At 47.2% G+C, this 461,373-nt stretch carries 350 protein-coding genes, 7 tRNA genes and 1 riboswitch (1 of these 358 cut by a window edge); of the genes, 176 read left to right on the top strand and 181 right to left on the bottom strand.

Going from position 1 to position 461,373, the window contains the following annotated elements; genetic code table 11:
* Nucleotides 1–258, top strand: partial view of a leucine-rich repeat domain-containing protein gene (locus OP864_RS09440; protein ID WP_270097956.1) — the end only. It extends 1,272 nt beyond the left edge of the window; the window shows 258 of its 1,530 coding nt (coding positions 1,273–1,530); the start codon falls outside the window, past its left edge; the stop codon is at nt 256–258.
* A 180-nt stretch (nt 259–438) separates the two neighbouring features.
* On the opposite strand, the gene OP864_RS09435 is transcribed toward OP864_RS09440, so the two are convergent.
* Nucleotides 439–1,638, bottom strand: coding sequence for a class I SAM-dependent methyltransferase (locus OP864_RS09435; RefSeq protein ID WP_270097955.1), 1,200 nt, complete (start codon nt 1,636–1,638; stop codon nt 439–441).
* A 13-nt stretch (nt 1,639–1,651) separates the two neighbouring features.
* Between OP864_RS09435 and OP864_RS09430 the strand changes: the two genes are divergently transcribed.
* Nucleotides 1,652–2,152: a hypothetical protein gene (locus OP864_RS09430; RefSeq protein ID WP_270097954.1), complete on the top strand. Its 501-nt coding sequence runs from the start codon at nt 1,652–1,654 to the stop codon at nt 2,150–2,152.
* A 383-nt stretch (nt 2,153–2,535) separates the two neighbouring features.
* Here OP864_RS09430 and OP864_RS09425 read toward each other — a convergent pair whose 3' ends face one another.
* Both OP864_RS09425 and OP864_RS09420 read right to left on the bottom strand, forming a co-directional pair.
* On the bottom strand, nt 2,536–4,005 hold the full coding sequence (locus tag OP864_RS09425) for a cryptochrome/photolyase family protein (protein WP_270097953.1): 1,470 nt from the start codon (nt 4,003–4,005) through the stop codon (nt 2,536–2,538).
* A 275-nt stretch (nt 4,006–4,280) separates the two neighbouring features.
* Nucleotides 4,281–8,168 carry a reprolysin-like metallopeptidase gene (locus tag OP864_RS09420; RefSeq protein ID WP_270097952.1) on the bottom strand — a complete coding sequence of 1,296 codons (3,888 nt, stop codon included), beginning with the start codon at nt 8,166–8,168 and terminating at the stop codon, nt 4,281–4,283.
* 559 nt (nt 8,169–8,727) lie between these two features.
* Between OP864_RS09420 and OP864_RS09415 the strand changes: the two genes are divergently transcribed.
* Both OP864_RS09415 and OP864_RS09410 read left to right on the top strand, forming a co-directional pair.
* Complete coding sequence (locus tag OP864_RS09415) at nt 8,728–9,015, top strand: hypothetical protein (RefSeq protein WP_270097951.1); 288 nt, start codon at nt 8,728–8,730, stop codon at nt 9,013–9,015.
* Complete coding sequence (locus OP864_RS09410) at nt 9,003–9,164, top strand: hypothetical protein (RefSeq protein WP_270097950.1); 162 nt, start codon at nt 9,003–9,005, stop codon at nt 9,162–9,164. The genes OP864_RS09415 and OP864_RS09410 overlap by 13 nt, the downstream gene beginning before the upstream one ends.
* 178 nt (nt 9,165–9,342) lie before the next feature.
* Here the strand turns inward: OP864_RS09410 and OP864_RS09405 are convergent, their stop codons facing one another.
* The 4 genes from OP864_RS09405 to OP864_RS09390 all read right to left on the bottom strand — a co-directional run bounded on the left by OP864_RS09405 (nt 9,343) and on the right by OP864_RS09390 (nt 13,897).
* Nucleotides 9,343–10,356 carry a T9SS type A sorting domain-containing protein gene (locus tag OP864_RS09405; protein ID WP_270097949.1) on the bottom strand — a complete coding sequence of 338 codons (1,014 nt, stop codon included), beginning with the start codon at nt 10,354–10,356 and terminating at the stop codon, nt 9,343–9,345.
* Between the two features lie 122 nt (nt 10,357–10,478).
* A complete protein-coding gene (hisS, locus tag OP864_RS09400; RefSeq protein ID WP_270097948.1) occupies nt 10,479–11,876 on the bottom strand; it encodes a histidine--tRNA ligase in 1,398 nt (465 codons plus the stop codon).
* 49 nt (nt 11,877–11,925) lie between these two features.
* Nucleotides 11,926–12,954: a thiamine-phosphate kinase gene (gene thiL, locus OP864_RS09395; protein WP_270097947.1), complete on the bottom strand. Its 1,029-nt coding sequence runs from the start codon at nt 12,952–12,954 to the stop codon at nt 11,926–11,928.
* 292 nt (nt 12,955–13,246) lie between these two features.
* On the bottom strand, nt 13,247–13,897 hold the full coding sequence (locus tag OP864_RS09390) for an MBL fold metallo-hydrolase (protein ID WP_270097946.1): 651 nt from the start codon (nt 13,895–13,897) through the stop codon (nt 13,247–13,249).
* Between the two features lie 368 nt (nt 13,898–14,265).
* Here OP864_RS09390 and OP864_RS09385 point away from each other — a divergent pair, with 368 nt between their 5' ends.
* The 4 genes from OP864_RS09385 (at nt 14,266) to OP864_RS09370 (ending at nt 23,403) form a co-directional block, all read left to right on the top strand.
* Nucleotides 14,266–17,805: a BamA/TamA family outer membrane protein gene (locus OP864_RS09385; RefSeq protein ID WP_270097945.1), complete on the top strand. Its 3,540-nt coding sequence runs from the start codon at nt 14,266–14,268 to the stop codon at nt 17,803–17,805.
* 231 nt (nt 17,806–18,036) lie between these two features.
* On the top strand, nt 18,037–20,064 hold the full coding sequence (locus tag OP864_RS09380; protein ID WP_270097944.1) for a tetratricopeptide repeat protein: 2,028 nt from the start codon (nt 18,037–18,039) through the stop codon (nt 20,062–20,064).
* A gap of 394 nt (nt 20,065–20,458) precedes the next feature.
* Nucleotides 20,459–22,771 (top strand): type IX secretion system anionic LPS delivery protein PorZ, encoded by a 2,313-nt coding sequence (gene porZ, locus OP864_RS09375; protein ID WP_270097943.1) that lies wholly within the window; start codon nt 20,459–20,461, stop codon nt 22,769–22,771.
* Between the two features lie 8 nt (nt 22,772–22,779).
* Nucleotides 22,780–23,403 carry a hypothetical protein gene (locus OP864_RS09370; protein WP_270097942.1) on the top strand — a complete coding sequence of 208 codons (624 nt, stop codon included), beginning with the start codon at nt 22,780–22,782 and terminating at the stop codon, nt 23,401–23,403.
* Here OP864_RS09370 and hemC read toward each other — a convergent pair.
* Nucleotides 23,400–24,296, bottom strand: coding sequence for a hydroxymethylbilane synthase (hemC, locus tag OP864_RS09365; RefSeq protein WP_270097941.1), 897 nt, complete (start codon nt 24,294–24,296; stop codon nt 23,400–23,402). The genes OP864_RS09370 and hemC overlap by 4 nt on opposite strands.
* 237 nt (nt 24,297–24,533) lie before the next feature.
* Nucleotides 24,534–25,793, bottom strand: a complete 1,260-nt coding sequence (gene hemA / locus OP864_RS09360) for a glutamyl-tRNA reductase (protein ID WP_270097940.1) — start codon at nt 25,791–25,793, stop codon at nt 24,534–24,536.
* A gap of 519 nt (nt 25,794–26,312) precedes the next feature.
* Here hemA and OP864_RS09355 point away from each other — a divergent pair.
* Nucleotides 26,313–26,945 (top strand): WbqC family protein, encoded by a 633-nt coding sequence (locus OP864_RS09355; protein ID WP_270097939.1) that lies wholly within the window; start codon nt 26,313–26,315, stop codon nt 26,943–26,945.
* A 4-nt stretch (nt 26,946–26,949) separates the two neighbouring features.
* Nucleotides 26,950–27,957 (top strand): hypothetical protein, encoded by a 1,008-nt coding sequence (locus OP864_RS09350; protein ID WP_270097938.1) that lies wholly within the window; start codon nt 26,950–26,952, stop codon nt 27,955–27,957.
* Nucleotides 27,958–28,030: 73 nt separating this feature from the next.
* Here OP864_RS09350 and OP864_RS09345 read toward each other — a convergent pair whose 3' ends face one another.
* Nucleotides 28,031–29,662, bottom strand: coding sequence for a phospholipase D-like domain-containing protein (locus OP864_RS09345; protein ID WP_270097937.1), 1,632 nt, complete (start codon nt 29,660–29,662; stop codon nt 28,031–28,033).
* A 309-nt stretch (nt 29,663–29,971) separates the two neighbouring features.
* Between OP864_RS09345 and OP864_RS09340 the strand changes: the two genes are divergently transcribed.
* The 5 genes from OP864_RS09340 to OP864_RS09320 all read left to right on the top strand — a co-directional run bounded on the left by OP864_RS09340 (nt 29,972) and on the right by OP864_RS09320 (nt 33,282).
* Nucleotides 29,972–30,589: an HD domain-containing protein gene (locus OP864_RS09340; protein ID WP_270097936.1), complete on the top strand. Its 618-nt coding sequence runs from the start codon at nt 29,972–29,974 to the stop codon at nt 30,587–30,589.
* Complete coding sequence (aroC, locus tag OP864_RS09335) at nt 30,576–31,652, top strand: chorismate synthase (RefSeq protein WP_349294455.1); 1,077 nt, start codon at nt 30,576–30,578, stop codon at nt 31,650–31,652. The genes OP864_RS09340 and aroC overlap by 14 nt, the downstream gene beginning before the upstream one ends.
* 2 nt (nt 31,653–31,654) lie before the next feature.
* On the top strand, nt 31,655–31,936 hold the full coding sequence (locus OP864_RS09330) for a DUF1294 domain-containing protein (protein WP_270097934.1): 282 nt from the start codon (nt 31,655–31,657) through the stop codon (nt 31,934–31,936).
* 590 nt (nt 31,937–32,526) lie between these two features.
* A complete protein-coding gene (locus OP864_RS09325; protein ID WP_270097933.1) occupies nt 32,527–32,772 on the top strand; it encodes a hypothetical protein in 246 nt (81 codons plus the stop codon).
* Nucleotides 32,773–32,805: 33 nt separating this feature from the next.
* Nucleotides 32,806–33,282: a hypothetical protein gene (locus OP864_RS09320; RefSeq protein ID WP_270097932.1), complete on the top strand. Its 477-nt coding sequence runs from the start codon at nt 32,806–32,808 to the stop codon at nt 33,280–33,282.
* A gap of 70 nt (nt 33,283–33,352) precedes the next feature.
* Here the strand turns inward: OP864_RS09320 and atpG are convergent, their stop codons facing one another.
* The 6 genes from atpG to atpB form a co-directional block, all read right to left on the bottom strand.
* Nucleotides 33,353–34,258 carry an ATP synthase F1 subunit gamma gene (gene atpG / locus OP864_RS09315; RefSeq protein WP_270097931.1) on the bottom strand — a complete coding sequence of 302 codons (906 nt, stop codon included), beginning with the start codon at nt 34,256–34,258 and terminating at the stop codon, nt 33,353–33,355.
* Between the two features lie 79 nt (nt 34,259–34,337).
* Nucleotides 34,338–35,942, bottom strand: a complete 1,605-nt coding sequence (gene atpA, locus OP864_RS09310) for a F0F1 ATP synthase subunit alpha (RefSeq protein WP_270097930.1) — start codon at nt 35,940–35,942, stop codon at nt 34,338–34,340.
* A gap of 4 nt (nt 35,943–35,946) precedes the next feature.
* Nucleotides 35,947–36,507, bottom strand: coding sequence for an ATP synthase F1 subunit delta (gene atpH / locus OP864_RS09305; RefSeq protein WP_270097929.1), 561 nt, complete (start codon nt 36,505–36,507; stop codon nt 35,947–35,949).
* A 28-nt stretch (nt 36,508–36,535) separates the two neighbouring features.
* Nucleotides 36,536–37,057 carry a F0F1 ATP synthase subunit B gene (gene atpF / locus OP864_RS09300; RefSeq protein WP_015692681.1) on the bottom strand — a complete coding sequence of 174 codons (522 nt, stop codon included), beginning with the start codon at nt 37,055–37,057 and terminating at the stop codon, nt 36,536–36,538.
* Between the two features lie 102 nt (nt 37,058–37,159).
* On the bottom strand, nt 37,160–37,354 hold the full coding sequence (gene atpE, locus OP864_RS09295; protein WP_015692680.1) for an ATP synthase F0 subunit C: 195 nt from the start codon (nt 37,352–37,354) through the stop codon (nt 37,160–37,162).
* Between the two features lie 55 nt (nt 37,355–37,409).
* Nucleotides 37,410–38,675: a F0F1 ATP synthase subunit A gene (gene atpB / locus OP864_RS09290; protein ID WP_270097928.1), complete on the bottom strand. Its 1,266-nt coding sequence runs from the start codon at nt 38,673–38,675 to the stop codon at nt 37,410–37,412.
* 540 nt (nt 38,676–39,215) lie between these two features.
* On the opposite strand from atpB, the gene OP864_RS09285 reads away from it, so the two are divergent.
* On the top strand, nt 39,216–39,662 hold the full coding sequence (locus OP864_RS09285; RefSeq protein ID WP_270097927.1) for a hypothetical protein: 447 nt from the start codon (nt 39,216–39,218) through the stop codon (nt 39,660–39,662).
* On the opposite strand, the gene OP864_RS09280 is transcribed toward OP864_RS09285, so the two are convergent.
* Both OP864_RS09280 and OP864_RS09275 read right to left on the bottom strand, forming a co-directional pair.
* Entirely contained in the window at nt 39,659–40,654 is a 996-nt protein-coding gene (locus OP864_RS09280) for a calcium/sodium antiporter (RefSeq protein WP_270097926.1), read from the bottom strand. The genes OP864_RS09285 and OP864_RS09280 overlap by 4 nt on opposite strands.
* Nucleotides 40,655–41,189: 535 nt before the next feature.
* The gene (locus OP864_RS09275) at nt 41,190–42,278 is read right to left on the bottom strand and encodes a branched-chain amino acid aminotransferase (RefSeq protein ID WP_270097925.1); all 1,089 of its coding nucleotides are present in this window, start codon (nt 42,276–42,278) and stop codon (nt 41,190–41,192) included.
* Between the two features lie 419 nt (nt 42,279–42,697).
* Between OP864_RS09275 and OP864_RS09270 the strand changes: the two genes are divergently transcribed.
* The 3 genes from OP864_RS09270 to OP864_RS09260 all read left to right on the top strand — a co-directional run bounded on the left by OP864_RS09270 (nt 42,698) and on the right by OP864_RS09260 (nt 46,233).
* The gene (locus tag OP864_RS09270; RefSeq protein ID WP_270097924.1) at nt 42,698–43,120 is read left to right on the top strand and encodes a DNA polymerase III subunit psi; all 423 of its coding nucleotides are present in this window, start codon (nt 42,698–42,700) and stop codon (nt 43,118–43,120) included.
* Nucleotides 43,121–43,131: 11 nt separating this feature from the next.
* On the top strand, nt 43,132–43,719 hold the full coding sequence (gene rdgB, locus OP864_RS09265) for an RdgB/HAM1 family non-canonical purine NTP pyrophosphatase (protein ID WP_270097923.1): 588 nt from the start codon (nt 43,132–43,134) through the stop codon (nt 43,717–43,719).
* A 207-nt stretch (nt 43,720–43,926) separates the two neighbouring features.
* On the top strand, nt 43,927–46,233 hold the full coding sequence (locus OP864_RS09260; RefSeq protein ID WP_270097922.1) for a thioredoxin fold domain-containing protein: 2,307 nt from the start codon (nt 43,927–43,929) through the stop codon (nt 46,231–46,233).
* Between the two features lie 1,251 nt (nt 46,234–47,484).
* Here the strand turns inward: OP864_RS09260 and OP864_RS09255 are convergent.
* On the bottom strand, nt 47,485–48,399 hold the full coding sequence (locus OP864_RS09255) for a DMT family transporter (RefSeq protein WP_270097921.1): 915 nt from the start codon (nt 48,397–48,399) through the stop codon (nt 47,485–47,487).
* Between the two features lie 93 nt (nt 48,400–48,492).
* Between OP864_RS09255 and OP864_RS09250 the strand changes: the two genes are divergently transcribed.
* The 3 genes from OP864_RS09250 to OP864_RS09240 all read left to right on the top strand — a co-directional run bounded on the left by OP864_RS09250 (nt 48,493) and on the right by OP864_RS09240 (nt 55,808).
* Entirely contained in the window at nt 48,493–49,239 is a 747-nt protein-coding gene (locus OP864_RS09250; protein ID WP_270097920.1) for a CDP-alcohol phosphatidyltransferase family protein, read from the top strand.
* 222 nt (nt 49,240–49,461) lie between these two features.
* Nucleotides 49,462–52,203 (top strand): KAP family P-loop NTPase fold protein, encoded by a 2,742-nt coding sequence (locus OP864_RS09245; RefSeq protein ID WP_270097919.1) that lies wholly within the window; start codon nt 49,462–49,464, stop codon nt 52,201–52,203.
* 101 nt (nt 52,204–52,304) lie between these two features.
* A complete protein-coding gene (locus tag OP864_RS09240) occupies nt 52,305–55,808 on the top strand; it encodes a DUF8818 domain-containing protein (RefSeq protein ID WP_270097918.1) in 3,504 nt (1,167 codons plus the stop codon).
* On the opposite strand, the gene OP864_RS09235 is transcribed toward OP864_RS09240, so the two are convergent.
* Nucleotides 55,805–56,749, bottom strand: a complete 945-nt coding sequence (locus tag OP864_RS09235) for a CIS tube protein (RefSeq protein ID WP_270097917.1) — start codon at nt 56,747–56,749, stop codon at nt 55,805–55,807. The genes OP864_RS09240 and OP864_RS09235 overlap by 4 nt on opposite strands.
* Before the next feature lie 384 nt (nt 56,750–57,133).
* Between OP864_RS09235 and OP864_RS09230 the strand changes: the two genes are divergently transcribed.
* Both OP864_RS09230 and OP864_RS09225 read left to right on the top strand, forming a co-directional pair.
* Nucleotides 57,134–57,817 carry a hypothetical protein gene (locus tag OP864_RS09230; RefSeq protein ID WP_270097916.1) on the top strand — a complete coding sequence of 228 codons (684 nt, stop codon included), beginning with the start codon at nt 57,134–57,136 and terminating at the stop codon, nt 57,815–57,817.
* A gap of 171 nt (nt 57,818–57,988) precedes the next feature.
* Nucleotides 57,989–58,315 carry a hypothetical protein gene (locus OP864_RS09225; RefSeq protein ID WP_270097915.1) on the top strand — a complete coding sequence of 109 codons (327 nt, stop codon included), beginning with the start codon at nt 57,989–57,991 and terminating at the stop codon, nt 58,313–58,315.
* Here the strand turns inward: OP864_RS09225 and OP864_RS09220 are convergent.
* The gene (locus OP864_RS09220; RefSeq protein ID WP_270097913.1) at nt 58,247–59,464 is read right to left on the bottom strand and encodes an NRAMP family divalent metal transporter; all 1,218 of its coding nucleotides are present in this window, start codon (nt 59,462–59,464) and stop codon (nt 58,247–58,249) included. The two genes, OP864_RS09225 and OP864_RS09220, sit on opposite strands and share 69 nt — an antisense overlap.
* Nucleotides 59,465–59,545: 81 nt before the next feature.
* Here OP864_RS09220 and OP864_RS09215 point away from each other — a divergent pair, with 81 nt between their 5' ends.
* The gene (locus tag OP864_RS09215; protein ID WP_270097912.1) at nt 59,546–60,454 is read left to right on the top strand and encodes a DUF3137 domain-containing protein; all 909 of its coding nucleotides are present in this window, start codon (nt 59,546–59,548) and stop codon (nt 60,452–60,454) included.
* A gap of 270 nt (nt 60,455–60,724) precedes the next feature.
* On the opposite strand, the gene OP864_RS09210 is transcribed toward OP864_RS09215, so the two are convergent.
* A complete protein-coding gene (locus OP864_RS09210; RefSeq protein WP_270097911.1) occupies nt 60,725–62,158 on the bottom strand; it encodes a glucosaminidase domain-containing protein in 1,434 nt (477 codons plus the stop codon).
* Nucleotides 62,159–62,443: 285 nt separating this feature from the next.
* Between OP864_RS09210 and OP864_RS09205 the strand changes: the two genes are divergently transcribed.
* Nucleotides 62,444–62,788, top strand: a complete 345-nt coding sequence (locus OP864_RS09205; RefSeq protein WP_015692660.1) for a hypothetical protein — start codon at nt 62,444–62,446, stop codon at nt 62,786–62,788.
* A gap of 313 nt (nt 62,789–63,101) precedes the next feature.
* On the opposite strand, the gene OP864_RS09200 is transcribed toward OP864_RS09205, so the two are convergent.
* A complete protein-coding gene (locus OP864_RS09200; RefSeq protein WP_270097910.1) occupies nt 63,102–63,515 on the bottom strand; it encodes a DUF1573 domain-containing protein in 414 nt (137 codons plus the stop codon).
* Between the two features lie 390 nt (nt 63,516–63,905).
* Here OP864_RS09200 and OP864_RS09195 point away from each other — a divergent pair, with 390 nt between their 5' ends.
* Nucleotides 63,906–66,317 (top strand): thiamine pyrophosphate-dependent enzyme, encoded by a 2,412-nt coding sequence (locus tag OP864_RS09195; protein WP_270097909.1) that lies wholly within the window; start codon nt 63,906–63,908, stop codon nt 66,315–66,317.
* A gap of 309 nt (nt 66,318–66,626) precedes the next feature.
* On the opposite strand, the gene rpoC is transcribed toward OP864_RS09195, so the two are convergent.
* The 20 genes from rpoC to panC form a co-directional block, all read right to left on the bottom strand.
* On the bottom strand, nt 66,627–70,889 hold the full coding sequence (rpoC, locus tag OP864_RS09190) for a DNA-directed RNA polymerase subunit beta' (protein WP_270097908.1): 4,263 nt from the start codon (nt 70,887–70,889) through the stop codon (nt 66,627–66,629).
* Between the two features lie 483 nt (nt 70,890–71,372).
* Complete coding sequence (gene rpoB, locus OP864_RS09185; RefSeq protein WP_270097907.1) at nt 71,373–75,194, bottom strand: DNA-directed RNA polymerase subunit beta; 3,822 nt, start codon at nt 75,192–75,194, stop codon at nt 71,373–71,375.
* Nucleotides 75,195–75,359: 165 nt separating this feature from the next.
* On the bottom strand, nt 75,360–75,734 hold the full coding sequence (rplL, locus tag OP864_RS09180) for a 50S ribosomal protein L7/L12 (RefSeq protein ID WP_015692653.1): 375 nt from the start codon (nt 75,732–75,734) through the stop codon (nt 75,360–75,362).
* A 73-nt stretch (nt 75,735–75,807) separates the two neighbouring features.
* Nucleotides 75,808–76,344: a 50S ribosomal protein L10 gene (gene rplJ, locus OP864_RS09175; RefSeq protein ID WP_270097906.1), complete on the bottom strand. Its 537-nt coding sequence runs from the start codon at nt 76,342–76,344 to the stop codon at nt 75,808–75,810.
* Between the two features lie 42 nt (nt 76,345–76,386).
* Nucleotides 76,387–77,079, bottom strand: a complete 693-nt coding sequence (gene rplA, locus OP864_RS09170; RefSeq protein ID WP_270097905.1) for a 50S ribosomal protein L1 — start codon at nt 77,077–77,079, stop codon at nt 76,387–76,389.
* A 73-nt stretch (nt 77,080–77,152) separates the two neighbouring features.
* Nucleotides 77,153–77,611, bottom strand: a complete 459-nt coding sequence (rplK, locus tag OP864_RS09165; RefSeq protein ID WP_015692650.1) for a 50S ribosomal protein L11 — start codon at nt 77,609–77,611, stop codon at nt 77,153–77,155.
* 2 nt (nt 77,612–77,613) lie between these two features.
* The gene (gene nusG, locus OP864_RS09160) at nt 77,614–78,156 is read right to left on the bottom strand and encodes a transcription termination/antitermination protein NusG (protein WP_015692649.1); all 543 of its coding nucleotides are present in this window, start codon (nt 78,154–78,156) and stop codon (nt 77,614–77,616) included.
* 57 nt (nt 78,157–78,213) lie between these two features.
* Nucleotides 78,214–78,408 carry a preprotein translocase subunit SecE gene (gene secE / locus OP864_RS09155; RefSeq protein ID WP_015692648.1) on the bottom strand — a complete coding sequence of 65 codons (195 nt, stop codon included), beginning with the start codon at nt 78,406–78,408 and terminating at the stop codon, nt 78,214–78,216.
* A 24-nt stretch (nt 78,409–78,432) separates the two neighbouring features.
* A tRNA-Trp gene (locus OP864_RS09150) sits at nt 78,433–78,505 on the bottom strand.
* A 58-nt stretch (nt 78,506–78,563) separates the two neighbouring features.
* Nucleotides 78,564–79,751 (bottom strand): elongation factor Tu, encoded by a 1,188-nt coding sequence (gene tuf / locus OP864_RS09145; RefSeq protein ID WP_015692647.1) that lies wholly within the window; start codon nt 79,749–79,751, stop codon nt 78,564–78,566.
* 99 nt (nt 79,752–79,850) lie between these two features.
* Nucleotides 79,851–79,925 (bottom strand) — tRNA-Thr (locus tag OP864_RS09140).
* A gap of 48 nt (nt 79,926–79,973) precedes the next feature.
* Nucleotides 79,974–80,046, bottom strand: a tRNA-Gly gene (locus OP864_RS09135).
* A gap of 27 nt (nt 80,047–80,073) precedes the next feature.
* Nucleotides 80,074–80,156, bottom strand: a tRNA-Tyr gene (locus tag OP864_RS09130).
* A 19-nt stretch (nt 80,157–80,175) separates the two neighbouring features.
* Nucleotides 80,176–80,252: transfer RNA gene (locus tag OP864_RS09125), tRNA-Thr, on the bottom strand.
* A 166-nt stretch (nt 80,253–80,418) separates the two neighbouring features.
* Complete coding sequence (gene hpf, locus OP864_RS09120; protein ID WP_015692646.1) at nt 80,419–80,721, bottom strand: ribosome hibernation-promoting factor, HPF/YfiA family; 303 nt, start codon at nt 80,719–80,721, stop codon at nt 80,419–80,421.
* 524 nt (nt 80,722–81,245) lie between these two features.
* Nucleotides 81,246–82,049, bottom strand: coding sequence for a 3-deoxy-8-phosphooctulonate synthase (gene kdsA / locus OP864_RS09115; protein WP_270097904.1), 804 nt, complete (start codon nt 82,047–82,049; stop codon nt 81,246–81,248).
* A 12-nt stretch (nt 82,050–82,061) separates the two neighbouring features.
* Nucleotides 82,062–83,969 (bottom strand): asparagine synthase (glutamine-hydrolyzing), encoded by a 1,908-nt coding sequence (gene asnB, locus OP864_RS09110; RefSeq protein WP_270097903.1) that lies wholly within the window; start codon nt 83,967–83,969, stop codon nt 82,062–82,064.
* 427 nt (nt 83,970–84,396) lie between these two features.
* A complete protein-coding gene (locus tag OP864_RS09105; RefSeq protein WP_015692641.1) occupies nt 84,397–84,789 on the bottom strand; it encodes a hypothetical protein in 393 nt (130 codons plus the stop codon).
* Between the two features lie 12 nt (nt 84,790–84,801).
* Entirely contained in the window at nt 84,802–85,431 is a 630-nt protein-coding gene (locus tag OP864_RS09100; protein ID WP_015692640.1) for an inorganic pyrophosphatase, read from the bottom strand.
* Between the two features lie 44 nt (nt 85,432–85,475).
* Nucleotides 85,476–86,330 carry a pantoate--beta-alanine ligase gene (gene panC / locus OP864_RS09095; protein ID WP_270097902.1) on the bottom strand — a complete coding sequence of 285 codons (855 nt, stop codon included), beginning with the start codon at nt 86,328–86,330 and terminating at the stop codon, nt 85,476–85,478.
* Nucleotides 86,331–86,494: 164 nt separating this feature from the next.
* Between panC and OP864_RS09090 the strand changes: the two genes are divergently transcribed.
* The 4 genes from OP864_RS09090 to OP864_RS09075 all read left to right on the top strand — a co-directional run bounded on the left by OP864_RS09090 (nt 86,495) and on the right by OP864_RS09075 (nt 91,754).
* The gene (locus tag OP864_RS09090) at nt 86,495–87,310 is read left to right on the top strand and encodes a glycogen/starch synthase (protein WP_270097901.1); all 816 of its coding nucleotides are present in this window, start codon (nt 86,495–86,497) and stop codon (nt 87,308–87,310) included.
* A 428-nt stretch (nt 87,311–87,738) separates the two neighbouring features.
* Nucleotides 87,739–89,028 (top strand): DUF4270 family protein, encoded by a 1,290-nt coding sequence (locus OP864_RS09085; protein WP_270097900.1) that lies wholly within the window; start codon nt 87,739–87,741, stop codon nt 89,026–89,028.
* A gap of 3 nt (nt 89,029–89,031) precedes the next feature.
* Nucleotides 89,032–90,888 carry a glutamine--fructose-6-phosphate transaminase (isomerizing) gene (gene glmS / locus OP864_RS09080; RefSeq protein ID WP_270097899.1) on the top strand — a complete coding sequence of 619 codons (1,857 nt, stop codon included), beginning with the start codon at nt 89,032–89,034 and terminating at the stop codon, nt 90,886–90,888.
* A gap of 236 nt (nt 90,889–91,124) precedes the next feature.
* Nucleotides 91,125–91,754 (top strand): DUF4290 domain-containing protein, encoded by a 630-nt coding sequence (locus OP864_RS09075; protein ID WP_270097898.1) that lies wholly within the window; start codon nt 91,125–91,127, stop codon nt 91,752–91,754.
* A gap of 202 nt (nt 91,755–91,956) precedes the next feature.
* Here OP864_RS09075 and OP864_RS09070 read toward each other — a convergent pair whose 3' ends face one another.
* From OP864_RS09070 to OP864_RS09045, 6 genes are all read right to left on the bottom strand, one after another.
* Complete coding sequence (locus OP864_RS09070; protein WP_270097897.1) at nt 91,957–93,849, bottom strand: N-6 DNA methylase family protein; 1,893 nt, start codon at nt 93,847–93,849, stop codon at nt 91,957–91,959.
* The gene (locus OP864_RS09065; RefSeq protein WP_015692633.1) at nt 93,839–94,375 is read right to left on the bottom strand and encodes a DUF1697 domain-containing protein; all 537 of its coding nucleotides are present in this window, start codon (nt 94,373–94,375) and stop codon (nt 93,839–93,841) included. Before OP864_RS09065 ends, OP864_RS09070 begins: the two co-directional genes overlap by 11 nt.
* Before the next feature lie 306 nt (nt 94,376–94,681).
* Nucleotides 94,682–95,863, bottom strand: a complete 1,182-nt coding sequence (locus OP864_RS09060) for a hypothetical protein (RefSeq protein WP_270097896.1) — start codon at nt 95,861–95,863, stop codon at nt 94,682–94,684.
* A 14-nt stretch (nt 95,864–95,877) separates the two neighbouring features.
* Nucleotides 95,878–97,590 carry an ABC transporter ATP-binding protein gene (locus tag OP864_RS09055; protein ID WP_270097895.1) on the bottom strand — a complete coding sequence of 571 codons (1,713 nt, stop codon included), beginning with the start codon at nt 97,588–97,590 and terminating at the stop codon, nt 95,878–95,880.
* A 180-nt stretch (nt 97,591–97,770) separates the two neighbouring features.
* On the bottom strand, nt 97,771–98,547 hold the full coding sequence (locus tag OP864_RS09050) for a hypothetical protein (protein ID WP_270097894.1): 777 nt from the start codon (nt 98,545–98,547) through the stop codon (nt 97,771–97,773).
* Between the two features lie 44 nt (nt 98,548–98,591).
* Nucleotides 98,592–99,191, bottom strand: coding sequence for an RNA polymerase sigma factor (locus OP864_RS09045; RefSeq protein ID WP_270097893.1), 600 nt, complete (start codon nt 99,189–99,191; stop codon nt 98,592–98,594).
* Between the two features lie 537 nt (nt 99,192–99,728).
* On the opposite strand from OP864_RS09045, the gene OP864_RS09040 reads away from it, so the two are divergent.
* Nucleotides 99,729–102,689 (top strand): M16 family metallopeptidase, encoded by a 2,961-nt coding sequence (locus tag OP864_RS09040; RefSeq protein WP_270097892.1) that lies wholly within the window; start codon nt 99,729–99,731, stop codon nt 102,687–102,689.
* 1,130 nt (nt 102,690–103,819) lie between these two features.
* Here OP864_RS09040 and OP864_RS09035 read toward each other — a convergent pair.
* Together OP864_RS09035 and OP864_RS09030 are read right to left on the bottom strand one after the other, a co-directional pair.
* On the bottom strand, nt 103,820–104,227 hold the full coding sequence (locus OP864_RS09035; RefSeq protein WP_270097891.1) for a thiol-disulfide oxidoreductase DCC family protein: 408 nt from the start codon (nt 104,225–104,227) through the stop codon (nt 103,820–103,822).
* Nucleotides 104,211–105,764 (bottom strand): GH3 family acyl-acid amido synthetase, encoded by a 1,554-nt coding sequence (locus tag OP864_RS09030; RefSeq protein WP_270097890.1) that lies wholly within the window; start codon nt 105,762–105,764, stop codon nt 104,211–104,213. Before OP864_RS09030 ends, OP864_RS09035 begins: the two co-directional genes overlap by 17 nt.
* A 136-nt stretch (nt 105,765–105,900) precedes the next feature.
* Here OP864_RS09030 and OP864_RS09025 point away from each other — a divergent pair, with 136 nt between their 5' ends.
* Both OP864_RS09025 and pdxA read left to right on the top strand, forming a co-directional pair.
* Nucleotides 105,901–106,353, top strand: coding sequence for a low molecular weight protein-tyrosine-phosphatase (locus OP864_RS09025; protein ID WP_015692623.1), 453 nt, complete (start codon nt 105,901–105,903; stop codon nt 106,351–106,353).
* Nucleotides 106,354–106,385: 32 nt separating this feature from the next.
* A complete protein-coding gene (pdxA, locus tag OP864_RS09020) occupies nt 106,386–108,047 on the top strand; it encodes a 4-hydroxythreonine-4-phosphate dehydrogenase PdxA (protein WP_270097889.1) in 1,662 nt (553 codons plus the stop codon).
* A gap of 55 nt (nt 108,048–108,102) precedes the next feature.
* Here the strand turns inward: pdxA and OP864_RS09015 are convergent, their stop codons facing one another.
* The 3 genes from OP864_RS09015 to OP864_RS09005 all read right to left on the bottom strand — a co-directional run bounded on the left by OP864_RS09015 (nt 108,103) and on the right by OP864_RS09005 (nt 111,665).
* Entirely contained in the window at nt 108,103–108,783 is a 681-nt protein-coding gene (locus tag OP864_RS09015) for a dioxygenase family protein (protein ID WP_270097888.1), read from the bottom strand.
* A gap of 216 nt (nt 108,784–108,999) precedes the next feature.
* Complete coding sequence (locus OP864_RS09010; RefSeq protein WP_270097887.1) at nt 109,000–110,562, bottom strand: leucine-rich repeat domain-containing protein; 1,563 nt, start codon at nt 110,560–110,562, stop codon at nt 109,000–109,002.
* A gap of 158 nt (nt 110,563–110,720) precedes the next feature.
* Nucleotides 110,721–111,665 (bottom strand): KpsF/GutQ family sugar-phosphate isomerase, encoded by a 945-nt coding sequence (locus OP864_RS09005; RefSeq protein ID WP_270097886.1) that lies wholly within the window; start codon nt 111,663–111,665, stop codon nt 110,721–110,723.
* A gap of 192 nt (nt 111,666–111,857) precedes the next feature.
* Between OP864_RS09005 and pdxH the strand changes: the two genes are divergently transcribed.
* The 3 genes from pdxH to OP864_RS08990 all read left to right on the top strand — a co-directional run bounded on the left by pdxH (nt 111,858) and on the right by OP864_RS08990 (nt 113,952).
* Nucleotides 111,858–112,529, top strand: coding sequence for a pyridoxamine 5'-phosphate oxidase (pdxH, locus tag OP864_RS09000; protein WP_270097885.1), 672 nt, complete (start codon nt 111,858–111,860; stop codon nt 112,527–112,529).
* 3 nt (nt 112,530–112,532) lie between these two features.
* Complete coding sequence (locus OP864_RS08995; protein ID WP_270097884.1) at nt 112,533–113,411, top strand: phosphorothioated DNA-binding restriction endonuclease; 879 nt, start codon at nt 112,533–112,535, stop codon at nt 113,409–113,411.
* Between the two features lie 82 nt (nt 113,412–113,493).
* Nucleotides 113,494–113,952: a hypothetical protein gene (locus OP864_RS08990; RefSeq protein WP_015692616.1), complete on the top strand. Its 459-nt coding sequence runs from the start codon at nt 113,494–113,496 to the stop codon at nt 113,950–113,952.
* A gap of 245 nt (nt 113,953–114,197) precedes the next feature.
* On the opposite strand, the gene OP864_RS08985 is transcribed toward OP864_RS08990, so the two are convergent.
* From OP864_RS08985 to OP864_RS08960, 6 genes are all read right to left on the bottom strand, one after another.
* A complete protein-coding gene (locus OP864_RS08985) occupies nt 114,198–115,529 on the bottom strand; it encodes a TIGR02594 family protein (RefSeq protein WP_270097883.1) in 1,332 nt (443 codons plus the stop codon).
* Between the two features lie 39 nt (nt 115,530–115,568).
* The gene (locus OP864_RS08980; protein ID WP_270097882.1) at nt 115,569–116,219 is read right to left on the bottom strand and encodes a hypothetical protein; all 651 of its coding nucleotides are present in this window, start codon (nt 116,217–116,219) and stop codon (nt 115,569–115,571) included.
* A 385-nt stretch (nt 116,220–116,604) separates the two neighbouring features.
* Nucleotides 116,605–117,384, bottom strand: a complete 780-nt coding sequence (locus OP864_RS08975; protein ID WP_015692612.1) for a peptidoglycan-binding protein — start codon at nt 117,382–117,384, stop codon at nt 116,605–116,607.
* 101 nt (nt 117,385–117,485) lie between these two features.
* The gene (locus OP864_RS08970; RefSeq protein WP_270097881.1) at nt 117,486–118,394 is read right to left on the bottom strand and encodes a DUF368 domain-containing protein; all 909 of its coding nucleotides are present in this window, start codon (nt 118,392–118,394) and stop codon (nt 117,486–117,488) included.
* A gap of 2 nt (nt 118,395–118,396) precedes the next feature.
* A complete protein-coding gene (gene prfA / locus OP864_RS08965) occupies nt 118,397–119,479 on the bottom strand; it encodes a peptide chain release factor 1 (RefSeq protein ID WP_270097880.1) in 1,083 nt (360 codons plus the stop codon).
* A 225-nt stretch (nt 119,480–119,704) separates the two neighbouring features.
* Nucleotides 119,705–120,535 carry a purine-nucleoside phosphorylase gene (locus OP864_RS08960; RefSeq protein WP_270097879.1) on the bottom strand — a complete coding sequence of 277 codons (831 nt, stop codon included), beginning with the start codon at nt 120,533–120,535 and terminating at the stop codon, nt 119,705–119,707.
* A gap of 412 nt (nt 120,536–120,947) precedes the next feature.
* Between OP864_RS08960 and OP864_RS08955 the strand changes: the two genes are divergently transcribed.
* From OP864_RS08955 to trpS, 4 genes are all read left to right on the top strand, one after another.
* Nucleotides 120,948–121,322: a T9SS type A sorting domain-containing protein gene (locus tag OP864_RS08955; protein WP_245538535.1), complete on the top strand. Its 375-nt coding sequence runs from the start codon at nt 120,948–120,950 to the stop codon at nt 121,320–121,322.
* Between the two features lie 169 nt (nt 121,323–121,491).
* Nucleotides 121,492–122,103, top strand: a complete 612-nt coding sequence (locus OP864_RS08950; protein WP_270097878.1) for a redoxin domain-containing protein — start codon at nt 121,492–121,494, stop codon at nt 122,101–122,103.
* 8 nt (nt 122,104–122,111) lie between these two features.
* Nucleotides 122,112–123,014: a flavin reductase family protein gene (locus OP864_RS08945; RefSeq protein WP_270097877.1), complete on the top strand. Its 903-nt coding sequence runs from the start codon at nt 122,112–122,114 to the stop codon at nt 123,012–123,014.
* A 332-nt stretch (nt 123,015–123,346) separates the two neighbouring features.
* Nucleotides 123,347–124,363 (top strand): tryptophan--tRNA ligase, encoded by a 1,017-nt coding sequence (gene trpS / locus OP864_RS08940; protein ID WP_270097876.1) that lies wholly within the window; start codon nt 123,347–123,349, stop codon nt 124,361–124,363.
* Between the two features lie 44 nt (nt 124,364–124,407).
* On the opposite strand, the gene OP864_RS08935 is transcribed toward trpS, so the two are convergent.
* The 13 genes from OP864_RS08935 to OP864_RS08875 all read right to left on the bottom strand — a co-directional run bounded on the left by OP864_RS08935 (nt 124,408) and on the right by OP864_RS08875 (nt 140,102).
* On the bottom strand, nt 124,408–125,775 hold the full coding sequence (locus OP864_RS08935) for an ankyrin repeat domain-containing protein (RefSeq protein WP_270097874.1): 1,368 nt from the start codon (nt 125,773–125,775) through the stop codon (nt 124,408–124,410).
* A gap of 665 nt (nt 125,776–126,440) precedes the next feature.
* A complete protein-coding gene (locus tag OP864_RS08930) occupies nt 126,441–127,214 on the bottom strand; it encodes a succinate dehydrogenase/fumarate reductase iron-sulfur subunit (protein ID WP_270097873.1) in 774 nt (257 codons plus the stop codon).
* Between the two features lie 39 nt (nt 127,215–127,253).
* Nucleotides 127,254–129,257, bottom strand: coding sequence for a fumarate reductase/succinate dehydrogenase flavoprotein subunit (locus OP864_RS08925; protein WP_270097872.1), 2,004 nt, complete (start codon nt 129,255–129,257; stop codon nt 127,254–127,256).
* 105 nt (nt 129,258–129,362) lie between these two features.
* Nucleotides 129,363–130,037: a succinate dehydrogenase cytochrome b subunit gene (locus tag OP864_RS08920; protein ID WP_041329613.1), complete on the bottom strand. Its 675-nt coding sequence runs from the start codon at nt 130,035–130,037 to the stop codon at nt 129,363–129,365.
* A 348-nt stretch (nt 130,038–130,385) separates the two neighbouring features.
* Nucleotides 130,386–131,804, bottom strand: a complete 1,419-nt coding sequence (locus OP864_RS08915) for a hypothetical protein (protein WP_270097871.1) — start codon at nt 131,802–131,804, stop codon at nt 130,386–130,388.
* A 384-nt stretch (nt 131,805–132,188) separates the two neighbouring features.
* Nucleotides 132,189–133,958, bottom strand: coding sequence for a MutS-related protein (locus OP864_RS08910; RefSeq protein ID WP_270097870.1), 1,770 nt, complete (start codon nt 133,956–133,958; stop codon nt 132,189–132,191).
* 123 nt (nt 133,959–134,081) lie between these two features.
* Entirely contained in the window at nt 134,082–134,744 is a 663-nt protein-coding gene (locus tag OP864_RS08905) for a hypothetical protein (RefSeq protein ID WP_270097868.1), read from the bottom strand.
* On the bottom strand, nt 134,728–136,275 hold the full coding sequence (locus OP864_RS08900; RefSeq protein ID WP_270097867.1) for a hydroxymethylglutaryl-CoA reductase: 1,548 nt from the start codon (nt 136,273–136,275) through the stop codon (nt 134,728–134,730). Before OP864_RS08900 ends, OP864_RS08905 begins: the two co-directional genes overlap by 17 nt.
* Nucleotides 136,276–136,595: 320 nt before the next feature.
* Nucleotides 136,596–137,468, bottom strand: coding sequence for an alpha/beta fold hydrolase (locus OP864_RS08895; RefSeq protein ID WP_270097866.1), 873 nt, complete (start codon nt 137,466–137,468; stop codon nt 136,596–136,598).
* Between the two features lie 278 nt (nt 137,469–137,746).
* On the bottom strand, nt 137,747–138,460 hold the full coding sequence (locus OP864_RS08890; RefSeq protein ID WP_270097865.1) for a PIG-L deacetylase family protein: 714 nt from the start codon (nt 138,458–138,460) through the stop codon (nt 137,747–137,749).
* A 13-nt stretch (nt 138,461–138,473) separates the two neighbouring features.
* On the bottom strand, nt 138,474–139,112 hold the full coding sequence (locus OP864_RS08885; protein ID WP_245538533.1) for a peptidylprolyl isomerase: 639 nt from the start codon (nt 139,110–139,112) through the stop codon (nt 138,474–138,476).
* Between the two features lie 126 nt (nt 139,113–139,238).
* Nucleotides 139,239–139,622 carry a hypothetical protein gene (locus OP864_RS08880; RefSeq protein ID WP_270097864.1) on the bottom strand — a complete coding sequence of 128 codons (384 nt, stop codon included), beginning with the start codon at nt 139,620–139,622 and terminating at the stop codon, nt 139,239–139,241.
* A gap of 3 nt (nt 139,623–139,625) precedes the next feature.
* Complete coding sequence (locus OP864_RS08875) at nt 139,626–140,102, bottom strand: hypothetical protein (RefSeq protein ID WP_270097863.1); 477 nt, start codon at nt 140,100–140,102, stop codon at nt 139,626–139,628.
* A 55-nt stretch (nt 140,103–140,157) separates the two neighbouring features.
* Here OP864_RS08875 and OP864_RS08870 point away from each other — a divergent pair, with 55 nt between their 5' ends.
* Nucleotides 140,158–140,739: a hypothetical protein gene (locus tag OP864_RS08870; protein ID WP_270097862.1), complete on the top strand. Its 582-nt coding sequence runs from the start codon at nt 140,158–140,160 to the stop codon at nt 140,737–140,739.
* A 563-nt stretch (nt 140,740–141,302) separates the two neighbouring features.
* Here OP864_RS08870 and OP864_RS08860 read toward each other — a convergent pair.
* The 4 genes from OP864_RS08860 to OP864_RS08845 form a co-directional block, all read right to left on the bottom strand.
* Nucleotides 141,303–142,361 carry a PorP/SprF family type IX secretion system membrane protein gene (locus tag OP864_RS08860; protein WP_270097861.1) on the bottom strand — a complete coding sequence of 353 codons (1,059 nt, stop codon included), beginning with the start codon at nt 142,359–142,361 and terminating at the stop codon, nt 141,303–141,305.
* Between the two features lie 176 nt (nt 142,362–142,537).
* Nucleotides 142,538–162,910 carry a T9SS type B sorting domain-containing protein gene (locus tag OP864_RS08855; RefSeq protein ID WP_270097859.1) on the bottom strand — a complete coding sequence of 6,791 codons (20,373 nt, stop codon included), beginning with the start codon at nt 162,908–162,910 and terminating at the stop codon, nt 142,538–142,540.
* Between the two features lie 268 nt (nt 162,911–163,178).
* On the bottom strand, nt 163,179–163,544 hold the full coding sequence (locus OP864_RS08850; protein WP_015692582.1) for a hypothetical protein: 366 nt from the start codon (nt 163,542–163,544) through the stop codon (nt 163,179–163,181).
* A gap of 480 nt (nt 163,545–164,024) precedes the next feature.
* The gene (locus OP864_RS08845) at nt 164,025–165,566 is read right to left on the bottom strand and encodes a zinc-dependent metalloprotease (RefSeq protein ID WP_270097858.1); all 1,542 of its coding nucleotides are present in this window, start codon (nt 165,564–165,566) and stop codon (nt 164,025–164,027) included.
* A 252-nt stretch (nt 165,567–165,818) separates the two neighbouring features.
* Between OP864_RS08845 and OP864_RS08840 the strand changes: the two genes are divergently transcribed.
* Complete coding sequence (locus tag OP864_RS08840) at nt 165,819–167,384, top strand: T9SS type B sorting domain-containing protein (protein WP_270097857.1); 1,566 nt, start codon at nt 165,819–165,821, stop codon at nt 167,382–167,384.
* On the opposite strand, the gene OP864_RS08835 is transcribed toward OP864_RS08840, so the two are convergent.
* The 6 genes from OP864_RS08835 to OP864_RS08810 all read right to left on the bottom strand — a co-directional run bounded on the left by OP864_RS08835 (nt 167,371) and on the right by OP864_RS08810 (nt 172,654).
* Nucleotides 167,371–167,979, bottom strand: a complete 609-nt coding sequence (locus OP864_RS08835; RefSeq protein WP_270097856.1) for a hypothetical protein — start codon at nt 167,977–167,979, stop codon at nt 167,371–167,373. The genes OP864_RS08840 and OP864_RS08835 overlap by 14 nt on opposite strands.
* A gap of 208 nt (nt 167,980–168,187) precedes the next feature.
* Entirely contained in the window at nt 168,188–168,634 is a 447-nt protein-coding gene (locus tag OP864_RS08830) for a nucleoside deaminase (RefSeq protein ID WP_270097855.1), read from the bottom strand.
* 227 nt (nt 168,635–168,861) lie between these two features.
* A complete protein-coding gene (locus OP864_RS08825; RefSeq protein WP_270097853.1) occupies nt 168,862–169,860 on the bottom strand; it encodes a M28 family peptidase in 999 nt (332 codons plus the stop codon).
* 3 nt (nt 169,861–169,863) lie between these two features.
* Nucleotides 169,864–170,355, bottom strand: coding sequence for a gliding motility lipoprotein GldH (locus tag OP864_RS08820; protein ID WP_270097852.1), 492 nt, complete (start codon nt 170,353–170,355; stop codon nt 169,864–169,866).
* Nucleotides 170,336–171,637 (bottom strand): PSP1 domain-containing protein, encoded by a 1,302-nt coding sequence (locus tag OP864_RS08815; protein ID WP_270097851.1) that lies wholly within the window; start codon nt 171,635–171,637, stop codon nt 170,336–170,338. Before OP864_RS08815 ends, OP864_RS08820 begins: the two co-directional genes overlap by 20 nt.
* Before the next feature lie 300 nt (nt 171,638–171,937).
* The gene (locus OP864_RS08810) at nt 171,938–172,654 is read right to left on the bottom strand and encodes a hypothetical protein (protein WP_270097850.1); all 717 of its coding nucleotides are present in this window, start codon (nt 172,652–172,654) and stop codon (nt 171,938–171,940) included.
* A 250-nt stretch (nt 172,655–172,904) separates the two neighbouring features.
* On the opposite strand from OP864_RS08810, the gene OP864_RS08805 reads away from it, so the two are divergent.
* The 4 genes from OP864_RS08805 to OP864_RS08790 all read left to right on the top strand — a co-directional run bounded on the left by OP864_RS08805 (nt 172,905) and on the right by OP864_RS08790 (nt 175,426).
* Nucleotides 172,905–173,306: an HIT family protein gene (locus OP864_RS08805; protein WP_270097849.1), complete on the top strand. Its 402-nt coding sequence runs from the start codon at nt 172,905–172,907 to the stop codon at nt 173,304–173,306.
* 4 nt (nt 173,307–173,310) lie between these two features.
* Complete coding sequence (locus OP864_RS08800) at nt 173,311–174,042, top strand: PrsW family intramembrane metalloprotease (RefSeq protein ID WP_002658487.1); 732 nt, start codon at nt 173,311–173,313, stop codon at nt 174,040–174,042.
* Between the two features lie 20 nt (nt 174,043–174,062).
* Nucleotides 174,063–174,755 (top strand): PrsW family intramembrane metalloprotease, encoded by a 693-nt coding sequence (locus tag OP864_RS08795; protein ID WP_270097848.1) that lies wholly within the window; start codon nt 174,063–174,065, stop codon nt 174,753–174,755.
* Between the two features lie 179 nt (nt 174,756–174,934).
* On the top strand, nt 174,935–175,426 hold the full coding sequence (locus OP864_RS08790) for a regulatory protein RecX (protein WP_270097846.1): 492 nt from the start codon (nt 174,935–174,937) through the stop codon (nt 175,424–175,426).
* Between the two features lie 274 nt (nt 175,427–175,700).
* Here the strand turns inward: OP864_RS08790 and OP864_RS08785 are convergent, their stop codons facing one another.
* Nucleotides 175,701–177,497, bottom strand: a complete 1,797-nt coding sequence (locus OP864_RS08785) for an acyl-CoA dehydrogenase FadE (RefSeq protein WP_270097845.1) — start codon at nt 177,495–177,497, stop codon at nt 175,701–175,703.
* Between the two features lie 301 nt (nt 177,498–177,798).
* Nucleotides 177,799–177,909, bottom strand: a riboswitch (SAM riboswitch).
* A 303-nt stretch (nt 177,910–178,212) separates the two neighbouring features.
* Between OP864_RS08785 and OP864_RS08780 the strand changes: the two genes are divergently transcribed.
* The gene (locus tag OP864_RS08780) at nt 178,213–180,090 is read left to right on the top strand and encodes a WD40 repeat domain-containing protein (protein ID WP_270097844.1); all 1,878 of its coding nucleotides are present in this window, start codon (nt 178,213–178,215) and stop codon (nt 180,088–180,090) included.
* 353 nt (nt 180,091–180,443) lie between these two features.
* Here OP864_RS08780 and OP864_RS08775 read toward each other — a convergent pair whose 3' ends face one another.
* The 5 genes from OP864_RS08775 to OP864_RS08755 form a co-directional block, all read right to left on the bottom strand.
* On the bottom strand, nt 180,444–182,003 hold the full coding sequence (locus OP864_RS08775) for a glycine--tRNA ligase (protein ID WP_270097843.1): 1,560 nt from the start codon (nt 182,001–182,003) through the stop codon (nt 180,444–180,446).
* 39 nt (nt 182,004–182,042) lie between these two features.
* A complete protein-coding gene (locus tag OP864_RS08770; protein WP_270097842.1) occupies nt 182,043–183,119 on the bottom strand; it encodes an SIMPL domain-containing protein in 1,077 nt (358 codons plus the stop codon).
* Nucleotides 183,120–183,278: 159 nt separating this feature from the next.
* Entirely contained in the window at nt 183,279–183,905 is a 627-nt protein-coding gene (locus tag OP864_RS08765; protein WP_270097841.1) for a hypothetical protein, read from the bottom strand.
* Nucleotides 183,906–183,926: 21 nt separating this feature from the next.
* Nucleotides 183,927–184,466: a hypothetical protein gene (locus OP864_RS08760; protein ID WP_270097840.1), complete on the bottom strand. Its 540-nt coding sequence runs from the start codon at nt 184,464–184,466 to the stop codon at nt 183,927–183,929.
* Entirely contained in the window at nt 184,466–185,134 is a 669-nt protein-coding gene (locus tag OP864_RS08755) for an ABC transporter (RefSeq protein ID WP_270097839.1), read from the bottom strand. The genes OP864_RS08760 and OP864_RS08755 overlap by 1 nt, the downstream gene beginning before the upstream one ends.
* Before the next feature lie 433 nt (nt 185,135–185,567).
* On the opposite strand from OP864_RS08755, the gene OP864_RS08750 reads away from it, so the two are divergent.
* From OP864_RS08750 to OP864_RS08740, 3 genes are all read left to right on the top strand, one after another.
* On the top strand, nt 185,568–187,262 hold the full coding sequence (locus OP864_RS08750) for a PQQ-binding-like beta-propeller repeat protein (RefSeq protein WP_270097838.1): 1,695 nt from the start codon (nt 185,568–185,570) through the stop codon (nt 187,260–187,262).
* A gap of 60 nt (nt 187,263–187,322) precedes the next feature.
* Complete coding sequence (locus tag OP864_RS08745; RefSeq protein WP_270097837.1) at nt 187,323–187,739, top strand: hypothetical protein; 417 nt, start codon at nt 187,323–187,325, stop codon at nt 187,737–187,739.
* 61 nt (nt 187,740–187,800) lie between these two features.
* Complete coding sequence (locus tag OP864_RS08740) at nt 187,801–188,388, top strand: DinB family protein (protein ID WP_270097835.1); 588 nt, start codon at nt 187,801–187,803, stop codon at nt 188,386–188,388.
* A gap of 53 nt (nt 188,389–188,441) precedes the next feature.
* On the opposite strand, the gene OP864_RS08735 is transcribed toward OP864_RS08740, so the two are convergent.
* Entirely contained in the window at nt 188,442–191,495 is a 3,054-nt protein-coding gene (locus OP864_RS08735; RefSeq protein WP_270097834.1) for a glycosyltransferase family 39 protein, read from the bottom strand.
* 377 nt (nt 191,496–191,872) lie between these two features.
* Nucleotides 191,873–192,946: a glycosyl transferase family 28 gene (locus OP864_RS08730; RefSeq protein ID WP_270097833.1), complete on the bottom strand. Its 1,074-nt coding sequence runs from the start codon at nt 192,944–192,946 to the stop codon at nt 191,873–191,875.
* Between the two features lie 225 nt (nt 192,947–193,171).
* Here OP864_RS08730 and OP864_RS08725 point away from each other — a divergent pair, with 225 nt between their 5' ends.
* The 4 genes from OP864_RS08725 to OP864_RS08710 all read left to right on the top strand — a co-directional run bounded on the left by OP864_RS08725 (nt 193,172) and on the right by OP864_RS08710 (nt 196,895).
* Nucleotides 193,172–193,297 carry a hypothetical protein gene (locus OP864_RS08725; protein ID WP_270097832.1) on the top strand — a complete coding sequence of 42 codons (126 nt, stop codon included), beginning with the start codon at nt 193,172–193,174 and terminating at the stop codon, nt 193,295–193,297.
* Nucleotides 193,298–193,422: 125 nt separating this feature from the next.
* Nucleotides 193,423–194,466: a UDP-glucose 4-epimerase GalE gene (gene galE, locus OP864_RS08720; protein WP_270097831.1), complete on the top strand. Its 1,044-nt coding sequence runs from the start codon at nt 193,423–193,425 to the stop codon at nt 194,464–194,466.
* A complete protein-coding gene (locus tag OP864_RS08715) occupies nt 194,453–195,109 on the top strand; it encodes a hypothetical protein (RefSeq protein ID WP_270097830.1) in 657 nt (218 codons plus the stop codon). Before galE ends, OP864_RS08715 begins: the two co-directional genes overlap by 14 nt.
* Before the next feature lie 418 nt (nt 195,110–195,527).
* Entirely contained in the window at nt 195,528–196,895 is a 1,368-nt protein-coding gene (locus OP864_RS08710; RefSeq protein WP_270097829.1) for a transglutaminase domain-containing protein, read from the top strand.
* Between the two features lie 332 nt (nt 196,896–197,227).
* Here OP864_RS08710 and OP864_RS08705 read toward each other — a convergent pair whose 3' ends face one another.
* The 3 genes from OP864_RS08705 to OP864_RS08695 form a co-directional block, all read right to left on the bottom strand.
* Entirely contained in the window at nt 197,228–198,103 is an 876-nt protein-coding gene (locus OP864_RS08705) for an alpha/beta fold hydrolase (RefSeq protein ID WP_270097828.1), read from the bottom strand.
* 63 nt (nt 198,104–198,166) lie between these two features.
* The gene (locus OP864_RS08700) at nt 198,167–199,063 is read right to left on the bottom strand and encodes an ATP-binding cassette domain-containing protein (protein ID WP_270097827.1); all 897 of its coding nucleotides are present in this window, start codon (nt 199,061–199,063) and stop codon (nt 198,167–198,169) included.
* 163 nt (nt 199,064–199,226) lie between these two features.
* Nucleotides 199,227–201,488 (bottom strand): CotH kinase family protein, encoded by a 2,262-nt coding sequence (locus OP864_RS08695; RefSeq protein ID WP_270097826.1) that lies wholly within the window; start codon nt 201,486–201,488, stop codon nt 199,227–199,229.
* 547 nt (nt 201,489–202,035) lie between these two features.
* Here OP864_RS08695 and OP864_RS08690 point away from each other — a divergent pair.
* From OP864_RS08690 to OP864_RS08670, 5 genes are all read left to right on the top strand, one after another.
* Nucleotides 202,036–202,659 (top strand): NifU family protein, encoded by a 624-nt coding sequence (locus OP864_RS08690; RefSeq protein WP_270097825.1) that lies wholly within the window; start codon nt 202,036–202,038, stop codon nt 202,657–202,659.
* A 100-nt stretch (nt 202,660–202,759) separates the two neighbouring features.
* Nucleotides 202,760–203,482: a rhomboid family intramembrane serine protease gene (locus tag OP864_RS08685; RefSeq protein WP_015692542.1), complete on the top strand. Its 723-nt coding sequence runs from the start codon at nt 202,760–202,762 to the stop codon at nt 203,480–203,482.
* Between the two features lie 99 nt (nt 203,483–203,581).
* Nucleotides 203,582–204,544 (top strand): rhomboid family protein, encoded by a 963-nt coding sequence (locus OP864_RS08680; protein WP_270097824.1) that lies wholly within the window; start codon nt 203,582–203,584, stop codon nt 204,542–204,544.
* A 205-nt stretch (nt 204,545–204,749) separates the two neighbouring features.
* Entirely contained in the window at nt 204,750–205,478 is a 729-nt protein-coding gene (gene radC / locus OP864_RS08675) for a RadC family protein (RefSeq protein ID WP_015692540.1), read from the top strand.
* Between the two features lie 67 nt (nt 205,479–205,545).
* On the top strand, nt 205,546–205,911 hold the full coding sequence (locus OP864_RS08670) for a four helix bundle protein (RefSeq protein ID WP_015692539.1): 366 nt from the start codon (nt 205,546–205,548) through the stop codon (nt 205,909–205,911).
* A 227-nt stretch (nt 205,912–206,138) separates the two neighbouring features.
* Here OP864_RS08670 and OP864_RS08665 read toward each other — a convergent pair whose 3' ends face one another.
* Complete coding sequence (locus tag OP864_RS08665; RefSeq protein ID WP_270097823.1) at nt 206,139–207,923, bottom strand: T9SS type A sorting domain-containing protein; 1,785 nt, start codon at nt 207,921–207,923, stop codon at nt 206,139–206,141.
* Between the two features lie 316 nt (nt 207,924–208,239).
* Nucleotides 208,240–209,334 (bottom strand): endonuclease/exonuclease/phosphatase family protein, encoded by a 1,095-nt coding sequence (locus OP864_RS08660; protein ID WP_270097821.1) that lies wholly within the window; start codon nt 209,332–209,334, stop codon nt 208,240–208,242.
* 481 nt (nt 209,335–209,815) lie between these two features.
* Here OP864_RS08660 and gltX point away from each other — a divergent pair, with 481 nt between their 5' ends.
* The 19 genes from gltX to rlmB all read left to right on the top strand — a co-directional run bounded on the left by gltX (nt 209,816) and on the right by rlmB (nt 232,573).
* Nucleotides 209,816–211,348 (top strand): glutamate--tRNA ligase, encoded by a 1,533-nt coding sequence (gene gltX, locus OP864_RS08655; protein ID WP_349294454.1) that lies wholly within the window; start codon nt 209,816–209,818, stop codon nt 211,346–211,348.
* A 297-nt stretch (nt 211,349–211,645) separates the two neighbouring features.
* Nucleotides 211,646–212,062 carry a TraR/DksA family transcriptional regulator gene (locus tag OP864_RS08650; RefSeq protein ID WP_015692534.1) on the top strand — a complete coding sequence of 139 codons (417 nt, stop codon included), beginning with the start codon at nt 211,646–211,648 and terminating at the stop codon, nt 212,060–212,062.
* 142 nt (nt 212,063–212,204) lie between these two features.
* Complete coding sequence (locus OP864_RS08645; RefSeq protein WP_270097819.1) at nt 212,205–213,470, top strand: tetratricopeptide repeat protein; 1,266 nt, start codon at nt 212,205–212,207, stop codon at nt 213,468–213,470.
* Between the two features lie 94 nt (nt 213,471–213,564).
* Nucleotides 213,565–213,990 carry a hypothetical protein gene (locus tag OP864_RS08640; protein ID WP_270097818.1) on the top strand — a complete coding sequence of 142 codons (426 nt, stop codon included), beginning with the start codon at nt 213,565–213,567 and terminating at the stop codon, nt 213,988–213,990.
* A 199-nt stretch (nt 213,991–214,189) separates the two neighbouring features.
* Complete coding sequence (locus OP864_RS08635) at nt 214,190–214,603, top strand: QcrA and Rieske domain-containing protein (protein WP_015692532.1); 414 nt, start codon at nt 214,190–214,192, stop codon at nt 214,601–214,603.
* A gap of 10 nt (nt 214,604–214,613) precedes the next feature.
* The gene (locus OP864_RS08630; protein WP_270097817.1) at nt 214,614–215,039 is read left to right on the top strand and encodes a thioredoxin family protein; all 426 of its coding nucleotides are present in this window, start codon (nt 214,614–214,616) and stop codon (nt 215,037–215,039) included.
* Nucleotides 215,040–215,221: 182 nt separating this feature from the next.
* Nucleotides 215,222–216,205: an FAD:protein FMN transferase gene (locus OP864_RS08625; protein WP_270097816.1), complete on the top strand. Its 984-nt coding sequence runs from the start codon at nt 215,222–215,224 to the stop codon at nt 216,203–216,205.
* Nucleotides 216,195–216,407 carry a DUF4266 domain-containing protein gene (locus tag OP864_RS08620; protein ID WP_270097815.1) on the top strand — a complete coding sequence of 71 codons (213 nt, stop codon included), beginning with the start codon at nt 216,195–216,197 and terminating at the stop codon, nt 216,405–216,407. The genes OP864_RS08625 and OP864_RS08620 overlap by 11 nt, the downstream gene beginning before the upstream one ends.
* Before the next feature lie 285 nt (nt 216,408–216,692).
* Complete coding sequence (locus OP864_RS08615) at nt 216,693–217,892, top strand: DUF3570 domain-containing protein (RefSeq protein WP_270097814.1); 1,200 nt, start codon at nt 216,693–216,695, stop codon at nt 217,890–217,892.
* Between the two features lie 104 nt (nt 217,893–217,996).
* The gene (locus OP864_RS08610) at nt 217,997–222,346 is read left to right on the top strand and encodes a CusA/CzcA family heavy metal efflux RND transporter (RefSeq protein ID WP_270097813.1); all 4,350 of its coding nucleotides are present in this window, start codon (nt 217,997–217,999) and stop codon (nt 222,344–222,346) included.
* 488 nt (nt 222,347–222,834) lie between these two features.
* The gene (locus OP864_RS08605) at nt 222,835–224,016 is read left to right on the top strand and encodes an efflux RND transporter periplasmic adaptor subunit (RefSeq protein ID WP_270097812.1); all 1,182 of its coding nucleotides are present in this window, start codon (nt 222,835–222,837) and stop codon (nt 224,014–224,016) included.
* A 137-nt stretch (nt 224,017–224,153) separates the two neighbouring features.
* Nucleotides 224,154–224,669: a hypothetical protein gene (locus tag OP864_RS08600; protein WP_270097811.1), complete on the top strand. Its 516-nt coding sequence runs from the start codon at nt 224,154–224,156 to the stop codon at nt 224,667–224,669.
* Nucleotides 224,670–224,677: 8 nt separating this feature from the next.
* Nucleotides 224,678–225,682: a leucine-rich repeat domain-containing protein gene (locus OP864_RS08595; RefSeq protein ID WP_270097810.1), complete on the top strand. Its 1,005-nt coding sequence runs from the start codon at nt 224,678–224,680 to the stop codon at nt 225,680–225,682.
* A gap of 108 nt (nt 225,683–225,790) precedes the next feature.
* A complete protein-coding gene (locus OP864_RS08590) occupies nt 225,791–227,269 on the top strand; it encodes a DUF2341 domain-containing protein (protein WP_270097809.1) in 1,479 nt (492 codons plus the stop codon).
* Nucleotides 227,270–227,917: 648 nt separating this feature from the next.
* Nucleotides 227,918–228,985: an A/G-specific adenine glycosylase gene (mutY, locus tag OP864_RS08585; protein ID WP_270097808.1), complete on the top strand. Its 1,068-nt coding sequence runs from the start codon at nt 227,918–227,920 to the stop codon at nt 228,983–228,985.
* 81 nt (nt 228,986–229,066) lie between these two features.
* On the top strand, nt 229,067–229,549 hold the full coding sequence (locus OP864_RS08580) for a single-stranded DNA-binding protein (protein WP_270097807.1): 483 nt from the start codon (nt 229,067–229,069) through the stop codon (nt 229,547–229,549).
* Nucleotides 229,550–229,742: 193 nt separating this feature from the next.
* Complete coding sequence (gene gldE, locus OP864_RS08575) at nt 229,743–231,167, top strand: gliding motility-associated protein GldE (RefSeq protein WP_270097806.1); 1,425 nt, start codon at nt 229,743–229,745, stop codon at nt 231,165–231,167.
* Nucleotides 231,168–231,182: 15 nt separating this feature from the next.
* The gene (gldD, locus tag OP864_RS08570; protein WP_015692520.1) at nt 231,183–231,800 is read left to right on the top strand and encodes a gliding motility lipoprotein GldD; all 618 of its coding nucleotides are present in this window, start codon (nt 231,183–231,185) and stop codon (nt 231,798–231,800) included.
* A gap of 14 nt (nt 231,801–231,814) precedes the next feature.
* The gene (gene rlmB, locus OP864_RS08565) at nt 231,815–232,573 is read left to right on the top strand and encodes a 23S rRNA (guanosine(2251)-2'-O)-methyltransferase RlmB (protein WP_041329601.1); all 759 of its coding nucleotides are present in this window, start codon (nt 231,815–231,817) and stop codon (nt 232,571–232,573) included.
* Nucleotides 232,574–233,093: 520 nt separating this feature from the next.
* Here the strand turns inward: rlmB and OP864_RS08560 are convergent.
* Nucleotides 233,094–238,250, bottom strand: coding sequence for a contractile injection system tape measure protein (locus OP864_RS08560; RefSeq protein WP_270097805.1), 5,157 nt, complete (start codon nt 238,248–238,250; stop codon nt 233,094–233,096).
* Nucleotides 238,251–238,923: 673 nt separating this feature from the next.
* Here OP864_RS08560 and OP864_RS08555 point away from each other — a divergent pair.
* Nucleotides 238,924–239,187, top strand: a complete 264-nt coding sequence (locus tag OP864_RS08555; protein ID WP_270100780.1) for a 4a-hydroxytetrahydrobiopterin dehydratase — start codon at nt 238,924–238,926, stop codon at nt 239,185–239,187.
* Here OP864_RS08555 and OP864_RS08550 read toward each other — a convergent pair.
* On the bottom strand, nt 239,171–240,034 hold the full coding sequence (locus tag OP864_RS08550) for an STAS domain-containing protein (RefSeq protein ID WP_270100779.1): 864 nt from the start codon (nt 240,032–240,034) through the stop codon (nt 239,171–239,173). The two genes, OP864_RS08555 and OP864_RS08550, sit on opposite strands and share 17 nt — an antisense overlap.
* Nucleotides 240,035–240,147: 113 nt before the next feature.
* On the bottom strand, nt 240,148–241,002 hold the full coding sequence (locus tag OP864_RS08545) for an STAS domain-containing protein (protein WP_270100778.1): 855 nt from the start codon (nt 241,000–241,002) through the stop codon (nt 240,148–240,150).
* 428 nt (nt 241,003–241,430) lie between these two features.
* Between OP864_RS08545 and OP864_RS08540 the strand changes: the two genes are divergently transcribed.
* A complete protein-coding gene (locus OP864_RS08540; protein ID WP_270100777.1) occupies nt 241,431–241,727 on the top strand; it encodes a hypothetical protein in 297 nt (98 codons plus the stop codon).
* Nucleotides 241,728–241,731: 4 nt separating this feature from the next.
* A complete protein-coding gene (murB, locus tag OP864_RS08535) occupies nt 241,732–242,730 on the top strand; it encodes a UDP-N-acetylmuramate dehydrogenase (RefSeq protein ID WP_270100776.1) in 999 nt (332 codons plus the stop codon).
* A gap of 177 nt (nt 242,731–242,907) precedes the next feature.
* On the opposite strand, the gene OP864_RS08530 is transcribed toward murB, so the two are convergent.
* The 4 genes from OP864_RS08530 to OP864_RS08515 form a co-directional block, all read right to left on the bottom strand.
* Nucleotides 242,908–243,495: a hypothetical protein gene (locus OP864_RS08530; RefSeq protein WP_270100775.1), complete on the bottom strand. Its 588-nt coding sequence runs from the start codon at nt 243,493–243,495 to the stop codon at nt 242,908–242,910.
* A gap of 62 nt (nt 243,496–243,557) precedes the next feature.
* The gene (locus OP864_RS08525; RefSeq protein ID WP_270100774.1) at nt 243,558–244,454 is read right to left on the bottom strand and encodes an STAS domain-containing protein; all 897 of its coding nucleotides are present in this window, start codon (nt 244,452–244,454) and stop codon (nt 243,558–243,560) included.
* A gap of 51 nt (nt 244,455–244,505) precedes the next feature.
* Nucleotides 244,506–245,360: an STAS domain-containing protein gene (locus tag OP864_RS08520; RefSeq protein WP_270100773.1), complete on the bottom strand. Its 855-nt coding sequence runs from the start codon at nt 245,358–245,360 to the stop codon at nt 244,506–244,508.
* A 4-nt stretch (nt 245,361–245,364) separates the two neighbouring features.
* Complete coding sequence (locus OP864_RS08515; protein ID WP_270100772.1) at nt 245,365–246,234, bottom strand: STAS domain-containing protein; 870 nt, start codon at nt 246,232–246,234, stop codon at nt 245,365–245,367.
* A gap of 423 nt (nt 246,235–246,657) precedes the next feature.
* Between OP864_RS08515 and OP864_RS08510 the strand changes: the two genes are divergently transcribed.
* Nucleotides 246,658–247,326, top strand: a complete 669-nt coding sequence (locus OP864_RS08510; protein WP_270100771.1) for a hypothetical protein — start codon at nt 246,658–246,660, stop codon at nt 247,324–247,326.
* A 398-nt stretch (nt 247,327–247,724) separates the two neighbouring features.
* Here OP864_RS08510 and OP864_RS08505 read toward each other — a convergent pair whose 3' ends face one another.
* The 3 genes from OP864_RS08505 to OP864_RS08495 form a co-directional block, all read right to left on the bottom strand.
* Nucleotides 247,725–250,967: a C25 family cysteine peptidase gene (locus OP864_RS08505; RefSeq protein ID WP_270100770.1), complete on the bottom strand. Its 3,243-nt coding sequence runs from the start codon at nt 250,965–250,967 to the stop codon at nt 247,725–247,727.
* Between the two features lie 37 nt (nt 250,968–251,004).
* Complete coding sequence (gene porU2 / locus OP864_RS08500) at nt 251,005–252,690, bottom strand: putative type IX secretion system sortase PorU2 (RefSeq protein WP_270100769.1); 1,686 nt, start codon at nt 252,688–252,690, stop codon at nt 251,005–251,007.
* A 426-nt stretch (nt 252,691–253,116) separates the two neighbouring features.
* Nucleotides 253,117–254,238, bottom strand: a complete 1,122-nt coding sequence (locus OP864_RS08495) for a putative type IX sorting system protein PorV2 (protein ID WP_270100768.1) — start codon at nt 254,236–254,238, stop codon at nt 253,117–253,119.
* Between the two features lie 337 nt (nt 254,239–254,575).
* On the opposite strand from OP864_RS08495, the gene OP864_RS08490 reads away from it, so the two are divergent.
* The 4 genes from OP864_RS08490 (at nt 254,576) to queG (ending at nt 257,276) form a co-directional block, all read left to right on the top strand.
* Entirely contained in the window at nt 254,576–254,983 is a 408-nt protein-coding gene (locus tag OP864_RS08490; protein ID WP_270100767.1) for an ATP-binding protein, read from the top strand.
* A gap of 4 nt (nt 254,984–254,987) precedes the next feature.
* A complete protein-coding gene (ybeY, locus tag OP864_RS08485; protein ID WP_015692498.1) occupies nt 254,988–255,425 on the top strand; it encodes an rRNA maturation RNase YbeY in 438 nt (145 codons plus the stop codon).
* Nucleotides 255,418–256,086: a nitroreductase family protein gene (locus tag OP864_RS08480; protein ID WP_270100766.1), complete on the top strand. Its 669-nt coding sequence runs from the start codon at nt 255,418–255,420 to the stop codon at nt 256,084–256,086. The genes ybeY and OP864_RS08480 overlap by 8 nt, the downstream gene beginning before the upstream one ends.
* A 260-nt stretch (nt 256,087–256,346) precedes the next feature.
* Nucleotides 256,347–257,276 (top strand): tRNA epoxyqueuosine(34) reductase QueG, encoded by a 930-nt coding sequence (queG, locus tag OP864_RS08475; RefSeq protein ID WP_270100765.1) that lies wholly within the window; start codon nt 256,347–256,349, stop codon nt 257,274–257,276.
* Between the two features lie 371 nt (nt 257,277–257,647).
* Here queG and OP864_RS08470 read toward each other — a convergent pair whose 3' ends face one another.
* The 3 genes from OP864_RS08470 to hisA all read right to left on the bottom strand — a co-directional run bounded on the left by OP864_RS08470 (nt 257,648) and on the right by hisA (nt 263,788).
* The gene (locus OP864_RS08470) at nt 257,648–259,153 is read right to left on the bottom strand and encodes a SusD/RagB family nutrient-binding outer membrane lipoprotein (protein ID WP_270100764.1); all 1,506 of its coding nucleotides are present in this window, start codon (nt 259,151–259,153) and stop codon (nt 257,648–257,650) included.
* 83 nt (nt 259,154–259,236) lie between these two features.
* Nucleotides 259,237–262,452, bottom strand: a complete 3,216-nt coding sequence (locus OP864_RS08465) for a SusC/RagA family TonB-linked outer membrane protein (RefSeq protein ID WP_270100763.1) — start codon at nt 262,450–262,452, stop codon at nt 259,237–259,239.
* Nucleotides 262,453–263,062: 610 nt separating this feature from the next.
* Nucleotides 263,063–263,788: a 1-(5-phosphoribosyl)-5-[(5-phosphoribosylamino)methylideneamino]imidazole-4-carboxamide isomerase gene (gene hisA, locus OP864_RS08460; RefSeq protein ID WP_270100762.1), complete on the bottom strand. Its 726-nt coding sequence runs from the start codon at nt 263,786–263,788 to the stop codon at nt 263,063–263,065.
* A 493-nt stretch (nt 263,789–264,281) separates the two neighbouring features.
* On the opposite strand from hisA, the gene uvrA reads away from it, so the two are divergent.
* Complete coding sequence (uvrA, locus tag OP864_RS08455) at nt 264,282–267,113, top strand: excinuclease ABC subunit UvrA (protein ID WP_270100761.1); 2,832 nt, start codon at nt 264,282–264,284, stop codon at nt 267,111–267,113.
* A gap of 49 nt (nt 267,114–267,162) precedes the next feature.
* Here uvrA and OP864_RS08450 read toward each other — a convergent pair whose 3' ends face one another.
* From OP864_RS08450 to OP864_RS08435, 4 genes are all read right to left on the bottom strand, one after another.
* A complete protein-coding gene (locus OP864_RS08450) occupies nt 267,163–268,620 on the bottom strand; it encodes a DUF58 domain-containing protein (protein WP_270100760.1) in 1,458 nt (485 codons plus the stop codon).
* 272 nt (nt 268,621–268,892) lie between these two features.
* Entirely contained in the window at nt 268,893–269,969 is a 1,077-nt protein-coding gene (locus tag OP864_RS08445) for a glycosyltransferase (RefSeq protein ID WP_270100759.1), read from the bottom strand.
* Between the two features lie 74 nt (nt 269,970–270,043).
* Nucleotides 270,044–270,502 (bottom strand): hypothetical protein, encoded by a 459-nt coding sequence (locus tag OP864_RS08440; RefSeq protein ID WP_270100758.1) that lies wholly within the window; start codon nt 270,500–270,502, stop codon nt 270,044–270,046.
* Between the two features lie 107 nt (nt 270,503–270,609).
* On the bottom strand, nt 270,610–271,716 hold the full coding sequence (locus OP864_RS08435; protein ID WP_270100757.1) for a thioredoxin family protein: 1,107 nt from the start codon (nt 271,714–271,716) through the stop codon (nt 270,610–270,612).
* 307 nt (nt 271,717–272,023) lie between these two features.
* On the opposite strand from OP864_RS08435, the gene OP864_RS08430 reads away from it, so the two are divergent.
* The 4 genes from OP864_RS08430 to OP864_RS08415 are packed head-to-tail and all read left to right on the top strand — an operon-like array spanning nt 272,024 to nt 274,407.
* Nucleotides 272,024–272,470, top strand: coding sequence for a GatB/YqeY domain-containing protein (locus OP864_RS08430; protein ID WP_015692483.1), 447 nt, complete (start codon nt 272,024–272,026; stop codon nt 272,468–272,470).
* Between the two features lie 10 nt (nt 272,471–272,480).
* A complete protein-coding gene (locus tag OP864_RS08425; protein ID WP_270100756.1) occupies nt 272,481–273,149 on the top strand; it encodes a CvpA family protein in 669 nt (222 codons plus the stop codon).
* Nucleotides 273,150–273,158: 9 nt separating this feature from the next.
* Nucleotides 273,159–273,740, top strand: a complete 582-nt coding sequence (locus OP864_RS08420) for an anthranilate synthase component II (RefSeq protein WP_270100755.1) — start codon at nt 273,159–273,161, stop codon at nt 273,738–273,740.
* A gap of 7 nt (nt 273,741–273,747) precedes the next feature.
* Nucleotides 273,748–274,407, top strand: coding sequence for a CBS domain-containing protein (locus OP864_RS08415; protein ID WP_270100754.1), 660 nt, complete (start codon nt 273,748–273,750; stop codon nt 274,405–274,407).
* Between the two features lie 204 nt (nt 274,408–274,611).
* Here OP864_RS08415 and lysA read toward each other — a convergent pair whose 3' ends face one another.
* The gene (gene lysA / locus OP864_RS08410; protein ID WP_349294453.1) at nt 274,612–275,853 is read right to left on the bottom strand and encodes a diaminopimelate decarboxylase; all 1,242 of its coding nucleotides are present in this window, start codon (nt 275,851–275,853) and stop codon (nt 274,612–274,614) included.
* Between the two features lie 94 nt (nt 275,854–275,947).
* Nucleotides 275,948–278,716, bottom strand: a complete 2,769-nt coding sequence (locus tag OP864_RS08405; protein WP_270100752.1) for a transglycosylase domain-containing protein — start codon at nt 278,714–278,716, stop codon at nt 275,948–275,950.
* A gap of 308 nt (nt 278,717–279,024) precedes the next feature.
* On the opposite strand from OP864_RS08405, the gene OP864_RS08400 reads away from it, so the two are divergent.
* From OP864_RS08400 to mutS, 4 genes are all read left to right on the top strand, one after another.
* Nucleotides 279,025–280,023 (top strand): glycosyltransferase family 9 protein, encoded by a 999-nt coding sequence (locus OP864_RS08400; RefSeq protein ID WP_270100751.1) that lies wholly within the window; start codon nt 279,025–279,027, stop codon nt 280,021–280,023.
* The gene (locus tag OP864_RS08395) at nt 280,010–280,528 is read left to right on the top strand and encodes a GNAT family N-acetyltransferase (protein WP_270100750.1); all 519 of its coding nucleotides are present in this window, start codon (nt 280,010–280,012) and stop codon (nt 280,526–280,528) included. The genes OP864_RS08400 and OP864_RS08395 overlap by 14 nt, the downstream gene beginning before the upstream one ends.
* Nucleotides 280,529–280,674: 146 nt before the next feature.
* The gene (locus OP864_RS08390) at nt 280,675–281,739 is read left to right on the top strand and encodes a Fic family protein (protein WP_015692473.1); all 1,065 of its coding nucleotides are present in this window, start codon (nt 280,675–280,677) and stop codon (nt 281,737–281,739) included.
* A gap of 161 nt (nt 281,740–281,900) precedes the next feature.
* A complete protein-coding gene (mutS, locus tag OP864_RS08385; protein WP_270100749.1) occupies nt 281,901–284,555 on the top strand; it encodes a DNA mismatch repair protein MutS in 2,655 nt (884 codons plus the stop codon).
* Between the two features lie 272 nt (nt 284,556–284,827).
* On the opposite strand, the gene OP864_RS08380 is transcribed toward mutS, so the two are convergent.
* The 6 genes from OP864_RS08380 to porX form a co-directional block, all read right to left on the bottom strand.
* Nucleotides 284,828–285,910, bottom strand: coding sequence for a DUF4837 family protein (locus OP864_RS08380; RefSeq protein ID WP_270100748.1), 1,083 nt, complete (start codon nt 285,908–285,910; stop codon nt 284,828–284,830).
* A gap of 363 nt (nt 285,911–286,273) precedes the next feature.
* Entirely contained in the window at nt 286,274–287,563 is a 1,290-nt protein-coding gene (locus OP864_RS08375; protein WP_015692469.1) for a hypothetical protein, read from the bottom strand.
* 78 nt (nt 287,564–287,641) lie between these two features.
* A complete protein-coding gene (locus OP864_RS08370) occupies nt 287,642–288,100 on the bottom strand; it encodes a nucleoside 2-deoxyribosyltransferase domain-containing protein (protein WP_270100747.1) in 459 nt (152 codons plus the stop codon).
* Between the two features lie 3 nt (nt 288,101–288,103).
* Complete coding sequence (locus OP864_RS08365; protein ID WP_270100746.1) at nt 288,104–289,048, bottom strand: TraB/GumN family protein; 945 nt, start codon at nt 289,046–289,048, stop codon at nt 288,104–288,106.
* Between the two features lie 179 nt (nt 289,049–289,227).
* Nucleotides 289,228–289,857, bottom strand: a complete 630-nt coding sequence (locus OP864_RS08360) for a ribonuclease H family protein (protein ID WP_270100745.1) — start codon at nt 289,855–289,857, stop codon at nt 289,228–289,230.
* A gap of 7 nt (nt 289,858–289,864) precedes the next feature.
* Entirely contained in the window at nt 289,865–291,427 is a 1,563-nt protein-coding gene (porX, locus tag OP864_RS08355) for a T9SS response regulator signal transducer PorX (protein ID WP_270100744.1), read from the bottom strand.
* Between the two features lie 316 nt (nt 291,428–291,743).
* On the opposite strand from porX, the gene OP864_RS08350 reads away from it, so the two are divergent.
* The 15 genes from OP864_RS08350 to OP864_RS08280 all read left to right on the top strand — a co-directional run bounded on the left by OP864_RS08350 (nt 291,744) and on the right by OP864_RS08280 (nt 307,482).
* Nucleotides 291,744–292,181 carry an RrF2 family transcriptional regulator gene (locus tag OP864_RS08350; protein ID WP_015692463.1) on the top strand — a complete coding sequence of 146 codons (438 nt, stop codon included), beginning with the start codon at nt 291,744–291,746 and terminating at the stop codon, nt 292,179–292,181.
* A gap of 85 nt (nt 292,182–292,266) precedes the next feature.
* On the top strand, nt 292,267–293,439 hold the full coding sequence (locus OP864_RS08345; protein WP_270100743.1) for a globin domain-containing protein: 1,173 nt from the start codon (nt 292,267–292,269) through the stop codon (nt 293,437–293,439).
* A gap of 419 nt (nt 293,440–293,858) precedes the next feature.
* Entirely contained in the window at nt 293,859–294,224 is a 366-nt protein-coding gene (locus OP864_RS08340) for a hypothetical protein (protein WP_002658631.1), read from the top strand.
* A gap of 320 nt (nt 294,225–294,544) precedes the next feature.
* Nucleotides 294,545–294,940, top strand: coding sequence for a YbjN domain-containing protein (locus OP864_RS08335; protein ID WP_270100742.1), 396 nt, complete (start codon nt 294,545–294,547; stop codon nt 294,938–294,940).
* A 172-nt stretch (nt 294,941–295,112) separates the two neighbouring features.
* Nucleotides 295,113–295,631 carry a ferritin gene (locus OP864_RS08330; protein ID WP_015692457.1) on the top strand — a complete coding sequence of 173 codons (519 nt, stop codon included), beginning with the start codon at nt 295,113–295,115 and terminating at the stop codon, nt 295,629–295,631.
* A gap of 110 nt (nt 295,632–295,741) precedes the next feature.
* Nucleotides 295,742–297,553 (top strand): hypothetical protein, encoded by a 1,812-nt coding sequence (locus tag OP864_RS08325; RefSeq protein WP_270100741.1) that lies wholly within the window; start codon nt 295,742–295,744, stop codon nt 297,551–297,553.
* 337 nt (nt 297,554–297,890) lie between these two features.
* Complete coding sequence (typA, locus tag OP864_RS08320; RefSeq protein WP_270100740.1) at nt 297,891–299,714, top strand: translational GTPase TypA; 1,824 nt, start codon at nt 297,891–297,893, stop codon at nt 299,712–299,714.
* Between the two features lie 408 nt (nt 299,715–300,122).
* The gene (locus OP864_RS08315) at nt 300,123–300,926 is read left to right on the top strand and encodes an SDR family oxidoreductase (RefSeq protein WP_041329892.1); all 804 of its coding nucleotides are present in this window, start codon (nt 300,123–300,125) and stop codon (nt 300,924–300,926) included.
* A 205-nt stretch (nt 300,927–301,131) separates the two neighbouring features.
* A complete protein-coding gene (locus tag OP864_RS08310) occupies nt 301,132–301,647 on the top strand; it encodes a hypothetical protein (protein ID WP_270100739.1) in 516 nt (171 codons plus the stop codon).
* A 42-nt stretch (nt 301,648–301,689) separates the two neighbouring features.
* A complete protein-coding gene (locus OP864_RS08305; RefSeq protein WP_270100738.1) occupies nt 301,690–302,106 on the top strand; it encodes a hypothetical protein in 417 nt (138 codons plus the stop codon).
* 3 nt (nt 302,107–302,109) lie between these two features.
* Nucleotides 302,110–302,550, top strand: a complete 441-nt coding sequence (locus tag OP864_RS08300; protein ID WP_270100737.1) for a hypothetical protein — start codon at nt 302,110–302,112, stop codon at nt 302,548–302,550.
* A 553-nt stretch (nt 302,551–303,103) separates the two neighbouring features.
* A complete protein-coding gene (gene recG / locus OP864_RS08295; protein ID WP_270100736.1) occupies nt 303,104–305,212 on the top strand; it encodes an ATP-dependent DNA helicase RecG in 2,109 nt (702 codons plus the stop codon).
* Nucleotides 305,213–305,225: 13 nt separating this feature from the next.
* On the top strand, nt 305,226–305,507 hold the full coding sequence (locus OP864_RS08290; protein WP_270100735.1) for a hypothetical protein: 282 nt from the start codon (nt 305,226–305,228) through the stop codon (nt 305,505–305,507).
* 4 nt (nt 305,508–305,511) lie between these two features.
* Entirely contained in the window at nt 305,512–305,829 is a 318-nt protein-coding gene (locus tag OP864_RS08285; RefSeq protein WP_270100734.1) for a hypothetical protein, read from the top strand.
* The gene (locus OP864_RS08280) at nt 305,830–307,482 is read left to right on the top strand and encodes a hypothetical protein (RefSeq protein WP_270100733.1); all 1,653 of its coding nucleotides are present in this window, start codon (nt 305,830–305,832) and stop codon (nt 307,480–307,482) included. It abuts the gene before it with no gap.
* A gap of 180 nt (nt 307,483–307,662) precedes the next feature.
* Here the strand turns inward: OP864_RS08280 and OP864_RS08275 are convergent, their stop codons facing one another.
* Nucleotides 307,663–308,466: a T9SS type A sorting domain-containing protein gene (locus OP864_RS08275; protein WP_270100732.1), complete on the bottom strand. Its 804-nt coding sequence runs from the start codon at nt 308,464–308,466 to the stop codon at nt 307,663–307,665.
* An 11-nt stretch (nt 308,467–308,477) separates the two neighbouring features.
* Nucleotides 308,478–309,305, bottom strand: coding sequence for a T9SS type A sorting domain-containing protein (locus OP864_RS08270; RefSeq protein ID WP_270100731.1), 828 nt, complete (start codon nt 309,303–309,305; stop codon nt 308,478–308,480).
* Nucleotides 309,306–309,764: 459 nt separating this feature from the next.
* Here OP864_RS08270 and OP864_RS08265 point away from each other — a divergent pair, with 459 nt between their 5' ends.
* The 3 genes from OP864_RS08265 (at nt 309,765) to OP864_RS08255 (ending at nt 313,659) form a co-directional block, all read left to right on the top strand.
* Nucleotides 309,765–312,104 (top strand): efflux RND transporter permease subunit, encoded by a 2,340-nt coding sequence (locus OP864_RS08265; RefSeq protein WP_270100730.1) that lies wholly within the window; start codon nt 309,765–309,767, stop codon nt 312,102–312,104.
* 573 nt (nt 312,105–312,677) lie between these two features.
* Nucleotides 312,678–313,247, top strand: a complete 570-nt coding sequence (locus OP864_RS08260) for a hypothetical protein (RefSeq protein ID WP_270100729.1) — start codon at nt 312,678–312,680, stop codon at nt 313,245–313,247.
* A 4-nt stretch (nt 313,248–313,251) separates the two neighbouring features.
* On the top strand, nt 313,252–313,659 hold the full coding sequence (locus OP864_RS08255) for a hypothetical protein (protein ID WP_270100728.1): 408 nt from the start codon (nt 313,252–313,254) through the stop codon (nt 313,657–313,659).
* 409 nt (nt 313,660–314,068) lie between these two features.
* On the opposite strand, the gene OP864_RS08250 is transcribed toward OP864_RS08255, so the two are convergent.
* Complete coding sequence (locus OP864_RS08250; protein WP_270100727.1) at nt 314,069–314,938, bottom strand: response regulator; 870 nt, start codon at nt 314,936–314,938, stop codon at nt 314,069–314,071.
* A complete protein-coding gene (locus tag OP864_RS08245; protein ID WP_270100726.1) occupies nt 314,928–317,249 on the bottom strand; it encodes a tetratricopeptide repeat-containing sensor histidine kinase in 2,322 nt (773 codons plus the stop codon). Before OP864_RS08245 ends, OP864_RS08250 begins: the two co-directional genes overlap by 11 nt.
* A 492-nt stretch (nt 317,250–317,741) precedes the next feature.
* Here OP864_RS08245 and OP864_RS08240 point away from each other — a divergent pair, with 492 nt between their 5' ends.
* The 11 genes from OP864_RS08240 to OP864_RS08190 all read left to right on the top strand — a co-directional run bounded on the left by OP864_RS08240 (nt 317,742) and on the right by OP864_RS08190 (nt 329,691).
* On the top strand, nt 317,742–320,132 hold the full coding sequence (locus tag OP864_RS08240; RefSeq protein ID WP_270100725.1) for a phage tail-like protein: 2,391 nt from the start codon (nt 317,742–317,744) through the stop codon (nt 320,130–320,132).
* Nucleotides 320,133–320,522: 390 nt separating this feature from the next.
* Complete coding sequence (locus tag OP864_RS08235) at nt 320,523–321,815, top strand: T9SS type B sorting domain-containing protein (protein ID WP_270100724.1); 1,293 nt, start codon at nt 320,523–320,525, stop codon at nt 321,813–321,815.
* 11 nt (nt 321,816–321,826) lie between these two features.
* A complete protein-coding gene (locus OP864_RS08230; protein WP_270100723.1) occupies nt 321,827–322,783 on the top strand; it encodes a PorP/SprF family type IX secretion system membrane protein in 957 nt (318 codons plus the stop codon).
* A 128-nt stretch (nt 322,784–322,911) separates the two neighbouring features.
* Nucleotides 322,912–323,388 (top strand): hypothetical protein, encoded by a 477-nt coding sequence (locus tag OP864_RS08225; protein WP_270100722.1) that lies wholly within the window; start codon nt 322,912–322,914, stop codon nt 323,386–323,388.
* Nucleotides 323,389–323,810: 422 nt separating this feature from the next.
* Nucleotides 323,811–324,215, top strand: coding sequence for a hypothetical protein (locus tag OP864_RS08220; RefSeq protein WP_015692438.1), 405 nt, complete (start codon nt 323,811–323,813; stop codon nt 324,213–324,215).
* A 191-nt stretch (nt 324,216–324,406) separates the two neighbouring features.
* Entirely contained in the window at nt 324,407–324,616 is a 210-nt protein-coding gene (locus tag OP864_RS08215; protein WP_270100721.1) for a hypothetical protein, read from the top strand.
* Nucleotides 324,617–324,839: 223 nt separating this feature from the next.
* On the top strand, nt 324,840–325,877 hold the full coding sequence (pheS, locus tag OP864_RS08210) for a phenylalanine--tRNA ligase subunit alpha (RefSeq protein WP_015692435.1): 1,038 nt from the start codon (nt 324,840–324,842) through the stop codon (nt 325,875–325,877).
* Nucleotides 325,870–326,286: a hypothetical protein gene (locus tag OP864_RS08205; RefSeq protein WP_270100720.1), complete on the top strand. Its 417-nt coding sequence runs from the start codon at nt 325,870–325,872 to the stop codon at nt 326,284–326,286. Before pheS ends, OP864_RS08205 begins: the two co-directional genes overlap by 8 nt.
* Before the next feature lie 25 nt (nt 326,287–326,311).
* Nucleotides 326,312–327,298: a polyprenyl synthetase family protein gene (locus tag OP864_RS08200; protein WP_270100719.1), complete on the top strand. Its 987-nt coding sequence runs from the start codon at nt 326,312–326,314 to the stop codon at nt 327,296–327,298.
* Nucleotides 327,299–327,304: 6 nt separating this feature from the next.
* Nucleotides 327,305–328,348, top strand: a complete 1,044-nt coding sequence (locus tag OP864_RS08195) for a glycoside hydrolase family 73 protein (RefSeq protein WP_270100718.1) — start codon at nt 327,305–327,307, stop codon at nt 328,346–328,348.
* A 185-nt stretch (nt 328,349–328,533) separates the two neighbouring features.
* Complete coding sequence (locus tag OP864_RS08190) at nt 328,534–329,691, top strand: DNA polymerase III subunit (protein WP_270100717.1); 1,158 nt, start codon at nt 328,534–328,536, stop codon at nt 329,689–329,691.
* Here the strand turns inward: OP864_RS08190 and OP864_RS08185 are convergent.
* Together OP864_RS08185 and OP864_RS08180 are read right to left on the bottom strand one after the other, a co-directional pair.
* Nucleotides 329,688–330,389: an SDR family NAD(P)-dependent oxidoreductase gene (locus tag OP864_RS08185; protein WP_270100716.1), complete on the bottom strand. Its 702-nt coding sequence runs from the start codon at nt 330,387–330,389 to the stop codon at nt 329,688–329,690. The genes OP864_RS08190 and OP864_RS08185 overlap by 4 nt on opposite strands.
* A 285-nt stretch (nt 330,390–330,674) precedes the next feature.
* Nucleotides 330,675–332,747 (bottom strand): alanine/glycine:cation symporter family protein, encoded by a 2,073-nt coding sequence (locus OP864_RS08180; RefSeq protein ID WP_270100715.1) that lies wholly within the window; start codon nt 332,745–332,747, stop codon nt 330,675–330,677.
* A gap of 231 nt (nt 332,748–332,978) precedes the next feature.
* On the opposite strand from OP864_RS08180, the gene OP864_RS08175 reads away from it, so the two are divergent.
* Together OP864_RS08175 and OP864_RS08170 are read left to right on the top strand one after the other, a co-directional pair.
* On the top strand, nt 332,979–334,451 hold the full coding sequence (locus OP864_RS08175; RefSeq protein ID WP_270100714.1) for an alpha/beta hydrolase family protein: 1,473 nt from the start codon (nt 332,979–332,981) through the stop codon (nt 334,449–334,451).
* Between the two features lie 259 nt (nt 334,452–334,710).
* Complete coding sequence (locus OP864_RS08170; RefSeq protein ID WP_270100713.1) at nt 334,711–336,780, top strand: tetratricopeptide repeat protein; 2,070 nt, start codon at nt 334,711–334,713, stop codon at nt 336,778–336,780.
* Between the two features lie 266 nt (nt 336,781–337,046).
* Here the strand turns inward: OP864_RS08170 and OP864_RS08165 are convergent, their stop codons facing one another.
* The 5 genes from OP864_RS08165 to OP864_RS08145 all read right to left on the bottom strand — a co-directional run bounded on the left by OP864_RS08165 (nt 337,047) and on the right by OP864_RS08145 (nt 342,239).
* Complete coding sequence (locus tag OP864_RS08165) at nt 337,047–337,874, bottom strand: Rossmann-fold NAD(P)-binding domain-containing protein (RefSeq protein WP_270100712.1); 828 nt, start codon at nt 337,872–337,874, stop codon at nt 337,047–337,049.
* Entirely contained in the window at nt 337,864–338,712 is an 849-nt protein-coding gene (locus tag OP864_RS08160) for a toxin-antitoxin system YwqK family antitoxin (RefSeq protein WP_270100711.1), read from the bottom strand. The genes OP864_RS08165 and OP864_RS08160 overlap by 11 nt, the downstream gene beginning before the upstream one ends.
* Nucleotides 338,713–338,861: 149 nt before the next feature.
* Nucleotides 338,862–339,452 (bottom strand): nitroreductase family protein, encoded by a 591-nt coding sequence (locus OP864_RS08155; RefSeq protein ID WP_270100710.1) that lies wholly within the window; start codon nt 339,450–339,452, stop codon nt 338,862–338,864.
* 141 nt (nt 339,453–339,593) lie between these two features.
* On the bottom strand, nt 339,594–340,673 hold the full coding sequence (locus OP864_RS08150; protein ID WP_270100709.1) for a peptidoglycan-binding domain-containing protein: 1,080 nt from the start codon (nt 340,671–340,673) through the stop codon (nt 339,594–339,596).
* A 345-nt stretch (nt 340,674–341,018) separates the two neighbouring features.
* Entirely contained in the window at nt 341,019–342,239 is a 1,221-nt protein-coding gene (locus tag OP864_RS08145) for an HD domain-containing protein (protein WP_015692418.1), read from the bottom strand.
* 273 nt (nt 342,240–342,512) lie between these two features.
* On the opposite strand from OP864_RS08145, the gene OP864_RS08140 reads away from it, so the two are divergent.
* From OP864_RS08140 to OP864_RS08130, 3 genes are all read left to right on the top strand, one after another.
* Nucleotides 342,513–343,751 carry a M16 family metallopeptidase gene (locus tag OP864_RS08140; protein WP_270100708.1) on the top strand — a complete coding sequence of 413 codons (1,239 nt, stop codon included), beginning with the start codon at nt 342,513–342,515 and terminating at the stop codon, nt 343,749–343,751.
* A 170-nt stretch (nt 343,752–343,921) separates the two neighbouring features.
* On the top strand, nt 343,922–344,143 hold the full coding sequence (locus OP864_RS08135) for a Sec-independent protein translocase subunit TatA/TatB (RefSeq protein ID WP_002658690.1): 222 nt from the start codon (nt 343,922–343,924) through the stop codon (nt 344,141–344,143).
* A 270-nt stretch (nt 344,144–344,413) separates the two neighbouring features.
* The gene (locus tag OP864_RS08130) at nt 344,414–346,216 is read left to right on the top strand and encodes a lytic transglycosylase domain-containing protein (protein ID WP_270100707.1); all 1,803 of its coding nucleotides are present in this window, start codon (nt 344,414–344,416) and stop codon (nt 346,214–346,216) included.
* A 617-nt stretch (nt 346,217–346,833) separates the two neighbouring features.
* On the opposite strand, the gene OP864_RS08125 is transcribed toward OP864_RS08130, so the two are convergent.
* The 17 genes from OP864_RS08125 to OP864_RS08045 form a co-directional block, all read right to left on the bottom strand.
* The gene (locus tag OP864_RS08125) at nt 346,834–347,649 is read right to left on the bottom strand and encodes a 2,3,4,5-tetrahydropyridine-2,6-dicarboxylate N-succinyltransferase (RefSeq protein ID WP_270100706.1); all 816 of its coding nucleotides are present in this window, start codon (nt 347,647–347,649) and stop codon (nt 346,834–346,836) included.
* A 109-nt stretch (nt 347,650–347,758) separates the two neighbouring features.
* Entirely contained in the window at nt 347,759–348,625 is an 867-nt protein-coding gene (locus tag OP864_RS08120; protein ID WP_148268316.1) for an outer membrane beta-barrel protein, read from the bottom strand.
* A 74-nt stretch (nt 348,626–348,699) separates the two neighbouring features.
* Nucleotides 348,700–348,807 carry a 30S ribosomal protein THX gene (locus OP864_RS08115; RefSeq protein WP_270100705.1) on the bottom strand — a complete coding sequence of 36 codons (108 nt, stop codon included), beginning with the start codon at nt 348,805–348,807 and terminating at the stop codon, nt 348,700–348,702.
* 271 nt (nt 348,808–349,078) lie between these two features.
* The gene (gene greA / locus OP864_RS08110) at nt 349,079–349,561 is read right to left on the bottom strand and encodes a transcription elongation factor GreA (protein ID WP_015692412.1); all 483 of its coding nucleotides are present in this window, start codon (nt 349,559–349,561) and stop codon (nt 349,079–349,081) included.
* Nucleotides 349,562–350,065: 504 nt separating this feature from the next.
* Nucleotides 350,066–353,260, bottom strand: coding sequence for a protein translocase subunit SecDF (gene secDF / locus OP864_RS08105; RefSeq protein WP_270100704.1), 3,195 nt, complete (start codon nt 353,258–353,260; stop codon nt 350,066–350,068).
* Nucleotides 353,261–353,671: 411 nt separating this feature from the next.
* Nucleotides 353,672–355,612 (bottom strand): OstA-like protein, encoded by a 1,941-nt coding sequence (locus OP864_RS08100; RefSeq protein ID WP_270100703.1) that lies wholly within the window; start codon nt 355,610–355,612, stop codon nt 353,672–353,674.
* A 272-nt stretch (nt 355,613–355,884) separates the two neighbouring features.
* Nucleotides 355,885–356,952, bottom strand: coding sequence for an MlaD family protein (locus OP864_RS08095; protein WP_270100702.1), 1,068 nt, complete (start codon nt 356,950–356,952; stop codon nt 355,885–355,887).
* Between the two features lie 4 nt (nt 356,953–356,956).
* The gene (locus OP864_RS08090) at nt 356,957–357,925 is read right to left on the bottom strand and encodes an MlaD family protein (RefSeq protein ID WP_270100701.1); all 969 of its coding nucleotides are present in this window, start codon (nt 357,923–357,925) and stop codon (nt 356,957–356,959) included.
* 384 nt (nt 357,926–358,309) lie between these two features.
* The gene (locus OP864_RS08085) at nt 358,310–359,413 is read right to left on the bottom strand and encodes an N-acetylmuramoyl-L-alanine amidase family protein (RefSeq protein ID WP_270100700.1); all 1,104 of its coding nucleotides are present in this window, start codon (nt 359,411–359,413) and stop codon (nt 358,310–358,312) included.
* An 88-nt stretch (nt 359,414–359,501) separates the two neighbouring features.
* On the bottom strand, nt 359,502–359,957 hold the full coding sequence (locus OP864_RS08080) for a DUF1622 domain-containing protein (RefSeq protein ID WP_015692402.1): 456 nt from the start codon (nt 359,955–359,957) through the stop codon (nt 359,502–359,504).
* 69 nt (nt 359,958–360,026) lie between these two features.
* A complete protein-coding gene (locus OP864_RS08075; RefSeq protein ID WP_015692401.1) occupies nt 360,027–360,254 on the bottom strand; it encodes a hypothetical protein in 228 nt (75 codons plus the stop codon).
* Nucleotides 360,247–360,699, bottom strand: a complete 453-nt coding sequence (locus OP864_RS08070; protein WP_015692400.1) for a YbjN domain-containing protein — start codon at nt 360,697–360,699, stop codon at nt 360,247–360,249. The genes OP864_RS08075 and OP864_RS08070 overlap by 8 nt, the downstream gene beginning before the upstream one ends.
* A gap of 296 nt (nt 360,700–360,995) precedes the next feature.
* The gene (locus OP864_RS08065) at nt 360,996–361,766 is read right to left on the bottom strand and encodes a zinc ribbon domain-containing protein (protein WP_270100698.1); all 771 of its coding nucleotides are present in this window, start codon (nt 361,764–361,766) and stop codon (nt 360,996–360,998) included.
* Nucleotides 361,767–361,768: 2 nt separating this feature from the next.
* Nucleotides 361,769–362,866, bottom strand: a complete 1,098-nt coding sequence (locus OP864_RS08060) for a Nif3-like dinuclear metal center hexameric protein (protein ID WP_270100697.1) — start codon at nt 362,864–362,866, stop codon at nt 361,769–361,771.
* Nucleotides 362,867–363,160: 294 nt separating this feature from the next.
* On the bottom strand, nt 363,161–363,772 hold the full coding sequence (locus OP864_RS08055) for an OmpA family protein (protein ID WP_270100696.1): 612 nt from the start codon (nt 363,770–363,772) through the stop codon (nt 363,161–363,163).
* A gap of 17 nt (nt 363,773–363,789) precedes the next feature.
* Nucleotides 363,790–364,932 (bottom strand): hypothetical protein, encoded by a 1,143-nt coding sequence (locus OP864_RS08050; protein ID WP_270100695.1) that lies wholly within the window; start codon nt 364,930–364,932, stop codon nt 363,790–363,792.
* 183 nt (nt 364,933–365,115) lie between these two features.
* A complete protein-coding gene (locus OP864_RS08045; protein WP_270100694.1) occupies nt 365,116–366,345 on the bottom strand; it encodes a Glu/Leu/Phe/Val dehydrogenase dimerization domain-containing protein in 1,230 nt (409 codons plus the stop codon).
* Between the two features lie 277 nt (nt 366,346–366,622).
* On the opposite strand from OP864_RS08045, the gene OP864_RS08040 reads away from it, so the two are divergent.
* Complete coding sequence (locus OP864_RS08040) at nt 366,623–367,672, top strand: arginase family protein (RefSeq protein WP_270100693.1); 1,050 nt, start codon at nt 366,623–366,625, stop codon at nt 367,670–367,672.
* A gap of 252 nt (nt 367,673–367,924) precedes the next feature.
* Here the strand turns inward: OP864_RS08040 and OP864_RS08035 are convergent, their stop codons facing one another.
* The 4 genes from OP864_RS08035 to OP864_RS08020 all read right to left on the bottom strand — a co-directional run bounded on the left by OP864_RS08035 (nt 367,925) and on the right by OP864_RS08020 (nt 371,370).
* Nucleotides 367,925–368,722 (bottom strand): M48 family metalloprotease, encoded by a 798-nt coding sequence (locus OP864_RS08035; RefSeq protein WP_270100692.1) that lies wholly within the window; start codon nt 368,720–368,722, stop codon nt 367,925–367,927.
* A gap of 102 nt (nt 368,723–368,824) precedes the next feature.
* Nucleotides 368,825–369,778, bottom strand: a complete 954-nt coding sequence (locus tag OP864_RS08030) for a transketolase family protein (protein ID WP_270100691.1) — start codon at nt 369,776–369,778, stop codon at nt 368,825–368,827.
* A gap of 37 nt (nt 369,779–369,815) precedes the next feature.
* On the bottom strand, nt 369,816–370,661 hold the full coding sequence (locus tag OP864_RS08025; protein WP_015692391.1) for a transketolase: 846 nt from the start codon (nt 370,659–370,661) through the stop codon (nt 369,816–369,818).
* Nucleotides 370,662–370,719: 58 nt separating this feature from the next.
* Nucleotides 370,720–371,370 carry an SOS response-associated peptidase gene (locus OP864_RS08020; RefSeq protein WP_270100690.1) on the bottom strand — a complete coding sequence of 217 codons (651 nt, stop codon included), beginning with the start codon at nt 371,368–371,370 and terminating at the stop codon, nt 370,720–370,722.
* Between the two features lie 1,450 nt (nt 371,371–372,820).
* On the opposite strand from OP864_RS08020, the gene OP864_RS08015 reads away from it, so the two are divergent.
* Nucleotides 372,821–373,957 carry a COX15/CtaA family protein gene (locus OP864_RS08015; protein WP_270100689.1) on the top strand — a complete coding sequence of 379 codons (1,137 nt, stop codon included), beginning with the start codon at nt 372,821–372,823 and terminating at the stop codon, nt 373,955–373,957.
* A gap of 92 nt (nt 373,958–374,049) precedes the next feature.
* A complete protein-coding gene (locus OP864_RS08010; protein WP_015692386.1) occupies nt 374,050–374,730 on the top strand; it encodes a ComF family protein in 681 nt (226 codons plus the stop codon).
* Here OP864_RS08010 and OP864_RS08005 read toward each other — a convergent pair.
* The 3 genes from OP864_RS08005 to OP864_RS07995 all read right to left on the bottom strand — a co-directional run bounded on the left by OP864_RS08005 (nt 374,727) and on the right by OP864_RS07995 (nt 378,652).
* Nucleotides 374,727–375,344: an FMN-binding negative transcriptional regulator gene (locus OP864_RS08005; protein WP_270100688.1), complete on the bottom strand. Its 618-nt coding sequence runs from the start codon at nt 375,342–375,344 to the stop codon at nt 374,727–374,729. The two genes, OP864_RS08010 and OP864_RS08005, sit on opposite strands and share 4 nt — an antisense overlap.
* 214 nt (nt 375,345–375,558) lie before the next feature.
* Nucleotides 375,559–377,823 carry a M1 family metallopeptidase gene (locus OP864_RS08000; protein ID WP_270100687.1) on the bottom strand — a complete coding sequence of 755 codons (2,265 nt, stop codon included), beginning with the start codon at nt 377,821–377,823 and terminating at the stop codon, nt 375,559–375,561.
* 232 nt (nt 377,824–378,055) lie between these two features.
* Nucleotides 378,056–378,652 carry a HupE/UreJ family protein gene (locus tag OP864_RS07995; RefSeq protein WP_270100686.1) on the bottom strand — a complete coding sequence of 199 codons (597 nt, stop codon included), beginning with the start codon at nt 378,650–378,652 and terminating at the stop codon, nt 378,056–378,058.
* A 91-nt stretch (nt 378,653–378,743) separates the two neighbouring features.
* Here OP864_RS07995 and OP864_RS07990 point away from each other — a divergent pair, with 91 nt between their 5' ends.
* Entirely contained in the window at nt 378,744–379,286 is a 543-nt protein-coding gene (locus OP864_RS07990) for a DUF6702 family protein (RefSeq protein WP_270100685.1), read from the top strand.
* Between the two features lie 773 nt (nt 379,287–380,059).
* Here OP864_RS07990 and OP864_RS07985 read toward each other — a convergent pair.
* Nucleotides 380,060–380,971 carry a GHMP family kinase ATP-binding protein gene (locus OP864_RS07985; RefSeq protein ID WP_270100684.1) on the bottom strand — a complete coding sequence of 304 codons (912 nt, stop codon included), beginning with the start codon at nt 380,969–380,971 and terminating at the stop codon, nt 380,060–380,062.
* A 112-nt stretch (nt 380,972–381,083) separates the two neighbouring features.
* On the opposite strand from OP864_RS07985, the gene OP864_RS07980 reads away from it, so the two are divergent.
* The 4 genes from OP864_RS07980 (at nt 381,084) to mtnB (ending at nt 384,967) form a co-directional block, all read left to right on the top strand.
* Nucleotides 381,084–382,301: an aspartate aminotransferase family protein gene (locus OP864_RS07980; protein WP_270100683.1), complete on the top strand. Its 1,218-nt coding sequence runs from the start codon at nt 381,084–381,086 to the stop codon at nt 382,299–382,301.
* On the top strand, nt 382,285–383,187 hold the full coding sequence (locus OP864_RS07975) for a CPBP family intramembrane glutamic endopeptidase (RefSeq protein ID WP_270100682.1): 903 nt from the start codon (nt 382,285–382,287) through the stop codon (nt 383,185–383,187). Before OP864_RS07980 ends, OP864_RS07975 begins: the two co-directional genes overlap by 17 nt.
* A 10-nt stretch (nt 383,188–383,197) precedes the next feature.
* A complete protein-coding gene (locus OP864_RS07970) occupies nt 383,198–384,058 on the top strand; it encodes a phosphatidate cytidylyltransferase (RefSeq protein WP_270100681.1) in 861 nt (286 codons plus the stop codon).
* Between the two features lie 279 nt (nt 384,059–384,337).
* Nucleotides 384,338–384,967: a methylthioribulose 1-phosphate dehydratase gene (mtnB, locus tag OP864_RS07965; protein ID WP_270100680.1), complete on the top strand. Its 630-nt coding sequence runs from the start codon at nt 384,338–384,340 to the stop codon at nt 384,965–384,967.
* 446 nt (nt 384,968–385,413) lie between these two features.
* Here mtnB and OP864_RS07960 read toward each other — a convergent pair whose 3' ends face one another.
* Nucleotides 385,414–385,611: a hypothetical protein gene (locus tag OP864_RS07960; protein WP_270100679.1), complete on the bottom strand. Its 198-nt coding sequence runs from the start codon at nt 385,609–385,611 to the stop codon at nt 385,414–385,416.
* A gap of 226 nt (nt 385,612–385,837) precedes the next feature.
* Here OP864_RS07960 and OP864_RS07955 point away from each other — a divergent pair, with 226 nt between their 5' ends.
* From OP864_RS07955 to moeB, 4 genes are read left to right on the top strand one after another with little or no spacing between them, the layout of a single operon-like run.
* Entirely contained in the window at nt 385,838–386,779 is a 942-nt protein-coding gene (locus tag OP864_RS07955; RefSeq protein ID WP_270100677.1) for a PLP-dependent cysteine synthase family protein, read from the top strand.
* Between the two features lie 11 nt (nt 386,780–386,790).
* Complete coding sequence (locus OP864_RS07950) at nt 386,791–387,258, top strand: M67 family metallopeptidase (RefSeq protein ID WP_270100676.1); 468 nt, start codon at nt 386,791–386,793, stop codon at nt 387,256–387,258.
* A gap of 25 nt (nt 387,259–387,283) precedes the next feature.
* The gene (locus OP864_RS07945; protein WP_270100675.1) at nt 387,284–387,565 is read left to right on the top strand and encodes a MoaD/ThiS family protein; all 282 of its coding nucleotides are present in this window, start codon (nt 387,284–387,286) and stop codon (nt 387,563–387,565) included.
* Between the two features lie 9 nt (nt 387,566–387,574).
* Nucleotides 387,575–388,726, top strand: coding sequence for a molybdopterin-synthase adenylyltransferase MoeB (gene moeB, locus OP864_RS07940; RefSeq protein WP_270100674.1), 1,152 nt, complete (start codon nt 387,575–387,577; stop codon nt 388,724–388,726).
* A 103-nt stretch (nt 388,727–388,829) separates the two neighbouring features.
* Here moeB and OP864_RS07935 read toward each other — a convergent pair.
* From OP864_RS07935 to OP864_RS07920, 4 genes are all read right to left on the bottom strand, one after another.
* Nucleotides 388,830–388,902, bottom strand: a tRNA-Arg gene (locus OP864_RS07935).
* A gap of 52 nt (nt 388,903–388,954) precedes the next feature.
* A complete protein-coding gene (locus OP864_RS07930; protein ID WP_270100673.1) occupies nt 388,955–390,109 on the bottom strand; it encodes an ArsA family ATPase in 1,155 nt (384 codons plus the stop codon).
* Nucleotides 390,110–390,285: 176 nt separating this feature from the next.
* Entirely contained in the window at nt 390,286–391,404 is a 1,119-nt protein-coding gene (gene recA / locus OP864_RS07925; RefSeq protein ID WP_270100672.1) for a recombinase RecA, read from the bottom strand.
* 226 nt (nt 391,405–391,630) lie between these two features.
* On the bottom strand, nt 391,631–392,296 hold the full coding sequence (locus OP864_RS07920; protein ID WP_270100671.1) for a uroporphyrinogen-III synthase: 666 nt from the start codon (nt 392,294–392,296) through the stop codon (nt 391,631–391,633).
* 250 nt (nt 392,297–392,546) lie between these two features.
* Here OP864_RS07920 and coaE point away from each other — a divergent pair, with 250 nt between their 5' ends.
* Nucleotides 392,547–393,158, top strand: coding sequence for a dephospho-CoA kinase (gene coaE, locus OP864_RS07915; RefSeq protein WP_270100669.1), 612 nt, complete (start codon nt 392,547–392,549; stop codon nt 393,156–393,158).
* Between the two features lie 64 nt (nt 393,159–393,222).
* Nucleotides 393,223–394,041 (top strand): prohibitin family protein, encoded by an 819-nt coding sequence (locus OP864_RS07910; protein ID WP_015692364.1) that lies wholly within the window; start codon nt 393,223–393,225, stop codon nt 394,039–394,041.
* A gap of 166 nt (nt 394,042–394,207) precedes the next feature.
* Here OP864_RS07910 and OP864_RS07905 read toward each other — a convergent pair whose 3' ends face one another.
* Entirely contained in the window at nt 394,208–394,855 is a 648-nt protein-coding gene (locus OP864_RS07905; protein ID WP_270100668.1) for an HAD family hydrolase, read from the bottom strand.
* 79 nt (nt 394,856–394,934) lie between these two features.
* Here OP864_RS07905 and OP864_RS07900 point away from each other — a divergent pair.
* The 10 genes from OP864_RS07900 (at nt 394,935) to OP864_RS07855 (ending at nt 404,717) form a co-directional block, all read left to right on the top strand.
* Nucleotides 394,935–395,008 (top strand) — tRNA-Ile (locus OP864_RS07900).
* Between the two features lie 330 nt (nt 395,009–395,338).
* Entirely contained in the window at nt 395,339–395,953 is a 615-nt protein-coding gene (locus OP864_RS07895) for a fumarylacetoacetate hydrolase family protein (protein ID WP_270100667.1), read from the top strand.
* A gap of 187 nt (nt 395,954–396,140) precedes the next feature.
* Complete coding sequence (locus OP864_RS07890; protein WP_270100666.1) at nt 396,141–396,470, top strand: FtsB family cell division protein; 330 nt, start codon at nt 396,141–396,143, stop codon at nt 396,468–396,470.
* Nucleotides 396,471–396,569: 99 nt separating this feature from the next.
* Nucleotides 396,570–397,451: a succinate--CoA ligase subunit alpha gene (gene sucD, locus OP864_RS07885; protein ID WP_015692359.1), complete on the top strand. Its 882-nt coding sequence runs from the start codon at nt 396,570–396,572 to the stop codon at nt 397,449–397,451.
* A gap of 414 nt (nt 397,452–397,865) precedes the next feature.
* Nucleotides 397,866–398,645: a hypothetical protein gene (locus tag OP864_RS07880; protein ID WP_270100664.1), complete on the top strand. Its 780-nt coding sequence runs from the start codon at nt 397,866–397,868 to the stop codon at nt 398,643–398,645.
* A gap of 40 nt (nt 398,646–398,685) precedes the next feature.
* Nucleotides 398,686–399,102, top strand: coding sequence for a 6-pyruvoyl trahydropterin synthase family protein (locus OP864_RS07875; RefSeq protein ID WP_002658780.1), 417 nt, complete (start codon nt 398,686–398,688; stop codon nt 399,100–399,102).
* Between the two features lie 199 nt (nt 399,103–399,301).
* On the top strand, nt 399,302–400,309 hold the full coding sequence (locus OP864_RS07870; RefSeq protein ID WP_270100663.1) for a lectin-like domain-containing protein: 1,008 nt from the start codon (nt 399,302–399,304) through the stop codon (nt 400,307–400,309).
* Nucleotides 400,310–400,324: 15 nt separating this feature from the next.
* The gene (locus OP864_RS07865) at nt 400,325–400,849 is read left to right on the top strand and encodes a gamma carbonic anhydrase family protein (RefSeq protein ID WP_270100662.1); all 525 of its coding nucleotides are present in this window, start codon (nt 400,325–400,327) and stop codon (nt 400,847–400,849) included.
* Between the two features lie 251 nt (nt 400,850–401,100).
* On the top strand, nt 401,101–403,143 hold the full coding sequence (locus OP864_RS07860) for a peptidylprolyl isomerase (protein WP_270100661.1): 2,043 nt from the start codon (nt 401,101–401,103) through the stop codon (nt 403,141–403,143).
* A 503-nt stretch (nt 403,144–403,646) separates the two neighbouring features.
* Nucleotides 403,647–404,717, top strand: a complete 1,071-nt coding sequence (locus OP864_RS07855; RefSeq protein WP_270100660.1) for a nucleoid-associated protein — start codon at nt 403,647–403,649, stop codon at nt 404,715–404,717.
* Between the two features lie 221 nt (nt 404,718–404,938).
* Here OP864_RS07855 and OP864_RS07850 read toward each other — a convergent pair whose 3' ends face one another.
* Nucleotides 404,939–405,820 (bottom strand): tetratricopeptide repeat protein, encoded by an 882-nt coding sequence (locus OP864_RS07850; RefSeq protein WP_270100659.1) that lies wholly within the window; start codon nt 405,818–405,820, stop codon nt 404,939–404,941.
* A 62-nt stretch (nt 405,821–405,882) separates the two neighbouring features.
* On the opposite strand from OP864_RS07850, the gene OP864_RS07845 reads away from it, so the two are divergent.
* From OP864_RS07845 to OP864_RS07825, 5 genes are all read left to right on the top strand, one after another.
* Nucleotides 405,883–407,793 (top strand): sodium:solute symporter family protein, encoded by a 1,911-nt coding sequence (locus OP864_RS07845; RefSeq protein WP_270100658.1) that lies wholly within the window; start codon nt 405,883–405,885, stop codon nt 407,791–407,793.
* Nucleotides 407,794–407,968: 175 nt separating this feature from the next.
* Nucleotides 407,969–408,511, top strand: a complete 543-nt coding sequence (locus OP864_RS07840; RefSeq protein ID WP_270100657.1) for a hypothetical protein — start codon at nt 407,969–407,971, stop codon at nt 408,509–408,511.
* Nucleotides 408,508–408,936 carry a hypothetical protein gene (locus OP864_RS07835; protein WP_270100656.1) on the top strand — a complete coding sequence of 143 codons (429 nt, stop codon included), beginning with the start codon at nt 408,508–408,510 and terminating at the stop codon, nt 408,934–408,936. Before OP864_RS07840 ends, OP864_RS07835 begins: the two co-directional genes overlap by 4 nt.
* A 92-nt stretch (nt 408,937–409,028) precedes the next feature.
* On the top strand, nt 409,029–409,589 hold the full coding sequence (locus OP864_RS07830) for a hypothetical protein (RefSeq protein WP_270100655.1): 561 nt from the start codon (nt 409,029–409,031) through the stop codon (nt 409,587–409,589).
* 443 nt (nt 409,590–410,032) lie between these two features.
* A complete protein-coding gene (locus tag OP864_RS07825; RefSeq protein WP_270100654.1) occupies nt 410,033–413,242 on the top strand; it encodes an ATP-dependent helicase in 3,210 nt (1,069 codons plus the stop codon).
* Nucleotides 413,243–413,585: 343 nt separating this feature from the next.
* Here the strand turns inward: OP864_RS07825 and OP864_RS07820 are convergent, their stop codons facing one another.
* The 4 genes from OP864_RS07820 to OP864_RS07805 all read right to left on the bottom strand — a co-directional run bounded on the left by OP864_RS07820 (nt 413,586) and on the right by OP864_RS07805 (nt 417,156).
* Nucleotides 413,586–413,846 carry an Imm32 family immunity protein gene (locus OP864_RS07820; protein ID WP_270100653.1) on the bottom strand — a complete coding sequence of 87 codons (261 nt, stop codon included), beginning with the start codon at nt 413,844–413,846 and terminating at the stop codon, nt 413,586–413,588.
* Nucleotides 413,847–413,849: 3 nt separating this feature from the next.
* Nucleotides 413,850–414,281 carry a hypothetical protein gene (locus OP864_RS07815; protein WP_270100652.1) on the bottom strand — a complete coding sequence of 144 codons (432 nt, stop codon included), beginning with the start codon at nt 414,279–414,281 and terminating at the stop codon, nt 413,850–413,852.
* A gap of 456 nt (nt 414,282–414,737) precedes the next feature.
* The gene (locus OP864_RS07810; protein WP_270100651.1) at nt 414,738–415,754 is read right to left on the bottom strand and encodes a cytochrome d ubiquinol oxidase subunit II; all 1,017 of its coding nucleotides are present in this window, start codon (nt 415,752–415,754) and stop codon (nt 414,738–414,740) included.
* A gap of 22 nt (nt 415,755–415,776) precedes the next feature.
* The gene (locus OP864_RS07805; protein WP_270100650.1) at nt 415,777–417,156 is read right to left on the bottom strand and encodes a cytochrome ubiquinol oxidase subunit I; all 1,380 of its coding nucleotides are present in this window, start codon (nt 417,154–417,156) and stop codon (nt 415,777–415,779) included.
* A gap of 425 nt (nt 417,157–417,581) precedes the next feature.
* Between OP864_RS07805 and atpD the strand changes: the two genes are divergently transcribed.
* A complete protein-coding gene (gene atpD, locus OP864_RS07800) occupies nt 417,582–419,090 on the top strand; it encodes a F0F1 ATP synthase subunit beta (protein WP_270100648.1) in 1,509 nt (502 codons plus the stop codon).
* 78 nt (nt 419,091–419,168) lie between these two features.
* Nucleotides 419,169–419,408 carry an ATP synthase F1 subunit epsilon gene (atpC, locus tag OP864_RS07795; protein ID WP_002658810.1) on the top strand — a complete coding sequence of 80 codons (240 nt, stop codon included), beginning with the start codon at nt 419,169–419,171 and terminating at the stop codon, nt 419,406–419,408.
* Nucleotides 419,409–419,743: 335 nt separating this feature from the next.
* Here the strand turns inward: atpC and OP864_RS07790 are convergent, their stop codons facing one another.
* The 3 genes from OP864_RS07790 to OP864_RS07780 are packed head-to-tail and all read right to left on the bottom strand — an operon-like array spanning nt 419,744 to nt 421,745.
* The gene (locus OP864_RS07790) at nt 419,744–420,340 is read right to left on the bottom strand and encodes a hypothetical protein (protein ID WP_270100647.1); all 597 of its coding nucleotides are present in this window, start codon (nt 420,338–420,340) and stop codon (nt 419,744–419,746) included.
* 13 nt (nt 420,341–420,353) lie between these two features.
* Nucleotides 420,354–420,647: a hypothetical protein gene (locus OP864_RS07785; protein WP_270100646.1), complete on the bottom strand. Its 294-nt coding sequence runs from the start codon at nt 420,645–420,647 to the stop codon at nt 420,354–420,356.
* Between the two features lie 33 nt (nt 420,648–420,680).
* A complete protein-coding gene (locus OP864_RS07780; RefSeq protein WP_270100645.1) occupies nt 420,681–421,745 on the bottom strand; it encodes a hypothetical protein in 1,065 nt (354 codons plus the stop codon).
* A gap of 596 nt (nt 421,746–422,341) precedes the next feature.
* On the opposite strand from OP864_RS07780, the gene OP864_RS07775 reads away from it, so the two are divergent.
* The gene (locus OP864_RS07775) at nt 422,342–425,803 is read left to right on the top strand and encodes a CHAT domain-containing protein (RefSeq protein WP_270100644.1); all 3,462 of its coding nucleotides are present in this window, start codon (nt 422,342–422,344) and stop codon (nt 425,801–425,803) included.
* Between the two features lie 266 nt (nt 425,804–426,069).
* On the opposite strand, the gene OP864_RS07770 is transcribed toward OP864_RS07775, so the two are convergent.
* From OP864_RS07770 to OP864_RS07760, 3 genes are all read right to left on the bottom strand, one after another.
* A complete protein-coding gene (locus OP864_RS07770) occupies nt 426,070–426,285 on the bottom strand; it encodes a hypothetical protein (protein ID WP_270100643.1) in 216 nt (71 codons plus the stop codon).
* Between the two features lie 7 nt (nt 426,286–426,292).
* Nucleotides 426,293–427,339, bottom strand: a complete 1,047-nt coding sequence (locus tag OP864_RS07765; protein WP_270100642.1) for a hypothetical protein — start codon at nt 427,337–427,339, stop codon at nt 426,293–426,295.
* Nucleotides 427,340–428,875: 1,536 nt separating this feature from the next.
* A complete protein-coding gene (locus tag OP864_RS07760) occupies nt 428,876–431,905 on the bottom strand; it encodes a M1 family metallopeptidase (RefSeq protein WP_270100641.1) in 3,030 nt (1,009 codons plus the stop codon).
* A 112-nt stretch (nt 431,906–432,017) separates the two neighbouring features.
* On the opposite strand from OP864_RS07760, the gene OP864_RS07755 reads away from it, so the two are divergent.
* Nucleotides 432,018–432,779 (top strand): hypothetical protein, encoded by a 762-nt coding sequence (locus OP864_RS07755; protein ID WP_270100640.1) that lies wholly within the window; start codon nt 432,018–432,020, stop codon nt 432,777–432,779.
* A gap of 273 nt (nt 432,780–433,052) precedes the next feature.
* Here the strand turns inward: OP864_RS07755 and OP864_RS07750 are convergent, their stop codons facing one another.
* Complete coding sequence (locus tag OP864_RS07750; RefSeq protein ID WP_270100639.1) at nt 433,053–433,766, bottom strand: LOG family protein; 714 nt, start codon at nt 433,764–433,766, stop codon at nt 433,053–433,055.
* Nucleotides 433,767–433,967: 201 nt separating this feature from the next.
* On the opposite strand from OP864_RS07750, the gene pfkA reads away from it, so the two are divergent.
* From pfkA to OP864_RS07730, 4 genes are all read left to right on the top strand, one after another.
* Complete coding sequence (gene pfkA, locus OP864_RS07745; RefSeq protein ID WP_270100638.1) at nt 433,968–434,945, top strand: 6-phosphofructokinase; 978 nt, start codon at nt 433,968–433,970, stop codon at nt 434,943–434,945.
* 289 nt (nt 434,946–435,234) lie between these two features.
* Nucleotides 435,235–436,536, top strand: a complete 1,302-nt coding sequence (gene der, locus OP864_RS07740) for a ribosome biogenesis GTPase Der (protein ID WP_270100637.1) — start codon at nt 435,235–435,237, stop codon at nt 436,534–436,536.
* Nucleotides 436,537–436,598: 62 nt separating this feature from the next.
* On the top strand, nt 436,599–437,156 hold the full coding sequence (gene ruvC / locus OP864_RS07735; protein WP_270100636.1) for a crossover junction endodeoxyribonuclease RuvC: 558 nt from the start codon (nt 436,599–436,601) through the stop codon (nt 437,154–437,156).
* The gene (locus OP864_RS07730; RefSeq protein ID WP_270100635.1) at nt 437,156–438,133 is read left to right on the top strand and encodes a lysylphosphatidylglycerol synthase domain-containing protein; all 978 of its coding nucleotides are present in this window, start codon (nt 437,156–437,158) and stop codon (nt 438,131–438,133) included. Before ruvC ends, OP864_RS07730 begins: the two co-directional genes overlap by 1 nt.
* 160 nt (nt 438,134–438,293) lie before the next feature.
* Here the strand turns inward: OP864_RS07730 and OP864_RS07725 are convergent, their stop codons facing one another.
* Nucleotides 438,294–438,896, bottom strand: a complete 603-nt coding sequence (locus OP864_RS07725; RefSeq protein WP_270100634.1) for a DUF6992 family protein — start codon at nt 438,894–438,896, stop codon at nt 438,294–438,296.
* A gap of 167 nt (nt 438,897–439,063) precedes the next feature.
* On the opposite strand from OP864_RS07725, the gene OP864_RS07720 reads away from it, so the two are divergent.
* The 3 genes from OP864_RS07720 (at nt 439,064) to OP864_RS07710 (ending at nt 447,781) form a co-directional block, all read left to right on the top strand.
* Nucleotides 439,064–442,480 (top strand): DUF4175 family protein, encoded by a 3,417-nt coding sequence (locus OP864_RS07720; RefSeq protein WP_270100633.1) that lies wholly within the window; start codon nt 439,064–439,066, stop codon nt 442,478–442,480.
* 447 nt (nt 442,481–442,927) lie between these two features.
* On the top strand, nt 442,928–444,505 hold the full coding sequence (locus tag OP864_RS07715; RefSeq protein ID WP_270100632.1) for a carboxypeptidase-like regulatory domain-containing protein: 1,578 nt from the start codon (nt 442,928–442,930) through the stop codon (nt 444,503–444,505).
* A gap of 363 nt (nt 444,506–444,868) precedes the next feature.
* Nucleotides 444,869–447,781: a TonB-dependent receptor gene (locus tag OP864_RS07710; protein WP_270100631.1), complete on the top strand. Its 2,913-nt coding sequence runs from the start codon at nt 444,869–444,871 to the stop codon at nt 447,779–447,781.
* A 963-nt stretch (nt 447,782–448,744) separates the two neighbouring features.
* Here OP864_RS07710 and OP864_RS07705 read toward each other — a convergent pair.
* A complete protein-coding gene (locus tag OP864_RS07705; RefSeq protein ID WP_015692319.1) occupies nt 448,745–449,443 on the bottom strand; it encodes a metal-dependent hydrolase in 699 nt (232 codons plus the stop codon).
* A 192-nt stretch (nt 449,444–449,635) separates the two neighbouring features.
* On the opposite strand from OP864_RS07705, the gene OP864_RS07700 reads away from it, so the two are divergent.
* The 5 genes from OP864_RS07700 to OP864_RS07680 all read left to right on the top strand — a co-directional run bounded on the left by OP864_RS07700 (nt 449,636) and on the right by OP864_RS07680 (nt 454,270).
* Nucleotides 449,636–450,178, top strand: a complete 543-nt coding sequence (locus tag OP864_RS07700; protein WP_270100630.1) for an NADPH-dependent FMN reductase — start codon at nt 449,636–449,638, stop codon at nt 450,176–450,178.
* 53 nt (nt 450,179–450,231) lie between these two features.
* Entirely contained in the window at nt 450,232–450,828 is a 597-nt protein-coding gene (locus OP864_RS07695) for a C40 family peptidase (RefSeq protein WP_270100629.1), read from the top strand.
* 87 nt (nt 450,829–450,915) lie between these two features.
* Complete coding sequence (locus OP864_RS07690; protein WP_270100628.1) at nt 450,916–451,347, top strand: nuclear transport factor 2 family protein; 432 nt, start codon at nt 450,916–450,918, stop codon at nt 451,345–451,347.
* A 27-nt stretch (nt 451,348–451,374) separates the two neighbouring features.
* Entirely contained in the window at nt 451,375–452,298 is a 924-nt protein-coding gene (locus OP864_RS07685) for a hypothetical protein (protein WP_015692315.1), read from the top strand.
* Between the two features lie 445 nt (nt 452,299–452,743).
* Complete coding sequence (locus OP864_RS07680) at nt 452,744–454,270, top strand: asparagine--tRNA ligase (protein WP_270100627.1); 1,527 nt, start codon at nt 452,744–452,746, stop codon at nt 454,268–454,270.
* 397 nt (nt 454,271–454,667) lie between these two features.
* Here OP864_RS07680 and feoB read toward each other — a convergent pair whose 3' ends face one another.
* The 4 genes from feoB to OP864_RS07660 form a co-directional block, all read right to left on the bottom strand.
* The gene (gene feoB, locus OP864_RS07675) at nt 454,668–456,614 is read right to left on the bottom strand and encodes a ferrous iron transporter B (protein ID WP_270100625.1); all 1,947 of its coding nucleotides are present in this window, start codon (nt 456,612–456,614) and stop codon (nt 454,668–454,670) included.
* Complete coding sequence (locus OP864_RS07670) at nt 456,602–456,844, bottom strand: FeoA family protein (protein WP_041329585.1); 243 nt, start codon at nt 456,842–456,844, stop codon at nt 456,602–456,604. Before OP864_RS07670 ends, feoB begins: the two co-directional genes overlap by 13 nt.
* A 187-nt stretch (nt 456,845–457,031) precedes the next feature.
* Nucleotides 457,032–458,414 (bottom strand): peptidylprolyl isomerase, encoded by a 1,383-nt coding sequence (locus tag OP864_RS07665; protein ID WP_270100624.1) that lies wholly within the window; start codon nt 458,412–458,414, stop codon nt 457,032–457,034.
* 81 nt (nt 458,415–458,495) lie between these two features.
* The gene (locus OP864_RS07660) at nt 458,496–459,353 is read right to left on the bottom strand and encodes a hypothetical protein (RefSeq protein WP_270100623.1); all 858 of its coding nucleotides are present in this window, start codon (nt 459,351–459,353) and stop codon (nt 458,496–458,498) included.
* A gap of 175 nt (nt 459,354–459,528) precedes the next feature.
* On the opposite strand from OP864_RS07660, the gene OP864_RS07655 reads away from it, so the two are divergent.
* Nucleotides 459,529–460,485 carry an EamA family transporter gene (locus OP864_RS07655; protein ID WP_270100622.1) on the top strand — a complete coding sequence of 319 codons (957 nt, stop codon included), beginning with the start codon at nt 459,529–459,531 and terminating at the stop codon, nt 460,483–460,485.
* Nucleotides 460,486–461,373: the final 888 nt, after the last annotated feature.

Here is a 461,373-nt window from a genome sequence, read left to right as displayed (position 1 = left end):
TGGCGGCCCTTGAGTAATTTGGAAGAATTGGATCTATCGGACAACCAGCTAGACAGCTTGCCCCAGAGCTTGGGCGAATTGGACCAGATTCAGTGGCTCGACCTGAGAAACAACCAGTTTACTGAATTTCCTCAGGCCCTGCTGCCTTTAGTGGGCCAACTGCAGGCCCTTTACTTGAGCGAAAACAACTGGAGTGAGTCGGCCTTGGCCCTTTGGAAAACTCATTTTGAGGAAGTCATTGTGGACCTAGAGCTATAGGCCTTTTACCTAATTTAGCCCTTTAGGCCTTTCACTAGTAAAAAAGGATGCCCTTGCCCTATCTTTGTCATGCAATCGGGAGGGAACACCTCCTTAAATTGCACTTCAATTAAGTTTGGGGTAAATCATGGGGATTACAGAGCAGCAGCCTTGGGGAAGGTTGCTGCTCATTTTTTATGCCTATACCAAAACAATCCCTAGGCGTTTGGCCAATTCTTGTTCCTTGATGCCAAATTCGGCAGCTAGTGTCTGAAGCTCGACCAAAATGCGGTCCTGCTCCTCACTTTCTATTCCTTGTGGGCGTTTTTGGGCCGCCAACATCAGGTTTTTGGCGGTATGCTGGCCCGAAATAAACTCAAAGGCCTTGGCCTGATAGCCCTGATGTTCTAATAATAAGGCCCGTATGCTATCGGTTAATAGCTCGGCTTGTCGCTCTTGAAAAATGCCCTGTTTGAGCGGAAAGCGCCATTGTGGAGCCACCGCTTGAATCTGTTGGCGAACTTCTTTATGGCAGCAGGGCGCTACCACTAATAGCTCGGCCCCTTGCAAAAGGCCCTTATGCAGCGCATAATCTGTAGCGAGATTACAAGCATGCAAGGCAATTAAAACATCTATTTTTAGCTCCTTGGGAAAGTCGGCAATATCCATAGCCATAAAGCGGATATTTTGCTGCCAGCCTAGTGTATGACTCAACTGCTGGCAAAACTCCACCAGTTCGGGCCGAAGCTCTACCCCCAAAAGCTCCACTTCTTGGCCTTGCTGCATAAGAAAATCCACCAAGGCGAAACTAAGGTAGCCCTTACCACTGCCCATATCGACAATGCGCAAGCTTTCTTTTTGGCCCAGCAAGTTGGTTTGTTCCAATTGGGCCTGCATAATTTCTACATACTTATTGATCTGCCGAAACTTATCCTGCTGCTTGTCCTTGACCCTTCCCTTGGCATCTGTAATGCCCAAGGCCTGCAAAAAGGGCCGATCGGCAGTAATGAGATATTGCTTTTTGCGGTTATGGCTAAGCGGAGCGGGAGCGGCCTTTTGGGCCATTTTTTTCCGTTGCAAACGAGCCTTTCCTCTGCGGTTAAAGAGCAGTTGAATCTCCTCTGTGGTCGTTTTCATATAAGCGGCTTTATACTCTTTTAGCCAAGCTTGCAGCTGCTGCTCTAATTCTGCCAGCAGATAGTTTTTGACCTTATCCTGTGTAGGATAGCGATAGGTAGCTTGTAGGGCCAAGCCTTTTTTCAGGGCAATAGGACGGCCCAAAATCTTCTGGGCGCAGCCTTCTGCCCCCTTACTTAAGCTTAGTTTGATTAGATTTTTTTGGGCCAAAGCCGCTGAAAGCAATTGTATAAATTGCTGGATTGCAGTATCTTTTTCAGACATAAATCTTCCTCTGATGCAAAAACTAAAGAATAACAGACTACCCGATTTGAGCAGCGGCCTCAAAATACTAATTTTATTAGTTCTTTGTTTCCAAACCACTAGTCTTTGGGCAGAATGGCAGCAGGAGCCCCCGGCGGCCCAGTCTTTCCGCTGGCGCTTAGCCATAGCTTGGGGGCTAGCGCTTTTGGGGGCGGGGCTTTATGTAGTTCTGCCCGCAGTTAGCTTTTTGCTTTTGTTTATTGCTGGCGGCTGGGCGGTTTCTGCCATAGCGCTTTTCTTTAATCGGAACAAAAAGATTAGGCAGGGTTTGCGCCTTTGGGCCTATAGTCTGTGTAGTTTATTATTCTATATCGGGGCCAGTTTTGGGAGCTATTGGCTTATCCTGACGGCCCCAGGCTATAGCATTTACTTTGCGCTAATGAGCTTGTCCCTACATCTTTTTCTCAGTCTTATTTTCTTGGGCATTTTGGTCTATGCCCTTTGGCTTTGGCCCTATTTGGAAACTAGAGACTAATTATTTGGGGCTGCCCACTCGCTTCGCTCGGGTCGGGCTGTTTCGCAGCTCGCTCTTCGCTCGGCCCTGCGCCGCTTTCAGCGGCTTGGTCTGGCCTGACGGCCACTGCTGTCCATCCCTCAGCCAGATTTAATTGCGCTGCTTTGGCCATCTTTGTTATGAATTTTTGGCTAGGCTAGCTATTTTTTAAGGGCATAGCCTTCGCTATGGTCGAGAAAAATAGGGCCGACTAGCCGAAAATTGCTACAAACTATAAAAGTGAGTGTGATTAAATCTGGCTATTACCTGCGGCCCTAACGGGCCTGTAGAACGCAGAAAAAACTAATGTGAAAACCAAAGCAGACCAATAGACGCCCTAAAATGGCCACGAACAACTAATTGTTTTAGGCCCAGACTTGGGCCAGCCAATCCTCGGCAATCCTAAGGTGCTTGGCCTGTTTTTCTGGGCTCATTTTATCCCAAAGGCGGACCATCATCGCCATGCGATAATTTTTTAAGAAGACCGCTCTATACTTTTGAATGAAGCGCCAGTACAGGCCGTCCCAAATGGCCATCCAATCCCCTTTGGGGAAGTCGCTCATTTTGCGAATATAATTGGAGCCCGAAATATAGGGTTTGCTGCAAATGAGGCCTCCATCGGCAAACTGACTCATGCCGTAAATATTCGGGACCATCACCCAATCGTAGGCATCTATATAGTGCTCCATAAACCAGCGATAGACTTCATCGGGATGAATTTCGCAGAGGAGGAAGCAGTTGCCCAAGAGCATAAGGCGTTCTATATGGTGGTTGTAGGCCCTAGCTTTCAGCTTTTGAATGGCATGGTCCAAAGGCAGCAGGCCTGTTTTTCCATTATAAAAAACAGCGGGCATAGGGCGTTTGGTAAAGCCCCAAAAGTTGGAACTTCGCTCTTTGCGGCCTTCTCGCTCATAGATGCCTCGCATATATTCTCTCCAGCCCATTATTTGCCGAATGAAGCCCTCTAAGGAGTTGAGGGGGAAATTTTCTTCTTCATGAGCGGAGAGTGCCGCCGAAACTACCTCTTGGGGCGAGAGCAAGCCCAAGTTAATATAAGGGCTCAGCATAGAATGAAAGAGTTGGCTACCTCTTCGGCTCATAGCATCTTCATAGGGACCAAAAAGGGCCATGCGATCTTTTAGGAAAAGGGCCAGAGCTCGTCTGGCCTCGGTCCTTGTTGTGGCATAGCAAAAGGGCTCGGCCTTGCCTAGGTTTTTGCCAAAATATTGCCTCACATAAGCTTTGGCATCGGCCAGATAGTCGTCTTCTAGGGGTTGGTACTCTGGGGGAATAGCTTGTTTGACGGGCAGTTTTTTTCTATTCTCTGCATCTAGGTTCCATTTTTCGCCCCAGGGCTGGCCCTCTGCATCTAACATGATTTTCCATTCTTTGCGCAAATTGATATAGAAATCATTCATAAAATAGCGCTTTCCGAAGGCAGTATCTAGGGCCTTGAGCGAGAGCATAAAATTGGGATTCTCGAATATCTTGAGCTGAAAACCTGCAGTTTTGGCCCCTTCTTTTAGCCTTTGCAGCAGCCAGTCGTCGCTAGGGTGGCTAAGTTGGAGCTGGCTGCCTTTGGGCCAATTTTGCTCGGCCAGCCAATCGCCAATATGGTCCAACTCGAAGGCTTGGATATAGTGGAGCTGATGCCCCTGCGCCCGCAGCTCATCGGCATAGGCGCGCATACTGGCCCGATGCAAAATGAGCTTTTGCTTATGAAAATTATACTGTTTGAAAAAGAGCGGCAGCTCTATTAGATAGACCTGCTCTACCCCAGCTAGGGCGGCGGGCTGCTCATATAGTTGGTGCGGAAAAACGAGGGCTATTTTCATCTTTTTGTTTGCCTTAACAGTTTCTCTGGGCTTTTGTTTGCCTAGTTCGGCGGCCGAAGCGGGCCGCTATGCCTTAGTAGCATTGATGAGCGGCCCAGCGCTGCGCAGCCGTGGCCCGCAGGGCCAGACCCAAGCCGCCGCAGGCGGCTGCAGGGCCGAGCAGACCTGCGAGCGGCGCAGCATAGCGGCGGCCAGCTTGCTGGCCGCGGGCCCCAAAAAAACATCGCCTGTCTTCTGATGAAAACAGGCGATGAATAAGCATTAAGCCGACTGGATTAGCGATGAATAATCAATTTGCGGCTCTGTTGTTTTTGGTCCAATTGCAGACGCAAATAGTAGACGCCAGCGGGCAGATCGCGGAGATCAATTTGCTGCTGCCAGTTTTGCGTTACGGTATATTGGCGCAACTGCTGGCCCAAAGTATTGACCAAAGAAAGCTGGGCCTGTTCTGCCTGCTGCTCCAACTGCAACTGCACAAAGCAAGTTTGGCTGGCGGGATTGGGGAATACCTCAAACAAAGCAAGGCCGTCAATCGCCTCCACCGCCGTGGGTTGGATACAGAAAGCGCGGCTGGTAGAATCGGTGAAATTCGCTCCCATTTCGGCCAAGACCGTACCTGAAGTATCGCTTAGCAGAAAGTTTCCAGTATTCTGTCCATCATTCAAACCATCTCCATAGCTATCATAGATAATGAAGGTATAGCAACCCTCGGGCAGACAATTGGCCAAGCTAAAGGTTTGGTTGGCCGTACCATCTTGATAAGGGCCACCGCTAGCGATCGGGAAGTTCTGTGCATTGAGGATTTCCCAAGTTGTTTCGCTACCAAAGTTATCGGTAGTAATGGCTACAGTTACATCTTGGCCCGGACTCACATAGGTAAAGCTAGTGGCTGCTGTATTATTGCTCAAATCGCCATCGGTTTGTCCGTTGGGTGCTGTTAGCTCGACACTATAGCTGTGTGTTCCTGCGGCTACGCTAATCTGCGGCAGGCTCACTGTAGCCGTGGCGTTGGTGGCTAGGTTGCCGCTCCAGTTGAAGCTTTGCGGGCTGCCGCCATCTAGGGTATAGTTGATCGTTAGGCTAGTTAGAGCGCTAGCGCCAAAGTTGGCAATTTCGATTTCGGGAACAAAATCGCCTTGATTACAATAGCGGCCCGAAAGGTTAGTAATGTCCAAAATAGCGGCATCATTTGCATTGCTAGGCGCAGCTACACAAACCTGTAGGCCCCAGCTATCTAGGCTTCCGCCGTCTTGGTTGGCCCCATCCGAAACGCTGAGGGTCCAGGTTCCTGCAGGGTTTTGGCCATTGAAAACAGACAAAAGGTCCTCGGCCTGATATGTTCCTCCTCCAACAGGTGGACAAGGCAATTGGCTGCTAGCCGCAGCATCATCAAAGTTAAGATCAAAATCATCATCGCTTCCGCAAATTTGGGCAAAAAGCGTAGCGCTGCTATTGCTAGGGCTGCTCAACACAAAGGTCAAATCAGAAACCCAAGAGTGCGTGCCCGTCAAGTTCACCACATTCAAATCAATAATGCTTCCCGCATTGGGGATATTGATATTGGAGCTAATAGTGGGCGCTCCTGAAGCTGGAATAGCAATGGGTAGATCGGCGGCGGCATAAATATTACAGTCGGCTGTAGTAAACTCAAAGACAGCAGAGTTGGGCGAATTGCTACAGGCATTACTTGCCGACACTCGCCAGTAGTAAGTCGTATTAGAGCTCAGGTTGCCAGAAGTATAGCTAGGGCTGCTGAGGTTGCTGGCCGACTCTACAATGTTTGTAAAGTTAGCATCTGTAGCGATCTCAATGCCGAAGCTTTGGCCTGCGCTACTGCTGGCGGTCCAGCTAAAGTTAGCGGGACTAATCACGCCTTGGGCTTGGTTAGCGGGCAGTTGAGGGCTAGGCGCGGCCAAACTACCATCCAAAACCGAAAGCATCAAGTTGAGGCTTTGCGTATCCGAAGCATTCTGAGCGATGAGATTAAGGCTATAGTCTCCAGCTGCCGCATTGCCCAAAGCAATCGATAAAGTCGTGGTATCTGTGGGCGTAATATTGGCATTGCCAAAGCTGGCCGTAGCGCCTGTTGGCAGGCCTGTTAGACTAAGTTGAACGGGGTCGGTATAGCCCAAAAGTCCAGTTACCGTCACAAAATAGCTGCCGTTGCTATTGGGGCAGCCCGCTAGGCTATCCATAGCTACAGAGAGGTTGTAGCCAAAGCTAGCGCCTGTGATTTCAAAATCATTATCTGAAATGTCAAAGAAGTTACCTCCGCTAGCTCTAACCATAATGCGGCAAGTGCTAGAGGGGGTGTTGGGGACCGTAATCACTTCGGAGCCATCATTGGCAGTAGCTGTAGCGAGTACAGTGGGATAGGTCAAACCACCATCGGTAGACAATAAAATATCCACTAGGGTACAGTTTACGGGCGCATTATTCGTATTGGCCACATCCCATTGCACGGTTTCTTGGGTGGTGCCGATCCAGCTAATGCCTGTAGCTGAGGGGTAGTTAATAATAAAAGGACCAGAGTTAGCATCTACATTGACCGAGAGGTCCACATGATCGGTACAGCCGCCCCCGCTTGCATTATCGCGCACCGTTAGGCGGAAATTATAGCTTCTAGATACAGAAGAAAGGACCTCCCAAGTTGGGCTGATGCCTGCGCTTAGGTCGGCCAAATTGGGAAAATAGCGAGTAGGATTACTGCTTGGCGAAATCGAACGGAAGCTAGGCCCTACCGTAGCAGTAGGTAGAGGGGGCATAGTGGCCGTTTGGTTATCCATTTGCTCCCAGCAATAGGTCAATACATCGGCGGTGTCTTGGTCCTGTGCATCTCCTGTGAGGAAGAAAGGCGTATTGGCTGGAATCACTAGGGTGTTTGTACTATTATTGACCACTGGCGAATTGTTAGCCAAGGGGGTTGTTGTGGGGCAGCTATGTCCGCTGCTCGTAATAAAGGCCCCCATTTCTTCTAAGGATACCCCATGAAAATGGTCGTCGCTATTATTTTGCACATTGGGTGCACAAATGCCCGCATAGCCCATGATAGTCGAGGCGCTGCCCGGCTCCATCGCCGTGGCGCCATTGCGGTTACAAGCATTGTTTTGGGTATGGTTGGCCCCAAACTGATGCCCCATTTCATGGGCCACATAGTCAATATCAAAGGGGTCGCCAACAGGGTTAGCGCTACCGGTTACCCCACCCGCCTTATTGTTATTACAGACCGATTGTAGGTAGGCCACTCCCCCACCGCCGGTAGAAAACACATGGCCAATATCGTAGTTGGCGGTACCAATAGAATCATCGCAGATCGTCTGGTTTTCGCCCAACATGGCCCCACCGCTCGCATTGCTATAGGGGTCGGTGCTTCCATTGGTATAAATAATTTTATAGTTATCGGCCACAATGACCATCCGAACGGCCAAATCTCTTTCATAGACGGCATTCACACGGTTCATAGACACCACCTGAGCGGCCAAGGCATCGGCTACGGTTCCCCCATGAAACTGGGTATATTCGCCAGTGGCGGCTAGGGCCAGACGGTAGGTACGTAGCTCACAGCTACCAAAAGACTTAGGCAAAAGTGGGCGCTTATTCGTTTGGCCTTTGCTCATAGGCGTTTCGGTTTGGCAGCTAAAATTCTTGGCTACCGTAGAGCGGAAATCGCTGCGGTAATAGACCTGATAATAGCGCTTGTCTCCCTTAAAATAGACAGGATCAATAAAGATTGTGGGCCCATCGGCCTGCAAAATCATGGCATGAAAGCCAGCAGGCGTGAGGTCAAAGCGAAGCGATTTACTAGGGTCCGTAACCCCTCGCCCATTAAAGGTTTGGATATCGGGAAAACGCTCCGATAGGGCCGCTTCCATAATCGGAGACTCCTGTATATCAAAGCTCTGCATACTGCCATCGGGCATCGGCAGGCTGATGAGGGTCTGGCTCATTTGCGCAATAGGCGTAAACTCCATAGGAGCCGCATCTAGTAGCTGCTGCAATTGGTCCAAATCTAATTGATAATAAGCTGCGGCCTGCGGCTGAATATAACGAACGCCCAAAACGGGAATGCTCGCCTCTGTTTGGCTTTGCCAAAGCTCTTGCCCCTGAGCCCATAAGCCCGTCAGCATCAAACAGCTAAGAAAAATAGTGGATAAAATGCGCATAAGCATTGTTTTTTGGTTGATGATAGCGCAATTTACAAACAATAATTTTGCAGCAACAAGCTTACGGATATTTTATTTTGATTATAGGTCTAGTCTATTTAGGGTTTGGGGCGTTACTCCTTTCAGTCGTCGAAGACGCCCTAAAGGGCTTGTTGTCGCAGCTCGCTGTTGTTTTGGGGCCTCCGCTGCGGCTTCGCCTTGCGGCGCTACGTTTCGCAGCTCGCAGGTCTGCTCGGCCCTGCGGCCTGACGGCCTGGGTCTGCGGCTGCGCCGCACTGCTGCACATCGCTAGGCCGTTTGGCCTTCGGCCATAGCTGCAGGTTGAAACCCGCAGCCAGATTAGGACCCAATCAGCTAGCTCTTTATCGCCTCTTGGCCTGCAGCTTAAAAGCCGCAGGTCCTGAAAAACCCAAGCCCCTGCCTTCTATCACCAAAGCAGGGGCTTTTAAGCTCTTGCGGCGAGAAAGATGATGGCCCAACAAGATTGGCTGCGGCCTTTAGGCTGCAGATATCGGCGAAGCCGCCATGGCCAAAGGCCAAATACCCCATCAAAACCTTTATGCCCTATTTGACAGAGATCAAATACCCCATCAAAACTTTTATGCCCTATTTGACAGAGATCAAACAGCCCATCAAAACCTTTATGCCCTATTTGACAGAGATCAAATACCCCATCAAAACCTTTATGCCCTATTTGACAGAGATCAAACAGCCCATCAAAACTTTTACGCCCTATTTGACAGAGATCAAATACCCCATCAAAACTTTTATGCCCTATTTGACAGAGATCAAACAGCCCATCAAAACCTTTTTGCCCTATTCGCAATTTGTGAAATGGCAATTGTAAAGCAGGGGTATGCTATTCGCAACTGCAAAACGGCATTTGTAAAGCGGGGGATGCTATTCGCAATTTGTGAACCCGTAGATCAAGACTTTAATGGACCATTCCAAAAACTCGTCCTACAGGCCCAAAGGGCCGCAGGCCTAGGGGCCTGAAAGGGTGGCCGAAGGCCAGACCGAGCCGCTGAAAGCGGCGAAGGGCCGAGCAGACCTGCGAGCCCTGCAAGGGCCCGGCCGCCAAAGGCGGCAGGCCCCAAAACAATCTCCTAAAGGCATAAAAAAAGGCCCAAACCCTAAGATTTGGACCTCTAACTATTATACTTTGCGAAATAGGCTACTGCTTTCTAAACTTTTGATAAAAAACCTCTTGCTGTTCGTTTTCTAATTGTAGGATATAGAGTCCTGCAGGCAAATTGGGGACGGCAATCTGGTAGTTTTCTTGGCTGTTGTTTAGGCTTCCTTGCTGGACCAACTGCCCATTGAGTTGATAAATGGCGTAGCGCAAAAGGGGCTGCTGGCTCTGTAGATAAAACTGCGCTTGAGTGGGGTTGGGAAATAGTTTAACCTGCGGAGCATTTTGGGCCATAGAAGGGTCGGCCAATTGGGCTACGGTAGTAATGAGGCTCTGGCAGCCCCATTCCTCTTGCACCTCATCAATGAGTACACCCCGTTCATCATCTTGGTAGCAGACTAGCTCCGTAGTTTGGCCCTGAATGTAAACATTAGGGTCACAAAGGCGTAGATTGGGATAAGGGAAAAAAGTAGTTTCGCCGCCGATATTGTGAATGATTTTGCCCTTAAAATACTGATTAGTACTATCCTCTAGGATGCTAGAAGAAATATTGTAATAAGAGCGTTTAAAGGCCCATTGGCCCAGAGTTAAGGTATCTTGCTCCAAAATGGCTAAAGTATCTTGCAGCGGGTAATTACTATTGTTTCCGCAGGCATTTCGGTGCTGCTGAATAGCTAAACTATCGCCCACTAAGGCCGAAAAATCATGCAAGAGATAAAACTGCTGGCTGTCGGCCAGATAGAAATAAATGCTATCATTTTGCTCATAGAGAAACTCATCATTCTGCCAGCTAATCGTATGTCCAGCAATATAGGGCTGCTGGTTTTGGTATTGATAGTCATAGGCCACTCGATCGTGGCGAATCTTTTTGACCGCCTGCCCATTGAGCAGCGTATCTTTTTCATAGCTAAACATGCTATAATGCGGGAAATACATCTGCACCGCATGCTTATAGACCCAGATACTGCCAGTAGGGCAAAAGCCGCTGGTATCTTGTTGTTGGGCCAGTAGGCCTTGAGAAATAAGAAAGAGGAGGATAAATAAAATCTGTTTCATATTCTTTGCGATTTAATTTGGGATAAAGTTATGTTTTTTTTTTACAACAGTAATTTTAAGGCATAAAAAAACAGCCAACACCCTAAGCTATTGACTGTTTTACTGCCATGCGGCTATGCTAACTAGGCCTTGAGTTGAGCAATCAGCTCTTCTAAGCTAGCGCTAGACTGTTCTCCCGTTTCCATATTCTTCAGTTGGAGCTGGCCGCTTGTTCTTTCGCTCTCGCCAATAATGACCACTTTTTGCAGCCCTCTTTTGTTGGCATACTTCATCTGCTTTTTAAACTTGGCCGCTTCTGGATAAATATCGGCCTTGATGCCAGCGGCTCGGCAAGCTTGTAGGCAGCTAAAGCCATACTTGAGCGAGTCTTCATCCATACAGAGGAAAAACAGCTCGACCTCATCGGCGGGGATCTGCTCAAAGCGGCCCAATTCCTCCATCACATCAAAGATGCGGGCGGCCCCAAAAGAGCAACCTACGCCCGAGTTTCCTTCCCAGCCAAAGACTGCGGTCAGGTTATCATAGCGTCCTCCGCCGCCAATGCTGCCCATCTTGACCTTTTCTTGGCCGGGGGCAGTTGTATCGACCACCACCTCAAAGATGCAGCCGGTGTAGTAGCTCAGGCCACGGGCCAGGCTAAAGTCAAGGACCAAATTATTGCTAAAGCTATAGCCCTCTAGGAAAGCCAGCACCTCTTGCAGCTCGGCAATGCCCTTTTGGCCCACTTCATTAGTTGGCCCAAAAAGCTCGGCTAGTTCCTCTAGGCTTTTGGCCTGAATAGCGGCTTGGATTTGCTGTTGTTGCTGCTCGTCTAGGCCTAGTTTTTCTAGTTCTTGGGCCACGCCTTTCCACTCAATTTTGTCCAGCTTATCGATAGCTACGGTAATGGGCATAAAGAGCTCAGGCTGGCCAATCATTTGGGCCAAGGCCTCTAGGAGTTTGCGGTTATTGAGGCGAATATCGACCTTCACATCAAATTCGGCAAAAGCCTGATCGTAAACCTGGAGGAGTTCGGCCTCATAGAGCAGAGAGTCCGAGCCAATCACATCCACATCACACTGATAAAACTCTCTGTATCGGCCTTTTTGGGGGCGGTCGCCTCGCCAAACGGGCTGAATTTGATAGCGCTTAAAGGGAAAGGCAATATCGTTGCGGTTGAGGACCACAAAGCGGGCAAAGGGAACGGTCAGGTCGTAGCGCAAGCCACGGCTAGCGATCAGCGGGCTAAGGGCGGCACTATCTTTCTCGGCCAAAATCTTTTCGAGTTCCTCGGGGCTGCTTTGTTTGCGCACCTCTTTCCCATTGAGGTAATCGCCATTATTGAGGATCTTAAAGAGCAGTTGGTCGCCTTCATCCCCATATTTGCCCTGTAGGGTACTGAGCATTTCTAGGGCCGGCGTTTCAATTTCCTGAAAGCCAAAGCGGCTAAAAATATCGCGGAGCGTATTAAAAATATATTTGCGTTGACGGAGCTGCAAAGGACCAAAGTCGCGGCTACCTTGTACTAATTTCGGTTTCATGATATATAATAGGTATAACAGTCAAAAATAAGATGGAAAAATCGATCGCCTAATGATGCGTCCAACCTTGGGCCACCAAATCCATCAACTTGCCGCCCTTGGTTTGTAGGCGGATGCCATCTGCGGCGGGCACCATTTCCCCAATGATGGAAATATCCATATTGTACTTAATTTTATCGGCATCTTTGGGGTTGATGCAAAACAGCAGCTCATAATCTTCGCCGCCATGCATAGCACAAACCAAGGGGTCCAGATTAAAATCTAGGGCTTTGCGGTAGACCTTTTCCTTAATCGGCACATGCACTTCTTCGAGCAAGAGCCCTAGGCCCGATTGCTTACAAAGGTGTAGCGCCTCCGAAGAGAGTCCGTCCGAAATATCAATCATAGCGGTGGGGACCAGCTTTTGCTCCTCAAAAAAGGCAATAATATCTTGGCGAGCTTCGGGCTTGAGTAGGCGGCCCACCAGCTCCTCTTCGCCATCAAAATCGGGTTCCATATCGGGCTGCTCCATAAAGATTTGCTTTTCTCTTTCTAGCAGCTGAAGGCCCAAATAAGCGCCGCCCAAATGCCCAGTTACACAAAGCAAATCGCCAGCTTTGGCCCCACGGCGGTAGACCACCTTATCGGCGGCTTGTTCGCCCATAATCGTCAGGCTAAGCACCAATCCTTTGAGTGAAGAAGTGGTATCTCCGCCCACCAGATCAACGCCATAAATATCGCAAGCAAGCTGAATGCCCGCATACAATTCCTCCATAGCTTCTACCGAAAAACGATTAGATAGGGCCATGTTGACCAACAACTGCTTGGGGCGAGCATTCATGGCATAGATATCTGAAAAATTGACCACAGCCGCCTTATAGCCCAAATGTTTTAGGGGCGTATAGGCCAAATCAAAATGGATTCCCTCTACCAGCATATCGCTAGAGACTAGGGTTAGTGGACCTTCCGAAGCATAGCGAATGGCGGCGGCATCATCGCCCACCCCCTTAATCGTAGAAGCATGCTTATGCGCAAAGGCCTTTGTTAGATGGTCAATCAAACCAAATTCTCCCAATTCTTTCAGTTCTGTTCGCTTCATAGCTATTCAATCGTCTTAATAATTTTTAATTTTTTTTGGGGCTGCCCCTCCCGCTGGGTTGAAACCCAGCGCAAAGCGGTATCGCTTTGCGAAGCTATACAAAATGAGGGTTAAAACCCTCATGAGTTATCGGTCGGGTCGGGCTGTTTCGCAGCTCGCAAGTCTGCTCGGCCCTGCGCCGCCTTTGGCGGCTGGGTCTGGCCTACGGCCACTGCTGTCCATCCCTCAGCCAGTCGCTGCGCTCCTTTGCGGCTCGCTTCGCTCGCCTTATTTGGACCAACCAAAAAGGGGCTTAGCGCATCTCTTTAATGAAAGGGTTCATTTTGCGTTCTCGGCCCACGGTCGTTTTGGGTCCATGTCCCGAATAGACTACGGTTTCATCGGGCAAAGGTAAAATCTCCTCCTTAATAGATTGCATAAGGATCTCATAATTTCCGCCAGGCAAATCGGTTCGGCCAATGCTACCAAAAAAGAGCACATCTCCCGCGAGGAGCAGATGGTCCTTTTCCGAATAAAAGCAAAGGCTAGCGGGCGAGTGGCCGGGGCAATAGAGCAGCTTAAAGCTCGTTTGGCCAAAGCTAAAGGTCTCGCCTCCTTTGAGCAGTTTATTCGGTTTTGGAGAAGGCGTAACATTGGGCACCCCATATTGTTGGGCCACTCTAGGAAAAGCCTCGAGCATAGCGGCCTCGCCTTCGGGTACATAGAGGGGAATATCCCAAGTTTTGCAGGCAAAGGCATTTCCAAAGACATGGTCCAAATGGCAATGCGTATTCACTACAGCCTCGGGCTTAAGGCCCCTTTCCTCAATATACAGCTTCAGGCGATTTTGTTCTTGGGCGGTGTAGCAGCCAGGGTCTACAATGATACATGCCTTGCTTTGGTCATATACTATATATGTATTTTCCTGAAACATATTAAAAGTGAAAGCTTGAACCACAGCCATAATTCCTTATTTTAAGATAGTTTTAAACGCTAGCTTTTGGCCCAAAAACAGCCAAAAGCGACCTTTTGCCGCAAAAATACGTTTATTTAAGCAGAGAACCGATTTTATTGAGGCCCTAAAATTGTGGGCAATGGGCCTAGGGCCCTACTTTTGGGTCCTACAGGCGAGCGCAGCGAGCCGCAGAGGAGCGAAGCGACTGGCCTACTGGCCTGTAGCCGTGCCGCCGCAGGCGGCAGACCAAAGCGCTGAAAGCGCTGCAGGGCCGAGCAGACCTGCGAGCGGCGCAAGGGCAGGGCCGCCGAAGGCGGCAGGCCCCAAAAAAACAACCTCATTGGCCTCATTTAGAAATACCATAGCAGCACCAACTTATGCGACAACATCCCTACCTCTACCTTTTCTTTATTTTTCTATGGGCGGCCCCTCAGTTTGTGGCGGCTCAATTGGTCAGTTCTGACTTTGGGCAAAACCGTTTGCAGCGGGAGCAGTACCAATGGAAGCGTTATGAGACCTTAAATTTCACCTTCTATTATCATAGCCAGCAAGAGGGCTTGATGAAGACGCTTTTGCCCATGGCCGAGCAAGATTATCGGCAGCTCAAGAGTTTATTTGAGTATCAGATTCGGCAGCCTATCGAGGTCATTGTTTATGATGACTACAGTGATTTGCTACAATCTAATGTGGGTTTATCGGCTCCGGCCTTGCTCAATTCGGGCCAGCAGGTCTATTTAGACAAAAAGCTATTGGTTCATTTTGATGGCAACCACCAAAAGCTGCACAAAAACCTGCGGGAGGGCATTGCTCGGGCGGTACTCAACCGCATGCTATTTGGGTCTAATTTGCAAGAAATCGTGCAGAACTCGGTCCTTTTAGAACTGCCCGATTGGTTTACGGAGGGCCTAATTGCCCATGCTGTAGAAGAATGGAGCACAGAAAAAGACGATCAGCTTCGGGAGGCCCTTTTATCGGCTCGTTATGCCAACTTTTTAGAATTGGCCGAGGAGCATCCGCAGTTGGCGGGCCAATCCTTATTTCATTATATCGCCCGCAATCATGGCAAGGCCACCGTATCGAACTTGTTGTATCTCAGCCGCATCAATCATAGCATTGAGGCGGGCTTTCGCTATGCCTTTGGCAGTAGTTTTTATACGGTAGCGGGCAGCAGTTGGTACAAATACTTCATGCAGCGCTATGAGAGTGACAATTTGGGCAAATTATTTCCGAATGCGGGAGAGCTCAAAGTGAATGTGGGCAAAAAGGCCATTAGTCAGTTGGTTTTGGCCCCCAATGCCAAGCAGCTGGCCTATGTAAAGCAGAAATTGGGCAAACAGCAAGTTGTTTTGCAGCAGACCGAAAGCCAGAAAGCCAAAATCGTTTGGCGACAAGGGGCCAAGGACTACAGCAACCGCAGCGATCAGCATTATCCGCTTTTGGCTTGGCGCAACGACCAAGAGCTCGCCATTGTATTTGAGCGGGCCGAGAAGGTCTATTTGCAATTTTTGAATACCGCCACGGGCAAGCTAGGCAAGGCCCAAGAAATAAAAGACATTGAGCGGGTGGGCCATATTAGTCATTATCAGGGCAGTCAGTTTTTGCTATCGGCTCAGGCCGAGGGACAAAGTGATTTGTTTTTGTATAGTAATGGGCAGGCCAAAAACCTGAGCCAAGATGCCTGGGATGATTTGAGTCCAACCGTAATGAGTTTTCAAGGTAAAAAGGGAGTTTTATTTAGCTCTAACCGCCCAGAGGCCAAGATGAAACTCCCCTTGGGCCAGCAACTGCCCTTGCTTCAGTTTGATCTCTTTTTCTTGCCATTGGAGGAAAAAGGAGCGCCCATTCGCCTGACCAACAGCTTTTTGGTCAATGAGAAAAACCCTCAGGCCTTGGGCGATGGGCAGTTTAGCTTCCTCAGCGATCAATCGGGAATTTACAACCGCTATATTGGCCAGATAGATAGTGTATTATTGGGCCAGCAAGTAGTGGGCTACCCCAAATCGGGAGAAGCGCCTATTGTCTTGCCCTTAGATAGCAGCTTTAGCGCAGCCGATAGCAGCCAGATGGATAGTTTTGGACAGCAGCCCCTTTATGGCTGGCAAACAAAGCTCATGGCCAACACCAATTACAGCCGTAGTATTTTGGCCCAAAGCATTACGCCCAATGGTAAAAAAGTAGCCGACCTGCTTTTCCGCGGCGGCGAGTACAAGCTCTTTTTGAGAGATTTGCGTAGCGATAGAGAAATGCAAATGGCGCCTAGTCGCTACCGCCTTATTCTAGAGCGGCAACATGGCCTCCTAAAGCAAAAAGCCAAGAAGCAAAAAGAGAAAACGACAAGCAAAAAGCCCCAAAAAGAAGTACCTCAAACCGATAAGAGTTTGGAGGAAGAGCTCAAGGCTGTAGAAAAAGAAATCAAGGCCGATAGCCTGCCCCCCAACCAAAGCGATACGGCCAAAGTAGATATTGATAACTACTTGTTTCAGACCGAATTTGAGGAGGTGGAAACGCCAAAACTCAACAAAAAGGATAGTACACCCCCAAAAGCCATTGAGCTGGTAGAAGGACAAGATGGCCAAATTGTAGAAAAGGAAACGCCAGAGGAAAAAACCATTAAGGCGCCTCAGCACAAGTTGCTCGTTTTTGATCCCCAAAAAGGCGAAAAGCAGGAAAATAACTTCTTCTTTGAAGGCGTAGCGTTTAACCTAGACAATAGCGTACTCTACAATGGGCTAGACCTCTATTTGGGCGGCCCCTTCCGCCTGCCGCCTCTTAGCCTCTTGGGCCAAATCAACTTTACCGATGCCCTAGAAAACTACCGCCTAGAGCTCGGCATGCGCATCCCCGTTACCTTTGATGGCATGGAGTATTTTCTCAACTTTGAAAACCGCAAGTATCGTCTGGACCAAAAATACAGCCTCTACCGCAGAGGCTTTAGCGAAGACTATGTTTTGGAGGATAGCACGGGGACCATTCAGGAGCAGGTAGAGGGCCGCACCCTCAAGCATTTGGCCATGGCCGAATTTAGCTACCCCCTTGGCCGCTTCCGCTCTATCCGATCTACCCTGAGTTTTCAGGCCGATAGAGTGGCCATCCGCCCCGAGGATTTGGGCAGCCTGAGCGTTCCTATTTATGATGAAAATCGCCTAGGTATTCGCCTAGAATATGTCTATGACAATAGCGTTATTTTGGGCCTCAATGCCCGCAAAGGCTCTAGAATGCGCATTTATGGCGATTATTTTCAGGGGGTTCCCTTTAGCACTGGCGACCGCCTAGGGCAAGTAGCCAATACGCCCACCTTTGCCCTGGGCCTAGATGCCCGCCAATATATTTCATTGGACGATAAAAGCATTTTGGCCTTCCGCTTTGTGGGCGCTAGCTCTTTTGGCCAACAAAAGATTTTGTACAATTTGGGCGGTATGGAAAACTGGCTCTTTAGCAGCCAAACCGAAACCATTCCTCTGCCCGATGGACAAGATTATGCCTACCAAACGGTGGCCGCCAATATGCGCGGCTTCGATGCCAATATCAGAAATGGAAGCTCTTTTGCCCTCATCAATGCCGAATTGCGCATCCCGCTTGCAGAATATTTGGGCAACTCGAACAGCAATTCTAGCATTTTGCGCAACCTACAGCTCACGGGCTTCTATGATGTGGGGACCGCCTGGCAGGGCAGCTCGCCTTTCTCCAAAGACAACCCCCTCAATAGCACCACCATCGACCCCGCCTCTGGGGTAAATGTGGTCTCGCCCATCCGCCTGCGGGTCAATTATTACCGCCGCCCCATTGTGCAGGGCTTTGGTTTTGGCCTGCGTTCGGTGGTTTTGGGCTATTTTGTCAAAGTAGATTGTGGCTGGGGCGTAGAAACTGGCGAGGTCCAACAAGCCAAAATCTACTTATCTTTGGGCAAGGATTTTTAGGGGCCTCCGCTGCGGCTTCGCCTTGCGGCGCTATGTTGCGGGGCTCGCTATTCGCTCGGCCCTGCAGCCGCCGCAGGCGGCTTGGGTCTGGCCTGCGGCCACCCCTCCACAGCGCTAGGCCAATCACAGCCCGCCCCTAGCCCCCCCAGAAGATCAGATTAAAACAAGTTCTAAACAAGAACTTCTTTAATAATACTTAACTTAGCAGCGACTAATAAAAATGAGCAATTTATGAGGACTTACTTACTTCTCTTTCTGCTCTTTGCCTTTAGTGGGGCCAGCTTTGGGCAAGAGCGCATTAACAAACTTAGAAAAGCCAATAACCTCTTTGATGAAGAGAGTTATGTAGAAGCTCAAGAAATATATGAGCTTTTAATGGGCACGACTTCGGGCCAAGGCGTTATGGGCGTAGATGCCCGCATCAATTTGGCCAAAAGCTATAATGAAACAGGCCATGTAGACAAGGCCGTTCCTCTTTTTGAGGACCTGCTTCCAAATGCCGATGAACGGCCCGATATTCTATTGGCCTATGGGCAATCTTTACTCTCTTTGGGCAAATTTGATGAGGCCCGTTCGCAGTTTTTGCAGTATGCCGACCAACGGCCCGAAGATCCCGCCCCAGCAGAATTACTCAAACGCCTAGATGCCATTGAGTCCATTATTCCCGTTTATCCCGATGTGCAAATTAACTATCAAGCGGCAGTCAATGATAGCCTAAATGACGAATTTGGCCCCGCCTTTTATGGTACCGGCCTCGTCTTTAGCTCGGACCGTATCCAAGCCGCTGATATTAGCGCCAATTGGGGGGAGCAAGAGCGCTCTTTCCTCAATCTTTACTTTTCAGAACTAAGTGCTGATGGACAATTGGCCGCACCAGCTCCTTTTGCCCGCAAACTCAATGGTAGTCGCCGACATGATGGTCCAGCTAGCTTTAGCCGAGACGGAAAGCTCTGCTTTTATAACCGCTCGGTAAAAGAAACCCCTGATGCCGAAGCCTATACCCTACAAATTTTTGCCAGCGAATTGGTCGATGGCGATTGGAGCAAACCCTTGGTCCTAGAATTTGTTACCCAAGGCTATCAGTTTATGCACCCTAGCCTCTCTGCCGATGGCCGAGTCCTCTTCTTTGTCTCTGATATGCCTGGTGGACTTGGCGGAACGGATATTTGGATGAGCCGCAAAATGGGCGATAAATGGTCTAAACCCCTAAACTTGGGCGAGGGCGTGAATAGCCGAGGCAATGAGGCCTTTCCCTTTGCCCACCCCAATGGTACGCTCTACTATGCCTCTAAAGGTAAGGCGGGCTATGGTGGCTACGACTTGTTCCGCTCTAGACCTACGGGTAACGGAATTGACTGGACCGAGGCCGAGAACTTGGGCCAACCGCTCAACTCTGCCTTTGATGATACTTACTTCCTCTTAGATGATGACCAAACTAAGGGCTTTTTCTCTTCTTCTAGAAATGGAAGCGATGACCTCTATCAATTTATTTTGACCGGAGAAGAACCTCAGGAGCTACCGCCTGGCATCGCCCCTAGAGGAAAGCTAAATTTTACCGACAGCCTCGCCGATTCTGGCATCGACGACGAAAAACTCATCGACAGCCTCATCAATGCTGGTTTCGTCGTAGAAGAGCCCACCGCTAAAGAAAAGGTGGATTCTATGGACCTAGCCATGCTAGAAGATGGTGGAGAGCTAGACGGAAATGAAGGAACAGGAGGCCAGCCTACGCCCAACCCTAATAGCTCCGATAACTTTGACCCCGAAGCGGTGGTTGATAATGGCCAAATTGATGGGGGCTGGAGCGACCCCAATGAGCCCAAAGATCCTGTAGATCCAGATGATCCTGACTACAACCCCTGGGCCCTTCCAGATGAACCTAGCACTGATCCTAATGCAGAAAATACCACAAGCAATGAGGATCCTTACAACTATGAAAATACCGAAGGGGATCCGCCCATGTTGGAGACCAGAGAGGACGTTAAGGTAAAGCTGAGCGTAGACCTTCAGGTGGTGCAGAAAAGCAACCAAAAAGGGATTGGGCAAGCTACCGTTGTTTTGACCAACCTACTAGATGGTCGTGAAGAGCGCTTTACAAGCGATGCCAATGGTAAAATTAGTTTACCCTTGCGGCCCGACCAAAAATATATTATTCGAGCAGAGGCAGCAGGCTTTTATGGTGGAAACCTTCCGGTGGCGACCATGCAAGCCTATGAAGACCAAAGCATTCCGGCCATTTTGCCCTTGATTGCAAAATAGAAAAAGGCCCTAAGCGCCCCAAACAGCAGTTTGGGGCGCTTTTTTGGTCCAGATAGGCGGCGAAGCCGCCGCCAAGGCGCGCAGCGCCTCGGCTGAGGGATGGGCAGCAGTGGCCGAAGGCCAGACCCAGGCAGCTTTGCTGCCGCAGGGCCGAGCGAACAGCGAGCTGCGATACAGCCCGACCCGGCCTTTGGCCGGGGCAGCCCCAAAAAAAAGAAGAAAAAAAGAAAAGGAACCCCACCCTTTTGAAAAAGCCAGCGTTTGTAAAAGTGTAGTTGAAGTAAGGAGCAACTGCAAAACAACAAGAATGAACTAGATATTTTTAGAATAGGGCAATGCTGTAAGGGGCATTGTCCTATTTTTTTTTGAACTTGCTAGCTGTAAACTTAAAATTATGCGAACGACCTTCCTTTTTTTTCTTGGGCTAATGCTAAGTTTTTCATTTCTGCAGGCGCAATCTTTGGCCCCAAAAGTGGGGATTGGGCAATGGGAATCTTTTCTGCCCTATGGGCAAACCAAAGCCTTGATAGAAACCCCAGACCATATTTATGCGGCCACGGACTACGGGCTTTTTTCGGTATTTAAGGCTAGTGGAGAATTTGTGCTTTACAATAAAATTACGGGGCTTTCTGATGTGGGGATTAGCACCTTAGCCTATAGTGCGGACTACCAGCGCATTTTTATTGGTTATGAAAATGGCAACCTAGATATTTTGGGTAGTGATGGCCGCATTATGAACCGTCCCGCTATTAAGCAAAATGCCAATATTACTAGTGGGCGCAGCATTCGCCATATATTTTGCGATAGCAATCAGGTCTATTTATCTACAGAATTTGGCTTGGTTTGCTATGAGCAAGAAAGCGGAGAATTTGCGCAGACCACCTTTACGAGCATGCAGGTTTATGCGAGTGAGCGCCTGGGTCAAGAGCTATTTATGGCCACCGCTATGGGCTTATACAAAGTGCCTGTAGAAGGCGTCAATTTGCAAGACTTTAATAATTGGAGCAAGCTAGGCACTGCCGATGGCTTGGCCCTAGACTTTTATGAGAGCTTTGCCTTGGGGAAAATGAACGGCCGTTTGTATGCCGATATCAATGACACCCTCATGCGCTATGATGGCCAAAACTTTAGCCATCTGCCTCATAATGGCGAGAACTATATGTATACGGGCCGCTCTAAGCTGCGCATGCAAGTTAATGCCTTTGGTACTCGTTTGACCATGGCCACAGGGACCAACTATGTAGAGGTCCTTTTTGAGGATGAGCGTTTAGAAGGCTACTTCTTTGATGGCGATATCTCGGGAAATATTTTTGATGCCCTTTCGGACCGCAGCTCGGCCATTTGGATGGCGGGGGGCAAGGGGCTATACCGCAACAATGCCGACGGCAGTCTGAGCCCCTATCTTCCTGAAGGGCCCTATAATGCCAATGTTTCGAGTTTGGGCGTAGATGAATATGGCGTACTTTGGGCCACAGGCGGACTGATTGATTACGTTAGCGTTTTCTTTGATGGGTTTGGAGCCTACCGCTATGAAGACTTTGATTGGCAGAGCTACCGCCCGGCCAACCGTGCCGAGCTCAATGGGGTAGACAACCTCTCTTGCTTGGCCATTAGCCCCAAAGACCGCAGCGTTTATATGGGCTCCTTTTTGGCTGGATTGGTCCAGATCACCAAAGAAGATAGCATCTATGTTTGGGATAAAGACAGCCCCAACACGGCCCTACAAGAAGCCCAAGGCGATGCCAACCGAACTCGCATCACGGGCCTCGCCTTTGATGAAGATAACAACTTATGGATGAGCAACCATAAAGCCGTGCAGCCCATTGTGGTAAAAACTGAAGAGGGCGATTGGAAGAGTTTTGCCAACCCCTACACTTCTGAAATTGGCCCGATTGCGATAGATCGCTACGGCTATAAATGGATTGTTCAGCTGAGAGGAAACAACTTGCTCGTTTTTGATAGTGGCGAACTAGAAGTAGATGGAGACGAGCGCTATAAGGTCCTTACCCCAAGCAATAGCGAGCTGGCCTCTAGTAAGGTCAATTGTGTAGTGAGTGACCGCAGCGGAAGCATTTGGGTGGGTACAGATAATGGCGTGACCATTTTTAGCTGCTCTGTTTTTGATAATAACTGCCCTGGTCTTCGGCCCATCATCAATCCCGATGACTTTAATGGTCGTTTGTTGGAGAATGAAAACATTCGCAGCATTGCCGTAGATGGGGCTAACCGCAAATGGATCGCTAGTGATAATGGCGTCTTCTTATTAGATGGAGAAGACTATAGCCAAATTTATTATTTTACCGAGGAAAATAGTCCACTCTTTAATAATCGGGTGGGCGCTATTGCCGTAGACCCCGAGTCTGGACAAGTATATATGGCCACAGAAAGCGGCCTACAAGGCTTTAGAGCCGAGGCCACCCAAGGCAGTAGCTTTGCCAATAAATCGGCAGTGCGGGTTTTTCCCAATCCCGTTCGCCCAAATTATGAGGGACAGATTGCGATTAGTGGCTTGGTCGAGGATGTCAATGTCAAGATTACCGATGCAAGGGGCCGCTTGGTCTTTGAGCAAAAAGCCTATGGTGGTCAGGCGGTTTGGAACGGCTACGATTATCAGGGGCAAAAGGCTAGCCCTGGCGTTTATTTGGTCTTTACGGTCAATAGTGATGGCACAGAACGCCTCAATACTAAATTTCTTATTGTAAACTAATATATCTCATGCGATTCGCTAGATTTTTTTTCTGCTGCTTTTTGATGCTATCCCTTTTTTCTTGCCAAGATACTAGCCAAGAGGCCCAAGCACTTAAGGAGAAACTGGCCCAAGACAGTAGTGGGCAGCAAGAGCTCCCTCTTCGATTGGCGGGCGAACGAACGGCCAAAAATGCGGGTATTGATACCCTGATTGGGCGCAATCGCTATCAGTTGGCCATAAAAGGGGATAGCCTGCTGGTCCAGAAAAATAACATGAGCCTGCAGTTGCCCCTAAAGGACAAAAAAAATAAGCTGGCCGCCCTACTTTTTGAGGCTCCGCAGCCCGATTTTCGAGCTATACACCAATTTAGCGACTCTCTTTTTGTTTGTGGTAGTTTTGACGGCAAACAGCAAGAGCTGCATATCTTTAAAGAAAGAGAGGGCCAACTCTTGGCCCTCAAAGAAGATGCGGCCCAAAATCCACTAGAGACTTTGGGCCAATATCTTATTTTTTTACCCTCCGAGTCGATTCTGGCAATTCCTTCGCTCCCCATTATGGGAGCCAAACCGATGGTGGTCATCCGCCGCTATAAGGTCAATGAGCTCGATATGCTCCTCCCCCTTCGCAGCGATACAATTTACCAAAATTAGGCTTCTTCTTGCAAGAGCGCATAGAGGCGTTCGGCCAATTTTGTATGAGTAGAGGCCGATAGTTGGACCCGCTTCACGGGGCTGTTCCAGCTTTCGGCTACTGCCGCATAAGCGTGATAACTGCCATTTTCTTTGTAGCAGTAGGCCCCCAAAGGCATCTGACAGCCGCCATCAAAGAGCTGCAACAAGCGACGCTCTACATTGGTACAGGCGACTACCTCTTTTTTATGCAATTTGGCTACAATCCGCTGCGTCTGTAGGTCCTCCGAGCGACATTGCCAAACCAAAACGCCCTGGGCGGGAGCAGGCACAAATTCTCTAGGATCAAACTCAAAAACCTCAAACTCATCTAAGGGAATTTCTAGGCGATTAACGCCAGCCGCAGCCAACAAAATCGCATCAAACTGCCCTTCTTTGAGCTTATTGAGGCGAGTGGGCACATTTCCCCGAATATCCTTGATCTCCAAATCGGGCCGAAAATCTAAAATCTGGGCCTTTCTACGGGCAGAAGAGGTCCCCACAATGGCATTGGGCGGCAAGCCCAAAGGCTCCCGCTCGGCAACTACCTCCTTGCGAATCAAGAGCAAATCAGCCACCTTGTCCCGATAAGATACAGCCGATAATTTTAGGCCTTTGGGCTGTGTGGTGGGCATATCTTTCATCGAATGCACGGCCAAATCAATCTCGCCCTCCAACAAAGCAGCCTCAATTTCTTTAGTAAAAAAGCCCTTGCCTTCCATCTTATCAAAGCTGAGATGCTGAATGCGGTCCCCCTGCGTTTTGATAATCTTCAATTCAGACTCAAAACCCAATGCCTTGAGCTGTTCTTGCGTATAATAGGCCTGCCAAAGCGCCAATTTGCTGCCTCTGGTCCCAATAATCAATTTTCTCATATTCTTTTTATTCTGTTCGCCGCCAAGATACTGAAGTTTTTCTATTTCTTTTTTTGGGGCTGCCCCGGCCAATGGCCGGGTCGGGCTGTGTCGCAGCTCGCAGGCTTGCTCGGCCCTGCGTTTTTTTCGCTGCGCTCAAAAAACTGGGTCTGGCGCTTTGCGCCACTGCTATCCATCCCTCAGCCGCGTCGCTACGCTCCTTTGCGGGGCCTTCGGCCCCGCTCTAGACCAGAATGGCTAGTCTTCTTTCAACATATTTTGTTTGGCCACTTGCAAGGGAATCGCAATGCAGCGCTTTTCCATATAGGCCATCATACGGTCCAAAAGGGCCAATGACTCCTCATCCAAATCGGCTAGTTCTTTCTTAAATACATTATTCAGGGCATGCTGCCGAATGGCCTTCACCTGAATCGGCACCTCTCGGAGGGCTAGCTCAATCAAACGCTCCTTAAAGGCCTGATAAAAGATATCTACCTGCTCTTCTACGACTTCCTTGGCCCGCTCTAGTTCCTGCTCTCTAAAGGCCAAATTCTTTTGGGCCAATTCTCTCAAACTCTCAATGGGAATATACTGCGCCTTGGGGTACTGCTCCGCAATAGCGGGCTCAATATTATTCGGGATGCTCAAGTCAATGAGTAATTTACTGCTGCTTGCTGCTTCTTCGCCCAAAAGCTGCCCATAAAGCTCAGTCGTCAATAGGGCCGATTTGGCGCCTGTGGCAGCCACCACAACATCAAATCCCTTTCTATATTCTCCCAACTGACTGAGTAAAAGCCCCTCCCCATCAAAATCTTGGGCCAATTCCTGCGCTTTTTTCAGGCTGCGGTTAAAGACCGTGACCTTATGGTAGCCATACTTTTTTAGAAACTTGGCAAAAAGAGCGTTGGTTTGTCCGGCCCCCAACAACAAAAAGCGAGAGCTAGGTGGCAATTGGGCCTGCATGAGTTTAGAAACCGCCAAAGACACCACCGAAACGGGCTTTTCGCCAATGCGAGTAGAAGAGTATACTCTTTTGGCCGTTTCTACCGTAAAGCGCATCAGTAAGCGGATGGCATCTCCCGTAAGGCCTTGCTCCAGATTATCTTGATAAGCTTCTCGGAGTTGGCGAAGAATCTCGCGCTCGCCCACCACCAAAGAATCCATAGAAGCCGAAACCCGAAAAAAGTGGTCAATCGCCTCTAGGCCCTCATACAAAAAAGCCTCCTTAAGGGCCTTAGCTTGTAGGGCCTCGCTCAAGTCTGCATATAGGGTTTGCATAAACTTTTGCTTAAAGGCCTTGCCTTTATCCTCTTTTTGGGCCAACACTAAAAACAGAATGCGGTTACAAGTAGAAAGATAATAGATCTCTTTGGCGCCAATCTGCTGCTTAAAGGCATGCAATTGTTCCAAAACAGATTCCTCCTCTGTTTTCGGTCGGAGTACAAATTGGCCAATCCCGTTTAAATCAGTACGGCGATGGGTAAATGTGATGATTTTGTATTGTTCTATGGCCTTCATGGCGATATCTTTAGCAGCTGTTAAGAAAGGGAGACGCCAACAAATTGTAGCGCTTTGGGGCCAGGGAGCATGGCAATCCGGTTTTACTGAAGTACGGTAGATTCTGCAAAACAGTTTTTGCTTGGTGGTTATAGGGCCAAGCAAATGGGCTAGCTTATACAGAAAAGACCTACATTTATAGTAAACAGCAAAGCACTACAAAAGTACGGGCAGAGCGTCATTTTACTGTCATATTTATGTAAGTTTAGCCCTTCAAGAACTTATTTATATTCAATCTTAAGACATTTTAGCGTTAGGTCTATTTTACGGTGGACAGGCCCGAAGGGCCGCAGGCTGAGGGGCTGTAGCAGGGCCGCCGAAGGCGGCAGACCAAAGGCTTTTGTAGCGAAGCGAAAAAGCCTGCAGGGCCGAGCGAGCAGCGAGCTGCGGAATGGCCCGACCCGACCAAAGGGAGGGGCAGCCCCAAATCCTTTTTCAAATGCATTATATTTGCCTAAACTTTATTGAACAAGACGACTTATGCAGGATTCACTTTTAATAGAATTACAGCTTTTTCCCTCTTTGCAGTACCTCTCTAAATGGCTGGGTTTTTCGGTTATTTTGGAAGGCGAGGAGCATTATCGGAAGGGGTCTTTTCGCAATCGTTATCATTTGGCGACGGCCCAGGGGAAATTGGCCTTATCGGTGCCTTTAGAGAAGGGCAAGCATCAGCAATTGCCGGTTCGGGAGGTAAAAATTGACTACAAAAAGGACTGGCCCAAGCAGCATTGGCGCAGCATAGAAACGGCCTATGGCAAGGCTCCTTTTTTTGATTATTATGGGGAGGAAGTTCGGGCCATTTTGGAGAGTCGGCCCAGTCATTTATTTGCTCTAAATTGGGCGGCTTTGCAGTTTTTATTGGAGCATTTTCAGTTGGAAACGCCTTCTTTTAGCGCGCAGTTTTCGCATCAATTTGAGGCAGGCATTGATTTTCGGAATCAGATTCGGCCGCAGCAAGCCAAAGCGCCAGATCCCTATTTTGCGCCCCTGCCCTACCCTCAGCTTTTTGAGGACCGTTTAGGTTTTTTGCCTCATTTATCGGCTTTGGACCTCCTGTTTTGCATGGGGCCCGAGGCACCTTATTATTTGGCCCAACAATTTAAAACCCCTTAATTTTATGCGTTTTCTTCTTTTTCCTTTGCTTGGCCTCCTTTTGCTGAGCAGCTGCCAACAGCCGCCCCAAAAAGAGGGACATCATGCTCTTTGCGACTATGAAATTTTATCGCTAGAAGCAGCCCAAGCCGCTATTGTGCAAGACCGTAAGGAGGGTTATTTTGAAAAGGTACAAGCCCTAGAAATGGCCATTCAGATGCAGCTAGAAAAGGCCACAAACAAAAGGCTAGACCTCTTACCCCACTACAAAGAAATGTTGCAAAAGGATGTTCAAGAATTTAGTGCGAGCGAGCAAATTTTGCTGCATAAGACCTTTCAGTCGGCCCTAGACCGCATTGCTGCTTTTGCGCCTAATATTAAGCTGCCCAAAATGCGGCTAATAAAGACTTTGGGCAGCTATTATGGGGCCTCGGTTTATTATACTCGAGAAAACTGCATTGTTATTCCAGCCGATCAGTTGGTCAATAGCAGCAAGCTAGAACAAACCCTAATTCATGAGATTTTTCATGTTTATTCTCGCTATTCGCCAAAAAAAAGGAAGGCACTTTATGCGGCCATTGGTTATCAGCAAATAGACAGCCTGATCTTGTCTGATTTTGTCCAAAAGCGCATTTTCTATAATCCCGATGGCCTGGATTTAAATTATGCCATTCGGCTAAAAGATGAGAACGAACAAGAATTTTTGGCCACTCCCATTATTTTTTCTCGTTTTGGGGCCTATAAGGGCATTCCGATGCTACAAGCTATGCTTTTCCAGTTTTTTGAGCTAGAGGAGCTGCCCCAAGCAGGCCAATATCGCATAAAAAGTCCCGATTTGGGCCTAGAGGAAAAAGAGCTCCATAATTACTGGGAGCAAATTGGTCGCAATACCAATTATACGATTCATCCCGATGAGGTTTTGGCCGATAATTTTACCTTTTTGGCCTATGCGGCTAGTGGTAAACCTATAAAATCATTGGGGCCCAAGGGCAAGGCTATTGCCGAGAAAATCAAGGCGATTATTCAGGAATAGCGACCAATCAAAAAGTAGCGGCCAACTCTTTAAGAAGAGTTGGCCGCTTATTTATTATTTGCTAAGCAAAGGCTTAAAACAGCTGAATGAGTTGTCGGCCCCAAGCTTGGCCTTCCTTATAAAGGACCAAATAGTAGCTTCCTTTGGGCAGTTGATTTAGGCTTAGCTGCGCCTGCTGTCCTTGAATTTGGCCGCTTAGAATGCTTTGGCCCAAGCTATTGAGCAGCTGATAATCTAATACTTGCTCTTGATCCAACTCAATTTGAATTTGGCCTTGGCTAGGATTGGGATATAGCTTGAAGCTCTCTAGTTCTGTTTGCCAAACCGAAACAGCAGGATCATATTGGCAGCTGCTGCTTCCTTCATTGGCACAATAGCGAGCAGAAAACTCTTGCAGGTACCAGTTGGCAATTTCGGCATCATGGATAATGAGGGTGTTTTCATCATTCTCATCCTCGGCCCCTTGCGACCAGTTATGTGAGCCCGTAACCACCTGAGGGTCAGAATTGGGGGTATTGGCATCAATGATTGCATATTTATGGTGGATATCATGAGGCTGATTATCGGCATAAACATCTACGCCAGCGGCATTGAGGTCATTATAATCACTGCCCAAATCGCCAATATTTTCAATGATTCCAGCTACTTGCTCTCCAGACTGTTGACGGTCCAAAACGGCATCTCTCAACTCATTGTTCGTAAAGGTGAGTAGGGCAAAAGAAACATCTCCACCCGCAGAAAGTACAGCATTTTTAATGGCCGTGGTGGTATTATCGCTAGGCGAGAAATACTGCTCGACCAACTTGCCGCCAATCATGAACAAATGCGGCGTATTATCGGCTTTTTGACCGCCTACACGGCTAGCCACCACATCAAAGGTAGTTGTCGTGCTACCCCACATCTCATTAAATTCAATGGTGTAAGCTTTGGCCAAAGTTTGGTCTTGGACCAAAACGACATTATTAAAATCGTCATAGATATTTCCAGAAGTCAAGTTCATAGAGCCTGTCCAAACGTAGCTATCATAGACAGAGCCCGCATCAAAAACGAGAAATTTATTGTGCATCAGGCCAGTATTATTCACTTCCTCATAAGGAAAGTTGGCATTGCTCAACGCACTGTTCGAGGTCCCATCATTGGCAATATAGCGCACAACAACCCCTCTGTTTTGGGCATTGTTTAGGGCCGTTACAATATTGCTTTGGTTGATATTATAGGCAGCCACATCAATGCTCGTTTGGGCACTATCAATTCGCTTAATGAGCTCGGCAACAATAGCCGCCGAAGAGTTGTTGATATGCGGATAGGTTCCATTAGAGACATTCACATCAATGCTCTTATTAAAGAAGATTTTGATCTGCCCAGTCGAGTTAGAAGCCGTGGCCATAATGGCCGTTTTGGTTGAGGGAATGGTGTCGCCGTTCCGAATCAGGTTGGGGCGAACATAATAGACCTCAGCAGCCTGTAGGCCCGAAAGGGCTACTTGGTGGCTGCTCGCATTGGGACCAGCAGCAGAAAAACCCATTTCTAGGCTAGGCGTTAGGCCATACTCCAAAAGACCCTCGCCCGGCTGAGAAGTATTGTAGCTAACGGTAAATCCAGAATTGCTGATATTGGATTGTAGGGCCTCGCCAAAAATGACAAACTGAGCCGAAGCCCAAGGCGCAAAAGCCAGTACAAAAAGAATAGGTAATAATGTTTTCATAAGTAGTGTTGGTTTTAAAATCAATTGGAAAGCTACAGCTATTTGTAGGGCCAAACAAAAGCCGCTCTTGTTTTTTTGTATTTTTTTGGGGCCTCAGCTACGCTGCGCTTGCTGCGCTACGTTCCGGGGCTCGCAAGCCTGCTCGGCCCTGCAGCCGCTTTCAGCGGCTTGGGTCTGCGGCTAGGCCGCCCCCCTCCACATCGCTAGGCCAAGTGCTCGACAAAGGCTGCCCAAGGGCAGCAAAAGCTAAATAATGACGCTCCGCCTAGCTAAAAGGCTTGATTTTGCCAGAAGTTTACTAACTTTCAATTGTTCTTCCGTAATTTTGATGCGGATAACTTCATTAAGGACCTAAAGATAGAAAATATGCCAACGCCTGTAGATGTTTATCGTAGAGCTTTAGATTTTGCCGCTCGCGCTCATGCTGGGCAAAAAATGTCGGGTAGTGAATTGCCGTATTTACTACACCTTGCTCATGTTGGAGCCGAAATTAACTTTGCCCTAGAAAATGAGGCAGAAGGTTTTGACGAAAACCTCTGCTTGCAGGTAGGCATCCTTCATGATGTTTTAGAAGATACCGATATCCTGCCCGAGGAGCTCGCCCGTGAGTTTAGTGAGGAAATTTGCTTGGCGGTGCAGGCCCTAAGCAAAAATAAAAAGCTGCCCAAAGCACAACAAATGGCAGACTCTCTAAACCGCATCAAAGCCACCTCTAAAGAAGCTTGCTTGGTCAAATTGGCCGACCGCCTGGTCAATATGAGCCCTCCCCCTCATTATTGGAGCGCCGCAAGAAGAAAGGCCTATCAAGAAGATGCCCGAATGATTTTAGCAGTTTTGGGTGGCACTCATGCTTATCTGGAGGCCCGCTTGGCCCAAAAAATTGAAGATTACTCTAGCTATATCGAGGAGGAAGATGGCGGGCAATAGTTTTGGACGAATTTTTAGAATTAGTACCTATGGGGAATCTCATGGGGCTGGAATTGGAGTCATCATTGACGGCTGCCCAGCTGGCCTCTCTCTAGATCTGGACCTCATTCGCCGCGATTTGGCCCGCAGACGACCCGGCCAATCGGCTATTGTTACTCAACGCCAAGAAACCGAAGAATTTCAGATTTTATCGGGCCTTTTTGAGGGCCAAACAACGGGCACGCCCCTGCATATTTTTATCCCCAATCAAAATGCTAAGTCTAAGGATTATAGCGGCTGGGCCGAGCTTTATCGCCCCTCTCATGCCGACTATAGCTATGCCGCAAAATATGGCATCCGAGATTACCGCGGTGGAGGCCGCTCTTCAGCCAGAGAAACTGCCGCAAGGGTAGCCGCTGGAGCCGTCGCTCGGCAGATTTTGGCCCAATATGACATAAAGATTTGGGCCTATGTAAAAGCAGTGGGCGAACTAGAATGTACTCGCCCCTACTGGGAGCTAGACCCCTCAGAAGTAGAACGAAATCCCGTTCGAGCAGCAGAACCAAAAACAGCCCAAGCCATGGAAGCCCTCATCCGAGCCGTCCGAAAAGCCGGCGATAGTATCGGGGGCCAAATTACACTGGTCATAGAAGGTGTCCCCCCCGGCCTAGGCGAACCCGTCTTCGACCGCCTCCAAGCCGATTTGGCCAAGGCCATGCTCAGCATTAACGCCTGTAAGGGCTTTGAATATGGCTCTGGCTTTGCCGGAACAAAAATGCGCGGTAGCCAACATAACGACCCCTTTGTCATGGAAGATGGACAGGTCAAAACCACCACTAATTATTCTGGTGGAATACAGGGCGGAATTTCTAATGGAATGGATATTTATTGCAATTTGGCCTTTAAACCCGTGGCTACCCTTATGCAAGCTCAACAAACCATTAACCAAAAGGGCGAGCCAGTTACTTTAGCTGGAAAGGGACGCCATGACCCCTGCGTACTCCCTCGGGCCGTCCCCATTGTAGAGGCCATGGCGGCTTTGGTTATTTTGGACCACTATTTTATTCATCAGTCTCGCCTTTAGCTATGCTTTTACTTATCCTCCTCCCCATTAGCCTAAATATTTATGCCCTAATACAAATGTACTGGGATAAACGACAGGCCAAAAAAGACGCTTGGCGAGTTCCCGAAAAACAGCTGTTGCGCCTAGGTTTTTTGGGCGGTAGCTTGGGCCTTTTAACGGGCATTTATTGGTTTCGGCACAAAACCAAAAAACGCTCCTTTCTCTGGCGAGCTTGGGCCGCTTTTCTCTTGCATCTGCTTTTGTTGGGCTTCTTTTTATACTACTTCTATGGCTTAGAATTTTAGGGCTAGGGAAGTTATCTGATCTTTGAGGTTGTATTTTTTTGGGGCTTTCCCGCCCTTCAGGCGGGCCGGGCTGTGTCGGGGCTCGCAGGTCTGCTCGGCCCTGCGTCGCTTCGCTCCTTGGTCTGCGGCTTCGCAGCCCCCCTATCCATCCCTAAGCCTGCGGGCCTTCGGCCCTCTAGGATGCAAGATAGCAAATATGGGCTTCAGCCCATGGGCCCAAAACTCCCCAACTGCCGAAGAAGAAGACCAAAAGAAAAAAGACAGATGAGCGGCCCAGCGCTGCGGAGGGGGGGCCGTAGGCCAGACCCAAGCCGCCGCAGGCGGCTGCAGGGCCGAGCGAACAGCGAGCCCCGCAGCATAGCGGCGGCCAGCAAGCTGGCCGCGGGCCCCAAAAAAACGAAAACAAAAAGCAGGAAGATTTTATGCCCTAGCATTTTAAAAAAGGAGAAAAGCCAGCCCTAGAAGCATAGTAAAACAGGGCTTTGCGCTTGTATATCTGATATTTTATCTTAAATTTGTATAGGCTCAAAAAGCTTTTTAGCAAGCAATTTGAGTCTATTCACGAATCATTTTATCAAAAGTACAAGATCATGAAAAAACTAATTGTAGGCGCTTTGAGCCTAGGCCTTATGGCCTTTTCTGTCGTTAGCTGCGGCGGCGGAGCTTCTAGCGAGGCGGATATTGCCAAAAAAGCGGAAGAAAAACTAAAAACAGAAGAAGCTACCCTAATGGAAGAAGCCACTAAAAAGTGCGACGAATTGGTAGCGGCTAAAAAGGACTCTATTGCTCAGGCTATGGCAGAGCAAGCAGAAGGAGAAGGAGAAGCTGAGCAGTAATTTTATTTTGACTTTTATAAAACCGATATAGTTATGAAAAAGCAACTATTGTTTGCGGGTGCCTTTTGCCTAGGGTTGGGTGCCTTTGGTTTGCTATCTTCTTTTGATGATGGTGAGCAGGCGAAAATTGACGCCAAATATGAAGAGCTAAAGACCAAATTCATGGAAGAGCAGATGCAGAAATGCCAAGAAACTGCTGATGAAGAGGCTATGCGCTTGTACAAAGAAGAGAATGGCGAGGCTACTCCTGAGGAGCCTACAAAGAGCGGTGCTACTGCTGGTGGCAGCACTCGTCCTGTTGCGCCTAGCTCTGGATCTGCTACCTCTGGTAGCGAGAGCTCATCTACAACTCCTGCTGAAGAAGCTACTTCTGGTGGAGCCACTAAAGATCCTCAGAAGGGTCGTGGTGGAGCAACTACCAAAGGAGATGCTGATGCACAGAAGAAGCGTGGTGGAGCAACGACTACCGATGATGCCTCTTCACAGAAGCGTCGTCCTGGTGCAAACTAGAACCAAGCTAGTGAAATAAAAAAGGAAGCCGATTGGCTTCCTTTTTTTGTTTGTATATCTCTCTTTTGGCCTATTGGCTTTCGAGAGCGGCGGCACCGCCCACAATTTCTCCCAACTCGGTAGTAATTGCTTCTTGGCGAGCTTTGTTATAGTTAATTTTGAGTTCACGCAAGAGCTCATCGGCATTTTCAGAAGCTTTATCCATAGCCGTCATACGGGCACCATGCTCAGAGGCATTAGAGTCTAGGATAGTTTTGTGAAACTGCGTTTTGAGGATAGTAGGCGTGAGATATTCGAGCAGGTCCTCTTTGGGTGGCTCAAAGATAAAGTCTACAGAAAAGTCTTCTTGACCTTCTGGAGCTTCTGCTTTGGCGATAGGGAGGAACTGTTCTACTTCAAACTCTTGCATAGCGGCATTGCGGAACTTAGCGTAGACGATATCAATAGCGTCATAGTCTGCGTCCAGATACTGCTGCATAAGCATTTCGGCGATAGGCATAGAATGTTGAGAAGAGAAATCTTTACCTACGATTTCGAGATAATCCGTAATCAAGGTAGCCTTAGTGTAGGTCTTTTTGAGGATATCGTATGCTTTTTTACCGATAAAGAGCATAGAAACGTTGCCGGCTTCATATTGCTTGTGGTATTTTCCTCCTTCTTCTAGCAGGCCGACCACCTGTTTGATTACATTAGAGTTATAGGCACCACAAAGGCCACGGTTAGAGCTAATCACCACTAGGCAGACCTTATTGATTTGGCGTTCATTAGAGTAGCCAGACTCATCTGCTCCTTCTTCAATAGTGAGCATAATGTTAGACAAAATGCTATTGAGTTTTTCTGAGTAAGGGCGCAATTGCGTGATAGCTTGTTGGGCACGACGCAACTTAGAGGCCGCTACCAGCTTCATCGCTTTGGTAATTTGCTGCGTAGAGTTTACCGACTGAATGCGGTCACGTACTTCTTTAAGGTTGGCCATTTCGAGACATCTAGATGGTGAAAATAAGAAAAGAAGGGTTTGGGCTAGCGGGGCTAGCCCAAACCCTCAGAGTATATGATTAAGCGAACTGCTGCGTCATTTCGGCGGCAAGTGCTTCGATCTTAGCGAGATCTTCTTTGTTGTACTTTTTGTTGCGGAAAGCAGTAAGTACATCAGGTAGGCGGCGATCGAGTTCGATCAAGAACAGGCGTTCAAATTCTTTAACGCGATCGACGGGAACGTTACGCAAAAGGCCTTTAGTACCACAGTAGATAATGGCTACCTGCTTCTCTACAGAAACGGGAGAGTACTGAGGTTGCTTTAGGATTTCTACGTTACGGGCACCTTTATCGAGAACGAGCTTAGTGGCTGCATCGAGGTCAGAGCCAAACTTGGCAAAAGCCTCCAATTCGCGGTACTGAGCTTGGTCCAACTTAAGGGTACCAGATACCTTTTTCATGGGTTTGATCTGAGCAGAACCCCCTACGCGAGATACAGACACCCCTACGTTAATAGCGGGGCGCACACCGGCGTTGAAAAGGTTAGACTCTAAGAAGATCTGACCATCGGTAATAGAAATTACGTTAGTTGGGATATAAGCAGAAACATCGGCTGCTTGTGTCTCGATGATAGGAAGAGCCGTAAGAGATCCACCACCTTTCACGATAGGATTACCTTGAGCATCCTTAGCGTTTTTGAGTGAATCGGGCAAATCGTTCATTTCGCGAGCGATCTCATCATTGTTGATTACTTTGGCGGCGCGTTCTAGCAAACGAGAGTGAAGGTAGAAAACGTCACCGGGATAAGCCTCACGTCCGGGAGGACGGCGTAGCAGTAGAGATACCTCACGGTAGGCTACCGCCTGCTTAGACAAATCATCATAAACGATAAGAGCGGGGCGTCCTGTATCGCGGAAGAACTCACCTACAGCGGCACCAGCAAAGGGAGCGTAGAACTGAAGGGGAGCAGGATCAGAAGCTGCTGCAGAAACGATTACGGTATAAGGAAGAGCGCCATTTTCTTCTAGTGTTTTAGCTACCATAGCTACAGTAGAAGCTTTTTGACCTACGGCGACGTAGATACAATATACGGGCTCATTGCGATCGTAAAATTCTTTTTGGTTGAGGATAGTATCGATAGCGATAGCGGTTTTACCCGTTTGGCGGTCACCGATAATCAACTCACGTTGTCCACGTCCGATTGGAATCATGGCATCGATAGCTTTGATTCCTGTTTGGAGTGGCTCATTTACAGGCTGACGGTAAATTACACCAGGAGCTTTACGCTCTAGGGGCATAGCGTAGCGTTCTCCTTTGATAGCGCCACGTCCGTCTAGGGGTTGGCCCAAAGGATTGATTACGCGGCCAAGCATACCTTCTCCTACATCGATAGAAGCGATACGGCCAGTACGTTTTACTTTGTCTCCCTCTTTAATCTTTTCAGAAGGACCCATAAGTACAACCCCTACGTTATCTTCTTCCAAGTTAAGGGCGATAGCTTGAACCCCTTTATCTTTGAATTCGACCAATTCACCGGCCGCTACATTTGTTAAACCATAGATACGGGCGATACCATCACCCACTTCCAATACGGTACCTTCTTCTTCGAGCGTTGCACCGGCGCCAAAACCAGTAATTTGCTCTTTCAATATTGCGGAGATTTCGTCCGGTCTTACGTCAACCATATCTTTAAATATTTTTAGTATAGAGGTTTTGACTAAATTTGGTTCTCAGCTCAGAGAGCTTTTGCGCCACAGAGGCATTATATACTTTATCATTAAACTCGAGCACAAATCCAGCAATAAGGCTAGGATCTACAGCCACCTCTAGTTCAATATCTTTTTTGATTAGGCCTTTTTCTTGAAAGCCAGCCAAAATATTGTCAATAGCGGCTTGGCTAACGGCAGTGGCCGTGGTCAGTTTAACGATAGAAACCTCTTTATACTCAGTGTAGAGGTTGTGGAAGAAGTGGCAGAAAGCGCTAAGGTAGCGTTCTCTTTTGTGTTCAGCCATGACCATCAGAGTATTGAGGGCCAGAGGGTGAATTTTCCCTTTGAACACGGCTTCGAAGATGTTTTCTTTTTTCTCGGTAGAGATCAGTGGGTTTCTCATGACTGCCTCAAAATCGGGCAATTCTACCACCTGCTCAATACTTTTTACATCCTCATGAATTTGATCGAGTGCTTGCTCTTGTTGGGCCAAATCAAAGAGTGATTGGGCGTAGCGAGCGGCAATACGGCTAATAGACATAATAGCTAAAAGTTAGAGGAAGAAAAAATTAGTTGAGCTGAGCGAGGTCTGTATTTTTCAACTCAGTCACTTTAGACTGAATGAAATCCTCATGCTTGTTTTCTAGTTCGCGGCCAATGAGTTGTTCTGCAAGATGTACAGAAAGTTGACCGAGTTCGTTAAAGAGCTCCACCTCCAATTCTTTGCGGCGGTTCTCAATTTCTACTTTAGCGGCCTCAATCATCTGGCGGCTGCTTTGGTCTGCTTTAGCTTTGGCTTCTTCTACAATTTGCTCGCGAGCGGCCTCAGCATCAGCAATAATTTTCAAGCGCTCTTCACGAGCTTTTTTCAACAATACGTCATGCTCAGATTTTAGTTGAGCCATTTCTTCACGAGCCAATTTGGCCTGATCTAGAGCCGACTGGATGTCGGTTTCACGATCTTTAAGCGCATTTTTGATACTCTTGAAAAAGCGGCCGATTACCAACCATACCAAGATAAAGATGATGCTGGTCCAGAACAACAAGCCGAAGCTTGGATTCATCACAGAGAAGTCTGCTAGATAAAGCATAAGGCAGAGTATATATGTGTATTATAGTAAATAGTATAAATTCTAAAAGAAAAGAAGCTGCTCGACAACCAATCGTTGCCGAGTCAGCTTGAAGAGTTAAAATTACTCTTTGATCAAAGCTACTACGATAGCAAAGAGGGCAGCACCCTCAACAAGAGCAGCAGCGATAATCATACTTGTACGGATGTCACCAGCCGCCTTAGGTTGACGTGAAATACCTTCCATGGCTTTACCGCCAATTTGTCCAATTCCAAGGCCTGCGCCGATAACAGCTAGTCCAGCTCCAAGAGGTCCCATAATAAGTAATGATTAAAGAATGAAAAAAATATAAATAATAATCGTTAGTCGAAATCTAGTGCGCTTCTTCATGATGGTGCTCTTCTACAGCTGCACCGATATAAATAGAAGAAAGCAAAGTAAAGATGAAGGCTTGCAAGAAAGCTACAAAGAGCTCCAAGAAGTTCATGGCAAATACAAAAGGAACAGCAATCGCTCCACCTCCTACGGCACCGCCTGTGTTTTCGCCTCCATTAGAGAAGATGAAAATCAAGCTAACCAATGAAAGGATGATAATGTGACCGGCTGTAATGTTTGCAAACAAACGAATCAAGAGCGTAATAGGCTTAATAAACAAACCCACCACCTCAATAGGCGTCAACAAAATCAAAATGGGAAGAGGTACACCAGGCATAGCAAAAACGTGGCGCCAGTAGTGGCCATTTCCGCTGATGTTGGTCACCAAGAAGGTAAATACGGCCAAGACCAAAGTTACCCCCAAGTTTCCGGTAATGTTGGCACTTCCAGGGAAGAAAGGAATGAGGCCCAACAAGTTAGAGAACAAGATAAAGAAAAATAGCGACATCAAGAAGGGGAAGAATTTCTCCCATTTGTGGCCAATTGCAGGCTCAATCACTTCGTCGCGCATAAATACAAAGATAGGCTCTAGCAAAGACTGAAGGCCTTTGGGCGCTTTTCCTTGATTCTTTTTATAAGCTTTGGCTACCGAGCTAAAGATGAGCACCAATAGCAAGAAGGCCAAAAACATAGAAAATACATTCTTCGTTACCGAGAAATCATACCAGCTAGTCATGGTTTGTAGCTTGCTAGCCGACTCTAGCTCATAGGTTTTTCCATCATGCGTAATCTGGTGCATCACATGCACTTCATCACGATCATGGCCACCCTCTGTATGCACGCCATGCTCATCGACCACCTGCTTGTCGCCATGAGCATCGCTATGGCCAGGCATGGGCTGATCTGAATGTGCATCGGCATGTCCATCTGTTTTTAGTTCTACAACACCAGCAGGGAAATCTCCCTTGATGCGCATCAACTCATCATGATACAAGACATAACCATCAATGGCTTTGCTGCTCATATGATTGGCATGGCTATACTCGAAAGCAGAAGATAGGCTAAAGAAAAAACCCGCATCGCTATACGCAATACAAGGCAAAGGCAAATACATATCGCCTACAATGTGAAATTGATGTGCGTCGCCAATGTGGTGCATGACCGCCTCAATGGGGTCATCGCCCCCAGAAGCATAAGCCTGATTCTGACCTACAAAAAGGCCCAAAATCGCAATTACTAGAAGGCTATAAATTTTCTTAAGCATGCTGTTTAGCTTATGATGGTTTTCTTAAATTCGCTGCAAAGATATGCAGTTTCGCCACCTATGCAAAGGAATTTTATTTTTTTTGCCCCCTAGTTTCTAGGCCGCAGTTGCTTCAATTAGAAGCTTTTAGCAGTAAAATGATAGCTTTACTCTCTTTTATATAAGAAAAGGCCCCTTTGCCCAAAATTTAATTTCTTTTGATCGGTTTTAACTATCGTTAAATTTTGTTTAGAGGAATTCTTTTTTAGTTCCCTTTTATGGTCTTTTTGTCCCGCTTTTTTCTGCGGTGGACAGGGCGCGAAGCGCCCGCAGGCTGAGCTGCCGAAGCAGGGCCGCCGCAGGCGGCAGACCCAAGCCCGAAGGGCTGCAGGGCCGAGCAAGCCTGCGAGCTGCAAAGTGGAGCGACCCGACCAAAGGGACAACCAGCCCCAAAGGGGCGCCAGTTCGACAACCGAAGGGCGTAGCGGCAGCCCCAAAAAAATATGCGTCCCTAAATGTTCCAACAACTTCTTAACTTAGCCCTACATTAAATCCAGTTTTATGCATTTTAAGATTTTTGGGCCTAGCCTCTTGGCCTGCCTGCTGCTTTTTGCCTGCCATAAAGGCCCCAATTGGGACCGCCTAGAATATTATAATGGCAACCCTAGTCTCCCTCCCCCCTATCAGCAGTCGGTGCGGATGAAGTTAGATAGCCAGGGCCTGCAAATTGTCCGTAAATCGGCCAACCAACAGGAAGAACTCTTGGCCCAAGGCCCCAATAAATTGGGCCCCAAAGCCCCTAGGCCCCAAACAAAAGAACTGCCGCCCCCTATGCCAGGAGCGCCAGTTTCTTCTATGGCCTTTTATCAAGGCGATTCTCTTGTTTTTTCTGCCCATTGGCAGGCCCATCAGCTAAATAATAAGGCCCTAAAACGCTGGGAAAAACGCTTGTGGCGCTGGGCCAAAAAAGAATATCCCGGCATCGATAGCCTTTGGCAAAAACCCTAGCCTACAGCGGCTACACCTGGGTCATTGACGATGATATAGGCAAAGTATCCAATGATTGCAACCAATAAAAGGGCCGCCTCCCAGCGGTCTAGGGTATAGAGGCTTTCTTTGCGCAAAGTGCCCACAAAAAAGAAGGCAAATAAGACAAAACTGACCGCCATTAGGAAGTATAAATCAAAGTTGATGGCTAGCTCGTAATTGGTGGGCATAATAGCCGCACTAGTCCCCAAAACCAAGAGTACATTAAAGATATTCGAGCCCACCACATTACCAATCGCAATATCAGAATTGCGTTTCATGGCGGCTACCACAGAGGTCGCTAGTTCGGGCAAGGAGGTCCCTACCGCCACAACGGTAAGCCCCACCAAACGCTCCGTCATACCAAAGGTCGTGGCTATTTCTTTGGCCGAACTGACCACCCAGTCTCCTCCAACAATAAGGCCCGCAATACCGCCCACAATAAAGATAGCCGATTTCCATGCGGGTAAGGGATCAATCTGCTCTACCTCATCGGGATTGTTTTTGGCAGAACGGAAAACATAGTACAAAAAGCCCGCAAATAGGCCCAATAAAATAAAGCCATCGATGCGGCTGAGCGTGCTTGTTTCGGCCCCCCAAAGCATGGCATCATTAGACAAAATAAAGAGCAGGGGAATAATCAAAATAGATAAAGGCAACTCATATTTTACGGTGGTCGATTGCACCACTAAGGGCACAATTAGCCCGGCCACACCCAAAATCAAACAGGTATTAGAGATATTACTCCCTATCACATTGGCAAAGACCAAACCCGTAGACCCCTTCATAGCAGAGCCCACACTAACCACCAACTCGGGCGCAGAGGTCCCCATAGACACCACCGTCAAACCAATAATAATATCCGGAATCCCGAAGCGCTTGGCCACCGCCGAAGCCCCATCTACCAGATAATCGGCTCCCTTGATGAGCAACACAAAGCCAATAATGAGAAAGAAAATTGTCATGAAATCCATACAGAATAGCAGTATCAATGAGTAATTGGCCCAACAGGACCTAATGATGAAAATTTAGTTTTTTATTTTTTGGGGGCCTCCGCCTCGCTGCGCTCGTCGGCGCTACGCTTCGGGGCTCGCAGGTCTGCTCGGCCCTTCGCCGCCTGCGGCGGCTCGGTCTGGCCTAACGGCCACCCCTACACATCGCTAGGCCGAATGGAAGTCCTGGCGCTTCGGCCATTCTTTGATAAGAATTTCAGGCTAGTCAAGGCATTTTTTAAAGGCATAGCCTTAGCTATGGGGGAGAAAAATAACGCAGAATAGCAGGAAATTAAATCAAAGGATAGAAGTAACAGGGCTTCTATTTGGCCTTTAGCCTGCAGACGGCTTCGCCGCCTGCTCGCTCCAAAGCAAGATGCTACAAAAATAACTTTTTATCTAGGCCCTTAAAGGAATGCCCCTTTTTTTTTAACTCAACAATGCAGTTTGGCCCAAAACAAAAAGCTGCTTCCCTAAAATAGAGAAGCAGCTTTGCTCTACTAAAAACTGACTATACTTACTTAGACAGTTCTTTGTTAGTCCTGCGTACAGGCAGCAACCAATTAAAAGTATCTTCTACGGCGTCTACCTTATAATCTTGAATTAACTTTTTGGCCATAGGTCCTACTTTACGGCCCTCGATGGGAGACAACTCAAAGTTTTCGCCCTTATAGCTAAAGTCTGAGATATGAGAGATGACCGCCGCTGTTCCAGAACCAAACATTTCGTCTAGTTTACCTGCTTGATGGGCTTCCACCACCTCTTGGATAGAAATATTGCGTTCCTCTACCTCAAAGCCTTTGTCTTTGAGCAAGTGAATCAAGCTATCGCGAGTAATGCCCGCCAAAATAGCATCTGTGGTAGGAGGCGTAATCACTTTGCCATCAATGACCACAAAGATATTCATGGTCCCACACTCTTGCAAATACTTAAACTCTTTACCGTCCAACCATAAAATCTGGTCAAAGCCCTGCTCCTTAGCTTCTAGAGCTGGAGCCAAAGTAGCGGCATAATTGCCAGCAGCCTTGGCAAAGCCTACTCCACCAGGAAAAGCACGGACATATTTCTCAGCTACCTTAATTTTAACCGGCTTGGGGTAATAAGGCCCTACAGGGCAGCTCATAATCACAAAACGGTAAGTATCGCTAGCTCGAACACCCAAATAAGCATCTGTAGCAAACATATGCGGACGAAGATAAAGGGCCGATCCTTCTGATTGAGGAATAAAGTCACGATCCAAATCGACCAAACGATGTACCCCTTCTAAGAAAATTTCGGCGGGGATTTCTGGCATGGCCAAACGCTTAGCAGAACGATTGAGGCGCTCCACATGCAATTCGGGACGGAACAAAATAGGCTCTCCCGTTTTGGTTGATTTATTCGCCTTCATCCCCTCAAAAATAGCCTGCCCATAATGCAAAGCCATAATAGCAGGGCTCATAGGCATTGGGCCATAAGGGAGAATTCTGCAATCGGTCCACTCGCCATCAATGTAGTCAGCCACAAACATATGATCTGACATCACACGACCAAAAATCAAATTATCAAAATCTACCTCGGCCAGACGAGATTGCTTCGTCAGCTCCACTGAAATTGGATATTTCATACTATATATATATTAGATGAGGTTAAAGATGATTGCCGCAGCCTTGCAAATAGTCCAAACTCTTCGGCTTTTTCCGTACTTTTGAACCCTAACAGAAAAAGAAATCTCCACGGAATAGCTTCCCACTAAAATGCTTTACTTCCTCAGGACTAGCCTATGGCTTTCGGATCGTGAAGATACAAAAAATTCTGTTAACAGAAAACTATTAACATTTGTTTAGAATAAAAAACAAATAATAAGCTATATATAGGAATAATATTTTGTACAACCTTTTTATTGCTCCTGCATTATTTTGAGCTCCTTAGAATTGACTGATAATATTTTAGGCCAGTCAGGCAGTTTATTATCTTTAGTTTCTTGGGCAAAGAGGAAGACAAACAGCAATTAAAGGCCTATTCGCTTTCATAAAAGCCAATAAAATGAAGTTTAATTTAAATTTCTTTGAAACTGAACTCTATCAGATTCCTCAGCGGCCGCTTTCGCTAGCCGCCAATCAAAAAGCTTATGTTTTTTTGGCCCAAGAACATACGGCCGAGGAGCTCGATTTTTTGGCTAAGGTCATGCAGGCGGTGGGCTTATCTTTAGAGAAAGAGGTACAAGTTGTTCCCTGCCCCCCAAAGCAAAGTTTTCAGTTGCAGGAAAAGCCCCTAGCGCCCTGTTTTTTCTTTGGCCTCAGCACAGCGGTTTTGGGCTTGCGGCTCGAGCTGCCCCTCTATCAATTGGTCCATTATCAGGGCCTACAATTATTGCAGGGCATTAGCCTACAACAGATTGCCCTACAAAAGCAGCACAAGCTGGCCCTTTGGCGGGCCTTACAAGATATTTTCCCTTCAGAAAAATAACGACAGAAGCAATGCAAAAGAAAAAGTTGGTCATGGCGACCGCCAATGCGGGCAAAATCCGTGAAATAAAGGCCCAGTTGGGCGAGCAATACGATTTTCTCTCTCTGCCCGATATTGGTTGTTTAGAAGATATTCCCGAAGAGCAAGATAGCCTGCAAGGCAATGCCCTACAAAAGGCCCAATACGTCTGGGACCACTATGGCTACCCCTGCTTTTCTGAAGATACTGGCCTAGAAGTAGCCGCCCTAAATGGCGCACCAGGGGTATATACCGCCCGCTATGCCGGGCCACAAAAAAATCCCGATGATAATATGGATTTGCTACTAAAAGAATTGGCCCAGGCCCAAGATCGTAGCGCCCAATTTAGAACGGTCATCTGCCTCTATCTCGGTCCAGATGACATCCATTATTTTGAAGGCATCGCCCCCGGCCAAATTGCCCCCCAACGCCTAGGCGAAAAGGGCTTTGGCTATGATCCCATTTTTGTTCCCCAAGGACATGAGCGCAGCTTTGCCCAAATGACCCTAGCAGAAAAACAAGAGCTTAGCCATAGAGGGCAGGCAGTTCGCCAATTGAGCCAGTTTTTGGCCCAACTATAAGATACTGCTGGATCTAGCAGGGCGCGAAGCGCCCGCAGGCTGAGGGATGGTAGGGGGTGGCCGAAGGCCAGACCGAGCTTTTTTGAGCAAAGCGAAAAAAAGCGATGGGCCGAGCAAACCTGCGAGCCCCCGCACAGCCCGACCCGCCCGCAGGGCGGGGCAGCCCCAAAACAAAACAATTACCCGCTCATTCATAATTATATTCGTATGAAACTACTGATTTCTTGGAGCCTAGCGCTCTTTATGCTCTTTAGTGCCGGCCAAAGCTGGGCGCAGGGCATTAAATTCTCTGAAGGCCAATGGGCCGATATTTTGGCCAAGGCCAAAAAGGAAAAGAAAATGATCTTTGTCGATGCCTATGCCGTTTGGTGCGGCCCCTGCAAATGGATGGCTAAAAATAGCTTTCCCGATGAGGCCGTGGGCGAGCTCTTCAATGCCAAGTTTATCAACTATAAATTTGATATGGAAAAAGGCGAAGGCCCCGAATTTGCCAAAACCCATAAGGTACGCGCCTACCCTACTCTGCTGTTTTTCTCTGCCGAAGGAGAGCTCGTTCATAAGGTAATGGGCGCCAAAGATGCCGAGGCCCTGCTAGAAGATGGCCAAGCCGCTATTGATCCCAAAAAACAACTCTATACTCTGCAAAAGCAGTATCTGTCGAAAAAGGGATTGGGCAAAGGCGAAATGAAAAATTATTTGGATGCCCTGATGAATGGCGGCGATTATGCCGGCGCACAGGAAGTGGCCCAAAAACAACTAGAAGAAGCAGAGGAAGTGAACTGGCCTCAAAAGGAATACTTTAGCCTCATTGAAGAGCTTTTTGCCGACCAAAGCAGCCCCATCTACGATAAGGTATTGGCGAAAAAGGCCGACTTTGTAAAAGCCTTGGGCGAAGAGAAAGTGAATAATTACCTCAAGGCTGGACTAGAGGCGGGTATGCGCAAAATTGCCCAAGAACAGCAAGAAAAGCCCTATCTCCTCTATAAGGAGCGGATCAAAAGCGTTTTAGACGAGAAACAAGCCGCTTCGACTATCGCACTTTTGGACCTACAGTATTATTTCCGTACGCCCAAACGCGATAAGTACCTACATGCCTACCTCAATGAGCATTGCGAAAATGCCCAAATGCTAAATAGCTACGCTTGGAGCTATTTTGAGCAAAAAGAAGAAGAAAAACTCTTGAGCATGGCCTATAGCTGGGCCAAAAAGTCGGTGGCCCTAGCCCCTGGCTTTGCCAATGCCGATACAGAGGCAAATTTGGCCTTTAAACTCAAGCGCTACGGAGAGGCCAAAAAGGCGGCCGAGAAATCTATTGCCCTAGGCAAAGAAAATGGCGATGATGTCAGCGAAACCGAGGCCCTACTCAAAAAGATTGAGGAAAAAATGCCCAAGTCTGCCAATGGCATCAACTTCACGGAAGGGAGCTGGGAAGAAATCAAGGCCCTTGCCCTCAAAGAAAACAAAATGATCTTTGTGGATGCCTATGCCGTTTGGTGCGGCCCCTGCAAATGGTTGAGCAAAAAGATATTTACCCAACCGCAGGTCGGCCAACACTTCGATGCCAACTATATTAGCTATAAGTTTGATATGGAAAAAGGCGAGGGCCCTGCCTTCGCCGAAAAACATGGGGTGCAAGCCTACCCCACCCTCCTATTCTTCTCTGCCGATGGCGAGCTGCTTCATAAAACAGTGGGCGCCCCCGATGCCCCACAACTTATTGCCGAAAGCCAGAAGGCCCTGGACCCCAACAAACAGCTCTTTAGCCTGAAAAAACGCTATGAAAAAGGCGACCGCCAGCCCGAATTTCTACGCAATTATATTAAGGCCCTAGACGCTGCCTATGAAAGCAATGTAGAGGAGACTCGTCTTTATCTCGGTCTTATTCCAGAAGCCGAATGGAAGCAAAGCGAGCATTTTGAGATCATGATGCTTACTGAAGTGGGCTTTGAGCAAAAGTACTTTGACTATATTTTGGCCCACAAAGAAGAGTTTGTAGCAGAAAATGGCGAGGAAGCCGTTGAAGAATACATGAAGGGCGCGCTCATGAGCCAAGTACATTTGGTTGGAGAGGCCCAAAACGGCAAAGGCACTAAAAGCCAAGAGTATAAGCAGCTGGTCAAAAACCTTAATGAGGGTCTTTCTAAGGATTTGGCCGCTTATTATACCGCTATGCTCAATACCATCATTTACAATGGGACCAAAAAAGAGTTTAAGTACCTAAATATCATGTTGCTCGAGCATTCTGACAGCTGGCAGGAGCTTAATGAGGTGGCTTGGGGCTATTTCCAAGCAGAAGACAGCAAAAAGAAACTCAAAGCGGCCCTCAAGTGGATCGATAAGTCTATTGAACTAGAGGAAAACTACTATAATGTAGATACCAAAGCCAATTTGCTCTATAAGTTGGGCAAGAAGAAAGAGGCCCTTGCCACTGCCGAAAAGGCCGTGGAATTGGCCAAGGCGCAAGGCATGGAAGCCGAGGAAACCAAGGCCTTGATTGAAAAAATTAAGGGCTAGATCATCTGCCTTTTTAGTTACTGAGCAGCTTCTCCATTTTGGGGGAGCTGCTTTTTTTATGTTTTTTTCTGATGATTTGGGGCTGCCCCGCCCTTTGGGCGGGTCGGGCTGTGTCGGGGCTCGCTATTCGCTCGGCCCTGCGCTTTTTCGCTGCGCTCAAAAGCTGGGTCTGCGGCTTCGCCGCCCCCCTATCCATCCCTCAGCCGCGGGCCTTCGGCCCTTTTCTGCTCTGGAAAAGGCCTTTTGTAAAATCCTTGAGCCCTTTAGGGGCAAACTCCTGCTTGATGCGGCTAGGAAATCGTTTTAGGCCCTTCTTGGTCCAAGGCAACAGCTAAACGCTAGTTTAGCCCCCTGCGGATGATGCAAATACAGTCCAAACAGCCGCATCTTGTTTATTTGCAGTTGCAGAATGAGGAGAAACAGTTGTTCAGCCTTAATCTGCAGTTGCAAAACAGCTCTAAACGATGCCCGGAGCTAATTTGCAGTTGCAAAACGTCTCTGGCGTGGCGCCGGAGCTAATCTGCAGTTGCAAAACGCCTCTGGCGTGACGCCGGAGCTAATCTGCAGTTGCAAAACGCCTCTGGCGTGACGCCAGAGCTAATCTGCAGTTGCAAAACGTCTCTGGCGTGACGCCAGAGCTAATCTGCAGTTTACAATTAGCTGGGGGAGTATCTATAATGCCCTATCTTTTTTTTCTGGACCGACCCTACTACAGTTTAACAATAGGCGCTTAGGAGCGAAGTATGGAAGGCAGCTGTATTTTTGGGCTAAATATCCTGCAGTCTAAAGGCCTGCCGGGCCGAGCTGTAGGTTGAAACCTACAGCCAATTAACGAATGCAATTTAATATAGTATGGCAGGTTAAAACCTTCCATAAACAAACATCTTCTAGGCTGTCTAAATCATAAATGCAGCAGTTCTGGGGGCCGTTAAAAGCGGTAGAGGATTTTAATCCTCTCCGCACTATAGATGTAGCATATAATTGTTGTATGGCTGCGGGTTTCAACCCGCAGGTCTATATATCCATCCTACAGGCCCGAAGGGCCGCAGGCCTAGCGATGTGCAGCAGTGGCCGTCAGGCCAGACCGAGCAGGCTTTGCCTGCGAAGGGCCGAGCGACCCGACCAACGGGAGCCGACGCAGCGAAGCAAGTAACAGCGAGCTGCGACAACCAGCCCCTATAGGGGCGCCAGTTCGACGACCAAAGGGAGTAAACGTAGCGCCCGCCGAAGGCGGGAGGCCCCAAAAAAACACTAAACTCCCTGCTCTTCTAATTTGGGTTTCCTCTTCTTATAAGAGATCAGGAAGAGGCCAGAGAAAATGAAGGCGGCAGAGATAAAAAGGGCGGGCCGCAGCTCGTCGGCAGCGAGGAGAATAGCGACCAAAGCGGCCAGAAGGGGTTGCAAATAGATATAGCTACTGACCACCGAGGCGGGCAGGCGTTGCAGGGCCCAAGCATTGAGCAGATAAGCCAGAAAGGTTACGCCGATGAGGACAAAAGCCAGCACCGCCCATATTTCTGCAGACAACTGACTGTAGGGAATGGCCAGAGCGCCGGGGCCGCCAAAGGGCAAAACATAAAGACAGCCAAACAGAAAGACCCATTTGAGCAGCGTAATAGCTTGATACTTTTGGGTCAGGGGTTTAATCATAATCAGGTAAATCGAGTAGGCTACCGCATTGCCCCCGATCAACAAATTGCCCAGCAGGGGGTTTCTAGCCTTAAAAGCGGCAGAGCTGCCCGTATTGAGAATCAGGTAAGCAGCACCGATAACCCCTAGAACAATTCCGATAATCTTCAGGCTATTGAGGCGCTCGCCGAGGAAGAACACCGAAAACAAAAGGACCACAATGGGGGCCGTCAGCATAATGAGCGATGCGCTAATCGGGCTAGTCATTTCTAGTCCCTTAAAAAAGAGTAATTGATTACAGGCCACCCCAAAAGCGGAGGCAATAGCTAGGCGGAGGATATCGGCCTTAGCGACCTTTTCCTTAAGCCAAAAACTAGTGATCCAAAACAGCAGGCTAGCGGCCAGGACCCTAAGCATAATAAAGGCGGCGGGGGGAATTGGATCGGGCATAGCGATCTTGGCGATAGAATAGTTTGCGCCATACAAAAGGGCTACGGTAAAGAGAGCCAAATGGGCTGTGAGAAGGCGAGAAGGCATAAACAAAGGTTTTGGATGCGGCAAAAAATTGCGCAAAGCTAGATGTTTTTTCTACTATCTTTGTCCTTCCTATTCTTATCAAAATGTTAGTTTATGTGGAGCAAAATCAAGCAACAAATACCCAATTCGGTCACTTTATTGAATGCCTGGGCGGGAGCGGCGGCCATTATCAGTCTATTTTCTGGGCAATGGGAGGTCTTGCCCTACTGTCTCTTGCTCTCCCTAATCGCTGACTTTGGAGATGGCTTATTGGCTCGTTTACTCAAGGCACAATCGCCATTAGGCAAAGAGCTCGACTCTTTAGCGGACCTTATTTCCTTTGGTTTTTTTCCAGCTGCCATGTTATATCAGCTCTTCATGCAAGCCTTGGGGCTACCGGAGGGATTGCAATGGGGGCAGCGGGAGAGCTACCTGCTCTTGTTGCCTTTTTTGTTGCTCTTGTTTTCGGCCCTGCGTTTGGCCAAATTCAATACGGATAGTCGGCAATCGGAAAGCTTTATTGGTTTGAACACCCCGGCCACCACCCTTTTTGTCTTTGGTTACTTTTGGACCATACAGCAGCAGCTCTATGGATTGGAGCAATACCTACTTTGGCCCCCCCTGCTCTATGGCTTACTGGCCTTGCTTTGCTACCTCCTCATTGCGGAGATTCCCTTGCTTAGCTTCAAGTTTAAGTCTTTGGCTTGGCGGCCCAACCGTTGGCGTTTTCTGCTCATCTTGGGCATCTTGCCCTTGCTCATCTTTTTGCCTTTGGGTTTGGCCCTGCCTGCGGGGATTCTGCTTTATTTGTTGTTGTCGGTGGGGGCTATTGTGGTAGGGGACTTGCGTTTGGGGGAGTAGGGGTGTGGGAAGGTAGGTTTTTAAAACATAAATGCTCCGCAAGTTTAGTTGTCGGAGCATTCCTATTTGGTTATCTTGAAAGCCTAAATAAAAGACCAAAATGACACCCCCCTTATAGAAACAAAGAAGCCCAAAAAGAGAAACGATAATAGAACATTCAATAATCTCTATCAATGCTGGCTTAGAAACAGAAAGTACCTTTTTTACCCTAGCCTTACTGGCTTGAGCATTATCTTCTCTGAACCTATTAGTCAGATAATTATAGCATTGCATTTAGAGTTAATCATAGATCCTATAGAGATTAACTGGCCATTATCTATTGCTTTAGGAGCTGTATTTTTAATCTCCTATCTTGTTTACGCTATAAAAATATCTGCAGAGCACAGGACAAAGTCTCCTATGAAGCTTTTGTTCTGGCTTTCTTTAACAGTTAGTCTGAGTTATTATCAGCTAGCAATAGATGAGCTTATATTTTTCCCTAAAAAAGGCAATAGTTCTTACATCGTAATTGTATATATACTGGCTGCGCTCTACAGCTTATACTATATAGTTTCGAGCTTCAATTTTCCGAGGCCAAAAAATAGCAAACTAATAGCTGAAGACAGCATTGTGCTTCAAAAAGGTATTAAAGGAAGTCTAAGAAAAGGCTATGCAGAACAACTAGCCGAAGAGTTACTCAATATAAATAGTAAGCAAGCCTTTGCTATTGCCATAACTGGAGGCTGGGGAACAGGAAAGTCTACTTTTATAAGTTTTATCACAGAAAAAATAAAAGCTGATACTGCTGCAATTATCGTTGAGTTTCATCCTTGGAAAAACAAAGGGGAAGAGGCCGTCATTAAAGACTTTTTCTATACGCTTCGAAAGCAGCTCTCGCCTTATGATGATCGTCTTGGACCACAGATTAACAATTATCTGAATAGTCTTTTTAATATTTCAGCAGTAGCAACAAATACAAGTCTTTCAACTTTTAGTAAGCTAGCACTAAAAAGCATCAATCTCCTTGAAGAGCCTCAAGGCACAGAGGAAGAATACAATAAACTTCGGAAAATCATTAAGGAAATTCCTCTTCCTATTTTAATTATTATAGATGATTTAGATCGGCTGGATAGTCCCGAAATTATTGCGGTCCTAAAACTCATACGAAATGTCGCTAACTTTGAGGGACTTAGCTTTATTACAGCCTATGATAAAGACTATGTTCATCAGGCTATTAAAAGCAATTTAAACGAGTACGGGAGCCACTACTTTTTGGAGAAAATTGTTCAGATGGAAGTCAGCTTGCCTGTAATAAGGAAAAAAGAACTTTTTGAGACTCTTTTATCCCTATTCGAACATAAAAACAGTCCTTATCAGCTTAAAGCACTTATTAAAGAAGAGTGGTTTAAGGCCGATAATCAATACTTTTGGAGTTTTTTAAATACGCATAGAGACATTGTCCGATTCTACAATACTATTGTTCTTACATTTCCATCTGTAGCACATGCAGTTGATAGTGAGGATTTCTTTTTAATTCACCTCATAAAACTCAAACACCCTGTTTTTTATGAAGAGCTTTGGTACAAAAAAAATGATTATGTACAAATGCTAGACAACTCTAGTTTCTTACGACTAAATGGAAACAGTGCTAAATCTAACAGTGCTAAATCTGACAAATGCAATGAGGAGATATTCGAAGTGTTAAAGTACTTATTTCCCAAAAGTCCTCGCAAGACTAAAAACATTTGTTACAACCCTATATATCCTCTTTACTTTACTAATTATCTGGCTGGTTCAACTAGTGTAGCTCTTTTGAATGATATCATTAAAGAGAATAAAACACTAGAGGAACAATTAGCTGAAATAGATAAATCCTCCTCTAGAGATGAGATGTCTGGATTGATCGTTCTTTCGATAAAAGAAGTTGAAAAATCCATTACTAAGAAAAATATCAGGGCTTACCTTGACCTATTTCATGAACTTAAAACCCCTAGAATATCTCTTCTTGAACTTTATGACTTAATATTAAAAAGGAATGATGCCTCCTTAGAGGTCCCCAACAAAATAGAAGATTTTATTTTTAATCCAGAGGAAGATCAATTACTGCAAAAAACAACTGACTTAGTTGATTTTTTATCAAACAACAAACATGCACATGAGAAGCTAACAAACAAGTACATCAGCCTTATGAATCAAATTTCGATAGATAAAAACATCACTAGTAAGTATATATCAAGTCATCTAGAAGATTTTAATAAAGTACTCGATAAGTATAGGCTCCTAACAGGGCTCTTTGAAATCCCTGATACCCTAATAGACTTTATTGCAAAAAACTTTGCAGCCTTTGCCCCTCTTCTTTTTGAGTTCAAAGATCGAAAAATTAACTTAAGTCTCCTCTCAGCTGACCTTATTGGTAGCTTTTCTATTCTTCAAGAAATAGCTAACAACTCTAACATCTTAAAAGAGCAAAGCATAGCCTTAAAAGAATTTATTGAAGCTCAAAGAGCTCTAGCTCCTGAAAAGGATTTCATAGAATTTAGTCAACCAGTAATTCATAAAAACTTAGGACGGTATTTTTCGGAAAAGCTAAATTATGCTCCTATCCTTTATATGGAAGCAAAAGATATTATAGATTTCATAGACAGGCAAAAGGATGCAAATCGTCTATACCTTCTAACAGATGATAAAAACTTTATCATACCTCATAAGCGATATAACGACATCTATATTAAGCCTATGAAACTAACAAATAATACTATGTTCATTGCTATTCCTGAATGGGTGCAATCAATAGCACTAACAGCCCCAGGAGGTTCTTCAGATTTTCACGAAGAAAGTAATGATGTATTCTATACGAGGCATATAGACATTGATAATATCAAACTAGTTGACCTTAAAGAGAAGCATAAATATAGACTCATCCCTTTTCCTCACAAGGAAATAAACACCCCATTATCACTCACTCTCACTACCTATCTATCATAACCCCCTGGGAAGAAGCCCCCCGCTTCTTCCCTTTCTCTTTCCCTCACCAGCCAAAAGCAGTAGTTTAGCGTTATCTTAAAGAACACCAAAACTCCATACTTTTGCGCTTACTGCTTTTATTTTGCGGTCTTTTCTTTTTTGGGCAGCTTGGGGCCCAGACATTGCCCCAGCTAGACAGTTTGCAACAGCAGCAGTTGCGGCAGTCGGATTGTTATGTCTTGGCGGATAGTATACTGCTTGATAGTTTATGGGTCTTGCCGGGCAGTTTGCATTGGCGGGGGCAGCCTTTGGCGGATAGTTTATATCGGCTGCAGGGCAGTTATTTTTTCCCCAAGGGAGCCTTATTGCAGCAAGACAGTCTCTGTTTGAGCTATAAGCGCTTGCCCTTGCCCATTCACCGCAGGCGGGAGCGAAAAGATCGGCGATTGTTGCAGCCTAAAATGCAGTTGGGAGAAGATATCGTTTTGGGCCAATCCTATGGTTATCAGGTACAGCGGCAGGGCGGCAAAGAAGGCGATTTGAAGGGCTTGGATTATAATGGCAGCTTTGCCAGAGGGATTTCCTTGGGGAATCAGCAAGACCTCATCCTTAATTCTAGCTTCAATCTACAATTGGCGGGAGAAGTTGGGGGCGTAGAGATTACGGGTGCTTTATCGGATAACAACATTCCGGTCCAAGCTGAGGGCAATAGCCAAGAGCTGCAAGATTTTGATCGGGTATTCATTAAGTTCAAGGTAGATGAGCATTACCTTTTGGCTGGGGATTATGATTTGGAACGGCCAAAAAACAGCTACTTCCTCAATCATTTCAAGCGCTTGCAGGGGGGCCAAATTGGGAGTTCGGGCCAACTGAAATCGGGGGCAAAATGGGGGGGACAAGGCAGCTTTGCCATTTCTAGAGGAACCTTTGCCCGCAATAGTTTTATGGGCCAAGAGGGCAACCAAGGGCCCTATCGTTTAGAGGGCAATGATGGCGAGCAATTACTGATTATTCTGGCAGGTAGTGAGCGCGTATTTATTGATGGGCAGCAACTAGAAAGGGGCTCTGATAGAGATTATACGATTGATTATAATTTGGGCGAGATCCAATTTACCAATAAAGTCCTCATCACAAAAGACAAGCGCATACAGGTCGAGTTTAGCTATTCGGACCTAGAGTATCTCCGCAGTATTGCCGCCATTAATGGCCATTATGAAGACAAAAAGTGGGGGTTGCGCTTTTTTCACTATCAAGAACAAGATGCCAAAAACCAACCGACCAATCCCCTAAGTGATTCGGCCCAAGCCAGCCTAAGTCGAGCGGGGGATCAAACGGCCCAAATATGGGGCGGTCAAAGCATTAATGAAGCAGATGGATTATCGGGCTTGGTGGCTTACCAGCTCATAGATACAGTTGTCCATGGGATCAGCTATGATTCGGTTTTGGTTTATGCTAGCAGCAACGCTAGTGATAGCAATTTCTATTCGGTTAGTTTTCGGGCAGTAAGCCAGGGCGGCGATTATATTCGGGAAGAGGGGCAAATTAATGGCAGCGTATATATTTGGACTGCTCCTGATCCCATCACGGGACAGAGCCGCGGGCAATATGCGCCCCTAAGGCTACTCAAGGCGCCAGAGAAAAAGCAGCTATCGGAAATTAGTAGCTATTATAATATTGGAGAAACGGGGCAATTAATGGCCAATCTAGCGATTAGCCAAGAGGACCTCAACCGCTTTTCTAATATAGACAATGAAGATAATCAGGGTTTGGCTTTGCGGATAAGCTATCAGCAAGAATTGAGTTTGGGTTATCGGTTAAAGGTGGATAGTCAGCGAGTGGACACTCTCCGCAGGAGCTTAGGCATCAACGCCCATTATGAACAGCTCAGCACTAACTTTAAAACGATAGAGCCCTATCGGAATCGGGAATTTAGTCGAGATTGGGGACTAGATAGCAGCAGTAGCCAAGAACAACTCTTTTGGCTGGGCCTAAATGCCCAACAGCAGGGACTAGGAAATATTAGCTATAAACTAAGTGGCCTGCTTAGAGATAGCAGCCAAAACTGGCAACAAAGCGCCAATCTGCAGCTTCAGCATAAGGGCTGGGAGCTAACTGGCCAAGGCAGTTACCTTTCTCAATCCAATAGCCAGTTTTGGCGGCCTCGCCTGCAGTTGGCCTACCGCTTCCAAAAAGGCCTGCGCATTTCGGCTTACTATGAAGAAGAAAACAAACAACAACGGGTTAATGGCGATAGCCTAGCGACCAATAGCTTTCAGTATCAGCTCTATCGATTTAGTGCGGAGCTGCCTACTACAGAGCAGTTTTCGCTGAAGCTCTCGGCTAGTCAGCGGCTAGACCGCCTGCCTTTGGGGGAAACCCTAGTCGATGTGACCTTGGCCAAGGAGGCCCAACTACAGGGACATTGGCAGATAGGGCCCAAGCAAAACCTCAGCTTCAACCTCAATTATCGACAGTTGATGGTCTTAGACAGCAGCCTGAGCAGCCAAGACCCTAAAAATACCTACTTGGGCCGCATTGCCTATGATGCCCAATGGAAAAAAGGCCTGATTAAATGGCAAACGATTTATGAATTAGGGGCTGGCCAAGAGCAAAAATATGCCTACAATTATTTGGAGGTGGACCAAGGACAAGGCACCCATATCTGGATTGATCGCAATGAAAACAGCATCCAAGAACAAGATGAATTTGAACAAGCCCCCTTTCAAGATCAGGCTAATTTTATTCAGCTAAGGGTACTCACTGGCGAGTTTGTCCGCGCCAACCAATTGGCCTTTAACCAAAGTATAGATATTGACCCCGCCCGCCTTTGGCGGGCGGCCAAAACAGGCCCAAAAAGCTGGCTCAAAAAAATCTCTAGCCGATCTATTTATAAGATGGAACGCAAAACCCTGGCCCAAGAAGAACTGGCCGCCTTCAATCCCTTTGAACTCGATATTGCCGATAGTAGCCTGCTTTCTATCTCTTCCAATATGAGTAATGCCCTCTATTGGGACCGAAGAGGACGCAAGTTTCGCCTCATTTTACAACAAAGCGATAGCCGAAGCAAACGCTTCCTAAACCTTGGCTTCGATAGCCAACGAAAAACCAGCTATAGCTTTTCGAGCTGGTGGCAAATCAAGCCTTTTATCCGCCTAGAAACAGCCGCCCAGCTGGCCCAAAATGAAAACCGCTCCGATTTTTATAGCCAACGCAATTATTTACTCGACTCCTGGGAAGTTAGCCCCAAACTAAGCTACCTAAGAGGCAGCGACCTCCGCCTGAGCCTCTATTATCGCCAAAAAGATAGCGAGAACCGCCTAGGCATAGAAAAGGCCCAGCTCCAAGAGCTGGGCCTAGAAGGCAAATGGTTTAGCAGCAAAGGAAAACGCAGAAACATCCGCCTGAAACTCAGTTGGGTCGAGCTCCAATATGAGGGCCAAGAAAATAGCCCTAGCCAATTTGCCCTGACGGAAGGCCTGCAAACGGGAAGTAATTTTTTATGGACCCTAGAACTCCAACAAGCCCTAAGCAAGTTTTTACAACTCTCTATTAGCTATGAAGGCCGAAAAACTGGCGAAGCCAAAATGGTCCACCTCGGTAGAATGCAACTCCGAGCTATTTTCTAAAGTATCCGCCGATTGACCCGACGCATAGCCGCCGCCATCTCCCGACGCAAACGCTCCTTGGCCGCATCTCTGGCCGTTTTGCGTAGCTTGCGCCCCAACCGCCGCTTTTGTCGCCTCGATTTGGCCCAGTTTAATAAAACCCGCTTGGGCGGAATAAGCAAACGCCGCCCCACCGGCAACTCATACAAACTACTCAAACCATTATACTGCGCCAACAATAAATAAAGCGCCAAACTCCCAAAATAACGCATCGAAATCTTCCCCAAATTATCCCCCTGCTGAATGTCGTGGTACTCATATTTAACCAATTCTTGCCGCACCGCCGACTGCTGCCAGTTTTGCTGCTGCCGAAATGGCGAACGCCCCAAAAATGATAAACTCAACTCCGCCCGAATGGGCAAGCCCTCAAAGGAAAATAAAGAGTAGTTGATGTCCATCGAGGAAATAATGCAGTTAAAGGTGTGCGCACTGGCATCCTTCCGAGAATCATTGCTGGGCAAAATCTCCCCCCACTCCAATTTTAAGTAGGCCGGCCCATTGGCCCAGTCATGATAATCATAAATCAACGCTTTTAAGGCCTTAATATAAGGCGCCACCGATGGCTTGTTGTCCTTGTTCTGCAAAAGCGCCTTGTCCTGCTGACTCCCCTGATGATAGGCGCCCGTAGCATCTACCAAAATATTCGAAAACTTAATCTCCGGAATCATATACTCCGGACTATTCCCTAGAACTTCCTTGGCCGCCTGCGCCTTCCCATCTGCCGAAGAAGCAGCCGTAGAAAGCTCTTCCGTGCTCTTTACCTTATAAGAAATATCAAAACTAGATGGGTTGATCGACAAATAAATTTGCCCAATATAACTGCTCTCATCATAATCGGCCAAAGCGTAGGCCTTTATGCAAAGCTTGCTCATGGCGGTCCCCGCCGGAAATGGTCGCTGCATATAGCTGGTCTTTAAATATAAAATTGTTTATACTAAAGATATAACTACACATCCACAAAAGCAACTTTGTACGTATGTTTTTTTCTTTTCTTATTTTGGGGCCTCCGCTGCGGCTTCGCCTTGCTGCGCTACGTTTCGCAGCTCGCTCTTCGCTCGGCCCTGCGCAAAAAAACAAGTTTTTTGCTGGGTCTGGCCTGCGGCCACTGCTGCACATCGCTAGGCCAGGCGGGCTGCGCCCGCCTTGGTCTGCCGCTTTACGGCACTGCTCCACATCGGTTACTCCCTTCGGTCGTCGAACTGCGCCCTAAAGGGCTTGTTGTGGCCAGGCGGGCTGCGCCCGCCTTCTGGACCTAAAATTGCGTTTTTTTGCCAAAACCTTTATCTATGAATCATTATGCTTTTTTTCTTCTCGCCTTCTTTTCTTTAGGCCTTTTTAGTTGCTCGGACCAATTGGCCAAAAGCTATACGGTAGCCGAATTACTAGATAATCAGCAGAATCATTTGCAGTTGCCCCTAGAGCAAAACCCCGATCTGCTTTTGCTTTGCCAAGAACTAGACGAAACGGATATTCCAGGCATTAAAAACCGTTTAGAGCGGCCGGGCATTCAGGAGCTAGAGGCCAGTTTTGCCCTTTATTTTTTGGGCCAAAAATATTTTCAGCAAGATTCTTTTGAGCAAGGACTTGCTATTATGGAAAAAGTGGCCGAAAATTACCTCAATCCCTTGGCTTTCACTCGTCTTATGCTGCTGCATAAAACAGACCCTAGCCGTTTTGCCCAATTGCCTGCCGGCCAGGGCCAGGGATTCCAGCCCGATATGGCCAAGGCCCATTATTATTTACATGCCGCCCTCAATTCGGCCATCTTCATGATGGAGCGCTTTAATGACCGTGGGCCAGTAGATGATGTCAATCGCTACGCCCAGGGCTTTATCCAAATTTTGGAAGAAGGCGATAGCAGCCAGCTCCGTGGCCTAGACCTAGAAGCAGCGGAGGCCAAAATGAAAGCCGAACTCCCTCAATTAGAAGCTAAATTTGAGGTCCTCTACCCTGCTCCCCCCGCCAGCTAACTGCGGCCTTGGCCGCAGCTTTGTCGAGCCGGCCTAGCGATGTGGCGGGGTGGCCCAAAGGGCCAGACCGAGGAGCAAAGCGACGAAGGGCCGAGCGAATAGCGAGCCCCAGAACGTAGCGCCTGCCGAAGGCAGGAGGCCCCTAAAAAAAATCATTAGAAAAACAGAATCGTGAAATACAACAAAACCACCTTAAAAAAATTGGAAGAGCTGCTCAAGGCGGCGGATTATCGGATTCGCTATGAAAAGGGCCAGTTTCAGTCGGGCTATTGCCTGGTTAAGCAGCAGCGGCAAATTGTGATGAATAAATTTTACACCACCGAGGCCCGCATTCAGTCTTTGCTTGATATTTTGGCCCAAGTTGGCTTGTCTGAAGAGATAGATCTTTCGGAAAATTTGCAAAAATTTTGGACCGAGTTGCTGCCCATTTTAGCGCAGCAAAGAGAACAAATAGAGGCCACAGAAAAGCAGGAGGAAGCCCCCAGCGAAGTAGGCTAAATAGCGCATTTTGAGGCTGGGCGCCTCTGTTTTTGGCAGGCTGAAAGCAAGGCGGCTATTGGCCCAGGCAAAAAATGGGGTACTGAGAAAAGAAAGGGCCGTGGCAATAAAAATGAGCTGGCCCATAGCCTGCAAAAAGGCAAAAATGATGAGCAAAGCGCCTCCAATCAAAATGCCTATCCAGAGCCCCTGCCGATGCCAAAAAGGCTGCTTTGGGAAGGCCAAATTCATCGCTTGGGCCATGGTTCGGCTCAGGGCATCTAGGCAGGTAATTAGGGTGCTAAACATGCAAATAAAGGCGGCCCAGCTGACCCAAAGGGCGGCCCAAGGGCCCAGCGCGGCCTCATAAACCTTGAGCAATTGTTGGGCAAAGGCGACCGCCTTTTGGGGAAAATCGCTACCGCCCAGCAAAATGGCGCCCAAAGCCATAAAACAGATGGCTAAAAACACACTCACTCCATAGCCTAATTGGAAATCAAACTGGGCCTCTTTCCAGCCAAAATCGGCTTGATTTTTCTTCTTTTCTAGGGTCCAGATAGACTGCCAGACCGACAGATCTAGGGGGGCGGGCATCCAGCCCACAAAAGCAATAATAAAGGCCAAATGGCCTGCTTCTAGAGAGAAAAACGGGGTATAATCTATCTCGGGCAAAGGTCGAAAAAGCAGGCGAATCAGGGCCAAAAGCGTTAGCATAGAGAGCGAAAAGACCATATACTTCATCAATTGGTCTAGCAGTTTATATCGGCCCAACAAAAGAACGGCTGCGGCAAAAAGCAAGAGGCCCGCCGACATATAAAGCGGTTGATTGAGGCCAAAAATGGGGCCTGCCAAGGCGGCAGAGACAAAACTGACCGCTGCTTGCACGCTAAACATGGTCCCTAGGGTTAGGCCAATAAAAAGCAAAAGCACCCATTGGCCCAGCTCTTGGTAGCCTTGCAAAAGGGTTTTTCCTGTTTTTTGGGCATAGCGCAGGGCAAATTCAAAGAAGGGATACTTGGCCAAATTGGCCAGAAAGAGCAGCCAAAGCAGCCCAAAGCCATATTGCCCCCCAGCTTGAGTAGAAAGGACCAAATGCGAAACGCCGATGGCTGCAGCGGCAAAGAGTAAACCGGGGCCCAGCCGCCCCCAAGCTTTGGATAGATTTTGCATAAAATAGCGCGGAATATCAAAATAAAAGGGGAAGATACTTATTTTTGACTGATTCGGGCAAGCCTTTTACTCGCTAGACCAATGCAAGACCTCAAAGAATTTCGCCGCTACTACAACAATCATCTGCATGCTGATTTGCAAGCATTTGAGCGGCAGCGTTGGGCCCTTATCATTAGCATTGGGCTGGCTATATTGATCGCTTTGGGCTTAGTCCTGGCGGTTTTGGCCTTTGAGCTCTTCCCCATTATTTTCCTGCTCATTTTGCCCTATTGGTTTATTTACAACTTTTTTCTGCGTTGGATAGAGCGTTTCAAGGCCCGTTTTAAGCCCTTGGTGGTGCAATCTATTTTGCAATTTATAGACCCTCGTTTGCGCTACTATCATAAGGATTTTATACCCAAGGATAGTTTTAATCGGGCGCATATCTTCCCCTTCAATCCTCATATTTATAGCGGCGAGGATTATATTATGGGCAAAATTGGGGAAGTTTATTTTGAGATGTGCGAGCTCAAGGTCATGCATACTTCAGATGTGACGGACCGTTTAGAGACCTGGCTCAATGGGGTCTTTTTTCACACCAAATTCAACTTTCGGGCAGAGGGGCAGATGGTCATTATTCCGAGAGTGCAGGCCCAAAAATTCATTCGGACCTTCAAGCGGCTCACCCGTTATGGCGGCTATGAGCTCAAGGATACGGGCAACCCTCGTTTTGATGAGGATTTCCTGGTCTATATTGATCGAAAAATGAAGTATGAGGATATTTTGACGCCCGAGTTGCTCAACACCCTCAATAGCTATCATGAGCGTTCTGGCCAAGAGATTTATGCCTCTTTTATGGGCAGTCATTTTTATTTGGCCGTGGCCGAGCCCTATGAACTACTCGATGCGCATCTGTTTAGCACCAATGTCGATTTTGAGCTAATTTCGGCCTATTATGAAGAGCTATTTGTCTTCACCCAATTGGTAGAAGATTTTGATTTGCGGCACTAATTTTAGTTTGGGGCTGCCCACTCGCTGCGCTCGGGTCGGGCTCTGTCGTGGCTCGCAGGTCTGCTCGGCCCTGCGGGGCTTTCGCTTCGCTTCAGCCCCTTGGTCTGCGGCTTCGCCGCCCCACTTTCCATCCCTCAGCCGATGCAGGCTAAAGCCTGCAAAGCGGTAGGCTTCGCCTCTTTTCATTTGGCGGCTTTGCCGCCTAGATGGAGCAAAAAAGCGCCTTTCTTAAAGAAGAAAGGCGCTTTTTTTTTTGAGTTATTGGGCCAATTATTTTTTGGCACCTCCCCCACCGAAGAGGTCTACATTAGGTTGGTTTTCGCCAACTTGGTAAGGATTAGCTCCACGGAGAGCGGGTTTATTATCGCAGGTTTCATTAAGGAAAATAAACTCATTCACGGCGGGTTCTTCTCCTTCTTCTAGGCGGTTTCGCTTATACAATTTAGACAACTTAATGCCATAAAGCTGAGAAATGGTATACATACTTTCGCCCTCATTTACTTTATGAGGTCCTTTCTCATCTTCTACCATATTGCCCTTTGCTTCTAGATAAATATAGCAATTGGGGGGCAAGTTATCTTCCTCTCCCATAGAGAGGTCATTATAGCGGCGCAGGCTCTTGAGCTCTAATTGATGTTCTTGAGCAATATCCTCTAGGGTCATGCCTTCGCGCAAGGTAGTTGCTCGGCGGCTATTTTTGTAGAAAATTCCTTTTTGGTTATGATGTTGGGTCGGGAAAATCACCAACTGTTTTTTCAGACCTGTTTCGGGATCAAAATAATCGCGGAAGGGGTCTAGGGTAAGCATTTGGCGTTGGATACTGCTCACCGTATTCAGTTCGATTTGCAATTCCTCAATCACCTCTTTTTGCTCCTCTAGGGCGGCACCTACATAGTTAATTTTACCATTTAGGCGGTCGTCGCGCTTAGCCATTTGGCCAATTTGGCGATTCATTTCTTTTAGTTGGACCTGTAGTTCTATTTGATGAGCCAAAGCTTGTTGCAAGCTATTTTCTAGGCGTTCTACACGATTTCGGACCGTAGAGAGGTCTTCCCCCATATCGAGGTTAGGATCCGCACGATAAGCGTTTAGATCTGTATTAGAGGGCAATTGGTACTGTGTAGAAACTCTATCATATTTAGCTAAATCAAATTTCTCAATCACATCAATTAGCTTATTGGCATAATTGACATCTGTGGCATAATTGGCTTCTTTTAGGCCCTTGGCCCAAAAGCGGTAATCCATATTTCTGGCGGCAAAAAGCGTTCGATATGGTTTGCGAGAATAGAGAAAGTTAGTGTGGTCCTTATAAGAGTCCTCAACAGATTCGTAGGCACGGAAACAGGCCATTTCGGTTCTTTGGGTACCGTAGGCTGTTTGTTCTTGCGTATTTTTATAATAAGTAATGCCCGACCAATCTTTACCGCATTTGATTCCAAAGTGGTTATTGGCTTGGCGAGCGAGTTCGCTGCGGCCATAATTTGATTCCAGCATCCCTTGGGCCAAAGTAATACTAGCAGGAATACCACTGCGGTTCATTTCCTCAATGGCAATAGCTAAATAGCTGCGGATATAGGCTTGGGCTTTCAAGTTTTCCTCCTCTTGTTGCTCTAGGCAAAAAGGAGGGTCACTACTCTCTGCGGCAGAGAGTTGTGGGGCAGCACAAAGCAAGCCTAAACCAAGTAATAAGGGTCTGAAAATCATATGCAAAACTTTGAGAAAGGGCCTAATTTATAAACGATTAGGCTACTTTCTAGCGTTAGAGAGTAGGTCAATCACTAAAGAGTGAGTGCGATCTTGCGGTTTGAGGTAGTTGATTTTTCTGTCTGGACCTCGTAAAAGTAGCATTTTTTTGCTGCTTCTTAAAAATATAGTTAGTTTAATTTTAGTCACTTAGCTTTGGTAAAGGGGATTTTCCGCTTCAAATTTTTTTGTTAAATTTGGTATAAGCTTTGCCCAATGGGGGGCACACTATAAAACTTTTCGATTATGCAGTACATCCAAATTATCTTTTTCTTTTTTGTAGTCCAGCTGGCACTACAAGCCCAAACTGCAGAACAACTTGAATTTAAGATCAATCCGACTCAAAAAACCATTGAGGCGGTAGACAAAGGGAGTAAGCAAGCCTTAAATGATCAATTGGAGCTTGTTTCTGCCCAGATTGATATTTTTGATGCTAGTGGGGAGTATGCGGGTTCTATTGAGGTCAAGAGCTGGAATATTCCAGTAGATGAATTTGCACCCAATGAGCAGCTCAAGATTAGCCAGGCCAAAATAAAAGTAAAAGCTTCTGGCGAAACTCTAGCGATTAGTAATGCACCTTTAAGTAGATAAGGCATTTAGTATAAATAAGTAACAACAAAAATGCGCTATATGGTATGTATAGCGCATTTTTTTGTCTATTTGGGGGGCTCCTCCTCTTGGCCCGCAGGGCCAAAACGGCCCAGCGCTGCGCAGCCGTGGCGCGAAGCGCCAGACCCAGGAGCGAAGCGACGCAGGGCCGAGCAGACCTGCGAGCGGCGCAGCATAGCGGCGGCCGACCTAGGCGGAGCCTAGCCGGCCGCGGGCCCCAAAATCAATACATAAAGGCATAAAAAAAGCCCCTATCAGAGATAGCGGCTTTCTTCATTATATATTCGGCTAGTGACTAGCGGTTGAACATATTTTCTTTGCTCTTGGGAGTGGGAGCAGCTTGTTGCTTCACTTCACCATAAATTTTTAGGCGAGTCGTGCTTTCATTTTTGGCGTTGGTCGTCAAGGTTACATATTTGGTAAAGGCACCTTGGCGGTTCGTGTCATACTTGACCTTAATCTCTGCGCTTTCGCCGGGCATGATGGGCTCTTTGGGATAGGTAGGCACCGTACAGCCGCAGCTTCCTTTGGCTTTGCTAATAATCAAGGGCGCATCGCCAGAGTTAGTAAATTTGAATAGGCGGACACCATTAGCCCCTTTCTCGATGCTGCCATAATTAACTTCTTTGGTCTCGAAATCAATGTTTTGTGCAAAAGAGCTACTGGCAAATAGAGCAACAAAGGCGAGACAAGCGAATAAGGTTTTCATATAATTCTCGATTTTAATTTAAGATGAGCAGAATGTTCAATACAATAGTAGGCTTTTTTTGGCAATTCTAGAAATCTGACTAACTAAAAGTTTAGTTAATGATTTAGAAAAGTAGAATAGCCATTGATTTCTAGGGGTTCCAACTGCCGTGCCAAAGCCTTTTTTTTTGTAAACTCATTATTAAACTTCTTGTTTGTATAAGCGAAAAACTGGGGGGAATAGCTGCCTGCCTCCTTTTTTTTGTATTTTAAGGCCCAAACAACATCTTAACACAGCGGTCCTATTGCCTAGCTATTCAAGGCTTTAGGATGTCACAAAACGAGCAAAAAAATGCGGCAAAACTGCTGGCTTTAGCTGCTTGATTTTAGCATATTAAATAGACAACTATATATGAGTGAAGTTCATTTGAAAACACCCCCTAGTAAGGAGTTTCTGCAAGAGGCCTTGCAAGATTTCCGACTGGCTTGCATGAGCCGCGAAGCCAGCCTTAACGGCCGCCGCGAAGTGCTGTCTGGTAAGGCTAAATTTGGTATTTTTGGTGCGGGCAAGGAGCTGGCCCAGTTGGCCATGGCCCGAGTTTTCCAGCAGGGAGACTTTCGTTCGGGTTATTACCGAGACCAAACCTTTGTATTAGCGACGGGTTTAGCAACGGTAGAGCAGCTTTATGCGCAGCTCTATGCTGATCCGGAGAATGATCCTTTTTCTGCTGGTCGACAAATGAACTCGCATTTTGCTTCTCCATTAATTAATGCGCAGGGCGAATGGCTCAATCATACCACACTCAAAAATATTAGTGCTGATATTTCGCCTACTGGCGGCCAAATGGCTAGAGCCTTGGGCTTGGCCTTGGCCTCTAAGAAATATCGGGAATGCGCCGATCAGATTGGCGATTTGGCCAATAATTTCTCGGTCAATGGAAATGAGGTCAGCTTTTGTACTATTGGCGATGCCTCTACCTCTGAAGGTGTTTTTTGGGAAACCCTAAATGCGGCTGGCGTGCAGCAGCTTCCCTTAGCTGTTTTTGTTTGGGATGATGGCTATGGTATTTCGGTGCCTAGAGAGTACCAAACGACCAAAGGCAGCATTTCTGAGGCGCTCAAGGGCTTCCATCCCACAGAAGAGGGCCAAAATGGCGTTCGCATTGTAAAAGTAAAGGGCTGGGATTATTTAGGTATGCGCCAAGCTTTTGCCGAAGCAATTGCCCTTTGCCGTGAGGCCCATAGTCCCTGCCTGATCCATGTAGAGGAATGTACGCAGCCCCAAGGGCACTCGACTTCGGGCTCTCATGAGCGCTATAAGGATGAAAATCGCCTCAATTGGGAAAAAGAGCAGGATGGTATCGAGAAACTACAGGCTTGGTTGATCGAGATGGGTGTAGCCACAGAAGAAGAACTCAAAGCAATTCGCAAGGAGATCAAAAAGGAAGTGAAAGCCGCTATTCGAAAGGCTTGGAGCAACTTTAATGATCCTATTCAGCAAGAACTTAAGCAGACCCAAGAACTGCTGCGCCAAGCCGCCGCTTCTTCTGGCCAAAAAGCCCAAATAGAGGCCCTAGCGACTGCTTTGGGCTCGGCCTATAATCCCGTTCGCAAAGATATGTTGCAGGCTATGCGCAAGGCGCTCCGCCTCATGCGTGGCGAGCAATCTGCTGCAAAAAATAGCTTAGCTCAGGCTTTGGAGGAAAAAATGGCCCTGCAAAACGAACGCTATGCCTCTAAGCTCTATAGTGAAGGTCCAAAATCAGCCCTCAAGCAAGCTGGCGTTCCCGCTCAATATGCCGAGGATGCCGAGCTCAAAAGTGGCTATGAAATCCTCAATGCCTGCTTTGATTTGCATCTCCAAAATAATCCTCAATTCTTTGCTTTTGGCGAGGATGTGGGCCAAATTGGCGATGTGAACCAAGGTTTCATGAATATGCAGGAGAAGTATGGAGAAGCCCGTGTTTTTGATACGGGAATCCGTGAATGGACCATTATCGGCCAAGCTATCGGTATGGCCATGCGCGGCCTTCGCCCCTTAGCCGAAATCCAATATCTCGATTACCTCATTTATGCTATTTCGGCCCTTTCCGATGATTTGGCCACCCTGCAATATCGCTCCAATGGCCAGCAAAAAGCCCCCGCTATTATCCGTACTCGTGGCCACCGCCTAGAGGGAATCTGGCACTCGGGCTCTCCCATTGGTCTTTTGCTCAATAGCCTCAGAGGAATCTATATTCTTACGCCCCGCAATATGACGCAGGCCGCAGGTTTCTACAATACAATGCTCGATAGCGATGATCCCTGCCTAATGATCGAATGCCTTAATGGCTACCGCCTCAAGGAGAAAATGCCGAGCAATTTGGCCGAATTTAAACTGCCTTTGGGCGTTCCTGAGGTCCTTGAAGAAGGCCAAGATGTTACGCTGCTTACCTATGGTTCATCGGTCCGCATTGCCCAAGAAGCTATAGAGGAGCTCAAAGAAATGGGCATTTCTGTAGAGTTAATCGATGCCCAAACCTTACTGCCTTTCGATATCAACCATATGGTTGCCGAATCGGTAAAGAAAACGAACCGCCTGGTCATTCTAGACGAAGACCTTCCCGGCGGCGCTTCTGCTTATTTGTTGCAGCAACTTATGGTGGAGCAAAAAGCATATTATCATCTCGACTCAGAGCCCCTGACCATTAGTGCCAAGGCGGTCCGTCCAGGCTATGGCTCCGATGCCGATTATAGCATTAAACCCTCTGCAGATGATGTGGTAGAGCAAATTTATGCCCTCATGCGCGAGGCTCGTCCCACAGACTTCCCACCTATTTACTAGGATAAAATACTTTAGGGCAAACAAATTCAGGAAGAGCGATAATAGGTCGTTCTTCCTGTTTTTATTTTGGGGCTGCCCCGCCCTGCGGGCGGGTCGGGCTGTGCCGCAGCTCGCAGGTCTGCTCGGCCCTGCAGGCTTTTTCGCTTCGCTTCAAAAGCCTTGGGTCTGGCCTTCGGCCACTGCTATCCATCCCTCAGCCGAGGCGCTGCGCGCCTTTGCGGCGGCTTCGCCGCCTGTCAAGCGCATAAAAAAAGGTCCACTCCTAAAAGAAGTGGACCCTTATATGGCGTCAAGTAGTCAGGATATTGCCTACTTTTCTTTTACGATCATATCGTCATAAATACGGAGACCCGTACCTGCAGGAATGCGTTTACCGACAATTACGTTCTCTTTCAAGCCCATGAGGTTATCGCTAGAAGCCGAAATAGCCGCCGTGCTCAACACCTTAGTGGTTTCTTGGAAAGATGCAGCTGAAATCCAGCTGTCGGTACCCAAAGAAGATTTAGTAATCCCCTGCAATACAGGCTTAGAAGTCGCTGCAATAGAAGGACGAGCCGACATGATTTTCTTGTCGTCACGACGCAGGGCCGAGTTTTCTTCTCGCAATTGGCGCTCAGTAATGAACTGCCCAGCGAAATACTTGCTAGACTCTCCAGCATCTTCAATCAACAACTTATCATAGATACGGTCATTCTCTTCGAGGAAGTCAAATTTATTGACCGCCTCTTTTTCCAAGAACTTAGTATCTCCAGCATCCATAATTTGGACCTTACGCATCATTTGGCGAACGATTACCTCAATATGCTTATCGTTAATCGTAATACCCTGCGCACGATATACCTCTTGGATACCATTGAGCACGTACTGTTGTACCGCTCCAGTTCCCATAATAGAGAGAATATCTTGTGGAGATGTAGCTCCGTTAGAGAGTTGCGTACCTGCACGAACAAAGTCACCTTCTTGTACAAGGATATGCTTAGATAGACCAATGAGGTAGCGACGTTTCTGACCATCCTTGGCCTCTACAATCACCTCACGGTTACCCCGCTTGATTCGTCCGTAGCTGACAATACCATCAATCTCGGCAACAACAGCAGGATTAGAAGGACGACGAGCCTCGAAAAGCTCTGTTACACGAGGGAGACCCCCGGTAATATCCTGAATCTTATCCATTGTACGAGGAATCTTCACTAGGGTGGTACCCTTGGTCACTTCCTGCTCGTCATTTACACTAATGTAAGCGCCCACAGGAATAGAGTAAGCACGAAGCACCTCGCCTTTGTTGTCTACTACCTTGATAGTAGGTACTTGTTTTTTATTCTTAGACTCTACAACTACCTTTTGCTCGAAACCAGTTTGTTCGTCACGCTCAATGCGGTAAGTAAAGCCTTCCTCAATGTTTTCAAATTCTAGTGTACCGTCAAATTCGGTAATAATTGAGGCGTTATAGGCATCCCATTCAGAGATTTTATCTCCTTTCTTGATTTCTTGGCCATCCTTCACAAAGAGAGAAGAACCATACATCAAGTGGGCGGTAGAAAGTACGCGGTTCGTCTTATCGTCAATGATACGAAGTTCACCAGTACGAGAAATTACGATATCGCGTTTTTCATCCTTCTCCTTATCGTAAAGTTCAACGGTGGTTACAGAGTCAAACTCTAGGCGACCGTCAAATTTAGAGCGGAGTTCAGATTCTTCTGCAGTATATGAAGCCACACCCCCTACGTGGAAGGTACGCAGTGTGAGCTGAGTACCAGGTTCACCAATAGACTGGGCGGCAATAATACCCACGGCATCTCCTTGCTCAGAAGCGCGGCCTGTGGCGGTATTTTTACCGTAGCACATAGCGCAACAACCTCGGCGAGCTTCGCAGGTGAGTACCGAGCGAACTTCTACAGTTTCTACTTCTGCTTCTTCAATTTCCAGAGCCAATTCAGGAGTAATTACCTCTTCAGCCGAAGCGATCAACTCTTCTGTTTCGGGGTGGAAAATATCATAAAGTGGGAAGCGGCCTTCAATGCGCTCAGAGAGTGGTTGAACGATTTTATCGTTTTCTACCAAAGCGCTCACTTCAACACCGCGGAGTGTTCCACAGTCATAGATATTAACGACAACATCTTGGGCCACATCAACCAAACGACGAGTCAAGTAACCCGCATCCGCTGTTTTAAGGGCCGTATCCGCCAAACCTTTACGGGCACCGTGGGTAGAGATAAAGTACTCTAGTACCGATAGTCCCGCTACGAAGTTTGAAAGAATGGGGTTTTCGATAATCGCTCCTCCAGTATCACCAGATTTACGAGGCTTGGCCATTAGACCACGAAGACCACAAAGCTGCTTAATCTGTTGTTTAGAACCACGAGCTCCAGAATCAAGCATCATGTATACTGAGTTAAACCCTTGCTTGTGTTCTGCCATCTCCTTCATCAAAGTGTTGGTGATGTAGTTATCCGCCTGGGTCCATTCATCAATGATCTGGTTATAGCGCTCGTTGTTGGTGATCAATCCCATGTTGTAGTTATCCCAAATGCCATCTACTACTTCATGAGCAGCTTGTAGGCGTTCGGCACGAACAGTAGGCGTGATCAAATCGGGGAGGTTAAAAGACAAACCACCACGATAAGCCCAATAGAATCCCATATCCTTAATATCATCCAAGAACTTGGCGGCCGTAGGCACATCCGTTCTTTTCAAAATACCTGCAATTACGCGCTTAAGGTTCTTCTTAGAGAGGAGCTCATCCATATAAGGCAAGCTCTTGGGACGCACTTGGTTAAAGAGAACACGACCTGTTGTGGTTTCTGTAAGACGGATAACCAAGTTACCGTTTTCATCCTCTACAGGAACACGAACTTTAATGATCGCATGTAGGTCCAAACGACCTTCATTGTAAGCAATAATCACCTCTTCTGGAGAATAGAACCGGCGGCCCTCCCCTTTTACGGGGTTTTCGGGAATATGCTTACGTTCTTTAGTAATATAATAGAGGCCCAAAACCATATCCTGAGAAGGTAGCGTAATCGGCGTACCGTTCTGAGGGTTGAGCATATTGTGTGCAGAAAGCATCAAAATTTGGGCTTCCAAAATGGCTTGATTGCTCAAAGGTACGTGTACCGCCATTTGGTCACCATCAAAATCCGCGTTAAATGCCGAACAAACGAGGGGGTGAAGCTGAATCGCTTTACCTTCAATAAGGGTAGGCTGGAACGACTGGATAGACAAACGGTGAAGTGTAGGAGCCCGGTTGAGGAGAACAGGATGCCCTTTGAGCACATTCTCCAAAATATCCCAAATGATAGGATCTTTACGATCAACCAGTTTCTTAGCTGATTTTACCGTTTTGACGATACCTCGCTCAATCAATTTGCGAATGACAAAAGGCTTGAAGAGCTCGGCGGCCATGTTTTTAGGCAAACCACACTCATGCAATTTGAGGGTAGGTCCTACTACAATAACCGAACGACCCGAGTAGTCAACACGCTTACCCAAAAGGTTCTGACGGAAACGTCCTTGCTTACCTTTGAGTACATCACTCAAAGACTTGAGGGCGCGACCACCTTCTGCCTTAACAGCATTAGACTTACGAGAGTTATCGAATAGTGAATCCACGGCCTCTTGCAACATCCGCTTTTCGTTGCGGAGAATTACCTCAGGCGCCTTGATTTCAAGTAGACGCTTTAGGCGGTTGTTACGAATGATCACACGACGATAAAGGTCATTGAGATCTGAAGAGGCAAAACGGCCACCATCTAGGGGAACTAGGGGGCGGAGTTCTGGTGGAATAACAGGCAGATAGTCAATGACCATCCACTCTGGTTTGTTTTCAATATTTTTTTGGCCCTCACGGAAAGCCTCTACCACGCGAAGACGCTTAAGCGCTTCTGATTTACGTTGCTGAGAGTTTTCTGTGGCGGCTTTATGGCGAAGATCATAAGACAATTTCTCTAGATCTACACGAGAAAGAAGGTGGCGAACCCCTTCTGCACCCATTTTAGCGATGAACTTATTGGGATCATCATCGGGCAACATTTGGTTTTCGCGAGGAAGTGATTCGAGAATATCTAGATACTCTTCTTCAGTAAGAAGATCTCTTTGTTCACTACCTGTAATTCCTCTTTCGGCTACGGCACCGGGCTGGATCACCACATAGCGCTCATAGTAAATAATAGACTCTAGTTTCTTAGAAGAGAAACCGAGTAGGTAACCAATTTTATTGGGCAAAGACTTAAAGTACCAGATGTGTACCACAGGAACCACTAGGCGGATATGGCCCATGCGTTCGCGGCGCACCTTCTTTTCGGTCACTTCAACTCCACAGCGGTCACAAACGATCCCCTTATAGCGGATGCGTTTATATTTTCCACAAAAACATTCATAATCCTTGACTGGGCCAAAGATACGTTCGCAGAAAAGGCCATCGCGCTCGGGTTTATACGAGCGGTAGTTGATGGTTTCTGGCTTGAGGACTTCCCCGTAAGAGCGCTCCAAGATCAAATCTGGAGAGGCCAAACTGAGCGTGATGCTATCGAAGTCGTTTTTAATTTTGTTGGTACTATTTTTCTTAAATGGCATAAGAAGACAAATTTAGGCTGGCTGGGGGCCAGCAAGAGGCATTTAATAGGATAGGCTTTTATATTCTTTTGGGGCCTCCGCAGCGGCTACGCCTTGCGGCGCTATGTTGCGGGGCTCGCAGGTCTGCTCGGCCCTGCGCCGCCTTTGGCGGCTGGGTCTGGCCTTCGGCCACCCCTTCACAGCGCTAGGCCAAGGGGCGTTTGGCCCATTAGCTAGCTCTTGGCGAGAACAGTTGCAATTAAAAGAAGACAAAAGCAAGGCTCTGCTTTTTATGAGGAGGCCGAGCGAGGCGCAGCCGAGCTGGGCCGTTGTTTGGCCCTGGCCTAGCGATGCGCAGCAGTGCCGCGAAGCGGCAGACCGAGGCCGCAGGCCGAAGGGCCGAGCGAACAGCGAGCTGCAGAGCGTAGCGCCTGCCCGTCTTGGCCAGAGGCCAAGTTGGGCAGGAGGCCCCAAATAAAAAGCAGAGTGAACAAAAAGGAAGGCTTAGTCAAACTTGACTTCTAGGGCCAAACCTCTAAGTTCGTGTACCAGTACATTGAATGATTCCGGAATACCGGGAGTAGGTAAGTTATCGCCTTTAACGATCGTTTCGTAAGCTTTGGCGCGTCCGATAATATCGTCAGATTTGATGGTCAAGATTTCTTGTAGGATATGCGAGGCGCCGAATGCTTCTAGGGCCCAAACCTCCATTTCACCAAAACGCTGACCACCAAACTGGGCTTTACCACCGAGGGGCTGCTGCGTAATGAGTGAGTAAGGACCGATAGAACGGGCGTGCATCTTATCGTCTACCATGTGAGAGAGTTTCAACATGTAGATCACCCCGACAGTTGCTTTTTGGTGGAAGCGGTCGCCAGTTTCTCCGTCATAGAGATAAGTTTCGCCATAGCTAGGCAAGCCAGCTTTTTGTACGTATTCCTCAATTTGGTGCACCTTGGCCTCATCGAATACGGGAGTAGCGAAAGTCATATTGAGTTTTTCGCCCGCCCAACCCAGAACAGTTTCAAAGATCTGTCCGAGGTTCATACGAGAGGGTACCCCTAGAGGGTTAAGGACGATGTCCATGGGTGTTCCATCTTCGAGGAAAGGCATATCTTCATCGCGAACGATACGGGCCACAATACCTTTATTACCGTGACGACCGGCCAACTTATCCCCTACTTTCAGCTTACGCTTTTTGGCCATATATACTTTGGCCAATTTGAGGACACCGGCGGGTAGTTCGTCACCGATATTGATCGCAAACTTCTTACGCTTATACACACTAATCTTCTTATTGAGCTTAATGGTATAATTGTGCAAGAGGGTGCGGACCTGTTTGTTTACGGTATCGTCTTCTGTCCAGTTCGAGTAATCTACGGCGCTATAATCGATATCCTTAAGCGCTCTTTGTGTAAAGGGTGCACCTTGGGGGATAAGCAATTCGGCATAGATACTACGAACGCCGGCAGAATTTTGGCCTTCGAGGACCTGCATCAACTTCTCGACGAGAACTTGAGTATGCTCTTTAATCTCTTGGCTATGCTCCTGCTCTAATTTATCGAGCATTTGCTTGTCTTTAGCCTTTTGGACCTTATCCTTTTTGGCGCGGACAAAAAGGCGAGAGCCAATGATCACCCCTTTAGCAGAGGGAGACATTTTGAGAGAAGCATCTTTTACATCTCCGGCCTTGTCGCCAAAAATTGCGCGGAGCAACTTTTCTTCTGGGGTGGGGTCAGATTCGCCTTTGGGCGTAATTTTACCGATAATAATATCGCCATCGCGGACCCATGCGCCGGTGCGCACGATACCGTTTTCATCCAAGTCTTTAGTGGCCTCTTCAGAAACGTTGGGAATATCATTGGTAAACTCTTCTTCACCTAATTTAGTATCGCGGACATCTAGTTCGAACTCCTCGATATGAAGAGAAGTAAAGATATCTTCACGGACTACACGTTGAGAAAGCACGATTGCATCCTCAAAGTTGTATCCTTTCCAGGGCATAAAGGCCACCTTAAGGTTTTGACCGAGGGCGAGTTCGCCATTATCGGTAGCATAACCTTCGCAGAGGATTTTGCCTTTATGGACCTTTTCGCCTTTGCGGACGATAGGTTTGATATTGATACAAGTACTTTGGTTAGTTCTGCGGAACTTCACCAAGTTATAGGTTGTCAAATCGTCATCGAAAGAAGTGAGGCGTTGCTCATCGGTTCTATCGTATCGGATAACGATTTTGCGAGCATCTACATATTCGACCACACCAGATCCTTCTGCATTGATCAGCATACGAGAATCTTGGGCTACTTTAGCTTCTAGGCCGGTACCCACGGTAGGGGCAGAAGGGCGAAGAAGGGGTACAGCTTGGCGCTGCATGTTAGAGCCCATGAGTGCACGGTTTGCATCATCATGAGAGAGGAAAGGAATCATAGAGGCAGAGACCCCTACAATTTGGTTAGGAGCGATATCGATGAATTCGATTTCGTCGTCAGAAGGATCGAGAACGGGGAAGTCGCCATGGTTACGGCACTTCACGCGATCGGTATCGAAAACGCCTTTTTTGCTGAGGGTGGTATTAGCCTGAGCGATCGTTTTAAAATCCTCTTCTTCTGCGGAGAGATAGACGGGATCATTTTTGAGATCGACCTTACCTCCTTTAGTTACGCTACGGTAGGGGGTTTCGATAAAGCCCATTTTATTAATCTTAGCGTGCACACAGAGTGTAGAGATAAGACCAATATTGGGACCTTCAGGAGTTTCGATAGTACAAAGGCGGCCATAGTGAGAATAGTGAACGTCACGAACCTCAAAGCCTGCTCTTTCTCTAGAGAGACCACCTGGACCGAGAGCAGAAATTCTACGTTTGTGTGTAATTTCTGAGAGCGGGTTAGTTTGGTCGAGGAACTGAGAAAGTTGGCTAGTACCAAAGAAAGAGTTGATCACAGAAGAGAGTGTTCTTGTGTTGATGAGGTCTACGGGAGTAAACACTTCATTATCGCGAACATTCATTCTTTCGCGGATCGTGCGGGCCATACGGGCTAGGCCTACGCCAAACTGGGCATAGAGTTGTTCGCCAACGGTACGGACACGGCGGTTGCTGAGGTGGTCGATATCATCGATCTCAGCTTTTTGGTTAATCAATTTGACTAGATACTTAACGATAGCGATAATATCCTCTTTAGTAAGGACAGAAGTATCGTTACTTTCGTCGAGATCTAGTTTGCGGTTAATTTTATATCGGCCAACTTCACCGAGGCTATAGCGCTTATCGGAGAAGAAGAGTTTATCGATAATACCGCGAGCGGTTTCGTCATCGGGTGGATCAGATCCACGCAATTGGCGATAGATATGTTGAACGGCTTCGATTTCAGAGTTAGAAGTATCCTTTTGGAGGGTATTGTAGATGATGCTATAATCATCTTCTACATTTTCTCTTTGGAGGATCACCTTATCTACTCCGATATCGATCACCTCTTGAATATTATCTTCATCAAGGATTACGTCACGTTCGAGGATCACCTCATTACGTTCGATAGACACCACCTCACCGGTATCCTCATCGACAAAGTCCTCTACCCAAGAGCGGAGAACGCGGGCGGCGAGTTTACGGCCTAGGTGTTGTTCAAGGGCTTCCTGCGTAGCTTCCACTTCATCGGCGAGGCCAAATAGGCCAAGGATATCGCGGTATCCGATGGCACGGAGGAGCGTAGTAACGGGAAACTTCTTTTTGCGGTCGATGTAGGCATACATCACCGAGTTAATATCGGTAGCAAACTCCATCCAAGCTCCTTTGAAAGGGATAACACGGGCAGAGTAGATTTTTGTACCGTTGGGGTGGCGGCTTTGGCCAAAAAATACACCGGGAGAGCGGTGCAGTTGAGAAACGATTACACGTTCGGCGCCATTGATTACGAATGTACCTTTAGGCGTCATATAAGGGATATTGCCTAAGAATACATCTTGTACAGTTTGCTCAAAGTCGACATGTTCTTCATCATTACAAGACAGGCGAAGTTTTGCTTTGAGTGGGACGCTATAGGTAAGCCCTCTCTCCATACATTCATCGATAGTATAGCGAGGAGGGTCGATAAAATAGTTAAGGAATTCCAGGACAAAGATGTTGCGGGCATCAGTGATTGGAAAATTTTCTTGGAACACCTGATAGAGTCCCTCGTTGAAGCGACTTTCAAGGGTGGTCTCTAACTGAAAAAACTCCTCAAAAGACTTAACTTGAATTTCGAGAAAATCCGGATAGTGGTTATCGTGTTGGATTTTACCGAAACTAAAGCGTTCTGGTCTTTTGGGAGTAAGAGTTGTACTTTTTGCCATTTAGCCTTTTAAATTTAGGTCGACTACTTATTGTCTGATTGTGAGCAAAGTAGCAAGATTTATAGAAGGTAGTATAATAGCTGAATAGGCTTAGTTACAGCAAGCTGTAACTAAGCCTTAGATATAGATACGAGCGCATGCTAATTATGCGAACGCAGTATGTACTTACTTCACTTCTACTTCAGCACCGGCGCCTTCTAGTTCAGCCTTAATTTGCTCAGCTTCTTCTTTAGAAACTTTTTCTTTGACAGGAGCGGGAGCGCTGTCAACCATAGCTTTAGCTTCTTTTAGGCCTACACCGAGAAGAGTTTTAACAGCCTTAACTACTTGTAGTTTAGCTGCACCAGCAGACTTAAGGATTACGTCAAATTCAGTTTGCTCAGCAGCAGCAGCGTCGCCACCAGCAGCGGGGCCAGCAACAGCAACAGCGGCAGCAGCGGGTTCGATACCATACTCATCCTTAAGGATGTCAGCCAAGTCTTTTACTTCTTTAACGGTTAGGTTAACTAGTTGTTCTGCTAGTTGATTTAGATCAGCCATTTTATTAGCTTTTAGAGATTGTTGTTAAAAGGAATGTTGGATATATGGGTGATGTTGGTGGAAGCCAAAATCTTTAGGCAGACTCACGCTCTTCGAGCGCTTTGAGGAGTCCTGTGATGGTATTGCCTCCAGATTGGAGGGCGCCCATAACATTTTTGATAGGAGATTCGAGTAGACCGATGATCTCGCCAAGAAGTTCTTCCTTAGATTTGATCTGAGTGAGAGCTTCTACTTGATCGTCTCCGATATATACTGAAGAGTCGATAAAAGCGGCTTTAAGTAGCGGCTTATTATTCTCTTTGCGGAACTCTTTGATGAGTTTAGCGGGAACGTTTCCAGTCTCAGTAAACATCACAGCAGAGAAGCCTTTTAGGGCTGAATAGATCTCTGTGTAGTTTTCTTCATTGGCGTCGGCGGCACGTTCGAGGGCTTTACGAATGAGGGTATTTTTGACTACCTTCATTTGGATGCCGCTTTCGAAGCACTTACGACGGAGCTGATTTGTTTTTTCAACAGTTAGCTCTGAAGTATCTGTGATATAGAAATACTTAGAATCTTGGAATTGGCTAGCTAGCTCTTCGATCACCGCAGTTTTCTGTTCGCGTGTCATTATATTGCTATTTTAAAGACCTTACCAATAGTTGAATTTAAATTATCGAGCCGACTTGGGGTCGATTTTGATACCGGGGCTCATAGTAGAGGCCACAGTAATGCTTTTGAAGTAAGTTCCTTTCGCAGAAGAGGGCTTCATACGAGAAAGAGTTTCGATTACTTCCTGAGCATTTTCTACAAGTTGATTGGGTTGGAACTGTACGCGTCCTACAGAAGTATGAACGATACCGTACTTATCTACCCGGAAGGAGGTCTTTCCTTTTTTAATTTCGCGAACAGCATCACCAACATTGGGTGTTACAGTTCCTGTTTTAGGGTTAGGCATGAGGCCACGGGGACCTAGAACACGACCTAAACGACCTACTTGAGCCATTACACTAGGCATTGCCACTACTACATCAACATCGGTCCAACCTTCTTGGATCTTAGTGATGTATTCCTGTAAACCAGCGTAGTCTGCGCCCGCCTCTTTAGCCTCCTGTTCTTTATCAGGTGTACAGAAAACAAGAACCTTCTTTTCTTTACCTGTACCGTTAGGGAGAGAGATGGTACCTCGTAGATTCTGATCAGCTTTACGGGGGTCTACCCCTAGTCTGATGTGCAAATCTACAGAAGCATTAAACTTCGCATAGTTCACTTCTTGGAGAAGTGTCATTGCTTCCTCTAGTGTGTACAATTTCTCGGCATCAACTTTTTTAAGCGCTTCGGCTTTTTTCTTACTCAATCGAGCCATTTGATAAATTGTGTTTGAATAGTTATCTCTATTTAGAGGTTCAAATAGAGACTTAAATAATTTTGTTTACTGCTTACGCCTGAGCCTCTTCCCAGGGTGCGGTGCCTTCTACTGTAAGACCCATAGAGCGAGCAGTACCTGCGACCATGCGCATGCCTGATTCTACTGTGAAGCAGTTAAGGTCAGCCATTTTGTCTTCTGCGATTGCGCGGACTTGGTCCCATGTTACAGATCCAACTTTCACCAAGTTGGGCTGTGAAGAACCGGGCTTACCCTTAAGGCCAGCGGCCTCTTTTAGCTGAACAGCAGCAGGGGCTGTTTTAATTACAAATGTAAAGGACTTGTCTTTGAAGACTGTGATAATCACAGGACAAACTTGGCCCATTTTATCTTGGGTTTCTGCATTAAAACGTTTGCAGAATTCCATGATGTTCACCCCTTTGGCACCTAGAGCGGGACCTACGGGAGGAGCTGGGTTGGCTTGTCCGCCTTTCACCTGCAATTTAATGAGGGTTTCGACTTCTTTCGCCATTATTAAGATTGTTTTTCAACTTGCATAAAATTCAATTCGACTTCTGTTCCTCGGCCAAAGACTTTGATAATTAGCTTTAGCTTTTTCTTCTCTTCATTTACCTCTTGGATAGTTCCGATAAAGTTTTGGAAGGGGCCTTCAATCACCTTGACATCCTCTCCAACAATAAATGGATCGGCTAGTGATTCGCCTTCTTCCTCTGAAGAGTCAACCTGAGAAAGCATTCGTTTTACTTCATGCTCTTTCATGGGCTCTGGATTATCGCGGCCCAAAAAATGAATAACATCCTTGCTATTAGCAATAGCTTGGATGATTTCAATAGTAAAACGATGTGGATCCGCTTCTACCATAATGTAACCTGGCGTAAGCGTACGCTCTTGGATTACCTTTTTTCCGTTGCGGATCTTATAAATTTTTTCAGTGGGAACAATGATGTGGGGAACGATCTCCCTCCAGTTAGAACGTTCAATATGCGCATCTAGGCGCTCTTTGATTTTTCGTTCTTTATTTGAAATTACTCTAAGGCAATACCAATTTGTAGACATGACAGCTTTAATTCTCTTGATTTGTAGTCGTAGCGTTTCCTAAGGAGAAATCTAAGCTTAGCCACCGAGGCTATAGAAGACTTCCAGAACAAAAACTACAAGTTTGTCCATACCATATAATAGCAATGCCAAAAGAATGGAGGCAACAATTACTACCACAGTGGTTTGCTCTAACTCGTTCCATGCGGGCCAAGTCACCTTATGCTTCAGCTCATTGTAACTGTCGCGGAAATATTGTACGATATCATTCATTTTGCCTCCTGTTTAAGGATTTTGCACGGGCGGAGGGACTCGAACCCCCAACCTGCGGTTTTGGAGACCGCTGCTCTACCAATTGAGCCACACCCGTGTATAAAAGTTGGGTGCTAAGAAAGCACCCAACTCTGTATATTCAAAGTAAGAATTTCTTACTCGATGATTTCAGTTACCTGACCAGCTCCTACGGTACGTCCACCTTCGCGGATAGCGAAACGAAGACCTTTTTCCATAGCGATGGGGGCAATCAACTCAACAGTTAGTGTCAAGTTATCACCAGGCATTACCATTTCTACGTTCTCGGGAAGAGAGATAGATCCAGTAACATCAGTGGTACGGAAGTAGAACTGAGGGCGGTATCCATTGAAGAAAGGCTTGTGACGTCCACCTTCGTCCTTAGATAGTACGTATACTTCGCACTTGAACTTAGTGTGAGGAGTTACAGAACCAGGCTTACAGATAACCATACCACGCTTAAGCGCTTTCTTATCTACACCACGGAGAAGGATACCAGCGTTGTCACCAGCTTCACCACGATCTAGAATTTTACGGAACATCTCTACTCCAGTTACAGTAGAAGTCAATTTCTCTTCTTGTAGACCGATGATCTCTACAGCTTCACCAACGTTTACTACACCGCGCTCAATACGACCAGTAGCAACAGTACCGCGACCTGTGATAGAGAATACATCCTCGATAGGCATCAAGAAAGGCTTATCTACAGCACGCTCGGGCTCAGGAATCTCAGCATCAACAGCAGCCATCAAAGATTCGATAGCAGCAACGCCTTCAGCATCACCTTCTAGAGCTTTCAAAGCAGAACCTTGAATAACAGAAATGTTGTCGCCATCAAACTCATAAGAGCTCAACAATTCGCGAACTTCCATCTCTACCAATTCTAGCATTTCTTCATCGTCAACAAGGTCAACCTTGTTCATGAAAACTACAATCTGAGGTACACCTACCTGACGAGCCAACAAGATGTGCTCGCGAGTTTGAGGCATAGGACCATCAGTAGCAGCTACTACTAGAATAGCACCGTCCATCTGGGCAGCACCAGTAACCATGTTTTTCACATAGTCGGCGTGACCGGGACAGTCTACGTGAGCGTAGTGACGGTTGTCTGTTTCATACTCTACGTGAGCAGTGTTAATAGTAATACCACGCTCTTTTTCCTCAGGAGCTGAGTCAATAGAAGAGTAGTCTTTCTTTTCTGCAGTACCTTTGTCAGACAAAACAGTGGTAATTGCAGCAGTAAGAGTAGTTTTACCGTGATCCACGTGCCCGATAGTACCAATATTCACGTGGGGCTTGGTGCGCTGAAACGTATCCTTAGCCATTGTTTAAATAGGTGTTAAATGATTTTATAAATATATAACTTACTCGTAAACTCGGCTATGCTAAACTAATTGCAACTAACCGCGTTACTTACACAAGACTGGAGCCAACGATGAGATTTGAACTCACGACCTCTTCCTTACCAAGGAAGTGCTCTACCCCTGAGCTACGTTGGCTTGTCATAAAAAAGACAAAAAGGGAACTAACTCCCTTTTCGTCTGTAGAGCGGGAGACGAGACTCGAACCCGCGACCGTTAGCTTGGAAGGCTAATGCTCTACCAACTGAGCTACTCCCGCTTGATACTGTGTAATCATTAAAATCTGTGGGGATGGAGGGACTCGAACCCCCTCAGCTATAAGCAACAGATTTACAGTCTGCCCCGACTCTCCAACTTCGGCGCATCCCCAAACATCTTGAAAAGAAAGTGGAGCCGGCAGAGGGATTCGAACCCACGACCCCGAGATTACAAATCACGTGCTCTGGCCAACTGAGCTATGCCGGCTTCTTTTCGAGATGCAAATATAAGTTAAAAAAACTTAAGTATCAAAATTTATCAAGAAACTTTTTTTCTTGTCGCTTTTTTAAAGCAGCACTTCCTCAGAAGCGCATGCAAATATAGCAGCTATTTTTGTAATTCAAAACTTTTTATAAAAAAAAGTCAAGTTTTTTTAGTGGCGGTCCAAAACCTTGCCTTTATACTTCAATAACTGACGCCTTAGCGATTCGGCGCACAAATCTACAGCTTCTTCAAAACTTTTGCAAGTTTCTTTAGCTAAAAGTACATTTCCAGGGACATTTAATTTAATCTCTACAACTTTATCCTGGATTTGCCCCGTTTTCTCGAGCTTCATGATTACATCTGCACTAACAATACGGTCCAAAAACGTACTCAACTTGCCTACCTTCTTGTCAATAAAGTCTAACAACTTGACGTCTGCATCAAAGTGAATTGATTGCGTTCTGATATCCATAGGCGTTTCTATTTTCAAAGTTTATAATGAAAAAGCTAGCTCCCTTGTGAAACCAACTTCTTTTGCTTCCTTTTACGGCCTTTCGGCTATTGAAAGTTGCAAATTCAATCAGGATTTTCCAAATTTTACTCTCTTTATTTTAACAATAAATTTCCCTTTAGTTTACTTAATCGCTTTAGTCGCTTATTATCAAGCCATTGTAATTTTAGCTGCGGCTACTGGCTTTCTTTGCGTTTTGCAGGGGGCAAGGCCCCCGTAGGCCTAGCGATGTGCAGCAGTGCCGCGCAGCGGCAGACCAAGGCCGTCAGGCCGCAGGGCCGAGCAGACCTGCGAGCTGCGGAACGTAGCGCCGACGAGCGTAGCGAGGCGGAGACCCCAAAACAGCAGCGAGCTGCGGAACGACAACAAGGCCTTTAGGCCGCAGTTCGACGACCAACGGGAGTAACCGCCGACGAGCGTAGCGAGGCGGAGGCCCCAAAGTAAAAAAGAGGAGCATTTGCCCCTCTCCTACCCCATTATATATATTAGAACGTCTGTACCAACTGATGCAAAGCCAAAAGTTGCTGCAAAAGGGTTTCTAGCTCGGCCAGCGGGACCATATTGGGCCCATCAGAGAGGGCTTGGCTAGGATTGGGATGGGTTTCGATGAAAAAAGCGCCAACCCCAATAGCGGCAGCCGCCTTGGCCATATAAGGTGCATAAGCGCCATTTCCGCCACTTTTGCCATTGGCTGCGCCGGGTTTTTGGACCGAATGGGTGGCATCCATGACCACAGGATAGCCCAACTCTTGCATTTCTAAAATGCCCGTATAATCGACCACCAAATTATTATAGCCAAAAGAGGTTCCTCGCTCCGTTAGCAACAACTGTTTGTTGCCAGCCGCCTCTAGTTTGCCGAGTACATGTTTCATATCGGGGCCAGAAAGAAATTGGGCCTTTTTGACATTGACAATTTTATTGGTTTTGGCAGCGGCCACCAACAAATCGGTTTGGCGGCAAAGAAAAGCGGGAATCTGCAAAATGTCGAGCACCTCAGCAGCGGGAGCCGCCTGGCTAGGCAAATGAATATCGCTCAAAATGGGCAAGCCAAACTCTTCTTTGATTTCGGCCAGCATTTGCAAGCCTTTTTCTAGACCTGGGCCCCGAAAAGAGCCGATAGAGCTGCGGTTGGCCTTATCAAAAGAAGCCTTAAAGACAATTTGCACCGGATATTTCTCTTGCAAGCGAACCAACTCTTGGGCCACTTCCTGCAATAATTCTTTAGATTCGATCACGCAAGGGCCTGCAATCAAGAGCAAGCGCTCGCTAATTTTATGATAATCAATCATTGTAATAATAATTTAGAACCAGCGCTTGTACCACTGCCGAAGCACATACAAGAACCAAATGAAATGAGGGTTGATATAAGCTTTGCTGTCTAAAAACTGCCGCAACATATTTTCTAAGACCGTTTGTTGCAGCCCAAAGCAATCGGCAAAGGCTTTATCTTGGGCTAAGGCTTCGAGATCGGGGCGGAGCAAACCACGCAGCCATTGCTCAATGGGGATTGAAAATCCCTGCTTGGGGCGTTCAATTAAGTCTTTGGGGACATAATCATACAGCAGCTGCCGCAACAAATATTTGCCTTGGCCCGAGCGAATTTTGAGCTCATCGGGCAAAGAAAGCGCAAAATCGAGCAGTTGATGGTCCAATAAGGGCTCTCGGCCCTCCAAAGCGACGGCCATCGTGGCCCGATCCACCTTAACCATAATATCGCCTTCTAGATAAGTAAGCAAATCTAAACTGCCCAAATAGCCAATATAGCGACCCGCTTGAGGCTTGAGCTCGCCTTGATAGCGAGGCGTGGGCGATCCAAATAAAGCCTGATGCTTTTCGGGCGAAATATAAGAAGAAGACTGATGGAAAAAAGCCTCCTGATCCTTGGCGCCCAAAGCAGCCACCAACTTCGGCCATTTGTTGCTAATGTTTTTATAGCCTTTGAGAATGGGCAATTTACTGGCATTCCGCTCTAACCAAAAGGGATTAATTTGGCCCATTAATGCAGCCGCCAAGGGGCGAAGGGGCCCCAATTTCTTTATTTTCGGATAAAAACGTTGACAGACCTCATATTTAGTGTAGCCGCCAAAAAGTTCATCACCTCCATCGGCCGAAAGGCTCACTTTGACCGATTGTTTGGCCATTTGAGCCACCAAATAAGTGGGAATGCCAGAGCTATCGCCAAAAGGCTCGTCATATAGTTCGGCCCAATTGGGAATCAGCTGCTCAAAATCTTCTGGTCCACAATAGAGCTCTTCATGCTGGCTGCCAATATGCTCCGCCACGGCCTTGGCCTGATTGGCCTCATTATATTCTTTATCCTTAAACCCAATGGTAAAAGTGCGCAGCTGTTGGGCCGATTGATCTTGCAGCAAAGCCGCCACAATGGAAGAATCTACTCCCCCCGACAAAAATACGCCCACGGGCACATCTGCCACCATCCGCAAGGCAAAAGATTGCCGCAACTCTTTCTCCAAAGCCGATTTGAGTTCCGCTTCTGAAGCAGCTGGAATTTCTGCGGCCGCATAGCGCTCCGCCAAAGACCAATAGGGATAAGTTTGCAGCTCGCCCTTTTGGTTGAGTTTGAGAAAATGTCCTCCTTTTAGCTTTTGGCAGCCCTTAAAAATGCAATAGGGCGCAGGAATATAGCCCTGCTGCAAATAGAGCGAAACCGCCTGAGGCGAAATTTCTTTGCGAAAACGAGGATGCTGATGAAAGGCCTTGAGCTCCGAGGCAAACAAAAAGAGCCCATCCTGATAATAATAGTAGAGCGGCTTTACCCCCAAACGATCCCGACAAATTAATAGCTCCTTATTGGCCTTATCCCAAACCGCAAAAGCAAACATACCATGAAAGCGATTGACGGCAGCCTCTCCCCATTCTTCTAGGGCCTGAAAAAGCACCTCCGTATCCGATTCTGTTTGAAAAGCACGGCCCAACAGCTCCAGCTCCTTGCGGATCTCCTGATAATTATAAATTTCCCCATTAAAAATCAGGGCCTTCTCTTTATAATAAAGCGGTTGGTTGCCGGCGGGGCTCAAATCAATAATGGACAAGCGGCGATGGCCTAGGGCCAGGCCCGTTTCCGCATCTAAAAAAGCGCCGCCATAATCGGGTCCACCATGCTGCAGACTATCTCGCATTTTTTGCAAAACCGCCTGAGGGTCATAAGTAGGGCTAGAAAAATCCCAAAATCCGCTAAGTCTACACATATATATAAGGGGCTATTTTTTGGGGCTTCCCCTTCGGCCCTTTGGGCCTTCGGGTCGGGCTGTGTCGGGGCTCGCTATTCGCTCGGCCCTGCAGTTTTTTTCGCTTTGCTCAAAAAACTTGGGTCTGCGGCTTCGCCGCCCCCCTATCCATCCCTAAGCCTGCGGCGGCTTCGCCGCCTGTCTGACCTAAAATTGGTCCAAAACATGCTAAAATTTGGCGTAAAACAGCTGCTTTTAGCAAAGGAAAAGGCCGGGCGGCTGTTGGCCTAGCGCTGCGCAGCCGTGGCCCGCAGGGCCAGACCCAAGCCGCCGAAGGCGGCTGCAGGGCCGAGCAGAGAGCGAGCGGCGCAGCATAGCGGCGGCCAAGCCAGGCATTGCCTGGCTTGGCCGCAGGCCCCAAATTCATCTTAAAAAGAGGCTAAAAAATCTAGAGGTCGATGCCTTCTAGAAGGAACTGACCATCTTCACGGAGATGAACTTCAAACTCTCGGCCATCTTTGGCAGAAGTGAGTTCAAACTCGAAGCTGAGGTCGCCATTGCTATAGTGCACCCAAGTGCAGGCATCTACGCTATGGTCGGGATAAAGTTCTGCTAGCACATCACGTACTGATTTTGGTGCTTCTGGACCTTCAATTTCGGTAAGAAGGTGGTGGCCCGTAACGGTAATTTCCACCTCATACTCATGGCCATTCAGTTCAAAATCGGCTTCATAGATTTTGCCGGGCACTTCCCAGCTCCATTCTACTTGGCAGAGGTCTACATTAGGGTAAAGGCCTCTAAAAACGCGAAGGATATCATTTGGAACAAAAAAATCTTGCATAATCGATTAATTTTAGGCCATTTCTTTTTGGCCATAATGCGTGAGATAATCTTTTTGGCCGGCGGTAATCACCTCGAAAGCTTCTTCTTGGCCATATTCCTGAGTAATTTCCACCTTAGGGGCTTGTTTGCCGAGGGTATCGGGATGCTCCTTATAGGTAAGGAAATAATGTTTGATGCGTTTGATAAGTTTTTCGGGTAGATCGCTCATTTCCTGAATATCGCCATAAGTAGAGTCGCCTTTCAGGACCGCAACAATTTTGTCATCGGCTTCGCCGCCATCGATCATGCGGAAACCGCCAACGGGAATCGCTTCTAAGAGGAGGTCGCCATGCGGGACTTTGCGGTCGGTGAGAACCACAATATCGATAGGATCGCCATCGCCTTCAATATTGCTTAGGCCAGATTGCTTCATGCAATAATTGGCGCAAGCCTCGGCAGAATAAGTTTGAGGAATAAAGCCGTATAGGGCGGGCAGAATATTAGAAAACTTATTGGGGCGGTCGATCATGAGATAGCCGCTTTCCTTATCTACTTCATACTTCATTTCGTCTCCGGGTACTACCTCGATAAAGCAGGTCACCAATTCGGGAGCTTTCTTACCGGCAGAGATGCCGTGCCATGGGTGGGCTTTGTATTTCATTTTCTCTATAAGTTATAATAATTGCTTTGTGGCGGGGCCACACATTAAATTTTCTTTAGAATCTGGTTATCGAGCAAGCGCACACCATCGATACGGACCGTAGCGCAGGCGACCGCAAAGTTAGTATTTTCTAGGGACTTTAGCGGCTGCAAATTATAGCCATCTACAATTTCGAAGTAGTCAATTTCTTGGATGCCTGCTGCTTGCAAGCTTTTTTGGGCTTGTTCGACTAGGTTTTTGGCCTGAGTTTCCTTTTCGCTAGCGGATTGCATAGCTTGTAGCGATTGGTAGAGAGCGGGGGCCAGGGCACGGCCTTGAGGGCTGAGGCGCACATTTCGGGAGCTCATAGCCAGGCCATCTTTTTCGCGGACGATTGGAGCGCAGTGCAGCTCTACGGGCAGCTCTAATTCTCTAATCATCTTGCCCACGATAGCATACTGTTGAAAATCCTTTTGGCCCATATAAAGGGCTTTGGGTTGGCAGAGTTCTAGGAGGCGGTAGACCACCTCTACCACCCCTTTGAAGTGGCCGGGGCGATGGGCCCCTTCCATAGGAAGGTCTAGGCCATCTAGGGGCACCACTGGGGCGCTCCAATTGCTGGGATAGACCTCTTTTACGGGGGGTAAAAAAAGCAGGTCGCAACCTATGGCTTCTAGGGCGGCAATATCTTTTTCTATGGGGCGGGGATAGGCGTCTAGGTCTTTGGGGTCATTAAATTGGGTGGGATTAACAAAGATAGAGCAGAGGGCTAGGCCCTGTTCTTCTTTGGCCTGTTGGAGGAGGCTAAGGTGGCCCTGATGCAGGGCGCCCATAGTGGGCACAAAGCCCCAGCTTTTGTTGGCGGCCTTCCAATTGTTTAGAGCTGCTTGCAAGGCAGATCGACTTTTACAAACCAGCATAATTTTCTTGCTTAAAAAACCTACAAACTCCTATGTACAAAGCGCTTGACCGATAGGAATCTGCCAATAAATTCGGAAAAGTCGGTTTTTTTTTGTAATTTTGCAAACGCTTTGAAGTTCGATTTCAAAGAAAATTTTCTTTTAACTATATACATATAAGGTCTATGGCTGATAAAAAAAGAATCTTGGTTGTGAGCCAGGCGTTCAAGCCCTACACAACTGCGTCGGAGATTGCGGAGATTGCTCGTCAGTACACTCAATACATTCAGGAGCAGGGTGCGGAATTGCGCATTTTGATGCCTCGATATGGATTGATCAACGAGCGTCGCCACCGTTTGCATGAGGTGGTCCGTCTCTCTGGTATGAACATTAACGTCAGTGATGAAGACTACCCTCTACTTATTAAAGTTGCCTCTTTGCCTGGTACACGTATGCAGGTATATTTTTTGGACAATGACGACTTTTTCAAGCGCAAGCAATTGTTCTTGGACAAGGACGAGCAGCCTTTTGAGGATAACATGAGCCGCATGACCTTCTTTTGCAAGGGGGTAATTGAAACGGTTAAGAAATTTGGTTGGGCGCCTGACCTAATTCATTGCCATGGCTGGATGAGCAGTTTATTGCCTGCTTACCTCAAGAATCATTATAAGAACGAGCCTATTTTTCAAGATAGCCAGTTGGTTTACTCTGCTTATCCTGTAGAGGAGAAAGTACAGACGGCTTTGGCTGAGCAGTTTGCTCAGGTAGCTACTGAAAACCAATTGAGTGAAGAAGAGCAGGCTGCTTATATGCCTGAGGGCCAATTGGACCTCAATGCTGGGGCGATTGCCTATGCCGATGCCTTTACGGCGCCGGAGGAGATGATGCAAAAGAGTGATAAATCGAGCTTTTGCTGTGGGGTAGAAAAAGATGCAGAGGCATGGGGCAAGCAATGGGATTTTTTCCAGGAATTGCTTAATCCTGTAGAAGAAAACGCCTAGTCGTTTGCCAAGACTCTAATTTATTTGGAGCAATAAAAAGCGCTTATCAATTTATTGATGAGCGCTTTTTTTGTTTTTGGCCCCACACTTTTGGCCTAAGGGGCGTTGCTAAGGGAGAGCTCCCCTTTTGGCGGCCTACAGGCGGCGAAGCCGCCGCAGGCTTAGGGATGGATAGCAGTGGCCCGCAGGGCCAGACCGAGGCGCTTTGCGCCGAAGGGCCGAGCAGACCTGCGAGCTGCGACACAGCCCGGCCCGACCGCAGGGAGGGAAAGCCCCTAAAAATCAAGCTATTGATCTCAATAAGCCGCTCAGTTATATAAAAGCTAGAGAAAGCTAAATACTATTTTGTACCTTTGTGACCGCTTAGCGGCCTTGGCCTCTCTAGCATTGAATCACCGCCCGATATGGGCCTTGTAGTCTAAACGTTTATGCAAATTAGAACCCTCTTTTTTTGGAGCAGCCTTTTTTTTCTAGCTGCTTGTAGCAAACCTAGCGAATTAGGTCTTTCTTTAGTAGAGCAAGACCCTGCCAATATTATTTATACCGACAGTTTGAGTCTGGACCTACAAACGGTATTGACCGATCCGCTCACGAGCTCGGCTCGGACGCGTTGGATTTGCGGCAGTTATCTGGACCCTATTTTTGGTAAAACGGAGGCTGGGGTTTATGCCAACTTTCGCTTGACCAGTAGCAATGCCAGTTTTCCCAATGCTAGTTTTGATTCTTTGGTGCTCAGTTTGGCCTATGATTCGGTAGGGCATTATGGTGGAAACATTAGCCAATTGGGGGTTCAGGAGTGGCAGGTTTATCGTTTGACAGAAGACATTGACCCCGATGAAGACTATAGCGCTGATGCTGAATTTTTGACAGGCGATTTGTTGGCTGACTTTAGCTTTATTCCTAAGGTGAATGAGCCTGTGAGTGTAGATGATGCGGCCCTTGACCCTCAGTTGCGCATTCGCTTGGCCGATTCTTTGGGCCAATACCTCATGCAGCCCGACTCTGCTATTTATAGTAGTAATAGTGCTTTTAAAGAAGCCTTTAAGGGCGTATATATTCGCCCAAAAACCAATGGACAGCAATCGGCTATTCTGCGTTTCTTATCAGAGAGTGCCTATTCTAAGCTGACGCTTTATTATACAGATTCTGCGGGGGTGGCCCAAAGCTACGACTACCTGATGGATGATGATGCCGAATCTGTTTTGAACATTAGCCATGATTATAGCAATACGACTGTACTTCAAAATAATAGCAGCGATAGCATCGTTTACCTTCAGGGAATGAACGGTCTAGGCGTTCGCCTAGCCTTTCCGCATCTGGCTAACTTAGGCGCTATTATTGTAAATAAAGCGGAACTAGTCATTCAACTAGCCGAAGAGCAGGATCGAAATTTTCCCGCCCCAGATCAACTTTTTTGTTTAGAGAAAACGAGTACTGATGGTTACCTATTGATTGATGATGTGACCAGTTCTGTCAATCGTAACCCAAGCGACCCTTTCCGCCTCTTTGGTGGATTGTTGAGCTATGAGGGAGATCAAGCCTATTTTGCCATGAATTTATCTGAATACCTGCAACGCCTAGTTGATCAGGAAACAGAGGAGGCAGCACTTTATATTCAAACGGCTGCTATTACGGATACCGAGCGTATGCGTATTGGAAATGGGCAGGCGAGTAGCCTTCAGGCCAAACTCTTCTTAACCTACACCAAAATCGATTAAATTATGTGTGGAATTGTTGCCTACATTGGAGAGCGTCAGGCTTTCCCTATCCTTATTAAAGGGCTTCAGCGCCTAGAGTACCGTGGCTATGATAGTGCCGGCGTGGCACTTTTTAATCCTGCCGAAGGGGAAACAGAGATTAAGGTTTATAAACGACAGGGAAAGGTCAAGGAATTGCTTGATTTTTCTACCGGAAAAAGCACCCAAGCCAATATTGGTATTGGACATACTCGCTGGGCAACGCATGGCGCACCCAACCACATCAATGCGCACCCCCATATTTCGGGCAACAAGCAGCTGGCTATTATTCATAATGGAATTATTGAAAACTACGATAGCCTTCGGATGGCCCTAGAAAAAGAAGGGCATGAGTTTGAGTCGGAAACCGATACAGAGGTTTTGATTCATCTCATTGAAGAGATTCAGAAAAAAGAGGCCGTTTCTATTGAAGATGCGGTAAGAATGTCGCTTAGCCGAGTCATTGGCGCTTATGCGATTGTGATTATTGATAAAACAGCTCCCGACCGCATTATTGCCGCCCGAAAAGGTAGCCCGATGGTGCTTGGCTTGGGCGAATCTGGCGAGTTTTTTATCGCCTCTGATGCGTCTCCAATTGTAGAGTATACCAAGAATGTGGTTTATCTCAATGATGAGGAAATTCTAATTGCTCGCGATAATGGCGAGTTTGTGATTAAAACTATTGGCAATGAGGTCCAAACGCCTTTTATCCAATATCTCGAAATGGAAATTGACACCATCGAGAAGGGCGGTTTTGACCACTATATGCTCAAAGAGATTTATCAGCAACCCAAAACTATTGCCGATGCTATGCGTGGGCGCATCAATGCCAAGCAAGGCATTATTACTTTGGGGGGAATCAATGAGTTTGAAAACCGCTTTTTGAATGCCGACCGCATTATTATTGCCGCCTGTGGTACTTCTTGGATTGCTGGCCTGATTGGCGAACACCTTTTTGAAGACCTGGCCCGCATTCCAACCGAAGTAGAATACGCTTCGGAGTTCCGCTACCGCAACCCGATTATCAAAAATAATGATATCGTTTTGGCCATCTCTCAATCTGGAGAAACGGCCGATACCATTGCCGCTCTAGAATTGGCCCGCGACCGCGATGCCCTGCTCTACGGTATTTGTAATGTGGTGGGCTCTTCTATTGCCCGAATGACGGATGCTGGCTCTTATATTCATGCTGGTCCAGAAATTGGCGTGGCTTCTACCAAGGCCTTTACTGGCCAACTGGTGCTGCTTACTTTGATGGCCCTACAGCTAGCCCGCAAGAAGGGCACGATCTCTAGCTCTTACTTTTTCCAACTCCTCAATGAGCTAGAAAATATTCCTAGTAAGGTGGAAAGCCTGCTGCAAAATGATGCTAAAATCAAGTATGTGGCGCAGGAAATTAAGGATGCCAATAATGCCCTCTACCTAGGCCGTGGCTATAATTTCCCCGTGGCCCTAGAAGGTGCACTCAAACTCAAAGAAATTTCTTATATTCACGCAGAGGGCTATCCCGCAGCCGAAATGAAGCACGGTCCTATCGCCCTTATCGATGAAAATATGCCCGTAATCGTGGTGGCCTCCAATGATAGCACCCGCGAAAAGGTCATTAGCAATATTCAGGAAGTCAAGGCCCGCAAAGGGAAGGTCATCGCCATTATCAAGGAAGGCGATCAGGCCATTGAGAAATTGGTCGATTATGCCATCGAAATTCCAGATACCGAGGAGCCACTCTCTCCCCTACTTTCTGTTATCCCCCTGCAGTTGCTGGCTTATCATATTGCTATTTTGCGCAACTGTAATGTAGACCAGCCCCGTAATCTTGCCAAATCTGTTACTGTAGAATAGTCTCCTTTTTTGGGGCCTCCCGCAGCCCTTTTTTTGGGGCTGCGGGCGCTACCTTTCGCAGCTCGCAAGTCTGCTCGGCCCTGCGGCGCCTTTGGCGCCTAGGTCTGCCGCCTGCGGCGGCCCTGCTACAGATCGCTAGTCCGTTCGGCCTAACGGCCGTGGCGGCTTCGCCGCCCCATACTACCGCAAAGGACCAATTTGGCCCCTTGCATTCCTTTGTACACAGAACACTATTTATGCAACATCCACCTACTTATCATACTGAAAAAGAGCCCATTCTCGTGCGTGAGTTTGGCCGAAATATGCAAGCCATGATTCTTCATGCCAAAGCCATTGAAGATGCAGAAGAACGACAGGCCGCTATAGAACATATTGTCAAGTTGATTATCAATATGTATCCCGACCCACAAAGAAGCACCGAAGATTACCGCATCAAAATTTGGTCGCATATTTTGCAAATTTGCAATTATGAGCTAGAGGTTGATATTCCCGAGGAGGTCCCTCGCAAAAAGGAAAAGATCAAGCCCGATGCTATCCCCTACCCCGAAAACAATCTCCGCTATCGCCAATACGGCCGTGGCATTCCGCAGATGATTGAGAAAGCGATTGCTATGGAGGATGAGGATAAGAAAGCAGACTTTACCCGTATTATTGCTGCCTTTATGAAGCAGGCCTATAATAAATTTAATCAGGGGCATGCCACCAATGAGCTCATTGCCGATGAGCTGCATCGTTTGAGCAAAGGAGAGCTAAGCATTTCGCCCAAGGTCTACTTAGACTTTCTCAAGCCTAAATATCGACGCAACAATTATTATAAGAAGAACAATAAATACCAAAACAAGCGGCAGTATAACAACCGCCGCTAGGGCAAAGCAAAAGGGCCTCGCTAGATGTAGCGAGGCCCTTTTTTAGGTCCTACAGGCGGCGAAGCCGCCGCAGGCTGAGGGATGGACAGCAGGGCCGCCGAAGGCGGCAGACCAAAGCGGCGCAGCCGCTGCAGGGCCGAGCAGACCTGCGAGCTGCGACACAGCCCGACCCGCCTAAAAGGCGGGGCAGCCCCAAAAAAGCTTAAAGATCTTCTCCGCCCATAGTTTTCCAGAGGACCTCTGTTTCTAGATCGTCTAGGCCGTACATTTTGGCGGTGAGTACATGTAGTTCCCAGCGGCCTTCATGGCCTTCCACCTGCCAATCGTGCAGATTTTCTAGGGCTGGGCTATACTCCTTAAAGGCTTGCGGGATTGGAAAATGCTCAATTTGGCGACGCAAAACCTTAATTGAATTAAAGAGTCGTTGATAGAGAAAGCTAGCCACAGGCGAGTTGAGAAAGGCGCAAAGGGCCTTAATAGACAGCCGGCGGTCGGGCACAATAAAATTGATACTATTGAGCAGCAAACTGCCTTTAAAATCGGCCACCACCTTTAATTCTTTAGAGATAAAGCGGTAGCAAATTTTGGGTTGGCGATAGAGCTGCAGAGGGGCTACCTGCTGTAGTTTTGCGGGTTCAAATCGGATGAACTTGCGGGGGGCATCAAAGGCGAAGGGTTGTAACTCTTTGCCTGTATAAATAGGTTCTAGGCCTGGGGCCGGTTCATTTTTGAGGTGGGCCTTATTATTTCCGGTAACAATACCGAGGCCAAAAGTGCTATCGCCTTGGGCCAGGGTAAAAGAAGGGCGGTCCAGAATCTTTTGAAGAATTTGGAGTTCGGCCTTAGTTTCTAGGGCTGGGGGGCGGAAATAATTTTGGGCCAATAGCTCAAAGGGGATTTCCATAGACTGGCCCTCTCTTTCGAGTTGGAGTTGGCGTTTTCCTCTTTGGAGTTCTAGGCGAATCACGCTAGACATCACCCCTTTAAAGGCTTTTCCAAAAAAGCGGATAGCAATTTTGTATTGGCGTTCAAAGAGAATTTCTCGAATACCTTTGTGGGCATCTACATAGAGTAGAGACTCGGGCAGGATAAAAATCAGGCGGCTATTTTGGCGGCTACCGGCTTGGCTGCCTCTTTTGAGTTTGCCTAAGGCATTGAAAACTGCGATACTAAACGACTCTGGGCTTTTGAGTTCGGGATAAGTTTTGCGTAACTCCTTCTTGCGTTTTTTGTCCAATTTGGCGCCCCAGGGAGGATTAGTAATAATATAATCGAATCGTTCTTGGGGTTGTTCCTCTAGCACATCCATTACTTCGGTATGGACCAGCTCGTCGATACGTTGAAAAAAGAGGGCAAAATTGACCTTAGCGATGCGGAGAGCGAGGCTATCTACATCTCGGAGGTGGATAAGAGAGGGGGCGTGTGCACGGTCCAAGACATGGAGTAGAATAGTTCCGGTTCCGCTACAGGGGTCGAGCACAGAAGCGGTAGCGGGCAGCACAATATCCTCGACCAATTCGGCGGGGGTAAAGAAAGCGCCCAGCTTAGCTTTTTCGCTCAGGCTGCGCATAGATTCGTAGATTACCCCCATAAAGTCGGGTTCTTTTTCGGGCACAGTTAGGCCGAGCAGATCTCTTTGGAGGGGGTCTAAATCTTGGGGTAGGTGTTGTTCATCTAGCCAAGTTTGCAGGAAGAGCGTAAACTCATCTGAGTTAGAGCTGAGTTGACTATTGGCCCAATCCATTTTGATGAGTTGAGCATCATCAAGGGCCTTAATAGAGAGGCAACACATGAGTGCATCTACCGAAAGCTGGTGGCGTTCGGAGAGTTGGAGTAGCCATTCGACCAAAAGCTTACTTTCGGCATAGCTTAGGGTTCCGGTTACGATTTGCAATTCATGTTTATGGCTGCGGTTCACTCTACTTTTCAGTTTGTTTGTGGCTTGTATCTGGCTCATGATATCCTCTATCGTTCTGGGGCTATATCCTTCTTGGCCTTTTTGGTAATCGGGTAGCAAGCCGGTTCTAATCCAGTTGCTAATGGTTGAGTTACAGACGCCAAGGGAAGAACTCAACTCTTGTTTGCTAATCAACATAGGTGCTTTTGGCTAAGGCGAGTAAATGTAGACAAGTTTTATAGTTGCGGCTACTACAGGGCATTTTTAGTTGTCGTTCCCAATAGTTGTTGGCTCGTTTTGAGCGGCCGTAGCCATTGGGATAATAGAGAAATAACATTCCTTTTCGCCACTCCCATTTTTCTACTTCATCGCTGGGCTTTTGCTGGCCTTGATAATCAGCAGATTTGAGAAGACAAAGATAAGATTTTTCTAAGGCCTGCTCTTGAAATGGCCGATTTTCTATGGCAGAAATATAATCTTCTACAGTTCGGGCCAAGACAGTGGGAGCATCTTGCATTTTGCTTTGGAGCAATTTTTCTAGTTGGTCTTCTAATGCTTTGGGGGAGGTTGCTGTTGTTTTGAGCAAAACATTACCGGTTTGCAGGTAGCTTTTTACGGCTTGATAGTCTCCGCTTTCGGCTAGCCAGCTTTGGAGCGACTTCATGGGCAATTTGCGTTTGCCGCCGACATTGATTCCTCTTAGAAAAACGATATAGCTCTTCAATTTATGCTAATTTATTAATTCTCAATCGATTAGGCAATTTACGTAACTTTTTTATTTTCAGTTAGTTAACTGCGGTTGGCAATATATTAATTGTTTTTTGATTCTACCTAATTTTTTTCTCCCTTTGCTCAAGTTTTCTATTTCGGCCGGGCGTTATTTGGCCCAGCGCTGCGGAGTGGGTGGCCGCAGGCCAGACCCAGCGGGCGAAGCCCGCGCAGGGCCGAGCAGGCTTGCGAGCCCCGCAGCATAGCGGCGGCCGACCTAGGCGAAGCCTAGCTGGCCGCGGGCCCCAAAAACAGCAAAAAATCAATCGACTAAACGCAGGAGGATGCCTCCGAAGCGGCCTTCATGGATGAGGCAAAGTTGTTTATTGATATAGCAATAATATTGGCTACGGCCTTGGTCTTTTTTGAGGACTTCGCCTTTTGGGCCGAGGGTTTCGAGGACCAAGCCTTTATTTAGGCCTTGATTGTAGAAGCGGAGGCTTTGGCCGGCTTCATTTTGGGCTTTGGCTTGGCAGTTTTTGCAGATCCTTTTGGGGTAGCGGGGATTATAGGGCAGGGCTTGTTGGCAAATTGGGCAAAACTGCTTGAAGCAGCTGCTTGAAAGGCTGGGGTCGAAGCAAAGATTTTCCCATTGTTGGAGCAGGAAATAGTCGCTACTATTTAGGTTTTGGCTTTGGCGCAATTGGTTACCTAATTGGACAATCCATTGGCAGAGGAAGAGTGGTCGTTCGATATGGTCTAGGCAATGATGGCAGGGGCGATAATAGAGAAAAAAGAGGCCGGCGGCATTCCAGAACCACCAAAAATCCTCTAGGCTGTCAAATTTTTGGCAGAGTTGGCCATCTTCATCTTCTAACTCTAGGGCGGTATATTTTGACCAAAGTCGGAAGATTTTATTTTCCTCATCGACATAGCTAAGTAAGAGCAAGCATGGACTTTCTTTCATTTTTTGGGCCTGCAGCTGGCTCAGTTCGGTCAAACTAAGGCTTTGGGATTTATTTTTTAGGCTTCGTTCTTTTCGGAGTTGTTTGAGCAAGAGGCTTTCGGCTTCTTTTTCTTCAAAAGCGAGGCGTTGGCGTTGCATGAGCAACTGCATATTTTCGGTTTTAAAGAGTTTTTCCTCATAATAGTCGCCGGTTTCGGACCAGATTCTTTCTACTTGCAAAAGGAAAATGCCTTTAGGGTCTTGCCATTCTTTGCGTTTATACTCAAAGCGGGGGCGCCAATCCTTGGGTGCTAATAAGCGAGTAGACTTTTGGTCTAGCAAAAAGACCTTATTGGGTAGGCTATAGCCCTCTCCTTTTTCATTGAGGCGGTATCGCCTTCGAGCCTGCAACAGAAGTACAGTCAGTCCAGAGGATGCATCTACAAACTCCTGACTGAGTTGCCAATTTTTGTCATCGGTTAAGCAATAGGCCCAGGCGTGTAATTTGGACTTAATTGCCTTAGGGGGGGAAGGCGATTGCTCGATTAATTTTATCATTGAAAAGGGTTTAGCTAGCCTTTGGGGATGGCCGCAATGAGTTCTTGGGTATAAGCTTCTTGGGGGTTTTCATAAATTTGTCGACTACTGCCTGATTCTACAATTTTTCCGTTTTGCATAACGAGCAGGCGGTCGGCCATAAACTTGACCACAGAGAGGTCATGAGAGATAAAGATATAGCTCAATTGGTACTGTTCTTTTAGGTCCAGCAATAAATTGAGGACCTGTGCCTGCACCGAGACATCTAGGGCAGACACCGACTCATCGCAAACAATCAGGCGGGGTTGCAGGGCCAAAGCCCGAGCGATACAGATTCGTTGGCGTTGTCCACCAGAAAACTCATGGGGGTAGCGATTATATTGATCGGCAGAAAGTCCGACTTGTTCCAGCAGTTCCTCCACGCGTTTTCGACGTTCTCGTTTAGAGGACAAAATGCCGTGCATACGCATAGGTTCTTCAATAGCTACTCCAATTTTTTGTCTGGGATTGAGTGCGGCTAGGGGATCTTGAAAAATGATTTGCATTTGTGGGCGCAGCTGACGCAACTTTTTAGGCGATAGTGTTCGGAGATCTTGCCCATCAAAGCAAAGCTTATCGGCTTGACAATCTTGTAGGCGCAGCAAACTGCGGCCCAGGGTAGTTTTTCCAGAGCCCGACTCCCCGACCAAGCCCAGGACCTCGCCGGGATATAAAGAAAAGGACACCCCATCAACGGCTTTAAGGTAGCTTTTGGTACGGCCAAAGAAAGTTCGTTGCTTAGGGAAATAGGTCCTTAGGTTTTCCACCTCTAAAAGCGGCTGAACGCTAGGTACTTGATAAGTAGGGGCTGGCTTAGCGAGCGCTTTTCGGGCGGCTTTGGCTGAGCTATATTTGGGGGGGGCTCCCATAAAATCGGCCACAGTAGGTAGGCGGCTGAGCCAACTATCTAGGGGGGGGTGGCAGGCCAGCAGGCTTCTTGTATAAGGTGATTTGGGAGATTCATAAATCTCTGAGATAGGTCCTTCCTCCATTCGTTTAGCCTGATACATCACCAGAACTCGGTCGGCAATTTCGGCTAGAACGGCCAAATCGTGCGTAACAAAAATAACGGCCATATCTAGCTCCTTTTGCAACTGCTTAATCAGGGCCAAGATAGACTTTTGGACCGAGACATCTAGGGCTGTTGTGGGTTCATCGGCAATTAGAATTTTAGGGCGGCCGGCCAAGGCCATAGCAATCATTAGGCGTTGTTTTTGGCCCCCAGATAATTGATGTGGATAAGCTGCAAAAATGCGTTCACTATCATCCAAACGTACTTTTTCCAATAGGGCCAAGGCTCGAGCTTTGGCGGCCTTGGCCTCCTTTTTTTCTTCTTTGGGAATAGCTTCTATCAATTGTTCGCCACAAGAAATAACGGGATTTAAAGAGCTCATGGGCTCCTGAAAAATCATGGCGATTTCCTTGCCTCGGATCTTCCGCATTTCGGCATCTTTCAGTTGTAGAAGGTCTAGCTCTTCCTCTCCTTTTCGATAAATAATTTGTCCGGCTACATACTGTGCTGCTGGCCTGGCCAGCAGCCTTAGTGCGGCCAAACAGCTCACTGATTTGCCAGAGCCTGATTCTCCGACAATGCCCAACAACTCTCCAGAACGCAGCTGAAAGCTCAGCTGGTCCACGGCTCGAACAGCAGGCATATCGCCCTGTTTAAAGTCTATTGTCAAGCCCTTATACGCTAACAAAACGGCCATAATATGATACGGATTTAGTCCATCAACTTACGGCAGTTTGCCAAGTTAAACAAACTTATGCTTTATATTTTTGGGGCATCGAGGCCCTTTCTATAATCTCCAGCGCTTTGCATTCTGCAAACAAAAAGGCCAGCCCTAAGGTAGGACTGGCCAGTAGAATTCTATCTTAACTATCACTAATTATTGAGGTAAGGCAAGGCCTTTTTCCTCATAGAAGGCTTGTACTTCCGCATAGCACTCATGTCGAGGCTGTTTTAAGATTTGCGCAGCAAGCGCCTGCATGCGCTCTTCCTTTCCTAATTGATAACTAATCAAAAGGAGCTGAAAGTCCTTGAGCTGCATTAGGCGCATTTTATCCTCTTCTTGAGGAAAAGCCAAGAGCATAGCCTCAGCCTTCTCCAGTTCTTTACCTGTTTTGATACTACTAAACCCAAAGGCCAACTGCATTTTAAGATCCTTAGCTTGTAGTTCAGCCAAAGACAACTGAGCCATTAGCTCTACAATAGCCGCATAATCTTTATCTCGGTATTTCTGGGCAATCAATGCTTGGCTAGCCTCTAGAGCTTCTCCTCGGGTAAAGCTATACAAAGGAGCGGCTGGCAAGCTAGCAAAATAGCGATCTTCTTGGGGCAGCAGCTGATAAAGGCTATAGCTCAGGCCAAACAACAAAAGTACAGAAGCGGCCAGTTGCCAAAACTTAAAGTTAGGCAAGAAAAAGACCTTGGCGGCCGGTTTTTCTTCTGCCAACTCCTCTTCAGCATCCCAGCTTTTCATATCGGCCAATAAGCTGTCTGCAGCCAAACCATCCAAGCCCTTAAAGAGCATCTCATAATCTTCATACTCCTCCTTGGGCATGGTCTCCGCTAACTGCTCAGCGGTTTGGCGATCTTCTGTCGTCATCTCATAGTTGAGGACCAGCTTTTCAATCAGCTCTAGTTTTTTCTCTTCTGTGATCATTATTAGGGGCGTTTTACTACTAGCAAATATAGGGGGGCTAGCAGTTAGTGAAGCTTATCTTTAAAAGACTGCGCAATCTCCCGGAGCTTCTTCATGCAAATCGATTTTCGCTTGCGTACAACTCGATCGTCAGAGTATTGCATTTGCTCGACAATCTCAGCTAAGCTATAATTTTTATAAAAAATAAGATTGAGCAACTTTTGGCAAGAAGGACTAATGCGACTTAGTAAACTCCTTACTATCTTTTTACGATGCTCATCTTCGTAATGTTCCAAAATAGAGGTATCAACAGAACTAGACTCCCCATCTACATTTAACCAAAATTCGGTATCCTGAGTAGACAACTTGTCTCTTTGCTGATTCCTGAAAGATTCCTTGCGCAAACGCTTAGATATAGCCAGTAAATAAGTATGTAGCTGACAAGTCAGCTTCGTTAATTTACCTTTCTGCACATTATCTACAAAAACAAGAAAACATTCATGATAGTACTCACTGACCTCCGCTTCTTTTTGCATAAAAATTTTACAAGCTGCAGGTACAAACTTTTTCTTGTTCTCCAGATATATCTGCTTTATTACTTTATCGTCTCTCAACCGAATCGCTTCAAGCAATGGAGCGTTCTCTTTACTTTTATCTTTAGACATTTATGCCAAAATTTTGGTTTTTGTTACCTCAAAAATCGAAAAATTACCCCCCAATAGCAAAAAAACAACTTAAACCACTCATTTACAAACTATTATACTCAATGTTTATTTTGCCAAAAATTGATAAAATAATGAGTGAGCTAGCCAATAACTCGGATATAAGCCTCTATTGGCTAGACTGCTTTTAGGCTTTTTTTGACGGGCTGCCCAAAATAATTACCCAAAATAATAGGCAAACAGAAAGGGGGGCCTAGTTCACTAAGCTAGTTCGTTTTTTCAATACATTCTATAGGTTAACTCGCTTGCTCTTCTTTTTCTCCGCCCTCAAAATGGAGAAAACACTATATAGCCCTGTTAAGAGGTTGTACTGCAATATAACAAAAGTTAAATTTAACTGTTTTTATGGCCTATAAAGGCATTTCAGTCGAAAAAAATTCAGTTTCTATTTTCAAATTTTATTTTTGCTTAACTAAAAAGCAAAACACAACACTAACATACATGTATTTTACACACCTTATTTCTTAATTGACATATCTCATGATGAAGCTAAAACAATGGGGCTTTGCCCTAGGGTTGCTCCTAATGGGAGTAGCCGCCTGCAAAACCTCTACTAAAGTAAAAGGTGGGCTCTCCTCTAATGACGAGCAACAAAATAGCCCCGCCAAAGATACTAGCTCGCCCTTGAGCGGATTAGGCGGTATCTCGGCCAATACCAACACCGTAGAAGAAAAGGCTAGCGGTATGGAAGCCGCTCTCCCTTTTGACGAAAGTATCCGCACAGGCCAACTAGAAAACGGTATGCGCTACTATCTGCGCAAAAATGCCAAACCCGAAAACCGCATCGAATTACGCCTAGCTATCGATGCCGGCTCTATGCAAGAGGAAGATAGCCAAAGAGGCCTGGCCCACTTTGTAGAGCATATGTGCTTTAATGGTACCGCCAACTTCAAAAAGAATGAGTTGGTTGACTTCCTAGAAAAAACAGGGGTCCGCTTTGGTGCCGACCTTAACGCCTATACTTCTTTCGATGAAACGGTCTATATGCTCCAACTCCCTACCGATAAGGAAGGCTTGGTCGATAAAGGACTTGTCGTTATGCAAGATTGGGCCTCAGCAGTCTCTTTTGAAGAAGAAGAAATTGATAAGGAAAGAGGCGTTATTCTCTCAGAATGGAGAACCCGCCTCGGCGCCGACGAACGTATGCGCCAGGTCTACTGGCCCAAACTTTTCTATAATTCTCGCTATGCTAATCGCCTACCTATCGGGACTACAGAGGTGATCCAAAATGCCCCCTACGAACGCCTCACGACCTTCTACAAGGATTGGTACCGCCCCAATCTTATGGCCCTTATCGTGGTCGGCGATATCGACCTCGATGAGATCGAAGCCAAAATCAAAACGAATTTTTCTAAAATGGAAAATCCCGAAAACCCCAAAGAGAAAAAACTTTTTGAGGTCCCCGGCCATAAGGAAACTTTCGTCTCTGTAGCTACCGATAAAGAAGCCACGAATGTGAGCTTCCAAATGATCCATAAACATGCTCCCAAAAGCATCAAGACCCTAGACGATTTTAGAACCTCTATTACGCACCAACTCTATAATATCATGCTTAATGCTCGCTACAAGGAGCTAAGCCAAGACCCCAAAGCCCCTTTCCTCTACGCAGGTTCTGGCTATGGCAATTATGTGCGTAATTCCGATGCCTATTTTATCCAAGCTGCCGCCAAAGAAAATAGTATCGAAGAGGCTATCGCCCTAGTCCTACGCGAACAAAAACGTGTACTAGAACACGGCTTTACCGATACCGAACTAGAACGGGCCAAAGCCGAATATCTCAATTATGTAGAACAAGCCTACCGCAAACGCGATAAGGTGACTTCAGCCTCTATCGCCAGCGAATGTGTGAGCCACTTCCTCCAAGATGCCCCCCTATTCGGTATCGAAAAGGAACTACAGTTGGTCAAGGAGTTTCTCCCTAGCATTAAGCTTAAGGAAATGAATGCCCTGCCCAAGGCTTGGATCACTAAGGAAAACCGCACGGCTATCCTTACCGCCCCAGCCAAAGAGGGCCTCAAAATCCCAACTGAAGACCGCATCCGCGAACTTCTAGCCGAAAACGAAAAGATTGAAGTGGAAGCCTATAAGGATAAGTTCCTCGATATGCCACTGCTCGAAAAAGCCCCAAAAGCAGGTAAGGTAACGGCCCAAAAAGAAGTGAAGGAGAAAGAACTCAATATTACCGAATGGACGCTCTCTAACGGCGCTAAAGTAATCTTGAAACCCACCGACTTTGAAGGCGACCAAATTATGCTGCAAGCCTATAACCCCGGTGGCCACTCTATCTATGATGTCAAGGATTTCCTTACGGCTTCTAGCGCCGCCGAATTGATCGACCGCTCTGGCGTTGGCCAGTTTGACCTTATCGCCCTAGAAAAAAAATTGACCGCCAAAACAGTCAGCATTAGCCCCTATATCAGCGAACTGAGCGAGGGCTTCTCTGGCCGCTCTTCTACCGCCGATTTCGAAACGATGCTCAAATTGCTTTATCTCTATGCTACCCAAAGCCGCCTAGACAAAAACGCCTATGAAGCTTATCTGGAAGAGGCCATAGAACAAAGCCGTAACGCCCTGTCTAACCCCCAACAGTATTTCTTCAACGAGTACCAAAAGGCCCTTAGCCAAAATCACCCCCGCCGCCCTGGCCTCCTCTCTGAGGAGCAAATCCGTAGCATCGATATGAAACGTGCTCACGAGATTTATAAGGAACGCTTCGCCGATTTTAGCGACTTTACTTTTGTCCTCGTCGGTAACTTTAAACCCGAAGAGATTAAAGGACAGGTGGAGCAGTATATCGCTAGCCTCCCTAGCACCAACCGCAAGGAGAATTATAAAGACCCTGAGGTGAAGTTCCCCACTAAGGGAATGACCAAAAACCTGAAGAAAGGGCTCGCTCCTCAGTCTAATGTGATTCTATCTTTTGCCCAAGAGGTCAATTGGTCGGCTCAAGAGGCCTTTAAGCTAGATGCCGCAATTAGCGTCCTGAGCATCATGGTCCGAGAAAACCTCCGCGAAGATAAAGGGGGGGTCTATAGCCCATTTGTAGGCGGTGGCATGAGCCGCGAACCCAAGGGAACTAGCCAGATTATTGTCTTCTTCCAATGCGCTCCCGATGATGTGGAGGTCCTCGTAGAAGCCGTTAAAGAAGAAGTGGCCAAGCTCCAAAAAAATGGCCCCTCTGAGGAAAATCTCGAAAAGGTCCGCGAAACTAAACGCCGTGGCCTAGAAACTTCGCTCAAAGAGAACCGCTTCTGGATCGGCCAATTGCTCAATAAATATCGCTTCAATGAAAATCCCTTGAGCATTTTCGACAAAGAAAAAATGATCGAAGATCTCAAAGCAGATGATATCAAAAAGGCCATGAACCAATATGCCGATATCGAAAAAGCATTGATCCTAACTATCAAACCCGAAAAAGAGGTGGATAACGAACGCCCCTAATCTTTTTTTGACGCTTGTCTAAAGGTCTAGTCCATTAAGGGCTAGGCCTTTTTTGTTTTTTTGGGGCCTCCCGCCTTCGGCGGGCGCTACGCTTCAGGGCTCGCAGGTCTGCTCGGCCCTGCGGCCTGACGGCCTTGGTCTGCGGCTTCGCCGCCCCCTTTCGCATCGCTAGGCCAGTCGCTTCGCTCCTTCTAAACGCAGAAATTTAATCTTGCTCCTTATGTGTCTGTTTAAAATGTTGTGTCTGCCCCTTTCCTGCGCCTAAGGACAAGCCCCTAGGCTAGCTTTTTTAGACAGCCCTCTAAAGAGGGCCTTTGGATAAGGTTTTTCTCTGCGATAACAACTGAACAAGGCCTTATATATCAGCAGTTGAGGCCCTTGTCAGGGCTGACTCCATTGGATTAGCCTAAGGGCTCGTCCCTAGGCGATGATTGGCAAAACCCTAGCTCAAGCTAAACCAGCAGTAGCTCCAGCTAGCAAAATCCTAGCTCGAGCTAAACCAGCAGCAGCTCCAGCTAGCAAAACCCTAGCTCAAGCTAAACCAGCAGTAGCTCCAGCTAACAAAACCCTAGCTCGAGCTAAACCAGCAGTAGCTCCAGCTAGCAAAACCCTAGCTCAAGCTAAACCAGCAGTAGCTCCAGCTAACAAAACCCTAGCTCGAGCTAAACCAGCAGTAGCTCCAGCTAACAAAACCCTAGCTCGAGCTAAACCAGCAGTAGCTCCAGCTAGCAAAACCCTAGCTCGAGCTAAACCAGCAGTAGCTCCAGCTAACAAAACCCTAGCTCGAGCTAAACCAGCAGTAGCTCCAGCTAACAAAATCCTAGCTCGAGCTAGCAAAAAGTTAGCTCATTCCTATGCTAGAGTCCGTTCACTTAATTCCAGATTTAATTTTTATTTAAGAACTCTAAATAAAAAAGGAGCAAACCCCTAGGGGTTTGCTCCTTTTTGCGGGCCGAAGAAGAGGGCCAAAAGAAAGCCGAAAAGATGAGCGGCCCAGCGCTGCGCAGCCGTGGCCCGCAGGGCCAGACCCAAGCCGCCAAAGGCGGCTGCAGGGCCGAGCAGACCTGCGAGCGGCGCAGCATAGCGGCGGCCGCCTTGGCTTTGCCAAGGCGGCCGCGGGCCCCAAATTATTAGGAAAGAAAACGGTCTTGCCAATCCGCTTTAGGCAGCATACAGTGCTCTTTTTGGCCAAACCAGCGATAGCGATTTTTGGAAATCCAATAGTAGACGGGATCTCGCAAAAAGCGGGGCAGCCACAAAAAAACGCCAAAAATGGGCCAGGGAAAAGGCAGCAAACAAAGCAGGCGCAAAGCTGCCGTAGAGCCCAAATAGGCCTGGCCATCTTCTACTAAAACCAGCGATTTAAAATCGCTTTGGGCCAGTTGCTGTTGGGCCAAAATCCGCTGCCCCGCCTCCGATTGCAAGGCGGCAAAATGAACCTTAGCCTGCTGATCTCTTTGCAGCACAAACTGCACGCTTTTCTCGCAAAGATGGCAAACCCCATCAAAAAGTAAAATGGCTTTAGTATCCTTTGGCATCTAAAAATTGTTTCCAGTCGGCAAATTGCTTGGCGGTCAGTACCCTTGGAAATTTGGACTGTCCGTCAATGCGTTTTTGCTGCCCCCACCATTCCCAAAACAGGGCATTGGGCAAGAGGCGCAGCTTCACCTTCTTCAACAAATTATCTTCTCTTTCGGTTTTGTAGTCATCGTTTAGGGCGCCCAGATATTGGTCCAGTTGCTGCGCCAGTAGCTCTTCGGACAAGCCTGCTAGGGGGGCCGTTTGCCCCAGAAACCAATGATGTTCAAAATGGTTACCCACCTTAACTGCTTGCAGATGAAACTCGCCAAATTGCAGGCCCAGTTCTGCTTCGCAGCGGGCCAGGGCCTCATTCATATTGTCTACAGAAAGGTGCTCGCCGCAGATGCTCACAAAATGCTTAATGCGGCCCGTAAGGCGAATCTCGGCCCTTTGTTTATTGAGAATGCGGACCGTATCGCCCAGCAAATAGCGCCAAGCGCCCGAGCAAGTGCTGAGGAGCAGAGCATACTCCTTGCCTTCCCGAACCTCCCCAATATGCAGGGCTTTGGCTTGGGGAAGCAACTGGCCTGTTGGGCTAAAATTATCGGCATTGAAGGGAATAAACTCAAAGAAAATCCCATTATTCAGTATCAACTCTAGGGGCATGACCTCATCGTCAATTCGGGTTTGGCAGGCCAAACTCCCCTCCGAGGTATTATAGGTATCTAGGGTGTGTACATTGCCGCCAATCAGCTCCTTAAAGCGTTGTCGGTAAGGCGAAAAGGCGATCCCGCCAGAAACATAAATCTTGAGATTGGGCCAGATATCAATAATTTGATCCGCTTTTTGGACCTGCAGCACCCGTTCGAGCATCATCTGCACCCAAGAAGGGATGCCCGCAATCACGCTAAGGTCCCATTTGTGGGCCTGTTCGGCAATAGCCGCAACACGTTCCTCCCAATTGGGGAGTTTAATAATTTTGGCCCCTGGTTTATAAAAGCCCCGAAACCAGCTCGGCATTTGCGTGGCATTAATGCCCGAAATATCGCCTAGCCAATGCTGGCCCTGCTTGCGCAAAGTGGTACTACTGCCCATAATGAGGAAATCTCGGCCATAAAAATTGGGGCCAAGCTCCCATTGGGTAGAATGGGCAAACATAAACTTAGTGCTGCGTTTCATGGCGCCTAGCATCGCCTTGCTCACGGGAATCTGCTTGCTAGGGCTGCCAGAAGTGCCCGAACTTTGGGCAAAATAACGGATCTGTCCGGGCCAAACCACATTGGCCTCATCCTCTAGCAAACGATGCCACCAATGGGCATACATCTGTTCATAATCTACAATAGGAATCTGCTCCTGATAGGCCCGAATGGGGTCTAGAGCCGCCCGAATTTGAGCAAACTTATAGTGCCGACCAAATGCTGTTTGCTCAGCCATCTGCAAAAGAAACTGCAAGCTCTGCTGCTGCAAGCGCAGCGGAGTTTGTTGCCGTTGAGAGGCTGATCGCAAATGCCACATCAGCCCCCGCTTGAATAGTTGTCCTTTTATTTTTGACATAAATCCGGGGGAGTTTATTTACCTTAAAGTGGAGTGTATAAATAAAGCCTGTCTGTAAGTTGCAAGAGGGCCGAAATTAGCTCATATCCCGCTTAAAAACTAAACAGTTGTACAAAATAAAAAAGCAAATTGTATAATGAAAATTTTAATGCTTTGCCTAGGCAATATATGCCGCTCTCCGCTAGCGGAGGGCATTCTGCGTAAAAAAGTAACTGATTTAAATTTAGACTGGACTATAGATTCGGCGGGGACCTCTGCCTATCATGCTGGCGAAGCCCCCGATCCTCGTTCTCAGGCGGTGGCCTTCGCCCATGGGATCGACATCAGCCAACAGCGATCTCGAGCCCTAAAACCCAAAGATTTTGCTATCTTTGACCTTATTCTGGCTATGGATAGCCAAAATTATCAAGATGCCCGAAAAATGGCCCAAGGAGAAGAGCAAAAAGCAAAAGTACAGCTCATTATGAACTTCGAACGGCCCCATTTCAACCAAGCCGTTCCCGATCCTTATTGGGATGACAATGGCTTTGAGTTGGTCTATGCCATGTTGGACCGTGCCTGCGAGGCGCTGATTCAACAACTGAGCTAGGGCTTTTTTTTATGCGCTCATTTTAAGCAATCATGGAAAAGATTAAAATAGGAATTTCTATTGGAGACATTAACGGTATTGGTCCAGAAGTTCTCCTCAAGACATTAGGCGATAGCCGCATTACCGAACTTTGTACGCCCGTTATTTTTGGTTCGGCCAAGATCTTGGCCTACCATAAAAATATTGTCAAGCTGCGCAGTTTTCAGTTTCATACCATAGAAGAAGGAGAACAGCCAGAAGAAGGACAAATCAATGTGGTCAACTGTTGGAGCGATAATGTTCGTATCAATTTGGGCAATATCTCTGAAGAAGCAGGCAAATATGCTTATATCGCCCTCGAAAAAGCCGTACAGGCCCTAAAAGATGGCTATGTAGATGCCCTAGTCACTGCCCCCATCAATAAGGAGGCTATGCAGCTAGCCAACTTTCCGCATACAGGACATACCGAATATCTGGCCGAGCAATTGGGTAGCAAAGAAAACCTAATGATGCTGGTGCATGAAAACCTCCGTGTGGGGCTGGTGACCAATCATCTCCCCATTCGCCAAGTGGCCGATGCCATCAATAGCCAAACCGTTTTGCGCAAGCTACAACTGATGCACCATAGTTTGCGGGCCGACTTTGGGCTGGACCGCCCAAAAATTGCCGTTCTGGGCCTTAATCCCCACGCTAGCGATGGCGGAAATATTGGTAAGGAAGAGCAAGAAGTGATTCTCCCCGCTATCGAAAAAGCCAAAAAAGAAGGCATTATGGCTATTGGCCCCTACCCTGCCGATGGATTCTTTGGTAGCCAAAATTATAAAAATTTTGACGCCATTTTGGCCATGTACCACGACCAAGGACTCGTGGCTTTTAAGGCCCTCTCTTTTGGTCAAGGGGTCAACTTTACCGCTGGTATGCCCTTTGTCCGCACTTCTCCAGACCATGGGACCGCCTTCAATTTGGCCGGAAAAAATGTAGCCGAAGCCGACTCTTTCCGCCGCGCGCTCTATCTGGCTATCGATGCCTACAGAAATAGAGCTAATTATGAGGATATGCACGCTAATGAAATGCCTATCATCAGCCTAGAACAATACGAAAAGGAAGAGGAACAGGAAAGACGGAAATACCGCAAGCAACGCCAACAAGAACGAAAAGATGCTCCTAAACAAGAGGAGACTAATGAGGAAGACCCCAAAGGAAAAGGCAAGCGCAGCAGTAAACGCCCCCCTCGTGGACCAAAACGCAAGGGTCCCCGCCCTACAGATGCTGTAGAAAATAAAGAAGCCGAAGCTCCCAAAAACGAGCAGAAGCAGGAACCCCAAAAACAGGAACCTAAAGCCGAAGCTCCTAAAAATGAGCAAAAGCAGGAACCTAAAAAACAGGAACCTAAGGCCGAAGCTCCCAAAAACGAGCAGAAGCAGGAACCCAAAAAACAGGAACCTAAGGCCGAAGCTCCCAAAAATGAGCAGAAGCAGGAACCCAAAAAACAGGAACCTAAGGCCGAAGCTCCTAAAAATGAGCAGAAGCAGGAACCCCAAAAACAGGAACCTAAAGCCGAAGCTCCCAAAAATGAGCAAAAGCAGGAACCCAAAAAACAGGAACCTAAAGCCGAAGCTCCCAAAAATGAGCAAAAGCAGGAACCCAAAAAACAGGAACCTAAAGCCGAAGCTCCTCAAAGCGAGCTAAAGCAAGAGGAACTGAATAAGGACTAAGCAAAAAGGGCTGTCGGAGAATTCCGACAGCCCTTTTTAATTTAAGTCAATTGGCCTATAGTTGTACTACGATTTCTTTTTGCAAGGTATAGCCAGACTGGGGGTCTCCCGTCAATTGATCCAGCATATTTTTCGATAAACTATCTCCAAAAACATTATCCTGTTCATTGCTCGTATTCGCTTCTCCCTCATAAGGTCCTTGTGCATAAACCTCATCGCAAATATCTTTGGGAAAGGCAATTTGCGTCACTCGAATAGAGTCCTCATTGGGCGATTTTACCTCAATGTGAATATGAGGAGCCCGCCCATTATACCAACCCGGGAAAATGCTAATAAACTGCACTTGTCCATTGGCATCTGTGGTCTGCCGCCCCCGCAAAAAGCTAACATTCTGGTAGTCATTGGCCTGCATATTGGTCCCTCCATACTCCGAGTAATCTCCCTTTGCATCACAATGCCACAAATCTACATAATAGCCCTCCAAAGGCGTGCAAGCCTCTTCGGTCTGCCGAATAACTGTAAGCTGTATCACTAAAGCGGTTCCTGTTCGATCTCCACAAATGTTTTGCTGCACCAAATCTGCTGGACTGTGAATTGGGAAAGGCCCAGCCGTTTCTACAGGAGACAATGGGCAGTTCTCATTCAATTCTTCTTCGCTGTCCTTGCTACAACTTGCCCCCAATCCCAAGGCGCCAAGGGCCAATAAACTCCGCTTCAAAAAATCTTTTCGTTTCATAAGTTTTTTCCCTTAGACGCAAATGCCTAAATGAGTTTAACGAATTGATTGGTTTTTCTTTTTGGGGCCTCCACCTCCCTTCGGTCGTCGGCGCTACGTTTCGCAGCTCGCAGGTCTGCTCGGCCCTGCGGCCTGACGGCCTTGGTCTGCGGCTGCACCGCACTGCTGCACATCGCTAGGCCATCAAAGGGGCTGCGCCCCCAGTAAAATGCGCTGTTAATAGAGCTTTACGCCAGGCAACCATTCTCGGAGACAAGCCTTTTCTTCTTCGGGAATAGGGCAGCCTCTCAAATAGATTTTCTTTAGCTTTTTGCATTGCTTAATGCTTTCTGGCAAATGGTCCAATTTGCTGTTATAGCGCAAATCAAGCTCTTCCAAATTCTCCAATTGCCCAATTTTATGCTTGAGTTTGCGCAGCTTGGTATCGGCCAGATTCAGTTGGCGCAAATTGCGTAAGCTATACAGACTATCGGGTAGTTGGCCAAAATCATTATCCGAGAGGTCCAAGATTTCTAGGGCCTGTAAATCGCCAATATTGGCGGGTAAATGATTGTATTTGGTCCCAGCTAGCTTGAGGCTAGTCAAGCGGGGGAGTTTGGCCAAGCGGGCAAAGACCTGCCCTGGTTTCAGGTATTTGTTATAGCTCAAATCAATGGCCCTTAAGTTTTGCATTTTTTCCATGCTGCTGGGCAAACTATAAATCTGAATATTGGCGGCATTGAGCTCTTCTAAATTGGGAAGCTCGCAAACTACCTCGGGAAAGCCCTTGAGGTCCATCACCCGAATACTGAGGTAGCGGAGATTTTCCAGATATTTTAGGCTATCGGGCAAAATCTCTAGATCATTTCCAGCCAAGCTCAACCAGACCAAATGCTCCAATTCGCCTATTCTGGGAGAGAGGCTATCGAGTCGGTTATCAGAGAGGTCTAACCAAAAGAGGTCCTTCATGCTATAGAGGCTTTCGTCTATGGCTTTTAGTTTATTCCCCTTAAGGTTGAGGCGTTCTATTTGCTGCAATTGGTCCAAATTACTGGGCAGTTGCTCTAGGCCCAATTCGGGTAATTGTAGCTCGTAGAGTTGTTTGAGCGCAGGCAACTGCTCAAAGAGTTGCTCTGGATTTTTGAGGGGGTTGCGGCCCAAATTGAGTTGTTGTAGGTTTTCCATTTGCCAGAGCAAGCTATCTAGTTCCTCTAACTTATTATAATAGAGATCTAGATACTGCAAATTAGGCAATTTAGGCAAGCCACCAAGGTCTACAAAATAATTATTAGAGAGGTCCAGATATTGCAAATTTTGCCAGTTCGATAAATCGGTGGGCAGGCTATCAATATCATTTTCTTGCAGTTGCAATTTTTCTAAGCTACCTAATTGGTCCAAGGGATAGGGAAAGCTTGTCAGGCGATTTTTGCTGAGGTCCAGCCACTTGAGGTTTTGCAATTTGGCCAGGGCTTCGGGCAGTTCTTTCACCTTATTATGCCGAAGAGAAAGCAGTTGTAGCTGTTCTAAATCGCCAATGGCCTCCGTTAAATGCTCAAAGTAAATATGTTCGGCATAAAGGGCTTGCAAATTGGGCAATTGGGCCACTAAAGGCGGCAGACTATTGGCCTGTTTGTAGAGGCGTAGCTTATAGGCCTTGGCTTTTTCTATATAGGCCTTATCTACCGAATAGTAGAGGGGAATTTCCTCATCGTTTTCTAGTTGTTCTAAACTAAAAAGAGATTGGGCCCGCAAAAAGGAGGCCGTACAAATCAGACTGATGGCAAAAAGATATGGATACATAGTTTTAGTTTGTGTGTAGGGCCAGGCCTCCTTGGCCTAGCGCTGTGGAGGGGTGGCCGTCAGGCCAGACCCAGGCGGCGCAGCCGCCGCAGGGCCGAGCAGACCTGCGAGCCCCGCAACATAGCGCAGCAAGCGCAGCGCAGCTGAGGCCCCAAATCCTACTTAAGATGTTGCTTGGCAATAATCCCCAGCAGGCGTTCTTCTTCTAGGACCAAAAGGGCGTTGATTCGCAGCTGCTGCATTTGCTCCTCGGCATCGAGCAAAGAGGCTTGGGGAGAAATAGTTTTGGGTGTTGGCGTCATTAGGGCCTTGGCCTTCAGGGCAAAAAAGGCATCATTGGCCGTTTGGCTCAGTTGGCGGCGCAAATCGCCATCGGTAATAATGCCCAAGACTTTTCCGGCCTCCTGAACAATGGCTAGGCCCAGCTGCCCAGCCGAAATGGTCAATAATAGCTCTTGCATATTGGCATTTGGGCCAACAATGGGCAATTTTTCGCTTTGCATGGCCTCTTGGACCTTAGTGAGCAGGCGCTTGCCGAGGTTGCCGCCAGGATGATAGCGCAAAAAATCGGCCTGTTGGAAATTGCTGGCCTCAATATAGGCCGCAGCTAGGGCATCGCCCATGGCCAGGGCAGTCAGGCTAGAGGCCAAGGGAACTGCCTGCAGGCGGGCGGCCTCTACCGAAACGCCCACATCTAGGACAAAGTCGGCATAGCGGGCCAAGGTTGATTTAGGGCGGCCCACAATACAAATATGCGGCAGCTCGAGCGCTTGAATATGAGGCAAAATTTGCAAAAGTTCATCCGTTTCGCCCGAATTAGAAAGGCTCAAAAAGCAGTCATTTTCCATCAGCATCCCCAAATCGCCATGAATGGCCTCTGAAGGGTGGAGGAAAAAGCTCGGCCGCCCCACGCTGGCCAAAGTCGCCGCAATCTTTTTCCCAATCAGGCCCGATTTGCCCATGCCACAGACCACCAAACGGCCCGAGCAATTGAGAATAGCCTGAACAGCCCCATCAAAATGACTGTTAATTTTTTGGCCAAGTTGCTGAAGGGCCTTGGCCTCCAACTCAAATACCGATTTTGCAGTTTCTTGATAAGACATACACTATTTTTAAACAAGTTTGTCAGAGAGCAGCCCAAAGATATTAGTTTTGCTGCGCTTTATAGCGCAGTCTATTAAAAACCGCTTCCCTTGGGCCAGAAAGCTAATTTTCTGCCTAGTAGATGCCGCTTTTAAAGGAGTTCCTGCTAACTTACTGTAAGCCGTTTTTTTCATTTCAAACAGGATAAGCATATGAATCGAGATTTAAATGAGAAGGTCGCCCAATTAAGAGAAGATTATCAAATGGGCAGCCTATTAGAAACTGAGGTAGCCGAAAACCCTTTTCGGCAGTTTGAAAACTGGTTCAAGGCCGCTTTAACCGCCAATTTGCCCGAGCCCAACGCCATGACCTTGGCCACGGTAGACGAACAGGGGCGGCCAGCAGCCCGCATCGTTCTGCTCAAGGGATTTGATGAAAAAGGCCTGTATTTTTATACGAATTATGGTAGCGCCAAAGGACAACAACTCGATTTGAACCCGCAGGCCGCCTTGGTTTTTGCTTGGATTGAAATGGAGCGCCAAATTCGCATAGATGGCCTAGTCGAAAAGTTGAGCGCCTCGGCTTCTGAGCAGTATTTCCGCTCTCGCCCTCGAGATAGCCAATTTGGAGCCCTAGCCTCGGCCCAAAGCCAACTGATTAGCGATCGTTCTGTTTTGGAAGATCGTTTGGCCGAGCTGAAGGCAAAATACCCAGAAGGGACAGAGATTCCCATGCCCGAAAACTGGGGTGGCTATTTGGTCCGACCCTACCGCTTCGAGTTTTGGCAGGGCCGCAGCAGCCGCTTGCACGACCGTCTTCGCTATACCATAGACAAAATTGAGGGCGAAGAGAAAAAATGGAAAATCGAACGCTTAGCGCCTTAAGTCATGGACCGAAAAGAACTAGAAACTCGCTGGGCCAAAATCAAAAGCTGGAAAGCCAAGGGCAAACGAGCCCCGCACAAACCGCTTTTGCTGCTGTATGCCCTAGGCGCCTGGCAACAGGGCCGAACAAAACTGCAGTATGCAGAGGAAGAAGCAAAACTGAAGGATTATTTTCGGGAGTTTGGCCCACCGAATAGCGCTCCTGGCCCCAACTACCCTTTTGTCTACCTAAGCTCAGATAAGATTTGGGAACTCAGTGAACTGCATCGCATCGATGGTAAAATCAATAGCTCGCCCAAGCGACTCCGAGAAAAAGGCATCAGCGCTCAATTCCCTGCCGAGATGCAAGCGCTTTTGCGGGAGCAACCCGATTTAGTGGGGCATTTGGCCGAGCAGCTTTTGCAGCGCAACTTCCCCGAAAGTCTGCACCAGAATATTTTGCAGGCGGTGGGTCTAGAGCTAGAACCTGCCTTTTTGCTCAGCAAAAGGCGAAAAAGAGATCCTCGTTTTCGGGGCCAAATTTTGGAGGCCTATGGCTATGCCTGTGCCGTTTGTGGCTTCAATTTGCGGCTGGGGCATCAGCCTTTGGCCTTAGAGGCGGCTCACATTAAGTGGCATCAGGCGGGCGGGCCCGATCGGGCAGAAAATGGCCTGGCCCTTTGCAGCATGCACCACAAACTCTTTGATCTGGGCGCTTTTCGGATTGATGACTCCTTGCGCATGCAGGTCTCGCATAAGGTACATGGCGAGGGCTTAGAGTACTATTTACTGCGGCATCAGGCCCAGCAAATCCGTCTGCCTCATCTCAAAAAATATCGGCCCAAAGAGGACTATCTCGACTGGCATTTGCAAGAGGTTTTTCAGGGCTATAGCCGAGATTAGCAGGGGCATAAAATTTCATTTTCTTTCAAAAAAGCCTATATTGAAGAGGTATTAAGCTCATTTCATTTAAAAAATAAATCCAATGGCCGAAAATCGCATTTCTATCGAATTGACTACCGATATGGTAGAAGAGGTCCGCCAATTAGTGACCCAAATTGAAGAAAAGCTCCCCTTTTTGCTCTCGCTTACCCAAGACGAGCGCGCTTCTTTCCCCAAACTCCATAGAGAAAATGAAATCTTTGTCGAGGAGACAATTCGAGCGGCAGAACAGCATGATGATGTTTTGCCCGACTATATTGATGTGGCCGAAATGAAGCGAGATTTAGAACTTTATCAGCAGTTGGGCCGAGTGATGTTGCGCCTCAACCGCCTGCATGAGAAGGTCAATGATACCATTCATATTGCTGGCGCCGAGGCCCTTGCCACGGCCCTAGTGACCAATAATATGTTTCAAATTGCCGCCAAAATGGGCGTAAATGGCATGGACCGAGTTTCTTCGGACCTGATGAATTACTTTAATAACGAAGAGCAAGAGCAGTAGTTTTTCTGCTGTTTTTTGGGGCCCGCGGCCGCCTTGGCAAAGCCAAGGCGGCCGCCGCTATGCTCCGCCGCTCGCAAGGCTGCTCGGCCCTGCAGGCTCCACTTCGTTTCGCCTTGGGTCTGGCCTTCGGCCACGGCTGCGCAGCGCTGGGCCGGCTCGACAAAAGGCCCCAAGGGGCCCGAAAAAGACAAAAAAGGGGCGGTCGGAAAATCCGACCGCCCCTTTGCGTCTAGCGCCAATTAGCCCTATCGAGTTTGAGAGAAATCTGTCGTCTCAAAGTCGCCTTCTGCTTCGCCGAAGGTATAGTAGTTTTCCGGAACCTCAAAGTTATTGGGGAAAACGTAAGCATGAATCTTGCTTGTACCAAAAGCGGAGATCTTTACCATATTGCTTTGGTTGCCGCCCAAAAGCAAGACATTGCCGCCCTTTTTGCCGACCACAAAGCCCACATGGCCTTTTCCGCCACCATAGCTCAAAACGGCAATAGCGCCATAGGCGGGTTTATCCACCTTTTTACCATATTTGGCCCAAGACATTGCCATTGCGCTGCCTGTTCCACCTTGGCCGGCTTTATTCATTACCCAATTGACAAAAGAGGCGCACCAAGGCGTCTCATCATCGCGGAAGCCACCAGTAGTCGAGTGATACTCAATTACTCGGGGGTTATCTTCTGCGCCAGGGATTTCGGTAACGCCCAGCTCAGACTCTGCTACCTTGATCCAATTGGGTTTATTCATTGGGCCAGGGATAGCGGCTTCTTGTAGGCCTTCGCCATTGAGGCCCTTCCAGCTTTTTCCGCCTGGATCTACACGGCCATCGGGTTTGCTTACGCCCAATTTAGTGGCTTGGAAATTACTAATTGCGGTAATGGTCTTATTATCGCAAGTTCCGCTGATGTCCACTTTGTAGTCAAACTCTTCACGGAGAAGGGTTTGGACCACCTTGACATCATCGGGATTATTTTTTCCGCCTTGGCCCACAGAACCTTGAAGGTCCTTAATTGGAACGGGATCTCCAGTTGGAGCAGCTTCTTCTGTTGTGGCTGCAGCATCAGCGCTACTGCTATCTGAGCTGCTGCTATCCTCTGAAGAGCTAGAAGAGCTTCCGCCAGAAAGGGCGCCCCAGCTTTTCCCGCCTGGATCAATGCGGCCATCTTGCCAGCCAAACTCTGCTTGTTGGAAAGCTTTGATAGCGGCGATGGTTTTTGGTCCACAGTCGCCATCTACGGCTACATTTTGGCCCTTTTTCTTTAGTAGTTCTTGTACCAATTTCACATCGGCCTCTTTATTGTCTCCGCCTTTGCCCACTGAGCCCGAAATAGAAGAGGCTGCAGGAGCGGGAGTTTCTGCGGCAGGCGTTTCGCTGCCTGTTTCGGCAGGAGTTTCTGCGGCGGCAGTTGCCGCAGCGGTAGCTGAGCCAATGCGCTCGCCTAGGCGGGCAATAGCGGCTTCAATTTGGTTGATTTGCTCTTGTTCTTGGGCATCAATTTTCCCATCACTCATAAAGAGCTCCTTGAGTTGGTCAAGGGTTGCATTATACTGCTCCAAGCGAGCTTGGATTTTATCAAAATTTGCCATAAGATGGTCATTAAAAGTTAGTTAGGATAATGGGTTGGCTTAGTTCTTCAGTTTAGCTTCAATCTTCTGAAGGTTTTCAAGCATTTTGGCCATCACCTGACGTCCTTTGGCTTTTTTCTTTTCTAGTTGAGGATCAACAGCGGCAGACTCTGCTCCAGCAGCGGCGGTATCATCGCTAGTGGTTTCGGCAGTTTCGGTAGTTTTGCTGTCTTCTGTTGTTGGCTGTGCTTCTTCTTTGGGCGCTTCTTCTTCTCCTCCGGCGGCGGCTCCTTCTGCAGCGGCGGCGCTTACAGCTTCTCCGGCCTTAACGAGGGCAAATTTGGCCTTTTTGAGTAGGGCCTTTCCTTCCTTAGCAATTTTGGCCAAGGGAGCATTTCCTTTAATGGGAGAAAGTTCTAGGACATTGCCATTTTCGCCAGCGGTAAAATGAGCTTTAGCGATAAGAATCATCTTCTTGTCGCCTTTAAGGTCTTCCTTGGCTTGCTTTTTCCATTTTGCATCCATTTTAGAGAGGAGCATTAGGGGAGCTTCTGTGCCGCAGGCAAATTTGTGCATGCGTTTTACAAAGAAAGTAACGGCATTTTCTTCGCCATTGGCTTGAGTTTCGGCCATTTTGGCTAGGCGTTTAAACTCCTTGACATAGGCGGCATGGGTCAGATTTTTGTAATCTGGTTGAATCTTAGCTTTCATTCTTTTTTAGTTAATTTAGTGGGGTAAAATCTTGCTTGACTATTAAATGTAGAAAAAAGAGATGGGCTCTACAAAGCATCTAAAGAGTTTTACAGCTAATTTATTTTTCTATTGTTTATCTCATTTTTTAGGCCTATCTTATTGGTTTTTTGCCTGTTAAGGGCCGAAGAGCTATGGCTAAAAGCAGTAGCGACAGCTGAGCGGCCTAGCGATGTGCAGCAGTGCGGCGCAGCCGCAGACCAAGGCCGTCAGGCCGCAGGGCCGAGCGAATAGCGAGCTGCGGAACGTAGCGCCCGCCGAAGGCGGGAGGCCCCAAAAACAGATCCTTAGAGGCATAAAAAAAGGGCTATCCAGATGGACAGCCCTTTAATTTCTTATATGCGGTTTATTTCCAGCCATGAAGTTGGAACCAGCCCGCTCTTTCTAGCACATTTCGAGAATAATCTCGGCCTGTGGTGTAGTAGTCAATATCGTAGCCTGATTGATGGGCGCTGAGGGCGCGAGAAGGCCCGCAGTTATAGCCCGCGATACCGGCTTGTAGGAGTTGTTTGCTCATTTTCCAGCCCAACTTTTTGGTAAAGAGGTTCATAGAATTTTTGAGCACGGCGCAGCCATAGATAATATTTTCGGTAGCATTTGCCCATTTTCCAGACTGGATAAAAGCGACATGCCAGCGGTCATCCACCTGCATGAGTCCTCTACCGTGGCCACCATCTCCGGTGCCATGTGGGCCGGGAGGGGTTAGGGCCAAGCCCCAATGCGACTCTCTAGAGCCGATGCCAGCGATTACCGAGGCGGGAATGCCGTACTGTTGCGATACTCGGAGCACAGCATTTTTATACTTGCCATTGAGCTCTGCCAATTGCTTGAGCAGATGGGGATTATTTTTGGCGTAGGAGGTCTGAAACTGAAGATAATTGCCCGAAGGTTGGGGGCGATTCAGCAAGGCCGCCCAGGTAGAAGGGCCTACGATACCGTCAGGCGTCATTCTTTTTTTATATTGGAAATGCTTGACGCAATTCTCGGTATAGGGACCAAATTCGCCATCGGGGCGAACGCGGTAGCCATAACCTTTGAGTAATGTTTGTAGCTCGGCCACCTCATCGCGAAGATGGGGGGAGGTGTGGCGATAGCCATCATATAGACGGAGTGTAGGTCTTCCCATGAGTCAATATTTAGGGCACCATTTGGTGCTTAAAAAGCAATTTAGAGATTCTATCTCCCTAAAATATAATTTTTTAGTACTTCTAGCAAAGTTTTACTTTCTTATTCCCCTGTTTTTTGTCCTAGGCGTTCTAGGCCAAACACCAAAGCGAAGCCCAAAAGGGCCAAAAGGCTGGCGCCTAACAGGTAGGGCTCGCCTTCATAGGCGCTAGGCAAAACAGATTGAAATAAGAAAGGCTCTTCTTCTCCATGGCTATTGATACGTGTTTGGATGACATTTTGCCAGGGCCAAATTTTGGGCAAAGAGCCCAACATAAAGCCAGTGAGCAAAGCCAAGGCCGCCGAGCGATAATGTTCAAACAGCCAGCTCAATATTCTAGCAAAACTCAATAGACCCAAACCACAGCCCATCATAAAGACCAAGAGAAAAAGGATATCTCTTTCATGAATGGCCTCAATCACATGCTTATACATGCCCATCAGGAGCAAAATGAAACTACCCGAGATGCCAGGTAAAATCATGGCACAAATAGCAATCGCCCCAGAAATGAAGGCCATAGGGTAGCTTTTGGGCATTTCGGTAGGCACAAAAAGCGTAATGCCGTAGGCAATGCCCGCGCCCATAATCAATAGGACGATAGAAGGCAGGTTGTTCCACTTAATTTGCCGCCCAACATATAGGGCCGAAGCCAAAACCAAGCCCATAAAAAAGGACCAAAGTAGCTGCGGATAATGCTCTAGGGCCGAGCTAAGCAAAGAGGCCAAACTCAATACACTGACAAAGATGCCCCCAAAAAGGGCCAATAAAAAACTACCATCTATGGCGGTCCAGAAAGCGGCAATACCTTGTCTTTGCAAAACTTTTAAGCTCTCCAAATTAACGCCCTTAATGCCCCGAAGCAAACGCTCATAAATCCCCGTAATAAAGGCTACGGTTCCGCCAGAAACTCCAGGCACCACATCTGCAGCGCCCATGGCCATCCCTTTGAGAAAAGTAAATAGATGTTGCATAATTATACTTCTTCGCTGGCTTTTAGTTTCTCGGCATTATAAGTAGTTTGAATGGCCTCAATGAACTCATCAATGGCTCCGTTCATCATATCGCCTAGATTGTAGCGGGTAAAATTGATGCGGTGATCCGTCACTCGGTTTTGAGGATAGTTATAGGTCCGAATTTTTGAAGAGCGATCACTAGAGACCACCAAGCTATTTCGCAAATCGGTAATGCTATCTTGCTGCTCTTGCTGCTGCAATTCAAACAAACGAGCATAGAGTTTTTGTAAGGCAATTTCTCGGTTGCGGTGCTGCGAACGTCCTTCCTGACATTCTACCACTACCCCACTGGGTTTGTGCGTTACCCGCACGGCAGATTCCGTTTTGTTTACGTGCTGCCCCCCTACCCCACTGGCCCGGAAAGTATCCCAGTCCAAATCGGCAGTGTTGATCTGAATATCTTCGGTCTCAAAAATAGGCATAATGGCCACAGTAGCCGTAGAGGTGTGCACCCGCCCCTGAGATTCCGTTTTAGGCACTCGCTGTACGCGGTGTGTGCCCGATTCATATTTGAGCAGGCCATACACCCCATCGCCAGTTACTTCCATAAATACTTTAGAGTAGCCCCCAGAACCACTAGGGGTTTCCGAGATTAACTCCCGCTTCCAGCCCATTTTATCAATATAGCGCTCATACATCCGAAGCAAATCGCCCGCAAAAATGGCCGCCTCATCTCCACCCGCTCCCGAGCGGATTTCAATCGTGACGTTTTTCTCATCTTCAGGGTCTTTGGGAATCAACATATACTTGATTTCCTCTTCCAATGGCCCCCGCCGCTCCAAAAGCTCGTCCATCTCCATTTTGGCCATTTCCTTAAATTCGGCCTCATCAGAGTTGTCCAAAATTTCTTTACACTCGGCCAAACCATCCAAGATGGCTTTGTACTCCTCATGCGCCTTTACCAAAGGCTCCAAACTCTTATATTCTTTATTGACCTTCATAAATTTCTTCATATCAGAAGAAATGCTGGGGTCCGAAAGCTGCTCTTGCAGGTACTCAAATTTGTCCTTAATCGCAGACAGCTTGCTCAATAAGCTATTCATAGTGTTTTGCGTCGCAAAATGAACTCATCTAAATGGAGTTCTATGTTAAATAATATTCTAATTGTTTTTTGGGGCCTCCTGCCTGCGGCAGGCGCTACGCTTTGGGGCTCGCAGGTCTGCTCGGCCCTTCGCCAGCAAGCTGGCTCGGTCTGGCCTGACGGCCACCCCGCCGCATCGCTAGGCCATACAAAAGCGGCCTGCGGCCGCCCAGCTAGGGCCAGGGCCCTAAAGCATCTCCTCCTCCAATAAGGTTTGGACCAAAGCAGAAAGTTTGGGCGAAGCCTTTTCTACTACCCCCAAAACATCTTCTAAACTGGTCTCGACAATCTCCTCTAAGGGCCAACATTTATTCGAGACAATAGAAGTGACTAAAACAGGTAGCTCCGCATGCTTGGCCACAATGACCTCAGGAACTGTAGACATCCCAATGACATCCGCACCCAAAATATGCGCCATCCGATATTCAGCTGGCGTTTCTAAATTAGGTCCCTGCAGGGCCAAATAGACGCCCTGATGAATGGGCAACCCCATGTCCTTGGCCTTGGCCTCTACCCGATCATTTAAAGCATGATCATAGGCATCTTTCATATCTGGAAAACGAGGACCCAAACGATCGTCGTTCTTTCCCCGCAACGGATGATCGGGAATGAAGTTGATATGATCACGGACCAAAATAATGTCGCCCGCATTCATCTCCCCATTCACACTGCCCACCACAGAAGAAATCAATAGGCGCTCTACGCCCAAAGCCTTAAATATGCGTATCGGAAAAGTCGCCTCTTTGGTCGAATAGCCCTCATAATAATGAAAACGGCCCGACATGGCCACCACCGGCTGCCCCGCCAAATACCCAAAGATCAAACAACCCGCATGCCCCTCTACCGTAGATACCGGAAAATGCGGGATCTCCGCATAAGGAATACGATGAACTTCTTCTATTTCTTCCGCCAAAGGGCCTAAACCCGTACCTAAAATTAAACCATAGCGAACCTTAAAGGTCTCTGTTCTGTTATTTAAGTACTGATGGCAAACGGCAATTTGTTGTGCTAAACTCATATAGCAAAAACTTAAAAAGTATGCTAATCATCAGGGAATCAATAAATTGAACACCCAAATAATTTTTAAGGAAATGTTATATTTCAAATCCTAAAATTTTGAACTCTAAGGACTTGTACTTATTTTTGTTAGGGCAAGGCCAAAGATAAGCAATTTTTTCTGTCTTCGGTGGTTTGCCGCTCTTCCCCAAAAGAAAAGTCCTTTATTAAAAGTGACTGCCTCTATTCCAGTACGTCTCTATCTAAAAAGCGCTCAAAAGGAGTGTTTTTACCTGCTATTTCTAATCTACTCTTTTTATCTACACTACTTTTTAACATTGATCGATATGAAAATTCTATCTTTCGTCCTAGCGCTTGTTCTTGGCTTCAATGCCAGCAACGCTTTCGCTGCAAACCCTAATCATGAAGACAAGATGGTTGCTGTTATTCTCCTTATGGACAATGGCGATGACCGTGAAGTTGTAGCTACAATTTATACTAGCCTTATGTCTGCCGAAAAAGTGGCTAAGGTTCTAGATATTGAAATGGTTGCCTCTGATGATCCCGTTCAAGATGATGTCTATGTGTTCTCTCTAAAATCTCAAGAGCAGAAAGAATTGACCATGAAAATGTTTGACGAAGAGGGCTACGAACTAGCTGCTCACCGAGTTATGGAAGTAACTGAAGGTAGCAACTACCGCGCACTCAACGTAGAAACACTAGAGGACGGTACCTATATGTTCCAAATCACTGACGAATCTGGCGCTGAGCTTAACCGCAAGGTAACTATCCAGCGTGAAGAAAAATAAGCGAGACCGCTAAGCTAATTAGCATCTGCAAATGAAAGGCAAGCCGAATGGCTTGCCTTTTTTGTATCTCCTTAAACCTATTTTATCATTTCCTTGGGAACCTCGCCTAGAAAAAGAGCGTATTTTAAGCCAAATTTTATTTCTTCCCCCTCCCCAAAACAATTTACCTATGCGTAGCTTACTCTTATTTTTGGGCCTGCTTATCGGCCAGTTTAATTTGGCCCAAGCCCAAACAGAACGCCTGCTAGAAGGCGAAAAAGCCCCCAAAACTACCTTTGAAGCCATAGATGGCGAAAGCTATAAACTCAAAGAGCTGCTCAAAGAAAATGAGCAGGTCCTCATCACTTTTTTAAGGCCCGTTTGGTGCCCCGTCTGTAACTTTAGAACCCATGAGCTCAAAGATAATTATGAAAGCCTCAAAGCACAAGGCTATGCCGTCATTGTGGTCTACCCTAGCCCCAAAGACCGCCTCAAGGCCCTAGCCGAAGATGCCGAGCTGCCTTTTATTGTTGTGGCCGACCCCAATGAAGAACTTTTTGAGGCCTATAAAATTGAAAAATCTGCAGGAAAAGTCCGAAATTCCATTTTTAGCAAAAAGGTCCGTAAGGCCGCAAAAAACGGAAAGAAAGCCTATGATGGAGAAAAATACCCCAAAAAAGGCGACCGCCCCGGCCCTATCATCCCAGCCGATTTTGTCATTCAAGGCAATCAAGAATTAGAACAAGTACATTACGGCAAAAATATCGCCGACCATATTACTATCAAATCGCTCTTAAAATAAATTGACTCATGTCAAAAATGCGTAGCATCAACCCTAAAGACCTAGAAATTAAAGACCTGCATCAGTTTATGGTGGGGGCCATTGCCCCTCGTCCCATTGCTTTTGTCTCTACCATAGATGAAAATGGGCTGGCCAATATTGCTCCCTATAGCTTTTTCAATGCCTTTTCCTCTAATCCGCCCATGATGGTCTTTTCTTCTAACCGAACCGTCAGAGGAAATACCACCAAAGATACTTTACATAATATTCAGGCAAATCAAGAGGTGGTCATCAATGTGGTCACCTACGATATGGTCCAACAAATGACCCTAGCCAGCATTTCTTATCCCGCCCATATTGATGAGTTTGCCAAAGCAGGCTTTACGCCCCTAGCCGCAGAAACCGTGGCCCCCTTCCGCATTGCCGAATCTCCCGTGCAGTTTGAGTGCAAGGTGGAGCAAATTGTTAGCTTGGGAGAACATGGCGGAGCCGGCAACCTGATGTTCTGCAAAGTGCAGCGCTTCCATATTGATGAGGCCGTTATTGATGAACGCAACCGCATTGACCCTCATAAACTCGATTTGGTGGGCCGCCTTGGCCGAGCCTATTATGTGCGCGCTAGTGGAGATGCCCTTTTCTCTATTTACCAAAATCCTTCTGATTTGGCCCTGGGCTTTGACCAACTGCCAGAGCGCATCCGCCAGAGCGATACCCTTAAGGGAAGTGAAATTGCTTGCATGGCGGGCCTAATGGCCCTGCCCACAGAGCAGGAAATAGAACAGTTGGTCCAGACAGATGATAGTTTGGCCAATTTGCTCGAGCTAGCGCCCGCAGGCTCTACAGCCCGCTTTGCGATGCAAGAGCGCTATGCCCGTACCCTCATCCAACAGGGAGAATATGCCAATGCCCTAGCCTGCCTGATGATTGAATAAGCTCCTTTAATGGGGCCATACTTTTTAGTTCGCTCTACCCAAAAGGTAGAGCGTTTTTTGTTTGGTCCATTTTGCGGTGGACAGGCGGCGGAGCCGCCGCAGGCTGAGGGATAGAAAGCAGTGGCCGAAGGCCAGACCAAGGAGCGAAGCGACGCAGGGCCGAGCGAGCAGCGAGCTGCGACATAGCCCGACCCGAGCAAAGTGAGGGGCAGCCCCAAAAATTAACAGCAGACAAAAAAGCAGCAAGCAAAGGCCCCAAAAGCCAAAAGATTTTTAACTTTGATTCTTTACTATAACCATGTGGGCCTTTGGGTCCAAGAACTTTTAAGAAGATGAAAAAACGCGTTCTCTCAGCCATTCAACCTACCGGAGACCTTCATTTGGGCAACTACTTTGGGGCGGTCCAAAATTGGGTGCGCCTACAAGAAAACTACGATTGTACCTTTGGGGTGGTGGATTATCATGCCATGACCATGCCCTATAAAACCAAAAAACTGCGGGAGAATAGCTGGAACATGATTTTTAATCTTCTGGCCCTAGGCGTCAAGCCAGAATATCTCTTTTTGCAATCTTTGGTGCCCGAACATGCCGAGCTCTGCTGGATTTTGAGCTGTTTTTGCTCTTATGGCGAACTGAGCCGCATGACGCAGTTTAAGGACAAAAGCCAACAGGTCAAAGAGGGCCAAAAAGATAGCTTTATCTCGGCGGCTTTGTTTAGCTACCCCGTTTTGCAAGCTGCCGATATCCTAATTTATCGGGCCGATTATGTGCCTGTGGGCAAGGACCAAGAGCAGCATCTAGAGCTTACTCGCAATATTGCTACTCGCTTCAATCAGGCTGTGGGCAAGGAGTTTTTTGAGCTACCCGAGCCCCTATTTACGGAGTCGCCTAAGATTCGCTCTTTGGCCGACCCCAACCGCAAAATGAGCAAAAGCCTAGGCGAAAAGCATTATATCAGTGTTTTTGAAGAAGAGGCTCGCCTCTTTAAGAAGGTGGGTTCTGCCGTGACCGATACGGGAGCCGAACAGGCCCAAGGCATCATGAGCCCAGGGGTAGACAACCTCTTTACTTTGATTAAGGCGGCTGGACATATCACTGAGCATGAGCAATTATTGGCCATTTATCAGGATCCCAACCAACAACTTTCTTATAAGGACCTCAAGGAGGCCGCAAAAACGGCTTTGGGCCAATTGATTGGCGGCTTTAAGGAAAAACGAGCCGAGGTTTTGAGCAATAAAAAGGAGTATAAGAAACAAATTAAGGCCAGCTCCGAAGAGATTCGGAAACGAGCCCAGGACTGCATTAAGGAGGTCAAGGATTTGGCTGGCCTAAGCAATGTTCGCTTCTAAAGTAGTAACCAAAAAGGGCGACCGTTTCTCGGTCGCCCTTTTTTTTATGGTCTAGCGGGATAGCGTTTTCGCTGCAATTGCAAAAAGCGGCTAAGGGGCTTTTTGTGCCAGTCTAGGGCCTGCTTAGAGCGGCTGCGTTGCCAGCCTTGGGGGTCTAGCAAAATCAATTCGGGGGCCCGCCAATCCCAAGCCTTAATGCTATGAAGCTGAGGATCATGAGCGGCCAAAAAAGGCAGTTTTTCGGCCTTCATAAAATCTTCTAAGGGATAGGGTTTGGGGTCTAGAGAAATGACTAAAATCCGCCAATTTTGCTGCTTTTTGTCTAACTTATGCAAAGAGCGGAGCTGTTCTTTACAGCTTTCGCACCAGCTGGCCCAGGGCACAATCAGCAGCCATTCGCCTTGCAATTGCTTCAGGCTAATAAAGCCTCCGCTCAGGCTGCGCCATTGCATATTTTTCAGGGGTTCTTCGCTCAGTTCAATTTGCTGAAAGACGGGCTCTTTTAGCAGGGCCAAAAAACGGCGATCTTCGGCCTGCAGCTGCCCATTTTGCAAGATTTTCTGCCAGCTCGAGGAGCTATTTTTGGCCAATTCGATCAAATCGGATGTAGGTCGCAAGCCTTGGCGGTAGAGCCACTGAAAAGCAAAGAGGTTTTGGGCCCAAAAGGCCTGTTCTAATAAGGGGGGCGCTCCTGCTGTGGCGGCCAATTTGGCCCCTTTTTGTTTGAGTAGCGGCAGTAATTCGTTGGCTTCTTTTTGTATGGCCAATTCTAAGGGACTACAGGCGCCCTGACAATTGGGGCGTTTGGCCTTGGCAGAGGCTTGTTTGCGCAACCATTTTTTGGCCCAGTCTATTTCGCCCTGCGCAATGGCTTCGGCCAAGATCCCCGGCTGTCGATAATCGGCCCCATAAGAGAGCAATAGGCTAATGAGCTCTTCTCGCTTGACCTCGGGGGCCTGCAGGGCATAAAATAAGGGGGTATAATGCTTGGGGCCAGCATTGACCAAAGCGCCTCTTTGCAGTAAAAACTCCGCCACCTCGACGCTTCCGTAGGCCGCAGCTACATGTAAGGGCCTACTCCCCTTCTGGCTTAATGGTCCGGCAGAGCGCCAACCTTCTGTCAAGGGGGCCCAAAGGCTTGCCCCATTATCCTGCAACAGCCGCACAAACTCGACTTGCCCCATGGCACAGGCGGCCATCATGGGGGTCCAATAAAAACAATCCTCGGCATAGCGGCTATAGGTATAGCGGCTATCTAGTTGCGCCCCCTGTCCCAAAGCCGCCTCTACCTGCTCTAGGTCTTGATCAAATATGGCGGCAAAAAGGAGCTCTTCGGGGCTTTCAAAGCTTTGGGCGGCGCCTAGGTAGCTCAAGAAAATAAAAATAAGGGAGTAGAGTACAGTTGCTTTCATTAGGTCTTTATTAACAAGACGTTTTTTCTCCTCAAAAAGTTGTCTCAATTAGGTCTTTTGCAAGTAGTTAGGGGTTTTGGGGCCTCCCGCCTTCGGCGGGCGCTACGTTTCGCAGCTCGCTCTTCGCTCGGCCCTTCGCCGCTTTCAGCGGCTCGGTCTGGCCTGACGGCCACTGCTGCACATCGCTAGGCCTTTGGCCTTCGGCCATCATAGCTGCAGCTTAAAAGCCGCAGCCAATTTCGGAACAACTAAGCTAGATTTTGGCAGTCCCCTTGGCCTGCAGCTTAAAAGCCGCAGGACCTGAAAAATCTAAGTCCCTGCCTTCTATCCAAGAAGCAGGGGCTTTTAAGCTCCTGCGGCGAGCAAGATGATGGCCCAGCAAGATTGGCTGCGGCAGAACAACCCATCAAAACCTTTTTGCCCTATTTGACAGAGATCAAAGGCCGAAGAAGAAACTTAAGCTAAAGAAAGGCAGCTGAGCGGCCTAGCGATGTGCAGCAGTGCGGCGCAGCCGCAGACCAAGGAGCCGAAGGCGACGCAGGGCCGAGCAGACCTGCGAGCTGCGGAACGTAGCGCCGACGACCAAAGGGAGGCGGAGGCCCCAAAAAAAAGGTCAGCACCTAAGGAGGCACTGACCAGTATAAATTGGGATCAGAGGAAGCGGTTTATTTAGCCGCTTGGCGGTTAGAGCCAAAGACAGCGGCAATATACTCGCGGTTCATCTGAGCGATATTCTCGATAGAGATTTCCTTGGGGCATTCGGCCTCACAGGCGCCAATATTAGAGCAAAGACCGAAGCCTTCGCTATCCATTTGGCTGACCATATTGAGTACCCGTTGTTGAGCCTCTACATGTCCTTGCGGCATAGTGGCCAAATGCGTCACTTTAGCAGAAGTAAAGAGCATAGCCGAGGCATTGGGGCAGGCGGCCACACAGGCGCCACAGCCAATACAAGCGGCGGCATTAAAGCCCTTGGCGGCCACCTCTTGTTCGATAGGAATAGCGTTACCGTCGGGAGTACCCCCAGTATTTACAGAAACGTATCCTCCAGCTTGGATAATGCGGTCGAAGGCAGAGCGGTCTACCACCAGGTCCTTCACTACGGGGAAGGCCTTAGCGCGGTAAGGTTCGATCCAGATCGTATCGCCATCATCGAAGTGGCGCATATGCAATTGGCAAGTAGTGGTACCTTGCATAGGGCCATGTGGGCGGCCGTTAATTACGAGGCTACAAGCTCCGCAGATTCCCTCGCGGCAATCGTGTTCAAAAGCGACGGGGTCTTTCTTTTGGGAGTTGAGTTGTTCATTGAGGACGTCCAACATTTCGAGGAAAGACATATGCGTATTGGCAGTCACCTGATAGCTTTCGAACTTACCGGCTTGGCCTGCACTTTTTTGTCTCCAGACGTTGAGCGTCAGTCTAATTTCGTCATGAGCCATAATATATGGAGTTTAAATAGTCAATAGATGTGAAAAGAATTACTTGTAGCTACGCGTTTTGAGCTCTACATTTTCGAAGGTGAGTTCTTCTTTGTGGAGTTCGGCTTGGCCGGGGCCTTTAAATTCCCAGGCGGCTACATAAGCATATTCTTTATCATTACGCTGGGCTTCTCCTTCTGGAGTAGCGTATTCATCGCGGAAGTGGCCACCGCAAGACTCTTTACGGTCTAGGGCGTCCATGATCATCACCTCAGCGAGTTCGAAGAAATCGGCTACGCGGAGCGCTTTTTCGAGTTCGGGGTTATATTCGTTGGCAGCGCCGGGGACGAATACATTTTTCCAGAACTCATCGCGGAGTTTGCGGACCTTTTGCTGCGCTGTTTTGAGGCCATCGGCATTACGGGCCATACCGCAGTACTCCCACATAATATCTACGCCTAGTTCGCGGTGGAAAGACTCTACAGAGCGGTTTCCTTGGATGCTAAGTAGTTTCTCGATACGTTCCTTCACTTCTTTTTCTGCTTGATCGAAAGCAGCTTGTTCGGGGCTAATCTTGGGCGTACGGATTTCGTTGGCCAAGAAAGTACCGATAGTGTAAGGGATAACGAAATAGCCATCGGCTAGACCTTGCATCAGGGCAGAGGCACCGAGGCGGTTAGCGCCATGGTCAGAGAAATTACATTCCCCTAGGGCGAAGAGGCCGGGGATAGTAGTTTCTAGGTTATAATCTACCCAAAGTCCGCCCATCGTATAGTGGATAGCGGGATAGATACGCATGGGTGTTTCGTAGGGATTTTCGCCAGTAATCTTCTCGTACATTTCGAAGAGGTTACCATATTTGGCAGAAATCACTTCTTTACCCCATTCTTTCACCTTAGCCTCTGAGGCATCGGGTTGGCCTTTAGAGATAGCGACAGAGCGGCCGTAGCGCATAGTGTTTGTAGAGAAATCTAGGTAAACAGAGAGGCCAGTTGGTCCAACTCCACGTCCTTCATCACAAACATATTTAGCGGCTCTAGAGGCTACATCACGGGGGACCAAGTTACCGAAAGCGGGATAGATGCGTTCTAGGTAATAATCGCGATCTTCCTCGGCTACATTTTCGGGTTTAACTTCTCCTTTGCGGAGTTTTTCGACCATAGCCATATCCTTGGGCACCCATACACGTCCGTCATTACGGAGCGATTCTGACATCAGCGTCAATTTAGACTGATAATCGCCAGAAACGGGAATACAGGTGGGGTGAATTTGGCAATAGCAAGGGTTGGCAAAATAGGCACCACGGCGGTGGGCTCTCCAAGCGGCAGAGACATTACATCCCATAGCGTTAGTAGAGAGATAATACACATTACCGTATCCGCCGGTACCGAGCACAACGGCATGAGCGGCATAGCGTTCAATTTTCCCGTTGAGGAGGTTACGGGCGATAATTCCGCGGGCTTTACCGTCTACGACTACCAAATCGAGCATTTCGTGGCGGTTATACATCGTCACGCTACCTAAAGAGATTTGGCGAGAGAGGGCACTATAGGCGCCCAACAAAAGCTGCTGACCAGTTTGGCCACGAGCGTAGAAGGTACGAGATACTTGTACCCCACCGAAAGAGCGGGTAGCGAGTTCTCCACCATATTCGCGGGCGAAGGGAACCCCTTGAGCCACACATTGGTCAATAATATCGGTAGAGGCTTCGGCTAGGCGATGCACATTAGCTTCTCTAGAGCGGTAGTCTCCCCCTTTGATGGTATCATAGAAAAGGCGGTAAACGCTATCGCCATCATTTCGGTAATTTTTGGCGGCATTGATTCCACCCTGAGCGGCGATAGAGTGAGCGCGGCGGGGGCTATCATGAAAAGTAAAACAAGAAACATTATAGCCTAACTCTCCTAGGGTTGCTGCAGCAGAGGCACCAGCGAGGCCAGTACCAACAACGATAACATCTAGGCGACGTTTGTTATTGGGGGCTACTAGTGGCATAGTTGAACGATACTTAACCCATTTTTCGGCTAAGGGACCAGGAGGTACTTTAGAATCTAACTTTCTCATAAGAGTATGATTATTTTTTTAAAGTCGAGTTTGAATACTGTTGGCAGAGCCAAACATTTCGCTGCTAATAAACTAACAGCTAACTACTTAGATAGTTTGCGCCATCTAGAGCATTTCCTTAACATAGAAGAAGATTGGCATAGTTGCGAATCCGAGAGGGACAAGGATAGCAAAGGCAACTCCGATAGCTTTAACAACGGGAGTATACTTTTTGTGGTTGAGTCCCAAAGTTTGGAAAGCAGACTGAAAGCCGTGCAAAAGGTGAGCAGAGAGTGCAAACAAGCCTAATAGATAAACAATCACCACCCATTCTTGCTGAAAGGCAAGAGAGACCTCATAGTATAGGTCGCCTTCACGGGTAAGGCCAGTAAACTTAGCTTTGAGCCAGAACTGCGCCATGTGCAACAACAAAAAGGCGAGGATAAGTACGCCTAGCCACATCATGTTGCGAGAAGCTGCACTAGCTTCTGTTTTAGCTTTTTCGCTGCCCTTATAGCGGCTGCTTCCTCCGGCAGAATTGCGGTTAGATACCCAAATAGCAATTCCCTGTACAGCATGCAGAAAAATGAAGAAATAGAGGCCCAAAGAAACCGTCTTAATGAGGGGGTTGTGGGCCATAAACTCGGCATATTCGTTGAAACTATGACCGTCGGCATCGGCAAACAGAGCCAGGTTACCAATCATATGCACCACCAAAAAGGTGCATAAAAAGAGACCGGTAAGACTCATGATGAGCTTTTTGCCCAAAGATGAAGTAAGAAATTTGACTACCCAATTCATGTGTCAAGATTTTGGTTCGATAATGTGTTTTCGTTCTCAGAAGAAGATATTTCTCCCAATTTTGTCTGTTTTTTGCTACAAACAAAGCGGCCGAAAAATATTAAATTTTGTCCTCTTTCTTCCCTTTTTTGTAAAGATAGTTACAGAAAGGGCGGGTAAAAGGCTTATCTTCTGAGCCAGATTTATATCTAAATTACTATATCAAAACCCAAGAGCCCGCTTTTTGCTTAATTAAAGGCCTAGTTGCTTCTTATTTAGAATAGTTTTAGATTTCTAATTTTGGGCCTAGAGGGGAGGCTCAGGGCAAGCAAAAGGCCAGGCAGCTAGCTGCCTGGCCTTTTGTTTTGCTTATTTTTTGGCCAATTGTTCGAGCAGCCAGTCTTTTTCGGTTAAGGGTTGGCGGCTTTGGATGTCGGCCTCTAGCTTTTTTTTCTCGGCTATTTTGGGGTATGGAGCTAATTGGAGGAGGCGGCGGCAGAAGTAGAGAATATTCTTATAATTCTCTCGGTGGTAGCCCAGTTGGTCCTTACGTTGCAAATAGATTTTCATACTATTGATTTGGGCTTCTAGGGCCTCTAGTTCGCCTAATTCGTAGTACATTTTGAGCAAGAGCAGGCGGGCGCTCAGATTCATAAAAATATCGCCAAACTCAATTTCTTGTAGGGCGAGCATAGCTTGTTCATATTGGCCCAAATAATAATAGTATTCGCCTTGGGCATAATGTAAATAAGCGGCTCGGTGCTTGGGGTCTAAATAGGGTGGATACTGCTCAATAAACTCCTTGGCCCAGGCAAACTCTTTGCTTTTGAGGGCAGCCTTAACCATATTCTTAAAGCTACTTGTTGGCAGGCGGCCATTTTGGATGAGGATCCCTTCTTGCAGGCCCGACTTATAGAAATAGAGTAATTCTTTGAGATAGTGTTTTTGTCCAGAATTAGAGCGGCGAATACAGTAATTGATCGCCAATAGATAGAGGTCTCGGAGTTCGGCCTTGGGCAGGGCGAGTTGAGCTGGGCCAAGCAGGGCCTTTTTAAAGGCTTGGAAACTGGCTTCGGGATAAGGCGGGAGTAAACTTTGGTAGCAATAAAAATAAAGGGAAAGAGGACTATCCTGGGCCAAGAGTTGAGTATTTTGCAAGACATACTGCTCTAATAACTTGACTAAGCTGCGGTCGTACGCTACCTTATAGACTGCTTCATGGGCCAGCATCAGGCAAGCTTGTTTGAAGCGTTCGGCTAGAAAGTAAATATCAAAGCTTTGGCTCAACTTGAGTAGATTTTTGGCTTGGTGTCTACGTTCTGAGGTAGACTGTTCGTAGCGTTGGTACTCTAAGTAATAGCCGTATCTATAGTAATTACTATCTCGGAGCGGAGACTCTTCTCTTAGGGCTTCGGCTTTTCGCCAGCTTTGTCTAAAATGCTTATCGAGGCCCAATTCCAGATAGCTGCGATTTAATTTGATTTGCGATTCTAGGGGTTCTTGCTCGATGCGTTCGACCAATAAAAAGCGTTCGATCAGTTGGAGGAGCATAGACATCAGATGGTCCATTTTGGCCACCTTATAGGGGCCTTCAAAAAGGGCGGCATAGACCGTTTCTTTACGTAGTGATTGGCGGTCTGTTTTGGTTGCATGATTGTGTATATAATCATAAAGGGCCAAAACATCTTCTCTTGGGTTGTGGTAGGGAGAAGACAAAAAGCGGCCTAGGCGCTGCTGTTGAGCAGTTCCCAAGGAGCGATATAAGGCAAATAATTTACTCTTGTACATAGGTCCCTTTTCTTAGACGGATGAAGAGGAGGGCATTTTTGGCGCATAGCAGAGGAGCGAAGCGACTGGCCACAACAAGGCTGAAAGCCGCAGTTCGACGACCAACGGGAGTAACCGATGTGCAGTGGTGGCCGAAGGCCAGACCAGAACAAGCCCTTTAGGGCGCAGTTCAACGACCAAAGGGAGTAACCAAAGGTGCGTAGCACCGAAGCGCAGGGCCGAGCAGACCTGCGAGCTGCGACAACCAGCCCCTATAGGGGCGCCAGTTCGACGACCAAAGGGAGTAAACGTAGCGCCGCAGCTTTGCTGCGACAACCAGCCTCGAAGAGGCGCCAGTTCGACGACTGTAAGGAGTAACGCCCCAAAACCTATACATACAAGCCGCTACAAATATTTCCGCATCAGGAAGCTGGCCGATTGATTTTGGCAGATACCCGTTCTTAGTTTATAGTCAAAATAGAGTTCTTGTTCACGGATTTCGACTTCAAAGCAGGCATTGAGCAAATAATTGGGATAATTGGCTTGTAGAGCACAGACCTCGAGGTCGTGTGTAGCCAAGGCGCCAACGGCCTTATACTCCACTAGTTTTCGGAGTACGCCCAGGGTTCCGTTGCGTTTATCGTCGGAATTTGTACCGCGCAGAATTTCATCGAGGAGGACAAAATGGGGTGCTTTTTTCAGGGCTTCTAAGATCGTTTGCAGGCGTTTGACCTCGGCAAAAAAGTAAGAAGCATTTTCGCTGAGGGAGTCATTGACACGCATTGACAGATAGAGCGGCAGGGCTTGTAATTGAGCCGTTTTGGCGGCGACCACCGAGCCCATGCGAGCCATGACCATAGCGAGGCCCATAGCGCGGAGGAAAGTACTTTTGCCCGACATATTGGAGCCCGTGAGGATAATCAATTTTTGTTGGCGGAGATCGAGTTCGTTGCCCACCGCCTGTTTTGGGGGAAGCAGCGGATGTTTCAGCTCTTCAAAATAGAAATCGGGGGTATCTTGCAGTTCGGGAAACTGGTAATCGGGGCGATTATAGGCCAAATTGGCCAAGGAATTCAGGCTTTCGAGCTCGCCTAGCAGCAGCAACCATTCGTTGAGTTCCTTAGCGTATTTTTTCCGCCAATTGTAGAGTTGGGCCAAAAGGTGGAGATGATAAGCGCCGATGCCGTTAAAGATCAGGGCGCCGACCAGATTGCTAATACTATCGAGGCCAGCCAGCAGGCGGCCCAATTGGCTAAGAGCTTGGGCGGCTTCTGGGCCATTTTTGCGCAAATTGGCCTGCATATTTTGGAGTAAAGGAGATTGCCAGCTTTTCTTCTCGAACAATTGGAGGAGGATACCGTATTGGCGGAGTGTAGGCCTCAGGCGGTCCAGTTGTAGGCTTTCGGCCTGAATGGCCTTAAGATGGCGTTGGACCAAAATAATATTGAGGATAAAAAAGGCTTCGGTCAAGCGTTCCCAAAGCAGGCTAAAAGTAAATAGATAGGCGATAGCGGAAAGCAAAAGGCCGATGGGAAAAAGGAAGCGGAGGAGATTGGCCAGCGGATGTAATTTGGAGGCCTCTCTTTGGGTCCAGCGCAAAAAATCGGGATAAAGGCTTTGGCTCCCTTTGGGTGCTAGGCGAGCTTGGGCCAAAAACTCTTGCCGCCAGTCGAGTTCGGCTTTAAGCTCTTCAATAGCGGCATGTCGGGCCAGAATATCGGCCTGTTCTAGGCCCTCTAACAAATCTTTTTGGAGAGCGGCTTGGCCCATAGGGGTAGCTGTTCGGTTGAGCAATTGGTAGAGCGAATTAGGGCCAAAAAGATCGAGATCATGAGAATAGGGATGATCTTGAGGGGCCAGCGCCTGACCATCATCAAAGGGAAGCTCTCCATTTTGGGTATGGGCCAGCTCCTGCTCATTGATAATACAAAGTTCCTTGAGGCGGTCTCGTTTGCGTTTTACCTGATCGTGCAGGCGGAGCAGGCCAAAAAAGGCCAGCGTGCTGCCTAGCAGCAAATAAGCCCAGAGGCTTTCCTGATTATCGAGATAATAATAGCCAGCAATAATAAATAGCCCCACCGTAATCAGGCGGGCAATACTCAGCAGATTGAACTGTTGTTGGGCCTGTTTGTGGGCAGCTGTAAATTGGTCGAGGCGTTGAGCGTAGATAGACATGTGGCTATATTTAGGGGCAAAAATTTGACGAGCGCAAAATAAGGCGCAGTTTGGAGTTCACAAAAAAAGAAAAAGGCCCAGCTTAGAAAAGCTGGGCCTAAACATTTAGGAATTAAGTCCTAATTATTTTGTGATAACAGTTTCGCAAGTATCTACAGTGTTATCGCTATAAGTCACTGTGTAGTTCAAAGTGATCTCGCTACCGCTGATTGTACCAGTACCGTTGAATACGCGGCCAGTAACATCAGTATCGTTGATCAAAAGATCGTAGCTGCTAGTAGCTTCCATGTCTACAACATTGTTAGCACCAAATCCACCCAAGTTAGTAGTAGAAAGGTTTACTGAGTCAGTTACAGTAACAGTCATGTTGTAAGTCTGAGCGAAAGCACCATTGTCTCCAAAAACAGTGTCAGCAGCAGGAGCGTTGGGGCCAGCAGCAAACTTAGCAGCCCAAGTAGTGTTACATAGGCCGTCAGCATCTTGCTCATAGCCATAAACACACTCGCAAACGCCTTCGTTACAGCTACCGAAGTCGCCGCAAACTACGTCTTTACAGGGGTCGTCTTCAGTACAAGAAGTGGTGAAAGCAGCAACTAGAGCAGCGAACGAAAGAAATTTCACAAGATTTTTCATAGATGTGTGATTTTGTGTAAAATAAAAGCACTGCAAAATTACAGTTTTTACGGAAAGTAAATTGACAAAAGCGAAAAAAGATAAAATTTGCAGCAATTTTTTCTCTTTTGCTAGCCTTCCTAGGCAAAAACGGTGCCTATCGGTTCCTTCCATATTGTTCATGGCTAGATACCCAATCGGAAGAGGAGATGGCCGAGGCCAAAGAAATTTCTCCAGCAAGCACTACTCCCGCAATGATTTCAGCTAGCTTATTGACCTTATCGCGGCCTACACAATCCAACATGCTCAAGCATTCGTTCTGCGTGGCTAGACCTGTTCCGCCTCCAAAAGTGGCCACAATCAGCGAAGGGATGGTAATCGAGAAATAAAGGTCTTTTTCGGGCGTGAGCTCACAGTAGACCAAGCCCGCCGAAGATTCTGAAACGTTGGCTACATCTTGACCCGTAGCAATGAACATGGCCGTAATAGCATTGGCCGAGTGTAGACCGTTGTTATTGGCGCCCGACATAATAGAGCCAATATTGGCCACGCCATAGTGGTAGGCCAAACTTTCGGGCTCTACCCGCATATTTTGAATGAGTACATCTCGCTTGAGTACGACCTCGGCAGTTACTCGCTTTCCTCGAGTACGCATGATGTTTACCTGAGAGGCTTTTTTATCTGTCGCAAAATTCGACTCCAAGTAAAAGTGCTCTACTTTATGCTCCTTATAGGCGTCTAGAATCCAACTACAGGCCGCAAAAGTAGCTCTACCCACCATGTTTTGCCCCGCAGCATCTCCCGTAAAGAAGTTGAAGCGGAGATAGGCAAATTTATTGGCCAAATAGGGATCAATATATTGCAAACGAGCCACACTAGAGGTGGCCTCGGCTTCTTCGGCAATTTTGGCAAAATTAACCTTTACCCAGTCTACAAAGTCACGAGCAGCACGGGCATCCTCAAAAACAAAAACGGGCGCTCTTTGCATCGAATCTCTTTGGACCGTACATTTTACCCCTCCAGAAAGGTTAACAACCTTAATGCCTCGGTTGTAAGAGGCCACTAGGGTCCCTTCTGAGGTGGCCAATGGAATCAAAAACTCGCCCTGGGCAAATTCTCCATTTACTTGCAAAGGCCCCGCAACACCCAATGGAATCTGAGCCGCTCCAATAAAGTGCTCGCAGTTTCCATCACAACTATGCGGATCAAAAGAGTACTGCCCAACATGCTCCATTTTGGCCCCCGTATAATCCTCTACAAACTTTTGACGCTCCTTAATAATAGCATCGCCATAGTCATCGCTCCGGTCTCTAGGAATGCTCACCGTAGGCTCCGATTTATCCGAAAGCCCATCTTCTACCACCAAGGTCAATTCGCCAAAAGGCTGAGCAGAAAAAACAATTTCTACCTCATATTTTCCATTAGGCAATTGGGGCATGGCACAATGTAGCTTAAAACTGGCCTTTAGGGGCAAATCTAAGGGCGCTGCTTCGCTCAAACTAGCCGCAGCCCGCTGACTGCCATCTTCTAGCAAAAGCGTAATTTCAGCTGCCTGCAGCCGATGGTCTCCAATACGCACCGATTTGAGTTGGGTAATCTGCGTATCGCTCAAACGGTTTTTCATCATGAACTGCAAACCGCCCTCTACATTCGCTAGGCTATTAAAGTTGTACAGTTGCTTAAGGATAAGGCTTGGAACTAACATGGGTTATCATTTTATGAACTCACTCAAGATCAAATTCTTCAATAAGTTCTATGGCTAAAAAGACTATTTTTTCATTCGGCTAAGAACTTTTTTTTGGGGCTGCCCACTCGCTTCGCTCGGGTCGGGCTGTGTCGTGGCTCGCAAGTCTGCTCGGCCCTGCGCAGGCTTCGCCTGCTGGGTCTGCAGCTGCGCCGCCCCACTTTCCATCCCTCAGCCTGCGGCCCTGCGGGCCTGTAGATCGCAGATCTAAGGCAAGATTAAATTATTAAATATTCTGCAAGCTTTGCAAAAGGAGTCCTTTTTTTCTTCCATTTATTTTTTTAGCCCTCAGAAATATGGGCAAATTCCGCACTTTCCTGCAAAAAATGTAAGAGGTCCAAAACACTTTCTTCCGGAATTTCCTCCATCGGGATATGCCCTACCCTAGGGTAAATCTTTTGCCAAGAATGAGGCAGTAGCTTATGAAACCGATCGGCATTATGGACCGGAATCCACATGTCTTCTCTCCCCCACATCACTAAGGTGGGGTTGCTCACATATTTCAAAAATGGACTATGGTCCGTATAAGGCGAATTGACGAGCTTGAGAAAGGCGTCATTGTTTCCCTCTCGACTAAATAGCTCGTAGTAACGATCTACCAAGGCATTGGTCACTTTATCACTATCGTAGTAGACCTGCCGCAAAAAACTCTCTAAAATAGGTTTCCGAACCACATACTTAACCACCCGACCAAAGATGGGCGCTTGGGCCAATTTAAAGGGTAAGGGCACATTTTCTTCCTCCATAAAACCCGCCGCATCGATAAGGACCAATTTTTTGACCCGCTGAGGGTAACGATAGGCAAACTCCCAGCTGATCCAGCCCCCCAACGAATTGCCCACCAAATGAAACTGCTCTAGGCCCAAAATATCCAGAAACTGCTTGAGCACCCGAATATGATTTTCCATGGTGTAATTGCCCGTAGAGTTGGGGCCTGTCAAACCAAAACCCATCAAATCTAAGCGAATTACTCGATAATGGCTTTTGAGGTATTTGGTCCATTCGTTATAGGTATGCAAAGAAGAAAAAGCCCCATGCAAAAGGAGCAAGGGCTCTCCAGTTCCCTCATCTCGATAATGGATGAGCATATCATCTACAACCAAAAAACGAGAGGCGTCGGTGGTGTACTTAAATAAGAGGTCTCTTAACTGCATAGTGATTGATTTGGCTGGCCTAAAGTACAGTTTTTTTTTAGGTTTTTTTGGCCCTTTTTGGATGTAGCAGGGCGCGAAGCGCCCGCAGGCCTAGGGATGGAAAGCGGGGCGGCGAAGCCGCAGACCCAAGTTTTTGAGCAAAGCGAAAAAACTGCAGGGCCGAGCAGACCTGCGAGCCGCGACACAGTCCGCAGCAAGGCGAAGCCGCAGCTGAGGCCCCAAATCCTTAGATAAAAAAAAAGTCACTGCCTAATTGATTAAGCAGTGACTTTTGAGCCTTAAAGGCCAGCCGTTAGTTCTTGGACTGGCGGCTCGAAATTTTCTTGAAAAAACTCATAATGGGCCTTCTCATCCAATTTGTTGAGAATCCCCGACTCTTCAATGACCTCTTGATAGGTTTCATAAGCCATCAGGGCCTCCCGATTCTTCTGTATCGCTTGGGCCGAAAGCGGCTCAATGCAATCGATCCGCTCTTTTGTAGAATGGCGCATACGGATAAAATCTCCGCTGAAAGTAGCTTGTCCATGGTCCGGAATGGTATAAAAAGCCAAGCGTTTGATCGGCGAATGCCCCTCCGTTTTTAGCTCCAAAAAGCATTGTTTGATGAGGCTATGCGTGACCAGATGGTCGTGAAAGCCGCTAATGCCGTGGACAGGATAAGAGACCAGGATCTCAGGTTTCAGTTGCTGGATAAATGCCTTGAGTTCTTGGACCAGCGGTCGGGGGTCGAGATCTTGAAGCTGGCTATCGGGCCAGGTCCAGACAGTAAGCGAAGAAAGGCCCAAGACCTGCGCTACCGCCTCCATTTCTTTTCGGCGGACTTGGCCCATTTCTGCTTTAGAAAGGCCCAATTTATGGCGCATTCGGGTGGCTTCCCCCTCTGTTAGGGTCAGGAGGTGGACCTCATGCCCGGCTTGCAGTTGCTGATAAATAGCGCCGGCAGGGCCATAAGATTCGTCATCGGGATGTGGGAAGACATAGAGTATTTTCATGATTAAAAGGCGTTTAGCCCTTTACGATCACGGCCTTAATGATGCGGACATCTTGCATAGGGCGGTCCATCTGATCGCAAGGGACATTGCTAATAGCATCTAGCACCTCTTCGCCATCCACTAACTCTCCAAAAACGGTATAATCGGCATCTAGATGGGGCGTTCCGCCTTTTTCTAGATAAGCCTTCTTCTGCGCTTCTGAATATTTAAACTTGCGAATATTCTCTACTTTTTGGAGGAAATCTTCTTCTACCTTTTGGCCTTGCACAATATAAAACTGTGATCCGCTAGACTTTTTAAGGGGGTTGCCGATTCCACCTTGGCGAGCGGCAGCAATGCGGCCCTTAAGATGGATATGATTGAGTGTACTATCGGCATTCACACCTAGTTCGGCATCAATTTGATAGCCGGGGCCACCCATACCTAAAGATTGGCCAGGCTTAGCTTCCTTAGAATCGGGATCGCCGCCCTGCACCATAAAGTTGGCAATGACACGATGAAAAAGCAAGCCGTTATAGTAGCCTTCTTTCACGAGTTCTACAAAATTGTCGCGGTGTTTAGGGGTAGAAGCGTACAATTGGATTTGCAGATTTCCTTTAGTCGTTTGCAGCTCAATGATAGGAGAATATTCTGCAGATTTTGGATTAAACATAGGCTTTTGACAGGCGCTAAATAGCATAAATGTGACAAAAAATAGCAATGCAAACTTAGGCAATTGCCGATAAAATGTATTCATGTAGCTACAATTATTATTAGAACATGAAAATAAATATTTGGTTTAGTTGGGATTTTCTTCTTTGGGCAGCCCTAATTCTTCTTTGGCATATCGGAGCAGTAGAGACTTAAGGAGTTTTTCTTGCTCTTTGATGCCCATTTTTGGGGCTAGGCCAAGGTTGCGATAATGTGGCCAGCCCTCGGCATCTAGGCCTTCAAACTCAAAATAGCCTTCATAGGCCAAAAGGCGGCAAGAGGCCAGCTGCATGAGGTCTTGTTTTTCCTCTTTGGTAAACTCCTCTTTCAGTTGTCCAAGTTCTTGGATACCGACGAGTAGGAGCATGGCCTGTAGGTTGGGCAGGCTTTCTAGTTGGAGTTGATTTTTAAATTGGTGGCGGAGTTGTAGCCATTGGAAATCGAACTCCCAATCTTCTGTTGGTTCGGCCATACATTAGGGTTGCAGCAAGCGGTTTAGCTCGGTTTTAAGATGTTGTACTTCTTGTTTGAGGGCCGTGTAAAATAGGCCGAAAATGGCCAAAAAGAAGAGGATGGGCAGAAAAAAAACGAGATCTATCCATTGGTCTAATTGGCTAAGGCCTAAAAATACGAAACTCAGGCCCAAAATAAAAAGCAGGAAGATAACAAAAAGGGCCAGCACCCATTTGGAGGGAGAAATTTGCAGAAAGAGCGCGCTTTGGTCTTTGCCCCAGCTATGCCACTGGCCTTTGATCCAAATGGGGAAACTGAGTCCCTGAGCGGGTTTATTTCGACGAAAATGGATGCGTTCCCCCTTAATTTGGCCCATAAAGGGGGCATTGGGTTGCTGTTCATTGGCCAGCAGCGGGGCCAGGGCTTGCGCAAGTTCTGCCGCTGGTTCTGAGCGTTGTATTTGGAGCTGGGCTTGGAGCCCAATAAATTGAAGAAGCATAATATAGGGGGCTAAAGTGATTCATTCATCTAAACAACAACTAAACTTAGATGATATGAAAAACATTTTTTTGATTTTGATTTTCAGTTTTGGGGCTACTTTATTGTTTGGACAAAAGGAAGATGCGAGGATTATCAATGGCGCTCCTGCCCCATTTCATTGGTTTGATCATTTGGGGCCCAATTTGGGGGTTACGGCATTTTTGCCCTATGAAGATAAGGGTTTGGGGGCATTTATTGGGCCTGAGTTTGGCCTAAATCTTTATATGCGGAATCGGGCGCATGCTCGGACGGGCCCCGCTTATTTTCGGGTCTATGCTCAGGCGGCTTTGCTGCGCAGCCAATTGCAAGATACCACCTCTATGCTGAGTAGTTCTTTGGGGGTCGAGTTTTCCTTTGAGGATCGCATCAAGCGGGCTGTTTTTGTTCCCTTTTGGGGGCTAGAATATGGCGGTATCCAGCGGTCTGATTTTGAGAAGGCCCGTTCTCGGGCGGCCTTTATTTTGGGCCTCAATCTCTTGCATACCCGGCAAGTCATTTGGCGAGTTCGGGGGGCCTATAGCTATGGCTTTGGGGCCAACTTCGAGGAGTTTTCGGGAATCTATATGCAGACGACCTTAAGTTTTAGGTTTTGGTAATTTTGGTGCCTCCGCCTCCCTTTGGTCGTCGGCGGTTACTCCCTTTGGTCGTCGAACTGCGGCCTAAAGGCCTTGTTGTCGCTTTGGGGCTCGCTGCTGTTTTGGGGCCTCCGCCTCCCTTTGGTCGTCGGCGCTACGTTCCGCAGCTCGCAAGTCTGCTCGGCCCTGCGGCGGCTCTGCCGCCTTGGTCTGGCCTGACGGCCACTGCTACACATCGCTAGGCCAGTTGCTGCCTGGCGGGGCGGCTTTTTTCTTGGTCCAAACTCCCCGAGGGATTCCCTAAGGAATCCCGTAGAGGGGAGGGTGGGCGGGGACATATCAACAGATGAGGAGCGGCAGCGACGAATACCATTTTTGCGGTTTGCAGGCGGCGAAGCCGCCGCAGGCCCAGCGCTGCGGAGCGGGTGGCCTGAAGGGCCAGACCCAAGCCGCCGAAGGCGGCTGCAGGGCCGAGCAGGCTTGCGAGCCCCGCAGCATAGCGGCGGCCGGAACGGCCGCGGGCCCCAAAAAAAAGGCCCAGCCTTTAGAAAAAGCTGGACCTAAAATATTGTATTAAATCTATCCTAGAAAGTAGGACATCCCATTTTGCGATTGCGAACGCCGCAAAGCGTGTAGACATAAGAGACCTCGAAAGCACCATTAGAATTGGTGGCGGGGCGTAGGGCCGAGATATTCAGGTCATAGCTGAGGCCAAAAGTAGAGCTGCCGTAGCGCATACGAGCGGCAATAATAGCGGCATCAGAGGCGATAGTTCCGGTAGGTGATTGCACTAGGCGGAACATAGGGCCAATTTCGAAAGCTTGATTAGAGTAAGAGCGTTTGCTATAATCGAAGCGGACCGTAGCGCCGAGGTTAATCTCGGTAGAAGGGCCTTGGAAAAGCATAATCATATTGGGCACAACGGCTAGGCGTCTTTTGATGCGAAAATCACCACCTAGGTGCACCGTAGTTTTCATATAGAGTGGGTCGAAGCCATTTTCGATAAAGGCCACATTAGCCTGTGTAAGGTGGTCAAAAGCGATACCGGCGAAGACATTGCTTTTATCTTTTTTATCGAGGGCCATCCACCAGAACAAGCCAGCGCGAACATCGGCATGTGTGAGGCGGGTATTCCAGTTGGCCAAATTTTCACCAGAGGGGTTAGCGCCATTATAGGTATCGCCATCCCATTGTTCGCCAAACTGAAGGCCAAGCGTTTCGATACTTCTTTGAGAGAAGCCCACAGCACCACCAGCTACCAAATACATATTATTAGAACGGCGGCCACCTAGGCGCTTGATATAAGAAGCGCTAACCGAGCCATGCACATTACTAAAAGAAGAGGTACCAGCCTTATCGGCCCAAAGGTTCACGCCAAGGCCCCAATAATCATTTTTACCAACATCAAAGCGAGTTTCCACTCCAGCGGAGAAGGTACTAAAGGCCTTATTTCCGAGAGCGCTCGCCCATTGATTTCGGTAGATAGCAGAGAAGCGCATATCACAGCTAAGCACGCCCGTTGTTGCTGGATTCAGGTTGAGGGGCGAAGCATAGAACTGTGAAAAGTGGATATCCTGCGCCTGTAGAGAAGAGCCAGCAAAGAAGCAAGCTAGCGCCAAATATAGGAGTCTGGACAGTTTCATGATAGGCTATTTTAAAGGCTGTAAAGAGCAGCTTATAGGTTTATAAATTTGTGTTCTTATGAAAGAGAATGTTCAGTATTTATAAGAACGCAAATAAACTTTAACTAGTGTATAACAAAGAGATAATATATTAGAAAGAAGGGCCCTTAATTGGGCCCTTTTTCCATATTCAGATATTATCGGAGTAGGGTAACATCACCTTTGCGGACGTTTCCGTCTTCAGCGGTTTTGCCATCTACGGTAGTAAATTCGACATAGTAGACGAATACTGCGGGATCCATAAGTTTACCGCGGAAAGTACCATCCCATCCTGCAGAAGGATCATTGGGAGCGAAGTCAGTAGCTTCGTAAACCAATTCACCCCAGCGGTCGAATACCATAAACTTGTCGATGCGCTCAATATCTACAGATCCGTAGACCGTAAAGACATCGTTAGAGCCATCGCCGTTAGGCGTAAAGGCATTCGGTACGAAGATCGAGCGGGCTTCATTAACGGTAATCACAACAGAAGCGGTATCGTTACAAGGCGTACCTAGATCGAAGGTCAGTTGAGTAGTTTGGGTAAGTTCATTGAGTGTAAGCTCAAAGCAATCACCACCTTGGCAGAGCACATTTTGGTTGCCATCTTGATCAACATAAGACCAATTGATTAGCGTACTATCGATATTTACAGAGTTCACGCTAGCGTTTACAGTCACCTCTTCACCCATTCGGATAGTTTGGTCACTGAAGGCTTGTACCGTCAACTGAGCGGGTTCGAAGATAGCTAGGCTATCTACCTCGAGCACACAACCATTAGAGTCGCGTACAAAGACCGTGTAGACTCCAGCGGTTAGCCCTTGATTAAAGATCACATCAGAAGTGAAGGGACCATTTTCATCTAGGCTAAACTCGTAGTCAGTGCCATTGAAAGGCGTACCACCAGTAATTCCGTTAGAATCGATTTGGATGAGGCCGTCATTGCCAGCGAAACAGCTCACAGAGTCTGTAGTAAATCCGGCAACGATAGGATCGGGTTCATCGACAAACACAGTAGCTACTTCTTGACAACCTTTAGCATCAGTTACAGTAGCTGTGTAGAAGATATCGCCGTCTAGGTCAGAGAGCGTAGTTGTGGTTGCTCCATTATCCCAGAGAACAGTAAATCCGTCAATGGTATTTCCACCTGTGGGATTGATGCTAATGCTAGCGTCGGCAGCGCCGAAGCAGCTTACATTTTGGTCCACAACAGGGTTAATTTCCAGTGTATCGGGTTCTGCGATACCTACAGCGGCAGAAGTATCTGTACAGCCGTTTGCATCGGTAACGATAACAAAGTAAGGTGCGGCTTGGAAGACACTATCAATAAAGTTAGCATCTAGGCCAGTAGCCGTTTGTGTAGTTTGCGTGGCTGCATTAGCAGACCATTCAAAGCTATAAGGTCCAGTACCACCGGTAGCAATAGCGCTTACGGTACCATCTTCATCGCCTACACAAGAAACAGGCGTAGTAGTTACATCTACTGTGATTCCGTCAGTTTCCAAGATTTCTACAGAAACGGGAATTTCACAGCTAATAGAGCTAGAGTCGCGGATAACGATTTGGTAAGTTCCACCTGCGAGTCCAGTAAGAACAAGCGGGTTAGTTGTTACGGACGTAAAGTTAGCGCCTCCATCTAGAGAGTAATCATAGCCGCCGTTTCCACCGAAGAGGTTAAGCGTAAGTTCACCATCATTGATTCCGTTACAAGTAACATGTTGGATATCGAGGATATTGGCCTGCATGGCTGTGGGTTCTGCCACAAATACAGTTTGAACATCAGAACATCCGTTGGCATCAGTTACGGTTACTGTGTAGTTCACATTACCTTGTAGGTTTCCGATATTGGCTGTTGTTTGGCCAATTGGAGACCAGTTATAGACATATCCACCGTTGGGGTAAGGAGTACCACCAGTTACAGTAGTAGTGACCGTACCGTCTTGTAGGCCATTACAGCTTACATCTGTAGCGCTAAGTAGAGCAATAAGTGTATCTGGAGAGGTCAAGTCAACAGTAAGTGTTGAGCTACAGAGGTTATTGTCTACCACTTCGATGGTGTAAGTTCCACCGCCGAGGTTAGCGAAAGTGGGAGAAGACTGAGCGAGACCACCGTTGATATTGTAAAGGTATCCAGCGGCTCCGCCGTTAGCGGCAACAGTAATGCTACCGTCAGCAGTGCTTCCACAGTTAGGATCGATAGTGCTAGCAACGACTAGGTCGAGCGGGCTAGGATCGCTAACCACTACAGAGTCGGTTGCAGTACAACCATTGGCATCAGTAATAGTCACATAGTAAGTATCGGCAGCTAGGCCAGTAATAGTATCAGTGTTAGCGGCATTAGACCAAAGGATGGCATAAGGTGCTTGTCCACCAGAAACGCTTACCGCGGCTTCACCGTCTGCGGCTCCTACACAGCTGATATCAAATCCGCTATAGTTAGAAGTAACAGCGATACCAGTATTGATAGCGCTACCGTCAGTCACCTGAACTTGCGTGCTGTTTGTACAGCCATTAGCGTCGGTAATATTGACAATGTAGCTACCAGGAGTAAGGTTAGAGAAGACTCCAGTAATATTAGTTGTTCCGTTAAGCTCGTAAGCATAAGGTGCAGTTCCACCAGTTCCTACGGCAGTTACTTCTCCATCGCTTCCGCCGTTACAGCCAGCAGCTACAGCCGTGGCAGTTACAGCAAGGAGAGTAGGTTCAGTAACTACTACAGAAGTAGTATCGAAGCAACCATTTGCATCAGTTACGGTGACTACATAAGTGCCAGCTCCTAGGCCAGAGACAGCCTGAGTAGTATCGGCAGTAGACCAGAGGAAGCTATAAGGAGCAGTACCGCCAGCAATTGGGCTAGGCACAATTACGCTAGCGTCATCGGCGCCATTACAGCTTACATCTTGACCATTATAGTCAGAAGTAACTACAGCTTGAGGAATCGCCAAAGGAGCAGGATCGTTGAGTGTTACTGTCTCGACGATAGAGCAGCCATTGGCATCGGCAATTGTAATGTTGTAAGTACCTGCATTTAGGTTGGTAAATACGCCATTATTAGTTGCGCCAGATCCGATATCATAAGTATAAGGACCAGTACCTGTAGTAGGATTAGCTTGGATGCTAATTGCACCGTTGTTATCTCCATTACAAGCAGGATCATTTTGTAGGGTTACTGTTGCAGCTAGGGCAACAGGTTCTGTAAGGATTACAGAGTCAGTAGCAGAACAGCCATTGATATCTGTAACGACCACCGTGTGAACTACTCCAGCATCTAGGCCAGTAGCTACAGCTGTAGTTTGACCAGAAGGAGACCAGAGGTAAGTAAATGTTCCAGTTCCACCTACGGCAACAGCAGTTGCTTCGCCATCGGCTGCAGCATTACAAGAGATCGTTCCAGTGATGCTAGCATCTACACGGACGGGATCGGGATCATCTAGGAAGATCGTACGAGTACGAGTACAACCTTGAGCATCCATCACCATCACGGTATAATTTCCTTCACAAAGGCCGTTGAAGGCACCTACAGCTTGGAAAGTATTTCCGCCATCGATAGAGAAGCTATAAGGAGCGGTAGCTCCTGTTGCAGAAAGCTGGATTTGACCGTCGCAATCTAGGTTACAGCTGGGGTTGATTGTCGTATCGATGCTCAACACTAGCGGAGTAGGTTCAGAGATCGTTACAGGCAAGCTAGCTTGGCAACCGTTTGCATCTTGAGCTACGATTGTGTAGCTAGAAGCGATAAGGTCGGGGAAGCTAGAGGTTGTGTCAAAGGCACCACCTTGGAAGCTGTAAGTATAAGGAGCGGTTCCGCCTGTAGCTGTAACAGAGACACTACCATCATTGCCACCAGCACAGCTCACATCATTTTCATTGACTAGAACAAGCTGAACTTGAGTGGGTGCATAAACAGTAGCAATTACAGTGTCTTGGCAGCCATTGGCATCTTGAACAATTACAGTATAGTTGATTCCGGCTACAGTACCAGCCAAGTTGTTATAAGTAACTTGGTTTGTAAAGGTGTTTCCATTGTCTACAGAGTAGATATAAGGAGCAACACCACCTGTAGCGGCTACAGTGAAGGCGCCATCGGCTTGGCCGAAGCAGCTAGCTTCAGTAGAATCGATGACTGTAATATCAAGTGCGGCAGGGCCAGTGATTGTTACACAAGCAACAGCATCACATAGGTTAGCGTCTGTTACTGTTACACAGTGTGTACCACCAGTTAGGCCAGTTGCGATAGCAGTAGTTTGGCCATTATCCCAGAGGTAAGTATAAGGAGCGGTTCCGCCAGTTACTGATACAGAAGCTTCGCCGTCTGCGCTATTTGCGCAGCTAATAGCAGAGCCATTATTATTTGAGATTACCTGAGTAGTCAAGTTCATAGAAGAACCTTGAGTAATCGTAGTACAAATAATATCAGAGCAACCATTGATATCTGTAACCGTCACGCAGTAAGTACCTACACTTAGGTTAGAGAAGATACCATTTGCTTGAGGACCGTTTCCGATATCGAAGGTATAGTTAGGAGTAGCACCAGAAGCTTGTACTTCAAAAGAGCCTGAAGTTGCTCCGGCACATCCAATATCTACTTGGTTAACTACAGCCAAGTTAAGAGGAGTGGGCTCGCTAAGCGTTACAGAGTCTACAACAGAACAGCCATTTTGATCAGTGATCGTTACATAGGCATTGTTGCAAAGGTTTGTTGCTGTAAAGCTTGTCTGACCATTGCTCCATTGGAAAGTATAAGTACCAGTTCCACCGGCTCCTACAGCTGTAGCGGCACCATCGCAGGCTCCTGCACAGCTAATTTGGTTACCATTATAGTTAGAGGTAACATTGATTGTAGAAGTAAGTGCAGCTGGACCGTTGATTACGAAAGGAACAGTAGTGAAGCAGCCATTTGCATCGCTAACAGTAGCTTCATAATTTCCTACAGCTAAGTTAGTGAAGGTATTTGCAGCTTGAGGACCGTTTCCGATATCGTAAGTATAGTTAGCTGTTCCACCGGTAGCAGTTACAGTAGCTTGACCAGTTGCATCTCCGTTACAGAGAACATCTACAGTAGACTGTAGGCTAGCTACAACAGGAGTAGGATTAGCGATAGTTACAGTAGCTGTAGCTTGACAGCCATTCGCATCCGTAACTTGTACACTATAGTTTGCTCCACCACAAAGGTTCGTGGCTGTTGCAGTAGACTGGTTATTTGCAGACCATACATAAGTATAAGGTGCTGTTCCACCAGCAGCAGTAACTGTAGCTTCCCCATCGCAGCTATTGAAGCAGCTAACATCTGCTCCATTATAGTTTGAGGTCACAACTGCAGAAGCAGTAAGTACAGCAGCGGGTTCTGTAATAGTTACAGAAATAGTAGTCGAGCAATAGTTCAAGTCTGTTACTGTTACGCTATAGAAGCCAGCAGGAAGGTTATTGAATACATTGCTAGACACTGGTCCATCACCAATATCATAAGTATAACCAGGAGTACCACCAGTAGCGCCGATAGTAAATGCTCCTGAAGAGTCACCTAGACAGCCAACATTAGTTTGGCTAGCTACTGTAGCATTGACTAGGTTAGGTTCTAAGATCTCGATAGAATCGATTTGAGTACATCCGCCAGCATCAGTAACAGAAACGTAGTACATTCCTACATCGAGGCCAGTTTGGCTAGCTGTAGTAGGTCCGTTACTCCATTGAATAGAGTAAGCGGGGACACCACCTGCTACTGCTACGCTAATGGCAGCATCAGCAGCTCCGTTACAGGTAATTTGCTGTCCGTTGTACAAAGTATCATTAACTACAGAAAGTAGTAATGGGTTAGCAGGCTGAGCGATAGTGACACAGGCTGTTGTTGTACATCCATTATCATCTGTAATAGTCACACAGTTGTTACCGGCAAAGAGCTGAGTAGCAGAAACCGTAGTTTCTCCACTAGGCCATAGGTAAGTCAAAGTACCTGTTCCGCCTGTAGCCGTTACTGTAGCAGCACCATCGTTACCGCCATTACAGCTTGCATCGTTGTCAACCACAGCTGTAGCGACGATTTGAGCTGGTGCGCTAAGCGTTACTGTTTGGATATCAGTACAGCCACTAGCATCAGTTACCGTTACACTATAAAGTGTATCTGCACAGAGGCCAGTTGCCGTAGCTGTAGTTTGGGCTGCAGCATTATCCCATTGGAAGGTATAAGGAGCAGTTCCACCAGCAGCTGTTACATTAGCTTCACCATCACAAGCTGTAGGACAGCTTACTTCAGCACCATTATAGTTTGAAGTAATATTTACTGTTGCATTTACAGCGATGAGTGGTTGTCCAATAGTTACTGTTTGTGTCGCTTGACATCCATTTTCATCTGTAGCAGTCACTGTATATGAACCAGCAGCGAGAGCAGTAGCAGTAGCTGTAGTTTGTCCAGCAGGATCATTCCATAGGTAAGTGTAAGTACCTGTAGGTGCTGTACCATTGCTAGCAGTTACCGTTGCTTCTCCATCATTACCACCGTTACAAGTAGCATCTACAGTAGACACTACAGCAACAGTAACTTGAGTAGGTTCAGTTACCGTAACAGAGGCTGTAGTTTGGCAGCCATTTGCATCTGTAACAACAACGTTGTAGGTACCAGCAGCTACACCAACAACAGTATCTGTAGTTGCAGTATTGCTCCAGTTGTAAGTATAAGGAGCTGTTCCACCAGTAGTGCTTACAGCGATAGTACCATCCGCACTTCCATTACAGCTAACATCTTCACCGTTGTAGGCAGGATTTGCGACAACAGTAGCAGAAGCAGCAAGTGCAGCTGCGGGTTCAGCAATAGAACCACAGCTTACCGTTTGACAGCCATTTGCATCTGTAATAGTGACGCAAACCGGGCCGGCAACTAAGCCACTAGCTGTAGCTGTAGTTTGGGCTGCAGCATCATCCCATTGATAAGTATAGGTTCCTGTTCCGCCTGTTGCAGTGACAGTAGCCACTCCATCATTTCCTCCGAAACAAGAAACATCAGAAGTATTAACTGTTCCGACAAGAGCCACTGGTGCAATCAGCTGAGCTGTATCTACAGCAACACAACCATTTGCATCAGTTACAGTAACACCGACAATACCCGCGGGTAGTCCAGTTACTGAAGCGGTAGTTGGTGCTCCAGCAGAAGACCATTGGTAAGAATAAGCTCCAGTACCACCAACTACATTAACTGTAGCTTCACCGTCAGCGAAGGTGTTACAAGAAATTTGAGCTCCATTATAGTTTGAAGTAATTGTAATACTGGCATTCAAGGCATTGCTAGGTGCAGAGATTACTGCAGTAGCTACACGTTGACATCCATTTGCATCAGTTACGGTTACATTATAAGTACCTGCAGCTAGGCTATCAGCTGTAGCCGTTGTTTGGTTACCTGCATTAGCATCCCAGAGGTAGCTATAGTTAGCTGTTCCACCAGTAGCTGTTACTGTTGCAGTACCATTATTGCCTGCATTACAGCTTGCATCTGTAGTAGAAGTTACTGTTGCTACTAATTGTGTAGGTTCAGTAATTGTTACACAAACAACATCCGAACAACCATTTGCATCTGTTACGGTCACACAGAAGTTTCCGGCAGACAATCCAGTGGCAGTAGCTGTAGTTTGACTAGCTGCAGCAGCATCCCATAGATAAGTGTAAGGAGCTGTTCCGCCTGTAGCGGCAGCAAGGGCTTCACCATCGTTTCCACCAAAGCAACTAACGGCGGCCACTTCACTAGCTGTAGCTAATACAGAAGAAACAGGTTCTCCAATAATTACACTAGTTTGTGCGGTACAACCATTAGCATCAGTTACAGTAACTGAATAAGGACTTAGAGCAGCGCTCAAGTTTGTTGCTGTAGCAGTCGTTTGGTTAGCTGCATTAGCATCCCACTGATAGGTATAACCAGGAGTTCCAGCAGTTCCAGCTACAGTAGCTGTTCCATCAGAACCTCCGTTACAGCTTGCATCTGTAGTAGACACAACAGCCGCATTTACTAGAGTAGGTTCAGTTAGAGTAGTACAAGCTTGTTGCACACAGCCATTTGCATCGGTAGCCGTTACGCAGTAGGCACCATCTGCAAGGTTAGTAATGCTCTGAGTTGTTTGTCCACCCAAATCCCATACATAGTTGTAGGGAGCTACACCACCTGCAGTATTTGCAGTAAGTGATCCATCACTACCTCCATTACAAGAGATATCAGTTACACTCAATGCTAGCGTAAATACTGTGGCAGGTTCTGTAATTGTATAAGATGCAGTTTGAACACAGCCATTTGCATCGGTTACGGTTACCGTATAAAGTCCAGCTGTGAGGTTCATCAAATTTGCAGTAAATGCACCATTTGACCAGTTGTAGTTGTAAGGAGTAGCTCCTCCACTTACAGCAAGTGTAATAGATCCAGAAGAATCTCCTCTACAGTCTACATCTACTGTTGTTCCAACAACTGTGATTGCAGCAGGATCTACAACAGTAACTGTTGTTACTGCAGTACAACCATTGGCATCAGTTGTAGTTACGTTATATGCTCCAGCACTTAGGTTAGTTGCTGTTGCCGTCAATTGACTGGCAGCATTACCGTCCCACTCGTAAGTATAAGGGGCAACACCACCGCTTGCTACAACAGATGCACTACCATCGTTACCAGCTACACAGCTTGGAGAGTTGTTAGTTAATTCTGTAAGCTGAACCACTGTTGCAGGTTCAGTAATATTAACACAAACAACAGTCTGACAAGCATTCGCATCAGAAACAGTTACACAGTGTGTTCCTGCGGCTAGAGCAGTTGCGGTAGCTGTCGTTTGTCCGTCAGTCCAAATATAAGTATAAGGTGCAGTTCCACCAGTAGCAGCGACTGTAGCCTGTCCATTAGCGCCTCCATTACAAGCTACATCATTATCAACAGTAGCTGTTGCAGTAAGAACTGCAGGAGCAACAACAGTAACAATAGCTGTATCAGTACAGCCATTTGCATCGGTAGCTGTTACCGTGTAAGTACCTGCTGCAACATTTGGAGCGATTGCAGTTGTAGCACCATTAGACCAAGCGAAATTATATGGTCCTGTGCCATCTACTGCTGTAGCTGTAAGCTCTCCATCAGCTGCAGTAGCACAACTCACATCCTGACCATTAAAGTTTGAAGTAATAGATGCTGTAACATCTACCAAACCAGCAGGCTGAGAAACAGTAGCAGAAGCCACAGAAGTACAACCATTTGCATCAACTACAGTCACATCATAAGAACCAGCAGCTAGGCCAGTTGCAGTCGCTGTAGTTTGGCTATTTGCATTAGCATCCCAAATATAAGTGTATGCGGGACCTACAGCATTAGGAGTTCCACCTGTAGCAGTAACTGTAGCTGATCCAGTTGAATCATTACGACAATCTACATCTACAGTACTACTAATTGTAGCTACAACAAGAGTAGGTTGACTAATAGTTACTGTAGTGACAGCGGTACAGCCATTTGCATCTGTAGCTGTTACTGCATAAGTACCAGCAGACAAATTATTAGCTGTGGCACCAATCTGACCACCTGTAGCCCCATCCCACTGATAAGTGTAGCCGGGAGTACCATCAAGAGCTGCAACAGTTGCAGAACCATTACTACCTCCATTACAAGAAACATCAGTAGTAGACACTACATTTACAGCAACTGAAGAAGCAGGTTCCTCAATAATTACTGTAGCATCCGTTGCACAAAGGTTAGCATCAGTAACAGTCACATTATATACACCTGCAGCCAATCCAGTTGCGACAGCTGTAGTTTGTGTGTTAGACCAGTTGTAGCTATAGCTTCCTGTTCCACCAGATCCCATTACAGTGGCAGAACCTGTACTTTGACCTTGACAAAGTACATCTACAGAATCTGTAATTGTTGCTTGGACTGCAGTAGGACCATTTAAGGTTACACAAGAAGTATCGCGGCAACCATTCGCATCTGCTGCGATTACACAGTATGTACTTGCAGCTAGACCTGTTGCCGTTTGTGTAGTTTGAGAGTTAATATCCCAAACATAAGTATAGTTTCCTGCTCCTCCACTAGCATTTGCAGTGGCAGAACCGTCAGTATCACCAAAACAAGAAACATTAAATCCATTATAATCTGAGACAGCAGTTGCAGTTACAGCAACAGCAGTTGCCGGCTGAGCAATAGTCACACAGTTAGTTGCTGTACAGCCATTGGCATCTGTTACTGTCACACAGTAAGTACCAGCAGCTAGACCAACAATATTCGCTGTTGTCTGAGCCCCTGCAGCAGCATCCCATTGATAACTTAGAGGAGCTGTTCCGCCAGATCCCATCACAGTAGCTTCACCAGTAGACTCTCCAAAACAGTTTACATCTACAGTGTTTACTGTAGTAACTACTAAAGGAGTAGGGTTCGTCAATGTAATACAATCACTAACCGTACAGCCTAGGCTATCTGTAACAGTAACACAATATGTTCCTGCGCCGAGTCCAGTAAGTGTTGAAGTCACATCTCCTGTTCCCCACTGGTAAGCTAGAGAACCACTACCACCAGAACCTACAGCCTCTACAGAACCATCTGTATTTCCTGCACAGCTAACTGGAGCGAGCTCATTAAGAGTTACTGCTACAGCCTGGGTGGGTTCTGTAATTGTTACGCAAAGACTGTTTTGACAATTATTAGCATCTGTAACTGTTACACAATAAGTGCCAGCAGCCAAAGCTGTTGCGGTTGCTGTATTTTGGTTAGCAGCCGCAGCGTCCCATTGGTAAATATAAGGTGCGGTTCCACCTGTAGTACCAATAGTTGCTTCTCCAGTTGCGTCACCAAAACAGTTCACATTAACTTGATTGTCTACAGTTAGAGCAATTGGAGCAGGCTCTGTAACTGTTACACAGCTTACAGCTGTACAGCCTAAATTGTCAGTTACAGTCACACAATGTGTTCCTGCGGCTAGACCTGTTGCAACTTGAGTTGTCTGACCATTGGTCCAAAGATAACTCAAAGGTGCTGTTCCACCTGCAGCGGTTGCTGTTGCCTCTCCATCTGCAGAGCCAGCGCAACTAACATCTTGTCCATTATAATTAGACGTTACTGCAGTATTTGCTGTCACGGCTGAAGCTGGCTGGTTTACTGTAGCACAAACTGTTGCAGTACAAGAATTTGCATCCGTCACAGTTACACAGTGTGTTCCTGCGGCTAAGCCTGCATTAACAGTTGTAGTTGTTCCATTATCCCAAAGATAAGTATAAGGTGAAGTTCCACCTGCGGCAGCTACTGTAGCAGCCCCTGTAGACTGACCAAAGCAATTCACATCTACAGTAGATGTAATTGTTGGCGTCAATACAGCAGGATCATCTACAGTTACGCTAGCTGTTGCTGTACAGCCATTCGCATCCGTTGAGGTTACGGTATATGTACCTGCGCATAGGCCAGTTGCCGTAGCTGTTGTTTGTCCATCACTCCATACATAAGTATAAGGTGAAGTTCCGCCAGCTCCTGCTGCTGTTGCACTACCATCACAAGCACCGGCACAGCTAATTTCCTCTCCATTATAGGGAGCAGCCACTGTACCCGCTACGGTATGCGCCGCGCCAGGTTCGTTAATTGTTACACATGAGCTGATTGTACAGCCATTCGCATCGGTTACCGTTACACAGAATGAAGCAGAGGCCGACAAGTTTGTCGCTGTGGCCGTCGTCTGTCCATCATCCCAAAGATAACTATATGCGCCCGTACCCCCTACAGCTGTAACTGTTGCTGTTCCGTCTGTTCCTGCATTACAAGATACATCCGTTCCAACACTGCTTGCTGTTAATGCTGCGGGATCATCTACTGTTACGCTAGCTGTTGCTGTACAGCCATTCGCATCCGTTGAGGTTACGGTATATGTACCTGCGCATAGGCCAGTTGCTGTAGCTGTTGTTTGTCCATCACTCCATACATAGGTATAGGGTGAAGTTCCTCCAGCTCCTGCTGCTGTTGCACTACCATCACAAGCACCGGCACAGCTAATCTCCTCTCCATTATAGGGAGCAGCCACTGTACCCGCTACGGTATGCGCCGCGCCAGGTTCGTTAATTGTTACACATGAGCTGATTGTACAGCCATTCGCATCGGTTACCGTTACACAGAATGAAGCAGAGGCCGACAAGTTTGTCGCTGTGGCCGTCGTCTGTCCATCATCCCAAAGATAACTATATGCGCCCGTACCCCCTACAGCTGTAACTGTTGCTGTTCCGTCTGTTCCTGCATTACAAGATACATCCGTTCCAGCACTGCTTGCTGTTAATGTCGCGGGATCATCTACTGTTACGCTAGCTGTTGCTGTACAGCCATTCGCATCGGTTGAGGTTACGGTATATGTACCTGCGCATAGGCCAGTTGCTGTAGCTGTTGTTTGTCCATCACTCCATACATAGGTATAGGGTGAAGTTCCTCCAGCTCCTGCTGCTGTTGCACTACCATCACAAGCACCGGCACAGCTAATCTCCTCTCCATTATAGGGAGCAGCCACTGTACCCGCTACGGTATGCGCCGCGCCAGGTTCGTTAATTGTTACACATGAGCTGATTGTACAGCCATTCGCATCGGTTACCGTTACACAGAATGAAGCAGAGGCCGACAAGTTTGTCGCTGTGGCCGTCGTCTGTCCATCATCCCAAAGATAACTATATGCGCCCGTACCCCCTACAGCTGTAACTGTTGCTGTTCCGTCTGTTCCTGCATTACAAGATACATCCGTTCCAGCACTGCTTGCTGTTAATGTCGCGGGATCATCTACTGTTACGCTAGCTGTTGCTGTACAGCCATTCGCATCGGTTGAGGTTACGGTATATGTACCTGCGCATAGGCCAGTTGCTGTAGCTGTTGTTTGTCCATCACTCCATACATAGGTATAAGGTGAAGTTCCGCCAGCTCCTGCTGCTGTTGCACTACCATCACAAGCACCGGCACAGCTAATTTCCTCTCCATTATAGGGAGCAGCCACTGTACCCGCTACGGTATGCGCCGCGCCAGGTTCGTTAATTGTTACACATGAGCTGATTGTACAGCCATTCGCATCGGTTACCGTTACACAGAATGAAGCAGAGGCAGACAAGTTTGTCGCTGTGGCCGTCGTCTGTCCATCATCCCAAAGATAACTATATGCGCCCGTACCCCCTACAGCCGTAACTGTTGCTGTTCCGTCTGTTCCTGCATTACAAGATACATCCGTTCCAACACTACTTGCTGTTAATGTCGCGGGATCATCTACAGTTACGCTCGCTGTTGCTGTACAGCCATTCGCATCTGTTGAGGTTACGGTATATGTACCTGCGCATAGGCCAGTTGCTGTAGCTGTTGTTTGTCCATCACTCCATACATAGGTATAAGGTGAAGTTCCGCCAGCTCCTGCTGCTGTTGCACTACCATCACAAGCACCGGCACAGCTAATCTCCTCTCCATTATAGGGAGCAGCTACTGTACCCGCTACGGTATGCGCCGCGCCAGGTTCGTTAATTGTTACACATGAACTGATTGTACAGCCATTCGCATCGGTTACCGTTACACAGAATGAAGCAGAGGCAGACAAGTTTGTCGCTGTGGCCGTCGTCTGTCCATCATCCCAAAGATAACTATATGCGCCCGTACCCCCTACAGCCGTAACTGTTGCTGTTCCGTCTGTTCCTGCATTACAAGATACATCCGTTCCAACACTACTTGCTGTTAATGTCGCGGGATCATCTACAGTTACGCTCGCTGTTGCTGTACAGCCATTCGCATCTGTTGAGGTTACGGTATATGTACCTGCGCATAGGCCAGTTGCCGTAGCTGTTGTTTGTCCATCACTCCATACATAGGTATAAGGTGAAGTTCCGCCAGCTCCTGCTGCTGTTGCACTACCATCACAAGCACCGGCACAGCTAATCTCCTCTCCATTATAGGGAGCAGCCACTGTACCCGCTACGGTATGCACCGCGCCAGGTTCGTTAATTGTTACACATGAGCTGACTGTACAGCCATTCGCATCGGTTACCGTTACACAGAATGAAGCAGAGGCCGACAAGTTTGTCGCTGTGGCCGTCGTCTGTCCATCATCCCAGAGATAACTATATGCGCCCGTACCCCCTACAGCCGTAACTGTTGCTGTTCCGTCTGTTCCTGCATTACAAGATACATCCGTTCCAACACTACTTGCTGTTAATGCTGCGGGATCATCTACAGTTACGCTAGCTGTTGCTGTACAGCCATTCGCATCTGTTGAGGTTACGGTATATGTACCTGCGCATAGGCCAGTTGCAGTAGCTGTTGTTTGTCCATCACTCCATACATAAGTATAAGGTGAAGTTCCGCCAGCTCCTGCTGCTGTAGCACTACCATCACAAGCACCGGCACAGCTAATCTCCTCTCCATTATAGGGAGCAGCTACTGTACCCGCTACGGTATGCGCCGCGCCAGGTTCGTTAATTGTTACACATGAACTGATTGTACAGCCATTCGCATCGGTTACCGTTACACAGAATGAAGCAGAGGCCGACAAGTTTGTCGCTGTGGCCGTCGTCTGTCCATCATCCCAGAGATAACTATATGCGCCCGTACCCCCTACAGCTGTAACTGTTGCTGTTCCGTCTGTTCCTGCATTACAAGATACATCCGTTCCGGCACTACTTGCCGTTAATGCGGGTGGATCATTGACTACTACAGTTGCGGTAGCAGTACAGCTATTCGCATCTGTTGAGGTTACGGTATATGTACCTGCGCATAGGCCAGTTGCTGTAGCTGTTGTTTGTCCATCACTCCATACATAGGTATAAGGTGAAGTCCCGCCAGATCCAACTGCTGTAGCACTACCATCACATGCGCCGGCACAGCTAATTTGTTGACCATTGTATGGTGCGCTTACTGCAGCATTGACAGTATGTGCAGCTCCTGGTTCATTAACAGGCACACAAGCACTAACTGTACAACCATTGGCATCAGTTACTGTCACACAGAAAGATGCAGAAGCTGACAAGCTTGTCGCTGTTGCTGTTGTCTGTCCATCATCCCAAAGATAAGTATATGCACCTGTACCTCCAGAAATAGAAGCCGTGGCAGTTCCATCAGTACCAGCATTACAAGATACATCCGTAGAGCTCATAGCTGCTGTTAAAGCGGCTGGATCAGAAACAGTGACAACTACAGTAGCTGTACAGCCATTAGCATCCGTTGAAGTAACATTATAAGTTCCTGCACATAGAGCAGTTGCTGTAGCTGTAGTCTGACCATCACTCCATACATAAGTATAAGGTGCTGTTCCACCAGCTCCTGCTGCTGTTGCACTACCATCACAAGCGCCAACACAACTAATTTGTTGACCATTGTAAGGTGTAGCTACCGATGCGCTGACTGTATGTACAATAGGTTCGCTAATAAGTACACAAGAAGATGAGGTACATCCATTAGCATCTGAAATAGTTACACATTGACTACCTGCAGGAAGAACTGTTGCCGAAGCTGTTGTTTCTCCATTAGACCATAGGTAAGTGTAAGGAGCCGTTCCGCCTGTTGCTGTTGCTGTTGCAGCACCGTCATTACCGCCATTACAGCTAACATCCTGATCCAAAGCCGTTGAACTACTTAGTAGTGCAGGCTCATTGATTACAATATTAGTTACTGCAGAACAACCTGGAGTTGTATTGATATCAGTAACTGTAATATCATAAGTTCCTGCGGGTAGGTTAGCAAAAGTTACAGGTGTAGCCAATGCGCCAGCAGCCTGAGTATCAATTGCTGAGATAGGACCAGAAATAGCTACTTCGTAAGGACCAACACCATCTGTTGCTCCAGCACGAATTACAGCTGTACTATCTCCATTACATAGAATTTGTGCTGTTTGCACAACCTGAGGCGTAACAGGATACTTGACCGGCATATTTACAGTCAAAGTTGCTGTACAAGCGTTTTCATCAGTAGCTGTTACAGTATAAGAAGTAGCAGGTCCTCCTGTTAAGCCTGTTACCAAAGCCGTTGTTTGGGCTGTTCCAGACCAACTATAAGAATAAAGACCAGTACCTCCTTGTGCCTCTACCTCGATTACTCCATCCGCATCATAGCTACAATCTACTGTATCTACTTGGATCAAGTTAATTACTAGAGGATCAGGCTCTCCTACTGTTACACAAGTAGAAGAAGAACAGCCATTATCATCAGTTACAGTAACACAGTAGACGCCAGGGGCCAAACCACTTTGTTCTGTTGTCAAAACATTGTTTTCTACAAAACCATTATCCCATACATAATCATATGGAGCAGTTCCATCAATAGTAGCCACACGAATAAATCCGTCGGTACCACCTGCACAACTAACATCTGCCAAAGAGTCTAATTGGGCACTAGGTTGAGTTGGACCAGCAAAAACAAATATAGTTTCAACAGTATCACAACCAGTATTTGCATCTGTAATTGTTACTGTATAACCAGCTACAGGAAGACTACTAATAGTAGAACTAGCAACAGCTGTCTCCACTACACCATTAGACCAGTTGAAGTCATAACTTCCAGAGCCATTCAAAGGAGCAGCAGTAGCTGTACCATCATTACCACAAATAGTAGTTGTTGAGCTAAGATTAGGATCAAGGTCAGGATATACATTAACATCAAAAGAAACAGAAGAAGGACAAGACAAACGAGTCTGACCATTAGTTACTGTTACAGAATAAATAGTAGCAATATAAGTTGTGCTATCATTAGGGGTAACATCTACAGTACTCTGAGAAGTTACGGTCAAGTTTCCTACTGTAGGAGACCAAATAACAGAATCTGTTGGGCTCAAGCCATTCAAGGTCAAAGTAGACGTTTCTCCTTTACAAATATCATTAACAGGATTTGCAGCTGTTGCTGTAGGTACAGGATCAACATACAAATAAGCGGTATCCAAAGGAGAGTCTCCACAACAGTCAGTAATGAGCTGCAATTCTACAACATAGAAGCCAGCTACATTAAACTGTGCGTTAGGCGTACACTGAACATCAATAGGGTTAGGAATAGCCCCACTAAAGTTCCAAATAATAGAGTCCGCATAAATATCACTACAGAAACTAGCTGTTTCTCCTACACAAAGCTGGAAAGTATCATTTCCAATCAAATTCGCTGTACTTGAAATAGTAGGTTGGTAAGCCCCATCAAAGGCAATATTATGGAAGTCAGTATAATTAAAGCCTGAATGAGCAATAGTATAACGTCCAACACTATCATATTGAGTGGTATCAGGGTTGTGAATACCATTAGTAGGATTAGCTAGGTTGCCAATCACATCAAAGTCCCAATCTGTAATATTGAAACCCGCACCAGGGTTACCAACAGGCAAGCCAGTATCTTCAAAACGAACGGTTGCTTTCGTACAGTTTACATTTTCTACAATGATGACTGGCTCTACAGTAAAGTCATAAAGAGAGTCAGCATTAACTAGTGGTTGTGAAGCTACAGCAGAAGATACCATAACATTTACTGAGTAACCTGCAGTACCATTACCACCACGGCCACCAGCGCCACCATCACCACCACGGCCACCAGCGCCACCTTGGCTTACTCCGCCACCAGATAGTCCGCCAGAACCACCAGCGCCACCAGTTCCACCAGCGCCACCAAGTCCACCAGTACCTCCTACACCTGCAGTAGATGTAGTGATATTACAATCTTGAATATTACCATTGGCTCCGTTGCTATAGATGTAGACCCCAAAAGATCCACCACCACCATAGGCACCAAAACCACCAATACCGCCAGAGGCACCGCCGCCACCGCCGCCGCCACCGCCACCGGTGTTAGGCGCTGCAGCATAGGCTCCTCCACCACCACAACCACCAGTTCCACCAATACCGTTTTGGCCTTGGAGAGCTTGTGTGCCAGGGAAGAAAAATGCCAAAGCAGTAGGAGCAGGACCAACAGGCGCATTTGCACCATTTGCTCCAGAAGTACCCACAGTACCATTTGCTCCATTTGGAGAACCAGGCGTACCAGCAGCAGCACCGCCGCCAAGTCCAGTTGCTCCAGTAGGACAAGGAACAGAAGTTACACTTCCGCCCAAACCATTTACATCAGGTGGAATACCGCCAGATCCAGCACCACCACCATCCTGAGCACCAACAGCAGAAGGCGAATGCACATTACCGGCTCCACCGCCGCCACCGCCGCCACCAGAAGAACTGGCAACAGACGCACTATCTCCACCATCACCAGGCAAAGGAATACCAGTATTGCCACCAGAAGCTCCAGAGCCCCCATTACCAAAACCAGAAAGTCCTCCTCCAGATCCACCATTACCACCACCGGCATAGGTGTCTAGAATACCTGCTGAACCAGCAACGCCATCTCCACCAGGATCGCCATCAAAACCAATAGAACCAGCCGTTCCATCAGCTCCATCTCCAGCAGCTCCAGCAGAAATTGAACAGCGTACAATATTATAGTCAGAACAGCTCGTCAAACGAAGACCATAAGTAGACATACCCAAAGAGTCTGCATCATCTGTGGTAATCGTCAAATCTTGCAAACGGAATCCCTGCGCATTCGAGGCATTCATCGCAATGAGTTGATAAGCATTTGCAAAACCCAAGGGGTTTGCATTAGTTCTGTTAATTACAGTCTGTGCTACATCAGATGTTTTCTCCCACAAGTTTGTAGGATCAAATCCACCCTCAATAGTCAAAAAGCTCGTGATGTTTAAGGTCGTGTCAATGTTGTACACCCCTTGGGCCATCTTAATTACTGTATTGTTACAAGACGAACGCGCAATAGCCGCCTCAATCGTCGTAGGATCAAACTGTGTACCCGCACCAGCGGCACTAGCCGTGGGCGATACATAAATATTGATACACTCCACAGGTCCACGAGGTGGGCCAATCACCAAACAGGCTTGTTCCGTAGTTGTACAACCCGTAACAGGGTCAGCCACCACAACATCATAGCAAATTGTAGAGTCCGTAACATTAGGCAAGGTAATATCAATAGAAGACTGTGCCCCAGTTACACTACCCGCTCCCATAGAAGCTCCAGTAGGATCAAACCACTCAAAGGTATAACCCGCACGATCCGCAGCACCAACTAAGGTAACTACAGCTCCCGCACAAGCATTTACCCCATTAGGCGTTACCGCCACCATAGGATCATCCTGTACATTAACTACAACAAAATCACTAGTGGTACAACCATCAGAATAATAAATCGTCGTCTGATATATAGTAGTAATAGCAGGGGTAGCAATAACATTCGCCCCCTGATTCGTATTTAAACCCGTATTCGGCGACCATACAATACTATCAATTACTGTAGGCGCTGTAGGCGCATTAGCTACAGCTTGCAAAGGCACCGACTCTCCCGCACAAATAGTCGTATCAGGTAATGCTGTTACCGCAGGGTTGGGGTTGGCAATTACATTTACTGTATAAGTAAATGTATTGGCCCCCAATAAAGGACAGTCATCATCTTGTACCGTTACCGTAAAGGTATGTTGTCCAACATCAGCAACTGTAGGATTCCAACAAAATTGACCCAAAACAGAATCACCGCTGATCTGCGTGGTCGTAAAGGTGGCGCCAGGGATAGCACCATTCCAATACATCAATACATTGTTGCCATCAGGATCAGAACCCAAAACATCAAAACACAAAGCATTACCAAAACAAGAGGTAATCTCATAATCAATAATACCATTCCCCGTAGCTAAGTCAATCCCGGTAGCCGCCGGCAAGGTGTTCGAACAATTCAATACCGTAAACTGAAGGTCACGAACCGTTTCCCCAATCTTTACGCCGCCTCGATACTCCTCTACCAAAACACAAAGTACACCTACTTGCTGTGTGGTAGGTGTAAAGGCTATAGCCCCCGTGTTCGGGTCAATGTTGATCCCCGTAGAAGAAGATAAGGGAGTCGTTCCCCCAAATCCACCAGAGTATTCTACCGGATTATTTCTGGCCTCCTCACAATCAATCAAGGAGTAAACCAAAGAATCCCCATCAGGGTCATAGCCCCCATGGTTATAAAATACCGGCTGGTTCCGACAAAGAAAAGCCGTCGGTATGTTCAAAAATTGTGGCGAATTATCACATGGCGATAAGGTGTTGTCCATATGCGCCTCAATATATAAAGATTCTCCACCTCCATTGGTTAAAGTCGTGATCGCCCTATTTCGACAACACAACTGATAGGAAATTCGATAATCAGTACAGCCCGCAGGCAAAGTAATGACTCGCTCATATAAAAAAGATTCTACCCCATAAGCCCCATTACCACTACATGCAGTAGGCTCAGTGGGACACAATGGCGTAATATCCTGTGGGTAACCTGTCACCCGATTCAACGTATAACTGCTGTTCAATCCACAGCCGTTAATCGTAATCCGGGCCGTTGTTCCCAAATTTACTCCATTACAATCTCGATACAGATTCAGCCGAAACCGATACTGATTCGGCCCCACGCATTCCCAAGCCAAATCCGCCCCCATAACGTGGGTCGCTTTGGCCTCCTGCTGAAATGCGAAACTCAGCAATACCACTAGGGCAAGCTGACTGCAGGCAACTAATAGTTGTCTTAATCGATACATAGGGTTCTCTAATTTTGCGGTCGTATAGAATGATGTTGTTGCGGTATTCCTACTATCCATCTAGTTCGATGTCTATTTAAGTTCCAGCCCTCTCAGGCTTATTATCTTGCAAAAATAACAGTTTGTTGCAGAGATTTTCTGCTTTCACCTCCCCAAAACGTTAATTTTTAAGGCTCAAGTATAAAAATTTGCTAAAATTATTCAAATTTCTTCTAGCTCATACAACTTTCAAGCCTTTTCTTCTCTCCTCTACCCAACCTCCTCTTTTCTAATTCTCGTTTTTTACTAAGCTGTAAGGCAAAAAAACCAATTCGGTCTGCTCCAAACTCATCATCAAAACGCAGAAGTGCCCGCCTTTGTGATTGTATAAGGCCCGAAAATTATCAATTTTTTCCGCCTCAATAATCCCCTTTGTATACAACTCCTCTAAGGTGGTGGCCCCATGCTGCCATGCGCCCCCTGCCAATTCTCCCAAATAAATTCCCAAATTTGGCCGAGCCGAACCCGTATACATCCACAAAATAGGGTAATTAGATACGCCCTCCTCCTTAATGGTCTCTACCACCTTCAATAAAGCGGCTTTCTGCTCTACCACGATCTGCTGCAATTCCAATAATTGACTCTCTTTTTGCATCTCTTTCTTTTTAAATTTGGCGCAAAAATACAACTTTCTGGCCGTCTCCCCCCTCCCCTACCCTATTTATCTGCAACTCTTTCCTTTTTTGGGGCTTGCCCGCCCTGCAGGCGGGCCGGGCTGTGTCAGGGCTCGCAGGTCTGCTCGGCCCTTCGCAAAAAAACAAGTTTTTTGCTCGGTCTGCGGTTGCGCCGCCCCCTTTTCCATCCCTAAGCCGGCGGCTTCGCCGCCTCTAAACGCAGTTGGACCAAAAGGCTGAAAACAACCGCCCCACCTAATATCAACCGATGAGCGGCCTAGCGATGCGGCGGGGTGGCCCCTAGGGCCAGACCTAGGCGGCAAAGCCGCCGCAGGGCCGAGCAGACCTGCGAGCCCCAAAGCGTAGCGCCGCAAGGCGAAGCCGCAGTGGAGGCCCCAAAACATAAAAAAGGACAGCCTCTCAAAAAAAGACTGTCCCTCTATATATTATATATAAGCGAATTAGCGCTGAATTACTAATTTCTGCTGCAAGTTGCCATAGGGCGTGTTCAAGACCACCATATAAACCCCATTGCTCAACTGCCCAACTTCTAGAAGCTGCGCATTGTCGCCAGCAAAAAACTGAATCTTATCTAGACCCGCTACTTTGCGGCCATCCAAACTATATACCTCTAGACTAGCAATCAAGTCCTTGGGCAAATTGATGAGCAATTCTGCCGTAGACCCCGCCAAAGGGTTTTGCATCAAGCGCATTTCAGACATGCTGCTAAACTCCTCGCCAATGACAGAAGAAGTAGGCGCCGTAGTGCTAAAATTCTGCGCAGGAGAAGTAGCTCCACAAGTATTCAACTGATTGAGCGGACGAACGGTCCACTGATAAGTTCTAGGATAGCCCAAATCTGCCTGCGGGATAGTCGTTGAGGTTGTTCCATAAACAATCTTTTCGGCAACTGTCTCAATAGGAAAAGTACCAAAGGTGCGCTCTACGAGAATATAATAGGCCGTAGCATTGCTCACTGCGGTCCATTCCAAACTAATGTCGCCATTTAGCTCTACACTTCCGCCATTAGTAGGCGCTACCGCCGAAATTCCTGCACCAGAAACTACCGCATTGGGCGTGGGCGCAGAAAAAGAGTTCCAACGGCTCAAAATATCAGCCGCCATAGCCGACTTTTGCTCCGCCGTAAATGAATCGACACAAGCATCGGCATAATAAGACATAAAGTTAGACTCCATTGGGTCTACAGCCACCCCCAAAGGATCTTTTACGCCCCCAGTATAGGGACAATTATCGCGGAAAGAGACATAATCTGCAGGCGTATCGCAAAAGCCATCCGCTGCAGAAGCACAGTTGGCGCTACCGCCCGTACGAACAGCACGCTCTACAGGAGATCCGTTAATCAAGTTAGGCGCATTGCCGGGCTCATAGGCGGTCACATCGGCACCCTCCCAACCATAAAAAGTGTGGTTCAGCGTAAAGAAGTGGCCCACCTCATGCGTTCCTGTGCTAGAGGTTCCATTGGCCATTTGGTTCAAGACAAAAACAAAGTCGCCAGCAGGCGTATAATAAGAAGCCACCTGGTTGTTCACTGAAGCGCTCATAAAGATATTGATCGCTCCAGCCGACTTATTATTAAACATGATGTTTTGCGAGCCAAAAGAGCCCCCATCATTATAGACGGTATTATTATTAAAGTAATTGACCGAATTGCTCACGCCCTGCATATAAAACTGCACATCCTGAGAGCGATAGTCATTATTCATATCACAAAGCATAGCAAATACATTGCTCAAAGGTACTGTATTCTCGCCATTGGCATCGCCTACTATATGAAACTTAACAGGGATATATTTAATGTTTCGGCTCTGCTGAAAAGCTGCTATTTCTGCAGGATCCACCAAGCGGCGGTTTTCCATTAAACGTTGCTTAATAAGCTGACCATCGGCAAAACTGACACCGCAATCTGCATTTAGCTGCTGGGCCTGAAGACTAAGGCTTGACCAACCCAATAGGGCAGCTCCGATTAGTGCTTTTATTTTCATAAAAATTTGTATTATAGTTAGTTAATCCCTTTATTGATAGGCTATTCTTCCAAAGATAAATAATTATATCTTGCTAAATGGCCTAAGTGACAGTATTTTTTAGGTACAAAGGCTAGTTTAGCATTCAATTATATGCCCATTATGTTTTCTAAGCCAATCCTCAAGGCCCTATTTTTCTGCCTGCTTTTTTCTAGCTCCTTAGCGGCACAACTACATAATCAAGGGGCCCTGATTTCCATTAAATCGGGGGCTATGCTCAGTGTTCAGGGCGATCTTGAAAATGCTGGAGCGATTGACAATAGCGACACTATACATCTTAGCGGCGACTTTATCCAGAATCACCCCAGCAACCAAGGCTTCAGTTCTATTAACGAAGGCTGGCTCTTTTTGGATGGAGGCCAGCAGGCCATCCGAGGAAATTTCCCTAGCCGATTTCATTATTTGGTCTTGGCGGGTAGCGACCATAAAACAGCTAGCGCCCAAGCTAGTTTTGTGACAGGCCAGCTCCGATTAAATGAATGGGAATTGGCCCTAGATAGCCAACGGCTCGAAATTCTTTCGGCGGCGCCCAATGCCTTGCAAACAGGCCAAAATGGCCAATATGGCTTTATTTCTTCTTCTGGACCTGGCGGATTGGTTCGCAAAATGGACCGCCCAGCCCCCTACCTTTTTGCTCTGGGTGGCACAGATAATGGCCTTCGCCTTTTTCGCCCAATTTTAATTCAGCCTCAGGCTAATGATAGTAGCCAGGTTTGGGCTAGTTATTGGGCTGGAGATGCTGGCCAATATGGCCTAGACCGACAGCAAAAGGAACTAGAACTCTGCCTGCTCAACCCACTTTATAGCCATGCCATTAATAGGGAGGCGGGCAGCAGTCCGCTTCAAATTAGCTTTTATAGCGACCCCAATACAGAGGGCCAATTTGAACAGCTGGCCCAATGGAGCAATGGCTGGACATACCTCGAAGAGCTTCAAAATCAACTTCCTAGCTTTGCTGGCCTTCAAAGCCTCAGCCTAGACAGCTTACTGACCAACTGGAGCGACAGCCTTTTTATTCTGGCCCAAAAGAGTCCAGAATTAATACTAGAAGCCGCCCCCGCCCCCTATTGCGACAATGCCGAGATTCTACTTAGCGAAACCCTTGGCCTATACAATGATTACGAACTCTATATTAATGGGCAGGCTTGGGCAAGTAACAGTACCCCCAGCTTTTCTCCCCTACTCGCCCCTGGCCAATATCAGCTTCAGTTGTTGGGCCAAAATGCGGCCTGCGGCCGCTGGAGCGACAGCCTATTAATTGAGGTCTTTGCCGCCCCTCAGCTCCAACTCAACAATGACACCCTGATTGTAGAGGGCAGCAGCATTCCCTTAGCGGCCAATGGGGCCGACTTTTATAACTGGAGCCCTAGTCTAGACATAGATTGTGACATCTGTCCACAAACAATTGCCCAGCCAAGCAGCAGCGGATACATCCAACTTTTAGGGGAAAGCATGGAGGGCTGTAGCAGCCTAGATTCTTTTTATGTAGAACTGCGTCCTAGAGTGGAAGACATTCTCTTTATTCCCAATGTGATTACGCCCAACAATGACGGTCAAAATGATTTTTGGGTAATTCAAAACATCCAGCTTTTCCCCAAAAACAAATTGCGCATTCTCAACCGCTGGGGCGACCTAGTCTACCGAGCCGATTTTTACAACAACAACTGGCAGGGAGAATTTGCCAATGGCCCTCTTCCTGCGGGCACCTACTATTATATTCTGGACCTAGGCGAGGGCTGGGGCGTCTTTAAAGGCCCCATTACCATTATTCGTCAGTAGCCTGCATTTTAATAATCATTTGCCGAATTTCTTCGCAGAGGCGGCCCGAATACTCTAATTCTAAAAGGAGCTCTCGGGCCGCCTCTTTTTGGCCCCGATAATAGCGATAAAGAGCCGCTTGCAGCTTTAAGCCTCCAAAAGTATAATGGTCTTCGGCCTGCTCCAAACCGGCCAAAGCCAACTGATAGGCCTGGCTGGGCTGCTGGTCCAAATAACGACAAGCCTCCAAATAGGCGGGCGCATAAGCTACCGCATGTTGCCGCATGAGGTTTAGGGCTTGCAGGGCCTTATCTTTGGGCAAATTTCGGCTTTGGATGAGCGCCCGATAAAAGCCTTTGGGAAAACGGCCCGACAGCTCTCCTTCTACGGCCCAACTGGCCTGCACCGCCGCCCGAAAATCGCCTAAAAAGGCATAAGTTTGCTGTGCCCAACGGTAGCGTTTGAGTAAAAGCAGCGCATAGGCAGCATCATAAAGAAATTCAGGCTGTGGGTCTAGCTGGTAGGCGGTCCAAAAGGCCCGCAAAGCGGCCAAAGGCTGATTGGCATTTAGGGCATTTTGGCCCTTTTTGTATTCTAATTTTGCGCTGCTGTTCATCTTCTTTTTTTATTTTTTTGGGGCCTCCGCAGCAAAGCTGCGGCGGTTACTCCCTTCGGTCGTCGAACTGCGGTCTAAAGACCTTGTTGTCGTTTCGGGGCTCGCTGCTCGCTCGGCCCTTCAGCGCTGCGCGCTTCGGTCTGGCCTTCGGCCACCCCTGCACATCGCTAGGCCAGCTGGACCCTAAAGGATGTTTTTTGCTTTTAAGCTAGCGTTTGCGTTTAAAAAAGCTTTGGAGTAGGGCTTGGGCCTCTTCAGCTAGTGGTCCTTGTTCCAATTTGGTTTTGGGGTGTAGGGCTTTTGGGGCAAGGGCCAGAAAGCCTCTTTTGGGGTCAGCGGCGGCATAGACAACTCGGCCAATTTGGGCCCAAGCCAAAGCGCCGGCGCACATCAGGCAGGGTTCTAGAGTGACATAAAGTGTAGCCTTGGGCAAATACTTACTATCTAAGGCTTGGGCCGCGGCCGTAATGGCCAAAATTTCGGCATGAGCGCTAATATCGGTTAGGGCTTCGGTGCGGTTGTGGGCTCGGGCCAAAATCTGATTTTGGGCCACCAAAACAGCGCCAACGGGCACCTCATCTAGCTCAAAAGCTTTTTGGGCCTCTAAGAGGGCTTGGCGCATAAAGAACTCATCGGAAAAAACGTTAAAATCCATAGGTATAGACATTAGACGGGCTGGTCCTTTTTTTGTTGGACCAGCCCGTTTTGCGTATAGCAGGCGGCGAAGCCGCCGCAGAGGAGCGAAGCGACTGGCCTAGCGATGCGGCGGGGTGGCCCGCAGGGCCAGACCCAGCGGGCGAAGCCCGCGCAGGGCCGAGCAGAACTGCGAGCCCCAAAGCGTAGCGCAGCAAGCGCAGCGCAGCTGAGGCCCCAAACCTTTAATTACTTTCCTCTTTCTTCGTATTGATAAATTACTTGCAAAACCGTTTGGCCCACTGCTTTTAAGGTCGTTGGGCTAATGATATCGATATCATCTTGGTGGGTATGCCAATAGGGGCCGAAACCGGTGGGGCTGCCCTTGGGTAAATTGATAATATCGAGCATGGGGATTTTGCGAATTTCATTTACAAAAAGGTGATCATCGACCAATTGGCCGTGCGTTTCGTCTACAAAAAAGTCGTTATAGCCTAACTTCCAGGCTGTTTGCCAGACCTCATCCACATAAAAAGCGGCATGTTTGAGCGAGACCCCTTCTTTTGGGAAGCGGGCGGCGCGGGCGCCGACCATATCGAGCAGGATACCAAACTTTGCCTTATAGTCGGGAGTATGTGGGTTTCGGCTCCAGTGTTGGGCGCCTAGGCACCAAGAGCTGCGGTCATAGGCATCGCCAGAGAGGCCTTGGTCCTCCACATCAAAAAGGACAATATCTACCCCTACATTTTGGAGTTGTTGTTTTTGGATTTGGCGGCTAATTTCGAGTAAAACGGCTACTCCGCTAGCGCCATCATCTGCGCCGGGGATGGGTTCTGATTGGCGTTCGCTATCGCGGTCGGCCATAGCGCGGGTATCCCAGTGAGCGGCGAGCAGGATGCGTGTTTTGGCCTGGGGGTTAATTTGGGCCACAATATTTTTGATGGGGTAAGTTTTGCCTTGGCCATTATTCATTTCGGCGGTTTGGATCTGGGCAGTAGTGCCGTAGGATTCAAACTTTTGGAGCAGCCAATTGGCGCAATCCTCATGGCCTTGGGTTTCGGGGACTCTGGGGCCAAAAGCCAGTTGCGCCTTAACGAAAGCGTAGGCAGAATCGGCGATAAAGCTGGGTGCTTTGGCCAGTTTTTCCTCCGGTTCTGGCGTTGGAGTGGGTTGGGGTTTTGGGGCATCATTTTTACAGGCCCAAAGCAGGCTAAGGGCAAATAAAGCGGTAGCGAATTGGCGCATCATAATTTAGGATTCGGGAGCAGCTTTTGCGGTTTCTAGAAGGAGTTTCAGGCTAGCGATGCCGGGCAGAGAATCTTGGCGGCTATACTGTTGGAACTCAATTTTATAGTTGCCCAATTGATTAAACTTAATATTGGGCATAAAGATAAGGCGTCGTTGGCAGAACTCGCCTTGGCATTCGCCCTCCCATTTTCCTTTTGGGCTAGCGAGTTCGAGAGAGACCTGTCGTTCATTAAGTTCTCCGTCGGGCATTTTGACCTTTAGGAGACTATAGACATTTTCGAACTCATAATCTTGTTTATGTTTAATCTCTAGATAGAGATTATAAACCTGAGTAGTATCTGAGACGGGTAGCGTAAACTGCAGGGCATCGGCATAAGTCCAGATAGCTTCAGGGATAGCTTGTTCTTCTTCATAGAGATAATCTTGGCAGCTAGTAAATAGGGCCAAGAGTGGCAACAACATAAAAGGGAGCCATTTATTTTTTGTTAGCATCATGCTTCGCTTTATTATTTTGCGAGTTTCGGGGGCGTTTTTTACGATTGCTTTTAGAGCGACTAGGCTTCGTTTTATTCTCTGTTGGTTGAGGGCCTTTAGGGCCTTGATTTGTTGGATTTTTGGGTTTTCGTTTGCGTTTTCGTTTGCGATTATTTCTTTTTCTATCCTCTTTGAGTTCGCTAAGTTCTAGGCTACCGGAGCCATCGACAAAATCGTCGGGCCCCGTTTCCTTATTAAAGTGGTGGCTTGTTTTATTGTCCACAATAAACTCGGAGAGGTGATAAGGTTTTTGGCCTTTTTTATTTTGGGCGGCAATTTCCTGTACACGTTCTACAGAGAGCGGAAAGACCTCCATACCCCCAAATTCTTTTTGGTAGGCAAAGTACATAATCCGCTTAAAGATATCTGTTTTAAGGAGTTGAGCGCTTCCTTTTTCTGTTTCTAGGCGATGGATATGTTTGGGGAAGGTTTTGAGCGCATCGAGATAAGTATTGAGCTCAAAATTGAGGCAACATTTGAGGCGGCCGCATTGGCCAGACAATTTCGATTGATTGATCGCTAAATTTTGGTAGCGGGCGGCTGTTGTGGAGACAGATTTAAAATCGGTCAGCCAGGTAGAGCAGCAAAGTTCTCGGCCACAGGGGCCTAGGCCACCGATTAGGGCAGACTCTTGTCGGGCGCCGATTTGGCGCATTTCGATTTTCACTCGGAACTCTCGGGCGAAGATGCGGATCAGTTCGCGAAAATCCACTCGGCCGTCGGCGGTATAATAGAAAGTAGCTTTTCGGCGGTCGCCTTGATACTCTACGGCGCCAATTTTCATATCGAGTTGGAGTTCTCGGGCCAAGACTCTGGCGCGGACCATTGTTTCTTGTTCGGCGGCTCTAGCCTCAGCTAGGCGTTCCAAATCTCTTTCATTGGCGGTACGGAGCACATTGGGTAGAATAGCGTTAGGTTTTACCCTTTTCTTTTTCATTTGCAGGCGGACCAATTCGCCCATAAGGCTCACTCGGCCTATATCGTAGCCACCAGATTTGCTTTCTACGGCAACTAGGTCGCCGGTATGGATTTGCAGATAAGGGGGCAGGCGATAAAACGCCTTTCGCATATTATCTTTGAAAGAGAGCTCGACCACATCGAGTTGGGCCATATCGGGCATTTCCATATTTGCGAGCCAATCAAAGGTATTGAGTTTATTACAGCCTCCGCTGTTACAGTTTCCGTTATCTCCACAACCAGTACTGCTACAACCGCCAGTACTGGAACAATTCGAACATCCCATAAATATGTATATAGCTAGAGGGCTGGGCCCTCTTTATTGTTGAGAAAGATGGGCTACTTCCTTTTCTGGCAAGAGCTTAGGGGCCTAAGTTGCCAAGGGGAGTAGCTATTTTTTTTGCTAGCGGCTGGCTCTGTAGAGCGGTAAAAAAGGGGCTTTTTCAAGCCTAAAAACTAGAGGCCCAAGCAAAAGGGTTGGGCTTATTTTAGCTAGCTAAAAATCATTCAAAAGTACAAATTTGTTTAGACTTTTGTGGCCTTCGGCAAAAAAAAGGCCGCCTTTTGGGCTGCCTTAAAGGTTTCTTTAGTTATTATTTGGAGCAATAATCTGAGCTTTCTGCTCAAAGCTTTTGGGCAATGCTCCATACTGGCCCAAATAGCTCCATTCGCCCTGTCCGTTGCAGCCAAACTGCCATTCTACGGTACTTTCTTGGCCCTGTTCATCATAGTAGGGATAAACGTAAGAAATCAGCCAGCCCCCATAGATTTTTTTGCTATAGATATCGGGGCCTTTTTGGGCTAGGCTAGGAATTTCGACCAAAAAGACATTTTCTTGTTCAGAAAACTTACGGGCAATATAAGCTATATTTTTGGGTCGAGGACTTTCTAAGTTCAACTGTAAAAGCCCCTCTTCTTCTTTCCAAGATTTTACCGTCAGCTCATAGGTATCTAACAAAAGACGCAAGGGCCCCCTTTGCAAATTGTTGCTATTTCTGAGCTCCTGCAAATCAGACAAACTAGGGTCTACATACAGGCTAAAACTATAACAGTTGGCGCTCTGCTGGGCTCGAATATTTAGTTCGTTGATAAACAAAAAGGCTTCATGCCCCGATTGGCTAAGCGTTTCTAAAGATATGGCCAGTTCAGCCACCTCAGCCAAAGGCAATTCGGCCTGCTCGGCCATTTCTGCCTGCCGAGCAATAAGCTGTAAGGCATTTTGGTAGTATTGGTCTTGTGCACTTAGGCTTTGCAGGCCCAAAATGAGGCCGACCAACAATAAAAATCGATCTAGTGTACCCATAAATCTGGTCTAATGTAATCTGCTGCAATTCAGCTTTTTTCTAGGTTTTTCACACCTAAAACAAAGCGTTTTCTAGAACAACAACTTCTCTTTTAAGGGGAGGAGGAGCTGGCGCCTAGCCTTTTTGGGGGATTTTATGGGATGATGATATATTAAAGATAAGCTTTTTTCAACGAACGACAAGAGTTGGCTCTAAGTTCTTCCATTTCCTTAAAAAGCAGTACCTTCCTGGACCTAAAAAAATAGTATTATGCCTAGTATTTTCAGCAAAATTATCGCTGGCGAAATTCCAGCCTATAAATTGGCCGAAACTGCCGACTTTCTGGCTTTTCTCGATATCTCTCCCGTAGAAAAAGGGCATGCCCTAGTGATTCCTAAAAAAGAGGTAGATTATATCTTTGATTTGGAAGATGAGGAACTTGCCCAGCTCCATCTATTTGCCAAAAAAGTGGCCTTGGCCATGGAGAAGGTGGTCCCTTGCAAGCGCATTGGTATGGCGGTGGTTGGCCTTGAGGTGCCTCATGTGCATATTCACCTGATTCCACTCCAAGGATTAGGCTCTATTAACTTTACTAAAGAAAGAGTGCAGCTCAGCCAAGAAGAATTTGCCAATTTGGCCCAACAGATTCAGCTCGCTTTTGCCGAACACTAGCAAGATGCTAGACCTCCTTTTACTCTCGAGCCTAGCCATTTTGCCTAGTCTCCTCCTGATTTTTTTGCTCTATGGGCTCAGCTATAAGGCTCCGCCCCCGGTCTCTCTTATGCTTATTGCTAGCCTTTTTGGCGTGATCAGTACCTACCCCGCCATCAAAATGGAGGAGTTTGGCATTTATGATTTGGGCATGTTGTTGCAGGGCGATCTCTGGACCAGCTTTACCTTTTCTTTCCTTATCGTAGCCTTTAGCGAAGAAACCCTAAAGTATATTTTCTTACGCTATTACCTCTATCCCAAAAAAGAGTTTGCCGTCCCCCTCGATGGTATTGTATACGCTGGCTGCATCGGTTTGGGTTTTGCCGCTGCCGAAAATTTTCTCTATCTGGTCATCCGCCTAGATGATCTAGAACAGGCCTATTCCCTAGCCTACCGCCGTATGTTTACCGCCCTGCCCGCTCATGCCGCCTTCGGGATCGTGATGGGCTATTTTATGGGCCTGGCCCGCTTTCAGGCCAAAAGAGAGGTCCTTTTTTTATTGCTGGCCCTGCTTTTCCCCATTATTCTGCATGGCCTATACGACTTCTTCATTTTTCAGAAATTATCTAAAGTTTTAACTATATTTACTGAGATAACCTTGGCCATTTCCCTACTCTTGGGCGCTTTCATGATTCGCGCCCATCGGCATTATAAAAGAAGAACAGAAAAAGGCCCTCCCCCATTTATTGAACTTTAGTCCTTTCCAAACTTTTTTGCATGGATTATTATCTCTTGGCCCTCTCGGTCTTGCCGGGCTTGGCTATTTGCTATTATATCTGGTGGCGCGATAAGCACGAACCAGAACCCAAACATCTCCTCTTTTTCTGCTTTCTCTTTGGAATGCTCAGTACAGAGCCTACCCTTTTTCTCGAAACGATGGGCCAAAATATGGGCATTATCGCCGATGATAATTTACTCAAAACTTTTGCCTTTGCCGTTGGGGTGGTGGGCTTTAGCGAGGAGTTTTCCAAGTTTCTCTTCCTGCGCTATTATATTTATCCAAAAAAAGAGTTTGACGAGCCCATGGATGGCATTGTCTATTCTGTTATGGTAAGTATGGGCTTTGCTACCCTCGAAAATGTGCTTTATGTGACCGAATGGGGCTATGAGGTGGCTTTTTTGCGCATGTTTACCGCCGTTCCCGCTCATGCGGCCTTTGCCGTGATTATGGGCTATTTTGTGGGCCTCGGCAAATTTCACTTGCATAAGGACAAAGAAAGCCTTTTCTTACTCAAGGGCCTCGGCTTGGCGGCTTTGGTCCATGGCCTCTACGATTTCTTTATCTTTCAGGTCAATTTCCCCAGCCTGCAATACCTGACCTTTGTGGTCCTTTTTGTAGCCATCTTCATCAGCTTTCCCATGATTAAGCACCTGCTGCATATTTCTCCCCATAAGGAGGAAAGCCATTAGAAGTCCTTTTTTTGGGGCCTCCGCAGCAAAGCTGCGGCGCTACGTTTCGGGGCTCGCTATTCGCTCGGCCCTGCGCGGGCTTTGCCCGCTAGGTCTGCGGCTGCGCCGCCCCCCTGCACATCGCTAGGCCGTTTGGCCTTCGGCCATGGGGCCGTTTTTGCTTCTCTTAGTGTCCATTTATGTCTAAACCACCTTATATCAGTTATGAGGCCGCCTTGGCCAAATTACAAAGCTTTTGCGCCTATCAAGAGCGCTGCCACCAAGAGGTCCGTAAAAAACTAATGGACCTAGGGGTCTATGGCGAACGTCTAGACGAAATTGTGGCCGACCTCATCGAAGATAATTTCCTCAATGAAGAGCGTTTTGCTCATGCTTTCGCTGGCGGAAAATTCCGAGTAAAAAGCTGGGGCCGCCTACGCATCCAAAGAGAGCTCAAGGCCAAAAATGTTTCGGCTTATTGTATCCGCAAGGCCCTCAAAAATGAACTGCCCGAAGAGGAGTATTTTCCCAAATTGCTGGAGCTCTTACGCAAGAAAAACCGCCTTATCAATAAAGGAGATTATTATAGCCGCTCTAAAAAACTGGCCCAATATGCCCAATACAGGGGCTATGAGTCGCATCTTATTTGGGAGGCCATTAAGATCGTTTTGAATGAAGAAGAGGAAGACTAACTTCTTGGTCCAGAACGACCGAAGGGAGTGGCCTAGCGATGTGCAGCAGTGCGGCGCAGCCGCAGACCAGAACAAGCCCTTTAGGGCGCAGTTCAACGACCAAAGGGAGTAACCGAAGGTGCGTAGCACCGAAGCGCAGGGCCGAGCAGACCTGCGAGCTGCGAAACGTAGCGCCGACGAGCGTAGCGAGGCGGAGGCCCCAAAAAAGCATAAAAAAAGAGCAGCATTTCCCTAAGGTCATGCTGCTCTTTCTCTTTTATATCTGCGCTAAAAACTAGTCTTGGTAGCAGTAGTCATTGGCGGCAAGTAGGCTATCCGCAATTTGGCGGCGGAGCGCTTTGGTGTTGATAAACTCTTGCTTACAATAGCGTTTGATCGCGAGCATCAAGGTCTTCTTTTTGTCGCCATCGGCCCAAGAGGCCACCGCTTGGCGGGCAGAGAAAGCGATGCGCTCGGTGGCATCATTGAGGTAAATGCGGCTCATGGCAATTTGGTCGGCCACGGCTTCTTCTCCACGGAGGCTAGCCAACTTTTGCGCGCGCAAAATGGCAGATTCGGCCAAGTAGATTTCGGCCATTACATCGGCCATATTCATTAGGATTTCTTGCTCATCCTTGAGGCCCATCATGAGTTCTTGAGCAGTCATACCAGAAACGGCCAAGAAACATTTTTTGAGATTTTGGACCTGTAGCAATTCGGCTTCTAGCAATCCTTCGGGAGCAGCTTTTTGCAAAGAGAAAGACATCAACTCTTTTTGGATGGCCATAGCGGGCGTCATCATATCAATTTGGCCCTTCATGGCCTTTTTAAGGAGCATATCTACCGAAAGCATGCGGTTGATTTCGTTGGTTCCCTCAAAAATGCGGTTGATTCGAGAATCGCGATAAGCGCTAGCCATGGGCGCCTCTTCCGAGTAGCCCATACCGCCATAAATTTGGAGGCCTTCATCCACCACATAATCCAAACATTCAGAGCCCCGCACCTTGAGGATAGCACATTCGATAGCGTATTCTTCGGCGGCGCCTAGTAGGGATTCGGCCAAGGTTTTGCCCTCTGCCTGCAGCTTATGCTCTACATGATCAATCGCTTTGCTGGCTCGATGCATAGCGGCTTCGGTTACCCAAATGCGGGTAGCTTGCTCGCCCAATTTATGCTTAATGGCCCCAAAATTACCGATAGACTGGCCAAACTGTTTGCGTTCGTTGGCATAGCCTACGGCATGCGTCATCACTGATTTGGCGGCGCCCAAAACGCCAGCGGCTAGTTTAATACGGCCAATATTGAGGATATTAAAGGCAATCTTGTGGCCTTTTCCGATTTGGCCCAAAACGTTTTCTACAGGCACCTCTACATTTTCGAAAAACACCTGACGAGTAGAAGAACCCTTGATTCCGAGCTTCATTTCCTCGGCGCCCAAGCTAACGCCCTCCCAAGCTTTCTCTACGATAAAGCCCGTGAATTTTTCGCCATCAATTTTGGCAAAAACCACGAAGACATCGGCAAAACCAGCGTTGGTGATCCACATTTTTTGTCCGTTGAGGATATAATGTGTACCTGCTTCATTGAGAACTGCCTTCGTTTTTGCAGCCAAGGCATCAGAGCCAGAGTCGGGCTCGGTAAGGCAGTAAGCGGCAAATTTATCGCCAGCAACTAGGCTAGGCAAGTACTTGCTTTTTTGCTCTTCATTTCCAAAATAAAGAATAGGAAGCATACCGATACCCGTGTGAGCGCCCACAGAAAGCGAAAAAGAGCGCGTATGCGCCAAGTATTCGGTAATGGCCATATTGGTAGAAAAATCTTGCATAAATCCACCGTACTCCTCTGGGAAAGAGGTCCCTAGAAGGCCCAAATCGCCTGCTTTTTTGAGCAGTTCTTTGGTCAGTTCGATATCTAGTTTTTCAATTTTGGCCGTATTGGGGACTACTTCCTTATCAATAAAATCTTGTAGCATATTGAGGACCATATTCTGCTCCTCTGTGCGTTCTTCTTTGGTAAAAATGTTTTCGTAGCTGATTTGCTCGAGGAGAAATTCTCCGCCACCCAGTACTTTTTTGCTAGTTGTCGTAGCCATAATAAATTTGATTAGAATTTGATGATGATTCGCCTAGCTAAACAGCTAAAAATCATAGCGGTTTAATTTGGCCCGCTTAATATAATGAGTTCTCATTAAAAAATGATTAAGTTTTTAGCCGAACTCTAGATAGAGGCATAAAAAAACTCCCTGCGCCCAAGGGCACAGAGAGTCACAGCTAACAAACAACTAAACAACATAAACCATTAAAATATCGTCCTAAAACGATAAAAGCTCAAAGGCAAATACCTTCGAGCTTTTTATATTTCGTCATCTTTCGATGCTTCATCTAAAACAGCTTCGCTTATCTGCCCCTCCGCCTTTCGGCTTCAGTAGGAAGTAGCACCTTGCCTCTAAGAGCAGGTTGCTAAGGTTTCTTTGGGCCTAATCCCTCCACCTTTCTGGATAAGTAAAAGTCCAACTTTAAAACAACAAATTTGCTGTTGTTTAAGGGACCATATATAGAACTTTGTATACACAAATATGGGGTCTATCTCTCAGATTTCCAAATCCTTTTGAAATTTATTTGTCTCCACAACCATTTTCTGAGCACCTAGCATCTATGCAACTAAATGGGCTAAAATAGTCCTGTTTTAACATATCCTTTTATAATTTTTCATTTCTTCTAAAGGACTTAATTTTATCAGCCCAAAGGCAGGCTTGCCCCCTATTTTTAAAATGATATTTTGAAGCCCTTTTTCATAAAACTGGCCATATGCGCAGCATTTTTTTTCTCATTTTTTTTCATTTTTTTTTCTTTGCCTTGGCCCAAAAACAGGCTTTTGTCTCAGAATACTACATTTATAATGCTTCTCCTCCTGCCGACAGCCTACCTAAGATGAAGTTTTTGCACAGTTGGGGCGATAGCCGCTGGAGCGCCCCTTTTGCGCCGATGGCAGGCGATATTCGATTTGCGGCTCATGATTCTATTATTCTGATTGCAGGCGGTAGTTATCTGACGGCTTGGGACCGAAAAAACGGGCAGCTACTTTGGGAAAGAGGCTTTAGGCACCAAAAAAATTACAGCAACCTGAGCCGCAGCCTACGCATTCTCAAAAATCAGCCTTTGGGAATGGTCTGTAATGACAAAAATGGGGCTTATGTCTTTAATTATTATACTGGCGAGCTGATTGATAGCCTGCCCTTTGCTTCTGATAACCCTGAGGCCCGCATTAGCCCCGATGGCAAATGGCTGGCGATTTATGGCGGACAGTATCAGCTCTCTAAAATTAAAAACCTAAAGACGGGCGAAGTTCGAGAGCTGCCTGGTACCCTAGCCGCTATTGAGTTTCATCCCCAAAAAGAGGAGGCGGTGGTGAGTATTATTCCTAGCCAAAGATTAGATGTCCAACTGGCCAAATTGGAGCTCAACAGCTTGCAATTAGATCCCATCAAAACGGATTTTAATTATCGGCAAACGCAGCGAATTGCTTTTTCTCAGGATGGGGAGCTTTTGGCCCTCGGCTTTTTTCATGGCCGCCTAGAAATTTGGGATTATCTGGACCAAGCCAAGCTCATGGACACAATTGTCGATAGAAGCTGGATTGAAGGCCTAGAGTTTTCCCCCAACGACAAAGAGCTCTTAATTGTGGGCAGTGTCAATATTCTACTTTGGAAGCGCAAAAACCAGAAACTAAAGCCGGTTCCCCTGCCCAAAGATTGCCGCTGCAATGGCTGGGAAGATGGCAGCTGGGACCAAGAAGGCAAGGGCTTTCTCTTGGCCTGCCGCCAATGGCCCCGCCCTGTTTATCTGACAAAAAAAGGAGTGGGCGGCCAACTCAAAGGGGCCGAAACCTTTATGTTTCCTCCCGATTTGCTCAGTTTTTCGCCTGATGGGAAGTATCTGGCAGTGGGCTCGCATTATGGCCCCAATGTCCGAATATTAAAAACGAAACAGCCCAACTGGCGGCAAGATTTACCGCCCAATGATGAGGTATTGAACTATTCTCAACTTCGCTTTTCGCCTGATGGGAACTACCTTTTGGCCCTTCCCTCCGCCTATCAGCATAAGGCGGGCGTGCAGCCACTCTATAGCTTTCCGGACCTAAAATTACAGCCTCAAAAACTCAAAAAACATTATTTAGATGCCTGCTTTACGCCCGATAGTCGAGCAATTTTGGGCATCCATTACCGCAAAAACAATGTCTTTGATTATGTTCTGGAGCTTCGATCTATCCATAATTACCGAGGACCATCAGCGGCAAAATGGGAGCAAAAATTAAAGGAAGAGGGCCAGCCTTTTGTCCCCCTGCTCTGGCAAAGTCATTCGATAAATTTGGCCCATTGGCTAAATGGGCGAGTTAGCAAGCTGCTGCCTGCGCCTGTGGTTCGGGGCTATGACAATAAGAGCACCCTGATGTCGGAGCATTGTTTTGGTGGCTTTACGGCCAAGCAAAATTACTATGCCGGCATTGGCCAAAATGGGCATCTTTATCTCTATGATGGCCAAACTGGGCAACCTAAGGCGGTAGTTCCCTTTCAGGGGCGGGCGGTTTCGCATACGGCCATCAGCCCCGATGGCCGCTATATTGCGGTGGTCAGTTGGGAGGGCCTGATTTCCCTTTATGAGGTCCCTAAACCGTTTAGAGATTAGGTATTTTGGGGCCTCCGCCTCGCTGCGCTCGTCGGCGCTACGTTCGGCAGCTCGCTATTCGCTCGGCCCTGCGCAAAAAACAAGTTTTTGCTTGGTCTGCGGCTTCGCCGCACTGCCTACCATCGCTAGGCCACTCCCTTCGGTCGTTCTGGACCAATAAAGAGGGCCCAAAACCGTGGTTTTGGGCCCTCTTCTGCAGCAAGCAGGGCGCGAAGCGCCCGCAGGCTGAGGGATGGACAGCAGGGCCGCCAAAGGCGGCAGACCGAGGCGCTTGCGCCGAAGGGCCGAGCGAACAGCGAGCTGCGAAACAGCCCGACCCGAGCGAAGCGAGTGGGCAGCCCCAAATCCTTATCCTACAACTGGCGAAGCAACTGCGCTACATCTACTTTCTCGCTGATGATGCGTTCCACCTCATCAATAGATACTCGTTTCTGCTCTAGGGTATCGCGATCGCGAATGGTTACCGTATTATCCTCCAAAGTATCAAAGTCGATGGTCACGCAATAAGGCGTACCGATAGCATCTTGGCGGCGGTAGCGGCGGCCAATGGCATCTTTCTCATCGTACTGGCATTGGAAGCTATATTTTAGGCGGTCAAAGACCTCTCTGGCCTTGCTCGTTAGGGCCTCTTTGTTCTTGAGCAAAGGCAAGATTGCGCATTTGACGGGGGCCAAAGCGGGGTGCAGCTTCATGACCGTGCGGCTAGATTCTTGGCCATCGGCATCGGGTACAATATCCTCTTGGAGCGCATCGCTGAGGACCGCCAAGAACATCCGATCGCAGCCCACAGAAGTCTCGACCACATAAGGCACGTAGCTCTCCTTGAGTTCGGGATCAAAATATTGCAACTTCTTGCCAGAGAGCTCTTGGTGGGCCTTGAGGTCAAAGTCGGTGCGAGAGTGGATGCCCTCTAGCTCGCGGAAGCCAAAGGCATATTCAAACTCAATATCGGCAGCGGCATTGGCATAATGCGCCAATTTTTCGTGTTTGTGGAAACGGTGCGCATTTTCTCCGCCAATAATAGCTTGATGCCAACGAAGGCGCTTTTCTTTCCAGTACTCATAGGCTTCTAGCTCTTGGCCAGGGCGCACAAAATACTGCATCTCCATTTGTTCAAACTCTCTCATGCGGAAGACAAACTGTCGGGCCACAATCTCGTTGCGGAAAGCCTTACCGATCTGCGCAATACCAAAGGGCAACTTTTGGCGAGAGCTATTGAGCACATTATTGAAATTGACAAAAATACCTTGAGCGGTTTCGGGGCGAAGGTATAAATTATTGTCGCCCAAAGAGCCTCCCCCTTGAGTAGAGAACATCAAGTTAAACTGACGGATATCGGTCCAATTGCCTGTTCCACTAACGGGGCATTTGATCTCTAGCTCCTCAATTAGGCCTTTAAAGCCAGCTAAATCTTCAGCATTGAGGAACACATTCATGCGCTCAATGGCAGAATCAATTTGGCCCTGATATTTTAGGACTCTGGGGTTGGTGGCTCGGAACTCCTGCTCATCAAAGGCATCGCCAAAGCGCTTAGCTGCTTTGCGAATTTCCTTAGCGATTTTACCTTCTAACTTACCCGCATACACCTCCTCGATTAGGTGGTCGGCACGGTAGCGTTTTTTAGAATCCTTATTATCGATCATGGGATCATTAAAGGCATCTACATGGCCAGAAGCCACCCAAGTTTGCGGGTGCATAAAGATAGAAGCATCTAGGCCCACAATATTTTCATGAGCTTGCACCATAGCGCGCCACCAATAATCCTTAATATTTTGGCGGAGTTGGCTACCGTAGGGGCCGTAATCATAGACGGCATTGAGTCCTCCATAAATATCTGAAGAGGGGTAGACAAATCCATATTCTTTACAGTGGGCCACAATTTCCTGCAGGCCAAATTTCTTTACAGTACTCATAAGATGTTTTGTTCTTTGAGGTCATTTTGCCTCAACTTCTTAATTAGTTTCGGGAATAACGGTGGTATTGGGCTGAGGGCGGGGCGCTTGGGGCCGTTTCTCCTTAGCCTTTTCTACTTTTAGCAGACGCATATCGCCCTGAGGCGTAATCCAAATAAACTCTTTTTCTCTTTCAATTTTGACTTCTGGGGCTGGTTTTTTCAGTTTAAAAGCAAATTGGAGATGGTACATAAACTGCACAGCGGGCTCTTGAATTTCTGGGTTCAGGATAATTTCAAAATCATTGTAGGGCATGGGCGCATAGTACTGCGTTTGGGCCTTTTCCTGAAGGTCTACCCGGCTTTTTCCATCTAGTGAAGGGCTAGAAAATGCCTGATAGCTGGCATAGCGTTCGGCGGGATAGACCGCGCCTTCGGCCTCGGCCATACGGCGGCTGGCCAGATCCAGTTCTAGGCCTATTTTTTCTAGCTCGACCATCTCGCGCATCAAATAGGCTAGGGCCTCTTTGCGGAGCTCCTCATAAACGGCGGCGGTATTCTCTACAAAATACTCCACCTTGGCCAAATCATAAATTTCCACTTGGGCCGCAGCCGATACAATGGCCCCTAATTGGGCTGCATTGCGGTAGCTAACATGTACATTTTGCTGCATTTCGAAGCCCTTGGGGACCTCATTATAGGTTTTTGGGCTAAATAGCTTTTTTTCCTCTTCTAGTTCATAGACGGGCACAAAAGAAAGCATATCTAAGTGAATATCTTGCTCAGCGATGCCCAAGGCTTGTAGTTTGCTCTTAAAACTGCGGAAGCGTTCTTGCAGCAGGCGGTCGGTTTCTTCTGCCGTTTTGCCCAACTGCCGAATATTAAAGATGGCCAAATAGCTGCTTGCTTTTTGGTTGGAGAGTGCCCGAACCTCTAGCAGCACCTCATCATGGCTAAAAAAGCTGGCCCTTGGCAGATCGCCCTCTGGTTGTAAGAGAGGCGCTTGATAATTGGAGTTGGACTTAGCCTTATAGTTATAGTTGCCTTTGGAGCGGCGGGCATTGCCTCTTGCCTGGCCAAAAACAAGCCCTTGGCCCAAAAAGAAGTAGGCAAAAAGGAGGAAGAATGAATAACGCATGCTTTTCTATATTTTGGGGCAAAAATACAAGAAAAAATGGGATTCTCGTCTATCCTACTCCTCCTTGCGCCTTCTCTGCAAGGCTTATTTTGCGCTATTTTTTCTCTAATCGCCGCATATTTTGCGGCGATTAGGCCCTTTTTTCGCCGCAAAGCCCAACTAAGCCCCAAAACGGGCCAATTTCTTCCGCAATAGGGCAAAATTCAAGCGGGCCAAAAGCAGGGCCCAAAACAGGCTGCTCAACTGGACCAAGAACAAGGGGCCTAGCGTTAATTTCCGCGCCAAAAGGGCCTTGAAAAAATACAACTGATTGGCCAAAGGCAAAATGGCCTTTCCCCAACTCAAACCGCCAGTACCAAAGGTCAATAGGACAAATAAAAGCAAAACCAAGAGCAACAAAAAAGCGAGGGTCCAGCCGCCCAACTTCTTGATTAAGAGGTACAAATTGAGCCAAAAAAAGGCCGAAATGCCCAAAGAAAGCCCCATCCCCCAAAGCCGAACGCCAGGCAAGAGCTCTCTCAATTGAACAAGCAGAATATCGGCTAGGCCTTCTTGATCTTGGCCCAAGGCCAAAGCAAAGCCTAACAAGGCCAAAGCCATCATCAGCCAGAGATATAGGGTTCCTAGCAACTGCATGCCCGCATAAGTCTGCCCCAAAGGTTGCCGCAATTGCTGCAGGCCTCGCCAAGGTGCGCCAGCAAAAAGCAAAGGGTTAATTTGAGCGAGGCCCAAAAGGAGCAGCAGCAAAAAGCCTAGGGCAAAAAGCAGGGCCAAGCCCTTGCGCAACTGCCGAAAAAGCTGCCGAATTTAGTCCATTTGGTTGCTTTGATTGCGCTCATTTAGCTCAATTGGGCGACTAGCTGTGGGGGGCAAATTGGCCGCAGCCAAATTCTTTTCTACCCAATAGTTTTCATAATCTTTAAGCACTTCCTTAAAGGGGCTCAGGGCCGCTGGCCGGCCCGAACTATAATAATATAGCTGCAATTCTACGGCTTCTCCCCGCAACAAACTACTGTCCATATCTTCGGCTAAAAGGAGGGCCAAATCAATTTGGCCTTTTTTCAGGGCGGCCAAGGCCTCTTTTTGGTCCAAGCTATCAATTAGCGAGAAATTGAGGTGTAGATCTAGCCCCTCTCTTAGCTCGGGGGCGGCGGCGGTGTCGCCCAGCCAAGCAAGTTGATAGACCTCCTCACTTTGGGCGGTTAATTGTTTTTTTGCCTGCTCTGCTAATTGATTCACAAAAATGGGAAAGCCCCAAAAAGGCAGACCAAAAGCCAGTAAAAGCAGGGCATACAGCTTCCAGCGACCCAACAAACTCAGGCCGTAGCTCCATAAAATATATAGCATTAGTCGGGATAATTTTGGCGGTCAAAAATGGCTTGTTCTGGGGGGAGTTTAGACAAAGGCAGCAGCTGGCCTTTTCGCCAAAGCCACTGTTTTTCTGGCCCCAAAAGGGCTTGGCTATCGCTTTGGCTGCTCCAGAGCAGGAGGCCATAATGCTGCTTTTTGGCCAGCTCTAGCAGTTGTAAAATGGGCCAGGCTTCGGCGGGGCTCAACTGGGCAAATGGGCGTTCTAACAAATACCAACTGACCCCTCTTTGCAGGCCCAAAACGATCTGCAGGGCCCATTTTTGAGCCTCGCCCAATTGGCTAATTTTGCTGTTGGGCGACAAGCCCCATTCCTCCAAACGATGTGCCGCCCAAGGGCGCAGCCCTTCTAATCTGGCCCAAAAACGCAAGACCTTCATCACGGTTTTTTCTGGACCAAAATCAAAATCGCTATACAAATGCTGAAAGGCCCATCGTCGGTGCGCCAGGCTCTGGCTGCCCTCCCATAAAATCTCGCCCTGCTGTATTTTTCGGCTGCCCTGCAGCAGCTCAAAAAAGGCCCTTAATTCGGGAGCTTGAGCATTGCCCAGCAATAAATATTGAGCTTTTGGCCAAGCGAGTTGGTCAATCTTCAATCGAGGGCCCTTGGGCCCCAATCTATGGTCTAGCGCTTTAATTTCTAGCATATCTGCTTTTATTTTTTGGTTCTGGGGCCCCCGCAGCTATGCTGCGGCGCTATGCTTCGCCGCTCGCAGGTCTGCTCGGCCCTGCAGCCGCCTTTGGCGGCTTTGGTCTGGCCCTTTGGGCCACGGCTGCGCAGCGCTGGGCCGCTCATCCTTTATTTTTACTTTGAGCATTTTGTTTTCAGCCCTTTGGTCCAACTGCGTCTAGAGGCGGCGCAGCCGCCGGCTTAGGGATGGATAGGGGTGGCCCGCAGGGCCAGACCGAGCTTTTTGAGCAAAGCGAAAAAAGCGAAGGGCCGAGCAGGCTTGCGAGCCCCGGCACAGCCCGACCCGAGGCCCGCAGGGCCGAAGGGGAAGCCCCAAAATAATCATCACAAACAGGAAAATAGTTAGTATTTTGCGAATCGAATTGATTCTTAGTATAAAAAATAACGAAATGCGTTCCCCTTTAGCCATTATTCTGGCCATTTTGGGCCTTGGCGGCCTTGCTGCGGCAGCCTATTTTATGGACCTACCCGCCTACTTTGTACAAAACAAAGAAGTGATTAGCACGCCAGATAGCAGCGGCATAGATAGTCTGCCCACCCCCCTTTTTCCAGACCCCAACCGCATTGATTTTGTGGATGAAGAGGGCGATAGCTTCTCGATTGAACTGGTCAATCCCACCTATTTGAGCAATGAGCGGCGGAATTATTATGGCGATAGTTTGCCAGACAAACTAGACATCATTTGGCAACTTACCTTAGGTTCTGGAAAAACCCAGGTGGGGCGCACCATTAAGAACTGGAGTGGTGCGGGTTGGACCGGCCAGCCCTTGATTGTGATTGAAAATGGCAAAAAATATATTATTCAGGGCGCCTTTGACCATCGGCTTAAAAAGATCGACTATGAAACGGGGGAAGTCCTTTGGCAATACCGTTTTGATGATGTAGTAAAAGGAACGGGTAGTCTTTGGATCAACCATAATGCAGATTCGCTCAAGGATCGGGTTTTGGTTTTGCAAGGGACCAGAGCGGGCGGCAAGCTCAACGCCCCTATTGTAGACTGTTATCGGGCCATCTCTTATTTTACGGGAGAAGAGCGTTGGCGAGTGAACTCGCCCAGAACCCGTTGTTATAGCCGAGATGTAGATGGTTCGGCCTTAATTATTAACGACACCGCTTATTTGCCCTTAGAAACCAGCATTTTCACCGTTTTCAATCCAGACCCCAAGGCGGCAAAAATGAAAGACGGGCTTTTGCAGCCTGAATTTTATCGTTTTCAGGACACCTTATACCGAGACATTGATGCTAGTGTACATGGGGGCAATGTCGTTTCGGAAGCCTCTCCCGTTCGTTTGAGAGACCATATTTACCTAGCTTCTGGATCGGGTCGAGTTTGGGGCTACAACATGAAAAAGCCGGGCATGGACTGGGAATACTTCATTGGGTCGGACATTGACGGCTCGCCAGTAGTGACCGACGACAGCTGTATTTTAGTTTCTGTAGAGAAGCAATACATCAAAGGGCAGGGCGGGATTCTCAAGCTAGACCCCAGCAAAAAGCCCGAAGAAGCCACCGTTTGGTACATGCCCGTAAAAAACCGTCGGTTTGTGGGTTGGTTAGGCGGAGTGATTGGGACCGCGGCCACCAATGAAGCGACTCGAGTGAAGGGGCATCCGCATATTGGGGCCACCATTGGCATTGACGGCTACACCTACTTCTTTGACCTCAATAAACTCGATACCCAAAAAGTGACCCTTTTTGATGGCGAGCGCAAAGTGGCCACCCCAAAAGTCTATTACAAACATCGGACGGGGCCAGCCATTGCGAGTCCCATTATTATTGGCAATCGGGCGGCGGTGCCCACCTACCAGGGCTTCTACCTCTTTGAGTTTGACAAAGAGATGAACTTCAAGCTACTCGACAAGCAAGAATTTAGTGCCGAAGCGACTCCATTTGTGGACCAGGGGCGTATTTTCATTGCTTCTAGAGACGGCAACCTCTATTGTTTGGGCCGTAGTAATGCGCCCACAAAGCGGGTCAACTCCATTTATGGCAAAACAGAGGTTAATCCGAGAAACGGCAAGCTCAAGCGCTATTGGAAAGGCGAACTACAGCCCTTGGAAGGAACAAAAGAGGGGCAGAAATAAGTTGTTTTTTTGTATTATAGAAGATTGACCATTTTGATGAACTAAAAAAGACAGAATTCTATGTTTCTATTAGCTTTAGCGGGAATTGTTTCTGGCCTTTTGGCGGCCTCTAACTTTGTCATTGAGCGTTTGCCCGATGCCAAAGACATCATTGAGAAACTCAGCCCCTATCAGGCCATGATTGGCTTAGTGTCGCTCATTTTGGCGCTGCTTCAGCTCTTTAACCTTTTTGGCAACAATGTAAATATGGTGCTACTTAGTCGTATTGTAGCCTTAGGCTGTGTAGGTGCAACCGTTGTTGTGGGTTTTCTGCTCAGCTTTCCGATGATCAATAAATTTATTGCCGAACAAGACGAAACGGGCAATGCCAAAGAAAAGGCGGAAATGATGCGTAAAAAGCTATCTCCTTATCAGGTAACGGCGGGTTTAGTAAGTATGGGGACAGCTGCCTACTTATTAGTCACCTCTATCTTCTAATTGTCTTTTTGGCCCATAGCGGGCTGTTGCTCTAGGGCAACAGCCCGCTCAACCTATAGCTATGAAAAAGAAAACACAAAAAGAGCTACTACAAGAACTAGATCGGCTAATGAGGCGACTATCGGAGATTGTAGAGCGGGATTTTGCCAGCCTCAGTCCACAGCAATTTAACTGGAAGCCCAGCCCAAAGAGCTGGAGTATAGGAGAGTGCTTAGATCATCTCAATATTATTTCGGCCTATTATGTAGGGCCATTGGAGCAGCTCCTCAAAAAGGGGCGCAAGGCCAAAAAGCCCAAAGCAGAATACTACAAAGCGGGGATTTTTGGCCGTCGTTTTGTGCAAAGCGTACAACTCAATGAAGACAATCAGTTAGGGTTAAAGATGAAAAGCCCTAAAGCCTATCAGCCTAGCCAAAGCCAATATGTGCCAGCGAGTATTATTCAGCCTTATTTGGCCTATCAGGAGCAGTTTCGCGATTTTCTGGCCGATGCTCAAGCCTTAGACATCAATCGCTATAAGTTGGGCATTGCCATTTTGCCCTTGATTAAGCTTCGTTTGGGGGATATGCTACGTTTTTTGATTTACCATAATGAGCGGCATATTGTACAAGCCCAAAGGGTACAACATCAGGCCGCTTTTCCGCATTAAGGCATTGCCTAAAAAAGGCCAGCTAGATGATCATCTAGCTGGCCTTTTGCTTTTTATTTGGCGCCTTTTTTTCGGGCCATTTCCTCTTCATCTCTAGCCCTTCGGCTATTGTCGTCATACATCTTTTTGGCCTTGAGGGCAGGCTCAAAATTGGGGTCTACCGCAATGGCTTGGCCCAACAACTGATAGGCATCTACATGCTTGCCGGCTGTAGCCAAGGCCTTAGCTCTAAAATAGAGCTCATAGGGGCGGTTTTGGGCTTGCTGCGCCACTTGCACCGCAATTTGGTAGCCCTGAGCGGGCTGTCCCCCATACTTATCAAAAACGGCCCAAATGGATAGCGCCTTATTGACATCCTTTTCCTCTTTAAGGGCCAAATTGGCCAAGTGGAAATAGCCAAAGCTGTACTTGTAATTAAGCGTTGTGGCTCGCTCAAAGTAATAGCGAGCGCTATCGGGCTGCTGAGCATTTAGGTAATAGACCCCAGCCATGCCCAAGCCATTAACGTAATCATTGGCTAGGTTCCGCATGCGGGTCAAGACGTTTTTCATCTCTTCCATCTTCCCCACCTGTGGATAGTATTGAGAAAGGACCAACATGGCACTTTCATTTTTGGGGTCGGCTGCCAAGACTTCCTCCAAAAGGGTAATTCCTTCGGCATAACGCTTTTCTTTAAAGGCTTTTTGGGCCAGTTCGCCCTTTTTGTTTCCATCAGGAGCCTTACTCACTGCCCCCAAAGGAACGCCATCTACCTCTTCTAGATGCACCACCTCTGCAGGGGGCCAAGTTTCCGATTGTAAAAAGCCATGGCTCACAAAACGAGAATAAGAAAGTAGGTAATCATAGCCCGTTTTTACCCGCTCATGATAGCGCACATAGCGCACCTTGACATTGGGGTAATCGCTAAAGTAATGCGCTACAGGCTTAGCGCAGTTGGTGGCCACAATGACCTCCTCCCCTGCTTTTACCTTCGGCTCATTTTCAATCAACCAATCTGAAAGATTGCGCATACAGGTCATCCAGTAGTCGGTTTCATAGTAGCCATAGGCTTCCTCTAAACCACCAAAAAACTCATTAAAATAGACATATTGATAAGGGTGGCTGCGGAACATCCAAGCGGTGGGCAGGGCCAAAAGCCCCACAACTCCAGCTATGGCCGCATAACGAACCGCCGCTGGCTTGATTATCCGAATAATATTGAACCAGCCATAGGCTGCCGCCAAAACCAAAATGGGATAGATAAACAAGAAGTGACGCATGCCATCATACAGAGAAGACTCTTTGTATACCGCATAAGCCACCGGAAAAACGCCGGTAAAAAGGACCAAATTAAAGTAATAGGCCTGCTTTTTCCGAAATACCTTTCTAAAGAATAAGAAGGGCACCAAAGGCAAGCCCAACAGCACCACAATTGGCGAGGAAATCCCCAACCAAGTCGGAATATAATACCAGGGCAACTGATCTGACCAAAGGTGCTTGCCGCCCCAAAGCATCCGAATCCCGGTAGAAAAGTTGGTCATCTCGGAGAGCGACTCTAGGGGGTGGTTCATAATGTCTTCCTGCGCATAGGGCCAATACCAGGTTCCCATCCAATAACCTAGGCCCGATACGCCCAAGAGGATGGCCGCATAGCGAAACAGTTGCCCAATTTTAAATTGAGTGAGGGCCGGACGCAGTTGCGGGCATAAAACAACTCGACTCCCCATAAATAGGCCCAAATAGGGAATCAATAAGATTCCTCCAGAACGCATACTAAAGGTGATCCCCAAACCAAGGGCACTCATCAATAAGGCTCGGCTAGACGGACGAGGCAGTTGTTTGGTTAATATAATCATGTAGTAGATCCCCATCATATAGCCCATCGCAAAGGGAATATCTTTGGGGTTGTTCATGCTATGCCCAAAAAAACGAGGCGAAAGCGTGAGCAAAACTAAGGTCAGTAGGGCCATAGACCAACGACCAGAAAGCACTTTACCCAATCGAGCCGTAAATAAGATGGCCAAAAAGCCAAATAAGGCATTGAGCAAATGCCGAGTGTCATAGGTGTCAAACCAGCCCAGGTATTTGTTGCACCAAGCCGCCAAATAATCAAAAAGACCCCCATAATAATGTAGGTTGCTTTGGTTCATACAAGCCCGATCTTTTCCATCCGACTCAAAGTAGGCCAATACATTATCCCCATAGTTTTTTTGCAAGACTTCATCTCCCGTAATGCCATACTGAAAGCTCAAGCCCGCCATAATGAAGAGGATGAGCAAGGCCGATACCGCATACAAAAAACGATAAATTGTGGGCTCTTTGGCCAAGGCCTTACTGGCCTCGGTCCAAGGGTTGAGAAAGAAGTATTTTACTTTATTTTTGGGCCGAGCCAATAGGCCCGCAAAGGCTTTCTGCGCAATGCGCCCAATACCCCTATCTCGCTGCTCGGCATGCTGCCAACGAATGGGCATTTCTTGAATAGAAATCCCTTCCAATTGGGCCATCAATAAAAGGTCGGTTTGCTGCCCCGAAACCGTAAGCTGCGCCAATTGCTGCCCCAAGGCCTTAGCCATAAAATAAAAAGGCGCCTGACTATCTTGTAGATAGAGGGGCGTCCAAAATTGGAGGTAGCTGTTGTGGAGTTGGCTCAATAGTAAACCATCTTTGGCCTGCAGTTTTTTAGAGTCCGCATGCTTACGGCTCCCCAGATAGATGGTATTAGCCGCCAAGGCTTCTTCCCGATTATCCATCCAGTCTAAAAGGTTACTCAAGGCAATACCCTGACTCCCATCTGCAAAAAGGAGGTCTTCTCCCTGCGCCTGCGCTACGGCCCGAGCAAATATAGCCGAGGGCGCTACTTTATCGGCCAAATAACGAACGTTTTCGCCCTCTTCTTCGGCCCATTTAGCCCATTCTGAAGCAGCCGCCTCATCGCCTAAGCTATTAAATAACAAGAGCTCTGGCGTAGTAGGCCAAGCTTTCTTAAAGGCCTGCCAGTCTTTTTTAAACTGCCCCAACTTACTGCCCGCAAGCAAGGGATAAACGACCGTCAATTGGCCCTTATAGTTAATCTTATAAGTTTTAAAGTTTGTGGGGGAAGGGCTCGCTTTTCTGTTCTTCTTTGCCATAGTTGTTGTTATCTGAAATAGCCTATAGCCTCATTTCGATCTATTTACCCAGAGGCCAATGGTCTTTCCATAAGTTAAGACTTAGAAAATGTAATATTACTGTTTTTCTTTCAATTTTCAGCATTCTCCAAAGTCCTTAAGTCCTTAGTTTCGCCGCTTTGTTCTCCCCAAAAGGCTTTATTTCTGTTTTTTATTTGGGGCTGCCCCTGCGGCCTGCAGCCTTGGGTCGGGCTGTGTCAGGGCTCGCAGGTCTGCTCGGCCCTGCAGTTTTTTTCGCTTCGCTTCAAAAAACTTGGGTCTGGCCCTTTGGGCCACCCTTTTCCATCCCTCAGCCGAGGCGCTGCGCGCCTTTGCGGCGGCTTTGCCGCCTGTAGGACCTATTGGGCCAAATCTACTAGTTCTGCAAAGAAGGGGGCCAAATCTATGGCTGCTTTTTGGGGCCAATTCGGAAGCTTTTGTTCTTTTTGGGCCCAAGCTCGGCCCAAATCCAATTGCCCCTGAGCCTGCTGCTGCGCTCGGCCTTGCTGCCCTAGTTTTTGGGCCAGATATTCTTGTTCTGTTTGGCCCGGGGTGGGACAAAGCAGCATAGCTCCCGCCTTTAGCTGGGCCAAATCCATCAAACTGCTATAGCCTCCCCTCAAAATGAGTAGCTGGGCCGAAAGCAAATAGCTAGCTAGCTCTCGGCCGCCTGCATAAGGCAAAATATGGGGATAGTCTCCGCTCAGTTGCGCCCCCTCCTCCCCTATTTTCCCTCTAATGATTAGGCTTTTTTGGGGCAATTGGGCCAACTTTTGCCGCAACTCATTTTCTAAATACTGCCGCTGTGGCTCTGGTCCAGATAAAAGCGCAACGATCTCATAATCTTGCTGTTGTATATTTACGGTGGGCAATCTAGACAGAGGACCAATATAACGAATATTGGACCAAGGCAGGCCCTGCCCCAACTCCCCCGATAGGTTCCCCTCGCCCTCATAATCGGGTAGCCAAATGAGCCGATGCTTTTGTAGCAAATAGCGGTTAATTGGCTGAAAAAGGGCCTTTTGCCAACTATAGGGAAAGGCAATCCGCAGCTGATGGCCCAAAAAGGCACTAGGCAAACTAGCCGAATAACATCCGTAGCGATTATCATTGAGCAAGAGCGAGATCTGATATTTATTTACTAACTTCGGCAAGAGGGCTTGCTCCTTGGCCATAGCACGGAGAATCTGCGGCAGTTGTAGGGCCATGTTCCAACTCATATTTTGGCTGGGATACCGTATATTGTAGGCTGGCAACGCTATATGTGGCAAATTGGGAAACTGCGCTTGCCAAAGGGCCAAAGCCTCTCCTTCAGCGGCCAAATAAGGCTGCAAACCAAAAGCTATGGCCTTCTGAATGAGCGGAATGCTGCGGCTGGCATGGCCCAAGCCCCAATTTAATGCCGTAAATAGAATACGTTTTCGCTTTGGCATGGCGTTTATGGTTTAGCTATGGAGGCGGCTTTGCCGCCTTGGCCCGCAGGGCCAAAATGGCCTAGCGCTGCGCAAGGGTGGCCCAGAGGGCCAGACCCAGCGGGCGAAGCCCGCGCAGGGCCGAGCGAATAGCGAGCCCTGAAGCCTAGCGCCCCGAGCCCTTGAGGGCGAGGGGAGGCCCCAAAAAAAAAGGAATCATTTAGCTTGCGAATAAAACAGAAAAATATGAAAAAGCACAAAAAGCTTCTCTTCGTTTTTGCCCTCAGCCTCAGTCTGATGGCCTTATTGTCTAGTTGCCGAGCCAATCGTTGCGGCGGCTGCCCCACTTGGTCCATTTCTGCCAACTCTTAAAATATACTTCTTATGAAATCAGTGATTGTAGTTTTTGTTCTCAGTCTTTTTTTGCTCAGTTTAGGCAGCAGCTGCGTCTCCAAGCGCCAAGGTTGCCCCACTTTTAATAAAATCCAACTTCCCTAATGGCCAAAGTATTGCTTACGGGGGCAACGGGCTACATTGGGAGCCATTGCCTTTTGGAGCTCGCTCAGGCGGGCTATGAATTTATCAGTTTAGACAGTCATATTCGTTCATCGCCTGAAATTTTGGGCCGTTTGGAAGACATCACGGGCCAGACGATTCGGCATTATGCAGTAGATTTGTGTGATGCGGAGGGGCTGGCCCAAGTTTTTTTGGCCGAGCCAGAAATTACTGCGGTCATTCATTTTGCGGCTTTAAAGAGTGTGCCGGAGTCGGTTGCTCAGCCTTTGCGCTACTATCAAAACAACCTGATGGGCCTTTGTCAGTTGTTGGAGCAAATGCAAAAGCATGGGGTCAAGCAGCTTATTTTTTCCTCCTCTTGCTCGGTTTATGGCAATGTGGAGCAACTGCCCGTGGATGAGCAAACGCCCATTGGGCGGGCCGAGAGTCCTTATGCTCGCAGCAAACAGATGTCGGAAGAAATCATTCGAGATTTTTTGCAGGCTTATCCAGAGCAGCAAGCCATTTTGTTGCGTTATTTTAATCCTGCGGGAGCGCATCCCTCGGGGCTATTGGGCGAATTTCCGCAAAAGCAGTCCTATAATTTAGTGCCCATTTTGATGGAGGTGGCCATGGGTTGGCGAGAAGAATTTCAGGTTTTTGGCCAAGATTACGCCACTAGAGACGGCAGCTGCATCCGTGATTATATACATATTATGGATCTGGCCAAGGCCCACCGTTTGGCCCTGAGCTATCTGCAAGATGGCCGCAATGAAGAGCGCCTGGAAGTCTTTAATATTGGGATTGGCGAGGGCGTCACGGTCCTAGAGGCCATTCGGGCCACGGAGGCCGCTACCCAACAGCCTCTAAACTATCGTTTGGCTCCTGCTCGAGCGGGCGATGTGGCCGCCATTTATGCCAACTATCAAAAGGCCAAAGATCGTTTGGGCTGGATCCCCAGTTATGATATTGGGGACATCATGCAGTCGGCCTGGCGCTGGCAGCAGGTTTTGGCCGCAATCAAGGAAAAAAATGAAGTTCATTAAACTACTTTATGCGGTTCTACTTTTAGCCAGCGCGCCCCTATCGGCCCAACTATCTGATAGCTTGGGCTTTTTGCGCTTGGAGCAGCTTTTATACCAGCGCTTAGAACAGAATAGTTTTAGCTTAGAAGAGCAGCAGCTTTGGGACAGCCTTTGCGCCTGCCATTTTGCAGCTGGAGACAGCCTATTTATGGCCAATTTGCATCCGCAGGCCGATCAAATCATTCGCCTGTCTCCAGAGGCCCAGGCCCAATTGGGCAGTTTGGGCTGGCCCATCAGCCCTGGCCCAGCCTTGGGCAGTAGCTTTTTGCAAGGAGCGCAAAGGAATGTTGGCCAAGTCCAACTAGACGAAAAAGCTCAGTTAGGGCGGCGCTATCGGCTGCTTCATTTTAGTAGTTTTTACCATTATCAGGGCCCAAATCCAGATATCCACCAGTTTAAGCACTGTAGTTTTAAGCTCTATGCGGGCAAAAAGGGCCCTTTGCGCCGTTTCTGGAAGGCGGCCAAAGCGAGGCGAGAAGATTGGGAAAATCTGGTTTTGCAGGTCTATGAAAACGGAGTGGTGGTCATTAGCAACAGCCATCATTATATTGGCAATAGCAGCTGGATGAGCCGAGACAATTTGTTTTTAGTTCCGCTTTTTTAGGGGCTGCCCACTCGCTTCGCTCGGGTCGGGCCATTGCGCAGCTCGCAGGTCTGCTCGGCCCTGCAGCGCTTTCAGCGCTTTGGTCTGCCGCCTGCGGCGGCCCTGCTACAGCCCCTCAGCCAGATTTAATCGCGCTGCTTTGGCCATGGTTTGCTATGAATTTTCTGTTAGGCCAGCTATTTTTTAAGGGCATAGCCTTCGCTATGGCCGAGAAAAATAGGACCGACTAGCGGGAAATTGCTGCAAACTATAAAAGGAAGTGCGTTTAAATTTGGCTATTGCCTGCGGCCCTTTGGGCCTGTAGGACGCAAAAAGGCCCAAAGATTAAGTAATTAGGGAATTTTATCCCTAAAAAAAACGTATTTTGCTAGTGTTTCAACGCTAAGTTGCTTTTTATTCCCAAAACCCCATACGGTCTATGAAAAAACTATCTTTACTACAAAAAATCTTTAGCCTTATCGGTTTCATTGGCATTTTGATGTTGGTGCCTGGGCTATTTTATGCTGCAGGCTGGGAGGGCCCCGTCAATTTTCTGGAAAACATTGCTCCTTGGGGCGACCGCTCTCTTATGACAGTTATTGCCTTTATCCTGATGGGCCTGATGTTCCTTTTTGGGGGCGGGCATAATGTGAGTGCCACCTTTGTGGGCTACCTCATTGGCTTCTTTTTAATTTCTACGGCTGTAGAAATTAGTTTTATGGGCTGGTTTAGGAATTGGGCCGCGGGGATTGGCTTTTTGTCGGTGCCGCAATTAAATTATATAGTGGGCATCATTACGGTCAGTAGTGGCATTTTGATGAGTTTCAACCATAGGATTCCCCTTTTTGCAGAGCTAGCGGCCTTGGTCATCTTGCCCATTGGTTTTTTAGTGACCACAGACCAAATGAATTGGTTGCGTTTAGAGAATCAGGACTTTGAGATTTCTGTGGATGCGGGTATGCAGAAATTAGGAAAAATGATTGATAAGAAGTACCTCAAATTACCTTCGGTTAAGCAGTATCTACAAAAAGTAGAGGAAGATGAAAGCTTAGAAGAGGGAGAAAAAGAGGCCAAAATTAAAGAATTGCAGGAGCGCATTTCTCGGATGGAGGAAGACCAGCAGACCATAGAAGAGCTCAAGAAGCAAAATGAAGAATATGCCAAGCAGATGGCTCAACAGCGGCAAAACCTCAAGGATTTTAGTTGGTGTGCCAGCTCTAAAGAGTCAAGCAAGATGGTGAAACGCATTGCGGAGGCGGTCGTACCTGGGCAGCCTTGTGTGCGGGACTTTGCGGTCTCTTTGGTCAAGGCAGAATCTGGACCGTATTATGATTATCAGCGGGGATTGCCAGGCCGCAACGGAATTAAGCAGATTTGTGCCTTGCATATGCACCTCAGTTCTCATTGGAGCTATGTCAATGACCCCACGGTCCTAAGAGATGACTTCTACTCCCCTGCCGATCGGACCATTGCGGTAGATTTGGCTGGCGATTGTGATGATTTTGCAGCCCTAACGGCCTCTTGTATAGAATCTATTGGTGGCGTATCGAGAATTATGGTGGGCCGCTGTAGTGGCGGGGGCCATGCTTGGGCCGAGGTTCTTATTGGTAGCCAAAGTGATTGGGACCGGGCAGTAAAGGCTATTCGTAGTTATTACAACAAGCCTAATATGACCATCAATGGCTTAAAGGATGCCCAAGGGCTGCATTGGCTTTGCTTAGATTGGAAAATGGGCCAATATTCTTGTAATGATTCTGGTACCCAGTGTTGGTACACCTCTAAAGAGCAAAAAACAAAGAAATATTAGTTCTTGAGCTAGAGAAAAGGGGCGGTCGCTAGTAGCGACCGCCCCTTTGGTTTTTGGGCCTTCATCCAAGGAAGCATTTAGCAGCATTTTCGGTCCTACAGGCCCCGAAGGGGCCGCAGGCTGAGGGATGGAAAGTGGGGCGGCGAAGCCGCAGACCCAGGGGCTGAAGCGAAGCGAAAGCCCCGCAGGGCCGAGCAAACCTGCGAGCCACGACACAGCCCGACCCGCCCGATAATTCATGAGGGTTTCAACCCTCATTTTGTGTAGCTTCGCAAAGCGATACCGCTTTGCGCTGGGTTTTAAGCTAGCGGAAGGGGCAGCCCCAAAAACAATTAGTCCTTAGTATAATTATTGGCCAACTCCAGCAAGCGATCACGGATCAATTCATAGCGGTTCCAGATCAGGAAGTGGTTCATTTTGTCTTGATAGAGGCTATCTACAGCGGCCTTAGTTAGGGCTTTTTCTGCGAAATAAGAGTTTTCTATAGGGACAATCTTATCGTTTCGGCCATGGACCAAAACCGTTTCATTTTCTAGATTTTCCCAAAGCGGCAACATCTCTTCTAGCTCCTTGGCATGGGCCAATTTCTCTTTATTGGCCACCTTTAACGAGCGGGGCAAAGGCCAATTAAAAATGGTATAGCGCATAGGGTAATTGAACCAGAACACCTTCTCGTGCTCGGGGTCTAGGGCCGAGGCCAAAAGGTAGAGTGGCCCCGTCTGCTCGGGATAATCCATGGCCAGACGAACAGCCACCGGCCCACCATAAGAATGGCCCACCAAAATAGGCGGTTTTTTGTATTGATTGAGGGCCAAAACGGGCGCCAGATAGCGGGCCTGCTCGGCAATAGAGGGTAGCGCTTTGCCAAAATTAGAGTAGCCATAGCCAGGGCGATCTACAGCCAAAAGATGATAATTTTGGTACAAACTGCTATCCTGCAAATACTTCATATAGTCCTGAGAAGAGCCCGGCGCACCATGAATAAAAACAATGGTCGGGGCATCTTCTGGCCCTAATTCCAGATAGCGAATGGTTCGGCCATCCAATTCATAGCGGCCAATTTTGGGCTTGATGGGCAACTTTTTAAACTTCTTTTGAACCTTTTTGTCCGACATTCTAAATTGCATACAGGCATCTGAAATAAAGCTCAAGCCCAGAAAAAGGCTAAATAAAAGACCGATTTTACGCCATTTTTTCCATCGCATCATAATCGCATTAGTTGTAGTGGGGAAATCTAAACTCTTTACGGAAAAAGAGGCCTAACGGTCGATTTAGCTAGTCAGTTTTTGGAAAACCTGCTCAATGCTGGAACGTTCGGGCACCAATTCGAGGAGGCTCAACTTTTGGTCTACGGCAAAACGGAAAAGCGCTTCTCGTAAATCGTTTTTTTGGCTAGAGCTAAGCAAAAATGCCCCTCCGCCAAGGGGTTCTACTTGGCCCAATTGCTCTAGTTGTTGGCGGCTCACTTTTTCTTTGAAAAGCACTTTTACTCTTTGTTCTTGGCCCAATTTCGTCTGCAAATTGCTAATGCGGTCATCGGCCACCAATTTACCGCGGTTCAGGATGAGGACCCGATCGCAAAGGGCCTCAATTTCTTGCATAATATGAGAAGAAAATAAAACGGTTTTCTCCTCCCCGAGTTGGCGCACTAGCGCCCGAATTTCCACCAATTGGTTGGGGTCCAAACCCGAGGTCGGCTCATCTAAAATCAGCACTTCGGGATCATGCAAAAGGGCTTGCGCTAGGCCCACCCTTTGGCGATATCCACCCGATAAACTCCCGATCAATTTATGCGCTTCTCGGCTCAGGCCCGTTTGCTCAATCATCTGATCTACCCGCGCTTTTTTGCGGTCCAAACGGTGCAAACCCGCAATAAAAAGCAGATATTCTCGCACATACATATCCAAATAAAGGGGATTATCTTGGGGCAGATAGCCCACTCTTTTGCGCAGTTCATCCCCCTCTTTTTCGATATCAAAACCAGCCACAAATGCCCGTCCAGAAGTAGGTGGAATAAAGGTGGTTAGCATTTTCATCGTGCTGCTTTTTCCGGCGCCATTGGGCCCCAAAAAGCCGAGAATTTCGCCTTTTTTTAGTTCAAAACTCAGGTTATCCACGGCGGTTTGCTCGCCATATACTTTGCTCAGATTTTCTACAACTATTGACATGCTATTTCTTTTTATTTTTTTGGGGCCTCCGCAGCAAAGCTGCGGCGCTACGTTGCGGGGCTCGCAGGTCTGCTCGGCCCTTCGCTTTTTTTCGCTTTGCTCAAAAAAGCTTGGTCTGGCCTTCGGCCACCCCTCCACATCGCTAGGCCAAGGAGGCTTGGCCTTATTCCCTGCCTCGATATTGGCCCAAGCCATAGGCTGCCAGGAGCAGGCCCAGAAAAAGGGCTAATCCCCATAGATAGGGGGCAAAATTTGCGGCTTTCCAGTCTTTGGACAAGCTGCGTTCTTTTCGTTTTTTGCTGTATATGGGATTTTCTTGGCCGGGGCTACCTGCATTGCGCTCCTTTTTCCAGTTGAGGGCAAAGTTGCTTCTTTGCAGATAGGGATGCCTTAGGGCCAAGGACAAAAATAAAGAATCTTTTGACTTTCCCAGCTTGTAGCTTAGGCTATCTACCAACTCATTTTGGGCATAGAGCAGAAGCTGATCGCTTTTGGCGCCTAGGCCAAAATTAAGGCCGCTCCAAAGCTGGCCCGAGAAATCTGGAAAGCGCTTTTTGAAGCCTAGGCTATCTCGACAAAGGACCAAATAGGCCCCAGCGGGCAATTTGCCCGCTGCAAACTGGTAGTGATGGCCCTTTTCATCTTCTAGGGCATATTTTTCTAGCTGCAGTGCTTGGGCGCTGGCATTAAAAAACTCAATCCAATCGCCCGCAAGAGTATCTCGGCAGCTAAACTCATTAATAATCAAGTCTCGTTTTGGGGCTAGCTCAAAAACGGCGGTAATATAAAGGCTATCTCTAGCTTGGGGAGGCAATGCTAGACTTTGGCCCTCATAGCGTTGGCCGTTAATGATCCAATGCGAGAACCTTTGGTCCAGATAGGGCTGCGCCTTTAGGCGCAGCCCCAAACCCTGAAAATAGAGGCCCTGGGCTAGGCCTTCTGTATTATATAAATCATTGACACGGACAAAGCCATCTCCTTGGGTTTGCAGAACAAGGCTTTGTTGGGGACCAAATTCTGGGAAAAACTCGGCTAAGAATTGGGCCATATAGCTGGGGCGTTTGTGGGCAAACTCGGCCATCTCCTGCATGCGGTTGGTCCAGAGGCTGTGGTGCAATTGCCAGCGCAACTGGTGGCGCCAAAGTTCTGGACGGAGAACTTGGCCCATACTATCTAGGCGGTTGCAGAGGCGTTCTGCTTGAAAATGGCCATTAATTCGGTCGCAAAAGCGTTGTAAAAACGCTTGGCGAAAACCTTGGTTTTTGAGCAATTGGCGGAGCAAAAACGTGGACCAGGGCGGATTGGGCCAGCGGGGGCCATTAGCTTCCGTATGAAATTTCAGGCTATTAAAATCGTAGCCGCCTTTACTATAAAAGCCAAAGCCATAATCGGTATCATAGAGCAGCCATTGCCAGCGGCCATTGGCTGTTTTTGGTCGCCAAAACTTAATATTTCCGCCAGCGTCCTGATTATCGGCATAGATTTGCATAATTTGATAATCCATAAAATTTTGGACATCCATCCAGCGGCCAACTTGCGCATAATGTTGGCTATCGGCCAAATTATGTTGCTGCATATACTTGCGCAGGCGCAAATAGTGGGCGGAGCTGCCGGCATTAACATTCACACTATACTCCATAAGGTCCAAACTATCTTTATCTACCCCATAATGTTGTTCGAGATAGCGGGCCGTCAATTTCTCTCGGATATTGAGGATGCCCCAATATTGGCCATTAATATAGACCCTAGCGGGGCGGTAGGCTTGAACGCCCAGGCCCAATTCACGGCCCAATTTGCCAATAAAAGCATCTCGGAGGTGGCTGCCCTTAAAGCCACTGCCTGAATTTCGGAGGACCAGGCGTTTATACTTCTTATAAGGTAAATCTGGAAAAATGGGGTAGCGGATCCATTTGGCCCCATAAGAAGAGCGGGCATAAATGGCTAGAGACTTTTGTTCATAGGCTCGGCTATTGCCGCCAAAAATGCTAAGGCCAACGGGGCCTTGCCAGAGCAGGCCGCTACTATCTATTAATGCCAACTGGGCGGGGACCTCTTTCTTTTGGTAGAAATTGGCGCCTTTATAGGGGAAGATGGGCCAAGCGCGGAGGCCTTTGCTATAAATTCCTTTATTGTCATCCCAGAGGAGTTTGGGTTGGACAAAAAGGCTGACCGTAATTAATTGGCTGGGGGCCTCTTGGACCAAATAGCTGCGATAGCTTAGGCTATCGCCCTTTTGCCAGATGGCAAATTGGGGCCTTTGGAGCAAGGTATCTAATGGTCCTTGGAGGAGTTGGGGCGGAGAAAAAAGTTGAAGGCTTTGGCTATCGGTCAAATGAATGGGCAGCTCTTTGGCATAATAAGCCGAAGGCGGAACTTGGGCGGAGAGCAGATTGGCCCAAAACAGCAGAAAAATCCATAGGCGCATAAGGGAAGCGATTAGCGGATCTAAGATACAGAATATAATCTAGGGGGAGATCTTATTTTGGCGTTGAGACAGAGCGGCAAGCGCAGGGCGGTCCATTTGGCCTAGCGATGTGCAGCAGTGGCCCGCAGGGCCAGACCGAGGCAGCTTGCTGCCGAAGGGCCGAGCGAATAGCGAGCTGCGAAACGTAGCGCCGACGACCAAAGGGAGGCGGAGGCCCCAAAACAGCAGCGAGCGGCGGAACGACAACAAGGCCTTTAGGCCGCAGTTCGACGACCAAAGGGAGTAACCGCCGACGAGCGCAGCGAGGCGGAGGCCCCAAAACAGCAGCGAGCGGCGGAACGACAACAAGGCCTTTAGGCCGCAGTTCGACGACCAAAGGGAGTAACCGCCGACGAGCGCAGCGAGGCGGAGGCCCCAAAAAAAGAGGATTTAAACAGCCCTTAACAGCTCAAGTTATTAAATCACAAACTAATCTGAAGACTTTTTGTTAACTTTGTAACTGATCTAATTAAAGGGCCAAGAAAGGCCAAAAACACTGAATACGACTATGGAAAATACCGTAGAAAACAAGCGTCCGCCTGTGATGCTGTATACTGAGCAAACGCCCAATCCGGAGACATTAAAGTTTGTGACCAACCAAATGTTGTACCCCAAGCGCACGGCTGATTTTAAGGATGAGGACCGTGAATTGGCGGAAGAATGGTCGCCTTTGGCGGCGGCTTTATTTGCTCAAACGGGAGTAAATGGAGTATATATTTGCAACAACTTTGTGACCATTACGAAGGGGCACAACTTTGAGTGGGCCGACATCATGCTGGAACTTAAGAGCTTTATTAAGAACTACTTGCAAGAAGGAAAGGCAGTCATCAAGGATGGTTTTGACGAGGTTCAGGCGGCACAAAAAGCCGAAGAAGAGGAGCATTATGAGGGAGAAGAGGCAGAGATTGTGGTCAAGATCAAGAACATCTTGGAGACCTATGTTCGTCCGGCCGTAGAAATGGATGGAGGGAACATTGAATTTAAGGCCTACAAAGATGGGATAGTGAGTGTAGTGATGCAGGGAGCTTGTAGTGGTTGTCCGTCTTCTTCGGTGACCTTAAAAACGGGAATTGAGGGCATGCTCAAGCGGATGATTCCTCAGGTAAAAGAAGTTAATGCGATTATGGGTTAGCCTAGCGTTAATAAAGATATAATTTTGTACTTTTAAGGTTGTTCGGAGGGGTTTCGGCCTTATCGAGCAACCTTTTTTTATGGTCAAATAAATAGAAAGAATGATTGGACAGAGCGGCATGCGGCTACCGGAGGTAGTCAAGAACTTAATTATCATCAATGTGATCATGTACATTGTGGCCATGATTTTTCCGGAGATGAATAATATGTTTGCCATGTACCCTATAATGAGTGAGCATTTTCGGCCCTATCAGATTGTGACGCATATGTTTATGCACTCGCAGTATAGCATTACGCATATCTTTTTCAACATGTTTGCCCTTTATATGTTTGGGCGAGATGTAGAGTGGCGGATGGGGGCCAAGCGTTTTTTGCTCTTTTACATCATTACGGGATTGGGGGCTGTTTTTCTTCATCAGTTGGCGGGCTACATAGAATTTCAGTATGCCTTAGAGGGTTTAGATCCTGCGGTTAGAGATCAATTTTTGGAAGAGGGGACCTACAATCGGAACATATCTCCTGATGTTCGGGACCAACTACAGTATGCCTATGACATTATGAATGTGCCAGCGGTGGGAGCTTCTGGGGCTATTTATGGGGTATTGGCGGCCTTTGGGGCCTTATTTCCGAATCGGATGATCATGTTATTGATTCCCCCGATTCCGATGAAAGCCAAATACTTTGTATTGATTATGGGTGGATTAGCTTTATACATGGGATTTTCTGGGCAGCAAGCTGGAGTAGCGCATTTTGCGCATCTGGGCGGGGCTCTTTTTGGTTATTTGATGATTTGGTATTGGAAAAAAGCGGGAAAGCTCTATTAAATTTTGTATTTTTTGAAACTGATTATCCCTCTTTCTATTTAATAAACAGCAACTTATTTGATCAAATTCATTTGTCACACTCCCCAATCACATTAAAATATGACCACTCTTTGGCAAGACTTAAAATATAATTATCAGCGGGGCAACTCTGTTATTCGGCTTATCATGTTGAATGTTGCGGCACATTTGGGCCTCAATATTTTGCTACTGCCATTCTTTTTGTTTGGCATTTCGGCCGAAACCTATTGGGCAGAAGTACAAAACTGGCTCTACCTGCCGGCAGATGCTAGCAAACTGCTGATTCGTCCTTGGACCTTATTTAGCTATATGTTTTTACATAGCGGCATTTGGCATTTGCTCATGAATATGCTGGTGTTATACTGGTTTGGTCGTTTGCTCAACAACCTGCTTAAGGATCGGCAAATTTGGGGCATTTATTTATCGTCGGGCCTTAGTGGAGGGCTCTTCTTCTTATTGTCCTACAATCTTTTTCCGGCCTTTTATGGGCAGAGTTCAACAGCAGTTATTGTTGGGGCCTCGGCAGGGGTAATGGGAGTTGTTTTGGCAGCTGCCGCCCTAACGCCCAAGGCCAGCATGCGATTTATTCTGATTGGGAATGTCCAATTGCAATATGTGGCCCTAGCCTTTGTTTTGATTGACCTCGTTTCGGTTTCACTCAATAACTCGGGGGGACATCTAGCGCATTTAGGTGGAGCGGCCATGGGTTGGCTCTTTATTTACCTCCTCCGAAGAGGGCGCGACCTCTCTCTTCCCCTTCATCCACTTTTTGAGGGCCGCCAAGCTAAAGTGATGCCCAAAAGTCGCCCTCGGCCCAAAATGGCCTACCGCAAAACGGAAAGCAGCAGTATGCAAGCCTCGGCCCAAAGCCAAACCAGCAATAATAACTATGGCGGCTATAGTCGCAGTTTTGCCCAAAAATACCGACATCTCAGTCATCAGGAATGCGTAGATGCCATTTTGGATAAGATACGAAGCTCGGGCTATGATAGCCTGACCAAAGATGAAAAAACCTATCTGGACGAAAGCAGCCAGAAGAAATAAAAGCAAAAGCCTCCTTTTTTTTAGGAGGCTTTTTTTTATGCTTTTTTCTCCTCAAACTAGCCTATACAGGCCTTTTCAGCCCCCTAGGGTTGGCCTAAAAACAAAGCTAACCTAAAAATATTTACGAAAAAAGCTGGCTATCTCTTGCGTATTTAAAAAAGTCGCCCTACATTTGAGTAAACGATAACAGAAAAACAATTAGCGCATGGATAAACCTACTGTAGCCCAAGAACGCAGCTACCGGCATCGGCCGATAAAAGAATGGGCGGTTACGGAGCGACCAAGAGAAAAGTTTTTGGAAAAAGGAGGGGCTCAATTGACTGATGCCGAGCTCATTGCCATTTTACTAAGTTCTGGTTGCAGTGGCAAAACGGCTGTAGAATTGGCCCGCGAAATTCTCAAAAAGGTAGAGAATAATTTGCAGGTTTTAGGCGAACTATCTCATCGAGAACTAAAGGGATTTGCGGGGGTGGGCCAGGCCAAAGCCATACGCATTGCGGCGGCTTTGGAATTGGGGCGAAGGCGCCAATTAGCGGCACTTCCAGCTCGGCCTATTATTCGGTCTTCAGCAGAGGCCTACCGCCTAGCGGCCCCCTTGCTGATGGACCTTCCGCATGAAGAGTTTTGGGTGCTTTTGCTCAATCGGGCCAATCGAGTGTTGGCCAAATTACAATTGAGTGAAGGCGGCTTGGCCAGCACGGCTGTAGACCCCAAAAAGATCTTCCGAAGAGTATTGGAGTATGAACGCGCCTGTGCCCTGATTTTGGTCCATAATCATCCCTCTGGCAATAAACTGCCTAGCCAAGCAGATATTCAGCTTACCGAAAAGCTCTGCCAAGGCGCCCGCATTTTAGACCTGCAGGTTTTGGACCATATTATTGTTGCAGCTACCGACTATTGCAGTTTTGCCGATGATGGCTATATGCCCTCTTAGCGAGACCCACAGAAAAGAAACACCCTAATCAGCGATCCTTATTGCTCACCCCAATTAAATTTAATTTATGGCTTACCCCAATTTCAAACAGAGTTTGGTCTGGCAAAAAACAGCGGGCTTCTGTAAAGCCCTACAGCTAGGCCTAAACAGTTGCGAGCAAAGCTGGTATAAAGACAGCCTTTTGCTCACCGCCAGCCGAGCGGTCAATCAAGTTGCCTTGGGCCAAGAACAATTTCATAAAATGGCCCAAGAACAATACCTCTTAGATGCTCGACAAAGCCTGAGCGAATGCCGTAGTATGCTGGCCCTAGGCCTAGAACTGCAGTTGCTTGGGCCCAATATCCAAGAAGAACTAGAAGCAAAGGCCAATGAGGCCGCTGCCGTTCTTTATGGCCTCGTAAAACATTTGCGCAAACAAAGCGCTGCCAATTAGATAAAAAAGAGCAGCCCGCCAATGCGCACTGCTCTCCAAGAATTTCTACCTATTGCTGCCTGTTACCTCCTCTATACGTAGATCCTATCTAATAGGAGGAGGGTTTTGCTGGGGCTTTTAATGGTTTTTTAGTGGTTTTAATGTTTGTTTTGTTTTGGTTAGTACCATGGGTCTGTCTCGAAAGAGCAGGCCTATGGCTTTTTGTAGCCATAGGCTAGCTGTAAACGCTAGGGCTGCTGAATCAAAAGCATTTTGCTAAATTGAGCATTGGCCGTTCGCAATACTAGTTGGTAACTTCCATTGGGTAGATCGCTTAGCTCTAGTGGCAAAATTTGATTCCCCCCAAATAGATCAACGCTTTGGCTTGGGCGAGCTTTCTGGCCCAAAACATTATACACCTCTAGCTGAGCAGGCCCAGCCTCTTGGTTGTTGAGCTCCAATTGTAGAAAACCCGCAGAAGGATTGGGGTAGATTTTCCCCTCCAAAGCCATTAGCTGCGCCACCGCAGTAGGGCCCATCTGCCAGCTAAAACGCAAACCGCCCTGAGCGCCAAAACTACCACTGCTATCAATGGTCAATCCACCAATTTCTAAGGTAGAATAGCCCAAACCATAACCGCAGCAAATTCCATCGCCAAAAGCATCCTGAATCATAAACTCATAGCAATGTCCCGATACGGCCTCAAAGTTTTGCTGAACACTAACCGCCGCCGCATCAATGCTGTCGCCATACAAAATTAGGCTGTCTATGCTCAAATCTCGCAGCGACCAACTCACATCCTCCGGATAATTATCAAATACAATTCGCAATTGGCCCTGCGCACTATCCGATTGGAAAGTTGGCGCCTGACTAATCACATCATTGGCATAATCAACGTTCGGGTTGGCCTGCCCGTTAATCTGGCTAATGCTTAATTCTATATTATTGTTGGCCTGCAAAAAATCAGGAATATCCGCTACCACAACCCTTTGGCTGTAGCCCGGCGCCAAACTAGGCTGAAAATACAGTTGCTGGCTGCCCGAATTTTGGCCCAAATTCAAGTCATAACTAATTTCTAGACTGTCAATAGGCGTACTCCCCAGATTTTTTATCTCCAACTCATAACTTGCAGTCGTTCCACAAAGGCTAGCAAAGGACTCTGCCCACTGCCCCATAATAATCTCTGTAGATAATGGATCGGGCGAGCTAAAGCTCGGCCGAATCTGCGCCGCATTCAAGGCTGCCCCCTGCTCCGATTCAGTCAATACGGCCAAAATGCGAACTTGAGAAAAATCTAAAGCAACGCCCTGAAAAGAATCTGGCAAATTGAGCTGAAAACTATCTGCCCGAAAGCTGCTGGCCGAGGTTTGGCTAAGGGTCAAAAGGGGCAACTCCATCCGCAAAACGTTCCGCTGCCAATATTCTCCAGCCGCATTGAGGTTACTAGGGTCCAAATCCGCCGCCCCAGCCTGACTACTCAAAACGCTATCTTGCAAAATATATAGCTGCAAATAGTTGGTGTCTCTCGGACTATCCGCCGTATAGTAGCTTTCTGCCACAATATTGAGCTCACGGCTACTGAGGTCCAAATCGGCAGCCAAACCCAAATTAACTACCGCCATAACGGTATCCAATTGGCTAAGCGCAGCCTCCCAATTGCCCAAACTAAGCGCTAAACTGCCCGCAGATTGGGCCAAATTCCCCATATTTTTACGGTTAATCATGGCCGCCGGCAACTGATTATAAGCCGCCAAACTCCCTAAGGCATCTGCCGTAGCATTCCGAAAATCAAGCTGCCCATTCTGAGGCTGAGCAAAGGCCGATGTATGCAATTGACTATATACAAAGCGATAATTTGGCTCCAAACTCCTGATTTCCACCAACTCTTCCGCACAATAATAACAATTTATCCCCGTGATGCCCTCTAGCAAATGGGTCTGCGGCTGAGCCGTGGTAGATACAATATTTTGGGCCGTAAGGACCGATGATGACAGCAGAAAAGCAGCTGCAAATAATTGATAGATTTTTGACATTTAGCTTTTTTTAAAATGAAGTCGCAAAATACAGTTTTAAGGAGAATCCCCTTGGCTTATCTCCTATAGCTTTCTAAACAAACCCTAAAACAGAAGGGTTGGGCCAGCATAATGCTTCTCTTTTTTATTTTTTGGGGCTGCCCCGCCCTGCGGGCGGGTCGGGCTGTGTCGCAGCTCGCAGGTCTGCTCGGCCCTGCGTTTTTTTTTCGCTGCGCTCAAAAAAACTAGGTCTGGCCTACGGCCACTGCTGTCCATCCCTCAGCCGAGGCGCTGCGCGCCTTGCGGCGGCTTCGCCGCCTTGCTGGACCAAAAGCAGCTAGGGGCACTCACAATCCGAAATCACTGCCCGATGATCAGATATCGCCTCGGCCTGCAAACGATGATTATAGGCCTTACAGCTTTTGGGCAATAAAATATAGTCGATCCGCAAGCCGGGCAAGCCCCCCGCATAACTGGCCCCCAAACCGCTGCCCTGCTCTATAAAGCTGTCTTTTCTTCCCTTGGCCAACAAACGATAACTATAAGAAAGAGGCGTATCATTAAAATCGCCCATAATAAAAACAGGATGCGGCGAAGCAGTAGCATGCTTCACAATGGCTTGGGCCTGAATAGCTCTCAACTCAAAGGCATTGCTCAACTTAGAGCCAATGCGATAATAAGTATCTTGGGTCTTCTTATCGTTTAATGATTTTAGGTTTTCTTTTTTTAGGACCTCTCCCGCATCTTGGCCCAAACGGGTAGACTGCAAATGTACCGAATACAACCTAAAGGTATCTTTTGGATCAACAACATCGGCAAAAATGGCCCCATTATGCGAACCCTCAAAACGTATTTGGCCCAAATTGATTAAGGGATAACGGCTAAAAATGCCCAGACTGCTTCCGCCTCCCAAATGCTGATAAGACAGGCCCATTTGAAGCAAACTATCTCTAAACCGCTGCGTAGAAGCCACTCCCCTACCCGAGCACTCCTGAGCCGCCAAAATATGCGGATTCTCCTTTTTGAGATAGGCCAAAAAGCGATTTTGCTCCCGCAGTAAATCCGCATCCTTTCTGTATAAACCCGTATTAAAATAGCGCATATTATAGCTCATCATCCGAAAGCCGTCGGGCGCAGCCTGCTGGGCCGAAAAACGCAGCCCATAAGTCTGAGAGAAATAAGGAAAGCCCAACAACATGCAAATGGCGGGCAAATAAAACAAGCGCTTTCGCCGAAAAAGCCAAAAGAGCGCCCAGACAAAATTGGCCAAGAGCAAAAAAGGAAACCCCAAGGCCAAAATAGCCAAATAACTATTGCTCGTAGGTGGAATAAGAGGGGCCAAATAAGAAAGCAAAAGCAACAAACTAAAAGGCAAATTTAGCAGCAATAAAAGACGGACCGATAAGGCCCGCAAATAGCGAACGATTTTCATCTTAGCAGAAATATCAAAGAGATAATAACAAACTTTTTCAAGGCTGAACGAAAGGGCTACTCAGCTTATTTGTGACCACTATTTAAAATAGGCCAAACAAAAAAATTGGAAGAATCTTGAAGCATAGGGAGATAAAAGTTTGAGGAAGAGAGAGAAGTTTTTGAAAAAGCCTATCTTTGCCCCCGAAAAGCAAAGGGAACGGCCCTAAGCTGGCGAAGCCAGCAACGGCCTAGCGATGGAAGGCAGTGGCCGAAGGCCAGACCCAGGCGGCAAAGCCGCCGCAGGGCCGAGCGAATAGCGAGCTGCCGAACGTAGCGCCCGCCGAAGGCGGGAGGCCCCTTGATAGCGAGCTGCCGAAGGACAACAAGGCCTTTAGGCCGCAGTTCGACGACCAAAGGGAGTAACCGCCGACGACCGAAGGGAGGCGGAGGCCCCAAAACAATAGTCTTTTCAGATTTAGCAAAATAGTAAAAAAGCCATGATGTCTCAGCAAGTACGACTGCGTTTTGCACCTAGTCCCACCGGAGCCCTACATATTGGGGGCGTGCGCACCGCCTTATACAATTATCTCTTTGCCAAAAAAATGGGGGGAACATTCATTTTGCGGATTGAGGACACCGACCGCAAGCGTTTTGTGGCCGAAGCTGAAGACTACATCAATGAAGCCTTGGCTTGGTTGGGTTTGACGCCCGATGAGGGAGTTGTGGAAGGTGGAGAATATGGTCCTTATCGCCAATCTGACCGCAAAGCGATTTATGCAAAATATGCGCAACAACTGTTGGACAGCGGCTATGCTTACTATGCCTTTGATACGGCAGAAGAGCTGGATGCCATTCGCAAAGAAGAGCCAAACTTTAAATACGGGGCAGAGAGTCGGATGAAACTGCGCAACTCTTTGACCCTATCGCAAGAAGAAGTGGACCAACTTGTGGCCAGTGGCGACTATGTTGTTCGGATTTTGTTGCCTGCGGAAGAAGAAATCGTTTTTGAAGATATGATTCGGGGTGTTGTGCGTTACAACAGCCGCGACATGGACGATAAAGTCTTGTATAAAGGGAGCGAGCAAATGCCCACCTATCATTTGGCCAACATTGTGGATGATTACTTGATGAAAATCAGCCATGTTGTTCGGGGAGAAGAGTGGTTGCCCAGCACGCCCTTGCACGTAATGCTCTATCGTTATTTGGGTTGGGAGGAGAGTCGCCCGGCCTTTGCGCATCTTCCGCTCATTCTAAAGCCCAAGGGCAATGGAAAGCTCAGCAAGCGGGATGCGGCTAAGTTTGAGATGCCCGTTTTTCCCCTTGACTTTGAGCAAGAGGGCCAAGAAAAAATCAAAGGATTTAGAGAGTGGGGCTTTGCGCCTGCTCCTGTGCTCAACTTTTTGGCTTTGTTGGGTTGGCACCCTGAGGGAGATCGCGAGATGTTCAATTTAGAAGAACTAGTAGAAGCCTTTGACATTGAGAAAGTTAGTAAAAGCGGAGCTCGTTTTGATTTTGAGAAAGCCCGTTGGTTTAGCCAGCAATACCTAATAGCAACAGAAAATAAAGTACTTGCCGAAGAACTGCAGCGCATCCTATCTAATCAGGGAAAAGACTATAGTCTAGCCTATTTGGAAGCCGTAGCGGGCATGCTCAAAGAGCGGGTATATTTCCTTAGCGAAATGCCTGTAGTGGGGCAATACTTTTTTGCTGCCCCCAACTATGAAGAGACCTTGGCCAATGAGGCCAAAAACCTCAAGAAAAAGGTCCTTAAAAAATGGACCACAGAGCGGGCCGAGTTATTTGCTCAATTGCCCGAACTGCTTACAGCCTCAGATGCGGCGAGCATCAAAACCGTAATTACGAGCTTCATGGAAGCCAACAGCCTAGGCTTTGGCGACCTACTGCCCTTTCTTCGTTTTGCCCTATCGGGAACGATGAAAGGCCCAGACGTATTTGAAATGGCCGCCCTATTAGGCGCTGAAGAAAACAAAAATCGCATTCAAGCCTTTATGGCTTTTTGTGACGCTCAATAGAAAAAAGCGTTAGCTGCCTGCAGCTAACGCTTTTTTTTGTAAAGAGAAGATTAAGCTTAATACCTTAAAAAGAAACAAAATTTTTAATGGCTAAAACTGGCAGTTATAACTTAAAAGCATTAAATTTCGCAAAAGTTAAAGGAGTATATGCGGCAAAAGTCAAAAAATGCGGCAAAAATCCAACTTTTAGTCCTATAAAGGCGTATTTAGTTAAACTTTTGGGACTTAATATAAGTTAAGAACCCAATCCCCCAAACTATCCCATATCCCAAATTTACGTTATTAAATCCTGCGCTTATGAGCAAACAAGAAAATGTAGCCAAGAATCGCTATAGCGATGAGGACCTCGCTGAATTTAAGGTGGTCATTGAAAAAAAGCTCGAGGAAGCTAAACAGCAACTCGAGGAGCTGAAAGTTCAGTTAACTGAACTCAACAACAGCGGCGATGAAAACCGAGCGGGCACCTTTGACGATGGCGCCTCAAATTGGCAAAGAGAGCATCTCAATAAGTTGGCGGCTAGACAGCAACGTTTTGTTCGCGACTTAGAGCATGCGCTCATCCGTATCAATAACAAAACCTATGGCGTTTGTACCATTACGGGCAAACTCATTAGCAAAGAGCGCTTGGCGCTAGTGCCTCATGCTACCAAAACGGTAGAGGGCAAGCAAAAAGAAAAAGGCGACAAGCCCCGCAAGGTGATTCGCCGCTCTTAGATAGCCGTTTTGTTTCGACTGTTGCGCTAGTTTTCTTGAAAAAGAAACTAGCGCTTTTTTATTCCCCATTGTTTGCTTTGAAAAGCGTAAATTTGTCCTCCTACCGCTAATAAAAGCCTTTAGCCTTTTTAAACTATTCTATATGTCCATCTGGAGCCGCCTTAGCCAAGACGAACGTCTCTATGCTCAGGCCCTACTGCAAGACCAAACTGCCCCCTGGCCCAACAGCCAAAGTCCTTACTTTATGGCTTTTTTGGCCCTTTATAAACTGAGCCATGAAGAAGAAGAGCAAATTGAAGAGCTGATACATAGCTCTGCCGAAGCTCAACTCTACTGGCAGGCCCTGGCCTTTTTTGAGCAAGAGCTAAATGAAAACGAACAACTCTTGCCCCTCTTTGAGCGCTTTATGCAAAATCAAGAGCTCTTTACCCCCTTTTTTCAAGAGCTGCCCAACTTTCGCAAACAACTGGTCCAAAAAGCTCAAGAGCTTTTTCTGCTCCTTAAGCAACCCGACCTAGCCGAGGAGCTCCTGCAATTACTAGGCGCTCAACTCTATGAAAATGAAACAGCGGTGCTGCTTCAAGCCAAACGCTATGCGCAAATAGAAAGTGAGGAACAAGCCCTAGAATGCTATGAAGAGGGCCTTAAGCATTTTCCTAAGTCATTGCTGCTCTGGAGAAACCTGGCCCAATTGCAATATCAATTAGAAGATTTTCAAGGCGCTATTGATAGCCTCAACCAATGCGTTGAAGAATCTCCCTATGAAGCCGAATATTATGTGGCCCTGGCCCAAAATTATGCGCAATCAGGAGAAAAAGAACGCGCCAAGCAGTTTATCGATATCGCCCTTTCTATGCAAGCCCAAAATGAAGCAGCCCATTTTCTAATGGCCCAAATGGCCCTAGAACAAGAGCAGGTCCAAGAAGCTATGCAATTCCTGAGCCCCGAAAATTGGGAGTCCCCCCTCCTCTTAGCCGAAAAAGCAAGGATCGTCTGGCAATATCTTGGCGACCCCCAACTGGCCAAAGACTATTTTCAAGGCGCCTGGGATAATGGCCTAAACGCAGAACAACATATCCTCTACTTTGCCCAACTCCTAGCCGACGAACTGCAAACCCTGCCCCAAGCTATCGAACTACTCCAAGAAGGCCAAAACCGCCTCCTCTACGCCCCAAAACTCCGCCTACAAGAGTATATCTATCGCCTAGATTGGGAGGAAAGCCCCAGCGAACGCCTCTTCCAACTAGAAGAAGAAATCGAAAGACTCAACCCCCCCTCCGATCATGAACATCTAGATGATATGGATGAACATTTTCTAGATTATTATAATCATCCAGAAGATTTTGAGGAAGCAGAGGAAGATGATGATGACGATTTTTCTGCCGGTGGCGCCGCTAGCGATTTTTAAAAATCTGTTAATTTTTTAAGCTTTGTCCATAAATCACTAGTTCTTTTCAAGAAAAACTGTTTATTAGTGACAATTAGGTCGCACAAAATGCTTTATGCAGTTTAATATCCATATCTATTCGCTCTTTTTCAGTTGCCTGCTGCTCCTTGCACACAACTGTATCCCTCATGCTCATGATGAAGCAGAGGAAGGGCAAACTATGGATTGGCTGCACCTCCTTTTTGAAGGCCATAGTAGCCTCGCACACGGACAAGAAGAGGCCTTTCAGTTTGTAGAACAAACTGATGAGGAAAATGAAATCAGCGAAAAAATAACCGTCGATAAAAAGACGCAAAAAAAACTGCAGAAACAACAACAGCAACAACTGCTTTTTGTCACTCCCGCTGCAGTACAACAGGCCCTCTTAGCCAAGTTTTTGGCCCAATTGAAGCCCCAAACTGCTATTTTTAACAATAAAAGCGCTCTAATGCGCCTGCTCGCTAGCCCTCAAGCTGGCCGAGCCCCCCCTATTTATGGATAGGTAAAGCCTGCAGCCCTGCAATGGGGCCCTTACCAGCCTTTGCCAGGCCTATTTTTTTAGGTCTAGATCGCCGCTACTGTAAATGAACAGCTAGCGGGTTTTTTATGCCCTAAATGCTCAAATCTAAGCCTTTAGGCCCGTTTTTGCGTACTTAGTATAGTACGCCCCAATTCATTTTCTTATCCATAAATATATTTCTATGCAACGTAAAGAGTTTTTGAAAACCCTAGGCGCTGGCGCCCTTTTCGCCCTTACCGCTGGCTGCTTTGGCGGCTGTAGCAAAGATGATGAAGACTTTGCCCCTACCGAAGATGTAGATTTTACCATCGACCTTTCCGATCCCACTTATGATAATCTCCAACAAAATGGGGGCTATATTATCAAGGATCGTGTGGTGGTGGCCAAGGACGATAACGGCAATTATGTGGCCGCTACCCAACGCTGTAGCCATGAGGGCTTCTACGAAGTTAGCCTGCAAAATAATGAATGGTTTTGTGGCCAACATGGCGCCCGCTTCGACCTCTCTGGCCAGGGCCTAAACAGTGAAGCTAGCCGCAATCTCACAATTTATCAAACCGAACTCAACGGACAAATGCTCCGGGTGTTCTCTTAAATCCCCCCCAATGAAGTATCTATTTATTTGCCTCGCTCTGCTGTTTGCAAGCAGTAGCTGGGCCCAAGAATTAAAGCGTTTCGAGGAAGCCAAAGCCAAAGAACAACCCATTTTATTGGTTTTTTCTGGCTCCGATTGGTGTGCCCCCTGCAAACGCCTACATAAAGAGGTCCTCAGCCAAGAGGCCTTTCTCCAACTCGCCAATAAGGAGTTTACTTATCTCTATCTCGACTTCCCGGTCCGCCGAAAAAATAAAAAACTACAGGGCAAGGAGGTCCGTGCCGAAAATGAGGCCCTAGCCGAAAAGTATAACCCCTTTGCGCAGTTTCCTACCGTGGTCCTGCTCTCCGCTCAAGGCGATGTTTTGGGCGAGATTAAGTACCATCATGAAGGCCCCGATTTCTTTATCGAGGAACTGAAGAAGTTACTGCCCTAAGTTTTCTATCCTGCTGTTTTGGGGCCTCCGCCTCGCTTCGCTCGTCGGCGCTACGTTGCGCAGCTCGCTCTTCGCTCGGCCCTGCGGCGGCTTTGCCGCCTGGGTCTGGCCTAACGGCCACTGCTTCACATCGCTAGGCCAGCGGGCTTCGCCCGCTTCTAGACGCAAAAATCACTCTGCTTATGCGACTTTATTTTTTGTTCTTTTTGCTTTTTGCTAGCTGGCCGCTTTCTGCCCAGAAATTGGCCCAAAAGCAATTTCAACTGATGGGCTGCTGGTTTGAGGTCAAGGTTTTTGCCCAAGAAGAGGAGGAGGCCCAAGCGGCCCTGGCCGCTGGCATAGCCGAGATGCAACGCATCGAGGCGCTGATTTCTTCTTGGCAGCCCAATTCGGCCACTAGCCAAATCAATGCGCAGGCAGGACAGCAGGCCGTTCGGGTACCCACAGAGCTTTTAGCCCTGATCCAAAGGGCCAAAAAGATCTCGGCCCTAACCGATGGCGCTTTTGATATTAGTTTTGCCCCAAAAAATTCGCCCTGGCAATTTAAGGGACAAACTTTGGAAAAATGGCCCAAAATACCGCCCAAGGCTAGCTCCGCCAATTGGCAAAACATCCAAGTAGATGAGCTGGCCCAAACGGTCTTTTTGCCCGACTCCCTCATGCAAATTGGCTTTGGGGGCCTAGGCAAGGGCTATGCCGCCGATAGGGCCAAAGCCCTAATGCAAAAGATGCCTGGAGTAACGGCTGGTTTGGTCAATGCCAGTGGAGACCTCAACTGCTGGGGGCAACCTCCCGGAAAAGCAGGATGGAACATTCAGATTCTTTCGCCAGACAAACAAGCGCCGCCCTTGGGCTACCTTCAGCTAAATGGGCAGGCCCTAGTGAGCTCTGGCGATTATGAGAAATTCTTCTATTACCAAGGACGGCGATATGCGCATATTATCAACCCCAAAACGGGCCTGCCCACGCAGGGCATTCAGTCGGCCTCGGTCCTTTGTCCCTCAGCAGAATTGGCCGATGCCTTGGCCACCGCCCTTTTTGTTTTGGGGCCAGACAAAGGGCTGGCGCTGATTGACCAACTGGAGCATATAGAAGCCTTCATTTGGTTGAGCGATAATAGCTATCGCTGTTCTAAAAATATTGAAATCAAAAGAGATGAGAAATAAACTTCTTCTTTTGCTGGCCTTGGCGGGGCTCCTTAGCAGCTGCCAATCGGTAAAAGCTTATCAGCAAATGCAATTGCGGCAAGCCCAGATGGAGCTTTCGCCCAAGAAAGAGCAAAGCTTTGAGACCAACTTCCAATCTTATCGAGAGGGGGCCTCTGGGGCCAACTCGGGAAAAACGGGAGGCGGCTGCGGCTGCAATTAAGGTCCAAAAGGCGGCGAAGCCGCCTGAAAAGGCCCGCAGGGCCGTCGGCTGAGGGATGGACAGCAGTGGCGCGAAGCGCCAGACCCAGCAAAATGAGCGAAGCGAATTTTGCGCAGGGCCGAGCGAATAGCGAGCTGCGAAACAGCCCGACCCGCCCGATAGCTCATGAGGGTTTCCACCCTCATTTTGTATAGCTTCGCAAAGCGATACCGCTTTGCGCTGGGTTTCAACCCGGCGGAAGGGGCAGCCCCAAATCATAATATTTGGCAGAATAAAAATGAAAAGATGAAAAAAACATACCTACTGGGCCTAGTATTTTGGTCCATAGCGGCTAGTAGTTGGGCCCAGCAAGCGGCACAAGACAGCAGCTATAAAATCCCGGCAAATAGTCGAGCCATCACAGCTGATTTGCTCAGCAGCTACTACCAGCAAGATGGGCAAAATGGGGCCGTGCAGGGCGGTCAGGGGACCGAAAAGCTGCAAGATGTGGCCAATAAAGTACAATTGTATGTCCCTTTAGATAAAAATAAGGCGATTCAGTTGCAGGCTGGGGCAGATAGTTACAGCTCGGCCTCCACGGATGAAATTGACAACAACCCCTCTTCGGCTTCGGCCCAGGATCTTCGGGCCTATGGGCAATTGAGTTATCAGCATAAATTGTTGCGGCAGGGACTGGAATTCTCTGTTGGTGGGGGCTTTTCGACAGAGTACGACTACCAGTCGGTTTCGGCCAATTTGGGCATCAAAAAAGACTTTTATGCGGGCAACAGCCAGCTGGCCTTCAACTTTGGGCTTTTTCAGGATAACTGGAAGTTAATTTACCCCCGAGAGCTTCGGGGTTTTGTAGATGCGGGACGTTCGGACCGGCAGAGCTTGAGTTTTTCTTTGGCCTACAGCCAGATGATCACGCCCAGTTTGCAGGCCATTGCTAATGTAGAATACATTCGGATGGCGGGCCTACTGTCTACACCTTTTCATCGAGTATTTTTTGATGATTTGAGTTTAGACATTGAGCGTTTGCCTGAAATTCGGAGCAAAATCCCGGCGAGTATTCGTCTGCATTACTACCTCAACGACTACTTCATTCTGCGCAGCTTTTACCGCTACTACTGGGATGATTTTGGGGTAGAAGGGCATACGGCAGAGCTAGAATTGCCCATTCAGCTGCATCCCAACTTCAATTTACAGGCCTTTTATCGCTACCATCAGCAAACGGCCTCCGATTATTTTGCGCCCTTTGCCGAGCATAGCGTCAACTCGAGCTTCTACACCTCTGATTATGATCTATCGGCCTTTCATTCTCAGCAATTTGGTTTGGGCTTTCGTTATGCGCCTGCTTTTGGACTACTGCGTAGTAAGAGCTTTTTGAAAAGCAAAAGAGTGGTCCTCTTCAAATCTATTTCGGCCAGATTGGCCTACTACCAAAGAAGCACGGGCCTAGAAGCCTTTATTGCTTCCTTGCACCTTGCCTTTAGTTTAGAATAAAACAGTGATTTATAGCGCTCTTTACAGCTTTCCCCGAAGCTGTGGGACTGCTATAAATATATACTTCCCGCAAAACATCATTACTACAACATTATAAGTACGTCATGTTAGACAAAATCATCCTTTGGAGCATTAAGAACAAGCTGATGATGGGTTTAGGCGTTTTGGCCCTTTTGCTAGTGGGGATTTACAATCTCCGCTCGCTATCCATAGACGCTTTGCCCGACATTACCAACAACCAACTACAACTGATTACCAATGCGCCTGAGCTCTCGACTCAAGAAATGGAGCAATTGGTCACTTTTCCTTTAGAGCAGAGCGTGAAATCTATTCCGCATTTGGTAGAGCTGCGCTCTATTAGTCGCTTTGGAATTTCGGTAGTTACCCTAGTATTTGATGAATCGGTAGACCCTTATTGGGCCAGAGCGCAGGTCAATGAGCGAACGGGGCAGGTAGCATTACCCCCTGGAGTCGAACGGCCTAGTTTGGGGCCAGTGAGTACGGGATTGGGAGAAATTTATCAGTATAGCTTAAGTGCCAAAGCAGGCTTTGAAGAGCAATTTTCGGCCATGCAGCTAAGGAGCATTCAAGACTGGGTCATCAAGCCGCAGGTATTGGGGATTCCGGGAGTGGCCGAGCTCAACACCTTAGGGGGCGAGCTCAAGCAATATGAGGTTGTTGTTTATCCTGAGCGTTTGCGTCCTTTGGGCCTTTCGCTGCTCGATGTCATGTCTGCCCTAGAGAACAACCATGAGAATACGGGGGCGGCCTATATTGATCATAAGCCCTATGCGCATTTTATTCGGGCGGTGGGTAAAATTCAGAGCTTAGAAGAGCTGGGCCAAATTCATTTGGGCCAAACTGAGGAGGGCCAAGTGATTTTGCTCAAAGAAGTGGCTGATTTTCAGTTTGGCAGCCCCATGCGATATGGAGCCGCCACCAAAGATGGGCATGGAGAAGTGGTTGTAGGGATTGTCATGATGCTCAAGGGAGCCAATAGTGCCAAGGTCATTGAGGCCGTTCGCAATAGAATGGAAGAGATTAAGGCCAAATTGCCTGAAGGCGTAGAGCTCAATACCTTTTTAGATCGTTCTCGTTTGGTCAATAAGGCCAGTTCTACCATTGCCACCAACCTTATTGAGGGGGCATTGATTGTACTTTTTGTTTTGCTATTGCTCATTGGTAATCTGAGAGCGGGCCTTATTGTGGCCTCCGTCATTCCCCTATCCCTACTCTTTGCCATTAGCCTAATGAACTTTTTTGGCGTCAGTGGCAACCTGATGAGTTTGGGCGCTATTGACTTTGGGTTGATTGTAGATGGTTCGGTCATTATTGTAGAAGCCGCCATTCACTTTTTGCATCAACAGCAGAAAAAGCGGCTAACTGCAGAAGAAATGGACCAAGCGGTTTATGAATCGGCTTCTAAAATTCGATCTACAGCAGCTTTTGGCGAAATCATCATCCTGATTGTTTATCTGCCCATCCTCGTTTTATCGGGTGTAGAAGGAAAAATGTTTGTGCCCATGGCCCAAACAGTAGCCTTTGCCATTTTGGGGGCCTTTATTCTATCCTTGACCTATGTACCCATGATGATGGCCCTATTTCTCTCTAAAAAGATCCCTCAAAAAGCGAGCTTTTCTGACCGCTTGGTGGCTGCTTTGGAGCGAGCCTATAGCCCTGTTTTGGCCTTAGTAATGCGGGCCAAAGCCCCTATTTTAGGCCTAGCTATTCTGGCTTTGGGAGTTAGTGGCTGGATATTTAGCCAAATGGGCGGGGAATTCATTCCCACCCTAGGCGAAGGCGACTTAGCCGCCCAATTCATTCTCCCTGAAGGCAGCTCTTTGGAACAAGAAATAGAGGTTTGTGGAAAAGCCGAAAAACTACTCCTTGAAAACTTTCCCGAAGTCTTACAGGTCGTTTCTAAAATTGGTAGTGCCGAGGTGCCTACCGACCCCATGCCCATGCAGGTAGCCGATGGCATGGTCATTTTGAAGGACCGAGAAGACTGGGTGTCGGCAACAAGCCGAGAAGAACTAGTAGAAAAAATGCAGGCTGTTTTGGAGCAAATTCCAGAACTGACCACCGAATTTAGCCAGCCCATTCAAATGCGTTTTAATGAGCTAATGACTGGCGTTCGGGCAGATGTGGCCATTAAGATTTTTGGCGAAGACCTAAGCACCCTTAGCCAATTGGGCGAGGAGGTACAGAAGAAACTCGCTAGCGTAGACGGGACCGAAGATGTACGGCTAGAGGCCGTTAGTGGTTTGGCCCAAATTCGCATTGAATATATTCGAGAGCGCCTAGCCTACTACCAACTGGATGTAAATCGCCTCAATAGAATTTTAGAAGCTGCTTTTGCGGGAAGCAGTCTGGGCCAAATCCAAGAGGGGCAACGCCGTTTTGATTTGGTGGTTCGTCTAGCCGCCAAAGACCGCCAAGACATCAGTGCATTAAAAGCCTTGCAACTGCCCCTCCCCTCTGGCGAACAAATCCAGCTGGGCGATTTGGCCAAAATCGACTTTGTAGAAGGGCCCGCCCAAATTTCTAGAGAAGAGGGCCAAAGAAGAATCGTCATCAGCTTTAATGTGCGGGGACGAGATGTGCAATCTGTGGTAGAAGAGATTCAGGCTAAGGTTGAGCCGCAGCTTCAAATGCCAGCCTCTTATTACCTCAGCTATGGCGGACAATTTAAGAATTTGGAAGATGCCAGCCAACGCCTATTGCTGGTGGTGCCGCTGGCCCTTTTCCTCATCTTTTTGCTGCTCTATTTTACTTTTAACTCTATGGGCCAAGCCTTGCTCATTTTTACCGCCATTCCCTTTTCGGCCATTGGAGGTATCTGGGCACTTTGGCTTAGAGATATGCCCTTTAGTATTTCTGCTGCCGTGGGGTTCATTGCCCTTTTTGGTGTGGCGGTATTAAATGGAATTGTCTTGATTGCCTACTTTAATGAACTAAAAAAGAATCCAGATTTGAGTTTGGAAGAACGCATTTTACAGGCCTGTAAGCTTCGTCTACGGCCAGTACTGATGACGGCCTCGGTAGCGGCTTTGGGCTTTTTGCCCATGGCGCTCAGTCAGGCCGCTGGCGCAGAGGTCCAAAAACCCTTGGCCTCGGTGGTGATTGGAGGTTTGTTGACGGCTACGCTGCTCACCCTCTTTGTTTTGCCCATTTTATATTATTACAGCGAGCGATTGAGCTTTAAAAAGGCCCCAAAATCGGTCTTGATGATTGGTCTTTTGATTTTGGCCGCTACTAATTTGCAAGCCCAAGAAGCCAAAAGCTATGCAGCACTCAGAGCCTTGGGCCAAGAGAACTGGAGCCTGATCCAAGCCAAGCAAACGGAATTGGCCGCAGCCCAGGCCCGCCAAGGCGGAGCCCGCAACTGGTCGCCCACGAATTTTCAGTTGGGTTGGGGCCAAATCAATACCCCAGAAAATGACTGGTCCTTTGGGATAGAGCAACAACTGCCTTCGCTTTTGGCTTGGCGCCTCGAAGCGCAGGCCCGAGAGCAAAAGGGAAAGAGCGCCCAAATAGCCGTACAACTAGAACAGCAAAATTGGGCCTATGAGCTACAACAATTGCTCTCTCAGCGGGCCTATTATCTGGAGCTCACTCAGCTGTATCAGAAGAATATGGCGCTATTGGAGCAACAGATGGAGCTTTTGCAAAAACAAGTAGAACTGGGCGAGATTTCGCCCCTGAAGGTCCTGAGTTTAGAGCGTTTGCTCTGGCAATGGAGCGAGCAAAATAGGCAGCTCCAATTGGCCCAACAACAGCTGGAGCAATCGCTTTTGTTTCTTTTGGGCCTAGAGGAATTACCCGAGATAGAGGTCCCAACTTGGCAAAACCGACTGCTCGAAGCAGCAGATAGCAGCCTACTGGCCCAACAACCCGAGCTCTTATTGGCCCAAATTGCCCAGCAAGCGGCCCAACTAAAGCAAAAACAAGAAAAAGCGAGCTACCGCCCCCGCCTTAGCCTTAATTATCAAATCCAATCGATGAGAGAAGAGGCCCAGAATCAACAACTGCAGGCGGTGGGCTTGCCTCGCTACCAACAAATTGGCCTGGGCTTAACGGCCCCTATTTTGGGCCGCAAAAACCGAAAAAAAGAACTGGCTGCCCTAGCATTGGAGGCCCAAGCGCTGGGCCAAAGGGCCGAACAAAAAGCCGCCGCCCTAGGCCAAGAATATCTCCGCCTGAAGAGAGCTGTAGATTTTTATCAACAGACGCTCAGCAATTGGGAGAGCCGCGCCGCCCAACCCCAAGCAGAATATCTGCAGAAGATGAAACGCGCTTTTGAATTGGGCGAAATTGAACAATTGGCCTATTTGCAGGCCTTACAGCAGTATTTGGAGCTGGAGCAACAACAGGCTGCTTATGTCTGGGAACTGCATAAAACCATGGACCGACTCGATTATTTGCTTGGCCGTTTTTTGCCTGAAGGGAATTAAGATTTGGGGCCTCAGCTGCGGCTTCGCCTTGCTGCGGTTACTCCCTTTGGTCGTCGAACTGCGGACTAAAGTCCTTGTTGTCGCTACAGGGCTCGCAGGTCTGCTCGGCCCTGCGGCCTGACGGCCTTGGTCTGCGGCTTCGCCGCCCCCTTTCGCATCGCTAGGCCTTTTTTACTGTAGGTTGAAACCTACAGCAAGAATGCTGTATTGCTTCGCAATGAGCTATGAATGAGGGTTGAAACCCTCATAAAATTAACTTCTCGGCCATTCTTGGATAGAAGTGAAAGGACTTCTATTGGGCCTTTGCCTACAGCGGACAGGCGCCGAAGGCGCCGCAGGCTTAGGGGCCCGGAAAGGTGGCCGAAGGCCAGACCTAGGCGCTAAAAGCGCCGCAGGGCCGAGCAGACCTGCGAGCCTTCTAGGGGCCCGGCCGCCAAAGGCGGCAAGCCCCAAAAAAATATTAATAAGAGAGAAAACTAAACAATTCTATGAAATCTGTATATCCATTTTTGCTAGTTGCTAGCCTTATTTTTAGCCTTAGTGCTTGTGGGACGGAAGAAAATAAAGCGGCGGAAGAACAAACAGCTAGTCCCGAAAGTCCATATATCGTTTGGACCGATGCCCAGCTCAAACAATCTAAATTAGAATGGGGGCAGCCTCAGGAACATGAGCTAGAAAATAGCATCAAATTGGGGGCTTATAGCCGCTTGCCCGAGGGGGCCAAGGCCAGCCTCAGCGTAGAGCTGCCCGGAAAGCTTTTGAGCATCCGCAAACAAGAGGGCGAATATGTACAAAAAGGAGAAGCCATTTTGCAAATTGAGAGCTTGGGCTACCAACAACTGCTTTTAGAAAAAAGCCAATTGGAGCGCCAAATTGCCGAAGCAGAACAGGCCCTATTTTACCTAGAAAAAGCCTTGCAACGCCAAGAAGCCTTGGCCAAAGAACAAATCAACTCGGGCAAAGCCTTAGAACAGGCCCAGCTAGAAGTAGACAAGGCCAAAGCCAGCTTGGCGGGCATGAAAAAAGAACTGAGCATTCGCCAAAACCAACTCAATCAGTTTTCTTCGGCCCAAGCTGGACACTATTGGTTGCAAGCCCCTATTTCGGGCTATATCAGCGAGCTCAACCTCAGTTTGGGCCAAAGCCTAAGCGCAGGCCAGCCCCTATTGAGCATTGTAGACAACAAAAAAATGCAGGCCGAACTCGAAGTTTTTGAAAAAGACTGGCCCTTATTGGAAGAAGGCCAAAAAGTAGACCTCAGTTTGGCGGGGCCTATGGGCAGACGAAAGCTAACGGCCAAAGTTTTGCGCTTGGGCCAAGCCTTTGGGGCCAATAAAAAAAGCATTTCGGTGCGTTTGGCCCTCGATAGCCTGCCCTTCAATTTGGTAGAAGGCCTTTATATGGAAGCAAAACTGCATTTGGGGCATCAAAAAGCCTTGGTTTTGCCCAGTTCGGCGGTCTATCAGTTGGGAGAACAGGCCTACTATTATGCCTTGGCCAAAACAGAAAATGGCCAACACTTTTTTGAGCCCCTGCCCTTAGTAGCCGCCCAACAATATGATGATTTTTACTACAGTCCTAAAATTAGCGAGCAACTAAAAGGGCGGGCCGTTGTGCTCCAAGGCGCCTACTACCTAGGCGCCTCGGCCAATACAGAAGAAGGAGAGTAGAATGTTCAGACTTTCTCCCTAGCTTGGGGCCTCCAAGGAGCGCCTAGGCAATTATGCCGTTCTTAGGTTTACTAAGAGCGGCTTTTTTTCTACCTTTAAAGGTCCTTTTATTTATTAGAAACAAACATAAAATCTCAATGAAAAATAGCCTTTATGCCGCCCTCCTTTTTTTAGGCCTAGCGGTACTGACAGCCTGTGGTGGGGAAACTGCCCCAGAAGAAAAATTTACCAAAGAATATGATTTGGCTCCTTTTGGCGTCATGCTCAAAGTGCGTGGACCAGAAGGCCTCAAGATCAATAAAGTGACGGGTGGAATTTTGCCCCATGAAATCACGATGCAAGGAGAAGAGTTTCAGGTCTATCTCTATGGTCAAGGGGCCGAAACCGAAGATGTAAAAACCCTAAAGGAAGAACAAAAAGAAGAGACCAAGGCCAGCAAAAAAGGCTTTGAAATCATTAGCGAAGATGATAACGGCTACGTCTTTAGTATGCAATACGAAGGCGATACCACCAAATTCTACAACTTTGAGTACCTATATATTCAAGGCGACCAACAGTTTCGCATGACCTCTAGCACCGTTACCCAATATAGCCAAGAGGCCATTATGGATATGTACAAAGCCATTGAACAGCGCCCTAGCGCAGAAAAATAGAGAATGAGATGAGTGATTGGGAAAACATAGAAGCCCTCTTGTATTCGGGGCAGGCCGAAAACATGGAATTGGCCCTTTTGCTAGCCAAGGGAGAAGGCAAAGACCTTCGGCCCCGTTTTCAGCAACTGCAAGATTGCCTTGCCTTTTATGAAGAGCAATATCGGGCCCTCTATAGTTTTCCCAAGCTCTTTGATCAGATTCGAGAAAAGGGCCTGCAATTATCGGGTTTGGGCCTTTTTGAGCTGCCCGATTGCTTAGTGGCCCTGGCCCCTTTGGCCAAATCGGTAGATATTAGCCGCAATAAACTGCGGAAATTCCCGCTCTTTTTGCTGCATTTTCAGCAAGCTGAAACCTTTAACTTGGCCCACAATCAATTGGTCCAACTGCCCGAGCATTTTTGGTCGCTCAAACAAATCAAGGCTCTTCATTTAGAAGACAACCTCCTCATCCGCTTGCCCGAGCGCATAGAGCGGCTGAACCAACTAGAAGAGCTATCTATTTCTTTTCAGCGGGCCTCTAAGCTTCCCGCTAGTTTGGCCCAACTACAAGCGCTCAAGGGCCTATTTGTTCAGTTGGATAGCTTCGATTGCTTTCCGATGGTCATTTTTGAGCTACGCAATTTGGAGCGCCTCATTTTACAGGGGTCAGGCTTGCAGCTCTTGCCCCAAGAGATTGGCCAACTCCAAAACCTTCATTTTCTGGCCCTCAGAGAGGCCCCTCTAGAAGAACTGCCGCCCAGTTTGGGCCAATTGCCCCAACTGCATAGCCTACATTTGGTGGGGCTCTATCGCCTTGGCCAACTGCCCGAATTTCTTTGCGAGCTCCCCCAACTACAAGCCCTCAACCTCAATGATACGCCCCTAAATGGCTTGCCTAAAAATTTGGCGGGCTGGAAAAATCTGCGGGCGCTCTCGCTCTTTGGTACAGGTATCCAACCCCATGATGAGCAGCAATGGCAGGCTAAAATTCAGGCCGCAATAGGAACAATAGAGGAGGTAATTTGGGACTTTTAAGATTTAAACTAAATCTTAATTTAACTAAAAGCAGGAACTGTAACAGTCGCTTTTTTATAGCTTTGTGACAAGACAAGTACAATTTTCTTTATCACAAACCTAAAATGTATGCGATTTATTCATTTCACTATTCTCCTTCTCCTATTTAGTTCGTCTTTATCGGCCCAATGGCTAACAGGCTGGAACCAGCGGCAGCGCATTGCTATCCAAGAAAACTCAGGCAATACTCTTAACAACTACCAAATCCGTATCGACCTGCTCTATCAAACGGGCATGGATCCACAGTTTAACGACCTTCGTTTTACTACTCAAAATGGGACTACGCTTATTGATTTTTGGATAGAAACTTTTCAGAATGCCTCTGGCGCGGTGGTCTGGCTAGAGTTGCCCAACTTAGCCGCCAATGGCAGCACCGATATTTATGCCTACTACGATAACCCTAGCGCTAGCTCGGCGAGTAATGGGCCAGCCACCTTTATTTTCTTTGATGACTTTAGCAGCTTTTCGGGCTGGAACAGCATTTCGGGCGGGCAGATCCAGCAGGATGCAACAACTTTTGCCCCCAATATCGTCCTCCGAAAAACTGGCGCCTGCGACCCTCAAGGCGGCTGGAAGGCTATTGGCAGCAACATCAATAATTATCGCCTGATTAGCCGAGAAATACGTATTGGTAGCTTCCCAGACTGTACCTGGAACCGCTACGGCCTAGAAAATGCGAGCTTCAATGGCTATAGCCTCCGCCGAAATGCCGATGTAACGGGCTCTTCTGAGTTTGGTATTGAACGCAGAAATGCAGGAACGGCCTCCAATGCCACTGGTCCCACACTAAACCAACCTAGAGGGCTTTGGTACCGCACAGAAATCCGTAGAGATTGTAGCACTGGCCGTATTCAAGCCGAGCTTTTTAATGATGATAAGGTCAGTATTGGCCTAGAAGACCGCATTGATAATACCTATTGTGGCGTGGACCGCATTGCCCTTCGTGGTGGTCGAGATTACTTTTTTGATTATATGGCGGTGGGGCAGTTTATTGAGCTAGAACCCAGCTACACCCTAGAAGAGACCCTCCTTTCTGAAGATCAACTTCGCTTTTTCCGCTGGGAGGAGCAGCAGCTTGTCTGGGCTTTTTCTAGTTTAGATGAGATGGCTAATTTACAACTAGAAATTAGTCCTAATGGGATAGATTTTAGCCCCTTGGCCCAATGGGCTGCTCCAGATTTCCCCCAGCAATTTTCGCCCAATGTTCAAGGAGAGCGCTACTTCCGTTTGGCTTGGCAAAGCAGAAATGGCCAATGGTATTACTCGCCTATTTTGGTCCAACAAAAAGCGGAGCTAGTCTGGGGCAACATTCAGTGCTGGCCCAACCCTAGCCCTGCAAATATCTCTATTCAGGCGGCATGGCCTGCTGGCCGCTATACGCTCAAACTCTACAATAATTTGGGCCAATTGCTAGAGCAAAACAAGCTAGAGTTCAGCCAAAATCAAAGGCTAGAATATGATTTGAGTCCCTGGCCTGCGGGGCAATATCGCCTATTGATTGAGGGGGAAAATGGAGTTTACCAACTTCTTCCTGTAGTAAAATTATAATGATTTGGGGCTGCCCCGGCCTTTGGCCGGGTCGGGCTGTGTCGCAGCTCGCAGGTCTGCTCGGCCCTGCGCAAAATTTCGCTGCGCTCATTTTGCTGGGTCTGCGGCTTCGCCGCCCTGCTATCCATCCCTCAGCCTGCGGGCCTTCGGCCCTGTAAAACCGTAGAGAAAACAATGAGCCCAAGGTTAAACCATCGGCCCATAAGGCCTAGAAAGCAAGCAAAACCTTAGGTTGAGCTACTTAAGTCCTAGCTCGAGCTACTCAAGTCCTAGCTCGAGCTAACAAAACCCTAGGTCGAGCTACTCAAGTCCTAGCTCGAGCTAATAAAACCTTAGGTTGAGCTACTCAAGTCCTAGCTCGAGCTAACAAAAAGCTAGCTCATTAGCCTTTAGAAACAAGTTCATTAAGTCCGTACTTTAACTTATTAGTAACAATTGGACCTTTTTAAGGGGCCGAAGCGGGAAGCCCAGCTAAAACATAACTGTTGAGCGGCCTAGCGATGTGCAGCAGTGCGGCGCAGCCGCAGACCAAGGCCCTCAGGCCGCAGGGCCGAGCAGACTTGCGAGCTGCGAAACGTAGCGCCGCAAGGCGAAGCCGCAGCGGAGGCCCCCAAAAAAAATTGTACCTTTGAAAAAAAGGAAAACAACATGGATATAGACCTTTACTTTTCAAAGCAGCTGAGGCAATGGTTTGAGCAGCGGGAGGGGCGTTATTTGCCTTGGAAAGAGGGCCAAGATCCCTATAAAATCTGGTTGGCGGAAATCATCATGCAGCAAACTCGTTTGGAGCAGGGTTTACCTTATTATGAGCGATTCATAGCGGCCTATCCGAGCATAAAAGAACTGGCGGAGACTGAAGAGCAAAAGCTGATGAAACTTTGGCAGGGCTTGGGTTATTATGCTCGGGCCAGAAACCTTCAGGCGACGGCAAAGCGAATAGTGGCAGAATATGCCGGTATTTTTCCAGACAACTACAAGGCTATTTTGGACCTAAAAGGCGTGGGCGAATACACGGCGGCGGCCATAGCCTCTTTTGCCTACGACCTGCCCTATGCCGTAGTGGATGGCAATGTATATCGGGTATTGAGTCGGTATTTTGGGCAAGCATTGCCCATAGACAGCAGTGCGGGCAAAAAGTGGTTTAAGGCCAAGGCGCAGGCCCTTTTGTGGGAAGATGATCCGGCCAATTACAACCAAGCCATGATGGATTTTGGGGCCCTGCATTGTCGGCCCAAAAACCCTAGTTGCGGAGACTGTCCCTTGGCCAAAAACTGCCAAGCCAAAGCCAACAAACAGCAGCTAGAGCTGCCCAAAAAAGGCAAAAAACTAAAGATCAAAAAGCGTTATTTTTACTACTTCATTTGGTCAAGCCCTAGCGGGGCCTACTACCTCAGGAAGCGGCAAGAAAAAGACATTTGGCAGGGCTTATATGAATTCCCGATGATAGAGCTCGACAAACCCCTAAAAACCAGCGAACTAAAATCACTTTGGGCGCATTGGGAGCTAGAAGAGCAAGACTGGGCCTTAATTTCTGGCCAAGAACAACAACAGCTCTCTCATCAGAAAATTATTGCTCGTTTTCTTTGGCCCAAACAGCCTTTGCCTCAGGCCCTAGCGGCAGATTGGGAGCTAGTAGATGCCCAAAACTGGCCCAACTACCCCCTGCCTCGGCTCATTGCCCAATATTGGGAGAAAAAACAATTGGCCTTTTTTTAATAAAAACTTTAATAACAGTTGCGAATCCAAAATATTAGGCCTACATTTGTAAAACTTAGATATACTAAATATTTATAGACTATGATCAACAAAGTGACCTTAATTGGAAATCTGGGGAAAGACCCAGAAATGAAAACCCTACCCAATGGAACGGCCTATGTTCGTTTCAGTGTAGCAACAAATGAGAACTACCAAGTAAATGGCGAGTGGCAGACCAAAACGGAATGGCACAATGTCATTATTTGGCGCCAGGCGGCCGAGCGAGCGGCTCAGCAGCTTAAAAAGGGCAGCATGGTATATATTGAGGGGAAACTCACCCACCGTAGCTGGGAGGATGAGAATGGCAACACCCGTTATATGACGGAAGTGGCGGCCAATCTTTTCCGCTCCTTGGATAAGCGAGAAGGCAGCGGCAACTCGGGCCGTCAGATGCCCCCACCAGAAGAGCCCATGAATATGGGTGGAGAAAAGCAGCAGCCCACAGCTAGCGGCTCAACGACCAACAACAATACGCAACAAGAAAGCTATGACAGTGAAGGAGATGCAGATGATCTTCCCTTCTAGCATAGACTTTTTCTTTTAGCAGAAAGGACCAATAGCCTGATGGTTATTGGTCTTTTGTTTTTGGGGCTTTTTTTTCTTCTTGGCCTTCATTTACTTATCTGCTCTTGAAATAAATAGCAGATAGTTCTATATTAGCTAACTACTTAGTATATTGGCTAAAGCCTCTAGTAGAATAGCATTCTAAAAGAGGATTTTGAGTAGTTGCTCTTTGGGGGCAGCGCCCTTATATTCTTCATCTAAGCGTATTATTTTGGACACAGACCTTATTCCATCCGAACTGGGCCTCAGCTTTTTATTTTTAACTGATTTGGGGCCCGCCACATGGATTTCTCTCGGCAGCATTATTCTTCTTTTAGCCTGTTCGGCCTTGCTATCTGGCTCGGAAGTCGCTTTTTTTTCTATTACGCATAATGATATTGAAGAATTGCAGAAGCAGGCGGTAGATAAGGGTGGACCAAGAGGACGTATTCTACGTCTTTTGGAGAAGCCTCATTATTTATTGTCTACAATTCTGATCAGCAATAATTTTGTCAATATTGGCATCATTCTCACTTCCAATTTTCTTTTTGCGCAGTTGCTTCCAGAAAGCACCCCAGCTTGGTTATCTTTTTTGGTAACCGTGGTGCTTGTTACCTTTTTATTGGTTTTATTTGGAGAGGTAGCGCCCAAGGTTTATGCGACCAGCAACAACATGCGGCTAAGCAAACTGATGGCTCAGCCCCTACTCATTTTGCGTCGTTTATTTTGGCCACTAAGTTGGGTCTTGGTTAATGCCACCCGCATTATTGAGCGCCGTTTGGCCAAGCATTCGGGCATGAATGTCGTGACCGATAAAGACATTGAACAAGCCATTGAGCTTACCGTAGGCGATACCAAATATGCCGAGCAAGACATTGACATTCTTAAGGGGATTGTTAAATTTGGCAATACGACGGTCAAAAACATTATGTGTGCCCGAGTAGATGTAGAAGCTGTAGATAGCAGCATCAACTTTAGTGAGCTCTTGGCCGTTTTGCAAAACTCCAACTACTCTAGAATTCCCGTTTATGAAGAGACCTTTGATAAGGTGTTGGGGATTGTGCATACAAAAGACTTGATTGAGCACTTTGATAAAGATGACAGCTTTGACTGGCACAGCTTGATCCGCCCGGCTTTTTTTATCCCAGAGAACAAAAAAATCGACGACTTATTTAATGAGTTTCAGCATCGTCGGACGCATATGGCCATTGTGGTTGATGAATATGGGGGCAGCTCGGGAATTGTTACCTTAGAGGATGTTCTAGAAGAAATTGTGGGCGAAATCAATGATGAATTTGATGAGCCCGAATCGCAAGGTTACACCAAAATAAGCGAGCATATCTATATTTTTGAGGCCAAGACTTCTATCCAAGAAGCTTGCAAAATTATGGATATTGAGCCCGAACTTTTTGAAGAAGCTCGCTCTTCTGCAGAAACGCTAGCTGGCCTACTTTTGATGATTCATGGAAGTATGCCCAAGAAAAATAGCCAACTGCTCTTTCAAGGGATCAAGTTTCAGGTCCTTAGCACAACAAAACGCCGTATAGAGACCATTAAGGTCACTTTGGCAGAGAGTGCCGGCGAGCAGGTTTTGGCCTAAAAATGACTATTCCTTATGAAGACTTCTTTCTTTTGGCTCTTTTTGGGTCTCTGTCTTTCTTTGCTTTCTTGCCAAGAAGAAGAGGTGTATATTCCCAAAAAACGCATTTACCCTAAGGTCGTTTATCCAGAGCGCAACTACCAGGCATTAGATACAAATTTCTGTGCCTTCCATTTTGATTATCCCGACTATATGGAGTTTGTCCAAGATACTACCTTGGGCAACCGCCAAGCACTTCACCCCTGCTGGTTCGACCTCAATTTTAAAAGCCTAAATGGCCGCCTACACTTCACCTATACCGACCTTTCTAAAGGCCCTATTGAAGAGGAACTCTATAAAATGTATAGCGATGCTTATCGCCTAGCCGAAGAGCATACTGCCAAGGCCGCTAGCCTCGATGATTATGTCATCAACCGCCCAGAAGATAAGGTCTATGGCGTTTTATTTAACATTGAAGGCCATGTGGCCTCGCCCTTTCAGCTCCTACTCACCGATAGTAGCCAACATGCTGTTCGGGCCTCTCTCTATTTTAATACCCGCCCAGAAGCTGACTCTATGGCCCCCGTTATTGACTTTGTCAAAACGGATGTTATGGGAATGATCAATAGCTTTAAATGGGCCAATTCTCAATAATCTAATCGCTTTTCATGCAGCACCGCAGACCAAAAAAGACGCCCGATCAAGAAATGATTTTCGGCCGTCATCCTGTAATGGACGCCCTTGAAGCTAAACGCAATTTTGAAAAAATTATCCTGGCCGCTAATGTCCGTGGCCCTTTCGAAAAGGATTTGCGCAAGGCTTGTAAGGAACTAGACGTCCCCCTGCAAACGGTCCCCAAAGAACGCCTCAATAATTATACACGCAAAAACCACCAAGGGGTGGTGGCCCTGCTCTCTCCTATCCCCTATTATCAGGTAGAAGATTTGCTCTTATTGGCCTATGAAAAAGGCAAACACCCGCTTTTTGTTTTGCTAGATGGCGTGACAGATGTCCGCAATATTGGCGCTATCGCCCGCTCTGCAGAAGCCGCCGGAGCCGATGCCCTGATTATTCCCAAAAAAGGCTCGGCCCAAATTAACGATTCGGCCATGAAGAGCTCTGCTGGCGCACTCAATCATTTGCCCGTCTGCCGAGTAAATAGCCTGATCCAAACGGCTGAATACCTACAGATGAATGGCCTTCAACTGATTGCCGCCGACCTAGAGGGCAAAAAAATGCTCTATGATTTAGAACTCAATCTCCCCCTAGCCCTCATTATGGGCGATGAGCATAAGGGCGTCAATCGCGTTTTGCTCGAAAAGGTTGATGAGCATTTCCTTTTGCCTATGCGCGGCCAAACCGACTCTTTTAATGTCTCGGTGGCCACGGGCATTACGCTCTACGAAATCATGCGCCAACAAAAGTAAACTCGTTTTGCACTATACCTAAAATGCCTATTCCCGCTTTTGAGGAATGGGCATTTTATTTTTTGGGGCCTCCGCTGCGGCTTCGCCTTGCGGCGGTTACTCCCTTCGGTCGTCGAACTGCGGCCTAAAGTCCTTGTTGTCGTTTCAAGGCTCGCTGATTTTTTGGGGCCTCCCGCCTGCGGCGGGCGCTACGTTTCAGGGCTCGCAGGTCTGCTCGGCCCTTCGCCGCTTTCAGCGGCTCGGTCTGGCCTGACGGCCCCCCTTTCACATCGCTAGGCCAAAAAAGCTGCCCTAATCGGGCAGAGAAAGGGCCTTTGGCCCCAATAAATGCGGCTAGTTGGGGCGGCGAAGCCGCCTTGGCCCTTGGGCCAAAATGGCTTAGCGCTGCGGAGCGGGTGGCCGTCAGGCCAGACCGAGTTTTTTGAGCGCAGCGAAAAAAATGAAGGGCCGAGCAGGCTTGCGAGCCCCGCAGCATAGCGCCCGCAGCCCCAAATAAAAGGGCTGCGGGAAGCCCCCAATATTAGGTACCCGGAATATCCCATTCTACGGCAATAAACTTGGGCAACCAGCCATAACGGACAAAAGTAAAGCCCCAGGGCAGGGTGCGCAAAAGCATATCAAAAGAGCCTTTTTCCACCTTGAGTTTCCAGCGGTCGGCCTCCTCCTTGATATTTCCATCTCGGATGAGGAAGGTACCCCGCAGGGCATCTGGCGTCATGGTTCGCATGCGGCTCCAGTTATTGATCGCCCCCTGCAAAAGGCTATCACAGGTGCCCAGCTCTTGCTCCGTCAGGCCCACATCCATAGGGACGGGCGTGGAGAGCGGCAGGCCGCACATAATTTTATTCAGGACCAGTTCATTTTCAGGGGTTTCCGTTTGCCGAGTAGCAATATATTGCAGCATATGCGTCGCCCTAATTTGGGCTTCCTCATTAACAAACTTGCCTTTATTGACCATTTTTAGGGCCATAAAAAGGCGGGTATAATAGGGCTGTAAAAGGACCAATCCGGCATTTCGGATATAAAGAGGTTCATCTACGGGGGGATCGGCGGGCTTGGGTTTTTCCTTTTTGGGTTTAACCTTGGTTTCCTCCTGAACAGCTTCCTCCTCTGGTGCTTTTTCCAAGCGTTTCAACTCATTGATTCGCTTGATGCGCTCGGCCTCTAGGCGTTTTTCTTCCTCCTCTTGGGCCCTTTGTATTTCTTTTAGGCGGGCGGCTTCGGCCTGGGCGAGTTTGCGTAATTGGCGGCGGAACATCAGGCGCATTTTTCGGAAATAAATGCGGACCTTTTTGCGTAGGCTGGCCAATTCCTTGGCCATTTGGTCATCCCATTGCTCGGCTTCTAGGCGTTCCAACCACTCAATTTGTTCTTCCTCTCTTCCACTCAGGCGTTGTTCCCATTTTTGGGCGCTATCCATATCGGGCAAGGCCTCAATTTCTCGCCGCCAATCTAGGCGTTTTTGGCTCATTCGCTGCAAGCTAGGCAGTAAGAGCTGGCGCATTTTAGAGCGCAACAGCTCCAATAATTCTCGATTAGCCTGAAAGCCTTGGGCCAAATCCTCCCAATGGTCCTGAAGTTCTTGCAAATAGCGCTGGCGAATCCGGTCGGCCTCGGCCTGTTTCCAGGGCAGCTCCATCAAATAGCTCAAAAACTCCTGCACCTCTGGCGCTTGGCGAATTTCCTCTATGGGGAGATGGGGTTGTTCCCATTCATCCACCAACATCCTTTCGAGCAGTTCTGGCTCGGGCAAAGCCTCTAATTCACTCTCCAAATCTCTTTGGAGCCGCTCTAATTCTTGGCGCAGGCGAATTAGGTCCAGCTCCTCTTTGGTGGCATCTTTACCTTGGTCTTGCAGCTCCTTAAAGCGTTCTTGCAAAGCGCGGCGCTGCTGCTCTAGCTGAGCAATTTCAGCTCTGATCTCCTCTGCAGAAAGGCCTTGTTTGGCATAATCTCCGAGTCGATTTATGCGTGCATCTAAGCGCTCCATTTCGGCCTTGAGGTTCAGCATATCTTGTTGTAGCTGACGGATAGCAAAGGGCTCTTCTTGTCTCAACAAATTGCGTTGGGCCTCTAGCTCGGCAATGCGGCGCCAGCGCAAAATCTTCTGCATGGCTTGGGCCTCATCGATATCGCTTTTCAGCTCCTCGATTTCCTTTTCGATAGCATCTAGGCGGCTATACAGCTCTTCTAGATCCTCTGGAACGATTTCTAGGCCTTCTTTTTCTAATCGTTCTCGGTTGAGGACCTGCAAAAGCTGGCGGCTAAAATGCTGTTGTTCTAGCTCTAAACTTCCTAATTGCTGGGCCAAACTTTCTAGCAAACTCGGGTCTTCAGTCGAGCGTCTTTGCGCCCGTAAAAGCGCAATTTCGGTTTCCAAAAGCTGCAAAACTAAGCCCGAACGTTGAGCCGGCAAGTTCCGCAATTTGGTCTTCCAATCATTGAGCAAGAGCATGGGGTCTCGCTGGGTATTTCGGCTAATGGCCTTAAGCAGTTGTTGAACCAGACTGCGGACCGAGAACTGCCCCCCTTGGCTTAGCTCTAGTAGATAGCGATATACCGTATCCTTGACCATAAACAGTTTTTGGTCATTGAGGGCACGGCCTAGCTCCTGCACATAATTTTGAGTGAGCGGCATGGCTGATTTGTTCAGCAAAAGGACCAACTCCCAAAAGATTTTATTGTCAAAATTGGTCACTAGACGCTCTCTAGCGGGAGCTCGGCCAATGGCATCGAACAAAAGTTTGCGCAAAAACTGCCGATCCTGGACCAACAATTCTTTGATGATCGCCTCCATTCCCGCTAGGGTATCTGTTTTGGCCCGAATAGAGGCTTCGGTAAACAAGCCTTTGAGCAAATACTGCTCTAAGGCCTCTTTTTTCTTCTCTAGGCTCAAGATGAGGCCATCGGCTTGGCGCTGGCGAAGCAATAGCTCTTGGACCAATGCTTCTTCGGCGGCCAAAATGCTGGGGTCCTCCCCTAAATCGCCAATTACATCGGCAAAATAGGCCAAGCGAGTTTCGGGATTATTATGCGAGAGATTGGTCATGTACATCAATAACTCTCGGGGCGAAATCTCATAACTTCGGCCTAGTTCTAGGGCCAAATCCTTAAGAAATTGCTGGGGATTGCTTTGGCTGGGGTGGAGAAACAGATACTCCAGAATTTTATTCCACTTAAAGTCCTTAAGCGAAATCGACTTAATTTTATCAAAGACCTGAGCCGCCTTAATTTTCTCTAGCATAATGGCCGTAGAAATGGCAAAACCCGCAAAGCGTGGAAAGAGCGCAATCAGGACCAGCTCCAAGACTTCCTCAGAAAGTTGGTTGACCATCCGTTGCCAAACAATGGGATTTTTGCCTAGGCGAGCAACCGCCTTGCGCAGTTTGTCCGCCTCTTTTTCGGCAAACTGCTTAAAGATAGCCTCAATCGAATAGTCTCGATATTCTTCGGCCCACCAAGGAATAGAACCATACTGAAGAAAAAAGACCAGAAAATCGATTTGAGAGCTAGCGCTAGGTTCTTCGGCTGTTTCATCTTGCTCGAGCTTGCGCAAATCGGCATTGACTCGGGCCAGCATTTGGTCCAATTGCTGCAACTCTCGGTCGAGCTGCTTGAGCTGCCGGTTGAGCAGGCGAATTTGGCTTTGCAATTGATTTTTTTCGGCTCTACTCAGTTCGCCTAAGGCAAAAAGCTCTTCCAATTGGCCCAGCTGCAGTTGCAATTCTGAGCGCTCATTATAGAGGTCCGAAACCGCTGCGGCATACTCTAACTTTAGCTCTCGAAGGGCAGAGCGGTCTTCTTTATCTACCTTTTTATAAGATTTGCCCAATTCTCTGGCAATCGCCTTTGTTTCTCGGCGCATATTGCGAATAATACGGCGAAGTTGGCGGGCCTCATCTTGTTTGGCCTTACGTTCTTTTTCGGCTGCTTTATCCTCGGCCTTAATGCGTTTATCCTCGGCCTTTAGTTCTTTTTCTAATTGGATGAGGCGTTTTTTCAGCCATTTTTTTCGGTCCAAAAGGGCGCGAATAGAGCTAGGGGCCAGGCCAGAAATGACTTGCAGTTCTCTTTGCAACTGTCGTTCTTGGCGTTGCAAGCGGCCTTTTTTCTTTTGGAGGCGGGTCATTTGCTCTTGGTCTAGATCCTCCTGAGCCAACTCTTCCTCTAGGGCCTGTAGGGCTAATTCTACGGCCAGACTTCTGCGCTTTAATTGTTCCTCTTTGAGCAATTCGCTATGGGCAGCAGCCTGTGTTTTGGGCAGCATTTGCCCGAGCTGCTTGAGCAACTCTTGGCGAGAGAGATCGAAGCGCTCATTATTTTCCTGCTCCAACACCTTAAAAAGTGTTTGGGCCAAATCTTCCTTATTCTTTGTTTTTGTAGAGAGTTGGCTAGCCTCCTTGAGAAAGCCTTCAATCAGTGTTTTTTCCGAAAAGCTGGAGCGATTAAGCAAGAGCTGTTCAAAGAGTTGGCCCATAAGGGCGGGCGCTAGTCGGTGGCGGCTAATGCCCTCCTTTTGGCCCCAATGATGAAACTGTTCTAGCAGGCTGCGGACCATTCGCATACGGTCCTCACTTAGCGGTTCTAGCAACTGCAAGAGTTGTTCTTCTTCAAACTGCAAAAAGAGGCGTTGCCAAAAATTGGGGGCATCTTTTTGGCGAATAATCAGTCGTTGTAGGGCGCTAAGTCGTTTATGGATCAGGCGATCAAAGAGTTGGCGCATAGAAGCCAGGCTATCTGTTTTGGCCCAATAGGGAATAGAACCATACTGCAGAAAATACTCTAGTAGGTCCAAATCGCCATAATTTTGGCTATGTTCTTGGCGCACCCCGCTATCCAGTTCGCCCAACTCTTGGGCCGAGACATGTTGATAATTTTTCTGGATGCGTTCCACAATTTTTTGCACCAATTCTTGCTCCTTATACACAAATTTCCGCCCAGAGCGTACTTTTTCAAAAATGTACTCAAAGGCGACGGTATAGGCGGCTTTTTGGACCGATCGCTGTCCGCGCAGGGCTCGATATCTTTGGCCCAATCGCTTTAGGATAAGCTGAAGTTGGCGAAGCATATTGGGGCCCGACTGCTGATAAATGAGTTGGAGCATTTGCTCTAGTTGTCGGGGGCTAAACTGAAAAATCAGGCGGTTGGCCAGTTGGGGATTTCTGCGGCCAATATCCAAGAGCAGTTCGGCCATTTTGCTGGGCGATTTTCGCATAAGCTCTTCAATCACCGAGCTAATGGGCAGGTTTTTGGGGCCGGCCCAACTGGGATAATGGCCTTTTTCCAAAAAATCCTTAAAGAGAGTCCATTTACTGACTCGAACACGAGTTCCTTCTTGTTCAAATCGGCCGCCTGAGCTTTTAATAATTGTTTTTTGGACCGTTTCTCGGGCTACTTTTTTAAAATAGCGTTCTACGGCAGGTCGAAAATCCTTAACGGCCTCGGCCCCACGCAAATCAATGGGGGGCAAATCGATATCTAAACGATCAATGACCAGATGCACATCTGGGGGGACCATCTCGCTAAAAAGGCGGTCCAAATAATTCCCCAACTCATTCTTAAACAGATGAATGAGCGTTGTTTGCACCAATCGAAGTTGGTAGTCATCCAAATAGCCCTGCACCTCAATATTGAGGTTTTGGGTTTCGATAATATGTTGCTGTTCGCGATTTTTCAAGGCTCTCTTTTTCAGATTTTCGTTAAAGCGCTCTTTTGCCGTTGAGCCTTTAAAGATACAGAAGAGATTTTAATTTTTGCAGTCATTTGGAGGGGAGGAAAAAATGAGTATTGCTGCTTCTTTTTTGGGGCTGCCCCGCCCTGCGGGCGGGTCGGGCTGTGTCGTGGCTCGCAGGTCTGCTCGGCCCTGCGGCGCTTTCAGCGCCTGGGTCTGCGGCTTTGCCGCACCACTTTCCATCCCTCAGCCAGATTTAATCGCACTGCTTTGGCCATAGTTTGCTATGAATTTTTGACTAGGCTAGCTATTTTTTAAGCGCATAGCCTTCGCTATGGTCGAGAAAAATAGGGACGACTAGCCGAAAATTGCTGCAAACTATAAAAGTGAGTGCGTTTAAATCTGGCTATTGCCGCGGGCCTGCGGCCCTTTGCGGCGGCTTTGCCGCCTGTTGGACCTATCTTATTCTGCTATTTCTATTAAAACAAACTGGGCTTTATTATTTTGGGGCCGAAGAAAAACAATGGGCGCAAAGAAGTCTGTTGAGCGGCCTAGCGATGTGAAAGGGTGGCCGAAGGCCAGACCGAAGCCGCCTTTGGCGGCTGAAGGGCCGAGCAAGCCTGCGAGCCCTGAAACGTAGCGCCTGCCGCAGGCAGGAGGCCCCAAAAAAAACAAAAAAATGGACTACCAACACTTTAGAGAAGAGCAGCAGCAGCTAGTGGCTGAATTTGTATTTGAGGACTTTATAGCGGCCTTTGGTTTTATGACGCAGGTAGCTTTTTGGGCTGAAAAATGGGATCATCATCCGAACTGGTACAATGTCTACAACCGTTTGGAGATTCGTTTATGCAGCCATGATGCGGGCAATACGATTACGGAGCGGGACCATCGTTTGGCGGCTAAAATAGAGGCCCTTTATGCCAGATTTAGAGCTTGCGATTAAGGGCGGCGGCTAGGGCATCGCGCATACTGCCGCGGGTATCAATTTCGTCAATTTGGATGCCCAGTTCGACAATTGTTTGGGCGATAGGGCCAGAAACGCCAGAGATAATACAATGGCAGCCCATCAGGCGGCTAGCCTTGGTCATTTTGATCAGGTGGTTGGCCACGGCGGTATCGACAATAGCCACCCCAGAGATATCGAGAATAAAGACCTTGGCTTGTTGTTCGGCAATATTGGAGAGCATAGACTCCATCATATCCTTGGCCCGTTTAGAATCGATAAAGCCGACTAGGGGAAGCAGCAGCACATTTTCGGCAATTTGGGCTACGGGAGTAGAGCGTTCTCGGAGGGCTTCATTTTGTTCTTCGAGTTGGTGGCTAATAATATCTTGGTAGACCTCGGTCACCACATCAATAGACACCTGCGTAAACTTTTTGAAGGCCGACATCAGTTCAAAGCTCTGGATGCCTTTTCGGACATAGGCTTGTCGGATAAACTCGTGGAAAGCTACTAGAGCGCCCACATAGCCCTCGAGAGGAATATTCATTTTGGCGAACTCTAGGCCATAGACTGCTTCTGTGTAAATATAATCATCGGAGAGGCGGCCAAGGACGATATCGGTCCAGAAGAGTTCCTCTTCTTCGGCGAGTAAGTTAATGAGCTCTTCGGTATAATACTTTTCGTAGCGTTTATGTTGGCGCATCCAATTGTAGAGTTGATCATAGGCCCAGCGCATCTGGTCCATAATCTGTTCTCCGGCTTGGCGGATGCAATTTAAGTCTTCATCTGAGATAAAGTACTGTTGCTTATAAAAGTCTACTGATTTCTCCCATTGCTTTAGCTCCATGACTGCTCATTATTTAGATTTGATCTAAGATAAAAGCTTCTCTTCTTTTTTTTTAGTAAAAGGCTTTAAAACAGCTCAGTAGGAAAAATAAAAAAGTGGATAGTGCGAATTCTTTAGGATTGGGTTTGTTTCATGGCCAAAGCCAGGGCGTCGCGCATACTGCCAGTAGTTTGGATTTCGTCAATTTGGATACCTAGTTCGACAATAGTTTGGGCGATAGAGCCTGAGATTCCTGAAATAATACAATTGCAGCCCATTAGGCGGCTGGCCTTAGTCATTTTGATGAGGTGGTTAGCTACTGCGGTATCGATAATAGCGACACCGGAGATATCGAGAATAAAGACCTTAGCTTGTTTTTCGGATACATTAGAGAGCATAGACTCCATCATATCCTTAGCTCGTTTAGAGTCGATAAAGCCGACAAGAGGGAGCAGGAGGATTCCGTTCCAGATTTCGGCTACGGGAGTAGAGAGTTCTCGGAGGGTATCATTTTGTTCTGCCAGCTTCTGTTGGATATTATTGCTATCGACTTCTGAGATAATATCTAGGGTTGTTCTAGCTATTTTATTCATCGTCATCATACGGTCACCATCATTGAGTCCTTGTCGTTTGAAGGCGGCATACATACACTCATAGATAGCCATTAAGGAGGCTAAATGGGCTTTAAGGGGCAAACCTGAGGCGGCAAAAAACTGCCCAAAAGAGTAGCAAGACCCAATAAATCGCTCATCATATCGAGCGGCTGTAATATCTAGCCAAAGTTCTTTTTCTGCTGACTGAACTACGGGGATAAGTTGTTCTATATAGAACGAGCTATATTCGGGATGATTTTCTAGCAGTTCGTAAACCTCATCAAAACACTGGCGCATTTCGCACTCCATTTGTTTTTCTGTTTCTGCTAAATGAGCCAAAGCTTCATCTGTAATAAAGTAGTAGTGTTTATAATAGTTAATGTCTCTGACTTTCATACAATTTTTAGTTAATGACCTTCTAGCATTTAGGGTTTTGGTATCTGTTTCATCTTTTAGAGAAATAAGCAGGTTCTATCAGCATGCTTAAGGGACTGTTCTTGGCTGGGTTAGTGGCCTACTACATCTAAAAGGATGACAGAGTACGGTCGTTTCATTAAAGGTTGGGGCTGTGTTTGGCCGTTAACACAACTCTATGACAAAGGGCTTAAACAATCCCAAGTTATCTTTTTTTTTAAAAAAAAGAACATTACTTCCCTTTATTTTTAATCCAATATCTCCTCTTAAAACAATGTCTAGACAAGGATTATAAATATGTAAGCGATCCTATATTTGGGATTTCAGTCATCTACCGCCTCCTCATTGGAAAGCATTGGCGGCTGCTTATTTTATGCTTATATTTGGCCCTTAAAACAGAGAATTACAAAATGGAGAATATACTCATTAGTATTACGATCATTTGCTTTTTTGCCATTTTGACCTTGGTGATTTACTCGAGGGTTAAGGTTGTGAAAGCCTATGGGATATTGGTTAAAAACCGGGTAGAGTTTGGGGCCAGTCATATTTTTAATGTAAAAAAGCTAGAGGAGGAAATTATTCCTAAGTATCCGGAGCAAGAAAAGGCGATTCGGCAATTTTGCGGGGGGATTCGGTTCACGGTTCGCATGTCGACAGTATTGACGACTATTGCGACCATTTGCGTACTTATCTTAATGTATACCTAAAGCGATGATTCAGTATCAACATTCCTTAGAGGAGCTCAACAGCTTTAGGATTTCGGCCAAGGCCGAGGCCTATTTGGCCCTTGAGCGTTTGGACCAATTGGCCTTATTGTCTGATTGGCGGAATCGGCCCAACTACATTTTGGGTGGGGGTTCTAATATTTTGCTAGCTGGAGATTTGCCAGGTCTAGTTATTCACAACCAGCTCAAGGGGACGCGTTTAGTGGGGCAAGACCAAGAGTTTGTTTACCTAGAGGTAGCTGCTGGAGAGAACTGGCAAGAATTGGTCTTATATTCTTTGGCCAACAATTGGGCGGGCCTAGAAAACCTAGCCTTGATTCCGGGTTCTGTAGGGGCGGCTCCTGTGCAAAACATTGGGGCTTATGGGGTAGAATTTTCGGAAGTTTGTCATTTGATACAGGCCTGGGATATGCAGCAGCAGCGCTTTTGCAAATTTGGGTCTACAGACTGTCAATTTGCCTACAGAGACAGCATCTTCAAATCGCTTTATCCGGGGCGGTTTATCATCTGTTCTTTAGTCTTGAAGCTGCGCAGGCATCCCTCCTATCGTTTGGACTATGGCAACATTCGGGAAGAGATAGGCGATCAGCCTTTGAGTATTCAGGCTGTGGCGGAGGCTGTAATGCGGATTCGGAGATCTAAATTGCCAGATCCTAAAGAGCTGCCCAATGCGGGTTCTTTTTTCAAAAATCCTTTGGTGGCTGCAGAAAAGCTAGAGCAATTGCTGGCCCAATATCCGAAGATGCCCCATTATCCGCAGGCGGATGGACAGCTAAAGCTGGCAGCGGGCTGGTTGATTGATCAGGCGGGTTGGAAAGGCAAGCGAATGGGAGCCGTAGGCGTACATGAGCGGCAAGCCTTGGTTTTGGTCAAATATGCCGAGGCTAGGGGCCAAGAAATTGTTCAGTTGGCAAAGGCGGTACAGCAAGACATTGCTCAAAAATTTGGGATTAACTTGGTTCCGGAGGTGAATTACTGGCCCTAATGGCCTTAGGCAGGGCGGCGAAGCCGCCCGCAAAGGCGCGCAGCGCCTCGGCTGAGGGATGGGCAGCAGGGCTGCCGAAGGCGGCAGACCAAAGCGGCTTTGCCGCTGCAGGGCCGAGCGAACAGCGAGCTGCGAGACAACCCGACCCGCCCGCAGGGCGGGGCAGCCCCAAATTAATCACCAGTTGATAATAAAGGTGCAAGAATCGCCCCCTTTAGGTCTTCTTTCCTTATCCAAATCTGGACGAACATCAATTGTTTTGATGCTGTCGGGGCGAACACGACGACAAAGGGCCGTGATAATGCCTTGATCAAATTTACTGGGGTAGGGATTACGGCAATACATGATAGCTGTTTGCTCTTCTTCGTTATAGTATTGCAAGTCATAGCAGCCAATACCCTCTAATTTTTCTCCTGTATCGGGATTAAAAAGCGGCTGACCGTTTTGGTCTCTGTGGTTCATATGATAAGCCACATCAATAACCTCTAGGCCTTCTTTTAGCGAGTTGAAGGGGGGGAAGTCGGCATTTTCGATAATGGCCATTCCGATTAAGAGGAGATTCATATCGCCCACCGTTTGGCTGAGCTCTTCAAAAGCATCTAGCCATTTTTGCTGTGGGTACCAGCCGCCTTCTTCGGGCTTGATCCCATGCTTTTCTAGTAAGGCCAAGCGTTTGTCTTGCCCTCTTTTCATAGAATAGATAAAGGAGAGTACGGTGGTCGCATTCACTTCAATATGCTCCGCAAAGGCTTTAAATTCTGCCATGACTTTTTCCAATTAAGTAGTTTAGTGGGGATAGCCTAAATTACTCAAAAAGAATTAAAGCCCTAACCTTTTTGCTTTCTTTTTTCCTCAACGGCCCGGCCCGTCCAACTAAAGGCCCGTTCTAGAGCATCCTGCATATTGCTTCTAGTGCTCAGGCGGCCAGTATTTACGCCTAACTCTACCAATGTTTGGGCAATGGCGGGCGAAATACCCGACAAAATAGTTTTACAGCCCATCAGCCAAGCCGCCTTGCTCACCCGAATAAAGTAATTGGCAACAGCCGTATCTACAATGGCGACTCCAGAAATATCCAGAATAAAGACCTTGGCCTGCCGCTCGGCAATTTCTTGAAGCACAGCCGACATGATAGTTTGGGCCCGAATAGAATCCACGATCCCCACAATGGGCAAGAGCAAAATATCTTCCCAGATTGGCGTTACGGGAGTAGAGAGCTGCATCAACATCTCATTTTGGTCTGCTAGCTGCTGATTGATTTCTTGGTTGAAGGTATCAATGGCAATTAATGCCCCTAGGCTACAAATTCGCTTAAAGACTTGGAGCAAATCTAGGCTAGCCAAATTGTACTCCATGAACTTCAATTCGATAAACTCATGCAAAGCAAAAATGGCCGTAAAGCAAGCCTCAAAAGCCAAACCTAGCTGTAGTAAATCACGGACCAACTGACTGCGATAACGCACAAATTCGTCATCCATTTTGGCCTCTAGAATGTGCTGCCATAGCCCATCTTGGTCTTGAGCAAAGCGCTCAATAACAATTTCGTTATAGTCCTCAGAAAAGGTAGGGTGCAGGCGCAAAGAGTCATAAAAAAGCTCAAATATTTCTTCCTTTGCTTCTGCAATTTCCCGCCCTGCTTGACGAATTAACTCCAAGCGCTCTTCCGTAAACATATACATAGGAGCATAACGACTATAGGATATTTGAATTTGGGTTTTACTCATATCACAAACAATTTTAGGAGTGTTTATGGATGAACAAGATAGTGAAAAAAATTATATCTGTCCAATTGCCGTCTTAAGGGCCTCCTTAATGTTTACATTGGTCTGTATGTTTTCTATATCTATCCCCAACTCAACTAGGGTTTGGGCCACGGCTGGCGTTACTCCCGAAATAATACATTCGCAACCCATCAAATTAGCCGCTTTGCTCACTTTGATAAAGTAGTTGGCAACGGCCGTATCCACTACGCCTACTCCAGAAATGTCTAAAATAAAAACCTTGGCCTGATAGTCTGCAATCTCCTGCAAAACGGCGGTCATAATGTTCTGCGCCCGAAAAGAGTCGACAATTCCCACCACGGGCAAAAGTAAGATTTGCTCCCAAATTGGGGTTACTGGGGTAGAGAGCTGCATGAGCATATCATTTTGCTCTTGCAGCTGTTTGTTCATCTCATTATTAAAGGTGTCTATGGCTATAAAAACCCCCACACTACTCACTTTCTTAAAAGCTTGCATTAGCTCAAAACTAGCCACGCCCTCTAGCACAAAGGCTTTTTCAATCAGCTCATGAAAGGCAAAAACAGCCGACAAATAGGCCTCAAAAGGCAAGCCCAATTTGAGCAGGTCCCGCACCAGACGCTCCCGATAATGGACCGACTCCTCATCGACCTGAGCCGATAAAATATGCTTCCAGAAGATCCCAGACTGCTGATCAAAACGATCAATAATCTCTTCGGTATAGTCTGCACTATACTCTGGCTGAAACTCCAACCAAGCATAAAATTCCTCAAAAACAGCTTCTTGCCGAGACATAATCGCCTCTCCCGCCCGCCGAACAAGCAATAGATCCTCTTCCTCTAGCATAAAGATGCTCCAATACCGCTGTTTGTTGATTTTTACTATGGCCATATATTTATTCTTTCTGCTCTCGAATTGCTAGGCGCAAGGCATCTCGCATACTGCTTGTCGTCCGTATTTCATCAATGTCTATTCCCAGCTCTACAATGGTCTGCGCAATAGGCCCCGATATTCCAGAAATAATACAGTTACATCCCATCAGTTTGGCCGCCTTGCTCATCTTGATTAAGTGATTGGCTACAGCAGTGTCTACTATCGCTACCCCACTGATATCCAAGATAAAAAATTTCGACTGAGTTTCTCCTACTTCGGCCAACATCCTTTGCATAATGTCTTGGGCCCGCTTAGAATCTATAAACCCCACCAAAGGCAATAGAAGAACGCCATCCCAAATCTGAGCGACTGGAGTCGACAATTCCCGCAAGCTGTCATTCTGCTCCTGTAAGGTGCAGGCCATTTTGTGATTATAGACCTCCGTCACAATGTCTACCGCCACCTGAGCAAATTTCTTAAAGGCCGTCATTAGCTCAAAAGTCGCCAAACCATTGCGCATAAAAGCAAAACGAATATGCTCATGAAAACAGGTCAATATGCCAATGAAAGACTCTAAACTCAAGCCTGCCATCGAAAAATGTTCCCCATAATGCCGCTGTGTGTTCACATAGGTATCGGTCAAACGCCCCAAGACCACATCATCCCAAAAGACCTCTTCATCCGAAGAAATGGCCGTAATCAACTCCTCATTAAAAAATGCCGCATAGCGCTCTGATTTCCGCATCCAGTCATAAAGGGCATCGTATACCAGCCGCCGCTCTGCCGAAATTTGCTCGCCAGCCGCCCGCAATACCGCCAGTTCTTCTGCCGAAATTAAATATTGCTCTTTGTAGTAGTCTGCATCCTTGGTCCAAACAACTCTTTCTTGCATATTGTTTTTTTGCTCCCCTAAAATGCTCACAAAAGTAGCTGATCCTTAGCGCTTTTCACAATTTATAGCTTAAAATAGAATGAACTGTTAGTTAATTTATCTATTCACTGCTGTTTTGGGGCCTCCGCCTCCCTTCGGTCGTCGGCGCTACGTTTACTCCCTTCGGTCGTCGAACTGCGGACTAAGGTCCTTGTTGTCGCAGCTCGCTGCTGTTTTTTTGGGGCCTCCGCCTCCCTTCGGTCGTCGGCGCTACGTTTCGCAGCTCGCTGTTCGCTCGGCCCTGCAGCGCTTCGCGCTTTGGTCTGGCCCTGCGGGCCACTGCTGCACATCGCTAGGCCAAGGGCTTCGCCCTTCTAACGGGCCAGCAACCGCAGCAGGCATACGGCAAATTCTCCTTATCTTGGACCAAAATTTATTTACTATATGTCTTATCTATTTCGTCTTTTTATTTGTTTGGGCCTGCTGCTTGGCCCCGCTGGCCTTTCGGCCCAGCTCATCAACAGCAAAGCCGATTTTCAGGCGGCCCTCCAAGCTAGCCAAGAACTAAAAGAAAATGGCCTGCTTGTTTTCCGCCTAGAAAGTAACCACCTCAAAACAGCGCACTACCAAAAACTCTTGGCCAATAAAAACCTCAAGGCCAAAAAACGCAAAAAAGTAGAACGCCTGCTCCAAAATATGCAAGCGGAAACTCAAGCCATTAACCAAACCATTATTCGGGCCCTTCAAGATACTTTTGATTTTTGTCCCCTCTATTTTTGCTACGATACCTCTGCCCAATATATCCGTAAGGGCGGCCGCAGCCAGGTCTTGCTCAATGCACAAGGAGAAAAAGACCCTAGTATACGCATGCCCGACTCGCTCGCTATTTATTGGCTCTATTATGAAGCCGCAGGAGGAGCCAATACCTTTAATTCGCTCCAACTTCGCCCCCTCAAGGGCCAATTGCGCCCCCCCTTCCCTAGCCAAACTATTATCCGAAAGTCTTGGGTGCACAACCAAAGCCTCCCCCGCCTCCGCCGAGCTGTTCCCGAAATCCAAAGACGACTCCAACGCCTCTACGAACGAGCCCAAAAGGAAGCCCAAAAAGAATAAAGTAGCAATAAGGCCCAAAACCTAAGTTTTTGGGCCTTTGTTTTTTTCCCTCCCAGAGGGTTTAGCCAATTGCTCCGAGGGTGTGCGCTACCCCTTCCGAGGGTCTGCGCTAATTGAAGGCTTTAGCGGCAAACTCAAAAGCAGCAGAAACCAAGAAGCGCCCCACCGCCGAAGAAAACCGCCAAAAGAAAAAAGACCGCTGAGCGGCCCAGCGCTGCGCAGCCGTGGCGCGAAGCGCCAGACCCAGGAGCGAAGCGACGCAGGGCCGAGCAGACCTGCGAGCGGCGTAGCATAGCGGCGGCCGAGCTAGCCAAAGGCTAGCCGGCCGCGGGCCCCAAAACCATAAAAAAAGGCCCCTAGCCATAACGCTAGAGACCCTAAAGAAAATAAACAAAGGCTTATCGCATCAAGTACATTTTGCCAAAGCCCTGTTCTGTAAAGCTACTGGCCTTATTAAGGTAACGTTCATAAGGTTCGCCATCGGCAGTTTTGGCCAAAATGCGGTAAAGATAGACCCCATTAGCTAGGCGGTCGCCAAATTGGTCGGTACCATCCCAGGCAAATTCGGTTCTATTGACACCAATATGCAAGGGGCCGAGCTCATCCATACTAATTTCGCGGACAATCTTGCCCGTTACCGTCATGATTTGGATCTTGAGGTAAGAAGGCAATTCTCGGCCCGTGAGGGTAAAGACAAACTGCGTTTGCGTGGTAAAAGGATTGGGATAATTGAGGAAATCGGAAATCATGGGACGGTTGACCACCTCAAAATCAATACTGTAATCTAGCTCTCCAGAATTATTTCCGCTGCGGTCGGCAGCCGAAACAAAGAGCGTGTAGGTTCCATCAAACTCTAGATCGAGGTCCAGAACGAGCTGCGCCTTATTTTCGACTACTAAATTTTGGGCATCGGCGGGCAGAAACTCTAGGTTTTGGACCAAGGGACTGTTGAGCGTGAGTTGGGTTTCGCCATTGGGCAGGCTAGGGTGGCGCAGCGTAAGCTGGAAGTCCTCCACCTCATCTAGGCCCAACCATTTATTTTCATCAGACAAAGAAACCACCACCTGAGATTTGCCTGAAACGAGATCGCCATTCATGATGCGCACCCCATCAAAGGTCACATCTAGTAGCGGGTTGATGCGGTCTTGGCGCACAAAGAAATTGACCAGGGCCAAATTATTAAAGTGATATTGCTCGGCTTGATCATTATCGGGATTGATTTCGACCAACAATTGCTGGGGCCCCGATAGATTATCGGTAGAGACCGTAAGTAGGCCCGTGCGCAGGCTATCGCCGGCGGGCAAGGGGGCCAAGCGTTTATAATTGATCGTACTGCCATTTTCTAGCAGCTGATATTTGACCAAAATGCTATCCATATCTAGCGGGCTAATATTCTCCATTTGGACATTAAAGCCAAAAGGCTGCCCTTGGTCCACCGTATCATATTGAATAACACTAAAGCGTTCGGGTCGCAGAGCGGCCTCTGGCACCAAATCGGCCAAAATGCGCCAATAGGCGAGCTGGCCAGAGCTTCGGCTTAGTTCGTCCTCGGTTTTCCAGACCAACTCCAATTTGGGATACTGATTGGCATCAATACTATTCAGGCTAGTATTTTGGGCCACAATATTGGACAGGAGCAATTGGCGGCTTCCGTTGGCCTCAATGCCATAGAGGTCTACCCCTACTACATCATTACTATCGAGATTGGCGGGCTCCCAATGGAAAGAATACCAATTTTGGGCGGGCCCAATTTGGGTAGAGAGCAAACTGCCTTTATCCCAGTTGCCAGGCATCAGGCAAGAGAGGCCAATAATATCGTTTTGGCTGGCTCCTAGGGCTTCGCTTCGGTAGGGAAAACTTGCATTATTTTTCTGGTAGAAAAAGGCCCAAGGCAGGCCACCTACGGCAGCCGTCAGGCCAGGCAATTGTTGGGCGCCTTGGTTTTGCAACTCCCCAATTAGGCTAGCGGGCCAGTTATCGGCATTGGCATCATTCAAAGTATAGACTAATACATAATAGCCATCTGGAATAGAATCGGCCAAAAAGCGTTCTAGGTCTAGGGCTGCGCTAGTTTGCTGAGTTTCGAATAAAAAGACCGAGGCCGTTCGTCCAGCCCCATCACAGTTAACTGCCCCATATTGGCTTTGGCCGCCGCCTAGGGTCCAAATGGTCAAATCAGAAGAATCAATGACCTGTACATAAACCCCTCTATTATTGTGGCAGCGGCATTTATCAACCAAATTACCATTGAGGTAGGTAGCCAACTGCTCAGGATGCAAGGGAGAGGGCGTAAAACCATTGGCCAAGGTAATTTCTTGCAAAGAAGTAATGAACTCAAAATTTCTTTGGGGTTCCTCTAGCTCTAAGTTATTAAACTGGTTCCTTTTGAACTGGAAAAAATGCGATTGGTTCCAGCCAGAATAGCTAGCATCTATATAGATAAAGGAGCTAGTAACCCAGCTATAGCCAATTGTTGGATTAGTAGAATCGGGGCTCACTCGCCAATAATAAACCGTACTATCAGTATAGCTCATATTGGGCTGCCACTCTAAAAGTCCTCCGCCCTGACTGATACTTGTTTGCTGCATCAAAGGGCTATTAAAATAGGCGGTAGTATCTATTTGCAGGACATAAGTCTGGCGTTGCGCCATGGTATTCCCTGTAGAGGCCTTTAGGCGAATATTTTGCTGCGGCACGATGGCAAACTCCCTAGGATAAACGGGGAGAATGGCATCGGATAGAATTTGGACCGGATAGCGTAGGACCTGATTATTTTGTTCTGCGCTGGGTTGTGGTCGTTCATCAATTTCGCTATCTACATCTATAGTAATATCAAAAAAGTTAGTTCCTAAAGCTAGCTGGCCCTCTACGGGTACCGTTAGGCGCAGCTCCTTATGAAAATTTGGGGCAGAGATATGCTCTCGACTCACAAAAGCGCTACTACCATTGGGGTATTCTCTATTAATTTCAACCCAAAAAGAAGTATCAATGGCCATTCCTAGATTATAAACATCTACCACCAACTCAAAGTTGTCCATTTGTGTAGTTATAGTAGCTGGGCTACGATCAACCAAACTATTATCTACATAATAATCAGGTCGTTCAGAAATACTGAGTTGGATAGCGGGGTCGCCATGATAGAGCAAATAGTGGCTAACCATTTGGACCGTTGTAGAATAGAAAGTACCATTTTCTAGGGCTTCAATTGTTTTTTGGTTGATCTTAGCCGCACCTTGTCCATATTGGTTTTGGCTCGCCTGATAATAGTACTGACTAGCAAAAACATTGAGTGCAGAGAGCGAAACAGCCCCTACAGAGGCAAGAAAGACACTAGCTCCCGCATTTTCCTCAAAAATAAAAGACTCACTAATTCGGGCTCCGTCTTCAAAGACAGTTCCAGCATAACAACCCAAAGACATAAACATAGGATAGCGTCGAGCATTGCTATAATTTTCGGGCTGATCTAAATTAAAGTCAAAGCTATTGGGCGAAGCATGGCCAAAAAAAGTAATCAGACTCACACCATTGTTGATCAGAGAATCTAGGTAGGCTGACTGAGCGGCCTGAATGGGGTTGGTAGAAGTTTTGAAAAAAGAGGTAACATTTCCACCAAATTGACTAGCAGAAATAATCGTTTCCATATTGTTCAAATTCTGCTGAATAATATTCTGCTCCGAGCTATTTGCCCCCCCCCAAATGAATCACATTTTTGGTCCAGCCTCTGCCCGATAAATCAGAGGCCGCATTGAGGCGTTCGTTTTCATAATCTCGGACCTTATTGAGGTAAAGACTTACCTGATCGCCATCTACAGCAGCCAGGCGACCTACCGGAATGACAGGTACATCGCTACCAATAGGAGCCATCAGCAAATTATCTGAAGGGGGAAAACCAAAAGTAGGAATCAAATGATCATAAGTATGAAAATTCCTCACTTGAGTGTAGGTCCGCCCCTTTCCAATAAGAAAAACATATTGAGGGTTAGCCCAATTTTGCTTACAATAGCCTGCCAAATTACGTAAAGCTACAGGATGCTTGTTAATCCCATAACCAAACTGATCAAAAATATTATCCACCTCAATAATTACAGGGTTGTAGCCTGTAGTCGCTCGATAATCAGCATAAGCCCTAACAGGGTCTTCCCCTAAGCTATTTTGACGCAAGCTAGCATGCGTAACAATAATATAATCTGCATTGAGGTTGCTATAGTCTACAAAATTGGCCTCTTCCAAGCGGCCCATAGTTTGAATAGCGGTACTGCCTTCATTGATCAGCAGCAGCTTGCGGTCTACAGCCGAGGCGGGCAGATCAGTCAAGACCCGGCTCCCATCCCAAAAGCAGCGAATGCGCAAGCCGTTGGTCAAATCATAGAGGTAAATATTCTGACCACTCCCCCCATCAAAGTTGGTAATTTCTAAGTACTGCCGGCTATTACTAGCCGCCAACTCAAAGACAAAGTTATTGGCTCCATCAAAATCAAAGGTCCTAGGGTAGCTAATAGCTACATAACTGGCCGAAAGGTAGTCGCTGCTACTAGCCAAACCCCGAATCCGCATAATAGTAGTGGGCAAAAGATTGCTCAATGGCACTGAAAAACTATGCGTCCCTACACTGTCGCCAGCAAAAGTGGTATTAAAGCAGCTCTGCCCGCCCACTTGTACCTCAATATTGTGATTGACAGCCCCCGAAGCATAAAGACGAACTTCTCCTTGAGCAGCGGGGCCAGTAGTATATAGGTTAGAAATCCCCACTGCATGACTTTGGTCCAATAAGGGGTTGCCGCCCCAACCTTCGCCATACTCAAAAGTTGACTTCGTAAGCTCCTCAGTAGCAATATAATAATTCTTCCCTTTCTGCCAAGCCGTTGTAATGGGCCGAACGCTTTTGTACATAAAGTAATCCTCCTTAGCCGGCAAATTAGAGAGGTTGGCCGCCTGATCGGCATAGCGGCGCCCTTGGCCCGTATTGCTCCAGGTCAGAAAATAGGCCGAGGTATCAGTAATAACACTATAAGTGGGGTTAAAATGATGGTTGGGGTTGTTATACAGCTCCTTATCCAGTTCGCCCCGATGTTTTTCGCCATAAAACTGAATATACTGCAGTTGACCACCACTACTTTCTACCTGAATCGGCACTTCTTGGCCCATATGATAAATCGATAGGTTGCTTAGGGGCAAACTAGCCGTATTGATGCCTGCATTTTGCAAAGCCTGCGCACTAAGTCGGTAGAGGCCATCTTGGGCCACTTTCATTTTATAATAGGATTGGTTGTAATTGATCCATTCTGGACCAAAATTTCCGTCATGCATTTGGGCTTGCAAAGCGCCAACAGCAAAAAGTAGGAATAAGAAGTAGAGGTATCGCATAATCTTATTTTTCAAAGGTTAATATGGGGATTTTTTTGGGGCTTCCCCTTCCGCTGGGTTGAAACCCAAGGCAAAGCGGTATCGCTTTGCGAACTTATACAAAATGAGGGTTAACACCCTCATGAGTTATCGGGCGGGTCGGGCTGTGTCGTGGCTCGCTATTCGCTCGGCCCTGCGGGCTTTTCGCTGCGCTTCAAAGCCCTGGGTCTGGCCTACGGCCACCACTATCCATCCCTAAGCCAAGCTCGCTGCGCTCGCTTTTCTGGACCAATAGGGCGTCCTACAGGCGGCTTTAGCCGCCGCAGGCTTAGTTGCCTGTAGGGGGGCTGCGCAGCCGCCGACCAAAGCCCGCAGGGCTGCAGGGCCGAGCAGACCTGCGAGCCCCGAAAGGGAACGGCCGCCAAAGGCGGCAAGCCCCAAAAACAATTAAATCTCTTTTTGAATTGCTTGTTTAATATAATCGTAATCAATATCCAGTTTGATCGAGATAATATGAGAGCGCAGTCCGCCCGCGCTAGCGCTCAAATTGGCCAAGGCATAATCAATATAGAAACGAGAAATGCGGAAGCCCAGACCAAAATTGGGTTGGAGGGTCAGTTCTTTTTCGCCAGAAAAATTCTCAAATCGCTGAAAATTATTGAGGCCCATCCGCAAATAGGCAATGCGGTTGTAGTTGAGCTCTAGGCCCAGGGCGGGGTCAATGCTAAAAGGGCTAGCAGAAATTAGGGTATTGCGCTGCCCGTCCGTAGTCGCCACCATATCTAGCTCGGCCAAAAGGCCAATACTGCGGGCTTTTTTACCTTCGGGCGTAGGGAGGTTAAAAGTTTTTTTGTAGGCCGCCCCAAGGATAATTTGGGGTTTGGTAATTTCAAACGACTGGATAGGGATCTCGTTGCCCGTGAGGCCCAGCGTCTGTTTTTCCTCTTCGGTAAAGCTAAATTGCCAGGCATTAAAGGTGGTGGTAATATCTTTGATCTGCGCCCCAAAGGCCCAGTTTTTAGAGTATTGATATTGGGCTCCCAAATCTACGCCAAAGCCCCAAGAAGAGGCAAAAGGCCCCACTACTCTTCGGACCACTTTGGGGCTAGCCCCAACCGCCAATTTGCCAAACTTTTGGGCATAATTAAAAATAAAGGCATAATCAGCCGCCGAAAACTCGGTAACGTTATTGTAATTAATGCTGCCATCATCCTCATAGAGCGAAAGGGTGTTGGGGATTCCGTCAATACCAAAACGGATAAAAGAAAATCCCAGGTACTTATTTTGGCCTTTAATCGGCATACCAAAGCCAGCATAATCATATTTGCCGATGCCGCCAAACCATTCGGCATGCAATAAGCCAACTTGCAAATCCGTTTCTATACCCTGCAAACCTGCAGGGTTCCAAAAGCTGCTGCTTGCATCATCGACATGGGCCACCATAGCGCCGCCCATAGCTTGGGCGCGGGCGCCCAAGCCAATAGATAAAAATTCATTACTGTATTTTTGGGCCGTTAAAGTTGGGCCAAAGAAGCATAAAATAAAGACCCCAAAAATTAACCGTTGCATAATCATCGTTTTAGATTCAAAAAACTCCTGCATAGTAGCTTATTTTCGACAACTAATGGTTCAAAAAAACTTAGAACTACAAGCCCCTCTAATTTAAGACTTTTTTCTCCTTTTTTAGTCAAAAAAGGGTGATTTCAGTAACAAAGCAAAAAAGACTTAAGATAAACCCCCTAAAATGAAACCCTTTGCAGGAAAGTTCCGTAAATGGACAACTTGAAAGGCCCTCGGAAGCATCCCTTCTCTCTACTTCCCCGCTTTCTGGGCCAACACACTATAAATACGTAGCTATATAACTAGCTCAAAGACAACAATTTTATCACTCGCAAAACGATGGCTGATGACCGGAACTGCACTAAAACTTACGCTAGATTCTCACCCAAAAAACATAGCAGAAGTAGAACCCTATGTGAATCAGGTTTTGCAGCAATATGAGTTGGATGAGTTGCTTTTTGGCAATATTCTCATCACTTTAACGGAGGCTGTGAGCAATGCTATTTTGCATGGCAACCAAGCCAAGGCCCACAAAAAGGTCCATATTGCTAGCGCTATCCAGCAAAATTGCATTACCTTTACCGTAGAAGATGAGGGGCCTGGTTTTGACCCCGCACAATTGCCCGACCCCACCGCACCAGAAAATCTGATGACTCCTGGTGGACGAGGCGTTTTTTTGATGCAAAACCTCAGTGATCATGTAGACTTTAAGGAAGGAGGCCGCATGATTGAACTACAATTTAACTTGCACTAAGTTGATGATTGAATTTTACACGGAAGATATTGATTATAAGCTGCCGCAGGCTGAACAAATGGAAAGCTGGCTGCAAGCGATCGCAAAAAGAGAGGGTCTCGATATTGAGGCCCTTTCTTTTATTTTTTGCTCCGATGCCTATTTGCTGCCTATGAACCAAGAGTATTTGCAGCATGATACCCTGACTGATGTGATTACCTTTCAGTATCAGGAAGAGGGAGAGCCTGTGAGCGGAGACATTTTTATTTCGGTGGAGCGCTGCCGAGAAAATGCCGAAAAGTTTGAAGTTTCGGCCCAAAATGAAATCCATAGAGTGATGGCTCATGGATTATTGCACCTTTTGGGCTATAAAGACAAAAGCAAGGAAGAGGCGGAGCTCATGCGTCAGAAAGAGAATGAGTCCTTGGCTTTGCTTGCTCAATATGCCCAGTCCGATGCCTAAATTTATCCCTTTTCAAGCGCAAAACTTATCGGCAGAAGAGAGCCTAAAAAAAGCCCTTGAGCTAGAGGCTTTAATGGAAAAGCGCCGCTCGATTCGCTTATTTTCGGAGCGGCCAGTGGCCAAAGAATTGGTCCAAAGCTTGGTCCGAACGGCCAGCTCGGCCCCTTCGGGGGCGCATAAGCAACCATGGACCTTCTGCATTATTTCTGATCCTAAGATCAAGCAGCAGATTCGCCAAGCGGCCGAAAAGGAAGAATATGAAAGCTACAACAACCGAATGTCGGAGGAGTGGCTAGAAGCCCTAAAACCTTTTGGCACCAATTGGGAAAAGCCGTTTTTGGAGCGGGCGCCTTATCTCATCGTCATCTTTAAGAAGAGCTACGATATTTTGCCCGATGGCAGCCGCAGCAAAAACTACTATGTGAACGAATCGGTAGGTTTGGCGGCCGGTTTTCTGATTTCGGCCATTCATCAGGCGGGTTTGGTGACCTTGACGCATACGCCTAGTCCCATGAATTTTTTGCAAGAGATTTTACAGCGGCCCAAAAATGAAAAGCCTTTTTTGCTTTTGCCTATCGGCTATGCTGCAGCGGGCTGTGAAGTGCCTGACTTGCGCCGAAAATCATTGGATGAGGTCGCCTTATATTGGGAGGCGGATTAATTTATTTTATTTTTGGGGCTGCCCCTTCCGCTGGGTTGAAACCCAGCGCAAAGCGGTATCGCTTTGCGAACTTATGCAAAATGAGGGTTAACACCCTCATGAATTATCGGGCGGGTCGGGCTGTTCGTGGGCTCGCAGGTCTGCTCGGCCCTGCGTCGCTGCGCTCCTTGGTCTGGCCTTCGGCCACCCACTGCCATCCCTCAGCCGATACTTTCTTGGCTCAAGGGCCTCATCATAGACGCTTAGAAGAAATATAATTAATGGACAAATACGAACTTACGGCCAAACTTAGAGCGGCTGCCTTAGCAGAAGGTTTTGATAATTTGCGCATTGCCCAGGCCCGAGAACTGACCGAAGAGGGCCGTCGTTTAGAAGCTTGGTTAAATAAGGGCTATCAGGGCAAAATGCAATACTTAGAAAACCACTTTGAGAAGCGGATAGATCCTCGAAAGTTGGTAGATGGGGCCAAATCGGTAGTGAGTTTAAGCTTTAATTATTTTCCGGAAGAGCAGCAAGTAGAAGGAGCCCCCAAATTGGCTAAATACGCCTATGGCGAAGACTACCACTATGTTTTGAAGGCCAAGCTGCGTAATTTACTGGCCCTATTGGAGACTGAATTGGGTCGGCCCATTAATGGGCGGGCCTTTGTAGACTCTGCGCCGGTATTGGAGCGTGACTGGGCCAAGCATTCGGGATTGGGTTGGATCGGTAAAAACACCTTATTAATCAGTAAGCAGCGGGGATCATTCTTCTTTTTGGCCGAATTGATCATAGATGTAGACTTGGTCTATGATGGGCCAATCAAAGACTACTGTGGTCGTTGTCGGCGCTGCATAGATGCTTGTCCCACCCAAGCCATTTCTGAAAAAGGGTACATCATGGATGGCTCCAAATGCATCTCCTATTTTACGATTGAGTTGCGAGACGAGCTGCCAGCGGAATACAAAGGGCAATTTGCGGATTGGATGTTTGGCTGTGACATTTGCCAGGATGTTTGTCCATGGAATCGATTTTCTCGGCCTCATCAGGAGGAGGCCTTTAGGCCCAAAGAAAACCTATTAGAGATGCGGCGGGAAGACTGGATGGAATTGACGGAAGAAGTCTTTCGGAAAGTATTTAAGAAATCGGCGGTAAAGCGGAGCAAATACAAGGGCTTAATGCGCAACTTGGCCTTTTTGGAAGAAGCGTAATTTTTTGGACCTAGAGGAGCGAAGCGACGATTTAACTTCATGAGGGTGTTAACTCTCATTTATAAACCATTGCGCAGCAATATCATTCTGGCTGTAGGTTTCAACCTACAGGATCGGCCTAGCGATGCGAAAGGGGGCGGCGAAGCCGCAGACCAAGGGCAGAACGAAGTGATGCCCGCAGGGCCGAGCAGACCTGCGAGCCCTGACAACAAGGACTTTAGTCCGCAGTTCGACGACCAAAGGGAGTAACCGTAGCGCCGCAAGGCCGTAGGCCGCAGCGGAGGCCCCAAAACAGCTTACTATTGGCAAAAAAGGCCCACTAGCGAGCTAGCGGGCCTAGGGATCAGGGTAAAATCAGAAAAGGGAAAGGATTAGTTTACATCCCACCAGAGTTTAGTGTCTTGGTTGTCTGCACCACCCAACTTAGTTAGCCCATCGGCATAACTTTCGGCATTGAGGGTTTGTTCATCTAGAGGATACTTCATGCGAGTGGGGATAGCGGTACCATCGAGCGTGCCATCGGCGGGAGCTTGGAGGATACCAAAATCGAGGCGTCTCCATTCGGCCCAACCTTGTACGCCCTGCATATAGAGCGCGATCCATTTTTGGCGGCCGATGACCTGCTGCCAGCTTTCGCCATTGCCAGTAAGCGTATTATAATCTACCTCGGGCTGAGCGATATAATTGCTAATATCGGTAGCCGTTAGTGAGCCATCATTCCAGTAATTCATAGAAGCTTCGATCGCTGCATTATAGTGATCTTCGGCAGTACCAGAAACGCCCCAACCGCGAGCTGCGGCCTCGGCCATCATAAAGCGAACCTGTGCATAATCTAGGAAGATGCCGGGAGCATCATTAGCTAGAATATCTTGGCTACGTTGCGACACCTCGGCATCGGTAGTGAGGGCGGCATTAGACTCGGAAAGGCCATAGACCTCGCCGACAAAAGTACCTGTAGCGCTAGCGGGTTCATAATAGAAAGCGACGCGGGGATCATTTAGGCGGAGCAATTCGTCGACCATAGTATTAGAGGCGGCGAAATCGTTACGGGTACGATAATCCTCGGCTTGGGGGTTAATATTGGGGTCGCTAGCTTGGTAAGGGAAGAGAGCGTTATCGGCATTAGAGGTAAAGCTATTGGGAGCAGCGGCTTCAAAAGCGGCTTGAGCTTCTGCGCCACGGTTGGTATCGGCCATACGGAGCGCCACACGCATTTTGAGCGCATTGGCAAACTTCTTCCATTGGGTCATATTTCCGTTATAGATCACATCTCCTTGGACGCTATTATCGGCCTCATCGATAGCAGCGATAGCGGCATCTAGGGTAGCGAGCATACCTATATACACATCCTCTTGGCTATCATAGTTAGGCAAGGGGAACTCGGCACCTTTTAGGGCTTGAGAATAAGGGATGGGTCCCCAGCAGTCGGTCATATTTTGGAACAACCAAGTTTGGAGAATTTGGGCGATAGCGATTTGGTTTGCATTTTTACCAAAGCCGGCATAATCGGCGGCATCCTCTCCGGAGTTGAGGTCAATAATTTCCTGAAGATCTTGTAGGCTACGGGCGTAGAAAAGGCTCCAATAATCGTTGGTAATTCCTACGCGGAACTGATAGCGAGACTCGTTAGAATATTGGTTAGAGGCCCAATACTGAGCGAGTTGGTTACCGCGGCGGCTATTGAACCATTCGTCCCAGGTAAGGTCCATCATGGTTTTTTCTGCATTAGTGAGCAGAAAAGAAGTAGCGGTAGAAGAAGACTGATTGGGGTTGGTATTCAGCTCTTCAAACTGCTTATCGCAGCTAGTTATCGAGAGCGCTAGTCCAAGGCCCATAGCGGCCATCAAGCCATTTTTTCTTAGCCAATTTATAGTCATAATATGATAATTTAAATTTGCAAACTGTTTGGGGAGCCGAAGCTCCCCACAGATTTGGGAGAAATTTTTTAGGAGTTAAAGGCTTAGAACTTCACGTTCAAGTTAACTCCGATAGAGCGCTCGGTAGGTAGCTGACCACCTTCAAAACCTTGAACATTACCAGAGTTGATCGCTGCTTCGGGATCAACATTGGGAATATTTCTGTGTAGGATAGCGAGGTTACGACCAACTAGAGAGAGCGAAAGATCTCTGAAGCGGCTACCTTCAAATAATTTGTTAGAGAAGGTATAGCTAATACGTGCTTCACGGAACTTGATAAAGCTAGCATCATATACATCGGCGGCATTGATGATATAGCCTTGGTTGAGGAAGAAGTGAGACTGAGCGTCTAGAACAGTTGTATTTTCGGTTCCATCAGACTGGTAGTTACCGTCAGCGTCTAGAACATAATCGCCATTGGCATCGCGCAAAACGTTAGTTCCTTCTACAATAATTCCTTGGTTACGGATATTGTCGGTTACGCCATTAACATCGGTTTCGATTACCGTTTCCTCTAGCGTACCAGAGTACTTACCCCATTGGTTAGATAGAGAGAAGAGCTTACCACCTTTCTGGAAATCAAACAAAAGGAAAAGAGAAACGCCCTTATAGCTAAAGGTAGAAGAGAAACCACCAGTAAAGTCGGGAAGAACAGAGCCAAGTGGCTTCACATCAGAAACCATATAGACACCATCTTCAACGATTTTGTTACCATTGGCATCATAGACATAATCTGTACCCATGAGTGTACCATAAGGCTCACCAACGCGAGCGTCTAGGGCCACACCAAATAGAGAAGTTAGGCGGATATTATCGGTACCGGTAGCCAATTCGAGTACTTCGTTATTGTTTTTACCCAAGTTGAGGCTAAGGTCCCATTTGAAGTCCTTAGTTTTTACTGGAGTAGCATAAAGCATCAATTCGATACCGCGGTTAGCTACTTTACCGGCATTGATTGAGCGAGAAGTATAGCCCGTAGCGCCAGACTGAGATACATTAAAGATCTGGTCTTTAGTTACATTGCTATAGTAAGTGAAATCTACACCTAGACGATCTTTAAGGAAGCGAAGGTCAAGACCTGCTTCAAAGCCAGAAGTACGCTCGGGCTTAAGATCTTCATTGAGCAAAGAGTTGGGTACAGTAGCTGTACCGTTGCCATTAAAGTTGGCATTACTGATATAAGTATTTTGTAGGTTGTAAGGAGTAGTACCATTACCTACCACAGCATAACCTGCGCGGAACTTACCGAAAGAAAGGATTTCGTTAGCGGGAATAAGTTCAGAGAACACCAAACTTGCGCTAGCAGAATAATAGTTATAAGTATTTCTGTCTAGAGGAAGCGTAGAGTTAATATCTGTACGGTTGGTCAAATCGAGGTATACAAAATCTTTGTATCCTACAGTAGCTTGCTCAAAGATAGAGAAGATAGCCAACTCAGAAGTAGCGTCGGTGCTTGTTAGTTCAGAGGCAGAGTTGCTCAAGTTGTACAAGCCGGGGGTATTAAGACCACCTTGAGTAGAAGCATAGTTGCGTTCTGCGGTAGTGCGGCGGTAATTCATACCCAGCATTCCAGAAACAGAGAAATCACCGAAGCGATCCTTATAGTTACCGATAAGGTCGTAGTTATTTTCTTGGAAGAAGCGAACATCTTCAGAGTACATAGGTACGCGAACGCCACCTACAGCTACCCATTCTTCACGGCGGTCCGTGTAGAAATCGGTCATAGCGCGACCAGTTACAGAGAACTTGTCATTAAAAGTATAAGATAGGGCTACATTACCGAATACACGGTTACGGCTATCTTTTTGGCCATTTTCATAGCGCTCCCAGAAAGGGTTATCCCAGTACTTGGCGCTACCATCTAGCTCAGAGGTACGGTTCCAAGAGCGCATGCTTCCATCAGGATTCTGATAGTCGCGTAGGCGGTCCATATCCAATTGGCGCTGGAACCACTGATTAAACTGAGACATGACTGACTCGCCATATCCAGTAAGTGGACGGCCATTGGCCTTAGAGTTAACAATATTTACATTGGCAGAAGCGGTCAACTTATCGCTAAGGTTGAGGCTAGAGTTGAATGAGATATTGTTACGGTTGAGGCTAGAGTTTTCTTGTGTTCCTTTTTGCTGTGTGTTGGTAAAGCCTAGGCGGAAAGACCCTTTTTCGCTAGCACCACCCAAAGAAACGCTATTGGTCGCTGTAATTCCAGTGCGGAAGAAATCCTTTACGTTATCCGGATTGGCTTTCCACTCTCTAGTTTGGCCAAAGTTTTCAGTGTCCCACTCATCATAAGAGTCCCACTGACGAACTTGCTGACCATTATAGGCAGGGCCCCAGCTTCCATCATAAGCCATATCGGCTACTAGTTGGTTGGTATCAATTACGCTATTGGCAAAAGAAGAACCCGCCCCTCCACCATATTGGTTTTGGTAGCTAGGCAATACATATACATTATTAAACTGGATAGAAGAGTTGACCGATACACCAATAGGGGCATTCTTTACAGACATGTTCTTTCCCTTTTTGGTCGTAATGATAACTACACCATTGGCAGCACGGTTACCATAAAGTGCCGCAGCAGTAGGGCCCTTCAATACGTTGATGCTCTCAATGTCATCGGGGTTAAGATCCTGAATGGCATTACCGTAGTCATATCCACCAGCACCACGCTCTTGGTCGGCATCAGTGTGGTTGGCATTGTCCAAAGGTACTCCATCAACGACAAACAAAGGCTGGTTGTTTCCAGTAATAGAACCCGCACCACGAATCACAATGCGAGAAGATCCTCCCAAGTTAGATGAACCCGTAATCTGTACACCAGCTACTTTACCTTGCAAAGAGTTAACGACATTGACCTCACGAGCCTTGTTGAGATCATCTCCAGAAACCTCCTGGGTCGCATAACCCAAAGCTTTCTCTTCTCTAGATAGCCCCAAAGCAGTTACCACCACCTTATTGACTTCTACTCCCTCTACCAAAGTAACATTGATGGTCGTCTGACCCGCTACTTCAATGTCTTGAGTGGCATAGCCTACATAGCTATAAGACAAAACTTCATAGCCCTCAGGGACCGTGATCTGATAGTTTCCGTCAAAATCAGTAATGGCTCCAATAATCGGGGAGGAACCCTTGACTAAGACGTTAGCCCCAATAATAGGGTCGCCTGCCTCTGTAGTTACCGCCCCTGTCACCGTAGTTTGGGCATAGACGGTACTAATAGTCATCAGCAAGGCTAATGTAATTAGATTAAGGTACTTCATAGAAAACTTTTTTTGGTTAAACGTAATCCTTAACAACATAAAGCTAGCGGTTGTCTTTGACCCAACAAAACCATTTTAAGGTTTTTTTAAACCCAAGGCCAACATTAAACAACTATTTAGCTATGCTTTTGCAGATTTCACCCAACAAAACTAAAGCTTTACTTCTTTTTATTCAAATTTTATTAGGAATCAAAATCTAAAGCACCCAAATGCTAAGTATTTTTTAACAACTCTAAATAGGAAGCCTAACCAAATTAAATAACTATAAAGTACAAAAATGTAGAATATAATTCTAAACCAACATTAGATAATCTACTGTAAACGACGAGCCTAAACCCAAAAATAGCCCTTGCAAACAACAAGCAGCTATTCTACTAATATTCAAGATAGTATAAATAAATATTTGTAATTTATATCTATTCTATATTTTACATATCTCTTTTTTCTTCGCCAAAAACCAAAAAAAGGCCGTCCCGCAATTGCGGGACGGCCTTTAAGTTGAAAGCTTGGTTTCTCGACAAAATCCTGGAACAAGCCCAGAAATTTGAATCACATACATCAAAACAGCCCAAGAACCATTTTGTTCAAGACTTTCGCTATTTTATTTATTTTATTCACTCAAAAACTGGGCAAGCTCTTCCAAACTGATCTTTTCCTCATAAAGCGCCTTGCCCACTACAGCCGCATAACAGCCCATTTTATCCAACTCCCGCAACTCCTCAATAGAAGAAATCCCCCCATTGGCAATAAACTTCAAATCCGGAAACTGGGCCAATAAAGAGGCATACAAATCTAAAGAACTCCCCTGCATCATCCCGTCTTTATCAATGTCTGTGCACAAAATATACTGAATCCCATGCCACTGATAGTTCGTAATAAAGTCAAAGAGCTTAAATTCTGTCTCTCGCTCCCAACCCTCAATCCGAATGAGCCCATCCAATACATCAGCCCCCAAAATAATGCGGTCTTTCCCATATTTTTGCAACCAAGATAAAAGCAGTTTCGGGTTCTTTACCGCCAAGGTCCCAATCGTCACTTTTTGCGCACCAGCCGCAAATACCTGAGCCAAATCCTGATCCGACTTGATCCCACCACCAAATTCTACCTCCAAATCCGTCTCTTCCGTGATCGCCCGCAAAATCTCATAGTTGACCACCCGACCCGCTTTGGCCCCATCCAAATCTACCAAATGCAACTGCTTTACCCCAGCCGCCGCAAAACGCTTGGCCACCGCTACCGGGTCTTCATCGTAAACTTTGGCTTCTTCAAAACTTCCCTTGGTCAAACGAACACATTTACCATTCAGGATATCTAAGGCAGGTATAACTTTAATCATAAGGCTTTTTTTTGATTGGCTTGGAACTCTAGGTCTTGGCTCTAAATTTAACAACTTTCTAAGAAAATAAGGCCCCTCCCCACAAAAACAAGACAGCTAGCAGGGAATAAAATGAAGGATCTAAAATAATTACTTCCCAAAACAAACCTAGCCCAAAGCTTAATCCCCTAAAAGACAAATCCACCAAAAGTAATTTTTCTAACTTTTTTTAAGGCTAGTCCTTTTTTTATTTGGGGCTGCCCCTCGCTCCGCTCGGGTCGGGCTGTTTCGCAGCTCGCTGTTCGCTCGGCCCTGCAGCGCTTCGCGCTTTGGTCTGGCCTTCGGCCACTGCTGTCCATCCCTCAGCCGAGGCGCTCCGCGCCTTGAAGGCGGCTACGCCGCCTCCCCCAACGCAAATCTTTAATAAAGTTCCAATCTTTTTTAAGACGGCTTTGTTCGGAGCAAGGAAGACTTATTATCTTTGCCACTTCATTCTCAATTAGAAACGCCTATCATGAGCCAGCAAGAGTCAAAAGAGCAAGAATTTATGGAAATTTGGGGCGCCTCCGAGCATAACCTCAAAAAAATTAACTTGCGTATTCCCCGCAACCAATTGGTCGTCATTACTGGGGTAAGTGGTAGCGGCAAATCATCGCTGGCCTTCGATACTATCTACGCAGAGGGCCAAAGACGCTATATGGAGACCTTCTCCTCTTATGCCCGACAGTTTATCGGAAATATGGAACGACCCGATGTCGAAAAAATTGAAGGCCTTAGCCCCGTTATCGCTATCGAACAAAAAACAACCAGCAAAAATCCCCGCTCTACCGTAGGTACAGTTACCGAAATTTACGATTTCCTCCGCCTACTCTATGCCCGCGCTAGCGATGCCTATTCTTATAAGACAGGCAAAAAAATGCAACGCTATAGCGAGGAGCAAATTATCGAGCATATCTTCCAACACTTTGAGGGGAAAAAGGGCATCTTGCTGGCCCCCTTGGTCCGCGCCCGTAAAGGACATTACCGCGAACTCTTTGAACAAATGCGCAAACAGGGCTTTACCAAAATGCGCATAGATGGCTATATGATCGACCTTGAAGCAGGTATGCAAATCGACCGCTATAAAACTCATGATATTGAGTTAGTAGTAGACCGCCTCAAGGTGAGCAAAAAACGCCGCGACCGCTTCGAACTTTCTCTAAAAACAGCCCTCAAACATGGCAACGGCTTTGTCATGTTTATGGAACACGAAAGCGAAACAATTCATCAGTATAGTAAATATCTGATGTGTACCGATTCTGGCATTTCCTATGAAGAACCCTCCCCCAATAGCTTCTCTTTTAACTCCCCCTATGGCGCCTGTCCCCACTGTAAAGGCTTAGGCGAACTACATGAGGTAGACCTAGAACTGGTCATTCCAGATGATAGCAAAAGCATTAACGAACAAGCTATTGTCCCCCTAGGAGAGGTCCGAAAAAACCTAACTTTCAAACAACTGCGCGCCCTATCCAAAAAATATAAGTTTAGCTTCTCTACTCCTGTCAAAGAAATTCCCGAAGAAGCTCTCCGGACCATTCTCTATGGTGGAGACGGTAGCTTTGATGCCCGCAATTTTGGCCGAGAAGAATTATCGCACAATCTAGCCGATGAAGGCCTGGTGCGTATGCTCAAACATTATTATAAAAGCTCTAGCTCTGAGAAAATCCGCTCCTGGGCCGAGGAGTTTATGCGGGTCATCGATTGCCCCCAATGTGAAGGCAGCCGCCTGCGCAAAGAATCACTCTATTTTAAATTGGCCGAAAAAAATATCGCTGAATTAGCCCAAATGGATATCCGCAGCCTCTATGATTGGCTAGAAGAACTCCCCAGCCAGTTGAGTAAACGCCAACAGCTAATTGGTACCGATATTATTAAGGAATTACGCCTCCGACTAGGCTTCCTCCTAGAGGTGGGCCTCGATTATCTGCAACTCAATCGCCCCGCCAGAACCCTCTCCGGCGGAGAATCTCAACGCATCCGACTAGCTACCCAAATTGGCTCTCAACTGACCGGTATTACTTATGTCTTAGATGAACCTAGTATCGGCCTGCACCAAAGAGATAATGAACAGCTTATTGTAGCCCTCCGAGAATTAACCGATATCGGCAATTCGGTCTTGGTGGTAGAACATGATAAAGATATTATGCTGGCCTCCGATTATCTAATCGATTTAGGACCAAAAGCCGGTAAACTCGGTGGCGAAATTGTCGCCGAAGGAAAACCCCAAGACTTCCTCTCTCAATCGGGCATTACTGCCGATTATCTGGCTAACCGACTCAAGATCCTGACCCCTACAGCCCGCAGAAAAGGCCATGGTAAACAACTTCAGCTAAAAGGAGCAAAAGGCAATAACCTGAAGTCCGTCGATTTAGAACTGCCACTAGGAACGCTCATCTGTGTCACTGGCGTATCGGGTAGCGGAAAATCAACCCTAGTCAATGAAACCCTCTACCCTATTCTCCGCCAACATTTCTATAATTCGATCCAAAAACCCCTTGCCTATGATAGCATCGAAGGAATAGAACATATTGATAAGGTCATCGAAATTGACCAACAACCCATTGGCCGAACCCCCCGCTCTAATCCCGCTACTTATATTGGCGTTTTTGACGAAATTCGCAAGCTCTTTGCCGCTATCCCCGAAGCTAAAATCCGAGGCTACAAACCCGGCCGCTTTTCCTTTAATGTCTCTGGCGGACGCTGCGAAGATTGCGGAGGTAGCGGCTACCGCCTAATCGAAATGCAGTTTTTACCCAATGTAGAGGTAGAATGCGAAAACTGTAAAGGCAAACGCTATAATCGCGAAACCCTCGAGATTATTTATAAGAAGAAAAGTATTAGCGATGTGCTACAGATGTCGGTAGACGAAGCTAGCGACTTCTTTGCCGACCTGCCCAAAATTCATCGCAAAATTGCTACCCTCCAAGATGTAGGCCTAGGCTATATTACGCTCGGACAATCGGCAACGACGCTCTCTGGTGGAGAAGCCCAACGCATCAAACTAGCCAAGGAGCTGTCTAAACGAGATACGGGCAATACCTTCTATATTCTAGATGAACCCACCACCGGATTACATTTTGCCGATATTCGCCTGCTGCTCAATGTCCTCAATATGTTGGTGGAAAGAGGCAATACGGTCCTGGTGATTGAACATAATATGGATGTCATTAAGGTAGCCGACTATCTGGTTGATATTGGTCCAGAAGGAGGGGCCAAAGGCGGGCAAATTATTGCCCAAGGCAGCCCAGAAGAAATTGCCGCCTGCCCCAATAGCCATACTGGCCGCTTCCTAAAACTAGAGTTGTAGCCCCTTGGCCATCAAAAAAGGGATATCGCTTAAGCGATATCCCTTTTTCTTAAATTAAGCCCCTAGCCTTGAGCTCCAAATATTTATTTACAGTATTGATAGACAAATCCTCGGGCCGAGTTAAAATAGACTGAATGCCATATTGCCGCAACTCCCGAACTATCCGCTGCTTTTCTTCTACAAACTTTTGCGCAATGGTCCGATTGTAAATCATTTCAGTATCATAAGCCTCTTGCTTGGCATAATCCTGAATTTCGGTATTCTCAAAAAAGACAACCACCAACAAATGCAAATGGTTAATGCGCCGCAAAATGGGCAAAACCCGCTGCATGGCCGAAAAACTCTCAAAGTTGGTGTAGAGAAAAATCAAGCTGCGGCGGCGAATAAAGCGACGAGAGGCCTGAAACAACAATTCATAGTTGGCCTCAAAGTTTCGCTCTTTCTCTCGATAAAGCGCCTCCAAGATGGTCCGCAAATGCTTGGGCCCACTTTCTGCCTTTACCGTGCTTCCAATTTTATCCGAAAAGCTCATCAAGCCCGCCTTATCGTGCTTTTGTAGGGCAATATTCAAAATGACCAAGCTGCTGTTAATAGCATAATCCATCAAGCTGAGGCCCTCAAAAGGCATTTTCATCGAGCGGCCTTTGTCTATCACACAAAAAACCTGCTGCGAACGCTCATCTTCATATTGGTTAACCATCAACTCATTGCGGCGGCTGGTGGCCTTCCAGTTGATGCTCCTAAAGTCATCGCCTTTTACATAGTTTCGGATTTGCTCAAACTCATAGCTGTTCCCTAGCCGTCTCATTTTCTTGACACCTGGAAAAATAGAGATTCGAGCAAGGGCCAAAAGCTCATATTTGCGCATTTGAATAATAGAGGGATAAACGGGAATCGTCTGCTCCTGCTCTACAATAATATGCCGCTCAATCAGGCCCAATTTAGACCGCAAAAAGATGTTGATATTTCTAAACACATACTCTCCCCGCTCCAAAGGCTTGAGCTCATAGACCAAGGTATCTTTTTCCCCTTTTTGCAGCTGATGAAACAACTGAAAATCTCGCTTTTGAAATTGTAAGGGGAGCTCGTCAATGATTTCTAGGGATAAAGCAACAGGCGACTGATTGTCTAGCTCTAATTTAATGGGGTTGGGGTCGCTAAGCGAGAACAACTTGGGCAGTTTTCGCGCTGCTTTGAGCTTAATCTTAGGATGAAAAAGCAAAATGGCATCAACAACAACCAAGGCCAAAAAGAGGAAAAGCGCTACCTGCGCCATAACCAACAACCAGCTAGCGGCCATACCCAAGGCCAAAAAGACCACCAAGCTCCCCAAAACGATAAAAAACCGTCGGGGAAGATGCAAGGGTTTTAGGGCCAATTGGCTGGCGGCAACAATGAGCGCCAAACGAAGGGCATAAAGCAAAGGAGCCGCAATGCCCAAAGGCAAAAAACTAAGGCCAAAAACGGCCAAGAGGCCCAAAAAGAGGTATAAAGATCGCTTAGACATAGGGAGGATTCAAATCTATTACTAGAGAGTAATTGATAAAATAGGGTTTTTTTTTTAAGATGTTTACTTTCCTCTTTAAAACTAAGCGGCTCCGCTATTTTTTTGGCCCAAGAAGGCGGCGCAGCCGCCAAGGCGCGAAGCGCCTCGGCTGAGGGATGGATAGCAGTGGCCCGCAGGGCCAGACCAAAGCGCTTTAGCGCTGCAGGGCCGAGCAGACCTGCGAGCTGCGGCACAGCCCGACCCGCAGGCCCAGAGGGCCGAAGGGGCAGCCCCTAATCCTCCTCAAACAACAGTTGTAGCAGCTGCTGCTCATAATTGGTCATACTAAACTGCTCAGCAGTTGCTTTGGCGGCCAATTGAAAGCCCTTGATTTGCTGAGTGTCTATGGCTTGAAAAAAATTCAATTGTTGGAGTAAGTCGGCCTCCGTCCGAAAAAGAAAGCCATTTCGTCCATGCTGAACAAAGCGGCTATTTTCGCCAATATCGCTAGCTAAAACGGGCAAACCCACCGAAAGGTATTGCTTTGCTTTAAAGGCAGATTTGGCCTGATTGAAAGGATGATCAACTAGAGGAGCCAGGCCCAGATCCATCTTGGCTAAATAGGGATAAACCCAGTCATCTTCTACCCAATTTAAATGTTGAGGAATCACTAATTGAATATGAGGAGATAGGGCAAAATACGCTTGAATTTCGGGAATGTCGCTCTTTTTCTTTATGCCCAAAAGATGTAACTCTACTGGAAACTGGAGTTTTTTGAGGGCTGGAAAAAGCAAGCTATAAACATTTGTTTTATGCGAAAACAGCTTTGACTTTTTGCGTCCATCGCCAAAATCACCCAACCAAATCAAACGCAAAGGCTGATGTTTTGGCCCAGTTTGTTCTTGCTGCCGAGGCACCGCAGAAGTATGAATGCGGCAATTGGAATTAAAGGCTTGCGCATACTCTTTGAGGGCTTGGCTCCCTAGGCTACAGGCTTTGGCCTTACCCAAAAAAAAGTGCATATTTTGACTAGGCTGTCGGTAGTTCTCGGCATCGTCCAAATCAAAAAAACTAATATTGGGACGACAAAAAACCAAAAAGCGAAGCAGGTAGCCATAGTAACGGGTAGAGCAGACCTTCTGAATGAAAATCCGACTATTTTTCTTGGGCCAAAATAACAATTGGCTGTAAATCCACAGAAATCTAAAGCGCTTTTGCCAATGAGCAGAGGGCTGTATAAAGTCTACCGTAATCTGGCCCGATTTGGCCAAATTGCGCAAAGGAAAGTAGGCCCGATAGCGAGCGCTAGGGCAAGAAAGGTTGTAGGGCAAAAAACAATAGACATGTTTTCTAGGTATTCTGTTCTTCATCCCCAAAAATAAAAAAAGCTGCCTCTCTAAAAAAGAGAAACAGCCGTTAGCAAAGTTAGGAAAGTTTGGAGGCGCTACTGCTTAGCAGCCGAAAGCTCTAGGTCTAGCTGCGCTCCGTTATATTGCACATACTTGATGTGCGGGGGAAGGGTTATTTGATAGCTATATTCTTCGCTACAGCTCTTTTTGGCCAGCACCAAATCGCTGGGTTCTTTAGCCATTTTGACCAGAAAAACCTGCTCTTGCGTCTGCTCTTCTCCAACAAGCTCATAGCGCCCTTTTTTGATCAAGAACTCTAGCACACGAAGGCTGCCGCCATCGCCTAAAGTAATCACTTGATCAACACGCAAACGAGTGCCTTGGGCATATTTTACCGAGATCTTGGCTCCTGCTGGCAGCTCCAAATTGAGAATTTCGCAGGCCATAGAAGGACGAAAAGACTGAAAATGCATGCCGCTAACATCTTGGGCAAATAGCTGTTGGCCCAGAAAAACTAGGCTCAGGAGCAAACTGAGGGGGAGGAATTGTTTCATTATTCTTTTTTTATGTTCTTGCTTCAGAACAGCGAACATAAGCCAACTATTGTTCCAATTCAACCCCTATCCCCCAAAAGGGGGGGTTTTAACAATTTCCCAGCCCCTTAATGCCCAATTTCATGCAGCTCTTTAACCAATTTTTTGGCCGCTTCTTCCTGCTTTAGTTTGCGTAGCAAATACAAATAGGTTTGGCCATACTCCTGAGAAGGCTTAGCCTCAAAGGCCGATTTGGCCCATTTTAAAGCCTCCTTATAGTATTTTTCTTGCAGTTGCGCCTCTCCAAAAATGCGGGCATACTTATGCTGCATTTGAGCATCGCCATATTTTTTGAGCTGTTTTTTGCTATACTTTAGCGCCTTGGGCCAATCTTTTAGGGCTATATAATAATCTACCCAAGCCTGGGCCTCAAAGGATTTAGCCAGCTTGGCATCGGCCTTTTTTAGCTTTTTGCTGGCCTCCTTAATTAGGGCCGGAGCCTGAAATTCTTGGGCCTTTTTGGCCGTTGCCCGAGCAGCCACTAACAACTGATCTAAAAAGACCTGCTCCCCTTTTTCTGCCCTGGCCTTTTGCTGCTGCTCCAACAAGAGCTCAAAGGCCGTACAATCCGCTTCTAAGGCAAAATCAAAGAGGAAATCTAGGTTCTCTTTAGTCCTCCAATCCTCCTGCGTCCGAATATATTCATTGGCAATTTTAAGGCTCGGCTTGCCCCCCATCAAAAGGGCATAAGCATAGGCCCGCAGCAGTTCTGGACTCCGATCGCCCTCCTCATAACGCGCTGCAAACTCCCCACTATGGTCAATTTTTGATAAGGCCGTTTGGCCCAACTGCAAAAAACGATCAATCGGCAAACCACCCCTTTGATAATGCACCAACTCCCCTTCTGCATCAATAAAAAGCAAGGTCGGATAAGCCGAAACCTGGTACTTTCTGGCCAAAGCGGGCCCCTCCCCTTTCTCCATGTCAATCTTCAAATTGACAAAATGCTTATTGTAAAAATCACCCGCTTCTGCCTGCGAAAAAACCGTTTTGGCCATGCGCTTACAAGGGCCGCACCAGCTGGCATAGGCATCCAAAAAAATGATTTTATGCTCTTTTTTGGCCAACTCTCGGGCCTCGGCAAAGCTGCCATGAAAAAACTCAATTTGCCCAAAAGCCGATTGCTGCAAAAACAAAACAGCCAAACAAACAAAGGTGGAAACTAGTCTGTACATACGATTTGATTATTTTTTATTTTTTGGGGCCTCCTGCCTACGGCAGGCGCTACGTTTCGCAGCTCGCAGGTCTGCTCGGCCCTTCGGCCTTCGGCCTCGGTCTGGCCCTGCGGGCCACTGCTGCACATCGCTAGGCCATTCGGACCGAGCGTCTACTTCCCCAAAATCCATAGAAGAACTATTACAAATTTAAGCAGAAATCTATTAGTTTGTTGGGCTAGTTTAGCCGAACTTTGCTGAAGGCTTGAACTATTCAGCGCTTTAGCTAGTTAGCCCAAGTAATTTTTAATCTGCAAAAAATAAATTTATGTCACTGAGTGAACGCATCAAAGAAGGCCTAAAAACGGCCATGAAGAACAAAGATGAGGCCCGCAAACGGACCATCCGCGCCATTAAGGCCCAACTTCTCCTGATGCAAACTGACGGCACAGGTGCCGAAATTACCGAAGAGCGCGAGCTCAAGATGCTACAAACCATGGTAAAGCAAAGAGAAGACTCGCTCACTACTTATCAAGAACAAGGCCGCGAAGAATTGGCCCAAGTAGAGGCAGAGGAAATCGCCATCATCAAAGAGTTTTTGCCCGCTCAACTAGAAGGCGAAGCTTTGGTGGCTGAAATTAAGGCCATCATTGAAGAAGCTGGCGCAAGCAGCATGAAAGATATGGGCCGCGTAATGGGTATGGCCAGCAAAAAATTGTTGGGCAAAGCCGATGGCAAAAGCATTTCGGCCACCGTTAAGCAACTACTCGGATAAATAAAAAAGCATGGGCGTTGATATCGTTTTTATTATCATGGTAGCCTATGGCTTTTACTTTGGCTACGTCTATGGCCTAATTAAAGTGGTGGTTTTTATCATCTCCTTAATTTTAGCCCTAGGCGTATCTATGTATATTACCCCCGCCTTAAGCGACTTGATTAGCCTGACCATCGAGATCGACTCCGCCTTTTTGCCCTTTGTGGCCTTTTTGGTCTCTGTTTTTGGCATTATGGCCATTGCTCGAATTATTTTCTTGCTCTTTGATAAAAACGTAACCAGCAAAAGGGTCAATCAGTTTACCCGCGCTATTGGCGGATTTATGATGTCGGGCATGTTTAGCTTTTTGTTTTCGGTTTTGGTCACCTTTTTTAGCCAAGCCCATGTACTAACTCCCGAAAAACTAGAACATAGTTCTTTTTTCTATCCCTATGTACAAAAAATACCCAATGTGGGCACCGCCGTTCTAGAACGAATTGCGCCCTATGTGGGCAGCTTTACCAAATACATGAAAAAGTCATTGGACCAACTGCGGGAAGGAGGAGCCTACAAAGAAGAAGGCCCTCGGCTAGATGATTTATTTATGGAGGAAGATTATAGTTTGGACAGCCTTAAAAAGGCGCCGCCCCCTCCTCCCCCAACAGCAGATAGTACAGACTTAAGTACAGAAGAAGACTAGACAACGGCTATGCGTTTATTGCTAATAGATAATTATGATTCCTTTACCTTTAATCTTTATGATTATTTTTTACGTTTAGATTGTAAGGTAGTCGTCATTCGAAATGATGCGGCAGATTTGCTCTCGCAATTGGCCCAAGGAGGCTGGGACGGGCTTTTGCTCTCTCCTGGTCCAGAACGGCCCGAAAAGGCGGGGCAGCTCATGGCCGCCCTAGATCTTGCCTATGAGTTGGACCTGCCTACCCTAGGCATCTGTTTGGGCCATCAGGCCATTGGCCTAAAATGGGGAGCTGTTCTTCATCGGGCAACGCAGCCCATGCATGGCAAAACCTCTCTGATTCAACATCAGGCCAAGGACCTCTTTGAGGGCTTGGCGCAGCCCATGCAAGTCATGCGCTACCATTCGCTCATTTTAGACGATTTGCCCAGCCGCCTAGAAGCGACGGCCTTTGGTCCCCAAGGCGAAATTATGGCCCTTAGGGATAAATTGGCCCCAGTTTGGGGAGTACAATTTCACCCCGAATCCATTCTGAGCCCTGAAGGGCTCTCACTTTTGGCCAACTGGCTCCACAGTTTGGCCCTCTTAAAATAATATGCTTATGCTTGCAGCCAATTTGATTTCTTATGCCGTTCCGCCCCTAAGGGCTAGCGATAGCGGTGAAAAGGCCCTCAATTGGATGAGCGACTTCCATGTTCGCCACCTCCCTATTGTAGAGGACCGACAGCTTTTGGGCATTCTCTCCGAAGATGAGTTGCTCAACTTTAATGCGCCAGAAGAAAGCATTTTGGAAAATGAGCCCATTTTGCTGCATAAGAGTGTAGAGCCTGGCCAACACCTTTTTGAGGTCATGAAACTGATTGTAGATACCAATCTTACGGTAGTGCCTGTTTTGGACCAAGAACAAAATTATTTGGGGCTCATCACCCTAGAAAATTTGCTGCGGCATTTTGCCGAAACGGGGGCCATTTCGCATCCTGGAGGCATGCTCCTCATTCGGATGCCCGCCCGCGATTATTCTTTGGCCGAAATTGCCCGTTTGATTGAAGGCGAAAACTGTAAGGTCTTGAGTTGCTTTATCTCTTCGGCCCCAACGGATGCTCATTTAGAGCTCACGCTCAAGCTAAGCCGCCAAGACCTTAAGCATGTGGTGGCCACCTTAGAGCGTTTTGGTTATGAAGTAGAGTCTTTTTATGAATCAGAATATTTGGATGATCTTCGAGATCGTTATGAGGGGCTAATGCGCTACCTCAATATGTAATAGGAAAGGGGAGTCGCTTAAGCGACTCCCCTTTTTTTGGGCCCAGTGGCAGGGCCCTACAAACTGGGCGAAGATGGTCCAAAAGGCCCAGCGCTGCGCAGCCGTGGCCCGCAGGGCCAGACCCAGGAGCCGCAGGCGACGCAGGGCCGAGCAGACCTGCGAGCGGCGCAGCATAGCGGCGGCCAGCTTGCTGGCCGCGGGCCCCTAAAAAATAGCTAGATCAGCTTGCAGGCGAATCAGATCCTCAAACGTTTCTCGCTCTCGGATGAGATAGGCCTGGCCCTCATGCAAAAGAACCTCGGCGGGGCGGTAGCGAGAATTGTAGTTGGACGCCATCGAAAAGCAGTAGGCCCCCGCATTTTTGAAGGCCAAGATATCGCCTTCTCGGACCTCCGCCAGTTTGCGGTTATAGCCAAAAGTATCGGTCTCGCAAATGTAGCCCACCACCGTATAAATCTTGGGTTTGCCCACAGGATTTGAGATATTGACGATCTCGTGATGAGCATCGTAAAACATGGGGCGGATGAGGTGGTTAAAACCGCTATCGATGCCAACAAAAATGGTCGAAATGGTTTGTTTGATCACATTGGCTTGGGCCAAAAAGCAGCCCGCTTCGCTGACCAAATATTTGCCGGGTTCAAACATCAATGTCAGTTCTCGGCCCAGCTCCTCGCAAAGCGCATTAAAGCGTTGAGAAATCTCTTGGCCAAACTCCTGCATATCAGTTTCGATATCGCTCTCCTTGTATTTCACCTTAAAACCACTGCCCAAATCGACATAGCGAACCGTATCGAATTTGCGGGCAATATTGAAGAGAATATCGGCCGCCATAGAAAAGACCTCCACATTGAGAATGTCGGAGCCGGTATGCATATGCACCCCTTCAATATTGAGTTTGAGGCTGCTTACAATTCGTTCGACCAGGGGCATTTGGTGGATAGAAATACCAAACTTAGAGTCGATATGGCCCACCGAAATCTTTGCATTTCCGCCCGCCATAATATGCGGATTGATGCGGATACAAAAGCCTTGGCCGGGGTATTTATGGCCCAAATACTCTAGCATTTCAATATTATCGATATTCAGTTTGACGCCTAGGGCAAGAGCCGCTTCTAGCTCCTCGGCCCCTACCGAATTGGGGGTATAAATAATATCTTCAGGGGCAAAACCAGCTGCTAAACCCAGCTTAATTTCTTGATAAGAAACGGCATCTAAGCCAGCGCCAAGGCTGCGCAATAGTTTAAGGATCGTCAGGTTGCTTAGGGCCTTGCAGGCATAGTTAATTTTGACCGAAGGGCAGGCCGATAAGGCCTGCTCCATTTTGAGGTACTGCGATTTGATTTTGGCGCTATCATAAACAAATAGTGGGCTGCCAAACTCTTGGACCAGTTCTTCTAGGCCAAGTTGGCCCAATTCATAGCGCTCTTGCGCATCATTCCATTGCATAGGGTTAGACATAAAAAGTGAATAAAAAATAAAACGGGCGATCTCCATACTCATGGAAACCGCCCGTTTTGGAAGCTTGTCTACAGCCAATAGTCTACCGGCTGCCTTCCTCATTGCTAGGCGGCTGCTGTGGTTTCTTCTTGGGCTGTTTCTTAGGGGCTGCTGCGGCCTCTAAGTCATCATAATCTTGATTATAAATTTCATCTTGATTGGTCATATCCTCTCCTTCTTCATCAAAGGTATCGCCACGGCCAAACTGTGCATATTTGAGGCAGTTCATTTCACGGTCAATTCTTTCGGGTTCGGGGAATTTGGCCTCGGTATCTAGTCCAAAGGCTTCATCGGCCTCTAGGTAGCGGAGCACATTTTGGAAAATGGGGCGGGCCATGCTCCCCCCTTGGCCATAGCGCAGGCTACGGAAGCGGATAAAGCGGTCGTCGCAACCCACCCAGGTTCCTACCACTAGATTGGGCGTAATGCCCATAAACCAGCCATCGGCTTGGAAGTTGGTGGTTCCCGTTTTTCCGCCATAAGTACTTTTAATCCCTTGGAAGCCAGGAGCGCCAGCTTGCACACTTTTGAGCATTTGGCTCATCACATAGGCGCTACTTTCAGATAATACTTGCTGCGTAATTTGATCGGCTGAATTATAGATGAGGTTGCCATGTCGGTCCTCAATTCGCTCTACAAAAACGGGTTCGTTATAAATCCCTTTATTGGCAAAGATGCAATAAGCTGCGGCCATTTCTAGGGGCGTAAGGTCTGGCGTTCCCAAACAAATTGTGGGAGAAGCGGGCACCTTGGCGGTATCAATTCCGGCCTCATGCAAAAAGGATCTAAAGCGCTCGGTGCTGCCCAAATCTTTCATCAGTTGAGCAGAAACAGAGTTGAGCGATTGGCGGAGGGCCTGCGTTAGGGTAAGGCGTTGCCCGCTATATTTGCCATTGGCATTTTTTGGGGTCCAGTTCTTAATTAGGCCAAAATCGCCATAGCCTTTTTCAATCGTAATTTTCACATCTTCCACCTCATAGCAAGGCGAGTAGCCTCTCAAGTCAATATTGAGCGCATAGAGGAAGGGCTTCATACTAGAGCCCACCTGACGACCAGCTTTGGTATAAGTTTGTCCAGGACGTTGTTTGTTCGGGTGCACATACAAGCCGCCCATACTAACGTGATCGAGCTTGAAATAATGGTGGTCAATACCGCCCACCCAAGCTTTTACATGTCCCGTTTGCGGCTCTATAGACACCGAGCCCGTTTGCAAGAACATCCGGTGATAGCGAATAGAATCCAGTGGGCTCATCAGGGTATCTTTGGTCCCAGGGCCCCAATGTTCTCCATTTTTCTGATAGGCAAAAATGCGCATCTCTACAGGCGTCTGCATATACTTGAGCAGCTCCTGATACTCGCCTTTAATGGTTTCCCATTTGCCCGATTTGAGCAAATCTCGATAGAGCTCGACCTGCTTTTTCGTGGCATAGCCATCTTTTTCCCAGCCAGCAAGAACGGCCTCGGCCTGCTCTTTTTTGCTGCGTTTTTTATTGGCCCGTTCTAGGGTTTGCAAGCGAGAAATATCAATATCTCGCAGTTCATATTTTGCGGCTGTTTTGAGGTAGTCTTCACGGACCGCCTGATAGCGCTCAGAGTTCCAAATCAAACGATCTAAGGCCCGCAAACGCAGTTGGATTTCTGCCTCTGTGTTTTTATGCGTTTTGTAGGTCCAGGGGTTATATTTGCTATAGCCAATAGGCGGATCAATCATGTTCCAATCCTTCCAATGCTTAAATAACTTTTCCTGATGCTCACTGAGGTGGTCCCAAACGGCCTGCTCCGCATTGCGCTGGGCTCTAGAATCAATGGTGGTATAAATTTTTAGGCCATCTCGATAGACATCATAGGCCTCGCCATTGGGCTTGAGGTTTTCAGGCCGACTCAAGACCTCCTTGACGTACTCCCGCAAATATTCGCGGAAATATGTGGCCTGCCCTTCGTTGTGGTTCAAGACCTGAAAGCTGCCCTTATTGATTTTTTCTTTGCGATATTTATGATAGTCAGCTTCTGTAATATGCCCCGCCATTTGCATATTTTTCAATACCACCTCTCGGCCTTTCAAGGCCTTTTTCATATCTCGGCGATAATTGAACAGGGCGGGGTTTTTTAACATCCGAACCAACATAGCCGCCTCTGGCACAGTCAGTTCACTGGGCTTTTTCCGAAAGTATGTTTCGGCTGCCGAGCGAATACCATGGGCATTATACAAGAAGTCAAACTCATTGAGATAGTTCGTAATAATCTCTTTTTTGGTATAAGAACGCTCCAATTTTACCGCCGTCAACCACTCTTTGAGCTTCACCTGCAAAATGGTCCAAAGCCGCTCTACCGACCCCATGCCTCGAGTATCGGGCCGACCCACTAGCAATTTGGCCAACTGCTGCGAGATGGTACTTCCCCCTCCCGCATTCCGCTGCTGGAAAACAATGGTTTTCACCAACACCCGCGCTAGAGCCTCCGGGTCAATACCCGAATGGCTATAAAAACGAGCATCCTCAGTAGACACCAAAGCATTGACCACCGCTGGGGCAATGCTATCATAAGTAACTAAGGTCCGGTTTTCAATATAATATTTACCCAAAAGCTCTCCATCGCTACTATAGACCTCAGAGGCCAAACGCAACTGCGGATTCTCCAGCTGGTCAAAAGAGGGCAGCTGAGTAGAGAGATAGGCAAAAAGACTAAAGACAGAGACAAAGCCCAAAATAAAGATGCCCCAAATCCAACGCAAAATGCGCTTGAAGCTCTTTTTATGTTGCTGACGATAGCTCAGTTCGGGAACGGCCGCTGTCGGTTTATTTTCTGATGACATAATGGGTCCAATTTATTGGGGGAAAATGCTTTGGGGCAAATATCGCCTTTTTTGGCCAATTTTTAAATCCGAGCCAAACTCCTTTTCTTCTCCCTACAGTTTGCTAACTTTGTGCTGTTATTTTGGGGCCTCCCGCCTGCGGCGGGCGCTACGTTCCAGGGCTCGCTATTCGCTCGGCCCTTCGTTTTTTCGCTACGCTCAAAAACTCGGTCTGGCCCAAGGGCCACCCTTGCACATCGCTAGGCCATTTGCCTCCCTTCGGTCGTCAAATTAAGGCGCTGCGCGCCTTGCTGGACCACAATACGATTATGGACAAAATACTCATTATTCAACCCGCCTTTTTAGGCGATCTTATTCTGGCCACTGCCCTGATCGAAAAGCTCAGGACCTATTACCCTTCTGCCCAAATTGATCTCTTGATCCGCAAGGGCCAAGGCCGCATCCTCAAAGGGCATCCGCATATTCATCAATTGCTAGAGCTAGACCGCAGCAATAAATGGCGCTCTATTCGGCAACTTTTGGCTCATATTCGGCCCCAAAACTACGATTTGGTGGTCAATTGCCACCGACATTTTACCGCCGGCCTCTTGGCCAGCCTCTCTAAAGGGAAAAAAGTAGTGGGCTTTAAGAAAAATCCTTTTTCTTGGGCCTTTAGCCAAGCCGAAGAGCATATTTGGGCCGAACAAGAGGTTTATAGAAACCATCGTCTAATTGCTGCTTTTACCGATAAAGAAGCCGCCATGCCCAAGCTCTACCCCTCTGCAGAAGATTGGGATTTTGTAGCAGAGAATTATGGCCAAAAGCCTTATATTACGATTTCGCCCGCCTCTTTGTGGGAAACCAAGCGCCTACCTTTGGCCGTTTGGGCCGAACTACTTCAGCAATTGCCCAAATCGCTCTATGTATATGTTTTGGGTGGCCCAGCCGACCGCGAACATGCGCAGGCATTGGTCCAATTGGCCAACCGCCCCAATTTGTACAATTTGGCTGGGCAACATAGTTTTTTGCAAGATGTGGCCCTTATGAAAGGCGCAATACTCAATTATGTCTTAGATTCGGCGCCCTTGCATATTTGCTCGGCCATAGATGCGCCTGTAGCGGCCGTTTTTTGCTCTACCTCGCCTACCTATGGCTTTGGCCCCTTGTCTAAAACGCAATTTATTATTCATCAACAACCGGCCCCGGCCTGCTGGCCCTGCGGCTCGCATGGCTACACTGCCTGCCCCAAAGCCCATTTCAACTGTGGCCAAATTGCAGTAATGCCCCTATTGGCTCCACTAAAACAGCTAGCCCATGAGTTATTTTAAGCCCTTCCCAATGCTCCAAAACGACAAACTACTTTTGCGTTATATGGAGGAAGAAGATGCCCGAGCACTCTTTAGCCTCAGGTCAGATGCCGAGCAAATGCGCTACATTGACCGCCCCTTGCATCAAACAGAGGCCGAGAGCCTTGCTCATATCGAGATGCTGCAAGAACAAATTGATAGCGGAGAAGGCATCAGTTGGGCCATTTCTTTGCCTGGCCACCCCAGAATGATTGGCTCTATTTGCCTCTTTAATTTTTCTGAGGACCGCAAAGAAGCAGAAATTGGCTATGAGATCCACCCCAATATGCAACGCCGCGGCCTCATGAAAATGGCCATTGAACTGGTCCTGAACTATGCCAAAAATGAGCTCCAATTGCGCTATGTTCATGCCCATACCCATAGAGAAAATGAAGGCTCTAAACGCTTATTGGCCCAGCATCAGTTTAGAATATTGGGCGCCTCGCCCATAGCTAAAGATAGCTTTTGGTACCGTAAACAGTTCTAGCTGGCTGGCCTAGCGATGTGCAGCAGTGGCCCGCAGGGCCAGACCGAGCCGCTGAAAGCGGCGAAGGGCCGAGCGAATAGCGAGCTGCGGAACGTAGCGCCTGCCGCAGGCAGGAGGCCCCAAAAAAATCAAAAAAAGAGCAAGAGATGAGCTATCAAGTATTAAAATTACCTCCTAGAGAAGAGCTAGAGACCATTCCTTTATTGAAAAAAGCCATTGAGGCCAACCGTGTGTTAGCGGAACTAAAGGGAGTAACTGGAACACTGCCCAATGCTAGCATTTTGGTAGATAGCTTGATTTTAACAGAGGCCAAAGAAAGCTCTGCCGTAGAGAATATTGTGACCACTCATGATGCACTTTACTCGGCTCGTTCTACACAAGAAGTAGCTAGTTTGAGCACTAAGGAGGTATTAAATTATGCTTCGGCCCTAAAGACGGGTTTTGCTTTAATACAAGAGCAGGGCTTATTGCTCAACCGCCATATCCTACAAATTCAGGAAGAACTAGAAGCCAATAATGCAGGTTTTCGGACACAGGCGGGGACTAGCTTAAGAGATGCTTACGGCAATTTAATCTACATGCCCCCTCAAGATGCAAAAGAGATAAAGGACCTGATGGCTAACTTAGAGGCTTATATCAATGAGCCCGAAATGGATCATTTAGACCCCCTAATAAAAATGGCCGTGATTCACTTTCAGTTTGAAAGTATTCACCCTTTCTATGATGGCAATGGAAGAACTGGGCGAATTATTAACATTTTATACCTCTGCACCCAAAAACTTCTAGATTACCCTATTCTCTACCTTAGTAAATATATTATTGCCACAAAAGCGGCCTACTATGAACGCATACAAGCTGTTCGGGATCATGGCGACTGGACCTCTTGGGTGCTTTATATCTTAGAAGGGGTGATTCAAACCGCTAGGAGTACAATTCAAAATATTCAAGCCATATTAAGGCTGATGAAAGACTATAAAGATCAAATTCAGGCCAGGCTACCTAGAATATATAGCAAAGATCTATTAGAGCATTTATTTAAGCATGTTTATACTAGGGTGGAGCACTTACAATTAGCCATTGGTAAAAGTGAATCTACTGCTCGTAGGTACTTAGAGCAACTATTTGAACTAGGCTTCCTTGAAAAAAGAGCCTATGCCAATAGCCATATTTATATTAACCCCCGACTTTTTAGCCTACTCACTAAGATTTAAACCTTATTTTCAGCCCCCTTCCTTCAAAAAGGGCGATTTTTGACGGAGAAACAGCCCCCTTCCTTCAAAAAGGGCGATTTTTGACGGAGGAATATTCCCCGCCTTTCAAAAAGGACCTTTTTTGAAAGGGCCTATTTATTATCATGACCTCTTAAAGCCGAATGAAATTGGCCAAGTCTAAGAAAAAGACCAAAGTGACGCCTTTAATGGCGCAATACAATGATTTTAAGCAAAAATATGCCGATGCCGTCCTGCTCTTTCGAGTAGGCGATTTTTATGAGACCTTTGGGAGTGATGCTGTGCTGGCCTCCAAGGTCTTGGGCATCACGCTGACTGCTCGAAACAATGGCTCTTCTAAGATTGAGCTGGCGGGTTTTCCGCATCATTCTTTAGATACCTATTTGCCCAAATTGGTACGGGCAGGTTATCGGGTGGCCGTTTGCGACCAACTAGAGAAGCCCTCTAAGCAAAAGAAAATTGTAAAAAGAGGGGTGGTTGAGCTGGTTACGCCGGGCATTACCACCAATGACAATATTCTGGACCATAAGAGCAACAACTTTTTGGCCGCCCTGCATATTGGGCGCAAAGATCAGCTCGGTTTGGCCCTCCTCGATATTTCTACCGCCGAGTTTTTGGTGGTTGAAGGCAATACGGCTAGCATCGATAAATTGCTGCAAAATTTTCAGCCCGCCGAGATCATTTATGCCAAAAATCAGAAGAAAGAACTTTTGGAGCGTTTTGGAGAGCGTTATTATACTTATGGTATTGAAGATTGGGTCTTTATGCCCGATTATAGCCGCGAAAAACTGCTGGAACAGTTTGAAGTGAGCTCCTTAAAAGGCTTTGGCATTGAGCAATTGGAAATGGCCCAAATTGCCGCAGGAGCAATTCTGCATTATGTACAAACCACCGAGAACAAAAACCTCAAGCATATTGTACAAATTGCTCGGATTCCTACCGACCGCTATGTTTGGATGGATAGTTTTACTATTCGCAACCTAGAGTTGGTGGGCAGCGCCTACAGCTCTGGGGTGAGTTTGTTGGATGTCATGGACAAAACGATTTCGCCTATGGGCAGCCGTTTGCTACGCAAATGGGTCCTGATGCCTCGCAAAGACTTGACGTCTATAGAGAGTCGACATGAGGTGGTGCAAGCCTTTATTGACCAACCCAATTTGGCCTTGCTAATTGCAGATCAATTGCAGCAATTGGGCGATCTAGAGCACTTGGTGGCCAAAATTCCTTTGGGAAAAATCAACCCCAGAGAGGTCCGCCAATTGCAACGCTCTATTCTGGCCCTTGGCCCAATTAAGGAGGCTTTGGCCCAAGATAAACAGCCCCAACTACAATCTATTGCCGAACGCATGCAGCTTTGTCCCCTACTCTGCCAAAGAGTAGATAATTGGCTAAAGGAAGAGCCCAGCGTTAAAACGGATAAAGGCGGCTTTATTGGAACTGGGGTATCGGAGGAGCTAGACGAATTGCGCGACCTGATTGCCAATAGCCGCGAACACCTAGAGCGCATCCGAGTCAAAGAGGCCAAAGAAACAGGCATTGATAAGCTCAAAATTGGCTTTAATAATGTTTTTGGCTACTACCTAGAGGTCACCAATCGCTATAAAGATAAGGACCTGATTCCCGATCATTGGGTGCGCAAACAAACCCTGACCAATTCTGAGCGCTACATTAGTGAGGAGCTGAAACAATTGGAGGGCAAAATCCTTTCTGCCGAAGAGAAAATCATTGCCTTAGAGCAAAAGCTTTTTGGAGAGCTGGTCCTTTTCCTCAATGATTATATCCGCCCCGTACAAACTAATGCCCAACTAGTGGCCCAACTCGACTGCCTGCATAGCTATCATGTTTTGGCCCTGGAGCAGAATTATTGCCGTCCCCAAATGCATGAGGGGCTCGACATTGAGATTAAGGCGGGCCGACATCCCGTGATTGAACAACAGCTCAAGGCTGGAGAGCTGTATGTGCCCAACGATATCTTTTTGGACAATGAGCGACAGCAGATTTTGATGATTACTGGCCCAAATATGTCGGGTAAATCCGCCCTTTTGCGACAAACGGCCCTAATTTCCCTAATGGCCCAAATGGGTGCCTTTGTCCCTGCCGATAGCGCTAAATTGGGCCTTATTGACCGCATTTTCACCCGGGTGGGCGCCTCCGATAATATCTCCTCTGGCGAGTCCACTTTTATGGTGGAAATGAACGAAACGGCCAGCATTCTCAATAATATCTCGAACCGCAGCCTCATTTTACTGGATGAAATTGGGCGGGGAACGAGTACTTATGACGGCATTTCTATTGCCTGGGCCATTGCCGAATATCTGCATAACCACCCCACAGCTCGGCCCAAAACGCTTTTTGCCACCCACTATCACGAGCTCAATGAGCTGGCCCAACAGTTTGACCGCATCAAGAATTTTCATGTGGCCACTAAGGAGCTGGGCAAAAAGGTCATCTTTTTGCGCAAGCTCAAGGCAGGCGGCTCCGAGCACAGCTTTGGAATTCATGTGGCCAAAATGGCGGGCATGCCGCCACAGCTCATTTTGCGCGCCAGCGAAATTTTGGCCCAACTCGAAGAGCAACGCTCGGCCCAAGAGGAAAAAGCCGAAAGTCTAGGCGACAAACTCAAGGCGGTCCAAAATGTACAGGCCATGCAGCTCAATATCTTTGATGCCGCTCCCGATCCCCGTTTCGAGAAAATGCGGGATTATGTGGAGGCCCTAGACCTTAACCGCATGACGCCCATTGAGTCTATGCTCAAGCTGCTGGAAATTAAAAAGATGCTAGGCGAGGAAGATCATTAGGTTTTGGGGCTGCCCCTTCGGCCTTCGGCCTCGGGTCGGGCTGTCCGCAGCTCGCTGCTCGCTCGGCCCTGCAGGCTTTTTCGCTTTGCTTCAAAAGCCTTGGGTCTGCCGCCTGCGGCGGCCCTGCTCTCATCCCTCAGCCAGATTTAATCGCGCTGCTTTGGCCATGGTTTGCTATGAATTTTGTGCTAGGCCAGCTATTGCCTGCGGCCCTATCGGGCCTGCTAGACGCAGAAAGGCCCCAAAAACTTAGGTTTTTGGGGCCTTTAGATTTACTCTTTAGCCTTTAGCGCAAAGGTGGAAAATATCACATCCAGTTTGCGCATTTCGGGCCGTTTCTTTTGGCCCGGGGCATGAATAAAGCCATCTAATAAAATGATTCTATTTCTATCGGGATCAGGGATAAGGTAAGTCACGAAAGGACCGCCCATAAAGTCATTGGCCATAAACCAAATGCCCCTTGCTTGCAGGGCCTCTCTTTCTCCAAAATCAATTTTTTCGTAATAAGTGGGCAAATTCACATCGTCAATTTGCATATAAGAGCCCTCTTGCCAGCTAGAAAAATAGTCTTTGGTCAGGCGGTTACGGATAGCCTTCAGGCTATCTGGGCTCAGGGTATTGGGGCCAGGATTTTCAATGCTATAGATAAAAATATTGCTACTCACCTTATTGGTTTCTTTGCGCAGCCAGCAGGCCACCGAATCTTGATGGGCAATTTTATAGCCTTTGGGCACCGAAAGGCTGAGGTTTAAGCCTTGGCGAATATCGGCCTCTACTTCTTCCGTTTGGCCAGAGAAATAGACCTGTTTGACCAGTTTTTCGGTATCCTTTTCATGCAGAATATTGATCACCTTTTGATAATCTCGGCAAACGGTTTCAAACAAGCTTTGGCGATCGGGAGCGAACCAAAAAATGACCGTTTGGTCCTTGGCCCAGCGATTTTTTTGTACCATAATTCGGTAGCTGGGGTCGGTAAATGCTTTTTTCACCTTTTTTGGGCCCAGCACTTTGCGGACCAAGGCCGTTCCGGCCTCCTCCTCCTCAGAAAGGTCGGCTAAAATGACAATAGAGCGATGTGTTTTGAGCACCTTATTAAACTCTCGGCTCTCCACATGACGGAGGTCCAAAATAGGCTCTGGCTGAGGGGTAATAGGATAAAGGGCCTCAAAATATTGGCGGATGCTATCCCCGATAGGCGACTTATCCCAAAGGTATTCATCGCAAACCAAATGCATTTGGTCCACACTACCGTAGGCCATAGGGGTTACCTCTAGGCGTTCGCGTTGTGCATCTGTACAAGCGCTTGAAAAGAAAAGCGGGATAGAAAGCAGGCTAAGAAAGTAAAATATACGCATAGTTAAAAGCTGTCTGTTTTAATGCAGAGAATGAAGTGCTATTACCTCAGTAGATGCAAGTTGGGCTTAGAATGGTTTGCGGCAAAGATAGCTATTCGAGGACAATTTTTGTTGTGGAATAGAGAAAGGGCCGTTGCTCTGGGCCCAAAAGGAGACCGCCTTGGGCGCGCAGCGCCCTTTTGGCAGGCCCTTGGGGCCTGTTTTCTTTAGCCGGCCTAGCGATGTGGAGGGGTGGCCGAAGGCCAGACCGAGGCAGCGAAGCTGACGAAGGGCCGAGCAGACCTGCGAGCCCCGCAACGTAGCGCCCGCCGAAGGCGGGAGGCCCAAAAAAAATAGCCTGCAAAGCAGACTATTCTTATTAAATTAAGTTTTACGTTTTTTCTTTTTTGCGGCGGGAAAGAGCACATTATTCAGAATCAGGCGATAGCCTTCTGAGTTGGGGTGCAGATTGAGGTCGGTGGCGGGATCGTGCACAAAATGGCGGTAATCCTCGGGGTCGTGGCCCCCATAAAAGCTGAAAAAGCCCTTTTGGAAAGTGCCATGGATGTAGCGGGCCTCATTGGCGGCTTTATTTTCGCCAAGGACCAGCACATTGGACTTAATCTGAGTTTTTCTGAAGGCCGTTGTTTGGCCCATAAAGCCCCTAACGGTGCGGTTATGGCATTGGGTGAGCATGCTGGGTACGGGGTCCCATTTGGCCGAAAACTCGAAGAGATTAAAGTAATCTTGTTTGTCTTGCACACGGCGGGCGGGGGCCGTCATGGGCGAGGCATCGATGGTAGAATACTCGTATTTATAGGGATCTCGGACCAATTGAAAATCCTTGAAGGCAAAAGTTTTGCTAAAATCGAGTTTAGCTTGGGCCTGCGGATCGGCGGGATCGCCATCATACATATGGTCGCAAATATCGACCCCCTCGGCGGCTAGTGCGATATCGTAGGTATCGGTAGCCGAGCACATGGCAAACATAAAGCCGCCGCCAGCCACAAACTCCTGGATGCGTTTTACCACGGCCAATTTGAGTTGAGAGACCTTATTGAAGCCGTGTTTTTCGGCTAGGTTTTCCATATTTCGGACATACTCTCTATACCATTGTTGATTATTATAGCTGGCGTAAAACTTTCCGTATTGGCCCGTAAAATCTTCATGGTGAAGATGCAGCCAATCGTATTCGGGCAACTTCATATTGAGGACCTCATCATCATAGACCAAATCGTAGGGGATTTCGGCATAAGTGAGGACCAGGGTCACGGCATCATCCCAGGGTTGAATTTCTTTTCCGCGGGCATTAACCGTAGGGCTATAAACGGCAATTTTGGGTGGGACCTCTAGCTTCATGGCCTCCATATTGACCTCGGGGTCGGCAATTTGGTTGAGGATATTATTGAACTTGGCCTCGGCCAAAACCTCAAAGCGGACGCCTCGGGTAATGCACTCCTTTTTGAAGACATCGGAGTAGGGAAAAGCAAAGCTACCGCCTCGGTAATTGAGCAACCACCAGGCCTCCTGTTTTAATTCTAGGACCTTATAGGTGATGCCATAGGCTTTCAGGTGATTGGTTTGGGCCTCATCCATGGGGAGGAGGATATAGCCTTGGGCCCGAAGGCCAAGGGCGGTCAGCCAAAAGCAAAGAATAAAAATGCTAGTACGCATAAGCAATTGTTTTTTAGAAAATACAACTTTTAGCGAGCTAAAAAAAGGCCAAAGGGAGGCTTAACCTCCCTTTAAGAGCTACATCCAAGCTCGAATTTGTTCTAGGGCGGCCTCTAAACTATCCGCTTGTGGAATCCCATAGCGTTGGCAGACCACATCTACATTGCCTTTTCTCCAAAAATCTTTGGGACAATGCACAATGCTGCCTTTTTTTGGCCCAAATAAGCCCAACTCCATGAGGGTAATTGGCGATTGAGATTGGGGTTCAAAGTGAAACAGCCTAAAATCGGCTTCTTCCAAACCCTTTAGCTCCCAATCTACCTGTGCCTTAAACTCAGGATGATCAATGCTTTGTTCCCAGCTACTATCCCAGCCATCTCGGCGGGGGTTCAGGATCAACAAATCTTCTTTTATGAGCTGATAGCCCACCCAAGACTGCCAGTCTTGAGCCTTGCCCATATCTATGCTCCCAGCCAAAAAGAGCAGCTTTTCCTTTGGGGCTTTTTCGTAGGGAAAAGGCGGTTTAATAATTCTCATCACTTAGTCTTTAATATCAATAGGCGTCAGCTGGTAGCCCTCTTTGCGCAAAAGGCGAATTACGCCATGCGGACCGCCCAAATGGGCTGCCCCTACAGCATAAAAACAGGCCTCTTTCTTAGAAAACTCCTTAATTAGGGGAATCCAGTTATTGTTTCGCTTGATCAAAAGCTCTTCTTCCGAATTATCCATATCTTCCATCTGTTCGCTGCTGCTTTCAATCAGTCCATCAACATCGGCTTTTTTGTAGAGCTCTACCAATTGGGCAAACTCTTTTTTGCCCGATTGATCTCCATTTTTTAGGCCTTTTACGCCTTCTAGCAGCGCCTGAGCTTGGTCCTTATAAGGAATCTTCTCAAAGACATTCATCTGGTCGGCTACCGTCTCCAATCCCCCAAAACTCATATTGCGTTTTTTGGCCATGGCCATCAGTTCCACCTCATAGGCTTTGGTCTGCCCCTCAATCATATCCTGATACAAAAAAGACTGCAGCAACATGGGTTTCCAGTTCTCGATCATAGAAAAAGGCATCATCTTGAGTTCTGGATTTGTGGCCTCTTCGGTAAAATAGGTTTTCACCAACTCATAGTCTTTTTCGGGCAATAGGTCCTTGAGTTTTTTGCCGCCTTGCATGGGCGCTAAGGTGAGCATTTGCATACCCATTTGCATCATATTCGACATATCGATTTCGAGGACCAAACGCTGGCTTTTATCCAGTGCAGCCTCGGCTTTTTCACTAAAGCTATAGTCTTTCTCGCCAATCATATGAATAGTCCCAAACAAATAAGAGGTTTTGATGCCCTTGCCCTTAATCTCCCAAAGCAAGGAGTTTTCTAGGCGCTGACTAGGGTCAATTTGTACCTTTTCGGCTGTTTTACAAGCCGTAGACAATAAAAATAAGAGGCTCAAGCTCCAGCTGAGCCATGCTAATGATGTTCTGTTTTGCATGAATGTTTTTTTTCTGTTGTTTTTGGGGCCTCCGCCTCGCTTCGCTCGTCGGCGCTACGTTTCGCAGCTCGCTATTCGCTCGGCCCTACGGCAGCAAAGCTGCCTAGGTCTGGCCCTTCGGGCCACTGCTGCACATCGCTAGGCCGGCGGGCGCTTTGCGCCCTTCTGGACCAAGCGCTTTACTTTCGGCCAAAATCAGCGGGGATTTCGCCCCAGTTTTCGGTATCCCATTTCAAAATGGGATTTTCATAGCTATTGTTTTTTAGCCAGTTTTCGGCCCGCTGAATAAGGACAAAAAGCGGTTTAGTTTGGGCATTTTGGACCAAATTCGTTTTTACTTTTTGCTTTCTCAGCCAGCTCATGGCTGTCCTAGAATCGGTATAAATGGGCAGCTTGGGCAAGTTTTTCTGCTGCAAATAGGCCAAACCATGCACTAGGGCCAAAAACTCCCCAATGTTGTTCGTCCCCAAAGAAAACTTCTGATGAAAGATGCGGCGGCCTGTTTGGGTATCTACCCCCTGGTATTCCATAACGCCAGGGTTGCCACTACAGGCGGCATCTACCGAAAGGCTATGCCAGACCACCTCCTTTTCCATAGCGGCAGAAGGTTTGCTGCTGCTCTTCTTTTTGCTGCTATTTACTGCTGCCCAATAATTGCCCGCTAGGGCCTCTTGGGCTTCGCTAAGGCTTTTATAGCTTTTGTATTTCGCTTGGGGGTAGCCCTTAGTTTGGGCCTCGCAATCGGCCCAAGAAGTAAAGATTCCCGTTTCATGGCCCTCCCAAACGACATAATATTTCTTTTTGGCCATGCTTCCTTTATTTTGAGCGCAACTTGATAATGGGGCAGATGATCTCTTCTAGAGAAATCCCTCCATGCTGAAAGGTATTGCTATAGTAATTATTATAATGATTATAATTGTTGGGATATAGGAAAAAGCGGTCATTCTTGGCAAAGATAAAGGTAGAGCTCACATTGGGGCGAGGCAACTTCCCATCTTCGGGGCGGCGAATATCAAAGACATCTTTGCGGTCATATTGCAGATTGCGGCCCACCTTATAGCGAAGGTTGGTGGTTGTTTCTCGGTCGCCCACTACCTTAGAGGGTTGATGCACCCGAATACTTCCGTGGTCGGTAGCAATAAAGAGCTGTACATCTTGCTGGGCAATAGACTTGAGGGCCTCCCAAAGCGGAGAATGCTCAAACCAAGAAACCGTAAGCGAGCGATAAGCCTTTTCATCGGCGGCCAACTCCTTGAGAATGTCCATCTCGGTCCGTGCATGCGAGAGCATATCAATAAAGTTATAGACAATACAGAAGAGGTCATTATTTCGAATATAATTATGGATATTATCCACCAGCTGTTTGCCGCCGTCCATATTCGTCACTTTGAAGTAGCCATATTGAATTGGCTTGCGGAACACCCGCTTAATTTGTCGGCCCAAAAGTTCGGCTTCATGTAAGTTTTTGCCGCCCTTCTCATTATCATTGAGCCAAAGCTCAGGATAGCGTTTGGCAATTTCGCCGGGCATCATTCCGCTAAAAATAGCATTGCGGCTATACTGCGTGGTAGTGGGCAAAATGCTATAAAAATAATCTTCCTCCTCTACCTTAAAATAGCGAGAAATAATGGGCTCAATCATCTTCCATTGGTCAAAGCGGAGATTATCGAGTAGGAGAAAAACCGTGGGGCGGTTGCGGTCCACATCAGGAAACACCATAGAGCGGAGCAAATCGTGCGACATCACGGGGGGGCTTTGCTCATTGTTGAGCCAATCTACATAATTGCGGTCAATAAACTTAGCGAACTCGGCATTGGCCGAATCTTTTTGGGTGGCCAGAATATCGGCCATGCTAGCTGTTTTAGAGGCATCTAATTTGAGCTCCCAATAGATAATTTTTTTGTAGACCTCGGCCCATTCGTGGGCATCCATACTATTATTGATCGCCATCAGGATATTGCGAAACTCCTGCTGGTACTTCATTCGGGTTTCTTCCTGGACCAGGCGGTCGCCATCTACTAATTTGCGCAAAGTAGACAACAACTGCAGGGGATTGACTGGCTTGAGCAGATAGTCGCTAATTTTAGAGCCAATGGCTTGCTCCATCACATCCTCTGCCTCATTTTTGGTAATCATGACCACGGGCAAATGGGGCGCAAGTTCCTTAATGCGGTCTAGGGTTTCTAGGCCCGTAATCCCGGGCATACTCTCATCTAAAAAGACGATATCATAATGGCCCATCTTTTCAGACACTTCTTCAATGGCATCATGTCCGTTGGTTACGGGCACAACCTCGTAGCCTTTTTTCTCTAGAAACATGATTTGGGGCTTGAGCAGTTTCTGCTCATCATCGGCCCAAAGGATTTTTATTGTACTCATAAATTAGAAATAGCTTTTTTGTTAAACTCCATAAAGGAAAATGGGGAAAGAAAGGAGCAATTGGCCTAGCGATGTGCAGCAGTGGCCGTCAGGCCAGACCGAGGCGCTGAAAGCGCCGAAGGGCCGAGCGAAGAGCGAGCTGCGAAACGTAGCGCCGCAAGGCAAAGCCGCAGCGGAGGCCCCTCCTCATTATTCTCCTAACGGCCCCTAAGATAAGGAAGTTAGAAGAGTAGATAGAAAAGATGAGAAAAAAATAAAGGATATATTTGTCTTTTATTAAAAAAGGTTTTAGCTTTGAGCAGTTAAAACGCTAAAGATGGGGATTTTTTCAAAGAGTTGTGAGTATGGTTTACGGGCTGTGGTTTATGTAGCAGATGCCTCTGCAGAGGGGCGGAAAGTTGGGGTAAAAGAGGTGGCGGAAGAAATAGATTCTCCGCTTCATTTTTTGGCCAAAATCCTACAAAACCTAAGCAAACAAGGCATTTTATCCTCGAGCAAGGGGCCTGGAGGCGGTTTTTACATTGAAAAATCGGCCTTAGACCTCAGTTTGGCCAAGGTAGTAGAAGCCATAGACGGCCGCAGTTTGTTTGAGGGCTGTGCGATGGGCCTCAAGAAGTGCTCGGCCAAAAAACCCTGTCCCCTACACAATGATTTTGGACTAATTCGCTCCAAAATTACAAAAATGCTAGAGAGCCAAACTATTGGCGATTTTCGAGATAACCTATTAAAAGTAGATTATTTTCTGGATACCTAAAAATTAGCCGCCTTATCTAGCGGTTTTTTTTGATCCAGTTCAAATAAAAGAGAAAAATATCTTTTTATCTTAAAAAGTAAAAGACATGATGAATCAGGAAGACATCCGACTTGTACAAGCCTCTGTGCCTATTTTGGAAGAGCATGCTGAAACCCTTACGCGTTTGTTTTATAAAAACATGCTGAGCAATCATCCAGAACTCAAAAACATCTTCAATCTAGCCAATCAGGCTTTGGGGCAGCAGCAAAAAAGCTTGGCCCTATCGGTTTTGGCCTATGCCAAGCATATTGAGCATCCGGAGGTTTTGTTGCCTGCCCTAGAGCTCATTGGGCAGAAACACCGCAGTTTGCAGGTGGTCCCCGAGCAATACCCCATTGTGGGCAAGTATTTGTTGGGCGCTTTACAAGAATTGCTCAATTTGCCCGATGATGCCCCTATTTTGGGCGCTTGGGGACGGGCCTATCAGCAGCTGGCCGATATTCTCATTGAGATGGAGGCTAAAATGTATGCTGCCGCCGAAGCGCCCGATGCCGCTTGGAGCGATTGGCGCAAGTTTAAGCTGATCAAAAAAGAGGAGCTAGCCCCCAATGTCTATCATCTTTATTTGTCGCCATCAGATGGCGGAGAAATTCCCTTGCACCGCCCAGGCCAATATCTCTCTTTGCGCCTATTCTTTAAGGAATTGGGCATTTATCAGGCCCGACAATATAGCCTCAACTCTCGGCCCAATAATAATTATTACCGCATTACGGTAAAGGCCCAAAAAGGAGCGCCTGGCTGCCCCATGGGCCGTTTGAGCAACGCCCTGCATCAGGCTATGAAAATTGGAGATGAGGTAGAATTGACGGTGCCCGCCGGTAATTTCCACCTAGAACAAAGTCCAAAACCTAGCGTGTTTTTAGGCGCCGGTGTAGGGGTCAGCCCCCTTTGGGGACTGCTACAGGCCCTGATCGATAGCCAAACAGAACAACCCATTCTTTGGATGGATGCCTATAAATCTGCTGACGAACAACTCTTTGCCGAAGAGCTCCGCAGCCTAGAAAATCAGCTCCAATTACAGCATTTCTATGAGGACCAAAATGGCCGAATGCAGCTAGATGAAGCCCTCAAAGCCCCCTTTGGCCCAGCCGCCAATTATTATCTCTGTGGCCCAGCAGGCTTTATGGAAGCCCAAAGAAAACAGCTCCGCCAAGCTGGTATCCCCGAAGAACAAATTCACTTAGAAGAATTTAACCCCGTTCAACTGCAGCTTAGCTAAGCATTGCGGAAAATAATTCTGTTTAAATGGAAAAGTCAGTTAAATCAATGGCTTTTCCATTTTTTTTTAAAATATTTGCACAAAGCACTCATCCAAAATTTGTTTTTGGGCGTTTACTATACCAAATGATGCTCCTCTCGCTCATAACAGGAGCAAAATATCGTCAGTTTTATGATTGTTAAAGGTCCTTGTCTCGTCCACAAGGACCTTTTTTTATTTTGAGCGCTTTAAGAATTTCCAAAATAAGGGAACTCTGCGTATCTTTGTCTTAGTTTAAAGTGACAGATTCTGCTTATAAAAATGAAAATCAACCCCTTTCAAAGGGGCTTTTGTTTTTTGTAGCTATCTAACCATAGACAACAAGTATTTCTAAAAGTTTCGTACACAAGAGGATTAGCCTCCAAAACTGCAAAAGCATCATGACCGTAGCTGAAGAAAAAATTCCATTTATCGAGAAGGCCGTAGAATGGGTAGAGAAAAAGGGATATAGCAATATTAAAGCCGCTGTAGAAGGCTATGAAGACCCCAAGTCTTTTACCCAAAGCTCTACTAATGACTCTATTGCCCCAGATATCACCGCCGTTTCGATGGGCCGCAAATGTTACTTTGAGATTGCACTCAAATCTTCTGATAAGCGACAAGTCATTAACAAATGGAAGTTGCTTTCTTACCTCAGTAGTGCCAAACAAGGTCGTTTGTTCATCTTTGCTCCTCATGGCCATAAGGCTTTTGCCAAACGCTTGATTGAGGCTAACCAAATTCCCGCAGAAATCCTGCCTTTATAGGCCTATTTTCTGCTGTATAAAACGCCCCCTATTCTCGCTGTAGAGTAGGGGGTGTTTCTTTTTTTTTGGGGCCCGCGGCCGGCTAGGCTTTGCCTAGGTCGGCCGCCGCTATGCTGCGCCGCTCGCAGGTCTGCTCGGCCCTGCAGCCGCCGCAGGCGGCTTGGGTCTGGCCCTTCGGGCCACGGCTGCGCAGCGCTGGGCCAAATCGACCCCTCTTTCCCGCCAAGGAATCAGCAAAATTTGATAAACGCAATTAAATCCTTAGCTTTGGTTGCCAAGCAAAAATAAGCTAAACAGCAAACTCAAAATAATCTATAAATATGTCGCACTATAAGCAGCTCAAAGGGCTTATCCAGGAACTAGATTGCGAAATCCTCAAGGAAATTTCCGAAGAAGAGATCCTCATTATCTCCAATGAAGATAGAGGCATCCACCAAATGATCTTAGATTGTGAAGATAATCTACTCATCATCGAGCAAAAGCTCCTCCAACTAGAACAGTTGTCGGCCCAAGAATGCCAAGAGCTCCTAAAAGCCAACCGCTACCTACTTTTTGGCGCCTTTGTCTTAGATGAATCGGGCCAACAACTCATTTATCGAGATACTCTAGAACTAGAAAACTTGGACCTCAACGAGCTAGAGGGCTCTATCAACTCCCTCACCCTCGCCCTAGTCGAAAATTTTGAGCTCATCGAGCAACTGGCCAAATCAGTCTAGATAAGGCTACTTAGAATTAGATAAATTCTAAAATAGAACTAACTTTGCCCTATTATTGGGCCTCTGCGCCCGCTGTCTTACTTTTGAGTAAACTCGCAAAGGGCATCATTTGTTCTTTTTTAGCCGGCCCCTACAGGCCCGCTTTGTTATCATTCTTCAAAATTAGACACTTATGCTATCTAAAAAAATAACTGCTGCACTCAATGCTCAAATCGCTCAAGAAGCGGCCGCCTCTTCGGCCTATCTAGCGATGGCTTCTTGGTGCGACCGTGAAGGCCTTGGCAACTGTGCCCAGTTTTTCTATGCCCAATCTGATGAAGAGCGTATGCATATGCTCAAGATTGTTCATTATGTAAACGAAATGGATGGTCACGCTATCGTGCCCGCTGTCGAACAACCCGAAACCGAATTCGAATCGGTCCAAAAGGTGTTCAAAAAGTCTTATAAACAAGAAAAGGCGGTTACCGCTTCTATCAATGAACTCATGAGCCTTAGCCAAGAAGAAAAGGACCACTCTACTATGGTCTTTTTGCAGTGGTATGTGGCCGAGCAAAGAGAAGAAGAAGCCATGGTCCGCGATATTCTAGATAAAATTAAGCTCATTGGCGATGGCCCACAAAGCCTCTATTATATCGACAAAGAGCTACAGCAGATTAACGAGAACCGGCCCGCAGAAGAAGCCGAGGCCTAATCGATGATGAATCTATCTGATCAATGAATTTACCTTTTTGCAAGCTAGCTCCTCTTTGGGGCTGGCTTTTTATTTTCCTGCTTTCGGCGCCCAGCCTTTAGGGCCAAGATTTGCGCATTCCCTTTGCGCCTAAGTCCGATGCGCTGCCCGAGCAAGCTTGGGTGGATAGTATCCGCATATTGGTCCAAAATGCCCAAGCTATAGATAGCAGCTGGATTGTGGTCGAGCGCCAAATGAACTACTTTGAAGAAAAGCAGTCCTACTATGATTTGGTCCGCAAGCGCAGCTATTTATTACAGCAAATTTTAAATCGCTGTCAATGGCCCAAAGACCGCATTCGCTTTGAGAGCAAGGCCTTGCCTCAGGCCGATTTGCCCAAAACAGCAGGACATATTATCCAGTTGCGCATCGCCAGCCACTACCAAGAAAATGAGCAAACCGATACCCTCAGCTTAGAAGATGGGCCTGCTCCTAACTTTTATCAGAGCCGCCGAGCTATTTTGGCCCAATGGATGGCCAGTATTCAGGACCAAAGCTTTTTGTTTTATCCAGGACAAGCCGCTTACTTTAAAAGCCCTGAAGGCGCCCTGATTTTTATTCCCGCCCAAGCTTTTGGTCCAACTGGCGACCCCATTCAGATTAAGCTAAAAGTGGCTTTGCGCAAATCGGAGCTCCTGCCCTATTGGCTGGCTAGCCAAAGCCAAGACTTGGCCCTAGGTCCAATTGTAGAAATACAGGCCGAAAGGGCTGGACAAGCCCTTAAGTTGGCCCCCAATCAAAGTATTTCTTTTTTCTTGCCAACGGTACAGCATCAAGAAAAACTGGGCCTTTATGCCGCTAGGGACCAAGAAGAGGGCCTAAAGTGGGGCCGCCTAGAGCTGGGCCGCTGGCCCAATAGCCAAGCCATTTGCCTGCCCTTGCATTTGGCCCAAAATGATAGCCTTTTTGTTTATCGAGATTTGGCCTTGCCCGCCAAACCCAGCCCTCCCCCTTTTCCAGTAGCGCCCCCAAAACCGCAATACCCCAAACTAGATAGCCAAGCCTTGCGGCCCTTGCTCAAAGAAAACGACTTTTATCTGGGCCTCATTAACGATTGTAAGGCACGTTATGCCGCAAAAGAAAAAAAGCGTTGGCGAGGAAAAAAGAGAAAGGCCAGAGAGCAAATGGAGTTTCAAAGGGAGTTGGAGATTTTGCACAAACGCCTAAAGAAAAACGAGGACCAACAAGCAGCCATTTTGCAAAGCTTCTCGGATAGTTTGGCCCAAATTAAGGGAGCTTATGAGCAGCGATATCTGGCTTATAGTGAAGAGCGAGATAGTTTGCAGCAGATCTACCTCAAGGCCTTGCGGCGCTGGCAAGATGCCCGAGACAGCCTGCCTAAACTCCAAAATTATGAGGCGGAGCGTTTGCGCCAAGCTTGGCAGCAGTACTCGCCCCAAGAGCAAAAGCAATTGGCCAAAGCCCTAAGCGCATTAAGGCCAAAACTGGCGGCTCGGGCCTTTGCGCCCGATCTATTGGGGCAAGAGCTTCATTATTTGTGGGTCCCTAGCAAGCGTTTGGGCCTATTGGCCTTGGGCCAAAAAGCAGCGCCCAAAACGCCCCTGACCTACAAGGCCTTTACCTTTGGGCAAGAGCTGCCCACCTACAAAATGCAAGGCATCGCCATAGATCGGGCCAGCCAATATGCGGTGCGCAGCCAAACCACAGATATCGAAAACCTCAATTTTCCGAATTTGCAGGCCGAAGCGCCCATTTGGCTCTTTGCCTTTTATGAAGAAGAAGGCAAAATCTACATCAACCTATCGGCAGAGCGGGCCAACAAACTGCCCTACAAACTAAGCTTTAAGGCCCTAGATAATTTGGCCGAGCTGCGCAAAGCGGTCGAAAAACTCAATGAAATAGAGGCCATTAAAGAAAAATAGCCTAAAAATAACTTTAAAAAACTTTATTACTCAAAGATTTAGCTGTACTTTTGCGGCAGCTTAGGCGGCTCCCCAAGGGGCTGCTTTTTTTATTCATTTAGAGCAACTTATGACGAAAAGGTCATTGGGCAAGCCAAAAGTTGGCGGCCTCCAATTGGCCTAGCGATGTGCAGGGGTGGCCCGCAGGGCCAGACCGAGGCGGCAAAGCCGCCGAAGGGCCGAGCGAATAGCGAGCCCCGAAACGTAGCGCCGCAGCTTTGCTGCGGAGGCCCCAAAAAAATAAATGGGTCCATAGTCTTATGAGTTTGTTCTTACAGATCTTTTTCAACTTAGCTGTATGCAAAAGCAGAACCTACGGAACATCGCTATCATTGCGCACGTAGACCACGGAAAAACCACCCTGGTAGACAAAATTCTTCACCATTGCCGCCTTTTTCATGCTCATCAAGAAACAGGAGAGCTGATTTTGGACAATAACGACCAAGAGCGGGAGCGGGGAATTACCATTTTGGCCAAAAACGTTTCGGTCAATTACAAAGGAACCAAGATTAACATTATTGACACTCCTGGTCACGCCGACTTTGGTGGTGAGGTAGAGCGAGTGCTCAATATGGCCGATGGCGTACTGCTTTTGGTAGATGCCTTTGAAGGTCCTATGCCTCAGACTCGTTATGTATTGAGCAAAGCTATTGAGCTCGGTAAGGCGATTGTGGTGGTGGTCAACAAAGTAGATAAGGACAACTGCCGCCCCGATGAGGTGCAAGAAGATGTCTTTGACTTGATGTTCAACTTGGATGCTAGCGAAGAGCAGCTCGACTTTAATACGGTTTATGGATCGGCCAAAAATGATTGGATGGGTCCTGATTGGAAAGAACAAACAGCCGATGTTTCTTACCTCCTCGATCGTGTACTAGAAGATATTCCTGCTCCTGCCCAAAATGAGGGAAGTTTGCAGATGCAAATTACGAGCTTGGACTACTCTCAGTATGTTGGCCGTATGGCGATTGGCCGCGTTCACCGTGGTACGCTTTCGGTAAACCAGCCCGTTTCTGTAGTGAAGCGCGATGGCAGCATCGAGAAGTCAAGAGTACGTAAACTCTATACTTTTGATGGTTTGGGCAAGGCCGAAACCGAAACCGTAATAAATGGTGACCTTTGTGCTGTTGTAGGGATTGAAAACTTTGAGATTGGAGATACGATCGCTGATTTTGAAGCCCCCGAAGGCCTTACGCCCATGAAAATTGATGAGCCTACCATGAGTATGCTTTTCACAATTAACGATTCGCCTTTCTTTGGTAAGGAGGGTAAATATGTTACTTCTCGCCACCTTCGCGACCGTCTACACAAAGAGCTAGAGAAAAACTTGGCCCTTCGTGTTCAAGAAACCGAAAGCCCCGATTCTTACATGGTCTTTGGCCGTGGTGTAATGCACCTTTCTGTATTGATTGAGAGCATGCGCCGCGAGGGCTATGAGTTCCAAGTAGGTAAGCCTCAGGTGATCGTGAAAATGATTGACGACCAAAAAATGGAGCCCGTCGAATTGCTTGCTGTAGATGTTCCCGATGAGTTTTCTGGTAAAATCATCGAGTTGGTCACTCAGCGCAAAGGCGATATGACCATCATGGAGCCCAAAGGCGACTTGATGCACCTCGAATTTATGATTCCTTCTCGTGGAATTATCGGTTTGCGTACCTTGGTCCTCAACTCTACGGCTGGCCAAGCCATCATGAACCACCGCTTTGTAGAATACGCTCCTTGGAAAGGCGAATTGCCTTCTCGTAACAAGGGTTCATTGATCGTTTTGGAAAATGGTACGTCTATTCCTTACGCTATGGACAAACTCAAAGATCGCGGTATTTTCTTCATCTCTCCCGGTGTAGATATCTACGAAGGCCAAATTATTGGCGAGCACAGCCGTGAAAATGACCTCGTGATCAATATTACCAAAACGAAGAAGCTCACTAACATGCGCTCTTCTGGTGCCGATGATAAGGCCAAGTTGCCTCCCCCCTTGCAGTTCTCTTTGGAGCAATACATGGAATATGTCGGGGAAGATGAGTACCTAGAAATTACGCCCGAAAGTCTGCGCCTACGCAAAATCTTCTTGAAAGAGCATGAGCGTAAACGCGCCAACAATGCCGCCAATGTGGTGATTAAATAAGCCCTAAACGGCCTTTATATAACGTCCTTTTCAGTTTGCTGAAAGGGACGTTTTTTTTGGGGCTGCCCCAGCCTGCGGCTGGGTCGGGCCATTGCGCAGCTCGCAAGCCTGCTCGGCCCTGCAGCCCTGCGGGCTTTGGTCTGCCGCCTTCGGCGGCCCTGCTACAGCCCCTCAGCCTGCGGCGGCTTCGCCGCCTGCTATATGGATACTGCTTCGCAATAATATAAGGATAAGGGCTAAACCCCTCAACAAACAAAGGGGCCCAGCTTTATCAGCTGATTAAAGGGGCCTAGCAATAAATTTTAGCCCAAAAAACAGGCAAAGCCCTTGAAGTTTGCTAGTTTTGCTGGCAGAATCACCCCCAAAGGCCAAGAGGCCAAAATTTGTACACAAAACAAACTTGATTCTATGCTTTTGAAAGGAAAAAAAGGAATCATTTTCGGCGCACTCAATGAGCAATCGATTGCCTGGAAAGTAGCCCAGCAGGCCAAGGCCGCCGGGGCAGATATTGTATTGACCAATGCGCCCATCGCATTCAGAATGGGCCAAATTGATGAACTCGCCAAAGAGCTAGACTGCCAGGCCATCCCTGCCGATGCCACTAAATTGGAAGACCTAGAAGCCTTGGTAGAAAAAAGCCAAGAGATTTTGGGTGGCAAAATTGACTTCGTTTTGCACTCTATCGGTATGTCGGTCAATATTCGTAAGAAAAAAGCCTATACCGACCTCAAATATGACTGGATGCAGAAAACCTTTGATATCTCTGCCATCTCTTTTCACAAACTCATGCAAACCCTTTGGCAAAAGGATGCTATGGCCGAATGGGGCTCTATTCTCGCCCTTAGCTATATCGGCGCCCAAAGAGTATTTCCTCACTACAGCGAAATGTCAGAGTCTAAGGCCCTACTCGAGTCTTTTGCCCGTAGCTTTGGCTACCACTTTGGCGTCCGCAATAAGGTCCGTGTAAATACCATTTCACAATCGCCTACTCCCACTACCGCAGGTACTGGCGTAAAAGGCTTTGACCAATTCCTAGACTATGCCGACAAAATGTCGCCCCTAGGCAACGCCCCCGCAGAAGCTTGCGCAGATTACTGCCTCTCGCTCTTCTCCGATCATACTCGCTATGTTACCCTACAGAACCTCTACCATGATGGCGGTTTCTCTAATATGGGCATGAGCGAAATTATGATGGGCGAAACGCCTGAATAAAGATAGTAAACAAAAGGGCGCAGATGACTGCGCCCTTTTTAGGCCCAAAAATAAACTTTCAATAAAAATTGAAAGTTTTGAAACTATCTGGACCAACTTGCGTAAAAATAACAAATGCTTTAGGCTAATTATCTTTAAAAAGGGCTAACTTATATAGACTTAACTTATTAAGAGTAAATACTTTCCCCACCTTAATCCTACGCTTATGAAAACGCCCACAAAAGGGATGCTCCAATTTGACTTTATTGTGCAGTCTTTGGTCTACCTCCCCACCGTTTTGCTTTACCTCATAGCCATGGCCAATGAAACCTTTTATTTTATGGGCAGTAGCAATGAGGCCTTTATTTATGCCCTGCTGATGCAAATTCCCCTAGGAGGTACTCAGCTGCTTAGCGGCTTGGTCCGCAGTATCCGGCATGGCAGCGCGATGCGGAAAAAGTACTTGATGGCCTGCGGAGTCTATTTTGCCGCCCTTTTTGCCATTGCCAATGCCGCTTATGGCGATTTCATAATTATTGGGACCATTATTGTCCCTCCCATGATTATTGCCACCGTCTATTATGTCCTCACGTATTTGCAGCTAACTGGCCGCTTTGAAGATAGCGGAAGCAGTAGTTTTTTCCCTGAAAAAACTAGCCTTGTTTTAGACGAATTGGATGAAGATGAACGCAGCTTGCTAGAGATTCAAGAAAGACAAAGAGCCCGAAGAGCCAACTCTTAAACTTTCTGCCTAACTTTGGCCCAAATCAATCCCTTTTGCCTTATGAATGCCCGTCAACATCTTTATCTCGACTGTTTTATTCAGTTTGTTTTACTCCTCTATTTTGCCTTTTTAATCGGAAAGACCGAAAACTTTTTCGAGCTCTTAACGGTCATTCCCTTTATCTTTTTGGCTTGGCAACTGCCCAATGGCCTCATCTATGATCGCTTTTTTGAGCAGCACAGCCGACGAACTTTTTTGAAGTATAGTTTTTATTCTATTATACTCATTGCCGTTTTTTGGGGCAGTATCTGGATGGCCTTACATATTCCTGGAGTAGGGGCCTTTTTGCTCCCACTCATTAGCAGCGCCATCCCGATTACGGTAGCCATTTTGCCATTTTTGGCGGGCATTATTGCCCTTGGCTATTTGGGCCTCTGTTTCCGAGACCTCTATTTTGCGGTCTACAAAACGATCTAGTTTATGCTTCGCATTACCAAATATCGCCTACTACTCGATTTCTCGATCCAATTGATTCTCTTTATCCTTTGGGCGGTACAGGCTGCCCTCCATTTTAACTATTTTGGGCTGCTGTATTATAGCAGCATTTTTGTCCTTTTACTCACGGCCTGGCAGCTGTTGCACGCCTTTTATGTGGTCCGAAAACACCAAGATTGGCACCGCAAACAATATTTGCAAAATATGCGGCAATTGCTGGCCTATAGCCTCATTACAATTGGTATTGGCCTGTTTATGATGCTGGCTAGCTTTGGCTTTTTGGCCCCTTTCTTTATCTTCAGTTTGCATGTTTTGCATTGGGTGATTTGCTTGGTGGCCCTCTATTTTGCTGGCCGCTATTTCTGGACCAGCATCCGCCAACTTCAAGATTATATCAATCGCCCAAAATCTTTTTGGGACCTTTAATTTTTTTTGGGGGCCCGCGGCCAGCAAAGCTGGCCGCCGCTATGCTGCGGGGCTCACAGGTCTGTTCGGCCCTGCAGCCGCCTTCGGCGGCTTTGGTCTGGCCCTTCGGGCCACCCCTCCGCAGCGCTGGGCCAATTGGGCGCGCCCCTCTCTAGAGAGCAAAAGATGGACTTTGCTCTCTTTTTTTATTCTAACAGCAGACAAAATCAACTCAAAACTTGCGTTTATTTTATTGTAGGCTTATTTTTGAAGCATAGCAAGTTGGTCCAAATACGCTTAGCAGGCGGCAAAGCCGCCGCAAAGGAGCGAAGCGACTGGCCACAACAAGGCTGAAAGCCGCAGTTCGACGACCAAAGGGAGTAACCGATGTGTAAGGGGGGCCGAAGGCCAGACCGAGTTTTTGAGCGTAGCGAAAAAACGAAGGGCCGAGCAGACCTGCGAGCCACGAAAGGGAGCGCCGCAAGGCGAAGCCGCAGCGACAACAAGGCTGCAAGCCGCAGTTCGACGACTGAAAGGAGTAACGCCCCAAAAAAAATCATAAAATCAGCGCTTTATGTTAGAGAAATCTATAGAATACGTCAAGGGAGTTGGGCCACAAAAGGCCGATTTACTCAAAAAGGAGCTGGGAATTTTTACCCTAGAACAACTGCTGATGAACTACCCTTTTCGCTATATTGACCGTAGCGTTTTTCATAAAATTGGGGAGCTAGAGGCCAATGAAACCCCAGTGCAAATTCGAGGAATTTTGCGCCGAATTGATAGCCATGGCGAGGGCGCAAAAAAGCGGATGGTCGGCATTTTTAGAGATGATACGGGCCAAATTGAGCTGGTTTGGTTTAGGGGCCTCAATTGGGTCAAACAACTGCAAACGGGCATTGAATACGTGATTTATGGCAAGGTGCAGCAGTTTGGCCGCAATCTGAGCATTACTCACCCAGAACTGGAGCCGCTAACGGCCAAAAATAGTAGCCTAGAGCCCCGGATGGATGCCGTTTATCGGGTAACGGAAAAAATGGCCAGCAAGCGGATTAAGTCTAAGGACCTGCATAAAATTATCCGCAATGCCCTGATTCCAATTTATAAAGAGCCCGAGCATTTGCCCGAAACCCTGCCCCAATATTTGCTCGATAGCATGAAGCTGCCCAGCCGTTTGGAGGCCCTAATTGGCATTCATTTTCCCAAAACCTTGGCCCAAAAAGACCAAGCCCGCCGACGCTTTATTTTTGAGGAGCTCTTTTTTTTGCAATTGCGCATTTTGCAGCGCAAAAGCCTTAAGCAACTAGAAACCAAAGGGCATTTGTTTCCGCATATTGGCGGCTTTTTCAATGGCTTTTACCAAAACAACCTCAAATTTGAGCTAACGGGCGCCCAAAAGCGAGTCCTTCGAGAAATCCGCAAGGACCTTGGTTCGGGCCAGCAGATGAACCGCCTTTTGCAGGGCGATGTGGGGAGTGGGAAAACGGTGGTCGGCTTTATGTCTATGCTCATGGCCCTAGACAACGACTTTCAGGCGGCATTAATGGCGCCTACCGAAATTTTGGCCCAGCAGCATTTTGAGTCCCTGCTCAAAATGGCCGAGGGACTGGATATTCGGATTGAGCTACTCACGGGTTCTATCAAGGGCGTTCAGCGTAGAGAATTGCTAGAAGATTTGGCCGAGGGGCGTATCCATATTCTCATTGGCACCCACGCATTAATTGAGGATGCGGTAGTATTTAAGAACTTGGGCCTTGTCATTATTGATGAGCAACATCGTTTTGGGGTGATGCAAAGGGCCAAAATGTGGAAAAAAAATGCGGCTGGCCCGCCCCATGTTTTGGTCATGACCGCCACGCCCATTCCCCGCACCTTGGCCATGACCGTTTATGGCGATTTGGAGGTTTCGGCCATTGATGAAATGCCTCCGGGCCGTTTGCCTATTCAGACCTCCCACAAATTTGAGAGTAGTCGACTTTGGGTGTTTGGGCAAATAAAAGAGCAGATAGCCAAGGGGCATCAGGTCTATATTGTCTATCCATTAATTGAAGAATCGGAATCAGAAGCCTTGGCCGAAATCAAAAACCTGATGGAAGGCTATGAAAGCATTTTAAGAGAATTTCCACAGCCCCAATATCAAATTAGTGTGGTGCATGGCCGCCAAAAGGCGGAAGACAAAGATTATGAGATGCAGCGTTTTGCCAATGGAGAAACCCAAATCCTCATGGCCACTACGGTCATTGAGGTAGGCGTAAATGTGCCCAATGCCACCCTCATGGTCATTGAAAATGCCGAGCGTTTTGGTTTGGCCCAGCTGCATCAGCTTCGGGGAAGAGTGGGCCGAGGCGGTGGAGAGGCCTATTGTATTTTGATGACGGGCTATAAATTGTCTAAAGAAGGCCGTTTTCGGATGAAAACCATGTGCAAAACGACAGATGGTTTTGAAATTGCGGAAGCAGACCTTAAATTGAGAGGACCAGGAAGTATCGATGGCACTCAGCAGTCGGGTATCTTGAGTTTGCGCCTAGCCGATTTGGCCAAAGATGGCCGAATTTTGCAAACGGCCAGAAACTTAGCCAAAGAAATTGTGGCCCAAGACCCCCTCTTTGAAAAGCCCGAAAACCTGCCGCTCAAACGCGAGCTTTTGCACGCCCAAAAGCAAAGAACCTTTAGTAAAATCTCTTAATCCCCTTTCTTATATGGAACCCTTTACGGATGCCTTAGCCATCTTTATGGTCTTTTCAATTCCCCTTTTGGCCATTTTTCTGACCTACAAAGGAAAAATGAAAAAGATGGAATTACAACATTCCAATAAAAACCAAGAGGAAGTCAATGAGCTCAAGCGGCAAATTGGCCACCTTTTTCAGCAGCAAGAATTGTTAGAAGAGCGCATTGCAGAGCTAGAAAATACTGGAGAAAAAGAAAAAATCTCGCTTTCAGTAGAAGAGCTAGATATTTTGCGAAAAGCCGATAAAAAGTAATCTTATGCCTACTATTCTACTCCTAGCCTTTGTGGTGGCGGTCGTTATTTTTGTCTTCACCATTATTGTGGTTCCAGCTTCTAAAAGAGAAAAAAAACAGGAAGAACGTGAAGAACAAGCAGACCTACTTGCTCGCCTAGAAGAAAAGCTCGAACAGCTAGAAAAAACCCAAAACGAGCAGGAAAAACGCCTGGCCAATTTGGAGCATATTGTCATGGACGAGCGCTTTAGTGAGCAGGATTGGGCGCCTAAACAACCCATTGCCCTCAAGCAGGAGATTGACCAATTGCGCATTATAATAGATGAGCTTAAAAAGAGGTAGATGCAAAAACACTTAACTACTTTGGCCCTTTTTGGGGCGCTATTAGGCCTAGGGGGATTTGCCCTTTTGGCCTATTTATTTTGGGGGCTAGACTATGAGTCCTTTGCTCAATTGCTTTTGGCTTGGGCTGGCAAAAGTGATTGGTTAGACCGCTTTGAGCAAGATTACTTCCCCAAAAGCCGCTGGTTGTTTTTAGGCTATAGTTTACCCTTTTTTGCCCTTGGCTATCTGGCTTTTTTGGCTTATGCCTATAAAAAACGAGCCCTTTGGCTATCGGCTGCGGCAGAGCAGTTGCGGCTTTGGGTCCAACTTATTGGCCAAGAGTTTAGGCAAACGAAGCCCATAGAATGGGCCTTTTTATTGCCTGTTTTATGCTTTTGGTCCATTAGTACGCTCTACCAAATTCAGCAACTGCCCATAGAATACGATGAAGCCTGGAGCTTTTTGCATTTTAGTAGCCGCTCGCCGCTCTTTAGCCTAATTAGCCCACACAATAACCACATTCTCTATACTTTTTGTAGTAGCCTCTTGCATCAGTTGGGTGTAGCTGGTCCCTGGGACCTTCGGCTGCCTTCTTTTTTGGCTATTTTTGGGCTGATGTTCTTTAGTTATTGGTATTATCGACGCTTGTTGGGCTGGCGCTGGGGGCTGGCCATTTTAGCCCTTTTGGCCCTAGCGCCTCCAATTTATATTTATGGCATTTTGGGCCGTGGTTACGGCATTTTACTCTTTTTTCTGGGGGCTTATCTTTGGGCCGATAGCCAAGAGAACAGACAACTTTGGCCGCTTTTGCTCCTTTTGGCTTGGGGCGGTATTTATAGCAATCCCATTTTTGTTTTGCCTTATTTGGGCCTGGCCCTTTCTCGCTTTGGGCAAGCCAATTACTGGCGGCAACAGCTCCTCTTTGCCCTGGGCAGCCTCCTTTTATACAGTCCTTTTATCTTGACCAATGGTGCTCAGATTTTGGCGGGGGCCGCGGCGGATTCTGGCCAAAGTTTGGGGAATACCTACTTCTATCTTTACCGCCTCATTGATTGGCAGTTTTTAGGGCGGCGCCTGCCCCTTTTCTGGCCCTATTTACTGCTTGTTTTGGGCATTTTGCCCTTGGTAAACAAAAGAGGCTATTGGCTAGCTTTTTCTCTACTTTGGCCCATTTTGCTGCCTTTTTTGGACCAACAATGGCCCTACCGCATTTTTTGCTATCTCTATTTGTTCTTTTTGCCCTATTTGGGCTTGGCCTTGGCCAAAATACCCTTTAAAAAAGCATTTATTCTCCCCCTTGGCTTAGTTCTAGGGCTACAATTTTGGGCCAGTCGGGGACATTATTTTTTGCATTGGAGCCGCCCCCTAGATGCCGAGGCCCAAAAGATTGCCCAGCTCCTTTTAGCCGACCCTCAAGCCGATCTTTGCTATAGTTTTGCCCGCTACGACAAGCCTCTTTTGCAATACTATTTTTTGCGGGCCAAACGCAAATTGGCCTGCCCCATGCCCTTTGCTGGCAGTCAGGAGCAGGCCAATTTTGGTCCTCATTTTCCCTATGTTTTGCTCGATACGGAAGACTATAAGGCCCCTCCCTCCATTGCCGATAGCCTAAATAGGCACTATCAAGTTATTTATCGCAATGAACGGCTGATTCTCTACAAATTGAACTAGTGTTTTTTGGGGCTGCCCCGCCCTGCGGGCGGGTCGGGCCATTGCGCAGCTCGCAGGTCTGCTCGGCCCTGCAGCGGCAAAGCCGCTTTGGTCTGCCGCCTTCGGCGGCCCTGCTACAGCCCCTCAGCCGATGCTGCGGGAAAGCCCGCAGCAAGGACCTTTCGCTTAGTAAAACAGCAACTAGTGAACCTGCAAAATTTGACTATAGGCTCCTTTGGCCGTTTGCAGAACAAGCAAATACTGACCTGCCGCCAAGCCTAAGATATCTAGTTCTTGGCTGTTTTTGCTCCAAGAGCGAATGAGCTGCCCCTGCAAACTATATAAACGGGGCTCAAAATCGAGCTGCTCGACCTCCTTGAGCCAGATTCTGTCTTGGGCCGGTCGTGGGTAAAAGGAAAATGTGTTTTCTACAAAAGAGCGAATGCTACTAGCCTGAGACAACCGAATATCATCAATATAGCAGCTTGCATAGCCTTCATAGCCCAAGCCTGTTTGGAACGTTTTTGCAATAAACTCTAGACGAAAACTATCCATAGTTTGCGGAGGAATATTGATATAGCGTCTGGACCAATTCGTTTGTAAGCGATTAAACTGAACGGTATCTGCATAAACAAGCTGCCCTTGCTGATAAGCCTGTATATTCAGCTCAATATATGCCCCATCTCGGAGGCTGTCTACTTGCAAATCAAAAGATAAGCCTTGCAGGGCTTGGTTTAGGCTAAAGCTAGTATATAAATGCCCTGGCGCTCGCCCTTCTGGGGGAAAAGCATTTGAGGAAAGATGAACGCTATACTGTCCCTCGCTAGCTAGACTACTTTTATTGACTGAAATTAAGGGAACATATAGATTATTGGTCTGCCAGCCTAGCGGTTGCTCTATACCTTGGCTATCTATGGCCCAATCCTCAAAGCTGAGATTTTGCTGGGCGGATAAGAGTAGGCTACTCCATAGAAAGAGTAGACTAAGTAAAATACGTACTGTCATTATTTATGATATTAGTGAACCTGCAAAATTTGACTATAGGCTCCTTTGGCCGTTTGCAGTACAAGCAAATACTGACCTGTCGCCAAACCTGAGAGATCTAGTTCTTGGCTGTTTTTGCTCCAAGAGCGAATGAGCTGCCCCTGCAAACTATATAAACGGGGCTCAAAATCGAGCTGCTCGACCTCCTTGAGCCAAATTCTGTCTTGGGCGGGTTGTGGATAAACAGAAAAGCTATTTTCCTCTAAAGAACGAATGCTACTAGCCTGAGACAAACGAATATCATCAATATAGCAGCTTGCATAGCCTTCATAGCCAAAGCCTGTCATATAAGAGCTAGCCACAAAACTGAGCTTAAGGCTATCAAAATTATTTTGGGGAATAGCGATATAGCGTCTGGACCAATTCGTTTGTAAGCGATTAAACTGAACGGTATCTGCATAAACGAGCTGCCCTTGCTGATAAGCCTGCATATTCAGCTCAATATAGGCCCCATCTCGGAGGCTGTCTACTTGCAAATCAAAAGATAAGCCCTGAATAGGCTGGCTAGGGTAAAAAGTAGTAGATAATTCCCCTGGTGCTCGGCCCTCAAAGGAAAAGCCATTGGTCCTTAAGCGAGCGGCATATTGGCCGCTGCTGGCCAGCACTGACTTTGTTACCGAATGAAAGTTTGTATATACATTATTGGTCTGCCAGCCCAGCGGTTGTTCTATACCTTGGCTATCTATGGCCCAATCCTCAAAGCTGAGGTTTTGCTGGGCGGAGAGTCCAAGAGACAAGAACAAAGAGCAGAAAAGTAGTAAAAAATAGTCCTTCATATCATATTTTGTTTCTAGATTCAAAATACAATATAGTTTTTTTTTACAATCAGGACATAAAAAAAAGGGAATTTCCAAACTTTTTCTGGAAATCCCCTTAGACCTAACTTAACTAACTTATCAGAACTTTTACTGCTTGTTTATGGCCGTTTCTCTGATTTTGTTACCCTGCAAAAGCAGTTTTTTTTAAAAAAAATTTCTGTTTGCCCTGACTTTTCTCCTAAAAGGCTGTTAAAACTGCGGATTTGAGGCCGCTGTTTTTGGTCCAAAAAGGCTGCAGCTCAACGACCGAAGGGAGTAACTGATGGGCGGTAATGGCCTAGCGATGCGGAGCGGGTGGCCGTTAGGCCAGACCGAGCAAAATGAGCGTAGCGAAATTTTGCGAAGGGCCGAGCAGACCTGCGAGCCCCGCAGCGTAGCGCCGCAAGGCGAAGCCGCAGCGGAGGCCCCAAATCCTTCAGAAAAAACACTAACAACTATTCTATGTATATTCGTTATCCAAAAATTATCATTAGCAGCTTTTTGGTCCTTTCGCTTTTGGGGGCATGGGCGGCTAGCAGTCGTTTGGGCTTTAGCTTCAACTTTGAGGATTTTTTTCCGAAGGGTGACCCCGACCTTGAGTTTTACAATGAATTTAAGCAGCGTTTTGAGCCAGACGACAACTTTTTACTGGTGGCTTTGCATCGGCCAGAGGGGGTATTTGAGCAAGAATTTTTGACCAAAGTTCGGGAGTTTTCGCTGGCGGCCAGAGATACAGAATTTGAGCTCTCCAAAATTGGTTTGAGTCGCTGGGAGGAGGGCAAAACCCTATTCAAGCAAGAAGACGGCAGCTATAAAGTGCGGCCCATTGTGGAGAGCAGCTCGCTTTTGCAGGTAGAATTTCCCTTAAAAACGCCATTTTCTTTTAGTAGTATTCCCGCCGTTCATTTGGAGGATACGGCTCGTTATGCGGGGGATAAAAAGAAGGTTTTGGCCGATCCTCGTTTGGTCAATAACTTCATTTCGGCAGATGCCAAAACCTTGGTGGTGGTCCTAAAAACGGTAGATAATATTCAGCAGCCGCCAGCCGAAAAATTGATGGCTGCTTTGCGAGCCAAGCTAGATGAAATGGGCTTTTTGGACTATCATTTTTTGGGTCGGGCCAATTTTCAGACCGAGTTGGTCCAAATGCAAATTAAGGAATTTATTCTCTCTACGGTGGTTTCCTTTTTCTTGGTGCTGATTATCATGTGGCTCATTTTCCGCCGATTTTGGGGCGTAGTCATTTCTCTTTCTTCTATTGCCTTGGGGCTATTGCTCTTTGTGGGCGTTTTAGGATTTTTGGGCCGAGAGCTAGACACCATGGCCCTACTCTACCCCATTATTATGATCATTGTTGGGACCTCCGACGTCATTCACGTCATGTCCAAATATGTCGATGAATTATCGGCGGGTAGGGGCAAGATGGAAGCCATACAAACCACCATTAAAGAGATTGGGATGTCTGTTTTTCTGACCTCTTTTACCACCTCTGTGGGCTTTTTGTCCTTGCTCAGTTCTCGCTTAGAGCCCATTCAGAACTTTGGGGTCAATGCGGCCATTGGGGTGATGTTGGCCTATGGGACCGTCATGCTCTTTAGCTATACCCTTTTGGTCCTTTTCGATAAGGATCAGATCATCAAATTGCGGCCAGCGGGACAGAGCAACAAGCAGTGGCACGGCCTTTTTGATTGGGTGCATACCTTTAGCAAAAACTACCCTTGGCGAGTGGTAGCGGGCATTGCGGCCATAGCCATTGTGGCTGGAATTGGGGTGGCGCAGGTCAATACCAACACCCAGATTAAGCAGATTTTGCCCAAGGGGGCGCAGGTGACCCAAGACTTTTACTTTTTTGAGCAAAACTTTAGTGGGTTTCGGCCTTTTGAGCTGGCCGTAATGGCCCAGGGCGATCATAGTCTGCAAGATTTTGAGGTCATTCAGGCCATGGACAAGGTGGAGCAGCGCCTGATGGAATCTCCCGCCATTCGCTCTACTTCTTCCATTAGTTGGTTGTATAAGAGCCTGCATCAGGCCTTTCATTCGGGCCGCTCGGCTTATTTTAAGCTGCCTGAAAAAGAGAAAGACTTTCTCAAATACCAGCAGTTGGCGGCCAAACTGGGCAGCAACAACAACTTGGGCATGTTGGTCAGTGAGGACCAAAAATACGGTCGGATTTCGGCTCGCTTACTTGATGTGGGCGCTGATAGCATTCGGGCCTTTATGGCCGAGATGCAAGACTTTATGGAGACAGAAATTGATACGAATGTAGTTAAGTTTCGGCAAACGGGAACGGGCGTTATTGTAGACAAAAACTCGGTTTATGTGCGCGATTCGCTCCTCAAGGGCTTGGGCTTTGCTATTTTGGTCATTAGTTTATTGATGGCTTTATTGTATCGCAACCTCAAGATGATTGTGGTGGCCTTGGTCCCCAACATTTTGCCTTTATTGATTGCTGGGGCTATTTTGGGCTATTTGCAAATCCCTTTAGAGGCGGGCGTGGCCATTGTTTTTGCCATTATTTTCGGCATTGCGGTCGATGACACCATTCATATTTTGGGCCGTTATCAGCTAATGAAAAGGAGGGGTTTAAGTACTGATGAAGCCTTAAAACTGACCTTAAGAGAGACGGGAAAAGCGGTCACCTTAACCTCGGTCATATTATTTTTTGGCTTTTTGATTCTGCTCTTTTCTTCCAATCCGCCGGCGGTCACTATTGGTCTACTCATTAGCTCGACCCTCTTTTCGGCCCTCATTTGCGACGTCTTTATCATTCCTGTGATGTTGCGAGCCATTCATAAGGATTAGGGGCCTCCGCCTCGCTGCGCTCGTCGGCGCTACGTTTCACAGCTCGCTGTTCGCTCGGCCCTTCGCCGCTTTCAGCGGCTCGGTCTGGCCCTGCGGGCCACTGCTGCACATCGCTAGGCCTGCGGCGGCTTCGCCGCCTGTAGGACTCCATAAGGAAAGGCTCAAAACTTAGGTTTTGGGCCTTTTTCTGTTGTGGGGGGTACTTTTAGCCATCAAGAGGGGTACAGCTACCCATCGGGAGGGCTAGCCTTAGCCCTCCATAGGGGTTTTGTATATTATCTTGAGGGCTATATCTAATCCTCCAGAGCAGTCCTCCTAGTCATCAGGACCATTCTTCTACCTAAAGAGGAAGACTTGGGCTAGTCATCGGCAGGACTTGAACTACTCCAAAGGAGGACCTATAGAGGTCCTAAAGAGGAACTAGGCCTATAGTGTAGCGGACTTAAGTAAGTCCAAAAGAGGATGTACAGATGCCCTCTAAAGGAGATCCCCTAGCCCAAGCGAGGACTTAGCCAAATCCTCTTGATAACCTATACAACCCCAAGCGAGGAGCTCACTAAGTCCTGCCGAGGGGTGCAGTACTCCTCTTCCTTATTTTGGTCCTTTTTTGGAAGATTTGGCACAAAAAAGGAGCTGGGCAAACAAGAGGCGCCAGAAATAGAATTCGGCTCCCACCTCCCTCCTAAAATTTATAAGCTAGATGATGAGAACTTTGTCCTTTTACAGAAAGGAAAACTAGGGAAATACGGTGAGGGGGATAAAATTCCTAAAGCGGACTATGAAAAGCTGATTAGGGAGTATAAACGAGAGCAGTTAGCGGCTAAAAAGCTAACTAGAAATGCAAAACTGCCCACCACCGTAGAAGAGCTGATTGCAGCTTCAAAAATAGGTCAAAAGACTAGTGGAAAAAGTAAACAATACGAAAGAGTAGGAGATTTTGAAACAGCGAACAAAGAGTTTGATGCCCTAAATCCAGATAATATTAGACCTTTACCGAACGAAAAGAATGAAGGACGAATAGGCACATTAAAAGATGGCAGAACGATCATTGTTCGAAAAAAAGGAAAAGCTGATGGCAATGCCCACTTAGAGATTCAAAAAGGCAAACGCAAATTAAAATTTAGATATTTAGACAAAATTTAATTTTATGAAAAACGAAATCAAAGTAGAAGCTTGGGAGCCACTACCTAATCTTCCAGAGGAGCTTTATGTGCAAAGGGTTATAGACAATTCTAGTGATTTAGAGATTATTTTGACGACAGGAGATGATAAGAAGGGAGAGCCTTTTTTAAGGGTTAAATTTGATTTCTTTTTGGGTTATCGCTCCTTCAATGAGTCTTATCGAATAGGATCATTTCCTGCTTTAACTACCAGTTTTTCATTGATTACAATTAGTGGCTCTGATTTTGTTGACTGGATAATGGAAGAATCTTTGGGTGTTTACTTCAAAAAGGAAGAGGTTGTTCATTATATGATGGGCCTAGAAGATATGTTTGAGGTGCTGGCTACTGAGCCCCCAGAAGTAGAGTGGGTTACTGACCGTGAGTGGAGATAGTGATTTACATATAATTTTATAGTACGCTAAGCGGCAGTTGATTTAGTCAACTGCCGCTTTTTTCGGTTTTGCAGGGCCGAAGGCCCGCAGGCTGAGGGATGGACAGCAGTGGCGCGAAGCGCCAGACCCAGCGGGCGCAGCCCGCGCAGGGCCGAGCGAACAGCGAGCTGCGACACAGCCCGACCTGAGCGAAGCGAGTGGGCAGCCCCAAAAAAAACAAAAGGGAAACACCTATAGGGGCAAAAAAATAGCATTATCCGCCCCTTTTGTAAACGGATAATGCCAAGCAAAATTACACTACACCCTAATCGTCATAGCAAAAGCTAATTGGATTATTGTCAAGCACAAGAACGGCCCTTTTCGCAGCTTTTCAAAAAAAAGGGGGTGGACAAGAAGTGGACAACGATAACTATATGTTTTTCAGAAACTTATCTAAGCTATCATTCGTCTCTAAATCTAATTTTTTTCGGATTCTGTAGCGGCTTTTCTTCACGCCATGCAAACTAATATTGAGTAATTGAGCGATACTTTTGCTATCGAGGTCGGCCCGAATCAGGACCGCCAGGCGGAGTTCTGCGGGAGAGATATCGGGGGCGATTTGCATCAATTTTTGTTGATAATCGGGTTCCATTTGTTGGAACTGTTGGAGGAAGGGCAGCCAATAATCTTCGGCCTCAATGAGTTGGTTAATTTCTCGGAGGAGGCGTTGGCGTTGGATGCTAGTGTCCTCGATTTTAGCTTTGAGTTCGAGCAATAATTCATTTTTGTGCGCGAGGACCAGCAGCGACTGTTGCAAATCTTTTTGGAGCTGTTTGAGTTGTAGGGCTTTAACTTCGGCCTCGGCGGCCTTCATTTGTTGCTGCCATTCTTTTTGTTTGAGGATCGACTTAATTCGGGCCAATAACTCGATGGGGGGAGCGGGTTTTCGGAGAAAATCAATGGCCCCATACTCTAGGGCCTTAGCGAGATGGAGGCTATCGGTCATGGCGCCGGTATAGACCACAATTGGAATATTTTTATAGGGCAGATATTGTTCTTTTTGGAGTTCTTGCAGCAAGTCGAGGCCATTCATTCGGGGCATATCCCAATCCAGTAAAATGAGGTCTACGGATCTTTGGGCCATAATATCGAGGCATTGTTGGCCATCTAGAGCCATCAGGATTTGGGTCGTTGGCGACCAATTGGCAAAGAGTTGAATAATTGCACGTCGATTTCGGGGGTCATCTTCGGCAATCAGAATAGTTTTTCCAGCTAAGATCTGGTGATTGTTAGTGGGCATGATTGATAATTTCGTAAAGTTCTTCTAGTTTTTGGCGATCGCCTTCATAGACGGCATCTTCTAGGAGTTGAAACAGCCGCTGATCTGCGGGGCTACAGTTTTCTTTTGCAATCTCCTTCAAGGCGACATAAAGCGGTTGGGCCTCGTAGATTTCGAATTGCAAGAGGTTTTGCTGCTGCAAAGTACTTAAAAATCCTGGAGAGTAGGTTTCCTTAGGGTCTTCAAGTTGATGCGCTTGGCGGGCAGCCTCTTCTAATTTGATGGGGGTACCTGGGGGCCAAAGGAGGCTAGCCGCCACATAGCCCGTTTCGCCTTGGCCAATTTCAAAGCTCAGTCCTAATTGCTGGCTCAGCTGCTTAATGATTCTCAGGCCAAGGCCTTGGCCCTTAAATACGCGGTCGAGCTGCTCTTCTTGATCTAGGTTCTCTACTGCTTGGCTAGGCATGATGCCAGGGTTTTGGATAGAGACCAAAAGTTGGTTATTCTCTACGGTTGCCTTGAGGCGAATTTGCTCATGGGCTTGGCTATGCTTAGCGGCATTCATCAGCATATTTCGGAAAATAATTTTGAGCAGATTGGCATCTGTTTCTAGATAAATCGCTTTGGGCAGCTCTACATTTATATGGAGGACCGACTGCTGCAGCAGATCCTCTTCTTGCGCCAAGACTTCATGCAGCAACTGGCTGAGATTTTCTTTTTGGTAATTGGCGCTGAGGTCTCGGTCTTCTAAGCGGACCCATTGGAGCAGCTCCTCCATCATCAGGTAAATTTGCTTGCTGCTTTGCTCCAGCTGTTGTAGGTCGGCATAAGTAACAAGACCATCCTCATGCTGAAAGCGCTCGAGCAGGATATGGCTTTGGTGGAGCAAATAATTGAAGGGGTTGCGCAGGTCGTGCCCAATAACCGACAACAAGGTTTTTTTGTTCTCATTAGAGCGGCTAATAATTTGGGCGTAATTGCTCAGTATTTTGTTTTTGGCCTTGATTTTCCATAAAAAAAGGCTAGTAGAGAGAAGCGCCAACAAACTAATGATAACAATAAGGAACAAATAATAGCCCTGCTTTTCTGCACTTCTTAGGCTTTGCTTTTGCAGCTGGATCATATGGTCTTTTTCCTGCTGCAACAGCAGCTCGCTTAGCGAAAGCGAGCGGCTATCTTGTTTTCTTATTTCTTTTATTTGCTCAAAGTTATTTTGCCATTTTTTGGCAGCCAACTTATCCTCGCCAGAAAGATTATAGTATTTGGCCCAGGCTTGGTCCAGACTCAGGCGCAAATGGTTATTTTTTTGGCCCAATAAAAGCGTTTCCACCTTTTGCAAACTGCTTGCTGCTTGCTCCATATTGCCCAATTCCATTTGAGTAGATGCAATAGATAAATAAAAGTCAACATTATCTATGCTCAATATTTTCTGCTCTACCTCAGGCAGTAATTCCTCTAAAATATATTTGGCCTTTTTTGTTTCTCCTTTTTTCTCATGGACCTCAATAAGGTAGGCATAGGCGCTTAAATGATAGCCCTTAAACTGTTGATATTCACTAATGCTTTGATGTTCCTCAAAGGTTTTAATCGCCTTATTTAGGACTTCTTCAGCTTTATCATATTCCCCATTGCGCTCATACATTTTGCCCAAAATAGTATAGGCATGAGCTAGCTGCATCGGAATCGTATCGGCCTGCAACTGATAGTGAATCGCTTGCTGGGTATAGCCAATAGCCGCCTGCAAACTATCTTGCCGCTGAGCCAATAAGCCATAGTTGCCATAAACGGTAGATAAGCCCTTTAGATGCTTTTCTTTTCTAAATATTTGCTCGGCCCTTTGGTAGAGTTTTCTGGCCAAAGGATTCAAATTGAAGCTGTAGTAAATATTGCCCACATCTATAAGGAAATAGCCCCCACCCCAGCCACTAATCTCAGCCGAATCAATATAGCTTCTGTAGTATTTCAAGGCCTGCACCTTTTGGCCCAAAGCCGCATAATAACTCCCCCGAATTCGATAATTGACATCTATGCACTGCTGATAACTCCCATACTTGCACTGTATATAGGCCAAACTATCAATTTGCCGAAGCGCCAAATCAGGGTTTCTATAGGTTTCCTGAGTAATAATATCAGCCAGTATCTGCGTCTTGATAGCCCGGTCCTCCTCAAAAGATAAGCTGTAATAGGCCCGATACAAACTGTCTAATCCATTCTGAGCCAATAAACTAGACCCAAAACAACAAAGACAAACAACTAATAGGGGGAGATGAGGTAATTTCATTTTACAGTTGCTGTTAATATATAATCTGTAGACGCTTGTAATTATACGCATTTTTTGGGGCTGCCCCGCCCTGCGGGCGGGTCGGGCTGTGTCGCAGCTCGCTATTCGCTCGGCCCTTCGCAAAAAAGCTGCGCTTTTTTGCTCGGTCTGGCCCTGCGGGCCACTGCTTTCCATCCCTCAGCCAGTCGCTTCGCTCCTCTAAATCCTGATAGAATTGTTAAGAGTTACTAGTATTTATAATGCATAAAAAAGCTTAACTGAATAGGTCAAAATTAGCTTTTTCTTAAAAAGGGTTACACAGCCTTTCTTAAGGCTATAATTAGAGCGCTTGATCCTAAGCATCATTTTTATCTGATCAAGAAATTGCTTGCTCTGCAAGCAACAGCCTCAAGCTACGAACTAAAGGATAATTTATAACATAGTTTTTTTGCTAAAAAATAGCTTGTCTACCTTTTGTCACATCCTTTTTTTAGGAAACACAAACTTCCCACAGCTATATTTGAGCAAAGTTTAACTAGATAAATCACTATATACCAGCATTCTATGAGAACAAAAAAATTACTCCTATCCCTGCTGCTCCCCGCTGGCCTCTGCTGGGGGACCCTCAAGGCCCAAGTTAAAATTGGTGACAACCCCAATAGCATTCAACAGAGCTCTCTGCTCGAGCTAGAAAGCCAACAAAAGGGTATCCTCATCCCTCGGATGAACTCCACCCAACGAGATGATATTAGCAATGCAGCGGGCTTTGACCCCCAAAATGCGAACTCGCTCCTCATCTTTAACTCCGACCTCGACCAGTTCCAATACTGGAATACTGTAGCCAATAGCTGGTTAACTATTGAAGATGCCCAAACGCTAACGCTTAACAATGGTGTGCTCTCTATCTCAGGCGGAAATGCGATTACGCTGCCCGCAGGTAGCGATAACCAAAACCTTAACCTGGCTGGAAATACACTCTCTATCCAAAATGCCAACTCAGTTGACCTTAGTCCTTATCTAGACAATACCGATGCCCAAACTATTACCCTGAGCGGGAATACCCTAACGGTTTCTAATGGCGGTAGCATTGACCTTACGCCTTATTTGGACAATACCGATAACCAAACGCTTTCTGTTTCTGGGGCCGACCTCACTATTGCAGGCGGTAACACCGTCACTCTTCCTCAAGGGACCGATAACCAAACTATCGCTCTTTCTGGAAATACCCTCTCTATCCAAAATGCCAACTCGGTAGACCTTACTCCCTATCTAGATAATACCGATAACCAAACGGTGACGCTTACAGGAAACACCCTCGCTATTTCTAATGGAAACAGCATCGACCTTAGTCCTTATCTAGACAATACCGATGCCCAAACTATTACCCTGAGCGGGAATACCCTAACGGTTTCTAATGGCGGTAGCATTGACCTTACGCCTTACCTAGATAATACCGATAACCAAACGCTAGCATTATCTGGCTCTAGCTTGAGCATTGCTGGAGGGAACTCGGTAAACATTGCAGGTGTCAATACCGACAACCAAACGCTTTCTTTGTCTGGAAGCAATTTGTCTATTACTGGCGGTAACTCGGTCACTTTGCCTACTGCTTGGGGCCTAAATGGTAATACAGGAACTAATGCCTCCAATTATCTGGGCACAGCAGATAACAGAAGCTTTCAGATTGGGACAAACGCAACCCCAAGAATTTATGTGGCTCCCAACTCTTACTTTACAGCAATTGGTCCTAACCGTACAGAAACCTGGTCTACCGTAGAAGTTAGTAGCAATACTGCTAATGGCTTTGCCGGTATTGTTGTTAATGCAAATGGTGGCGGAAGCTCTCAGGCGGGCTATAGTTTCTATACCAACACAGCCGCCCAAGATGCCTCTATCTTTCTAGATGAAGGAGACCAAAATAAACTCAAATTTGCCTTAGGAACAGGCATACATACGGCATCGGGCCGTAGTGCCACTACCCGCATGGTCCTCACTCAAACAGGAGACCTAGGGCTTGGCACCAGCACTCCCACAGCCCGCCTAGATGTTAATGGCCAAATCCGTATGCGTACAGGGGCCGCCGCTGGTCGTGTCCTCACTTCTGATGCAACAGGTCTAGCAAGCTGGCAAACGCCCACAGACAATGACAACCAAACCCTTTCGTTGTCTGGTGATGTCTTGACTATTGCTGGAGGAAACTCTATTAACATTAGTGGCGCAGACAACCAGACCCTTTCTGTTTCTGGCTCTACCTTGAGCATTGCTGGCGGGAACTCGGTGACCCTACCTACTGCTACTTCTGTTTGGACCACTGTATCTACAAATACGCACTACGAAATTTCTGCCTTTGCTAAAGATGCAGAAATTAAGTATGGCACAGGAGACCTAAATAACAGCAGCTTTTCTGGTGCGAATGGCGTATTCTGGGGAACCGACCCAGGAGAAGATACCGGTATGTTTACCGATGGCGATAGGCTGGTCTTAATGTCTCCTGGTGATAGCCGCCTCATTCAGTTCTGGGAAGAAGATGGACATGTTCAGGTAGCTTACATTGAACAAAACGGCCAGTACTTCCAAACCTCTGACCGCAACCTCAAGCACAACATCCAAACCCTAGCCGGTACGGGTCTACAGGCGCTTAGCAAACTAAACGGATACCGCTATACCTACAAACAGTGTGAAGAGGATATCAAAAAAGGAACTCCTGCAAACACGACTTTGGGTATTATGGCCCAAGAGCTTAAGGAAGTAGCTCCTGAGTTGGTACAGCAAAGCGACCAAGGCCACTATTTGGTGAACTATGACGGTATCATTCCCATCTTGATTGAAGTAAACAAAGAACAACAACTCATTATTGATGAGCAAGCAGCTACTATTGAGGCCCAAAGCAAAAAGCTTTCTGATTTGGAAGCTCGTATGCAGCGCCTAGAGCAATTGCTCAACGACAAAAAGTAGTGGTCCAGCTAGCGGGGGCTTGCCCCCGCTAGGGCCCAAAGGGCCCACGGCCTAGCGATGTGAAAGGGTGGCCGAAGGCCAGACCGAGCTTTTTGAGCAAAGCGAAAAAAGCGAAGGGCCGAGCGAACAGCGAGCCCTGTAACGTAGCGCCGCAAGGCGAAGCCGCAGCGGAGGCCCCAAAACAGCAGCGAGCTGCTACAACAAGGACTTTAGTCCACAGTTCGACGACCAACGGGAGTAAACGTAGCGCCTGCCGAAGGCGGACAACAAGGCTGCAAGCCGTCTTCGACGACTGTAAGGAGTAACGCCCCAAAACTTTAATGAGATTATTCTTTCTAAGACCTAAGGGGGCTGAGTATAGATTCATCCCCCTTTTTAAGATAAAATGATATGCGATTACGATCTTATCTTTTTTCGGCCTTATTGAGCCTGCCGGCTGCAATTTGGGCACAAGAAGCCATTTATGTGGCCGATAATGCCCAGATGAGTATTGGTTCGGCAGATAAAATGGCCGTTTTTGGCAATATGCAACTAGATGGGCAATTGCATTCTGCGGCTCAGGGAGAGCTGCAGTTTTATGGCCAAAACTGGCAGCAGGGAGCTGCTGCTCAGCTGCCTGGAGAAGGCGAAATACAGTTTATTCAGCCCAATACACTTTATAACCAACAGCAGAGCCAACAATTGGCTGCGGCCTCGGCCTCTTTGCCCAAATTAATGCTCAATAATAGTGATGGCCTCTATTTGTTGGGAGAAGATGCCCATGTGCGCCAGCAACTGGACCTTCAGGCGGGCCTGCTCTTTTTGGATGGACAAAACCTGCGTTTGGGCGATAATGGCCAAGCTCCTACGCTACTGAGCTATGGCGATAACAGCTTTGTGGTGAGCCAAGGTATTGCGGGCTCTGCCGATGGCGATTTCCTCATTATTGAGGGCCTAGGCAATGGCGAAAGCAAAGATTTTCCCTTGGGCCTAGCCGCTGGCGAATATAGCCCTGCGCAAATTAGCAACCAAGGAGATGTAGACGCCTATTGGGTCCGCCTCTTTGCCAATGTCTATGAAAATGGCGAAATGGGGGCCCTGCGCAATGATGCCTCTGTTGGCCGAACTTGGGAAATCCGAGAAGAGCAAATGGGCGGCAGCGACCTTAGTCTGCAACTGCAATCAAATAGCAATATGCTAGGGCCCGACTTTAATGCCAACGAACAGCAAATTGTTCGCTATATCGGAACCTGGCCCAACGATTTGGGCGGGGCCCCCTCTATGGAGGAAATTGGCGCCTGGGATAATACCGGCAACTGCCAGCCCTTTATTAGTGGCGGTTTGGGCAACTCTAACGGCCAATTGAGCCTGCGCGAGGGACTAGACAATTTTACCGATTATACCTTTTATACAGTCTATAATTGTAAGGCCGACTTTGAGTTTGTGGTCCCTTCTGCTTTTAGCCCAAATGATGATGGCATTAATGACCTTTGGGTCATTGATTTGATTAGCCTACAAGAAAAACGACAGGTCCAAATCTTTAACCGCTGGGGCGATATCGTTTTTGAATCAGACGATTACCAAAATAACTGGAACGGGAAATTTGGCGGACAAACCCTGCCCGATGGCACCTATTATTATGTGATTAATCTGGGAGGCAGCCTTGGCCGCCTGACAGGCCCTGTCACGATTGTTCGTAACTAAAATCTACTCCTATGAAGTTTCTTTATTTTTTCTTGGGAGTGGCCTTCTTGACCAACTCCCTACAGGCCCAACAGCTGCCTCTTTTTAATGAGTATAGCGAAAACTCTTTTGTGATCAACCCCGCTATGGCGGGCTGGGATGGACAGCAAATTCTAAGCGCTAGCTATCGCCATCAATGGACACAAATTGAGGAGGCCCCTCGTACCTTTGCCCTAGGCTACCGACAATTTTTGGACAAAAAAAATATGGGCCTAGCCGGCCATATTCTCCGCGACCAAACTGGACCTAGTGCCTATACCGCTATTTCGGCCAGCTATGCCTACCAAATCCAAATTGGCGATGAGGATGAACGCGCCAAGTTTAGCCGAAACCGCATTGCCCTAGGCCTCTCTCTTTCGGCCCAACAATATGAGCTGGATGGCGCTAAACTAAGCTTTAATGATGCTGGCGACCCCGTCGATTTGGGCCAAAAGGACCAAGTTATCCTGCCCGACGCTAGCGCTGGCCTACTCTACATTGGCGATAATGTCTATTTTGGCGTCTCGGCCAACCAATTGCTACAACTGCAAAGCAAGTTTGAAACCGCCAACCAAAATCAGTATTCCGTTATCCAAAGAGCATCGCATGTGCAACTGCAAATGGGCGGAAGAATCCCTTTGCATAAGGAAAAACAAACCCCTTCGGTCCTCTTTCCTTCTGTTTGGGTAAAATATGCCGCCAACGCCCCTATGCAGGTCAATTTAGGCCTGCGCTATATCTGGAACAATATGCTGGGCGTTTCGGCCAATTATGTAAGTAATGGCAGCTTCCTCACCCACTTTAGCTTCCGATACAACCGCCAGGTCCAAATCGGCTATACCTTTACGCAGCCCTTTGGCCAATATAGCTACCAACTCGGCCAAAGCCATGAGCTAGGCCTCTCCTTTACCTTTAATAAAAATAAGGATAGCTGGCACTACCGACACTAATTAGCGCCTTGGAAAGACGCAGACTATAAGTTCACTCCCCAACTAAAAGGTTGGCTACTTGGGTAGCCGGCCTTTTTTTATGCAATTCTTCTTATCTTTGCCCCCTATTTAGCAGACTACCCACTATTATGGCTATACAAACTGTTTCTTCTCGCTGGACCTTCCTGTCCAAAATTATTCTCCCCTTTCTCTGGACGATCCTCTTCGGGGGCTTTACCCTAGTGGTCTGGCTCTCGCCACTCCAAGATATTCAAGAACCCCTCTCCCCCCTAAGCGCAAAACTTATCCTCAGCTCTTTTTTTATCTCTATGCTGGGGCTGTTTTACCTCTTTTTTATGCGCAACCTCTGGGTGGGCCTAGATGATGAACATATCTATGTTTCCAATTATTTCAAATCGGTCAAGTATAGCTACGGCAGTCTCGAACATTTCGAGGAAAGCAACCTCTTCCTCTTTAGCCGAGTTACGCTGCATTTTAAAGAAAAGGGCCAGTTCGGCAAATCGGTCTCTTTTATCCGTAGCCATTACTGGAAGTATTACCTAGAAAAACATCCCGACCTCCTGCAGTTTTTACTCCAACTCAATGAGGCGAAGACCAAAAAATAATCCCTATCCGCCAGTCTGCTTTATGCTTGACTGGCTTTTTTTATGCCTTTTTGGGGCCTGCCGCCTTCGGCGGCCGGGCCCTTGCAGGGCTCGCAGGGCTGCTCGGCCCTTCGCCGCTTTCAGCGGCTCGGTCTGGCCTGCGGCCACCCTTTCAGGCCCCTAGGCCGCGGGCCTTCGGCCCTTTGCAGGCGGCTTCGCCGCCTGCCCTACATCCAAAACTAACTGCTCAATAAGATAAAAAGGAGGAAAAACGCTTAAAAATATTTGCGTTTATTATTTAGTTTACTATCTTTATAATACACAACAAAATAGAAGCAACTTTTTAAGCAAAACTGCGGCTTAATCCCTACCTTATTATAAATTATTTCCTTGGTCTTTTTTCCTTTAGTGGCAGGACCAATTCATTCATCAACCCATATTTTATGCTCAAGCGTATTTTTTTCATGGCCCTTTTGCTGGCCCTATCGTTCACGGCTACACAGGCCCAATCTGTCTACTACAAAGGCTCCAAAATTGGTGTTATTGAGTCAGATGGAGATGTCTACTACAAAGGTTCTAAAATTGCTGAATTTGAGTCGGATGGAGACGTCTATTATAAGGGCTCTAAAATTGGCGAAGTGGAATCAGACGGAGATGTTTATTATAAAGGCTCCAAAATCGGAGAAATTGAGTCAGATGGAGATGTCTATTACAAGGGCTCTAAAATTGGCGAAGTAGAATCAGACGGAGATGTTTATTATAGAGGTTCTAAGGTGGGCAATGCTCGAGGAGCAGCCAGATGGCGAATTGCGGCCTTTTATTTCTTCTATATTCTTGATTTGCACTAAGCAATAAAAAAATTGGAGCCCTATCGCTTAGCTTTATTCGCTGTAGTAATTGGGAGTAGTCCCCTCTTATCGCCCCTAAAGGACGCTAGGCGCTACGGGCTCCATCATTAATGAAAAATGAATTTTAGGCATTTTTAATTGTGGTAATAGAAAATCATTTCTAGAGAAATTAAGCAAGGCTAGTTTAGCCTTTGTTTAATGTTTATTTGATGTTCGTTATGGACAGCAACCGCCCTAGGGCGGTTGTTGTTGTTTTGGCCCTCTCCAATCCCCAAAACCGCCCGATTAAACAACAACCGCACTTTTCTGAAGCGCCCAAAATGCCCCCAGGCCCTAGCCGCTTCTTGGCCCAGCGCTGCGCAGCCGTGGCCGCAGGCCAGACCAAACAAAACGAGCGTTAGCGAAGTTTTGTGAAGGGCCGAGCAGACCTGCGAGCGGCGCAGCATAGCGGCGGCCGACCTAGGCCAAAGGCCTAGCCGGCCGCGGGCCCCAAATCCAAAAAAAAAGAAAAGCTCCCTGATTTTCAGCCCACAAAAGCAGGCAAAAACTAGATTTAGCCCCAAGGCCCTCAAGTTTTAACACAAGTTCATTATCTTCGCAAGAAGTAACCAAATACCAGAAAAAATGCAAATCGAGGCTTTTGAGAAGGCCAATCTGCTGGCCCAAGAAGTGGCCGCAGCAGCGCCTCAAAATAAAGAAGAACTAGAGCAGTTTCGTTTAAAATTTTTAGGGACCAAAAACCAACTCAAGCCCCTTTTTGGCGAGATGCGAAATGTCCCCAACGAACGCAAAAAAGAATATGGCCAACTGCTCAATGAAATCAAGCAGGCGGCAGAAGCTAAGTTTTATGCTAAAAAAGAAGCGCTAGAACGAGCCGAATTGAAAAACTATGAGCGCATTGACCTGACCGCTCCCGCCCAGCCAGAAAACTGGGGTAGCCGCCATCCTGTGGCCTTGGTCATGGAGGAAATGTTGCAAATTTTTGAGCGCATTGGCTTTTCGGTAGCCGAAGAACGTGAAATTGAGGACGATTGGACCAACTTTACGGCTTTGGGCACCCCCGAGGACCATCCCGCTCGCGATATGCAGGATACTTTTTATGTCAAAGATCCTGAAAAAATGGTTTTGCGCACGCATACTTCTCCCGTACAGATCCGAAGCATGCTCAAGCAAAAGCCCCCTTTGCGCATTGTGGCCCCCGGCCGAGTGTACCGCAACGAAACCGTTTCGGCTCGCTCACACTGCCAATTCCACCAAATTGAGGGCCTTTATGTGGCCAAGGATGTCAGCTTTGCCGACCTTCGGCAGACGCTTTACTATTTTGCCAAAGAAATGTTTGGCGCCACCAATATCCGCCTGCGCCCCTCTTATTTTCCATTTACAGAGCCTAGTGCCGAAATGGACGTTTATTTGGGCCTAGAAACTGAGCGGGACCGCCGCCTGACTAAGGGCACGGGCTGGCTAGAAGTATTGGGTTGTGGTATGGTAGACCCCAAAGTGCTGGAAAACTGTGGCATTGACCCCGAAGAATATACTGGTTTTGCCTTTGGTATTGGAATTGAGCGCATTGCCCTTTTCAAATATGAGGTAGACGATATCCGCCTATTTTTTGAAAACGACCAGCGTTTTCTCAAGCAATTTAATCCTGTGCTCAATGCCTAATTGGACGCCTATTTTGCTATTTATTTTGGGCCTTTCTCTCTTGACCGCTTGTCAGGGGGAAGGCCCAGATTATAGCCAAGAACAACAAACTCCTCAAGCGGCAATCAAAGCCTTTTATACGGCTGTAGCCGCCGAAGACTTTGCCAAAGCTGAGGCCTTTTGCGAGCCCTCTAGCCAAGAACAATTGCGCTACTTTGCCACCGAGCTACAGTTTAAGTCGGCCAAGCCCACACAAAAAGAGGCCCTACTCGATAAGGTCCGTTTTGATTTTAGCCAACTGGACTGCCAAGAAAAAGACGGCAGCACCAGCTGCCAACTCTGCTGTAATGCCAATCAGGAGGCCGTAGATATTGAAATGGTCCAAAGAGAAGGCAAATGGCTAGTGGTCGCCAACTTAGACAATTACTAAACAGCTTTCCTCAATCCAATCGCTTATGCAGGCTTTTCAACGCCTCCAAAATGCTTATCGGGCCTATGCAGCCCAAGAACAATTTGGCCAAGGTCAACCACAGGAGCTTTATCAGCCCCTAGATTATATTCTTTCTTTGGGCGGCAAGCAAATGCGGCCCATTTTGCTATTAATGGCCGCAGAACTCTATCTGGGCCAAAATATTGAAACGGCCCTGCCCGCCGCCTATGCCATAGAGCTTTTCCATAATTTCTCGCTTATGCATGACGATATTATGGACCAGGCCGATTTGCGCAGAGGAAAGGCCACGGTGCACAAAAAGTTTGATACCAATACCGCTATCCTCTCTGGAGATGTGATGCTGGTCTATAGCTATAAGTACCTGGCCCAATCGGCCAGCGGAAATTTAGCCGCCTTGCTCGATTGCTACAATGAAACGGCCATTGGCGTTTGTGAAGGCCAACAAATGGATATGAACTTTGAGCAAATGCAGAGCGTAGCCCTAGAAAGCTACCTCAAAATGATTGAGCTCAAAACCTCAGTGCTGCTCTATGGCGCCATGAAAATGGGCGCCCTCATTGGCCAAGCCCCAGCCGAAGAGGCCGAACTATTAGGCGAATTTGGCCGAAATATGGGCATCGCCTTCCAACTCCAAGACGATTATCTCGATAGCTTTGGCGATGCCGCCACCTTTGGCAAACGCATCGGCGGAGATATTCTGCAAAATAAAAAGACGGTCCTTTATATTAAGGCCCTAGAGCTAGGCACAACCGCCGATAAAGAACAGTTATTGGCCCTTTATCAGCAAGCTTGCCCAGCCGAAAAAGAAGAGGAGAAAATCGAAACCGTTAAGGCTATTTTTGAGCGCTCTGGCGCCAAAGCCGCCCTTGGCCAAGCTGTAGAGGCTTACCGACTCAAAGCCGTTTCTTTCTTGGACCAACTCCCCAAAAGCCAAACGGATAAGGCACCTCTTTATCAGTTTCTCAATTTCATCATGCAACGCCAACACTAATGCGCCATGAAATCCCTTGCTTTTTTTCTCTGCCTTTTTTCCCTAGCCAGTAGTTGGGCCAAGCCCTTTTCTATAGAGGATTTGGACCCCGCCAAAACGCAGGCTTATATCTTGCAGTTTCAGCATATCGCTATTGCCGAAATGGACCGAGCGGGTATTCCCGCTAGTATCAAAATGGCTCAAGGTATTCTAGAATCAGGCTCTGGCGCTAGCCAACTGGCCATTCAAGCCAATAACCATTTTGGAATCAAATGCGGCGGAAAAAAGCATTGGGATGGCCCCAGTTTTTATCTCTGGGATGATGAGACGGTCAAGTCTTGCTTTCGAGTTTATGACCAAGCCGAAAAATCTTATATCGCTCATAGCGAGTTTTTGCGCAACCCCAAAAAAGCTTGGCGCTACGGCTTTCTCTTCGATCTCGATAAAACCGATTATAAAGCTTGGGCCAAAGGGCTGCAAAAGGCGGGTTATGCCACCGCAAAAACCTATAGCAAAAATCTCATTAGCATCATTGAGCGCTATGAGCTTTATCGTCTGGACCATCTCTCTTTTCAGGATTTACAACTGGCCCCAGGCGAATTAGACAGTATTTTCAATCTGCAACCGCCGCCCAAAGATAGTGTCAAGGGACCAGAAGAGCGGCTGGCGATTCGCATTCCCGACCCCTTCGGAGAAATTAAGGATACCGTAGAGCTCGAGTTGCCCAAGGGCATTATTGAGGTCAATGGCCGTAAAGCGATGGTCCTACAAGTTGGCGAAAGCCTCCACGAGCTGGCCCAAAGAGCCGATATTAAGCTCAAAAAGCTAGAGCGCTACAACGATTTTGCCGAGCAGGGCCGCCCTAGGGCGGGACAATACGTCTTTCTCCAACGCAAAAAGAAACGCTATACGGGCAAGCAGCATTTTCATATCCTCAGAAAAGGACAAGATTTGCGGGCCGTTTCTCAGTATTATGGCATCCGCCTAAAATCACTCGAAAAGCTGAATAAAATCTACCGAAAAACGCTTCCCCAAACAGGCAATAAAATCCGATTGAAGAAGGAGAAGTAGATAGTTTTGGGGCCTCCGCCTCGCTTCGCTCCTCGGCGCTACGCTTTGGGGCTCGCAGGTCTGCTCGGCCCTGCGGCGGCTTTGCCGCCTTGGTCTGGCCTGACGGCCACCCCGCCGCATCGCTAGGCCATTTACGGCCTTCGGCCGTATAAAGCGGGCCGATTGCCCAAAAAGAAATTTGTACTATGCAATTTAAGGACGTATTGGGCCAGAAGGCCGCTATAGAGCAACTTAAAGTTTCTTATGAACATGAGCGCACCGCTCATGCCCAAATTTTTGTGGGACCAGAAGGGGCGGGTGGCCTGGCCCTCGCCCTCGCCTATAGCCAATACCTCCTTTGCGAGAAAAATGAGTCTGGCATTGCCGATGCCTGTGGGCAATGTAATGCCTGCAAAAAGGTGCAGAGAAATATTCATCCAGATCTCCACTTTTCTTACCCCAATATTGATAGCAAAGCCGTCAGCAGCGACCATATTAAGGAATGGCGCAAAATGCTAGAAGAAAAAGGCCCTTATGTCAATATGAACGATTGGCTTTTTTATTTGGGGGCCAATAACCAAAGGGGTAATATCAATAAGCGGGAGTGCGTGGATATTGTGCGCAAATTTAGCTTTACCCGGGTAGAGGGCCGCTTTAAAATCCTTTTGCTCTGGATGCCCGAATATTTGGACAAGGAGGGCAACCGCCTGCTCAAACTCATTGAAGAGCCCGAGCCCAATACCGTCTTTCTCTTAGTTGCCGAACGAGCCGAGCTTATTCTCAACACCATCCTCTCTCGCTGCCAGTTGCTCAAACTACCCGCCTTAGACGATGAGCTAATTGCCGAGGCTTTGGTCCAGGAGGGCGTTCCTACACAAACGGCCAAAGAGGTGGCCTACCTTTCGGAGGGCAACTACCGAAAAGCCAAACAGCTGGCCAGTGGCCAAAACCAAGAAGAGCAGCAACTGGGGCAAGCCTTTGCGGGCTGGCTCCGCGCCTGTTATCAGGGCCGTGGCCCTATGGTCTATTGGGTAGAGCAATTTGTAACGGGCAAGCACCCCAAAGAGGGCAAAAAGGGCAGTAAAACAGGCCGTAAAGAGCAGCTGCTCTTTTTGGAATACGGCCTATTTTTCCTTAGAGAGCTCAGTCTACTGCAGGCGGGTTTTCCCGCTAGTGGTTTGCGCCTATCGGCGCAGGACCAAAAGGCGGCCCAGGGCCTAGCAAAATTGCTTCCCTTGCCCGCTATTGATAAGCTGCAACAGCTCTTTAACGATCATCTGTATTTTATTGAGCGGAACGCTCATCCCAAGGTCCTTTTTTTGGACCTCTCCATTAAAATTCATCGCATTTTTAAGCCACTTTAGACCTTTAGGCTGCCCATGCCGCCATCTAAGCCTAAAATTTGGCCCGTCATCCATTGGCTATTTTGGTCCAGAAGATAATAGGCCAAGCTAGCGATATCTTGGGGCTGGCCGATGCGGCCCAAAGGGTGGCGTTTGGCGGCAGACTCCTGCTTGGCTTCTGTATTGAGTAAACGCTCGGCCAAATCGGTATTAGTTAGAGAAGGAGCAATTGCATTGAGGCGAATATTATGGCTGGCCCATTCGGCAGCTAGGGATTTGGTGAGGCCCTCTAGGGCGCCTTTGGCCATAGCAATAGAGCTATGAAAGGGCATGCCCAGTTTTACCGCCACCGTACTAAAAAGGACCACAGAAGCGCCTGCTTCGGCCTTTTTGAGTTGGGGCAAAGCCGCTTGTAGCAGACGAACCGCCCCCATGACATTCAGCTCAAATTCTTGATTAAACTGTTCTTCTTTGATGCGGTGGAAGGGCCGTAAATTGATGCTTCCGGGGCAATAGACCAGGCCATCTAGCTGGCTGGGCAATTGGGCCAAAAGCGCCTTGGGATCATCCTGTAGGGCATCGTAGCTAATATTTTTGCCTAGACCCTCTGCCGAGCGGCTGGCATTATACACTTGAGCCCCTGCGGCTTGGAGTTTTTGGGCCAAGGCCGCGCCAATGCCGCGGCTAGCGCCAATAATGAGTATTGATTTTCCTTGCATAATGGATTGTTTTAAGCTTATTGATGCTTTATAAACAACAGCTAAATCAAATGGTTGTATTTGGGGCAGCGCTAGGCGGCTTGGCCGCCTTTGGCCGCAGGCCAAACTGGCCTAGCGATGTGCAGCAGTGGCCGTCAGGCCAGACCGAGCCGCCGCAGGCGGCGAAGGGCCGAGCAGACCTGCGAGCTGCGAAACGTAGCGCCTGCCGCAGGCAGGAGGCCCCAAAAAAAACGTCTCTTCCCGAAATTGGAAAGAGACGTTGACCGTAAACATCAAGCTAATGATTTAGCCCAATTTACCGGCTTTAATATCGGCTACATAGCGTTTTACCTCCTTGCGAACCGTGGGCGCCAAAATGATCAGGCCGATCATATTGGGGAACACCATGGCAAAAATCATGGCATCGGAAAAACCGATAACCGAGCCAAGGCTGGCAGAAGCGCCAATGACAACAAAAATGCAAAATAGCACCTTATAGGTGAGGTCCATCGCCTTAGACTTACCAAAGAGGAACTTCCAGGCTTGTAGGCCATAATAAGACCAAGAGAGCATGGTAGAAAAGGCAAAAAGGGCCACCGCCAAAGTAAGTACATAAGGGAACCAAGGCAAGGCCGTAGCAAAGGCGTTAGAAGTCATACTCACCCCATCGATGCCATCTAGGTTTTCGTATTGGCCCGTAATGATAATGACCAAAGCGGTGATGGTACAAATAATCACGGTATCGATAAAAGGCTCGAGGAGAGCCACCACCCCTTCACTAGCGGGATAAGCTGTTTTTACGGCAGAGTGAGCAATAGCGGCAGAACCTACGCCAGCTTCATTAGAGAAAGCCGCTCGTTGGAAACCCGTAATGAGAACGCCAACAAAACCACCAAACATAGCGGGGGGATTGAGCGCCTCGTCGAAAATAAGGCCGAAAGCGGTAGGAATTTGGCCAGCATTCATCGCAATTACGATGAGTGCGCTACCGACATAAAGAACCGCCATAAAAGGAACAATTGTTTCGGCCACTTTACCAATTCGCTTAATCCCACCAATAATCACGATTGCCACCAAAACGGCGGTAATCAGGCCAAAGATAAAGCCACCGGCACCGCCTTCAATGCCAAAAGTGCCCAAGACCTGAGAAGCAGCTTGGTTAGCCTGGAACATATTTCCGCCACCAAAAGAGCCACCTACACACATAATAGCGAAGAAAACGGCGAATACCTTTCCGAGGCCAGCAAGGCCCTTATCGGCTAGCCCTTTAGAGAGGTAATACATAGGTCCGCCATGGATGGTCCCTTCGGCATCAATTTCTCTATATTTTACACCAAGCGTACATTCGGTAAACTTAGAAGCCATACCGAGCAAGCCCGCAACGATCATCCAGAGCGTAGCGCCTGGTCCACCCAAAGAAATGGCGATAGCCACCCCGGCGATATTTCCGAGCCCCACCGTAGCCGAAAGAGCGGCAGAAAGAGCTTGAAAGGGCGTTACCTCTCCATCTACAGACTCATCTTTGATGGTATCGGGATTATCCTCATCCATATGATTTTCTGGGCTATAATACTTTCCTCTTACCGTATTGATTGCCAAGCCGATGCGGGTAATATTGGGGAACTTAAAATAGACCGTAAAGAAGAGGGCCCCCAAGAGCAAAATCAAAAGCACAAAAGGCATTTTGATACTACTAGCGACCAAAACGATGGGTTCTGTTTGTTGGGCGGCTAGCTCCTTATTGGTCAATTTCAGGCTAAAATCCTGATCTTTGACCTTATAGGTTTCGCCAAAATTCATATTCTGGCTAATGCTGTAGGTCTTGCCTGCTTCCGTTAGCTGATAGCTCAGATTAAAGCTATTTTCATTGAGGTACTTGATGCTAAACTCGGTACCATCGGCTAGCTCGGTGGTCACCTCATAAGGCGACTGATCCATATAGCTGCGTTTGCGCTTAATTTGCTGAACGCCCTCTTTGCCGTCCTTTTTGGCGGCGGCAAACTTCTCTGCGGCTTTTTTTCCCGCTAGGGCCACAAAATACTGCTTACCTTCGGGCGACATCTCGATGAAGCCTCCGCCCCCTTCTGCCTTTTGGCTGTGGTAGCTGGTAGAATCTTCTACTTTGACAAAGTACTTGTACTTATTGCCATCCTCTCGCTCCTTTTGCGAGTAGTAATCGTAGCGGTTTTTCACTTTAAAGGAGGCAAAAACGATGCTCTGAATAAAGTTGGAGGTAGGCGTAAAGCGCAGGTCAATTTGCTTATCTACGGGGTAGAAGGAGATATCGGTATCTTCATCTACCAGCGTTTTTTGCATAGGTTGCGCAATACTCATCTGGGCCAAAAAGGCAAAGAGGAATAGTAAGGCGTATTTTCTCATACTCTTTAAGAATTTCGTTTTTTAACGGGCGGCCAAAAGAGGATGCCAGCCGTTGTTTATATAAAATTGAAAGGATAGCCTTTGGCCATCCTGAACTGTTGGGGATCCTTTCCCTAAATTTTGCTTTCTCTGCTTAAGATACTGCATTCTATGTTTGGAGCTGCTAAGCGATTGCCTTTTTTTATTTCTCGAGGGGCTCAAAAAGTACTATTTTGTTTAAAATTGACAAAAATGCACGCATATATTTTTAGTTTTTTCAGACAGATCGGCCTATTTCTTCTATGCCTGTCTCTTCCTTTTTTACTCACTGCTCAAACTCAGACCGATTGGTTGGGGGATTGGAGCGGAACGCTAGAGGTACAAGGCATGGAAATTCCGGTTGTTTTTCATATTCGCCTAGAAGCTGGGGAGTTAGCGCTCTTGATGGATAGCCCCAAGCAGGGGCAGTTTGATCTCAAATTTGATGAAATAGAGATTGATGGGCCTAAGCTCAAAGCGAGCTGGGCCTTGGCCAATATTATTTATGAAGGCCAATGGTCAGCTGAAGGCATCAAAGGCCAATGGAAGCAAAACGGCCTTAGCCTCCCCCTTCTGTTTAAAAAGGTAGGGGCCGATGAGCTGCCGCAGGCGCCCAAGCGCCCCCAAACGCCTCAGCCGCCATTTCCCTATATCGAGGAGCAACATTATGTGATTACGCCCAAAACGAATATCCGCCTAGAAGGGACGCTGACGCTTCCGCCCAATGCCACAGATAGCAGCAAGGTCCCGGCCATTTTGCTCATTTCGGGCAGTGGACCACAAGATCGAAATTCCGAATTTTTTGGCCATCAGCCTTTTGCCGTTATTGCCGACCATTTTAGCCGCCGTGGCTTTGCCGTTTTCCGCTACGATGACCGTGGCACAGGAAAATCTGAGGGTCAATTTGCAGGCAGTACGACCCATGATTTGGCCCAAGATGCCGATGCTTGCCTACAGTACCTCAGCCAAGACCCCAGAATCAATAAGGAGCAGTTGGTCGTTATGGGCCATAGCGAAGGCGGCCTGATTGGCTTTATGCTTGGCGCCAAATGGGGCAAAAAACTAGGGGCGGTGGTCTCGCTGGCAGGGCCCGCCCTGCCCATCAAGGAGCTGATGTTGCAGCAAAATTACGATTTGGGCAAACAGGCTGATATTGCCGAAGAAAGCCTAGAAACGCAGCGCAATTTCTTGATCAGTTGCTATGCTAGGGCGGTCAAAAAAGACCGCAAAAGTGAGGATAAGTTTGTGGCTGATATTCTCGATATTTGGCGCGGTCTCCCCCAAAAAGAACGCCTCCAATTGGCCGAAATTGGCCTAGTAGAAACGGGCGTAGAACAACTAGGAAAGGCCCTCTATGCCCCTTGGTTTCGCAGTTTTCTACGCATAGACCCCAAAAAATACCTCAAGCGCCTGCGCTGCCCTTTACTGGCCCTCAATGGCGGCGAAGATATTCAGGTGGCGGGGCCCGAAAACCTCGAGCGCATCTCTCAATTGCTCTTGCAAAAGGAAAAATACCCCACCGCGGTGGTTTTACTGCCCCGCCTCAACCACCTTTTTCAGCATTGCGAGAGCTGCACAATTGCCGAGTACCAACTGCTAGAGGAAACCTTTGCCCCCGAGGTCCTAAAAGCCATGCAAGAATGGCTAGAAGAGCGTTTTGCACTAGAAGATGAACACAAACATTAAAGATTTGGCCCTTTTATCTCCTTTGTTTTTGTCACGAACTTGTATTTTGGGGCCCGCGGCCGGCTAGGCTTCGCCTAGGTCGGCCGCCGCTATGCTGCGGGGCTCGCAGGTCTGCTCGGCCCTTCGTTTTTTTCGCTTTGCTCAAAAAACTCGGTCTGGCCTTCGGCCACCCGCTCCGCAGCGCTGGGCCTTTGGGTCCCTCTCTGCTCTAAGTCCCCCCCCTCTACCACTATTTTGAGACCTTAAACTTAATGGAACAATGAACTGGAAACAGCATGGGCCCAAATGGCTACTCTTTTTCCTTCTGTTTTTATTGGGCATGGCCCTTTCTTTTAAATCTATCCGCGAACCCGATTTGTGGTGGATGTACCACACAGGAGAATGGATCTGGGAAAATGGCGCAGTAACTTATTCTGACCCTTTTTCCTATACCCAAGAGGGCCGAGACTGGATTAACGTCAAATGGCTGTTTGAGGTCATTATTGTCGCCTTCAAAAAGATGGGAGGGCCAGAAATGGTCTTTGTACTCCAAGCTCTAGTAAGTTTGGGCTTGATGTATTTTTCTGCCGCTTCGGCCCGTCTGCTTGCGCCTAAGCGTAATGGATTAAGTATGGCTTGGGCCTTTGCTATCGGCTTGCCGATCTTGCTATTTGGGCTGGATTTTCGCCTTATTGGTCGGCCCGAAATGAGCTCGCACCTTTTGGTGGCTGTTTATCTTTTCCTCTTTTTGCGCCAAAGCCAAAAAACAGAGCATAATGGCATCTTTTGGCTGATCCCTTTACAACTGCTTTGGACCAATTTGCATGAAGCCTTTGGTATCGGGATGGTCCTGATGTTTGCCGTTTTGGGCAGCAGTTGGGCGCAATACTTTTTAATGGGTAAAAAAACAGCCCTGCCCAAAAAACAAACCCTAGCCATTTTAGGCGCTCTGCTAGTGATTCCCATAAACCCCAGAGGCATCAGTATGTGGGCCCACCCTTTTAATATTTTTGGACAACTTCAGAATAACAAATATACCAGTGAGCTCAATTCTTATTTAGAGGCCAGCTACTGGATGAAAGAGGCCTATATCAATTTATTTTTCCTGGGCGCCGCCCTGCTGTTTTTGGGCCTTTTGCTCTTTGGCTCCAAAGAGGGCCGGCCAAAAGTTGGGCAGTTGCTCGGCTGGCCAAACTTGGTCTTGCCCGCCCTACTCTTTTACCTTAGCTTGACGGCCTACAGAAATATTCCTTTCTTCCTTTTGGCCTCGGCTCCTTTTCTTTTGGCTCTTTTGGAGCGCCTGCTCCGTCCTTTGGTCCCAAAAAGCTGGAAAATGGCCCTAAGTCTTGGGCTCGCTCTAAGTTTGGCTAGCTCTTATGGCCTAATCGTTTCTGGCCACTATCATAAATGGATAGAGAGCCGCGACCAATTTGGCTTGCAGGTCCTTAATAGCCATAACCCCATCAAAGCGGCCGAATTTATGGCCCAAGAAAACATCAATGGCCGCGGCTTTGCCGATTATCTGAGCTCTGCTTATTTACTTTGGCGGCTACAGCCCGACTTTAAGACTTATATTGACCTTAGAGACCTCGATATTTTTCCGGCCGATTTTTTTGCCCAATACGAAAAGCTGCTGCAAAATCCCGCTCTTTTTGATACGGAGGACCAAAAATACAATTTTGAGTATGTGGTCTTGCTCCGCCGCCCAATTGAGCAGATTCCCACCCTTTATGTGCATTTGCATGATAGCCCTAATTATGTTTTGGTCTATGCCGACCCTGTGGCCATGGTTTATGTAAAACGCCTGCCCAAATATGAGCAGCTCATTGCCGAAAAGGGCTTGACACAGACCGCTAAAAAGGCTGTTTTTGAAGCTTGGGGGCGCTCTACTTCTTCAGCGGTTCCTTTGGCCCTGACCAAAATGCTTTACCCATTTTTTAAAAATGAGGAGAATCCCGAAGTCAATCAATGGGCCATTGGCGCTCATCTCTATTATGCTTTGGATGAGCAGGAGTTGGCCCAAAAGGCCCTAAAAAAAGCCTTGCAACATCCAGATAAGGCCATGGCTTATAGCGTGCAGGGCCGTTTGGCCGCCCGCCAATATTTGGACCCCAAAAGCTCGGAAGAGCAAAAGGCCCAAGCCTTTAAAACAGGAAAAATGGCCTTTGAGCAAGCGCTCGCCCTAGCGCCCGAAAACTTGGAGTCGCTCTTTGGTTTGGGAGTGCTTTTGGCCGAAGAGAAGCAGTATGCTGCGGCCATTCAGTATTTTCAGGCGGCGAAAAAGCTGGCCCCAGAAAACCCCGCTATTACGGGCCGGTTGAATGCTTGTTATCAGGCTTTAGGGCAGTAAAAAATGGCCCAAGCTCCCCCAAGGGATTCCTTAGGGAATCCCGCAGAGGGGAGGGTGGGCGGGTTAATTACTAGGCATGAGGAGCGCAGCGACGAATACCATTTTTTGCGGTTTTGCAGGCGGCGAAGCCGCCGCAGGCTGAGCTGCCAGAGCAGGGCCGCCAAAGGCGGCAGACCTAGCGGGCGAAGCCCGTGCAGGGCCGAGCGAACAGCGAGCTGCGGAGGGAGCGACCCGCCTACAAGGCGGGGCAGCCCCAAATAAAAACCTTAAGGAAAATCGTTGGGATCGGGATATTGCCAGATATAATCGGGCAAAAAAGCTTGTAGTGCAGCCGTAGAAATATAACTAGCCTGCTCTTTTTCTTGGGGAGTGGGCGGCAAAAAGCTAGGCGGCTCTAGACCCAACATTTTGGCCCGTTTGGGATAAAAATCTTGGGCAAAAGGGTGTTTGGGCGCAGAAACATTTAGCAAAGCAGGGCAATTTTCTTTGGCCAAAAGAGCCGATAAAATACCGAGGCAATCGCTGCGGTGAATCAAATTGAGGCGGCGAAAAGGCTGAGGAACCTCCTTTTTTCCCGCCAAAAAGCGGCCAGCCTTCCGTTGCCCGCCGATGAGTCCAGCAAAGCGCAAAATACTCAAATTGAGCTTGGCGCGATAAGGGGCCAGGGCCTTTTCTGCGGCCAAAACAGCCTGAGAACGAGCATGAGCTGGGCGACAATCATTCGTCTCCAAAACAGCTCCTTTTTGAGGACCATAAACGCCCGTGCTAGAGACAAAAAAGAGGGTTGCGTCTTGCGGCATTCGCTCGGCCAAAAGGGCCATACTTTGGGCATAGGCGAGCGGGCCCAGCCCCATAAAAGGCGTAGGCGGCATATTGACCATATAATAAGGCAGCTGCCAAATGGGATCCTCTGCAGCGGGAAGCGTTTTGGGTAGCTCCATGCGAAAGGGCTTCAGGCCCAAAGCCTGAAGCCCTTCTAAATTGGCCAAAGAGCGGCTGCTACCGTAAACCTCCCAGCCTTCGGCTAGAAGTTTTTTGGCCAAAGGAGCCCCCAGCCAGCCGCAGCCCATAATGGCAATTTGTTTATTTTTCATCTATTGAATTTATATTTCTTAGGCTATCTGCCCGAGCGCTATCGGCTAGGCGTTTTTCGGGATTCATCAGGCCCTCTAGATAGCGGAGATTTTCCAGTTCATTATAATCATTCTTCCAGGCAATTCCAGCACCTGCTTTAGCGGCTGCGGGGTCCACATCGCCTAAAACGGCTCTAAAGACAGAATCTTGGCGAATGGCATCAATAGAATCTTGGACCAAAGAGCGTTCTAGATAAGCCACCTTATTAAAGACATTTTCAAACTCTGCTCTAAAGATCTCGATACCGACCAATTCATTATCGGCAAAAATATGTTGTTCGACCAAAACGCCAGCCGTATCATAATAATTGATTTTACCTTCTTTTACGCCCTCATTATAGAGGATCGTATCTGTTTTTAGGCGGCCATTGGGGTGGAAATTCACCTCATAGCGGGCATAGCCTTTTTGGCTATTGTAGAGCACCTTTCGTTTGAGCGAGCCATCGTCGTAGCGTTCGATGCGGTACTCAATGGGCAGGCCTTTATTCCATTGGGCCTCTAGAATAAGGATACCGTCTTCATTCCATTCTCGCTGAAAGCCATCTCTTTTTTGGCCAATAAAGCTTTCTTCTGATCGCTGATAGATCGGGCGGCCAGAGCGGTCGCTCCAATAGCGAACCACATCATTGGTCGTATCGGTCAATAAGAATTGAACGCGAATGTCTTTGATAGAAGGAACAGCAACCACGGTATCGGCAACAAACTCCTGTTTGCCTGCTCCAAAAAGGTCACTAAAAATACAAGAACTACTAGCTAGGCTAATAGCTAAAATGGGCAGTAAGATATAAAAGGCTCTCATAGTGGATATTCTGAAGGAAAAAATCAGCTGTGGTAGTGCCTTATAAAGGTAAGTTTTTGCTTTTTAACTGCCAATTTTTTTCTGTCGAGTCCAAGAGAAAAGTAAAACGGCCCAAAAGCGTGCTTTTGGGCCGTTTTAGCTAGGCCAGATTATAGCCAACTAACTTTTTCGCTAATTGGCGTTCGGCTAGAGACCAACTCAAGTCCCTCGGGCTTACGGCCAATAAAAAGCAAACCATAGCAAGTTTCTCCTTCTGCCAATTGTAAAAACTCTCGGATTTCAGGACGGACCATAAAGCCCGGGCTGCCCCAATACATGCCGATCCCCATGGCTTCTCCAGCCAACCAAATGTTTTGAACCGCCATAGACATAGCCGCTAGCTCCTCCCATTCGGGCAAGCTGGCTTTGGGGTCTCGCTGCATACAAATAGCCAGCATAAAGCTACTTTTTTGAGCCCGCTTGCGGATCGTCCTTGGTTTTTTGGGCAATTGCTTTTCTACAGGAACAGCAGCCTCATAAGCCGCCACCATGGCCTCGGCAAAATCTGTTTTTCGATCGCCCGCAGCCACCTTAAAGCGCCAGGGTTGCGTCAATTTATGATTGGGCGCATAATTGGCCATCTCCAACAGCTGCTCTAGCTCTTCTTTTGTCACTAACTCATCTGTAAATACTTCGGGATAAACGGAACGACGGTTTTTAATACTCTCTAAAACCGTTTGCTCTACTTTTATGGTGCTCATATTGCATTTTATTTAGATCTATTCTAAACAAATATAAGGTATTATCTTGGTCCTTAAAAAGGATTTTATCGCAAACTCTTCTTAATGGCCCAAAAAAAGCTCCCTGAGGGAGCTTTTTTTTGATTTTCTGGGAGCCGAGGCCTAATAAGAAACGCCTAGGGCCTTAAGGGTTTCAAAGTCTAGTTGTCCTACAGGCAAGCCATTATCTTTTTGGAATTGGATCAGGGCCGTTTTGGTTTTGGTTCCAAAAATATTATCTGAGGGACCGGGATCATAGCCCTTTCTACGAAGAGCCGTTTGGATTTCCTGAATTTTCACCTCATCAATTTTATTTTGGCAAAGCACCTCTCTCCAATCAGAGTAACCACCGGGAGTAACTAAGCGGCGGTTGGTCACCGTCTTAAACTCGCTGGGCACTTCCACTACTTTGGTCTGAGCAGGTGCGGTCATCAGTCGGCGCTTAATCGTTTTGTACTCTGCGGGCAACTCAATCACTCGAGTTTCTGGTGGCTTGACCATAATCGTTTTCTTGATGGTCACATACTCGGCAGGCACCTCAATTTCTTTGGTGGTAGGGCCTTCTACCATCACTGTTTTTTTCACGGTTTTATACTCGGCGGGAATCACCGTTTCTTTGGTGGTAGGGGGTGTTTTGAGCACCGTTTTGGTCAGGGTTTCGTACTCTGCGGGCACCTCGACCAAACACCAAACCATGCAATCTTCAGGATTGGCCGACAAACAGTTTTTGTCTCCTTTTCTGCGCACCCATTTGGTAGTGGCAGGGGCCACTTGAATTTGCTCGGTTACGGTTTCGTATTCCGCGGGCACTTCTTCCAATTTCACCTCAGAAGGGCGAATTTCCACCTCTTCTTCAATCTGTTCATAACGAGCGGGAACAGGCTCTAGGCGAATGCTAGCGGCCTTCACTTCGACCTTTTCCTCTTGGCTTTCAAATACGGCTGGAATCACCTCAATTCGAGTAGAGGCAGCTTTAACCTCAACCCGCTCCTCTATTTCTTCAAAAGTGGCGGGCACAATTTCTATTCTTTGGGTGGCTTGCTTGACCAAAATTTCCTCCGTAATATTTTCATATTCATCTGGGATCAAACATTTGGCGTAGCATTTCCCCGGTTCGGCATCGGGCGGATAGTCTTGGGCCAATAAAAATTGCGGAAAGGCTAGCAGGGCAGCCCACAAAAAGTTGAGGTATAAAGATTTCATATAGTAGCGCTCGCTTAGATTTTAAATGAGTTTACAGTCTACAAAAATAAAAAAACTGTTAAGGCTCTACAATTTAAAATGATTTTGACCCAAAAAAAATACAAGCGCCGCTTTTTCCGCCACTTATTCGAGCTTCAGCTCTTAAATATAAATATTATTATAATGATAGGGGTTTAGGGCCTCCTGCCTTCGGCAGGCGCTACGTTTCGCAGCTCGCAGGTCTGCTCGGCCCTTCGCCGCTTTCAGCGGCTCGGTCTGGCCTGCGGCCACTGCTGCACATCGCTAGGCCGATAGTCCCGCGCTGCCCTAGGCTTCATTAATGAAGGCTTAGTATAAGCAATTGGTCTAGCGCTTAGGATAAGAAAGGTAATATTTCCGCAAAACTTTGGTGGGCAGTTCTAGTTCTGGCCAAGCTGAAAGCGGCAACAATTGCTTGGCTTTATTTTGGACCAAAATGGCTTTTTGCTTGGCTGTATAGGCCTGTAATTCTTGTTGGCCCTGATATAATAAAAAGGGGAGTTCTTCTTCTGTTATAGGGTATTTTTGGAGCAGCTCCTCTCCTATTTGGGCCAATTGAGCGGGAGCAAAAGCTTGGTCTTGCAGCTCAATTTTAAACAACTGCCGATGGAGAAGGCCTTGGGCCAAAAAGGAGAGCACAAAATCATCATCTTGGGCAAAACACTTAATCGCCTGATAGATATCGCTATCATCTAACTGATTGAATTGGGCCAGGATGGGCTTGGGATTGGCCCAAAACTCCGCCTTAGTATATTTATGGTCTAAGAAAAACGCCAGGGCCGAAGAAATTCGCCAATTTTTCCCTGCTCCTTTGAGCTGTCTTGCCCGCTGCATCATCTTTAGGCATTGTTGGCTAGTGGAGATACTATTTTTGTGCAAATAGACCTGCCAATACATCAGGCGGCGGGCCATCAAAAAGCGCTCAATAGAATAAATGGCCTTTTGTTCTAAAACCAGTTGTTCATCGGCTACGGTTAGCAATTGGCAGAGGCGGTCATAGCTCACAATACCATCGGCTACGCCCGTATAAAAGCTATCTCGATTGAGATAATCCATGCGGTCCATATCCAGTTGGCCACTAACCAACTGCTGTAAAAATGGGCGTTTATATTCTCCCTTAAAAATGGCGATCGCCAAATCTAGACGGCCTTGCATCTGTTCATTTAGCTCTTGCATTAGGGCCAGCGAAATCTCTTCATGCGCAATATCGAGCAGTTCGTACTCTAGGCTATGAGAAAAAGGGCCATGGCCCAAATCGTGCAATAAAATAGCGGCCGAGCAGGCCTCCATTTCGGCCTCAGAAAGTGCTATGCCCTTGCGCTGCAAATGGCCCAGTGCTTTTCGCATCAAATAATAGGCGCCAAGGCAGTGGCTAAATCGGCTGTGGGTGGCGCCAGGATAAACATAATGCGCCCAGCCCAACTGTCCGATGCGGCGCAGTCGTTGATAAAAGGGATGCTCGACAAGCTCTAGCAGCAGGCCTTTAGGGAGCTCAATTAATCCATAAATGGGGTCATTAAATAACTTGGGGTAGGCTTTATTCGTCATTAGTTCATAATTTAGTCTTACCTTAGATAGAGTAAGATAATCAAAGTTTGCTGCTTTTCTTGTCTTATCTTGGCCCAGCCTAAACAAGGGCATAGGCGAGTTGTTTAAGCAATTAATAGTGGGCGGCCCTATGGCCTAGCGATGCGGCGGGGTGGCCGAAGGCCAGACCAAGTTTTTTGAGCGCAGCGAAAAAAACGAAGGGCCGAGCAGACCTGCGAGCCCCAAAGCGTAGCGCCGCAGCTTTGCTGCGGAGGCCCCAAAAACAAAAAAGAAATGATTAATTATAAAAGATATCAGCTAGCAAATGGCTTGCGTGTACTTTTGCAGGAAGACCCTAGCAGCCCCATGCTCACGCTTTGTATGAACTATGAAGTGGGGAGCAAGGATGAGTTGCCGGGCCGCAGTGGCTTTGCGCATTTATTTGAGCATTTGATGTTTGCGGGTTCTCAGCATGCGCCCAATTTCGACCAATTAATACAATTGGCTGGAGGCGAAAACAACGCCTTTACCAACCAAGACATGACTGTTTTTTATGACATTTTGCCTTATCAGAACCTAGATTTGGGGCTTTGGTTGGAGGCGGACCGTATGCAAAACCTTTGTATTGAGCCGCAGCCTTTGCAGAAAGAAAAGCGGGTGGTGGTGGAAGAATTTAAGGAGAGTTGCCTAGAAGAACCCTATGGAGACTTATGGCATATTTTGGGGGATTTGGCCTTTAAGGAACATCCTTATAAGCGGCCTGTAATTGGGGAAAGTTTTGAGCATATTGAGGCGGCTTCCTTGGAAGAAGTGCGTGAATTTTATGAAAACTATTATTGTCCCAACAATGCCGTTTTATCGATTTCGGGCAACATCAAGGCCGAAGAAGTACTGGAGCGGGTAGAACATTGGTTTGGGCATATTCCGAGAGGGCCAGTTAAGCGGCCAGCCTATGCGGCCGAGCCGCCGCAGCTAGTAGGGCGCAAAAAAGTGCATCGGGCCAATGTGACCGATGCGGCTCTTTACATGGCCTTTCCGGCGGCGGCTCGTTTAGAAACCGCCTATTATTTAGAAGACCTCTTATCGGATATATTGGGTTTGAGTGATTCTTCATTGCTGGTTCGGCAATTGGTCAAGCAGCAAAAGCTCTTTAGCGAACTGGATGTATACATTACAGGCACGGTAGAGGCTGGACTATTTGTGATTGAGGGAAAACTGCAAGAGGGGGTAGACATTGAGCAGGCCGAGCAGGCTGTTTGGGCTGCATTAGAAGAATTTAAGGCCCAGCCCATTAGTGAGGAGCAGCTACAAAAGTTGCAAAACAACACCGAGCACAACCTCCTATTTGGGGAAATTCGGCCATTTCAGAAAGCCTTGAGTTTGGGCTACTATGAACTATTGGGGCAGGCCCAATTGATCAATGAAGAGGCCGATTATTATCAGCAAATTACGGCCAAGCAGCTGCAGTTGCAGGCCCAATTCCTCTTTCAGCAAGAAAAGGCCTCGCTGCTTTACTACTTGCCTAAGGCTTAGGCTGCTATCGCTTTAACATAGCGAAAAGGGAAGCCTGAGGGGGGAAATTCTTTCAATCAAAAAAAATACTGTACCTTTGCAGGGTATTGAAAGCCAAAAGATAGTTAGTGGGTTATATTCCACCTAAGGCGGCTTTCACTATCTAAGTGCATATAAATCATCATTGCCTTATGAACGCTATATTATTATTGAGCTTCTTCGGTCCAGAAATGATCATCGTTTTAGTGGCCATTCTTCTTCTTTTCGGCGGTAAAAAAATTCCTGAACTCATGCGTGGGTTGGGGAGTGGTATCCGCGAGTTCAATGATGCTAAAAATAAAGTATCGAAAGAGCTAGAAGCTGGCATTAACGAAGAACCCAAGGAGAGCAAGAAGGAGTATGAAAAATCTTAAGTCGATTTTTTGCCTTACTCTTTAGATTTAAAATGGTAACTTTTGCAACAAATTGTTGTGGAAGTTACCATTTCCTATTTATGCTAGGGGCTTTGGGGCTTAAAATCAAGCCATTGCAGCTAATTTTTCAAAAAAAATGATAAATTAGACATGTTTTGGTCACCCTTCCCCATTTTCAAACGATTTAGTGAATTTTCACTAGGGCTTGCATAGGGCTTTTGCTCTTTTTTTCTTTTTGCAAGTTTTTGTTCGATATCAATTTAAGATCTTATGAGACGGACTTTCTACCGCCTATTTATTTTTGCCTTTTTGTTCACCTTTGGGCAGGGGCAATTGCAGGCTTCGCCAGACAAGGACCTCATTCCCAATAGTTTTCAAGAGGATGCTCCTTTTGTGGATAGTTTGAGCCGCTTGATGACCAATTTGCTCAATGACTTTCCGGAGTTTTCGGATACCGAATACAAGGATCGGCTCAAGGCGCTTTCTGGAGCGATTGACTACCGTTTGGATCCTTTGACCAAAGAGCGGATTTTGATTCGCACGGGAAAATACAGAAACAGTACGGAGGCCATTTTGGGTCGCAGTAAAATGTACTTTCCTATTTTTGAAGAGCATTTGGCTGCTCATGATGTCCCTCATCACTTAAAATACTTAGCCATTGTCGAGTCGCATCTTAACCCAACGGCTCGTTCGGTGGCTAGTGCGGTGGGGCTTTGGCAGTTTATTCCTAGCTCGGGTCGCATTTTCGATTTGCGCATCAATACTTATGTAGATGAGCGCAGCGACACGCATAAGGCCTCGGAGGCGGCGGCAAAATTGCTTCGTCGTTTGTATAATCGCTATGGCGATTGGGCCCTGGCCATGGCGGCCTACAACTGTGGCCCGGTCCGAGTAGATCGCGCGGTTAAGCGGGCGGGCAGCAAAAATTTCTGGGCGGCACGCAAGTATTTGCCAAGAGAGACCCAGCGCTATGTGCCTTTCTTTATGGCCATGGTTTATGTTGGAGAATATTATCAGGAGCATCAGTTGATTCCGCAGCAGCTGTCTCAGGATTTGGTGCTTACGGACAGTTTGCATATTGAGGGCGGGCAGTCTTTGCGCAAATTGGCCGAGGAGTTAGATATTAGTCTAGATACCTTGAAGTTGCTCAATCCTTCTTATCGCCGCAACTATGTCCCCAAGGATAAGGATGCGCAAATTTTGGTTCTTCCCGCTCGTATTGTGGCCAAAGAAAGAGCCTATACTCGGGCTTTTAACCGCATTGTAGAGATGCAAAAGGAGAATCCCTTGAGAGCCGTTCGTCGCATTCAGTCGCCCCAGGACCTCAAGCGTTTGGCCAAGGCCTACCGCTGTTCTGTTGAGGATATTTTGTTTTGGAACGAATTGCCTGCTGATTATCAGCCTTATGCTGGCGATTTGATCGGTTTGAGAGAGCATCGGGTAAATGTAGAGTTGTTGGCCCGTAACAAAAAGCAAGTTTCTGGAATTTCTATTGCTGCCTTAAAGGTGGTGGGGCTCAATGAGAAGCAAGAGGCCAAAACCTCTTCGGTTTATTTGGGCACTAATGAGCAGACGGAAGTGGCGGCTAAGGTGCCTCAGGCAGGAGCTGTAGCGGCCCGTCGCCGTTATACGAACATTGATGGCAAGACCGTTTTGCTAGAAGAAGAAACAATTAGAGCACAACCTAAGGCCGAGCAGAAGGTAGCTGTAGAACAGCGCCGCCAAGCTATTGAGCGTCCCGCTTTGCAGGACCGCAGTCGTGGCCGCCGCCTTAGAAGTTATGGTTTTGTGGGGGTAGCTGCTACCGAGCCCCTAAATGATGAAAAAACAACGGCTAGCTCGGCACCTATTACGGCCCAGCCAGCTATTAAAGTGGCTAAAGAAGAGATCTCTACGCCCAAGGAAGAGCTGCCTAAAACGCCTGAGGCTACAGCCAAGGGAGACAATAGCCAGTGGAATGAGGTAGAGCTACAAAGCACCAATGATATTTTGGACCAAAGCCGTAGCCGCGCCAGAGTTTTGCGCGTTCGTACTGCAGCTTCTGTTCCTCCAGCGGTGATGGAGCAAGAGTAGGTTCATCATGTTTTTGGGCCTCCCGCCTTCGGCGGGCGCTACGTTTCGCAGCTCGCTGTTCGCTCGGCCCTGCGCAAAAAAACAAGTTTTTTGCTGGGTCTGGCCTGACGGCCACTGCTGCACATCGCTAGGCCAAATAGAAGCCCTCTGCTTTGGCCATCCTTGGATAAAAAATTCAGGCTAGTCAAGGCATTTTTTAAAGGCATAGCCCTAGAGCTATGGCTGAGAAAAATAAAGCAGAATAGCCGGGATTTAAATCAAAGGATAGAAGTAAGAGGGCTTCTATTTGGCTTTTGCCTGCGGCCCTTCGGGCCTATAGGAATGTAAATAGAAACGCCAGAGATGTAGATCTCTGGCGTTTTTCTTTGGCCCAGCCGCCCCAAGGGATTCCTTAAGGAATCTCGAAGAGGGGTGGGTGGGCGGGTTATTTTAGCGAATGAGGAGCGCAGCGAGGAATACCGCTTTGGCGTCCTACAGGCCCGAAGGGCCGCAGGCCTAGGGGCCCGAAAAGGTGGCCGTCAGGCCAGACCCAGCGGGCTTCGCCCGCGCAGGGCCGAGCAGAGAGCGAGCCTTGTAGGGGCCCGGCCGCCAAAGGCGGCAGGCCCCAAAAAAAAGAACTAAACTGCTACATTATGCTCGCGAAGGGCATCATTGAGCGAGGTCTTTTTGTCGGTACTCTCTTTGCGCTTGCCAATAATGAGGGCGCAAGGCACCTGATAGCTGCCTGCGGGAAACTCCTTGGTATAGCTACCTGGAATCACGACAGAGCGGGCGGGCACTCGGCCCTTATAAGTGATCGGTTCTGGACCAGAAACATCAATAATTTTTGTGGATTGCGTAATGACCACATTGGCGCCCAAAACGGCTTCTTCTTCAATGTGCACCCCTTCTACCACAATAGAGCGAGAGCCAATAAAGCAATTGTCCTCAATAATCACGGGAGCGGCCTGTAGGGGCTCTAGCACGCCACCAATGCCCACGCCACCGCTAAGGTGTACATTCTTGCCAATTTGGGCACAAGAGCCCACCGTGGCCCAGGTATCAACCATACTGCCGGCATCCACATAAGCGCCAATATTGACATAACTAGGCATCATGATGACCGAAGGGGCCAAAAAGGCGCCATGTCGGGCAATCGCATGCGGAACCACCCGAACGCCAAGTTCGGCATAATTGGTTTTAAGTGGAATTTTATCGTGAAACTCGAAAGGAGGCACTTCAATGGTTTCCATTTTTTGGATAGGGAAATAAAGCACCACGGCTTTTTTCACCCAAGTATTGACGGTCCAGCCATCTGCTGTAGGTTCAGCTACGCGCACAACGCCCTTATCGAGTAGGTCAATTACCTCACGAATGAGTTCTTGTGTTTTGGCTTCTTTGAGCAGCGCTCTATTGTCCCAGGCGGCCTCAATAGCCTCTTGAAATACTTTCATAACTTATAATTGATTGTAATAATGAGGGCTAAAATAGGGAAGTCTTAGGCAAAAAAAAATAGATGCCCTTGGAAGAAGGCATCTATTTTTAAATTTAGGCTATTGAAGATTACTCCTCATCGCCACCAAAGCTCATAGCTACTCCAACTTGGATTCCAAAGCTGCTAAAGTTGGTAGATGTTCTAAGTTGTTCGATAGGGTCACCTGCATTTCTATTTGCATTTGTATCCTGATCAATTTCATCTACGAAGTTAATTTCGGTATAAGGATCTGGTCTTAGATCGATTACATCAATAATAGTCCCTGTAGACATATCAGGCTGCATAAGTTCTACGATCTCTGCCTCTTTAGCCCGAATACGTAGGCCCGTGTAGCGAAGTTCTGCAAAGATGCGCACCTTATCGTTGGGTACTTTGAAGTAAACACCAGCAAAAGCCTCATAGCCTAGAGTAAACTGTCCTTTAGTCTCTACTTTTTGAGTAGCAGTACCACTAATTCCGGTATACACATCTTCTGTATTAGAATATGTAGTTCCTGTAACAGGAATAACAAGGCCCAAACCACCATAAGGTTGCACCATTCCTTCATTGTTTCCACGAACAGTAAAATTGGGCGATAGGCGCAATTGGCGGGTATAAACTTCAGTCATTGAAGTTTGCGAAGGGTCAGTATACTCATCTCTGGTTACCGTGCTTCCAAATAGATAATCTACCCCTAGACCAAAGCCAAAATTTTGGCTAAAGTTATAGCCTAGATCTAGATTAACATCAAAGCCACCACCATAGGTGCCATAAATATTTTCTTCTGTAAAATCACCATTAGCATCTTCTACATAAGTAGTACCCAATTGGTCTGTAGTTGCTCCCATACCGTAGCCTACGCCCAAACGAGCATAAGGACCAGTTTGTGCCTTAAGGCCAAATCCTGCGAGCAAGAACAAGCTCAAGAAGCTAAAAAGTGCAGTACGCTTCATCATAATAAAATCAGTTTAGATTGTTTGAAAAAGGCCCCAAATAAATTTGGGGCCATAAGCTGATAGCAGCTAGTCTGCTATTTTTTCTGTTTTCGTTTTCTGACTTTAGCGGCTTTGGGTCTTGAAACGCCATAGCTGCCTAAGTAGAATTTGCCTTTTTTGGTTTTTCTGTCTCCTTTTCCCATAATCGGTAGATTTTGATGAAGGTGAAAGAGGTCCAAGATGGGCCAGATGCAGGATTTTTCCCTTTACTTTAATTAGTAGTTGAAGACCAATCTTAGACCAGATGAAATCGTGTATCGTTTCCAAATATAAGCGCTTAGCGACTAAATTGCTAAAATAGTTTACATTTTTTTTATGCGAGAAATAACTTTATTTCAAAATTATGCTTGGCATTGGGGCCAAAAAAAAGCCGTTTGGCTAATTCCAAACGGCTTTTACAGTTGAGCTATTCTTCTAGAGATCAATCTTAATATCTAGGATTTCCACCTGCATAATGCCGGCGGGGGTTTGAATATCGGCTACTTCACCTACAGCTTTGCCCAAAAGGCCTTTGCCAATAGGAGAGTTAACAGATATTTTCTTGGCCTTAAGGTCTGCTTCTGACTCAGAGACCAAGGTATAGCTCATGGTCTTTTTGGTCTTGAGGTTTTTCATTTTCACGGTAGAAAGCACCACCACCTTAGAGGCATCCAAATCGGCTCCATCTACAATGCGGGCATTGGCCATAACGGCCTCCATTTGGTTAATTTTGAGCTCTAACAAGCCTTGTGCTTCCTTGGCCGCATCATATTCGGCATTTTCAGAAAGGTCGCCCTTTTCGCGAGCCTCAGCAATTTGCTGAGCCACCTTTTGGCGTTCTACGGTTTTGAGTTCTTCCAACTCTTTTTTCAGCTTATTATAGCCCTCGCGGGTCATATAAGAAATTTGCTTAGACATATTTTTTCAATTTTTAGCTGTTCGGCTATTGGGCCAAGCAGTAAATTCCGTTTGTTTTTGACAGAAAAATAAAGGACGTTCCTCTAGATTAAGAAACGGCCTCCTGCATCAATATGTAGTTTATCTACTACATAAAATAAGTAAAGAACGCCCAACTCCATTGAGTTGACCGTTCCTACTGTTGTCTGCTAACAAATATAGCAGTTTTATTTTGCTCTTGCAAGTTTTTAAAGCCTTAGTCCTTATACACGATAAGAGAGTTTAAGTTCTTCAGAACTTAATGCTTTGGGGCCTCCGCCTCGCTGCGCTCCTCGGCGTTACGTTGCGGGGCTCGCAGGTCTGCTCGGCCCTTCAGCCGCCAAGGGCGGCTTTGGTCTGGCCCTACGGGCCACCCCTTCACATCACTAGGCCTGCGGCCCTGACGGGCCTGTACACTCCAAAAGAAAAAGCCCCTAAGCCAATGCTGGCCTAGAGACTTTTTACAAACTATATAAGTGGAAAAGCCTAAGCTTTTTCTTCTTCGTTTTCTAGTTCATCTAGTTCGTCACCAGTGCTGCTTTCGGCATCTTCTGCGCCTTCAGCATAATCAGAAACGTACTCGGTATATTTCAATGAGCTAGCATCTTTAGTTGTATCTACTACAATAGGAGAAGCAATAAACATAGAAGAGTAAGTACCGACAATTACACCAATCAACAAGGCAAAAGCAAAACCACTGATGCCATCACCACCAAAGAAGAACAAGATGGCCACTACAAAAAATGTAGTCAATGAAGTAATTGAAGTACGGCTTACTGTACTCTGAATTGCTTGGTTAACGATGTCCTTAATTCCTTTGCTTTCGCCTTCATTCGTTGCAGTTTCCCGAATACGGTCAAATACAATTACGGTATCGTTAATCGAGTAACCGATGATGGTCAAAATAGCAGCAATAAAGGCTTGGTCGATCTCCATAGAGAAAGGCATAATACCTTTGAACAAAGAGAAGATACCCAAAACCAAAAGTACATCATGGAATAGGGCCGCAATAGCACCTACAGAGAACTGCCATCTGCGGAAGCGGATAAAGATGTAACTAAAGATAAAGAGCAAAGAAAGCAATGAAGCCCAGAAAGCAGACTGACGAATATCATCTGCAATGGTAGGACCTACTTTAGAAGAGGCCGTCAAGTACAAACCAGCTTCTGTTACATTAGGTGCTTTACCTGCTGCAAAAGCCTCATAATCTACATCGGCAGAAGAATAAGCTTTACAAGCTTGGTGAAGCTTAGTCAATACTTCAGCATCGGCATCTTGTCCTTCTTTCTCCTGCATGAAAGAAGTAGTAATTTTTACTTGGTTACCTTGGTTAAAGATCTTTACTACATTCTTATCATAGCCATCAAAAGCCTTTACGAGCTCCTCTTTCAATTGAGGTACCTCTACTTGCTGAGGGAACTCTACAGTATAAGAGCGACCACCTTGGAAGTCTACACCCAACTCAAAACCTTGAGTAGCCATAGAAGCAATACCAGCAATCAACAAAAGGCCAGAAACAGCATAAGCAATTTTACGCTTGCCAATAAAGTCAAAGCTTACATTGGCCAAAACATTCTTGGTGCTTCCGGTCCAAATAGACACCTCTTTGTTATTGACCAAGTAACGGTCAAACAACAAGCGGCCAAACAATACCGCAGTAAATACCGAACAAGCTACACCAATCATCAATACCGTAGCAAAACCCTTGATTGGACCTAAACCATATTGGAAGAGGATAAGGGCCGTAACAAATGAAGTAACGTTGGCATCAATAATTGCTGAATAAGAGTGTTGGAAACCCGAAAGGATTGCTTCTTTCCAGTGCTGCCCAGCTCGCAATTCTTCTCGAATACGCTCAAAGATAATTACGTTGGCATCCACAGCCATACCAATAGTCAATACAATACCGGCAATACCAGGTAGGGTCAATACTGTACCAAAAGAGGCCAAACAACCTAGGATAAAGAAGATGTTGAGGAAGAGGGCCAATACAGCTAAAATACCCGCCTTAGCATAGTAAAGGAGCATAAAGATAAGCACCAATACAAAACCAATCACTAGGGCCATAAGACCCGCATTTACTGTAGCCTGTCCCAAGCTAGGACCAACAATAGCTTCTTCAATAATTTCAGGTGTAGCAGGCAACTTACCAATACTTAGAATATTGGCCAAGTCACTAGCGTCTGTGGCAGAAAAATCTCCAGAGATACTTGTTCCTCCATTAGGAATTACTTCATTGACACGAGGGTAAGAATAAACCTTGTTGTCTAGAGTTACCGCTACGCAGAAGCCGACGTTTTCTTCCGTCATTTTCTTCCACTTACGCGCCCCTTCATTGTCCATGTCTAGAGAAACAGCATAACCTGCACCAGAAGGATTCTGAGTAGCACGAGAAGAAACTACCCGCTCACCTGATAGTGTTGCCTCATCTTGGCCACGAGTGCGCAAGGCAAACAACTGAACCAAACGGCCACCATCTTCTGATTTCTGTACTTTAGAATCCCAAGCGAAACGAACATCTTTAGGCAAGATGCGCTGCGCTTCTGCAGAACGAAGCATGTCCATCACTTCTGCAGTATCTTTTACCTGAGTATAGCCTACATAAGGGTCTTTTTCTGTCTGAGGAGGAGCAAAGCCCATAACCTTAAACAAAGGACCAGGATTAGTAGAATCTGTTACGGCAGTAGCGGCAAAGCTCGCATTGACAGAGTCAATTTTAGCCTGCTTAACCGCCTCGTCTAGGCTAGTGTCGGCCTTTACTTCTTCAATATAAGCCAAGGCTGCCGAATCAGGCTGAGGAGCAGCTGTACCTACAGCAGGCTCGCTCTTATCGTATTTGCTGCCTTTTAGGGCCTCATTGAGGTTAACCAAAGGACCAGCAGTTTGTTGGCCCAAAAGCTCAACAGCAGTGTACATTTCCCAGAACTCTAGGCTAGCCGTAGCTTGCAAAAACTCACGAGCCCGCTTAGGACTACGCACACCAGGCAATTCAACAGTAATACGGTCGGTAGACTTATCTAGTGAAACCACAGGTTGGGCCACACCAAACTTATCAATACGCTGCTTCAATAGATTGAAGGTGCGCTCTACCGTTTTAGAAGCCTCCAAACGGATGGCCGTCAATACTTCCTCATTGGTTGAGTTGATATTGATTCCCTCCAGTTTTTCGGTAGTTCCAAAGAAACGAGACAAAGGCTTGTCGCTCACTTTGGCATATTCTTGACCAAACAAGGTTACAAAATCTACCTGAGCGGTAGACTGTGCAGCTTTGGCGTTGGCCAATGCCTTCTGAAAGTTCTCATCAGAAGTTTTGTTGGCCAAGGTCTTAATCAACTCTTGCAAATCTACTTGAAGGACAACACTCATACCGCCTTTCAAGTCCAAGCCCAAAGCCAACTGGCTGCGCTTGAGCTCTTGATAAGAGTATGATTTGAATCCTAGATTCAAGACGGGCTCCTCAGAAATAGAATCGAGGAAGTACTGCTGGGCCATATCGTATTGTACAGCCTTAAGTTCTTGGTCCTGAATGCTATCCGTTGCCGCTTTAGCAAATTCGCTTGCACTGCGCTCGATACCGCTGGTCGGAATCATCAAAAAGAAGATGTACGAAATGACCAGGACTAACGCAATCGTAAAGAACTTTACGAAACTTTTCCCTTGCATGGTTTTAGCGTAATTCAATAGGTTTTAGAAACTAAAGTAAGCTGTCTGTTTGGCCAATATTTGACCCGATCATGGGGCTCTGATTTAGTTTCTCAATATAGTTTGTATAAAAAAACATATAGGCGCAGTGCGCCTATTTTGGCTTGCAAATATAGAACTTTTTGCGTGGGATAAAAAAATTATTCTAAGTTAAAAGCATTTCGGCAAATTACTAACTAAGCTGCTCATTTAAAAACAACTGGGTCGGCTAAGCCCCTGATGGTCTAAAGGAATAAGAGGCGCGAAGCGCCTGGCCGTAGGCCAAACGGCCTAGCGATGCGGCGGGGTGGCCGTCAGGCCAGACCAAAGCCCGAAGGGCTGCAGGGCCGAGCAGACCTGCGAGCCCCAAAGCGTAGCGCCTGCCGAAGGCAGGAGGCCCCAACCCCTCCCCTACTTCTTTCCTCCTCGGCGTTTTTGATTAGAAAGCTCCTCTGGACTGAGGCTGGGCTTTTCTTTGGGCTCCTCCAGTTCGGGAATTTCATTTGGGCTGGCTGCTGGCGGAAGTTCGGGCAAGGCCGCCGCTTTTATCCCCCAGGCATAAGGGCCCGTCAAGCTCCAGCGGTCTTTGGGGCGCTCGGCCTCTAGCCATTTGAAGCCCTTGAGCTGAAGTTTTTCGTGCTTAACTTGGCCCATGGGGTACAAAACGGCCTTGGGTTGGCCCATAAACTTGATGCGGTCGACGTTCCGCTCCTTAAAACGAACCTGCATATCCGAGCAATCCATATCATTGACGCCCGCATAGCGGCCCTGCTCATCAAGGGCATAATACACCATTTCGCCATTGTACTGAATATCGGCCCGCTGCAACTCATTGTCTTGGAAATGCGCCCGAATGTCTCTGGCTTTAATCTGATTAAAATAGACCTCCTCTTTGCTCGAAGCCATAAAGGCATGCTGGAGCAAAAAGAGCTCTTGCAAGGACTGATCAGCCAAGCGGCCCCGTAAAGTATCGGCGGTAAACTGCACCGAATCCAGCCAAATTCGGGGATTTCCCCGCAGCTCAAAAAGCGAATCGGCTTCATTGTAGACCAAAGAGTCGCCCAAAGCCTGAATATCAGACTTAAAGACCTGCACCTGATGATAGGCCCGCAATTGATAGGCCCCAGCGCTGTCTTTTTCCATCCGAAAGGTATCGGCGGTCATCCAAAGGCTGTCGCCATCCAATAACATCAGGGCAATCGGATGATCTTGGGCCAACATCTGCCCCGTCGAATCATTGTAATAGACCGAGCCCGCCATCAAACGGCTTTGCTCTACGGTATCTTCCAAAATAACTTGGCCCTTGGCCCAAGCCTCTTTGCGGCTCTCGCTATATTCTAGGGTTTCTGACCGAAGAATTTGGCTGCCTCGCTTGGCCGTTACCCCATTTTGAAAGACCATAGCCTCTTTTTCCTCATCATAGTAAGAGTCGCCAGCCAAAATTTCCTGATTTCCCTCTTTTCCCTTGCGCTCAAAGCGAGGATGGCCCAAAAACTCAAAGCGGCCTTTCATCCCCCGCCGAACAATCGTATCGGCATACACCTTTTGGCTTTCCTCCTCCAAAATGGCATTGCCAATCAAATAATAGCTATCCTCACTGCCTACATATAATATGGTATCGGCAGAGGCGCGGCGACTATTTTGGCCCTTGCGCTGCAAATAATAAGGCGAGCCCGTCAGTTCGGCCCTTTCGGCCTTATTATCATAATAACCCGATTCGCAATAGACCAGATTTTCATCATCATACATATAAGTAGGGGCCAAAAAATAGCTTTTTTCCTCCTCCGTATTAAAGGCCATAGAGTCGGTAATCAACTTATATTTAGGGTGGTTGAGGCGGACCGAATCGACAAAATAGGCCATTTTGCTCTCCAGCTCATAATAGCCCCGCTTACTTTGCAGCTGGCTAGAATCCGAGACAATCAATACGCCCTGCGGATAACTGGCCTTCTTTTGCGCCAAATCATAATGCAGATAATCGGTAAATAAAGTCATGGAGCTATCCTGCAAAACCACCTGATTTTTTAATTCCGCCTCTCGCTTTATTCCATCATAGCGCAAACTATCCGAAAAGGCCCGAATGCTATCGTCTTGCAGCATTTCCACATCTCCATAGGCCAACACTTGGTCATTGGGCGCCTGCTGGGCCGTATCGCACCAAAGGTGCATCTCTTTTTGCTTAAAATGGACCTCTCCTTCCAGAAACAAATAGCGGCCATCGGCCCGGCTTTCGCCTCTTCCCTTATTACTGTGGAGCAATTGCACTCGGCTCGTATCGCGGTTTGTGCTATCTCTTTGGGCATAGCTCCCTAGCCCCAAAAACAACAAACAACAGAGCAATAAATAACGCATAGATTGCTTTTTTTTATCCTATTTTTTTGGGGCCTCCGCCTCGCTTCGCTCGTCGGCGCTACGTTTCGGGGCTCGCAGGTCTGCTCGGCCCTGCGGCGCAAAGCGCCTTGGTCTGCGGCTTCGCCGCCCCCCTGCACATCGCTAGGCCGATTGGCCCAAGCCTTCTTTTTTGGCCCTAAAGACCAACTTTGGCTTGGCTCTTTACAAAAAAAGGGCCCAGAGAGCGGCCAAAACCGATTTCTCTGGGCTTTTATTAGACCATTAACTCCTGTTTATTTGTTCTTTTTGGCCTCTTTTTCAAGTAGCTTTTGCTCTTTCTTATAGGCTTTGCCCATGCCGTAGGGTTTGTATTTGCCACTCAATACCGTGCGGTAGCGCTCGGGGTGACGGCGAATATCCTCCATCAATAGGCTCATTTCTGCAATGGCTTTTTCTACATCTTGCAAAAGGGCCTTATCGTGCATCAGGGCAGAAAGCAAACCTTCTTGGTCCTTAAAGTTGGTCAATTCTTGCAATTGGGCCATCAGCTTGTTGGTTTCGGCCAAGGTACCCTGCATGCCTTCCGCCAATTGGCCAAATTCTTCTACGGTATTTTTGGTAGCGCCTAGGGTCTCCGACAATTTGGCCGATTTCAATTCTTCTGAAAGGGTCGCCAAATTGCTCATCAAGGCCGTAATTTGATCATTGTTGGCTTTTACATTGCCTGTAATCGACTCCATATGGCTCATCGTATTGACAAAGCTATTGGTGGAGCGTTCTAGCAAAACAGAAAGCAACTGGCTAATCACCTTAAGGTTTTCGATACTGGCTTGCACATCATGTACAGATTTTTTAAGGCCAGACTCCTCGCTTTTGGCCAACTCCTTAAAGGCTTGGGTCAAAGAATCAATTCGGCCCATATAAGGCTCAATCAGTTCTTGGGCCATATCAATCATGCTACCGGCTTCTCCACGGACCTCATCGCCAGTTTGCAGGCAATCGGCCCCAGAGCAGCTGCCTTCAAACTCCATAGAAACAGCCTTTCCGCTCATAATACTAAGCGTAACCAACTTAGGTTTTACCGTTTTGGGCACATCTACTCCATTATAAAGGTGCATTTCTACCAGTACTTCTTTGGGGTTTTTCTGGTCGAGTTCCATATGCGTAACTGCGCCCACCTGCAGACCATTCACAGTTACAGGAGCTCCTACGGCCAAACCATCTACAGCAGTAAAGCGGCCAGTAATTACGGTATCATTGGAGAGGATATTGTTCCCTTTTAGAAAGTTATACCCCCAGATGAGTAGGAAAATAGAGAAGGTCCCTAGGATACCTACCTTTACTTCGTTAGAAATTTTCATGCTTTTAATTTAGTTTGATATAGCGCTCTGGATGTTGGCGAATTTCTTGAACTTGCCTAGCCATCTCGGCGGTTTTGGTCTTGATATCGGCCTTTAATTTGGCATCATGCAATAGCCAAGCATAACTGCTGCTGTCGGCAGGATTGTCGACCTTATCCAATAGGGTTTGTACAGCAATAATCTTGGCGTTAATACTATCTAAGTTGGGCAGGGGAATATCTGTAGGGATCATAGTGGGAATCTTCTGAATGACAGAGTCGGCCACTAGCTGATCCGTTAATTCCTTATACTCACTAATCTTTTGGTTGATTGTGGCCTCTTGGGCATCTACTTTTTGGGCCAAATCTCTCAAATCGAGAAGGACGCCAATAGCGGCCTGCCCTTTTAGCTTCAATTCCTTATCCTTGGCCGTAGCTGCTCTAAACTGGGCCAAATCGGCTTGTAGTTCGCGTACAGCTCGGACCAAACTATCGGAAGTGGGAAACCACTCTTGCAAGAGGCTATCTACGGGGTCTAGATAAGGGGCGGCCATATCTCGAATATCGGTGAGGTAAGAGCTATTTCGGCCCTTAATCACATCTCCTTCTTTGAGATAATCTTCTGGTCCACAATTTTCTTTATACGGCTTTTGCAAACGGAGGTAAAGCATATCCTTAGAAATGGGGCTAGGCGCATGCGCATAGGCAATAACATTTTTGGGAATCTTTTTTCCGGGCGTAATGCCTAAGGTCACCCGAATTTTCCCGCTGCCATCTGTGCGCAAAGCAATGGCTTTGACAAAGCCCATCTCCATACCATGCAAATAGATATAGGCGCCAATATCTAGGCTACCCACCTCATCAAAGTCGGCATAAAGGGTGGTTTCTGGATTGATACTAGGCACAGATCGCAGGCGTTGGTAAATTACAATAAAGCTAATGATCGCCACAAAAGCGACCATGCCGATCCAGATATATTTTCGTCTATTTTCCAAACTAAGGTATCTAATTGGTCCAAAAAATTGGGTGGCTCATTTGGTCACAACCAGCCCCAAAGGGGCGCAGTTCGACGACCAAAGGGAGTAACCGATGTGGAGCAGTGGCCGTCAGGCCAGACCGAGGCGGCTTTGCCGCCGAAGGGCCGAGCAGAGCTGCGAGCTGCGCAACGTAGCGCCCGCCGAAGGCGGGAGGCCCCAAAACATCAGCGAGCTACAGAACGACAACAAGGCTGCAAGCCGTCTTCGACGACTGTAAGGAGTAGCGCCCCAAAACATCCCTCAGCTAAAAAGGAGCAGAAAGTCCTTAGCTAATGGCCCCAAAACCTGAAAGGGCAAAGGTACATAAAAGTTTTTGTGTTTAAATAGCTGAGAAGTTGGCAATTAGTTGGCGAGCAGGCTTCGGGCCTCGGCCAGCGAGATGCGTTTGCCATTTTTGTAGGCCACCACAAAGGCGCCATCAAAGCCTTTACTGCGCCAAAAGCGTTGAGCCTTAACGGCCTCGAGCATAGAGGGATAATTGCCCGTTAAATATTTGTAAAGGCCATCTTCCTGTTCTTCTTCTAGCTCTTCTACGCTACTCCAGGGCGCTTTATGCACAGCAATCGGTTGTGGAGAAGCGCCCAGCTGCACCCGAAGTTGTAGGTGACTGGCCTGATAGCCAGTGCCTTTATCTATAATTTTTTTGTAGCTGCGGATCGCTCTAAAAATGGCCGAAGCCAAATAAGCCTGTCCTTTATCCGAATTGAGATATTTTTCTTCTGCGGCATTGCTCAAAAAGCCCGTCTCGACCAAAACCGAGGGCATATTGCTAGCTCGGAGGACCACAAAGCCGGCCTGTTTGACCCCACGGCTTTTTCGGCCCACTCTTTCCTTAAACTGCGCCTGAATTTTTTCGGCCAAAAGCACACTTTGGCTGAGGTAGGCATTTTGGTACATAGAGAGCATAATATGTCCCTCGGGAGAGTTGGGATCATAGCCGCCATAGCGTTTTTGGTAATTATCTTCCAGCAATACCACTCGGTTTTCTCTTTTGGCCACATCTAAATTTTCCTTGGCTCGGTGCAAGCCCATGACAAAAGTCTCCGTTCCCTGAATGTTTTTTTTGTGCTTGGGCAAAGAATTGCAATGCACAGAAATAAAGAGGTCGGCCCCTAGGCGGTTGGCAATTTCGGAGCGCTCATGCAGGGGCACAAAAACATCAGTACTGCGGGTATAGACCACCTTGACATCGGGCAGATATTTTTTGATATAGCCCCCCAATTTGAGGGCAATTTTGAGGGCCACTTCTTTTTCCTTGGCCTTAGCGCCAGAAGAGCCATTGTCCTTACCTCCATGTCCCGCATCAATGACAATCGTGCGCAAACCCGACTTTATCGCAGGCCCCTCTTTTTCTAGGGCAATCTGCGGCAAGAAGCAATAAAACAACAATAAAAATAGGCTGAACAAGGGCCGTTGGCCCCAAAAATTAGGCAGTGCAAAAGGCATAAGTCTCTCTTTTTAAGGGGCAAAAGTACAGCTTTGTGTGGCGAAAAAAAAGCGCAGGAGCTATTTGCTCCTGCGCTTTTTGCATTCCCTATACCGGGTGCTCCTCTTCTTCCTTGAGTTCATGCCGCAATTCTTGCAGCTCTTTGCCCAAAAAGTGACCAATAGCCGTTCTGAGGACCACAATAATCCCCAAATTAAAGAGCTCGTCTAGCTCTGGGCTCACTACCGAATGCACAATATCCGAAACGATCAAGAAATCTAGGGCAATTATAATATAACTGCCCAATACATTCCGAAGCGCAAAAATTTCGGAGGCTTCTTTTTGGCCCCGCAAACGGTCCCACTCTAGCTGTAAAAAGAGCAGAAAGCCCCGCAAAAAACCAATAGCCAAAATGGCAATCCCCACAATATCCGCAATGCGCTCTAGCCATTCAAAAACAGTAAGCATCAAAGTTGGATGATGGCTTTCGGCCTCTGGGCTAGCCCAAAGAAATGCAGGGAAGACCAACAAAAGGAGCAGTCCCCAAAAAGATTTATTTTTCATAAGTCGTCTAGCAATTGATGATTTATGATCAAAATAAGACATCTGAAGAATCAAATTCTGTAGCCAAAATCACATAAAAAAACGCGGCTTCAAACTATCCAAATAATCATCTGGATGCTTGTTGTCTTCTATGATTTGACGCAAAACGGCATGCAGCTCCTCCCCTAGTTGGGCGCTTCTGTCTGCAGGATCTTCTAGCTCTTCATAAGCCATATAAAGCTCCATTTTGGCCTCATTGCTCTTTTCTTCTACAAAATCTTTCAGTGCTGCTAGGCAGCTTGTTTTATACTTAGACATGTTGATCGGGGGCTGCTCCTGGGTTTACATCAAAATATTTATCCATCAATTGGGGCTTAATGTCGGTAGCATAAACCCAAGCTCGGCTAATCGTGGCAATCACCTCGCTTTCATCCAAGCCACGCACTTCCCGAATGCTCTTAATGGCCAAAAGGTCCTTAAAAATACCAAAAGCCATCCCATACATATTATAGTTAAACTCCAATACCTCCCGATAAAAAGGCACGGTCATCTCGGCCGGAATTTGCAAAATGGGCGTAAGTACCTGAAAGTAAGTATCTTTATGCTCATTCTCTTCAATTTCCCAGCAGTCAATCCAAATTTCTTGCTGCTCGCGGGCAATGGTCCAAGACCCCGCCTCTTTTCCCTTGCATTTTTCAGGCTCCAAACCCAATTTTTCCAAAGCACCTTCAATCAACTTGTAGGTTTCTTCAATATTTTGCATCTGCATTATTTTTTACAATGATGAATGGGGCACAAAGATAGGCCTTTTTTTATGCCTCTTCCATAGATTTCTATTTTTTTGGGGCTGCCCCGCCCTACGGGCGGGTCGGGCTGTGCCGCAGCTCGCAGGTCTGCTCGGCCCTGCGCCGCCAAAGGCGGCTGGGTCTGGCCTTCGGCCACTGCTATCCATCCCTCAGCCGAGGCGCTTCGCGCCTTGGCGGCGGCTTCGCCGCCTTCCCTAAACGCAAAAGAGCTTGTTCAAATTGAACAAGCTCTTTTTCTTAAAGACCAAAAGCGCTAATCTTCCTCTTCTACGGTTTCTACACCCGCCATCACACGGTCTACCAATACACGACCACAGTGCTCACAGATAATAATCCGCTTGCGCTGATTGATTTCGAGCTGTGTTTGAGGAGGAATATGATTAAAGCAACCGCCACAAGAATTACGCTCTACGGTAACTACCGCCAATTTGTTTTTATAAGCGCCACGGATACGGTCATAGGCTTTGAGCAATCGCTCTTCTACCTTTTTGCGCGCCCGCTGAATCTTACGATCCAAAGTTTTTTCTTCTTTCTCAGTCTTTACAATAATCTTCTCCAATTCGGCCTGCTTACGGTCCAAAGCATCTTTCTTCAATTCGAAACGCTTTTGGGCCGCATCTAGGGTAATCTTTTGGTTAGAGAGCTGGACCTTAGCCTCCTTGATGCGCTTATTAGACAACTGAATGTCCAACTTCTGCAACTCAATCTCTCGGCTGAGGGCATCATACTCTCTGTTATTGTTTACATTTTCTTGCTGCTGTCCATACTTTTCAATAAGGACCTCAGCTTCTTTGATTGTATTTTGGTGCTTGCTAATTTTTAGCTCCGTAGCTTTGATATCCTCGCTCAATTTATTGACACGAGTTTCTAGGCCCACGATTTCATCCTCTAGCTCGCTCACCTCCATAGGGAGCTCACCTTTTAGGCGCTCAATATCGTGCAGTTTAGAGTCTAGTTCCTGCAGTTCAAATAGATACTGTAGTTTTTCTTCTACAGGGACGTTAACAGTCTTTTTCTTGGCCATGCTTATAAATAATTTACAGGATTAGTACGTACGGTCGTTTTGTGAACCGTAAAGTTAGGAAATTTTTGGCTGATTAACTCATAAAACAGTTCAATTGTAAACTGCTCGGACTCATAATGGCCCAAATCGGCTATAATTAGTTGGCCATCGGCATCAAAAAACTCATGATATTTATAATCAGCGGTAACAAATACATCTGCCCCAGCGCCTTTTGCGGCCCCGAGCAGAAAGCTGCCCGCTCCGCCACAGATGGCAATGCGCTGGACCTTAGGCTGATGAATATGGGTATATTTTACACAATCGGTAGCCATCTTTTGCTTCAAGGACTTCAGAAAGTCGAGGCTATCTTGGGCCTCGGGCAGCTCTCCCACTACTCCAATACCCACTTCCTGATGGGCGTTTTCTAGGGCAATGAGTTCGTAGGCTACTTCCTCATAGGGGTGGGCCTTCTTTAGGGCCGCCAACACCTTATGCTGAATCTGCTTGGGTAAAATGACTTCTAATTTATGTTCGGCCTCATAATGCCGTTGTTCTTTTTGGCCCAAATGCGGCTGGCTCTGGGCATTGCCCTTAAAGCTACCTTGGCCTTTTTGCTCAAAGCTGCATTCGCTGTAGTTTCCAATTTGGCCAGCTCCGGCAGCAAAAAGCGCCTCTCGGACCGCCTCTAAATTTTGGGCGGGGACATAGGTCTGCAACTTGAGCAACAAGCCTTTTTTGGGCGATAAAATGCGGAGATTTTGAAGGCCCAATTTTTCGGCAATTTTGGTATTTACGCCCTGTCTAAGCACACTATCTAAGTTGGTGTGCGAAGCATAAATAGCAATATCGGCCTTAATGGCCTTAATCAAAATGCGCTCAATGTAGTTTTTCCCATTGATTTTTTTGAGGCCAAAAAACACAATAGGATGATGAGCGATAATTAGGTTGCAGCCCTTAGCGATAGCCTCATCGACTACCTCTTCTAGGCTATCGAGGCAAAGAATAGCGCCCGTACAATCCCAGTTTTTTTGGCCCAAAATAAGGCCCGCATTATCGTAAGACTCTTGATAAGAAAGCGGAGCTACTTCTTCTAGGAATTGGACAATTTCGGCAATTTTCATAAATGATAATTTTGCATCAATTCAATAAACAGCAAAAAGGGTAACAGCGAGCTGCTACCCTTTTTGGGATATTCGGAAAATGATTTTGGGGAAACTGGCCCTAAAAGCCCGAAGGGCTTATTGGCCTAGCGATGTGCAAGGGTGGCCGAAGGCCAGACCGAGCCAGCGAAGCTGGCGAAGGGCCGAGCAGACCTGCGAGCCCTGTAACGTAGCGCCTGCCGTAGGCAGACAACAAGGCTGCAAGCCGCAGTTCGACGACTGTAAGGAGTAACGCCCCAAAACCACTAGAACAGTCTAGTACTTCCAGTTGCGATTGCGTCCGCCATCGCCTTCGGGCTTGGCTCCTTCTGTTTCGCCATCTTCAGCGATATAGAATTCTACGCGGCGGTTCATGAAGTGCTCTTGCTCGCCAGCGGCAGAGGGGATCAAGTTAGAGGCCTCTCCGTTGAACTTAGCGATAAAGCGGCTGCGATCGATTTCGTATTGGTTTACAATATAATCAATAGCAGTCATGGCGCGGTTATAAGATAGGCGATCATTGTACTCATCGCTAGCGCGGACATCGGTATGGCCGTGCACCACTACTTTGAGGTCGGGATAAGCCTGCATCACGCGAGCGATATGGCGGAGTTGCTCATAAGATTCGGGGCGCAATTTATACTTATCGAGATCAAAGTGGATCATAGGCAAATACCAGTCGTTGAGCATGCCTTTTCCGCCACCACCGAGGGGATCAAAAGTTTCGTCGCCAATAACGAGGCGTTCGTTATCGCCCACCACCTTAACATCTTCGGGAGTAATGGGTTTTGGAACAGCGGCTACACCGTCTTCATCCACCTTATATCCGGGAGGCGAGAAAGGTTCTTTATCGAGATGATCGGGGACCTCATCGCCATCAGAGTCCATAGTACGGCCCTTAGTATCTACGATAGCATTTTCGGGGTATCGGGTTCCTCATCAATTTTGTTGGGTACACCATCATTATCATCATCCTTAAAGAGGTCGTCATCTAGCTTCTTCTTTAGGTCGGCCACATCAGACATAGGATAGACCAAGGGGTTGACAAACCAAAGCGGCTGAATGCGTTTATCTTTTTTGCCAAGGTGGAAACCTAGGCGGATAGAAGTGTAGTGAGGAATATCAATATTTGAGGTAAAGTCACCGGTTTCGTTTTTCTGTTTGGCATCGATATAGTCATCTACAGAAATAAATCCTTGATGTTCTAGGGCCAAAGAAAGGCGAGGCGTAATTAGATACTCTAGGCTAAGTCCCACATTCATGAAGGGATTCACGGCCATTTTCTTTCCATCTTCGCCAAAAGTAAAGATATTATTGCTATTCTGTTGGGCAGAAGTTTCGTAATCATCATCTAGGATACCTTTGATGTTGTTACGTACCTCGCGGCGGCCCGAAAGCGTAGACAAGTCGATAGGATCGCCATTGGCGTCTAGGGCTACTCGGCTAAAGTCATAGGCATTACCGTTTGCATCTAGGGCATTTGTGGTCGTGCGGTACATATTCATCCCCAAACCAATAATGAGGTTGAGGCTCCACTTATTACTCTTCTTATGAAACTTGATATTATTCAAGTTAAAAACCGACTGCAAAGAAAGCGCATGATATTGCGGAATCTTATAGTTGGCATAAAAAAGAGTATTTGGGCCAGCATACTGCGTAGTAAAAGGCTCAATATCTTGATAAGAGTTTTGGCTAGAAGCCTGGTAGTTGAGTCCGCTAGCTTGGCCAAACATATACTCGGCCTTTAGCGACATCACATAGCCTAGTGATTTACGGACATGAACGCTAGCGCCCCAGCCGAACTGCGATTTCACATCGCCGCTAATGAGAAAGCTACCAGCGCCTACGCCTAGCTGCCACATGTCTCTTGGACGACCGGGGAACTGGCTTTCGCCTTCCTTCCATTCTGCATGTTGGCTTTCATATTTTTTAGAGACAAATTGGTCATCTGTCGGGTTAACAGATATTTGCCCCTGAGACGGAGTCCAAGCCCCAAAAGATAAGGCAAGGGCCAAGGCTCCTTTCATGAGGTGTTTAGTAATTTGCATATACGTGTTTTTTATCCACAATGATGATGTAGTAATATAACTAGCAGATTTGCATGGGGTCAAATCTGCTAGCAAATATAATTTGGCTTGCAAAATTAGGGTTTTTCTATTGTTTTTCAAGTCAATAAAAGAAAAAACCCTAAGTAGACATACATAGTATAATCCACTATACGTTAAAATAAGTTAGGTCAGTTTTTCCAAAGCCAAAGTAAGGGCCGTAGTAGAAAGCTGATAGGGCGAATTATTTCGCGCCTTCACTTCTTCTAGGGCTTGACGAATGGTCCAGGAAATATCCTCAAAAATAGCCGCATCCGTTAGGGCTTCACGGCTTTTCATCAGGTAGGCAAAGACTCTAGCCATACCGCAGTTGGCAATAAAGTCCGGAATTAAGCTTAGTTCTTCATCGGTTTGCTTGGCAGTTGGTCCAAAAAAGACCTGATCATCTACAAAAGGTACATTGGCCCCACAAGACATTACTTTAAGGCCTCCTTTCTGTAGACGCGCCACCTGCTCTGCGGTCACTAATTTTGAGGCCGCTCCAGGAATAAAAATATCGGCTGGAACGTCCCAAATGGCTTTTTGAGCTTCTTCAAAGGGAATTAGTTGGTCAGATTGCAGTTTGTTGCCCTTTTTATTCAGGAACAAATCCACTACTTGCTCGTAGCTCAGTCCTTCAGGGGCAATTACCCCACCTGCAACATCAATAATACCCACAATTTTCGCTCCATTTTTTGCAAAATAGAAGGCGGCTGCCGAGGCTACATTTCCCCAGCCCTGAATAATTACTTTTTTATCTTTTACGGTTTCCCCATGATACAAGTCATAATAATGGAAAACTGCCTCAGCTACTCCATAACCCGTTACCATATCAGCAATGGCCAATTTTTCTTCGGTTTCTGGAATATAAGTCGGATCTTCAATAATTTTAGATACGCCTAGGCGCAATTGCCCCAAAGCCGCAATGCGCTCGCCTCCTGTAGGCTGCAAATGCCCATTAACGATGCCCTCTTGGGGGTGCCAAAGGCCCAAATCTTGGGTAATTGGAATAACATCTTTGAGTTCATCCACATTGAGATCGCCTCCTGTACCATAGTAGTTTTTCAACAACGGAATGACGGCCTTATACCAACGTTTCAATACTTCTTCTCGGCGAGGATCGTTGGGATCAAAGTTGATTCCCGATTTGGCGCCCCCAATATTGGGTCCACAAACCGAAAATTTCACCTCCATGACTTTTGCCAAAGAGATCACCTCTTCTTTATTCAAGCCTTTGCGCATACGGGTTCCTCCTCCTGCGGCCCCTCCTCTCAAAGAGTTGATAACGATCCAGCCCTTAGCTTCGGTTTCTGCATCAGACCACTCGAAAACGATTTCGGGGGTCTGCTCTTTGTACTGTTTTAGTAGTTGTTCCATAGCTTCTTAAATTTTCGGCCAAGATAACGATTTCAACAGGCATTCAACTCGCCCCTCTCCTATTCTTAATCATATTTTAATTTTATTTTGTTTTTTTAGGGGCCTCCGCAGCAAAGCTGCGGCGCTATGTTGCGCAGCTCGCAAGTCTGCTCGGCCCTTCAGCCCTTCGGGCTTCGGTCTGGCCTAACGGCCACTGCTGCACAGCGCTAGGCCCGCCCGCCGCTCGGTTTTTTGTTTTTGCCCTTGGCCTATTTCTATTTGCTTATTTATTAATTGTATGCTTAGTTCTAGTTGTATTCCTTCTGCCATTCATGCCGCTCAGTTTTCTGATTGGCAATTGGGTGCCCAAATTCGCCCGCTTTCTTTTTGGACCCAAGAGCAGCCAGCTACTGCGCCCAAATTAATCTTACTCAGTCTGGGCGATCAGCCCCAACAAGAGGGTTTTCGCAAAGCGCTTTATGCTTTGCAGGCGATTTTCCCTAGCCAAGCTCCCTTCATTTTAGACCTCGGCTATTTGCCCCAGCCGCAGGCGCTCTCTTTTCTGCTCGAGCAGCCTTTGGTCCAAAATAGCTGCCTGCTCTTAGTCGATCCCGAAGAGCAGGCCTTTCCTACATTAATTAAACAGCTCAATGGCCAGAGATCTAGCATCATTGATCAAAAGCTCATTTACCAAGAAGCCCAAAGTAATTACCTCAATGAGTTAGAAATTGCTGGCCATTTGGCCTTTTTGGGCTACCAAAGCCACTACTGCGCTAAAAATAGCCTGATCCGCCTGCAAGAAGCGGGCGCTTGGACCCAAAGGCTGGGCTTGCTCCAAAGCCAGCTTTCCGAAATAGAGCCCAGTTTTAGAGAAAGCCAACTGCTGCTTTTTCGCCTCAATAGCTTGGCCCAAAATGGCTTTTTAAATCCCCAAGCTCCAGAGCCCAATGGCTGGACCAATAAAGAGGCTTGCCAAATTATGAGTTATGCTGGCCTTTCCGACCAGATTCAGTTGGTCTGTCTCCAAAACTTCAGGGCCGATTATCAGGCCGCTCCTCTAGCTGCAAAACTATTGGCCCAGATGTGCTGGTATTTTTGCTCGGCCTTCAAAGAGCGATTGGCCGAAGGGGTTCCGCCCCTGCAAGAGATGCAGCGCTATGCCCTACAGCTTCCTCAAGATAACCTCCCCCTCTCCTTTTATCAGTCTCGCCGTTCTGGCCGTTGGTGGTTTAGCCTCAGCCAAGAAGAAGAGGCCCCTCGCCTACTGGCTTGTAGCGAAAGAGATTACCTTTTGGCTTGTAAGGGCCAAATTTCGGAGCGCATTTTTTGGTCCGCCCAACAGCTTTAACACAAAAAGAGGAGCCCAACTAGATAAGTTGGGCTCCTCTTGGGCCTCCTACAGGCCCGAAGGGCCTATATTAAAATATCGCGAAGCGATGCCATTTTGTGCTGGGCGAATGCCCAGCGCATCGGCTGAGGGATGGGCAGCAGTGGCCGAAGGCCAGACCAAAGCCCGCAGGGCTGCAGGGCCGAGCGAACAGCGAGCTGCGATACAGCCCGACCCGGCCAAAGGCCGGGGCAGCCCCAAAACATTAATAAATTAAGGTAAAAGCGCTTTGAAAGCGGCATAGCCAGCATTGGCCTTAGGGGTAGTAGAACAGCCCAGTTCGCTAGCTCGGTCGTTGATATCTTGCACTCGGTTATCGGGATTGGGGTGCGTGCTCAAAAAAGCAGGCGTAGAGCCCGATTGGCCCTGGTCAATTAATTTCTGGAAAAAAGCCGAAGCGCCATTCGAGGCATATTCGGTATCGCAGAGGTAATCCACAGAATGGTCATCGGCATCCCGTTCGTGGCTACGGCTAAAGCTGAGGCTAGTCAGGTTAGTCACAATTTGGGCCAACATGCCAGGGTCATCTCCGGCCAAAACGGTCAGTAGCGTGCTAATGCCGTAAGCCTCAGTCATTTGCTGGGTAGAGTGGCGTTGATCGGCATGGGCAATTTCGTGGCCCAAAACGCCAGCCAAATCATCGGCCTGGTCCAAAAACTTAATTAATCCGGTATAGACATAAATATAGCCGCCGGGCGCACAAAAGGCGTTTAGGGTATTATCATCCTGAATAATATAGAGTTCCCAGCCAAAATCGCTGCGATAATTGAGTTCATCGGAGGATAAAATCTCATCTCTCATATCATAGAGATACTGATAAGCGGCTTCATTGCCAGCATAAGGCAGCAGGGGATATTCGGCGGGATTTGCGTCGATTTCGGTCTTGAGCTGCGCGCCAAACTCCTTATCTTGTTCTAGGGTAAAGATATTGATGCCCTGGTCCTTTTTGCAAGCAGAAGAACCCAAGAGCAAGGCCAAAAAGAGCAAGGCCAAAGAAAAATGCTTGTACATAGGGTGTTATTTTTTGGCTAAAAAAAGACTGAACCCTAGCAGGGCTAGAGTTTAATCATCGATTCAGATTGTGCTTAGAAAAGCTCAATAAATATACCGTAATTATTTGCGGGCCAAGACCTTTTTGGCGGCCTCAATCACATTAACGGCATCCAAGCCATATTTGGTCATCAGTTCGGTCACGGTACCGCTTTCGCCAAAGCTATCCTGTACGCCCACCATTTCGATAGGAGTAGGGAGTTTTCGGGCCAAAAGACCAGCAATACTCTCGCCCAAACCGCCATAGATATTATGCTCTTCGGCGGTAACCACCGCCTTAGTTTTGGCAGCAGAAGCCAAAACGGCCTCTTCATCTAGGGGTTTGATGGTGTGAATGTTAATCAGTTCGACGCTAATGCCTTCTTCGGCTAGGGCTTTGGCGGCTTCTACGGCCTTCCAGACCAAATGTCCAGTGGCAAAAATGGTCAAATCTGTTCCTTCAGCCATCAGCAAAGCCTTGCCCAACTCAAAGGGCATGTCTTCGGTAAATCGGGGCCAGCCTGGGCGGCCAAAACGGAGATAAACGGGACCGTTATGATCGGCAATAGCGATAGTTGCGGCCTTGGTTTGGGCATAATCGCAAGGATTAACGACCGTCATGCCGGGCAACATCTTCATGAGCCCAATATCTTCTAGAATTTGGTGGGTGGCTCCATCTTCACCTAGGGTCAGGCCTGCATGTGAGGCGCATATTTTCACATTTTTATGTGAATAAGCAATAGACTGGCGAATTTGGTCATAGACTCGGCCAGTGGCAAAGTTGGCAAAAGTGGCTGCATAGGGAATTTTGCCCGCGGTAGCCAAGCCAGCGGCTAGGCCCATCATGTTTGCCTCGGCAATTCCAACCTGAAAAAAGCGCTCGGGATGCTCATCAATAAAGGCATTCATCTTTAAAGAGCCAATTAGATCGGCACAAAGGCCCACCACCTTGGGGTTTGTTTGGCCCAAAGCCTGAAGTCCATCGCCAAAACCGTCGCGGGTCGACTTTTTGCCGATGCTTTTAATATCTTTTAGCATAGCTATATATAATTAATAGTCCGGTTCTAGAATTTGGTTAATAATCGCCCAGTCCTTCGGGTAATTGGGCTAAAGCATTGGCCAATTGCTCATCAGAAGGGGCTTTGCCATGCCAAGCATGAGTTCCCGACATAAAGTCGACACCATGTCCCATATCTGTTTTCAACAAAAGGACCACAGGTTGGCCTTGGCCGCTAGCCGCCTTGGCCTGCGCCAAATAGTCTAATACAGCCGCCATATCATTACCTTTTTCGCCAATCAAGACCTTCCAGCCAAAGCTTTCCCATTTACTGGGCAAATTGCCTAGGCTAAGAACATCATCATTGCTGCCGTCAATTTGCTGGCCGTTCCAGTCTACCGTCAAAATAACATTATCTTGTTTGTTGTGGGCCGCAAACATCGCCGCTTCCCAAATTTGGCCTTCTTGCAATTCGCCATCCCCACAAAGGGCATAGACCAATTTATCGTCGCCATCCATTTTTTTGGCCAAAGCCGCTCCTAAAGCTACCGAAAGCCCTTGGCCCAAAGAGCCAGAAGCTACCCGAATGCCTGGCAAACCCTCATGGGTGGTGGGGTGGCCCTGCAAACGGCAGTTGAGATGACGAAAAGTAGCCAATTCCTCTACAGGAAAATAGCCCGAACGCGCCAAAACACTATACCAAACAGGTGAAATATGGCCATTGGACAAAAAGAAGAGGTCTTCATTTTTACCCTCCATAGAAAAATCTGTATTGTGCTCCATTTGCTGGAAATAAAGGGCCGTGAAGAATTCCGCACAGCCCATAGAGCCACCAGGGTGGCCACTTTGCACGGCATGCACCATCCGCAAAATATCACGGCGGACCTGCGTGGCCATCTGCTCTAAATATTGAATATCTGCCATTAATTATTGAGTATGTAGTGAGAGAGTTGTTTGTCTAAATAAAAGGGTAGGGTAGGGGCTAGCGCATAGGCCGCTGCAAATCGGCAAAGTCATTGTCTAGCTGGTCTATTGCTGGCCCAATGGGGTACTGCTGCAAAATGCCCTTGGGTAGGGGCTGCAACAAACGCAAAGCATCCGATAGCTCTGTAGCGAGCAGCCACTGCCGCATATCTTCTCCATCTAGCAAAAGAACGGGCATTTGTTCTTGATCCAAGGCCTGCAATTCGCTGTTGGCCCGCACCGTCACCAAGCTAAAAGTTTTCAACAATTGCCCTCTGGGCCCTTCCCAATGCTCCCAAATGCCCGCAAAGGCCATGAGCTCCTGATGAGGCAGCAAAATGCGATGCGCCTGTCCATTTTTTTCCCATACGTAAAAACTATCGGCAAAAACTAAACAACGATGCTGCCGAACAGGCATACGGAAAGAATGCCGCTTTTCTATGCCTTCTGCCTTGGCTACAGGAAAACTTAGGCCAATTCTGGGATCTTTGGCCCCCCTAGGCACCAACCCCCAGCGATAAATCTGCAGCTTAGTCGATTTATTCGTCAAGACATAGGCATTGTTCCCCGGCCCAATATTATAGGAGGCCTGTAGGGGCTCAGCTACATCTATATTAAATACTCGCTTCATCCGAGTTCGACCAGCACTAAAAGAAAAACGTTCGCACATCTTATTTGTCAGTTTGTTTTGCCCAACAAATATAAACGATTTAGACTGTTATTGGTAGGTCGGCCCCCTTTTCTACAATTCTACTGTTTTTTTGGGGCCCGCGGCCGCCCCAAATAGGGCGGGCGGCCGCCGCTAGGCTCCGCCGCTCGCAGGTCTGCTCGGCCCTTCAGCGGCAAAGCCGCTTCGGTCTGGCCTGCGGCCACGGCTGCGCAGCGCTGGGCCAGGGCTCGCTGCGCTCGCAGGCGGCTTCGCCGCCTCCTAAACGCCTTAAAAATGTAAGCAAATAAATTATAACTTTACATTTTATAATCAAAAACATAAGTGTTTAAGTTTTAGGGCCAGTCAGAAGACTAAAAACAGGCAAAAAGCTCGATGTATAAAGTTTTCCACGTTTTTCCACGGACTTTTCCACAGTCGGGACTTAAAACAAAAAAATGCAGCTAAAAACAAAGAACTAAGGGCCTGTTTCAACAGACTTATTAACAATAATATTTTTAAAATGCATAAGTAACTAATTAGCAGGCTTTTGAAAAATGAGTTTTCCACAGGTAATTGTGTATAACCCCCATACTTATCCACATTTTATCCACAATGGCAATTTTGGATGTGGATAAAAATTGTGCAAAAGTGTGTAAAGGCTGTGAATTGTGAATAAGTCTGACTTTATACACAAAGTTATCCACAAGAAAATGGGTGTTTTTGGGTAAAAACAAAATCCACAATGGGCAAATTGTGGATAAGTCCGTTTTTCGTGGAAAAGCCACTGAAAAGCCCAGCTCAAAACTATTTCAAATTTTAACTAATGTGCATAAACTTGTGGACAAGTCCAAAAAGCTGTGGGAAAGTTAAATTTAAAGCTTCCTTAAGCTAGTGAGTTATCCACTTATCCACAGCCCTAATGATAATAAGAGTTTTTTTAAAAAATTTTTTATTTATAATTCATAAGGGAAGAAGCGCTCCAAAAAACCTGCTGCGACAAAATGTTTTAATTTTTGTTTTTACAGCCAAGGAAGCCCCAGCAGGATTTAAATTAATTTTAGATCAGTTCGCTAGACTTCAAATTCAAAAAATAGCCAACTTATCCTCGATGTGGAAAAGTTTTGTGGAAAAGCGCTCTTTTAGGTTAAAAAATTCAATTTGGGCAAAAGGGAGGAGCGAAGCGACTGGCCACAACAAGCCCTTTAGGGCGCCGTTCGACGACCAAAGGGAGTAACCGCCGCAAGGCGAAGCCGCAGCGACAACAAGGACTTTAGTCCGCAGTTCGACGACTGAAAGGAGTAACGCCCCAAAAAAATCGAAAATTATTCTTTAGAATAAATCTAAATAGGTTTTTTCTCAACTGCAAAGGCCGAGCATTGTTCAAAAGGCAGAGCAAGCTCAAAAAAAGGCCGTATTTTGCGGCCCCTCCTTTTTAGCGAAAAAAAGCATAATTCAGATGGAGCATAAAAAAATGCGGTTACCCAAGGCCGTAAGTATTTGGTTATTGATTGGGGTAGTGATGGTCTTTGCGCAGGTAGTCATTGGTGGAATTACGCGATTGACCGATTCGGGTTTATCGATTACGGAGTGGAATGTGATTAAGGGGGTTTTGCCGCCGATAGGAGAGGAGCAGTGGACGCTTGCCTTTGAGAAGTACCAAAAGCATACGATTCAGTACGAGAGCATTCATGCGGACATGACGCTTTCGGAATTTAAGTTCATTTATTTCTGGGAGTATTTTCACCGTTTGTGGGCCCGAAGCATGGGCTTTGTGTTTTTGTTTCCCTTTTTGTATTTCTGGCGCAAAAAATGGCTACCTGCTGGCCTAATGCGAAAGTTGGGCGGAGTAGTGGCCTTGGCGGCTTTAGCGGCTGTATTTGGCTGGATTATGGTCAGTTCGGGCTTGAATACGGAAGAATATGTTTGGGTGAATGCCTATCGTTTGACCACGCATTTGTCTATTGCGATTAGTTTATTGGCCTTGTTGTTTTGGGCCAGTTTGAAAGTTTGGCAGCCAGAGACCAAAGATGCCTATCATAGGGTATTGCGGAAGCGGGCTTGGCAAATCACGGCTTTAATTGGGCTACAATTGGTCCTTGGTGGCTTGATGTCGGGCATGAAAGCGGGCTATGTGGCCCCTCATTTCCCTCATATGGAAGTGGCTGCAGATGGCAGTTGGCAGTGGTTTTCCGATGTGTTGTATCAATCGGGAGAATGGAAGTGGGAAAACCTTTTGCGCTATAACAAAAACGCCTTTGCCCCTGCTCTAATCCAGGTTTTTCATCGCTTTACGGCCTATGCCTTGGCCCTATTGATTCCCTTATTGGCTTGGCGGATTCATCGTTCTAAGGTTTCTGCCCGCTTGCGAGGAGCCAATGTTCTTTTGCTTTTGGTTTTGGCCATGCAAATCGGCTTAGGCATTTTCACGGTCATCAATAGTGTTGGCGGTTCAGAGATTTTCCCGACCCTAGGCGTTTTGCATCAGGCTGGGGGAATGTTGCTTTTATTGGCCATGTTGTACCTCAACTATCAGTTTAGTGAGGGCGGCTACTTAGCCACTAAAACGGCTAAAAATGGACCGAAAGCCAAGGAAAAAGCCCTTGCTTAGCCGCTAAACTTAAAAAATATACGAAAAGACAGGTTTTTATGCCTGTCTTTTCTTTTTTTATTTATATTTTCGTGTATAAATAAGTCACCACTATGTTAGAACCTCTATTGCAGTTATTTTATCCTCGTTTGTGTTTAGCTTGTCAGCGGCAGCCTTTACAGCGGCAGCAGCGGGCTTTGTGCACTTCTTGTCAGTATAAAATTAAGCCCACCAACTATCATTTATTTGAAGAAAACCCTGTAGCTGAGCGCTTTTGGGGGCGTTTGCCGATTAGCAGAGCGAGCACGGCCTATCATTTTGTGAAGGGGGGAATATTGCAGCGTTTGATACATGAATTGAAATATGGGCATCGGCCAGAGATTGGGGAGGAGTTGGGGCGAAGTTATGGGCGTTTATTGGCCGAGGAGCCCTTTTGGAAGTCGGTGGATTATATTATTCCGGTCCCTTTGCATCCTAAAAAGCGTCATCAGCGGGGGTATAATCAGGCGGCGCGATGGGCATCTGGGTTATCGGAGAGTTTGGGGGTACCTTGGTCCGAGAAGTTTTTATTGCGGGCCAGTTATACGGAGAGTCAGACCCGCAAGAGTCGAGAAGAGCGTTTTGCCAATGTTTCGGATGCTTTTGTTTTGCGGCAGGCCGATAAATTGCGGCACAAGCACATTATGCTGGTGGATGATGTGATGACTACAGGGGCCACAATTGAGGCTTGTGCCAAGCATTTATTGAAGGCGCAGATTTCGCTTAGTGTGGTTTGCATTGCTTTGGCGCCTTAGTCTTTTAGGGCTTGGAGTTGGAGAATCGCTTGGGCGAGTTGTTGGTCCATGAGATGGGGAGAACTTTGGAGGGCCTTTAAGATGGCTAGTTGTTCGGCTTGGCTTTTATTTTGGCTAATTTTCAGGCAAAGGTCAATAGCTGTTACTTCAACTTGGAAGGCCAGTAATTCGCCAGAGAGGGCCGTTAAGTACTTCTCTGGGAGTTGTTCCCACTGGGGCCAATAAGTGGGCTCAAAAGCCAAAATACTCTCTTCTAAGAGCTGTTTTTGGCCCAATTGGTCCAAGACAGATAGCTGTCCACGAACTTGCAGGGCCAAATAGTTCCAGGTGGGCACATTTTGGCTATGCTGATAATGCTTGGGCGAGATATAGGCATAGGGGCCTTGAAAATGGATCAAGACCTCTTGTTTGTCTTGCTTTAGGAAGCTTTGGGCCTGTGGATTGGCTAGGGCCAGATGGCTTTTGAGTAGGAGAGGGTTGGACCAAACAAAGGGCAAGGGAGTGGCCCAAAGTTGGCCCTCTTGCTGCGATTGCAAAAGGCCAAAGGGATACTGCTCTTTCATCCATTGAAGTGGGGCAGGAGCATTGCTCTTGAAGCTTTTGGGAATATACATAGGCGGTAGAATTAGGTTAAATTTGGAGCGTACAGGCCCGTCAGGGCCGCAGGCTGAGGGATGGGCAACAGTGGCCCGAAGGGCCAGACCCAGCCGCCTTTGGCGGCGCAGGGCCGAGCGATCAGCGAGCTGTGAGACAGCCCGACCCGAGCGAAGCGAGGGGCAGCCCCAAAATAAAAAAAAGCGCCAGCCCAAAAAGGCCAGCGCTTAAAGCTTATTGACGAGGGCTAAACATCTCGAAGCGAGTAGGTTTGCGACGTCTGGGGAAGTAGTTATTTTCCCGTTCTACATCGGCAGTTTCTAGGTAAGGATCTAAAATAAATTCCTTGATTTCCTTTTCGGTCACAAAGACTTTAGAGACCTTATTGCTATTGTAGCGCCAAATTTCGGCGGGAATATAGCGGACCTCAGAGCTACCATCTACGTACTTTAGCTCGATGATGATGGGCATTACTAGGCCACCCACATTTTTGAAATCGACCTGATAGTAGTTGTAATCTTTGGCCAAAACTTCTTTTTCTTCGGCGCTGAGATTTTGGTAAGCAAAGAGCGAATTGCGCTGCGTTTCCTCATCTACACGGTATTTGTCGCGATCATTGTATTTGTCGTGAAGGTCGGGATAACGTTCCATGACCGTTTGCTTGACCGACTCCTTATTGCGGATATCTCCGATATAAGTGGGGTCTTCGGCATCCCAGATTTTTTGCATGCTCATCTCTTGCTCTGGGTTGAAGGTGTTGAGATGGTAGTGCGTAATTTCGTCTAGGGCAATATCTACATGATCGGTGCCATAGAACCAACCTCTCCAGAACCAATCAAGGTCTACGCCAGAGGCATCTTCCATAGTGCGGAAGAAATCGGCGGGAGTGGGGTGCTTAAATTTCCAGCGGTTGGCATATTCCTTAAAGGCATGGTCAAATAGTTCGCGGCCCATGATCGTTTCGCGCAAAATATTGAGTGCTGTAGCGGGCTTGCCATAGGCATTATTGCCAAATTGAAGGATCGACTCCGAGTTGGTCATGATGGGCACGATACCATTTTTATCGCCGCCCATGTAATCGGTAATTTTGTAGGCTGGACCACGACGGCAGGGGTAGTCACGCTCCCATTCTACCTCGGTAAGGTACTGCAAAAAGGTGTTGAGTCCTTCATCCATCCAGGTCCATTGACGCTCGTCAGAGTTCACGATCATGGGGAAATAGTTGTGCCCAATTTCGTGGATAATTACGCCAATCATGCCGTACTTTAGGCGCTCCGAGTAGGTTCCATCAGGACGAGGGCGGCCATAGTTGAAGCAAATCATGGGGTACTCCATACCCGTAAAGTTAGTATGGCTAGAAATGGCCACGGGGTAGGGGTAGTCAAAAGTATACTTAGAGTAGGTTTTGAGGGTGTGCACAACGGCACGAGTCGAGTATTTGTCCCAAAGGCCCATACACTCTTTGGGATAGTAAGAAATGGCGAGTACATTGCGATCGCCAAATTGTACGCCTTGGGCATCCCAAATCAATTTGCGAGAGGCCACAAAGGCTACATCACGTACATTAGAGGCATAGAAGCGCCAAGTTTGGCTACCTTCTCCTTTTTTGCTTTCATTGGCTTTGGCCTCCTCTTCCGTAATAATGAAAACGGGATCTTTGGCCGTTCTGGCTTTTTCTATACGCTCACGTTGGGTTTTGCTCAATACATCTTTGCTATTTTGCAAAACACCTGTTGCGCCCACGATAAAGTTTTTGGGGACCGTAATCTCTAGGTTGAAGTTACCAAAGCTGAGGGTAAATTCTCCACGGCCCATAAACTGTTTATTTTGCCAACCATCTACAGAATTGTAGGCACACATCCGAGGATAAAACTGGGCAATATTGTACATATAGTTATCATCTTCTGGAAAATACTCATAGCCTGAGCGGGCACGAGTTTTAATCCCATCATTGATATTGTACCACCATTTCACATCAAATTCAAACTTTTCGCCAGGTTTTAGTGGACGATCAAGATCGATCCGCATCATGGTTTTATTGATGGTATACTTTAGGTTTTCCCCTTTTTTTCCACTGACTTTCTCAATCTTAAAGCCGCCATCAAATTTATCAAAAAGACTCATAACTTGATAGCTATACATTTGAGGATCAAGCTTTTGGGTCTCTGTAATTTGAGCGTCAGAACCTTGGGCTCGCACATTTTGGTCTAGTTGCAACCAAAGGTAAGAGAGTTCATCGGGCGAGTTGTTGTAGTAGGCAATGCGTTCTTTGCCATAAATTCGCTGTTTTTCATCATCCAAACGAACCTGAATATTATAGTCGGCTCGTTGCTGCCAATACTTATGCCCTGGGGCTCCAGCCGCATTATGGTATTGGTTGGGCGTGGGCAACTCCTCATAGAGCTGCTTAAATTTTTCATGAGCACGTTCTTCTTGTGCCCAGCCATACTGCGCCAATAAAAAAAGGCTAAGTATAGCAAGTAGTGATCGTTTTAGCATAATTGGAAATATCTAAATTTAATGAACAAGATGTTGTGTTTTTGGGGCCTCCGCCTCGCTACGCTCGTCGGCGGTTACTCCCTTTGGTCGTCGAACTGCAGCCTAAAGGCCTTGTTGTCGTTTCGCAGCTCGCAAGTCTGCTCGGCCCTGCGCAAAAAAACAAGTTTTTTGCTTGGTCTGCGGCTGCGCCGCACTGCTACACATCGCTAGGCCGTATGGCCTTCGGCCATATTTAGCCCAGAAATAGCTCGGCGCCTTTTTCTAAACAAAGCAAAAAAGCAATACCAGCCACAGCTGAAGAAACCACTAAGGTCCAGTCTCTTTGTGCTTTATGGGCCAATTCTACAAAGATATAATTAAAGGCAAAACAGATGGCCACAATCAAAAGTTGCCCAATTTCTAGGCCCAAATTAAAGCCCAAAAGAGGCGTCAATAGGCTTTCATTGGCCACTAAGGTCTCTTTGAGGAAGTTGGAAAAACCCAAACCATGAATGATTCCAAAGGCCGCAATTAGGCCATAAGCCCAGTTTTTATTGATTTTTGCTCCTCTCTCTGAGGGAGGATAACTTATGTTTTGAATACAGCTAGCCATAATACTCACTGGAATCAAAAACTCAATTAGTGCAGACCAAACGGGAACAATTTCAAAGGTGGCCAAAGCCAAAGCGATAGAGTGCCCAAGGGTAAAGGCAGTAACCAAAATAGCCACGGTCCGCCAGTCAGATATCCGCCAACTGGCACAAATAGCAATAATAAATAGAATGTGGTCGTAGCCGTAGGGGTCTGTAATATGCTCTAACCCTAACTGAAAGTAGAGGCCAAAATTCATGTAGTCGTTTTAAAATGGTGATATATTTGTTCTTCAAGATCAAATTTAATGTACCAAGTTTTTATAAAATACAATCAAAAATACGACTCAGATGCCTAGCTTTTTGACAATTAGTCTACTTTGTTCGATTTTATGGCCTTTTTCTCTGGCCAAACCAGCCCAAACAATGGCCGAAAAAGACCACCCTATTTACCTCTCTGTTGCCGAAATAGATTATAAAGAGGAGGAACAAGCGCTACAAATTTCTATCAAGCTCTTTGTAGACGATTTTGAACAGCTTTTTTCTAAACGCTTGGGAGAAACTGTTGAAATTGGCACCGATAGAGAGCATCCTCAGGCCAATGAATTACTCGCCAATTATGTCCAACAGCATTTCAAACTGAAGGCCGATGGCCAAGCTATACAATATAAGTACTTGGGCAAGGAAATGGGAGAGAAGCGGAATATCTATGAATGCTATGTTTTCTTAGAGGCTAAAAATCTATCTCCTTTTGCTGAACTAACAATTAATAACAGTCTATTAATTGAGGAGCATTTCAATCAATTGAATTTTGCTGCCTGCCACACCAAAAGCCAAGGGGTCCAAAAAGTAATTAGCCGAAAAGGAAGAGAGGTCCAAAAAGTGAGATGGTAATTAATTTGATTAATTACAGTATTGTTGAAAATTTTTATCCACAGTTAACTTTTGTTGTTAGCTGTGGATAACTTTTTTGTGGAAAACTATTTAGAGGTTTTCCACATTCCTTTTTTGCAGTTTTCCACAAATTGTTCCACGTGGAACATGTTGATAAGTTCTTGTGGAAAACTAGAATTGCGCTCAAATACAAAACTTGGAAACTTACACACAAATGAGTTGTGGAAAACCTGAATTGATTGTGAAACGCGACCAATGTTCCAGGTGGAACATATTGAGCCGTGGAAAAACGTGGAACATATCCACAATGATTTTGTGGAAAACTGATAAAATTGTGGAGAAATGGCATTGTTCCACGTGGAACAATTTGAAAGCGTGGAAAAACGTGGAACATATCCACAGTTTTCTGTGGATAACTTAGGGGTTTTTGTGGACAATTGCCAATAAAAAAATGGAGCTGTACAGAATATTAGTACAGCTCTTTTTTTCTATGCGATTCTCAGCGCTTTGAATTTTTGGTCCAATTAGCCATGCAGCGAAGTTATTTTGCCTTAAGGTTGAGGTTTTTGGCCAAGAGCAAATCGGCTGAGGGGCTGTAGCAGGGCGGCGAAGCCGCAGACCCAGCAAAATGAGCGCAGCGAAATTTTGCGCAGGGCCGAGCAGATCTGCGAGCTGCGCAATGGCCCGACCCGCCCGCAGGGCGGGGCAGCCCCCAAAAAAAGAGGAAGCAGATATAGATCTACTTCCTCATGGGTATTTTTAGTGAAAAGGGATTATTCAATAATTGCCCCTTCTTGGTCAATGCTTAGGATCCAGCTCTTGACTCTTTGTTTTTTGGCTTTGTAGTGGGCGAGGATAGCGGTTTGCGCTTCTTCTGCTTTTAGTGTATTATTGAAAAGGGCGGCAATTGTGGGCCCTTGGCCACTATAATGGCAGCTAAGGCCACCTTCTGCATGAACAATTTCCTGAACTGCTCTTAAAAAGCTGCCTTCTTCGGCCCAAGCTTGGGGCCAAAGGGCCTCCTCTAGCAGTCTGAAATCGCTATAATTAAAGGCCCAACTCAAGGCAGAAAGGGCCTGCAGGCTAGATTTGCCTGTTTGGAGAGCAATTTCTTCTCGTTGAGCCTGCTGGGCTTTAACTTTTGGCGCAAAAACCAAGAAATAAAGGCCTTTGGGTAGGGCCATACGGCGCCATTGGCAGGGCGATTCTTGGACAATGAGGTTCCAGCCGCCGTATAAACTAGCCACAAGATCCTCGGCAGCACAGCCCGAAGCTAGGGCAGGGAGCATCAATTCTTTGGGCATAAGTGGACTTTTGAGCTGCTTATTGAGTCCATACAGGCAGGCGGCCACTAATGCGGCCTCATTGCCAAGGCCCAAACCAAAGGGAATTTTCTTGCGAACTTCCAACTCAAAGCCCAAAGTCTCTGTTTCTACGCCATAATCGGGCAAAAGGGCCCAAAAAGCGAGGGCGGCCTTGCCCATAGCCGTCTCGCCTAGGTTTCGGCTGAGCTGTTTTTGGTCGCCAGTAACTTCTAGAAGCTGCAAGCCAGCCTCTTGGCTAGGGCGGATAATCACTTCATCGGCTAAGCCTTCTAGGGCAACAGCCATACAGCCAGGGCCCCAAGATAATTGGCTCAAACTTGCGGGCGCCTTGATTTTTACGCCCAATTGTGCTTTAGACATCTATCTATTATATCTTAAATCTCAAAAAATAGGGAGGGGCTGCCTCCCTGAACAATGTACAAAGTTTTCCTAACTTTGTGGACTTAGATTATCATACAAAAGTACAGCTTATATGCTATCTAGCAGACAATTATTTTTACAACATTTGGCCCAGACCTCTGATGCTCCTTTGGCTTTAGAGATTGATCGGGCAGAGGGAATTTATATGTATGGGCCTACAGGCAAGTCTTATATTGACCTCATTTCAGGTATTTCAGTGTCTAATTTAGGGCATCGGCACCCCAAGGTAATGGCCGCAATTGCTGCACAATCAGAGCGCTATTTGCATACCTTGGTTTATGGGGAGTTTATTTTGAGTCCTCAGGTTCAATTGGCAAAGTACTTAGCCGATTTACTGCCCGCTTCTTTGTCTAGCTGCTATTTTGTCAATTCTGGAACAGAAGCAACAGAAGGGGCCATGAAACTGGCCAAGCGCTATACTGGCCGGGCCGAAATCATTGCCTGCGAAACCTCTTATCATGGGAGTAGCCAAGGGGCATTGAGCTTGATGAGCACCGACTTTTTTACCGCTCCTTTTCGCCCACTTTTACCCAATGTCAATCATATTGCCTTTAATAGCTGGCCCGATTTGGATAAAATTACGGAAAAAACGGCTGCTGTGATCATTGAACCCGTACGGGCAGAGAAAGGGGTGGAAAATCCTCTAGAAGGCTATTTAAAGGCCCTCAGAGCGCGTTGTACAGCCGTTGGCGCCCTACTAATATTTGATGAAATTCAGGTGGGCTGTGGCCGCACTGGTAGCTTCTTTGCCTTTGAGCAGTTTGATGTAGTGCCCGATATTCTCCTTTTGGCCAAAGGTTTTGGCGGTGGAATGCCTATAGGGGCTTTTATTGCCAGCCAAGAAATTATGCAGGTGCTTAGTCATAATCCCTTTTTGGGACATATTACTACTTTTGGAGGGCATCCGCTTTGTTGTGCCGCTGCTTTGGCCAACTTAAAAGTGTTGAAGGAAGAATATGAGGAGTTGATCGGGACGGTCAAGGAAAAGGAGGCCCTTTTCTTAAGCTTACTCAAGCATCCTAAAATTAAAACGGTCCGTTCTGCTGGCCTACTAATGGCCGTTCAGCTTTCTAGCTATGAACAAACGAAGTCGGTTATCCTTAAGTGTATGGAAAAAGGTTTGATTTCAGACTGGTTCCTCTTTAATGATTCGGCGATCCGAATTGCACCACCACTTATTATTAGTCCTCAACAAATTCATCAGGCTGTGGCTATTTTGCTAGAAGCTATTGATGAAGTAGACGGCCCAAGCTATGACAAGAACAACTAAAACAGCGACCCAAGGGTTTTTATACCTGCTGCCGATTTGGGCAATTGGGATGATTGTGGGCCAGCTAGGCCTTCAGCTTATTGCTTCGGCCTATGGGATCAGTAATTTAATGGAGCTGGTGGCCAATTTAGCAACTACAGCACCTACTCCCAATGAACTTGCAGGCCTAAAATGGGGGAGCCTGTTTAGCCATTTTTGTGGCTATACTTTGGTGGCCCTAGGCTTTAGCCTAATTTGGAAGCCCCAAAAAGCCATGGATTTTTTGCTGCTCAATCGCTCTGCTAAGTTCTGGACCTATTTGCTTTTGCCAGTTTTAGCACTTTGCCTTTATCCAATTGCTATGCAGCTCTATGCGCTCAATCAGATGATTACTCCAGAAAGCTGGATCGCTAAAGAGACCATTGCCTTGCAAGAAAAGTTGATGAGCATGAATAGCCCAATGGACCTATTGACCAACTTTTTGTTGGTGGGCTTGGCCGCTGGCCTAGGAGAGGAGCTCCTCTTTAGAGGGATTCTCCAACGCCTACTCGCTCAACTTACTAAGAATTTGGACTTAGGTATTTGGATTGCGGCTCTGCTGTTTAGCCTGATCCACTTTCAGCCAGAAGGCTTTATCCCTCGCTTTTTATTGGGGGCACTTTTAGGCTATAGTTTGCGCTGGACGGGCAGTCTTTGGACGCCTATTTTGCTGCATATCGCCTTTAATTCTTCTCAATTGTTGCTCTATTATTTTTTCGCAGACCAAATGTCTGAACAAACAGGCTTAGAGCTACCCATTTATTTAGGCATCTTGGCTTATCCTTTGGCTTTGGCAATCTGTTTTTTACTCTATAAAGGGCATAAAAAACAAGGCGCTATTCAGGCCGATGATTATTTACCCTCCTAATTTATAGCTTATGAGTTTGCGCTTGCGCACAACTACGGCCCTTGTTTTTGGGGTCATTATGATTGTGGGAACTTTGGCCCACCCTATTTCGGCGGCAGTCCTCTACCTTTTGGTGGGCTTTTTATGTATCCGAGAGCTGGGCCAATTGCTCCTACAGCAAGATAGTCCACAGAAAATCTATAATCAATTGCGGCGAGCACTCTTTATGTTGCTCTCTATTTTGCCCGCTTTGCTCCTTGTAGATGGCTATTTATCGCCTTTTCCTTTAGTCCTAAATGGGCTAGGTCATTGGTTTTTGCCCCTTTATTCTCTGCCTTTTCTCTTAGAGTTGGCGGCTTCAAGCAAAAATCCTTTCCAAAATATTGCCTACAGCTATCTGGGCCTTTTCTATATTGGGCTGCCCACTTTCTTGCTTTGCTTTCTGTCTTTGCAAGATCCCTCGGGCCGCTTTCTCATTATGGCTATTATGCTTTTGGTTTGGGCCAATGATGTTTTTGCCTATCTGACAGGCCGCAAGCTCGGAAAACGTAGAATTTCGCCCATTTTATCGCCCAATAAAACGCTTGAGGGCCTTATTGGGGGATTTACAGCGGCTCTGCTTTGGGGCTTTGCTTCTTATTTTGTCTGGAGCATCCTCGATTTTTCCCTCTCTACTTGGCTGATTCTGGCCGCAGAGGCCTCTATTTTTGCCTTTTGGGGCGATCTTATTGCCTCTATGCTCAAACGCTCACTCAATATTAAGGATACAGGAACAACTTTGCCTGGGCATGGTGGACTGATTGACCGCTTTGATGCCTTCCTTTTTGTCTTTCCTGTGATTACTTTTACGATTATTTTTATCCTGAAAATCGCTAGATTTATTCCTTTTTAAGTGAATTTGGGGCCTCTTGCCTACGGCAGGCGGTTACTCCCTTCGGTCGTCGAACTGCGGTCTAAAGACCTTGTTGTCGTTGCGGGGCTCGCTGTTGTTTTGGGGCCTCCTGCCTTCGGCAGGCGCTACGTTTCGGGGCTCGCTCTTCGCTCGGCCCTTCGGCGGCTTTGCCGCCTCGGTCTGGCCTTCGGCCACCCCTGCACATCGCTAGGCCGCACAACATGAGGCGCTGCTTTGGGCTTTTCGCTTCGGCCTTTTCACCTTTTTAGCTGTTATGATATGTCAATAATACCAAAAGAAACTGCAGAACAATTGGCCCAACTCATTCGAGCATGGAACGCCAAAGGCTTTTCGCCAGCAACTAGCACCAATTATTCGTTTAGAGTCGGGGCAGATCGCCTGGCTATTTCTAAGTCGGGCCGAGATAAAAGCCAGTTCTCTGCCCAAGATTTTATGCTTGTAGATCTAAAGGGGAGGGCCCTTCCTCCCTTTGAGGGAGAACGTTCTTCGGCCGAAACCCTACTGCATACGGTCCTTTATGAAGAGAATGAAGCCATAAATGTGGTGGTTCATACCCACTCTATTTATGGCACCCTCCTCTCTGATTATTACTTAAAGCAGGGAAATTTGCAGCTTAGTCAGTATGAATTACTCAAAGCTTTACCTCAATTTGATAGCCATGAAGTAGATTTTGAGCTGCCTATTTTTCCCAATACGCAGGACATAGAGCAACTTTCTGAAGATTTTAGACAGCTCTATTTGGCCCAACCTGCTACTATTGCTTATTTGATTGCAGGACATGGACTCTATACTTGGGGCAAAAGTATAGCCGAAGCCAAACGGCATTTAGAAGCTTTAGAGTTTTTATTGGAAGTACATTATAAAAAACTGCTTTTGGCTCCACGCTAATGTTCCACGTGGAACAATGGGTTTTTCCATTTCCACAAATTGAGGCGTCGTTTTTCATTGTTCCACGTGGAACAATTTGCTGCACCACAGTTTTTTGATCTTTTTACAACAGGGAGGAGAATTGAAAAACTGCTTTTTGGCTCCAAAATAGCTGAAAAACCACTTTTTTCTAAGCGCTGAGAATTTGATGTGCCTTATACTTAGGCCGAAAAGTTTTTTCTGTGCGATTCTCAGCGCTTAAGAAAACGGTCTTTTTTTAGCCTTTTTGGGCTAAAAAGGGAGAGTTAAATTTGGAAAGCCCAAAATTTATCCTGAATTTTAAACTATGATGAAAACAGAAAATAGATTTAAGACCACTTCATGCTGCTGTTGCTGCCATCCCTGTTTTGCTCTCCGAGCATCTCAGTGCTAAAGTTATGTATCAATGAAGAGTTAAATCTGATGTTTTACATAACCAAAGCCTTTTTGAGATGTTCTCTCAAAAAGGCTTTTTCTTTTTTCCAGAATCTAATCTTATGCAGACCATTTCCTTGATTACTTGCTGTTGTTGTTGTCATTCTCTTTTGCTTGGGCAAAAAGAGGAGAGAGGCAATGCCAGTAATTGATCTTTGTTTTGGTCTACTTACTATTATTGTTCGGCTCAACTTCTTTTGTCTAAAAGAAGTTGAGCTTTTTTTTGGTCCAGAAGGGCCGAAGGCCCTTGGCTGAGGGATGGACAGCAGTGGCCCCTAGGGCCAGACCGAGCAAAATAAGCGCAGCGAAATTTTGCGAAGGGCCGAGCAGACCTGCGAGCTGCGACACAGCCCGACCCGCCCGCAGGGCGGGGCAGCCCCAAAACAATCAAAAAAATAAAAAACATACTCCTCCAATATGCCAGCAACCATTAAAAAATATCAAGAAGCTTTAGCTGCCGTAGGTCGCTTAGTGGGGCAAACGCCCTTGGTAGAGCTCAAAAGTCTGAGCCCTTCTCCCAATATTCATATTTATGCCAAGCTAGAGTGGCATCAGTTGGGGGGCAGCGTGAAGACGAGGGCCGCCTACAACATCATTAAAACTGCTATAGAGCGGGGCGAATTGGGCCAAGGCAAGCAGCTTTTGGATGCCAGTAGTGGCAATACGGCCATTGCTTATGCGCATATAGCGGCGGCTCTGGGCATTCCATTAACCATTATTTTGCCTGAAAATGCCTCGGTAGAGCGCAAGCGAATCTTGAGAGCATTAGGGACAAACCTCATTTTTAGTTCTCCATTTGGGGGCACCGATGAGGCCCAAGAAAAGGCCAAAGCGCTTGCTTTGGCCGAGCCAGAGAAATACTATTATGCCGACCAATATAGTAATCCAGCCAATTGGCAGGCGCATTATTATGGAACCAGCGAGGAAATCTGGGCGCAAACGGCGGGTAAAATTACCCATTTTGTAACCGCTTTAGGGACCACGGGCAGTTTTGTGGGCAATGCTAGAGGATTAAAAGAGAAAAACCCTGCGATACAGTTGGCCAGTTTGCAGCCAGATGGCGCGCTACATGGTTTGGAAGGCTGGAAACACCTACCGACGGCCTATGTGCCCCCCATTTATGATGATAGTTTGGCGCATCATGAACTGCCAATAGACAGTTTTCAGGCCTATGATATGCTCAGAAGGCTGGCCAAAGAAGAGGGTTTATTGGTAAGTCCTTCCGCTGCGGCCAATGTATTGGGGGCCTATTTATGGGCCCAAGAGCTTCCGCCTGAGCAAGAAGCCCATATAGTGACCCTTTTGCCAGATAGTGCAGACAAGTACGGGGAGGTCATTGAACAAATTTTTCCATATTAAAATCGCTTATTATGTATTATCAATTGAGTTTAGCCCCCGAGGCAGAGCAGTATATATTACAACAATTAGAAGCTGATTTTCCGAATGAAGGCTGTGGATTCTTTTATGGAACAGAGGAAAATGAGGGACAATTACGGCATGTGCTACTCGCCGAGGCCGTTATTAACAGCAAAGAAGGAGACCAAAGACGGCGTTTTGAAATCTCGCCTTTGGACTATATGAAAGCAGAAAAAAAGGCCTTGGAATTGGGATTAAACCTATTGGGGATCTATCATTCTCATCCCAACCATCCGGCAATTCCCTCTATACATGATTTAAAGCAGGCGGTACCTTATTTCTCCTACATCATTTTATCGGTACAAGAAGGGCAGGCGGCAGAGCTTACTTCTTGGCGATTGAATGAAGAGCGAGGAGAATTTGAGGCAGAAGAAGTAAAACGCAACAACTTAGAAGCCCTACCCAAAAGAGAACTCATTTAATTATCTATCATCTAATCAAAATATTATGGCAACAGTAATCATTCCCACACCACTACGCAAATTCACCGATCAACAAGCAAGCATTAATGTAGATGGAGCCACTGTTCAGGCGGCAATAGATCGTTTAATCGTGCTTTATCCTGTATTGGCCCAGCACCTACTAGACAAAGATGGGCAGATTCGGGCTTTTGTTCGCATCTTTTTAGAAGATGAGGATATTTTGGCCCTAGATGGAGCTAATACGGCTCTAAAATCAGATAGCACATTAAGTATTATTCCTGCCATTGCAGGCGGAATTGACCTTTAAAGAAAGAAGATGGCAAATATTGAATTTTCAAAGGCGGAGCTAGAGCGCTACAGCCGACATATTATTATTCCAGAGTTTAATATAGAAGGGCAGCGAAGACTCAAGGCCGCCAAGGTGCTCGTGGTGGGTTCTGGTGGTTTGGGCAGTCCTCTTTTACTCTATTTAGCTGCAGCAGGAGTGGGCCATATTGGCATTGTAGATTATGATCGAGTAGATGATAGCAATTTGCAGCGGCAAGTATTATTTGGGACCGAGAGCATTGGTAAACTAAAAGCTGAAGCCGCTAAAGAGCGGATAGAGGCTTTAAATCCGCATATTGAGGTCACTGTTTACAATGAGTTTCTCAACTCAGAGAACGCTCTAGATATCATTAAGGACTATGATATAGTGGCTGATGGGACCGATAATTTTCCGACTCGCTACTTAGTGAATGATGCTTGTGTGATTTTAGGCAAAACAAATGTTTATGCCTCCATTTACCGCTTTGAGGGGCAGGTTTCGGTTTTTAACTACAAAGATGAATTGGGCAATTTTGGTCCTCATTATCGGGACCTTTTTCCTTCTCCACCTCCTCCTGGCTTGGTCCCTTCTTGTTCTGAGGGAGGTGTTTTGGGCGTATTGCCAGGTATTATTGGTTCTTTGCAAGCGCTAGAGGTAATTAAAGTGATTACTGGGGTAGGGGAGCCTTTAGTGGGCCGGCTCTATCTCTTTGATGCCCTGAGCTTTAGCCATAGAACGCTCAAGATTCGGAAAAACCCCAATACTCCAGAAATTACAGAACTCATTGATTATGAGCAGTTTTGTGGGGTTGAGGAGGCCAAAGAAGAGCAGCCTGTGGCGGCTGTGCCAAGTATTAGTGTGCAGGAACTTAAGCAATGGCAAGAGGAGTCAAAAGCCTTTGTGCTAATTGATGTTCGAGAGCCTTATGAGCAAGAAATTGTGGAAATAGGAGGCCAATTGATTCCAAAAGGAGAAATTGAGCAGCAGTTGGACCAAATTCCAAAAACGGGAGATGTAGTAGTACATTGTCGTTCTGGAAAGCGAAGTGCTGATGTGATCGAGTTACTGCAAGCAGAATACGGCTATACTAACTTACTTAATTTAGAGGGTGGAATTTTAGCCTATGCCCAGGAAGTGGACCAAGAACTCGCCACTTACTAAAGAACTGTCTGTATGCTTTTTAGATGAGCTGGAGCCCAAAAGGGGCTCTGGCTTTTTTTATGGGCATAAAAAAGGCCCAACAAACATCTGTTTGTTGGGCCAATACCCACAGCAGGGTTCGAACCTGCAACCTTCGGCTCCGGAAACCGACACTCTTCCAGTTGAGCTATGCGGGCTGTCTATGAAACACAAAAATAGACAATTTTGTAGAGACTGCCAATTTTGCCCCTAGGATTTTTTTAGCCAGAGCCGAAGCTGTCCATCGGCAAAGGCGTGTTTTTCTAGTTGTAGGTAGTTGGCAAAGCGAGGCAGAAAGATATTTTTTCTGCGGCCCTTGACATCCAAGACTAGTTCATCGCCAAATTTTTGGACCGAGAAATCCTCTTCTTGAATAAAGGGGAGTTTGATGCTAATCAAATAGTACTGTCCTCTTTCCTCTACTTCAAAGGGATTTTCACTATAGAAAAACTGAGAGGGATCCTCTCCTTTATAGAGCAGTTGGCCCATTTTTTCTAATAGTGGCAAACCAAATAGTTCTTGGCCCAAATGGGGCGCCTTAAAAATGGGTAGGGGAGCAAAGCTTTCTTCAATATCCTCCAGATATTGTTTTTGGCTCTTAATATACTGAGCAAAAACGCCTGCGCCCATTTCTTCGGGTAGTACCCGATTGACAATAATGCCATCTACCTGATAGCCATAGAGCTGCAAATAGGTATAGGCTCTTTTGGCTTCCTGTATAACCATGCGCTCGGGGTTGGCTACAATCCGAATAGAGCAAATTTTGGGGTTCAGCATAATTTTCTGGACCTGCTCTAGTTTTTCAAAGAGCTCTTCTAGCTCTTCAAAGCCTTTATCTAAAGGAACGCCAGAGGCTTTGCGCAAAAACTTTCCAGCGGTTTTGATGGCAAATTTGGGTACGGCTTTATTTACCCAAGATTGCATGACCTGGGGTAAGGAAAGTAAGCTTAGAGTTTCGCCAGTAGGGGCCGAGTCAATAATGAGTACGTCATATTTCCCCTCCCGATAGTGTTGCTCAATCCATAAAAAAGCAGAGGCTTCTTCCATACCGGGTAAGACAGAAAGCTCTTCGGCCACAATATTTTTTACGCCCCGCCAGCGGAAGACCGTCAGCATGAGGTTGCGCATATTATCCCAATGTTTTTTCATAGAATAATAGACGTCAAATTCTTGAGCCCATAAATTAGGGGCTACGGCTTTGGGCTCTGGAGCCAGTTCCTGGTCCAAAGCATCCGAAAGACTATGTGCGGGGTCGGTAGAGACCACCAAGGTTCTGTATCCTTGGGCGGCAGCGGCCAAAGCGGTAGCGGCAGCACTACTCGTTTTGCCCACGCCTCCTTTTCCTGTAAAAAGTAAGATTCTCATTGATGTTTTGCTTTTCTCATTCAAAGTACAGCTTTTCTATAGCCCCACAAAAAAAAACTACCCCTCCGCTAGGCGGAGAGGCAGCTACTGGCTAAAAATACAAAAAGAAACCGCAGACTTTGCGTCGAGAGCCAAAGGATTCTCTAGCTTGTATTTTAGACAAAAAGGTATTTCGATTAAGCATCGGCTTTTTTGCGGCCGCGCTTAGTTGTTTTTTCTTCAGTTTCTTCCGTTTCTTCAGCATCTTCTGTTGCTGCATTTTCTGGCTCTTCCTGAGGATTACCAAAAAGGTGAGCTTTGATCTTTTCTTCAATCTCTAGAGCAACCTCTGGATTGTCCATCATAAATTGCTTAGCCGCTTCACGACCCTGAGCAATTTTGGTCCCTCCATAGCCATACCAAGCGCCGCTCTTGCTCAAGATGTCAAATTCAGCGCCCATATCAACGAGTTCTCCCGTTTTAGAAACGCCTTCTCCATACATGATATCAAATTGAGCAATGCGGAAGGGAGGAGCCAATTTATTTTTGACCACTTTCACCTTAACGTGGTTTCCTACTACATTCCCCTCACGGTCCTTAATGGCCGCACCAGAACGGCGAATATCCAAACGCTGAGAAGCGTAAAACTTCAAGGCATTACCCCCAGTTGTGGTTTCTGGATTACCGAACATCACTCCGATTTTCTCGCGCAACTGGTTGATGAAAATACAGCAACAGTTCGTTTTACCGATGGCACTAGTCAATTTACGCATGGCCTGAGACATCAAACGCGCCTGAAGACCCATTTTAGAATCTCCCATATCGCCTTCAATCTCTGAGCGAGGAACGAGTGCAGCAACAGAATCCACCACCAAAATATCAATAGCGCCAGAGCGAATCAAGTTCTCGGCAATTTCCAAGGCTTGCTCCCCATAATCAGGCTGAGCAAAAACCAACTCATCTACATCTACGCCCAATTTTTCAGCATAATAGCGGTCAAAAGCATGCTCTGCATCAACAAAAGCAGCAATTCCGCCCGCCTTCTGACATTCTGCAATAGCATGAATGGCAATAGTCGTTTTACCAGAAGATTCTGGTCCATAAATCTCTACAATACGCCCTTTAGCAAAACCATTGGTGCCCAAAGCGACATCCAAGCCAATAGAACCTGTAGGAATAGCTTCTACTTCTACCATGGGGGCATCGCCCAATTTCATGACACTCCCTTTTCCATAGGTTTTAGTCAAGCGATCTAATGTGGCCTGTAGGGCCTTTTTTTTGCCCTCTAGGGCCTTAGCATCTTTTTTAGTTGCCATCTCATTTTGTATTTATAGCCAAGTAAAAATCTAAAGTATACGATAAAGTTAAGTTTTTCCAGTAAAAGCCGCAAGCCTGCCCGCAAAAACTTTTATTTCTTTTTGTTATGAACCAAATGTACAGGGCTTTTACTAGTAGTGCAACTTTTTGTTGCAATTTTTAGCAAAAAAAAATAAAATAAAAAACAATTTGTGGCTAATTCTGCTTCTGCTAGCTGCCAAATGCTTATAATAAGTAGCGCAGGCAGTATTGGGCGAGGGCCTCTTCTTTGGGGGCCGTAGCCAAATGAAAATCGCTATAGCCCATTTCCATGAGTTTTTGGGCCGTGCTACGTCCAATGACCAGAATTTCTTGATTTTTCCTTTTGGGGTAGGCCTTTAAATAGGTTTCGGCATTGAGTGGGCTGGTCAACACTAAAATATCGGCTTGGCTGTCGGCAAATTGGGTTTTGGCTTGGTTGCTATAAACAATGCGTTCCTTGGCCAAAATTTCTCCTTTGAGCAGTTGCTGAATAGAGCGTTTAGATTGTTCGGCCCGAAAAAAGCAAACGCTTTTTTGGCCCAGCCATTCTTTAAAGGCTAGGGCAGTAGGGGCTGGCCGGCCAGAACCAATAAAATCTGCCCTTTGTCCAATTTCTTCAAGTACTGCGGCTGTTGCTGGCCCCAAAGCAGCAATCAAAGGAAGCTGCTCCCAGGGTTTTTTCCATTGGTCCAAAGCATAGCGCAGCCCTCTGGGGCTGTAAAAAAAATAACAGTCCGTATCTTTGGGCCAACTGAAGTTAGTGGGCCGAAACCTTAATAGAGAGTAATCTATGAGCTCTGCCCGATTAGCCAATAAGCGCCTAAAGTCACTCTGCTCGGCTAGTTTTCTGGAAATAAAAATTTTTTGCATCTCCTTCTTTTTTGAAAGCTAAAGCTTTTTATGCCATTTTACAAGAGCAAGGCGCTTTGCCTGCATCTAGCAGGCGGCGAAGCCGCCGCAAAGGAGCGCAGCGACGCGGCTGAGGGGCTGTAGCAGGGCCGCCGAAGGCGGCAGACCAAAGCCCGTAGGGCTGCAGGGCCGAGCAGACTTGCGAGCTGCGCAATGGCCCGACCCAGCCGAAGGCTGGGGCAGCCCCAAATAAACAAAATGAAAAAAAATCATGTTGAAAATTGGAATTACTGGCGGAATTGGAAGTGGAAAAAGTACCGCCGCCCGCTTTTTTGAAGCCTTGGGCGTACCGCTTTATGATGCCGACAAACGGGCGAAATGGCTGATGCAAAATGACCAGAAATTGCAGCAAGATTTGATTGCCGCTTTTGGTCCCGATACTTATGATCCCGCTGGGGGGCTCAATCGCCCTTATTTGGCTGAAAAAGTCTTTAAGGACAAGGCCGCTTTGGCCCAACTCAACGGCTTGGTACATCCGGCGGTCAAGCGAGATACGCAGGCTTGGCAGGCGCAAATGCAAGAGGCTGGACATCCGTATTGCCTGAAAGAAGCCGCCCTTATTTTTGAGGCTAATTTGGCCGATCAATTTGATAAAATTATTGTGGTTACGGCTCCGCTCGAGCTGCGAATTAGCCGGGTGATGGCCAGAGATAATCTGACAAAAGCCGCCGTTTTGGCCCGCATCAATAACCAATGGCCCGAAGAAGAAAAAATCAAAAGAGCCGATTATATTCTGGAAAATAGCAGCCTAGAAGCTTTGCAACTGCAAGTACAAAAACTAGATCAAGAAATTAGTAAATTGGCCCAATCTAAGCCCGAATAGCCCATAAAATGGGAATTTTTTTAATTGGATCTCCATTATATCCTCATAACAAACTACAGAAAATATGAACAACAGTCGATTGATTATTTTTGGCGTGATTGGCCTAGTCATCGCCATTTTTACCCTCGTTTTGGTCAATAGTACCTTTCTGACCATTGATGCGGGCTTTAGAGGGGTGCTCTTCCAACCCTTCGGAAAAGGAATTGACAAAGAGAAAACTTATGCCCCCGGTTTTCATGTTTTGGCCCCCTGGAACAGCATGTATATTTATGATGTACGGGAGCAACAACTGGAGGAAAGCATGACGGTTTTGTCGAGCAATGGCCTAAATATCCAACTCGATTTGACGGTCCGAATTAACCCCTCTTTTGATAAAATTGGGCATTTGCACGAGCAATTTGGCGAGAACTATATGAATACTTTGGTTAAGCCTGAGGTGCGCTCTGCGGTGCGGACCATCATCGGCCGCTATAAACCCGAAGAGCTTTACTCCACCAAAAGAGATGAGGTCCAAGGGCTCATCCAAACCGATTTGGAGAAAATTTTGGCCACTAATTTTATCGATCTAAGAGCCGTTTTGATCCGCGATATCGAGCTGCCCGATAAGGTGCGCCGCGCCATTGAAGAAAAAATTGAGGCCGAACAAAAGGCCCTGAAGTATGAATATATTTTGGCCCAAGAACGCAAGGAAAAAGAGCGGATCCTCATCGAGGCTAGCGCCAAGGCCGAGGCCAACCAAATTCTTACCCAAAGTTTGAACGATAAGATTTTGACCGAAAAAGGGATTGAAGCCACGCTCCAACTCGCCAATTCGCCCAACACCAAGGTGATTGTGGTAGGAGGAGGCGATAAGGGCCTCCCCCTGATTTTAGGCGATAAGTAAAAGGTTTTGGGGCCTGCCGCCTTTGGCGGCCGCTCCCTTCCGGGGCTCGCAGGTCTGCTCGGCCCTGCAGCGCTAAAGCGCTTTGGTCTGGCCCTTTGGGCCACCCCTACAGGCAGCTAGGCCTGCGGCGGCTTCGCCGCCTGTCCCATCCAAAAAATAGGGCCTATTACTTTAGGTAATTGGCCATGGCCCGTTCCAAATCAGTATTGGCCAAATGCAATTGCGCCCAGAAGCCTGCTTCTCGGGCGCCTTTTATATTATCGGCATTATCATCTACAAATAAAGTGTCTTGGGCCAAAATGCCCGCATCCTCGGCCAACCACTGATAAGTGGCTATGTCTGGTTTGCGCCGCCCAATTTCATGCGAGTAATAGGCTTTTTCAAAAAGGCCATCAAAGTCAAGAGCGCCATGTTGCTCTCGAATAATTTTGCGGACCTCCTCCAAATGGATCTCGTTAATATTGCTGAGCAAAAAGAGGCGGTGCCCTTTGGCCCGCAACTTTTGTAGGCTATTGATGCGCTGGGCGGGCAGATCGAGCAACATGGCGTTCCAGGCCATTTTAGCTTGGGCCTTATCTATAGGGCGCTTGGCTAAATCGACAAAGCGGGCCAAAAAATCATCGGCTGAAATTTGGCCTCTTTCAAAACGCTCAAAATGCTCCTCTTGGGCCAAAAGGCCAAAAATGCGGTTAAATTCTTCCTCGCTGCCGGCCAAGCTTTTAAAGCAAGCCATTGTTCGGGGAATATCGAGGTTGAGCATCACCCCGCCAAGGTCAAAAAGTATGTTTTTGGGAAAAAGCATAATATTTTGCATCGTTTTTTAGGTCCTAAAAAAATTAGTTCTTACTTTTGTGTTCGCAAACTAATGAAAAAACCGAGGTTTGCGAAAAAATGGTCCTATAGCTCAGTCGGTTAGAGCAACTGACTCATAATCAGTGGGTCCTTGGTTCGAGCCCAAGTGGGACCACCTGCCTCAATCTCCTGCTGGATATTGAGGCTTTTTTGTTTTGGGTAGATAGGCAAAAAAAAAGAGAAGCCCTAAGGCTTCTCTAGACAGACAAATGAGACAACAATTAAAAGACCTACACTAAAACGATAAGAACTTTTTCTATTGAATTGAAATAGTGCAAAGGCGTCTAAACCTTTGTTCTATGACTAAAGTTGAGCGGTGAACTTCCCTTTTCCCGCTGTTTCAAAGGTAAAACAAAAAGGAGTAATTTGAAAACTTTTGCAGCTTTTTGTTTACATTTTTTCAAACAAATAGTTGGCGATAGCCGCTTTTATCAGCTAAAAGCTTATGAAAATCATTTGTATAGGGCGTAATTATGCCGAGCATGCCGCAGAATTAAATAATGCCTTGCCCAAGCAGCCGCTCATTTTTATGAAGCCCAGCACGGCCTTATTGAAAGACGGCAAAGCCTTTTATTATCCGGACTTTAGCCAAGACATTCATTATGAGCTAGAGTTGGTGATTAAGATTTGCCGAACGGGCAAATCGGTGGCGCCAAAATTTGCCCATAAATATTATGAGGAAGTGAGTTTGGGCATAGACCTAACGGCCAGAGATTTACAGAGCAAATGCAAAGAAAAGGGGCATCCTTGGGAAATTGCCAAGGCCTTTGATCATTCGGCTATTGTGGGCCGCTTTTTGCCCAAGGCCGAGGCCCAAGAAGCCGAGGGCCATTATTGTTTTGAGCTACAGCAAGACGGCCAAAGCGTTCAGCAGGGCGATAGCCGCAAGATGATTACAGATATAGACAATTTAATTGCTTATGTCTCTAAGTTTTTCAGTTTGCAAAAGGGAGACCTTATATTTACAGGAACGCCGGCTGGCGTGGGCCCCATTGCCCAAGGCCAAGAGTATAAAGGCTTTTTGAAGGGCCAAGAATTACTAAGCTGCGAAATTCGCTAAACTTTTATGAGGGCTTTAGCCCTCTTCTGTGGGCCTTGACCCACAGTATCGGCTGAGGGATGGAAAAGGGGGCGGCGCAGCCGCAGACCCAGCGGGCGCAGCCCGCGCAGGGCCGAGCAGGCTTGCGAGCCCTGACACAGCCCGACCCGAGCCGATAGGCGAGGGGCAGCCCCAAAACAAAGCAATTATGGCAAGAAAAAAACTAGATATCAATATTCGGACATGGATCGACAAACTGCCCCCCAGCCTCCGCAACAAATATGTGGTGGCTGCGATTGTCTATGGCTTTTGGATGCTGCTTTTTGACCAGCACAGCATCATGAACCAGTATCGGCTCAACAAAACCTTGCAAGAACTGCAAACCAAAAAGGCCTACTTTGAGGCCGAAATTGAAAAAGATAGCCGCAAAAGGGAAAACCTGAGCACCGATGACCGCCACCTCGAGCAATTTGCCCGAGAAGAGCATCTGATGAAAAAAGATGATGAGGATATCTTTATCATTCAAAAGAAACCTTAGAGGGAAATTGGCAGGCTAAATATAATTTTCTAAATTTGAAGGTAATTGTAAGAGCGGAAAACCCGTTCTGTATATCACTTGTTTTAAAACCCTTTTTTCATGTCGGTACTCGTTAATAAAGACTCTAAGATTGTCGTTCAAGGTTTTACCGGAAAGGAAGGCTCTTTCCACGGTCAACAGATGATTGAATATGGCACCAATGTGGTAGCCGGTGTAACTCCAGGTAAAGGAGGTACTACTCATTTGGACCGCCCGGTTTTTAATACTGTAGAAGATGCAGTAAAAGAGACTGGCGCCGATGTTTCTATCATTTTTGTCCCCCCAGCTTTTGCTGCTGATGCCGTTTTGGAAGCTGCCGATGCTGGTGTAGACCTCATCGTTTGCATCACAGAGGGCATTCCCGTGCAAGACATGTTGAAGGTGAAGGCTTATGTTAATGATAAAGGCGTGCGCCTCATTGGCCCCAACTGCCCCGGTATTATTACCCCCGGCGGTGCCAAGGTAGGTATCATGCCCGGCTTTATCCACAACCCCGGCCGCATTGGTATCGTTTCTAAATCTGGTACCCTCACTTATGAGGCCGTAGACCAAGTCACTAAGGCCGGTTTGGGCCAGTCTACTTGTATCGGTATTGGTGGTGACCCCGTTTTGGGCACGCCCATGATTGAGGCCGTACAACTTCTTATGGCAGATCCCGACACCGACGCTATCGTTATGATTGGCGAAATCGGAGGCCAAATGGAGGTAGAAACTGCTCGTTGGATCAAGGAACATGGTACTAAACCCGTTGTGGGCTTTATTGCTGGTAAAACAGCTCCTAAAGGCCGCAAAATGGGCCATGCTGGTGCCATCGTTGGCGGTAAAGACGATACTGCCGAAGCCAAATACGCTATTCTCCGCGAATGTGGCGTAATCACTGTCGATACTCCCGCCCAAATTGGCGAAACTATCGTTAAAGCACTAGAAGCTGTTAAAGCTTAAGCAGCATAGATAATGCTCAGACTGACTAAAGGGTCACTTCTTTTTATGAGGGGTGACTCTTTTTTTATATTTCCTTTTTATTTGGGGCTGCCCCGCCCTGCGGGCGGGTCGGGCTGTGTCGTGGCTCGCAGGTCTGCTCGGCCCTGCGGCGCAAAGCGCCTTGGTCTGCGGCTTCGCCGCCCCACTTTCCATCCCTCAGCCAGATTTAATCGCGCTGCTTTGGCTATGGTTTGCTATGAATTTTCTGCTAGGCCAGCTATTTTTTAAGGGCATAGCCTTCGCTATGGCCGAGGAAAATAGGGCCGACTAGCGGGAAATTGCTGCAAACTATAAAAGTGAGTGCGTTTAAATCTGGCTATTGCCTGCGGCCCTCCGGGCCTGCAAAACGCAGAAGCAAACCAAAATATAAATTATATGAAAACCCTTTTTTCGGCTCTTGCCCTTAGCCTGTTTTTATTTTCCGCCTGCCAACCTCAAGCTCCAAAAACTGAGGAGCAGCCCGCCACTGAGGTAGAAGCCAATAATATCAAAGCCTATTATTTTCCCATCAAAGCCCTAGAAGAACCTTTGGTCTATGAGTATGTAGATGATAGCACGGGCCAAACGGATTATTGGCTCTATAATACGGTGTATGATAAAGCGGGCAACCAATTTTTGTTAGGGACCAACTACAACCAAAAAGGAGAACAACAACAGTTTTTCCGCAGCCAAATCCTAGCAGATGGGGCCATCCTTAAAGATTACCGCTTCTTCCAAACCGATAGCAGCGGAAAAAGCCATACGAGCTCGGCCAAAATTAAAGAGCCCGTTCTCTACCCCTTTAAGCCTACCCAAGAAGAGGGACAGGTATATCGCTTTTGGGTTAATTTTAGCATAGCCCCCGATACCGCAGTTGTTTATGATATTGTCCGCAACAGAAGCTTGTCTAAAGAAGCCGTTACTTTTAGTTGGGAGGGCCAAGAACTGCCCGCCATCCAATTGGATGTAGAAGAGTTTTCAGAAACCAACGACTCAATCAATGGCGGCCACTGGAAAATGCAAGGCCAACGCCAAGAAATTTATGCCCAAGGTCTCGGCTTGGTCTACATCAAAAGCATTTCTGATGCGGCCCGCCAACATAGCCGCCTAAAAAGACGGCTGAGCAGCGAGGAATTTCAGGCCCTTTTTCAAAATAAAAACCTTAAGGCCCAATAACTGTTTGTTTTAAAATCAGTTCACGATCAAAACTACTACTATGCGCCAAATGTCTGTTTATCGCCGGGCTCACTTTAATGCTGCCCACCGCCTACATAATCCCGCCTGGACCTCCGAACAAAATGAAGAGGTTTTTGGCCTTTGCAATAATGAATATTATCATGGCCACAATTATGAATTAGAGGTTAAGGTAACTGGCCCTGTAGACCCCGAAACAGGCTATGTGATTGATCTCAAAATTCTCAATGATATCATTAAACATAAGATTGAGGCCAAATTTGACCACAAAAACCTCAACTTACAGGTAGAAGAGTTTAAAACCCTTAACCCCACCGCAGAAAATATCTGTTGGCTGATCTGGAAAATTCTTAAAGAACATCTAGATCCCAAATTTAAGATTGGTGTTCGCCTCTATGAAACGCCCCGCAATTATGTGGAGTATGAAGAGCAGGCCTAGGCAAAATCTAAATTCTAGTCAAAAGTTTTTATCTTGCTTAAGCTGCAAAAGAAGCCGCTTTTAGAGCAAGAACTTGCGACTTCAGCCCCCTTCCCCAAAGCAGCTAGCCCCCATCATGTACAGCCCTTCTTTTAAGGGCTGTCTCAGATTGAAGTTGCGCTCCTCGAGCAGTACAGCTTCAGGAGTAAATGTCGCCTACATGCTTGTACGAACTGCTTATATTTTTACCATTTGGCTTAGCCTTTTTGCGGCCCCTAAAATAAGTTGGGCCCAGCCCTCTTTTACCCAAAATGGCGCCAGCCAGTTGGTTTCTGAAAACTGCTACCGCCTTACCTCGGATGAGGTCGACCAAGAGGTGGGAAGCATCTGGTGCGAGTACCCTATTCGCATGGAAAATGCCCTAGAATTGCACTTTGCTGTTAATTTTGGCTGCAACCGCTATGCTGGTGAAGGCCTCGCCTTTGTCTTTCATCAAGATAAAACGGGCTTTGATGCCCTGGGCTGCGCAGGCAAAAGCCTAGGTTTTGGCAAAACAAAAGACTGTGAAGGCCTAGCCCCCTCTTTGGCCATTGAGCTAGATAGTAAATACAGCCCTGGTATTGGAGATATGTATTTGCCGCATATGGCCGTGGTCCAAAATGGCCAGCAAGAGTTTCCCATTGGTTCGGCCAAACGGCTGCGCAGCAACGGACAATCTGTGGTGGATTGCGAATACCATGATGTCACCATCCGCTGGTCGCCCTCCAAACAATTGCTAGAGGTCCTCTTTGATGGGGAAATCCGCCTGAGCTTGCGCAAAGACCTGAGCCAGTTTTTTGGTATGGACCAAGATGTCTATTTTGGCTTTACGGCCAGCACGGGCAAAAAGCCCAATATGCAGATGGTCTGCGTGCAGTCGGTCTCGGTTTCTGTAGATGAAGTCTTTGAGCAAAAACGCTCTTTCCAAGAAGGAGTAGGTATTTATCCCAATCCTATCCAAGAGAAACTAACCATAGACCTCCAACTGCCCGAAGAACAGTATATCCAAATGCAGCTCTTTGATGCTACCGGCAAACTCATTTATGAAATCCCCACCCATTCTGTTCGACAAAATCAATATTACTTTAATCTGCCTGGTCTTCCCTCTGGGATCTATTATATTAGCGTGACCAATGGAGACCATCGGGTAAGCAAAAAAATTGTACATATAGCCACTATTCGGGCTTAAAATTATTTGGGGTTTATGGCGCTAATTAAAACCGTAAGAGGAAAGACGCCCAGCTGGGGTAAAAACTGCTTTTTGGCCGAAAATGCTACGCTCACGGGAGATATTGAGATGGGCGACGACTGTAGTATCTGGTTTCAGGCCGTGCTCAGAGGCGATGTGAATAGCATTCGAATTGGGAATAAGGTGAATATTCAGGATGGGGCAGTGGTGCACTGTACCTACCAAAAAACAAAAACAACAATTGGTAATTCGGTCTCTATTGGACATCGGGCATTGGTGCATGGTTGTACGATTGGCAACAAGGTGCTGGTGGGCATGGGTGCCATTATTATGGATAATGCCGTAGTGCCCGACAATTGCCTGATTGCCGCTGGGGCCCTAATTTTAGAAAATGCCCAATTAGAATCTAATGCAGTTTATGCGGGAGTGCCCGCCAAAAAAATAAAATCTCTTTCTCCAGAGCTCTTCAAAAATGAGATTGAGCGCATTGCAGAGGCCTATATGATGTATGCCTCCTGGTATGAAGAGGAGGAAAAATAGAGAATAAAAGAAGGGCTAAATTGGCCCTTTTTTCTTGCCAATGGAGAAGCAATCGCCCTCTTTTTTAGCTCTTAGCACCAAGAGCTTGCCATCGGCTGAGGGATGGAAAGTGGTGCGGCGATAGCCGCAGACCCAAGTTTTTGAGCGCAGCGAAAAAACTGCAGGGCCGAGCAGACCTGCGAGCCACGGCACAGCCCGACCCGACCGAAGGGAGGGGCAGCCCCAAAAAAATACAGAAGTTAATACAAATCATGATGAAATTATATATGCCCCTTTTGGGCCTGATGTTGTTAGTTTTGGCCAGCTGCGGCGGGCCCGAAGAGCTGCCAAAAGAAGAGCTAAACCTCTCTTTGGAAGATGCCGTTTTGCAGCAAATTTTTGATATCCGTGCCAAGCGAAATGCAGAAGGTAAGGCCAATACCGAGGCCCTAATTACCTATTTGGCCGTGGATAATCTGGACCACCGATATGCGGCCGCTATGGCCCTAGCCTCGGTGCAAGATAGTGCCGCTATTGATCATTTGGCCGATGCCCTAGGCGACCCCACTGAGGAGCTGCGCATGGCGGCTGCTTTTGCTTTGGGGCAAACCGAAAATGCCAAGGCCGCCGACTATCTGGCCGAGGCCTTTCAGCAAGATAGTAGCCGAGCTGTTTTGGCCAGTATTCTAGAAGCCGTGGGCCGATCGGGAGATGCCAAGGACCTCAAAGACCTTTGTACTTCTAGACCCTATGCCCTGCAAGATTCGCTCTTGCTCAACGGGCTGGCGCTGGGCCTCTATCGCTTTGCTTTGCGGGGCATGGTGCAACCCGAAGGCAGCTCTCGAATGATTAACGATTATTTGGCCAATAGCCTGATGCCCAAAAAAGCCCGCTTTATTGCCGCCAATTATTTGGCCCGAGTGGCGGGCCTAGACCTGAGCCGATACGAGAACCTACTGATCAATAATGTGCAAGAAGAAAAGGACCCCAATATGCGGATGTTTCTGGTTTTGGCCCTAGCCAAGGCCAAGACGCCAGCTGCTTTTTCGGCCCTAAAAACGACCTTTGAAGAAGAGGAGGATTATCGGGTTCGGGCCAATATTTTGAGAGGATTGCAGTATTTTCCCTACGACTCTAGCCGAAATCTGGCCTATGGCGCTTTGCGAGATACCAGTCGACAGGTCCAATTATTGGCCGCGCAGTTTTTTAGACAATATGGCTCCGAGGGCGATGCCTTTAATTACATCAAATGGGCCGATGAGCGAAGCGATAGCATAGATTGGGCGATTCGGGCCGAGCTCTATGGGGCGTCTTTGGCCAAATTGCCCGCCTACCGCCGCCCCTCTAAGCAGTTTATTAGTAATAAATTGGCCCAAATGGCCAAGGCTAGCCAAAATCCCTACGAACAACAATTGCTTTTGCAGGCCTTGGGCCGCTATGCGCTCAACCATCGCTTGTTGGGCCAAATGGCCTTTCCGGCCGACAGCCTGCAGGAGGTTTCGCCTATCGTGAAATCTGCCGTGGCCGAGGGGCTCGTGAGCATTTGTGGCCTGCCCGATTTTGACCTAGTGCATGGGGTGGTGGGCAAAGAACGCGCCCGCAGCGAACTTCATCAACTGCTCCGCAAATTGGTCCAAGATGGCGACCCCGGCGCCCTGGCCGTAGTGGCTACCGCTATTAGTACGCCTAGCCTCAAACTCAAAGAGGCTTTTCCCGATGCAAGTTTTCTCAAAACGGCCCAAAGCCAATTACAACTGCCCCGAGACCTAGAAACGCATATGCTGCTGCAAAGGGCCATCAATTATATTGAAGGCAGCAATAGCCCCGAGCGCCCCTATGCCAAGCAGAAATTTCCCGAAATCGATTGGGCATTGATTAAGGCCCTACCCGAAAAACCCAAGGTAGAGCTTACCACCAGCCGAGGCAAAATTGTAATTGAAACCTATCTCAAGGAATGTCCCGCCACCGTCATCCAATTCATTCAGTTGGTCAAGGCGGGCTACTATGATGGCAAGGCTTTTCACCGGGTAGTGCCCAATTTTGTGGCCCAAACGGGCTGCCCTAGAGGCGATGGTTGGGGCAGTCTCAACTTCAATATCGTTTCGGAATTTAGCCAAAGAAGCTACAGCCAAGCTGGAGCCGTGGGCATGGCCTCGGCAGGCAAGGATACCGAATCGGCCCAGTTTTTCATCACGCATAGTCCCGCTATTCATTTAGACGGAAAATATACCCTCTTTGGTCAGGTCATCGAAGGCCTAGAGCAGTTGCATCAGCTAGAGTTGGGAGATCAAATTATTCGGGCCAAGCTGTTGTAGGAGAGGGGCTGCCCACTCGCTGCGCTCGGGTCGGGCTGTTTCGCAGCTCGCTGTTCGCTCGGCCCTGCGCAAAATTCGCTGCGCTCATTTTGCTGGGTCTGGCCCTTTGGGCCACTGCTGTCCATCCCTCAGCCTGCGGGCGCTTCGCGCCCTGCTTGCCGCAAAATGGCCCAGTTTCAACTAAAAGTTTCGTTATTCTCTTTTTAGTTTAGATTAACAATATTTTAAGCTTTGGGTATAAAACAAAGCTTAATTAGGCACCGTTATTGGTGGAACTTATCTAGAAAAGTAATAATACAACTAACAATCCTTTAAGGATTGAGTGAATAAAAAAGCTATTGCTTGGCATAGCTTTTGACGAAAAAATGAAATCTGATCAAAAAGATTTTAAAGGTTTTAATTGGGTGTTCTTATAGTGTGGGTCTCGCTTTCTGAAAAGGAAGCGGGACTTTTTTTATGCGCCGCAGGGAATAAAGCCTTATCTTTGCCCAAAACAAATAACTATGGATACCGAAGTCGTTTTATCCGAAATACAAATGCGCCGTTTGGCCCTACATCGCCTAGGCAACAAAAGCCGAGATGAGGGCATGAAGGTCGCTAGCAAATTGCTGCCCCTCCCTCAGGCCGAACAAAAAGAACAGTTGCAAGACTTCTTTTTGGGCTCTTTCAAGTTTGAAGAGTTTTATCAGTTTAATCATGCTAGCGAGCTAGAGATGAATGAAATCTTTAGCTACTGCAAAGCCATTTTTGAACAGGCCGATGCCGAGACCTTTTATGAACAATCGGTTTTGATGTTGCAGCAGCTCTACAATTGCTCCAACCACCCCAAAATTAAGGGCGGAGAGTTCTATCTGGTCTATTTTGAAGACATTTTGGTCAATGACGAATTGGTGGAAGCCATTGGTATTTTCAAAACAGAAAATAAGGAGCAGTTTCTCAAGCTTCGGTTAGACGAGGAAGAAGACTGGACCTTTTATTTTGAAGAGGGGGTAGACCTCAAGAAAATGGATAAGGGCTGCTTGGTCTTTAATATAGAAGCCGAAAGTGGTTTTAGAGTAGCTTCTGTCGACCTCAAAAGCTCGGAGGCTAAGTATTGGCGAGATGAGTTTTTGCAAATTACGCAGCTGCAAGATGAGCTCTTTTATACACAGACCTATCTCAAGATGTGTAAGGACTTTGGCAAGCAACAATTTGAGGCCGAAGAAAAGCAGGAGCAAGTGGCTTTCCTCAATAAGTCTTTGGAGTATTTTGAGACCCAAGATAGCTTTGATGCGGAGGAGTTTGTGGAGCAAATTTTTGAGGACAATGAAGAGAAGAAAGAGCAGTTTAATAGCTACAAACAGCAGTATCAAGAAAAGGTGGGCTTAGAGGATGTAGAGGAAGAACCTTTCTTTATTGCTACGCCCGCGGTAAAGAAGGCGGCCCGCTCTTTTAAGCGAGTGATTCAGCTCGATAGCCAAATGGAGATTAAGGTCCAATCGGCCCAAGCCCAAGAGGAGGGCCTCCTCCAAAAGGGCTTTGATGAGGAAAAAGGCATGTACTACTATAAGCTCTACTTTAATGAAGAGAAATAGGTCCAAGAAGACATAGCAAAGGGGCGGTTGATCAAAATCAACCGCCCCTTTTTTGGTCCAGCAGCTGGCGAAGCCAGCGCAGGCTGAGGGATGGATAGCAGTGGCCGAAGGCCAGACCGAGCTTTTGAGCAAAGCGAAAAAGCGATGGGCCGAGCAGACTTGCGAGCTGCGGTACAGCCCGACCCGCCCAAAGGGCGGGGCAGCCCCAAAATACAGCCTACTTAATCCAGCTCAAACTGCTGATCGATTTCGGGAAAATGCTCTTTGAAGAAGTAGACCCATTTCATTTTTTCGTTGCGGTCATTTGTGGCAAAAATGAGTGCCTGGCAGCTTTCCGAGACATTATAGGCGCAGCGATCTTCCGATTCGCCAGCCTCTAGAGCCAACAAATAATGCTCGATGGCCTGCTCAAAATTTTCTTGGTAGTAGGCGCAGGCGCCTAGTCCCGTTTGGCATTGCGCCTGATAGTCGGGATACTGCTCTTGAATTTGCCAATAGGCCTGTTTGGCCTCCTCCAGCGCGCCTTTGACCATCAGTTGGGCGGCTAGATTGAGCAATTGGCTGAGGTCACTTTCCTCGGCATCTGGAGAGAGCAACTGCTGAAAGCGCTGCATCATGGCTTGGGCCTCTTCCTGGCTGAGTCCGTCCTCGGCCATGCGGCCATAGAGCTGCATACTGCCATCTTCCTGAACCGCAATGATGAGTTTGGGCTCTGCATTTTGGCCCAAAGGCAGATTTTCCATCTTGAGATAATCGGCAGCCCCCTTGAGGTAATGCGTCAGGCGGGCCAATTCGACAATGGCCATACCGAGGTCCTCGGCTTCCGATTCATCGGCGATATAGGCAGATAGCTCGGCCTTCATTTGGGCCAACACCTCTTCTACATATTCATTCTCCTCAATTTCGGGTAGTTGGACCAACTGCCCAATAAATCGCTGAAGACGGTCAATGGCCCCAATCAGGGCGGGTTCTACCACTACGGGATCATCATCGCTATAGAGCAAAATCTCAAAGGCTTCTTGGCCAGCAACAAGGGCGGCATAGTAGTCTTCCTGCTCTGCCAGCTGGTCAAATTTTTTTATTTGGGTATAGAATCTTTCCATAACAGTTATTTTGTGGCCTAAATTAAGGCTTTTCTACGAAAGGCTGTTAAATCTATAAAATTATGCTGACAACTTTAGACTGGGGAGTCATTATTGGCTTTTTGCTCCTCATTATTGCCCTAGGGCTTTCTTATGGGCGGCAATCGGGCAAGAGCCTAGAGGCTTTTTTTTTGGGCAACCGAAAGCTGCCTTGGTGGCTGGCGGGTTTGTCGATGGTGGCCACTACTTTTGCCGCAGATACGCCCTTGGCGGTGGCCGAATTGGTGGGCCAAAACGGGGTTTCGGGCAACTGGCTCTGGTGGAACTTTTTGGCGGGGGGAATGCTGACGACCTTCTTTTTTGCGCCCCTTTGGCAACACTCTGGGGTTTTGACGGAGGTGGAGTTTATCGAGCTGCGCTATAGCGGTCCCGCTGCCCGCTTTTTAAGGGGCTTTAAGGCCATTTATCTGGGCCTTTTTCTCAATATTATCATCTTGGCTTGGGTCAATTTGGCCATGAGCTCTCTTTTGCAAGGGATTTTTGGCCTGACCGAAGGTATGGCCTTTCTTTATACCTTAGGTTTACTGCTTTTGGGGGCTGTTTATTCGGCTGTGGCGGGCCTTTTGGGGGTGGCTGTTACGGATGCGCTGCAGTTTGTGGTGGCCATTTTGGGCTGTATTATTTTGGCCTATGTGGTTTTGGATCAGCCAGAAATTGGGGGCTTGTCGGGACTCACTAGCCAGCTTAAAGCGCAAGATCCCGCCCTACTCGATTTCTTTCCCTCTACCCAAAAAGAGGGCTCTGGTCTCTACTTTGGCATTAGTTCTTTTATTGCCTATTTGGGCATTTTGTGGTGGGCCAGTTGGTACCCCGGCGCCGAGCCAGGTGGGGGCGGTTATACCGCCCAAAGGATGATGAGCACAGGCAGCGAGAAGGCCGCTCAATCGGCCAGCTTGCTCTTTCAGATGGCGCATTATTGCTTGCGGCCTTGGCCTTGGATTTTGGTGGGCTTGGCGGCTATTTTGCTCTATGCTTTGCCCCCCCAATTGCCTGAGGGGCCCCTGAAACAGCAGTATAATCAGTTTGTAGAAGCGGGCTGGACCGCCCAAGAAGTGCTGGATGAAAAGGCCGATCTGAGCGCAAAATCTCCTGAATTATTGGCCCAATTGCCTGCTTTTCGCCAGGCACTAACCGCTGCTGCTGCCGAAAATCTCAAGCTGGCCTCAGCCATAGATTATCAACTTTCTTATCGCCAAGGTTATGTGATGGCTATGCGCGACTTCTTACCGCCGGGTCTTTTGGGGCTGCTGCTCGTGGCCTTTTTAGCGGCTTATTTGAGTACGGTCTCTACGCAGTTGAATTGGGGCGCAGGTTATTTGGTGCATGACTTTTATAAGCGTTTTTTGCAGCCTCAACAGACGGAGGGACACTACGTTTGGATCTCTCGTTTGCTCAATATTCTCTTGGCCTTGGCGGCCGCAGGCATCAGCCTCTTCATTGAGCAAATCTCTGGCGCTTGGGCCTTTATTTTACAAGCTGGAGCGGGCTTGGGCTTGCTCCTCATTCTCCGTTGGTATTGGTGGCGCATCAATGCTTGGGCCGAGCTGACGGCCATGATTGCCCCCGCCTTGATTAGCATTCCCTTTTTCTATTATGAGGTCCCCTTTGAGGAGGCCCTGCCCACAACGGTCCTATTTACCACTATAAGTTGGTTGCTGGTCATGATTTTCACTCCGGCTACCGACCCAAAAGTGCTTCAAGCTTTTTATCAGAAAGTCCGTCCCCTAGGCGATTGGTCGGGCTTGGGCATAAAGAGCAATAACCGCCCTTTACTTTCTTTATTGGGCCAATGGTTGGCGGCTATTGTCCTGACCTACAGCCTACTTTTTGCGGTGGGCAAATTACTGTTTTTGGCCTATACCGAGGCGGCAATTTTCGGAGGAACGGCCCTTTTGGCCCTGCTTGTCCTTTATCTTTTGCAAAGAAAGAAGTAGGGGAGGGGCCTCCGCTGCGGCGGGCGCTACGTTTCGCAGCTCGCTGATCGCTCGGCCCTGCGCCAGCAAGCTGGCTGGGTCTGGCCTGACGGCCACTGCTGCACATCGCTAGGCCTGCGGCGGCTTCGCCGCCTGCTAAGCACAAAATTTTAAACAGCTTCCAAAGATTTTATCTATGATTGTAAAGTATATAGGGAAAGGAACGCCTGGACTAACTAAAGGACAGACTTATAAAGTGGTTGCAGTTAATTTTTATTCCAGGAAAAATGATAAATATGAAGGCAGCTACCGATTATTCCGTGATGAAGCTGATGTGAATACAGCTATTTATCCAATCGCAGATTTTGACGTAATTGACAGCAGTATTGATGAGGATTATATCCTTTTCAAGGATGACTCTGGAGGGCTAGTGCTTTGTCCTGAATGTATTGCCTATCCAAGTTTTTGGACAGACTATTGGGGCGATGGAGGCGTATCTATAGCGGATGAAGCAAAAGCCATCAAGCTATTAAAGGAACGATTCCCAGAGTTTTTTCCATCCCCCAACTATAGGCTTAGTGAAGAGCCAGCCATCATCTTAGATCCAAAGATGAGTTGGTTATTTTGTCCTGCTTGTACAGAGAGTTGGGAGGTAAATACAGCTGATGAGCTAACTGCTTGCCCCAGTTGTGGGTTGTATTATCATAATCCATTTATCAACCAACAAGATAAATTATGATTTTAGAGGACCTATATATTGCAATCTCTTCCTTCAGCAATAAGGCGGAGCTCTACTTTTGTGTCGAAGAATTTGTGAAAAATCATACAGCAGAAAGTGATTACTACGACTATCCTCTTCTAGAAGAAACACTAGAATTTGAAACGGAGGATTTTATGGAGATGCTCCACTTCATTGTTAGCAATAAAAAGGCATATCACTTTTACTTCTCCAATCTAGAAAATAAAGAGAATCCTAAAAGGATGATCTTTATCAATAGTGACCAATCGATTTATTTTGGACTTGCTGTCTACGAGATATTTTCTTTGAAATATCAAGAAATACTGAAGGCTCAATTCCCTAATTCTCCACTTATGATTTGCAATCATGTTCTTCCGCCTAATAGCTTTGAGGCTTTTAAGCAGCAGCTAAAAACAGTACGCTAAATTAGCTTAATGGGAGAGAAACCTAGCCATAGTCTCTACTAACAAATAATACAAAGATGTTATTAAAACGTAAACCAGCTTCCTTTCAAGCAATGAGCACTACATTGCTAAACAATCGTTTTGGAGAGCGTTACAAGCGCCTAGATAAATATATAGTGCCAGGGCAATCCTATCTGGTTCATGCTATAGAGTATTACCAGATTCCCTTTGCATATATTTATACTGATGATGCAGAACGATTTCCCTATCCTTATCCCTTAGAATTTTTTGAAGTAGTCGATGCTCGTCTCTCTAAGTACTTTTGTTTTGGAGAAACTCTAGCTAGCCCTGTTAATGACATCGCCCCTAATTCGTTAATTGCTTTTAGGGAATGGGCCGAAAACCCCAACTTTTTTCATGATCTGGTTGAAGGAAAACCGTACATCAAAGTCGCCCAGACCTATAAGGCGAAAATGGAGGTAGAATTTTTCAATCCAAATCTAAATATTAGTGAAGAGCCAGCTATCATCTTAGACCCCAAGATGAGTTGGTTATTTTGTCCTGCTTGTACAGAGAGTTGGGAGGTAAATACAGCTGATGAGCTAACTGCTTGTCCCAGTTGCGGGGTGTATTACCAGAATCCATTTATAAAAAATTTGGGAGAGGAGACATAATATTCTTCCAATAAGCAGCGTCTCCTCAGATTTTTAGCCCTTAGTTGCTTTCTATTCCTTATGAGCCGATGGTTCAAACCATCGGCTCATTGTTTTTCCACGGTTTTGCAGGCGGCCAAGCCAGTTCATTTTATGAGGGTTTTAACCCTCATTCATATATCATTGCGAAGCAATACCACTCTTGCTGTAGGTTTCAACCTACAGCAAAAAGGAGCGCAGCGACGCGGCTGAGGGATGGACAGCAGTGGCCGTTAGGCCAGACCCAGCCGCCAAAGGCGGCGCAGGGCCGAGCGAATAGCGAGCTGCGAAACAGCCCGACCCGCCCGTAGGGCGGGGCAGCCCCAAAAAAATAATAAGAAAGAGAGATTTATCTTTCAGATGGCCCAGCCTGATTAAAAAGCCTTATCTTTAAAGCCGTTTTTTGATCGCTTTTAACCTTGCTTATGGCCCCCAAATTATCTTATCAGCAGTCGCTTTATCATCGTCGCTTTGAAAAAATTATGAAGCAGCTCAATGATTCGCAGCGGGCGGCCGTGGAGCAGATTGAAGGGCCCGTGATGACGATTGCTGGGCCAGGGACGGGCAAAACGCATATTTTGGCGGCGCGGATTGGGCAAATTCTCTTGCAGACCGATAGCCGACCCTACAACATTCTTTGTTTGACCTTTACGGATGCGGGCGTGCAGGCCATGCGTCAGCGATTATTGGAATTTATTGGTCCAGAGGCCTACCGCATTCATATTTATACCTTTCATTCTTTTTGCAATAAGGTCATCCTTGAAAATCCCGATAACTTTGGGCAGAAAAACTGGCAATTGGCCACGGAACTAGAGCAGATTGATTTTGCTCGTCAATTGCTAGATGGTTTGGAGCCCGATCATCCTTTGCGTCGCTCTCGCCGCCAACCTTATCGCTATGAGGGCCAATTGCTGCGGCTGTTTCAGTTGATGAAAACAGAGGGTTGGACCCTCGAGCTGGTCCGGGAAAAAATTGAGGATTATCTCGATTATATCAAGGAGGATAAAAAGTATCGTTATCAGCGAAATGGCAGCAACTATAAAAAGGGCGATCTCAAACTTAAGGCCTATCAGGAGGAAAAAGAGCGGATGCAACGGCTATTGTCTGCCGCGGCCCTCTTTGAGGAATATGAGTTTTTGATGGAAGAGGCCAGTTGTTACGACTATGCTGACATGATTCTTTGGGTGTTGCGGGCCTTTTTGGACCCCGAACAGGAGGACTTGCTGTTGCGCTATCAAGAACAATATCTCTATATCTTGGTCGATGAATTTCAGGATACCAATGGGGCGCAAAATCAGATTTTGATGCAGCTCATTGGCTTTTGGGAGCAGCCCAATATCTTTATTGTGGGCGATGACGACCAATCTATTTTTGAGTTTCAGGGAGCTAGGGTAAAAAACCTGATCGACTTTTTTGAGCGCTATCAAAACGGCCTGAGCTTGGTCATGTTGCAAGACAACTACCGCTCAAGTCAAGAGATTTTGGATGCCTCCAAAGCCCTGATCGACCATAATGAATTGCGCATTATTTCTTTGTTGGAGGCCTTGGAGCTGGACAAAAAACTCAGGGCGCGCCGTCCCTTTAAGCAGGGGGAAGAAATAGAGCTAGAACTACAACAATATCCCAGCGCTTTTGAAGAAGAAGTCGCCATTGTCGAAAAGATCAAGCAGCTACAAGCCGAAAAGAAAAACCTGGCAGAGGTGGCCATTATTTACGCTCGCCACCGGCAGTCTCAGGACCTAATCCGTTTATTGGAGCAGGCCGAAATTCCCTATCAGACCAAGCGGCAAATCAATATTTTAGAAGAGAGTTTGATCAAGAACTTCTTGCTGCTGTTGGAGTATTTGGCCTTGGAATTTGAGCAACCTTATTCGGGAGAAGAATACCTTTATGAGCTCTTGCACTTTCAGTTTATTCCCATTTTGGCCAGCGACCGACGCAAGTTGGTCAACTATATGGTGCGGGAAAACCGCCGCCGTTATTTGGCCAAGGAAAAAGAGCCCTTAGCTTGGCGGGACCTGCTGCAGATGGCTCCCGATTTGACAGAACTGCGGCTTATCGCCCCCGAAAAAATCAGGGCTTTGGTCGAGTTTTTTGATGAGGCCACGGGCTGGTCTGTCAATGAGCCGCTCAGTCGGTTGATGGAGCTTTTATTTAACCGATCGGGCCTATTGCAGTACGCCAGTGAAGCCGCAGAAAAAGATTGGTATTTGGGCTTGCTCAACACTTTTTTCGACTTTGTCCGCAGGGAGTCAGAGCGAAAAGAGGACCTTAATTTATGGGGCCTTTTGGAGCTGATCCAGCGCATGAAAGACAATCAGCTGCGCTTGCCCATGACGCATAGCCGCTATGCCGAAGATGGGGTGCAATTACTGACCGCTCATGCCTCTAAGGGCCTAGAGTTTCAGTATGTCTTTATGCTGCATTGTTTGGATGGAACTTGGGGGCCGAATAGCCGCCGAAGCATCAAGAAGTTCAAATTACCCGATAACTTATCGCAGGCCCATGCGGTTTTGGACCAAGAAGAGGCCAGCCGCCGCTTATTTTATGTGGCCATGACTCGTTCTAGGGCCTATTTGCGCATCTCCTACCATGCTAATGACAGCCAAGGAAAATCTTGTAAACGCCTCTCTTTTGTCGATGATTTGATGATTGATGCGGAGCTAGAAGAGCAGCAAATACAGCTGCCGGCTTCTACTTTGCAGCAATATCGACATCAGTTTTTGCAGTATTTGCCCGAGCGTTTACCCCAAGAACTTTTGGTCGATCCGGCTACAATTGCGGCCCAACTAGAAGATTTCCGTTTGAGTGTAACGGCCCTAAATGCCTACCTCAATTGCCCTTTGAGCTTTTATTTTCAGCGGGTGTTGCGTCTGCCGGCCAGCCAAAGCGTAGAGGCGCTTTATGGGCAGGCGGTGCATGAGGCCCTAGAAGAACTTTTGCGGCAGGGGCAAAACAATGCGCGGCTGCGGCTGCCTTCTTTGCCCGCTTTTGTCTCTCTTTTTGAAGAGCGTTTGGAGATGAAGCGGCTGCTATTTAGCCAAAGAGCCTATGAGGAAGCCCTCGATTTGGGCCTCAAATATCTCAAGCGCTATTATGAGCAGCGACAAGAGCGTTTTGGGCAGGAGCTGGACAAAAAAATCTTGCTAGAACAGTCCTTTTATGGCACCCAATACAAGGGCGTGCCCCTAACGGGAAACATCGATAAATTGGTGCAGGTAGAAAAGGGCAGCAGCCTTTGGCATATCGTTGATTACAAAACGGGAAAGCTAGAGGAGAAGCGCTTTAGAAAGCCGCATAAACGCAACCCTTTGGGCGGCAATTACTATCGGCAGCTGGTCTTTTACGCTCTACTTTTGGAGAGCTCTAGACAGATCGAGGGGCGGGCCATTTCTGCTGAAATTGACTATATCAGTCCCAATGAAGCGGGGCATTTTCCCGAAAAAGAAATGGACATCCATGCAGAGGATCTGGCCAATATGGGCGAATTGGTGCAGGAGGTCTACGCCAAAATTAAGCGGCATGAATTTGCCGAGGGCTGCCAGAAAAAAGACTGTAAATGGTGCAATTTTGTGCAGCATCAGCAGATTCCCAGCAGTTTCCGAGATGAGGAAGTAGAAGCCTTGGATGATTAGGGGCTGCCCACTCGCTTCGCTCGGGTCGGGCTGTTTCGCAGCTCGCTGTTCGCTCGGCCCTGCAGCGCTTTCAGCGCTTTGGTCTGCCGCCTGCGGCGGCCCTGCTGTCCATCCCTCAGCCTGCGGGCCTTCGGCCCTGCAAAACCGAAAAAGCGGCAGTTGACTAAATCAACTGCCGCTTAGGGCTATATCTATTTTGCCTCAAAAATATTGATGAGTCTATAGATTTCATCTTCAGTTCTATTATCATCAACCAGTAGGTAGATGACGAATAGTTGTATGTTATGAATTATTAACTCAGCTTAGCCCAAAGAGTAGTTTAAATTAGTTAGCTAAATCTCTGTTAATCACATTTCGTAATAGTTAAACTATTAGACCCATCTTCTAATGAATTATATTCATCAAAGTGAAGATGTCGACCAGATGGTATAGAATCTTGTGACAAGTTTAATAAATGATTGGCTAAAGATCTCAGCCCAGCTGGATTTGCGGCTATTTGAACCTCCCCATTAACTACAGTCACCTTTATATCAAAACTATCTTCCCATGAGTATTTTATGCCAACATTCTTATTGTAATCTGGGATTTCAATTTCTAACTTCATTTCTTAATTATTTAAATAAATATGTAAATTTTGATTGATCATCATTTTTCCTGGTTTATGCGGGTTAGGAATTAGGGTCTCGAAGTTCATGTGTGGACCTCCACCATGTTTACCTGTTATGTCGTTTTCTCCCATCCTAACAACCCTAGTACCATCTTTGGAGATGTATCTGCCACTACCTTTTATTGGTTCATGATAGCCTTCACCCAGAAATTTTTGTGCTTTTGTAAGGGCATCATCTGATGAAATTTTCATTCCATCTTTTAAGCCCATTCGTATAATTAAATCAGAGTTAGCTATTTTAGGTTTAGGGCCTTCTCCTAGCTGCTTTTTAGCCGCTAACTGCTCTCGCTTATACTCCTTAATCAGCTTTTCATATTCTGCTCTAGGGATATCGTCATTAGCCCTATATTTCCCTAATCGTCCTTCTTGCAAACGGACAAAGTTCTCATCATCTAGCTTATAAATTTTAGGAGGGAGGTTGGAGCCGAATTCTATTTTTGGCGCTTCTTGTTTGCCCAGCTCCTTTTCTAAAGGAATTTCCTCTTTGAGTTCGGGCTCTTTTAGCTGAGGTTCCTCTAGTTTGAGGGGCTCTGCTTTTGGTGTTTCTACTTTTGGGGGCTAATGTTTAGCGATAAGGATTCATTTTATAGACTCCAGAGCCTATAGCTATTGGGGCCGGAGCAAAACGGCTAGCCTGAAAACCAAAGGATGAGCGGCCTAGCGATGTGCAGCAGTGGCCGTCAGGCCAGACCGAGCAGGCGAAGCCTGCGAAGGGCCGAGCGAATAGCGAGCTGCGCAACGTAGCGCCGCAGCTTTGCTGCGGAGGCCCCAAAAAAAAGCCCCATTCTTGATCATCAAGAACAGGGCAGTAAAGCTGCTTATGAAAAATTAGATGCTTTCTTCGGGACCATGGCCTTTGAAGACTACATAAAGGTAGCCTAGGGCCGGTAGAATAAAGAGCGAGCCCAAAAGGAGGGCCCAGCCGAGCACGGCCAAGGTGGCATCGGGGGCGCGGCTATCATAGAGATCTAGGCTGCCTCCATTGCTGAGCATAATGGCATGCGGATAATGCAAGAGCAACCAAGCGCCAAGAATAAGGACCGTTTGGGCGCCAGCCATTAGGCGAGAAAGGACCACCTTTCCTTTGCGGATAGTGCTAAACATCAGGGGCAAAGAGCCAGCGGCAAAGCCTATGGCCAACATACTGAGCGGGCTGCTAATCAACTCATTGAAAAGAGGGAGACCATCGATATAGGCCGCAACAAAAACGACCACACCAATAGCTACAGAAGCCAATAGCCACTTCCAGGCCTTAGTAATAAAGAACTCCTTGACCTCGGGGTCTTCATTTTCGCCAATAAGATAAACGGCGGCTAGAAAAGCGAAAAGCGCTGTAGTAAGAAAGCCCACACTGATGGAGAAGAAATTGAACCAAGGCGCAATATATCCGGTATAGAAATCGGTGGCATTGGGGTCAATTTTGCCTAGGCTCATCGCGCCAAAGGTAATGCCGATAAAGAGTGTAGACACAAGGCTACCCCAGACAAAGACCCGATGATACATCAACTGGCTTTTTTCGTCCTTGATGGCATCATAATGTTTAAAGGCGTAGGCTGTTCCTCGGAAAATAATGCCCAGCAGCAGAATAAAAACGGGGATATGCAGGGCGGTAGAAACCACCTTAAAGATAGCGGGAAAGCCCATAAAGCTAATCACCACAGCAATCACCAGCCACATATGGTTGGCCTCCCAAATGGGGCCAATGGCCCGGCCGATTACTTTTTCGGCCTTAGGAGTAGTAGATAAAAGCTGAATCACACCGGCGCCAAAATCGGCTCCGCCCAAGAGGGCATAGAGGAGCAAAGAAAGGAGCAGGAAGCTCAGCACGACAATATACATAAACATAAAAATCGGTCTTTTAGAGGAGCTATAATTCTTCTATAACTTCTGTTTTGGTATTTGCTTTATTTTGGCTGAGGTCAATTTCCTCATCCATACTATCGTAGTTTTGGGCTAGGGTTTGGACCTGTCGTTTCATGAGCCAGCTCACCAAAACGGCCAAAAGCGTATAAACAACGACCACCGTATAGAAAGAATATTGAATACCTGGCATAGGCGTAACGGCCTCTTTGGTCCGCATAATTCCGTTGATAATCCAGGGTTGGCGGCCCACCTCTGTGACGGTCCAGCCTGCTTCTACGGCCAACATCCCTAGGGGCGTGCTAAGCGCCACCAGCCAAAGGAAGTTTTTGTGTCCCAGCCAGCGGGGGCGGAACTTTTGGGCAAAAAAGTAGAGAAAAGCGACCATCATGAGGAAGGTCCCTGCCCCTACCATAATTTGGAAAGCGAAGTGAGTAACGGCCACAGGGGGGCGTTCATCCTCTGGAATTTGGTCTAGTCCCACCACCTCTTGCTTAAAGTCGCCATGGGCCAAAAAGCTCAATAGGCCAGGGATTTTGATGCCATAATGCACCTCGCCAGTTTCCTCATTGGGAATACCGCCAATCAATAGGCCGGCATATTCCTCGGTATGAAAGTGGGCCTCCATAGCGGCCAATTTAGCGGGTTGGCGGACGGCCACATCCTTGGCAGAAAGATCGCCACTAAGGGGTTGTAGAAAAGCGGCAATTCCACCCACTAGTAGCGCAATGCGCATAGCTTGTTGGTGAAAGCGGTTGGCGGGTTTGCGGATCAGCAAAAAGGCGTGAACTCCTGCTACAGCAAAGCCCGTAGCCGTAAATGCGGCTAAAATCATGTGTAGGGCTTGGGTAAACCAGGCGGGATTAAACATAGCCGCAATGGGGTCAATATTACTATAGGTATTGGTTAAGGGATCATAATCGAAACCCGTGGGGCTATTCATCCAGGCATTGGCCGCAACGACCAAAATACCAGAAGCCACCCCTGTAATACCGACCATAAGGCCAGAACCCCAGTGAATCCATTTGGGGATTTTTCCCCAACCATAAAGAAAAAGGCCGAGAGCAATCGCCTCAATAAAAAAGGCGGTCCCCTCTAAAGAAAAGGGCATTCCGAAGATAGGGCCGGCATGCTCCATAAATTCGGGCCAGAGTAGGCCCAACTCAAATGATAAAACGGTGCCCGAAACCGCACCGGTGGCAAAAAAGATCGCCACCCCTTTAGACCAAGCTTTACTGAGGTCCTTATACACAGCATCTCCAGTTTTAATATAACGCCAGTGCGCAATAGCCATCAGGAAAGGCATGGCCATACCCACACAGGCAAAGATGATGTGAAACCCCAAAGAAAAAGCCATCTGTAAACGGGCTGCAAGTAGGTCTCCCATAATGATATATACTTTTAGTTGGTGTAATTATAAATTATTATTTTCTGCTTCAAAAGAAGAGCTTTTAAGGCTGTTCCGTTGTGATAATCAACACAAAAGAGGGGCTTTGGCTCTTTAATAAATTGTAAAAAAGTTATACAAAAGAGGACTCCCATATTATTAAACCGCCTAATCATTAATAAAGCTGGCCCGCTAAAGCCTAGCTGGCCGTTATTTATTCTGTTTGCGATTTTTAGCCCTAAAAATATTCTGTTTGGCCTTTTCAATCCTAATTTTCTTCTGTAGGCCTACTATTATATAGAAAAACAAGCAGTTATAGCAGGCGAATAGGGACTTTATTTTTTTGTTTTTATGATAAAGGCCTATCTTTGCGCTGATTTTACAGTTTTACTTATACCATTTCATTATTGTCCAAGAATAAAATTATGGCACAAAATACTGGATACATCAAGCAGATCATTGGACCTGTAGTCGATGTAAGCTTTTCAGCCAAAGAGGCTAAACTTCCCGAAATTCTTAGCGCCCTTGAGGTGACTCGCCCCAATGGAGATAAAATTGTTCTCGAATGTCAAAAGCACCTTGGTGAAGATAGCGTCCGTACGATTGCTATGGACAGTACGGAGGGCCTTACTCGTGGCATGCCCGTAGTGGATACTGGCAGTATGATCACGATGCCTGTTGGTGACGAGATCAAAGGTCGTTTGTTTAATGTAGTAGGGGAGCCTATCGATGGTTTGGGTGAATTGCCCAAGGCGGAGCGTCGTGCGATCCACAACAAACCTCCTCGTTATGAGGACTTGAGTACTTCTCAAGAGATCCTTTACACAGGTATCAAAGTTATCGACTTGATCGCACCTTACCTCAAAGGGGGTAAAATTGGTCTTTTCGGTGGTGCCGGTGTAGGTAAAACCGTACTTATTCAGGAGCTGATTAACAACATCGCCAAGAAGCATAAAGGACTCTCCGTTTTTGCTGGTGTAGGTGAGCGTACTCGTGAAGGAAATGACCTTATGCGCGAGATGATCGAAGCCAATATCGTTCGCTATGGCGAAGACTTTAAGCACTCTATGGAAGAAGGTGGATGGGACCTCAGCGCAGTGAAGCATGACGAGCTAGCTGAATCTCAAGCTACCTTTATCTTCGGTCAGATGAACGAACCTCCCGGTGCCCGTGCCCGTGTAGCTCTTTCTGGTCTTACTGTTGCCGAGTACTTCCGCGATGGTGATCCCAATGAAGCTAAAGGTCGTGATATCCTCTTCTTTATCGATAACATCTTCCGCTTTACACAAGCCGGTGCCGAGGTATCAGCCCTTTTGGGACGTATGCCTTCTGCTGTAGGTTATCAGCCTACGCTGGCTACCGAGATGGGTTTGATGCAAGAGCGTATTACTTCAACTAAGCGTGGTTCAATTACTTCTGTACAGGCCGTTTACGTACCTGCGGATGACTTGACTGACCCCGCTCCCGCAACTACTTTTGCTCACTTGGATGCCACCACGGTACTTAGCCGTAAATTGGCCTCTTTGGGTATCTATCCCGCGGTAGATCCTTTGGATTCAACTTCTAAGATTTTGTCTCCCGATATCGTAGGTGATGAGCACTATACTTGCGCCCAACGGGTAATCAACATTCTTCAGCGCTACAAAGAATTGCAAGATATTATTGCGATCTTGGGTATGGAAGAATTGTCTGAAGAAGATAAATTGGTCGTACACCGCGCCCGCCGTGTACAACGCTTCTTGTCTCAGCCTTTCCACGTAGCCGAGCAGTTTACAGGTCTCCAAGGGGTACTTGTAGACATCAAGGATACCATCAAAGGATTTAATATGATCATTGATGGAGAAGTAGACAAATATCCCGAAGCTGCCTTTAACCTTGTGGGTAGCATCGAGCAAGCTATGGAGAAAGGTGAAAAACTCCTCAGCGAAGCTTAATCCAATAGATAAATAGATCTTAGCCGTGGCTGCTTCGGCCGCGGCTAATTTTTTTAGGCCATCATACAAGATATTATTATGGAACTCATTGTATTGACGCCAGATAAGAAAGTTTTTGAAGGCAAAATCAGCAGCATTACGGTGCCTGGTGTAGATGGAGAATTTGAGGTGCTAGAAAATCACGCCGCTATTGTGGCCTCTTTGCAGGCTGGCGATGTGAGCTTTTTGGCCCAGGAAGGGGGTAAGCAAGAACTCGCTATCCAAAGTGGATTTATCGAGGTACTCGATAATAAGGTTTCTCTACTCGTCCAAGAGTAGACCGCCTTTCCACTCTCCCATAAGAGACGCTTCTTTTTGATAAGGAGCGTCTCTTTTTTTTGGGGCCTGCCGCCTTCGGCGGCCGGGCCCTTGCAGGGCTCGCAGGTCTGCTCGGCCCTTCAGCCCTTCGGGCTTTGGTCTGGCCTTCGGCCCTTTTTACTGTAGGTTGAAACCTACAGCAATAAAAGCCGCCATACTAAGCACAATAAAATGAGCCGATGGTTTCAACCATCGGCTCATAAGGGATAGAAAGCAAAGAAGGGCTTTAGCCCATGGCAGAAAAGGTTGCTGGCTAGTTTGTCTAATGGCTTTTATGCTTCTTATCAAGAAGAATATTATGACTCCTCTCCCCCCTTTTTTATAAAGGGATTATGGTAATACAACTCACAACTGGGACAAGCTGTCATCTCATCATCTGTCTTTACCTCCCAGCTCTCTGTACAAGCCGGACAAAATAACCAACTCATCTTTGGATCTAAGATGGCGGCAGGCTCTTCACTAATATTGAGGTTGGGATTGAAAAATTCTATCTCCATTTTCTCCTTATAGGTCTGGGCTACTTTAGTGTAATCTTCCCCATCAATAAGGTCACTAAAGAAATCTGGATTCTCTGCCCATTCCTTAAACGTAATGATCGGATCTAAGCTACTACTAATAGGACAACCTTGAATTTCTCCAAAACAAAAGTATTTAGAAAGCCGAGCATCAACTACTTCAAAAAATTCTAGGGGATAAGGATAGGGAAAGCGTTCGGCATCATTAGTATAAATATATACAAAGGGAATGTGGTAGTACTGTATAGCATGTACTACATAATGCTGCTCTAATTGAATGCCATAGGGGTAAATCTTCATAAAGTGCTTTTTAATCCAATCGTTAGAAGATGATTGAACTAATTGCTTGATTGAGTTAATCTTACACTTAACTAGCATGATATGTATTATTTTAATCTATTTTGAATTTAAAGTCAAATTTAATACCTATATTCCTGTCTGCAAGATAGTGTATTTGAATGTTTTCTATTCTCTTTCCTGTTTTGGAATCAAAAATTTGCACACTATAAGACCATTTATCTATACATGAGTAAGCTGGAATTCGAGGGTCACCTTTTATATCATCTTTGATACGCTTTCTTTTATCAGTTATTATATTAGGTCCCGTCATTGCTTCATCTAAAGCTAGCTGTTCATTTAGCGTTTTAGGAGTGGTGTACCATTTTCCCGCTTTATCTTTGGCCATTTTGCCAAATCCTTTAGGGATTAGACTCATTTCTCACTTATACTCCTTGATCAGCTTTTCATATTCTGCTCTAGGGATATCGTCATTAGCCCTATATTTCCCTAATCGTCCTTCTTGCAAACGGACAAAGTTCTCATCAGCTAGCTTATAAATTTTAGGAGGGAGGTGGGAGCCGAATTCTATTTCTGGCGCTTCTTGTTTGCCCAGCTCCTTTTCTAAGGGAATTTCCTCTTTGAGTTCGGGCTCTTTTAGCTGAGGTTCCTCTATTTTAGGGGGCTCTGCTTTTGGTGTCTCTGCTTTTGGGGCTTCATTATTTTGAATTGGCGGACTTTCTTTAGCTGCTTTTGGTCCTTCTGGAACTTGCTTTTGTAGTTCTTTTAGCTTTTCAAGCTCTTTAGGAGGCGCTTGCAGTTTGGGCGGCTGAACGCCAAGGGGAGCAAGTTCATCGGTATGCTTGAGCATTTTTTCTAAGCCCCCGCCAATTTTTTTCCCAGCCTTTAGTAAGTCCCCGGCAGGCAAAAAGCCAATCATGGCAATAGCAATATCCGTTGGATTTCCCCCCGCAATTGCTTTCCCTAAATCAATAACATCTAAAACAACCCCAAAAGGAGTGAAGCCAATAGCTATTTCTGCCCCAATTTTGGCCCAATCCCAGAAGGAACTGCCTTCAGCAGTTATTCTATCTGCCTTAACAGGGATGGGTTCAAGCATCGGGGCGGTCCAGATATGCTCTAGCCATTGCCCATTCTCATATTGGTAGCGTTTTCCGTCTGCATCTTCGTATTGCTGGCCCTCTATGGCTTCTTCTGGGCAATGTTTGCAGTTTTGGATTTCCTCCTCAATATTTTTAGCGGGCTGTCCTCCTGCGGCTAATTGCTGCTCTAATGCGGCAGTAAACTCATGCTCTTCCTGCCAACTAAAGGCAAGGGAGACCTGATCTAAGCCCCGAGATAGATCCGAAAACTGAGGAATATGGACCTGCCAGCTTCCGTCTAGTTGCCCGCTAAGTTCTATCTGCTCAATAGGCTCAAAAGAGACATAGCGCTGAAAAAAGCCAGAAAGTAGAAGGTTCATTTCTTCTACTCCAGTGGGGCCCATCTCCAAACGATTGATGTAGGCCTCATCAAATCCTTCTTCTGCAATATTGGGCGAAAAATAATAGGGCTCTGTAAGCCAAAATTTCTGCTCTTCGTCCTCCTCTAATGGAAGTTCTTCGCGGCTGATTTTACGGCCTAAAACATGAAGTTGTTGTACAGCAGTTAATTGACCGTCATCGTCTGTCTGTGGTCTTGCATGGACATTTAGTTATCGCTTAAATAATAGTCAAATATAAAAATAGGTAATTTAAATTTCAGTACTAAAACACTTATTTAGCCTTTTTGGGGCTAATGTTTAGCGATAAGGATTCATTTTATAGACTTCAGAGCCTATACCTATTGAGGCCGAAGCAAAACGGCTAGCCTGAAAACCAAAGGATGAGCGGCCTAGCGATGCGGCGGGGTGGCCGTCAGGCCAGACCGAGTTTTTGAGCGCAGCGAAAAAACGAAGGGCCGAGCGAGCAGCGAGCCCCAAAGCGTAGCGCCGCAGCTTTGCTGCGGAGGCCCAAAAAAAACAGTTTAGTCAGCAAAATAAAAAGCCGTATTTTAGGGCTGCCCTTTTCCCCGACTCCATACCGCAAAATATCAATCACTTATATGCCCTTAGTTCGTTTTCTACTACTATTAGGCTGTTTGGGCTGTTTGCTGCCTTTTGGGCAGGCCCAAAATACAGGCTCCAAAGCAAGAGCCCTCGAATATGTTGAAAAAGCCAAAAGCCTTTATGCCGAAGCCCAATATGAGGCCTCGGTACAAGAGTTTCAGTTTGCCGCCGCTATTTATCGCCGCCTCAAAGATGTGGAGGGCTATGGCCGTTGCTACAATGGGGTGGGCAATAATTATATAGAATTGACCCGCTACCAAGAGGCCGATAATGAGTTTAAGCGGGGCTTGGCCCTCTTTGATGATTTGGCCCGCTCGGATAGCAGTTTGCAGGTCGATAGCCTCATCATTGCCGATGGTTATGAGGGCCTGGGCCGCTACCGCATGAATGCCGAAGTAGATTTTTGGAAGGCCTTGGCCCTGCACCAAAAAGCCCTGGCCCTTCGCCTAAAATGGAATGCGCCCAAAGAAGAACTGGCCCAAAGCTATTATTTTATTGGTCGCTGTTATGGCCAACTGAATAAGCAGGCGCAGGACAGCAGCAGCTTGCTCGACCCCCTGAGCATGGAGGCCGATTATCTGGACCAAGCACTCAATTCTTTATCCAAAGAGACCTACCTGACCGCAGATATTTATGAGGCCCTAGGCGAACATTATTATTATCGCAAACAAGATTATCCCAAAGGTTTTGATTACCACCAGAAGGCCTTGGCCATTCGGCAAAAGCTGTTTGGCGAAAAACACCCCAAAATTGCCTCCTCTTATTTGCAGTTGGCGGTCTATTATCGGCTGACCAACCGCTTTGAGGAAGAAGAAGCAGCCCTAGAAAAAGCCCTGAAGATTCAGCTCAAAACCCTGAATAAGGTCCATAAAGATATTGGCCGCAGCTATTATCTTTTGGGGCAGCGCAACTTTTATAGTGGCGACTATGATCAGGCGCTCAACTATTATGAGCGCAGTTTGCGGATTTATTTGGAGCTAGTAGGGAGCAAATCGGTAGAGGTGGCTCAGCTCTACAAAGCCATTGCCAAAGCCCAAAGAGGCCTGGGCAATAGCCGAGAAGAATATATTCATCTGAAAAAATCCTTGGGCTTAGAACGGCAAATTTATGGTGCAGAACACCCCAATTTAGGCCACATTTATATAGAACTGGGGGAGTACTTTAAGGCCAAATCTAAACCCGATTCGCTGCTCTTTTATTACCAAAAAGCCGCTAAGCTTTGGGAGCAACAACTCTCGAAAAATGACTATCGTCTGGCCCAAGCCTATGACCGCCTAGCCGAAGCCTACCGCTTTATTCGAGATGCCAAACAAGAGTATTACTACCTCAATGAGGCCCTAAAAAAGAAGATTAGTATCCGTGATGGAGGGGCCGCTAATTATGCCAAAAGCGGCTTTGGCCAAGAGCAAGAGGTGGCCCTACTCTTTGATGCCTCCGAGGAGAAAGGAGAGGATGAGGTCATTGGGGGAAGCCTCTTTGATAGTTACCTCAATTTGGCCTCCTTCTATGAGCGCAAAAGAGATTATAAACTGGCCCTGATTTATGTGCAAAATGCCCTGACGGCCGTCTGTAAAGAGCTGCCAGAAGATAAGGTAGATATTTATCAGAATCCCGATTTAGGCTGCCTGATGCACAATATCGACTGGCTGCCCGCCCTGGCCCAAAAAGGCCATCTGCTGCTAGAATTGCATCGGGCCAATAAGGCCCCCAAAGAGATTCAAGCCGCCGAATCTACCTATGCCCTGGCCCTGAACCTGGTGGATAGCCTCCGCATCAATTTCTCTTCCGATGGCTCTAAACAACAACTGACCAAACGCTCGATTTCGGTCTATGAAGGCGCTATTGAGGTGGCCCATCTGCGCTATCAAGAAAGCAAAAACCCCAGTTACCTCTATCAGGCTTTCGAGATCATGGAACGCAGCAAAAGCTTTGTTCTTTTGCAAGCCCTGCAAGGGGTGGCCGCCCGCTCTTTTAGTGATTTGCCCGCCGAACTACTGACCCAAGAAGAAAGCCTGAGAAGAAAACTCGCCTATTATTCGGATTATCGACACCGAAATATGAGCCGAGCCGAGGAGTTTGATGAAGCTTACTTCCAAAGCCGAAAATCCTACGATTCTTTGGTCCAATATATTGAGCAGAATTACCCTAAGTATTATCAACTCAAATATGAGAGCCCAACGGTGAGCTTGCCCGAATTGCAAAAGGAGATTCTAGAACCCAAAGATCTTCTTTTGGAGTATTTTATTGGCGACCGCTATCTCTATGTTTTCAAAATTACGAAGGATTTCCCCAGCTTTTATCAATTGCCCCTGCCGCAGGATTTTGACCAAAATCTCCAAGATCTTCGCCATGCCCTAACCGATTATCAAATGATTGGGAAGGACCACAAAAAGGCTTATGAGAATTATGTGCTCTCGGCTCATGCTTTCTATAAAAGCTATGTGATGCCTTTTATTCAAGGGAGTAGCGAGCAATTAGATCGACTTATTGTGATTCCCGACGGGGCGCTTAGCTATATTCCCTTTGAGGTTTTGCTGGAAGAGCCCGCAGATTTGAATAAGGTGGATTATAAGAGTTTAGCTTACCTCATTCGCCGCTATCAATTGAATTATTCTTATTCAGCCAGTTTGCTGGTCCAAAATATCCGAGCCAAACGCCTAGAAAATAATCGCCAATGCCTCGGTTTTGCCCCCGCTTACCCCCTTGGCGATCCCCTGATTGGGGAACATAAGGAGCTGCCTTGGGCCGAGGAAGAACTCAAGGCAATCCAGTCTTATTTTAGTGGAGAGTATTTTATGAAACAGGAGGCCGATAAGGAGCATTTTTATGAGTACGCTTCTAATTATGGCCTGATCCATTTGGCCATGCACGGCGTGGTCGATATTCGCCATCCGCATAAATCCCTCTTGCTTTTTGCTCGAGATTCTGGAGAAATAGACAATTTAGATGCTGGCCGCCTATATGCTTATGAGATTCATAACCTAGACCTCAAAGCGGATTTGGTGGTGCTTTCGGCCTGCGAAACGGGCTTTGGCAAGGTGGTCCGAGGCGAGGGAGTGCTCAGTCTGGCCCGCGCCTTTATGTATGCGGGTGTGCCCTCGGTGGTGACCACCCTCTGGAAGGTGAACGATTATACGAGCGCTGCCCTAATGGCCCGCTTTTATGAAAATTTGGCCAATGGAATGAGCAAACCCGCCGCCCTACAAAAGGCTAAATTGGACTATCTCAATCAGTCCGATCACATTTCTGGACACCCCGCTTTTTGGGGCTCTTTTATCAGCATTGGCAATCCCGCCCCCCTAGATTACGGTTGGTCTTGGTCCAGCATTCTGCTGCTGCTCCTCGGCCTGAGCCTAGCCCTTGGCGCTACGGGATTCCTCCTCTATCGCCGCCAGCAAAAAAAGCCCATGGCTTGGCTCTCTAGCCTGATTGAGCGCTGGCAAAAATGGCGCAGCTAAACAACAAAATCTCAAATCTCTTCCCGCTTTGGAGGAGGTTTTTTTATTTCTGAGGATGCTGTTTTGGGGCCTGCCGCCTTCGGCGGCCGGGCCCTTGCAGGGCTCGCAGGTCTGCTCGGCCCTTCAGCCCTTCGGGCTTCGGTCTGGCCTTCGGCCACCCTTTCAGGCCCCTAGGCCTGCGGGCCTTCGGCCCTGCAAAACCGAAAAAAGCGGCAGTTGACTAAATCAACTGCCGCTTAGGTTTGTAAGGTTAAATAGCCAGAGGCCTATTCTTCTAGTAGAATTTTTTTAGCCTTCATGACTACATTTAAAAACTCTTCATATGGCAATTTAAAGTCGAACTTGTCACTAAAAAATAGCTCAATCTCTAAATAGGGCTTTTCTTGACTGATTTCTACAATCATAATATCATTTAGCCAAATCTCTGCTACAAGCTTTTCTCGGTCTGGACCACTTGCTATTTGAATCGAATACTTATTCATAATTATACTATTCTGGTTCTAAAAAAGTTATAAATTTCTTACCATCTGAACTAAATCTAGCCCCCATTCCCCCAGGTATTCTAATGTCTAAAATATCTCCAAAGCGAGCATGGTGTCTAGTTGTTCTTACTGCATCTTTCTGTAGTAAAATCTTAGTTAATATTTTTTCTCCTTGTTCATTTATTTGTTTAGGGCTTCCTTTGGCTGGAGGAAAAACACTACCTTCTCTGCTTCCATGTTTTTGAAGGCCTCTACCAGCTTTAGTTAATTGTCCACCTTTATCTATTTGCTTTCCTGCACGCTGTAGTTTTTCTATAGAAACTTCTTTAAGTACATTTAGTGGCTTTTCCTTACTTTTTTTAGCCGCTAACTGCTCTCGCTTATACTCCCTAATCAGTTTTTCATATTCCGCTTTAGGAATTTTATCCCCCTCACCGTATTTCCCTAGTTTTCCTTTCTGTAAAAGGACAAAGTTCTCATCAGCTAGCTTATAAATTTTAGGCGGGAGCTGGGAGCCGAATTCTATTTCTGGCGCCTCTTGTTTACCCAGCTCCTTTTCTAAAGGAATTTCCTCTTTGAGTTCGGGCTCTTTTAGCTGAGGTTCCTCTAGTTTAGGGGGCTCTGCTTTTGGTGTTTCTACTTTTGGGGCATCATTATTTTGAATTGGCGGACTTTCTTTAGCTGCTTTGGGGCCTTCTGGAACTTGCTTTTGTAGTTCTTTTAGCTTTTCAAGCTCTTTAGGAGGTGCTTGCAGTTTGGGCGGCTGAACGCCAAAGGGAGCAAGTTCATCGGTATGCTTGAGCATTTTTTCTAAGCCCCCACCAATTTTTTTCCCTGCTTTTAGTAAATCCCCCGCAGGCAAAAAGCCAATCATGGCAATAGCAATATCCGTTGGATTTCCCCCCGCAATTGCTTTCCCTAAATCAATAACATCTAAAACAACCCCAAAAGGAGTGAAGCCAATAGCTATTTCTGCCCCAATTTTGGCCCAATCCCAGAAAGAACTGCCTTCAGCAGTTATTCTATCTGCCTTAACAGGGATGGGTTCAAGCATCGGGGCGGTCCAGATATGCTCTAGCCATTGCCCATTCTCATATTGGTAGCGCTTTCCGTCTGCATCTTCATATTGCTGGCCTTCTATGGCTTCTTCTGGGCAATGTTTGCAGTTTTGGATTTCCTCCTCAATATTTTTAGCGGGCTGTCCTCCTGCGGCTAATTGCTGCTCCAATGCGGCAGTAAACTCATGCTCTTCCTGCCAACTAAAGGCAAGGGAGACCTGATCTAAGCCCCGAGATAGATCCGAAAACTGAGGAATATGGACCTGCCAGCTTCCGTCTAGTTGCCCGCTAAGTTCTATCTGCTCAATAGGCTCAAAAGAGACATAGCGCTGAAAAAAGCCAGAAAGTAGAAGGTTCATTTCTTCTACTCCAGTGGGGCCCATCTCCAAACGATTGATGTAGGCCTCATCAAATCCTTCTTCTGCAATATTGGGCGAAAAATAATAGGGCTCTGTAAGCCAAAATTTCTGCTCTTCGCCCTCCTCTAATGGAAGTTCTTCTCGGCTAATTTTAGGGCCTAAAACATGAAGTTGTTGTACAGCAGTTAACTGACCGTCATCGTCTGTCTGTCTGTCTGTCTGTGGTCTTGCATGGACATTTAGTTATCGCTTAAATAATAGTCAAATATAAAAATAGATAATTTAAAACCATAGATTAAAATCGCAGAATTGACTTTTTTTATTAAAACTTTAGTTCAGTTCTTTCCTCAAAAGGAGCCAAGGCCCCAAGACCTTGGCTCCTTTTTTGTGCCAAACCTTCCGAAAAAGAACCAAAATAAGGGCGAGGAGTAGTGAACCCCCTCGGTAGGACTTAGTGAGCTCCTCTCTTGGGGTTGTATAGCTCCTAAAGAGGACTTGGGCAAGTCCTCGCCTGGGGCAGGGGAGCTCCTTTAGAGGGCTTCTGTACATCCTCTTTTGGACTTACTTAAGTCCGCTACACGATAGGCCTAGTTCCTCTTTAGGACCACTATAGGTCCTCCTTTGGAGTAGTTCAAGTCCTGCCGATGATTAGCCTAAGTCCTCTTCTTTAGGTAGAAGAATACTCCTGATGACTAGGAGGACTGATCTGTAGGATTAGAGATAGCCCTCAAGATAATATATAAACCCCCTATGGAGGATTAGAGATAACCCTCAAGATAATATACAAAACCCCTATGGAGGATTAGAGATAGCCCTCAAGATAATATACAAAACCCCTATGGAGGGCTAGCCTTAGCCCTCCCGATGGGTACAGGCTCCCCTCTCGATGGGTAGGTAAACCCCTCCCGATGGGTACAGGAACCCCTCTTGATGGCTAGCTGTACCCCCCCACAACAGAAAAAGGCCCAAAACCTAAGTTTTGGACCTTTCCTTATGGAGTCCTACAGGCGGCGAAGCCGCCGCAAAGGAGCGAAGCGACTGGCCTAGCGATGCGGCGGGGTGGCCGTCAGGCCAGACCGAGTTTTTGAGCGCAGCGAAAAAACGAAGGGCCGAGCGAGCAGTGAGCCCCAAAGCGTAGCGCCGCAGCTTTGCTGCGGAGGCCCCAAAAAACACTTAAAACCCAATCAGTTCATCGGTTAATTTTTCTCTGCTCCAGCTATTGAGGTTGATACTGATGCCGAAGCGAGCCCAAAAGTTATTCTTCTCCTTCATATAATTGCGGAGGCGTTCATTGGAGTAAAAAGAGTAGGAAATTTGGGCCAGTCCATCGCCAATATCGAGCAGCAGACCGAGATCGTAAAAGATGGCATCGGCGGGGCTGTCTAGTTGGAGAGAGGGGACGGTGTTTTCAAAATATCCCAGATCAAAATAGGGCTGTAGGCGAAAATAGGGCAGGCGGAAAGGCAGGCGAATGGGCAAATCGGCTCGGAGATTTATGGCGCCAATAAAGCTATTGCTGCGGCCGTCGCCAATGGCTTGGGCGTTGGCAATGGGCAACTTAAAGCCCCCTTCTTTGATTAAAACCTGCTGTTCGGAAAAGCCCGATTGGACATTTCGGCCCCAAACATAGTTGTCATAATGGTAGTCATGGGCATTTCGGCTGAGCAAATGCAGCGGGTAAGCGCCAAAATCTCGATCGCTATGAAAGGGGAAGCCGCCAAAGAAAAAGCGGAGACCGATCTTTTTACCTACGGCATAATACCAGTCTTTTTGTCCCTCTAGACTGAGTTTGAGGTACTGCTCCTGGCCTTGATCGTATTGGGCAAACTCTAGGGCCAATTTATATTTTGCTGGGGCCAAAGGGTGGCGGTTTTCCCAGCGATAATAGAGGCGGTGGACCGATCTAAAGCTGCCCGTTTTGCCCAAATAGCTAATATTATTCAGGCTGTCGCGCTCAAAGTTTTCCTCCTCTTCTCGAATCAATAGGTTTTCTAGGCCAATATATTGCCGCCTAAATTGGCGACCTGCCTTGGGGCGCAGGGCCAGCTCCGCCGCCAAGCGCCAACGCTGATATTGTAACTTATAGTTGTAGCGCTCATTGCTAAAATAACTGTAGCGCTTATAGCCCAAACTAATTTGGTAATCCTTGATTTTGCCCTTTTGCAAACCTTTGTGAAAGCTAAATTGGCCTTGGCCCACGAGTTGCTCGGAGCTCGTCCCAACCAAAGGATAAAGTTGGTAGCCCCAATTTTTTAGAAAAATCGGATTGCTGTAAACTCCCAAGCCTAGCAGCAAGCCATCATAGGCATTGTAGCCAATAATTGGGGCCACCGAAGGCGCCTGATTCGTAAAATCTGGACTAGGGTAGAGCAGGTTAATGCGCTTCCGTTTGGAGCGAGCAAAATACTGCTGCTGGTTGGCTCTATTGTAGTCGGGTAAATAGGCAAAGGGGTCTATTTCTAGGCTATGCGCATGGGCCAATTTGGGTATGCGGAAGCTTTCTCTTTCTCCCGCCGCCAAGGGGGGGAACTTAAAGGCCTGCAAAACTTGGCCTTCCTCATTCATATAGGCCAAAAAGATGGGGGGAGCGGCTTGGCCCTTATTCTGAATTTGGACCAATAGGCTGTCGCTGCCCAAATTACTCAGTTTTTCTAGGGCCAAATCTACTCGCTTTTTATCTTGTAGCAGCCCCTGAAAACACCAGTCTAAATCTTGGCCGCTGCCCTGCTCAAACTCCTTTTGCAGTTCTTGGGGACCAAGATGTTTGAACTGCCATTTTTCATAAATCGCTTGCAGAATGCTATCCATTTTGGGCTGGCCCAAATGCTGTTCTAGATAAGAGAGGATGAGGCTGGGTTTGGCATAGGCGGCCAAATAATAATTAAAATTGCTCAGGCTATCAGAGGGCAGGGCGCTAGATTGCTCCTCATTGCGCTGGACTTGCAGCAGATAGGCCAAATAGGCTTGGCGCAAGGGCTGGCCGCCATATTCTTGCTGCAGATAACGGCTCTCGATATAGGAATTAAAGCCTTCATCTATCCAAGGATGTTTGCGCTCATTGCTGGCCAAAATGCCATACCACCAATTGTGGCCAATTTCATGGGCCAACAGGAGGTCCAAATATTTTTTACTGCTAGTGGGGTTGATGATCGTAATCATGGGGTATTCCATGCCCCCACCTGCTCCTAAGGGCCCTTGGACCGCCGTAATTTGTGGGTAGGGATACTCGCCCATGACTTTAGAATAATAGCGAGTTGATTTTTCCATAAAGTCGGGCGCCAACTGCCAGATATAAGCTTCTTCGGCCTCAAAAAAGGCCCAAAGGGGAAGTTTTCGGCCAGTGGCTAGGGTCATCTCTTTCTTCAGGACATAAAAGTCTTTGTTCAAAAAGAGGGCAAAGTCTTGTACGTTTTTAGCCTGATAGTGCAATTGCTTAAAGCTGCTATCTGAAGGAAGACTAGGGGGCGGATCTACCGAAAGCCCAATCAGCTCCATTTTTGCGCAGGCTTTGGCCCAATCGGCTAGGCGTTTTTGCTCGGCTGCTGTTTGTAGCTCGCCTGTGGCGGCCACCCAATAATTGGCGGGCAGCTCTATATATATATCGTAATCGCCAAATTCTCCATAAAACTCGCCTTGGTCCAAATAGGGCATAGGATGCCAGCCCTTTGCATCATAAACCGCTACTTTGGGGTACCATTGACAAAGCTGATAATATTGTTTTTGATGGCCCAAACGAGAAAAACTAGCGGGTACTTTTAAGTGAAAAGGGCTTTCAATCAGCAAACTGTCGCCTGGGGCGAGGGGCGCACTCAGCTCCAGCCGCAGCATTTCTTGGCCGCCCAAAGGGAAACTACTGCTAAGGTTTTGGCTGGGGCTACTAAAGTCTAGACTATCTATTCCCCCACGAGCCGAATCTGCCGCAAACTGAAAACTCAGGTCGCCATTTTCCGCCAATTGATGGGCAAAGGGACTGCTGTTGTTGCGGTAGGCATTGGGCCAAAGATGTATCCATATTTCAGTTAGACTATCTGCCGACTGGTTCTGATAGCTCATTTTCCAATGGCCCGATAAACTATGCTGGGCCTCATTGAGCCGAAAGTGAATCTCATAATGGCTCTGCTGCTGAAAGTAGTCGCTGCTTTGCCCCCAAACAGACAAAAAGCCAGAACAGAAAAAGAGCAAAAGTGCTAGAATTGATTTCATATTAGGAAGTATGTTTTTTTGCAATTTTTTATTGGATTATTTGGTTTAGGTTTTCTGAGATTAAATTTTTAATTTGTATACTCTTATTCTTTAATCTAAACAATTGTTAATTATGAAGAATCTCATTTTTAATGTATTTGTTTTTTTTGTGACTTTCGCTTTATTGGCTTCTTGCCAACAAGCAGAGGTAGAAATGGCCCAAGAAACCCTAAAATCAGTAGATAGCTATCAAACGCTAGCGCAAGCTCAGCCCCTAGAAGAAGGAATTGAGCTGCCCAAGGGGACCCAATGGAAATATACGGATGCTAGCCAAACTTCGGTAGAGTTTGTTCTGCCTCAAGGCTATAGCTTTTTGTTAGAGGACAAAGAGACAAAGGCGGTAAGCTTGGCAGATGTCGCTATTCAGCCCAAAAAAGAACAGTCAAATCTAGAAATTTTGGGAGTGCTTTATACTGCTCAGGATGATATTAGTTATGAAACTGCAGCCAAGGCTTCCTTGTCTGCTGCGGGCATCGAGGCTTTTACCCAATTGCCTGAGCTCCAAAAACTCATTCAAGAGCATTATGATTTTGTGTACGGTGGAGGCGATTTGCCTGATTTTCCCAAGGGAGAAGATTTAGTTCAATTATCAGAAGAGGATTACGTTTTAGCGCAAAGTTATTTTTATGGACAGGCCTTTCAGTTGCTGATCCCCTATAGCCCCGATTTTTCTTTCTTTTTTCCTGATGTGAAGCTTACTGCTCCTGGCGATGCTCCAAAATCTTGTAGCTGTACCTCAGGTGAAGGTAAGGGCTGTGCACTAAAGAAAGTGGGGAGATGGACTTATGTAGCCTATTACTGCACGGGCTGCACTACTTGTACCATGAATGATTAAGTTGTTTTGGGGCCTCCCGCCTGCGGCGGGCGCTACGCTTTAGGGCTCGCTGTTCGCTCGGCCCTTCGCCAGCAAGCTGGCTCGGTCTGGCGCTGCGCGCCACCCTGTCGCATCGCTAGGCCACCCTGCCGCATCGGTTACTCCCTTCGGTCGTCGAACGGCGCCCTAAAGGGCTTGTTGTGGCCAGGCGCTGCGCGCCTCTGGACCTTATAAAAGCGTGCCCCCGCTGCCATTGGCAGCGGGGGCACTTTTATTTGTCATTCCTCGGCTCGTTTAGAGCAGATTCAATTTAGGCTTGAGGTCTTCATGCGCATAAAACTCATTGATAATGCGGACCACCTCTTGAGGGTCATCCGTAATGGGCATAAGATCCAAATCTTTGGGGCTTACATTCTGCTCTTGTTCTAGCATCACGTTTTTGATCCAATCCTTTAGGCCGGTCCAGAACTCAGAACCTACCAAAATGATGGGAACAGGAGAGCTCTTATGGGTTTGGACCAAAGTAAGGACCTCAAAGAGTTCGTCCATGGTACCAAAACCACCAGGAAGCACTACAAGGGCTTGCGCATACTTCACAAACATCACTTTGCGGATGAAGAAGTACTTGAAGTTAAAAATCTTGTCGTTGTCAATATAGTCGTTATGGCCTTGCTCAAAAGGAAGGTCAATATTGAGTCCTACAGAAGGACCACCCGCTTGCTTGGCGCCCAAGTTGGCCGCCTCCATAATACCGGGGCCACCACCTGTAATCACACCATAGCCCTCATTGACCATCAATTTGGCAATTTCGGTAGCTAGTTTATAGTAGCGGTTGTCGGGCTTGGTACGGGCCGAGCCAAAAATAGACACACAGGGACCAATATCGTTGAGACGCTCGTAGCCATCTACAAATTCTGCAATTACCTTGAACATGGTCCAAGAGTTTTCTGCCTTAATTTTAGACCACTGTCTGGGGTTGTTTTTAGAATGCTTTTCTTTTTCTGTCATAGTCAAAATATTTTAAGTTGGGCCCTGGGCACAAAAAAATGCCATCTTTTTAAAGAAAAAGAAGGGCCATCAAGAATAGTCGTTCTGGCTTTTTGCGGGGCAAAAGCTCAGCAATTTATCAAAATAAAACTGAAAAAGGGAAGAGAAAACTGTATTTTAGGCGGCTTGACGGCCTTTTTTTGGACCAAAAAAACAAAAAGCATGAAAAAGATAGCTGTTTTTACATCAGGAGGCGATTCGCCAGGAATGAATGCTTGCATTCGTGCAGTGGTGCGGGCCGCTATTTATAATCAAGTAGAGGTGCTCGGTATCCGTAGAGGCTATGCGGGAATGATTTTGGGAGATTTTGTTCCCTTGGACCGAGAAGGGGTGCAGGGCATCATTAACAGAGGTGGGACCATTTTGGGCTCTGCCCGCTCTGCCGAATTCATGACGCCCGAAGGTCGCCAAAAAGCCTTTGAACAACTAAAAGCCGCTGGCATAGAGGGGGTTGTGGTCATTGGAGGCGATGGTTCTTTTAAGGGAGCTACGGTTTTTATGGAAGAACATCCCGAAATTCCCTTTGTGGGCATTCCGGGCACCATAGACAACGATCTATATGGAACAGATTATACCTTGGGCTATGATACGGCCATCAATACGGCTCTAGAAGCCATTGATAAAATCCGTGATACGGCAGAGGCCTACAACCGCTTATTTTTTGTAGAAGTTATGGGCCGAGATGCGGGCTTTATTGCCCTGCGTTCGGGAATTGCTGGCGGGGCCGAGGCCATTTTGGTCCCTGAAGTAGAAACAGACATCCCTTTGTTGATTCAGCAAATTGGGGAATATCACGAGAAGCACAAACACTCCTGTATTATTGTAGTGGCCGAGGGCGATGATGCTGGTGGAGCTTTTGAATTGGCCAAGCAAGTGCAAGATAAGGTCCCTTATGAAGAAAGCCGAGTGACGGTTTTGGGCCATATTCAGCGAGGGGGAACCCCTACTTGTGCCGACCGTGTGCTGGCTGCCCAAATGGGCATTGGCGCGGTAGAAGCCCTGTTGGCCAATAAAAGAGGAATTATGATTGGGGTACAGCACAAACAACTGGTTGAAGTCCCCTTTGAGCAATCTACCAAACACAATATCGAAATTAGCCCCAGCCTGAAAAAAGTAGCCCATATTCTTTCGGCTATTTAGGCCTAGCGATGGCAGCAGAGGCGCGCAGCGCCTGGCCTAGCGATGCGACAGGGTGGCGCGCAGCGCCAGACCGAGCCAGCTTGCTGGCGAAGGGCCGAGCAGACTTGCGAGCCCTAAAGCGTAGCGCCGACGAGCGAAGCGAGGCGGAGGCCCCAAAAAGAAAAAAAGCTAAAAATAAGCGGGTCAATGAAATATGCTTATCTTTGTGGGCTGAATACGAAAGATACAGCAGTTGGTCTAGAAAACTTGGGCCGACAGACTTCAGACGAACTTAATCATTATAGAAGATATGGAAAATTTGGTAGCCATTGTAGGGCGGCCCAATGTAGGAAAATCGACCTTTTTTAACCGTATGTTGGGGATGCGTCAGGCAATTGTAGATGATGTGAGCGGCGTAACCCGTGACCGACAATATGGCTCGACAGAATGGAACGGCAAGCGGTTTCATTTGGTAGATACCGGCGGATTTATTGGCGATGGAGAAGATGTATTTGCTGCGGCGATCCGCAAGCAGGTGCGCATGGCCATTGAAGAAGCGCAGGTGGTAGTATTTATGGTAGATGTAGAAACGGGAATTACCGACCTGGATGCGCAGGTGGGCCGTTTGCTCAAAGAGATCAACAAACCGGTTTTGTTGGCCGTAAATAAAGTAGATAACAACGAACGCCAGCTCATGATTCATGAGTTTTGGGCCATGGGATTTGATAATCTTTATCCCATTAGCTCGACTTCTGGGAGTGGCACTGGCGACCTATTGGATGCTTTGACGGATATTATTCCGGGTATTCCCGAAGAAGATAACCGCCTTCCGCATATTGCGATTGTGGGCCGACCCAATGCGGGAAAGTCTTCTTTTGTCAATCTCCTTTTAGATGAGGAGCGCTCTATTGTTACGGATATTGCTGGAACTACCCGCGATAGCGTGCATGCGCATTACAATAAATTTGGACAAGAATTTATCTTGGTCGACACAGCAGGTTTGCGCCGTAAGCGCTCGGTAAAAGAGGACCTAGAGTTTTACTCGGTCTTGAGAGCCATCCGCTCTTTGGAATCTGCCGATATCTGTGCATTGATGCTCGATGCGAGCAAGGGAATTGAGGCCCAAGACCTTAATATTTTCCGCTTAGCCATCAAGAACAACAAAGGGATTGTCATCTTTGTCAATAAATGGGATTTGGTCGAGAAGAGCACCAATACCCTCAAAGAATATGAGGACCACATCCGCGAGCGCATTGCGCCCTTTAGCGATGTGCCCATCGTCTTTATCTCTGTTTTGGAGAAGCAGCGGGTGCTCAAAGCCATTGATGTGGCCATTGAGGTGCATGAAAACCGCAGCAAACGGATCTCTACTTCTAAATTGAATACCTTTTTGGAAGAAACCTTGGCCGCTTATCATCCCCCCGCTTATCGGGGCCGCATGATCTCGATCAAGTATATGGTCCAATTGCCCACGGCTTATCCCTCTTTTGTATTTTTCTGTAACCACCCTAAGCATGTTTCAGAATCTTACAAAAAGTATTTGGAGAACAGCCTGCGGGCCCGCTTCGATTTTACCGGAGTACCGCTTAAGCTCTACTTTAGAGATAAGTAAATAGCAAATAGAAAAAGGCCAGTAGTTCGCACTATTGGCCTTTTTTGTTAATCAGGATCACTGTGCCAAAGAAAACAAAAATCATCTTGGGGGTTGACCCCGGTTCTATTTTGCTGGGCTATGCTTTCTTAAAAGCAACTGGCCAAAAGGTCGAGCTGCTGAGTATGGGCGTTTTGGATATGCGCAAGATGGACAGCCAGGCCCAAAAGATGAGTTTCATTTATAGCGAGCTAGATCGCCTGATTCAATATTATGAACCCTCTACAGGCGCTTTAGAAGACCCTTTTTATGGCAAAAATGCCCAGTCGATGCTCAAGTTAGGGCGGGCGCAGGGCGCAGTTATGGCCGTGATGGGCAATCATGGCCTAAGCGTAGCAGAATACAGCCCCAGAAGCATCAAAAAGGCCGTAACGGGCAAGGGGGCCGCCAGCAAAGAGCAAGTAGCGGCCATGTTGCCCCATCTGATTAAAGGCGATTTTCATCACGATTTTTTAGATGCTACCGATGCCGTGGGCGTGGCCTACTGCCATTATTTGCAGGGCAGCTCGGCCAGCAAAGGCGGCAAACGCTATAAGGGCTGGGGCGATTTCCTCAATAATAACCCCAAACGCAAGGGCTGATGGGCAACCGCATCTTTGCACTGCTCAAACAGATTTGGGCCAATAAAGGACTGCGTTTTTTGCTGCAGCTCCTTTTGTTTGTCGCTCTTGCCTATTTGCTCAAGCAGCAGTGGCAGCGGGCGGCAGCAGAGCTGCCGCCCCTCTCTTGGCAACGCTTTCAGGCGGAGTTCTCTTTGGCCTATTTTTCTTTGGCTCTTTTGCTTTTGCCCCTCAACTGGGCCTTGGAGGCCCAAAAATGGCGGGCTTTACTGGCGGCACCTATGGCTTTTTCTAGGGCCATAAAAGCTATTTTTATGGGCCTGGCCCTAGGGGTGTTTACCCCCAACCGAATCGGCGAACATGCGGGCCGATTGTTCTATTTGCCCAAGGCGCTTCGAGCCCAAAGTTTGTCGTCTAGCGCTTTTGGTAGCCTAGCTCAATGGATCGTTTTGGTCACAGCGGGCCTGCTGGCTTTGGCCTACCGAGAAATGGCCCAATTACCGATTCCCGCTTGGTTTTTGGCCCAAAAGTATTGGCTGTATGGGGCTTTGCCTCCGCTTTTGTTGCTCTTGTTGGCGATCTATTTTTTGGGGCCGCAGTGGTACTCGCGCTGGACCTTTTTGCAGAAGTACGCCTTCCTAAAACTCAATTTGCCCAAACGCAATTTGAGCGCCGTTTTGGGCCTTTCGCTGCTCCGCTATGGCTGCTATATTCTCCAAAATGTGGCTTTGCTCTATGCTTTTGGCGCCCACCCCCCTTTTTTATTGGCCGTTACAGCCGTGCAATTGGTCTTTTTGGCCCAAACGGCCCTGCCCATTCCGGCCTCGGCGGCTTTGTTGGCTCGGGCCTCGCTTTCGCTCTATTTTTTGGCCCCCATCGCGGCCGATCATATCCTTTGGGCCAGCTTCACGCTTTGGCTAATCAACATTTTTCTCCCGACGCTCATGGCTAGTCTGATAGGCTTTTTTCGCCTAAATGCTAAGGAAAAAAAGATCTAGCTGTTGTTTTGGGGCCTCCCGCCTTCGGCGGGCGCTACGTTCTGCAGCTCGCTCTCTGCTCGGCCCTGCGCAGGCTGCGCCCGCTTGGTCTGGCCTTCGGCCACTGCTGCACATCGCTAGGCCGCTCCTCCCTTCGGTCGTCGAATTTTGGGCCAGCGCTTTAGGGAAAACGATAGCGAAGGGCCAAACCCAAGCTAGAGGAGGCCGGCCGGCAGCTCCAGCCCTCTTCCTTAAAGAGGGGACGCCCTAGGCGCTTTTGGACCAAATACTCAAAGCCGTCATAAGCAAATAGAAAACCGCCCTGCAATAAAATAGATTTGCCGTAGCCACGGCGGCCCGCTTCTTGGCCCGGATAACGGTCGGCTGTGGCCAAAAGAGCAGCTCCAGCCCCCATATACAAAAGGTCTAGGCCTGTATTGATGAGGTAGATGTTTTGGACCTTTCGCTGTTTCTTTCGAGCATCGGCCAAGCTGAGCCCAGGCTCAGCGGGCTTCATCAAAAGGATCGAGCCGCCAATGATGGCCAAGTTGATTCCGCCCCAAATCATGTTCATTTCATGAAAGGCCCGCTCTTCTTCTCCTTGGCTTAGGCCATAGCCCAAAGCCCCTACGCCTAAGGATGCCAAGGACCAGCCCCCCAATAAGTACATGCCTTTTTTTTGCTCTGCAGCCGAGGCCCGAGCATAATCATAGGGCGTTTTGTCTTGCCCCCAAGAAGATAAACTGCTGCCCAAGAAGAGGCAGATTAGGATCATTGTTCTCATCGTTTTTCTTTTCTAAACGATGAATAGGACCAAAAAGATTTTCAGAAATAAATAGGAGAGGGCCATTCGCTAATGCTAGGCCCCAAAGCCTATTCTCCTTGAAAAAGCCCGATTTAAAGTTTTCTAAAAGAGACAGCCCTTTTTAATAAAAATCGTATTATTATATAGTGTATGCCAATTCAGGAAACAATCTCATTATCAATCATATGAACCAATATCAGACGCTACTCCACAAACTAGATGCGTTTATTCGAAAATACTATCTCAATAACTTGATTCGAGGCAGCTTGCATAGTTTGGCCCTGATTTCAGTTATTTGGGTGACCTTTGTGCTTTTAGAGCATTATGTATTTACGTCTTCGGTCTCTTCTATGGCTTTCCGCAAAAGCTTGTTTTATAGCTTTTTGGCCTTGGCGGGCCTAGGACTTAGCTATTGGGTCATTTGGCCTTTGCTGCAATATTTCCGTTTAGGCAAGGTGATTTCTCATGAGAAAGCCGCCCAGATTGTGGGCCAGCACTTTAGCAATGTGCAAGACAAATTGCTCAATGTTTTACAGCTCAACCAACAGGCGCAGGCAGAAAATAGCGCTTTGCTGCTAGCTGCTATCAACCAAAAAACAGTAGAATTGGCCCCCGTGCCTTTTCAAAAGGCCATTGATTTGCGCAAAAACCGCAAGTATTTGCGTTTTGTGCTCCCCCCTTTGTTTATCTTCTTTGGACTGTTGGTTTTTTCTAATATTGTGCAGAATAGTACGGGCCGTATTCTTTCTAATAATGAAGAGTTTGAGCGCCAAGCACTCTTTGGTTTTGTTCCCCGCAATTTGGACAAAAAACTACTGCAATATGAAGACTTTGAACTTATCGTAGATATTGAAGAAAAAGGCGCTCTGCCCGCAGAGGTCTTTATTGAGGTGGATAATTATCAGTTTAAGATGGAGAAACTGAGCCCTACCCAATTTCGCTATATCTTCCCCAAGGTCCAAGAAGATCTTAATTTCCGCTTTCAAGCCAATGGCTTTAGCTCTAAGAGCTATAGCATGAACGTTTTGGAAAAACCCAATTTGCTGAATTTCCAAACCGCCCTAGATTTTCCAGCCTATACAGGCCGCAAAGATGAAACTCTAGATAATGTCGGCGACCTAGTGGTCCCCGCAGGCACCAAAGTAGAATGGTTGTTTGCCGCCAACTTTACCGATGAATTAGCTGTTCGCTTTGCTGGAGAAGAACGCCAAGAAGCCGAACGCTCTGGCCGCCAAAACTTTAGTTTCAAACGCCAACTACAAGCCGACGGTAGCTATAAAATCTACCTCTCTAATGCTAAATTGCCTATGGGCGATTCGCTAAATTATAGCATTACCGTTATTCCCGATCTCTATCCCCAAATTGAGATGGAAAAGTTTGCCGATAGCACAGATAGCAAATTGATGTATTTTGCTGGCTCGGCTTCTGATGATTATGGCCTAAATAGCCTCGCTTTTCATTATACGATTGAGCGAGATGGAAAAATCTTGCGCCAAGAAGTAGAACCCCTGCCCATCCGCAGCAATAAGCAAACAACTTATCGCTATACCCTCAATTTTCGGAATATGGGCCTAGAACCAGGCGATAAACTTAGCTACTATTTCCAAGTTTGGGATAATGATGGCGTACAAGGGAGCAAATCTTCTAAAACCAGCAGAATGGTTTACCAAATGGCTACCGTAGAAGAAATGAAGGCCCAAGAAGAAAAGAATGATGAAGCCATTAAATCTGATCTGGAAGAAGCCCTAGCCGAAATGGAAAAACTCAAAAGAGAAATCAAAAAGGCTAAGGAAAATGTGCTGCAGAAAAATGAACTCAATTGGCAAGACCGCCGAGAAATTGAGAAGCTTATCCAACAGCAAAAAGAAACACAGGAGAAAATCCAAAATGCCGAGCAGAATTTCCAAGAAAATAAAGAGCAGCAAGAACAGTATCAACAGGTTGATGAAGAACTGCTCAAAAAACAGGAAATGATCGAAAAGCTTTTTGAAGAGGTCATGTCTGATGAGATGAAAGAACTCTTTGAAAAGATGGAGGAGATGCTAGACAAAATGGATAAGAAGGAGGTCCTCGAACAACTCGAAAATATGGAGATGAACGAGGAGGAAGTAAAAGACGAATTGGACCGCATGCTTAGCCTCTTCAAGAAAATGGAGCTGGAAAAAGAAATGATGGACGCCAAAGAAGAACTCGAACAACTGGCCGAAGAACAAGAAAAATTGGCCGAGGAAACCGAGCAAAAAGATGGCGATCAACAATCTGCTGAAGAACAAAAAGAATTAGAAGAAAAACAGGAGGAAATCAACGAGAAGTTCGAAGAGATTCAGGATAAAATGGATAAGGCTAAAGAGAAAAACGAAGAACTCGATCAGCCGATGGAAATGGATAATGAAGATCTCAAAGAACAGAAAAAAGAGGCCCAAGAAAATCTTCAAAATTCTTCGGACCAACTCAAAAAGAAGCAGAATAAACAGGCGGCCAAGTCGCAGAAAAATGCCGCCAAGAAGATGAAGGAAATGGCCGATGAAATGGGCGAAATGATGGGCGAAGGCCAAATGAAACAAATGGAGCAAGACCTTAAGGCGATGCGCCAATTGCTAGAAAATTTAGTCGACCTCTCTTTTGACCAAGAAGCCCTAATCGATGAGGTGCAGGCCACCCTGCCCAATACGCCCAAATATGTTAAGCTGGTCCAAAAACAATATAAAATCAAAGATGATTTTAAACAGGTGGAGGATAGCTTGCAAGCCCTAGCCAAAAGAGTCTACCAACTCGAAAGCTTTATTACCGAAAAGGTCAATGATACCAAAAAGACCCTCAATAAAGGCATCGACTTGCTGGAGGAACGCCAAAAACGCCCCGCTATGGTCCAACAACAATATAGTATGACCTATATCAATGACCTGGCCCTAATGCTCAGCGAATCGATGAACCAAATGCAACAGCAAATGGCTAGCGAAATGGCCGGCGAACAAATGTGCGAAAAACCCGGCGGCAAAGGTAAACCCGGTAGTAGCGGCAAAGGTAAAGGCCAAGATGGAGACCAACCCAATATGGGCGGCATGAAGGAGATGCAGAAAGGCCTGCAAGAACAACTCAAAAAGCTAGAGCAAATGATGAAAAATGGCCAGTCGCCCTCTAGTAAACAGTTTGCAGAAATGGCCGCCAAACAAGCCGCTATCCGCAAAGCTATGGAGAAAATGAAACGCGAACTCCAACAAAAAGGCAAAGGCGGCGGAAAAGAACTGCAAGATATTATTGACCAAATGGATAAGGTGGAAACCGACCTGGTCAATAAACGCCTACCCTCCGATATCAATAAACGCCAACAAGATATTCTCACTCGTATGCTCGAACATGAAAAGGCCCAAAGAGAAAGAGAATACGATGACCAAAGACGAGCCGAACGACCCAATGAAGATTTACCCAAAAATATGCCCCCCGCTATGCAGGAATACCTCAAAGAAAGAGAGGGGCAAGTGGAACTCTTCCGGACCGTTTCGCCTAACCTCAAACCCTACTATAAGAAAAGAGTAGAAGGCTATTTTAGAGCCCTCCGATAAATGTAGTTAGTGGATAGAATTCTCCCCAAGGAGCCCCGCAATCGCGGGGCTCCTTTTTTTGTCTAGCTCCCCGCATCTAGAATTTTGGGCGAAGCCCAAAATGGCCTAGGGGCCTGAAGGGGTGGCCGCAGGCCAGACCCAGCTTTTGAGCAAAGCGAAAAAGCGCAGGGCCGAGCAGACCTGCGAGCCCCGCAAGGGCCCGGCCGCCAAAGGCGGCAGGCCCCCCAAAAAAAAGGTTACAAAAACTAGATTAACTTTAAATGAGAATTAGGTTGATTTCAGATGAAGTGAAGCTTAATTAGTTGTTAAGCAAAATATTATTTCGACGAAATTGAGTAGCTAAAGATAATAGGCAATTAACGAGCAGTTAAAGAGAAAAGACTTCCTTTGCAGGCAAATGGTCCCCCAAGCATCAAATCGACTTTTCTCAACTCCAAATTTTACCTAATGAAACATCTTCGCATTCTCTCTTTTCTGCTGCTGCTGAGCAGCCTAGTTTTTACGGCCTGCAAAAAAGATGAGGCCAATTCTGGCATCTCGGGTACCCTAACCGATAGCAATGGCGATGCCCTCGCAGGCGTGACCGTAACGGTTTATGACCTAGATGGGGCAGAGGTCGCCACAACTAGCTCCGCCGCCGATGGCCGCTATTCTCTTGAAGGGACGAGCAACGGAAGTATCGAGTTTATTAAGCTGGCTTACCGCAGTATCGAGCAAAGTTTGAATGGCGAAGAGGAGCAGACGATTAACGCTTCTTTGCAAGAGGATGCCTTTGTCTCTAGCTATTTTACAACCGCCAATAATCAAGTCGATAGTAGCGCAGGCATTTTCCAAACTAACTCGATTTTGCCCGCTAGCAGCCTCAATTTTGGTACGCAAGCCGTCCTAAATGACAATTGGTTTATCTCTACAAACTTCAAAGGGGCCCTAGATCCCAATAGCACGGCCTGGTACGATGGCTGGTCTTTTTATAGCCGAATTGTGGCCGGAAATACAACTTCTGCCGCCCTGCCCACGGGCCGCCCTGTTCAAACTATTAGCGATAGTTTGATGCAAAATGCCGCCGATTCAGTCTATTGGAGCAAGGATACGACTTATATTTTAGAGGGCTTCGTTTTTGTCAGTAGCGGCCAAACGCTCTTCATTGAAGAAGGGACCATTGTCCAAGGAAAGGCCGGCTCTGGCGCCGATGCTTCTGCCCTGATTGTAGCCCCAGGCGGCAAGTTGATGGCCGAAGGAACCGCCGCAGAACCAATTATTTTCACTTTTGAAGGCGACCAAGGGGGTACCGCAGCTACCGAACGTGGCCGCTGGGGTGGACTCATCGTTCTCGGTAAGGCGAGCCTCAATTCTACGCCCGGCCAAACCCAAATTGAAGGGATCCCTAGCTCGGAAAGCCGTGGCCTTTATGGCGGAACCCTAGATAATGATAATTCTGGCGTCATTCGCTATGTTTCTATCCGCCATGGCGGCTCAAATATTGGCGCCGATAACGAAATTAACGGCCTTACGCTTGGGGGCGTAGGCTCGGGAACAACGATCGAATATGTCGAGGTGATCGGCAATAAGGACGATGGTATCGAGTGGTTTGGCGGCACCGTAGATGCCAAATATCTCATCTCCGCTTTCTGCGCCGATGATGCCCTAGATTATGATGAGGGCTACCGTGGCCGCAATCAGTTTGTGATCGTTCACCAAAATGAAAATCCCAATGATGATGCCGACCGTGGCGGCGAACATGATGGTGGCACCAACCCCGAAACGGCTACGCCCTACGCCACGCCCACTTTCGCCAACGCCACTTTTGTAGGCAATCCCAATAGCCGCGCCATTACTTTCCGAGACAATGCCGGCGGCCAATATTATAACTCTATTTTCAGTGGTTTTGACCGTGGCATCGATATCGAGGACCTCATCGGCCAAGAGCAAGATAGCTACAAGCAATGGCAAGATGGCAACCTCAAAATCGAGGGCTGTATCTTCCACAATATCAATGCGAGCAACATCTTCCGCACATCCAATTAAGTCAGTTTTGTATAGGCTCAGCGTCTTTTAGGCGCTGGGCTTTTTTTATGATGTTTTGGGGCCTCCTGCCTGCGGCAGGCGGTTACTCCCTTCGGTCGTCGAACTGCGGCCTAACGGCCTTGTTGTCGTTTCGCAGCTCGCTATTACTTGCTTCGCTGCGTCGGCTCCCGTTGGTCGGGTCGCTCGGCCGTTATTCCCTTCGGTCATCGAACTGCGGCTTTCAGCCTTGTTGTCAGCGCCTGCAGCGCTTCGGTCTGGCTCTGCGGGCCACTGCTGCACATCGCTAGGCCAAATGGAAGCTCTGCGCTTTGCGCCCTGCCCACCGCAAGATATCCTTTCCGCTTTCTTCAATATGTATGGATTATGAAACAATTTTCACTACTTATTTTTCTGCTTTTTATTAGCCTGAGCCTCAGTCAGGCACAAGAAAAAGCCGCTATGGCCAGCATTAGCGGCAAGGTCCTAGAGGCCAGCTCTGCCTATCCCGTGATTGGGGCCACGGTCTTTCTACCCGAGCTCAATATTGGTGTAATCACTAATTTTGAAGGGGAGTACCGCCTGCCTAATTTGCCCGCAGGCAGCTATAAGTTGCAATGCTCTTATTTGGGCTTTAGCACGCAAACCGTAGAAAATATTAGCTTAGCCGAAGGCCAAAGTTTCCAATTAGATTTCACTCTGCAAGAAGAAGCCTTGGCCCAAGATGAAGTGGTCATCGAGGCCAAGCAAATCCGAAATACAGCTAATGCTTTGCTGACCATCAAAAGACAGTCGTCTCAGGTTTTGGATGGGGTCTCGGCCGCAGAAATTAAGAAAACTGGAGATAATGATGCCGCCGCCGCTATGCGCCGCATTACAGGGGTTACGGTAGAAGGAGGCAAGTATGTTTATGTGCGTGGACTAAGCGATCGCTATAGCAAAACGACACTCAATGGGGCCGAAATCCCTAGCCTAGACCCTAACCGCAATTCGGTCCAAATGGACCTTTTTCCCGCTAACCTCATTGATAATATTCTAGTCTATAAATCCTTTAGCCCTAATCTCTATGGCGATTTTACTGGAGGCTATATTGATATTGAGACCAAGGATTTTCCAGAACGCTTTAGTATCAACGCCAGTTTGTCTACTTCTTATCATACAATCGCTAGCTTCAATCCCAATTTGAATAGCTATGCGGGAAGTAGCACAGACCCGCTCGGCTTTGATGATGGCCTTCGCCAATTACCTTCTACTATTCCCAATATCGAGGAGGGCCAATTGCCCGAGTTTGAGCCCAACAGCTCCGCCAGTTTTAATGCAGCAGATGCGCAGCAGATCGCTGCCGCTAGCCGCAGCTTTGCCAATAATTGGGAGCAGTCGGGCCGTAGCCGCTTCCTCAATAGCCGAGCGTCTTTTTCTATCGGCAATCAAAGAAAGTTGTTTGGCAAACCCCTAGGCTTTATTGCCTCGCTCAGTTATAGCCAACAGGCTAGCGGCTATACCAATGGAAATTATGGAATTTATGAATTGGGCGGCAATAGCCAAAGCACCAACCGCCTTACTTCTCAGCTTCAATTGGAGGAGCAGCTGGGCCGAGATGAAACCCTTTGGGGAGCCATGCTAGGCGCTAGCTACAAACTGAATAAAAATAATCAGCTTCGCCTAACCGTTTTGCGCAACCAAAGCGCAACTTCTACCGCCCGCTATGCCGAAGGGACCAAATTTAGAGATGATCCCGATGATGTTTTTATTAGCCAGTCATGGCGGTTTTTAGAGCGCAGCCTGAGCAGCTACCAATTGGGCGGAAAACATTTTATCCCCAAATGGAAAAACCTAGAGATCAAATGGCAAAGCGCTTATTCGCTTTCTGCCCAAGATGAACCCGACCTGCGCTATTTTACTTATCGCTACCGCCCCGATCAAGATCGCTATTTTCTGAAGTTGAGTAGTGATAATAGCCCCAGCCGCTTTTATCGAGAAATGAATGAAAACACTTGGTCCAACCGAGTTGATTTGAGCTTGCCCTACAAACAATGGAATGGCCTTTCGGCTAAGCTGATGGCCGGCGCTAGCTATAATAGAAAAGCTAGAGTCTTTAGAGAAAACCGCATTGTCTTTCAGCAATCGGGGATTGTGCCCTTTAATGGCAATTTGACAGATTATTTTGCCGAGGACCAATTGGTCCAATACGATGCAGGCGAAAACCAATGGGCCAATAATGGCCAAGGCCTTTATGCCGATTCTGATATTGATCTACAAAATAGCTATGATGCCCAACAAGATGTTTTTGGCCTCTACCTGATGAGCGAATTGCCCCTGACGAAAAAGTTGCGCTTGATCACGGGCCTAAGAATGGAGCAAACTAGCCTGAGCATGCTTTCTCTAGATCCCGCTTTACAAGCTATTGACTCTTTGCATTTGGACCAATCTTCTCCTTTGCTCAAAAATTTGGACCTCTTGCCGGCCCTTAGCCTAAATTATGAGTTGAATGATAAAATGAAGTTGCGCTTTGCCTATTCTAGAACCTTGGCCCGACCTAGTTTTAGGGAGTTGGCGCCCTACACCAATTTTGATGTAGATGGGGGCTATCTCTTGGCGGGTAACCCTAACTTGCAGCGCAGCCTAGCCGATAATATTGATCTGCGCTATGAGTTTTACCCCAGCTTTGCCGAATTGATTTCGCTTACAGGCTTTTTTAAGCAGTTTTATAATCCTATTGAGCGCACCTTTAATCCTACTGCCCCCAACTCAGAGATTACTTTCCGTAATGTAGAAGAGGCCCAAATTCTAGGTTTGGAGCTAGAGCTGCGCAAAAACTTAGGCTTTATTGCTGCTCCGCTCAAGGACTTTAGCTTGGCGGCCAATTTTGCTTATATCTACTCGGCCACTAAAATTGATCCTTTAGAGTTAGCGGAGATTCGGGCTACCGTAGCCGATGCTAAGGATAGTCGCCCCATGTTTGGTCAATCGCCTTATTCGGCCAACTTCCTTTTGGCCTATAAAAATGATTATGGAACAACGGCCAATCTCGTTTTTAATGTTATTGGTCCCCGCATTTCTTTGATTGTTCGTGGAGGTACCCCCAATGTGTATGAGCAGCCCGTTCCCCTTTTGGGCTTTAATCTAGCGCAAGAGCTGGGCAAGGGCTTCCGTCTGAGCTTGCGGGCAAACAATCTTTTGGGTAGCCGCTATCGGGAATCTTTGGACTATAAAGGCAAAGAATACTTTATTCAGCGCTATGATTTGGGCCGAAGCTTTTCTTTGGGCGTCAATTATCGATTTAATCGAGCTGCCGAATAGGGCTGTTTCTAGTTTGGCTTATCCTATATAGTATTAGCCCAAGCATTATTAAAATGCTTGGGCTTTTTTAGTCAAGGGAATAGAGCTCTGTGAAATAGAGACTGTTTAAAATTTTGTGTTTCTCCTTTTTGCTGCCTAGGGGCTTGTCCCTAGGCGACTATTGGCCAAATCCTAAGCAGCTAAAGGCCCAAATTTTATTCTGATACACAAAATCCTGAACAGTCCCTTAGGAAGGTTGTTTTGGGGCCTGCCGCCTTCGGCGGCCGGGCCCTTGCAGGGCTCGCAGGTCTGCTCGGCCCTTCAGCCCTTCGGGCTTCGGTCTGGCCTTCGGCCACCCTTTCAGGCCCCTAGGCCTGCGGCCCTTCGGGCCTGTAGGACGAGTTTTTGGAATAGCCTATCAAAGTCTTGATCTACGGTTTCACAAATTGCGAATAGCATCCCCTGCTTTACAATAGCCGTTTCACAAATTGCGAATAGCTTCCTCTAAATGGAATATGTTGTAAGGTATAAGGGGGCCTGTAGGATCGAGATATATACCTGTAGGTTGAAACCTACAGCAACAAAAGAGGCCATACTAGGCGCAATAAAAATGAGCCGATGGTTAAAACCATCGGCCCATATCATTTATAGCAAACAAGGGCTTTAGCCCGCCAGTTTGCATAGACCCGCAACCATGGGCTTCAGCCCATGGCCCAAAACTCCCCAGCCACCAAAGAAAAAAGCTAAAAGGAAAAAGACAGATGAGCGGCCTAGCGATGTGCAGCAGTGGCCGTTAGGCCAGACCGAAGCCCGAAGGGCTGAAGGGCCGAGCGAACAGCGAGCTGCGGAACGTAGCGCCGCAGCTTTGCTGCGGAGGCCCCAAAAAAACAGCGAGCTGCGACAACCAGTCCCTATAGGGACGCCAGTTCGACGACCGAAGGGAGTAACCGCCGCCACATTATATTCAGCGGAGGCCCCAAATCCTTATCCTTTTTGGATAGAAAAGCTCATTCCTGCTTTAGGGATAAAGAGGTTTTTGCCTTTAGCTTCAAAGGCGGCTTTTGCTTCTTTATGATCGATAGTAATAAAGCCGAAAGTGTCGAAATGGATGCCGACAATCGTGTTACACTCAATAAAATCGGAGGCAATGATGGCATGTTCATAGCTCATCGTAAAATTGTCGCCGATAGGGAGCAGGGCAAAATCGAGTTTGGGATAGAGCATAGGAATCAGCTTCATATCCATAGTGAGGGCGGTATCTCCGGCAAAGTAGAAAGTACCATCATTAGAGCTGATGACAAAGCCCATGGGGTTGCCGCCATAGCTGCCATCGGGTAGGGCAGAAGAGTGAACGGCGGTGGTGCAATGGACAGTAAACTCGCCAAAATTCCATTTGCCCCCGATATTCATGGGGTGTGTATTTTCGATCCCTTGTTTTTGCAGCCATTCGGCCACCTCATAAATAGCGACCACCTTTGCGCCAGTGCGTTGGGCAATACTCACGGCATCGCTAACATGATCGGCATGTCCATGCGAAAGTAAAATATAGTCGGGATTAAGGTCATCTGCAGAAATGCTAGCTTCTTGGGCTAGGGGGTTGGGCGTAATAAAGGGGTCAAAAAGGAGTTTTTTGCCGCCTAATTCTACCATAAAAGCAGAGTGACCGTAGTAGGTAATTTTCATAAGGCAAGAAAAATTTCTGAGGTAAAAGGAATAAATGAACTGGGTTTAGGGCTTGGGTATAGAGCTAATTTAAGCTTTTCCCTATTTTTCCCTAGTTTTTTTTAGAACTTTGGCTATTGGGCATTGTTCCCTTTGCAATTAGCTTACTAGAAAGAAGTTCAGGGATTGGGCTTCTCCTTATATACATAATAAATGATTGTAGTAATTTCGGGGACCAACCGCCCCAACAGCAAAACTAGAATTGTCGCAGAGGCGGCTTTTGCTCATTTTAAAGAGAAAGCGGAAGAGGAAGTACGCTTTTTTAGCCTAGAAGATTTACCCGATGACATCTTGCATATAGATATGTATGATCCTGAGCAGCAATCTTCGGCTTTGCGGACCATACAAGAGCAGTATTTGATTGCGCCAAATAAGTTATTTATTGTTTCTCCGGAGTACAACGGCAGTTATCCGGGCGTACTGAAGTTATTTTTGGATGCCTGTTCGATTTATGCCTACCAAGAAAGTTTTCAGGGGGGCAAGAAGGCGGCTTTGGTGGGCGTAGCTGCGGGACGAGCGGGGAACCTGCGAGGCATGGAGCATCTGACGGGCGTATTGAACTACTTGCAAATTACGGTCATGCCCCAACAGCTGCCTATATCTAGCATAGGGGCCCAGTTAGAGGAGTCTGGACAACTCTTAGCCGCTAGCCAAAACGCGCTAGAAGAGCAGGTAGAGCGTTTCTTGGCCTTTTAAGGAAGTCTTTTGCTAGAAAAGCATTAACTTGCTGGAAATAAATCTCCAATTCTATGCGTGGTATTCAATATCTCAATAATAGCAGAGGCCAAAGAGTAAAGGCCATTGTAGATCTCAATAAGTACGGAAAAGAGTTTGCCGCCTTCGTGAAGAGTTTAGAGGCGGCAGAAAGTAGCAATAGCAATAACTCGGGTATGAGCAGCCCCTTTGGCAGCAATCCCGTTGCGGGCGATAATATTGCCTATATGGGTAGCTCGGCGAGCAAGCAGGTTAAGGTAAATGCCCTGATTGCCAAGGCCCAAAGTTTTTATGGCACGCCTTACCGCACGGGCGGCACTACCGCTAGTGGTATGGATTGCTCGGGCCTGACGCAGACCGTTTTTAAGACCATTGGGGTCCAAATCCCTAGGGTGTCTAGAGATCAAGCCCGTACAGGACAGGCCGTAAAGTTTGACCAAGCTCAGGCTGGCGACCTCATCTTTTTTGCTACCGGTACGCCCAACCGCATCAATCATGTGGGGGTAGTTTCTTCTAATGTCAATGGAGAAGTGAAGTTTATTCACGCCTCTTCTAGCCGCGGCGTGATGGAGGCTTCTATGAATAATAATTACTGGCGGAAAGTCTATATGGGCCTGCGCAGAGTACTATAAGCAAGCTAAATCAGTAAAACGATTTTCGAATCTGTTCTCCTGCAAGCAAGCTCTGGGCTCAGAGCTTGCTTGTTTAATTTTTATCCTATGCGTTTATATCTCCTCTTTTTTATGGGCCTTTTTCTGCTCAGTACGGCCTGCCATCGCCCGCCAGGAAAACTCAAAAAAGAACGACCCGAATCGGTGGCCCTGCATTTTATGCACGCCTTTTTAGATGGCGATTTTGAGAAGGCCGAGCAGCTGTCTACTCCAGAATCTAAAGAAATCTTGGTCTTTTTTGAGCAAACCCTAAATGCCGTGACCGAAAGCGAACGCAAGGCCATGAAGGCCGAGGCCGCCGCCAATAAAAAACGAATCAAAACCGCCGAATGCGAATTGCTTTCTAGCCAAGAAGCGCTCTGCTCTTTTTGTTGCGACCAAGACGGAAAACCCCTGTCGGGCAGCAAAATGCAATTGCTCCGCCAAGAAGATAATAGCTGGAAGGTGGTCCTCGAACTGCCCCAAGCCCCCGATTTCTAAATCTCTTCCCCGCTCTCGATTATAATTATGAATATTAGACTGCTTCATCGCGACGAAATTGACCTGCCTCGCTGGAATGGCTGCGTCCACTATGCCCCCAATAGCCTCATTTATGGCTATGCCTGGTATCTCGATAATGTAGCCGATAATTGGTGGGGACTGGTGGAGGATGATTACCAATCGGTCTTTCCGCTGCCTTGGAACGATAAACTCTTTGGCATCAAACGCCTTTATCAACCGCCGCTCTGCCAACAGCTGGGCCTGTTTACCGTAAATGGGTTCTCGGAGGCCCGCATCCAGGCCTTCCTTCAGGCTATTCCCAAAGAGTTTAAGCATAGCCAACTGGCCTTTAATGATAGCATGAGCGCTATCCAACGCCTGCCCGATTATAAGGTCCAAGAACGACCCAATTATTTGCTGCCGCTCAATCAACCTTATGAGAAACTCTATGAGAATTATAGCAGCAACCATAAGCGAAATATCAAAAAGGGCGAAAAAGCCAATCTTTTTGCCACTAGCTCCATCAAACCCGAGGACTTTGTGGCCCAATTAGAACAGGAGATGCTCCGAAAAGGGGAGCAGTTTCCACAGGCTACTTATCATGCTGCGCTCCGCATCATCTACAATGCCCTGCACCGTGGCCAAGGCTTCTTTATGCTCTGCCTCAATGAACAAAAGGAGGTCTGCGCAGCCGTTTTTTGGCTGCTCAATGGCGCCAGATATATCAATTTGCTCAATTATACCACTCCCGCAGGCAAGGAGGTGGGCGCTATGCCTTACCTCATGGACCTCTTTATTCAGGGCCAGGCCAATAAGCCCATGTTCATTGACTTTGAGGGCTCTAGCATCCCCGGAATTGCCCGCTTTTATGAGGGCTTTGGGGCCGAAAATATGCCCTTCTATCAATGGACCGAAAACCGCCTCCCTTGGTGGATCCGCTGGAAGGGCTAGAGGTTTTGGGGCCTCCGATGAATATAATGTGGCGGCGGTTACTCCCTTCGGTCGTCGAACTGCGGCCTAACGGCCTTGTTGTCGTTTCAGGGCTCGCAGGTCTGCTCGGCCCTGCGCGGGCTGCGCCCGCTGGGTCTGGCCTGACGGCCACCCTTTCACATCGCTAGGCCAGTCGCTTCGCTCCCTTGCGGCGGCTTCGCCGCCTTGCTCTGGCCTGACGGCCATCCTTTCACATCGGTTACTCCCGTTGGTCGTCGAACTGCGGCTTTCAGCCTTGTTGTGGCCAGTCGCTTCGCTCCTTTGCGGCGGCTTCGCCGCCTGTAGGACGCCATGGGCCAAAGTTCTTCCTGCATTCTTTTTGCTATGGCCCTAAAAATTATATTTTTGTGAGCGCTATTCCCTTGCTCGGAATGGCCTTTCTTTCCTAAGATAATTCATCTACTTTATGCAACAATATATCAAGGATTTTGCACAGCTAGTTGGCCATGAGGTCAGCATTAAAGGTTGGGTGACCAAAATCCGCAAAAGTAAAACGGCTTGCTTTGCCGACTTTAGAGATGGTTCTGGCTTTACCCAAGCCGTTTTTGCCCTAGAAAGCCTAGGCGAAGAACAATTTGAGTTGGCCAAAACGCTCACCCTAGAAAGTTCATTGGCCATTACTGGCCAGCTCATCCGCAATGAAAAGAGCTTGGGCGGCTATGAGCTTCAAGTGAGCAGCTTCGAGATTTACCATAATGCAGAAGGCTATCCCATCACAAAGTCTGATGAGGAAATGGGCGTAAAGTTTTTGAGCGATAAACGCCACCTTTGGCTCCGCAGCCGCCGCCAATGGGCCATTATGCGTTTGCGCAACCAGCTGATTATGAGCATTCACAATTTCTTCCAATCAGAGGATTTTGTGCAAATGGATGCGCCTTTGCTCACGGGCAGCGCCTGTGAAGGCACTACCGACCTTTTTGAGACCGACTTTTTTGGCCAACCCGCCTATTTGTCTCAATCGGGCCAGCTTTATGGAGAGGCCATGGCCATGGCCATGGGCAAGATTTATACTTTTGGTCCTACCTTCCGTGCAGAGAAATCAAATACACCCCGCCACTTATCTGAGTTTTGGATGATTGAGCCCGAAATGGCCTTTTATACCAATGAAGATAATATGAACTTGATCGAGCGCTTTATTAAGTCGGTCATTGGCGAGGTCCTGTATCGTTGTAAAGATGAACTAGAGGTATTGGGCCGAGATACCAGCAGCCTCGAAAAAGTAGTGGCCGAAACCTTCCCTAGAGTAGCCTATAGCGATGCCGTGAAAATTTTGCGTGGAGAGCTAGAGATCAATGGTAAGAATGCCATCAAATTGCAGGAAGAAGATTTGGCCCAAGCTACGGCCCGCCTAGCTGAAATCCAGGCGGAGATTGCAGAAAGAGAGAAAGCCATTGCTGCGGGTATGAAAAAAGGTGCGCGTAGATTCAATGAAGGAAAAATTTTGGCCCTCAGAGGAGAGGCCAAAGAATTGGAAGAAAAACAGCGTCATATTCCAGACTGGATCGAGTCGGCCAAAAACTTTGAAGATGGCGAAGACTTTGGTAACTCGGATGAAACTGTATTGACCAGAGTATTCTCTACGCCTGTGATGGTCTATAACTGGCCAGCCAAAATCAAATCTTTCTATATGAAAGAAGTAGATGGCGATCCTTCTTTGGTGAAGGGGGTAGACCTTTTGGCACCTGATGGTTATGGCGAGATTGTGGGAGGTTCTGAGCGGGAAACCAGCCTAGAGGTATTGGTCCGCAAAATTGCCGAGCACAACTTAGATCAAGACGACTTTGAGTGGTATTTGGACCTTCGTCGTTTTGGTTCGGTGCCTCATGCAGGTTTTGGTTTGGGCCTAGAGCGTTTGGTGCGTTGGGTTTGTGGCCTCAACCACGTTAGAGAGACCTTGCCTTTCCAGCGTCGTTATGGACAAATCAAGCCTTAAGGCTAAGGGTATAATAAAAAGAGCGCCTAGTTTCTGTGTAGAGACTAGGCGCTTTTTTGTGCGTTTAGCAGGCGGCCAAGCCGCCGCAAAGGCGCGCAGCGCCTCGGCTATAGCCAAATTTAAACGCACTCACTTTTATAGTTTGCAGCAATTTCCCGCTAGTCGGCCCTATTTTTCTCGGCCATAGCGAAGGCTATGCCCTTAAAAAATAGCTGGCCTAGCAGAAAATTCATAGCAAACTATGGCCAAAGCAGCGCGATTAAATCTGGCTGAGGGATGGACAGCAGTGGCGCGAAGCGCCAGACCCAGCCGCCGCAGGCGGCGCAGGGCCGAGCAGACCTGCGAGCTGCGAAACAGCCCGACCCGAGCGAAGCGAGTGGGCAGCCCCAAAAACAAATTAACTAAGTAATTGATAGCTTAAAAAGGCTAGTAAATAAGCAAGTCCTGTCATATAAACTAATTGCAGCAGCGGCCATTTCCAGGAGCGAGTTTCTTTGTAGACCACGGCTAGGGTGCTCATACATTGCATAGCAAAAACGTAGAAAACCAGCAGAGAAATGCCTGTGGGCAGGCTATAAACTGCTTTTTGGCTATCTTCAAATCGTTCGGCACGCATCCTTTCGATCAGGGTATTTTCTTCGGGTTCGCTACCCATACTATATATAGTACCCATAGTGCCGACAAAAACCTCGCGGGCGGCAAAAGAGGCCAGCAAACCGATGCCAATTTTCCAGTCGTAGCCGAGCGGGCGAATAGCGGGCTCAATGGCGTGGCCGAGATGGCCGAGATAGCTAGCGGATAATTTTTCGGCGGCCATATTTTGGGCCAATTCGCTATCATTTTGGCTCATTTGCTGGGCGCGTTCTTCGGCGGCCTGCATGGCTTCGCTGGGGCCATAGCTACCCAGAATCCAGAGCAAAATGGAGAGGGCCAGAATGACTTTACCGGCTTCTAGGACAAAAGACTTTGATTTTTGGTAGGCCGTGAGAAAGACATTTTGCCAGCGGGGCCATTTATAGCTAGGAAGATCAATCACAAAAGGGTTTTGGTCCTTTTTGGGGAGAATAAAGCGGAGCGCAAGGCCCGTGAGCAGAGCGCCAAGCACGCCAAGGAGATAAAGGCCCAGCATGGCGAGACCTTTCCAGCCAAAGCCCCAACTACTGCCATCGGGAATCACCAGAGCGATTAGGATGACATAAACAGGCAGGCGGGCGGCGCAGCTAATCATGGGACTGACAAAAATGGTGGCCATGCGTTCTCTCCAGCTGCTAATATTTCGGGCGGCCATCACGGCGGGAATAGCGCAGGCGGCTCCAGAAAGGAGGGGGAGCACACTTTGTCCGCTCAGGCCAAAAAAGCGCATGGGTTTATCCATGAGGAAGACCACCCTAGAGATATAGCCGCTTTCCTCGAGGATGGAGAGGGCAAAAAAGAGGATAGCAATTTGGGGGACAAAAATCACGACCCCGCCGATGCCGGGGATAATCCCCTCTGTAATCAATTCATTGATTGGGCCAGGGGGGAGGAGTTCTGCGATAAAGCTAGCTAGGGCGCCTGTACCTTCATCGATCAGGCCCATAGGCCAATCGGCCAGGCTAAAAATCAGTTGAAAAATGCCAAAGAGGACCGTAAGGTAAATGAGATAGCCAGCGATAGGGTGGCTGGTCCATTGGTCTAAGAAATGGGACCAACTGCGTTTAGTGCTGGTTTTTTTTCGGGCCTTTTTAAGTTGTGGGCGAATTTGCTCGAGTCGTTTTTGGCTATCCTTCAGCTGAGCGGCAGCATCATTTGACTTCATCAGGGCTAAAAATTCTGCATTAGCAGAAGGAGCCTCTTGGGAGAGGAGTTGATCAATGGCCTTGGGGATTTGGTCGAGGCCAAGTCCTTGGCGGGCATTGATACGGAGAGGTTCTTGGCCGAGGAGGGGGAGGAGTTCTTGAGTATCAAACTGGAACCCTTGGCCCTCTGCTTGGTCGAGCATATTGAGTAGGGGCAGAACGGGGATGCCCATAGCTAGGGCTTGTTGGGCCAGGAGTAAGCTTCTTTCGAGGTGGCTAGCATCGAGGACCAAGAGCAGAGCGTCAAAGCTTTCCTCTTCCAATGCTTTGATCACCACTTCTTCATCTGGAGATTTAGCGAAGAGGCTATAAAGTCCGGGCAGGTCGGTCAGTTGGCCGTTGAGCTCCTGCAATTGAATTTTGCCTACTTTTTTCTCTACGGTAACGCCAGGAAAGTTACCGACCTTTTGTTGGAGGCCAGTGAGTTGGTTAAAGAGAGAGGTTTTGCCCACATTAGGGGGCCCAAGCAGGGCGATATTTAGATGTTTATTGGCTACTGTATCCATATTTCTTTGGCTTCTGCTGGCCCGATGGCCAATTGTTGCAAATTATCGGCAAGTTCGAGGAGGAGGGGGCCGGCTAGGGGGGCTCTTTTGAGCAGGCGGAACTTAGCGGCGGGAAAGAGGCCCATCTCCATAAGTTTTAGGCTGAGCAAAGGGGAGTCTGTATGGAGGAAGGTAAGTTGTTCTCCTTTTTTGGCTTCCCAGAGTCGGCGGATGGAAGAATTTTCAGACATATATATAGTATTGTGTGTGTGGTCTTGCAAATTTAGACTAAATCTACAAAAGCCCCAAAAAAAGATAATTCTGTCTTTTTTTGGGTGGGCTAAATTAGTGAAAAAGGGGGGAATAGGCAAAGGGCTAAAAAAATATCCGTCTACAGCATCTGTAGACGGATATTGGGTGTTTGGGTTTACTTTTGGATTAGGGTTCCATCATCCAGCGTTGTAGTTGTGGATTTTTGGCTTGTCCATTTTTTTTGATAAAGAAGTCGGCATAACTACCTAGAGATTGGAACTTAAACTCGACATAATGGTCATCAATTTTCTTGGCGACCCATTCTTGGATATAGCGAGATTTTTTCTCCTCCTTAGCGGCCATTTGGATGCGGCTATAATCATCTTGGAGATTAGCGACATGGGGGATTGTTCGGTTTCTAATTTTGATGAGGGTATATTCTTTTTCTCCGAAGGGGGTACTATACTCGATAGCTTCAGAGATTTCACCTTTTTTGAGTTTTTCGATAGCGAAATAGACTTCGGGGCTAAGGTCGCCAAGTTCCCAGTAGGGTTCGCCTGTTTGGGGGTTCATCATAGCGCCGTTTCTGGTTTTGCTAAACTCATCTTCTGAGAAGCGTTGGACGGCCTGATCGAAGGTAAAGGAATCGAGTAAGATCAGAGAGCGGATACTATCGGCTTCATTTTTTGCTCGTTCTTCATCGGCGGGGGTTAGTTCTGCTTTAATGAGGATATGTCGGGTATGGATATTATTACCGAGGCGTTCGAGTAGTTGGATAATATGGTAGCCATATTGAGATTTGACGAGTTCGGAGACTTCGTTTTCGTCGAGTTGGTAGGCAGCGGCTTCAAATTCGGGGACAAAGCTACCTCGGTTGGTGATGCCGAGGTCTCCGCCGCGGGCGCCAGATCCGGGGTCTTGAGAGTATTGTTTGGCCAATTCGGCAAAGTCTGCACCATCAAGAATTTCTTGGCGGATGCGTTCTGCTTCTTGGCGGGCGCGTTCATCTTCCTTATCGTTCACTTTGGGTTTGATAACGATTTGGGCGAGTTCGACAGTTGAGTTAAAGTAGGGCAGGCTATCTTCTGGGATTTTACTGAAGAAGGTTTGCACTTCTTTGGGGGTAACGGTAACGGATTGCATAATATTGGCCGACATACGTTGGACGACCATTTGTTTGCGCATACTTTCGCGCATATCATTTTTGACCTCTTCTGGAGTTTTGCCGTAATAAGCTTTAAACTGTTCGGGGTCATTATTCATATATCGAAGGATTTCGGAGATTCGGGAATCTAGTTGGCCTTCAATTTCGACGGCAGAGACGGTAAAGCTATCGCGTTCGGCTTCAGCGAGGACCACGGCATTGGTAAGCAGTTGGTCTAGAATAACGGCTCGGGCGTTTTCTGGTGGTGCTTCTTTGGTTCTAGATAGGAGCAGGCGGTATTGTGCTTCTATATCGGAAACGAGAATGGGTTCATTGCCTACGAGGGCGACTACTCGGTCAATTTGCTGTTGGGCAAATAGGCCACTACTTAGTAGCAGGCAAGCGAAAAGGAGTCTATACATCATAATAGTTAGTAATCATTAGCATTTAGGGGTAAACAGATTGTTCATTGCCTTGCAACGCAAGAATTGAAAAGAAGGATGGGTTTAGAAGCGTTCAAAGACATTGCCTTCTTTGGCTTTGGCTCTGGCTTCTTTTCGGACTTGGTCCAGGATGAGTTGACGTCTTTGGTGAAGAATAATTCTAGAAATTTCGTCTTGTACTTCAGAGAGGGGGGCGGGTTCATTTTTGTCTTTATATTCAAAGACCTTACAGAGGTAGACATATTTGCTATCGCTGCGGTCAAATACCCGGCCTTTTTCAAGGTAGCTAGAGGGCAGGCGGTTATCGGGTAGTCGGTCGGCGACTCTTTTATATTTTACCCAGCGGTCTTTTTCTAGGGCAAAGACCATTTGGCTTTCATTGGAGAGGCAGAACTGTTTTACTTTTTCCTCATCGCTTTTTTTATCTGATTTGAACCAGTTGCGGAGTTTATCTACGCCTTCTAGTTTTCTGGGGACACGAATAAAGTGGCAGCGTAGCCAGCTTTCTCCGGCAATGTATTGTTCTTTGTTGGCATTATAGTATTGGGCCAATTGAACGGGCGTGACCAGGGTGTCTAGTTCTCTATTGATGAGTTCTTGTTCAAAGTAGGCAATGGTTAGAGAGGCTTTGTAGCTTTCTGTTAATCGGTTGATGCGTTGCGCTTCTTTGTTGGGGAGTTGTTTTTGGGCCACGCCAAGTAGCATTTGGTCCATAATCCATTTGTCAATGTAGAGTTCGGCTTGTTGGGCACTATCTTTTGGTGACAGCCCCTTGCCAATACCATCTAGTGCAGAGGCGTAGAGATAGTTGTCGTACACTCTGGCCAAAGGGTTTTCTTCAGTTGGGGCCTCTGGGCCATTGTTACAGGCTTGCAAGACTCCCAAGAAAAGGAGGGCAATAAGGTGGCGGTAGTAGCTCATAGAATCAATTGCTAAAGAAGGTGGTATAAAATCAAGGGGCAAAGATAAGAAGTTTTCCTGCCAATTTGGTTTCGGCTCCTTTTAGCCTACAGTTTTTAGCCTGATTGAAAAGGAAAAGCTTGGAGCAGAGAAACAAAGCTGCCTAAAAAAGCCGTTCTTTGCGGAAAAAATAGCGATGACAAAAGCAGATTCTCGCAAGGCCTTTATTGCTTTGGCTTTGGTGAGCTTTTTTTGGGGTACTACTTATTTAGCTACCCGCATAGGCGTGGAGGAGGCCCATGGTTTATTTCTCTCCTCTGTTCGACAGTGTATTGCTGGTAGTTCACTAATTGCTTTTATGTGGATCAGAGGTGCCCGCTTCCCTAGAGGAAAGGCCCTACTCCAAACTATTATTATTGGTCTGATGCTTTTAGGCGCCGGCAATGCCCTGATGACTTGGGCCTTGCAATATGTAGAAAGTGGTTTTGCTTCGGTAGTTTCGGCTAGTGGACCTATTTTTATTGCAATCTTTAGCCACTTTATGATTCGACCATTGCCCTGGTCGCCTAAGTTAATAGGGGGAATGGCCTTAGGACTAGTCGGTATTTTAGGGGTGTTCTCTAATTACCTAGATAGTTTTGAACAAAGTCCCAATTTTGCCTTGGGGCTATTGATTATGTTTGGAGCTACTTTGTTTTGGTCTTTGGGCTCCGTTTTGGCTGCCAAATGGAAGCCAGATACTTCTTTATTGATGGGGGCAGGTTTGCAAATGTTCTCTGGCGGCCTTTTTACAGCCCTTATTTGTTCTTTTTTTAGTTGGGACCAACTCGTTTTTGGCCAGCTGAGTATGCAGTTTTGGGGCTCTATTTTGTATTTGGTGGTTTTTGGCTCTTTTGTCGCTTATTCTGCCTATATATATGTAGTGGAACATTTACCCCCCACTCAAGCTGCCTTAAGTGCTTATATCAACCCTATTGTTGCTGTGATTGCAGGCGCTCTTGTTTTAGGGGAGCGCCTGACCTGGCTTACATGGCTTGGTATGTTTTTGACTATTATAGGTGTCTATTTAGTAAACCAATGTTTCAAAACAGCCAATCAGAAGATGCTAGAAGCTGATGAGGAGCTTTTGCAATTGGATAAAGAGGTGGTTTAGGGGCGTTACTCCTTTTAGTCGTCGAACTGCGGCTTGCAGCCTTGTTGTCTGCCTTTGGCAGGCGCTACGTTTACTCCCTTTGGTCGTCGAAGACGGACTAAAGTCCTTGTTGTCGCAGCTCGCTGCTGTTTAGGGGCCTCCGCCTCGCTTCGCTCGTCGGCGCTACGTTTCGCAGCTCGCTGCTCGCTCGGCCCTTCATCGCTTTGCTCCTTGGTCTGGCCTTCGGCCACTGCTGCACATCGCTAGGCCGCCGCTCAGCTAGAAGCCGCTACGCGGCTACAAGCTTCGCTAAGCGCTGCGGCCTTCGGCCGCAGCTTATTGACCCGGCCGGCGGTAGGCGGCGGCCACAGCCATTTTCTACTCTATATAATATAGGCCCTCAAAATATTCCATTTCAGTTTTGGTTTTTCCCTTCGCTGCCTCCGCCTGGGGGCTGTGCTCCTTTGGCCTTGGGGGCCAAAGCGCCCAGCAAAGCGTTCAGCCCTTCGGGCTTCACCATATAATATATAGCTGCCCTTTGGGCAGCAAAGAGCGGAAAGCCTCCTACTATACTATAATAGTAGGAGGCTTTTGCACTATGATATAATAACTATTCATCATTAGGCAAGACAGTCCTCAAAAAAGATTTCCTCCTTAGCTCCAGCAAATCAACCCCTTAGCGTCCAACCCTCAAAAAAGTTCCCTAAATCCTCAAAAAACATTTGGTCAAACCACAATCTTGTCCTACCTTTGTAGCACAGCGCTACAGAAAGTGTGGCGAACATTGAGCTTGCGAACTACTAGGACTTCAAAAAATCCTAGTAATTTTTTTCTCTCAAAATTTGGTTGTAAAAATATTCTTTGTATCTTTGCAACCGCTTCGGCAGAGAAGCTCAAAAATTGACATCG

The sequence above is a fragment of the Saprospira grandis genome (assembly GCF_027594745.1).
Taxonomy (GTDB): Bacteria; Bacteroidota; Bacteroidia; order Chitinophagales; family Saprospiraceae; genus Saprospira; species Saprospira grandis.
Note: the sequence above shows the minus strand (reverse complement) of the source record. Positions and strands in the feature narration are given on the sequence as shown.

Coding starts and splice junctions, on each gene's coding strand:
- OP864_RS09435 (WP_270097955.1), bottom strand. CDS start 1,638: ATGTCTGAAAAAGATACTGCAATCCAGCAATTTATACAATTGCTTTCA.
- OP864_RS09430 (WP_270097954.1), top strand. CDS start 1,652: ATGCAAAAACTAAAGAATAACAGACTACCCGATTTGAGCAGCGGCCTC.
- OP864_RS09425 (WP_270097953.1), bottom strand. CDS start 4,005: ATGAAAATAGCCCTCGTTTTTCCGCACCAACTATATGAGCAGCCCGCC.
- OP864_RS09420 (WP_270097952.1), bottom strand. CDS start 8,168: ATGCGCATTTTATCCACTATTTTTCTTAGCTGTTTGATGCTGACGGGC.
- OP864_RS09415 (WP_270097951.1), top strand. CDS start 8,728: ATGCCCTATTTGACAGAGATCAAATACCCCATCAAAACTTTTATGCCC.
- OP864_RS09410 (WP_270097950.1), top strand. CDS start 9,003: ATGGCAATTGTAAAGCAGGGGTATGCTATTCGCAACTGCAAAACGGCA.
- OP864_RS09405 (WP_270097949.1), bottom strand. CDS start 10,356: ATGAAACAGATTTTATTTATCCTCCTCTTTCTTATTTCTCAAGGCCTA.
- hisS (WP_270097948.1), bottom strand. CDS start 11,876: ATGAAACCGAAATTAGTACAAGGTAGCCGCGACTTTGGTCCTTTGCAG.
- thiL (WP_270097947.1), bottom strand. CDS start 12,954: ATGAAGCGAACAGAACTGAAAGAATTGGGAGAATTTGGTTTGATTGAC.
- OP864_RS09390 (WP_270097946.1), bottom strand. CDS start 13,897: ATGGCTGTGGTTCAAGCTTTCACTTTTAATATGTTTCAGGAAAATACA.
- OP864_RS09385 (WP_270097945.1), top strand. CDS start 14,266: ATGCGACAACATCCCTACCTCTACCTTTTCTTTATTTTTCTATGGGCG.
- OP864_RS09380 (WP_270097944.1), top strand. CDS start 18,037: ATGAGGACTTACTTACTTCTCTTTCTGCTCTTTGCCTTTAGTGGGGCC.
- porZ (WP_270097943.1), top strand. CDS start 20,459: ATGCGAACGACCTTCCTTTTTTTTCTTGGGCTAATGCTAAGTTTTTCA.
- OP864_RS09370 (WP_270097942.1), top strand. CDS start 22,780: ATGCGATTCGCTAGATTTTTTTTCTGCTGCTTTTTGATGCTATCCCTT.
- hemC (WP_270097941.1), bottom strand. CDS start 24,296: ATGAGAAAATTGATTATTGGGACCAGAGGCAGCAAATTGGCGCTTTGG.
- hemA (WP_270097940.1), bottom strand. CDS start 25,793: ATGAAGGCCATAGAACAATACAAAATCATCACATTTACCCATCGCCGT.
- OP864_RS09355 (WP_270097939.1), top strand. CDS start 26,313: ATGCAGGATTCACTTTTAATAGAATTACAGCTTTTTCCCTCTTTGCAG.
- OP864_RS09350 (WP_270097938.1), top strand. CDS start 26,950: ATGCGTTTTCTTCTTTTTCCTTTGCTTGGCCTCCTTTTGCTGAGCAGC.
- OP864_RS09345 (WP_270097937.1), bottom strand. CDS start 29,662: ATGAAAACATTATTACCTATTCTTTTTGTACTGGCTTTTGCGCCTTGG.
- aroC (WP_349294455.1), top strand. CDS start 30,576: ATGGCGGGCAATAGTTTTGGACGAATTTTTAGAATTAGTACCTATGGG.
- OP864_RS09330 (WP_270097934.1), top strand. CDS start 31,655: ATGCTTTTACTTATCCTCCTCCCCATTAGCCTAAATATTTATGCCCTA.
- OP864_RS09325 (WP_270097933.1), top strand. CDS start 32,527: ATGAAAAAACTAATTGTAGGCGCTTTGAGCCTAGGCCTTATGGCCTTT.
- OP864_RS09320 (WP_270097932.1), top strand. CDS start 32,806: ATGAAAAAGCAACTATTGTTTGCGGGTGCCTTTTGCCTAGGGTTGGGT.
- atpG (WP_270097931.1), bottom strand. CDS start 34,258: ATGGCCAACCTTAAAGAAGTACGTGACCGCATTCAGTCGGTAAACTCT.
- atpA (WP_270097930.1), bottom strand. CDS start 35,942: ATGGTTGACGTAAGACCGGACGAAATCTCCGCAATATTGAAAGAGCAA.
- atpH (WP_270097929.1), bottom strand. CDS start 36,507: ATGTCTATTAGCCGTATTGCCGCTCGCTACGCCCAATCACTCTTTGAT.
- atpF (WP_015692681.1), bottom strand. CDS start 37,057: ATGCTTTATCTAGCAGACTTCTCTGTGATGAATCCAAGCTTCGGCTTG.
- atpE (WP_015692680.1), bottom strand. CDS start 37,354: ATGGGACCTCTTGGAGCTGGACTAGCTGTTATCGGCGCAGGCCTTGGA.
- atpB (WP_270097928.1), bottom strand. CDS start 38,675: ATGCTTAAGAAAATTTATAGCCTTCTAGTAATTGCGATTTTGGGCCTT.
- OP864_RS09285 (WP_270097927.1), top strand. CDS start 39,216: ATGCATTTTAAGATTTTTGGGCCTAGCCTCTTGGCCTGCCTGCTGCTT.
- OP864_RS09280 (WP_270097926.1), bottom strand. CDS start 40,654: ATGGATTTCATGACAATTTTCTTTCTCATTATTGGCTTTGTGTTGCTC.
- OP864_RS09275 (WP_270097925.1), bottom strand. CDS start 42,278: ATGAAATATCCAATTTCAGTGGAGCTGACGAAGCAATCTCGTCTGGCC.
- OP864_RS09270 (WP_270097924.1), top strand. CDS start 42,698: ATGAAGTTTAATTTAAATTTCTTTGAAACTGAACTCTATCAGATTCCT.
- rdgB (WP_270097923.1), top strand. CDS start 43,132: ATGCAAAAGAAAAAGTTGGTCATGGCGACCGCCAATGCGGGCAAAATC.
- OP864_RS09260 (WP_270097922.1), top strand. CDS start 43,927: ATGAAACTACTGATTTCTTGGAGCCTAGCGCTCTTTATGCTCTTTAGT.
- OP864_RS09255 (WP_270097921.1), bottom strand. CDS start 48,399: ATGCCTTCTCGCCTTCTCACAGCCCATTTGGCTCTCTTTACCGTAGCC.
- OP864_RS09250 (WP_270097920.1), top strand. CDS start 48,493: ATGTGGAGCAAAATCAAGCAACAAATACCCAATTCGGTCACTTTATTG.
- OP864_RS09235 (WP_270097917.1), bottom strand. CDS start 56,749: ATGCAGCGACCATTTCCGGCGGGGACCGCCATGAGCAAGCTTTGCATA.
- OP864_RS09230 (WP_270097916.1), top strand. CDS start 57,134: ATGAATCATTATGCTTTTTTTCTTCTCGCCTTCTTTTCTTTAGGCCTT.
- OP864_RS09220 (WP_270097913.1), bottom strand. CDS start 59,464: ATGCAAAATCTATCCAAAGCTTGGGGGCGGCTGGGCCCCGGTTTACTC.
- OP864_RS09215 (WP_270097912.1), top strand. CDS start 59,546: ATGCAAGACCTCAAAGAATTTCGCCGCTACTACAACAATCATCTGCAT.
- OP864_RS09210 (WP_270097911.1), bottom strand. CDS start 62,158: ATGATTTTCAGACCCTTATTACTTGGTTTAGGCTTGCTTTGTGCTGCC.
- OP864_RS09205 (WP_015692660.1), top strand. CDS start 62,444: ATGCAGTACATCCAAATTATCTTTTTCTTTTTTGTAGTCCAGCTGGCA.
- OP864_RS09200 (WP_270097910.1), bottom strand. CDS start 63,515: ATGAAAACCTTATTCGCTTGTCTCGCCTTTGTTGCTCTATTTGCCAGT.
- OP864_RS09195 (WP_270097909.1), top strand. CDS start 63,906: ATGAGTGAAGTTCATTTGAAAACACCCCCTAGTAAGGAGTTTCTGCAA.
- rpoC (WP_270097908.1), bottom strand. CDS start 70,889: ATGCCATTTAAGAAAAATAGTACCAACAAAATTAAAAACGACTTCGAT.
- rpoB (WP_270097907.1), bottom strand. CDS start 75,194: ATGGCAAAAAGTACAACTCTTACTCCCAAAAGACCAGAACGCTTTAGT.
- rplL (WP_015692653.1), bottom strand. CDS start 75,734: ATGGCTGATCTAAATCAACTAGCAGAACAACTAGTTAACCTAACCGTT.
- rplJ (WP_270097906.1), bottom strand. CDS start 76,344: ATGACACGCGAACAGAAAACTGCGGTGATCGAAGAGCTAGCTAGCCAA.
- rplA (WP_270097905.1), bottom strand. CDS start 77,079: ATGGCTCGATTGAGTAAGAAAAAAGCCGAAGCGCTTAAAAAAGTTGAT.
- rplK (WP_015692650.1), bottom strand. CDS start 77,611: ATGGCGAAAGAAGTCGAAACCCTCATTAAATTGCAGGTGAAAGGCGGA.
- nusG (WP_015692649.1), bottom strand. CDS start 78,156: ATGTCTACAAATTGGTATTGCCTTAGAGTAATTTCAAATAAAGAACGA.
- secE (WP_015692648.1), bottom strand. CDS start 78,408: ATGAATGATATCGTACAATATTTCCGCGACAGTTACAATGAGCTGAAG.
- tuf (WP_015692647.1), bottom strand. CDS start 79,751: ATGGCTAAGGATACGTTTCAGCGCACCAAGCCCCACGTGAATATTGGT.
- hpf (WP_015692646.1), bottom strand. CDS start 80,721: ATGGATATCAGAACGCAATCAATTCACTTTGATGCAGACGTCAAGTTG.
- kdsA (WP_270097904.1), bottom strand. CDS start 82,049: ATGATTGATTATCATAAAATTAGCGAGCGCTTGCTCTTGATTGCAGGC.
- asnB (WP_270097903.1), bottom strand. CDS start 83,969: ATGTGTAGACTTAGCGGATTTTGGGATTTTTCTAGCCCTACTTATGAC.
- OP864_RS09105 (WP_015692641.1), bottom strand. CDS start 84,789: ATGCAAGATTTTTTTGTTCCAAATGATATCCTTCGCGTTTTTAGAGGC.
- OP864_RS09100 (WP_015692640.1), bottom strand. CDS start 85,431: ATGAAATACAAAGCCCACCCATGGCACGGCATCTCTGCCGGTAAGAAA.
- panC (WP_270097902.1), bottom strand. CDS start 86,330: ATGCTGGTTTGTAAAAGTCGATCTGCCTTGCAAGCAGCTCTAAACAAT.
- OP864_RS09090 (WP_270097901.1), top strand. CDS start 86,495: ATGGCTGATAAAAAAAGAATCTTGGTTGTGAGCCAGGCGTTCAAGCCC.
- OP864_RS09085 (WP_270097900.1), top strand. CDS start 87,739: ATGCAAATTAGAACCCTCTTTTTTTGGAGCAGCCTTTTTTTTCTAGCT.
- glmS (WP_270097899.1), top strand. CDS start 89,032: ATGTGTGGAATTGTTGCCTACATTGGAGAGCGTCAGGCTTTCCCTATC.
- OP864_RS09075 (WP_270097898.1), top strand. CDS start 91,125: ATGCAACATCCACCTACTTATCATACTGAAAAAGAGCCCATTCTCGTG.
- OP864_RS09070 (WP_270097897.1), bottom strand. CDS start 93,849: ATGTTGATTAGCAAACAAGAGTTGAGTTCTTCCCTTGGCGTCTGTAAC.
- OP864_RS09060 (WP_270097896.1), bottom strand. CDS start 95,863: ATGATAAAATTAATCGAGCAATCGCCTTCCCCCCCTAAGGCAATTAAG.
- OP864_RS09055 (WP_270097895.1), bottom strand. CDS start 97,590: ATGGCCGTTTTGTTAGCGTATAAGGGCTTGACAATAGACTTTAAACAG.
- OP864_RS09050 (WP_270097894.1), bottom strand. CDS start 98,547: ATGATCACAGAAGAGAAAAAACTAGAGCTGATTGAAAAGCTGGTCCTC.
- OP864_RS09045 (WP_270097893.1), bottom strand. CDS start 99,191: ATGTCTAAAGATAAAAGTAAAGAGAACGCTCCATTGCTTGAAGCGATT.
- OP864_RS09040 (WP_270097892.1), top strand. CDS start 99,729: ATGATGAAGCTAAAACAATGGGGCTTTGCCCTAGGGTTGCTCCTAATG.
- OP864_RS09035 (WP_270097891.1), bottom strand. CDS start 104,227: ATGCCAAAGGATACTAAAGCCATTTTACTTTTTGATGGGGTTTGCCAT.
- OP864_RS09030 (WP_270097890.1), bottom strand. CDS start 105,764: ATGTCAAAAATAAAAGGACAACTATTCAAGCGGGGGCTGATGTGGCAT.
- OP864_RS09025 (WP_015692623.1), top strand. CDS start 105,901: ATGAAAATTTTAATGCTTTGCCTAGGCAATATATGCCGCTCTCCGCTA.
- pdxA (WP_270097889.1), top strand. CDS start 106,386: ATGGAAAAGATTAAAATAGGAATTTCTATTGGAGACATTAACGGTATT.
- OP864_RS09015 (WP_270097888.1), bottom strand. CDS start 108,783: ATGAAACGAAAAGATTTTTTGAAGCGGAGTTTATTGGCCCTTGGCGCC.
- OP864_RS09010 (WP_270097887.1), bottom strand. CDS start 110,562: ATGTATCCATATCTTTTTGCCATCAGTCTGATTTGTACGGCCTCCTTT.
- OP864_RS09005 (WP_270097886.1), bottom strand. CDS start 111,665: ATGTCTTATCAAGAAACTGCAAAATCGGTATTTGAGTTGGAGGCCAAG.
- pdxH (WP_270097885.1), top strand. CDS start 111,858: ATGAATCGAGATTTAAATGAGAAGGTCGCCCAATTAAGAGAAGATTAT.
- OP864_RS08995 (WP_270097884.1), top strand. CDS start 112,533: ATGGACCGAAAAGAACTAGAAACTCGCTGGGCCAAAATCAAAAGCTGG.
- OP864_RS08990 (WP_015692616.1), top strand. CDS start 113,494: ATGGCCGAAAATCGCATTTCTATCGAATTGACTACCGATATGGTAGAA.
- OP864_RS08985 (WP_270097883.1), bottom strand. CDS start 115,529: ATGGCAAATTTTGATAAAATCCAAGCTCGCTTGGAGCAGTATAATGCA.
- OP864_RS08980 (WP_270097882.1), bottom strand. CDS start 116,219: ATGAAAGCTAAGATTCAACCAGATTACAAAAATCTGACCCATGCCGCC.
- OP864_RS08975 (WP_015692612.1), bottom strand. CDS start 117,384: ATGGGAAGACCTACACTCCGTCTATATGATGGCTATCGCCACACCTCC.
- OP864_RS08970 (WP_270097881.1), bottom strand. CDS start 118,394: ATGCAACATCTATTTACTTTTCTCAAAGGGATGGCCATGGGCGCTGCA.
- prfA (WP_270097880.1), bottom strand. CDS start 119,479: ATGAATAGCTTATTGAGCAAGCTGTCTGCGATTAAGGACAAATTTGAG.
- OP864_RS08960 (WP_270097879.1), bottom strand. CDS start 120,535: ATGAGTTTAGCACAACAAATTGCCGTTTGCCATCAGTACTTAAATAAC.
- OP864_RS08955 (WP_245538535.1), top strand. CDS start 120,948: ATGGTTGCTGTTATTCTCCTTATGGACAATGGCGATGACCGTGAAGTT.
- OP864_RS08950 (WP_270097878.1), top strand. CDS start 121,492: ATGCGTAGCTTACTCTTATTTTTGGGCCTGCTTATCGGCCAGTTTAAT.
- OP864_RS08945 (WP_270097877.1), top strand. CDS start 122,112: ATGTCAAAAATGCGTAGCATCAACCCTAAAGACCTAGAAATTAAAGAC.
- trpS (WP_270097876.1), top strand. CDS start 123,347: ATGAAAAAACGCGTTCTCTCAGCCATTCAACCTACCGGAGACCTTCAT.
- OP864_RS08935 (WP_270097874.1), bottom strand. CDS start 125,775: ATGAAAGCAACTGTACTCTACTCCCTTATTTTTATTTTCTTGAGCTAC.
- OP864_RS08930 (WP_270097873.1), bottom strand. CDS start 127,214: ATGGCTCATGACGAAATTAGACTGACGCTCAACGTCTGGAGACAAAAA.
- OP864_RS08925 (WP_270097872.1), bottom strand. CDS start 129,257: ATGAGAAAGTTAGATTCTAAAGTACCTCCTGGTCCCTTAGCCGAAAAA.
- OP864_RS08920 (WP_041329613.1), bottom strand. CDS start 130,037: ATGAATTGGGTAGTCAAATTTCTTACTTCATCTTTGGGCAAAAAGCTC.
- OP864_RS08915 (WP_270097871.1), bottom strand. CDS start 131,804: ATGTACAAGAGTAAATTATTTGCCTTATATCGCTCCTTGGGAACTGCT.
- OP864_RS08910 (WP_270097870.1), bottom strand. CDS start 133,958: ATGTCTATCTACGCTCAACGCCTCGACCAATTTACAGCTGCCCACAAA.
- OP864_RS08905 (WP_270097868.1), bottom strand. CDS start 134,744: ATGGAAGGAACCGATAGGCACCGTTTTTGCCTAGGAAGGCTAGCAAAA.
- OP864_RS08900 (WP_270097867.1), bottom strand. CDS start 136,275: ATGTTAGTTCCAAGCCTTATCCTTAAGCAACTGTACAACTTTAATAGC.
- OP864_RS08895 (WP_270097866.1), bottom strand. CDS start 137,468: ATGCAGTTAAGAGACCTCTTATTTAAGTACACCACCGACGCCTCTCGT.
- OP864_RS08890 (WP_270097865.1), bottom strand. CDS start 138,460: ATGAAAATACTCTATGTCTTCCCACATCCCGATGACGAATCTTATGGC.
- OP864_RS08885 (WP_245538533.1), bottom strand. CDS start 139,112: ATGTTTAATCCAAAATCTGCAGAATATTCTCCTATCATTGAGCTGCAA.
- OP864_RS08880 (WP_270097864.1), bottom strand. CDS start 139,622: ATGGCCGAACCAACAGAAGATTGGGAGTTCGATTTCCAATGGCTACAA.
- OP864_RS08875 (WP_270097863.1), bottom strand. CDS start 140,102: ATGCTTCTTCAATTTATTGGGCTCCAAGCCCAGCTCCAAATACAACGC.
- OP864_RS08870 (WP_270097862.1), top strand. CDS start 140,158: ATGAAAAACATTTTTTTGATTTTGATTTTCAGTTTTGGGGCTACTTTA.
- OP864_RS08860 (WP_270097861.1), bottom strand. CDS start 142,361: ATGAAACTGTCCAGACTCCTATATTTGGCGCTAGCTTGCTTCTTTGCT.
- OP864_RS08855 (WP_270097859.1), bottom strand. CDS start 162,910: ATGTATCGATTAAGACAACTATTAGTTGCCTGCAGTCAGCTTGCCCTA.
- OP864_RS08850 (WP_015692582.1), bottom strand. CDS start 163,544: ATGCAAAAAGAGAGTCAATTATTGGAATTGCAGCAGATCGTGGTAGAG.
- OP864_RS08845 (WP_270097858.1), bottom strand. CDS start 165,566: ATGAAAATAAAAGCACTAATCGGAGCTGCCCTATTGGGTTGGTCAAGC.
- OP864_RS08840 (WP_270097857.1), top strand. CDS start 165,819: ATGCTCAGTGTTCAGGGCGATCTTGAAAATGCTGGAGCGATTGACAAT.
- OP864_RS08835 (WP_270097856.1), bottom strand. CDS start 167,979: ATGAACAGCAGCGCAAAATTAGAATACAAAAAGGGCCAAAATGCCCTA.
- OP864_RS08830 (WP_270097855.1), bottom strand. CDS start 168,634: ATGGATTTTAACGTTTTTTCCGATGAGTTCTTTATGCGCCAAGCCCTC.
- OP864_RS08825 (WP_270097853.1), bottom strand. CDS start 169,860: ATGATGCGCCAATTCGCTACCGCTTTATTTGCCCTTAGCCTGCTTTGG.
- OP864_RS08820 (WP_270097852.1), bottom strand. CDS start 170,355: ATGATGCTAACAAAAAATAAATGGCTCCCTTTTATGTTGTTGCCACTC.
- OP864_RS08815 (WP_270097851.1), bottom strand. CDS start 171,637: ATGGGATGTTCGAATTGTTCCAGTACTGGCGGTTGTAGCAGTACTGGT.
- OP864_RS08810 (WP_270097850.1), bottom strand. CDS start 172,654: ATGGGTACACTAGATCGATTTTTATTGTTGGTCGGCCTCATTTTGGGC.
- OP864_RS08805 (WP_270097849.1), top strand. CDS start 172,905: ATGCCTAGTATTTTCAGCAAAATTATCGCTGGCGAAATTCCAGCCTAT.
- OP864_RS08800 (WP_002658487.1), top strand. CDS start 173,311: ATGCTAGACCTCCTTTTACTCTCGAGCCTAGCCATTTTGCCTAGTCTC.
- OP864_RS08795 (WP_270097848.1), top strand. CDS start 174,063: ATGGATTATTATCTCTTGGCCCTCTCGGTCTTGCCGGGCTTGGCTATT.
- OP864_RS08790 (WP_270097846.1), top strand. CDS start 174,935: ATGTCTAAACCACCTTATATCAGTTATGAGGCCGCCTTGGCCAAATTA.
- OP864_RS08785 (WP_270097845.1), bottom strand. CDS start 177,497: ATGGCTACGACAACTAGCAAAAAAGTACTGGGTGGCGGAGAATTTCTC.
- OP864_RS08780 (WP_270097844.1), top strand. CDS start 178,213: ATGCGCAGCATTTTTTTTCTCATTTTTTTTCATTTTTTTTTCTTTGCC.
- OP864_RS08775 (WP_270097843.1), bottom strand. CDS start 182,003: ATGAGTACTGTAAAGAAATTTGGCCTGCAGGAAATTGTGGCCCACTGT.
- OP864_RS08770 (WP_270097842.1), bottom strand. CDS start 183,119: ATGCGTTATTCATTCTTCCTCCTTTTTGCCTACTTCTTTTTGGGCCAA.
- OP864_RS08760 (WP_270097840.1), bottom strand. CDS start 184,466: ATGCTATATATTTTATGGAGCTACGGCCTGAGTTTGTTGGGTCGCTGG.
- OP864_RS08755 (WP_270097839.1), bottom strand. CDS start 185,134: ATGCTAGAAATTAAAGCGCTAGACCATAGATTGGGGCCCAAGGGCCCT.
- OP864_RS08750 (WP_270097838.1), top strand. CDS start 185,568: ATGCGTTCCCCTTTAGCCATTATTCTGGCCATTTTGGGCCTTGGCGGC.
- OP864_RS08745 (WP_270097837.1), top strand. CDS start 187,323: ATGTTTCTATTAGCTTTAGCGGGAATTGTTTCTGGCCTTTTGGCGGCC.
- OP864_RS08740 (WP_270097835.1), top strand. CDS start 187,801: ATGAAAAAGAAAACACAAAAAGAGCTACTACAAGAACTAGATCGGCTA.
- OP864_RS08735 (WP_270097834.1), bottom strand. CDS start 191,495: ATGGCAAAGAAGAACAGAAAAGCGAGCCCTTCCCCCACAAACTTTAAA.
- OP864_RS08730 (WP_270097833.1), bottom strand. CDS start 192,946: ATGCCAAAGCGAAAACGTATTCTATTTACGGCATTAAATTGGGGCTTG.
- OP864_RS08725 (WP_270097832.1), top strand. CDS start 193,172: ATGAAAAAGCACAAAAAGCTTCTCTTCGTTTTTGCCCTCAGCCTCAGT.
- galE (WP_270097831.1), top strand. CDS start 193,423: ATGGCCAAAGTATTGCTTACGGGGGCAACGGGCTACATTGGGAGCCAT.
- OP864_RS08715 (WP_270097830.1), top strand. CDS start 194,453: ATGAAGTTCATTAAACTACTTTATGCGGTTCTACTTTTAGCCAGCGCG.
- OP864_RS08710 (WP_270097829.1), top strand. CDS start 195,528: ATGAAAAAACTATCTTTACTACAAAAAATCTTTAGCCTTATCGGTTTC.
- OP864_RS08705 (WP_270097828.1), bottom strand. CDS start 198,103: ATGATGCGATGGAAAAAATGGCGTAAAATCGGTCTTTTATTTAGCCTT.
- OP864_RS08700 (WP_270097827.1), bottom strand. CDS start 199,063: ATGTCAATAGTTGTAGAAAATCTGAGCAAAGTATATGGCGAGCAAACC.
- OP864_RS08695 (WP_270097826.1), bottom strand. CDS start 201,488: ATGCGCCTATGGATTTTTCTGCTGTTTTGGGCCAATCTGCTCTCCGCC.
- OP864_RS08690 (WP_270097825.1), top strand. CDS start 202,036: ATGGAAAATACCGTAGAAAACAAGCGTCCGCCTGTGATGCTGTATACT.
- OP864_RS08685 (WP_015692542.1), top strand. CDS start 202,760: ATGATTGGACAGAGCGGCATGCGGCTACCGGAGGTAGTCAAGAACTTA.
- OP864_RS08680 (WP_270097824.1), top strand. CDS start 203,582: ATGACCACTCTTTGGCAAGACTTAAAATATAATTATCAGCGGGGCAAC.
- radC (WP_015692540.1), top strand. CDS start 204,750: ATGGATAAACCTACTGTAGCCCAAGAACGCAGCTACCGGCATCGGCCG.
- OP864_RS08670 (WP_015692539.1), top strand. CDS start 205,546: ATGGCTTACCCCAATTTCAAACAGAGTTTGGTCTGGCAAAAAACAGCG.
- OP864_RS08665 (WP_270097823.1), bottom strand. CDS start 207,923: ATGTCAAAAATCTATCAATTATTTGCAGCTGCTTTTCTGCTGTCATCA.
- OP864_RS08660 (WP_270097821.1), bottom strand. CDS start 209,334: ATGAAAATCGTTCGCTATTTGCGGGCCTTATCGGTCCGTCTTTTATTG.
- gltX (WP_349294454.1), top strand. CDS start 209,816: ATGTCTCAGCAAGTACGACTGCGTTTTGCACCTAGTCCCACCGGAGCC.
- OP864_RS08650 (WP_015692534.1), top strand. CDS start 211,646: ATGAGCAAACAAGAAAATGTAGCCAAGAATCGCTATAGCGATGAGGAC.
- OP864_RS08645 (WP_270097819.1), top strand. CDS start 212,205: ATGTCCATCTGGAGCCGCCTTAGCCAAGACGAACGTCTCTATGCTCAG.
- OP864_RS08640 (WP_270097818.1), top strand. CDS start 213,565: ATGCAGTTTAATATCCATATCTATTCGCTCTTTTTCAGTTGCCTGCTG.
- OP864_RS08635 (WP_015692532.1), top strand. CDS start 214,190: ATGCAACGTAAAGAGTTTTTGAAAACCCTAGGCGCTGGCGCCCTTTTC.
- OP864_RS08630 (WP_270097817.1), top strand. CDS start 214,614: ATGAAGTATCTATTTATTTGCCTCGCTCTGCTGTTTGCAAGCAGTAGC.
- OP864_RS08625 (WP_270097816.1), top strand. CDS start 215,222: ATGCGACTTTATTTTTTGTTCTTTTTGCTTTTTGCTAGCTGGCCGCTT.
- OP864_RS08620 (WP_270097815.1), top strand. CDS start 216,195: ATGAGAAATAAACTTCTTCTTTTGCTGGCCTTGGCGGGGCTCCTTAGC.
- OP864_RS08615 (WP_270097814.1), top strand. CDS start 216,693: ATGAAAAAAACATACCTACTGGGCCTAGTATTTTGGTCCATAGCGGCT.
- OP864_RS08610 (WP_270097813.1), top strand. CDS start 217,997: ATGTTAGACAAAATCATCCTTTGGAGCATTAAGAACAAGCTGATGATG.
- OP864_RS08605 (WP_270097812.1), top strand. CDS start 222,835: ATGAAATCTGTATATCCATTTTTGCTAGTTGCTAGCCTTATTTTTAGC.
- OP864_RS08600 (WP_270097811.1), top strand. CDS start 224,154: ATGAAAAATAGCCTTTATGCCGCCCTCCTTTTTTTAGGCCTAGCGGTA.
- OP864_RS08595 (WP_270097810.1), top strand. CDS start 224,678: ATGAGTGATTGGGAAAACATAGAAGCCCTCTTGTATTCGGGGCAGGCC.
- OP864_RS08590 (WP_270097809.1), top strand. CDS start 225,791: ATGCGATTTATTCATTTCACTATTCTCCTTCTCCTATTTAGTTCGTCT.
- mutY (WP_270097808.1), top strand. CDS start 227,918: ATGGATATAGACCTTTACTTTTCAAAGCAGCTGAGGCAATGGTTTGAG.
- OP864_RS08580 (WP_270097807.1), top strand. CDS start 229,067: ATGATCAACAAAGTGACCTTAATTGGAAATCTGGGGAAAGACCCAGAA.
- gldD (WP_015692520.1), top strand. CDS start 231,183: ATGAAGACTTCTTTCTTTTGGCTCTTTTTGGGTCTCTGTCTTTCTTTG.
- rlmB (WP_041329601.1), top strand. CDS start 231,815: ATGCAGCACCGCAGACCAAAAAAGACGCCCGATCAAGAAATGATTTTC.
- OP864_RS08555 (WP_270100780.1), top strand. CDS start 238,924: ATGGACTACCAACACTTTAGAGAAGAGCAGCAGCAGCTAGTGGCTGAA.
- OP864_RS08550 (WP_270100779.1), bottom strand. CDS start 240,034: ATGGAGCTAAAGCAATGGGAGAAATCAGTAGACTTTTATAAGCAACAG.
- OP864_RS08545 (WP_270100778.1), bottom strand. CDS start 241,002: ATGAAAGTCAGAGACATTAACTATTATAAACACTACTACTTTATTACA.
- OP864_RS08540 (WP_270100777.1), top strand. CDS start 241,431: ATGGAGAATATACTCATTAGTATTACGATCATTTGCTTTTTTGCCATT.
- murB (WP_270100776.1), top strand. CDS start 241,732: ATGATTCAGTATCAACATTCCTTAGAGGAGCTCAACAGCTTTAGGATT.
- OP864_RS08530 (WP_270100775.1), bottom strand. CDS start 243,495: ATGGCAGAATTTAAAGCCTTTGCGGAGCATATTGAAGTGAATGCGACC.
- OP864_RS08525 (WP_270100774.1), bottom strand. CDS start 244,454: ATGAGTAAAACCCAAATTCAAATATCCTATAGTCGTTATGCTCCTATG.
- OP864_RS08520 (WP_270100773.1), bottom strand. CDS start 245,360: ATGGCCATAGTAAAAATCAACAAACAGCGGTATTGGAGCATCTTTATG.
- OP864_RS08515 (WP_270100772.1), bottom strand. CDS start 246,234: ATGCAAGAAAGAGTTGTTTGGACCAAGGATGCAGACTACTACAAAGAG.
- OP864_RS08510 (WP_270100771.1), top strand. CDS start 246,658: ATGTCTTATCTATTTCGTCTTTTTATTTGTTTGGGCCTGCTGCTTGGC.
- OP864_RS08505 (WP_270100770.1), bottom strand. CDS start 250,967: ATGGAAACGATTATTTCTGCTAGTCAATTTGGTGGAAATGTTACCTCT.
- porU2 (WP_270100769.1), bottom strand. CDS start 252,690: ATGCGATACCTCTACTTCTTATTCCTACTTTTTGCTGTTGGCGCTTTG.
- OP864_RS08495 (WP_270100768.1), bottom strand. CDS start 254,238: ATGCAACGGTTAATTTTTGGGGTCTTTATTTTATGCTTCTTTGGCCCA.
- OP864_RS08490 (WP_270100767.1), top strand. CDS start 254,576: ATGACCGGAACTGCACTAAAACTTACGCTAGATTCTCACCCAAAAAAC.
- ybeY (WP_015692498.1), top strand. CDS start 254,988: ATGATTGAATTTTACACGGAAGATATTGATTATAAGCTGCCGCAGGCT.
- OP864_RS08480 (WP_270100766.1), top strand. CDS start 255,418: ATGCCTAAATTTATCCCTTTTCAAGCGCAAAACTTATCGGCAGAAGAG.
- queG (WP_270100765.1), top strand. CDS start 256,347: ATGGACAAATACGAACTTACGGCCAAACTTAGAGCGGCTGCCTTAGCA.
- OP864_RS08470 (WP_270100764.1), bottom strand. CDS start 259,153: ATGACTATAAATTGGCTAAGAAAAAATGGCTTGATGGCCGCTATGGGC.
- OP864_RS08465 (WP_270100763.1), bottom strand. CDS start 262,452: ATGAAGTACCTTAATCTAATTACATTAGCCTTGCTGATGACTATTAGT.
- hisA (WP_270100762.1), bottom strand. CDS start 263,788: ATGATTAAAGTTATACCTGCCTTAGATATCCTGAATGGTAAATGTGTT.
- uvrA (WP_270100761.1), top strand. CDS start 264,282: ATGAGCCAGCAAGAGTCAAAAGAGCAAGAATTTATGGAAATTTGGGGC.
- OP864_RS08450 (WP_270100760.1), bottom strand. CDS start 268,620: ATGTCTAAGCGATCTTTATACCTCTTTTTGGGCCTCTTGGCCGTTTTT.
- OP864_RS08445 (WP_270100759.1), bottom strand. CDS start 269,969: ATGAAGAACAGAATACCTAGAAAACATGTCTATTGTTTTTTGCCCTAC.
- OP864_RS08440 (WP_270100758.1), bottom strand. CDS start 270,502: ATGAAACAATTCCTCCCCCTCAGTTTGCTCCTGAGCCTAGTTTTTCTG.
- OP864_RS08435 (WP_270100757.1), bottom strand. CDS start 271,716: ATGTACAGACTAGTTTCCACCTTTGTTTGTTTGGCTGTTTTGTTTTTG.
- OP864_RS08430 (WP_015692483.1), top strand. CDS start 272,024: ATGTCACTGAGTGAACGCATCAAAGAAGGCCTAAAAACGGCCATGAAG.
- OP864_RS08425 (WP_270100756.1), top strand. CDS start 272,481: ATGGGCGTTGATATCGTTTTTATTATCATGGTAGCCTATGGCTTTTAC.
- OP864_RS08420 (WP_270100755.1), top strand. CDS start 273,159: ATGCGTTTATTGCTAATAGATAATTATGATTCCTTTACCTTTAATCTT.
- OP864_RS08415 (WP_270100754.1), top strand. CDS start 273,748: ATGCTTGCAGCCAATTTGATTTCTTATGCCGTTCCGCCCCTAAGGGCT.
- lysA (WP_349294453.1), bottom strand. CDS start 275,853: ATGCAATGGAATGATGCGCAAGAGCGCTATGAATTGGGCCAACTTGGC.
- OP864_RS08405 (WP_270100752.1), bottom strand. CDS start 278,716: ATGTCATCAGAAAATAAACCGACAGCGGCCGTTCCCGAACTGAGCTAT.
- OP864_RS08400 (WP_270100751.1), top strand. CDS start 279,025: ATGGACAAAATACTCATTATTCAACCCGCCTTTTTAGGCGATCTTATT.
- OP864_RS08395 (WP_270100750.1), top strand. CDS start 280,010: ATGAGTTATTTTAAGCCCTTCCCAATGCTCCAAAACGACAAACTACTT.
- OP864_RS08390 (WP_015692473.1), top strand. CDS start 280,675: ATGAGCTATCAAGTATTAAAATTACCTCCTAGAGAAGAGCTAGAGACC.
- mutS (WP_270100749.1), top strand. CDS start 281,901: ATGAAATTGGCCAAGTCTAAGAAAAAGACCAAAGTGACGCCTTTAATG.
- OP864_RS08380 (WP_270100748.1), bottom strand. CDS start 285,910: ATGCGTATATTTTACTTTCTTAGCCTGCTTTCTATCCCGCTTTTCTTT.
- OP864_RS08375 (WP_015692469.1), bottom strand. CDS start 287,563: ATGCGTACTAGCATTTTTATTCTTTGCTTTTGGCTGACCGCCCTTGGC.
- OP864_RS08370 (WP_270100747.1), bottom strand. CDS start 288,100: ATGAGAATTATTAAACCGCCTTTTCCCTACGAAAAAGCCCCAAAGGAA.
- OP864_RS08365 (WP_270100746.1), bottom strand. CDS start 289,048: ATGCAAAACAGAACATCATTAGCATGGCTCAGCTGGAGCTTGAGCCTC.
- OP864_RS08360 (WP_270100745.1), bottom strand. CDS start 289,857: ATGGCCAAAAAGAAATATTATGTCGTTTGGGAGGGCCATGAAACGGGA.
- porX (WP_270100744.1), bottom strand. CDS start 291,427: ATGAGTACAATAAAAATCCTTTGGGCCGATGATGAGCAGAAACTGCTC.
- OP864_RS08350 (WP_015692463.1), top strand. CDS start 291,744: ATGGGGATTTTTTCAAAGAGTTGTGAGTATGGTTTACGGGCTGTGGTT.
- OP864_RS08345 (WP_270100743.1), top strand. CDS start 292,267: ATGATGAATCAGGAAGACATCCGACTTGTACAAGCCTCTGTGCCTATT.
- OP864_RS08340 (WP_002658631.1), top strand. CDS start 293,859: ATGACCGTAGCTGAAGAAAAAATTCCATTTATCGAGAAGGCCGTAGAA.
- OP864_RS08335 (WP_270100742.1), top strand. CDS start 294,545: ATGTCGCACTATAAGCAGCTCAAAGGGCTTATCCAGGAACTAGATTGC.
- OP864_RS08330 (WP_015692457.1), top strand. CDS start 295,113: ATGCTATCTAAAAAAATAACTGCTGCACTCAATGCTCAAATCGCTCAA.
- typA (WP_270100740.1), top strand. CDS start 297,891: ATGCAAAAGCAGAACCTACGGAACATCGCTATCATTGCGCACGTAGAC.
- OP864_RS08315 (WP_041329892.1), top strand. CDS start 300,123: ATGCTTTTGAAAGGAAAAAAAGGAATCATTTTCGGCGCACTCAATGAG.
- OP864_RS08310 (WP_270100739.1), top strand. CDS start 301,132: ATGAAAACGCCCACAAAAGGGATGCTCCAATTTGACTTTATTGTGCAG.
- OP864_RS08305 (WP_270100738.1), top strand. CDS start 301,690: ATGAATGCCCGTCAACATCTTTATCTCGACTGTTTTATTCAGTTTGTT.
- OP864_RS08300 (WP_270100737.1), top strand. CDS start 302,110: ATGCTTCGCATTACCAAATATCGCCTACTACTCGATTTCTCGATCCAA.
- recG (WP_270100736.1), top strand. CDS start 303,104: ATGTTAGAGAAATCTATAGAATACGTCAAGGGAGTTGGGCCACAAAAG.
- OP864_RS08290 (WP_270100735.1), top strand. CDS start 305,226: ATGGAACCCTTTACGGATGCCTTAGCCATCTTTATGGTCTTTTCAATT.
- OP864_RS08285 (WP_270100734.1), top strand. CDS start 305,512: ATGCCTACTATTCTACTCCTAGCCTTTGTGGTGGCGGTCGTTATTTTT.
- OP864_RS08280 (WP_270100733.1), top strand. CDS start 305,830: ATGCAAAAACACTTAACTACTTTGGCCCTTTTTGGGGCGCTATTAGGC.
- OP864_RS08275 (WP_270100732.1), bottom strand. CDS start 308,466: ATGACAGTACGTATTTTACTTAGTCTACTCTTTCTATGGAGTAGCCTA.
- OP864_RS08265 (WP_270100730.1), top strand. CDS start 309,765: ATGTATATTCGTTATCCAAAAATTATCATTAGCAGCTTTTTGGTCCTT.
- OP864_RS08255 (WP_270100728.1), top strand. CDS start 313,252: ATGAAAAACGAAATCAAAGTAGAAGCTTGGGAGCCACTACCTAATCTT.
- OP864_RS08250 (WP_270100727.1), bottom strand. CDS start 314,938: ATGCCCACTAACAATCACCAGATCTTAGCTGGAAAAACTATTCTGATT.
- OP864_RS08245 (WP_270100726.1), bottom strand. CDS start 317,249: ATGCGTATAATTACAAGCGTCTACAGATTATATATTAACAGCAACTGT.
- OP864_RS08240 (WP_270100725.1), top strand. CDS start 317,742: ATGAGAACAAAAAAATTACTCCTATCCCTGCTGCTCCCCGCTGGCCTC.
- OP864_RS08235 (WP_270100724.1), top strand. CDS start 320,523: ATGCGATTACGATCTTATCTTTTTTCGGCCTTATTGAGCCTGCCGGCT.
- OP864_RS08230 (WP_270100723.1), top strand. CDS start 321,827: ATGAAGTTTCTTTATTTTTTCTTGGGAGTGGCCTTCTTGACCAACTCC.
- OP864_RS08225 (WP_270100722.1), top strand. CDS start 322,912: ATGGCTATACAAACTGTTTCTTCTCGCTGGACCTTCCTGTCCAAAATT.
- OP864_RS08220 (WP_015692438.1), top strand. CDS start 323,811: ATGCTCAAGCGTATTTTTTTCATGGCCCTTTTGCTGGCCCTATCGTTC.
- pheS (WP_015692435.1), top strand. CDS start 324,840: ATGCAAATCGAGGCTTTTGAGAAGGCCAATCTGCTGGCCCAAGAAGTG.
- OP864_RS08205 (WP_270100720.1), top strand. CDS start 325,870: ATGCCTAATTGGACGCCTATTTTGCTATTTATTTTGGGCCTTTCTCTC.
- OP864_RS08200 (WP_270100719.1), top strand. CDS start 326,312: ATGCAGGCTTTTCAACGCCTCCAAAATGCTTATCGGGCCTATGCAGCC.
- OP864_RS08195 (WP_270100718.1), top strand. CDS start 327,305: ATGAAATCCCTTGCTTTTTTTCTCTGCCTTTTTTCCCTAGCCAGTAGT.
- OP864_RS08190 (WP_270100717.1), top strand. CDS start 328,534: ATGCAATTTAAGGACGTATTGGGCCAGAAGGCCGCTATAGAGCAACTT.
- OP864_RS08185 (WP_270100716.1), bottom strand. CDS start 330,389: ATGCAAGGAAAATCAATACTCATTATTGGCGCTAGCCGCGGCATTGGC.
- OP864_RS08180 (WP_270100715.1), bottom strand. CDS start 332,747: ATGAGAAAATACGCCTTACTATTCCTCTTTGCCTTTTTGGCCCAGATG.
- OP864_RS08175 (WP_270100714.1), top strand. CDS start 332,979: ATGCACGCATATATTTTTAGTTTTTTCAGACAGATCGGCCTATTTCTT.
- OP864_RS08170 (WP_270100713.1), top strand. CDS start 334,711: ATGAACTGGAAACAGCATGGGCCCAAATGGCTACTCTTTTTCCTTCTG.
- OP864_RS08165 (WP_270100712.1), bottom strand. CDS start 337,874: ATGAAAAATAAACAAATTGCCATTATGGGCTGCGGCTGGCTGGGGGCT.
- OP864_RS08160 (WP_270100711.1), bottom strand. CDS start 338,712: ATGAGAGCCTTTTATATCTTACTGCCCATTTTAGCTATTAGCCTAGCT.
- OP864_RS08155 (WP_270100710.1), bottom strand. CDS start 339,452: ATGAGCACCATAAAAGTAGAGCAAACGGTTTTAGAGAGTATTAAAAAC.
- OP864_RS08150 (WP_270100709.1), bottom strand. CDS start 340,673: ATGAAATCTTTATACCTCAACTTTTTGTGGGCTGCCCTGCTAGCCTTT.
- OP864_RS08145 (WP_015692418.1), bottom strand. CDS start 342,239: ATGACGAATAAAGCCTACCCCAAGTTATTTAATGACCCCATTTATGGA.
- OP864_RS08140 (WP_270100708.1), top strand. CDS start 342,513: ATGATTAATTATAAAAGATATCAGCTAGCAAATGGCTTGCGTGTACTT.
- OP864_RS08135 (WP_002658690.1), top strand. CDS start 343,922: ATGAACGCTATATTATTATTGAGCTTCTTCGGTCCAGAAATGATCATC.
- OP864_RS08130 (WP_270100707.1), top strand. CDS start 344,414: ATGAGACGGACTTTCTACCGCCTATTTATTTTTGCCTTTTTGTTCACC.
- OP864_RS08125 (WP_270100706.1), bottom strand. CDS start 347,649: ATGAAAGTATTTCAAGAGGCTATTGAGGCCGCCTGGGACAATAGAGCG.
- OP864_RS08120 (WP_148268316.1), bottom strand. CDS start 348,625: ATGATGAAGCGTACTGCACTTTTTAGCTTCTTGAGCTTGTTCTTGCTC.
- OP864_RS08115 (WP_270100705.1), bottom strand. CDS start 348,807: ATGGGAAAAGGAGACAGAAAAACCAAAAAAGGCAAATTCTACTTAGGC.
- greA (WP_015692412.1), bottom strand. CDS start 349,561: ATGTCTAAGCAAATTTCTTATATGACCCGCGAGGGCTATAATAAGCTG.
- OP864_RS08100 (WP_270100703.1), bottom strand. CDS start 355,612: ATGCGTTATTTATTGCTCTGTTGTTTGTTGTTTTTGGGGCTAGGGAGC.
- OP864_RS08095 (WP_270100702.1), bottom strand. CDS start 356,952: ATGAAAATTTCTAACGAAGTAAAGGTAGGTATCCTAGGGACCTTCTCT.
- OP864_RS08085 (WP_270100700.1), bottom strand. CDS start 359,413: ATGCCTTTTGCACTGCCTAATTTTTGGGGCCAACGGCCCTTGTTCAGC.
- OP864_RS08080 (WP_015692402.1), bottom strand. CDS start 359,957: ATGAAAAATAAATCTTTTTGGGGACTGCTCCTTTTGTTGGTCTTCCCT.
- OP864_RS08075 (WP_015692401.1), bottom strand. CDS start 360,254: ATGTCTAAGTATAAAACAAGCTGCCTAGCAGCACTGAAAGATTTTGTA.
- OP864_RS08070 (WP_015692400.1), bottom strand. CDS start 360,699: ATGCAAAATATTGAAGAAACCTACAAGTTGATTGAAGGTGCTTTGGAA.
- OP864_RS08065 (WP_270100698.1), bottom strand. CDS start 361,766: ATGGCCAAGAAAAAGACTGTTAACGTCCCTGTAGAAGAAAAACTACAG.
- OP864_RS08060 (WP_270100697.1), bottom strand. CDS start 362,866: ATGAAAATTGCCGAAATTGTCCAATTCCTAGAAGAAGTAGCTCCGCTT.
- OP864_RS08055 (WP_270100696.1), bottom strand. CDS start 363,772: ATGGACTCTGATGGCGATGAGGTCCCCGATCATCTCGATAAAGAACCT.
- OP864_RS08050 (WP_270100695.1), bottom strand. CDS start 364,932: ATGCAAATTACTAAACACCTCATGAAAGGAGCCTTGGCCCTTGCCTTA.
- OP864_RS08045 (WP_270100694.1), bottom strand. CDS start 366,345: ATGGAACAACTACTAAAACAGTACAAAGAGCAGACCCCCGAAATCGTT.
- OP864_RS08040 (WP_270100693.1), top strand. CDS start 366,623: ATGCTTAGTTCTAGTTGTATTCCTTCTGCCATTCATGCCGCTCAGTTT.
- OP864_RS08035 (WP_270100692.1), bottom strand. CDS start 368,722: ATGTACAAGCATTTTTCTTTGGCCTTGCTCTTTTTGGCCTTGCTCTTG.
- OP864_RS08030 (WP_270100691.1), bottom strand. CDS start 369,778: ATGCTAAAAGATATTAAAAGCATCGGCAAAAAGTCGACCCGCGACGGT.
- OP864_RS08025 (WP_015692391.1), bottom strand. CDS start 370,661: ATGGCAGATATTCAATATTTAGAGCAGATGGCCACGCAGGTCCGCCGT.
- OP864_RS08020 (WP_270100690.1), bottom strand. CDS start 371,370: ATGTGCGAACGTTTTTCTTTTAGTGCTGGTCGAACTCGGATGAAGCGA.
- OP864_RS08015 (WP_270100689.1), top strand. CDS start 372,821: ATGCGGTTACCCAAGGCCGTAAGTATTTGGTTATTGATTGGGGTAGTG.
- OP864_RS08010 (WP_015692386.1), top strand. CDS start 374,050: ATGTTAGAACCTCTATTGCAGTTATTTTATCCTCGTTTGTGTTTAGCT.
- OP864_RS08005 (WP_270100688.1), bottom strand. CDS start 375,344: ATGTATATTCCCAAAAGCTTCAAGAGCAATGCTCCTGCCCCACTTCAA.
- OP864_RS08000 (WP_270100687.1), bottom strand. CDS start 377,823: ATGCTAAAACGATCACTACTTGCTATACTTAGCCTTTTTTTATTGGCG.
- OP864_RS07995 (WP_270100686.1), bottom strand. CDS start 378,652: ATGAATTTTGGCCTCTACTTTCAGTTAGGGTTAGAGCATATTACAGAC.
- OP864_RS07990 (WP_270100685.1), top strand. CDS start 378,744: ATGCCTAGCTTTTTGACAATTAGTCTACTTTGTTCGATTTTATGGCCT.
- OP864_RS07985 (WP_270100684.1), bottom strand. CDS start 380,971: ATGTCTAAAGCACAATTGGGCGTAAAAATCAAGGCGCCCGCAAGTTTG.
- OP864_RS07980 (WP_270100683.1), top strand. CDS start 381,084: ATGCTATCTAGCAGACAATTATTTTTACAACATTTGGCCCAGACCTCT.
- OP864_RS07975 (WP_270100682.1), top strand. CDS start 382,285: ATGACAAGAACAACTAAAACAGCGACCCAAGGGTTTTTATACCTGCTG.
- OP864_RS07970 (WP_270100681.1), top strand. CDS start 383,198: ATGAGTTTGCGCTTGCGCACAACTACGGCCCTTGTTTTTGGGGTCATT.
- mtnB (WP_270100680.1), top strand. CDS start 384,338: ATGTCAATAATACCAAAAGAAACTGCAGAACAATTGGCCCAACTCATT.
- OP864_RS07955 (WP_270100677.1), top strand. CDS start 385,838: ATGCCAGCAACCATTAAAAAATATCAAGAAGCTTTAGCTGCCGTAGGT.
- OP864_RS07950 (WP_270100676.1), top strand. CDS start 386,791: ATGTATTATCAATTGAGTTTAGCCCCCGAGGCAGAGCAGTATATATTA.
- OP864_RS07945 (WP_270100675.1), top strand. CDS start 387,284: ATGGCAACAGTAATCATTCCCACACCACTACGCAAATTCACCGATCAA.
- moeB (WP_270100674.1), top strand. CDS start 387,575: ATGGCAAATATTGAATTTTCAAAGGCGGAGCTAGAGCGCTACAGCCGA.
- OP864_RS07930 (WP_270100673.1), bottom strand. CDS start 390,109: ATGAGAATCTTACTTTTTACAGGAAAAGGAGGCGTGGGCAAAACGAGT.
- recA (WP_270100672.1), bottom strand. CDS start 391,404: ATGGCAACTAAAAAAGATGCTAAGGCCCTAGAGGGCAAAAAAAAGGCC.
- OP864_RS07920 (WP_270100671.1), bottom strand. CDS start 392,296: ATGCAAAAAATTTTTATTTCCAGAAAACTAGCCGAGCAGAGTGACTTT.
- coaE (WP_270100669.1), top strand. CDS start 392,547: ATGTTGAAAATTGGAATTACTGGCGGAATTGGAAGTGGAAAAAGTACC.
- OP864_RS07910 (WP_015692364.1), top strand. CDS start 393,223: ATGAACAACAGTCGATTGATTATTTTTGGCGTGATTGGCCTAGTCATC.
- OP864_RS07905 (WP_270100668.1), bottom strand. CDS start 394,855: ATGCAAAATATTATGCTTTTTCCCAAAAACATACTTTTTGACCTTGGC.
- OP864_RS07895 (WP_270100667.1), top strand. CDS start 395,339: ATGAAAATCATTTGTATAGGGCGTAATTATGCCGAGCATGCCGCAGAA.
- OP864_RS07890 (WP_270100666.1), top strand. CDS start 396,141: ATGGCAAGAAAAAAACTAGATATCAATATTCGGACATGGATCGACAAA.
- sucD (WP_015692359.1), top strand. CDS start 396,570: ATGTCGGTACTCGTTAATAAAGACTCTAAGATTGTCGTTCAAGGTTTT.
- OP864_RS07880 (WP_270100664.1), top strand. CDS start 397,866: ATGAAAACCCTTTTTTCGGCTCTTGCCCTTAGCCTGTTTTTATTTTCC.
- OP864_RS07875 (WP_002658780.1), top strand. CDS start 398,686: ATGCGCCAAATGTCTGTTTATCGCCGGGCTCACTTTAATGCTGCCCAC.
- OP864_RS07870 (WP_270100663.1), top strand. CDS start 399,302: ATGCTTGTACGAACTGCTTATATTTTTACCATTTGGCTTAGCCTTTTT.
- OP864_RS07865 (WP_270100662.1), top strand. CDS start 400,325: ATGGCGCTAATTAAAACCGTAAGAGGAAAGACGCCCAGCTGGGGTAAA.
- OP864_RS07860 (WP_270100661.1), top strand. CDS start 401,101: ATGATGAAATTATATATGCCCCTTTTGGGCCTGATGTTGTTAGTTTTG.
- OP864_RS07855 (WP_270100660.1), top strand. CDS start 403,647: ATGGATACCGAAGTCGTTTTATCCGAAATACAAATGCGCCGTTTGGCC.
- OP864_RS07850 (WP_270100659.1), bottom strand. CDS start 405,820: ATGGAAAGATTCTATACCCAAATAAAAAAATTTGACCAGCTGGCAGAG.
- OP864_RS07845 (WP_270100658.1), top strand. CDS start 405,883: ATGCTGACAACTTTAGACTGGGGAGTCATTATTGGCTTTTTGCTCCTC.
- OP864_RS07840 (WP_270100657.1), top strand. CDS start 407,969: ATGATTGTAAAGTATATAGGGAAAGGAACGCCTGGACTAACTAAAGGA.
- OP864_RS07835 (WP_270100656.1), top strand. CDS start 408,508: ATGATTTTAGAGGACCTATATATTGCAATCTCTTCCTTCAGCAATAAG.
- OP864_RS07830 (WP_270100655.1), top strand. CDS start 409,029: ATGAGCACTACATTGCTAAACAATCGTTTTGGAGAGCGTTACAAGCGC.
- OP864_RS07825 (WP_270100654.1), top strand. CDS start 410,033: ATGGCCCCCAAATTATCTTATCAGCAGTCGCTTTATCATCGTCGCTTT.
- OP864_RS07820 (WP_270100653.1), bottom strand. CDS start 413,846: ATGAAGTTAGAAATTGAAATCCCAGATTACAATAAGAATGTTGGCATA.
- OP864_RS07810 (WP_270100651.1), bottom strand. CDS start 415,754: ATGTTTATGTATATTGTCGTGCTGAGCTTCCTGCTCCTTTCTTTGCTC.
- OP864_RS07805 (WP_270100650.1), bottom strand. CDS start 417,156: ATGGGAGACCTACTTGCAGCCCGTTTACAGATGGCTTTTTCTTTGGGG.
- atpD (WP_270100648.1), top strand. CDS start 417,582: ATGGCACAAAATACTGGATACATCAAGCAGATCATTGGACCTGTAGTC.
- atpC (WP_002658810.1), top strand. CDS start 419,169: ATGGAACTCATTGTATTGACGCCAGATAAGAAAGTTTTTGAAGGCAAA.
- OP864_RS07790 (WP_270100647.1), bottom strand. CDS start 420,340: ATGCTAGTTAAGTGTAAGATTAACTCAATCAAGCAATTAGTTCAATCA.
- OP864_RS07785 (WP_270100646.1), bottom strand. CDS start 420,647: ATGGCCAAAGATAAAGCGGGAAAATGGTACACCACTCCTAAAACGCTA.
- OP864_RS07780 (WP_270100645.1), bottom strand. CDS start 421,745: ATGGGCCCCACTGGAGTAGAAGAAATGAACCTTCTACTTTCTGGCTTT.
- OP864_RS07775 (WP_270100644.1), top strand. CDS start 422,342: ATGCCCTTAGTTCGTTTTCTACTACTATTAGGCTGTTTGGGCTGTTTG.
- OP864_RS07770 (WP_270100643.1), bottom strand. CDS start 426,285: ATGAATAAGTATTCGATTCAAATAGCAAGTGGTCCAGACCGAGAAAAG.
- OP864_RS07765 (WP_270100642.1), bottom strand. CDS start 427,339: ATGCTTGAACCCATCCCTGTTAAGGCAGATAGAATAACTGCTGAAGGC.
- OP864_RS07760 (WP_270100641.1), bottom strand. CDS start 431,905: ATGAAATCAATTCTAGCACTTTTGCTCTTTTTCTGTTCTGGCTTTTTG.
- OP864_RS07755 (WP_270100640.1), top strand. CDS start 432,018: ATGAAGAATCTCATTTTTAATGTATTTGTTTTTTTTGTGACTTTCGCT.
- OP864_RS07750 (WP_270100639.1), bottom strand. CDS start 433,766: ATGACAGAAAAAGAAAAGCATTCTAAAAACAACCCCAGACAGTGGTCT.
- pfkA (WP_270100638.1), top strand. CDS start 433,968: ATGAAAAAGATAGCTGTTTTTACATCAGGAGGCGATTCGCCAGGAATG.
- der (WP_270100637.1), top strand. CDS start 435,235: ATGGAAAATTTGGTAGCCATTGTAGGGCGGCCCAATGTAGGAAAATCG.
- OP864_RS07730 (WP_270100635.1), top strand. CDS start 437,156: ATGGGCAACCGCATCTTTGCACTGCTCAAACAGATTTGGGCCAATAAA.
- OP864_RS07725 (WP_270100634.1), bottom strand. CDS start 438,896: ATGAGAACAATGATCCTAATCTGCCTCTTCTTGGGCAGCAGTTTATCT.
- OP864_RS07715 (WP_270100632.1), top strand. CDS start 442,928: ATGAAACATCTTCGCATTCTCTCTTTTCTGCTGCTGCTGAGCAGCCTA.
- OP864_RS07710 (WP_270100631.1), top strand. CDS start 444,869: ATGAAACAATTTTCACTACTTATTTTTCTGCTTTTTATTAGCCTGAGC.
- OP864_RS07705 (WP_015692319.1), bottom strand. CDS start 449,443: ATGAAAATTACCTACTACGGTCACTCTGCTTTTATGGTAGAATTAGGC.
- OP864_RS07700 (WP_270100630.1), top strand. CDS start 449,636: ATGATTGTAGTAATTTCGGGGACCAACCGCCCCAACAGCAAAACTAGA.
- OP864_RS07695 (WP_270100629.1), top strand. CDS start 450,232: ATGCGTGGTATTCAATATCTCAATAATAGCAGAGGCCAAAGAGTAAAG.
- OP864_RS07690 (WP_270100628.1), top strand. CDS start 450,916: ATGCGTTTATATCTCCTCTTTTTTATGGGCCTTTTTCTGCTCAGTACG.
- OP864_RS07685 (WP_015692315.1), top strand. CDS start 451,375: ATGAATATTAGACTGCTTCATCGCGACGAAATTGACCTGCCTCGCTGG.
- OP864_RS07680 (WP_270100627.1), top strand. CDS start 452,744: ATGCAACAATATATCAAGGATTTTGCACAGCTAGTTGGCCATGAGGTC.
- feoB (WP_270100625.1), bottom strand. CDS start 456,614: ATGGATACAGTAGCCAATAAACATCTAAATATCGCCCTGCTTGGGCCC.
- OP864_RS07670 (WP_041329585.1), bottom strand. CDS start 456,844: ATGTCTGAAAATTCTTCCATCCGCCGACTCTGGGAAGCCAAAAAAGGA.
- OP864_RS07665 (WP_270100624.1), bottom strand. CDS start 458,414: ATGATGTATAGACTCCTTTTCGCTTGCCTGCTACTAAGTAGTGGCCTA.
- OP864_RS07660 (WP_270100623.1), bottom strand. CDS start 459,353: ATGAGCTACTACCGCCACCTTATTGCCCTCCTTTTCTTGGGAGTCTTG.
- OP864_RS07655 (WP_270100622.1), top strand. CDS start 459,529: ATGACAAAAGCAGATTCTCGCAAGGCCTTTATTGCTTTGGCTTTGGTG.